Genomic DNA, 348,754 nt, shown 5'->3' on the forward strand with positions numbered 1-348,754 from the left:
CATTTGCCAGAAGCAGAGCATGTGGCAGCGGCCCGCCGGGGGGCGGCCCGCTGCTGGTGCTGTCACGCGGTGTACTGGTGCTGGTACTGGTGCCGTTGGACGGCTTCGTTGCTAGTGGGCGGCGTCGTCCCAGTTCGCTCCGCGACCCACCTGCACGTCGAGCGGCACGAGCAGTTCTGCGGCGGTGGACATGCGGTGCGTCACCACGTCGCGCAGCACGTCCCACTCGCCAGGCGCCACGTCGAAGATCAATTCGTCATGCACCTGGAGCATCATCTTCGACTCCATGTTCTTGTTCGCGATGTCGTGTGCGATGCGGTTCATGGCGATCTTCATGATGTCGGCGGCTGAGCCCTGGATCGGTGCGTTCAAAGCTGCACGCTCCGCGTTGTCGCGCAGCACACGGTTGGTGCTGTTCAACTCGGGGAACGGGCGACGGCGGCCGAAGATCGTCTCCGTGTAGCCATCGATCTTCGCCTGCTCGACGACGTTGCGCAGATAGTCGCGCACCGCGCCGAAGCGGGAGAAATAGTCGGTCATGAGCTGCTTGGCCTCTGCCGTCGGTATCCGCAGCTGCTTTGACAGGCCGAACGCACTCAGCCCGTACGCCAGGCCGTATGACATCGCCTTGACCTTGCCGCGCATTTCAGCACTGACCTCTTCTGGAGCGACACCGAAGATACGAGAGCCCACGAACCGGTGCAGGTCTTCTCCGGCGTTGAACGCCTCGATGAGGCCTGGATCTTCTGAGAGGTGCGCCATGATGCGCATCTCAATCTGCGAATAGTCGGCAGTCAGCAACGCCTCTGCGTTCTCTCCGGCGTGGAAGGCCGCACGGATGCGACGGCCCTCCTCCGTGCGAACCGGAATGTTCTGCAGGTTGGGATCCGTCGAGGAGATGCGCCCCGTTGCCGTGCCGATCTGCACGTAGTTCGTGTGGATGCGCCCTGTTCCGTCGATCGCCTTGTCGAGGGTCTCCACGATCTGGCGAAGCTTGGTGGCGTCGCGGTGCTGCAGCAGCAGGTCGAGGAACGGATGCGGGTTGCTGGCCTGCAGGTCGGCAAGAGCGCCGGCATCCGTTGAGAAGCCCGTCTTGTTCGCGCGTGTCTTCGGCATGCCGAGCTGGTCGAAGAGCACTTCCTGCAGCTGCTTGGGCGAGCCGAGGTTGACCTCGCGGCCGATCTCGGCGTACGCGCTGGCGGCCAGGGCCGCAGAACGCTCTCCGAGCTGCGACGACAGCTCAGACAGCTCGGCGTGCGACACGGACACGCCCGTGAGCTCCATGTCGACGAGGGCGAGAAGCGTTGGCATCTCGATGTCGAGGAGGACGTGGCGGGTGCCGTCGTCGAAGAGCTCGTCGATCGCAGCGGCGACGCGCAGGGTGTACCACGCCTGCATCGGAACACCGGCGACCGTTGACTCATCTGGCACCAGCTGGTTGGCGTCGTGCACCGGCAGGGTTTCGCGGAGGTAGCGCGTGACGAGGTCGGCCAACGTCTTGTCTGGTCCGCCGGGACGCAGCAGCCAGCCGGCGACGAGCGAGTCGGTGAAGAGACCGTCGAAGGCGAGTCCGCTGTTTCGCAGTGCCTTCAGCTGGAATTTCGCGCCGTGCATGATCTTGGGCGAGTCGCTGGCCAGCCAGGCCTCGAACGGCGCATAGTCGCTGCGACCCGGCTGCCAGGGCAGGTTGACCGTTTCGGTGGGACTGGCGAGGCCGAAGCCGATGACGGTGCCGTCGAGCACCTCTGTGGTGAGGCCGAGGCCAATGGGTGACGCCGCGACCGCGCGCTTGATCCACCCTTCGAGTTCTTCGTCGAGCAGGTCCTGCGCGTGCGGGGCCTGCGGCGCCGGTGGCTCATCAGCTGCAACGACTTCACCTGTAACGATGGCGGCGTCGCCGCCCTCCAGCTTCAGGACGCGATCGAGCAGGCTCTTGAACTCGAGCCGTGAGAAGACCTCCCGCACGCCCTGGTCATTGATCGGGCCGCGCTCCAGGTTCGCGATCTCCACCGGCAATTCGACGTCGGTGACCAGTCGGTTCAGCCGGCGGTTGCGGATCGCGTTTTCTTTCTGCTCACGCAGGTTGTTGCCGACGACGCCCTTGATCTCATCGGCGTGCTCCAAAATGCCGTCGAGACTGCCGTAGAGGCCGAGCCACTTCACGGCGGTCTTCTCGCCGACCTTGGAGATGCCGATGAGGTTGTCGCTGGTCTCACCCACGAGTGCTGCGACCTCTGGGTACTGGTGCGGGTCGATGCCGTAGCGTTCGCGAACGCGCGCCGGGTCGTACCGGGTGAGGGCAGAGACGCCCTGGCTGGACGGGTAGAGCAACGTGACGTTCTCGTTGACCAGCTGGATGGCGTCGCGGTCGCCGGACACGACGAGCACGTCGTAGCCCTCAGCAACGCCGCGAACCGACAGCGTGGCCAGGATGTCGTCGGCCTCGAAGTCTTCTTTGGTGATGGTGGTGATGTTCATGGCGGCGAGGGCATCCTGCAGCAGCGGGATCTGGCCGATGAACTCAGAGGGAGTCTCGTTGCGCGTGCCCTTGTATGCCGGGTACTCCCGCGTGCGGAATGACGCCCGGGAGATATCGAAGGCGACAGCGATGTGGGTGGGTTTTTCGGTGCGCAGCAGGCTTAGCAACATGGAGAGGAAACCGTGGATGGCATTGGTGTGCTGGCCATCCTGGGTTTGGAAACTTGCGACTGGGAGGGCGTAAAACGCCCGAAAAGCCAACGAGTGGCCGTCGATGATCATCAGGGTAGGCTTTTTGGATTCCGACACGGACCCAGCCTACAAGCGACCGGTGACAGCCGGTTCTGTGCACACTCCAACAACAAAGGTGACAATGATCGACAAGACGCAGGATGCGCTCGACTGGGTACAGCAGCGCGGCAGTGGTGCGCTGGCAGAGAAGATGGGAATCGAGTTCCTCGAATTCTCCGTCGAGCGCGCGGTGGCCAGGATGCCCGTTGAGGGCAACACGCAGCCAGCCATGCTGCTGCACGGTGGCGCATACGTCGTGCTCGGCGAGTCACTCGGCTCCATGGCAGCGAACCTGTTCGCCGGTGCGGGCAGGCTCGCGGTCGGCATCGAGATCAACGCCACCCACACCCGCGCGGCGACCTCCGGCTACGTGACGGGCGTCTGCACGCCGATCCACCTCGGTCGCACCCTCACCACCCACGAAATCGCGGTCACAGACGACCAGGGCAGACGCTGCTCGACGATTCGGATCACGAACCTGATCAAGGAACAGAAGCCGGCGGCATCCGAAGCGTAGTTCCGCGCCGGAAGTGAGTGCGCTGCGGCAGCGGCGGGTATGCGGCGGCGGACTCAGAATCCGAGTCTGCGCCGCACTACCAGCACTTCGTCTGCCGGGTAGTCGGCCCACGTGTCCAGGAGCAGGATCCTGGCGCTGTCGAGGAGCGCTCGTCCGCAGCTCTCAACCGGGAGCGACAGCGCGTCGTTGATGATGCGACTGGCTTCTGGGTACGCCGTTTCAAAGCGTCGCCACGAGTCGAGGCTATCGAGGCGCGCGGGGCTATCGAGGCGCTCAGGGCTATCGAGGCGCTCAGGGCTGTCGAGGCGCTCAGTGCGGTCGTCTTCCCGCACAATGCGCAGGGCGTTCACGAGATGACGCACGGAGTGCGTGCGGAGTACTTGTCCGGCAGCCAGCAGCTCGCCGCGCCGCGCTCGACCGGATGCGAGCAGCACGTTCACGAGGAACAGTCGAAACTCGACGAGCGGATCGGCAGGCGCCGGGATGCGGTCGACCGGAGCGGCGTTGGCCGCCATCCGCTCGGAGATACGCTCCCGATCGAGTGCGACCTCGTACACGTTTCCGGCGAAGGAAAAGGACGATAGTTCGTCGGGCGAGGCCACAGCGAACTCAAGCACGAGGCCGCTGTCGTAAACGACTTTCAGGCTGTAGGGGGTGTCTCTGACGCGGATGCGAATGTCATCGGCGTCTGGCAGCCAGTCGAGGGTGGTCCGAAAGGCCTCTTGGGAGCCATCATCGGTGATCAGGAAGAAATCATGATCTGACCACTCGTCGACCCGGCTGCGTTCCGCCGTCGATCCCACCCACACCAGACCGAGCACGTGGGGGTGGGATGCGACGGATGCCAGTAACCGGGCGTTGAATTCTTCGAACTCCTGGAGTACGGCAGAATTCGACACGCCCGACCGGCCTTGGTGCTACTTCTTGGCTGAGAGCTGTTCGATGATCGCCTGTGCGACATCGTGCATGGTCAGACGGCGATCCATGGATGCCTTCTGAATCCAGCGGAATGCTTCTGGCTCAGTGAGGCCCATCTTCTCGTTGAGCAGGCCCTTGGCGCGGTCAACAAGCTTGCGGGTCTCGAAACGCTCGACGAGGTCGGCAACTTCGGCCTCAAGCGTGATGATCTGGCTGTAGCGGGACAGCGCGATCTCAATCGCGGGCAGCAGGTCATTCGGCGTGAATGGCTTGACGACATACGCCAGTGCGCCGGCTTCGCTTGCGCGCTCGACGAGCTCTTTCTGGCTGAATGCGGTCAGCAGGACGACGGGCGCAATGTGGGCCTTCGTGAGGCGCTCTGCGGCGCTGATGCCATCGAGAAGCGGCATCTTGACGTCCATGATGACGAGGTCTGGACGGAGTTCTGTTGCAAGTGCGACAGCGGTCTCACCGTCGCCGGCTTCGCCCACAACTTCGAACCCGTTGTCACGGAGAATTTCGACGATATCGAGGCGGATAAGTGATTCGTCCTCCGCGACGACAACGCGGCGGGGAGGAGTTGATGTAGTGTCTTGGTCGGTCACACCCAAAAGCCTACGGTATTCTGGTGCAGGTGTTGTGAGCCGGTGTGGCGGAATGGCAGACGCGGAGCACTCAAAATGCTTTGTTCGAGAGGACGTGTGGGTTCGAGTCCCACCACCGGTACAAGCCACTGAAAAGAGCCTGACTTTTCCCTGAAAGGGTGCGAAGTCAGGCTCTTTTCTTGTATCCGAGAGTTCGCTGTGCACATTTTTCCGCACGCAATTTTGCGTCTGAACCGCTGTGCAACAGCCGAAGCAGAGGCCAGGGCGGGCTACTCAGAACGGTGGTGGGTCGTTCTCGTCCAACTGTTGGATATCGGAAACGGTTCCAGCGGATGGTTGTGGTTGCCGCGACGGTTGTGGCTGCGATGGCGGTGGTTGCCACGATGACTCGTGGCGGCCGTCGATGGGCAGAGTTATCCCCACATCGCGGCGGTCGGGCCTGGTGGTGTGCAGTGTGCCGGTCGGGGATCGCCAGGTGAGGATTCCGCCGGCGTTTTGGGTGACGGTCCAGGTGGTGGCGTGTTTCATCCGGTGGCAGCGTTTGCAGAGGCAGGCGAGGTTTTGGGGTGTGCTGAGTCCGGCTGGCCATTCTTTGGTGTGGTCAGCCTCGGTGTGAGTGGCGGGCCTGTCGCAGCCGGGACTGCGGCAGGTTCCGTCGCGGATTTGCAGCCAGGTGCGGAGGTCTTTACCGATCTTGTACTTGTGTTGGTTCATGGACAGGTATTCGCCGGTGTCTGGGTCGGTGAGTACCCGGAGGAATGAGGGCGCCCGCAGGGTGAGTTCTCTGGCGGTGTCGGGATCGATGGGGCCGTAGCCCTGCAGGAATCCGGGTTCGTCGCTGTGGCCGAGGAGCGTCATTGCCGGGACGGTGACGATAACGGTGGGGCGGATGCCCCAGTTCGGTGCCCCTTTCCTGGCCCGCAGTGTCATGCGTCCGGTGGGAAGCGGTGCTGCGGCACCGGCCTTCTTCCCGGTGCGCGTGGACTTGCCGGTGCCCGCGGACTTACCCGTGCGCCTCGAGCGTTCCTCCCACGGCACGATTTCCATGTCGTCGAGCACGACACCCTCGAGTAGCAGGGCGGCGGCGACATCGGCGCGGAGTTGGGTGAGGGTGCGGGTCTCACCGTCGCCTTGTTCGGCGGCGGCCAGGTCGGTGAGACGGTCGAAGATGCCCTTCGCTGTTGCTGTGGGCAGGTAGGCGTGCAGCCAGGCCATCCCGTCGAGGTCGGGCTCGAACACGATGCGCCGCGTCGACCGGGCGTCGACGGTGCGGGTCACGATGGACTTCGGGTGCAGGCGTTCCCTGGCCTGGATGACTTTCTTTCGGAATATGTGCACGGGCATGTGGGGTGCCAGCGGCAGTACGGCGAGTTCGAACGCGGCTCTGGCCGAGGCGGGCAGGGTGCCGACCTGATTGATGATCACCGCGGCATGCCCGTATGAGATCGTGGTGCTTTCCAATGCGGCGAGTGTGGCCGGCAGGTCGTTGACGAGGGTCTGGCTTTCGGAGATGAGTTTCCCGGCGGAGATCAGCGACTCGTTCTCTTGCGCGGCGACGAGCGAGGTGAACACGGTGGCGATCCAGCTGTTGCGTTCGCCGTCGGACATCTTCGGGTTTTTGAGGACGAAATCGTCGGAGAGCTCTGACCAGGCGCGGGCGATCTCCACGTGTCGGGCACGCCGCGCGAGGAGCAACGTGATTTCGGCGTTGTCCTGCGCGACGTCGTCAAGGTAAAGCTGGGTGCGATCGGCGTAGCCGGGCGGGAGCTCCTCGGCGGACGTCGGCAGCGTCGGGTAGAGATGGCCGTGCAGGAATTCCGGGTCGTCGTATCCGTCGGCGGCGAAGGCTGCGAGCACGTCGGCGTCGGTCATGCCCTCAAGCGGAGTGCCGTGGGAGTAGTGCAGCGACGCACGTTCGGCGAGAGTGAACCGTGAGAGATTGAGGCCAAGATCGACGTCGCTGTCGGTCTCGGTGGTGATGAACGGTGCCTGGTTCATAGATCTAGTCAACACCCGACCACTGACATTCCTGCCTGCCGCTGGCGCTCGCTCCTCAATCAACAGGAGGGCGCAGCGCACACTGCTCAGAGCGCCATGGAATAGACGCTGCGGACCGGAATAGCCCCGCCGTGATCATCCGCTACCTGCCGCATGCCGAGCTTCTGGGCCACTCGATGTGACGCGAGGTTCTCTGGATGGGTGATCGCGACTAGTTCGGCGGCGCGTAGCTCTGTGCGCGCAAAATCGCGGCAGGCCGCGGCCGCCTCGGTCGCGAACCCATTGCCCTGCAGCACAGCACGCACGTGGTAGCCCACTTCAAGGGCGGGTGTGCCGTTGACCATCTGCCAGGTCAGGCCACAATCTCCGACGAACTCCCCCTCCGCCGTCTCGACAAGCCAGAGGCCGAAACCGTGGTCGGCATAGTTGCGTTGATTCCACTGGATCCACGCCGCCGATTCCTCACGAGACTTCGGCGCCGGATAGAACTCCATGACCGTCGAGTCGCCAAGCAACGACTCCATCAGGTCGAGGTCGTTTTCCGTCATCTCTCGGAAGTGAAGCCGGGCGGTTGGGGCAGGGATCATCTGCCGATGCTACTGCCGGCGCACTGCCATGGTGGCCAATGTCCGACGATGGCGGGATACTCGGGGTGATCCGAATGAAGGGACACCACGATGACCATCCACCCCATTCCCGTTGATCCCCCGCAACTTCACCAGAGCCCCGCATTCGCGCAGGGCATGATCCTTCCCACAGGTCCGACACTCTACGTCGGCGGGCAGAACGGAACGGACTCCGCCGGCGAACTGCTTGACGGACTCCAGGCCCAGACTGAGCAGGCACTTCTCAATGTGCTTGCCGTACTTGCCGAGGCGGGAACTGGCCCTGAGTACGTGGCCAAGCTGACCATCTATCTGGCCGTCGGCGTCGATCCTGGGGCAGCATATGCGGCAACCGGATCGGTATGGGGCGCTCACCGCGCCGCCGTCTCCGTACTCTCCGTCACGCCAGCACGCCCTGGTGCGCTCGTCGAAATCGAGGCAGTGGCCACAATTCCCCCACGGTGAGTTCCCGTTCGTTCGCTGGCGAAAAAGGGCCTCAGCGTCCGGCTGAGGGGCCAGTAGAGTGGATTCAAGGAAAAGGGCGCAGATGACTGACTACACCGATCCGACTCGTTCATCGCTCCGCCTCAGTGATGCGGAACGAGAAGATGCCGTACGCGAACTCGCCGCAGCGCAGGCCGCCGGTCGTCTCGCGCCTCCTGAGTTCACGGAGCGTGCCGCTGCGGCCAGGCAGGCCGTCACCCGCGGCGATCTGGCCCCACTCTTCCGTGACCTGCCGGGAAGCGATGCGCCGTCATCCATTCCGTACACGTCGGCACCCGCTGCACGGTCGTCAACTCAGGCTGGCGACCCATCCGCATCCTGGACGTCAAACGCCCCACGATCCGGCCGCAGGCCGCTGGGCGGCGGGGCCGGTGCCACCGTGATGGCCCTGATGCCGTTCATCGCACTCATTCTCTTCTTTGTGTCAGCCGGGGTCTGGGGCTGGGCATGGGCGTGGCTGTGGTTCCTGCTCATTCCGATTGCCGGGGTGGTCATCTATGGACCATACGGCGACAGCGCCAATCGCAAATAGCGGACAAGCGCAAATAGCGCTCAGTCCTCCAGGTAGGCGGCCGAGAACAACAGCGTCAGCCCCTCTGCCATGGTGGGGTGCGTGATCACGGCATCCCGCACGCTCGTGTACTGCATCCCGCCCAGCATGGCCAGCTGCACAGCCGCGATGACCTCGCTGGCCTCAGTACTGAGGAGAGAGACCCCCAGGATGAGGTTCGTCGAGCGATCGATGACGGCGGTCCAGATTCCGTCCAGGTGTCCAACTGTCCTGGCGCGTGGAATCGCGCTCACCGGCATCCGCGCCATGCGCACATCGAAGCCAGCCGCCCGTGCATCCCGCTCGCTGAGTCCCACCCGGCCGAGTTCTGGCGTGAGGAAGACGCAATAGGGGATTAACCGGCCGAGTGTGCTCCGCATCGCGCCGCCTGAGTGGTCTGCGGCCAGATTGACGGCCAGCACCCGATAGTCGTCGTAGGAGGCGTGGGTGAACTTCGGGCTCCCTGCGACGTCCCCCGCAGCCCAGACATGATCCGCGCTGGTGCGAAGGTACTCGTCGACCACGATGTAGCCCTGTCGATCGAGCTCGATGCCAGCCACGTCGAGTCCGATGCCTGCGGTGACCGGTTGCCGCCCGACCGCGACCAAGACGTCGTCGCCAGACACTGTCTGCCCAGAGGAGAGCGTGACAGTCACCGTACCGTCGGCGTTCCGGGTGACCTTTTCTGCCCGTTCGCCACACAGCACGGTAATGCCGGCGTCGCTGAATCGTCGTTCGATCGCTACGGCGATCTCGTCGTCCTCTCGAGAGAGCAGATGCGGCCCGCCCTGGATGATCGTGACGGCCGCCCCGATGGTATTCAGCAGATCCGCGAACTCGCAGCCGATATAGCCGCCGCCCAGGATGAGGAGCCTCGCCGGCATCGACTCCAGTTGAAGGAGCGAGTTGCTGGTGAGAACGTCAGCGTCTGCGAGCCCGGCGATCGTGGGCAGCAACGGCTCTGTGCCGAGGTTCACGACGACATCCGTCCCACGCAGCACCCGCGTGCCTCCCCCGTCCAGCGACACCCTGACCGTGCGCGGTGCAACGAAATGCGCCTCGCCCAGGATGAAGTCCATGCCAGAGCCGAGAAACGATGTGAGCTGGCCCGCGACCATCGTGCCGACGACATCCTCCTTGCGCGCCAGCAGCAACGACAGGTCCATGTGCGGATGCGCGGCCCCTGCAATTCCAAACTCGGTTGCCCGCCGCATATCCTGCAAGAGCCGGCCACTGTTGATGATGGTCTTGGTCGGGATGCACGCCACATTGATACAGGTGCCACCGATCATGCCGCGCTCGATCATGGCAACGGATGCTCCCCCGCGCGCCATTTCCATGGCCAGCGTCTTTCCCGCCTTACCTCCACCGACAACCAGCAGGCCAACATCTTCGACTCGTTCATTCTGCGCACTGCTCATGTGAGTGAGTCCTTCCCCGCCCGATAGTACGCCGGGGACTACGCCGGGGACTACGCCGGAGACGGTACGCTCGAACGATGAAGGACAACGCCCCGCTTCGATTCATGCTGATCATCATCGCGGTCCTGATCGCGCTGATGCTGGTCGTCGTCATCATCCAGCTCCTCGTCCCGTCCACTGACGGAACGCCTATACAGCCAACGGGACTCGGCCTGCCGACATCCGCTCACTGGTCCAGGGCGGCCTGACGCACGTCTGACGCACGTCGGCGCCGCCTCGTCAGCTCGGCGATCGTGCCCATGACTCCGATCGTCACCGCCGCTCCTGTCACGACGTACACCCCGGCGAGGTTGATGGTTCCCAGCAGCACGCACAACGGCAGCACGACGCCAACGATCGCCCATCTCATGATGTCCCTGACGGGCTCGCCGTATCGCAACATGACTGCTGCATTGGTGGCGTAGAACAGCGCGATGCCCCCGTCAATCGAGAGTGCAGTGCCGAACGACAACGGATGCGCAGGCTCAGCAACTGCGGTGCCGAGTCCGGCGGCAATCAGCACGATCGAGGTCACGAGCAGGAACGGCAAATACATCACGGTGTCGCGCAGCGCCGCGAGGTTCCCCGCAGCCCCCAGCCGATGCCAGCCCCGCTCCGCAGCGTCGGTACCGAAGGTGAAAAAGTCCCAGGCCAGCATGGTGATCGACGCGAACGCCAACAGCGCGGTGAGGGCGGACACCGGCGTCCAATGGCTGCTCAGCTCAATGATCACGGCGAGCACAGATTCTCCGAAGACGATCACGACGAACAGGCCAACCCGTTCGCTGAGATGATCGATATTGAGCGCCCGGCGAAGCCAGCCGACCTCACGCCCCATAAACGCCAGGAGCACGATCTCGACGGCTATTGCGATCGCCCACAGCACATATCGCGTAGGAGATGGCGTGAATGCCGATACCGTCCAGAGCACGGCCGTGAGGCCGCAGTAGACAACGGGACGGTACCAGGCCGCTCCGAGTTGTCGACCCCGCACCCACCAGACAATGAACAGCACCACCCTCATCAGTGCGTTGCCGATGGCATAGGCCCATGTCCGCTCGCCGAGGCCATCCGCCACGGCCGCCGCCATCAGGCCAACCGCGAGCATGACGATGCCCATCATGAACCACACCCTGCCGGTGACACGCGCACCGAACAGGTTCAGCGTGAGGGTGATGTTGACCCACGCCCACCAGGCCGGGAAGAACAAGACAGCGAATGCCAGGAACTCCCCCGGCCCCGGCCCACCGTGCAGCCCCAATGCAAGCTGGCCCACGAATGCCACTATCACCAGGTCGAAGAAGAGTTCCAACCAATTGGCGTGACGGGGCAGCGAATCACGACGACCGTCATCCGTCACACCAGGTGGACCACCTTCAACTGCGGGCACGTCGAGAGCGTACCCCTGCGAATACCGCACGATCGTACCCATTCCCGCCAATCAGGGTAAGAGTAAGAACTGATTGTCGACGCAGCTAGGGGGCATCATGCCTGAATCGAACGGTAGTCACGCAATTGGCCTGGTGCCTGCACTGGCATTCGGGGTGGGAAGTGTCGTGGGTGGCGGCGTATTCACCCTCTCAGGGACGGCGCTCAATATGGCGGGGCCGTGGGCCATTGCCAGCTACCTCATTGCCGCAATCGTCATGTTTCTCTGTGCGCTCAGCTTCGTGGTGGTGTCAGCGCGAGCAAAACCTGGTGAATCCGGGTACGGCCCTGTTGGCGACATACTCAGTCCGTTCTGGCGGTACATCACGATGTGGGGCTTCTACCTGAACGGCGCCACGATCATCGCATTCCTCCTGGTGTCGTTCGGCGACTACCTCGAGGGATATTTCCTGCACGGAGTCAGTCCCATCCTGCTCGGGTGCATTGCGGCAATCGCCATTGTGGCTCTGAACCTCGGGCAAACCGATACTGTCGCCAAGGCCGAGACCGGAATCGTGGGCCTCAAAATCGTCATCCTCGTCGTGTTCGCGATCTGGGGAATGCTCGAATTGCGGGCTCCCGTCTTCGAAACTGCGCCGCCGGAGGGTGCTTCCGGGGTCTTTGCAGCGGCCGCACTGGTCTTCACCGCATACACGGGGTTCAACGTGATCGCCAATATGGCCGGCTCCATCCACAACCCTCGGAAGACAGTGCCACGGGCCATGCTCCTGACGCTCGTCGTGTCGACGGTCATTTATATCGGCGTCATCCTGGCCATGCTCGCCAGCGGCATCACCGATTTCAAGACGGTGGGCGTTGCCCAGGCCGCAGACGTCATCATTGGACCAGTCGGTGGCCTGCTCATCGCGTTCGCAGCGTGCCTCTCAACACTGTCGGGTGCGAACGCGATGCTGCTCGGCTCAAGCGAGATCGTCATCAGGCTGGTGGCCCGTGGTGACATCCCCCCGGTGTTCGGCCGATCCCTCAGCCGCGGGCACCCCTATGGCAGCGTTATCTTCCTCGGCGTGGTGTCAATCCTGCTGGTGCTGTTCGCCAATACGACGTTCATCGTCTCCATTGCCAGCGCCGCTGCGGCCATCGCCATGGTCGTGGTGAGCATCGCGGCGACCGTGCTCGCGATCAAGGGCTGGCCTGGCGACGGACCGCGCCTCCCCCTCGGACCAACGCTCCCGATCATCGCCGTCATTGTCACGGCTGCCCAGCTGCCGTCCCTCGGGTTGTGGCCGGTGGTCGTCACCTTCGTGCTGATGGCCCTCGGCGGCTTGCTCTACGCGTTCAGGCACATCGTGACGAATGGCGAGGGACGCCGCGAGCGGTCCAACCGACGCATTTTCGAGCTCGACACGCCACTGATGCGGGGCATGCGGCATCGCACCGCTGCCGGCGAAGGAGATGACACCACCCCGCAGAAGCCTCCCACGCCCTGAAACACACTGTCGCCCAGAAACGCACTGACGTCTGAAACGCACTGACGTCTGAAACGCACTGACGTCTGAAACGCACTGAACTCTGAAACGCACTGACGTCTGAAACGCACTGACCCCCGCAGCCAGAAGGCTGCGGGGGTCAGGTGTTGCTGGCGGAGGTTAGTCCTTGGCGTATGCCGGAGCGACACCGTTGTGAGCGTCACCGACGCTGTACACGCGGATGTCGTTCGTCGAGCCAACGATTCCGGGAGGGGAACCGGAGATCACGACGACCTTGTCGCCCATTTCGGCGAGACCCTGACCAAGCAGGATGTCGTCGACCTGGCCGAACATGGCGTCCGTGTGCGTCACGCGGTCAACCAGGTACGTCTGCACGCCCCAGGAGAGCGCAAGACGACGACGGATGGCAGGCTCAGGCGTGAACGCGAGCATGGGGATCTGGGTGCGGATGCGCGCCATGCGGCGTGCAGAGTCACCAGACTCCGTGAAGATGCAGATGTACTTGGCGTTGACGAAGTTGGCAACCTCGGTCGCGGCCAACGTGATGGCCCCACCCTGGGTGCGTGGCTTCACCGTGAGCGGCTGGATGCGCTCGAGGCCGTGTATTTCAGTGGACTCAACGATGCGAGCCATGGTCTGGACGGTGACGACCGGGTACTCGCCGACGCTGGTCTCGCCACTCAGCATCACGGCATCCGCACCATCAAGCACGGCGTTTGCGACGTCAGAGGTCTCTGCGCGCGTCGGAACCGGGCTGTGGATCATGGATTCGAGCATCTGGGTCGCAACGATGACCGGCTTGGCCATACGTCGTGCGATCTCAACGGCACGCTTCTGCACGATCGGCACTGCCTCGAGCGGAAGCTCGACGCCGAGGTCGCCACGAGCGACCATGATCGCGTCAAACGCGTCGATGATCTCTTCGAGGTTCTCAACGGCCTGCGGCTTCTCGATCTTGGCGATGACGGGAACGCGGCGTCCCTCTTCGGCCATGATCTCGTGAACACGGTCGACGTCTGCTGCGTCGCGCACGAAGGAGAGCGCGATCAGGTCTGTGCCGAGGCGAAGGCCCCAACGCAGGTCTGCTTCGTCCTTCTCTGAGAGGGCAGGAACGTTGACAGCAACGCCGGGGAGGTTGATGCCCTTGTTGTTGGAAACCGGTCCGGCAACGATCACCTTGGTGGTCACGACGGTGTCGTCAGCCTCAACGACCTCGACCTTGACCTTGCCGTCGTCGATCAGGAGGAAGTCTCCCGGCTTGACGTCCTGGGGCAGACCCTTGAACGTCGTGCCGCAGATCTCCTTGTTGCCGAGGATGTCCTCGGTGGTGATCTTGAAGATGTCGCCGACAGCGAGGTCGTACGGCCCACCCTCGAACTTTCCGAGGCGGATCTTCGGACCCTGGAGGTCAACCATCACGGCGATGGCGCGGCCGGAGTCATTGGCAGCCTTGCGCACGTTGGCGTATACGCCTTCGTGCACGTCGTAGCTGCCGTGGCTGAGGTTCATGCGACATACGTCGACACCCGCATCGATCAGGGCCCTGATCTGTTCGTAGCTGGACGCTGCCGGCCCAAGGGTGGCAACGATTTTTGCGCGTCTCATTCTGGTAAATCTCCGGTTTCCGCGCAGGATTGCGCTTTCATACTTCGGGAAGTGAAAAATTTAGGACAGTGCGAATGCACGATCGGTTGGCTTGACGGGAGCCGGCAGCTGGGTCTCGCCTTCGAGGAATCGATCGACGGCCGCAGCAGCAGCTCGACCCTCCGCGATTGCCCAGACGATGAGTGACTGGCCGCGGCCGGCGTCACCGGCAACGAAGATTCCCTCGCGGCTCGTCTGGTAATCGTCATCACGTTCGACATTACCCCTGCCGTCGAACGGAAGCTGCAGCTGAGAGGCGAGTTCGTCGGGTTCAGGGCCGGTGAACCCGAGGGCCAGCAGCACCAGGTCTGCTGGAATCTCACGTTCGGTACCGGCCTTCGGAACCCGCTTGCCGTTCAGGTACTCGGTTTCAGCAACACGAATCGCGCGCACCTCTCCGACCTCATTCGAGAGGAATTCGATCGTCGATGCGAGGTACTCCCGCGTGCCGCCTTCTTCGTGGGCGCTGGAGACCTCGAACAGTGTCGGCGCCAGGGGCCACGGCTGGTGGTCTGGGCGCGTCGTGCCTGGCTGCTTGCCGATCGCAAGGTTGGTGACGGATGCCGCACCCTGACGGTGCGCGGTACCGATGCAGTCTGCTCCGGTGTCGCCACCACCGAGGACAACGACGTGCTTGCCCTCAGCGCTGATCTGGGAGGGAACCGTATCGCCGGCGCCGACCTTGTTCTGCTGCACCAGGTACTCCATGGCGAAGTGCACGCCAGGCAGGTCACGGCCGGGGATCGGCAGGTCACGCGGCACCATGGCACCCGTGGCGACGACAACAGCGTCATACCGGGCGCGCAGGTCTTCCCATGTGATGTCGACACCGATGTTGACGCCTGCCCTGAACCGGGTTCCTTCGGCCGTCATCTGGCCGAGGCGCGCCTCAAGGTGCTTTTTCTCCATCTTGAAGTCGGGGATGCCGTATCGCAACAGGCCGCCGATGCGGTCATCGCGCTCGAACACGGCAACGGTGTGACCGGCACGGGTCAGCTGCTGGGCTGCGGCCAGGCCTGCTGGGCCTGAGCCGACAACGGCGACCGTCTTGCCCGTGAGGCGTCCGGGCGGCTGGGGCTGTACCCATCCGTTGGCGTACGCCTGGTCGATGATCGACACCTCGACCTGCTTGATGGTGACAGCCGGCTGGTTGATGCCGAGCACGCAGGAAGACTCACAGGGGGCCGGGCAGAGCCGGCCGGTGAACTCGGGGAAGTTGTTGGTCGCGTGCAGTCGCTCGATTGCAGCGTGACCCTCTCCGCGCCAGGTGAGGTCGTTCCATTCCGGAATCAGGTTGCCGAGCGGGCAGCCCTGGTGACAGAACGGCACACCGCAGTCCATGCAGCGGCCGGCCTGGCGCTTGAGCACGGCAGAATCACCGGCCTCGTAGACCTCTTTCCAGTCCATCAAGCGCACGGACACCGGCCGACGGGCCGGAAGTTCGCGCTCTGTGGTCTTCAGGAATCCCTTCGGATCAGCCATTGGTTACCTCCAGGATGCGGTTCCAGACAACGTCGCCATCGGGGTCGAGCCCCTCATCGACAGCGGTTTTCCTCGTGGCGAGCACGGCGGCGTAGTCACGCGGCAGCACCTTCACGAACGTTGCACATGTGGTGTCAAAATCGGCAAGCAGCGTGCGGGCCAGCGCAGAGTCTGTGTGGGCCACGTGCTGCTCGAGGAGATCGCGGACGATCTCGCGGTCTGCGCTCTCCAGCGGGTGCAACTCGAGTTCGCCTGAGTCCAGGGAATCGCTGTTGACCGCTTCGGTGCGCAGGCCGTATACGTACGCGGTGCCGCCGGACATACCTGCGCCGAGGTTTCGGCCGGTCGTGCCCAGGATGACCGCGAGGCCGCCCGTCATGTATTCGAGTGCGTGGTCCCCCACGCCCTCAACGACAGCCGTCGCGCCGGAGTTCCGAACCAGGAAGCGTTCACCAACGATGCCGCGGATGAACATGCTGCCCTGGGTGGCACCGTAGCCGATGACGTTGCCGGCGATGACGTTGCGTTCGGCGCGGAACACGCTCGCCCTGTCTGGGCGCACGATGATCTGGCCACCGGAGAGGCCCTTGCCGACGTAGTCATTCGAGTCGCCCTCAAGGCGCAGCGTGATGCCGGCTGGCAGGAATGCACCGAACGACTGTCCGGCACTGCCGGTGAGTGTGACCTCGATGGAACCGGTCGGCAGGCCGTTGACGCCGTAGCGCAGGGTGACCTCATGCCCGAGCATGGTGCCGACGGCACGCTCCGTGTTGCGGATCGGCAGCGCGATGTCGACGTGTCCGCCGTGCTCCAGCACGCTGGCGCTCAGCTTGATCAGCTCGTTGTCGAAGTGCTTCTCGAGTTCGTGCTCCTGCTCCCTGGCCGACTGGCGTGGCTCTGAATCAGAGAAGTCTGGTCCGACGAGGATCGGCGCCAGATCGAGACCGGATGCCTTCCAGTGGTCGACTGCGCGGTTCACGTCGAGCACCTCACGGTGGCCGATGGCCTCTTCGAGGCTCGCGAAACCGAGCTCAGCCAGGTACTCACGCACTTCCTGGGCGATGAACTCGAAGAAGTTCACCACGTAGTCAGCCTTGCCGCTGAAGCGCTTTCGCAGTTCAGGGTTCTGGGTGGCCACGCCGACGGGGCAGGTGTCGAGGTGGCAGACGCGCATCATGATGCAGCCTTCAACGACGAGAGGAGCGGTGGCGAAACCGAACTCTTCTGCACCGAGCAGCGCGCCGATGATGACGTCGCGGCCGGTCTTCAGCTGACCGTCGACCTGCACGACAACGCGGTCGCGCATGCCGTTCAGCATCAGGGTCTGCTGGGTCTCAGCAAGGCCGAGCTCCCATGGCGTTCCGGCGTGCTTCAGGGAGTTGACCGGGCTTGCACCCGTTCCTCCGTCATGACCGGACACCAGGATGACGTCTGACAGCGCCTTCGCGACACCGGCAGCGACGGCACCAATACCGGACTGGCTGACCAGCTTGGTGTGGATGCGTGCCTTCGGGTTCGCGCGCTTCAGGTCGAAGATGAGCTGCTTGAGGTCTTCGATCGAGTAGATGTCGTGGTGAGGGGGCGGCGAGATGAGTCCGACGCCGGCCGTGGCGTGGCGTGTGCGAGCCACCCACGGGTACACCTTCGTCGGCGGCAGCTGGCCGCCCTCGCCGGGCTTGGCGCCCTGGGCGAGCTTGATCTGGATGTCCTCTGCGTGCGTGAGGTACATGCTCGTCACACCGAAACGACCTGAGGCGACCTGCTTGATCGCACTCCGACGCTCAGGGTCGAGCAGTCGGTCGAGGTCTTCGCCGCCCTCACCGGTGTTGGACTTCGCGCCGAGGCGGTTCATCGCGATGGCCAGAGTCTCGTGGGCCTCCTGGGAGATGGAGCCGTAGCTCATCGCGCCGGTGGAGAACCGCTTGACGATAGACGCGACCGATTCCACGTCATCGAGAGGGATGGGCTTCCGAGCTCCGGCGTTGAAGGAGAACATGCCGCGCAGGGTCATGAGTGTCTCTGCCTGGTCGTCGACCAGCTTGGTGTACTCCCGGAAGATGTCGTAGCGACGAGTCCTGGTCGAGTGCTGCAGGCGGAAGATCGTCTCAGGGTTGAACAGGTGCGGGGATCCGTCGCGACGCCACTGGTACTCACCGCCAGTGTCCAGGCGCTCGTGAGCGCGCACAGCGGCATCCGCTGGGTATGCCTGCGTGTGGCGCGCCAAGTTCTCTGCGGCAATGACATCGATGCCGATGCCGCCGAGCTTGCTCGTTGTACCGGTGAAGTAGCTGTCGACGAAGTCCTGGCTGAGTCCGACAGCCTCGAAGGCCTGCGCTCCCGCATAGGACGACACCGTGGAGATGCCCATCTTCGACATGATCTTCAGGACACCCTTGCCGAGCGCCTTGATGACGTTGCGCACAGCCTGTTCGGCTGACACGTTGGTGATCATGCCGCTGCGGACGAGGTCTTCGCACGTCTCCATGGCCAGGTACGGGTTGACCGCCGAGGCGCCGTAGCCGATCAGCAGTGCGACATGGTGGACTTCGCGCACATCGCCGGCTTCGACGACGATGCCGACCTTCATGCGGTTCTCGGTGCGGATGAGGTGGTGGTGCACCGCAGAGATCATCAGCAGCGACGGGATCGGTGCGAGGTCTTTGTTGGAGTCACGGTCTGACAGCACGATGAACAGTGCGCCGGCGTCGATGGCTTCGTCAACCTCAGCGCAGAGCGCCGTGAGACGGTTGGCCAGCGCATCCGGTCCATCGTCGAACCGGTAGAGCCCGCGAACTGTCGTCGTCGTGCTGCTGCCTGGACGCGTATCGATGTGCTGGATCTTGGCCAGTTCGTCGTTGTCGATCACCGGGAAGTCGAGGACGACCTGGTGGGCGTGCTCAGGGCCGACACTCAGCAGGTTGCGCTCTGGACCAAGGCCCAGCTTCAGTGAGGTGACGACGGCTTCGCGGATGGAGTCGAGCGGCGGGTTCGTGACCTGCGCGAACTGCTGCGTGAAGTAGTCGAACAGCAGTCGAGGACGCTCGCTCAACACGGCGATGGGAGTGTCAGATCCCATGGCGCCGAGCGGCTCTGCGCCGGTGCGCGCCATCGGCGACAGGATGATGCGCACTTCTTCTTCTGTGTAGCCGAAGGTGCGCTGGCGACGAACGACGGATGCCGGCGGGTGCACGATGTGCTCCCGTTCAGGGAGGTCCTTGAGGTTGATGCGGCCCTCGTCGAGCCACTCGCTCCATGGTTCTGCCGCAGACAGCTCTGCCTTGATCTCGTCGTCTTCGATCAACCGACCGGCCTTGGTGTCGACGAGGAACATCTTGCCTGGGCGCAGACGCCCCTTGCGTACGATCTTGCTCGGGTCGATATCGAGCACGCCGATCTCGCTGGCGAGCACGACGAGACCGTCGTCGGTGATCACGTATCGGCCTGGGCGCAGCCCATTGCGGTCGAGTGTTGCACCGACGAGTGAGCCGTCAGTGAAGACGATGGCGGCTGGTCCGTCCCACGGCTCCATGAGCATCGAGTGGTACTCGTAGAACGCGCGACGCTCAGGGTCGAGGTCTGGCTGGTTCTCCCACGCCTCGGGGACCATCATCATGATCGCGTGCGGCAGCGAACGGCCACTGAGGCTCAGCAGCTCGACAACCTCATCGAATGAGGCGGAGTCACTGGCGCCTGGTGTGACGATCGGCAGCAGCGGAGCCATGTCGCCGAGCAGCTCAGACTCGAGCTGCGACTGGCGGGCACGCATCCAGTTGCGGTTACCCTGCACGGTGTTGATCTCACCGTTGTGGGCGATCATGCGGAACGGCTGGGCCAGTGGCCACGACGGGAACGTGTTCGTGGAGTAGCGGGAGTGCACGAGAGCAAGTGTCGACGTGAACCGCTCGTCTGACAGGTCGGGGTAGAACGGCTCGAGCTGCAGCGTTGTGACCATGCCCTTGTAGACCAGTGTGCGGCACGACAGCGACGAGAAGTAGATGGTGAGTTCGCGCTCAGCACGCTTCCGCAGGCGGAACGTCTGGCGGTCGAGCTGGATACCAGAGACAAGCGCACCGGTCTCGGTCGTGTGGATGCTCTGCACGAACAGCTGCTGGATGGCCGGCATCGCTGCCCTGGCGAGGTTGCCGACCTCGTCTGGACGCACAGGAACTTCGCGCCAGCCGAGCACCTGCAGGCCCTCGCTTGCCGCGATTGAGGCGATCTGACGCTTGATGGCGCTTCGCGACGTGGGGTCTGTCGGCAGGAAAACGTTGCCAACGGCGTAACGACCGACCTGGGGAAGGTCGAAATCCGTGACGGCGCGCAGGAACGCATCCGGGATCTGGGTGATGATGCCTGCACCGTCGCCGGTACCGGCATCGGATCCGACAGCACCGCGGTGCTCAAGGTTCCGCAGCGCGTCGAGAGCCGCGGTGATGATGTCATGGCCGGCTGTGCCGCGAAGGGTCGCGACCATAGCCAGGCCGCAGGCGTCCTTCTCAGCGGCAGGGTCGTAGAGACCCTGCTTGGCGGGGGCACTGCCGAAGCGAGCGAACGGTGAAGTCGCCGCGTCTAGAGCGGGTACTGCAGTTTGCGGGGCTGTTGGTTCGAAAACCGACGTTTGTGAATCCACTGGACCGTCCTCACAGAATGATTGGCACGGAGGGACGACATTGGCCCACTGAAGGAAGTTTTGCACGGCGCTCGGTGTTGCTGAGCCTCTACCGTGAACAGGATGGGGAGGGGTAATCCAGGCCTAGACGTGAGAGTCGCGCGGGCTTGTGGCCGGGGACTCTGCAGACTCGGCACGGCCAGCAGCTCCATCGCTCTGATCCGACGCATTCGAGTCGTCGTCAGATTCTACCTCAGGGTCGGGTGCAACCCACTCGCGACCCGGCACATACGGGCTGAGTTCCACGCCTGCGTGGCGGCGGTGCTGCACCCAAATGATGACGATGCCGATCAGGATCGCCAGGAATGACGCCCAGATGTTGGTGCGGATGCCAAGGAAGATCTCGCTCGGGTCAACGCGAATCGACTCGAAGAACGTGCGTCCGACGCCGTACCAGATGAGGTAGACGCCAAATGCCTTGCCCCAGCGCAGGGTGAGCTTGCGCTCGAGGAAGAGGATGACGGCGACGCCGACCAGGTTCCAGATGATCTCGTAGAGGAACGTGGGCTGGAACAGCGTGCCCTCCGGCAAGCCGACGGGGAATGCCGGGTTGGTCGACTCGATCTCGAGGCCCCACGGCAGGGTGGTCGGCACTCCGAAGAGTTCGTGGTTGAACCAGTTGCCAACGCGTCCGAGTGCCTGCGCCAGCAGCATGCCGGGAGCCAGTGCATCGGCGAACGACCAGAAGCGGATGCCTGTCATCCGACATCCGATGAAGGCACCGACTGCGCCACCGATGAGCGCACCGAAGATGGCGTTGCCGCCCTCCCAGATGTACAGGGTGCGCAGCAGGTCGGCGCCGTCGTAGAAGTAGTCACCGGGGTGCGTGAGCACGTGGTAGATCCGGGCACCGATGATGCCGAGCGGGACAGCCCAGAGAATGATGTCAAGCACGATCCCCGGTTCAGCGCCGCGCTTGGTGAGGCGACGTGATGTCATGATCGTCGCGGCGATGATGCCGACAAGGATGCACAGGGCGTAGGCGTGGATACGGAACGGCCCGAGGTCGAAGTAGCTCCAGCTGGGGCTCGGAATGCTCATCATCACGGAAGTCGAGAGAACTGACACCTGTGCAATACCTTTCGTCGTGACATGACGCCACCAGATGACGGCTCTCTGGAGCCGCCGTGGTCAATTTACCCTAGTTCGTGCGCGCCACGTCACGGGAGCCTGCCGCCAGTTCACGAGCGAGGGCGCCAACGGCGTCCACTCCCCCGTCTGACAGCGCCTTCACGAGAGCAGATCCCACGATCGCGCCATCGGCGTAGCCGAGGATCTCGCGTACCTGTTCGGCCGTCGAGATGCCAAGGCCGACGCAGGCGCTCGTGGAGCCAGCGGCACGCAGGCGTTCGATGAGGACGCGTGCGGCGGAGTCAACATCACTCCGCGCACCGGTGATACCCATGGTGGATACCGCATATACGAAGCCGCGGCTCGCCTCGACAGCCTGCGCGAGGCGGGCGTCGGACGACGACGGTGCAGCCAGGAAGACCCGGTCAAGCCCGGTGCGCTCACTGGCGGCGATCCAGTCTGCGCCCTCGTCGGGGATGAGGTCCGGCGTGATGAGGCCGGCCCCGCCGGCAGCGGCCAGGTCGTCGGCAAAGCGCTCAACTCCGTACTGCACGATGGGATTCCAGTACGTCATGACAAGCACGGGGGCGCTCACCTGTGCGGTGATCGCCGCGACGGCTTCAATGCCGTGACGCAGACGGAAGCCGTCTGCCAGTGCACGCTGGGTTGCCGCCTGGATGACAGGACCGTCCATGACCGGGTCGGAATACGGCAGGCCGAGCTCAATGATGTCTACGCCGTTGTCGACGAGGGCGACGGCGGCGTCGATGCTTTCGCCGAGACTCGGGAACCCAACCGGCAGGTAGCCGATCAGTGCGCCGCCACCGGCTGCCCTGCGGGCGGCAATGGTGGATTCGACCGTGCTGATGCTCGTGCTCACGACTGTTCCGCGCCTTCATCGATCAGGTCGAAGTACCGACCTGCAGTTTCCATGTCTTTGTCGCCACGCCCGCTGAGGTTCACCAGGATGACGGACCCAGGGCCGAGTTCCTTGCCGAGATCCAGCACGCCGGCCAGGGCGTGCGACGATTCGATGGCAGGGATGATGCCCTCTGTGCGGCTGAGGAGGCGCAATGCGTCCATGGCAGCGGCATCCGTTACCGGCAGGTAGGTGGCGCGCCCGATGCTGGCAAGCCAGGAGTGCTCAGGGCCGACGCCCGGGTAGTCGAGGCCGGCCGAAATGGAGTGCGATTCGACGGTCTGGCCGTCTTCGTCCTGCAGCAGGAAGCTGCGGGCACCGTGGAGCACACCGGGGCGCCCCTTGGTGATCGTGGCGGCGTGGCGGAGGGTTTCAACGCCCTCTCCAGCTGCTTCGTAGCCGTAGAGCGCCACGTCTGTGTCGTCGAGGAACGCCTCGAAGATTCCGATGGCGTTCGAGCCGCCGCCGACGCAGGCCGCGACAGCGTCTGGGAGGCGACCGGTGAGATCGAGGACCTGCTGGCGTGCCTCCTCACCGATGACGGTCTGAAAGTCGCGCACCATGGCGGGGAACGGATGCGGGCCTGCCGCCGTTCCGAAGATGTAGTTGGTGTTCTCGACGTTGGTGACCCAGTCACGCATGGCGTCGTTGATGGCGTCCTTGAGCGTGCGTGACCCAGCGGTCACCGACACGACTTCTGCACCGAGCAGGCGCATGCGGGCGACGTTCAGCGCCTGGCGCTCCGTGTCGACCTCACCCATATAGATGACGCAGTCGAGGCCGAACAGCGCAGCGGCCGTTGCGGTGGCGACACCGTGCTGGCCTGCACCGGTCTCTGCGATGACGCGGGTCTTGCCGATGCGACGGGTGAGGAGCACCTGGCCGATCGCATTGTTGATCTTGTGCGAACCGGTGTGGTTCAGGTCTTCACGCTTCAGGATGACGCGTGCGCCTCCGGCGTGCTCCGCGAAGCGCGGCACCTCTGTGATGAGTGACGGGCGCCCGATGTACGAGCGCTGCAGTGCGGCCAGTTCGGCGGCGAACGCCGGGTCGGCGCGGGCAACGGCGTACTCTGCCGTCAACTCGTCGAGGGCCGCTACCAGCGACTCCGGCACGAACCTGCCACCGAAGTCTCCGAAATACGGGCCGGATTGCGAGCGAAGAGACATGGATAGACCGCCAGGAACTTGGGTTAGACCGACAGGAACTCGGTGAGGGTGCGAATGGGGTCGCTGGTCACCAGCGCCTCACCGACGAGGACAACGTCGGCGCCTGCGGCGCGATAGTGGGCGACGTCGGCAGCGGTCTTAACCGCTGATTCTGCAATGCGAACGATGCCGGAGGGAATCTGGTCTGCCAGGGAGCCGAAGAGGTCCTGGTCAAGTTCGAACGTCGAGAGGTTTCGTGCATTGACGCCGATGACGCCGGCGCCGATGTCGATCGCCCTGCTCACCTCGTCGGCGCTGTGTGTCTCGACGAGTGCCGTCATGCCGAGCTCACGAATGAGATCGTGCAGTGAGCTGAGCACCTGCTGGTCGAGCGCGGCCACAATGAGCAACACAAGGTCGGCCCCAGCAGCGCGTGCTTCGAAGACCTGGTAAGGGTCGCCAATGAAGTCCTTGCGGAGAACCGGGATGGAGACCGCAGCGCGGACCTGCTCCAGGTCGTCCAGCGAGCCCTTGAAACGGCGACCTTCCGTGAGCACACTGATGGCGCTTGCGCCACCGGTCTCGTACGACAACGCCAGGGAGGCCGGATCACGGATCTCGGCCAGCGCACCACGAGACGGGCTGGCCCGCTTGACCTCTGCGATGATTTTGACCTGGTCGGCCGGCGAGAGTGCGTGAAGCGCGTCGAGCGCCGGTCGCTGCGCGAGGGCAGCGGCTTCAACGCTGGCAAACGACCGGGTTGCACGACGCATGTCTGCGTCTGCGAGTGCCCCGGCCAGGAGGTCGTTCAGCACTGTGATCCGTTCAGCACGTGGTCAGTGACCGCTTGGCGCGGTCGTGTCGACTCCGTATCCAACGCGAGCGAGGATCCAACCTACGATTGCGCCGACGACGAGGAGGCCGGCCGAAGCCCAGACCAACCACTGAACGTCAAAAAAGAATGCGACTGTGCCGATGGTGAAAGCCACCAGCATGATCGTGACAGCGGTCCATGCCGCCGGCGAATGGCCGTGACCAGGGTCTACTGACTCGACGCTCATTGTTCTCCTCTTTACGCTTTCAAGTGCAGGTTTTAGTCTAGCGGTTCGAAACGGGCTGGATCAGTCACGATGCCCCCGCCTGGGTGGTTCTTCGCCGTAATTACGGAGCTGTGGGGTCTTCGCCGCGGCTCAGTTCGTCCCAGTCAACCACGGCATCCGCTGCGGCATCGGCTTCGGAATCGGCTTCGGGGCCGGCTTCAGCGGTCACGCCCAACGCGCCATCCGCTGCCACAGCCGCGTTTCCCGTGGCGTGGGTCGCTGCCAGCGCAGCCGCCGAGGCGGCATCAACGGGGGCAAGGGCAACGGGCTGGAAACGCTTGGTCGGACCAGGCCACCGGCGCGCGGTCACGATCACGGCCAGTCCGGCGATGAGCATGAGCACGGCACCGACGATGGCCACGTACGGCCAGGCCGTGACTGACGCGTCGGTCACGGTGAGCAGGATCGAGTGGTTCCCCGCGATTCCGGTGGCCTCTGTCACGGCCGGCCCACTGGCGGCTGCTGGGGACTGCACGACGCTGACCGATGCGATGAACACGGACACCCCGATGAGAATCTCCAGAACGCCGAGAATCAGGCGGATGACCGGACCGGCGATCGTGAGCGCGCCGGCCAGGGCGATGCCCGCCAGCGCAAGGGCGGTCAGCGCCGGCGATGCCGTTGCGCCGTCGACGGTCAGCGCGATCTCGCTGCCGGTATCCGCTCCGATGGTGACGTGTACCCAGTTTTGTGTCCACGCGAGGAGAACCACGGCGCTGGAGACCAGGATGAAGAGGATCAAGCCGAGCTTGATCCGGCGTGCACTCTGCACTAGTTGACCCTTCGCATTGCGTTGGCGACGGCAACGGCGCGCAGTGGCGCAGCTGCCTTGTTCAGTGATTCCTGGTATTCGGATGCCGGGTCGGAGTCGGCGACGAGGCCGCCGCCTGCCTGCACCCTGGCCACGCCGTTCGCGATCGTCGCGGTGCGGATGGCGATGGCGAGGTCGGCGTCTCCGGCGAACCCGAAGTAGCCGACGACTCCCCCGTACACGCCGCGCTGTGCCGGCTCGAGGGCATCGATGATCTCCAGCGCGCGTGGCTTCGGCGCTCCGGAAAGTGTGCCAGCTGGGAACGTTGCCCGGAAAACATCGATGGCGCTCTTGTCTGGCAGCAGGTTTCCTTCGACGGACGAGACCAGGTGCATGATGTGGCTGAAGCGCTCAATGCGCATGAACTCCGTCACCTCGACGGACCCAGCTGCACAGACCTTCGCCAGGTCGTTGCGCGACAGGTCGACGAGCATCAGGTGCTCTGCGCGTTCCTTGGCGTCTCCGACGAGTTCGGTTTCAAAGTCTGCGTCGGCCTCAGGGGTGGTGCCGCGTGGCTTCGAACCGGCGATCGGATGCGTGAAAACGCGGTCGTTCTGCACCTTCACCAGCGCCTCCGGCGAGGACCCAACGATCCAGTACGGCTCGTTGCTCGGTGATTCGAGGCTGAGCAGGTACATGTACGGGCTCGGGTTCAGGCTGCGAAGCACCCGGTAGACGTCGATCGGGTGTGCGGTGCACTCCTGGTCGAAGCGCTGCGAGATGACGACCTGGAAGATGTCGCCGTCGACGATGTGCTGCTTGGCCGTATCGACGGATGCCAGGAAGTCGGCTTTCTCCGTGCGGTGCGTCGGGTTCGGCGCCGTCGACAGGTCGACGTCGGCCAGCCAGGCCTCTGCCGGCTGTGCAAGGCGAGCCTGCAGCGAATCAAGCCTGGTTTGAGCATCCGCCCACTGCTCATCAGCGGACTGCACGCCGTCGTTCAGCACATTGGCGATGAGCTGCACAGTGCCGTACTTGTGGTCGATGACAACGAGGTCAGCGACAAAGCTGAACGCCTGGCCGGGAACCGAGTAGTCGGCGGGGGCCTGGTGCGGCAGGCGTTCGATCTGCCTGATCGCCTCCCAGCCGATGAAGCCGACGAGACCGCCGGTGAGCGGCGGGTGCTCAGGCAGCCGCGGGGTCTGCCACTGCTCGTACAGGTGCGCGAGGGCGACAAGAGGTCCGCGCTCGATGGTGTCGCCGAGGGCGCGTTCGGCAGAGAGGCCGTAGTCGAGCCAGCGCACCTCGTCGTCGTGCTGGGTGAGCACGCCGAACGACGAGACTCCGACGAACGAGAAGCGCGACCAGATGCCGCCCTGCTCTGCTGACTCGAGCAGGAAGCTGCCCGGCGTGCCGTTGGCAAGCTTGCGGTAGATGCCGACAGGGGTTTCACCGTCTGCGAACAATTCCCTGATCACAGGGATGACGCGATGGCCGCTGGCACGATCGGCCAGCGCAGCGAACTGCTCCTGCGTGGTGGAGCCGGCTGTCTGGCCGAAACCCGCACTCATGCTGCAGCTCCCTCGACGACATCGATACCGCGTCCATCGAAGCAGGTGCGGCTGCCCGTGTGGCAGGCTGCCCCGACCTGTTCGACCTCAACGAGCAGCGTGTCGTCGTCGCAGTCGAGGGCGGCTGAGCGCACGAACTGGGCGTGCCCCGATGTGTCGCCCTTCCGCCAGTATTCCTGGCGGCTGCGCGACCAGAACGTCACGCGCCCCTCGGTGAGAGTGCGACGCAACGCCTCTGCATCCATCCAGCCGAGCATGAGCACCTCACGGGTGTCCCACTGCTGGATGATCGCGGGAAGCAGCCCATCGGCGTTGAACGCCGCTCGCGAGAGTGCCTCATTGGCATCCATCAACGCGGCATCCATCAGCGCACCACCATTCCGGCCTCTGCCAGTTCCTGTTTGACGTCATTGATCGTCAATTCCCTATTGTGGAAAACGGATGCCGCAAGCACAGCATCCGCGCCGGCCGCGATCGCGGGCGGGAAGTCTGACGCCTTGCCTGCGCCGCCTGACGCGATCACGGGCACGCTGCTGATGGACCGCATCAGCGCAATGAGCTCTGTGTCGAACCCCTGCTTGGTCCCGTCGGCGTCGATGGAGTTGACGAGCAACTCCCCCGCGCCCAGTTCGATGGCCTCTGCAGCCCAGGCCAGGGCGTCGAGATCGGTCTCTGTGCGCCCGCCGTGCGTGGTCACCACGAAGCCGGATTCTGTACGGTCTGAACGTTTGACATCGAGTGAGAGCACCAGCACCTGGGCGCCGAACCTGTCGGCGATCTCGGTGAGCAGTGCTGGGCGCGCGATGGCAGCACTGTTCACGCCCACCTTGTCTGCACCGCTGGCCTGCAGGCGCGACACGTCTTCGACGCTACGGATGCCGCCGCCGACGGTGAGCGGGATGAAGACCTGCTCTGCCGTGGCGCGCACCACGTCGTAGGTGGTGGCTCGGTTGTCGACGGTCGCGGAGACGTCGAGGAACGTCAGTTCGTCTGCGCCCTGCTCTGCGTAGAGCTTGGCGAGTTCGACAGGATCACCCGCATCCCGCAGGTTCTGGAAATTGACGCCCTTGACGACACGGCCATTGGCCACGTCGAGGCACGGAATGACGCGTACGGACAGTGTCACGATGCCCCCTCCACTACAGGCGCGCGTTGTGGATGCTGCTGACCAGGATGGCGCGTGCGCCAAGCTCGTAGAGCGCATCCATGACGTTGTTCATGTCGGTGCGCGGGAGCATGACCCGCACGGCGACCCACTCAGGGTCGTGCAGCGATGACACCGTCGGTGACTCGATGCCTCGAGCGAGTTCGCAGGCTGCGTCGAGTTTGTTCTTCGGGATGTCGTAATCCATCAGCACATACTGGCGTGCGACGAGAACGCCCTGCAGGCGGCGCAGCAGCGTCGCGATGCCCGGGTTCTCGTTGGTCGAGCTGATCAGCACTGCGGTCGACTCGAGGATGACGGGTCCGAAGATCTCGAGGCCGGCCTTCTTCAGGGTCGAGCCGGTGGAGACGACGTCGGCGACGGCATCCGCTACGCCGAGCTGCACGGCGGATTCGACGGCGCCGTCGAGGGTGACGAGTTCGACACTCACGTCGTGCGTGGCGAGGAACGAACCGACGAGGCCAGGGTAGCTGGTGGCGACGCGGAGGCCCTGCAGATCGGAGAGCTGCGTGAACCGACCGGCGGGGCCTGCGAAGCGGAAGGTGGATGAGCCGAAATCGAGGCTGGCGATCTCTGCGGCACTCGAGTGCGAGTCGAGGAGCAGGTCGCGGCCGGTGATGCCGACGTCAAGCGCACCTGAGCCGACGTAGGTGGCGATGTCGCGGGGACGCAGGTAGAAGAATTCGACGTTGTTGCGCGGGTCGGAGACGACGAGGTCTCGCGGGTCGCGCCGGCCGGTGTATCCGGCCTCGAACAGCATCTGGGCGGCGGTTTCGGACAGCGAACCCTTGTTGGGTATCGCAATTCTGAGCGTTGAGCTACTGGGCATGGCGTTACTTTCTGAGATCATGATCGACTGTTTTCTGTAGCGGTGGGTGACCGTTTACAGATGTCGGTAGATGTCAGCGGGACTCAGTCCCTTGGCCAGCATGATGACCTGCAGGTGGTAGATGAGCTGGGAGATCTCCTCCGCCGTCTCATCATCGCTCTGGTACTCGGCCGCCATCCATACTTCGGCGGCCTCCTCCACAATTTTCTTTCCGATGGCGTGAACGCCCGCATCCAGTTCCCGGACCGTCCCTGAACCAACGGGCCTGGTTTCTGCCTTCTCGCGGAGTTCAGCAAAAAGCTCGTCGAAATTCTTCACAGGTACAGGTTACTAGGCTCTGCTGGGCGTCACCGGCGCACGCGTCTCCGGCATCGTTGCGAGGGGCGCGCTAGTGGGCGTGGGTGTGTGCGTCGGCCGTGGCTCGCAGCAGCGCGATCTGCTCTGCAGGGTCGCCCCTGAAGACAGCGGATCCGGCGACGAACGTGTTCGCGCCTGCTTCAGCCGCGATGCCGATCGTGTCGACCGTGACGCCGCCGTCGACCTGCATCCAGACATCGAGACCCGCGCTCTCGACGGCAGCCGAGAGCGTGCGGAGCTTCGGCATCGTCGATTCCATGAAGCTCTGGCCGCCGAAGCCTGGCTCCACCGTCATGATCAGCACCTGGTCGAACTCCGGCAGCAACTCGAGGTACGGCTCAATGGCCGTGCCTGGCTTCAGCGCGATTCCGGCCCGCGAGCCGATGGAGCGGAGTTTTCGAGCCAGCGTGACGGCATCCGCTGCCGCCTCTGCGTGGAACGTCACAGAGAACGCGCCGGCCTCGGCGTAACCGGGAGCCCAGCGGTCCGGGTCGTCGATCATGAGGTGCACGTCGAGCGGGATCGGCGACACCTCCTGCAGGCGCTGCACCATCGGCAGGCCGAAGGTGAGGTTCGGCACGAAGTGGTTGTCCATGATGTCGACGTGCACGAGGTCAGCGGTGCTGATGCGACCCAGTTCGCTTTCGAAATTGGCGAAGTCGGCAGCGAGGATGCTGGGGTTGATTCTGGTCGGCATTGTCGGCTCCTGGATCAGCTGGTGCGTTCGATGAGGGTGATGAACATGGCGTCCGTGCCCTGGCGGTGCGGCCAGAGCTGCACACTTGTGCCGCCGTCTGGCAGGTCGAGTTCGGTGCGGCTCACCGATCGTACGACAGCAGTGGTATCGAGTTCTGTGGCGCGACCGCTCCACTTCTTCAGGGCGGTGGCCACGATGCCACGGGTCTCGGCGATGTGCGGAGAGCACGTGACATACGCGAGGATGCCGCCGGGCTTCAGCGCACCGAGGGCGCTGTCGATGAGCGACGACTGCAGGCCGGAGAGCGCAGCGACGTCGCTCGGCTGCTTGCGCCAGCGTGCTTCAGGGCGACGGCGCAGGGCGCCGAGGCCGGTGCACGGTGCGTCGAGCAGGATGCGGTCGAAGGCCTCTGGATGCTTCTGGCCGATCGTGGTGCCGTCAAGCTCCCAGACCGGAACGTCCTCTGGAACGGCGGCCAGGGCATTCCGCACCAGTTGAGCCCTGGCTGGGACGATCTCGTTGGCGATGAGTTCCGCGCCGCCCAGCGCGGCCTCTGCTGCGAGCAGCACGGCCTTGCCGCCAGGGCCCGCACACAGGTCGAGCCATCGCTCGCCCTGTTGCACGGCACGGGCACGGGACAGTGCGAGGGCGGCAAGCTGCGAGCCCTCATCCTGCACGCGCACCTGGCCGTCGAAGTACGTGACCATGTCGAGGGGGTCTCCCCCGTCGAGCACGAACCCGGTCGGCGAGTACAGGTCTGGCTCCCCCAGGGTCAGCACCTCTTCGGCCGGAACCAGGCCTGGCAGGGCAACCATGTTGACGCGCGGCGCTGCGTTGTCGGCGGCCAGCAGGTCGACGAGCTCATGCTCACGACCCTCGGCCTTCAACGACTGGCGGAATGCACGTACCACCCACGCCGGGTGCGAGTACTCGGCGGCGAGGCGGTCGTCGGCTGTCGTTGCCTCTGAGAGCACGCGTTCGCGCCACTCGTCGGCGCTCGTGCGGGAGATGGTGCGGAGCACCCCGTTGCAGAAGCCAACAGCCGACCGCGATGCCACCTGGCGAGCCAGCGACACCGATTCGTTCACGGCGGCGTGCGTTGCGACTCGGGTGGAGAGCAGCTGGTGCGTACCGAGGCGCAGCACGTCGAGCACCGCTGGATCGATAGCGGTGACCGGGCGGGCCGCTGCCAGGGAGATCACGCGGTCGTAGTAGCCCTGCATCCGGAGGGTGCCGTAGGTGAGCTCTGTGGCGAGCCCGGCATCGGCCGAGTTCAGCGCTGCGCGATTGATCTTGGTGGGGAGCAGCAGGTTCGCGTATGCGTCAGACTCACGCACGGCAGCGATCACCTCGTATGCAACCCGCCTGGCCGGCTGCACGAAGTCGGCCGGGGGCCGGGACTGCGACCGCGAGGCCTGCCCTGACCCTGAGCGGTCGCTGCGCTGGCCGCCGTTCCGCTGAGCTGGACGCCCCTTGGTGCTGTCGTCGCCGCTCATGATGCCACCACTTCTTCTGTTGCGAGTCCGCGCCACCAGTCGGTGGCACGCATAGGTTTCTTGCCGGCCGGCTGCACCGTCACGAGCTCAAGGGCCGTCGTTCCAGTGCCGATGAGAACCGCGCCATCCACCAAGCGGATGACGCCGGCTGGCAGCGAGACGTCTGCCACTTCCGTTGCCGGGCGCGCCAGCTGAATCAGCTTCAGGCGCGTATCGCCGATCATCGTGAACGCACCGGGTTCCGGCGTGACGCCGCGGACCCGCTGGTAGACGGCATCCGCTGTTGTGGTCCAGTCGATGCGCGCATCGGTGAGGCCGAGTTTGGGGGCCAGGGTGACCTCTCCGACCTGCTCCAGCGACCTCGCTGTGCCGTCGGCCAGCTGGTCGACTACACGCAGGAGCAGCTCTGCGCCGCTCACCCCGAGGGATTCGAGCAGCTCGCCGGCCGTCTGGTCAGCGCCGATCCGCTCGTGGATCATGCCGAAGACCGGTCCGGCATCCAGTGCGGGAACCAGCTGGAAGACGGCAGCGCCGGTCTCCTGCTCGCCGGCAATGACAGCGTGCTGAACGGGTGCCGCGCCGCGCCATCGCGGCAGCAGGGAGAAGTGCAGGTTGATCCAGCCGAGCCTCGGCACCGACAGCAGGGGCTCGCGGACGAGTCCCCCATAGGCGACGATGACACCGAGGTCTGGCTGGATGGCACGAACGGCCTCTGTCGCCGCGTCGTCGAGCCGGTTGGCCTTGATGAGAGGGATGCCGTTGCTCGCCGCGACAGTCGCGACGGGTGAGGGCGTGAGAACGCGCTTCCGTCCGAGTTCGGCGTCTTGCCGGGTGATGACCGTTGCCACCTCGTGGTCGGAGGCGATGAGCGCTTCCAGGGAAGGGACCGCGGGCAGCGGAGTGCCAGCGAAGACGAGTTTCATGGTGAGAACAGCTCCGGGTTGAAGAATCAGATCCGAGTATCGAGATGCTTGTCACATCGGGCGACACCCCTTGCGTCTATTCTCCGGCACGAGCAGGACCTCCGCGAACTCCCACGGGCCGCGTGGCAGATGTCAGGCAGCGGATACGACACGGTTTTGAGCGTTTACCCCATGTGGCCGCCGGGCGGCAATGCCTTGTCCAACTTGCACACCGGACGTACCGTATCGGCGGATCAACATAAACCAGCTTGACCGTGAATACCACTCATCATCGGAGGAACAATGTATTTTCACGTGCAGCAATTGATCAACGAGATCGCGGTTGACGAGCCGGATCCAGCCGCCGCCAACGCCCTGCAGGAAGGCCTCGGTGGCCAGTTCGGCGAGATGCGCACCATGATGCAATACCTGTTTCAGAGCATTAATTTCCGCGGCCCGAACGCCAAACCGTACCGTGACCTGTTGCAGGGCATCGGAACAGAAGAGATCAGTCATGTGGAGTTGATCGGCACGACGATCTCCCGGCTACTCGACGGGTCACCGCGTTATAAGGGCAAGCTGAACGACCCGCTTGACACCCCGGGCGCGAAGGGGGCAACGCCCCTGAAGATTGCATTGTCAGAGAGCAACATCCACCACTACCTGGTCGGCGCGCAGGGTGCATTGCCCGTGGATGCTGCTGGCAATCCGTGGAGCGGCAGCTACGTCTACAACTCCGGGAACCTGGTACTCGACCTGATCTACAACCTCATGCTCGAGTCGACGGGTCGGTTGCAGAAGTGTCGGATCTACGAGATGACGGACAACGCCACCGCGCGGTCAACCATCGCCTACCTGATTGTGCGCGACCAGGCGCATGAGAACGCGTACGCGAAGGCGCTCGAGACGCTCGGCGTCAATTGGAAAGCGACTCTGCCGATACCGAAGACCAACGCAGAGAAGTTCCCCGAAGTGAAGCGGCTGGTCGACCTCGGACTGCAGAGCAAGCAATACACGTTCGACCTCGCGGACCAGTCAGAGGCCGGCCGCATCTTCCAGGGGCTCTCGCCCTCTGGGGACGGTACAACCCTCGACGCCAGCGAGCAGGCTCCTGAGGGAGTCCCGTCGGTGATCGCCGCCGAACGGCTCGAGGAGTTCTCGCCAGGGCTCGACCCTGCGCTGCTTGAACTGATCGAGGCCACCGCGGTCATGGAGATGGCTGAGGTCGACATGTCGTTCGGCCCGCTTGCCGGCGGCGCATCGGCCAGCACGGCATCCGCCAAGCCCAGCGCCACATAGCAACGCGGTCGCGTTTGAGCTGTCGTCGTGACGGGGCCTCGCATTCACTGGGGGTCCCGTCCTCGCTGTCTACCGACTGATCAGTTGCAGCCGCTAGCCGAACTCCGGGTCGTCGAACCGCACCTTGAGCGTCGGGGTCGGCACAAAGGCGGCGCCCCCTGTTCGTTTTCGACGCTGCGAGGCATTGCGTACCACGGCCGCCTTCAGGCTGTGGGCAACGGCGTCGCCTGAGGCGTACGCGAATCGCACGACAGCACGCACCTTGCCCGCATCGGCAGGCACGGGACCGAGCACGTCGATGCCGGGCTGGTCGCTGAATTCGGTGACAGCTGCGGCGACATCGGCGTCTGTGCCGATCACAGAGGCCACCCGAACCGCTGGCGGGAACCTGAGCGTCCGGCGGTCGGCGAGCTCGCTGCCCGCGTACGCCTCCGGCTGCCAGGTGTTGAGCGCGCGCGCCAGGTCGCCCCCGACGCCGACGAGCACGACGGATGCTCTTGGCGCTGCCATAGCCGCGGCATTCGACCACCAGCGCAGGCAATCTTCGCCAACGCGCAGTGACTCACGGGCCAGCATCCGCTCACCGTCGAGCAGCAGGATCGCACGATAGCCGCCGGTGGGGATCGGCTCAGCACCGCGGGTCGCGATCACCAGGGCAGGACTCGCGCCGATGTTCTGGATGGTGTGTTCGCCGTCGGCGATGACGATGAGTACCCCAGGGAACGCCCGGCCCAGTTCTTCGGCCGTGCGCGCGGTGCCCACCGTGACGAGACGGAACGTGCGGCCTTCGCAGTGACTGCACTGCCACGAGACAGCCAGGGCGCCGCACAGGCGGCACGACGGCGTCGCGCCCTTGGTGGCCAGGCCGAGCGGTCCCTGGCAGTGGGTGCAGCGCGCGGACTGCTTGCAGGTCTGGCAGGCGAGCACAGGCGCATAGCCAGGGCTGGCAACCTGCACGAGGACGGGGCCGAAAGCCAGAGCTTCTTTGGCGGCCCGCCAGGCAGCGGTGGGGATTCGTGCCACCCTGGCCTGCTCGTCGTCAGACGCCTGGTACGCGGTGGGGATGACTTTCGGGTGCACGACCCGCTCTGGATGAATCTCGCCCAGCCAGCCGAGCTCAACGAGCCTGTGGGTCTCCACACTGCGGGAATGACCGAAGAAGGCCAGCGCGCAGCCGGATTCCTGCTGGCGCACAAGCGCGGCATCCCTGGCATGCACGTACGGGCTGTGCAGCTCGGCGTGTAGCGGGTCGCCGTCGTCCCAGAGAGCGATGAGGCCGAGGTTGTGGGCAGGGGCATACACGGCAGATCGGTTGCCGATCACAATGCGGGGTTCCGGCTCGAGGCAGGCGAGGAAGGCGCGATAGCGCTCTGCTCCCGTCTGTCTGGCATCGACCCTGCTGACGCTTGACGCCGGAACGAGTTCGGCCAACGCGCCCTCAACCTGGTCCTGGTCGCGATAGTCGGGCAGCACGAGCAGTGCGGAGCGTCCGGAGCGGAGGGTGACGACCGCAAGTTCGGCCAGCGTGCGTGCCCAGTGGCCGACAGTGGCACCACTTGCCAGTTCGACCAGGCGCGGAACGGCCGCAACCGCGGCACGCTGCTGCTCAGCAACCAGCTGGTCGAAGACGCCGGCGCTGTACCCCTCGAAGCCGACAGCTGTCAGCGCCGACACAGCCAGGTCCGCGGGTTCAGGAGCAGGCTCTGCGCCCGCAGCATCCGCCGCCTCTGCCGCCGCAGCACGCGCGGCCAGCCAGGCCTTCTCCGCACGCACCTGTCGGTTCGGCACAGCCAAGCGGATGACATCACTCGCGTTCCCTGCGGCACGGTCGGCGAGGGCGCGGGCCAGTTTCGCCACCTCAGGGGTGAGCACCTGCACGGGCGAGACGACAGAGTCGAGTGGACTCAGCTTGCCGCTGAAGGCCACGTCAGGGGTCGCATCCGTTCCCGGCGGCAGGAGACCCTGATCGCCGTCCGAGGTCACCGCCGACGAAGCCGCAGTATCAATCACCTCGATGAGGTACCCGTCGGCGATGCGGCCGGCGCGGAACGGCACCTTCACCCGCACCCCTGGCAGGGCAACGGACTCGAGCTCCGCAGGGATGCTGTAGTCGAACAGGTGGTCGAGCTGCGGCAGCGGTGAGTCGATGAGCACCCGCGCCACACGGCCGGTGCGCGTCATCGTCAGAGCCCGGCTGCGCTTCTCAGGTCGTCGACCCTGTCGAGGCGTTCCCACGTGAAGTCGGGCAGCTCGCGGCCGAAGTGACCGTAGGTGGCCGTCTGCGCGTAGATGGGGCGCAGCAGGTCGAGTGAGCGGATGATCGCAGCCGGACGCAGGTCGAACACCTCACGGATCGCAGCGGTGATCTGGTCGTCTGGGAGCGCGCCGGTGCCGAACGTCTCCACGTACAGCCCGACGGGTGCCGCCTTGCCGATTGCGTACGCAATCTGCACCTCGAGGCGCTCGGCGAGGCCGGCGGCGACGGCGTTCTTGGCCACCCAGCGCATGGCGTACGCGGCGGAACGGTCAACCTTCGACGGGTCCTTGCCACTGAATGCGCCACCACCGTGGCGGCTCGCTCCCCCGTACGTGTCGATGATGATCTTGCGGCCGGTGAGGCCGGCGTCGCCCTGCGGGCCACCGATCTCGAAGCGGCCTGTCGGGTTGATGAGCGCGGTGGCGCCGGCTGACTCCAGCTCGACACCGGCGAGAACGGGGCGGATGACCAGCTCTTCGATCTCGGCGCGCAGGCGGTGCGTTGACACCGAAGGTGCGTGCTGCGTCGACACGACGACTGTCTCGACGGTGCGCGGGATGATGCCGTCGTAGCCGATGGTGACCTGGGTCTTGCCGTCTGGACGAAGGTAGGTGAGTTCGCCAGACTTGCGCACGGCGGCGAGGCGCTCCGCGAGGCGGTGCGCGATCCAGATGGGAATCGGCATCAGCGACGGGGTTTCTGTCGTTGCGTACCCGAACATGATGCCCTGGTCACCGGCGCCCTGTCGGTCGAAATCGTCGACGCTGTCTTCTTCGCGGGTCTCGAACGCGTTGTCGACGCCCTGGGCGATGTCGGGTGACTGGCCGCCGATGGAGATCTCGACACCGCAGGAGCGGCCATCGAACCAGACATCAGACGAGTTGTAGCCGATGTCGGTGATGGTCTTCCGCACGATGGACGGGATCTCGACGTAGGCCTCAGTCGTGACCTCGCCTGCAACGTGGACCAGGCCCGTCGTGACGAGTGTTTCCACCGCGACACGGCTGTGCGGGTCTTCCGCCAGCAGTGCGTCGAGGATTGAGTCGGAAATCTGGTCACAGATCTTGTCTGGGTGACCTTCCGTCACGGATTCGGAAGTGAAGAGGCGAAGGTCGCTCATGGGGCCCATCTGTATTAATCGAGGGAGATGCTAGTTGAGTGAGGAATCGAGCTCAACGATCACATCAAGAATGCGATTGGCCACCGACATTTTGCTGCCGGAAGCCTCTTTTACTATATCTCCGCGGGCATCGAGGATCATGACCTCATTGCGCTCTGTGGCAAAGCCCTGCGTCCAGCCCACGCGGTTCACGACGAGCAGGTCGCAGCCCTTGCGGGAAACCTTGGCGCGGCCAAGCTCCAGAAGTGCAGCGGCATCCTGCTCGGTTTCAGCCGCGAAACCGACGATGACCTGTCCTGGCTTTCGCTCGGCGACCAGGCCGGCCAGCACGTCTGGGTTCTTCACCAGCGTCAGGGTGAGGGTGTCGCCGGTGTCTTCTTTCTTGATCTTGCCTTCGCGAATCTCGTCAGGGCGGTAGTCGGCCACCGCAGCAGCCATGATGACCACGTCGGCATTCGCACTCTCTTCGCGCATGACCTGCTCAAGCTCCTGCGCCGTGCCGGCAGTGTGCACCGTGATGTTGGCCGGAACAGCCACCTCGAGGTGGGCAGCGACGAGCACAACGGATGCCCCGCGCGCAGCTGCCGCCGTCGCCAGCGCTACGCCCTGCCTGCCACTCGAGCGGTTGCCGAGGAATCTGACGGGGTCGAGTGGCTCTCTGGTGCCGCCGGCGCTGATCAGGACGCGGGTACCGACCAGGTCACGCTGGAGCGCCGGTTCGCCTTCGAGGACGGCCATGGCGCGTTCCACGATGACCTCTGGTTCTTCCATCCGGCCAGCGCCCACATCGCTGCCGGTCAACTGGCCGAAGCCAGGACCCACGATGGTGATGCCGCGGGAGCGCAGGGTCGCGACATTCGCCACTGTTGCGGCGTTGTTCCACATCTCGGTGTGCATCGCAGGAGCAATGACGATGGGAGCGGTGCTGGCCAGCACCGTGTTGCCGAGCAGGTCGTCGGCGATGCCGGCCGCAAGCTTCGCGATGGTGTTCGCGGTGGCAGGGGCGATGACGATGAGGTCGGCAGACTGGCCGATGGCCACGTGCCGCACCTCGGCGACGCCCTCGTAGAGGTCGGTGTGCACCGGGTTTCTGGATATGGCTTCCAGCGTCGGCTTGCCAACGAACCGCAGGGCGGCCTCCGTGGCAACGACGTGCACTGAGTGCCCCTGCAACACAAAAGCGCGTACGACGTTGACTGCCTTATACGCTGCGATGCCACCGGTGATACCGACGACAATCGTGCGAGGAGTCAACACCGTACGCGCTCGTGCTCAGATTTCAGTTACTCGAGGAACTACTCGACGATGGGGCGCGCAACGAGCTTGTCCTCGTTGATCTCGCGCAGTGCCACAGAAAGCGGCTTGTCGTCGATGGTCGAGTCGACCAGCGGGCCGACGTTGTCGAACAGGCTGCCCTCGTGCAGGTCAGCGTAGTAGTCGTTGATCTGACGAGCACGCTTGGACGCGAAGATGACCAGCGCGTACTTGGAGTCGACCTTGGACAGCAGGTCGTCGATGGGCGGGTCAATGATGCCAGTGGGCTTGGTAGCCATTGGTGACACTCCTTAAGTGCAGTTTTTGTGCAACGAGCAGTTCTGCAATCGGTGACATACGCGGTGAATATCGCGCACAAACCGGTGCTGTGGCGTCGAGCCTGACGCCGAAATCAAGGTGAATTGCGGCTTATGGGCGCGCAGATGCCTTGCGAATCTCCATCAAGTCTACGACTTCTCTGGCGGCTTCGGCCACGTCATGGTTCACGACACGGAAATCGAACTCCCCCTGGGCGGCCAATTCGAGCTTCGCTGTCTCCAGTCGACGGGCCTGTTCCGCGGAATCCTCTGTGCCACGACCGATGAGTCGACGTACAAGTTCTTCCCAGCTTGGCGGCAACAAAAAGACCAGTCGAGCTTCGGGCATCGCCCGCCGCACGGCGCGAGCACCCTGCAGGTCGATCTCCAGCAGCACGCTGTCACCGTTCGCGATGGCGGCATCGACAGGTCCACGCGGAGTGCCGTACCGGTGCGCGTTGTGCACCTGTGCCCACTCCAGCATCTCGCCGGATTCGATCATGCGATCGAACTCAGCGTCGTCGACGAAGTAGTAGCTCACACCCTCAACTTCGCCCGGTCTGGGCGCACGAGTGGTGGCAGAGACCGAGAGGTGCACATCGGGGTAGTTCTCCCTGATGTAGGTGGCCACCGTGCCCTTGCCAACGGCCGTCGGGCCGGCGAGCACAATGAGCTTGCTGTCGGCATTGCCGCGCTTGGCCGTCGGCTTGGTCGAGAGGAAATCGCGCAGGCGGTCGCGCTGGTGCGTGCCGAGGCCCCCCAGTCGCTTCGATGGCGAGATGTCGAGGGATGTCATGATGCGCTCCATCTTGGTGACGCCGATGGCCGGGATGCTGGTGAGCAACTCGGTCACGCGGAGTCGGCCTTCGACGCCGGCAGGGTCTTTAACCGCTGCCGCGAGTACGTCAAGGGCGGTTCGGCGACCGGCAGCGACATCCGCTTTCACTGCTGCACGGGCCCGACGGGCCGCCACAGCTGCTTTGGATGCGGCAACGCGATCGACATCGGGGGGTGTTGGACGTTGCTCAGCCACGGACTGCTCCTGCCTCAGCTACTCGGTTCGCAATCGTGGGGGCTAGATTTGCTGGCCCTGACGACAATATACTGCGCGATTCACTCACGATAACCCCTCTGGCGTATCCGCCAAAGAGGTCATTCATGGCGCGTACCTCGCCGCCCTGGTGACCGAATCCCGGAGCCAGTACCGGAGTGAGTGCTGTTGACGGTGCAGCATCGATGTCGATGCCGTACGACGCGAGGTCGATGGTGGCGCCGAGCACGACGCCGATGGAGCCAAGCAGTCCGGTGTCGGCGGCCGCATTGCGGGCTGCGACGCCGGAGAGCACAGCGGCTGCGACGCTCTGGCCGGCGAACTCGCCATCCGCCACAATGGCCTGCTGGATCGACGGTCCCTCTGGGTTCGAGGTCGCGGACAGCACGAAGACGCCCTTGCCGCCAGCGGCAGCCAGCGCGAACGTGGAGTCGAGCGAGCCGACACCCATGTAGGCGTTGACGGTGATGGCGTCCACTTCGAGCGGGGAACCGGCAGACAGCCACGCCTGCCCGTAGGCTTCGACGCTGGTGCCGAGGTCGCCGCGCTTGACGTCGGCGATCACGATGAGGCCCGCTGCACGGGCATCCGCCAGGACGCGCTCGAGCGCAACGAAGCCGGCAGAGCCGAACTTCTCGAAGAACGCGACCTGCGGTTTGACGATGCCGGCCTGGCCGGCTGTTGCTGCGATGACGGTGCGCCCAAACGATTCGGCGCCTGCCGCGGTGTCTGGCAGGCCCCATTCGTTCAGGAGCCAGGAATGTGGGTCGATGCCCACGCAGAGCGCCCCCCGCTCGGCGAACGTCTGCTCGAGACGTTCGCCGAAGCTTGGGAGGGTGGTGCTGGAGTGTTGCAGTGTCACAGAGCAGCCGCCCTGGCCAGTGCGTAGTCCTGGAGCGACGTCACGGTGAAGCCTTCCTTCACTGCGTCGATCGAGCCAACAGCTGCGCTGAGCTCGGCGATCGTGGTGAACAACGGCAGGTCGCCGGCGACAGCGGCCGCGCGGATCTCGTAGCCGTCGGCACGGGCCGAACCACCACCTGGCGTGTTGATGACGACCTGAACTTCTTCGCGCTTGATCAGCTCGACGATCGAATCATCGGATTCGCTGGTCTTCTCGCTGTACTTGCGGACGATGCGGGCGTCGATGCCATTGCGCTTCAGCACCTCTGCGGTGCCTTCGGTGGCGATGATGTCATAGCCGAGCTGCTGCAGACGCAGCACGGGCAGGATGATGGCGCGCTTGTCGCGGTCGGAGACCGAGACGAAGACGGTGCCGGAGTCGGGCATTCCGCCATAGGCGGCGAGCTGGCTCTTGGCGAACGCACGCGGGAAGTCGCGGTCAATGCCCATGACCTCACCGGTTGAACGCATCTCCGGGCCGAGCACGGAGTCGACGACGTTGCCTTCCTTGGTGCGGAAGCGCTTGAAGGGCAGCACGGCTTCCTTCACGGCGACCGGCGCGTCCATCGGAACGCGGGAGCCGTCGATCTCAGGCAGCTTGCCCTCTGCCTTCAGCTCTGCGATGGTCTTGCCGACCATGATGAGCGCTGCTGCCTTGGCCAGCGTGATGCCGAGCGCCTTGGCGACGAATGGCACTGTACGCGATGCGCGCGGGTTGGCTTCAAGCACGTAGAGCACGCCGGCGCCGATTGCGAACTGCACGTTCAGCAGGCCGCGCACGCCGATTCCCTCTGCGATAGCCAGGGTTGCATCGCGCACACGGTCGATCTCTGCGCGACCGAGCGTGACGGGAGGCAGGGTGCAGCTGGAGTCACCGGAGTGGATGCCGGCCTCTTCGATGTGCTCCATGACGCCACCGATGTAGAGCTCGTGGCCGTCGTAGATCGCGTCGACGTCGATCTCGATGGCGTCGTCGAGGAACCGGTCGACCAGCAGTGGGTGCGACGGGCCGATGATGCCCTGACCGGCCATGCGGTTGAAGTAGTCGGCCAGCGAGGCGCTGTCGTAGACGATCTCCATGCCGCGACCACCGAGCACGTAGCTCGGACGCACGAGGACCGGGTAGCCGATCTCTTCTGCGATGGTGACGGCACCCGAGAAGTCGGTGGCCGTGCCGTTACGCGGAGCGAGCAGCTTGGCGTTGTCGAGGATCTCGGAGAACAGACCGCGCTCTTCAGCGAGGTCGATCGCCTCTGGAGTTGTACCGAGGATCGGGATGCCTTCGGCCTCGAGGCCCTTGGCCAGGCCAAGTGCCGTCTGGCCGCCGAGCTGCACGACCACGCCGACGAGCTCGCCGCTCTGGCTTTCGGCGTGAATGACCTCGAGCACGTCTTCGAGCGTCAGCGGCTCGAAGTACAGGCGGTCTGAGGTGTCGTAGTCGGTGGAGACCGTCTCAGGGTTGCAGTTGATCATGATCGTCTCGTAGCCGGCTTCCGACAGCGCGAACGAGGCGTGCACACAGGAGTAGTCGAACTCGACGCCCTGGCCAATGCGGTTCGGGCCTGAGCCCAGGATGACGACCTTCTTGCGGTCGCTCGGCTGAACCTCTGTCTCCTGGTCGTAGCTGGAGTAGTGGTACGGCGTGAGCGCGGGGAACTCGCCAGCACAGGTGTCGACGGTCTTGAAGACCGGGCGCACGTCGAGGATGTGACGAATTTTGCGCACATCCGCTTCGCCGAAGCCGCGGAGTTCACCGATCTGGGCGTCGGAGAAACCGTGGTCCTTCGCGGTGCGCAGCGTGTCGGTGTCGAGGGTCTCTGAGGCGGCGATGGCGTCTGCCACCTCGTTGATCAGCACGATCTGGTCGAGGAACCACGGGTCGATCTTCGTGGCTTCGAAGACCTGCTCGATGGTTGCACCCTTGCGAAGCGCCTGCTGCACGGTGACGATGCGACCGTCTGTTGGGATCTCAGCCTCGAACAACAGCTCGTCGATGGTGCGGGTCTCAGGTCCCCAGTGGAACGAGGAGCCACGCTTCTCCAGCGAGCGAAGTGCCTTCTGCAGTGCGGAGGAGAAGCTGCGACCGATGGCCATTGCCTCACCGACGGACTTCATGGTGGTGGTGAGGCGCGGGTCTGCGGCCGGGAACTTCTCAAACGCGAAACGCGGAACCTTGACGACGACGTAGTCGAGCGTCGGCTCGAAGCTGGCCGGCGTGACCTTGGTGATGTCGTTCGGGATCTCGTCGAGGCGGTAGCCGATGGCCAGCTTCGCAGCGATCTTGGCGATCGGGAAGCCCGTCGCCTTTGACGCCAGCGCTGAGGAGCGCGAGACGCGCGGGTTCATCTCGATGACGATGATGCGACCGTCTGCCGGGTCAATGGCGAACTGGATGTTGCAGCCACCGGTGTCAACGCCGACGGCGCGGATGATGTCGATCGAGATGTCGCGGAGCTTCTGGTACTCGACATCGGTCAGGGTAAGGGCAGGGGCAACGGTGATCGAGTCTCCGGTGTGCACGCCAACGGGGTCGACGTTCTCGATGGAGCAGACGACGACCGTGTTGTCGGCCGTGTCGCGCATCATTTCGAGTTCGTACTCTTTCCAGCCGAGGATGGATTCCTCAAGCAGGACCTCGGTGTTCGGGCTCTGGTGCAGGCCGTCGCGCACGATGCGGCGCAGTTCTTCCTCGTTGTACGCGAAGCCGGAGCCGAGGCCACCCATGGTGAACGACGGGCGAACCACGAGCGGGTAGCCGAGGTCTTCGGCGAAGCCGACGGCCTCTTCAAGCGTGTGGGCGATGTGGGAGCGGGCGACGCCGGCTCCTGCAGCGATGACCAGGTCCTTGAAGATCTGGCGGTCTTCGCCCTTCTGGATCGCTTCGAACGATGCACCGATCAGTTCGACGTTGTACTTCTCGAGGATGCCGAGCTCGTGGAGCTGGATCGCCGCGTTCAGGGCAGTCTGGCCGCCCAGGGTCGGCAGGATGGCATCCGGTCGTTCCTTGATGATGATCGACTCGATGATCTCAGGGGTGATCGGCTCGATGTACGTGGCATCGGCAAAGTCGGGGTCGGTCATGATGGTGGCCGGGTTCGAGTTCACCAGGATGACGCGCACGCCTTCCTCACGCAGCACGCGGCAGGCCTGGGTGCCTGAGTAGTCGAACTCACAGGCCTGACCGATGACGATCGGACCTGATCCGATGACGAGGACGCTGTTGATATCGTCGCGCTTTGGCATTACTTCGAGTCTCCTGCTCCTGCAGCAGCCTTGTGGGCCACTACGACTTCCCTGAACCGGTCAAAAAGGTGGTTGGCGTCGTGCGGGCCAGCCGCAGACTCCGGGTGGTACTGCACAGAGAACGCGGGGATGTCGAGGCAGCGGATGCCTTCAACCACGTTGTCGTTCAGGCTGTAGTGGCTGACTTCGACGCGACCGAATCCGGCGCGCGAGTCGAGCTCGCCCTCGATGGGCATGTCGACGGCGAAGCCGTGGTTCTGCGAGGTGATCTCAACGCGACCGGTCGTCTTGTCGAGCACCGGCTGGTTGATGCCGCGGTGACCGAACGGCAGCTTGTAGGTGCGGAAGCCGAGTGCACGGCCGAGCAGCTGGTTGCCGAAGCAGATGCCGAAGTACGGCAGGCCGGCGCGCAGGCATTCCTGCAGCAGGTCGACGTGGGCGTCGGATGCTGCTGGGTCGCCTGGTCCGTTGGAGAAGAACAGCGCATCAGGCTTCAGCGACAGGATGTCCTTGGCCGTGATGGTCTGCGGGAGCACGAGAACTTCGAAGCCGCGCTCTGCGAGGTAGTTGAGCGTTGACTTCTTCACGCCGAGGTCGAGGACCGCGACAGACCCGATGCGCTCACCCTGGGCAGGCAGCGAATACGGGTCGACCGTCGAGACGTCGTCCGACAGGTTGCGGCCCCGCATCTGGGCTGCGTTTTGCACGAGTTCGAGCTGCTCAGAGTCCGAGAGCGAGAGCTGCTCTCCGGAGAAGATGCCAGCGCGCATGGCTCCGGCGGAGCGGATGTGGCGGGTGATGGCGCGGGTGTCCACTCCGCTGATACCGACAACCCCATTCGACTCGAGGTCATCGTCGAGACTGCGCTGGGCGCGGAAGTTCGACACGGTACGCGACGGCTCTCGCACGACGAAACCGGACACCCAGATTCGCTTCGACTCCATGTCGGTGTCGTTCACACCGGTGTTGCCGATGTGCGGCGCGGTCATCATGACGATCTGGCCGGCGTATGACGGGTCGGTCAGGGTCTCCTGGTAGCCGGTCATACCGGTGGCGAAGACGATCTCACCGAGGGTCTGGCCGCGGGCGCCGTATGCCTTGCCGACGAATCGCTTGCCATCCTCGAGCACGAGTACGGCCCTGGAAGACTCTGTCGAGGGAATGCTGCCTGAGTAGCTCACGCTACGCCTCACTTTCGGTGGTGCCAGTTGGGTCGATAACCCCTGGAGCAATGGAACGGATCGCGTCGATGACACGGGCACGGTCTGCCTGGTCGACGATGCGGAAGTAACTGTCGACCGAGGTGGTCGACGGGGTGGGGGAAGACCCGGCCAGGCGCCAGCCGAGAACAGTCAGTCCGTCGGTCTCAACGCCACGGTCAATGGCGAAGGTGGCCTTGGCCAGCACCTCAAGCGCAGCGCTCGGCAGGAAGACCGGCTGTTCACCGTTCAGCTCGAGCACAACTCCGTCGGTGCGCACCATGAGCACGCCGCGCGCCCGGAAGCCGAGGCCGCGGATGGCCAGGCGTTCGAGCGGCACGTTGCGCGGTGTGGTCGCCACGTAGAACACCGGGGCAGCGGTGACGACGGATGCGGCATCCGCTTCGCCGGCTGGAGGAAACTCGTAGCCGGCGGCCAGGGTGGAATCCCTGGCGCTGCGCTTGCGCCAGCTGCGCGCCATGAGCAGCAGGACGCCAAGGAGGACGACAACGACGATGACGGCGGGGACTGTCCTATCCATGGGTTATCACCGGGCTCCGCTCGGCTGCGCCAGCGGCGTCACGTGCGGCGGCGTCACGTGCAGCGGCCTGAACCGTTGCAGCGTCGCGCAGCTGTCCGTCGAGCACTGTCGCATAGCCGTGGTGGAATGTGGCCACGATGCGGCCGGGCAGCGTCATGCTGAGATAGGGCGAGTTCACGCCCTTGCCCGCGAGGTCGTTCTGGCCGAAGACCCGCGAGGCCGACGGGTCGTAGAGCGTGAGCTCTGCGGGGGCGCCGATCTCGATGGGCTGGCCCTGGTTCGTGATGCGACCGATTCGTGCGGGCGTGTGCGAGAGCACACGGGCGACATCGGCCCAGCCGAGCAGGCCGTTGGCAACGGTGGAGGCGTGCACGACGGAAAGGGCTGATTCGAGGCCGACCATTCCGTTGGCCGCGGCATCCCACTCGCAGTCCTTGGCTTCGATGGGGTGCGGTGCGTGGTCGGTGGCAACGATGTCGATGGTGCCGTCGGCCAGGCCGGCGCGCAACGCTTCGGTGTCTTCCCTGCGGCGGAGCGGCGGGTTGACCTTGTAGCGGGCGTCGTAGCCGGAGACGAGTTCTTCTGTGAGAAGAAGGTGGTGCGGCGTGACCTCTGCGGTGACGTTGATGCCTCGCGCCTTGGCCCAGCGCACCACGTCGACCGAGCCGGCCGTTGAGACGTGGCACACGTGCAGGCGGGAGCCGACGTGCTCGGCCAGCAGCACATCGCGGGCGATGATCGATTCTTCGGCGACGGCCGGCCAGCCGGTCAGGCCCAACTCCGCGGAGAGAGCGCCCTCGTTCATCTGGGCGCCTTCGGTGAGGCGCGGCTCCTGGGCGTGCTGGGCGACGACACCGTCGAATGACTTCACGTACTCGAGCGCGCGGCGCATGAGCAGCGGGTCTGAGACACAGAAGCCGTCATCGGAGAAGACCCGAACCTGGGCGCGGCTCGCTGCCATGGCACCGAGTTCGGCGAGCTGCTTGCCTGCAAGCCCGACGGTGACGGCGCCGATGGGCTGGACGCGAACGTAGCCGGCGGACTCCCCCAGGGTGAGGACCTGCTCAACAACGCCGGCTGTGTCCTGCACGGGAGAGGTGTTGGCCATCGCGAAGACGCTGGTGAATCCACCGGCCGCTGCGGCCTGGCTTCCGGTCAGCACCGTCTCGCTCTGCTCAAAGCCCGGCTCCCGCAGGTGCGTGTGCAGGTCAACGAGCCCTGGCAGGGCAATGAGTCCGTCTGCATCGATGACCTGTGCGCCGGCATCCGTCACGCTTCTGCCCAGATCGGCAATGCGACCGTCGGCGATGAGGATATCGGCACGCTCGCCGCTGGGCAGCGTTGCGCCCCTGATGACATATCGTTCAGTCGACAATTATGAATCCTCCCGGTCACCGGAGAGCAGCAGGTACAGCGCCGCCATCCGTACAGACACTCCGTTTGTGACCTGTTCTCGCACACTCGACTGGGCCGAGTCGGCCGCGGTCGAAGAAATTTCCAGGCCACGGTTCATGGGCCCTGGGTGCATCACAATGTTATCCGGCCTGAGCCGCGCGAAACGTGCATCGTCGAGTCCCCAGCGCCTGGCGTATTCGCGGCTGTTCGGGAAGAACGCTGCGTGCATCCGTTCGGTCTGAATGCGCAGCATCATGATGACGTCAGGCTGGGCGTCGATGGCGTCGTCCAGATCGAACCTGATCGTGGCCGGCCAGGCCGACGTGTCGGCGGGCACGAGGGTCGGCGGGGCGACGAAGGTGACGGCAGCGCCGAGCGTGTTCAGCAGCCACAGGTTGGAGCGCGCGACGCGCGAGTGCAGGATGTCGCCCACGATCGTCACCGTGACGCCGTCGAGGTCTTTGCCACGTGATGCGGCACCGTGCAGGCGGCGGCGAATGGTGAAGGCGTCGAGCAGAGCCTGTGTCGGGTGCTCGTGCGTGCCGTCACCAGCGTTGATGATGCCGGCATCGATCCAGCCACTCTCCGCGAGCACGAGGGGTGCGCCAGAGGCATGGTGACGGATGACGACACCATCGGCCCCCATCGCGGCCAGCGTTTGCGCGGTGTCTTTCAGGCTCTCGCCCTTTGAGACGCTTGACCCTTTTGCGCTGAAGTTGATGACATCGGCCGAGAGGCGCTTGGCAGCGGCCTCGAACGAGATGCGGGTGCGGGTGGAATCCTCGAAGAAGAGGTTCACCACGGTCTTCCCGCGCAGGGTGGGGAGTTTCTTCACCTCGCGAGTGGAGACATCCGCCATATCTTCCGCAATGTCGAGCAGGTTGATGGCGGCGTCGCGGGAGAGCTCCTTGGTGGACAGCAGGTGGCGCATCAGAAGGCACCGCCGTCAGTGGCGCTGGTCATGGCGCCTGCAGCGCTCTCGGTGCCGGTACCCGTGTCTTCGATGCTCACGAATTCGTCACCGTCGATCTCGGTGAGATGCACATTGATGCGTTCTGAGGCCGAACTCGGCAGGTTCTTGCCCACGAAGTCGGCTCGAATGGGCAGCTCGCGGTGCCCGCGATCGACCAAAACGGCCAGGCGAACGACACTCGGTCGGCCGTGGTCACCGAGCGCGTCGAGCGCTGACCTGATCGTGCGCCCTGAGTAGAGAACGTCATCGACCAGCACCACGGTCTTGCCATCGATGCTGCCGGGAATCTGCGTCGGCGACGGCGTGCGGGTGCGGGTGCGGGCGAGGTCATCGCGGTACATCGTGACGTCGAGCGTGCCAACACCGATGGAGGTGGCTGTCGGCTCAATGCGACGGATGCTGTCGGCGATGCGCTGCGCGAGCAGGATGCCCCTGGTTGGGATGCCGAGAATGACGAGATTGTCTGGTCCCCGATTGGACTCCAGGATCTCGTGGGAAATCCGAGTCAACGCGCGGGTGATGTCAGCTTGTTGCAGCACGATTCGCGCCATAAAAAACCGACCTCCTTCCCCGTCTCACAGGACGGCTTTTAAAGGATGTCTAAGTACCCCAGAAGCTTAGCAGGGCGAACCCCTACGGTGCGTCCATGTCGATGTCTTCCGGCGCCGTCGCATCCAGCTCATCAGGCAATTCGAGCGGTCGCCTGGCGAAGTACGCCGCCCCCTTCTTCCAGAACAGGATCATCGGAATGATCCCGAGGGCAAGAGCTCCGATACCGATGATCACCACGATGGTGTCAAGTGACGGGATTGAGACGAAGAAGATCCACACCATGAACAGCGCGCCAAGGCCTGGCCACAAGCCGATGAAGATGAAGTTCTTCACCGACGAGAAGATGATCTTGCGATACGCGACGACCACGGCGATGCCGGCCAGCGCATAGTAGAAGGCGATCTGCAGCCCGATCGAGCTGATGGCATTGCTCAGGATCTCGCCGACGCTGCCCAGGAAGTTCGACCCGATGAACAGGACGACAGAGACCCCTGCGACAACGAGTGTGGCAAAGGCCGGCGTGCGCCACTTCGGGTGCGCGTGTCCGAAGGCGGTGGGGATGGTGTGATCCCTGCCCATTGCGAACAGGGTACGGGTCACCTGGATCAGCGTCGTCTCCAGGGTTGCGATGGTCGACAGCATCACCGCGACGATGAGGATCTTGCCGCCGAGACCCGGCCAGACTGCGTCGCCAAGCACCCCAAGCACATTGCCGCTGTTCGCGTCGATCGTTTCGGTTGGCAGGATGACGAGGGTGGCGATGGTGAAGATCTCGAACAGGATGAAGACGATGGCCACACCGACGATCCCTCCGATTCCCGACGCCTTCCTGCCGTTTTTCGTTTCCTCGTTCAGGTTGGCCGCGACATCCCAACCCCAGTAGTAGAACGCTGCGACGAGCGCGGCAGCCACAAATGCGCCCGTGCCGGTGAAGTTGCCGAAGCCGAACCACTCCCAGGAGAACGACGGTCCGGCGTGTTCCTGGGTCATGGCATGAATGATCGCTGCGACGGCGAAGATCACCAGGATGGCAACCTCGACGGTCGACATGATCCACTGCGCCCTGGCGGTGATCCGCACTCCGACGAGCACGCAGGTGGCCATGATGAGGAACCAGACTGCGCCGATCACAGTCACGAGCAACACATTCTCGGTGTTCTCCGGACTGAACAGGGCAACTGTCATCACGCCGGCGGGCAGCGCGCCAGCCACCATGAAGATGGTCGCTGAGACGACAAGGGCCCAGCCGGACAAGAAGCCCAGAATCGGATGGAGCGCACGGCCGACCCACGAGTACGCGGCGCCAGCGTTGACATCCGCCCTGCCCAAATAGGCGAAGGCCCATGCGATCCCCAGCATGGGAATCGCGCACCAGAGGAGTGCGGCCGGGCTGGCGAGGCCGGCCACGGCCACGAGGGTGGCAGTCGTCGCGGCGATGGAGTACGCCGGTGCGCTGCCGGCGACCGCCATGACAATCGATCCTGCGGCCGTGATTCCATCGGCCTGCAGTTCATGAGGAGGTGGATCCTGCTTCTGGTTCGGGCCCTGTGACACATCGAGATCGGACATGACGACTCCTTCGCACCTCGTCGTACGTGCGTTAGTGCCGACGTTAATCCTTCGGAGTGCGCCCGACAACGGGCTCCACCCCTGGCCGATGAGAGTGCATAGGCTGTCCCCATGGTTGAGCGAATGGACGAGCAGCGGACGAAACCCATGGACGAGCAGCGGACGAAACTCATCGACGAGCAGCGGGCGGAACCCTTCGGCACGCGCCTGGTGATCATGCGGCACGCGAAGTCGGCCTGGCCGGATGGCGTGCCAGACCACGAGCGCCCCGTGAACGAGCGCGGGCGACGTGACGCCCCAGACGCCGGGAGGTGGCTGAAAGCCCACAACCTTGTTCCCGATGCCATCCTGTGTTCATCGGCCGTCCGCACCAGGCAGACCGCAGAGTTGGTCTGCAGCGAACTGGGCGAGAATGCGCCGGTCCCCCAGCCAGACGACACCCTGTATGCGGCCTCTGCCCTGCAGCTGCTCCTGGCCATCAATCACGTGCCGGATGCGGTGAACACGCTCATGCTGGTCGCTCACATGCCGGGCGTGCTGGAACTCGCGCTGCACCTGGCGTCACGTGATTCAGACCCGGATGCCTACCAACAGGCGACCGGGCACTTCCCCACCAGCGCGTTCGCTGTCTTCGAGGTGCAGAAGCCGTGGGCGGAACTCGATGGCCAGGATGCCAGGCTCAGCGCCTTTGTGGTGCCGCGCGGGTAGTCCTCTACATCGCCTAGTTGGCGGCGATGAACTCCGTGAGTGCCGAGGCGTCGTTGACGGCGCCCGTGTAGCTGATGCCGTCGACGAGCACGGTCGGAGTGCCCTTGACGGCTTCGATGTCCGCGCCCTCGATGGGGCCGGAGAGCGCCTTGTCGTTCACGCTCTGCACCCAGGTGATGTAGGTTCCGGCGTTGACGCAATCGGCGACATCCGTTGCCCCGACTTTCTCGGCAAGCGAGATGAGCTCGGCGTCGGTCAGTCCGTCAGAGTTCTCTTTGGGCTGGTCGGCGAACAGGGCAGACAGGTACGGGAGCACCAGCTTCTCGTCTGATGCTGCAACGCAGGTCAGTGCCGAGGCGGCACGGCTGGAGTAGTCGGTGCCGTTCGATGCGCGGTTGAGGAAGTTCATCGGGTGAATACGCTGCGTGATCTCGCCCGAATCCACGAGCTCGGTGAGGTTCGCACCGTTGGTCTCTTCGAACACACCGCAGATCGGGCACATCAGGTCGATGTACACGTCGACGACCTTCGCGCCGGTGCCCACCTGCAGGTACCCGTCGTCGAGGTGCGCGGCACCGACGGTTCCGGTGGCGACGGGCAGGTCTGCACCGGTCACCGCGCTGTTGGGAGCACTGGGTTCCGGTGCACAGGCAGCCAGGCCCAGGGTTACGACGGAGACGAGCGCGATCGCGGCCGCACTCGACCAGATTCGACGGGAGGTGCTGGACGAGTGAGCCATGATCGGTACGCCTTCGGGGTGTTCGTAGTGCTGGGCTAGTGCGTGGTGCTGGTTGTTATGACGACGGAGCTGTCTGCGCGATGCGGCCGAGCAATCCGTTGATGAAACCGGCAGAGTCATCGGTCGACAGCGTCTTGGCGGACTCGACGGCTTCATCGATGGCGACCGCGTGCGGCACTGCATCGTTGAAGAGAATCTCCCAGATGCCGATGCGCAGGATCGCGCGGTCGACAACGGGCATACGCGACAGGGTCCAGCCCTGCGAATACGTGGTGATCAGCTCGTCGATCTCCTCGGCGTGGTCTACGACCCCGTCGACGATCTCGCGAGCATAGAGCCAGGACGCGGCACGAGCAGGTTCGCTCGCAGCGCGCTCAGCCTCAATCGCGAGGGACTGCGCAACGGTGATCTGACGCACATCAGCTGCGTACAGGATGTCCAGCGCACGCTTGCGTGCTTTAGTACGGGCGCTCACTAGTTGACGCGGCCGAGGTAGTCACCGGTGCGGGTGTCAACCTTGACCTTCGTTCCGGTCTCGAGGAACAACGGCACCTGGATCTGGTAGCCGGTTTCAACCGTCGCAGGCTTGGTGCCACCCGTTGAGCGGTCGCCCTGCAGGCCTGGCTCCGTGTAGGTGATCTCCAGCACGACGGATGCCGGCAGCTCGACGTAGAGCGGGTTGCCGTCGTTCAGCGCAACGGTGACCATCTGGTTCTCGAGCATGAAGTTGGCTGCGTCGCCGACGACGGCTTCGGGAACCGACAGCTGGTCGTAGTCGGAGACGTCCATGAATACGTACGAGTCACCATCGGCGTACAGGTACTGGTAGTCGCGACGATCGACGTTCTCGGTCTCGATCTTTGCGCCAGCGTTGTACGTGCGGTCAACGGTCTTGCCGCTGACAACGTTCTTCAGCTTGGTGCGGACGAAAGCGCCGCCCTTGCCCGGCTTCACGTGCTGGAACTCGATGACGGTCCAGAGCTGGCCGTCAATCTTCAGTACGACGCCATTTTTGATGTCGGCGGTAGATGCCATGAAAGGGTGATCCATTCGATTGGGAAAGAATATGGTCAGAAACGACCTCAAACGAGTGTAGTTGCCGCACGGCTGGGAGCCAAAGTGGCAACGACGCGCTGGACGCCTGATACGGCGACGAATCAGGCGGAAAGCGTGGGGAGCCGCACGACGTAGTCGAGAGCCAGACGGTAGGAGTCGAAACCGAATCCGGCGATGACACCCGTCGCGATCGCGCTGATCACACTGGTGTGCCTGAACGACTCCCTGGCGTGCGGGTTGGAGATGTGCACCTCGATGAGCGGGATACCCGCCTTGGTCACCATGGCCGCGGCATCCCGCAGCGCGTAGCTGTAGTGCGTGAATGCTGCCGGGTTCAGGATGACCGGAACCGTGGCGTCGACGGCCGCGTGCAGCCAGTGGATGAGCTCGCCCTCGTCGTCGGTCTGGCGGAGGTCAATCTCGACGTCATCCGGAGCTTCAGCCGAGAGATAGGTCCGCAGTGAGTCCAGGTCTGCTGACCCGTAGACATCCGGTTCACGGCTGCCGAGACGCCCGAGGTTCGGGCCGTTGAGGACAAGAATTCTGCGCATTGTCCCAGCCTACTGAGTGGCCTGTCGCTGAGGTGCCGTCAGGGGACGGTCAGGAAAGCAGCGTCAAACGAGTTCAGGTCGACGTACACGCCGTTCAGCTGGAATTCCATATGTTGCTGCACGCCGATGCGCATGGTCGTTGGCGTATTCCAGCCGGCGTACCTCATGGGCGGCGGGGCCAGGAAGTCGGCCTGCCAACCATTGATGGTGACGTGGGCCGTGCTGCCGTCCCAGAGCGGTATGTCAGAAAAGTCGTTGACAGACGCCCCCTGCAGCTTCGACCACATTCCAGAACCGGTATAGATAACCGGGCGCACTCCCATGGCCTGCACGCCTTCGATCATCTCTCGCGTCACGGGCACTCCCCCGGTTTCGGCGTCGAGCGCAAAGAACTGCAGCCGGGACGCAAACGGGCCTGCGGCCTCAATACCGCCCCGCCAGCAGCGCGGATCACGGGTGTACACAGCCACTTTCAGCCCGGCATCGATGGCCATCTGCAACTGCTCCTCCGCGCGATCCCACGGCAGGCAGGTGCCCCAACGCGTTGAGTGCATCACATAAAGGCGGAAACCAGCCGAATAAGCCTGCTGGAACCAGGCGTCGTCGGCGATCATGTTCGCAGAGTCAAAGGCACGCACCGACTGCCTGGAGGACGGCGAGTCAGGTGCAGCCGCCGACAGATCGGGGTCAGGCATGTTGGTCTCCGTCTCAGTCGGCGTGGGCAGCGCAGGCACCGACGCTGAGAAGAGCACATCGACCCAGTAGTTGGCACTGGCAGACGGGTAGGAAGGAAACCCGGACTGGCCGCCGTAGCGATACACGCCGTTGGAGCCATCCACACCGTCCTGCAGCGCCGTCAGGGGTCCGCTCGTGTACGACGCCGTCGAGAAGTAGTTCGGGTCGAGGGAGAAACCGCCTTCCGGGGCGAAATACGAGGCAATGTACGTCGTGTTGGGTCTGATGATGATCGCCGTGTCGAATGCCGCTGATTGCCAGCCACTTTCGGTCTCGGCCGTGAACGTGACACGCGCCAGGCGTTCGCCAGAGGCACTCCAGAGGCTGCCGGAGTGAATTCCGGTGTTGATGGAACTCTTATAGAAGCGGATGCCGGTGACCACACCGGCAATCGTCGATTGGAATTTGAGGCCGACCTCGACGGAATCCCGGTCACCGGAGTCGATGAACTGCGGCAGTCCGCTCGGCCAGATGCTGATCTGGTCGCCTGCTGTCTGGTCGTCTGCCGTCTGGTCGCCTGCCATCTGGTCGTCTGCCTGCGCAGCGGAAACAGGGGCGGCAACGGCGATGGCTCCCGCCAGCAGCGCGGCCACGAGAGCGCAGAGGACCGTGAACAGCCACGGGCAACCTCCGCGCTGCGCCTGGGCACGTGACATGTCGCCTCCCCCAACGCGCTCCTGGGGGGTCCGGTTGCCGCGTTCGATCGTGGGTATCGCCTTTGACGGTACCCCGGTGTCGCAGGCATCGGTAGGGCGAGGCATCGAGTGGGTGGCGAAATCACCTGGACGGGCAATCACCTGGCGTTACCGCGATCCCAGCGGACGGGGTCAAGACTTCTCTGCCAGCCCGGAAATGACGCCTTCGGCCTCGTTCAGTTCGACGAGTACGGCGTCTCCCCCGGAACGCGCACGCTCATTCATACCCCCGAGGATCAGCCCGTAGACGAAGGTGTCTTCGCCTGCCGCCCTGGCCTCGCGCGCTGCTACCGTCACGCGCTCGGCGAAGAGGAGCCGGTCGCGGTGCGCCCCAAGCGAGGCCACCACCGGTTTCGCGGCGGCCGCAATTGCTCGAAGCCGCTTGCCCGGTCGCCAGCCGCCACCATCGGAGAGCGCCACAATCGAATAGCGCAGTCGCCTGGCGGATTTGCGGGCGTCGTGAAGGGCGATCTCACGGTCGATGTCTGACGCTTGCGCGGCATCCGCTCGCTTCTGCAGTTGCCTGATCTGTTTTCGTACGGACGCCGTGACGACTTTTCTCGCTGGGCGCGACGCGCGATGACGAAGCGGTGGTCGCGCGGCGAAAGCGTCGAGTTCGTCGAGCAGGCCGAGATATCGTTCCCCCAGCATCTCGGTTCGCACGTTGTCCAGGGCGTGCGCGTATGCCTGACGGTCAGCCTCGACGAGGCGTCGCCACGCGGCTGCGTCCGCCACCGGCAGCGCGTCAAGCTCCTGCGCAGCGCGCCCGCGGCGAACCTCGGCGTCACGCGCCTCGCCAAGGGCACGCCCCAACCAGCGCAGTTCGGACCGCAGCCGGTCGACCGGCTCCTGTGCGAACAGTCGACGGTAGCTGGCCAGGACGCTACGAAGCTTCCGGGTGATGCGGCGCATGGTGTGCACCGAGTCATGGCCGCCAACGCGCACGACGGGGTCAGTCTCGTGCAGCGCCACCACCAGCTGTCGCAGGGCCGTCACAACAACGGACGCCGCACTCGTCGACCCCATCTTGTCCAGCCGCTCGTGGTGACCGTGCGCCGGCGCGCTTCGTTCCTGAAGTGAGGTGAATCCGAGGGAGTGCGCCAGCTTCGAGTGGCTCTTCGACGGATGAGCGCCGGCCGCGGTGAGCAGCGCCTCGATGGCGCCAAAGAATGCTTCCTGCCCCGCGGCGCTCTGCGGCGCCCCTGGCAGGAGTTCCACCTCCCACTCCCGCCACGAGCGCGGCCGTCCACGCCGCACGTCCAGCGCAGAGACGGTGTCATCGGCGAATTCGGCGATGGCGATCCCCTGTGCGTCACGCAGCAGGGTCGCTGCGCGTACCGTCTCGATCCGGGCAATCGGCGTGACAGGGCGGTCGCGCACGATCGCTCGAACGGGTTCGAGAACGTCGGGCGGCACCTCGCCGGGGTCGTCCAGATCGAGTGTCAGCGGCCAGTGGGATTCTGCGTTCCCCTCCGGAACGGCCATCTTCAGGTGCCAACCCTCGTCTCCACCGCCCACACGCCTGCGCAGGGCGATGCCGTTGGCGGCCAGGTCGAATGCGTCAGTATCGAAGTAGACAGCCGTCAACGTGACGGGGTCGCCCACATCCACGGCCACGATCCCGTCGATGGCGGTGAAATCAGGAGGCGACGCATGCGGGCTCGGCTCGTACTTTCGCTCGATCTCCGTCTGTTCCGATGCGGCCATGGTTCCCCCAGGGATCACGTGCGAGACAGACCAGGATGCCCACGGTCGTAGCGTCATTAAACCGCTTTCCCCCCATCAGGACCAGATTCGCCTGGGCTGGGTTCGACGGTCACGCGTGACGGTCGCTGGCATGCCCACGCTGGGCTGGAGGGTGTTTACGCGGGCTCAGCGCCCCCAGCCTGCGCTCGATGACCGTGCCAACGGGAATGACAGAGCCAAAGACCAAGAGTTCATCGATCATTGCCTCGATGGAGTGCCGGGTGCAGCAGGAACACCAGCCGAGCGCGTCGAAGCAGGCTCGGAGCGCATCCGTGTACGTCTCACGTGTGAGCCAGTCGACATCGCGAACGACGGCCGTTGTCGTCTGCCGGTGCGAGCTCATCCCCGAGAACGCACGGCCACAGCCGCACGGCCCGTCTGGTTCTCGCTCACTGCGTGGACATGGATCGAGCATCCACACGAATTCACCCTCGACACACCCGTTGAAATCGGTGCGCCTGCTGCCTTGCGTCGCGCCCGTTGCCACTAAGACCTTCATGGTCATGCTCCTTGTTCTCGGCACGAGCGCAGTGAGTTGATGAATGCAACGCTAGGGCCAGCCACCGACATCCGCTGATCGCCGCCCGCAGTCGAATCCCGCAGTCGCAGTCCGCAGACGCAGCCCGCAGGCACCGGGCAGCTCACAGATGCCGGCCCATACACTTGCAGCATGAGATTTGCGGCTGCGACAGTACTACTCGCGGGCGCACTCGCCCTGACCGGCTGCACGGCTGGCGACGGCGACGGCGACACCGCAGCATCCAGCACTGCGGCGCCAGAGACAGCCACCGCTGCACCGACACCGACAGCCACCGTGGTGTCATCGGTGACGGCCATCGTGCCGGCCGAACTCACCGAAGCATCAATCAGTGCAGAGTCGGCCCGCATCGCGGCGGCCGTCCAGGCCCTGATCGATCCCGCACTCGTCGTCAACGTCGACGATCATTCGCAGGTGGTCGACAAGACAGAGGGCGACGGGCGCTACTTCGGAATCCTCCGCACCATCACGCTTGACCCGTCGGTGGACGCCGTTCGCGCCGCAACCGAGATCGTGACGGTCCTCGAGTCATCCGGCTGGATGAACCGCGACGTGGCAACGGAAGACGATCCGTTCCTGGCTGGCCTCGTCAGCAGTACCGACGAAGCCACGGCGTGGTTCATCGCCATTGGCGGGGATACGTCGACAGCCGGCCAGTCCGTCCTGTCGATCCAGCTGGCCAGCCCCGATCTCCCGTAACAGCCAGCCGTCCCGTAACGGCCAGCCGTCCCGTAACGGCCAGCCCTCGTGTCATCGGCTGCGCCCGTCATAGGCTGTGCCCCGTTGGGGGCTTGTGCCTGCTGGGCGCGTGACGAAAGCTAGCACCATGCCAGAACAGTCATCGGCCAGGGTCGCGGTGTACCTCGACTTCGACAACATTGTGATCTCTCGCTACAACCAGCTGCACGGCCGTAACCAGTTCTCCAAGGACAAGGTGCGCGACCACCTGGCCTCCAGCCCCGACGCCGATGCCGAAATCACCAGGCGGATGCGCCTGGCAACCGTCGACGTCGGTGCAGTGCTCGACTACGCGTCGTCCTTCGGATCCATCGTGATCAGCCGTGCGTACGCCGACTGGTCCGCCGCCGTGAACGCCGGGTATCAGCGGCAGCTCATCGGCAGGGCCGTCGACCTCACCCAGTTGTTTCCCACGGTGACGTCGTTGAAGAATGGCGCCGACATCCGTTTGGCCGTCGATGTGGTTGAAGACGTGTTCCGGCTTCCTGACCTCACCCATGTCGTGATTGTGGCGGGCGACTCCGACTACATTCCGCTGGCGCAACGTTGCAAGCGGCTGGGTCAGTATGTGGTGGGCATCGGCGTCGCGGGGGCGACCAGCACGTCGCTTGCGGCCGCCTGTGATGAGTTCGCAGACTACGACGACCTGCCGGGCGTGACGGATGCCGCCACCATCCTGGCCAAGGCCGCGCCAACGACCGCGCACTCCGGCCGCGACGCTGACACGCGCCCGGACGCGACCCCCGTCACCGAGTCGACCGCACCTGCGACGGGCACGCACAACGCCGCGGCATCCGCGTCGAAGGCGCAGAAAGCGGCAACGGCGCTACTGGTGCGAGCGATGACGCTGCTGGAGAAAAACGACCGCGAGTGGCAGTTTGCCGCCGAGGTGAAGCCGCAGATGCAGCGGATGGACCCCTCTTTCCAGGAGCGCGCCCTCGGTTTCTCCCAGTTCTACGATTTCGTGAAGTCGCGAAGTGACGTCGTCGAGCTCGACGATCAAAGCCCATCCGGTGCAAGGCGGCTGCGCCTGCGGAAGAAGGGTTAGCGGCGCGAAAATCGTGGGTGGCTAGTGCAGCACGCGGTAGGTCACGTGCGTCACGAGGTCACTGCCGGTGGAGGCGATTTGCTCCAGCGTGAGGTCGGTGACGCCGTCGAATAGCCGCTCGCCGGCACCGAGCACCACCGGTGCGATGTGCAGCCGCAGCAGGTCGATCAGCCCAGCAACCAGGAACTGGCGTACCGTCGCCGCACCGCCAGCGATGGATACGTTCCGCTCCCCCGCTGCGGCTCGCGCCTGCGCCAACGCAGACTCGATTCCCTCTGTGACGAAGATGAACGTTGTGCCGCCGTCCATCACCACAGGCTCACGGCGATGATGCGTGAGCACGAAAACCGGCGTGTGATACGGCGGGTCGGCACCCCACCAGCCCGTCCAATCGGTATCCCAGTCGCCACGGCCAGGGCCGAACATGTTGCGCCCCATGATGAACGCTCCCGCATCGACAATGGCATCCATCGCCATCGCATTCTGCTCTGGTTGCTCGAACATCCAGCGGTGCAGCCGCTCGCCGCCCTCACCCAACGGCTTCTCTCGACTTTGGTTCGGCCCGGCCGAATACCCATCAACGGAGATCGCGCTGTCGCAGGTCACCAGGCTCATCATCGTCTCCTTCTGGCTGTGACTCGGTGCGGCTATGACTCAGTAGGTATCAGACTCAGTAAGACCAAGACTCAGTAGGGCTAAGACTCTGTAGAGCTGTGACTCAGTGCGGAGAAGCTCGCCAGGAGTTCACGTTCTTCGTTGTCGGAAAGCCCCGCGCCATGCGGGCCTGCCCCTGCCCTGGCGTTCTCCCAGTCCAGAGTGTCGGCAAGCGTATCCGAGAGCGGGCGCAAGACAAGTCCTGCGGCGATAGCGCGCTCATTCGATCGCGCGTTCATGCCGTACCAGGACCGGTCGGCGAGCCAGAGCGGCATCGACCGAGGCCCTGACCACTCCCCGACGCCATGATCGCTGAGCCAGCTTTCCGGCGCACGCACGATCGGCCCCTCGTGCCCCGCAACGGCTCTGGCGGCAGCGACATGCTCAGGGAAGAGAACGGGTGCACCCATGGCGTTGAACACGCCTGTCTGGCCGCCCTCGGCCATCCGCACGAGCCAGTCGGCCAGGTCGCGCACGTCGATGATCCCCGTAGGCAGGTCCGGCGCATCCGGCACCAGAACGGCACCGTCGTCTCCGACGGGATGAGCGAACCGCCACGGCCAGTATCCGCTTCGCCCGCTCGTGTCGCCCGGACCGCCGATGAGCCCCGCGCGGGCAATGACTGCCCGTGCGCTGAACCCAGCCAGCACAGCGTTCTCGCAGGCCACCTTCGCGGCGCCGTAGTCGTCCATCGAGGCCATCACGTCGGCGTCCAGGGGGTCGAGTCGAGGCGAATCCTCGTCTTGGCCGAGTGCCTCCTGGGAGGCGTACACATTGCCGGTGGAGACGAAAACGTACCGCTCTGCGACAGGTTCCAGGTCCCGCACAGCGCGTCGCACCTGCCCGGGCTGCCGGGAGACGTCGATCACCGCGTCCCAGCGTTCACACATGACGGATGCCAGCGCGTCATCCTGGTCGCGGTCGGCACGAACCCAGACCGCGCCAGCCGGAACGCCACTGCCGCGGGCAAGACAGGTCACATCATGCCCGGCAGCAATGGCGGTCGTGGCAACGGCGTGGCCAAGCCAGGCCGTCCCGCCGAGGATCAGGAATTTCACAGCGGTTGTCCCGCGGCGCTCACAACGTCAAAGTGCTCAACCACAGGGAAAGGGTCGTAGAAGGGATGAAGGAGTGCGCGCCACTCCTGGTACTCCGCCGAACCCCTGAAGCCCTCGGTGTGGTCCTCCAGGCGGGCCCACGAGACGAGCAACAGATACGTGTTCGGTCGCTCGATGCACCGCGACAGAGTCAGCCCGTTGAAGCCCGGCATCGACGCGATGATGGGGCGCGCGCGGGAAAAGGCCGCTTCGAACTGTTCCTCCTGGCCGGCGATGACGGGCAGCAGGGCGTGTTCGGTGATCATCGCTCCACTATGGCAGCGATGTGCGGCTGGGAGCCAGAGGAAGCCGCCTACCTAGCTCCCTCCTGCACGCACGCCCCGCTCAACCCTGTTGCCCAGATCCTGGTCGACGTTGCGCCAGTACGCGAACGCACGCACCAGCACCGGCTCAGTTACCCCCTTGAGCAGATGGCCGACGATGTTGTTGACCAGACGGTCTCGTGCAGCATCGTCAAGCACCTCCCGCACCATCGTCCCTGCCTGCCCCCAGTCGTCGTCCTCACGATGCAGTGACGCTGCGGTGCGTACGAGATCACCGTCGGCGTACCAGACGGCCGCCTCGCCGAAGCGCTCGGTGTCTGCGACCGGACCGCCCTTCGAGTTGGGCACGTAGGTCGGATCTCCGGGGTTGTGATGGCGCATCGCCCCATCTTTGGAGTAGGACCGCACCTCAGCCGCGTGCGGTGTATTGACCGGAATCTCGTTGTAGTTGGTGCCTATCCTGGCGCGGTGCGCATCGGCGTACGAGAAGATGCGAGCCTGCAACATGCGGTCTGGGCTGGCGCCGATACCCGGCACCAGGTTGTTCACGTCGAACGCGGCCTCCTCGATTTCCGTGTGATAGTCAGCAGGATTTCGGTCGAGCGTCATCCGGCCAACCTCGATGAGCGGGTAGTCCTTCTGGGAGATGACCTTCGTCAGGTCGAACGGATTGAATCGATAGTCCTTGGCCTCTGCAAATGGCATGATCTGCATTTTCAGCGTCCAGGTTGGAAAGTCACCTCGATCGATCGCGGTGCGCAGATCGCGGGTGTGGTAATCGCCGTCTGAGCCGGCCAGGGCATCCGCTTCGGCCTGGGGTATGAACTCGATGCCCTGGTCAGTCTTGAAGTGATAGCGAACCCAGAACTTCTCGCCTGTGACATTGACCCACATGTAGGTGTGGCTGGAGTAGCCGTTCATGTTGCGCCAGCTGCGCGGGATGCCACGGTCACCCATCAGCCAGGTGACCTGATGGGCAAACTCCGGGGACAGCGTCCAGTAATCCCACTGCATGTCGTTGTCACGCATGTTGTCATCGGCGCGACGCTTTTGAGAGCGGATGAAGTCCATGAACTTCATCGGATCCTTCATGAAGAACACCGGGGTGTTATTGCCGACCATGTCGTAGTTGCCGAACGCAGTGTAGAACTTGATCGCAAAACCGCGCGGATCGCGCCACGTGTCGGGGCTTCCTCGCTCCCCCGCCACGGTGGAGAACCTGATCAGGAGCTCGGTCTTACGACCCAGCTGGAACAGATCAGCCTTGGTATATGCGCTGACATCATGGGTCACCTCGAAATGGCCGAACGCCCCTGCGCCCTTTGCATGCGGCTGCCGCTCTGGGACGCGTTCCCGATTGAACTGCGCCATCTTTTCGATGAGGTAGTGGTCGTGCAGAAGGATCGGCCCATCAGGGCCAACCGTCAACGAGTGCTCGTCGCTGGCTACCGGAATGCCGGCGCTGGTCGTGGTGAAATTCTGGTCAGACATGATTCCCCATTCGCTCGAAGTGCGCCCTTCCGGAGCCCTGAAAGGGATCGGCGGGTCACCGGCAGAGGTCGTCACATGAGCGGATCACCTGAGAGTGGTTCTCAACCAGCAGTCCCATCTGACTCCCGCCGTGTCGATGGGGTCAAGGAGACTCTGCAACATCACAGGCTGGCGCAACGGGCCCTGTGAGCTCCTCGCGCGATAGGCATTGCGTTGTGCTGGTGGTCGTGGTGGGTCGAAGGCTGGGATCAGGTGAGCCCGTCAGCGGGTCTTGCTAGCGTTGCCACTATGACGACTCCTCAAATCACCCTTGGCGCGATCAACATGGATGCCCAGGATCCAGCCACGCTGGCCGAATTCTGGGCATCCGTCACCGGCTCAGTGCCCTCCCCAGGAGGCGACGCCGTCTACCTGCCTCCGGCGTTCCCCGGCGGGTTTGGCATGTTCTTCCAGCCCCAGGCCGGACCGCGCCCCGACCACCAGGGTTCACACCTCGACTTGACCGTCCCGTGGGGATCACGACAGCCAGAGGTCGAACGTCTGCTCAGCCTCGGTGCCACCTTCAAGTGGGATGTCCTCGACGAATTCCCGCACGTGCAGTGGACGACCCTGGCCGATCCGGAGGGCAACCTCTTCTGCGTCGCCGAGCACCCGCCCGTTGCCTAGCTCAGTGGGCTAGCTCAGTGGGCTAACGTGACGGGCCCTCGTGCTCACCCTCGCGGGACGCTGCTTCGCAGGTGCTCCCGCAGGCCGGGGATCGCGAAGGCGATGTGCCCGTAGCCTGCAGGTTCGATGAGTCCAGCGGCAATCAGACGGCCGCGGTAGTTGGCCACCGTGTTGGGCTTGGCCCCGAGGCGGTGGCCGATGTCGCCCGCGGCGCTCGGCGCTTCGTCGATGGACATCGCTCGCAGGAAGTCCAGGTCTTTTCGGGATGCCGTCGAGAGCGCGGCTTCGATCACCGTACGGGCGTTGCGTCGATGGGCGGCGTCAATGGCCCTTTGCACGGCGTCTTCATCCAATTCGGCAGTGGCCTGCTCCGATTCCTTCCACAGGAAGTACCCAACCAGCTGGATGAGGAATGGGTAGCCGCCCGTGGCCGCGGCCGCGCGCTGCGCGAGTTCGGGAGAAAGCGCGAACCCAGCGTCGGCAAACGTTCGGGTGAAAGACGCCTCAACATCACGGACAGCGGCAGCGTGGAGATCAATTTTGTCTGCACGGCGTAAGAACGTGGCCACACCTTCGTTCAGAAGGTCGGACACGGCCGCCGGTAAACCGGCGAACACCAGGCCGATGGGTAGGCCGTCCTGAATAAAGTGTTGGACGTTCGCGGCGAGCTGGGCGATCTCTCCCCGATCGGCGGCGTGAATCTCATCCACCGTGATCACCAATCCGGTGTTGTTCTTGTCGAGGAGACTGAGGAGAGTTTCACCGGTGATCCGCCAGTCGACCTGCTTCTCAGGTGGCAGCTGTGTTGTCACGCTGAATCCGGCTGCGGCGACCCCCGTGATGCGGCGGCTCGGAGGACCGTCGCCCAGTTCTTCAGCCAGGCGGCGCATGGATTCACCGATCCTGCCCATGAACCCGCGAGTCGCTGTCTCCGAGATGACGGCCCAGCCCTGCTCCCTGGCGAGGTCATGCGCTGCACCGAGCATGACAGTCTTACCGATTCCCCGCGCGCCGGTGAATATGGTCAGCAGCCCAGGGGCGCCTGAGCCGAGCCGCAGTCCGTAGGCGAATTCGTCCAGCACGCCGACACGACCGATGATCTCAGGCGGTGTCGCGCCTGCCGACGGCTTGAAGGGGTTATTCACGGGATCTCCTTGTGAGCGCCAGTGACTCGTGTGAGTGTTGTGCCGCGTGTGTATCTTGTGAGTCTTGTGTGTCTTGTGAGTCAGGCCCACCCTACAGCGCGCTCAACCAGACGCGCCAGGTGAGGCATGAATCCGGGGGCGACTATCGCCACCCGGAATCTTGTGCAGGCATTCATTAGCTGATAGGCCTGAGACGTGACCAGGTCACAGCAGGGCGCCGCGGCATCCGCTTGCCAGTGGGCACTCTCAGGGGTTTTCGGACAGGCGAGGGAAGGCACTCAGCATGACTCACAAGCCACCGGTCGACGACGTCAACGACGACGGAATTGAGATCGACAAGCCGGGCACCGCTGCAGCCGGCATTCCGGGCATCGTCCACTCGATGGTTCCGGCCTTCGGCGGGATGGGCATCTCGCGCGCCCTGAAGACGCTCTCTGCCATGAACCAGAAGGACGGATTCGATTGCATGAGTTGCGCCTGGCCGGACCCAGAGCATCGCAAGGCAGTCGAATTCTGTGAGAACGGAGCGAAAGCGGTCACCTGGGAGGCGACGCCTGTCACCGTTCCCACCAGTTTCTGGGCGGATCACTCCATCGACGACCTGCTCACCAAATCGGAATACTGGCTGGGCATGCAGGGGCGGCTGGTCGAGCCGGTCTACAAGCCGGCGGGGGAAGACCACTATCGGCCCATCAGTTGGGAGAACGCGTTCTCCATCATCGGAAGCAAGCTCGCTGGCCTCTCCTCCCCCGACGAGGCCGCCTTCTACACGAGCGGACGAACCTCCAACGAAGCGGCATTCGCCTACCAGCTCTTCGTGCGCGCATTCGGCACGAACAACCTGCCCGACTGTTCGAACATGTGCCACGAGTCGACGAGCCTCGCCATGGGGCAGACGATCGGCATCGGCAAGAGTTCCATCAGCTACAACGACTTCGCCAAGGCCGATCTCATCATCATCATGGGGCAGAACCCTGGCACCAACCACCCACGGATGCTCACCGCCCTTGAGGAGGCGAAAGAGGCCGGCGCCGACATCGTGGCCATCAATCCACTGCCAGAAGCCGGCCTGATGCGGTACAAGAATCCGCAGAAGGTGCGCGGCCTCATCGGCCATGGCATCGGACTTGCCGATCAATACATGCAGATACGGCTCGGGGGCGACATGGCGCTCCTCCAGGCTGTGTCCAAGCGTGTGCTCGACGCCGAAGCGGCGAACCCGGGGAGGGTCCTTGATCACCAGTTCCTCGCCGAACACTGCCACGGGCTGGAGGAGCTGAGGGCACACCTCGCGAATCTTGATGAAGCTGCCGTCTTGGAGGCCACCGGCCTGCGCTCCGAGGAGATCGACGAGTTGGCCGATCGCTACCTCGCAGCGAACAAGGTCATCATCACCTGGGCAATGGGGCTCACCCAACACAAGAAGGCAGTGCCAACGATCAAGGAGATCATCAACCTGCTGCTCCTTCGCGGCAACATCGGCAAGCCTGGCGCTGGGGCCTCACCGATTCGCGGCCACAGCAACGTGCAGGGCGACCGCACCATGGGAATCTGGGAAAAAATGCCGCCCGCGTTCCTCGATGCCCTCGAGCGCGAATTCAGGTTCTCCCCGCCTCGCGAAGACGGTATCGACAGCGTCGGCGCAATCCGGGGTATGCGTGACGGCACGATCAAAGTGTGGATCGCTCTCGGAGGCAACCTGGCGGGGGCGATTTCCGATACTGCTGTCGCAGAAGCAGCTTTCCGCAACACGGAGATGACGGTGCAGATCTCCACCAAGCTCAACCGCTCCCATGCCGTGGTCGGCACTGAAGCCCTGATTCTGCCCACCATGGGCCGCACAGAAATCGACGTGCAGGCATCCGGTGAACAATTCGTCTCCGTCGAAGACTCTGTGTGCGCCGTGCATGCCTCGCGCGGACGAGTGGCGCCGGTCGCTCCCGGCCTGTTGTCAGAGGTGTCCATCGTCACCCGCCTCGCCAGGGCCGTGTTCGGCGACCCAGGTCGAGCCGACGACGCCCCGTCTATCGACTGGGCGGCCTTCGAGAACAACTACGACGTCATCCGCGACCATATCTCCCGTGTCGTCTCCGGCTTCAGCCACTTCAATCTCCGCATCAGGGCGAAAGACGGATTCGTGCTCCCGCACGGCCCCCGCGACTCGCGCACCTTCCCGACACCGACGGGTAAAGCGATGCTCACGGTGAATGATCTCGAGCACATTGACCGGCCAAGCGGATGCCTCATCCTGCAGACCATTCGGTCCCACGACCAGTTCAACACCACCACGTACAGCCTCAACGACCGTTACCGCGGGATCAAGAAGGGGCGCCTGGTGGTGTTCGTCAACCCGGACGACCTGGCAGAACTGGGCATCGCCGACGGGCAGCTGGTGGATGTGCACACCGTGTTCACTGACAATGTCGACCGCGTGATCAGACGGTTCAGGGTAGTGGCCTATCCAACGGCCAGAGGGTGCGCAGCTGCCTACTTCCCCGAAGCAAACGCGCTCGTCCCGCTGGATGCGACCGCAGAGGGCAGCAACACGCCGATCTCCAAGTCGGTGATTGTGCGCCTCGAACCGTCGGCGGTTGCAGCGACTCCTGAACCCCTCAGTGACCTGCTGCAGCGCTGACGACCAGCAGAGCAACGCTCGACCCGCACGGGCGCACGATCACGTCACTGTCCGGTGTTCGTCCAACCCTCGGCACTTGGGTCCGCGCCGCTTGGGTTCGCGCCGCTGGGACCCTCGGCGCTTGGATCCTCGGCCGGCTGGGTGCGGCACAGTTGCAGTGCGACCTCGGTCGCGTCCTTGACCGCTGCCTCAGAGCTTTTCCCGCCCGCGGCAGCCAGCCCGGCGGCATAGCCGACGATGAAGGTGGTCAGCGGGGCCGCTGGGCGGAGAACGGAGTGGGCGGCGCGCCCGGCGAGGCCCAGGATTTCCTTCCTGTCGACCTCAAACTCCAGAATCTGCAAGGCGTCGACGAGCCGACGGCTCCAATCGGTGAGAATCCTGTCTTCATCTTCGTCGGCGGTGGTCATGGCTGCTCCTTCGTTGCGGACATCGTACCCGGGTCGGTGGATTTCGAGACACTCGCTGGCGCTCGCTCCTCAATCAACGAACGGGTGGCGCAGCGATCGCTCGCTGCGCCACCGCTACTCGGCGAACCTCAGTCACGCATTCAGGTATCCATTGGGGTTGAGCACGTACTTGGTGGCTGCGCCCGAATCGAATTCGGCGTAACCACGCGGTGCATCATCCAGCGAAATCGCTGTCGCATTGACGTTCTTGGCGATGTGCACCCTGTCCCCCAGGATGGCCTTCATCAAATCGAGGTTGTACTTCATCACGGGGCACTGTCCGGTGGTGAAGGCGAGCGACTTTGCCCACCCTGTGCCGAGACTGATCGAGAGTGCGCCCTTCTGCGCGTTCGAGTCGATGCCACCCGGGTCGCCCGTGACGTAGAGCCCCGGAATACCGAGCGCCCCACCGGCGGCCGTGATGTCCATCAGCGAGTTGAGCACCGTGGCCGGCGCCTCATGCGAGGCGTCAGAACCGTGGCCCCTGGCCTCGAACCCGACGGCATCCACGCCGCAGTCAACCTCTGGCACGCCCAGGATCTGTTCGATCTGCTCAGCAGGCCCACCCTTGGTGAGGTCGATGGTTTCGCATCCGAAGCTGCGCGCCTGTGCCAGCCGTTCTTCGTTCATGTCTCCCACGATGACAGCGGATGCGCCGAGCAGCATGGCGCCTGTGGCTGCGGCGAGACCGACGGGGCCAGCGCCGGCAATGTAGACGGTCGACCCAACGCCGACGCCCGCGGTGACGCAGCCGTGGAAACCGGTCGGGAAAATATCGGAGAGCATCGCCAGGTCCAGGATCTTCTCCATGGCCTGGTCCTTGTCTGGAAACTTCAAAACGTTCCAGTCTGCATACGGCACCAGGACATATTCGGCCTGGCCGCCGACCCAGCCGCCCATGTCGACGTAGCCGTATGCGCTACCTGGGCGGTCAGGGTTCACATTGAGACAGATTCCCGTCTTACGTGCCTTGCAGTTGCGACACCGCCCACAGGAGATATTGAACGGGACCGACACCAGATCGCCGACCTTGATGAATTCGACATCGGGGCCGGTTTCCACGACCTCCCCGGTGATCTCGTGCCCCAGAACGAGTCCCTGGGGCGCGGTAGTGCGACCGCGGACCATGTGCTGGTCCGAACCGCAAATGTTGGTCGCGACGGTTTTGAGAATTACCCCGTGCGGTACCTTCCGGCCGATATTGGCCGGATTGACCCCGGGGCCGTCCTTGAGTTCAAAGGTCGGGTAGTCAAGGTCGATGACTTCGACTTTTCCCTTGCCCTCATAAGCGACGCCTCTGTTGCCTGACATGGATATTCCCTTCTGACGTTATGGACCTGTCCGGGGAATTCAAGCCACGGTGTACACGAGCGCCGCAACCGGCGTTCCCCCAAACACCGCACTGATCGCGCTTCGTGCCGCAGTCGGGACGGTGTGTGGCCCACACTGTGCCGGAAGTGAGAAAGAGTCAACCGCGCGGCCGGAATACCGGTGTGACCGGGAACTACAGGTGGAGCCGCTCCGTCAAGCGCTGTAAGCCTCCGCATCCCTGCTCACTCACAGCCTGGCATGCGCCACACTGTGAGTATCGATACTTCACCGCTCACACTCACCTGGTCAACGCTCTTCGCCCCGAGCATCCCGATCGATGTGTCAACCCAGACCATGCTGCTGATTGTGGCTGTCGCTGCGGCACTCAGCATCCCCCGAGTCACCTGGCAGTACTTCGGCCTCTTCACGACCCTGGTTCACGAACTCGGGCATGCGGTTGCGGCCATCCTGACGGGGCGGGTGGTGCATGGCATCAGACTGCGACGCAATCACTCCGGCGAGGCCCTCAGCAGCGGTCGCGGAACGCTCAGCCTCGTTGTCAGCGGAATGTTCGGGTATCCGGCACCGGCGCTGGTCGGAGCGGCCCAGCTGTGGAGTGTCTTCCACGGCTATACCGCCATGGCCCTGTTCGTGGGTGGCCTCGCCCTGGTACTCACGCTCTCGGTGATTCGCAACCTGTTCGGAGTGCTCGTCGTCCTCGGATCTGCTGCCGTCAGCATGGCGTTGTGGTTCTACGCGACGCCGGAGGTGCAGAGCTACGCACTCCTGGTTATCGGTGTTGCGCTTCTGGTCGGCGCTGTGCGCGGACTCCTGACCGTGATCGGCGTGCACGTACGCCGTCGCACCCAGCTCGCCACGTCCGATGCGTACATTCTCTACCGCCACACTGGCGTGCCGTCACCGGTGTGGCTGGTGCTCTTCACCGTCATCATTAGCGGATGCCTGTGGGTCGCGTACAGCGCGTACGCGTCGCAACTCTAGGGTTCGCTACTGGCGGCCCTTCGGCGTTCGTCCACGACGCTCTGGCAAGAGACCCAGTTCGATCAGGCTGTCGGCCGTGGCGAGGATCGCCTCTTCATTCGATCGCGGCGCCCAGCCGAGAACCCGTCTCGCCTTCGCGTTGGAGGCTCGCTGGGGATGCCCCAGCTGCGGAACAACCTGGCGGAGCGCAGGAATGACCACGGCAAGCGGGCGTACGACCCAGTCAGGCAGCACACGGGTTGGCACCCTGGCTGCGGCCAATCCCAGGCGTTGCTTCAGCAGCCGCGCGACCGCAGGCAACGCAATCGGCTCACCCGCAACAGCCAGGAATCTCTCGCCAGCCGCTGCCGGGTCGACCATGGCACGCAGGTGCAGGTCGGCGACATCGCGGACGTCGACAAAGCTCGGCGAGATGCGCGGGAGTGCCGGTGCCATCCCGCTCAGCAGGCCGCGGAGCAACTCGACAGACGTCGACAGGTCTGGCCCGAGCGCCGGCCCCACAATGCCGACCGGATTGACCACGGCCAGCTCCAGTGCCCCTGCACCGGAATTCGTGGCGATGAAATCCCACGCGGCACGCTCGGCCAGGGTCTTCGACTTCGGATACGGGCCCACATTCGGCCCGTTCACATCTGTCCAGGTTGCTTCGGTGAACGGCTGGTTGGTAGGCGGGTGCCCGTAACCGATAGCCGCGAACGACGACGTGAGCACCACCCGTTTCACGCCGGCGTCCAGCGCGGCGCGCAGCACACGCAGCGCGCCGTCACGGGCCGGGATGATGAGATCGTCCTCGTTCTTCGGCACATAGACCGGAAATGGCGACGCGACGTGCAGCACGAAATCGCAGCCGGCGACGGCCTCAGGCCAGCCGGCATCCGTCATGAGGTCGGCAGCAACGAACGAGAGGTGCTCTGAGGGCACCACACCGGCCTGCCGCAGCATCATGCGCACGTCGGTTTCACGGGTCAAGGAACGGATGCTGGTGCGCACCTGATATCCCTGCTCCAGCAACGCCGCAATGCAGTGGGCAGCCACGAATCCTGTGCCGCCGGTGACGAGTACGAGTTCACCGCTCATGTCGACCTCCTGGATCGACCGTACCGGTCATGGTCGGGGTCAGACTAGGCCCGGCCGCCTATGCCTTACGGCGACCACGGTGCTTGATGGCAGCATCCGCTGGTGGCGTCGCCTGGGCACGTGTCTCACTCTCTGCCCTGGCCCGTCGCTGTGCCTCGCTGCCCACCCAGAACGCTGCTGGCTCCGGTGAATATGGATCGGTCGAGCGCGTACCGGCTGAGTATCCACTGGCTGAATATCCACTGGCCGGGTAAATACCGGACTGCCCTGATGCGGTGCCACGCTCCGGAGAGCTCGCCACGGCGCGCACCGGCTTGCCCATCTGCACCCCGACGAGCACCCACCACAGCGGCCAGATGAGCCACCCGCCACCGGCCAGGAATACGCCGAGACCGAGGAACAGGAGCTGTGGAATGGTGAGCACGGCCAGCGCCAACCCGACCGCGATCAGCGGAAGACCGATCACGAGCCCAAAGCCGATCAGTTGCCCCAACCGACTTGTCCACTGCGGCAGTGTGTCCTCGCGACCCAGACGCTTGTTGATCCAGATCATCCAGATTCCCTGCACGAACAGGACTGCGGCCTGGACAAAGACCAGGATGATCGAATCGACGACATGGGTTGCCACCAGCAGCGCCGAAACGGCACCAATGACGAGAGCGACGGCCACAAGCGGCGGAATGATCGATGAGCCATCGGTCTGTCGCCGTAGACGAACGACCAGCAGGGCAGCAAGCGCACAACCGATCGCCGCGAAGACCTCGTAAGTTGCCCCGAAGGTATAGGGGCCGTTGAAGGGCACCTCGACGACGAACATCAGGACGAAGAAGACGCTGCCTACCAGGCCGACCGCCGCGCAGGCATAGGCCAGCCACGACATCCATACATCTTGTATACGACTTGACATCCACGCTCCAAATTCACGGTTCCTGGCCACTTGCCCACCCGCCAGGTGAAATCCCCCGTGACCATTATGAGAGATTCGCCTGAGTCGCAGCTTCATTAGCCCTGCGCAAACGGATACTGCCCCGTTGTTTCAGGGCGCAGTAGCATTTCAGCGAGGTCGAAAATCGTCGTGAGCAGCGGACGAGGGGTTGCCACGACGTGGGCGCCTCCGCGAAAGGACCACACCATGGCCGAAGCAACGCCACCCCAGAGCGGCTCAGAGCCTGAAGACGCCGCGGCGGCCGGGGCATCCGCGACGGCATCGGGGAATGTCGCACCGCGCGGAGCCTGGACAGCGCTGATCGTGTTGATGATCGGCATGTTCATGGCCCTGCTCGACACCACCATCGTCAACGTCGCGCTCCCGTCCATTCGCACCAGCCTCAATGCGTCGGAAGCGACACTGTCGTGGATCATCTCCGGCTACGCACTCGCGTTCGGCATCGCGCTCATTCCTGCCGGCCGAATCGGTGACCGCCTCGGCCACAAGTGGGTGTTCTTCGTCGGCCTTGCGCTCTTCACCATTGCCAGTGTCTTCTGCGGGATTGCCCAAACCGACGTTGACTTGATTGTCTGGCGCGTCATCCAGGGTTTCGCCGGTGGCGTGTTCGTACCCGGCGTGACCGCCATGATCCAACTCATGTTCCCCGTTCACGTGCGGGGCAAGGCATTCGCCATCATGGGCGCTGTCATCGGAGTGTCGACGGCGATCGGGCCGATCCTCGGTGGCCTCATCATCGAAGCGTTCGGGGAGGAAGAGGGCTGGCGGCTGGTGTTCTGGGTGAACCTGCCCATCGGCATCATCGCGCTCATTGCCGCCATATTCCTGCTGCCTGGCGGGCGTGAGGAGTCCGTGAAGTCAGGCACAGACGTGTTCGGGCTGCTGCTTCTGACAGGGGCCCTCGTCGCCTTGCTCGTCCCGCTCATTGAAGGCGAGGACCAGGGCTGGCCGCTCTGGACCTACCTCACCCTCGCTGCCAGCCTCGTGCTGTTCGTGGCGTTCGCGCTCTGGGAAGTGCGGGTGGCGAAAGCCAACGGCTCGCCACTCGTTCCTCCACGCCTGTTCTCCCACCCTGCTTTCACCGGCGGCACGATCCTGGCCCTGGTCTACTTCGCGGCCTTCACCAGTATCTTCTTCACGATCTCGCTCCTCTGGCAGGCCGGTCTCGGTCACACCGCCCTCGAATCGGGGCTCGTTTCTGTGCCATTTGCGATCGGCAGCATCATCGGCGCGTCACAGAGCGACCGGCTCGCGACCTTCCTGGGGCGCAACGTCTTGGTCGCCGGCACTGCGCTTGTCACGATCGGACTCGTGTGGGTGTGGCTGGTGCTACTGCTCACTCCCGCCAGCGACCTGGATCACTGGGCCCTCCTCATCCCCCTCTTCCTGGCCGGCCTCGGCAATGGTCTCTTCATCGCTCCCAACGTCCAGTTCATCGTCGCGACAGTCAGTCGGTCTGAGGCGGGTTCGGCCAGCGGCGTCATCTCCGTTATGCAGCGCATCGGCAGCGCCGTCGGCATCGCGATCATCGGCAGTGTGCTCTTCGGCAGCCTGCACATCACCGGCCCTGCTGACCTGGCGCAGGGATTCACCGACGCCGCTGCGAATGCCCTGGGCGTGAGCGCGGCGTTCAGCGTCGTGGCGTTCCTGCTGGTGTTCGCGCTGCCCAAGCACGTCACGCACAACGGCTAGCCGTCGTCACTCGGCCGACGTGTCCCTCCGGCCTCCCCCTCACCACGCACTGTCGGGCGTAGCGTTGCACCATGGAATTCAGATACCTCGGCAACAGCGGACTCAAGATCTCAGAGATCACGTACGGCAACTGGCTCACCCACGGCTCCCAGGTTGAGAATGAGGTGGCAACGCGTTGCGTGGAGGCCGCCCTCGACGCCGGCATCACCACATTCGACACAGCGGATGCCTACGCCAACACCGCAGCCGAAGTCGTGCTTGGCGATGCTCTGAAGGGCGAGCGTCGGGCCTCGCTTGAAATCTTCACCAAGGTCTATTGGCCAACGGGGCCCAAGGGTCACAATGACGTCGGCCTCTCACGGAAGCACATCATGGAATCGATTGACGGCTCACTGCAGCGTCTGCAGACGGACTACGTCGACCTGTATCAGGCGCACCGCTATGACGCTGAGACGCCGCTTGAAGAGACCATGCAGGCATTCGCCGACATCGTGCGCGCCGGCAAGGCGCTCTACATCGGCGTCTCTGAGTGGAATGCCGACCAGCTGCGTGCCGGATCAGCGCTGGCGAAGCAGCTGGGCTTCCAGCTCATCTCGAACCAGCCGCAGTACTCCATGCTGTGGCGCGTCATCGAGGATGCCGTCGTGCCGGCATCCGAAGAACTGGGCATTTCGCAGATCGTCTGGTCACCGGTTGCGCAGGGCGTGCTCACCGGCAAGTACAAGCCGGGTGCAGAGGCGCCAGAGGGCTCACGGGCGCGCGACGCGAAAGGCGGGGCAGAGACCGTCAAGGCGTTCATGCGCGAAGACGTGCTGACCGCTGTCGCCAGGCTGCAGCCGATCGCTGCCGAGCAGGGGCTCAGCATGGCCCAGCTCGCCGTGGCCTGGGTGCTGCAGAACCCGAACGTGGCCTCCGCGATCATTGGCGCGTCACGTCCGGAACAGATTGCCGACAACGTGCGCGCGAGCGGAGTCACCCTCGAGGCCGCCGTGCTCGCTCGCATCGACGAGGCCGTCGGCGGTGTTGCAGAGCGCGATCCGTCGAAGACCGTGTCGCCGGCGAAGCGACCCGTTTAGCGAGCCCTGCGCACTCCACCTGCCCTCGCTTCGTAGCGGAGCGGGGGCGTGTGGGGTGATCGATTGCCAACTACCGCTATACGCTGGGCACGAACCCGGCCAGACATCCGGCATCCTCCGCTGCACCGTCCGACTCGAGCGAAAGCACGTCCATGACCAGCGCACCGCCTCCCCCGCCGCCGCCGCCCTCTGGCAACCCGTACCAGCAGCCACCGCAGCAACCACCGCAGCCGGAGTCTCCGCCGGCGGCATCCGCTCACCGGCTGTCGCTCACGGCGAAGCTGTTGCTGTTCGTCGCGCTCCCCGTCGCACTGGTCATCATCATCGTCGTCGCGCTGGTTGCGGTGTTCGCGAGCCTGCGCGGAACCGAGATCGCGCGAACGACGGATGCCGCGGCTGGCTCAAGCGTCGAGGTGGACATCCCCAACGCGTCGATCAGTGTGAGTGCAAGCACCGACGGTCAGGTGCGCGTGACGATGACTGGCCACTACTCCGGCGCAGAACCCACCATCACGGCAACGACAACCGGTGACACCACCACGATCAGCGGCGGCTGCCCCAACGGGTGGTTCCTTGCCCGCTGCGACGTCTCCATTGCCATCCAAATGCCGGCGGAACTCGCGCTCGACGTTGAAGGCAGCAATGGCCGGATCACCGTCGTCGACCTCACCGGCGAACTCGATCTCACCACAACCAACGGCGCTATCCAGACGACAGGATCTCGCGGCGATGTGAGTGCGCACACCATGAATGGTGGGATCAAGATTGTCGACGCCGGGTCACGCAACGTGGAGGTGACGTCCACAAATGGCGGCATTGAGCTTGAGTTCGTCGATCCGCCAGATGACGTTGAGGCTCGGACGACCAACGGCGCCATCATGGTGCGAGTTCCCACAGGAACGTCGACGTACTTCATTGACGCCGCGACAACCAATGGCAGCGTCAACACGGATACCGTGCCAAGCGACCGCGCTTCGGAGCGCACGATCACGCTTGAGACGGTCAACGGCGCTGTGACGGTGGAGGACACCCGCCGTTAGCCGCCGGGATTCAACCCTGCGGAGGGCGACCGTGGCCGAGTCGGGCTCTTCACCAATAATTCTCCCGGTGGCGGCCTATTTTCGGGCGGACTCTGTGAGACTGTGAGGGCACGGCGCAGTTTCGCGCGTCGCGCGCATGCAAGCCCCCGTTTTCGCTCGCTTCATTGCTCGCGCCGCTGTTTCGGCTGCGCCGGAAGGATCCAATGTTTGATTTTTTCCTCAGCCCAGTTGCCGGTCTCGTCGCGCTCGGCATCGTCGTCTTGCTCGCCGCGCTGATCTACGCAAAGACCGTCTACAAGAACGCCGGACCAGACGAGGCACTCGTCATCACCGGAAAGAAGTCGCGCAAGACCACGGTTGACGGCGCAACGACCGAGCAGTCAGGCCAGCGCATCGTGCATGGCCAGGGTGTCTTCCTCACGCCGTTCTTCCAGAAGGCGCACAAGATCAGCCTGCGCAGCCGTGCCATTGAGATCACCGCCATCGCCCAGGACAAGAACGGCATCACACTGACCGTGGATGCCGTCGCCATCGTCAAGGTCGGCGACGATCCTGCGGCCATTCGTGCCGCGGCCCAGCGTTTCCTCGGCCAGGACAAGAACATCGACAGCTTCGCCCAGGAAGTCCTCTCTGGTTCACTGCGCTCCTCCATCGGTGCCACCGACGTGATGACCATCATCCAGAAGCGCGACGAGCTCGGGGTGTCAGTACTGGCCACAGCGCGAGAGTCGCTCGCCAACCAGGGCCTCGATGTCGACTCGTTCGAGATCAAGGGCATCACGGACGAGAACGACTACATCCGCGACATCGGCCGTGCAGAGCAGGCCAAGGTGCGCCGCCAGGCCGAGGTCGCTGAGCACCTCGCCACCCGCGAGGCACGCGAGGCCGCCATCGCCGCAGAGCAGGCCGTCGCTGAGGCCGAGAACACCCTCGCCCTCCGCCGCGCCGCCCTCCAGCTCGACACCGACAAGGCCGCAGCTGAGGCGGCATCCGCTCGCCCTCTCGCAGAGGCCAAAGCGCAGCAGGCCGTCGTGACCGAACAGGAAGCCACGGCGCAGCGCCGAGCCCAACTGCGCAAGGCTGAGCTTGAGTCAGAGGTCAACGCTGTGGCAGACGCCGATGCATACCGCGTGCGCGTGACAGCGGCCGCCGCTGCAGAGGCCGCAGTCACCGCTGCCGCCGGAGATCGCGATGCCCGTGTTGCCGCCGCCCAGGCCATCCGCGCTGAGGGTGAGGCCCAGGCTGACGCCATCCGTGCTCGTGGTGCGGCAGAGGCAGAGGCGACCCGCCTCTCCGCCCAGGCTCTCGCTGAGCAGTCAGAGGCCCTCATCCAGCTGCGCATGATCGAGACCCTCCCGCACATCGCGCGTGAGCTTGCTGCGCCGATGAGCAACATCGACCAGCTCACCGTCATCTCAACGGATGGCGCATCGCAGCTCTCGAAGAACGTCGCCTCAGGATTCTCCGAGGTCGACGCTGTGCTGAACTCCACCATGGGCGTCGGCATCAAGGACCTGCTCGGCGGCCTCCTGGGCGGCGTTGCGGCTGGAGCTGCGGGCGCGGCCATCGGCGGCAACGCCGGACAAGGCGCACACGCACGCGGCGAGCTCGCAGCATATGCGGCGTCAACTGAGTCAGCTGAACGCGAGGTCGCTCCGGCAGTAGCCGAGTAATCGGTCGCCACCGTCCCGTAAGCGCGGCGCGGGTCGAACGCAGTTTCGCGGGTGTTGCAACTCCCGCGAAGCTGCGTTCGATGAGCGTGACTCCCCGAACGGCACCCGGCGTCGCGTGGCACGAGCGCGACCTTACCAACCAGCAATCGTGGCGGTACGCTCGGGGCACTATTGGCCTGCGACACCAAAGAGAACCGGGATATCGCCATGAAAGCACTCGTCTACAAGGGTCCGGGAAACAAGGCGTGGGAAGAGGTGCCGAAGCCCGCCATTCAGCATCCGACAGACGTGATCGTCAAGATCGACACCACCACCATCTGCGGCACTGACCTGCACATTCTCAAGGGCGACGTTCCGGCTGTCACGCCAGGGAGAATCCTTGGCCATGAGGGCGTCGGCACGATCACAGAGATCGGCGACGCGGTGACCACGCTCGCCGTCGGCGACCAGGTGATCCTGTCCTGTATCTCTGCGTGCGGGAAATGCGAGTACTGCAAGCAGGGCGTGTTCTCGCACTGCCTCGGAGAGGAAGGCACGTCGGGGATCGGCTGGATCTTCGGTCACCTCATCGACGGCACGCAGGCAGAATTCGTGCGCGTGCCGTACGCCGAGACATCCGTTTACCGCCTGCCGGCCGGAGTCAGCCCCCAACTCGGCACGCTCTTGTCAGACATCCTGCCCACCGGCCATGAAATCGGCGTGCGCTACGGCAGCGTGAAGCCGGGCGACGTGGTGGCTGTCGTCGGCGCTGGGCCGGTTGGCCTCGCCGCCATCGCCACCGCAGGGCTCTACGGTCCGTCGCGCGTGATCTCCATCGACCTCGACGCCAACCGCACAGAAGCAGCACGCTCGTTCGGTGCGACGGATGCCGTGGTGTCGAGCGCCGCGGATTGGAAGGAACAGGTGCTGGCCATGACAGACGGCCTCGGCGTCGACGTTGCCATCGAAGCCGTCGGCATCCCGGCGACGCTGCAGATGTGCCTCGACATCGTGCGTCCAGCCGGCCACGTTGCCAATGTCGGCGTGCATGGCAAGGGTGTTGAGATCGCCATGGACGAACTATGGATCTCGAACATCACCATCACCATGGGGCTCGTCAACACCGACACGACGCCCACCCTCCTCAAAATGCTGGCGCAGGGCAAGATTCCCGCTGAACATTTCGTCAGTCACACCTTCGCGCTCACCGACATCATCGAGGCGTACGACGTGTTCGGGAGGGCGGCAGAAACGAAGGCGCTCAAGGTGATGCTGAACGCGTGATTCTCCCCGCGCGACCCTGAGGTTGCGAGTGTAGGGTGTCGGCATCCGTTGTTGGATTCCGGAGGAAGAAGTTCCCCGATGTTGCGCTCCGTTGGCATCGCAATGGCCCGTCATCGACTCGTCGTCCTGATCTGTTGGGCCGTGTTCTTCGTGGCCTGCCTTGCGACGTCCCTGTTCGGGATCACCGGGGAGAGCCTGTTCCAGCGGCTCTCCAGCACCGGCCCCACCGTCAACGGCGAAGCCAGTGAGGCTGCAGCCCTGACCAGCAACGACACCACGGCAAGCACAGAGAGCATCTCGCTGCTCGTCTATGGCATCGATCCCGCCTCGCCAGAGCTGGATGCTGTGCTTGCAGAGGCGACGGATGACCTCCTTGCGATTCCCGGTGTCACCCAGGTCGTCAATCCGCTGGCTTTCCCGCCGCTACCCAATGGTCAGCCGTCCCCGGCGGCGGCCTCCCTTTTTGCCTCCGATGGCAACGGGCTTCTCCTCAGCGTCTCCATGGAGACGACGGATGGCGCTCTCAGCGACTCGCTCTTGACGGAGGTTGAGGACGAGCTGAATGCCACGGCTGACGAGGTTCGGGGCATCGCTCCCGGTGCCACCGTCGAGGTCGGCGGCAGCCCGCTCATCGTGAACTCGCTGGTTGCCGTCGCCCAGTCAGACCTGCAGAAGGGCGAGCTCATCTCGCTGCCGCTCGCCCTGCTCGTGATGCTTGTCATCTTCGGCGGCTTCCTGGCTGCGGCGATGCCCCTGATCGGCGCCATCGCATCCATCGTCGGCGCTCTCGGCACTCTCTTCGCTTTCAGCTACGTGATGGACATCAACATCACAGTGATGAACGTGATCGCGGTCATCGGTCTTGGCCTGTCTATCGACTACGGGCTGCTGATCGTCAGCCGATTTCGAGAGGAGTTCCGCGCGCGCGTCGAGCAGTTGGAGAGCACGCAGCTGGGCAGCACGCAGCTGGGGAGCACCGCGCAGACCAGGCCCGAGCGCCACGAGTTGATGATGGAGTCCGTCGGCGCGACGGTTAACACGGCAGGGCGCACCGTGCTCTTCTCTGGGCTTACATTTGCCATCGCCACTGTCGGCCTGTTCGTGTTTGAGCCGGAGATCATCAGGGCCATTGCCATTGGCGCCGTCTCTGTCGTGGTCATCGCCATGCTCACGGCGCTCGTGCTGGTGCCAGCGCTCCTCGGCTACTTCGGAGAGCGTCTTCTGCAACCGGGCGTCCTAACCAGAATCCCGGGTCTCGGCGCCATTCTCACCCGTTTCGGGGATGTCGCGCCTGAGGATGGGTTCTTCTCAAAGCTCACCAGAAGCATCCAGCCGCGCGCTGCCGGCGTCGCCGTGGCCGGGACCGCGCTGCTGGTACTCATGGGCAGCCCAGCGCTGTCGATAGTCCTCTCCAACAGCAACGATGACGCCATCCCGGCCTCCTCAAGCCAGTACGACTTTGTCACCACCCTCAACGAGCATTTTCCGCAGGCCACGCAGGCGAAGGTGCAGCTGGTCTCATCAACAGATGAGGAATCGGCGGCAGCCTGGGCGGATGACGTTGCGACTCTGCCGCACGTCACCGGCGTCACGCCGCCCACCGACGTCAACGGCTACTGGGTATCGCGCGTGAGTGTCGAGCAGCATGAGGGCACAGACGTGGTGCGTGAAATCAGGGCCGACCGTCCCGACTTCCCCCATTGGGTCGGTGGAACGGATGCCGCATCAGTCGACTACCTGGATTCGCTCGGCCAGAGCGCGCCGTGGGCGATCCTGATCATCGCCGTCGCCAGCTTCGTGCTGCTTTTCCTGATGACGGGCTCCGTCGTCATCCCGCTCACAGCGCTCGTGATCAGTGCGCTCTCGCTCGGCGCCGCGGTCGGCGTGCTCGTGTGGGGCTTCCAGCAGGGCAATCTCGCCGGTCTGCTGAACTTTGACGCCTCAACGCTGGGCGGCGTAGACGCGCTGGTGCTGACCCTCGTGCTCGTCTTCGGTTTCGGCTTGGCCATGGACTACGAGATGTTTTTGCTCGCACGCATCACAGAGCATCACGACAACGGGGAGACCACCAGGCAATCCATCGAGACCGGCCTCCAGAGCTCTGGCCGCATCATCACCTCTGCAGCACTCATCATGGTGTTGGTGTTCGCGGGCTTCGCCACCGGCGACCTGATGCAGATGAAACAGATCGGCGTTGCACTGGCGGTCGCGGTGCTGCTGGATGCGACACTCGTGCGCTCTGTGCTGGTGCCGGCGGTGATGACATCGTTCGAGAAGCGCCTGTGGTGGGCGCCGCGCTGGATGCAGCGGGTTCACGCCAGGATCGGCCTGCGTGAGTAGCCTCAGCCTCCCCCGTTGGTTGAGGAAGGCCGGCCACGGCCGCCTCGAAACCTCGTGAGCCGGTCTTCAGACGCATAATTTCAGAGATTGGCCCGCTGGATTTCGAGACACTCGCTGGCGCTCGTTCCTCAATCAACGGGTGGGCTAGGAGCCGATCGCCTGGTACGCAGCGAAGAGCAGTGAGCTGTCCGGCCCCTCGAGAACCGTCGGCTTGCCGATGTCATCGAGCACGATGAAGCGCAACATGCCGCTTCGGGTCTTCTTGTCGCGCTGCATCGTCGCCAGCAGCGTCTTCCAACGGCCGACAGGGTAGGTCGTGGGAAGAGTCAGCGATTCCAGGATGGAGCGGTGACGGTCGACGACCTCGACGGGCAGCCGCCCGGTGAGGCTCGCCAGCTCAGCGGCGAACATCATGCCGACGGCGACAGCCGCGCCATGGCGCCAGCCGTACCGCTCTGCGTGCTCGACCGCATGGCCCAGTGTGTGACCGTAGTTCAGAATCTCGCGGAGGCCGGCCTCCTTGAAGTCGACGCCAACAACGCGGGCCTTCATCTCAATGGACAGCTCGACGACCCGACGGAACTCGGGCGTCGTCGGATCCGTCGCGGTGTCGACATCCGCTTCAATGATGTCGAGGATCTCAGGCACCTGGATGAACCCGGCCTTCACGATCTCGGCGAAGCCGGCCAGGATCTCATTGCGGGGCAGGTCGTTCAGGGTGTCGAGGTCGCAGATCACGGCGGTCGGAGCGTAGAACGTTCCGACGAGGTTCTTGCCCTCTGCGGTGTTGATGCCGTTCTTGCCACCGACAGCGGCGTCGACCATACCGAGCACGCTGGTCGGGATCTGCACAAGGCGAACGCCGCGCAGCCAGGTGGCAGCGACAAACCCGGCGAGGTCGGTGACGGCACCGCCACCGAAACCGATAACGGCATCCGTTCGGGAGAAATCGGCCTGGCCCATGACCTGCCAGCAGAACGCGGCGACCTCGACGCGCTTGGCGGCTTCGGCGTCTGGCACCTCTGCGATGAGTACTTCGTACTTACCGAGCAGACTCTCACGCAGCGCAACGGCTCGAGCGCCGAGCGTCGACGTGTGCACAATCAGCACCTTCTTGACGCCGTCGCCCAGCTGCTCTGCCACGCTCTCGGCCAGGAGTCCCCTCCCAACGAATACGGGGTAGCTGTCCTGACCGCTCACGGTGATGACGGTGGTGTCTGTCTCAGTCACAATTTCCCTCTTACCCAGGCCGCGATATCGTCGGCGATGGAGTCGATGTCCCGATTGGACGTGTCGATATGGATGGTGGCCAGCTCTTCGTACGTTGAGCGGCGTTCGTCGTAGATGCGCTGCCAGTCGTCGAGCCCGTTCTTCAGCAGCGGGCGCTTGCCGCCACCGAGACGGGCCTTCACCGACTCGGCGTCGACGGACAGGTAGACGACGACAGCGTCGGCCAGCAGCTCACGCGTTGCCGGGTGCAGCACTCCCCCGCCGCCGATCGAGACAATCGCATCGGACTGCAGCGCTCTGGCAATGACGTCGGCTTCCAGCTGACGAAAATGCTCTTCGCCACTCGTCGCGAAGATGTCTGAGATCGGTCCGTGCTGTTCCACGATCACCGCATCGGTGTCGATGAACTCCAGCCCGAGCTCCTGGGCGACCTGGTGCCCGATCCTGCTCTTTCCCGCCGCCATCGGCCCGATGAACACCACCGGCGCTACTGACGACGAGCCAGCCATACGGAGTCTGTCGTCACTCACTATCGGTGGTCACTCAACGTCAGCGACGCCCTGGCCCTCAAAGTCAGCGACGCTCTGGCCGCGGGTCTTGAGGTTCTCCGGGATGTGCGCGAGGTAGGACTCGAGGTTGCGCTTGGTCTCGCCGACAGAGTCGCCGCCGAACTTCTCCAGCACCGAGTTCGCCAGCACGAGTGCGACCATGGCCTCTGCCACCACTCCGGCTGCCGGAACCGCACAGACGTCAGAGCGCTGGTGGTGAGCGGATGCCGCATCACCGGTGGCAACGTCGACAGTGCGCAGCGAGTGAGGCACAGTAGCGATCGGCTTCATGCCAGCACGAACACGAAGCACGGTGCCCGTGCTCATGCCGCCCTCTGTACCGCCGGCCTTGTCGCTGGAGCGCGTGATGCCATCCGTCGACTGGAAGAGTTCGTCGTGGGCCTCTGAGCCGCGGCGAGTGGTGGTGAGGAAGCCGTCGCCGACCTCAACTCCCTTGATCGCCTGGATACCCATGAGAGCGGCAGACAGCTGCGAGTCGAGGCGGCGGTCCCAGTGCACGAACGAGCCGAGTCCTGGGGGGAGGTTGTATGCGAGCACCTCGACGACGCCGCCGAGGGTGTCGCCGTCCTTGTGCGCGGCGTCCACTTCGGCCACCATCAGCGCGGAAGTCGCCGGGTCGAAGCAGCGAAGCGGATCGGCGTCGAGCAGGTCAACGTCGCTCGGAACGGGCAGCGGAGAGCCTTCAGGCACCCTCACTGGTCCGATCGACAGTGTGTGGCTGACCAGCGTGATGTCGAGTTCGGCGAGGAAGGCGCGAGCGAGCGAGCCGAGAGCGACACGCGCAGCCGTCTCACGGGCGCTGGCGCGCTCCAGAACGGGCCTGGCCTCATCGAAGTCGTACTTCTGCATGCCGACGAGGTCGGCGTGGCCGGGACGCGGACGCGTCAACGGAGCGCCACGGCCGCGCACCAACGTGCTTGGGTCGACAGGCTCAGGGCTCATCACCTCTGACCACTTGGGCCATTCGGTGTTGCCGATCCGCACAGCGACGGGCCCGCCCAGGGTGAGTCCGTGGCGCACGCCGCCGGAGATGTTCAACTCATCCTGTTCGAATTTCATGCGCGCACCCCGCCCATAGCCGAGTTTACGGCGCGCTAAATCGAGACGGATCGCATCAAGAGTGACCGGGATTCCAGCGGGCAAACCCTCGACAATAGCGATGAGTTCGGGGCCGTGGGACTCTCCGGCGGTGAGCCAACGAAGCATGCTCCCTATTCTGGCATGCCGCTAGACCAGAGCTTCGCGCATGGCGGCCAGAACAGCCTCTTCGCCCTGCAGCGCAGCGAACGGATCACCAGATACAAAGATGCGTACCTGGATCAACGCCTGGTGCAACAGCATGCCGAGACCCGAGGTCACCTGGCCGCCTGCAGCGCTCCACGTCTGGGCCAGGGCGCTCGGCCACGGCGAGTATGCGACATCGAACAGCGGAACGCTGCTCCGGAATTCAGCGCTGAAGATGTCACCGACATCCGTGCCTCCAGGCAGCGTACTGATGACGACAGAGGGAACAACACCGGCGAACGCGCCTGGCGTCGGGGGCACAGCGCCATCAAGCCGGGCACCGGATGCCGCAGCCGACAGTTCGGAGACAGCCACCACGAGTCCGAGGGTACGGCCCAGAGCCACGAGACCTGCGGCCTTCGACGGCGTCCGCACCAGCACCTCCACCGATTCGGCACCGAGTTCTGCTGCGGAGACCAGCGCCGAGGATGCCGTCGCCCCAGCCCCGAGAATCATCACGTGGGAAGCGGTGGCGACACCGGCTTCAGCCAGCGCACGAACCAGCCCCGTGACATCCGTGTTGAATCCAGACAACGTGCGATTTCCGTTGACGTCGCCGAAGACCACCGTATTCGCCGCGCCGGTCAACTCTGCGACCCGCGACAGGTCGGTGACCAGCGGAAAGACCTCATGCTTGAGCGGCATGGTGAGCGAGAGCCCCCGCCACTCAGGGCCACGGCTGGCGATGAAGTCAGCGAGTTCCCCAGACCGCACCTCGATCGCCTCATACTCCCAGTCCAGACCGAGCACCCGATAGGCGGCGGCATGCAGCGCAGGTGACTGGGAATGGGCAATCGGCGAGCCGAGGACCGCGAGGCGGTTAGCCATACTCTGGGTGTTCATCCATCCAAGCTAACCACTTCGCCACTGCGGCGTCATGTTCTTCGACGGTCGCAGAGAAGATCGTCTCGCCGGTGTCGAGATTCCAGGTCACGAAGAACAGCCACGGACCGTCTGCAGGGTGCACAGCAGCGTCGATGGCCAGGTCGCCTGGATTCGAGATCGGGCCAATGGGGAGACCGGGGTGAACGTACGTGTTGTACGCGTTGTTCGCGTCGGCGCGCTCAGCATCTGTCGTGGTGACCAGGTGCGTGTTGCCCGTGCCGTACGCGACTGTCGCGTCCGATTGCAGGAGCCCACTCGGCCAGAGAGCAGGTTCGAGTCGATTCAGGAACACCCGGGAAACCTTGTAGTAGTCGTCCTTGAGCCCCGCTTCACGCTGGATCAGCGACGCAAGAACGATCGTCTTCCAGCGATCCGCCGGCGCGACGCCAGCCTCGTCGAGAGCCTGGAACTGACGGTTGACCATGGTCTGCAGCGCGTCATGCGCGCTCGTTCCCGGATCGAACGTGTAAGTGGCGGGGAAGAGGAATCCCTCGAGCTGGGTCGCTTCAGCCGGAAGCCCGAATGAGGCAACGTCGGCTGCGGCGGCCTCGACGTCAGCGATGGGAATCTCGAGAGTCTCCGACAACGACTGCAGGACATCGGCCTCTGGCAGGCCCTCCTGCACCAGGACGGTGTTCTCCATCTTGTTGTCCGGGTTCTGAATGGCCTTCAGCGCCGCTGCAGCACTCATCTGGGTCTTTAGCTGGTAGGCACCTGGCTGAAAGACCAGAGCCGGCTCCTCTGCCAACAAGAGGTCGTAGAAGGCGTCGAAGCTCTTGACGACATCGGCCGCCACGAGGCTGTCGGCGAGGTCGCTGCCGCTGTCGCCGTCATGGATCACGACAATCACGTCGTCAACGCCGGCCCCCGTGTAGTCCTCAGGGCCCTGCGTCGCGGCGATCAGCTGGCTGATCGGTCCCTGCAATGCGAAGGCCGCCACCGCGCCAAGCGCAACGAGGACGATGAGCACGATCATGCAGCCCCACAGGCCCTTGCGCTTCTTCTTTTCCCGCGGTGGCTCGGTGTCCAGCTGGGCACGGCGGCTTGACCGGCTGCCGACACGCGGCGGCGTCTCATACTCCGTGAGTCCAAGCGCTTCGGACGGAGTCAGTGACCCCCGCTCGACGCTGGGCGCTGGCAGATGAGTGCCGGCCGAGTGGTGGACAGACCCAGGGTGCGGATCGGCGGGCGGGTGGATCGTGTGTGGCTTCGAATCGCGACCGGAGGCTCCCCCGAGAAATTCGCCCCAGTTGAAGGTGTCTGCAGACGCCGCTGGCGTCGGCTCACCAATCGGGTCTGCAACCATCCCCGCCAGCGTGCCGGCGTCTGGCGCCGGTGGCGCGCTCTCCTCCGCGACATTCGGCACCGGCGCTGGTGCGTCAGTCTTGCCTAGCGCGCGTGCAGCCGTTGGCTGGGCAGTCGCAGCATCTGGAGTAGTCGGGGTGGCCGCAGCATCCGGGGTTGCCGCTGCGGGCATGCCTGCCTCACCGTTACCGGCGTCCTCCACCACGGCATCCGTGACACCGCCCTCAGCGGCCAGTCTGGCCGCGCGGCGCGATCGGCGCGTTGGGGTGGGATTCTGCTCAGAATCGGAGGGGAGAATTGGCAAGCTACAACGGCCTTTCTGACTGTTCTACGGGCGAGCCTGGCGGCTTTCCAGAGGCACGCTCCGTGTCAAGTGCGTGTTGCAGAATGATAGTCGCGGCAACCTGATCGATTACCGGGCGCTGTGTCTTGGCCTTGCGGCCAGAGGCCCGCAGCGCTGATTGAGCGGATACCGTCGACAACCGTTCGTCTACGAGCCGCACGGGCGCCTCCACAGACCGCGACAGGGCCGCCGCGAACTCAACGGCATCGTTCGTCGACGCCGTGTGAGCGCCGGACAGTGCCAGTGGCAACCCGACGACAACCTCAATCGGTTCAAGCTCGAGACAAATGGCCGCGATGCGGGCGAAGTCGGTGACTCCCCCCGCATCCCTGGCTACGGTTTCGACCGGGGTGGCAAGCATCCCGTGGGCGTCACTTCTCGCAACACCCACGCGGGCTTTGCCCACATCGATTCCCAGCCGAACACCGTGACGCATCGGACTAACGTGCCACAGCAGTGCGCACAGCGTCAAGCGCTGCGCTGATTGCACTCACATCGGTGCCACCGCCCTGGGCCAGGTCATCCTTGCCGCCACCGCCGCCGCCGAGGACTCCGGCGGCCACCTTTGCCAGTGCGCCTGCGCGCTGGCCGTGGTCGCGAGCGGCCTGGTTCGTCGCCACGATCACGACAGGCTTGTCGCCCACCGTCGCCGCGAGAGCGATGACAGCAGCCTCACTGCCCAGTCGTTCCCGCGTTGCCGTGACGAGCATCCGCACGTCGTCGGCCGAGTTCAGCGTGCCGAGGTCCTGTGTGACGAGGTGCAGGTCGCCGACCCGTGATGCGGCGGCGACGAGAGCAGGAACCTTGTCGGTCAGCGCGCGAGCCTCGAACGCGGCGATCTTCTTCTCAGCGGCCTTGAGATTCTGCACCAGGTCACTGATGCGCTCAGGCAGCTGTTCGCGTGGCGTCTTCAGGTTCGACGTGAGCTGCGACACGATCGCGCGCTCTGCAGCGAGGTCCTTGAACGCTTCAAGACCGACGAGCGACTCGACGCGTCGGTTGGTTGACCCAACGGATGCCTCACTCACCAGGTTGATCATGCCGATTTCCGCGCTGGTTGCCACGTGGGTACCCGCGCAGAGTTCGCGAGACCACGGTCCGCCGATGTCAACGACACGAACGCGGTCGCCGTACTTCTCGCCGAACAGGGCCATGGCACCGAGCGCCTTGGCCTCAGCCAGCGGAAGTTCACGCGTGACGACCTCGAGGTTGTCACGAATCGCGTTGTTCGAGATCTCTTCGATCTCGCTGCGCGTGGCCGGCGAGAGCGCCTGGTTCCAGGAGAAGTCGAGGCGGAAGAAGCCGGCCTTGTTGTACGAACCTGACTGGTGCGCATTCGGGCCGAGGACCTGGCGCAGCGCAGCGTGCAGGATGTGCGTTCCGGAGTGGGCCTGGCGTGCGCCACGACGCCAGTTCTCGTCGACGATGCTGGTGGCGCTGTCGCCAACGCCAACCTCGCCGGAGCGAACCTGGACCTTGTGGCTGATCAGTCCCTTGACGGGCTTCTGCACGTCGAGGACCTCGAGCTCGTAGCCGGGACCGACGATGAGGCCGGCGTCGGCCTCCTGTCCACCTGACTCCGCGTAGAGCGCGGTCTCCGCGAGGATTACTTCGGCGATCTGGCCGGACACCGCGCTGGATACCGACTGTCCGTCGACGATAAGGCCGAGCACGCTCGACTCCGTCTGCAGTTCTTCGTAGCCGGTGAAGAGCGTTTCTCCAGCGGCGCGGAAGGCGCTGTACACCGAGAGGTCGGCGAGGTGCGTCTTCTTGGCCTTGGCGTCGGCCTTGGCCATGGCGCGCTGCTTGGCCATCAGGCCGTTGAATGCCTCACGATCAACCTTGAGGCCTGCCTCTTCGGCCATCTCGAGAGTGATCTCGATGGGGAAGCCGTAGGTGTCGTGCAGCAGGAACGCGGTGTCGCCGGCCAGCTCGGTCTTCTGAGCTTCCTTCGTCTTGGCCACGGCCAGATCGAGCACGCTTGAGCCGCTGGCGAGCGTGCGCAGGAATGTCTCTTCCTCTGCGTACGCGGCCTGGCTGATGCGGCCGTAGTCTGCCGAGACCTCCGGGTACGCGGCGCTCATGGCATCGCGAGACGCGGGGAACAGCTCGGGGAAGGTTGCCTCTTCAACGCCGAGGAGGCGCATGGCACGCACGCTGCGGCGCATCAGGCGGCGCAGGATGTAGCCGCGACCCTCGTTGGACGGCATGACGCCGTCGCTCATCAGCATCAGCGATGAACGCACGTGGTCTGCGACGATGCGCATGCGCACGTCATCACCGTGGTCAGCGCCGTAGCGACGGCCCGAGAGCTCGGCTGCACGGTCGAGGACGGGGCGAACCTGGTCGATCTCGTACATGTTCTCGACGCCCTGCTTGAGGAACGCGACGCGCTCCATGCCCATGCCGGTGTCGATGTTCTTCTTGGGCAGGTCGCCGAGGATCTCAAAGTCGTTCTTGCCGGTGCCTTCTCCGCGCAGGTACTGCATGAAGACGAGGTTCCAAATTTCGACGTAGCGGTCGTCATCCGTTGCCGGACCACCGTCGATGCCGTATGACGGGCCACGGTCGAAGAAGATCTCTGAACAGGGGCCTGCGGGGCCAGGCTGACCGGTCGACCAGTAGTTGGTGTCCATGCCGAGGCGCTGGATACGGTTCTCCGGCAGGCCGAGCTTCCGCCAGTGGGCGAACGCGTCGTCGTCGTCTTCGTAAACGGTGACCCAGAGGTCCTTCTCAGCGAAGCCGTAGCCACCGGCGCCTTCAGCGCTCGTGAGCAGCTCCCAGGCGTATTCGATCGCCTGTTCCTTGAAGTAGTCACCGAAGGAGAAGTTTCCGGCCATCTGGAAGAACGTGCCGTGGCGCGGCGTCTTCCCGACCTCTTCGATGTCGTTCGTACGGATGCACTTCTGCACACTCGTTGCGCGCGGGTACGGCGCCGGAACCAATCCGGTGAGGTATGGCACGAACGGCACCATGCCTGCAACGGTGAAGAGAAGTGAGGGGTCGTCGCTCACCAGGGAGGCGGACGGGACGACGGTGTGTCCACGATCAGCGAAGAAGTCGAGCCAGCGCCCGCGAATGTCAGCAGTCTGCAATGTATTCCGTAGTTCAGAGGGAGGGATGGTGAGTGGAGCTAGTTGGCGCCGGTGCTAGTTGGCGCCCGAGGTCGGCGTGGTCAGAGCGTCGGAATCGTCACCGAGGGCAGAACGCAATTCTGCCTCACGCTGCCGGTATCCGTCTGAGAGCGCCTCACCGAATTCACGCGCCTTGGTGTCGAGCTCGGAGAAGAATGCGTTGCCCTGCTGGGTCTTGTTGAGCTGGTGTGCGGCGGCGAATCCGGCGCCGACACCCACAACAAACCAGATGAAGTTCTTCATGACGATGCTCCCTGACGTGTGTTGGTATGGAATCAAGAGTAGTGGCAGAGCTACGAACGCTGCCGAGACCTGGCCGGGCGTCCGACGCCGAAGGCCGCGCGAACGCCTGCGGAGAAACCTGCCAGCTTGATGAGCGGGCCGCCAACCGTGGCTGCGAAGAGCGCGACGAGAGCGGATACGTTTCCCGTCACGTCAGCGACATTGCTGGTGATGGTGTCGACCCTGGCCAATTGCTTGTTGGTCTCTTTGATCGTGGTGGTGGTCTCTTCGAGCAATGGCGAGATGTTGTCGCTCATGTCACGAATCATCGTGGTGGTCTCGTCGAACACTCGGCCGAGCTTCAGCAGCGGAACGGCCAGGAATGCCACGAGTACCGCGAATACCCCGGCAGCGATCAGCCCGGCGATATCTCCACCCTCCATCAGCAACACCTTTCATTCCGGTTTCGGAATACATCGCTTGCGCCATGCACCAAAAGCAAAGGGCGGATCATCCAATGGATGATCCGCCCTCCAGCGTAGTTCAGAAACTACCGCTCATGCGTGACTAGCGTGCTGCGTAGTACTCAACGACGAGCTGGACTTCACAGGTCACGGGGACCTCTGCACGCTTCGGGCGGCGCACGAGGCGAACCTGAAGCTTGTCGAGCTCGGCCTCAAGGTAGACCGGAAGCTTCGGCAGAACATCGACGTGACCGCCGGCTGCTGCAACCTGGAAGATCTCCATGCTCTCGCTCTTGGGCTTGACGTTGATGACCTGGCCCGGCTTCACACGGAAGGAGGGGCGGTCAACCAGCAGGCCGTCGACGAGGATGTGACGGTGCACAACCATCTGACGAGCCTGTGCGGTCGTACGAGCGATAGCCGCACGCACGAGCAGAGCGTCAAGACGCGTCTCGAGGATCTCAACCAGGTTCTCACCGGTCAGGCCCTGGGTCTTGCGGGCTTCCTGGAACGCAATCTTCAGCTGCGCTTCGCGGATGCCGTACTGGGCACGCAAACGCTGCTTCTCGCGCAGACGAACGGCGTAGTCCGAGTCGGCCTTGCGCTTAGTGCGGCCGTGCTCGCCCGGAGCGTACGGACGCTTTTCGAGGTACTTGGCAGCCTTCGGCGTCAGGGCGATGCCCAGGGCGCGCGACAGGCGGGTCTTGCTACGGGTACGTGACTTGGTAGACACGGTGTCCTTTCAATGGAACTCAAACAGGGAATCCCGGGCGCTGAGAGTTATCAGACACATGCCGGGGAAAGTCAGAGGGGTGTTGCCGCGGGCCGCTCGGCTACAGAGCGAATCCCAACTTTCTGGTTTTAGTCGCAGCCGCACGCTAAAACCAGTAGTAGGCAGCGACCAGACTAACACATCCGCTTCAGAGGCACGGCTTATTCGCCACGCACGATCTTGCGGATTTTCGCGAGGCGCGCAGAGACATCCCGCTCGTTTCCGTGCTCTGTCGGCTCGTAGTACCGCACGTGCTTCAACTCGTCCGGCGGATACTGCTGAGTGAGCACGCCGAGTGAGTCATTGTGGGGGTACTTGTATCCCTTGCCGTGGCCGAGTCGCTTCGCTCCCGCATAGTGCGCGTCACGCAGATGTTTCGGCACCCGGCCGGCCTTGCCAGCCTTGACGTCGGCAATTGCGGCATCGAGCGCCATGTACGCGGAATTCGACTTGGGCGCGGTGGCAAGGTGCACAACGGCCTGCGCCAGCGGAATGCGGCCCTCTGGCATCCCGATCAATTGCACGGCGTCTGCAGCCGCGACCGCGATGACCAGTGCCTGCGGGTCAGCCATGCCGATATCTTCTGAGGCCAGCACGATGATGCGCCTGGCGATGAAGCGGGCGTCTTCGCCTGCCTCGATCATGCGAGCCAGGTAGTGCAGCGACGCATCGACGTCTGAACCACGCACCGACTTGATGAATGCGCTGATGACGTCGTAGTGCTCGTCGCCGTTGCGGTCGTACCGCAGCAGGGCGCGATCGACGGCCAGTGCGACGATCTCTGTCGTGATGACGGGCTTCGCTATCGGGGGCTTGGCGACAGCACCGGCTGAGTCGCCATCGTCATCGTCGTCGTCATCGTCGTCGTCGTCGTCGTCATCATCGTCGTCGTTTGGGATGTCGGTCACCGCGAACCCGGCGGCCGCTGAAATAGACGCAGCCTCAAGGGCGGTGAGCGCCCGGCGCGCATCGCCGGAGGCAAGACGGATGATGGTGGCCCTGGCTTCAGGGTCGAGCACGAAACGATCGGCAAGGCCACGCGGATCGACAACGGCGCGGTCAATGACGACACCGAGGTCCTCGTCGCTCAACGTTTCGAGAGTGAGCAGCAGCGACCGGGACAGCAGCGGAGAGATAACGGAGAAAGACGGGTTCTCGGTTGTAGCGGCGACCAGGATGACCACACCGTTCTCAACACCGGGCAGCAGGGCATCCTGCTGCGCCTTCGTGAATCGGTGGATCTCGTCGAGGAAGAGAACCGTCGACAGCCCGTAGAGGTCGCGGCTGGTGCGGGCCTCTTCCATGACGGCGCGCACGTCACGCACACCGGCGGAGACCGCGGAGAGTTCAATGAATCGGCGTCCAGAGCTGTGGGCGATCGCCTGGGCCAGCGTGGTCTTGCCTGTTCCTGGCGGGCCCCAGAGGATGACGGAGACAGAACCGCGCTCCCCCGTCTTGTCGCTGGCCAGGCTCACCAGGGGTGAGCCAGGGGTCAGCAGGTGGCGCTGGCCGGCGACCTCATCCAGGCTCTTGGGGCGCATACGCACTGCGAGGGGCGTTGCGCCACCGCGCAGCCCTGGTTGAGCATCAGACATACGTCCCACAGTAGTTTGTGCCCCTGACAACACCCGACGAGCAGCAGCAACCCACGCGCGTCGGTTGGCCACATTCGGCCATGTTGCGTAGAGTTCAACGTGGTCTGAGACTCGCGCGAGCGGGTGAGGCCTCTTTTTGTCTTATCAGCCGATGGCCTGCCATCGACGCTGGCGTCCGGGAGGATCGACGTGGCACCCAGTAATAAGCAAGACCGCGAGGCACGCGAAGCACGGGCGCGCGTCCGGGGGTACCAGGCCAGACGGGCCGTCAACGAGCACCAGCAGAAGCGCCGCACCCGCGACAACGTGCTCGCGGCATCCGCTCTGGTCGTCGTCCTGGTCATCGCCGTCGGCGCCCAGCTCTTCTTCTTTAACGGTGGCCCAGGCACGCCTGAGGCGGAGGCCACCGCCGCGCCGACCCCCAGCGCATCGGCCGCCGCCGGCGAGAACTCCGGCGACGTTCCCTCCGCCGATCTCGCAGAGGACCGCACCTGGACCGGAACGCTGACGCTGAATTCCGTGCCACTCGGCATCGAACTCGATGGCGCCGCAGCACCGCAGGCCGTCTCATCGGCGATCAGCCTCATTCAGAACGGCTTCTACCAGGATGTGTCCTGCCACCGCCTGACCACCGGCGGTTTCTTCGTGCTGCAGTGCGGCGACCCGACAGGCGACGGCACCGGCGGCCCCGGTTACAGCTACGGCCCCGTCGAGAACGCACCTACCGATGACGTCTACCCGGCCGGCACCATTGCCATGGCGCGCCAGGGCGGCAACGGCTACAGCAACGGCAGCCAGTTCTTCATCGTCTACGACGACACCACCATTCCCGCTGACGCAGCTGGCGGTTACAGTGTGATCGGAAAAGTCACCAGCGGTCTTGACCAGCTGAAGGCAGACATCACGGATGCCGGCGTCGAAGGCGGTGCCACTGATGGCGCTCCGGCCGTTCCGACGACAATCACCGCGGTCACCATTCAGTAACAACTGCTCACGCAGCATCTTTTACGCAACATCGGCATACGCAGCATCAGGTTCCACAACCAGACGTGCAATAGGCTGGTGCCGTTATTCATCGTTCGCGAGAACGCAACTACATCAGCAAGGTGAGGCTCTTGACTACGACAGATCAGCAACCATGGGGTCGCGTAGACGAAACCGGCACGGTTTACGTGCGCGAGGCATCCGGAGAACGGGCCGTCGGCCAGTACCCGGACGGTACTCCTGAGGAGGCTCTCGCGTACTTCGAACGCAAGTACGTGGAGCTCAACGGACAGGTGACCCTGCTTGAGCAGCGCGCCCGTGGCGGAGCTCCGGCAGCGGACATCGCCAAAGCCGTCGCGCACCTGCAGGAGACCGTCGCAACCGCGAACGCCGTTGGGAACCTCGCCGCACTCGTCGAACGCCTCGGCGCACTCGGCGGTACCGTCAATGAGCTCACCGAGCAGCAGAGCGCAGAAGCAAAGGCAGCAACAGCAGCTGCTGTCGCTGAGCGCACCGAGATCGTCGAGCAGGCAGAACGCCTCGCAGCCGAAGACCCCGCGAAGACGCAGTGGAAGCAGGCCAGCGCCGCCCTCGACGCCCTCTTCGCCAAGTGGCAGGCACACCAGCACGACGCACCGCGCATTCCGAAGAGCGAGGCGAACGAGCTGTGGAAGCGATTCCGCGCGGCCCGCACCACCATCGAGCAGAACAGGAAGGCCTTCTTCGCCGACCTCGACAGCACCCACCGCGACGTTCGCAACCGCAAGCAGCAGCTCATCAGCCAGGTCGAGGCGCTCGCGCCGCGCGGCGCTGACGGCATCCCTGCCTACCGCGAACTCCTGGAGGAGTGGAAGCTCGCCGGACGCTCCGGCAAGAAGCAGGATGACGCCATGTGGGCCAAGTTCAAGGCAGCTGGCGATGTGCTGTTCGCCGCAAAGTCTGAGGTCGACGCACTCGACAACGAAGAATTCGCCGGCAACCTCGAAGAGAAGCTCGCCCTGCTCACCGAGGCCGAACTCATTCTTGGCGAGAAGGACCGCAACAAGGCACGCGCCGCACTGACGTCGATCCAGCGCCGCTGGGACGCAATCGGCAAGGTTCCGCGCGACCAGGTCAAGCCCATCGAAGAGCGCCTGCGCAAGGTGGAATCCGCCGTGCGCACGCTCGACGAAGACCACTGGAAGCGCAACAACCCAGAGACCAAGGCTCGCGCCGAAGGACTCGCCGGCCAGCTGCACGACGCCATTGCGAAGCTCGAGACTGAGCTCGCAGAGGCAGAGGCCAGCAAGGATCCTGCTGCAATCAAGGCTGCCAAGGAAGCACTTGAGACCAAGCAGTCCTGGCTGAAGGCCATCGGCCAGTAAGCCCAGAAGCCCAGTAAGCAGAGCCACCCGCTCGACACCGGCCCCGCTGTGGATACGCGCTCATGCGCTATGCACAGCGGGGCCGGTTCGTTTCCTCTCCACAGATACCATCCCGCGTGACCCGCGAAGACGTGATGCGCAGAGTCTTGCCCGATGACTCATCGTCTCGGAAACGTACTCTCCACCAGTGACCTGCCCCTGGCCGAACTCTGCAGCGCCAGGCTCGACGGCGAACTCTACGCGCTCGGTGACGGCTGGTGTCCCGTCGACCAACCCGGGTCTCCCCTGGCCCGCGCAGAGGTCGCCGCCATGCTGGTGCCGACAGGGGTGATCGCCGATCGGCTGACGGCCGCGTGGATCTTCGGCGCCGGCCCAGAGCCCCACCCTCACCAGTTCTGCGTGGACACCGCTGCGCGCCTGCACGTGCCGCTCTCGACGCGGTTTCGGCTGCGGGAGGCGCGCAACATCGCTCATGACACACAGCTGCTTGGCGGCATGCCCGTCACGACAGCGCAGCGAACGGTCGTCGACCTGGCCAGAACGCCCGGAGAACCGGACGAGTTCGTGCCGGTGCTGGCTGCGCTCCTCGACCTGTTCCCAGAGCTCTCGACAGACATCCTCGCGAGGCATCCGCTGCTCTCTAACGGTCGACAGTTCGCTGGCCTGGCCTGGCAACGAATCGGCCAGGCCAGAACCCGCAATGCGGCTTTAGCCGTCGCTCACCCTGTACACGTCGTAGACAGCGTCGATGCGCCTCACGGCGTTCAGTACCCGGTCGAGGTGGGTGGTGTCCCCCATCTCGAATACGAACCGGCTGAGCGCCAACCTGTTGCTTGAGGTATTGACCGTCGCAGACAAGATGTTGACGTGGTGCTCAGACAAGACGCGCGTGACGTCGGAGAGCAGCCCTGAACGGTCAAGCGCCTCGATCTGGATCTGAACCATGAAGAGGCTCTTCGATGTGGGAGCCCACTCGACCTCGATCATCCGGTCTGGTTCTTTTAGGAGAGACGAGACGTTGTGGCACGACGCCTGGTGCACGGACACTCCAGAGCCCCTGGTGATGAATCCAACGATCTTGTCGCCGGGAACCGGGGTGCAGCAGCGTGCCAGTTTGACCAGGATGTCTGGGGCGCCGCGCACGAGCACGCCTGAGTCGCTGTTGCGCAGCGTCTGGGTGCGTCCGCTCGCCGCGATGGGGAAGTCAGCGCCTTCGGCCTCATCGACGTTCTGCAACGTCGACACGACCTTCTCGAGCACAGACTGCGTTGAGACATGGCCTTCGCCGACAGCCGCATAGAGCGCTGAGACGTCTTCGTACTTCATCAACGCCGCGACCTCGGCGAAGGAATCCTGGTTCATCAGCTTCTGCAACGGCAGGTTCTGCTTGCGCATTGCGCGTGCAATGGCATCCCTGCCCTGCTCGATGGCTTCGTCGCGACGTTCCTTGGTGAACCACTGGCGAATCTTGTTTCGCGCCCTGGGGCTCTTGACGAAGTTCAGCCAGTCTTTACTGGGGCCGGAGTCGGGGTTCTTCGAGGTGAAGACCTCAACGACATCGCCGGTGTTGAGCGTGCTCTCCAGCGGAACGAGACGGCCATTGACCTTCGATCCCATGGTGCGGTGGCCGACTTCGGTGTGCACGGCATATGCGAAGTCAACGGGAGTTGCGCCGGCTGGGAGGCCGATGACCCTGCCCTTCGGTGTGAAGACGTAGACCTCTTTGGCGCCGATCTCATAGCGCAGCGAGTCGAGGAATTCGTTCGGGTCGCTCGTCTCCGCCTGCCAGTCGGAGATGTGCGCCAGCCATGCCATGTCGGTGTCGCTCTTCGGACCGAGTCCGCTTGACTTGCCTGCGACCTGCTCCTTGTACTTCCAGTGAGCCGCGACACCGAATTCGGCGCGCTGGTGCATCTCCTGGGTGCGAATCTGGATCTCAACAGGGCGACCACTCGGGCCGAGCACCGTTGTGTGCAGTGACTGGTACAGGTTGAACTTCGGGGTGGCGATGTAGTCCTTGAACCGGCCGGGCAGCGGTGTCCACCTGGCGTGAATCGCGCCAAGCACCGCGTAGCAGTCCCGCACCGAGTTGACGAGCACACGGATGCCGACCAGGTCGTAGATCTCGTCGAACTCGCGTCCGCGCAGCACCATCTTCTGGTAGATCGAGTAGTACTGCTTCGGGCGCCCAGCGACCTTGCCGCGAATGCGCGATGCCTTCAGGTCGTCGTTGATCGCATCGATGACCTGCTGGACGAATTCTTCGCGCTGCGGAGTGCGCTGCTTGACCAGGCTCTCGATCTCGGCGTAGAGCTTCGGATACAGCACCGCGAATGAGAGGTCTTCGAGCTCCCACTTGATGGTCTGGATGCCGAGACGGTGCGCGAGCGGCGCGTAAATCTCGAGGGTCTCCGTCGCTTTGCGAGCGGCAGACTCTGCGGGGACGAATCCCCAGGTGCGCGCGTTGTGCAGGCGGTCGGCCAGCTTGATGATGAGCACGCGGATGTCCTTGGACATCGCCACGATCATCTTGCGGACAGTCTCTGCCTGCGTGCTGTCGCCGTACTTGACCTTGTCGAGCTTCGTGACGCCATCAACCAGCATGGCGATCTCGTCACCGAAATCAGATCGCAGCTGGTCGAGTGTATATGCCGTGTCTTCGACGGTGTCGTGCAGCAGCGCGGCGGCAATGGTCTTCGGACCGATGCCGAGGTCGGCCAGGATCTGGGCGACAGCGATCGGATGGGTAATGTATGGTTCACCGCTCCGGCGCTTCTGGCCGTCGTGCGCGCGCTCCGCAGCAACGTGCGCGCGTTCAACGATGGCGAGATCGGCCTTCGGGTGGTGCATCCGAACGGTCTTCAACAGGGTGTCGACGGCACCGGCCGGTTGTGCCCTGGAGAAAATGCGTGGTACCAGGCGACGGAGTGACGCGGCAGACGGGGCCGAAGTCTCGGTCATGATCTACCCTCGTTCTTGTTGGCCCCCGCCGTACAAATCATGACGCCGGATCCGACGTCACGCTGACACATAGTGCCACACACTCAATTATCGCTGGTCTCGCTGACAACATCCCCACCAGCGGATACCCACCCCACAATGCCGCCCTCGACGTTCCGGGCAGCGTAGTCAGCCTGCACCAGCGCGTCGGTCACCATGCGGGATCGTCCACCGGAGTGGCACATCACCAGGATGGTACGGTCAGCAGGAATCTCATCCTGGCGTCCACCCAATTCCGCCATCGGAATGTGGTGGGCGTGGCCTGCATGGCCGCCCTCCCACTCTGAGTCCTCGCGAACATCGAGAAGCCAGACCTCCCCCGAAGCAATCAGACGGATGGCATCCGCTGCGTCGACCGACGTTGGACCGTCGGCCGACGCACCATGAATCGGGCTCATACGCCAGCTTCCACTGCCGTGACGTTGGCACGCTCGCGGGCGGCGATGACCTTCTTGTCGCGCTTCTGGATCTCCGGCTCGCGCTCGCGCAGCTGGGCGTAGAGCGGCGATGCAATGAAGATCGTCGAGTATGCGCCGACGAGCATTCCGATCAGGAGGGCGAGCGAGATGTCCCGCAGCGTACCTGCTCCGAGCACGAACGCACCGATGAAGAGGATCGAGGCCACTGGCAGTGCGGCGACAACCGACGTATTGATCGAGCGCACCAGGGTCTGGTTGACAGCGAGGTTGACCGATTCGCCGAAGGTACGGCGCGCTTCGAGCCCGTCGCTGCTGGTGTTCTCGCGGATCTTGTCGAACACCACCACGGTGTCATACAGCGAGTAGCCGAGGATCGTCAAGAAGCCGATGACAGCCGCCGGCGTTACCTCGAACCCGGTGATCCCGTAGAAGCCGGCAGTGATCACGAGGTCGTGCACCAGCGCGATCATGGCCGCAAGAGACATCTTCCATGTGCGGAAGTACAGCGCCATCACAACGGCAGCGAGGGCCAGGAAGATGAGCAGGCCCCGGATGGCCTGGCCGGTGATGTCAGCACCCCACGACGGTCCGATGAAGGACGATGTGACCTGCTCGGCGGGGACGTCGTACGCCTCTGCGAGGGCAGCAGCAACCTCCCGCGTCTCTTCGCCGGTCATCTGGTCGGTCTGTACCCGAATGGCCGAATCGCTGACAGTCGACACCTTGGGCACAGCGGTCGGCACGACACTGGCGACAGCGTCTTCTGCGATCGACTGGTCCTGGGTACTGACGTCGGATACGACGAACTCTGAGCCGCCGGTGAACTCGATACCGAAGACGAATCCGCCGCGCAGCATCGGGCCGACGATGGCGATGAGGAGCATGACGCCGGCAATGAGATACCAGGTCTTGCGGCGCCCAACGATGTTGAATGAGCGCTTGCCGGTGTGCAGGTCGTTGCCGAACTGGGCGAAACTAGCCATTAGGAGTCCTTCCCCTTGCTCGGCGCATCCGTGTTCTTCGGCGCATCAGTGTTCTTCGGCGCATCGGTCTTCGGTGCAGCTGTGGTGTTCGAGGCGCCGGAGAGCTCTGCAGCCTTCCGTTCTGCGATCGTCTGGCGCTTGGCAGCCTCTCGACTGGCGGATGCCGCCTTCGCCGGTGAGACAGCGGCGGACGGCGCGAACTGTGCACGACCGCGGTACACCGCGCCCAATGCGCGTGGGTCAAGCCCACTCAGTTTGTGCCCCTCGTTGAAGAACCTGGTCTGTGCGAGCAACTGCAGCATCGGGTGGGTGAAGAGCATCACGACAATGATGTCGACGATCGTGGTGAGACCGAGGGTGAGAGCGAAGCCCTTCACGTTGCCGACAGCGACGATGAACAGAATTGCAGCGGCCAGGAAGTTGACCGTGTCAGACGCCAGGATCGTACGGATTGCTCGCTTCCAACCGGCTTCGACCGAGGACACCAGTCCCCTGCCATCGCGCAATTCGTCTCGCACGCGTTCGAAGTAGAGGATGAAGGAGTCCGCCGTGATACCGATCGCCACGATCAGACCGGCGACACCGGCCAATGACAGGCGGTAGCCCTCTCGCCACGACAGGATCGTGATGAGCAGGTAGGTGATGACAGCAGCAATCGCGAGCGACGCGACGGTCACGATACCAAGCAGGCGATACTGCAGCAGCGAGTACAGCACGACAAGGATCAGGCCGATGAGACCGGCGATGAGGCCGCTTGTGAGCTGCGTTGAGCCCAGGGTCGCCGAGATGGTGTCCTGGCTCTGCACAACGAAGCTGATCGGAAGAGCACCGAACTTCAGCTGGTCGGCGAGGGCCTTTGACGAGTCCTGGTCGAATGAACCGGTGATCTGCGGCTGGCCGTTCGTGATCACGGCCAGGGTGCGCGGAGCCGAGATGACCTTGCCGTCGAGCACGATGGCGAACTGGTTCTGCACGCCGGTCAATCCGCTGAGGCGCGTGGTGACCGTGGCGAACTGCTTGCTGCCTGTGCTGTCGAAGACGATGTTGACGGCCCACTCGCCCGTGGTCGCGCCGCTCTGCGTCTGGACCTGGCCGTTGGTGGCATCTGTGATGTTCTCACCACTCACCTCAACAGGGCCGAGGATGTATTTGATCGAGCCATCCTCTTCACAGGTGACGAGCGGCTCGTCGGCGGGGGCGACGTTGGACGTGTCAACAGCGGCACAGTCGAGGGCGTCATACTCTGCCTGCAGAGCTGGCGTGATGTAGTTCAAGTCGCTGGCATCGGTCGGCTTGACGGTCGGCGTGCTCTCGAGGTTCGGGTCAGCCGTTGGCGCAGGGGTCTCCGTCGAGGTGCCGTCGCCGCCGACGCTGGCGTTTGAGGGCTGCCCGGCCGCGAGCACGGGGCGGAATTCGAGCTTGGCCGACGACTGGATGCGGTTAAGCGTCTGTTCATCGGGCGTTCCAGGGATGGACACGACGATGTTCTGTCCGCCCTGGGTGTTGATCTCCGACTCGGATACACCAGCAGAGTCAATGCGCTGGCGGATGATCGACACCGCCTGGTTCAGCTGCTCAGAGGAGACAGACTGGCCGGACTCGAGCTTCGGCGCGAGGATGATCTGCGTGCCACCCTCGAGGTCGAGCGCGAGTTTGGGCGTCCATGATCCGCCGCCGGTGAGGACGCCGGCGGTGTTGATAGCGAGCAGGCCGACGATGATCACACCCAGCCAGGTCAGGGAACGCCAGGCCTTTTTGACCGGGGTCGACGACTTTGCCACCTTGAACTCAGCTTTCTATGCTCGTGCCCGCGCAGTGTCGCGCGGGCACGGGAGAGGGATTGGTTACGCGTCGCCCTTTTTGGGTTCGTCGCCAGAAACATCGCCGGACGCGTCATCACGGCGCTGACCGAACTCGGGCTCGTCCATGGATGCAGACGCGGACGTAGCGCTGTCCTGGCCCAGCTCTGCCACGGCGGTCTCTTCGACCTCAGCGACGGGCTCGACTACGCGGGCAATGGTCTGGCGGTGAATGTCAACGATGGTGCCTGGTGCGATCTCGAGCGCAACCTTGTTCTCTTCTTCGTCGATGGACACGATGGTTCCATACAGGCCGAAGTTCGTCATGACGTGTGCACCAGCGACCATCTTCGACTGAAGCGCGGCAGTGTCTTTCTGACGCTTGCGGCTGTTGCGGAACATGAAGAAGACGAGGAGCGCCAGTACGGCGAGCATGACGAGAGTCAACGGATCCATAAAACTGTAAAACCTTCCGAATTGCGGTGCGACTTCCGCGTCACGTGAACGCGAAATCGTGCGAACCAGCTTGAATTATAAGTCATCAAGGGTGGGACCAAGCTGCGGATTACCGAGGCCCATATGTTTCCACGCCTCTGGAGTTGCCACTCGCCCTCGAGGTGTACGCGTGAGGAATCCTATCCGTACCAGGAAGGGCTCAACGACCGCTTCGATGGTCTCCGGCTCTTCCCCCACCGAAACCGCCAGAGTATTGAGGCCAACAGGGCCTCCCCCAAAACGGGTCAGGATCGTTTTCATGACCTCACGGTCGAGGCGGTCGAGGCCGATTTCGTCGACATCGTAGAGTTCGAGCGCCGCATGAACCGCCTTGAGGTCTGGGCTCCCGCCGTGCACAAGGGCATAGTCGCGCACGCGCCGGAGCAGCCTGTTCGCGATGCGGGGCGTTCCCCTGCATCGCCCGGCGATCTCGGCCAGCGCTTCGCCGTCAATCGGCAGTCCGAGCAGCCTCGCCGCCCTGGCCAGCACTTCTGCGAGCTCGTTGTCTGAGTAGAACTCCAGGTGGGCCGTGAAACCGAAGCGGTCCCGCAGCGGGTTGGGCAGCAATCCGCTTCTCGTTGTCGCGCCCACCAGTGTGAACGGCGCCAGATCGAGCGGAATGGAGGTCGCCCCAGCGCCCTTGCCCACCATGATGTCGATCCGGAAGTCTTCCATCGCCAGGTAGAGCATCTCTTCGGCAGAGCGTGCCATGCGATGGATCTCGTCGATGAAGAGCACTTCCCCTGGCACGAGGGACGAGAGCACAGCGGCCAGGTCACCGGCGTGCTGGATTGCAGGCCCGCTCGACATGCGGAGCGGGCGGTTTCCCTCGTGCGCAACAATCATGGCGAGAGTGGTCTTGCCGAGTCCTGGGGGGCCCGCGAGCAGGATGTGGTCTGGGGTGCGCTGCTGCATCGTCGCGGCGGTCAGCAACAACTGCAGCTGGCCCCTGACCTTGTGCTGGCCGACGAATTCACCGAGGCTCTGCGGGCGCAGTGCGCCTTCGAACGCCAGCTCAACGTCGCCCTCAGCGGCAGGATTGGTCAGCTCAACCGACGGATCGGCGGTCATGATGCCGCTCCCTGCGTGCCAGCAGCCTGGCCGGCCGTTTGCCGTGCCGGCCCGAGCTGGGCCAGGGCGAGTCGGAGGATCGTGCTGACAGTCAGCGGCTCGGCGGGCTGACTCTCTGCCAGGAGTGCTTCGACGGTCTCTGCGGCGATCCGCTCTGACCAGCCAAGGCCGATGAGCGCCGCCTGCACGCTGGCTGAAACGGATGCGGCGTTGCCGCCATGCACACCGCTGCCGGCTGCTGCGCTGCCGAGGGCGATGCCGTTCAGCTTGCCGGTGAGCGAGAGCACGATGAGCTTGGCCGTTTTCGGCCCGATTCCGGACACCTTGCGGAATGCACCATCGTCGTCGACGGCGACGGCGTGTGCCATTTGGGCCGGCGTGAGCGCGGCGAGCACGCCGAGTGCCGACTTCGGCCCGACACCTGTAACGCCGAGGAGCAGTTCGAAGACCGCGAGTTCGTCGGCGGAGTTGAACCCGTACAGAGTGAGGGAATCTTCCCGAACGATGAGGGTTGTCGTGAGTCGTGCCTCAGTGCCGATGCGCACGGAGAGAGCTGTGGCAGGGGTGACCTGGACCGCGAGGCCCACTCCCCCGACCTCGATGACAATCGTTGAGCCCAGGGCGGAGAGGACGATGCCACGAAGAGAAGAAATCACCTCTTCAGACTACGGGGCGCCACTGACGCTGCTGCGCCACGCTCGGCGGCGCGCCACGCCTTCTGCGCGGGTGTCAGGCCGCCGGCCGCACGATCAGCGGCGGAGCCGGCTCCAGAGACCACACCGGAGACCGAGGTCGTCGGGAGGGCGCCACCGGCTGCCCCCGTGCGCCACGCATGACAGATGGCCAGGGCCAGCGCGTCTGCGGCATCCGCTGGCTTCGGAATCTCGTCCAGGCCCAGGATCCGGGCGACCATGGTGCCGACCTGCTTCTTGTCGGCGGAACCGTAGCCGGTGATCGCGGCCTTGACCTCGCTCGGCGTGTGCAGCGTGACCGGAAGGCCCCTGCGGGCGGCGAGCAGCATCGCGACGCCACTGATCTGGGCGACGCCCATCACCGTGCTCACGTTCTGTTGCGCGAAAACGCGCTCAAGGGCGACGAATTGGGGCTGGTGGCGATCGAGGAGTTCCTCTAGCCCATCACCGATCGACAGGAGACGCTGCTCAAGCGGCATGTCTGGCGTGGTGCGAAGCACCGTGACCTCGACGAGCCGCGCCCGGCGATTGCCGGAGACATCGACGATTCCCACGCCACAGCGTGTCAGCCCGGGGTCGATGCCGAGCACCCGGACTGACATTGCTGGGTTAGTCCTCTTCTGCCTGAAGTTCGGCCTGGACCTCTGGCGTGATGTCGTAGTTGCTGTAGATGTTCTGCACGTCGTCGAGGTCTTCGAGCGCATCGATCAGGTGGAACACCTTGCGAGCAGTGGCTGCGTCTACCTCAACCTTGAGCGATGGCACGAAGGCCACGTCGGCAGAGTCGTAGTCGATGCCGGCTTCCTGCAACGCCTGGCGGGTGGCGACCAGGTCGGTGGCCTCTGAGAAGACCTCGAAGGTCTCGCCCTCGTCCACAACCTCTTCTGCGCCGGCGTCGAGCACGGCCATCAATACGTCATCTTCGGTCACGCCGTTTCCGTGCGGAACCACAACGATGCCCTTGCGGTGGAAGTTGTATGCAACGCTGCCGGGGTCGGCCATGGTGCCGCCGTTGCGGTTCATGGCGGTGCGAACCTCAGCTGCGGCGCGGTTCTTATTGTCGGTGAGGCACTCGATCATGATGGCGACGCCATGAGCTGCGTAGCCTTCGTACATGATCGTCGTGTATTCGACCGACTCACCGCTGAGACCGGCGCCGCGCTTGACGGCACGGTCGATGTTGTCGTTGGGTACAGAGGTCTTCTTTGCCTTCTGGATGGCGTCCACGAGCGTGGGGTTACCAGAGAGATCGGCGCCGCCCATTTTTGCGGCGACTTCGATGTTCTTGATCAGTTTGGCGAAAGCCTTGGCCCGACGAGAGTCGGTGATTGCCTTTTTATGCTTCGTTGTCGCCCATTTGGAATGCCCGGACATGAATCTCCCGTTGTGTCGCTCTCGTATGCTGCCTAGTCATTCTAGTTCAGGCCGGCAGCTGCGACCTTTGTCAAAAAGTATTCGTGGATTCGATATTCCCCGGTGATTTCGGGGTGGAACGATGTCCCGAGCAGGTTTCCCTGCTCAACGGCAACGCAGCGCCCATCGGCGACGGACGCCAGCGCCGTCGCAGCTGGACCCACTGTTTCAACGATGGGGGCGCGGATGAAGACGGCGTGCACAGGCAGGGCACCTATCTGTGGGATGTCCAGGTCCGTCTCGAACGAGGCGGTCTGTGACCCGAATGCATTGCGGCGCACCGCGATGTCGAGGCCGCCGAGGCTCTGCTGCCCGGCAATGCCATCGATGATGGTATCGGCGAGCATGATCAGCCCCGCACAGGTTCCGTACACCGGAAGTCCGCCGGCAATGGCGGCTTTCAACGGTTCGGCCAGCCCGAAGGTGCGCGACAGCTTGTCCATCACGCTGGATTCGCCGCCCGGAATCACCAGTCCGCTGACGCGGGCCAACTCCTCAGGGCGACGTACGAACTCGACCTCTGCGCCGAGCGACCGAAGCACATGTGCGTGCTCTCGAAAATCGCCTTGCAGGGCGAGAACTCCAACGATCATCTGGTTGTGGTTACCAGCCGCGCTCGGCGAGGCGGTGCGGTGCTGCGAGGTCGGAGACATTGATGCCGACCATTGCTTCACCGAGGCCGCGGGACACGTCTGCGATCACGCTGGGGTCGTCGTAGAACGTGACGGCCTTGACCACGGCGGCAGCACGCTGCGCCGGGTTGCCAGACTTGAAGATGCCGGAACCGACGAACACGCCGTCAGCGCCGAGCTGCATCATCATGGCTGCGTCGGCTGGCGTTGCAACACCACCGGCGGTGAACAGCACAACGGGGAGCTTTCCGGTGGCAGCGATCTCTGCAACGAGCTCGTACGGAGCCTGCAGCTCCTTCGCTGCGACGTACAGCTCGTCCTTGCTGAGCGACGACAGGGCAGCGATCTCGCCCTTGATCTTGCGGATGTGCTTGGTGGCCTCTGAGACGTCACCGGTACCGGCTTCACCCTTCGAGCGGATCATGGCTGCACCCTCGTTGATGCGGCGGAGCGCCTCACCCAGGTTGGTTGCGCCGCACACGAAGGGAACGGTGAAGTTCCACTTGTCGATGTGGTTGACGTAGTCGGCGGGGCTCAGCACCTCTGACTCGTCGATGTAGTCGACGTCGAGCGCCTGCAGAACCTGCGCCTCGACGAAGTGACCGATACGAGCCTTGGCCATGACCGGGATCGACACCTCTGCCCTGATCGCCTCGATCAGGTCGGGGTCGCTCATGCGGGCAACGCCGCCCTGTGAGCGGATGTCGGCCGGCACGCGTTCGAGCGCCATGACGGCAACTGCGCCGGCATCTTCTGCGATACGTGCTTGCTCTGCGGTGACGACGTCCATAATGACGCCGCCCTTCAGCATCTCAGCCAGGCCGCGCTTGACGCGGCTGGAGCCAAACTGCTCTGCGGGAGTGGTCTCAGTCATACCGTTGACTCTATTCCTTGCGTGATGGTGCAGCGGGTACCGCAGGGCTCCAGCGGCCGGTGCGGCGTGGGAAAGCGCTAGTCGTTGTCGCTGGGCAAGGCCTCGGTTGGCCAGGTATCTGCGACCTCGCGCCTGACGTCACCGAGCAGGCGAGGGAGGGCCTTCGTCCCGGCGATAATCGGGAAGAAGTTCGCGTCGAGGGCCCAGCGCGGCACGATGTGCTGATGCAGGTGCTCAGCGATTCCCGCACCGGCGATCCGTCCCTGGTTCATTCCGATGTTGAAACCGTCGCAGTGCGACACCTGCGTCAGTACACGCATGGCCGTCTGGGTGAGGCTAGCAATCTCTGCAACCTCGTCAGGAGTAGCCAGGTCATATGTCGCAATGTGGCGGTACGGGCACACCAGCAGGTGGCCGCTGTTGTATGGGAAGAGATTGAGCAACACGTACGCGTGCTTTCCGCGCGCAACGATCAGCGCCTTCTCGTCGTCCATGCTGGGAGCCAGGCAGAACGGGCAGTCGTCGGCGTGCGGCTGCTGCCCGTCCTGGATGTAGACCAGGCGGTGCGGGGTCCAGAGGCGCTGGAAGGCATCAGGAACAGCGGCGAACTCTGACGAGTTCTCCACGTCGACGCCGGGGGCATCCGCGGCGCCCTCACTATCCTCTGGGAAGGTCGCACTCATGGTTAGACCTGACCCTGCGTCGTCACCTGCGCACGCGTCTCAATGGACGCGAGGATGCGGGTAATCGCGTCATCGACGGGCACACCGTTCTCCTGCGTGCCATCGCGGAACCGGAAGCTGACGGCGTTGTTGGCGCGGTCTTCTTCTCCGACGATGAGCTGGAATGGCACCTTGGCCTTGGTGTGGTTGCGGATCTTCTTCTGCATGCGGTCGTCAGAATTGTCGACCTCTGCACGCACACCGGCTGCCTTGAGCTTGGCGATGACCTCGTCAAGGAACGGGCCATACTGCTCGCTGATCGGGATACCGACGACCTGCACCGGCGCGAGCCACACCGGGAATGCTCCGGCGTAGTGCTCTGTGATCACAGCGAAGAAGCGCTCGATCGAGCCGAACAGCGCGCGGTGGATCATCACGGGGCGCTGCTTGGTGCCATCTGACGCGGTGTACTCGAGGTCGAAGCGCTCCGGCAGGTTGAAGTCGAGCTGGATGGTCGACATCTGCCAGGTGCGGCCGATGGCGTCGCGTGCCTGCACCGAGATCTTGGGGCCGTAGAACGCGGCTCCCCCGGGGTCTGCGACGAGTTCGAGACCGGATGCCGCTGCGACCTCTGCGAGCGTCGCGGTGGCCTCTTCCCAAGCGTCGTCAGACCCGACGAACTTCTTCGGGTCTTTCGTCGACAGCTCGAGGTAGTAGTCGTTGAGGCCGTAGTCGGCGAGCAACTGCAGCACGAAGTTGAGGGTGCTGGTGAGCTCCTCTTTCATGCCCTCGCGGGTCGTGTAGATGTGAGCATCGTCCTGCGTCATGCCGCGCACGCGGGTGAGGCCGTGCACAACGCCCGACTTCTCGTAGCGGTAGACGCTGCCGAATTCGAACAGGCGCATGGGCAGGTCGCGGTAGCTGCGACCGCTTGAGCGGAAGACGAGGTTGTGGAACGGGCAGTTCATCGGCTTGAGGTAGTAGTCGACGCCCTGGCGGGTGACGTGTCCGTCAGCGTCGCGCTCCTCGTCGAGGTGCATGGGCGGGAACATGCCGTCTGAGTACCAGTCGAGGTGCCCTGAGGTTTCGAACAGGTTCGACTTGGTGATGTGCGGGGTGTAGACGAAGTCGTAGCCGGCCTCTGTGTGGCGCTTGCGCGAGTAGTTCTCCATCTCCTGACGGATGATTCCGCCCTTGGGGTGGAATACCGCCAGTCCTGAACCGATCTCCTCAGGGAAGCTGAACAGGTCGAGCTCTGCACCGAGCTTGCGGTGGTCGCGCTTTGCCGCTTCCTCCATGCGTGCCTGGTACGCGCGCAGTTCGTCCTTGGTCGGCCATGCCGTGCCGTAGACGCGCTGCAGCTGCGGGTTCTTCTCAGAACCGCGCCAGTATGCGGCGGCCAGGCGGGTGAGCGAGTAGCCGTTGCCGATCATGCGGGTGTTCGGCAGGTGCGGTCCGCGGCAGAGGTCCTTCCAGACCGTCTCGCCCGTCTTGGGGTCGACGTTGTCGTAGATCGTCAGCTCAGCGCCACCGACCTCGACCGACTCGTTGTCCTCTGTCTCGGCGGCCGCGCCACCCTTCAAGCCGATGAGTTCGAGCTTGTACGGCTCATTGGCAAGCTCTGCGCGCGCCTCATCGTCGGTGACGACGCGGCGCACGAAGCGCTGGCCAGAGCGGATGATGCGGTCCATCGACTTCTCGATGGCCTTCACGTCTTCGGGTGTGAACGGCTGCTCGACGTCGAAGTCGTAATAGAAGCCGTCCGTGACGGGCGGGCCAATGCCGAGCTTGGCCTCAGGGTTGATGGTCTGCACGGCTTGCGCGAGAACGTGCGCTGCAGAGTGGCGCAGGATGTTCAATCCGTCTGGCGAATCTATGGTGACTGGCTCGACGACATCCGTCGTAGTTATTGTCGTCGCAAGATCCTTGAGTTCACCGTTGACGCGCATTGCGACAACAGATCGGTCGGTGAATAGCTCAAAGCCGTCAGCCACGTGTTTAACTCCCTGTTTTGGTGTACCCGTTAACTTTAGTGGGAGTCTGCGGCGTTGCTCGGCTGGGGGAAACGCTTACGCAGCTGATCGCGTCCCTGCTGGGCCGCGCGGCGAACATCTTTGTCTGGGTCGCGCAAGCGCGCTTCGAGGGCTGGGAGATCTTCTTCGCGTCCACAGACACCGAGTGCACGGGCGGCCGCAGCGCGTACGCGAGCTGACTCGTCTGTCAGGAGTGCAACGAGCGACGGTGCGACGTTCAGGTCGCGTTCCTGGCTGACACGGGCGCTCATTTCGCGAACACGCCATGACTGGTTCTCCAGGCCGTTCTTGACGGCGGTGCCGGCAGACGGGTCCCAGACGTGCAGCAGGGCACGCATGCCCCAGAGTTCTGGCCAGTACAGGGCAGGAGCGCCGTCAAGCAGCCCCTGGGCGTGGTGGCCACCGACATAGAGCAGGAAGTCTTCGCCGGCCATAGCGCCCTCCGTGAGGGCAACGGCACGCTTCAGGACGTCGGCTTCGCCGTATCGCACGATTGCCGCCTCCAGTCGCTCAGAGAGGGGAAGGTCGACGGGGACGGTGGGCTGTGATTCAGATTCGGCGCGCATAACCGTTCAAGGCTACCGTGCCGTGCTGGTCGGACGCTGGCAAGGTCGCTGCCAGCGGTGCTGCGGCCTCCCTGCGCCCTCCCACCGTGGGTGCCCCCATTTCGCAAATACCCCCTAAACGAGCGGTATCTCTCGAAATGAGAGTGCGCTACCATCAACCAAAAGCGCCCCCAGCCGGGGGTAGAACCGCAGCATGAGGGGACGCAACGTGGGCAGTGCGACGACGTCGATTCGCTCGGATGCCTTCTCCAGCGTTTCCCGGATCATCGCAGCAGCCAAGCGCGCATTCTCCGTCGGTGACGGGTCACGGAGCCTGACCGGCATCGCGACGGATGCCGGTGTCGGGGTGGCGACGCTGTATCGCCATTTCCCCAGTCGGCAGGCTCTCGCGCACGCGGTGTACGAGGAGATCTTCGTCTCGGAGATCGAGCCGCTCCTCGCCGCATTCGGAGAGAGCAACACCCCGAGGTTCGTCCTGCTCGATGTCGCAGAGCGCCTGGCCGATCTCGCACTGACAGAACACGGCATGGTCTCGTCGATTGGAAACATGGCAGAGGTCACGACCGAATTCCTGGGCAGGAGCATGGAGGCCATCACGCCGGCCATCGCCAGGGCGCAGGCCGCAGGGAACCTGCGCGCAGATATCGAGCCGACCGACATCCCGAACCTGCTTGCCATGGTGACCATGGGCCTTGGCGCTGTCAGTCAGGACCGCGCCACGCGGCGACGCTACCTGAGCCTCATGCTCGACGCCCTCAACCCGGCGCAGGCGACGCCGCTCCCCCGCTGATGCCAGGCACGTCCCCGCTTTCACGACTTTTACGAATGGAATCCACGCCGTTGCCTGACACGTCTGAACGCCCGATGCGCGTTCTCATCGGAGCCGACACGTTTGCGCCAGATATCAATGGGGCTGCACGCTTCGCCCGCAACCTCGCCGTTCGCCTGTCGCGGCGCGGGCACGACGTGCACGTGGTCGCGCCATCGACAAGCCGCTTCAGCAGCACCCAGGCAGAGATTCTCGACGGAGAAGTAATCACGGTGCACAGACTGCGCAGCGTGCGCTGGCTCCTGCACGACTGGATCCGGTTCCCCCCGCCGTGGGAGATCAGGAAAGCTGTCGCCACTGTCATCGAGCAGGTGCAGCCAGATGTGGTGCACATCCAGTCATTCATCAACATCGGACGCGCACTAAGCATTGAAGCCAAGTCACGGCACATTCCACTCGTTGCCACCAACCATGTGATGCCGGACAACATCATTGAGTACAGCGGACTCCCCCGCCAATTGCACCCACCGCTGACCCGATACGGCTGGAGCCTCGCCTCATCGGTGCTTGGCGGTGCCGACATCGTGACGAGTCCGACTCCGATTGCCGCGCGTTACCTGGCAGAGAACACCACTGTCGGCTCGATCATCCCGCTGTCGTGCGGCGTGGATCTCAGCCGATTCGCACCGCACTTCGACCGTCCAGCGGGCAACAGGGTGCTCTATGTCGGCAGGCTTGACGCGGAGAAACGCCTTGACACGCTGCTGCAGGCGTTCGCCATGCTTCCCAGCTCCCTGTCCGCGCATCTCGACATTGTGGGTGGCGGCACAGAGCTCCGTCGACTGGAGAAACTTGCAGAGTCGCTCGGGGTAGCCGAGCGTGTGCAGTTCCACGGTCGGGTGACCGACGGCCAGATCGACATGCTGTACACACAGGCATCCGTTTTTGTCATGCCATCAACGGCTGAGCTGCAGAGCATCGCGACGCTGGAGGCCATGGCCAGCGGCGTTCCCGTTGTGCTGGCTGATGCCATGGCGCTGCCACATCTCATCGACCGCGGACTGAACGGCATTCTGGTGCCGCCGCAGAGCCCGATCGACCTTGCCAGGGCAGTAGAGACGATCCTGTCGCTGCCGGGTGAGGGGTATTCCGCGATGAGGCGGCACTCGTACGAGCATTCGCTCACGCACGACAGCACGGCGATCACGCTCCGCTATGAGGAGCTGTACAGGACAGCGCAGTCCAAGACGCTTGAGCGGAGCGCGCTGGTTCGCTGAGCCGGCGACACACGCAGAAGAAGCCCGCCAGGTCTCCCCGGCGGGCTTCTTCATTGTTCTGAGCGGATGACGAGATTCGAACTCGCGACCCTAACCTTGGCAAGGTTATGCGCTACCACTGCGCCACATCCGCGGGAAATTCAGTTCAGATCGGCAGCGCATACAGCGCACGCAACCGACTTAAACAAAGAAAACCCCCGGTTTCTCAGGGGTTTTTCTGTGGGCGATACTGGGATCGAACCAGTGACCTCTTCCGTGTCAGGGAAGCGCGCTACCGCTGCGCCAATCGCCCATATCTTGCGAACAAGTTCTCAAGAGTGGAGGTGGATACGGGATTCGAACCCGTGTATACGGCTTTGCAGGCCGCTGCCTCGCCTCTCGGCCAATCCACCGTTTTGGGTTCACCACCAAATGAAGAGAACCGCCTCTTTCGAGGCGATTCTGTTCCATTCGAGCGGATGACGAGATTCGAACTCGCGACCCTCACCTTGGCAAGGTGATGCGCTACCACTGCGCCACATCCGCATTTTGTTTTCCGCATCTCTGCGACGTAGAAGACTTTATACCGAAGCGGGGCAGGAAAACAAATTGAAGAACTGAGCGGCGTTTCGCGCGCCCTGGCGTGCGGAGCCATTCCCGCGTGGACTAGTATCGATATTCGCGGTTGAAGCACGTTTTCACCGCATGGGCGATTGGCGCAGTTGGTAGCGCGCTTCGTTCACACCGAAGAGGTCATCGGTTCGAGTCCGGTATCGCCCACAATAAAACCCCCGGTTATCCCGGGGGTTTTTTGTTTCCCTGCGCGCCTTCTCCCCGTTCGTCAGGCGTGAGCGACTGCCGCAGGCACCTGCATCGACACGCGGGCCCGCTCATGGTGAAGGATCCCCCACACGATGAGCGTCTGGGCAGCGATGTACGTGGTCATGATCAAAAAGTTCGACATCGGCAGGTCGGCGGATGGCAAGAAACGGTCGATGGCCAGGATCGAGTCTGACACCACGAAGAACGCTCCTCCCCACGCGATCCAGCGGTTGCAGGCAGACGCGACTGCTGCCATCCCGCAGAGCACGGTGCCGTAGATGACGACCGGGATCAGCAGCGGGCCGGTGTTCGGTGCCAGCAGCACGAGCAGCACGACGAGCCAGGCCCCGTAGCCGATGGCCCACCATCGAATCCGGCGCACAGCCAGCCGGGTGACGAAGAGCGCCAGGTAGGCGATGTGCGCCACCAGGAAACACGCCAGCCCGATAACGAACCAGCGGAGCGTGACGTCCCCGGCCCACGAGAAGAACAGGGCAATGACCCCGAGCACGATCACGGGCGAGCGACGAATCGGCGTCGCCCAGACGAGCCCGATGGCCAACGCCGGCATGAGCAACGGCTTGGTCCACACCACGACATCGTCCACGGACAGCAGAATCGCACCCAGGTGAACCGCGCTGGTCACAATGAGTGGCAGAAACGCGATAACGGATGCAGGCCGGACGGCAGTTCTGGGTTCTGGCACGGTACTCACTTCACTGTGGGACGGATGTCTCACTCACTGTACTGAGACTCTCCTCGGTGCACAGCCGTTTCCAGCGCCAGAACCGCCGTTGGCGACGATATTCGTCGCACATGGGCGCAGAATGCACGGAACGCCACCGCCGAACACTTTTCGATGGCGGCGCTCCGCGGTTCCTCCCCCGACTACCCGTCGACCGGTTACTCCTGCTGAAGCGCTGAACGTCGAGTGCGACGAATCGCGACCATGACCAGGCCAACTACGAGCAGTGCGAGTCCGCCGGCTGCGAGGCCGGAGCCGATCGGTTCGACCCCCGTCGACGCCAGCGCCCCGCTCTGGCCAGAAACCTGAGTCACAGGTACGGCTGCAGGCGTCGACACGCCGGGTGCCGGGGTCGGGGTCGGGTTCGGCACCACGACGCCAGGTGCTTGGGCAACCGTGACGGAGAACGACGCCGTCCGGCCAGACGTCGCACCCACCGCGACGATGGTGTGCGTGCCTGGGTCGACAACCGGCGTCATGAACGTGAATGACCCGCTTCCGGAGGCATTCATAGTCGCGGAGCCCAAGCGAATCGGGTCGGAGTGCAGCGTCAGGTTGACAGCCTCGTTCGGCGCAAAGCCCGTCAGCTGCAACGTGACCTCGCCGCCCACGACCAGTGCCGGATCGTCAAGGACGAGGTCGGGAGTGCGCGCTGCGACCGTGAGAGCCGCACCAGCGGACGTGGACGCCACATACGAGCTGTCGCCGTCGTACGTCGCTGTGAGCTGCACGGTGCCCGCAGGGAGGCCGGAGAGCACCACACGAGAGCTGCCGGCAGCCAGTACCGCGCGACTCACAGCTGCCCCAGATCCATCCCGAAGCGTGACGACCCCCGTCGGCGCTGTGCCACTGGCGCCGTTGGCCCCCCGAACCGAGATGGTTGCCGCGACATCCGCTCCCTCCAACACGCTGGAAGAGCCAAGCGCCACGGTCGTCGTGGTCGACGCCTTGCTGGTCGTCGCGCTACCACTCACGGCCAGTGAGAGCGTGGACGGCGTAAGGACAGCCGCGGTGAACGGCACGTCACCCACGACTCGCACGCCGAGGTCGAGGACTGCATGGCCGTCAGCGTCAACGGACGCTGAACCGAGTGAGGCGCCACCGGCGTCAGTGAATGCAACGGATGCCGTGATCGGCTGGCCATCGGCACGTGTCACGGTCGCATTGAGCGACGTCGCAGCCCCATACGATACTGCGGTAGGAACTGAAGCGAGAGTGACGTCAGAGATGACCGAGACCGTGCCGTTTCCGGCGTTCGGCACATAGAGCGTGCCACCGGCGCGGGAGTCTTCGATTCCCCAAAACGCCAGGTCGCCGACTGTCACCGTGTGCACAGGGTGCTGCGCGTCAACCACAGCGGGTATCACGGAGACAAACGAGGCGGATGCGCCGTTTGCCTGCGAAACGACGAGGGTGCTGCCGTCGGCACGGACACTGGCCGACAACGGCAGGAGGAATGAGCCAGAGGTATCGGTGCCGAGCGCCTCCGAGCGATGCGGCGTGACAGTCGCCCCACTAGCTAACGGGGTGAACCAGGAGACGGAATTCGAATCCGGCGTGACGATGACCACATCGCCGGTGCGCGCGTCCACCGAGATTCCCGTCGGCGCGTGATCGACGGCGAACGTGCCGATCACGGCAGCCGGGCTCGCCGACACATCGATGGACGTGATGGTGCTTGTTCGCTCGCTGGCGATGTACAATACTCCGCGTGAGGCATCCAGCGCCGTCGTCGCTTCCGCCGTCGCGAGCCCGGTGAGCGTCTGGACGACCGCCAGCTTCGTGGGCCCTCCCACGGGCAGGAGCACCGACACGGTCCCGTCGTCGAGGCTCGTGACGTATGCACGACCATCGGCGCCAACGTCGATCTTCTGGGCGTTGACACCGACGGGAACCGTCGGCGGAGTCGATGCAGTGTAGTCAGCGTCTGGGTCAACGATAGAGACCACAGATGCGGTGGCTGCTGGGGCGGTTAGCACGACGTAAACGGACCCGTCAATGGGCGACACTGCAGCGTCGATCGCGGTGGCGCCAGCAGGGCCGCCGAGAAGAACGCTGCGCGCCGAGTTCGTGTCCAGCTCGACAATCGCGAGGCTCGGATCACCGCCTGCAGTGGAATCTGCCAGGTACAGGCGGTTGGCCAGCGGGTCAACGGCGCCGCCCTGCAACCAGTACCCGTTGCCGGTCTGCGTGTGCACCGTGACGCGCCCCACGACGGCAGTGCTCGTCGCGGAGGCGGGAAGGGCGGCCGGAGCAGCCTGTGCACTGGGTGCGGGAAGAGCCACGGCCACCAGGGGCAGCGCCAGCAATGCCACCACCCCAGCGCCGCCGAACATGGCACGGGAGTTCGAGAACGAACGCGGGAGAGAGCGGAGGGCAGGCATAGTGCGGCGGTGCATCCAGTGACCTTTTCAGTTCGTGATGATCTGTAGCGAACCGCTACGAATCCACACGTTAGCAGCGATGCCCAGGTGCACCTCGCAGCGCCCCGACCACCTGCCACCCCACTTTGCGGGATAGACCTCAGGCCGGAATCACAGGGCACGCTCACCCATAGACCCCCCGTCTACGGGGCAGGCGGTCAACGCGACCTCATTCGCAATGTAACGTCGTAGGGTGAAATCTTCAGCGCGCACTTCCCAGACCGCCCGAGTCATCACATTGGCAGTCGCAGGCGCTGTGGGTGGTTTCCTCTTCGGGTTCGATTCTTCAGTCGTCAACGGCGCCGTCGATGCGCTCCAAGGCCAGTTCGAACTCTCCCAGGCCCTCACCGGCTTTGCCGTCGCCAGCGCGCTCATCGGCTGCGCTGTCGGTGCGTACGCCGCGGGGCGCGTGGCCGACCGGTGGGGGCGAATCCCCACGATGCTCGTCGGCGCAGCGCTCTTCCTGATCAGCGCTTTCGGTACCGGGCTTGCCTTCTCCGTCTGGGACCTCATCATCTGGCGCGTGGTCGGCGGCCTGGGCATCGGTATCGCCTCTGTCATCGCGCCGGCATACATCGCCGAGATTTCACCCCGAAAGATGCGCGGCCGCCTCGGCTCGCTGCAGCAACTCGCGATCACCATCGGCATCTTTGCTGCGCTGCTCTCTGACTCGATCTTCGCCAACATGGCCGATGGTGCCTCGAACGAACTCTGGTGGGGCCTCGAAGCCTGGCGCTGGATGTTCCTCGCCAGCGCTGTTCCCGCACTCGTCTATGGCGTGATCGCCCTGTTGCTCCCCGAGTCTCCGCGATACCTCATGCAGAACGGCAAGGAGGACAAGGCTCGCGCCATCATGGCGACCATCGTTCCCTCCGACGAACTTGAGCGCCAAATGCGCGACATCCACGACGGCATCGAGGCAGACAAGCTCGCCAAGACCAGTGGCAGCCTGCGCGGACCGGTGTTCGGGTTGAAGCCCATTGTCTGGATCGGTATCGCCCTGTCGATGTTCCAGCAGTTCGTCGGCATCAACGTCATCTTCTATTACTCAACGACCCTGTGGAAGTCCGTCGGCTTCGACGAAAGCAACTCGTTCACGATCTCGGTGTTCACCTCTGTGACCAACATCGTGGTCACCCTAATCGCCATCGCGCTCGTCGACAGGGTCGGCCGCCGCCCCATCCTGCTGTTCGGCTCCGCCGGCATGGCTGTATCACTGGCCGTCATGGCACTGGCCTTCTCGCAGGCCGTCACCGTTGACGGTGCGCCGTCGCTCACCGGCGCATGGGGCCCGACCGCGCTCATCGCCGCGAACGTGTTTGTTGTCGCGTTCGGCGCATCATGGGGACCCGTCGTCTGGGTGCTGCTCGGCGAGATCTTCCCGAACGCGATCAGGGCGCGGGCACTCGGCCTTGCGGCATCCGCTCAGTGGATCGCGAACTTCCTGATCACCGTGTCGTTCCCGCCGCTGGCTGAGCTGTCACTCGTGCTCACCTACGGCATGTACGCGTTGTTCGCTGCGCTCTCGTTCATCTTCGTGTTCCGCGTCGTGCCGGAGACGAACGGCATGTCTCTCGAGCAGGCCGAAACGCTCTTCGTGTCGAAAAAGAAGAAGAGCAACCCCGCCCCAGTGACCGTTGCAGAGGGAAGCAGCGTCTAGCCATTCAGCGGATGCCGCCCGAGCGCACTGCAGGCTGAAATCTAGCTCAAACCTGCCTATCCCCTCTTCTGGGATGTCGATGTAACGTCGGAGCGTGAGCACTCCAGCGAGCAACCCGCACACCGCGCGAGTCATCGTGCTGGCCCTCGCCGGCGCTGTCGGCGGCTTCCTGTTCGGTTTCGATTCCTCGGTCGTCAACGGAGCTGTCGACGGCCTGTCCAGTGAGTTCGAGTTATCGGAGGCCCTCACCGGATTTGCCGTCGCCAGTGCGCTGATCGGGTGTGCGATCGGCGCATTCGCCGGAGGGCGCATCGCAGACCGGTGGGGCCGGATTCCGACAATGGTTGTCGGGTCTGTACTGTTCTTGCTCAGCGCTATCGGCACCGGTCTCGCCTTTTCCGTCTGGGACCTCATCTTCTGGCGGGTCATTGGTGGACTCGGCATCGGCATTGCGTCAGTCATCGCACCCGCGTATATCGCCGAAATCTCGCCACGAAAGATGCGCGGTCGCCTGGGGTCACTGCAACAGCTCGCCATCACCGTTGGTATCTTCGCCGCGCTGCTCTCTGATGCACTCTTCGCAGGGGCCGCGGGCGGCGCATTGAACGAGCTCTGGCTTGGCCTGGCGGCCTGGCGCTGGATGTTTCTCGCCGGCGCCGTACCCGCAGTGGTCTACGGTGTGATCGCCCTCCTGCTGCCGGAGTCGCCCCGCTACCTCATCCAGAAGGGGAAGGATGACAAGGCCAAAGCCATCATGGCCACGATCATTCCCGCCGATGAGCTGGATCGTTCGCTGCGCGACATTCAGGAGAGTATCCAGGCCGACCAACGGGCGATGACGCCTGGCAGCCTGCGCGGTCCGGCCTTCGGGCTGAAGCCGATCATCTGGGTCGGCATCGCCCTGTCGATGTTTCAACAGTTCGTCGGCATCAATGTCATCTTCTATTACTCCACGACGCTGTGGCAGTCCGTTGGATTCGGCGAAAGCAGTTCCTTCGCCATTTCGGTATACACGTCTGTCACCAACATCCTGGTCACCCTGGTCGCCATTGCCCTGGTCGACAGGGTCGGACGTCGCCCCATTCTGCTGTTCGGCTCTGCCGGCATGGCCGTAACGCTCGGCGTCATGGCGCTGGCCTTCTCCCAGGCGGTCACCGTCGAGGGCTCTCCGTCCCTGACCGGACCGTGGGGACCCATCGCACTCCTCGCCGCGAACTTGTTCGTCATCTCGTTCGGTGCGTCATGGGGCCCTGTCGTCTGGGTGCTGCTCGGTGAGATCTTCCCGAACTCCATCAGGGCGCGGGCACTCGGCATTGCGGCATCCGCCCAGTGGATCGCGAACTTCCTGATCACGGTGTCGTTCCCGCCGCTGGCGGCGTTCTCCCTGGTGTTCACCTATGGCATGTACGCCGCATTCGCGGCGCTCTCGTTCATCTTCGTGTTCCGAGTGGTGCCTGAGACGAACGGCATGTCGCTTGAACAGGCAGACACCCTCTTCGTGTCGAAGAAGAAGTCCAGCAGCAGCTGACACCGCGCCCACAGCACCGCGCCCACAACACAGAAGGGCGGTGAGGCGGCTGATGTGTGTGTGACACATCCGCGCTACCTCACCGCCCAGACGCCCGAAGGCGACGTGCTGTGACTAGCTGTGACTAGACAGTCTCGAGTGCGTATCCCTCTTCGCCGTGAACGAAGGTGTCAACGCCAGCGAGCTCGTCTTCGTGCTTGATGCGGAATCCGATCGTCTTCTCGATCGCGAGGCCGAGAAGCAGCGCGACGACGAACGAGTAGATGAGCACTGCGAAGGCTGCGATGGCCTGAACGGTGAGCTGACCGAGGTCGCCGCCGGTGAAGAGACCGGTGTCGATGGCGAAGAAGCCGAGGTACAGGGTTCCGATAAGACCACCGACGAGGTGGATTCCGACAACGTCGAGCGAGTCGTCGAAGCCGAGCTTGAACTTGAGCTCAATCGCCATGGCGCAGACGGCACCCGCGATGAGACCGAGAAGCAGGGCCCAGCCGGGTTCGAGGTTTGCACAGGACGGGGTGATTGCGACCAGACCGGCAATCGCACCGGATGCTGCACCAGCGGACGTGGCCTTGCGGTCCTTGACCTTCTCAACGATCATCCAGCCGATGATGGCTGCGGCGGTTGCGCCCAGGGTGTTGATGACGATGATGCCAACGTTGGCCAGGCCGTTCAGCCATTCAGCGCCGGCGTTGAAGCCGAACCAGCCGAACCACAGCACTGCGGCACCGATGAGCACCAGGGGCACGTTGTGCGGCTTGGTGATGCCCTTCTGGAAGCCGACGCGCTTGCCGAGAACGATCGCAAGGGCGAGTGCTGCTGCACCGGCGTTGATGTGGACCGCGGTTCCACCGGCGTAGTCGATGACGCCGGGAAGACCCAGGGTCTCGCCGAGGCTCATGATCCAGCCACCGCCCCAGACCCAGGCTGCAACCGGGAAGTAGACCAGCGTCGCCCAGATGCCGGCGAAGATCATCCACGAGCCGAACTTGGCGCGGTCTGCGATCGCCCCAGAGATCAGCGCGACGGTGATGATCGCGAACGTGGCACCGAAGGTGGCCCCAAGCAGGTCGGTGTTCGCCGTCTCACCCGTTGCCAGGTTCCCCAGACCGAAGTCGGAGAATGGGTTGCCCGCAAACTGCGTCGGGCTGTCGACTGCGCTCATGTTGAAGCCGTAGAGGATCCACAGCACACTGATCAATCCGAGTGCTCCGAAGCTCATCATCATCATGCTGACGACGCTCTTGGCCTTGACCAAACCGCCGTAGAAGAATGCGACGCCTGGGGTCATGAACAGCACCAATGCGGTGGCCGTTATTCCCCAAGCAATGCTGCCCGTGTCCATAGGTTGTCCTCACACTCGAGTTTCAGGTTTACCGCGAGCGTTATCGGTGTTCGCATGGAGCACGTCTTTACTCGGGTATGGCCCAATACTCGATCCTCGACGTTTCGCCGGGCACCCCGGCATGTTTCACCGAGGTTACGTACGACGCGAGAGTGTTAAGAGAATGTTTCGGATACCCCCGAATGCGGTGTGCGGGCTAGGCAGTGTGCGGTGGAAGCTCTCCTGTGGTCAGCGCGACCATCCGAGACTGTGAACGCTGGTATTTCTTGCGGTAACCACCGTTCATCATGTCGGCGTCGAAGACATCGTTCAGCGGCAGTCCACTCGAGATGATGGGAATCTCCGCGTCGTACACGCGGTCGATGAACGCAACGAGACGCAGGGCATCCGTTTGATTGGTGAGCAGATAGGCGTCGCGGATGCCGATGACGTCGACGTCCTTGATCAGCTTGATGTACTTCGACGGATGCACGGTGGCCAGGTGCGCCATCAACGTACCGAAGTCGTCCTCAGTGACGCGGGACCCCCGATCGACGAGGGAGCCGACGAGGTGATCGAGCTGGTCGCGATCGACAGTCGTGGCCCGGCCTTCCGTGTCGCGGCGGCGGTAGTCGAGGCCGTCGATGCGCAGGGTCTCAAAATTCGACGACATGGCCTGGATCTCGCGCAGGAAGTCGGATGCCGCGAAGCGCCCTTCGCCCAGCGAGTTCGGCGGGGTGTTCGAGGTCGCAGCCACGCGGGTCCCCGTCGCGATGAGCTCCCCGAGCAACCGGGTCATCATCATGGTGTCGCCCGGGTCGTCAAGCTCGAATTCGTCGATGCAGATGAGCTTCGCGCCGCGCAGCTGGGCCACGGTGTCCGCGAAGCCGAGAGCGCCGACAAGAGCCGTGTACTCAATGAACGTGCCAAAGTACTTGGGCCCAGGAGCTGCATGCCACAGCGCGGCGAGAAGGTGCGTCTTGCCAACGCCGAACCCGCCGTCGAGGTAGATGCCGGGAAGCTCAGTCTTCACCTTGCGATTTCGGGAAAAGAATCCGCCCGATCGCTGCTGTGCACGCCACACGCCGGCGAACTCGCCCAGCCTGACCACTGCCTCGGCCTGGGAGGGAAACGCAGGGTCTGGTCGATAGGACTCAAACGACGCGTTCTCGAACTGCGGTGGCGGCACGAGTTCCGCGACGATCTCGGCGCCGGTGATGCTCGGTGTGCGGTCAGTCAGTCGATCTGCCCGCTGTGTGGCGCCATGCGTCATTGCGAATTCCCATATCTCGTGCCGTGTGGGCAGCACTCTGTGTCGAAGGTACCGTGTCGAAGGATTACCGCGTTGATGCGGCGTTCACCCGGATTGCGTAGATTCACTATGCGGGCCGTAAACAGCCTAATCCGCAGCCCAACTGATTGCGTGCCGTCCGCGGCGCCCCCTGGAGGTCCACCATGTCTGTCGCACTCGACCCGGCAACGAAATTCGCCGCGTACGCCCACCCGGAGCGACTTGTCTCGACAGCCTGGCTCCAGGAACACCTCGGCTCCCCCGGCCTCGTCGTCGTCGAGTCCGATGAGGACGTTCTCCTCTACGAAACCGGCCACATTCCGGGATCGGTCAAGATCGACTGGCACACCGACCTCAATGATCCGGTGCAGCGCGACTTCGTCACCGCGGCCGAGTTCGCCCGGGTGCTCGGGTCAAAGGGAATCGCACGGGATTCAACCGTGGTGATCTACGGAGACAAGAGCAACTGGTGGGCCGCATACGCACTGTGGGTCTTCACGCTCTTCGGCCACGACGACGTGCGCCTCCTCGACGGCGGCCGCGATAAATGGCGCGCAGAGGAGCGAGAGCTCACAACGGATGCCACGACAGTCGTCCCCGCTGACTACCCCGTTGTCGACCGGAATGACGCGCCCATTCGCGCATTGCGTGACGACGTGCTCGCCCACTTCGGCAATCCCCTCATTGATGTTCGTTCCCCTGAGGAGTACTCGGGCGAGCGCACCACTATGCCCGCATACCCAGAGGAGGGCGCACTGCGTGGCGGGCACATTCCTTCGGCGGCATCCGTGCCGTGGGGTCGTGCAGCCGAGGCAGACGCGACCTTCAAATCACGCGCTGACCTCGATGCCATCTATCGTGACGAAGCCGGCCTCTCGGAGGGAGACAGTGTGATCGCCTATTGCCGCATCGGCGAGCGGTCGAGCCACACCTGGTTCGTGCTCACACACCTGCTGGGCTTCGAGGGTGTTCGAAACTATGACGGGTCGTGGACGGAATGGGGCAACTCGGTTCGAGTCCCGATCCAGGTCGGAACCGACCGCGGTGCCGCACCTCGTCCTCGTCTGGCACCGGCTGAACGATAGGGCAGTGAATCGACACAGCGCAGTGGAACAATAGAAGAGATGACCTCCACCGACCTACCCGCCATGCTGGCTGAGATCCGCGACGATTTCCTCGCGCTTGAGCAGCCAGACCGTTTGCAATTGCTGCTCGAGTTCTCCAACGAACTTCCCGGTCTTCCAGAGCGGTACCGCGATCATCCAGACCTCTTCGAGCGGGTCGTCGAGTGCCAGTCCCCCGTCTTCATCTTCGTCGAGGTTGACGACGATGGCGCCGTGCACCTCTATGCGACGGCGCCCAGGGAATCACCGACAACCCGAGGCTTTGCCTCGATCCTGGCGCAGGGGCTCGATGGCCTGACCGTGCAGGAGGTGCTCGATGTGCCCGATGACTACCCACAGTCGATCGGGCTTACGAAGGCGGTCTCTCCCCTCCGGATCAGGGGCATGAGCGCCCTGCTGGCGCGCACGAAGCGGCAGCTGCGGGATCGTCAGCAATCGCAGGCGTAAACCTCGCTCACGAGGTGACTCAGCGCGCTGACAGCCAGTCGGTGATGGCGGCGTTCCAGGTGTCTCGGTCGTAGTTCCAGAGCCGGGTGTGGGTTGCCCTGGTGAACGGCACGAAGGTGACAATGTCCGGGCGCAGTTCCGCGAGCTGCCTCGACGCCGTTGCCGGCACATACCCATCGTCGTCGCTGTGCATGACGAGCAGCGGTATGGCGAGTTCACCTGCCCTGGCCACGAAATCCAGCCGATGGAAGTCAATCGGTGCTTCCTGGCCCGTGAAGATTCCGCCCCATGACTGGCTCAACACCTGCACGGCGCCGGAGGCAACGGGCGCCGGCAAGCGAAGGAGCTTGCCCTGATAGGCGAGAACGTCGTTCCAGTTCACAACCGGAGAGTCGAGCACGATTCCGACGATCAGGTCGCGGTGCTTCGATCGAGTCGCGGTCTGCAGCACGATTGCACCGCCCATCGACCAGCCCATCAGCACCACGCTGGTGGCCCCATTGGCGACCGCATAGTCGAGCGCTGAGTCGACATCCTGCCATTCGGTGTCGCCGAGGGCGTAGCGCCCATCGTCGCTCCGCGGGGCATCGCCGTCGTTTCGGTACGACACCAACAATGACGTGTACCCAGCTTCGTGGAACACCGGTATGGCACGGAGGGTTTCCTGCCTGCGCACTCCCCTGCCGTGCACCTGGATGACCCACTTGCCGGAGTCCTGAGTCTCTTCGGTGTCGCCCGCGTGTGCAGCAGGTACCAGCCACGCCGGCGCGTCACCGAGTGCGGTCGCCACCGCGACATTCCTGAACGGAAGTTCGAGGTCCCAGGGCCCGAGATAGAACCAGGCGCCGAGCCTGCCCTTTTTTGCGGCGTGGATGTTGCCGAAGTCAACGTCGATCAGCGTGCGAGTCACCGTCGTCGGCGAAGATGCCACGATGTCGCCAACCCTGGCGTGCCCGGTATCAGACGAGAACCACAGCCCATACCGGCCGGGAATGATCGCCTCAGGGGTCGACCGGAGCGTGACGGTGTGTTCACGATCGTTGACGGCCAGTATCCGGGTGTCCTGGTCATGGTGCCTGGGCGGAGTCACGACTCGCCTCGCCATGACGGCAGACAGCGTCGCAATCGTGCTGGCAGCAAGAATTACACCGGTACCGACTGCTAACCCTGCCCGTGCTACGACCGACAGTGGTTCGCGAGTCTGACGACGGTTGACCACGACCAGCACCTCCCCGTTCGGCGTGCCTCACCGACAGCGCCTGAAAAAAACTCTAGTCTGCTGACGTGCCCGAAACACAAGATCAGCAACCGCTCCCTGCGGAATTCACCGCAGCATGCGACTCTATTCGCCGAGCGGCAACCAGAGCGGACCTTGTCGTTCGTGAAATGGCGGCGCCCTCCGGCCTCGCGCCATACGCAATCGCATTCGCCGCTGACGTGAAACCAGCCAGGCACGAAGGCGACTCAGACCTCGGAACCGGCAGATTCGTGCTGCTCTACGACCCAGAAGCACCTGAGGAATGGGGCGGCGTGTTCCGCGTCGTCTGTTTCGCCCATGCACCCCTCGAAACCGACATCGGTCTTGACCCGTTCGTGGCAGAAGTCACCTGGTCATGGCTGGTTGACGCATTGAAGGCGCACGGTGCCGAGTATGAGGCGGCGTCCGGCACGGCAACCAAGATCCTCTCGTCGGGTTTCGGCCAGCTCGCCGAACAGGGCGATGGAGCACAGATTGAACTTCGGGCGTCATGGACCCCGCTTGGCCGTAACTTGGCACCGCATTTAGAAGGATGGGGCGAACTCCTCTGCATGCTTGCCGGCCTCCCGCCGGTAAGCGAAGGCATCAGTTCGTTGACCGCCAGAAGGGCCACCCGTGGCTGATCATCTCGTAATCGACACCCGCGAGGGCTACCTCGCCGCTCTTGACGCACTGCGGGGCGGAACGGGACCAATTGGGATCGACGCTGAGCGCGCATCCGGTTTCACCTATTCGCAACGCGCGTACCTGATCCAGGTCTTCCGTCGCGATGCAGGCACCTTCTTGTTTGACCCCCCGGCGATCGGAGACTTCGCCGAATTGAACGACGCGTTCGCTGACGAGGTCTGGATCCTGCACGCCGCCAGCCAGGACCTCGCCTGCCTGCGCGAAGTCGGCATCGATCCCACCACCATCTTCGACACCGAGTTGGCTGCCCGCCTGCTCGGCATCCCACGCGTAGGCCTCGGCACTGTCGTGGAAGAGCTGCTCGGCACCCACCTGGCCAAGGAACACTCCGCGGCCAACTGGTCGACGAGACCGCTGCCTGAGTCCTGGCTGGTCTACGCGGCACTTGACGTTGAGTACCTGCCAGACCTTCACGACCGCATGGTAGAGATGCTGGCGGATGCCGGCAAGACAGAGATTGCCAACCAGGAATTCGCCGCCACACTCGCCAAGGAGACGAAGGCGCCGCGGGTTGATCCCTGGCGCAGGCTCTCCGGCGTGCACTCTGTGAGGGGTCAGCGCAATCTGGCCATTGCCCGCGAGCTGTGGCAGGCCAGGGACGAACTGGCCCAGCAGCAGGACGTCTCCCCAGGGCGCCTCGTTCCGGATGCCTCGCTGGTGGCCGTTGCACGCGTCGCGCCGACCTCGAAGCACGCATTGGCAGAGCTGCGGGAATTCAGCGGACGTGCCAGCAGGAGCGAACTTGACCGCTGGTGGAACGCCGTCCAGGCCGGCCTGACCACCGATGACCTGCCGTCCTTCAAGTCCAACGGCGATACGCTGCCCCCGCCTCGGTCGTGGTCGGATCGCAACCCAGAAGCCGACGCGCGATACAAGGCAGCCAGAACGGCTCTCGTTGCGCTCGGCGATGAACTGTCGATTCCGGTTGAGAATCTCCTGACGCCTGACCACCTCCGGCGCACGGCCTGGACTCCCCCAGAGCCGATCACCGTGGAAACCGTTTCTGAAGCGCTCAGAGCTCTCGGTGCACGACCGTGGCAAATTGACGCAACTGCACAGATAATCGCCGATGCCTTTGTGGAAGCCCACCAAACGATCAACCCGGCACCCGAACCGGCTTCGTAGAAACAGTCAAAGGATTCTGTCGGCTGTTTTACCCCCACATAGGATCAGTGTGATCTGATCCGAATGATGGAGGCAAAGTGGCCGAGAGAGCAGAAGTCGTCTTCGTGGACGGGGTTCGAACCCCGTTCGGGCGCGCCGGCGAAAAAGGCATGTACTGGAATACCAGGGCCGATGACCTGGTGGTCAAGGCGATCATCGGGCTGATGGAGCGAAACCCCTGCGTGCCGGGTGATCGCATCGACGATGTGGCAATTGCCGCAACGACGCAGACCGGCGACCAGGGCCTGACTCTCGGACGCACGGCGGCCATCCTGGCCGGACTGCCGAAGTCGGTACCCGGGTTCGCGATTGACCGCATGTGTGCCGGTGCCATGACATCCGTCACGACGATGGGCTCGGCAATCGGATTCGGCGCATACGACCTCGCCATTGCCGGCGGCGTCGAGCACATGGGACGCCACCCAATGGGTTCAGGTGTCGACCCCAACCCGCGTTTCCTCTCAGAGCGGCTCGTCAGCGAAGACGCGCTTGCCATGGGCGCTACGGCGGAACGGATCCACGACAGGTTCCCCACGTACACGAAGGAACGCTCTGACCGCTACGCGCTGCGCAGCCAGCAGAAGGTTGCCGCGGCATACGCGGCAGGCAAGATCCAGCCCGATCTCGTTCCCGTCGCCATCCGCAGCGAATCCGGCTGGGGGCTGGCCACCCGTGACGAGGCTCCGCGCCCAGAAACAACGCTGGAGGGGCTTGCGAGCCTGAAAACCCCGTTCCGCCCACATGGCCGAATCACCGCCGGCAATGCATCCGGCCTGAACGACGGCGCGACCGCTTGCCTGTTGGCCAGCGGCGCGACGGCGAAAGAGCTCGGCCTGAGCGTCAAGATGAAGATGGTGAGCTTCGCCTTCGCCGGCGTCGAACCGGAGGTCATGGGGCTTGGACCCGTGCCATCCACGGAGAAGGCGCTGCGGAAGGCCGGCTTGTCGATCACCGACATCGGACTGTTCGAACTCAATGAGGCGTTCGCCGTCCAGGTGATTTCGTTCCTCGACCACTTCGGCATCGACGATGACGACCCGCGCGTCAACGAGTACGGCGGGGCCATCGCCATCGGGCATCCGCTTGCATCGTCTGGCGTGCGACTGATGAACCAGCTCGCTGCACAGTTCGTTGAGCACCCTGAGGTGCGCTACGGACTCACCGCGATGTGCGTCGGCCTCGGCCAGGGCGGCACCGTCATTTGGGAAAACCCGCACTTCAATCGGAAGGCCAAGTAACGATGACTGACTACTCCGCAATCGACTTCTCCCCGCTGGTTGAGCTCTCCGCCGATGAGGTCGTCACGCACTCTCTCGTGCGCGACGTGCCGATCTCCGGCGGGCGCACGCTGGCACTCGTCACCCTCGACAACGGGCGAGACCACACCAGGCCAAACACGCTCGGACCGGTGACCCTGCTGGAGTTCGCCGCGACGATGGACACCCTGAAGGAGCGTGCAGCTCGCGGCGAGATCCACGGTGTTGCCGTCACGGGCAAGCCGTTCATCCTCGCGGCCGGCGCGGACCTCAGCAAGGTTGCCGCGATCCCCTCGTTCGCCGTTGGCAAGCAGTTGGCGCAGCTCGGGCACTTCGCGCTCGGCAAGCAGGCAGAGCTTGGCGTGCCCTCCTTCGTCTTCATCAACGGGCTCGCGCTCGGTGGTGGCCTTGAAATCGGACTGAACGCCGACTACCGCACTGTCGACGAGTCGGTGCCTGCCATAGCGCTGCCAGAGGTCTTCCTCGGTTTGATTCCCGGCTGGGGTGGTGCCTACCTGCTGCCGAACCTGATCGGCATCGAGAACGCCCTCAAGGTCGTCATCGAGAACCCGCTGAAGAACAACCGCACCCTCAAGGGCAAGGATGCGCTTGAGCTCGGCATCGCCGACGTCATGTTCCCGTCGTCGACGTTCCTCGAGAAGTCGATCGCATGGGCAGATGGCGTGATCGCGGGGACCACCACGGTCTCCCGGCCGAACGTGCCTGGCAAGATCGAGCGACTCGTCAAGTGGGACGCCGCTGTCGGCATCGCCCGCAAGATGCTCGAGAACCGCATCGGAACCATCGCGAAATCGCCATACCTGGCACTTGACCTTCTCAAGGCAGCGAAGAGCGGCACAAAGGCTGAAGGCTTCGAGCGCGAAGACGACGCCCTGGCCACCCTCGTCACCGGCGACCAGCTCCAGGCCAGCATCTACGCCTTCAACCTGGTGCAGAAGCGAGCCAAACGCCCGGCCGGTGCCCCAGACAAGGCACTTGCCAAGCCGATCACCAAGGTCGGCGTGATCGGTGCAGGCCTCATGGCCAGCCAGTTCGCGCTGCTGTTCGTGCGTCGCCTGCGGGTTCCCGTTGTCATCACCGACCTCGACCAGGCTCGTGTCGACAAGGGCGTCGCGTACATTCACGACGAGATCAACACACTTGCCAGCAAGGGTCGTATCTCGTCTGATGAGGCAAACAGGCTGCAGGCGCTCGTCACCGGTACAACGAACAAGGCCGACTTCTCTGACGCCGACTGGGTGATCGAGGCTGTCTTCGAGGAACTCGGCGTGAAGCAGGACGTCTTCGCCGAGATCGAGAAGTACGTTGCGCCTGACGCCATCCTGGCGACGAACACCTCGTCGCTCTCTGTGGAGAAGATCGGCGCGAAGCTGGAACATCCTGAGCGGCTCGTCGGGTTCCACTTCTTCAACCCGGTCGCTGTCATGCCGTTGATCGAGGTGGTGAACACCCCACTGACGAACGAGCAAACCCTGTCGACGGCGATGGTGGTCGCCAGCAAGCTGCGGAAGAACGCTGTCATCACCCGCGATACCCCTGGCTTCGTGGTGAACCGCATCCTGGCGAAGTTGCTTGGGGAGGCCATGCACGCGGTCGACACCGGCACGCCGTTCGAGGTCGTTGACGGCGCCCTTGCACCGTTCGGCCTGCCGATGACGCCGTTCGAGCTGCTCGAACTTGTGGGTCTCAAGGTTGGCGCACACGTGCTCGACACGCACCACGCGGCGTTCCCCGATCGCTTCTTCGAGAGTGAGAACCTGCACAAGCTGGCTGAACACGGCAAGATTCTGGACCGCGACGCCAAGGGCAAGATCAAGGGCTTCGACAAGGGCGCCCAGAAGATCGTCGCCGGCGGAACGACTCCGATGACCGGAGACGAAATCCTCCGCCGCGTCGAAGACGGACTGGCAGACGAGATCAAGCGGATGCTCGACGACGAGGTCGTGCACGCGGCAGAGGACATCGACCTGTGCATGATCCTCGGTGCTGGCTGGCCGTTCCAGATGGGTGGCGCGACCCCGTACCTCGACCGCGTTGGCGCGAGCGAGCGTGTCTTCGGCGACACGTTCCATCACCCGCCGATACGAGGTGTCGAGCAGGAGAGCCTGGCCGCGGCCAGCGCCTAACCGCAAGCACACACAACCAGACACACACGACAGGCCCGATCGGCGAGTTCACCGATCGGGCCTGTTGCGTCAATTCTGAGAGGCATCCCTGGGCGGATGCGGCGCTGGCGGCTCATCGGGCGGCAGTTCGGGCGACTGTTTGGTCGAATCCGGCTCCGGCACTGCGTCTTCTCCTGACGCGGCAAAGTGCTGACCCCAACTGGACTGCGATACCTCTGACTCCGGGTCGGCATACTGCATCATCACAATCTTGCCCTCCGCGATCGAGGCGACAGCGGGGCCTGACCCCATGAGCGGCCTCTGTGCGGTCTCATGCGTGAAGTAGACCGCAACCGCTCCGATGAAAGCTGCGAGCATGAGATAGAACGCAGGTATATCGAGCGCGAACGGGAGGTCGGCATCCGTTGCAGCTTGCACGAGCGCTTCTGTGATGAGTGGAGTTGTGCCACCAAATATGGAGACGGAGACGTTGAAGGCGATGGCCAGTGCACCGTAGCGGATGGCCGTCGGAAACAGTGCGGGAAGAGTCGACGGCATGGTCGACATGAATGTGACGAGGAGCAGGCCGAGCACGAGCAGCCCGGAGAAGCTCACGAAGACATTGTCCGACTGGATCAGTTTCAACGCCGGCCACGACAACAGGAAGAACCCCAGGCAGCCGGCGTACAACACAGGTTTACGTCCGAAGCGGTCTGACAGCCGGCCACCGGATGCCATCACCCCCATCAGCATGACCATCACCACGATGATGATCAGCAACCCACTCGTCTCGTCGCGCCCTAACGTTCCGGATAGATAGGTGGGCATATACGTGAGCAGCATGTAGTCGGTCACGTTGAAGACCAGGACCAGTCCGACACACACGAGCAAAGCCTGCCAGTTCTGCGCGAGGATCCCGCGGAGGGTGACCTTCTCCGGTTCTCGTTCCGACGCCTCTTCCTGCTGCTTTTGGAAGGCAGGAGTCTCTTCCAGCCGCAGCCGCAGATACAGCCCGATCAATCCGATTGGTCCCGCAATGAAGAAGGGAATGCGCCACCCCCAGGAGAGCAATATGTCATCAGTCATCAGGAACTGGATGAGCGTCACCACCGTTGCGCCGAGCACGTAGCCCGTCAGCGTGCCGAACTCCAACCAGGACCCGGCGTAACCTCTCCGCCGGTCAGTTGAGTACTCGGCGATGTACGTTGCGGCGCCGCCGTATTCACCCCCTGCGGAGAAGCCCTGCACCAGCCGGGCGAGCAACAGCAGGATGGGTGCCCAGATGCCGATGGTCGCATAGTCGGGAATCAGGCCGATGGAGAGCGTAGCCGCAGCCATCACGATCATGGTGAGCGCGAGCACTCGCTTGCGGCCTAGTCGGTCGCCAAGAGGCCCCAGGATGGCACCGCCGATCGGTCGCACCAGGAATGCTGCCGTGAACGCGCCCAACGAGGCGAGTGTCGCGAGGCCGATATCACCCGGCGGAAAGAACACCCTCGCGAGGGTGGTGGCCAGGTAGGCGTACACGCCGAAGTCATACCACTCCATCGCGTTGCCGAGGGCAGCGGCTCCGACGGCCCGTCGCAACACCGGCCTGTCAACGACCGTGATATCGCTTCGCGTAAGTGGTCGCCGAGCCGGGTCTTGTTGGTCCGATGATTCGGCATCTGACATGACTGGACAGCCTTTCCAGAGGCAAATGTCCAATTCACGCTACGCCGCTGGTGGCGATCTCTCTACCTGTTTTTTTTACGCGCCACGCCCCCGCGGCTACTCCGCCTGACGACGCGTGAGCGGAATCGAGCCTGTGTTCGTGCCGTCTGCCGCCAATGGCCTGGCTCGGGGCAGTTTGCTGCCGAGCACCATGTCAATGACGTCGCGTGCAATCTGCTGCGAGGTCAGGCCAGCGTGCTCGAGAATCTGTGCGCGCGTTGCGTGGTCGAGGAACTCATCTGGCAAGCCGAGCTCTGTCACAGCGGTGTCGACGCCGGCCTCACGCAGGTCTTGACGGATGCGTGTGCCGATGCCGCCCACCCGGATGCCGTCTTCAATGCTCACCAGCAGGCGGTGTTCGCGCGCGAGCTCGATGATGCTCGTCGGCACGGGAACCACCCACCGCGGGTCGACGACCGTTGCACCGATGCCCTGGGCAGCCAGGCGCTCTGCCACCTCAAGTCCCATTGCAGCCATCGGGCCGACGGTGACGATGAGAACGTCTTTTTGTTCCTTCTCGTGCAGCACGTCTACGCCGTCGTCCAGGCGGCGAACCGCGGTGAACTCGGTTCCGGTGCTGCCCTTGGGGAAACGCAATACGGTGGGCGCATCTTCGATGGCAACGGCTTCGCCGAGTTCCTCGCGCAGGCGAATGGAGTCGCGGGGAGCCGCGAGCCTGATGCCGGGCACGACCTGCAGGATCGCGAGATCCCACATGCCGTGGTGGCTCGGCCCGTCAGGGCCCGTCACGCCAGCCCTGTCGAGAACGAACGTGACGCCTGCCTTGTGCAGCGCGACATCCATCAGCACCTGGTCAAAGGCCCTGTTCATGAAGGTGGCGTAAAGAGCGACAACAGGGTGCAGGCCACCGAAGGCAAGCCCGGCAGCGGATGTCACGGCATGCTGCTCTGCAATGCCGACGTCGTGCACGCGGTCGGGGAAACGTTCGGCCATTTTGTGCAGGCCAGTTGGACGGAGCATGGCGGCGGTGATGCCGACCAGGCGCTCGTTCGCCGTGGCCAGGCTGAGCAGTTCATCGGCGAAGACGGATGTCCAGCTCGGGTTACCGGCAACTTCGACCGATTCGCCCGTCTCAGGGTCGATCTGGCCAACGGCGTGGAACTGGTCTGCGGTGTCCTGAATGGCCGGGTCGTAGCCTTTGCCCTTCTGGGTGATCGTATGCACGATCACCGGCGCTCCGTAGCCCTTGGCCTGCGACAGGGCTTCCTGGAGGGCATTCAGGTCATGGCCGTCGACGGGACCGATGTACTTGATGTCGAGGTTGGAGTACAGCGCTTCCGTGTTCGAGAACCGGCTGAGGAAACCGTGCAACCCACCGCGGACGCCGCGATACACCGCACGCCCAGGGGCACCAAGGTGATCGAAGACGTCTCTGCTGGAGAGATAGAGGTCACGGTAGCTGCGCCGTGTGCGCACGGTGTTCAGGAACCTGGCCATTCCACCGATTGTCGGCGCGTATGAGCGACCGTTGTCGTTGACGACGATGATCAGGCGACGATCGTTGTCGTCACTGATGTTGTTCAGCGCTTCCCACGTCATGCCTCCAGTGAGGGCACCATCGCCGACGACGGCGATCACGTGACGATCAGTCTGTCCGGTCATGGTGAAGGCGCGCGAGATTCCGTCTGCCCACGACAATGAGCTGGAGGCGTGCGAGCTCTCGACGATGTCGTGCACAGACTCACTGCGTTGCGGGTATCCTGCGAGGCCACCGGCCTGGCGCAGGTGGCTGAAGTCCTGGCGGCCAGTCAGCAGCTTGTGCACATATGACTGGTGCCCTGTATCGAAGACAATGGCGTCCTTTGGGGAGTCAAAGACCCGGTGGATGGCGATCGTCGTTTCCACCACGCCGAGGTTCGGTCCAAGGTGCCCACCCGTCTTTGCGATCTCCTGCACGAGGAAATCGCGAATCTCTGCGGAGAGCTGCACGAGCTGATCCTTGGAGAGGGCGTCGAGATCGCGAGGACCGTGGATCGACTCAAGGAGGGTCATGCACTACCTTTCATGAACCGGACACGCCGGACAAACTGTTCCACGATTCTACGCTGCCCGGCTGACCGAACACGCTGTGCCAGCTGAGCTAGCACGAGCCCCACTGGCCGGCGCCCGATGATCTGGCCGTGTTCTCTGCCGAAAGCAAGAGGTCGACATGGGCATCGTTCGGCGGGATCATCAGCGATTCTGCCGCCCCGCCGGCGACAAGTTCGTAATTGACGAACCTGCCATCCTCGCTCCAGAGGTAGAACAGGCCTGTCGGGTTGCCCGCGGCATCGGCGGGCAGGAGAAAGAGCGTGTCGCCATCGTGCACATAGTCGACAACCATCCGGGCTGCATCGCCAGGAGTGGCTGGGACGCCCTGGTCGGCGCCTGCGACGGCCTCTGCCGTGGCGCTGACACCGTCACGATCGGCTTCCTCGGTCGTCCCGGCATCCGCTGCTGAGGCCAGCAGCTGCCTGACTGCGCCAGGCGCCGCCGAGAGCCATGGCCCGATCATCGGTGAAAAGGCGAATATGGCAGCCACCAGCACGGCCACCAACGCGAACCGCCCCAGCCGACGTCTCTTCCGCTCCCCCATGCTTCGAGACTAGGACATGCTTCCCGAAGACACGCGGATGCCGCACCACGCACGGCAGCGCACCACGCACGACAGAGGGGCCGGATGCTCTCGCATCCGACCCCTCTGAGAACGGCGTAGCGCTGCTACGCGTTATGACTACGCGACGAGCGAGCGCAGTACGTACTGCAGGATGCCGCCGTTGCGGTAGTAGTCAGCCTCACCGGGAGTGTCGATGCGAACCACAGCGTCGAACTCGATGGTGGCCTTGCCGGCCGGCGAGTTCTCACTCGGCACGGCCGTGACGCGAACCGTCTTCGGGGTTGTGCCGTTGTTCAGCTCTTCGAGACCAGAGATCGAGACGACCTCTGTGCCGTCGAGGCCGAGCGACGCCCAGCTCTCTCCGGCCGGGAACTGCAGCGGGACAACGCCCATGCCGATCAGGTTCGAGCGGTGAATACGCTCGAAGCTCTCGGTGATGACGGCCTTGACGCCGAGGAGGCTCGTGCCCTTGGCCGCCCAGTCACGCGACGAGCCTGAGCCGTATTCCTTGCCACCGAAGATCACCAGCGGGGTGCCGGCTGCCTGGTAGTTCTGCGACGCGTCGTAGATGAACGACTGCGGGCCGTCCACCTGGGTGAAGTCGCGGGTGTAGCCACCCTCGACGCCATCCAGCAGCAGGTTGCGCAGGCGAATGTTGGCGAACGTGCCACGAATCATGATCTCGTGGTTTCCACGACGTGAGCCGTACGAGTTGTAGTCAGCGCGACCAACACCGTGCTCGTCGAGGTACTTGCCGGCGGGGCTGTCTGCCTTGATCGACCCAGCAGGGCTGATGTGGTCGGTCGTGACAGAGTCACCGAGCTTGGCGAGCACGCGCGCGCCGGAGATGTCGGACACCGGGGTGGTCTCCATGGTCATGCCCACGAAGTACGGGGGGCGACGCACGTAGGTCGACTCGGGGTTCCACTCGAAGGTGGCGCCGGTCGGCGTCTCAAGCGACTTCCAACGCTCGTCACCCTCGAAGACACCGGCGTACTGGGTCTCGAACATGCCGGAGTCGATGGACTCGTCGATGGTCTTCTGCACCTCGGCGGCGTCCGGCCAGATGTCCTTGAGGAACACGTCGTTGCCGTCGTGGTCCGTGCCGAGGGCATCCGTCTCGAAGTCGAAGTTCATCGACCCGGCCAGCGCGTACGCGATGACCAGCGGAGGGCTGGCGAGGTAGTTCATCTTCACGTCTGGGTTGATGCGACCCTCGAAGTTGCGGTTACCGGAAAGAACTGCCGTGACGGCCAGGTCGTTCTTGTTGATCGCAGCGGAGATCTCGTCTTCGAGCGGGCCGGAGTTACCGATGCACGTGGTGCAGCCGTAGCCGACGAGGTAGAAGCCGAGGTCTTCGAGGTAGCCGTTCAGGCCGGCCTTCGCGTAGTAGTCCGTGACAACCTTCGAGCCGGGTGCCAGCGTGGTCTTGACCCACGGCTTGGACTTCAGGCCCTTCAGGGATGCGTTGCGGGCCAGGAGGCCTGCAGCGAGCATCACAGACGGGTTCGACGTGTTGGTGCACGAGGTGATGGCGGCGATGGCAACTGCACCGTTGTCGAGCGTGAACTCGCGGCCGTCGGCCAGGGTCACCTCTGTGGGCTGCGTGTGCTTCGCAGGGCTGTGGCTGTGGTGACGCGATTCGGTCGATACGTGTGAGATCGTGTGCGCGCTGTCCTCGTCCTCTGCCGTGAACCCGAGGGGGTCTGAGGCCGGGAAGGTGCCTTCCACTGCAGCGTCGACCTTGGAGATCGGCACTGACGCGTAGTTGTCGAGGTCGATTTCGAACTGGCTCTTGGCCTTCGACAGCTCGATGCGGTCCTGCGGGCGCTTCGGGCCGGCGATCGACGGTACAACGGTGCCGAGGTCGAGCTCGAGGTACTCGCTGAAGACGGGCTCAGCGGATGCGTCGTGCCAGAGACCCTGCAGCTTCGAGTACGCCTCAACAAGGGCGACCTGCTCGTCGCTCCGGCCGGTGAGGCGCAGGTAGTCGAGGGTGACGTCATCGATGGGGAACATGGCAGCCGTCGAGCCGAACTCGGGGCTCATGTTTCCGATGGTGGCGCGGTTGGCCAGCGGTACGGCGGCGACGCCTGCTCCGTAGAATTCGACGAACTTGCCAACGACGCCGTGGCGACGCAGCATCTGGGTGATCGTGAGGACGACATCCGTTGCAGTGACGCCGGTCGGGATAGTGCCGTTCAGCTTGAAGCCGACGACCTTCGGGATGAGCATGGAGACGGGCTGGCCGAGCATGGCTGCCTCTGCCTCGATTCCGCCGACGCCCCACCCAAGTACACCGAGGCCGTTGACCATGGTGGTGTGCGAGTCGGTGCCGACGCAGGTGTCAGGGTATGCCTGCAGCGCGCCGTTGACCGTGCGGGTCATGGTGACGCGAGCCAGGTGCTCAATGTTGACCTGGTGCACGATGCCGGTTCCCGGCGGGACGACCTTGAAGTCGTCGAAAGCGGTCTGGCCCCAGCGAAGGAACTGGTAGCGCTCACCGTTGCGCTCGTATTCGATCTCGACGTTGCGTTCGAATGCGTTCTCTGTGCCGAAGAGGTCGGCGATGACGGAGTGGTCGATGACCATCTCTGCCGGTGCGAGCGGGTTGATCTTCTTCGGGTCTCCACCCAGTGCTTCAACGGCCTCGCGCATGGTGGCGAGGTCGACGATGCAGGGGACGCCGGTGAAGTCCTGCATGATCACGCGTGCTGGCGTGAACTGGATCTCTGTGTCTGGCTCAGCGGTGGGAACCCACTGGCCGAGTGCACGAATGTGAGCATCCGTGATGTTCGCGCCGTCTTCGGTGCGGAGAAGGTTCTCGAGCAGAACCTTCAGGCTGAATGGCAACTTTTCATAACCAGCAACCGCGTCGAGGCGAAAGACTTCATAGTCCGTCTGGCCGACCCGGAGGGTGTCCTTTGCTCCAAAGCTATTTACCGCAGACACGATGCCCTCTCCTTCGTGGAAGCCGACGGAAAGCCGCAGGCCGTTTTCAATCTTTGTGGCCACAGCCCGGGGTGGCTAGCAAGGCAAGCCTTACCCAGAACCCAGACGGTGAGCCAGTTCCATGCGCCAAACTATCTCGACGTCGAGATAACTCTAGCAGTGGTCGATGGGAACGAGTCAGTTCGCTGAAGGACTCGTGCGGTACGTCGCCCGCACAACCAGCCACGACAGCAGCAGCAGCGGCGCATACAGCGGGATGCCCATGAGCAGCTTGGTCAGTGCGAGGCCTGAGACGTTGTCGGCCAGGTACAGCGGCAGCTGCACAACGAGCCGTGCAACGAACATACCGAGCCAGCACAGTGTCAGCAGTTGCATGGCCCTGAACTTGCCCTTGTCCTGGCGCCAGGCGAGCCCGTCGCCCATGAGGTAGCCGACGGCCAGCCCGATGATCGGCCAGCGCACCAGCAGTGAGATCAGGAGCGCGAGCGCATAGCCGGCGTTCGTCAGCAGGCCGAGTACGAAATTGTCGCTGCCCTTGCCGCTGATCAAGGCCAGTGCGGCGGATGCGGCTACGCCGATCAACCCGGCGAGGGCCTGCGTGACGGGCGTGCGCCCCACGATGCGAACGATCGTGAAGACCACGGCAACCGCGACAGACGCGCCGAGCGACAGTGGCACATTGAACGTGAAGGTGTAGATCAGCAGGAAGACGAGGCCGGGCAGGATCGTCTCAGCGAGTCCGCGGATGCCGCCCATTGCCGCCAGCAGCGCAGTACCTGTCGGCGCCGCCCCCTCGGCTACCTGCCCGAGTCCGCTGCGCTTGGCCGCGGCCGCAAGGCCCTGGCCGAGCGCGCTCTGCACGGACTGCTCGTCGTCTGGCACCTGGCCTTCCCTGGCGTCAGTCACGTCGTCACCGTGCCTATCGTCGCGGGGACCACCGTCGCGGTGCTCGTCATCACGGCGCTCGTCATCACGGTGGTCGTCGTCACGGGGCGAATTGGCGTTGGTCATGGCATCCGTCATCGGTGAAGTCTGTCAGGAGGGATCCGGCGCCTGGCTTGCGTGCCAGGCGCCCGGCTCGTTAGGGGTCTGGCTCGTTACGCGTCTGGCTCGGCGTTCGGCGTGGCAGGCATCCGCAGCGGGATCAGGTCGCGCGGCGGCATGGGAGCGTTGCCGCGCACCACAACGATGCTCTTGAAGAGGTCTTCAATCTGCTCTGCGGCTTCCGCGTTCACGGCGCCCTCGCCTGCGATGACGCCACGGAGGAACCAGCGCGGTCCGTCAACACCGATGAAACGGGCCAGGCGTGTTGTGCCGCCGGCGCCCTGTCCTGCCGCAACGGGGATCTCAGCAACGAGTTCAGGGCCGAAGGTGCCCTCGCGCTCTGTGGTCGTTCCGCCCTGCTTGGCGATCTGGTCTGCGATCTGGTCGCGGATCTCGTGCCACAGGCCGCTGGACCGGGGAGCCGCGAACGGCTGGACCTGCAGGGTTGAGCCTGCGTAGTCGAGGCCGATCGCTACGACGCGCTTGCTGCCCTCTTCGATCTCGAGCCGAAGGTGCAGGCCCTCCCTGGGGAGGATCTTGATTCCACCGAGGTCGACGTACGGGCGAACAGGGTTCGCCTCCGACTCGTCGAGCGGGCCTTCGGCCGCGCGGTCCTCAGGTGCTGACTTCTCCAGTGGTTCAGGGAATTCGCCGGGGGTCTGGGGGTCGCTCACAGGGATCCTCCTGTTGTATCTGTAGCCACGGCACCCGTCTCACGAGCCGGAGCGGCAGCTTTCTGTTCGGAAAAGCCTGTCGAACCGAATCCACCTTCGCCGCGCTGGCTGCCTGGCAGCTTGTCGACGGGAACGAAGTTGGCGCGGATGACGGGCATGATGATGAGCTGGGCGATGCGATCGCCGATCGAAATCTCGTACGGGGTGATCTGGTCAGTGTTGAGCAACGTGACCTTGATCTCTCCCCGGTAGCCCGCGTCAACGGTGCCAGGCGAATTCACGATGGTGATTCCGTGCTTGGCGGCCAACCCACTGCGGGGCACGACGAAAGCAGCGCACCCATCGGGCAGCGCTATCGACACTCCGGTGCCAACCAGTGCCCGCTCGCCGGGGGCGAGAACCAGGGCTTCGGTTGAGTGAAGGTCCGCTCCTGCATCGCCTGGGTGGGCGTAACTCGGAACGACGGACGCGGTAATAAGTACTTCGACGCTTTCTGCCACGTGTCGAGGGTAGTGCAGAAGTCTGATCGAATAGACCCATGCCTGAATATCGCGAAAAACTCTGGCCCACCATCTGGGTATTCATCTTCACCGCGCTCGTCATCCCCGCCAGCATCCTCGTCTTCGCGCCGATTTCGATGCTCGCCGGGGTTCTCACTGCAGCGGTTCTCTACGCCGGATGCATCGTCGTGCTCGCGCTGGCATCGCCCGTCATCACGGTCTCCGACGGGGTTCTCACGGCAGGAAGAGCTCGCATCCAGGTGTCGATGCTCGGGGAACCAGAGGCTTTCGATGGTGCTGAAGCAACGGCAGAGCGCGGTACGCGACTTGATGCGCGGGCCTGGCTGCTCATTCGCGGGTGGGTCACGCCCGTGCTGCGAATTCCCATCCTCGATGCGAATGACCCTGCGCCGTACTGGCTGATCTCGACACGGCAGCCAAAAAAATTGGCCGCCGCGATCAATGGATCGCGACGGCCAACAGTGTAGGAGCGTGGACGCTTAGGCGTCGCACTCCAGACATACCGGGCCGAGTTTGGTCTCGTGTGACATCTGCGAGCGGTGCTTCACGAGGAAGCACTGTACGCAGGTAAACTCGTCGGCCTGCGGGGGCAGGACGACGACATCGAGGTCGAGATCTGACAGATCTGCACCAGGAAGGTCGAAACCACCTGGGTTGTCAGCATCATCGACATCCACGACTCCGGACATCTTGTCAGGCACACGCTCCTTGAGAGCCTCAATCGACTCAGAGTCGTCTTCGGTCTTCCGCGGTGCGTCGTAATCGGTAGCCATGCCCATCCATTTCAGTAACGCCGATCAAACGAAATCGGCGGCCATAGTTTGCATCAATCCGAGACGAATAGCAAACCACTGTCTGGCCCTGTGTGGCCAGCATCTTTGTCAACTTGCGGCACGCCCACGGTATTCCCGCAGAAACCTGACAATACGTGGCAGTCTTTAGGCCAACAGGGATCGCGAAAGGGCTTTCGCCATGCAGGAATTGAAAGTTATCGGAGTCGAGAACGGGGCGCTGCTCGCAGCGTCGGAAGATGGCGATCGTTTCCGGATCGCCATTGACGAGGTTCTCCAGTCCCGGCTTCGCCAAACCCAGACGGAATCGACGTCGGGACCAAAGCTGTCGCCGCGTGAAATCCAGGCACACATCCGTTCAGGAATGTCTGCCGAGGATGTCGCAGCGGTCACAGGAGCCTCGCTCGACTACGTTCGACGGTTCGAGGGCCCCGTCGTGGCCGAACGCGAATACGTCGTCACATCGGCCCTCAGCGTGCCGGTACACACAGCCATCGACCCAGACCCCCTGGATGACGACACCAATTTCGGCAGCGTCATTCGCGAACGCCTCGCAGCACTCGGCGCGACGAACGAACGCTGGGCGAGTTGGAAAGAGCCCGCCGGCGGGTGGATCGTCAAACTGTCGTTCACCGCTGACGACATCGATCACGATGCGCGCTGGGGATTTGAGCCCAAGAAGAATTCCCTCACCCCGATCGGTAGCGAGGCAATTGCCCTGTCGCAGCAGGGCGAGTTGAAGGGCGCGCTCATCCCCCGCCTGCGTGCGGTCGGAGCTGAAACCAGCGCCGCCGACATCTCCCGCTTCGACAGCGGGGCGTTCACGTTCAAGGAATCACTCCCAGACGAGATCCTGAATGACACTGCGCCATTGCTTGAGCCCCTTCCGTACGGTCGCCCGCTTGCAACAGCGGATGCCGTCACACGAGCAGCCATCAAGCGCGCAGACGAGCCGACCCAGTCGCTCAGCGAGACGGCCGACCTGCTCGAGGCACTGCGTCGTCGCCGCGGAGAACGTGAAGCCGCGTCATACGGCGACGAAGGACCCGATACCTCAGCGACGCCAGCCCCTGCCGGATCCCCCAACGGAATCCGACTCGTCGAGACTCCGACCTCTGCCTTCGAGGCGCTGGTGCGCTTCGACGCCGCCGATGAGAAGCAGGCAGCAGACAAGCACGCTGCCGACAAGCAGAGCGCTGAAAAGCCGGCTGACGCTGGTTCGACGGCTGCACCTGCTGCACAGCCAGCGGCCAATCCGCCCGCCCAGGCCGCAACGCCGAACATCTGGGCGAACCAGGCTGCCAAGGCGCAAGCACGCTCCACCGCCACGCCGCCCAAGCGCGGCAGGGCATCGATGCCCAGCTGGGATGAGATCGTGTTCGGCGCCCGCACCGACGACGACCTCGCCTAAACACCGCGCCGCCCGAACACGAAGCGGATGGTAATCGCAGCCTCACGACGAGACCTCGTGAGGCTGCGACTGTCTGCGCAGCTGCTAGCCACGTCTCCCCGCGACCCAGCTGACACCGCCGCCCCTGTCCATGCCGGCGTGGTGGCCGTGGCCGAACGCTTGCTCGCCGTCCAGGCGCAGGACTACATGGCCGGGAAATGGGCGCTGGGAGTGCGTGCACCGGGGAGCGCAGAGTCCGATGTCATCGCGGCGCTGAATGCCGGTCTCATCGTTCGCTCCTGGCCGATGCGCGGAACCCTGCACCTTGTACCAGCCAGAGAACTCAACTGGATGCTGGAGCTCACAACAGCGCGTCTCATCACCGGGACGACAACGCGCCGTCGCCAGTTGGAACTCGACGAAGCCACGATCGACCATGCCCGGGCCGTCGCACGGGAGGCACTCGACGACGGCGGCATGCTCAGCAGGGCCGAATTCATGGCAGCACTCGAATCGGCAGGCATCGCAACGGGCGGACAACGCGGCTATCACCTGATTTGGCATCTAGCCCAGACCGGCACCCTGTGCTGGGGGCCGCAGGTCAACGGTGCGCAAATGCTGGTGCTCCTGGAGGACTGGGTGCCCACACCCCGCGTTCTCGAGCGCGACGAGGCCCTCGGCGAGTTCCTCCTGCGCTACATCCGCGGCCACGGGCCGGCAACCCTCATGGATTTCGCCTGGTGGTCCAAGCTCACCGTCGCCGATGCCAAGCGGGGGCGCGCTGTCGCGGCCGAGCAGCTGAGCGAACTCATTGTCGACGGGCAGACCTACTTCATCACAGCAGACACGGACACACACAGCCGTCCGCCACTGCGCCAACGGCTGCCCATTCTCGCCCTGCCGGCATTCGACGAGTACCTCCTCGGATACCAGGACCGCAGCCTCATCATCGACCCTGACCTACTGGTGAAGGTCGTTCCCGGCAAGAACGGGATGTTCCTGCCGCTCATCCTGTCGAGTGGACGCATTGTCGGGACATGGCGGAAGGAAGGGGTGCGAACATCCGTCGCCGTGCAGGCACACCCATTCACCGCACTCAGTGAGACCGCGTCTGCCGGCTTCCTGCGCAGCGTGAGGGAATACGGGCGCTTCTTCGATGTGAGCGTCACCGTGGCTCCGCCTTCGCAGAACCCGGAACAGGTCGCGCTAGCCTGAAGTAGTGAACGTGACTGCAAGCCTCCGGACGCCCGACCGGCTACCCCTCTTGCAAGCCGTCAAGACGTCCGTCGCGATGATCCTGGCCTGGTTCGTCGCGCAGCTGATATTGCCGAATGAGTTGCCGGTCTTCGCAGCGATCGCCGCGCTGCTCGTCGTGCAGCCCAGCATCAACCAGTCGCTGAGCAAAGCCATCGAACGCAGTATCGGTGTCATCCTTGGCGTGCTGATCGCCTTTGGCGTTACCCTCCTGTTCGGCAAGTCAAGCTGGATCGTGCTGGTTGCCATCGTGCTCTGCGTGATGCTCTCGTGGCTGTTCCGGCTGTCTCCTGGCTCATCGAACCAGATCCCGATCAGCGCGATGCTCGTGCTGTCGATCGGCGCTTCAACACCGAACTACGCTCTTGAACGGATTATCGAGACGATCATCGGCGCGGGAATCGCGCTGATCGTCAATGTGATCATCGTGCCGCCGGTGGCGCTCGGCCCGGCCAAGGAAGCGGTGGCGCGCCTGGTCAGCGAGGTGGCGAACACCCTCGATGGCGTCGCTGCCGCCCTGGTCATGCCGCAGACGCCCGCAGAGTTGCAGGAGATGATGATCAAGGCGAGGCTGCTTCGCCCGATGCAGTCGGCAACGGACAAGGCCATAGCCCAGGCCGACGAAAGCCTCACCCTGAATCCCAGACAGGGCAAGCTCAGGGCCGACCTGCAGGCCGAAGTCGATTTGAACGCCAAGCTGTCGACCCTAGTCACGCGTGCGATCGGCATGACGCGCGCCGTCAGGGACCACTACGACGATTCGCTTCATCTCGAGCCGACGGTGCGTGCGCTGTCCCTTGAGCTTGAACGGGCGGCCCATGATCTGCGTCTACTCGGGCGGAACGCAGAGGATCCGGAGAACACTCCCCTGCCGCAGGCGAACGAGCCCGCACTGACAGCCCCGCTGCGGATCCAGACGCCGCATCCGCAGCACTGGATTCTCATCGGCTCCCTCATGGAAGATCTTCGGAGGGTACGCGAGGAAATCGTCGGCGAGTAGGCTCCCGGCATGACAACTCCCGCGGGTACGGCGACATCTGCTCACCCGTCGCTGTCTACCCGGCGCCTCGAGGCCTTCACGGACGGTGTGTTCGCGATCGCCGCGACACTGCTTGTCCTGAACCTCAGCACCAGCGCCATCGGCCCCGTCTCCTCCAACGATGAACTCTGGCGCGGCCTTGAACGGCTGTGGCCCTCCGTCCTGAGCTTTGTGATCAGTTTCCTGCTGCTTGGACTGCTCTGGACCATACATGTGCGCCAGTTCGAGTTCATCAGGTCCGTCGACAGCGCCATGTTGTGGCTGAACATCGTTCGTCTGCTCGGTGTGGTCTTCGTGCCGTTCGCCACGAGCCTGAACTCTGACTACAGCGACTATCTGATTGGCCAGATGGTTCTTCCCGTGACGTTTCTCCTGGTGATTGCCATGGGCACGTGGCAATGGTTCTACGCCACCTCCCCATCACGGCATCTGCTCCAAGCGGATGTCGATCCCACATTCGTGCACAACAACCGGGTTGGCGGCGTCGTCGCCCTCATCACCAGCATCGCGGTCGTGGCACTCTCCAGCGTCGTCGGGTCGTACGCATTCCTGCTTTTCGCGTTCGGACCGTTGGTCAATCGAGCGCTCAAGCGGTTGAAGCTCGTAGACCGCTGAGTTGCCTCACAGATAGTGCTGGGCACGCAGAAGGGGCCCCACGCGCGCGTGGGGCCCCTTCGGGAACAGAGTGGAGTTCGTTACTCCTGGTTCAGAACGGCCTGCAGCTCGATGGTGATGGTCACCTTTTCGCCCAGCAGGACACCACCGGTCTCGAGTGCGGCGTTGTAGGTCAGGCCGAACTCTTCGCGGTTGATCTCAGCCTTGGCGGTTGCGCCGGCCTTGTAGTTGCCGTACGGGTCCTGGCCGAAGCCACCGAAGTCGAAGTCGAACGTGACGGGCTTGGTGACGCCCTTGATCGTCAGGTTGCCGTCGACGTAGAACTCGCCCTTGACCTCACGCACACGGGTCGACACGAAGTCGATCGTCGGGTAGGTCTCGGCGTCGAAGAAGTCGCCGGTACGGAGGTGTCCGTCGCGGTTCGGCTCGTTGGTGTTGATCGAGGCGACCTCTGCGGAAGCGGTCACGCTGGAGTCGAGGGGGTTCTCAGCCGTGACGAAGGTCGCGGTGAACTTCTCGAACTTGCCCTTGACCTTGCTGATCATGATGTGGCGGATGCTGAAGCCGACCTCGCTGTGCGTGGGGTCGATGGTCCAGGTGCCAGCCTTGTAGCCGGGGATCGAGGTGGTAGCGGTGTCGCTCATGAGTGCTCCTTAGGGATACGTGACTGGAAAGTCGTCTGGCAGTGCTCACTGCCCATAGATGTATGCAAGTGCATAGAGCTGTGAGATATTCCGCGCTTCCAAAAATTCTTCCACTTCGCTCCAGCCCTGTCCGCTCCCGAGAGTTCAGCGAGTACAGCTCACCAGGTCACGACTTGTCATGCAGGCACGGAAGCTAGGCTCTCCACCAACCGACACGAAGGGAGCAGCGCACGATGCTTGAACTTGCCGGCGAGTCGGTCCTCATCGCAGCGGGTGGCCGCGCCATCCTGATGCAGCTTGCCCACCCAGCCGTTGGCCGCGGCGTGGCTGAACACAGCGACTTCGCTGCGCGCCCCCTCGACCGCCTCCACGCCACCCTCACCTATGTGTACACCGTTGCGTTCGGCACGCCAGACGAACTCGCGGAGGTGGTCAGGCGCGTGAACCGCGCCCACGGGCCCGTGCACGGCTCGGCAGGACCCGATGGCACTGACACCCCGGAGTACAACGCGTTCACGCCAGAGCTCCAGCTGTGGGTCGCTGCGACGCTGTACGAATCGGCCTCATCAATGTACGAGAGGGTATACGGCGAACTCCCTCCCGACGTCGCCGATGAGCTCTACGCCGGATACGAGAAGCTCGGCACGTCGCTCCAGATCGCAGACGGAAGCTGGCCACGCGATCGCCGGGAATTCGCGACGTATTGGGAGTCCCGTCTCAGCACCCTCTCGCCAACACCGGCAGCGGTATCCGTCGCCCATGCCCTGTTGTACCCGACGACGGGTCCGCTGTGGCTTCGGATCATGATGCCGATGGGGCGACTCGTCACCACAGGCCTCCTGCCCGCCGAACTCAGGGAGCCGTTCCACCTGCCATGGTCCTCCCGCCGGCAGCGGCGCTTCGATCGCCTCATGACCGTGACCCAACACATCTACCCGGCACTCCCCCGCTCGCTCAGGCACTGGCCGAAGAATCACTATCTGCGGGCATTGCGGGCACAGATCAGAAAGCCAGTGGCGGTCTAGAAGAAGTCGTCCGGCGTTCCTGCAGCCTTACTGACCTCGTTCGTGCTGATGCCCGCAGCGGTCAGCTTGACCATCGCGACCCGCAATCCGGCCTCGAGCTGCGCGGCCCAGACCTCGCTTTCGCGGCTCGCGGCATCCGCTGCCTCAGCCCGCGCAATAGCCTTCTCTTTCTCGACTCGCTCACTCCGCACCTGCTGGATGCTGAGCGTGAGGCCATAGTAGGCGGCCACCAAGATGGCGATCGGGGTTGCAACGACGGCGAGGGCGTTGATGCCGGCCGGAGTCACGCCCACGAACAGCATGATGATGAACGCGACGGCAATCGCGATCATGCCGACCACCACAACGAGGGTGCCCTTGGGCGGGGTCCACTCCCGCGCGGCGAACAGCGGGCGACGCTTGTTGTCGGCGGCGCCTCCTGATACGTAGCCCCCCGATACCGATGAAGACTCACTCTCAGCCTCGTCCGGCGCCAAGACGCGATTGTCTGCGTCGACCATGGGTGTTGTCGGCAACACGCGAGTCTCTGAGTTTGGGTACAGGTCGGTCATCTTCACTCCATCACTTATGCACTGATCGCTTCATGCACTGATGCCCCATTGTGCGGCCCCCCAGACTGGGGGTCAAGTCGTCCAGGCACCCCGGCCTGTCGCGGGGTCAGCTCACGCGGGGTCAGCTCACGCGGACGCCTCAGCCATCAGCTCCCGCACACGTGGAGCCACCTCTGTGCCGTAGAGCTCGATGCTGGTCATGAGCTTGTCGTGCGGAAGCGTGCCATTGCTGTACTTGAGGTCGAAGCGGGAGAGACCAAGTGCCGTTGCCACCTTCGCAATCTTGCGGGCAACGGTTTCGGGTGACCCGACGTAGGAAGCGCCGTCAGGGCCAGTGGCCTGATCGAAGTCTGCCCGCGTCATCGGGCTCCAGCCACGCTCTCGTCCGATCCGATTCTGCATGGCAGACATGTGCGGCCAGGCTTCTTCCTTTGCCTGCTCGTCGGTTGCTGCGATGTACCCGGGCGAGTGGACCCCGATCGGCTGCGGCAGCTTCCCGAACTGCGCGAGAGCCTTGTGATAGAGCTCGGTGAATGGCGCGAATGCGAGGGGGGATCCACCGATGATCGCAAGCATGAGTGGCAGGCCATAGTGCGCGGCACGAATCACGGACTGCGGGCTGCCGCCCACACCGACCCAGGTTCTGATGCTTCCGGAACCCGTCGTCGGGTAGACGCGCTGGTTACTGAGAGCCGCGCGCGTGGTGCCTGACCAGGTCACCGGCTCCTCCTTGAGCAACTCGGCGAACAACTCGAGCTTCTCTTCGAACAGGGTCTCGTACTGGCCAAGGTCAAGTCCGAAGAGCGGGAAGGACTCGGTGAATGACCCGCGGCCGAGAATCACTTCTGCGCGACCGTTCGACACGGCATCCAGGGTGGCAAACCGCTGGAAGACGCGCACCGGGTCGTCGGAGCTGAGCACGGTCACGGCCGTTCCGAGCTTGATGCGGTTCGTCTGTCCGGCAATCGCGCCGAGAACGACTTCAGGCGCTGACACCGCGAAATCGTCGCGGTGATGCTCACCGACCCCGATGAAATCAACACCGACGCCGTCAGCAAGCACCGCCTGCTCAACCAGGTTCCTGAGCACCTGCGCCTGCGAGAGCAGCTCGCCATTCTGGTCGATCGTCACATCGCCAAATGTGTCGAGACCCAACTCGATTTCCTGCGCCATTACATGCTCCTTCGTCGTGCACCCAGGCTGTCATGCCCACGTCTGCACATCCACGTTCATACCGATGCCACGCCCGCCTCTATGCGAACGCATACAGGCGAAACCTCTCAGGCTGGCAGCCTATTCCCGTGCAGGCCTGGTGGAGAGCCTGCCGGAGAGGCTGCCGTAACCAGCATCCGGGGTGAATCAGCGACGAGCTAGATCGGGCCCTCGTACACCCAGCGGCCGTCTTCACGAATGAATGCGCTGGTTTCGTGCTGTTCTCCGCGCTCTCCGGCACTGCGATAGAAGGCTCTGAACTCGACGATGCCCTGTATGTCGAACATTCCACCGCGTTCGGTTCGCTCGATATCGAGTCGAAGCCACCGAACATCGTCGTCGAAGTCGAAGTCGAGCGTGGGCGGCCGGGTGCCGGTCGCCCACGTTCGCAGCAGATAGTCACGGTCGTGACAGACAAAAGCCGTGTAGCGGGAGCGCATCAAACGTTCTGCCGTCGGAGCTGCCGCCGTACCGTCGTGAAACGGCCGGCAGCATGCGCCATAGACTTCGCCGCTCAGGCACGGACAGCGGATGGCTGGATCCAGTTCATCCGCTCCGTTCGCTGACATGCGTCTAGAGCTGGTGTTCTGAACGGAGACTGGACGCAAGCTGCCCAGCGTCAACGGCCGTGCGGGGCGCCTCTACGGGGCCATGGTCGTGACCGCATGAGCAGGCGTGCTCCACCGTCGCTGCGGGAGCCTGTGCCGGCGCTGGGGCCTGTGCCGGCGCAGAGGCGTGCGTAGACGCCGGAGCCGCGAGGGCGACCGCCGGATGAATGCTGGCCGCAAGGGCGCTGCGCTCGATCTCATTGGCGGCGTGCAAGTGCTCCATGCGCTGGGAACGGTCGTCGATCCAGGCCAGGGCCAGCGCGGACAGAATGAACACCATGTGGATCACGACCTGCCAGAAGACACCTTCGGCGGTATACATCGTGTTCGTCGTCTCATCGAGCGCCATACCGGCCTTGTCTGCACCGAGGTCATTGACGCCGATGAAGGTCTTCAGCAGGTGGATAGAGGAGATACCGATGATGGCCATGGCCAGCTTGACCTTGAGCACGTTGGCGTTGACGTGCGACAGCCATTCAGGCTGGTCTGGGTGACCGGCGATGTCAATCCGCGACACGAACGTCTCATAGCCGCCGATGATCACCATGATCAGCAGGTTCGCGATCATCACGACGTCAATCAGGCCGAGGACACCCAGCATGATGATCGACTCGTCAATGTGCGACCAATCTGCCATGACTTCTGTAGCCAGGTGCCAGAGCTCGTTCATGAAGACGATGACGTAGATCAGCTGGGCGATGATCAGTCCGACGTACAGGGGTGCTTGCAGCCAGCGGCTGAAGAAAATGAGGTATCCGACGCTTTTCAGCCAAGCGGATTGTGGGCGGTACTGTCGTTCTGGCGGCACGCTATACAAGAAAACTCTCTCCGGTCTAGATGGACTTCAATTTTATTGACTCTGAAGTTCCTCTCAGACCACTCAGGCTGGTGCCCAGTTGATTGTCGGAAAACAATCAGTATTTGTGTCGCGCCCCTTACGTTGTGCACAGAGTCGGATGCGATTAAATGTGACCATGCCAGTTCACGCGCTCGCACCAACCCGCATCATGATCGTTGGGCCCGTCTCGTGGAATCAGATCGTCTATCTCGACGAATTGCCAGCGCCAGTCCCCCATATGCAGTTTGCGCAGGAATCGTATGAGACCGTCGGGGGCACTTCTGCGGGAAAGGCGTTACACCTGGCCTCGATCGGTCATGTCGTGAGCCTTGCGACCATCCTGGGAGCGGATGCGGCCGGCGACCATCTCAGAGCGACGATCAATGCTGTCGACGGTATTGAGCTGAGCGCGCACGTCGGCAGCGCTACTGAACGCCACCTGAATCTGATGACCGTCCCTGGCGACCGCGTCTCGCTCTACCTGTCGACGCCCGACGCACCGACCGATCCAGCCATTGCTGTAGCCACCATCGATTCGTGCCGCACGGCCGATGTGATTATTCTCGACCTCTGCGCGCAGTCACGGGGTCTCATTCCGGATGCCGTGGCGCTTGACATCCCCATCTGGGTTGATCTGCATGACTACGACGGGACGAGCGAGTTTCATCAGCCTTTTGTGGACGCGGCCGATGTCGCGTTCATGAATGCGGACAAAACGGATGATCCGTGGCGGCTGCTCGGCCGCTGCATCGCTCGCGGTGCCCGAATCGCGGTGTGCACGCTGGGCGCAGCCGGCGCGATTGCGCTCGACAAGGCTGGCACGCAGTATCGGGTTGCCGCAGAGCCCGTCGACGTTGTCGACACGAACGGTGCCGGCGACGCATTCATGGCGGGCTTCCTGCACGCATACCTGCTGGGCGAAGACATCGCGCAGAGCCTGACTGCTGCGGCGAAACAGGCGACGATTGCGCTCTCGAGCCGCCACCTTCATCCGGTTCTGTCCGAGCTGGCGTTGTAGCGACAGCGCCCAGGCCGGTGGTCGGGGGCGTGTCCGGATCTCCACCAAAAAAGTCGCCGAAAAAAATCGGAAAAAAGATTGGGCTCCGCCGCGACTCTCCTCGAATCGCTCGATTCTTAAATGAAGAAAAGCCCGACACATCGTGTCGAGCTTCTCTTCGTGGTGGATCCAAGGGGACCCCGTCGTTCGGGCTTCGCCCTCACTCCTCCTCGAATCACTGCGATTCTTAAATGCAAAAGAGCCCGACACTTCGTGCCGAGCTCTTTTGCATTGGTGGATCCAAGGGGATTCGAACCCCTGACCCCCTGCATGCCATGCAGGTGCGCTACCGGGCTGCGCCATGGACCCATATTGTTTCGAATTCCTCCGAAACAACTTGTTTAGATTACTACACGATCCCAGCTAAAACGAAATCGAGACTAGCTCAGGGTTTCGCGGGCTGGCAGCTCGGTCGGAACGACAGGGCAGTCCTTCCACAGGCGCTCCAGGCCGTAGTACAGGCGCTCCTCTTCGTGGAAGACGTGAACGACCAGGTCTCCGAAATCGAGGAGGATCCAACGACCCTCAGCGCGGCCTTCGCGACGCAGCGGCTTGGTGCCGGCTTCAATGAGCTTGTCTTCGATCTCACCGGCGATCGCAACGACGTTGCGCTCGGAGCGGCCGGTCACAATCATGAAGACGTCGGTGAGCGGCAGAGGCTCAGAGACGTCAATCGCGACAATGTCCTCCCCCGCTTTCGAGTCAGCGGCGGCAGCGGCCACCTTGAGAAGCTCGAGAGCGTGAGCGGTTGCAGTCATCGGGTAAACCTCGGTGTCATAGAGCACGACTGGAGCGTGCGGGGTGAAGGGTGGTGCATTAGAAAATTCTGAAGAGATAGCCGGCCGCGACGAGCGCGATCACGCCAACGGCAAGTACCGCGGCGGTTACGGCAAGGATCATCGGTACGGACGCGTTGCCCTTCTTGGGCGGCGTCATGACGCCACGCGTCGACGTGTGGGTGCTCACGGCCTTGCTGGCACTCACCGGAGCAACAGAGCTGGTCGGAACGCCCTCATCGAGCTGGTCAAGCATGTGATCCATCTCGGCTGAGTCGAAGTGGTCAGGGTGCTGACCGGTCGCGCCGAGGCTTCGTGGCAAGTCGATCGACCCCGTGATCAGGATCTCACCGGTGCTGGTGAGCGGCCCTGACACAGTTCCCTGCTGCGGGATCGCCGGGAGAATAAGAGCATTGGTCGTCGTTGGGATACCGCCGGAGCCAACGCCGCGCGAAATGATCTGGCCGAAAGCCTGCGACTGGTCAACGAATTGGACGTGGTCGTCGTCTTCATGTTCAACAGACCAGTGCCCAACCGACGGGTTAAGCGTTCCAGCGGATGCGTCTGGCACTGCTCCCGTAGACGCTGTGGGTGCTACGGGATCGTCGACACCGTCGTCTTCGGGAGCGATACCGGACTGGGCGGCGAGCATGGCGCGCAATTCGCGCCGACTGAGCGTGCGCTCCTCGACAACAGCATCGTCGTCGGCAAGAGAGTCGGGCGTGACAGCGTCGGGAGTTACGACATCAGGAGTCGCGGCTTCAGGAGTCGCGACATCCGAAGTCACGGCATCCGGAGACACGGAATCGGGAGAAACCGCATCAGGAGTTACAGCATCCGGAGTTACAGCATCCGGAGTCGATGGGGCGTCGCCCTGCGCCTGCGCAGGCTCCTGCCCGCGAGCCAATTCACGTGCTTGCCGCCGCGTGAGTGGCTGCGGGTCATTACCCAACGTCATGCCACACTCCGATACAGATGATGCTTTGAGATGTACTGGACGACCCCATCAGGGACCAGATACCAGACCGGGAAACCCCGATTCACCCGTGCCCGGCAGTCTGTCGAAGAGATCGCCAAAGCCGGTACCTCAAGCAAGCTTACGTCTTGGTTCGGTAATCCCGAAACGGTCAGCTCATGTCCCGGGCGACTCACCGCCACGAAATGGGCCAGGTCCCACAGCTCCTGTACGTCTTTCCAGCCCAGGATCTGCGCGATAGCGTCAGCTCCCGTGATGAAGAACAACTCAGCATCCGGTCGCTCCAGGTGAATATCCCGGAGCGTGTCGATGGTGTAGGTCGGACCATGTCGATCGATATCCACCCGGCTGACGGTGAAGCGCGGGTTCGACGCCGTTGCAATCACCGTCATGAGATAGCGGTGTTCCGCCCGAGTTACGTCGTACTTCTGCCAGGGTTGCCCTGTTGGCACGAACACGACCTCGTCGAGATCGAAACTCTGCGCAACTTCACTCGCAGCAACGAGGTGCCCATGGTGGATCGGATCGAACGTTCCGCCCATCACGCCAATGCGAGGGCGGCGACCCGCTTCAGTCACCTGATGCCTATCGCTTAGTGGGTGCCATGCCCGGACGTGTTGCCGTGAGCAGCAGCGTAGGCCTTGGCCTTTTCGCTGTGACGGTTCGACACGTCACGGTACGTGAACAGGGTGACACCGAGTGCAAGGAAAACCACGAGGGCAATCAGGCCATACAGGATCGGCGGCATCGGCATCGAAACGTGCTCAGCCTCGGCCAGCAGCAGGGTAGTCACGAATGACATGGGGATCTCCATTCACACACACGGTTGAGGCTTACGCCACCACACCATTCTAGTGTTGCCTCAGGCGCGCACCTGCCCAGTGCCACGCACAATCCACTTGGTGCTTGTCAGTTCAGCCACGCCCATCGGACCCCGCGCGTGCAGCTTCTGGGTGGAGATTCCCACCTCTGCGCCGAATCCGAATTCGCCACCGTCTGTGAACCGGGTGGAGGCGTTCACCATGACGGCAGCCGAATCCACCTCGTTCAGGAACCGTTCGGCGTTCACCAGGTCATTGGTGATGATCGACTCCGTGTGCTTGGTCGAGTACGTGCGGATATGCGCAATCGCCTCGTCGAGCGAGTCGACAACCCGTACAGCGAGGTCGAGCGACATGTATTCGGTCGCCCAGTCCTCATCGGTCGCAGCAACGGCATCCGGGAAAAGAGCACGGGCACGTTCGTCGGCGTGAATGGTGACACCGGATGCCGCCAGTGCAGCGAGTACTGCCGGCAGCAGTCGTGCCGCTGCGGCTTCATGCACGAGAAGGGTTTCGAGCGCGTTGCAGACACTCGGGCGCTGCACCTTGGAGTTGTGCACGATATCGACGGCCCACTGCGTGGTGGCCGACTCGTCGAGGAAGATGTGCACGATGCCGGCGCCGGTCTCGATGACGGGCACCTTCGACTCAGCAACGACCGTGTTGATGAGGTTGGCGCTCCCCCGTGGAATCAGCACATCGACAGAGCCTCGTGCCTGCATGAGCAGTGTTGCGCCCTGGCGGCCGAACGGGTCGATAGTCTGCACGCTCTCCATGGGCAGGCCAACGGATCCCAGCGCATCCTGGATCAGGCCGACGAGAACGCGATTGCTGTTCTCAGCGGCAGAGCCACCCCGCAATACCACGGCATTCCCGCTCTTCAAGGCGAGGGCGGCGATGTCAACCGTCACGTTCGGTCGAGCTTCGTAGATGGCACCGATGACGCCGAAGGGAACCCGTACCTGGCTGATCTTCACACCGTTCGGCAGGCTGCTGCCGCGCACCACTTCACCGACGGGGTCGCCGAGGGCTGAAATCGCCGTCACGGCAACGGCCAACGACTCGATGCGAGCGGCGTCGAGTGTGAGGCGGTCGAGCAGGCCAGCCCCGAGCCCATTGGCCTGGCCGTTTGCGAGGTCGAGGGCGTTCGCATCAATGATGTACGCCATGTTGCCGCGCAACTGGGCAGCGATCGCCAGCAGCGCCCGGTTCTTCTGCAACGTGGTTGCGGTTGCCAGCGACAGAGACGCGGTTCTGGCAGCATCAAGAATGGGGGTGAGCACGGTTCCGGGCGACGTGGTCTGCGACATGCCGTCAGTTTACGGGAGCACAGCACCGCACGGGGCCTGCGTGTGCCACCCGCGTTCTACGGGCAGGCGGCTGGGTTCTACGGGCGGGCAGCTGGGTGGAACCAGGTGCCGACGGGGGCGCCGGTAAGTGCGTCGGAGACGAGCGTTGTCGCGGTAACGAGCACCGCTGTTCCGGCCTCCGCTGCGATACGAGCGGCAGACACTTTGGTGGCTGCGCCCCCTGTACCGACGCCATCGGCGCTGGTCGCGCCGAACTCGACGCCGGGCAGCGGGTCACCAGGCAACACAGAGACAATGCGTTCTGCGCCTGGCAGGTGCGGCGGCCGGGTGTAGAGAGCATCAACGTCGCTGAGCAACACGAGCAGATCGGCGTTGATGAGCGTTGCCACCAATGCAGCCAGGCGATCGTTGTCGCCGAAACGAATCTCATGAGTGGCAACAGTGTCGTTCTCGTTGACGATGGGGAGAATATGCAGGTCGAGCAACCGTTCCATGGCTCGCTGCGCGTTGCTGCGGTGCGAAGGATTCTCCAGGTCGCCAGCGGTGAGCAAGACCTGTCCGGCAACGATGTCGAAGCGGTCGAGACTGTCCTGGTAGCGATAGATCAGGATGTTCTGCCCGACGGATGCCGCGGCCTGCTGGGTGGCGAGGTCGGTCGGCCGCCCATCGAGGTGAAGGAACGGCATTCCGATGGCGATGGCGCCAGAGGAGACCAGAACAATCTGGGCTCCCCTGGCGTGGGCTGCGGCAAGCGCATCTACGAGCGGAGCAATCTGGCCGGCGTTGTCGCCGCTGATCGAAGATGACCCAACCTTGACGACGATTCGTGCTGCCGTCCCGATCTGATCCCGCTCGAGAACGCTCACTCCGCGTCGTCCTCCGTGCGCTCTGCCGACGAAGCGGCGTGAGCGATGTCGTCGGACTCGGCCTCTGCCGACTCTTCAACGTCGTTCGCATCGGCCGGGGCGGCAGCTGCGTCGTTCACGATTGCCTCCTCGGAGTCAGCGTCGATCTCGTCGCCGTCAACCTCGGATTCGCCGGCCTGGTCAGCAATGTACAGCGCGCCGCTGAACTCGTCGCCGTCACTGTGCCAGAGACCGGCTTCACGCTCGCGGATGAGTTCTGCACGTGCCGCTGCCTTGGCATCCATCCGGCCGAAGTAGGTCTCACGTCGCTCGTTGCTGGTACGGCGGCGCGGCTCTTCGAGGCGGGCATCCGTTCCACGAGGAGCAGTGATGAGCTCCGCGGTCGAGGTGAGCGTCGGCTCCCAGTCAAAGACGACACCGTTGCCTGGGCCGATGATGACGGTGGAGCCTGCGACGGCTCCGGCCTTGAACAGTTCGTTCTCGACGCCAAGCTTTGCAAGACGGTCAGCGAGGAATCCGATTGCCTCGTCGTTCTTGAAGTCGGTCTGCTGGATCCAGCGTTCCGGCTTCACTCCGAGGATGCGGTACGTGTTTCCGAAGGATCCGCCCTCGACCTTGACCACGAAGCCACCGTCATCGACGGGCTTCGGACGCAGCACGATGCGCGGCTTGGCTGCTGCAACGGCAGCGGCTTCGCGACGGCCGGTGTCAACAGTCTCCGCGAGTGCGTAGTTGAGCTGCTTGAGCCCCTCGTGCGTCGCGGTGGAGATTGCGAAGACGCGGTAGCCCATGTCTTCAAGCTCGCCCCGAACGAACTCGGCAAGTTCGCGAGCCTCTGGCACGTCGATCTTGTTCAAGGCAATGATCTGCGCGCGCTCGAGCAGCGGCTTCTGCCCTTCGGGGACCGGGTATGCAGCCAGTTCCTTCTTGATGACCTCGAGGTCACTCAGGGGGTCGCGGCCAGGCTCAAGCGTGGCGCAGTCAAGGACGTGCAGAAGCGCGGTGCAACGCTCGACGTGGCGGAGGAACTCGAGTCCGAGACCCTTGCCCTCGCTGGCGCCTTCGATAAGACCTGGTACGTCTGCCATGGTGTAGCGAGCCTCGCCGGACTCGACTACGCCGAGGTTCGGCTGAAGTGTCGTGAACGGGTAGTCGGCGATCTTGGGCCGAGCCGCGGACATCGAAGCAACGAGGCTGGACTTGCCGGCTGACGGGTAGCCGACGAGCGCGACATCGGCAACGGTCTTCAGCTCAAGCTTGATGTCGCCTTCCCAGCCCAATGTGCCGAGGAGTGCGAAGCCGGGAGCCTTGCGCTTGGACGTCGCGAGTGCGGCGTTACCCAGGCCGCCCTGGCCGGCTGGTGCGATAACGAGCCGGAAACCGGGCTCTGTCATGTCGCTGAGTTCGTTGCCCTCTGCGTCTTTGACGACGGTGCCGAGGGGAACGGAAAGTTCAATGGGGTCGCCGTTGGCGCCGTTGCGATGGTCGCCCATTCCTGGGCCACCGTTCCCGGAGACACGGTGCGGTGCACGGTGGAAACCGAGGAGGGTTGTGACGTTTGGATCTGCGATCAGCGTGATGTCTCCACCACTGCCGCCGTTACCGCCATCGGGGCCGGCGAGTGGTTTGAACTTCTCGCGTTTTACCGAGACACAGCCGTTGCCTCCGTTGCCCGCTCGCAAGTGCAGCGTGACCTGGTCAACAAATGTGGCCATGAATTGCCCCTTTCAGGTGGCGAAAATAAGTAAGGGCGAGCCGAAGCCCGCCCTCACCTACGAAAAGCTGTGGATGCCTATTCGGCAGCCACCACGATGTTGATGACCTTGCGGCCACCCTTCGCGCCGAACTGGACTGAGCCAGCCTCGAGAGCGAACAGTGTGTCGTCGCCGCCACGGCCGACGTTGACGCCGGGGTGGAAGTGAGTGCCGCGCTGGCGAACGATGATCTCGCCCGCACTGACAACCTGACCACCAAAGCGCTTCACGCCGAGGCGCTGTGCGTTTGAGTCACGACCGTTGCGAGTGGAACTCGCACCTTTTTTGTGTGCCATCTGTTCTTCTCCTCAGGCCTTAGGCGATGCCAGTTACCTTGACGCGCGTGAGCTCCTGACGGTGCCCCTGACGCTTCTTGTAACCAGTCTTGTTCTTGAACTTCTGGATAACGATCTTCGGGCCACGGAGGTCGTTAAGAACCTCGGCGGTGACCTTGACCTTAGCCAGCGACGTCGAGTCAGACGTGATGGAGTCGCCGTCGACGAGAAGCACAGCGGCCAGCTCGACGTTGCCGTCCTTGTCAGCCTTGATTCGGTCCATCGTTACGATGGTGCCGACCTCTACCTTCTCCTGCCGGCCACCGGCGCGCACAACTGCGTAAACCACTTTACGTACCTATCTCTGGGGAGCCCCTGGGGCTCCGATTCCTATTATGGAAAGTTACTGGGTTGCATGAACCAAATCAGTTCAATGCAATCAGGAAACCATGGCAAACGCGCGAGATGACACCCAGCGCACACCAACGGTCAACTTTATCTGATCCGGGGGTCCCGGTCAAACTGACGGCGATTCATACCTGCGCACGATCGCCTTTCATACAATGATGCCATGACAGTGCTCATTGACAGTGCAGACTGGCCCGCTCACGGCACATTGTGGTCACATTTAGTGAGCGACGCGTCTCTCAGTGAGCTTCATGCCTTCGCTTCAGCGAACAAACTACCCACCCGCAGCTTCGATCTGGACCACTACGACGTGCCTGCTGAGCGCCATGAGGCGCTGGTGGCCGCAGGAGCCACACCGGTCTCATATCGCGACCTGGTGCGGCGCCTGCAGGCCAGCGGGCTGCGTGTGACGGCCAGGGAGCGCGCAGAGCGAGCCGGCAGAACGCACTGACCCTCTCGCTCCCCCGAGCCGTTACCTGGCCGTCACTTGGCCGTTCACGACAACCCCACGGCGTGGATCAGGAGCAGACAGCTGCATTCCTGACAACATCCCGTTAACGAACCGACCGCCCCCGCCCTGAGGCGAAAGCGGTCGGATACGACACCAGGGTGTTCTGGATCAGCCCTGTGAGTCGGGTGTCGTGACGATCGGGTCTGACCCCGCCGTTGACAGCCCAGTTGTCGAGACGCGGCGGCTACGCGAGCGGCCCTGACCGGGCTGCTTGGGTTCCGGCAGCGCCTCAAGCACAGAGTCGAGAAGCTGGTCGGTGACCTGCTTGCTCACGGTGCGCTTGTTGCGCGGCGACTTGGTGACGGGAATGTCGAGGATTTCCACGGATTCCGGCTCAGCCTGCGCAGCCACGGTTGCTCCGCCGTCAACAGCAGTCGTGTCGACTGCGGCCTTCTCCGGTGCAGCCTGTGACCGCTGGGCACGTCCTGACTCACGAACCGGGCGACTGCGCTCCTGTCGACGCGAGGGCATCTCTGCGCCCTGCGTTGGCAGTGTGGCACCGTCAGCCGTCGCGGTCGGCGTTCCGGCAGCGCTGTCAGCGGTGGCCGGTGCCTCAGTGCTCGCCGGCGCCTGGGCGGCAGCCGACTTGTCAGCTGCAGCCGAGCGTCCGCCACGTGACCGACCGGAGCCATTGCGTGAGTTGCGTGACGATCCGTTCTGCGTTGAGTCCTTCTGCGTGAATTCCTTCTGCGCTGAATCCTTCTGGGCGGCGTCTGCGTGAACGGCATCCGCTGTCGGCAGTGCGATTGCGCCGGTGTGCGGAATGGTGCTTGCCGCGATCAGCGCGAGGGCGTGCTTGGCGTCCTCGGTGATTCCGTGCGTGCCCGCCGCAGCCTTAGCCGCTTCAGACTGCTGCGCGGCTGCCGACTGCTGGCTGGCATTGCTGCCATTGCTGTGGTTGCCCCCGTTACCGTTACTGCCGTTGCCGTTGCCGTTGCTGCCGTTGCCGCCGTTGCCGTTCTGGCTGTTCTGGCTGTTTCCACCGGAGTTGTTGCCCGACTTGTTGCGGGGGCGACGCTCCTGCGGCGGCTGCGCGGTCTGGCGGTGCTTCACGACGGGATCGTGGTGCACGATGATTCCGCGACCTGCACAGGCTTCACAGTTCTCACTGAATGACTCCAGGAGCCCGAGGCCGAGCTTCTTGCGCGTCATCTGGACGAGGCCGAGCGAGGTGACCTCAGCGACCTGGTGCTTCGTGCGGTCGCGGCTCAGGCACTCGATCAGGCGGCGCGACACGAGATCGCGGTTCGATTCGAGCACCATGTCGATGAAGTCGACGACGATGATTCCACCGATGTCGCGGAGGCGCAGCTGACGAACGATCTCTTCGGCAGCTTCGAGGTTGTTCTTCGTGACTGTCTCTTCGAGGTTTCCGCCTGAACCGACGAACTTGCCCGTGTTGACGTCGACAACCGTCATGGCCTCTGTGCGGTCAATGACGAGTGATCCACCGGAGGGCAGCCACACCTTGCGGTCGAGTGCCTTCTCGATCTGCTCCGAGATACGGAAGTCATCGAATGCGTCACCATCACCCTCGTAGCGCTCTACGCGCTCGACCAGGTCTGGGGCGACCTGGCGGAGGTAGTTCTCGATCGTCGTGCGAGCCTCGTCGCCTGAGACGACCATCTTCTGGAAGTCCTCGTTGAAGACATCCCGGACAATCTTGATGAGCAGGTCTGGTTCGCTGTGCAGCAGGGCAGGTGCGAGAACTGTCTCAACCTGCTTGCTGATGTCAGCCCACTGCGCCGTGAGGCGGTTGACGTCGAGCGTCAACTGCTCATCGGTTGCGCCCTCTGCTGCCGTGCGCACGATGACGCCGACGTTCTCAGGAAGAACTTCCTTGAGGATCTTCTTCAAGCGGGCGCGCTCGGTGTCTGGCAGCTTGCGGCTGATGCCGTTCATCGAGCCGTTCGGCACGTACACGAGGTAACGGCCTGGCAGCGAGATCTGGCTGGTGAGCCTGGCGCCCTTGTGACCGATGGGGTCCTTGGTGACCTGAACCAGCACCTTGTCGCCCGGCTTGAGCGCGAGCTCGATGCGCCTGGCCTGGCTGCTGTTGCCTGAGTTCTCTGCAGCGGCGTCCCAGTCGACCTCACCGGAGTACAGCACGGCGTTGCGGCCGCGTCCGATGTCGACGAAGGCCGCCTCCATGCTGGGGAGCACGTTCTGGACCTTGCCGAGGTACACGTTCCCGATCAGGGACGCGTCCTGGTTCTTCGCGACGTAGTGCTCTACGAGCACGCCGTCTTCGAGTACACCGATCTGGATCTTGTTGTGCTTGGCCCGAACGACCATGACGCGATCGACCGATTCACGGCGCGCGAGGAACTCGGCTTCCGTGATGACCGGACGGCGACGTCCGGCGTCGCGGCCATCGCGACGACGCTGCTTCTTCGCTTCCAGCCTGGTCGAGCCCTTGATGCGCTGTGGCTCTGTGATGAGCTCAGGCTCACGAGGAGCGCGAACCTTGACCACGGTGTTGGCGGGGTCGTCGGAACCTGAACGGTTCTCTTCACCGCTCCGACGGCGGGCGCGGCGACGGATCGTCGACGGCTCCTCGTCGTCATCGTCGCGCTGGGTGTCCTCGCGCGGCGGAAGCGGCAGGATGTCAGGTGCCTGGAAGATCAGGGACGTCGTCGTCTGTCGACGAGCCGGCTGCGTCTCCGCCACCGGCGCAACAGGGGCAGCCGTCTCTTCTTCTGCGACAGGGTCGCTGGTCTGGCCGCCTGTGGCTGGCTTCTGCACTGGAGCCGCCTCTACGGGGGCAGCGGTCACGGGAGCATCTGACACCGGCACTGCGGCTTCAGGCTCGACCTCGACCGGCACCGGGGCCGGAGGGGGCGTGACTACTGCTTTGCGTGAACTTTTGCGAGTGCCGAAAAGGCCCTTGCGCTTCTTGTTGTCGTTGTCTTCCACCATCTCTGGTGCACTCCTTGACCGGTGTGGGGGCCGCGCCGCCCATCCGGTTACTCTCTCGTGTGAAGTTGCGCCGGGGCGTTCCTTCACGAATCCTTCAATGATGCAACCGGCTCTTGGCTCTGGTTGCTAATACCTTTGGTCGTGGGACCAATGAATCTGGGCGTTTACCGCCCATTAAGCCTTCTGTGGCGTCTTTCTGAGCGCGGCTCAGATGACTTTATAAATTATCGCATGCATTCCGCAGGATCGGGGTGCAGGCGCGTGTCATAATCCGATGGTGCCTGATACAGAACAACGCACAGCTCCTCGCGGGCTGGCAATTTTCCTCATTGTTGCCGGTGTAATCGGCTTTGGTGCTGCGTTCGCGCTCACCCTTGACAAGATTCATCTTCTCCAGGATGCGGACGCACAGCTGTCCTGCAACTTCAGTGTACTGATCGGGTGTGGGACGAACCTGAATTCCTGGCAGGGATCGGTGTTTGGCTTCCCGAACCCGCTGATCGGAATCGCGGCCTGGAGCGTCGTCATCACGATCGGAATGGCCATCCTGGCCGGCGCGCACTTCAAGCGCTGGTTCTGGCTCGGCCTGAACGTTGGCGTCGTTGGCGCCATGGCCTTCGTCATCTGGCTGATTTCGCAGAGCATCTACGTTCTCGACATCCTGTGCCCGTGGTGCATGGTCACCTGGTCTGTGACCATTCCTCTTTTCTTCGCCGTCACCCTGTACAACCTGAAAACCGGACACATTCCGGCAACCGAAGCTGTCAGGCGACGGGCATCCGCCTGGTCGTCCTGGATCGTCCTGATCACGGTTGCGTGCTACATCGTTGTCGCGGTGCTCGCGCAGCTGCAGATGGACGTGCTGCACCGCCTGTAAGCGAGAGCGCGGCTCGCCGACTTCGAGACGCTCGCTCCTGAATCAACCGAGGCGCTCGCTCCTCAATCAACGGGGAAAAGCACAGAACACACGCCGCGTGGCCACAGGGCCAGGCGACGTGCGTTCCTGTTCGTGAAGAGCAGGTCCTACTTGAACCAGAGCGACAGCTCGCGCGCTGCAGACTCAGGCGAATCGGAGCCGTGCACCAGGTTCTGCTGAACCTTCAGGCCCCAGTCGCGGCCGAGGTCGCCACGGATCGTTCCGGGAGCAGCGGTGGTGGGATCAGTCGTTCCGGCGAGTGAGCGGAAGCCTTCGATGACGCGGTTGCCTGCAACACGGATCGCGACGATGGGGCCGCTCTCCATGAATTCGACGAGGGGCTCGTAGAACGGCTTGCCCTCGTGCTCTGCATAGTGCGCGGCCAGCAGCGCGCGGTCGGCCTGCACGAAACGGATGTCGACCAGGGAGAATCCCTTGGCCTCAATGCGGCGCAGGATTTCACCGGTCAGGTTGCGGGCAACGCCGTCCGGCTTGACCAGAACCAGTGTCTCTTCAACAAATGTACTCATGCGATCTCCTTTTGACGATCAATTCTGTCGCCGCTGATCATGCAGTAGGTCCACATGGCGGCGAATAATGCACCAACAATAAACAACGCGGGATTGAAGAATCCGCACAGGATGACGACGGCCTGGATTCCCCAGCCGACGCCATACGCCCACGGGTGCCGAAGCAGCCCGATGGTCGCAATCATGATCAGGCAGAGTAGGCCGCCGCCGCCGAGGGCGACGATGGCCGGCAATGACTGGAGTCCGAACAACACCAGCGCGGCGAGGAAGACCACGATGAGTTCGAAGCCGAGCACGATCGACGCGAGCGAACGCTTGATCGATCGAGGGGCAGGCTGGCGACCCGGCTTGCCGGGCGTGGCAGGTGTGGAGGGCGTGCCAGATTCGTTCAGTTCGTCGCTCATGGCGTCATCCACTCCCCTGCCTCGGCCAGCGCAATGACTTCACCGACGAGGGTGATCGATCCGGTCACGACGACCGCACGCTTCGGCGCTTCATCCGCCCAGACGCGGGCGGCCTCTGTCGCGGCAACCAGGTCATCGAAACGGAAGACGCGGTCGTCGCCGACCTGTGCTGCGACCACGTCGGCCAGCTCGTCAACGGCGATCGCACGGTCGGACTGTGACTGGGTCACGAAGAACGGGCCGGGGATCGGCGCCAGGGCGCTGATGATGCCCTGCGCGTCCTTGTCGGCGAGGATGCCGACCACGAAGGCGATCTCGTCGAAGTCGAAGTAGGCGGTGAGGGCAGCAGCGAGTGCAGCGGCACCGTGCGGGTTGTGAGCCGCATCCACGAACACACTTGGGTCGATACCGACCAGCTGCAGGCGACCGGGCGACGTCGCGCCGCCAAGGCCCTCGACCAGCAGTTCTTCTGACAGGGGCTGGGTTCCGCCACCCAGGAACGACTCAACGGCCGCGATGGCCACGGCGGCGTTCTGTGCCTGGTGGGTGCCGTAGAGCGGCAGGAAGACGTCAGAATACGTGGCGGCGAGGCCCCGCACTGAGATCATCTGCCCGCCGACGGCAACCTGGCTTGACAGCAGTTCGAAGCCGGTGCCCTCTGCGGCGATGGTCGACTCTGTGAGCTCTGCTGCGCGTTCCAGCTCGGCCAGCGCCTCAGGGCGCTGGGCAGCGGTGACCACCGCGGCAGCCGGCTTGATGATTCCCGACTTGGTCCTGGCGATCTCAGCGACCGTCTTTCCGAGACGCGACACGTGATCCAGGGCGATCGGGGTGAAGACGGCCACCTGGCCATCGGCGACGTTGGTGGAATCCCACTCGCCGCCCATTCCGACCTCGATCACGGCAACGTCGACGGGGGCATCCGCAAAACTGGCGTATGCCAGCACGGTGAGGGCTTCGAAGAACGTGAGGGCTTCGTCACCGGCCGCCGTCAGCTCTGCATCGACCATCTCGAGGTACGGCGAGATGTCTGCCCAGTTCGCGGCCAGCGCTTCATCGCTGATGGGCTCGCCATCGATCATGATGCGCTCGTTGAGGCGAACCAGGTGGGGGCTGGTGAGCACACCGGTACGGAGTCCGTACGCCCGCAGGATGCTGTCAGCGATGCGACTCGTGCTCGTTTTGCCGTTCGTGCCGGTGATGTGGATGATCGGGTACGTGGTTTGCGGGTCCCCGAGCAGTTCGAGGGTGCGCCTGGTTGCCTGCAGGCGGGGCTGGGGCGAACCCTCGCCCACCCTGGCCAGCAGCGCACGGTAGACGGCGTCGCCCTCTTCTCGGAAGGCGTCAGCGGGAAGGTCTTGTGAATCAGACATTGATCAGCGGGCTCTCTCTGGATACTGCGACGAGGAATCCGCCGCGGTTTGCGTACTGTCCGGCCTTGTACGGCACATAGTGTTCGACGGCTTCGCCTGCGACGGCGGGGAGCCATTCAGACGGCAGGCCAGCCAGGTCGTGCTCGTGCACGGCCAGACCGGTCGCGAGGGTTTCTGCAGCGACGTCAACGGCTGCGCCTGCGGAACCTGCAGCACCGATGGCCTGCGTGAACGAGGCAATATCTGCCGCATCCTCGAAGACCAGGTGCAGGTGGATGCGGTCGCTCACATCGAAGCCTGCCGACTTGCGGGTGTCCTGCACGGCGCGGATGATGTCGCGGGCGAAGCCCTCTGACTCCAGTTCCGGCGTGGTCTCCGTGTCAAGCAGTACGAATCCGCCGCCGGGCAGGAGCGCCAGCGCGACGCCGTGCTCATCTGAGCTGTTGTCGACGGCGAGCAGAAGCTCGTACTCGCCGGCAGCCAGTTCGATGCCGCCTGCTGTGACGACGCCGTCGGTTTCAGACCAGTCGCCGCCGCGCGCCGCAGCGATGACCTGCTGCACCTGCTTGCCGAGGCGCGGTCCAGCTGCGCGGGCGTTGACGGTGAGCTTCGACGTGATGCCGTATGACGCTGCGCTGTCGTCGGCGAGCTGGGCGAACTCGACGTTCTTCACGTTGAGCTCGTCGCGCAGGATGCCATCGAACGCGGCAAGCGCGTCGACGCCAGAGGCCACGACGGTGAGCTTCGCCAACGGCAGGCGAACGCGGAGGCCAGCCTGCTTCCGCAGCGAGAGCACGGTGGAGCTGATCACGCGGATCTGGTCCATTGCGGTGACGAGGCCCTCGTCGGCCGGGAACGCCGAAGCGTCAGGCCAGTCAGTGAGGTGCACGCTGCGTCCGCCGGTCAGGCCCTGCCAGATGCGCTCAGAGACGAGAGGCAACAGCGGTGCGGCGACACGGGTCACAGTTTCCAGAACCGTGTACAGCGTGTCGAATGCGTCCCTGCCTGTGCCGTCTGCGGTGACTCCGGCCCAGAACCTGTCGCGAGAACGACGGACGTACCAGTTGGTCAGCACGTCAGCGAAGTCGCGGAGCTTGCCGGCGGCCAGCGTGCTGTCGAGCTCCTCCAGGTCGGCGGTGATGTCTTCCACGAGGTCGCGGGTCTTGGCCAGCAGGTAGCGGTCGAGCACATCTGTCGAGTCCGTGCGCCAGGTGGCGTCGTACCCGTTCTCGCCTGACGCGTTTGCGTAGAGGGAGAAGAAGTACCAGGTGCTCCAGAGCGGCAGCATGACCTGGCGCACACCCTCGCGGATGCCCTCTTCAGTGACGACCAGGTTGCCGCCACGCAGTACAGGCGAGCTCATCAGGAACCAGCGCATGGCGTCTGAACCGTCGCGGTCGAAGACCTCGTTGACGTCTGGATAGTTGCGGAGCGACTTCGACATCTTCTGTCCGTCGCTCCCAAGCACGATGCCGTGGCTGACGACGTTCTTGTACGCCGGGCGATCGAACAACGCAGTGGAGAGCACGTGCAGCACGTAGAACCAGCCGCGGGTCTGCCCGATGTACTCGACGATGAAGTCTGCGGGGTTGTGCGAGTCGAACCATTCACGGTTCTCGAACGGGTAGTGCGCCTGCGCGAACGGCATTGACCCTGAATCGAACCAGACGTCGAGCACGTCGGTGATGCGACGCATGGTGGACTGGCCGGTCGGGTCGTCAGGGTTCGGGCGCGTCAGCTCGTCAATGTACGGGCGGTGCAGATCCGTCGGGCGGACCCCGAAGTCGGCTTCGAGCTCGTCGAGCGACCCGTACACGTCGATGCGCGGGTACTCGGGGTTGTCGCTCTTCCAGACCGGGATTGGTGAGCCCCAGTAGCGGTTGCGGCTGATCGACCAGTCGCGCGCATTGGCGACCCACTTGCCGAACTGGCCGTCCTTGACGTTGTCAGGAACCCAGTTGATCTCCTGGTTGAGGTCGACCATGCGGTCACGGATGTCGGTGACACGCACGAACCAGCTCGACACGGCCTTGTAGATGAGGGGGTTGCGGCAGCGCCAGCAGTGCGGGTACGAGTGCTCGTAGCTGGCCTGGCGGATGAGACGACCTTCGGCCTTCAGCAGCTGAGTGAGCGGCTTGTTGGCGTCTGACCACAGCAGGCCGGCCACCTCAGGCACGTCAGACAGGAACTTGCCACCATCGTCGAGCGAGATGATAACCGGGATGCCGGCGGCCTCGCAGATCTTCTGGTCTTCCTCACCGTATGCCGGAGCCTGGTGCACGATGCCGGTACCGTCCGCTGTCGTGACGTAGTCGGCGACGAGGATGCGCCACGCGTTCTGGGTGCCCCACGTCTCGGTGTCTGCATAGTGGTCGAACAGGCGATCGTATTCGACGCCATCGAGATCGCGGCCGACGACGGTGCGAGAAACGGCAGCGAGGGCATCCTCTGCGCTCTCATAGCCGAGGTCCTTGGCGTAGTTGCCCACCAGGTCGATGGCCAGCAGGTACTCGGCGCCCAGAACTTCGGTCGCTCCGCCGGGGTGGACAGTCGAGCTGTCTTCACGCAGCACCGTGGCATCCGGTGTTCCGCCCGGGCCCGCTGGCACCACGGCGTACGTGATGTCTGGGCCGACAGCCAGCGCCAGGTTCGTCGGCAGGGTCCATGGGGTCGTCGTCCAGGCGAGCGCGCGTACGGCGGTGAGGCCGAGGGCCTCTGCTTTGGTGCCGACGAGCGGGAAGGTGACGGTGACCGTCTGGTCCTGGCGCATCTTGTAGACGTCGTCGTCCATACGCAGCTCGTGGTTGGACAACGGGGTCTGGTCACGCCAGCAATACGGCAGTACCCGGTAGCCCTCGTAGGCGAGGCCCTTGGTGTGCAGCTGTTTGAACGCCCAGATCACCGATTCCATGTAGGTAATGTCGAGGGTCTTGTAGCCCTTGTCGAAGTCAACCCAGCGTGCCTGGCGGGTGACGTATTCCTGCCACTCGTGGGTGTACTTCAACACGGCGTCGCGAGCAACCTGGTTGAAGGCCGCGAGGCCCATCTTCTCGATCTCGCTTTTGTCGGTGATGCCGAGCTGGCGCTCTGCTTCGAGCTCGGCCGGCAGTCCGTGGGTGTCCCAGCCGAAGCGGCGGTGCACCTGCTTGCCGCGCATGGTCTGGAAGCGCGGGAACACGTCCTTGGCGTACCCGGTGAGCAGGTGGCCGTAGTGCGGCAGGCCGTTGGCGAAGGGAGGGCCGTCGTAGAAGACCCACTCAGGAGCACCCTCACGCGTGTCGATGGACGCCTGGAACGTCTCATCGTCCTTCCAGAACTGCAGCACCTCTGTCTCGATGGCGGGGAAGTTCGGCGACGGAACCACGCCCTGCACAGGGACTGATGGCACGGTGGCTGATGGCACGGTGGCATCGACCGACGAATCGGAGTCCGCAGGGCTGCTGTTCGCGGGTGTGGGCGTTGAACCCTTGGGGTACGTCATGTTTCTCCTGGACGGGCGTATAACGGAAATGCTGGCCTGTTCCACGAGGACGAACGATCCTCTCGGATTCGCCGCGGTACCACCTCGCTTGCCGCATCCCGTTTCCCTGTGTGCAGAGATTCGCACCAGGAAGCCGTGAGACGACCGCTTATTCAAAGGCTGTGACGGGCCTTACCCGTTCGGTTCTACTAAAACCGGACCCAGGGGCCCGGCTCGTTCTTCCGAAGACTCACCGGTGATAGCCGGATCACAGTCATTCGCGATCAATTCTATCCGAACGCCCGTCATCGAACGCCAACTCGGAGCGGAAACCCGCACAGACAGGCGAGAGTGCGGTGTCGACGTACGGCGCCAGATTTCCCCTGGAGACCCCGGCAGCCGCCCAGGAGGCTGCTGCAGCTCCGAGGGCCGCGAAGAGTGCCATCGCAAAACTCATGCAGACGAGATCGCCCACCTCCCTGCCGGTTCGCACCGCGACGATGTCTGCCGCACGCCTGGCGTGCACCGCGAGGCGCGACAGAGCGGATGCCTCCAGGTCGACCGTTGTGCCCATCAGCTCGGACTGGGTGAGCGCCCACGGCACTCTGGACGGGCCGAAGCTTGCCGCGACGTCGAGGAGTGCGCGCTTGACGGCATCCGTTACCGGCACGGCGGTGTCGATTGCGGCGAGCGCCGCTGGAAGCTCGGCCAGGCTCTCGTCAACCTCGACCCAGAGCAGATCACTCTTCGCGCTGAAGTAGTTGAAGAAGGTGTTGCGGCTCACCCCCGCGCGGCGAGCTATCTGGTCGATGCTGGTGCGTGCGTACGTCTGCTCGAGGAAGAGCTCTGCTGCCGCTTCCTGCAGAATGTCGCGCGATGAACCACGGGGGCGCCCTACACGTTCCGTCACACGATGCTCCAGACCCTAGGATAGAAACTGAGCACATTTAATGTACTCAGTCCAATAATACTAGTTGCAACCGATGAGAAAGACGTCGCATGACGCACTCGCACCTGCCGCCCCTCCGCTTGTCGCTGGCCGCGACGCTCGCTCTTGCCGCCCTGACCCTCACGGGCTGTACCGCTGACACGTCGTCGCAGGGTTCTGACGCGTCTCCCTCCACAGGAGGGACGCTCACCTACGCCTCTGGCGACGCGGAGCCGACGTGCCTGGATCCCCACGTCGGTGGCAACTACCCCCAGGCCCTGGTCTCCACCCAGTACCTGGAGTCACTGGTCTCTCGCGACTCCAGTGGTGAGATCATCCCGTGGCTCGCAGACTCGTGGCAGGTGAGTGACGATGCCCTGTCGTGGGAGTTCACCCTGCGCGACGGCGTCACCTTCACCGACGGCACGGCGTTCGACGCGTCCGCGGTGGCAGCGAACATCGCCCACGTACAGAATCCGGAGACCGGGTCATCGACCGGCTACCTTGGCCTGCAGAAGATCGCAGGCACCGAGATCGTCTCTCCCCTGGTGGTGCGCATCAACCTGAGCGAGCCGGACAGTGCCCTGCTCGAGTCGCTGTCCCAGCCCTGGGTTGCGATCGAGTCTCCAACCGCGCTGGCACGTACCCTCGACGAGAACTGCCTCTCCCCCGTCGGGACGGGCCCCTTCGTGGTGTCGAACTGGGTGAAGCAGGACTCCATCACGCTCACCCGCAACGATGACTACACCAGCCCCCCAGCTGACGCCGGCCACACGGGCGCCGCATACCTCGACCAGATCACGTGGAAGTTCATCCCTGACTCCGCCACACGGTACGCCGCCCTCCAGGCCGGCGAGGTCGACGTGATCGACAACGCGCAGCCGGACACCATCGTGCAGGCGGAGCAGAGCGGGAACATCCAGCATGTCGACGCTCCCCGGCCGGGGGCATCGAACCGCATTGAGCTGAACGCCGGGAAGGCGCCGTTCAATGACCAGGCGGTACGAGAAGCGTTCATCAAGAGCGCCAACGTCGACGATGCCGTAGCCAGCCTGTTCTTCGGCACGGCAACTCGCTCTGCCTCAGCGCTCTCCAGCATGGAACCGCTCAGTGTGTCTCGCCCCGACCTGTTCGGCTACGACCCAGACGCTGCGAATGACCTGCTCGACGCCGCTGGCTGGGGCACCAGGGACGCCGATGGCTACCGGGTCAAGGGCGGCGAGCGCCTGAGCGTCGAGTTCCCCGTGAGCACGAACCAGTCGATTCCGGCCGAACAGTCGGTGTTCGAACAGATCCAGGCCACCGCGAAGGAGACGGGCTTCTTCGTCACGCTCTCCCCCATGGACCTCTCCAGCTGGTACACGGCCCTTGGCTCCAACGAGTACGACGCCGTCAGTGCTCCGTACACCAAGGTCGGCCCTGACGTGTTGCGCTTCCTGTACCACTCTGACGGCATCACCCCAGCGCCGAGCGGGTACTTTGCCAACCATGCCCAGGTCAATGACCCGCAGCTCGACGAGTACCTCTCCGCTGCCAGCCAGACCTCTGAAGCGGATGAGCGTGCCTCGCTCTACACGGATGCCCAGAACCTGCTCCTCGAGGGCTACTACATCCTGCCGCTGTATGACCAGCAGAATCATTACCTGCTCGGCGCCGATGTCGAGGGCGCGCGGCCACTGCCCACGGTGTCGACTCTCACCTTCTACGATGCGTGGCTGAACTCCTGAGCACGCTGACGCTGGACTCGGTGCGGCGTCGGACACTGCGGCGTCGGTCACTGGCTCGCTGGCTCCTCATCCGTCTCGGTGGCGCCGTGTTCGTGCTGTGGGCGGTCGCCACCCTGACGTTCTTCGCCGTTCGCTTGATTCCCGGCGACCCGGCAGAGGCGATACTCGGCGGTCCTGGCTCACAGACATCACCGGAGGCGCTGGCGGCGGTACGTGCCCAGTACGGTCTCGACCAACCCCTGCTCGTGCAGTACCTGGCGCAACTGGGTCGACTGGCGACAGGTGACCTTGGCCGCTCGTATGCACTCAAGGTCGACGTTGCGCCCCTGATCGTCTCGCAGCTCTGGGGCACGCTGCTCCTCGCCGGCTGCGCACTGCTGGTGGCGTGGGTGTTCGCCATCCTGCTCGCGCTCTGGTCAACCCGCGGTGGCCGTGTCGCCTGGATGATCGGCTCAGGACTCGAGATCGTGGCCGCTGCCCTGCCAGGCTTCTGGCTGGCGACGGCACTCATTGTGCTCTTCAGCTCCTGGTTGGGCTGGCTCCCCCCGATCAGCACCCCAGGGCCTGTTGGCCTGATCCTGCCCGTCCTTGCCCTGGCCATACCGCTGGCCGGATTCCTGGGCCAGGTGATGCGGGAGCCCATGAGCGCAGCGCTTGATGCGCCATTCGTCGTATCGGCGAGGGCACGGGGAGAAGGCGAGATCGGCATCCGTGTGCGCCATGTGTTGCGTCACGCCGCCCTGCCGGCCATCAGCCTGTCTGGGTGGGCGTTCGGCTCCCTCATCAGTGGCGCCGTGGTGGTGGAGACCATCTTCGCCAGGCCAGGCCTTGGCCGCACCCTGCTGAACGCCGTCACCGTGCGTGACGTGCCCATCGTCATAGGCGTTGTGCTCGTGGTGGCCATTGCGTACATGCTCATGACCATCCTCACCGATGCGCTCAGCCGCATCGTCGACCCGAGAGTGCGAACAGCATGAGTGAACTCGACATCCAGGCCGGGTTTGGCCGATCGAGGGGCCAGGCCAGGGGCGGGTCACGTGCGCCCTCGTCACCCGCCGCCCGACGTATCGGGATAACCGAGCTGGCCGCAGCACTGGTGGCCCTGTTTCTGGTCATCGCTGCCCTGTGGCCGACGGTTCTCGCCCCCGGTGACCCGTTTGCCATCCATCCGCTCGATGCGTTCCGCTCACCGTCTGCCGCCCACTGGTTCGGCACAGACGAGTCTGGTCGCGACATCTACACGCGGGTGATCCACGGCACCGGCAGTTCACTGCTGATCGGCGTCGTCGCCACGGTCATCGGATTGGGCCTTGGCAGCGTGCTCGGCACGATTGCCGGCACCCTCGGGAAAGCTGTCGACTTCGGGGTGAATCGCCTCCTTGAGGTGATGTTCGCCTTCCCAGGCCTGCTGCTTGCCCTGCTCTTCATCCTGATCCTCGGCCCCGGCCCCGGCACCGCGACTATCGCCGTTGGCCTGTCAACGGCGCCAGGGTACGCACGGATCATCCGCTCGCAGCTCATCTCAGTGCGCTCGTCTGGCTTCGTCGAGGCCGCAACAGCCCTCGGCCGCACCAGGGGCCAGGTTCTCCGCCGCCATATCTTGCCCAACACCCTTCTGCCGCTCTTCGTGCTCGGCACCCTGGGCATCGGCCAGGCCATCGTGTGGGCCGCAGCACTGTCGTTCCTCGGCCTCGGCGCCCAGCCGCCCGCCGCTGAGTGGGGAGCCATGCTCTCCGCAGGGCGTACCTACATCACGACGGGCTGGTGGATGAGCTTCTTCCCCGGCCTGTTCATCGTGCTCACTGCCGTCTCGGCCACGATGCTCGGCCGGGCCATCGAGAAACGGATGCGTCACGCATGAGCCGTACTGTCCCCCTGCCCACAGCCACCACACCGAGCCAGGATGCGGCGAGCGCCGTGGTCTCAGTCCGCAACCTGAGCGTTGGGTTCGCCGCGCACACTCCCGTCGTCGACTCCGTGTCGTTCAGCATCGCACCCGGAGAGTGCCTGGCGATTGTCGGCGAATCGGGCTCTGGCAAGAGTGTGACCGCTCGCAGCCTCCTCGGCCTGACCGGTGCCGGCTCCTGGGTGCGGGCGGATGAGCTGCACATTGGCGGGGCATCAGTGCTCGGACTGTCGGAGCGCGACTGGCGTGCCAAGCGGGGAACGGATGTCGGGCTGGTGCTGCAGGACGCCCTCGGCTCCCTTGACCCGTTACGCCCCATCGACAGGGAGATCGCCGACTCTCTGCGCCTCCACACGTCGCTGGACCGTGCGGGGATCAGCCATCGTGTAGCGGAGCTCGCAGCCAGTGTCGGACTGGCAGATACCCGCTCCCTCCTCTCGGCCCGTTCGGGGGAACTCTCCGGCGGACAGCGTCAGCGCGCCCTGATCGCCTCGGCCATTGCACTTGACCCGCCACTCCTCATCGCCGATGAGCCGACAACGGCACTCGACGTGACGGTACAAGCGCACATCCTTGAGTTGCTCGAATCCCTGAAGCAGCGCGGCACCGCCCTCCTGCTCATCAGTCATGACCTGGCCGTCGTCGGCCGCATCGCCGACCGGGTTGCCGTGATGAGCGAGGGACGCATCGTGGAGATCGGCCAGACCGCTCAGGTACTCACTGCCCCTGTCCATCCGGTAACCCAGGCCATGATCGCGGCCATTCCGGTCGACAAGCCGCGCGGCACCCGGCTGAGCGTGAGAGCGCATCCCGTGACCGACCGCACCGTGAAGCAGATGTCGCCGCTCCCTGGCGTTCTGCACTCGCCGGCCTTGGAAGCCATCGGCCTCACCAAGACGTTCGCCGTGCGCGGTGGTACCCGCCATACGGCCGTCGATGACATCTCGTTCACCCTGCAGCGCGGCACCACGCTCGGCATTGTCGGCGAGTCGGGCTCAGGCAAGACCACGACAGCGCGGCTGGCACTGGCCCTCACTGCAGCGGATGCCGGCGAGGTGCGCCTGTTCGGCCAGCCGTTCAGCGCTGCGACCGAGAAAGACAGGCGTGCGTTGCGGGCACGTGTCGGCGTGGTGTACCAGGACCCCCAGTCATCGTTCGATCCGCGCCTTGCGGTCGGCGACATCCTGCACGACGCAGTGCGCGGCAACAGCCGGGGTGGAGAACGGGGTAACACACGGCGTGGCGAACGGCACACGCCCCTTCGCCGCCGCTCTCACACGCTGCCGGACGTGCTTCGCCTGCTCGACAGCGTTGGACTGACCAGCACAGTGCTCGGGCGACGGCCGGCAGAGCTCTCTGGTGGACAACGCCAGCGTGTGAGCATTGCCAGGGCACTGGCATCCGGTCCAGACATCCTGGTCTGCGACGAACCGGTCTCGGCGCTTGACGTGACGATCCAGGCCCAGGTGCTCGATCTCCTCACCGACCTGCAGCGCGAGTTGTCGCTCAGCATGCTGTTCATCTCGCATGACCTCGGCGTGATCCAGCACGTGAGCGACACGATCGCCGTCATGCGCGCAGGTCGCATCGTTGAGCAGGGTGATGCAGTCACGGTGTTTGCCCACCCAACGCATCCGTACACCAGGGAGCTGCTGGCCGCCGTGCCCCGACTGTCCTGACTCCCCTGGGCTGGAGCCCACAGTGAAAGCGCACCGTGCTGAGTCATCTGCTGAGGCGCCGTGAAATCTACAGGGTCCCTCCGCTACGATCGGCCTCAGCATATGTCCGCCTCACTCAGGAGCACACTTGGCCCACCAGCATCCGCTTCACCAGACGATCACCGTGCAGTGCTGGTGTTGCCGAAGCCCACAGGAGTTCACGTTCAGTTCGCCGAGCGACCAGGTTGTCTGCGCACACTGCACAGCGCACACCGGCAGCTCACATGCTGAGCGACGCGACACCGACCATGTGCAGCTCTGGAGCGACCTGTACGCGGCAACCATCGCAGAGCATGCAGCGGCCCAGACCGCTGCAGAAGAGGCCAATCTGGCGCTCGCCGCTGAGCTGGCGGATGCCACGACGAAGATCGAGCAGCTGAGTGCAGTGGTCTCCCGTGACTTCGACCAGGCGCAGTCCAGCGAGGTTCGGGCCATGCTCGAGACCGACCTGGTGAAGAACGCCGAACGCAAAACGGATGCCGCACTGCTGCGCTACGACAGGGCAATGGCTGCGCTCTGGCGCATTAGCCAGGAGCACCAGCTCGATGCCACCCCTCCCCGGCCGAACCAGCCGCTGCGCTGCAGTTGCGGCACCCCCGTCACGGAGTGCGTCGAGTGGGCAGCGCTTGAATCCGTGCGCCAGTTGCTGGAGACGTGGGAGTCGAAGCAGCGCCGCCTCGTAGCGGCAGGTGTTCGCTCAGCACTGCCGGCAGAGCACCCTGATCTGCGCGGCACAGCCCCGATTTCGCCGCGTGATTCTGGGCGACGCCGCTAGCGCGGAGCGGCACTCGACGGCCCTCAACTTCGCGAGCCAGCGCGCTACCGGTAGGTTTGACTCAAGAAACTAGAGGCACCTCACCCCTGACACGGTGCCGTATATCACGAACCGGAGAATCATGAGCGCCGCTGACCGCGTCCCAGAAAAACCAGCCCTCGAAGGACTGGAAGCCAAATGGGAAACCGCCTGGGAAGAGCAGGGCACGTACCGATTCGACCGGGACTCTGCCACCCGTGAGTCGATCTACTCGATCGACACGCCCCCGCCGACCGCATCAGGGTCGCTGCACATCGGCCACGTGTTCTCGTACACGCACACGGATGTAGTCGCGCGCTTCCAGCGTATGAAGGGCAAGAGCGTCTTCTACCCGATGGGCTGGGACGACAACGGCCTGCCAACAGAGCGTCGCGTGCAGAACTACTACGGTGTGCGCTGCGACCCGAAGCTGCCGTACGACGCCGAATTCGTTCCGCCGTTCGAGGGTGGCGAAGGCAAGAGCATCAAGGCCGCTGACCAGAAGCCGATCAGCCGCCGCAACTTCATCGAACTGTGCGAGCGCCTCACCGCTGAGGACGAGAAGCAGTTCGAAGCCCTGTGGCGTTCACTCGGCCTGAGCGTCGACTGGACCCAGACCTACCGCACCATCGGGCACGAAGCCCTCTTCACGTCCCAGCTCGCGTTCCTCGGGAACGTTGAACGCGGTGAGGCATACCAGGCCATGGCGCCGACACTGTGGGACGTCACGTTCCGCACCGCTGTCGCCCAGGCAGAGCTGGAAGACAAAGACCAGCCAGCCGCGTACCACCGCGTGTCGTTCCACAAGCCTGACGGATCGACCATCGAGATCGAGACCACCCGGCCTGAGCTTCTCGCCGCCTGCGTCGCCCTCGTTGCCCACCCCGATGACGAGCGCTTCAAGCCGCTGTTCGGCACCACCGTGCGGACTCCGTTGTTCGACGTCGAGGTTCCGATCCTCGCTCACCACCTCGCCCAGAAGGACAAGGGCAGCGGAATCGCAATGATCTGCACCTTCGGTGACGTGACCGACGTTGTCTGGTGGCGTGAACTCGACCTGCCGAACCGCGCGATCATCGGCTTCGACGGCCGCATCATCGCCGACAAGCCCGACGTCATCGTCTCAGAGGCCGGCATCGCAGCATTTGAGCAGCTGGCCGGCAAGACGGTCTTCTCCGCCAAGCAGACCATGGTCGATCTCCTCCGTGCCAGCGGCGACATGATCGGCGAGCCGAAGCCGATCGTGCACCCGGTGAAGTTCTTCGAAAAGGGCGACAAGCCCCTGGAGATCGTCTCGACCCGCCAGTGGTACATCCGGAACGGCGCCAGGGACGAAGCACTGCGCTCACGCCTGCTCGAGCACGGCTCAGAGCTGTCGTGGCACCCCGAGTTCATGAAGGTTCGCTACGACAACTGGGTGGGCGGCCTCACCGGCGACTGGTTGGTCTCCCGCCAGCGCTTCTTCGGCGTTCCACTGCCCGTCTGGTACCCGCTCGACGCCGATGGAAATCCGCTGTTCGATGAGCCGATCCTCGCCACCCGCGAGATGCTGCCCGTTGACCCGTCAAGCGAGCCGGCTCCCGGCTTCGATGAGGCGTTGCGCGACCAGCCCAACGGCTTTATCGGCGAAGTTGACGTGATGGACACCTGGGCGACCTCCTCCCTCACCCCGCAGCTTGCCGGTGGCTGGGAGCGCGATCCTGAGCTGTTCGACCTCGTGTTCCCGTACTCGCTGCGCCCACAGGGCCAGGACATCATTCGCACCTGGTTGTTCTCGACCATGCTGCGTGCCGAGCTGCAGCACGGTGTTGCACCGTGGAAGCACGCGGCACTCTCCGGCTTCATCGTCGACCCCGACCGCAAGAAGATGTCGAAGTCCAAGGGCAACGTCGTCACTCCGGCCGGGATGCTCGAGCAGCACGGTTCAGATGCTGTGCGCTACTGGGCAGCATCGTCACGCCTCGGCACTGACGCGGCCTTCGATCCACAGAACCCGACGCAGATCAAGATCGGTCGCCGCCTGGCGATCAAGATCCTGAACGCATCGAAGTTCATCCTGACGTTCGAGGGTGACGCCAGCGCCCAGGTCACCGAGGCTGTCGACGCAAGCATGCTCGCCAACCTGCGTGAGGTTGTCGCGCAGGCCACCACCTCGTTCGAGAACTACGACCACGCACGGGCCCTTGAGCTCACGGAGAGCTTCTTCTGGACGTTCTGCGACGACTACCTCGAACTGGTCAAGGAACGCGCGTACGGAGACACGGATGCCGCACAGGCTTCTGCTGTCGCAGCCCTTCGCATTGCGCTGTCAACACTGCTGCGCTTGTTCGCTCCGTTCGTGCCGTTTGCGACCGAAGAGGCCTGGTCATGGTCGAACGACGGCTCGGTGCACGTCGCGCCGTGGCCCGTAGCCGCTGACCTCGAAGCAGGGGCAACCGGCAACATCGCACTGCTCGGTTTGGCCAGTCGTGCACTCACCGGCATCCGACGCGCGAAGACGGATGCGAAAGCTTCTCAGAAGTCTGCCGTCGTTTCTGCTGTAATTAGCGGTACACAGGACGAGGTGAGCTTGCTCGCACAGTCCGCCGCAGATCTCAAAGCAGTCGGTCGAATCAGCGAATTGACGTTCGTTGAGGGAAATGAATTAGCTGTCACTGACATCGTTCTTGAAACGGTGCCAACGAGTGAGGAGAACTGAATGTCAGTACACGTGCGGCCACTCGGGGACAAAGACTTCTTCCCCTGGCTGGGACTCTTCGAGGGCTACAGCGAGTTCTACGAAAGTGAACTCACGGACGAGAAGGCTCTGCAGGTCTGGAGCTGGATCATTGACAAGAATCACGACCTCGACGGTGCTGTCGCGGTTGATGAGAACGGTGAGCTCGTCGGATTCGTGCACTTCCGTCAGTTCCCGCGCACGCTGAGCGCCGACATGGCATTGTTCCTTGACGACCTGTTCGTGGTGCCGAGCTCCCGAAGTGCCGGGATCGGTCGCCAGCTCATGAGCTACGTGCAGGACTACGCTCGCGCGCACAACCTGCACCAGGTGCAGTGGATCACGGCAGCAGACAACGAGGATGCCCAGCGTCTCTATGACGACATCGGTACCCGCACCTCGTGGGTCACCTACGAGCAGGAAGTCTAAGGCTATGCAGCTTGGTAGCCGTTGGCCGCTCGGAGGCACTGCGCCGACCGGCCTGCCCGAAGTTGTCGAGATCGCGCTTCAGGCCGTCGAGGGTGACCTCGCGGCCGGTGACGCTGACACGTCGGACTGGCGCTGGACGCTGACCTGGTTGGAGGGCAGTCCCGTTATCGAACTCGATGATGGCACCGTCATCCGCTACATCAAGAAGGATGACAGCGCCACGATCACTCAGCCGGTTGTCGTCGATGACGACGACGACGACGATTGGATCTAGCGACTGGATCTAGCATCTGGAGGTAGCAACGGGCCGCCCCATTCATTGGGTCGGCCCGTTTGTCGTTTAAGGCGACGAGAGCAGCGCGTGAGATAACCAGTCGCCGGTTCAGTCCGTTCGGCGGTGTTGGCGCTGATCAGCTAGCTGATCTGCCAACCGGGTCGGGGACTTCGTCGCGACATGCCATCGCCGGCGGTTGTCGAGCCAGACCGGGGCCATGACCTCTGGGACTCCGTCGACCATCCGGATCTGCCAGTCCGACCGGTGAATGGTGCGGTGGTGGAACCAGCACAGGGTCACCCCGTTGCTGACATCGGTCGGACCGCCGAGCGCGGCGGGGATCACGTGGTGGATCTCCGCCCACGCTGCGGGGCTTTGGCAGCCAGGGATGATGCAGCCGCCATCCCGGAGGGTGATTGCCCGGCGTTGCTGCCCGGTGAAGCACCGGTCGGGAACGCCGAGCTCGATGATCTTGCCCTTCTTGCTGATCGTGACCGGTTGAACACCGCCGGTGCAGATCATCTGCTCCGTCGCGACGATTGAGATCGGCGCGACCTGCCCGTCAATGTGACCGGCACCGGTACCGGCGTCGAGGTCTCCCTGCCTGACGCTGACCAGCACCGTCGGCGCTGCCCCGCCAATCGTGGGCGCTTCGGCGCTTCGCGCCGCATTGTCAGCCATCATCGCCAGCAAGTCGTGGCCGAGCTGGTCCCTGGTGCGGTCGTCGTGCTCCAACGACTGCTGCTCGAGTTCGAGGTCGCGTTCTTCCGCGGTGAGCATCTTCACCTGCGCGGACCGCGGCGACATGTATGCGTCCATCAGCCGCTGGATCTTCGCGGCGACCTCGGGCATCAACCCGCCAGACACCGTGACCAACCCGTCGCGGACCCCACCCAACCGAAACCCCCGGTTGTGCATGGCCTGTTTCTCGTCGGGTTCCACCCCGTCCGGGTCGATGACCGACTTCCACACCAGTGCGTGCACCTCGATCAAACCCGCGGATTCCGGGGTCGTGGGCTCGGCCGCCGGGTCGGTCGGGATTCCGGTCGCTGCGGCCACCAATGCGGCCTCGGCTTCTTGTACCTGGGTGACGTCGATCCGGCCAAGCAGCGGCGACAACGTGCCGAGGATCACCTCGGCACTGTCCAGGCCGAGCTGGCCGCTCGCCAGGCCGGCAGCGACCGCGGGGAACTTCGGCGGGAACGCCATGCCATCCAGCCCGAATTGGGTGCGGACCTGCTTACCCATTCGGATCCGCTTCGCGATCGTCTTCGGTGACGCCAACGTCAACCGCTCCAACAACTCCGTGGAGTTCCGGCAGCCACGCTTGGACGAGAGCCGCTCCGACACCTCCAGCGTCGGCCGAGACCGCTCATCAATATCAGTGGACACCGCAACGCGGAGAGCGTCCGCGCACCGGCCAGCACGCTCCGCCACAACCGCTAGTGCCACAACGTCGTCTTCGCTCAACCCGGGGACAGCGGCACAGGGACGCATCTCGGAATACTCTTCGGTGAATGCCTGCAGCATGTCTAGAGCTGTGCGGGCATCCTCGATGTTGAGCATGATTCAATAGTACTGCAGTTCGAGTTATTAAGCGAGAGATTCTCACAAAGGTTCGAACATTCGTATTCTCGAGACCTGCCACAGGGCTCGAGAAGGTGCAGAGAGGCTTTCAGACGCAACGCGTCCACAGATTGGGTCGCTGGATTTCGAGACGGCCGCGGGCGGCTCCTCAATCAACGAAACCGAGATACTCGCATCCGCCGTGTCGTCACAGCGCGCGGCGCGCCAGGATCTCCCCGTGCGGCAAGCCGATCCATCCGTCGCGGTTCGCCGCCCACGCCAGCCACGCAGCCGACATCTCTCGCAGGTCAGCCAGGGTTGCGGCTCCCGACTCGATGGCGTGTGCCGCGAAGTTCGATTCCGTTGCGCGGGCTGCCCACATTTCGCCCCACCACTCGCGTTCGGCGTTGGAGCTGAAGCACCAGATCGACGCGTTCGCCTGCACGTCGGTGAAGCCCGCCAGGTGCGCCCAAGCTTTGAGTGCGCGGCCGGCATCCGGTGTTCCGCCGTTCCAGAACGCCACATCGCGGTACGCCGTCATCCAGAGGGCAAGCCCTGGCAGTTCCGGGTACCAGGCCGTGCCACCGTAGTCGACGTCACGCACCGCCAGAAGGCCGCCCGGCTTCAGCACCCGCTTCATCTCCTTGAGAGCCGCGACAGGGTTGGCCAGGTGCTGCAGCACCTGGTGAGCGTGCACGATGTCGAAGGAGTTGTCATCGAACTCGAGGGAGTACACGTCACCGACGTGAAAACTCACGTTGTGCACACCCTCGTCGGTGGCCAGTGCGTTCGCCTGCGCGACGATCTCAGCGGATTGGTCAACACCACGCACAAAGCCAGGGGCCACCCGCCGAGCAAGGTCGACCGTGATCGTGCCTGGCCCGCTCCCCACGTCGAGCACGGTGAGACCGGCCGCGAGCTCTGGGATGAGATACGCGGCGGAATTCTCCACCGTGCGCCAGGCGTGAGACCTCAGCACGCTCTCGTGGTGGCCATGCATGTATTCGTCGCGTACTGGTACGTCAACGGGTTCAGGCGAGTCAGTCATGACACGAGCCTACGACTGAAACCCGGCGGCATCCGGCCAATCTAGAGTAGGTGGATGGTCGACTCCGCAAATCCCTTCCTCAGCCAGAGCACGCTTCCGTTCCAGCTTCCCCCGTTTGCCACGATCAAAGATGACCACTACCGGCCGGCATTTGAGCAGGGACTCGCGGAGCAGCGGGCAGAGATCGACGTGATCACGGCCTCGACCGATGCGCCCACCTTCGAGAACACGCTCATCGCTCTGGAGCGAAGCGGCGTGCTCCTGAATCGTGTCGCGGAGGTCTTCTTCAGCGTGTGCTCGTCAGACGCGTCCGACTTCACGGCCGCGCTCCAGGAAGAGCTCGCCCCACTCCTTGCTGCGCACCAGGATGCCATCACTCTCGACCCAACGCTCTTCGCCCGAATCGCCGCGCTGCATGCCCAGCGGCATTCCCTCGACCTCGACGCAGAGTCGCTCTATCTCGTCGAGCGGTACCACACCGAGTTCACCCACGCGGGAGCGGCTCTCTCCGACGACGACAAGGCGCAGCTGCGTGAGCTGAATGCCGAGCTCTCGACCCTCACCACCCGGTTTGAGAAGAATCTCCTCGCCGACACAAACGCGCTGGCCGTCATCGTCGATTCAGTCGATGAACTCGACGGACTGCAGCCTGGGGCCATCTCTGCCGCCGCGGAAGCGGCGAAGGACCGTGGCCTTGAGGGCAAATTCGTGCTCACACTCGTGCTGCCGGCATCGCAGCCGGTGCTCGCCGAGCTGACCAATCGCAGCGTGCGCGAACGCGTGCTTCAGGCGTCACGCTCGCGCGGCATCCGCGGAGGTGAATTCGACACCCGTGCCCTCGTGCTCGAGATCTCCGCGCTGCGGGCCAGGCGTGCTCGCCTGCTCGGCTTCGACAACCACGCTGCCTACGTGGCAGCAGACCAGACGGCCAAGACACCGGATGCCATCCACGACATGCTCGCACGGCTCGCACCGGCCGCAGCCCGCAATGCGCGGACAGAGCAAGCGGCACTGCAGGGCCAGGCCGCACTGCAAGACCAGGCGGATGCCGCCACGCAGCTTGAGGCGTGGGACTGGGCGTTCTACACCGAAAAGGTGCGGCAGGCCGAGTATGACGTTGATTCTGCGGCGCTCCGCCCGTACTTCGAACTCGAGCGGGTGCTGCACGACGGTGTCTTCTACGCCGCCACGCAGCTCTACGGGATCACTTTCACCGAGCGTCACGACCTGGTCGCCTGGAATGCAGACGCGCGGGTATTCGAGGTGACGAACGACGATGGCTCCCCCGTCGGTCTCTACATCGCTGACTTCTACACCCGCGACTCCAAGCGTGGCGGCGCCTGGATGAACTCCCTCGTCTCGCAGTCAGAGCTGCTCGGCACGCCCACCATCGTGTGCAACAACATGAACATCTCACAGCCCGGCGCCGGTGAACCAACGCTGCTCAGCTTCGATGAAGTGAACACACTGTTCCACGAGTTCGGGCACGCGCTCCACGGTCTGTTCGCACAGGTCACCTACCCCAAGTTCTCCGGCACGAACGTCTTCCGTGATTTCGTGGAGTTCCCCAGCCAGGTCAATGAAATGTGGATGCTGTGGCCGGAGGTGCTGAGCAACTATGCGAGGCACCACGAGACAGGTGAGCCGCTGCCGACCGACGTCGTGGAGCGCATCGCGGCGTCATCCGCTTACAACGAGGGATTCTCCACGAGCGAATACCTGGCCTCTGCGATGCTCGACCAGTCGTGGCACCTCATCGACGCAGACACTGCCATAGCGGATGTCGCCGCGTTCGAGACCGCGGCCCTGGCCGAAGCCGGCCTCGACAATCCCGTTGTCCCGCCCCGGTACTCCAGCACGTTCTTCGCGCACACGTTCGCTGGCGGCTATGACGCCGGCTACTACTCCTACATCTGGAGCGAGGTGCTCGACGCAGACGCCGTTGAATGGTTCAGGGAGAACGGTGGACTCACCCGCGAGAACGGCGATCGGTTCCGGCAGCTGTTGCTCGGCGTCGGCGGCAGCGCTGACCCGCTGGCGGCCTACCGCAACTTTGCCGGGCGCGATGCGGACATCCAGCCGTTGCTTGACCGTCGCGGGCTCAACTAGCTACGGGCTCAACTAGCGGCGGGATCAACCAGCTGCGGGATCAACTAGCCGCAGGCTCCAGCTGGGCTGCCGGAGACCACACTCAGTCGACGAGCGCCCCTGCTGTCAGATTGGAGATCACACCGGTCATCGACCCCGCACGATCGGACGCCGCGAATGCGAGGTACTCGGCGACATCGGCGAGCGATGGCAACTTACCGAGCAGCGTCGTGCCCGCCAGCCCGTCGAGCCACTCATCCATCCCGATACCGCTGCCCGCGGCGATGCGGCCGAACATCTTCCCCGTGTATGAGGTGTCGTACGCGTCGGCCATGGCGTGCGGCCGCACGCACACCACACGTACGCCAGACGGACCCAGTTCACCAGCCAACGCTCGCGAGAATCCCTCAAGGCCTGCGCTCTGCGCGGCATTGCCGATGAGCCCACGCCCCGTGAGTCTCGCGCCCGGCGTTGAAATCGTGAGGATCACGCCGCTGGATTGCAGGGTCATCGGCCGCGAGACGGCTTTCGCGGTGACGAAGTTGGTCTGCAGGTAGCCGACGACGGGATGAAGGAAGTCGTCAAGCGACGTGTCGGCGATCGAGAGTCCTTGAACGTGGTCGAACCCGACAGCGTTCAGGGCGATATCGACGCGCCCAGCGGCATCCGTCACCTCGTCGACATGCCGGTCGACGGACTCCTGGTCCATCGCATCGACGACGGCGATCGAAACTTCTGCCCCCGCAGCGCGGGCACCGGATGCCGCTGCCTCGAGCCGCGGCAGGCTGCGGCCGGCGAGAAACAACCTGGCGCCTTCGCGGGCGAACACCTGGGCAGCTGCGCTCCCAATGGATCCCCCGCCGCCGTAGATGACGGCAACCTTGTCTTCGAGCAACATCATGCAACTCCACTCTCGTTGAATAGCCGTGTGAATCTATTGAGGATCTCTGTCCATCCTTCGGTGTGCTTGCCAACGGCCTCGGCGTCCGGCAATTTCTCATGCCGCACCTCAACGACCGTTGCGTCGCCGTCTGGCAGAAAGCTGACGCGCACCAGCGTGTCCTCCTGGTGCGTTGCAATCGATCGCCAGGTGAACTCGAGCGCCCTCGGTCGATCGATGACGGTATATCTGCCGGTGTGCACGAACGAGCGGCCTGGGTCATTCATCGTGATCGCGAACGACCCGCCAACCCTCGGGTCTGCGACAGCACCCGATGGTTCGCTGCCGTCACGCCGCATCCAGAGCGCCAGGCTTGCTGGATCGAGCCAGGCATCGAAGAGGCGTTCAGCGGATGCCGGGATCCGCCGACTCACCGTCACCACGGCGGTCATCGTGCCTCACCGCCGCTCGGACGCTGCTCGGTGGGGTCGTCGAGCACGAACGCCTCCAGGGCTGCGAGCCGTTGCTCCCAGAAGTCACGGTAATGCTGCATCCACAATGCGGCCTCACCCAGTGCCTCCGCGCGCAGCGAGAGCACGTGGTCACGCCCGCGCACGTGCCGCTCCAGCAGCCCGGCCCGCTCGAGCACTTTGATGTGCTTGCTCGTGGAGTTCAGCGAGATGGGAAACGCACTCGCGAGGTCTGTGACCCGCGCATCGGAGACGAGGAGGCGGTCAAGGATCGCCCGCCTGGTCGGATCGGCCACGGCACCCAGTACGGTGTCGAGGCGGCCTGCGTCACGACGGCCTGCATCACGCTGATATTCACCCATAGGGGTGAATATATGCCTTACCCTATTCGGCGGTCAATGCCCCTGTGCGATCACGCCGCGTCCAGCCGAGCCAGAGCATGACCACTCCGCCGACGACAAGACCCCAGAATGCCGAACCGATACCGACGACAGACACCCCTGATGCGGTCACCAGGAACGTGGCGATGGCGCTGATGCGGTGCTTCGGGTCGTCAAGGGCGCCCGTGACGCTGGTGACGAGTGCGCCAAGCAGGGCAAGACCGGCAACGGCGGTGATGAGGATGGGCGGCGAGGCTGCGACCAGCGCTGCGGCAAAGCCGGCTCCCAGACCAAGCACCAGGTAGACGGCACCAGACGAGACAGTGGCGATCCAGCGCTTGTCCTTCTCCGGGTGCGCCTCGGGGCTCGCCATCAACGCTGCCGTGATGGCAGCCAGGTTGATGCTGTGGGCGCCGAAGACCGAGCCGGCTGCCGTCGCGAGGCCAGAGCTCACCAGCACGGCGCGCGGCGGAGCCTCGTAGCCGAAGGTCGACATCACCACGAATCCCGGAACGTTTTGGCCGGCCATCGTCACGATGAACAGCGGCAGCCCGAGGCTGACGATCACCAGCGGGTCGAACACGGGCGGGGTGAAGACGAACGCTGGCTGCACCGTGCTCGCGCCCAGCCATTCGGTTCCGGCGGTCAGCCCGATGCCGATGAAGGCCACCAGCATCGCCGCAGGGACAGCCCAGCGTGGCGCAAGCCGGAACAGCGCCAGCCAGACGACGATGACTGGGATGGCCAGCAGCGGCTGTTCAACGGCTGCCGTGACAGGCGCCAGGCAGATGGGAAACAGGATGCCGGCCAGCATCGCGCTGGCAATCGGCTTGGGAATGCTCGTGATGGCACGACCGAGCGCCGGCCACAGCCCGCTCAGCACAATGAGCACCCCGCAGACCATGAATGCGCCGACGGCCGCCCCGAAATTGTCGGTGCTGCCGCTCGCTGCGACGAGAAGGGCGGCTCCCGGCGTCGACCAGGCAAACGAGAGGGGCATCCGAAACGCCAGCGGAAGTGCGATACACACGATCCCGACGAGCACGCAGAGCGTCAGCAGACCGGATGCCGCTTGCGCGTCACTGGCCCCCACAGCGTGAAGGCCGGCAATGACCAGCACGAATGAACTGGCGAACCCGGTGAGTGCGGCAACGATCCCCGCAGAGATGGGTTGAATGATGGGTTATGCGGACTTCTCTTCGCGACGATCGTGCAGCACGATCGTCGGTGCTGCGTTGTCGAGCACGGCTTCCCGTGTCACGACGACCCTGGCGACCTCACTGCTGGATGGCACCTCGAACATGATCGGACCGAGCACTTCTTCCATGATGGCGCGAAGTCCTCGTGCCCCGGTCTTCCGAAGCACGGCGAGGTCTGCGATGGCTTCCAGCGCTGGCTGCTCGAAGTCGAGCGCTACACCGTCGAGCTCGAACATCCGCTGGTACTGGCGAACGAGCGCGTTCTTCGGCACCGTCAGAATCTGCATGAGTGCAACCTGGTCGAGCTGGGTCACGGTGGTCACGATCGGGAGCCGACCGATGAACTCTGGGATCAAGCCGAACTTGTGGAGGTCTTCCGGCAAAACCTCGCTGAAGAGGTTCACGTCGTCGCCCTTGCTGTGCAGGGGGGCGCCGAAGCCGATGCCCTTCTTGCCTGCGCGAGACGAAATGATTTCTTCGAGCCCAGCGAATGCACCGGCAACGATGAAGAGCACGTTCGTCGTGTCGATCTGGATGAATTCCTGGTGCGGGTGCTTGCGTCCGCCCTGCGGCGGGACAGAAGCGACGGTCCCCTCCAGGATCTTCAACAGTGCCTGCTGCACACCTTCACCGGATACATCGCGGGTGATCGACGGGTTCTCGGCTTTACGAGCGATCTTGTCGATCTCGTCGATGTAGATGATGCCGGTCTCAGCGCGCTTGACGTCGTAGTCTGCGGCCTGGATGAGCTTGAGGAGAATGTTCTCGACGTCTTCACCGACGTAGCCGGCCTCTGTGAGGGCGGTGGCATCCGCCACTGCGAATGGCACGTTGAGGCGTTTGGCCAGGGTCTGCGCGAGATAGGTCTTGCCACAGCCGGTCGGGCCGATGAGCAGGATGTTGGACTTGGCGATTTCGACGTCGTCGTGCATCGCTTCTGCAGCGGTCAGTGTGGTGCGCGCACGGACTCGCTTGTAGTGGTTGTAGACAGCGACGGCGAGGGCGCGCTTGGCGGCCTCCTGGCCAATAACGTATTCCTCAAGGAAGCCGAAGATCTCTTTGGGCTTGGGCAAGTCAAACTCGCTCGAGCCCTCTTCGTCGCCGGCTTCTGCCAGCCGTTCCTCAATGATCTCGTTGCACAACTCGACGCATTCGTCGCAAATGTACACGCCAGGACCCGCAATGAGCTGCTGTACCTGCTTTTGGCTCTTCCCGCAGAAGGAGCACTTCAACAGGTCGGCACTTTCGCCTATTCGGGCCATCTGTCAGCCTCCTCCATCGGTGTCGCTGTATTTGAGCCTAGCCGGTGCGACGGACAACATCGCGCACGACAGGCGAACCTCAATCGAGGAGGTGTCTCAGGTATCGTTCTGGCGCATCAAGAAACGCGCGCCACTCCCCCACGATCTGGAGATCTTCCCACGCCGACTCCCGAATTCCCCAATCGCCGAGCTCCAGGATGCGGGCGCCAGGCAGCGATGCGAGCACGGGTGAGTGCGTCGCGCAGAGGATTTGTGAGCCGTCGTCAGCGAGAGTCGACAGTGTGCGGAGACAGCTGAGCGTTGACGTGAACGACAGTGCGGCCTCCGGCTCATCGAGCACATAGAAGCCCCGCTTCGTCGCCTTGCGATCCAGCAGTTCGAGGAATGACTCTCCGTGGCTGAACTCGTGCAGGTCGACGTCGCCGCCCAGCGATTCCAGATAGCTGAAATAGCCGTGCATTGTCTCCGCACGCAGGAAGAAGCCCCAGCCCGAACCACGTTGCGGGCCGCGTTCCACATCGAGCCAGTCGGCCAGCGGCGATTCGCTCGGCCTGCTCGACGTGCCTCCATTCACGGAGCCGCCCTCTGCAGGGAGCCCGCTGGTCGTTGCGATGGCTTCGACGATCGTTGACTTGCCGCTGCCGTTCTCACCAACCAGGAATGTGACGCCTGGGCCCAGTTCGAAACTGTCAGCGATGAGGCTGGCTACCGCAGGTATCGTCGCCGGCCACACATCGTGATCAATCGCGGTACTCGCAGACACAGAAACGCGGCGGATGAAACGGCTGTCAGTCAGCCATTCATCCGCCGCGCTCACGAGACGTGCGTACTTACTTGACCAGCGTCGGAACGCCCTTGCGAGACGTCAGGATCTGGTCGATCAGGCCGTACTCGAGAGCCTCTGTAGCACCGAGGATCTTGTCGCGGTCGATGTCCTTGTGAACCTGCTCAGCAGTGCGGTTGGAGTGGAAGGAAATTGTCTCTTCCAGCCACGTGCGCATCCGCTGGATTTCAGCAGCCTGGATCTCGATGTCAGATGCCTGTCCGCCACCCTGGCCGCCAGCAGACGGCTGGTGGATGAGGATGCGAGCGTTCGGCAGCGCGAGACGCTTCCCAGGCGTTCCACCGGCAAGGATCACGGCAGCAGCGGATGCCGCCTGGCCGAGGCACACCGTCTGGATGTGCGGGCGGATGTACTGCATCGTGTCGTAGATCGCCGTCATCGCGGTGAACGAGCCACCGGGTGAGTTGATGTACATGACGATGTCGCGGTCGGGGTCCTGGCTCTCGAGCACGAGAAGCTGAGCCATGACGTCGTCAGCGGATGCGTCATCGATCTGCACGCCGAGGAAGATGATGCGGTCCTCGAACAGCTTGGCGTACGGGTCCTGGCGCTTGTAGCCATATGCCGTGCGCTCTTCGAACGTGGGGAGGATGTAACGAGCCTCCTGCGCCTGCGGGGCGCGTCCCCCGGCCTGGTGACCAAAATTCGTGAATTCCATGTCTGTGTACTGCCCGTTCTACTTCTTGTTCACTGAGTCGTCGGTGCCGCCGCCGCCAACCACTTCCGACGCGAATTCGCGCAGGTGGTCGACGAAACCGTATTCGAGAGCCTCCTGGGCAGTGAACCAGTTGTCGCGGTCGTTGTCGATGAGGATCTGCTCGACCGACTTGCCGGTCTGCTCTGCCGTGAGCTCAGCCATCCGCTTCTTCATGTCAAGGATGACCTTGGCCTGAGTCTGGATGTCTGCTGCCGTGCCACCAAATCCGCCTGACGGCTGGTGAAGCAGCACGCGGGCGTTCGGCGTGATGTACCGCTTGCCCTTCGTGCCAGAGGACAGCAGGAACTGGCCCATCGATGCCGCGAGGCCAATGCCCACGGTGACGATGTCGTTCGGCACGAACTTCATCGTGTCGTAAATTGCCATGCCTGCTGTGATCGAGCCACCTGGTGAGTTGACGTACAGGAAGATATCCCGCTCAGAATCCTCTGCGGCAAGCAGCAGGATCTTGGCACAGATCTCGTTGGCGTTGTCGTCACGGACCTCTGAGCCGAGCCAGATGATGCGGTCCTTCAGCAGTCGGTCAAAAACACCGGGTGTAGGTGTCTGGTCGGCCATGTCGTGCTCCGTTTCAGTTATCGCTTGGTTTTGAATCTATCGGAGGTAACGCGCCAGAACCGGCATGTTCGCCCTCGGCAGATTGCAGGACGTGCAAACACGACAAAAGGGCCGGATGTCAGCGACATCCGGCCCTTTCGTTTACACGGTGAAACTACTTCTTGGCAGCAGCCTTCTTCTTCGGCTTGGCTTCTGCCTCAGCCTCAGCGGGCGCCTCGTCAGCTGCTTCAGCGTCAGCGTCAGCGTCAGCGTCAGCGTCAACGTCAACGTCAGCAGCGTCGTTGTTGGGAACGACGGCGGTGAACTCCGCGAGGTCAACCTTGTCGCCGTTGCTGTCAACGACCTCAGCCTTGCCGAGGGCAATCGCGAGTGCCTTGTTGCGAGCAACTTCGGCAACCATCGACGGGATCTGGCCGTTGGCGGAGAGCGCCTGAACGAATTCGCTCGGCTCCATGCCGTACTGGCTTGCGCCCTGGATCAGGTACTGGGTGAGCTCGTCCTGGCTGACCTGGACCTTCTCTGCCTCAGCAATGGTGTCGAGCAGGATCTGCTGACGGAAGGTCTTCTCGCTGGCCTCTGTCACCTCTGCGCGGTGCTCAGCGTCTTCGAGGCGGTTCTCGCCCTCGAGGTGACGGTGAACTTCGTCTTCGATGATTGCAGCGGGGATCGGAACCTCAACGGCTTCGAGAAGCTGCTCGAGGAGCAGTTCGCGGGCCTGGCTGCCCTGGCCGAAGACCTTGGAGCGCTCGACCTGGGTCTTGAGGCTGGCCTTCAGTTCGTCGACGGTGTCGAATTCGCTGGCGATCTGTGCGAAGTCGTCGTCGAGGGCAGGAAGCTCGCGCTCCTTGACAGCGGTGACGGTGACGGTGATCTCAGCGGTCTCACCCTCGTGGTCTCCACCGAGCAGGTCGGAGTTGAAGGTGGTGGTTTCACCAGCGGTGAGCGACTCGAGTGCCTCGTCGATACCCGCGATGAGGTCGCCGGAGCCAACCTCGTACGAGATGCCGCTGGCGGTGTCGACCTCGACGCCCTTGATGGCGGCAACGAGATCGATCTGAACGAAGTCACCCGTGGTTGCAGGGCGGTCGACCGTGACGAGGGTGCCGAAGCGGCTGCGGAGCTTGTCGAGCTCTTCAGCGATCTCTTCGTCAGAAACCTCAACGGCGTCGACGGTCAGCTTCAGGCCGTCGTAGGTGGGGAGCTCGATCTCTGGACGAACGTCAACCTCGATGGAGAGCAACAGTTCTCCGGAGAAGTCCTTGTCGCTCGGCCATTCGACGATGTCTGCGGCCGGGCGGCCCAGGGGGCGAAGCTTGTTCTCTTCGACGGCTGCGCGGTAGAAACCGTCGAGGCCCTCGTTGACAGCGTGCTCGAGAACAGCCATCTTGCCAACGCGCTGGTCGACGAGTGCCGGCGGAACCTTGCCCTTGCGGAAACCAGGGATGTTCATCTGCTCGGCGATGTGGCCGTAAGCGTGGGTGATGCTCGGCTTGAGTTCATCGGCCGTCACCGTGATGGTGAGCTTGGCGCGTGTCGGGCTCAGCTTTTCGATCGTGGACTTCACGTAGGGATCTCCTGTTGTTGAACGATGTTCTGGAATATATGGTCGGGGCGACAGGATTCGAACCTGCGACCTCTCGGTCCCAAACCGAGCGCTCTACCAAGCTGAGCTACGCCCCGGGCATTAATTCAACCCGGTTGACCTTTCCGCTGCGGCCAAGTTTTCACCTGACTCACGGAATGACCTCGGTCAGTCTACTGCACAGGATCGGACCACATATGTCCACCCTCAGGTGGCACAGCAACCTGTCAAACGTGTACTACGATATTCGAGTGCCCAGCAAACGGGTGCTCGGGGATGTAGCTCAATGGTAGATCCTCAACCGGCCAAAGTGGTGGCGAGGTCTTCACGATCCCCTACGCTTTAAGGGATCGGTCAACAACTAAATATTGAATTTCGGCGTAAAACCGCCGAATTCGGGGCTGTAGCTTAGTGGTAAAGCCTCTGTCTTCCAAACAGATGATGCGAGTTCGATTCTCGTCAGCCCCTCAGGAAAAAAAGACCGGCCATCTGGCCGGTCTTTTTTGTTTCCCGTCTTTGTTTCCCCGTCCTGCCCCTCCACGGCGACGACGGAGCACACTGCAGTCATGGCGAGTGATCCCGAAATTTCACCTGAGAATTCGCTGGGAACTCCCGACCCAGAGAGATCCCCGGCGCTCCGCGCGCAGCTGCTTGCGACAGAGCACTGGAGCCTGCTGGCCTCGCGCAGCACCACTCAGAGCGAAGTACTCACCAGAATCAGTATTTTCCTGACCCTGACATCCGCTGGATTGGTCAGCCTCGCGTTGATGGGACAGGCGACGAAGTTCAGTGGCGTTTTCCCTGGCTTTGCGATCGCGGTGCTTGCGATCGTGCTGGTTGTTGGCATCCTGACCCAGCTGCGGGTGAAGAACGTGAACATGGAAGACCTGCAATACGTGCTGGCCATGAATCGCCTGCGAGCAGCGTACGAAGAACTTGATCCGGGTATCGAACGCTTTTTCATGACGTCGCGCTTCGACGACTTCGCCGGCTCCCGCCAGACCTACTACTCGCTCACCAAGCGCGGCGCCAGCCAGGTGCTGGGGAGCAGTCTCGTCTTCATCATCGCCGTGAATTCAACGCTGTTCGGCCTGCTGGCTGCAGTCTTGCTCTCGCTCTGGACCGCGAGCCAGCTCGTGGCCGCAGTTGTCGGGCTCGCTGCCGGGCTCGTGTTCTTCGCCCTGTCGCTCTGGCACGCAACGAGTACGTACTTCAGGTTCTGGAAGACATACACGCCCCAGTTCCCCAGCAGCGCTGCCTAGCGCTGCAGAAACGCTAGCGCTGCAGGAACGCCAGCACGGCGAGCACCCGCCGGTGATCTGTACCCGAGTCTTCGAGGGCAAGCTTCTGGAAAATTGACGTCACGTTCTTCTCGACGGCTCCAACACCAATCACGAGTGCCTCTGAGATCCCCGCATTGGTGCGCCCCTCCGCCATCAGGCCGAGCACATCGCGCTCGCGGGGAGTCAACGCCTGCAGCGGATCGGTGCGCCTCGCGAGCAGTTCCTTCACCACCTGGGGGTCGAGAACCGTGCCTCCTGCGCTCACGCGAGAAACGGCATCCTTCAGTTCCTCGAGGGACGCCACCCGATCCTTCAGCAGGTAACCGAGGCCACCCTCCCCCGCCGACAGCAGCTCGTGAGCGTAGGTACCCTCGACGTACTGGCTGAGCAGCAGGACGCCGATCCTCGGAAGGCGCTTCCGCAATTCAAGGGCAGCACGGATGCCTTCATCCCTGAACGTTGGCGGCATCCGTACGTCGAGAACCGCGAGATCCGGCCTCAGCGTTTCGACCTCTGCCAGCAGCGAGTCCGCATCGCCATACGCGGCCACCGTGGTGAACCCCGCTTCGTCGAAGAGCCGAATCAGTCCTTCGCGGAGCAAGACGGAGTCTTCGGCGAGCACGAGTCGCAGGGGTAGGGCGGCAGGTGAGGCGTCAGTCATCCCCTCAGGATACGGGGCTGGCACTCTCGACAGGCGCGGCTGCAGGGATCGTCGTTTCGGGCAGCGGGATGTGGGCTCCCATCGTTGTTCCTGCCGGGGTGCTGTCGATGCTGAGAATGCCGCGCAACCCGTGCAGGCGTTCGTCGAGGCCGGCCAACCCGTGTTCAGGCGTCACTGAGACACCGCCTGCACCGTTGTCGATCACCCAGATGTCGAGCCAGGCCGTTCCCTCTGGTGCACGGCGAATCGCGGCGTGCAGGCGCACCAGGGTCGCCTGCGAGTGCTTGGCTGCGTTGGTGAGGAATTCGGAGGTGATGAAGTAGGCGCTGCGTTCAATTTCGGACGGAAGGTCGGGGTTCGGATCCAGGTGCAACTCAAGCTGCACGGGGATGGTGCTGCGGGCCGCGAGGGATTCAAGGCCGGCGATGAGACCGCGATCCTGCAGGATGGGAGGCACAAGGCCCCGCGAGAGGGCACGAAGCTCTTCCAGGGTTTCGCTGGCCTGCGTGCGGGCCTCGTCGATCAAGACCATGGCCGCCGCTGGGTCGGTGGCCAGCTTGCGTTCGGCGCTGGCCAGATCCATTTGGAGCCGCACGAGTCGCTGCTGGGGGCCGTCGTGAATGTCACGTTCCAACCGGCGGAGCGACTGGTTCTCGGCGGCAACGGCCGCCCCTCTCGATGCGGAGAGGTCGGCAACCTCACGCTGCAGCGCTTCGGATGGCCATGCACTGAGCATTCCCCGTGCGATGAGCTGGTGCACGACGACCAGCAGGCGGGAGACCAGCGGAAGCGTGAGCAGGAAGAGAATGCCGAGCCCCAACTGGAAGAGGCTTTCAACGAGGAGCGAATCCATGGCGAACGTTGTGCCTGGAGCCAGCCAGTCAAGAATGAGTCGGTGGAGCTCCGTCTGATCGGACCTGTCGGAGAACCGAGCCCAGAACCAGAAGGTGACTCCCCCGAGTCCGCCTGCCACCCAGACGATGGTGATGGTCCAGCTCACGAGTCCGACCACGAAGTTCACCACCATGCCGTGCAGGAGGTACAGCCAATAGTGGCCGTTGACGAGCGGCCCGAGGATCGCGCGCATCGCGGTGGTGGGTTCGCCGCGCGGGTTCCAATATGGCGCTTCGATGGGCGCCTGGCCTGCCCAGCGCAATCTCAACAGTTCGAAAGCGCCGAACCCCCTGGCCACGTACAGCGTGCCCACTATGAGGAACAGGCCGACGAACACCGGGATGAGGCCGACGCCAGTGCTGAACAGGGTGACGAGCACGGTGAAGCCAACCACCACCACAGGCAACGTGAACAGCAGGAATCCGAGCTCACGAGGCAGCATGCGCCAGAGCGCTCCGTAACCGGTGCGTCTGGCCGCCGTGGGCCCTGGCGCCGACGTGGGGGTCTGCAGCGTTGTCGTGGCGCTCGTTGGTGTGTTCATCGGCGATGCGCTCTGTGATGTGGTCATGGGGGTCCTCCCGCAATTGTGGCCTCTACCCAGCTTCGCGGGATCACGGTGCCCACGATATCGGGTGCGCAACCCGAATGCTGCGGGGGTAATCCCCCGCAAGCCATCTCAGGCGGGCCCAGACCAGAACCCAGACCCAAACTCAGCCCCGAATCCAGACCCGAGTGTCAGACGCGCGCCTCGCTGCCGTGCAGCGGCGCCGCAAGCACCAGCGTCGACGTCAGCAGCTCAGTTGGAACCGGCGTGTGCGAGATCAGCAGTACTGCGCGCCCAGCGGATGCAGCAGCCGTGAGGATGTCGCGAACCAGGGCATCGCCCTGGCCGGTGTCGACGTTGGCCGTCGGCTCATCGACGACGAGGATCGGGAATTCTGCGAGCAGCGCACGGGCAAGCGCGATGCGCTGTGCCTGGCCGCCGGATACCAGCGCGCCGCGTTCCCCGACGCGAGCGTCGAGTCCGCCGCGCGCCGCCACCCAGGATGCGAGGCCGACACGGTCAAGAACGTCAAGCAGGTCGGCATCCGTTGCATCCTCGCGTGCGAAGAGCAGGTTCTGCCTGATCGTGTCGTCAAAGAGCCACGGACGCTGTTCACAAAGTCCGACGACGCTGCGCACCTCATCCTGCGGGAGCGTGCGCGCCTCAGTGCCGTTCAGCGTGTACGAGCCGGTGTACTTAAGGAATCGCACCAGCACGTGCGCGAGCGTCGTCTTTCCCGCACCGCTCTCGCCGGAGAGATGCACTCGGTCGCCCGGTTCAAGCCGCAGCGTTGCGCCCGCCAATGCGGGATGGGATGCCCCAGGCCAGCTCGCACCGACGTTGGTCAGTTCGAGCACCACGCCGTCGCTGGACAGGTGGCGGGCGGCGATGGCATCATCAGCGTCGCCTTCTACAGGAATCTCAGCTGGCACTGTTGCGGGAACAGCTGTCGCCACTCGCCGCGCACTCGAGCGCACAGTGCGCCAGGCGCTGACGGCAACCGGCACCACGGCGAAGACCTCAAATACCGCCATGGGCACCAGCACGATAACAACCAGGGCTGGCCCGTTCACCCCGCCGTCGGCTCCGAGCAGTGGCACGCCGGCTGCCAGAGCAGCAATGCTTGCGGCTCCGGCCAGCAGCGACACCACCGCGGCTTGCACGCCGACACCGACGGATCGCCTGAGGCTCGCACGCCGCAGCGCATCATCAACGCTCTCCAGCACGCGCAGGCGCTGGTCGAGCGCACCAAACGCGGTGAGAACATCGAGGTTCTCCACGACTTCGAGCACCTCATTGGCCAGCGAGCCGCGAAGTGGCGCAATGCTGCGTTCAGCCCTGGCCGCCAGGACGCCGGCGCTCACCGTGCCAACGACGGCAGCAAGCACCAGGCAGATGAGCAGCGTGATTCCCGCAGCGGGCAGCACAAGCCACACGCCAACGACACTCAGCACCGCGATGATTCCGGCGGTGGCCAGCGGCTGCACCACGCGAAGCGGCAGATCCTGCAGGTCGTCGACGTCCGCGACAATGCGACTCATGAGGTCGCCGCGTTTCGTGGCAGACAGGCCAGCCGGTGCCAGCGGCAACAGGCGACCGAAGATCCCGAGGCGCAGCTCGGCCAACTGGCGGAACGCGGCATCGTGGCTGAGCACACGCTCCAGATACCGGAACGCGGCGCGGCCGAGCGCGAACGCCCGCACTCCGACGACAGCCAACGACAGGTAGAGAAGTGGAGGTTGTTCAGCAGCCCGGGTGATCAACCAGGCTGACGCAGCCAACAGCGCAACGGCGGATGCTGCACTCAGCACACCGGCAGCCAGGCCCGGCACGAAACGACGCGCCGTTGGCTGGGCCAGTCGCAGAATCGACGTGACGTCAGGAGCCGACATGAACGCTCTCCCCCATCTGCAACACCTGATCGGCTGCATCCAGAACGGCTGGGCGATGGCTCACCACAATAACGATCCTTCCCTGCGCCGCAAGCTGGCGGAATCCGTTGATGAGCGCGGCCTCTGCGTCTGTGTCAAGGGCAGAACTCGGCTCGTCGCACACCAGCACGCTGCAGTCGAGGGCGATCGTCCGATAGATCGCCCTGGCAACGGCGACGCGCTGCGCCTGACCACCGGAGAGGCCGGCGCCATTGACGCCCAGCAGCGTGTCCGGATTCAGGTCGCCCGCGCCGGCTAGCCGCAGCGACTCGCGCACGAGCGCGGCATCCGCTTCGACAGTGCTGTGACCGACGATGCTGTGGCCGACGGTGCCCAGGCAGACATTGTCGGCGATGGTGCCGGCAAGAAGTCCTGGCCGCTGGCCGGACCAAGCCAGCCAGTCGCGCGGCGAGGCGGCGGTGACGGATGCCGAGCCAACAGTGATCGTTCCCGCGAACGGAATGAAGCCGAGCAGCGCCGCAACCAGCGTTGACTTACCCACACCGCTCTGGCCGGCGATCACACTCACCTGCCCCTGGCGGAAATCGGCATCGAGATCGTGGACGATGACAGAATCACCACGGGTGAGGCTGACTCCGCGGAGCCGCAGATCACCGGCCCGCACTGCAGCTGTCGTGCCGACGGCTGCGGTTGCCACCGTGTTCGATGTGGCCGCCGTGGCCTCCTCGTCGAGGATGGCGAAGACGTCGTCGGCTGCAGCGATACCATCGGCAGCCGCGTGGAACTGGGCGCCGACGTTTCGAACCGGCAGGAAGACCTCCGGGGCCAGCAGCAGCACGAACAGCCCTGTCGCCAGCAGCATGCCGCCGTCAAGCAACCGGAGCCCGATCGACACGGCAACGATCGCCACCGACAGGCTCGCGGCCAGCTCAAGCACGAAGCCACTGAGGAATGTCACGCGCAGTACCTTCATGGTGTGCACGCGGTAGTCGTCGGTGATGGAGCGCAGCCGCCCGAACTGGCGCTTCTCCCGCCGATAGATCTTCAGTGTGCCGAGGCCTCCGAGCAGATCGAGGAACCCAGAGCTGAGCCGCTGCATCGTCTCCCACTGCTGTTGCTGAACCGAGCGCGTCGCCCAGCCGATCAGGACCATGAAGACAGGGATCAGTGGCAGCACGATGATCATCGCGGCACCGCTGAATACGTCGGACAGCAACACCGTCAGCACAAGGATGGGGGTCGCGATCGCCGTGAGGATCAGCTGCGGGATGTACCGGGCGAAATAGTTGTCGAGCGCATCGAGGCCGGTGGTCGTGACGGTGGTGATTCTTGCCGCTTGGCCGCCTGCCAACCAGTCAGGACCGCGCTTGGCAATGGCCGTCATGACGCTGCGGCGCAGCTGGCTCTTCACCTGGGCTGCGCCCCGAGTCGCCACCAGTTCCTGCAGCCAGACCAGGACAGCCCTCGCCACGATCACGCCGGCCAGCAGACCGATGAGCGGCGCAACCTCCTCGAACGGCGCCCCGTCGATCGCCCGTGCGATCGCCTGGCTGAGCAGCCAGGCGAACAACACGATGACGACGGTCTGGGCGAGCCCGATCATTCCTCCGAGGAGGAGGAATGATCGGGAGGCCCTGGCGTAGCGGAGAAGACGTGGATCGAGGGGTTTCATACCGTCCTAGTGAACTGCGACTTCGATGGATGCCCGCGAGACGCGCTTGCGGAATATCCAGTATGTCCATCCCTGGTAGAGCAGGATGACCGGCATACCGATCAAGGCCGTCCAGCTCATCACCTGCAGGGTGTACGGCGTCGACGATGCGTTCTCGATCGTCAGGCTGTTCGCCGGGTTGTTGCTCGCCGGCATGACGTCGGGGAACAGCGAGGCGAACAGCGACAGCACGGCGAAGGCGATGGTCAGCGCCATGAAGATGAAGGCCCAGCCCTCGGCCCTCCGCACGTTGGCGACCACGGCACTGATGAGCACCACGGCTGCAACGGCCGAGAAGATCGCAGATGCCACTGTGCCGTACGCGAATGTCGTCCAGACGAGGAACACGGCGGCCACGACGATCGTGATGATCCCAGACTTCGTGGCCAGGGCACGTGCCCTGTGTCGAATGTCGCCATCCGTCTTCAGCGCGACAAAGACAACGCCGTGCGTGAAGAACAGCAGCAGGGTGGTCACGCCACCGAGCAGGGCGTACGGATTCAGCAGGTCGAAGAACGTACCGGTGTAGTTGAAGCCGGCATCCAGCGGAACGCCACGCACAACGTTTGCGAAAGCGACGCCCCACAACAGTGCTGGCAGCGCTGAGCCGACGATGATCATCCAGTCGAACCAGGTCTTCCACTGCGACTCTGGCCGCTGGTGGCGGTACTCGAACGAGACACCACGAACGATCAGTGCGAGCAGGATGACAAGGAGCGCCAGGTAGAACCCGCTGAACATGGTGGCGTACCACTCGGGGAACGCGGCGAAGAGAGCCGCGCCTGCCACGATGACCCAGGTTTCATTGAGGTCCCACACCGGGCCGATGGTGTTGATCAGCACGCGGCGATCAACGTCGTCCTTCCCGAGGAAAGGAAGGGACATGCCGACACCGAAGTCGAACCCATCGAGCACGAAATACCCGATGAAGAGCGCGCCGATGATCCAGAACCAGAGAATATTGAGATCCATGGTGAGCTCCTAGTAGACCGTGACCTGGTGGGTGATTTCGCCGGATTCCGAATCGACTTCCGGAGCATCATCCGGCCCCTTCTGGGCGGCCTTGAGGATGAGCTTGAACTCCACGACGGCGAGGATGCCGTAGATGAGAGTGAATGCTACGAGGGAGATCAGGACATCAAGTCCCGTGACCCCAGGGGACACACCGTCCTCGGTCTTCATCAGGCCGAACACGATCCACGGTTGCCTGCCCATCTCGGTGAAGATCCACCCGACGATCATGGCTGCCAGTGACAGCGGGAACGTCCAGATGGCGAGCTTCCACACCCACTTCTGCTTCGGGTGACGACCCTTGCGGGTCAGGAACAGTCCGACAATGGCGACGATGATGTGCAGGATGCCGAGAGCGATCATCCAGCGGAACGACCAGTAGGTGATCCAGATGATGGGCGTGTAATCGCCGGGGCCGTACATCTGCACGTACTGTGCCTGCAGGTCGTTGATGCCCTCTACCGTGCCGTCGAATGTGTGCGTCGACAGGAGCGACAGCAGGTACGGCACGCGCACTGAGAACAGCTCGTGGACACCATCAGGAGTACCGAGTGTGAACAGCGAGAACGACGCGTCGTAGCCGGTGGCGGTGTGGTACAGCGCCTCAGCGGCCGCCATCTTCATCGGCTGCGCCTGCACCATCGCCAGGCTCAGCTGGTCGCCGAACAGCGTGGTGAGGATGCCGGCGATAACCATCATCCAGAGGCCGAGCTTCAGCGCTGGGCGCATGGTCTCGAGGTGCTGGTTGCGGTACAGGTGCCAGGCAGCGACCGAGATGATCAGGCCCGCAGACACCATGAAGCACGCGAAGATCGTGTGCGGGAACGCCGCCAGTGCAATTGGGTTGGTCAGCAGCTCGCCGATGTCGGTGAGCTCTGCCCTGCCCTTCACCTCGTTGATCCGGTACGCGACCGGGTTCTGCATGAAGGCGTTGGCCGCAATGATGAAGTAAGCGGATGCCGTCGAACCGATGACCACGAGCCAGATGGTTGCCAGGTGCAGCTTCTTCGGCAGCTTGTCCCAGCCGAAGATCCACAGGCCGATGAACGTGGCCTCCAGGAAGAACGCGACGATTCCCTCGAATGCCAGGGGCGCTCCGAAGACGTCCCCGACGAAACGTGAGTAGTCAGACCAGTTCATTCCGAACTGGAATTCCTGCACGATTCCAGTGACGACGCCCATGGCGAAGTTGATCAGGAAGATCTTGCCGAAGAAGTGAGTGAGCTGCAGGTATTTGACGTGACCGGTCTTCACCCATGCCGATTGGAAGATCGCGACGGTCAGCGACATGCCGATCGTCAAAGGCACGAACAAGAAGTGGTAAATAGTCGTAAGTCCGAATTGCCATCTTGACAACAGCAATGGATCTAACCAGTCGATCACGCGTTCCTCCACTCGTCCCACTTGTGTACTTCTACGTCACGTAGAACTCTACTCCTCTACGACCTGTAGAAATCACAGCAAACGGCTGTAAACTTGGTGGCATGACAAGTTTAGGTGCGTTGGAAAGAGCGGTGATGGACGTCCTCTGGGAATCCGATCTGCCGCTTTCCGCAAATGACCTGAAGGATCGTCTTGTCGTGCAGCAGGACGAATCCCCGAAGAAAGAACTGGCCGCCACCACTGTGCTCACGGTGCTGTCGCGTCTCGAGAACAAAGGCTTCGTGACCCGCGATCGCGGCATGCGCCCCCACGTGTACCGCTCTGTGACGACGCGCGCCGATCACACCGCTGAGTTGATGCATGAGGTGCTCGGTTCCTCGCCAGACCGCGAAGCCGCTCTCGCGCGCTTCATCGGCAGCGTCACCGCCCAGGAAGCTGACACGCTTCTCGAACTTCTCGGCGGCATCCCCGCCCCGCGTACCTAGTACCGGGCCCATTCGCCGTGTTTGTCTCTGCAACCGCATTGGCTGTCATCGCCGTCGCGCTCGCATGGCCAGTACCCATCGCACTCGCCAGGGCAACCTGGCCGTCGCGCGCGCCGGGCACCGCGCTGGTGTTGTGGCAATCCATCGCCCTGGCCGGTGGACTCTCGATGATCGGCGCGCTGCTCTGCTACGCGCTGATTCCCCTCGGCGACACACTGCTGAGCGGGTTGCTGGCGCTTGTCGCCGTCGGCTTCAGCGGCGTGCCTACGGGTGTCGGGCTCGATCATGTGCTGGCCTTCACCGGTGCGCTGCTGCTCACCGTCCACCTGTTGCTGAACCTGTCGGCCACATTCGTGCGCTCTGAGCGCCAGCGTCGACGTCACCATCAGCTCGTCCAACTCCTGAGTGACCCCGTCCCAGACCGCCCAGACACGCGCGTCATCGAGTACGCCGCTCCCGTCGCATACTGCCTCCCGGGTGCAGCTCGATCCGTCACCGTGCTCTCTGCCGGCATCGTGCAGCTGTTGAACGATGACGAACTGCAGGCCGTGATCGCCCACGAGCATGCGCACCTTCGCCAACAGCATCCGCTCGTGCTCGTCACGTTCAGGTCGTGGCGAAATGCACTGCCATGGTTCCCGATCGCGAACCGGTCAGAAAAGGCAGTGGCACTCCTGGTCGAGATGCTGGCCGACGACGAGGCCAGGCATGAGGTCGACGACCTGGTGCTCGCCCGCGCCATTGCCCTGGCCGGAACGTCTGGTCGCCCTGACCTCGCATTCCACGCCGACCAGCTGCACACCGAATTCGAATCCGATTCCGGTTCCGGTTCCGGTTCCGTCAACGATCCTGAGCACGTCGACCTTGTCACCCCCCGGGTGATGCGACTCGTGCAGCCTCGGCCTCCCCTGCCGGTCGGTTCACGCGCCGCCGTGCTGGCCCTTGCGGTGTCGCTGCTTGCCGTGCCGACACTGATCCTGCTGCTCAGCTAGGCCGCGGAACCCAGCCGCGCCACGGGAAACCCGGCACCAGGGCCTCCAACACCAGGCATCACGCAACGGGGCCCCGATCCGCGGTGCGCTGGATCGGGGCCCCGTCGTCGTGACGAGTGGTGTGGACCGTGCTGCTACGAGAGGTTGGCCTGCTCGAGCCAGGCGGTCGCGATCTTGTCTGCGGAGAGCTGTTCGTTGACGCTCTGGGCGTTCAAGTCGATCAGGTCCTCTGCGGTCAACGCTGCGCTCACCTTGTTCAGCACAGCTGCGGCCTTGTCATCCACCTTCTCAGACACGACCGGAACGACGTTGTCGGGGAAGAACAGGCCGTCTGGGTCGGCGAGGGCGACGAGGTTGTTCGACTTGATGTTGGGGTCCGCCGTGTAGATGTTGGCCAGCTGGATCTGGTTGTCGACGAGCGCCTTGACTGTCAACGGTCCCCCGCTGTCCTCGACAGGCACGAACCCGGCAATGTCGATGCCGTACGTGTCTTTCAGCGCCGTCGGGCCGTACGGACGTGTCTCAAGCTCAGAGTTGCCGCCAACCGTGATCGGCTCTGTGACATTCGTGAGTGAGGCGATGTCGGTGAGGTTGTACTTTTCTGCGAACGCCTGGGTGACCGTCCAGGAGTTCTGGTCTGAGGCGTCAGCCTTGTCAAGCACCCGCAGGTTGTCGGGAAGCGCCGCCTGGAGCGCGGTATACACCTCATCGGCCGTGCCACCCGTTGCGCTGGAATCGAGCGCCTGGAGCAGGCTTCCGGTGTACTCGGGGAACACATCGATCTTGCCGGCTTCGATGTCGGGGAGGTAGGCCTCGCGCTGGCCGATCCGGAAGTCGCGCTCAACCGTGAACCCGTTGGCCTCAAGGGCCTGGGCGTAGATCTCTGCGATGATCTCGTTCGAGTAGTAGTCCTGCGAGCCGACCACCAGGGTTGCAGAGTCAGTGGATGTCGAATCACCGGCATCCAGCGGATTACCGGATGAGCACCCTGCCAGGGCTACGACGGCCCCGACCGCGACCGCGCCGATAAGCGCGAGTCGGCCTTTTCGTGCTGTGAACATGTCAGCTCTTCCCTTCTTCGACGGGGGTTCCCATCACCGCGTTCGATCGGGTTGATCGCACGCGGACAGCTACGGGGCGGCCAGCTGTGACGCCCCGGGGGACGGCAAACTTCTGCACCAGTGCAATAAGTCCGTCCAGAACGAACGCGAGCACGATCACGATGATCGACCCGCCAAGCATTTCAGAATAGTCCCGGGTTTTGAGCCCGGCGAAAAGGAATCGACCGAGGCCGAAATTTGCCACGTACGCGGCCAGAGTCGCGGTGGCCACCACCTGGAGGGTCGCAGACCGCAGCCCGCCGATGAGCAGGGGAAGGCCAAGCGGGACTTCCACTTTCCGCACGATCTGCCATTCGGACATACCGACCGATCTGGCCGCATCGACCGTACGACGGTCGATTGCGTCGAATCCGGTGTATGCCCCGGCCAGAATGGACGGGATCGCAAGGATGGTGAGCGCCACGTACGGCGCGGTGAGACCGATTCCGACCCAGAGCCCCACGAGGGTGAGCAGGCCAAGGGTGGGGATGGCTCGCAAGCCGCCAGACGTGGCGACGGCCAGCGCCCGTCCCTTCCCGGTGTGACCGATCAGGTATCCGATCGGAATCGCAATGATCGATGCGATGACGATGGTGACCAGCGTGAACAGGAGGTGCTCGCCGAGCCTGGCCCAAATGCCGTCAGGTCCAACGTAGTTGGCCGGGTCGAGAACCCAGGCCATGGCATCCGCGAAGACGTTCATCTCTTCACTCCCACCGCGCTGGCCATTGCCGGCAGTTCGACGGGTCGCTCGGCTCGATCAGAGGTGGGCCGCCGAGTCCACGGCATCAGCACCCGACCGAGTAAAACGAGGGCAGCGTCGAGCACCAGCGCAACCACGACAGTGGCCACCAGTCCGGCCACCACCTCGGCCTGGATGCCGCGCTGGAAGCCATCGGTGAAGAGACTGCCGAGGCTCTGCACCCCGATGACAGCCCCGATCGTGGCCAGGCTGACCGTGCTGACGGTGACCACACGCATCCCGGCAAGGAGTACAGGGCCAGAGAGGGGAAACTCAACGCTCCAGAACTGGCTCCACGCAGAGAAGCCAACAGCTGTCGCTGATTGCTTGACATCGACATCGACGGCGGCGAGACCATCTGCGACCACCCGCACCATGAGTGCGACGCCATACAGGGTGAGCGCGACTATCAGGTTCAGCGGTGAGCGCAGTTCGACGCCGATCACGAGGGGCAGCGCAATCAACAGCGGGAACGACGGGATCGCATACAGCAGCCCGCAGAAGGTGAGCAGGATGCCCCGACTGACGCGATATCGATTGGCCAGCCACCCCACTGGCACTGCGATCACGAAGCTCAGCACAATCGCAGGCACACTCAAGACCAGCTGATCGATCGTGCGATCCCAGATGAGGTCGAGATTCGACCAGACCCAGGTCACCGTATGTCCCCACCCTGAACGGGCGCGCCCGAACCCGTGACTGGCACGGCCCCTGAATCCGATGAGTCCGACCGAGTACCGGCGAGCACGCCGGTCACCCGACCTGCACTGTCCACGACAATCTCCCTGCCGTTCCGCATCTCCACGTGCAGGGCGCGCTTTCCCTTATCGACACCGACGAAACTTGCCACGAAGTCATCGGCAGGGTTCGCGAGGATCTCTGCCGGTGAACCGACCTGTGCGATGTGTCCGCCCGTGCGCAGGATCACGACCTGGTCGCCGAGCAAGAAAGCCTCTTCAATATCGTGGGTGACGAAGACCACTGTCTTGTCCAGCTCGCTCTGCAAGCGGATGAGCTCCTGCTGCAATTCGGCCCGAACGATGGGGTCGACGGCGCCGAACGGCTCGTCCATGAGCAGGATATTGGGGTTCACAGCCAGGCCCCGTGCAACGCCGACACGCTGCTGCTGTCCCCCGGAGAGCTGAGCTGGGTATCGGTCGGCCAGTGCGCGATCGAGTCCGACGGTGTCGAGCAGGTCGAGCGCATCCGCCCTGGCCTGCTTCTTTGGCACTCCGCGCAGAAGCGGAACGGTGGCGACGTTGTCGATCACCTTGCGGTGCGGCAGCAGCCCGGAATTCTGCATGACGTAGCCGATGCTGCGACGCAATTTCACTGATTCAAGGGTGGAGATGTCAACGCCGTCGATCTCGATGTGACCGTCTGTCGGGTCCACCATCCGGTTGATCATGCGAAGCAGGGTTGTCTTGCCTGACCCAGACGATCCCACGAGAACGGTGGTCTGCCGGGATGGCAGTACCAAGCTGAAGTCCTCGACGGCACGCGTGCCGTCAGGAAATTGCTTGGTCACCGCGTGGAACTCGATCATAAATGTGGCTCATTCCTCAATGGGTTTCCAGCTGCCAGGTTCTCCAGCCAATCATCCTTCGGAGCAGGTGGCAAAGCAGATTGCCAAGAAACCAACAAAAAAGCGGCCTCGTTCAGAAGAACGAGGCCGCCAATTGCGTGGATGGCTGACGTCGGTGTCTAGGCGCCAACCGCCGATCCGTAGTACTCCACCAGGTAGTCGTGCACCACGCGGCGGCACTCGACGATGAATCGCTCGTCGCCCTGCGGGTCGGCGTAGAAGGCGCGGGAGAGCAGGGCGTCTGCCATCTCAATCGCGACCTCAAGGCGGAAGATCAAGTCGGGTCCGCCAGGCAGACCGAATTCCTCAGCGAGGATGTCAGCGAGTGCTCTGGCGAACGTCGTCGACTGTGCATCCTGGGGATCTGCCGCATTGACGCGCTCGCGCTCGACGAAGTGAATGATCCGGAAGCCGGGTTCTGAGCGGTACAGGCCAACGAAGGCTGTGGTACCGCAATCGACGGCTTCCCACCAGTTCTCCGGTGACTGCGCCGCTATTTCGCTGACGACCCGAACTCGGAACCGGGCGATGGCCCGCTCCCGAAGAGCGTGCAGCACAGCAACACGATCGGGGTAGTAGCGGTAGACGGTGCCGATGGAAGCACCGGCACGCTCAGCGATCATCGCCGTCGTAATGCGGTCGAACCCGACCTCATCAACCACCTCGGCAGCGGCATCGAGCAGGGCTGAAAGCCGATCTGCACTGCGCTGCTGAATGGGTTCTGTTCTGATGAGCTGCCCCTGGGCCCCGGAATTCACACTAATCAGGTCACCAAGTGACACATTTCCTCCTTGACGCGAAACCATAATTCTACGTGCCTCGTGGGGCCCAATTGCACCAGGGCGACCCAAACGGAGGGAGCCCCAAGCTTTCACATGGCAGACTAGGGCAGTGCCTCGCCCCTCGCCACAGTCCACCAGGAGTTCGCCACCGTCGAGGATTGTTCATCGAGCGGCGCGAATCGAAGACTGGATTCACGAGGTCAGGTACCAGTGGGCGCGCAAACGTGGGCACATTCCGGTTGTCGTTCCATACGCCGGCTACGGATCCACGGAGTGGGCACGCATCCTGTGCCGCGTACTGCTGGCCAAGCCGAAGACCGCAGCGCGCATGGCCGCGCGACGCACGGCGACCGCAGCCAACCAGTACCCGGGTATCAGAGGCTGGCGCAGTTTCACCAGCGTTCCCGTGAACGATGTGACGGTCACGATTGAGATCGGCGGCCAGCTTCACTACGTGCAGGCCGACCGCGGTGGTGTCGTCGATACCGTCGTTCAGATCGAGCTGGAGCCAGGCACCCACATGGCGCGCCTCAGTACGTCGACAGCTGCCCCTGTGGGCGCCTCGATCTATGTCGTGCCGCCAGGGGTCACGCGCGGGATCGTCTCTGACGTCGACGACACCGTGATGGTCACCGCTCTCCCCCGGCCACTGCTAGCGGCCTGGAACACCTTCGTCCTCGACGAGCATGCCCGAATTCCGACGCCAGGCATGGCGGTGCTGCTCGACCGTCTCGTACAGCAGGACGCTGGCGCCCCCGTCATCTATCTGTCGACTGGCGCCTGGAATGTCGCGCCGACGCTCACCCGCTTCCTCTCCCGCAACATGTACCCGTCCGGAGCGCTGCTGCTCACGGACTGGGGCCCCACCCACGACCGGTGGTTCCGCAGCGGACAGGACCACAAGCGCTCAAACCTCAGGCGTCTCGCCCAGGAGTTCCCCGACATCCGCTGGATCTTGATCGGTGACGACGGGCAGCATGACGAGGCGATCTACAGCGACTTCCAAAGGGAGTACCCGGGAAGCGTTGCTGCCGTTGCAATCAGGCAGCTGTCCACCAGCGAAGCGGTGCTCGCCGGAGGTCGCTCCAAGGATGAAGCGAGTGGCACGCCGAACGCACCATGGGTGTACGGGCCAGACGGGTCGAGCATCTCAGACCAGCTCGTTCAGCTCGGGCTGCTGTCGCACCCTGCGTCATAGGCTGGCGCCGGCAAGACCGCAGCTGCGCGCTACCAGCTCAGACGCGCGGCAGCTACGAGCAGCTACGCACGACGTCAGCGCGAACGCAGCCGATCGAGTCCGCGATTGATTTCGCGCGCCCACAGCGGTCCCCGGTAGAGGAACGCCGTGTAGCCCTGCACGAGCGTTGCGCCAGCGGCGAGGCGCTCGTCGACCTGCGCAGCCGTCTCAACGCCTCCGACCGAGATGACACAGAGCTCTGCCGGAACGGTGGCCCGCACGATGCGGAGCACCTCAAGGGCTCGAGCGGCCAGCGGAGCACCAGACAGGCCTCCTGCGCCGGCGGCTTCGACAACGGCGGCGTCTGTGGCCAGGTGGGCGCGGGAGAGAGTCGTGTTGGTCGCGATGATTCCGTCGAGGCCGAGCTGCACCACGAGTTCTGAAATGCGCGTCACCTCGTCGTCGCTCAGGTCAGGCGCGATTTTGACGAGCAGCGGCGTTGTTCCCGCAGCAGCCTTGACCGCTGTCAGCAGCGGAGCCAGCTGATCAAGTTCCTGCAGGCCGCGGAGGCCGGGGGTGTTCGGTGAGCTCACGTTGACGACGAGATAGTCAGCCAGGGGCGCGAGGATTGCCGTGCTCGTGACGTAGTCGGCCGTGGCGTCCTCGACGGCCGTGACACGGCTCTTGCCGATGTTGACGCCGAGCACCGGACGACCAGGCACGGAACGCACCTGCGTCAGGCGATCAACCGCCGCGCTGGCACCACCGTTGTTGAAGCCCATCCGATTGATCACCGCACGATCGGGAACGAGCCTGAACAGACGGGGCTTCGGATTCCCCGGCTGGGCGAGAGCGGTCAGCGTCCCGACTTCAACGTGCCCGAACCCGAGCTGGCCAAGGCCAATGACGGCCTTACCGTCTTTGTCGAAACCGGCTGCGACGCCAAACGGTGACTCGAAGGTCAACCCGAGGGTCTGCACTGAGAGGTCGGTGCGTGGCCGGGTGAAGCGGTTGACCAGGCGGCCAAAGCCGAGCGTCGGCAGCGCCCTGATCGCGGTGAACGCAAGGTGGTGCGCGTTCTCCGGCTCCATTTTCGACAGCACTGTGGAGAAGAGAATGGGGTACAAGCGCATCGCTATAGCTCCGTCGACGATGACAGGGGCGCCGGCGTCTGACGGATACCCTCTGCCTGTTCCGCAGGTTCCGCATGTTCTGCACGAAGCTGGGTGATGGCGGACTCGAAGTCCTCGAGTGAGTCAAATGCCTGGTACACACTGGCGAAGCGCAGGAAGGCGACCTCGTCGAGTTCGCGCAGCGGCGACAGGATGGCAAGGCCGACGTCGTTGGCGTCGATCTGCGATGCGCCGGTCTGCCTGATGGTCTCTTCGACCTTCTGCGCGAGCAGTGCGAGGTCGGAGTCCGTCACCGGTCGACCCTGGCAGGCCTTGCGCACGCCGGCGACGATCTTCTCGCGGCTGAACGGTTCGACCACCCCGCTGCGCTTGATGATGTTGAGACTCGCAGTCTCTGTGGTGCTGAAGCGGCGGCCGCATTCTGGACACTGGCGGCGTCGACGAATCGACAGGCCATCGTCACTGGTGCGTGAGTCAACGACTCTTGAGTCTGGGTGGCGGCAGAACGGGCAGAACATTGTGATCACAGCCTATCGTGCTGACCCAGATGGGCGGGCCACCACGGCGAGTGTACGCCGCGGCAGCCCGATGAACTCTCGATGAACCTCGCCTAGATGAACCTGGCCTTGATGGCATCTCCGTGCGCCGGAAGTGCTTCCGCCGTTGACAAGGCATCGATGTGCGCGGCAACAGACTGCAGCGCGTCACGACTGTACTGCACCACCTGTTGTGGCCTGAGGAAGGTATACGCGCCAAGTCCCGACGAGAACCGGGCCTGACCGCCTGTTGGCAGCACGTGGTTCGAGCCTGCCGCATAGTCGCCCAGGCTTACCGGGGAGTGCGGGCCGAGGAAGATGGCGCCGGCATTCTCGATCAGCTCAAGGACAGCCTCAGGGTCGCTGGTCTGGATCTCCAGGTGCTCAGGGCCAAAGGCGTTGCTAAACGCGGCAGCGGCGGCAATGTCATCGACAAGCACCAGCGCTGACTGGGTTCCGTTCAACGCCGCTGTGACACGAGCGCTATGGGTGGTGGACTGCGCGAGTTCGGCGAGGCGCACTGAGACCGCATCGGCGATCTCGACGGAGTCTGTGACGAGAACGGCCGCGGCCAGTTCGTCGTGTTCAGCCTGGCTCACGAGGTCGGCAGCGACCAGCAACGGATCTGCCGTGCTGTCTGCAATCACCAGGATGTCGGTCGGGCCGGCTTCTGCGTCGATGCCGGTCTGGCCGCGTACCAGGCGCTTGGCCGCTGCGACGAAGACGTTGCCAGGGCCGGTGACGAGCTGCACGGGATCGAGCCCGATGTCAGGTGCGCCCCAGGCGAAAGCGCCGATGGCTCCGGCTCCTCCCATGGCGTAGATCTCGCTCACGCCGAGCAAACCGGCGATGGCGAGGATGGTGGGGTGCACGCGGCCCTCGAAGTGGGCCTGCGGCGGCGACGCCAGTGCGATCGACGACACCCCGGCCACCTGGGCAGGGACGACGTTCATGACGACGCTGGACGGATAGACGGCTTTGCCGCCTGGAACGTAGAGCCCGACGCGGTTGATGGGCTGCCAGCGCTGCGTGATGACGGCGCCGTCGGCGATCGTCGTCTGGACGCGTGGGGGCACCTGGGCGGCACTCGCCAGTCGAACCCGGCGGATCGTCTCTTCCATCGCCGTGCGCACGAGCGGGCTCAAGCCGGCAACGGCCTCGACGATGTGACTTTCCGGAACCCGAATGGCCTCCGGACGAACGTGGTCCAAACGCTCAGCCTGGTCGAGGAGCGCTGCTCCCCCGCGTTCGCGGACGTCGAAAATGAGTTCGGCGGCGATCTCGCTCGCAGCGGAAACGTCGGTGAGCGAGCGCGGAACTGCGGCGAGCAATTCTGCGGGAGTGAGCTGGGTACCCCGAAGGTCAATGGTCTGCATCATGGCACTGCCAGTTTATCTGCCATCCCTGCGCGCGGGCTGTCGGTCGATGTCATTGCGTGACACGGACTCGGGAAGGTTTCAGATGTCGGGAATAGGCTGGCCCAGAAGGAGATTGATGCATTCGTATGAACGAAACAGCCGCACCACAATCCACTGATCTGCCAGGCGCTCCCGTGCCGCCGCTCGAAGGCGACCCGCATGCACCGAAAGACCTTGAGGCGTTCAAGCACGCGTTCCGGCGGCACGCAGCCGGAGTCGCCATCGTGACGTCCCTGGGCGACGACGGCACGCCGGTGGGCTTCACCGCCACCTCGCTCGCGTCTTTGTCTGCGGTGCCGCCGCTGGCGACCTTCAACATGGCACGATCGGCCAGCGCCTGGCCCGCGATCGTCGAGAACGACCGCGTCATCATCCACATCCTCGGTGTGCGTAATCGCCCGCTGGCGCAGAAGATGTCAGGGCCGGCAGAGGAACGCTTCCTGGGTGACCACTGGCGAGTCGGACCATACGGGCTTCCCGTGCTGAATGACGTGACGTCATGGATGGTTGGTCGAATCGTCGAACGCATCCCCGTGCACAACAACGCCGTCGTGGTCGTTCAGATCGAAGAGGGCGGGATGGGCGAGGACGACGAGGCCCTGCTGTACCACGAGCGCCGGTACCACACGCCAGGCAGCGAGGTTTAGCGGCAGCGAGTCAACGCCAGGAGACTCGCCCAGACGATGCGCGGCTACTTCGCTGAGGCCTTGGCCAGCTCCCGCTTGCGGCGGCGTTCAGCTTCAGCGATGGCCGCTTCTTCCGGGGTTGGTGCCGTTCCACCCAGGTGAGCTGGCTGCCACCATGCGCCAGTGCCATCCTCTGGGTAGCGTTCCTGGGCAATGTCAACGAGTCCCTGCAGCGTGTCGTGCAGCGCCTGGGTCTTCGCCTGCATGTCATCGGCCGATGTCACGGCTATCGGTTCGCCGACCATGAAACTGACGGGCACGCCGTACGCCTCCTTGAGCGAACGCTTGTGACCCTTGGTCATCAACCGGTGTCCGCCCCAGATCGCGATCGGGATGATGGGAACGCCGGCCTCTGCCGCCATCCGCACGGTTCCGGTCTTCAGGTCTCGCACCGTGAACGACGCGTTGACGCCGCCCTCCGGAAACACACCGAGAACCTCGCCGGCCTTCAGAGCGTCAACGGCAAGGGTGTACGCCTCTGCGCCATGCGTCATGTCGACCGAAATGTGCCCCATGCCACGCATGAACGTGCCGATCACCGGCTGGTCAAACGCACCCTTCTTAGCCAGAAAGCGGATGCGACGCTTGTTCTTCTTCCACATCATCCACTCGGCGAGGGCGAAATCGAGGTAGCCGAAGTGCGTGATCGCCAACACGGCACCGCCGGTGTCTGGCAGGTTGTGCCCGCCCGTGACGCGGGGCTTCAGATGCAAGAGGCCGAACAACGTTCGGCCAGCCCCGATCGCGGTGGCATAAATCGGCTCACTCCGGCGCTTCGTCATAGGTGCAAGGTTATGGGAGTTTCCTGAATACCAGCGGTAAGTATGCTCAGCGAATCCGCGCCAAAAAGCTCGCGTATAAGCGAAGGACGCGGGGGTGTTTCGCAGCGCGCCGGAGGGCTAGCGTGAAATTGTGCCTGCCGAACCGAACGACTTCCAGGAACCACTCGACAGGGCGCGAGCCCATGCAACGGCCTGGCTCGCGTCGATGCCGAGTCGGCCCGTCGCGCCCAGCCTGAGCGCTGAACAACTCGCGGCGACGTACGGCTCGACGCTGCCCGAGCAGCCACTCGAGCCGAGCGCCGTCATCGACGAATTGGCCGCATGGGCCGAGCCCGGATTGATGGCCATGCCATCCGGTCGCTTCTTCGGCTGGGTCATCGGCGGCACCCTGCCGGCAGCCTTGGCCGCCGACTGGCTGGTCAGCGCCTGGGATCAGAATGCGGCAATCCGCTTCGCTACGCCGGCAGCAGCGGCCGCCGAAGAGGTTGCCGGAAACTGGCTGCTCGACGTGCTCGATCTCCCGCGGGACGCGGGCGTCGGATTCACAACGGGCGGAACCATGGCGAACTTTGGTGGGCTGGCGGCCGGCCGACAGAGCGTTCTCGATGACGCCGGCTGGGACCTCAACACCGATGGGCTGACCGGCGCACCGCGCATCACGGTGTTCGTGGGGGAAGAGCGGCACGCCTCCGTCGACCTGGCGCTCCGCTATCTCGGGCTTGGCGCCCCGACGGCCGTCGCCTCAGACAGCGAGGGCCGGATCAAGCCTGCGGCGCTGGCCACAGCGATGGCCACCATCGACGGCCCGGCGATCGTTTGCCTCCAGGCCGGAAACCTGCACTCCGGCGCCTTCGACCCCCTGCACGAGTCCATCGAGGTGGCGCATAAGCACGGCGCCTGGGTGCACGTCGACGGTGCGTTCGGGCTCTGGGCTGCTGTGAGCCAGCGATACAGCGAACAGCTATTCGGCCTGGCATCCGCTGATTCATGGGCAACGGATGCGCACAAGACCCTCAACGTGCCGTACGACTGCGGCATCGCCATCGTCGCCAGAAAAGACGTCATGCAGGCGACGTTCGGCGTGCACACCAGCTACCTCGTTGCCGATGACCGGGGCGTTGGCGATCCGTTCGAGCGCGTGCCTGAGTTGTCTCGCCGCGCGCGCGGCATGACCGTGTGGGCAGCGCTTCGATCCCTCGGCAGGACCGGCACCGTCGCCATGGTCGAGAAGCTTGCGGACTCGGCAACCGCGCTCGCCCGCGGACTCGCGCAACTGCCGGGGGTCGAGGTGCTGAACCAGGTCGCGTTCACCCAGGTGTGCCTGAGTTTTGGCTCCGATGATCGAACCCGCCGCGTGACGGAGAAGTTGCTTGAGGAGGCGCAGGTGTGGATGTCTGGCTCGGTCTGGCAGGGAAGGGCCGTGCTGCGAATTTCGGTCAGCAACTGGTCGACAGACGATACCGACATCATCGCGGCCATCGCCGCCGTTGCCAGGGCGATGGCGGCCGTCAGCCTGGAGCCGGTCGCCGACTGACGTGGGCGCGGCATCCGTCGAGAGTCGCCGAATGTGCCGAGAGTCGCCGTACTAACGGCGACTCTCGGCACAACGGGCGACTCTGGGCACAACGGCGACTCTGGCGAGCGGATGCTAGTTCCCGGTCTCGCAGGCGGCCTCAGCGGCGACGCCTCCCGGCGGCTTCGTCGCGCCCGCTGTGGCACACCGCTACCGCTAGTGCGGGCGCAACGCGCGACAACGGGCGCGGTGATGCCAGACACGCGCTTCGGGCGAGCTAGCGCAGGCAGCTCAGCTAGCTCAGGCAGTTCGGGCCGAGCAGGCTCTTCAATTCGCCGAAGAGATCGGCGCTCACCTTCACCTTGTACGGCAACTCAAACACCCTGGCGGTATTGCCCTTGACCAGCTTCAGCCGAACCTCAGCTCCCCCCGGGTGTGCTGACAGCGTCTGGCTGAGCGACCTGATCGTCCCGGTGGTCGCCCGTTGCTCGAGCACGGTGATCGACAGTGTGCCGGCATCCGATTCCTGACCGAGCTCCGGCGCGAACACGCTGTACGCGTGCAGGTTCATGCCGTCATCACGCATGCTGACGCGCCCACGCACCACAACGACGGAGTCATTGACGAGATCGGGCGCGAATTCGACATACGCCTTGCCCATGAACATCGCCGTGATCTCGCCGCCGAAGTCCTCAACCTGGATCATGCCGTACTGGTTGCCCGATTTCTTGGCCACCCTGTGCTGCACGCTCGTGATCAGGCCTGCGACGGTGACGGTATCGCCATCCTGGGTCTGCTCAGAGGCCAGCAGGTCTGCGATGCCGGTGCTGGCATGCTTGGCCAGCGGAATCTCCAGGCCGGCCAGCGGGTGGTCAGAGACGTAGAGGCCGAGCATGTCGCGCTCGAAGGCGAGCTTCTCCTTCTTCGACCACTCCGGTCGTTCAGGCACCTGGTCTGTGGACTGCGGATCGTCGAAGAGGCTGTCGAAGTCGAAGCCGATGTTGCCGTGCGCCTCATCGCGCTTGATCTTCACCGCGGATTCGACGGCGCCCTCGTGAATTTCGACCATCGCCCGCCTGGTTGACCCCAGCGAGTCGAATGCCCCGGCCTTGACCAGCGATTCGACAGTGCGCTTGTTGGTCACCTGGAGCGGCACCTTGCGCAGGAAGTCGTGGAACGACTCGAACCTGCCCTTCTCCTTGCGTGCCTCACGGATCGCGTCCACCACGTTGAAGCCGACGTTCCGAACAGCGCCAAGGCCGAAGCGGATGTCGGTGCCGACGGCGGCAAAGTAGCCAATGGATTCGTTGACGTCTGGGGCAAGCACCTGGATGCCCATGCGGCGACACTCGTTGAGGTACAGCGCGAGCTTGTCGCGGGAGTCGCCGACGCTGGTCAGCAGTGCTGCCATGAACTCGGCGGGATAGTGAGCCTTGAGGTATGCGGTCCAGTAGGAGAGCACACCGTACGCGGCGGAGTGCGCCTTGTTGAAGGCGTAGTCGGAGAACGGCAGCAGGATGTCCCAGATCGTCTTGATCGCGGCATCCGAATAGCCGTTGTCCTTCATGCCAGCTGAGAAGCCCTCGAACTGCTTGTCGAGCTCTGATTTCTTCTTCTTGCCCATGGCGCGGCGCAGCAGGTCGGCCTGGCCGAGCGAGAAGCCGGCCAGCTTCTGCGCGATCGACATGACCTGCTCCTGGTACACGATCAGGCCGTAGGTACCACCGATGATGTCCTTCAACGGCTCTGCCAGCTCCGGGTGGATCGGAATGATCTCCTGCAGACCTGTCTTTCGCAGCGCGTAGTTGGTGTGCGAGTTCGCACCCATGGGGCCCGGACGGTACAGCGCGATGACGGCCGAGATGTCTTCGAAGTTGTCAGGCTTCATCGAGCGCAGCAGTGCGCGCATCGGGCCACCGTCGAGCTGGAAGACGCCGAGCGTGTCGCCCCTGGCCAGCAGTTCGTAGGCCAGCGGGTCGTCGAGGTCGAGGTCTTCGAGCACCGGCCGGTGGCCGCGGTTGACCTCGATGTTGTCGAGTGCGTCGTCGATGATCGTGAGGTTTCGAAGCCCCAGGAAGTCCATCTTGATCAGACCGAGCGACTCACAGGCCGGGTAGTCGAACTGGGTGACGATCTGGCCGTCGGCCTCACGCTTCATGATGGGGATGATGTCGATGAGCGGATCGCTCGACATGATCACGCCTGCGGCGTGCACACCCCACTGGCGCTTGAGGTTTTCGATCCCGAGGGCGGTATCGAAGACGGTCCTGGCTTCTGGGTCGCTTTCGATCACCGCGCGGAAGTCGACGGCTTCGCGGTAGCGCGGGTGGTCTTTGTCGAACATCCCGGTGAGTGGAACGTCTTTGCCCATGATGGCTGGCGGCATCGCCTTGGTGAGCTTGTCGCCCATGCCGAACGGGAAGCCAAGCACTCGCGAGGAGTCCTTCAGCGCCTGCTTCGCCTTGATGGTTCCGTAGGTCACGATCTGGGCAACCCGCTCGTCGCCGTATTTCTCGGTGACGTAGCGGATGACCTCGCCGCGCCGGCGCTCGTCGAAGTCGATGTCGAAGTCGGGCATGGAGACGCGGTCTGGGTTGAGGAAGCGCTCGAAGATCAGTCCGTGAACCAGTGGGTCGAGGCCGGTGATGCCCATGGCGTATGCCGCCATGGAGCCGGCGCCTGAACCGCGGCCAGGGCCTACCCTGATTCCCTGCTGCTTCGACCACGCGATGAAGTCGGCAACCACCAGGAAGTAGCCGGGGAAGCCCATCTGGGTGATGACGCCGACCTCGTAGTCGGCTTGCTTCCTGACGTCGTCAGGGATGCCGTTCGGGTAGCGCATGTGGAGGCCGACTTCGACCTCTTTGATGAACCAGCTCTCCTCGTTCTCCCCTTCTGGCGTTGGGAAGCGCGGCATGTAGTTGGCCTTTGTGTTGAACTCGACTTCGCACCGCTCTGCGATGAGCAGCGTGTTGTCACAGGCCTCTGGGTTGTCCCTGAAGATGTGCCGCATCTGGGCGGCTGTCTTCAGGTAGAACTCGTCTGAGTCGAACTTGAACCGGTTGGGGTCGTCGAGCGTCGACGCAGACTGCACGCACAGCAGGGCAGCGTGAGCCGTCGCATCGTGGGCGTGCGTGTAGTGCAGGTCATTGGTGGCGACGAGCGGGAGGTTCAGCTCCTTTGCCAGGCGCAGCAGGTCGCTCATGGTGCGGCGTTCCACGTCGATGCCGTGGTCCATCACCTCGCAGAAGAAGTTCTCTGCACCGAAGATGTCGCGGAACTCCCCTGCGGCCTTCTTGGCCTCCTCATACTGGCCAAGCCGTAGCCGCGTCTGGATCTCACCACCGGCACAGCCTGTGGTGCCGATCAAACCATTCGAGTACTCGCTGAGCAGCTCGCGGTCCATGCGTGGCTTGAAGTAGTAGCCCTCGAGGGAGGCCCGTGACGACAACCGAAACAGGTTGTGCATGCCGGCGGTGTTCTCGGAGAGGAGCGTCATGTGCGTGTACGCACCGCTACCACCGACGTCGTCGCGGCTCTGGGTATTGGTTCCCCACTTCACCCGAGTCTTGTCGCTGCGGTGGGTGCCAGGCGTGATGTACGCCTCTGTGCCGATGATCGGCTTAATCCCGGCCTCTGTCGCTGTGCGCCAGAAGTCGAAGGCACCGAAGACGTTGCCGTGGTCGGTGACCGCGACGGCTGGCATACCCTGCTCGATGGCGGCCGCGATGAGCGGCTTTACCCGCGCAGCACCGTCAAGCATTGAGTACTCGCTGTGCACGTGGAGGTGAACGAACGAATCACTCTGAGAGGACAAAACTGCTCCGAAATACTGTTGGTCGTGCTGGGGGATGAATCTCTAGCCTAAGCTTCGTTCCTCAGAACAGAGAGCGCATGGGCGAGATCCGGGGCGTATTCAGAATTGAATGTCACCCACTCCCCAGACTCCGGGTGCGCGAACGAGAGCTGCTTGGCGTGCAACCACTGGCGGGTGAGGCCGAGCCTTGAAGAGATGCTGGGGTCTGCGCCGTACATGGCATCGCCAACGCACGGGTGTCGCTGGGCGGCCATGTGCACGCGAATCTGGTGCGTTCGCCCCGTCTCCAGGTGCACCTCAAGGAGCGACGCGAACGGAAATGCTTCAAGCGTCTCGTAGTGGGTGACGGCGTGCTTGCCCTCGGCCGTGACGGCGAACCGCCAGTCAAGGCGCGGGTGCCGGCCGACGGGTGCGTCGATGGTACCGGCGAGCGGGTCAGGGTGGCCCTGGACCACGGTGTGGTAGATCTTCTCGACCTCGCGGTCGTGGAACGCGCGCTTCAAAGCCGTGTACGCCGCTTCAGACTTGGCAACCACCATGAGGCCGCTGGTTCCGGCGTCGAGGCGATGCACGACGCCAGCGCGTTCCGCAGCCCCAGAGGTGGAGATTCGGTACCCGGCGGCGGCCAGGGCCCCGACAACGGTCGGGCCTGTCCAGCCAACGCTCGGGTGAGCGGCGACACCGGCAGGCTTGTTCACCACAACCATGCTGTCGTCGTCGTAGACGATGGTGAGGTCTGGCACAGCGATGGGCACGATGGCCACAGCTTCCTTGGGCTGCCAGGTCACTTCCAGCCATCCGCCGGCTTTCAGCTTGTCTGACTTGTCGACAACGACACCGTCGAGCGTCACGCCACCGGCTTCGATCACATCGGCAGCAAAGTTGCGGGAGAACCCCAGGAGTTTCGCCAGCCCCGCGTCGACGCGGACGCCGGCGAGACCATCTGGCAGGGGTAAAGAACGAGATTCCATAGTGATTAAGACGTCGGTTCGCTGTCGCGGCTGGTGCTGCCATGGTTGGTGGCATCACTCGCACTGGTGTTCTCCGGCGTCAAAGCCGGCTTGTCGCTGATCTTGTTTCCGTCGAGACCGATGCCGCGAATGGTGAGGATCATGAACAAGATCATGCTCGCCACGATGCACATGTCGGCGACGTTGTAGATAGCCGGGATCAGCCACGGCGTTGAGATGAAGTCGATGACGTGTCCGAGGCCGAAGCTGGGCTCACGGAGCAGACGATCAGTCAGGTTGCCAAGGACACCGGCAAGCAGGAGCCCGAAGACAACGGCCCACGCGATGGACTTGATGCGCCTGGCGAACCACACGATGAAAACAACGACGCAGGCAGCAAGGATCGAGAAGATCCAGGTCATGCCGCTCGCAAGTGAAAAAGCAGCGCCAGGGTTCCGAACGAAGTGCAATTGGAGCACATCGTTCAGAACCCGGACAACGTCGCCCTCGTTCATCGAGCTGACGACGAGGAACTTGGTGAATTGATCGAGCGCGTAACCGCCTAGCGCGACACTGGCCAGAACGATGAGCGCACGAGCGCTGACCTTCGCTCTGGAACTACGCGCCAAAGCCCTGGAAGCTGGGCTTCGGTGCGTTGGAGTCGCTGCCTACGCCGGCGCCAACCGGTGAAGCGGTGTCGAGCTCGCGGAGCTGGCCTTCGATGTAGCTCTTGAGCTTCAAGCGGTACTCGCGCTCGAACGTGCGCAGCTCATCGATCTTCTTTTCAAGCGTTGCACGCTCTGCGTCGAGGGCGTGGATCTGTGCGCGCTGCTTGGCTTCTGCCTCAGCGACGACACGGGCTGCCGTGGCGTGACCCTCTGCAATGAGAGCGTCGCGCTTCTCAGCGCCTTCCTTGACGTGTTCCTCGTGCAGGCGGCGAGCCAGCTGCAGCAGGTTGGTCGTGCCAGCGGTCTCGTCTGCGCTTTCGGCGACGGGAACAGCAGCGGGAACCGGAACAGCAACCGGCGCCGGAGCGGCAGCAGCGACGGGCTCCGGAACGACAGCAGCCTTCGGGGCTTCGGCTGCCTGCTTGGCAGGAGCGTTGCCGCCCGCGGCCAGCTGAGCCTTCAGCTCCTCATTTTCCTGCGTGAGACGACGCAGCTCAACAACGACCTCATCGAGGAAGTCATCTACCTCGTCCTGGTCATACCCCTCGCGGAACTTTGTTGACTGGAACCGCTTGTTGACTACATCTTCCGGAGTTAGCGCCATGGCTTTCCACCCTTAGAACTTGAGTTGCGAACAAAAACTTACGTCTACTAACGCTAGCAAGGCTGCGTGAGAACTAACTGCACCGTGTGGCACTGTTACCGCTCAAGAATACATGCCATGCGGATGCCACATGGTTGGTGCGTCCTAAAAAAGCCCCGTGAGCGACATGGCCACGATGCAGCACAGCATGGTCAGGCTCCATCCGAAATCGAATGCTACCGGCCCTAAACGTAGCGGCGGAAGCAAACGGCGGAAGAACTTCACCGGAGGATCCGTCAGGGTGTACACCGTTGACGCGGCAACAAGGCCGGCGCCCCGCGGGCGCCAGCTCCGGTTGACAGTTCTCACGAGGTCGAGAATAAATCTCGCCCACAGCACGAAGAAATACAGCAGCAGGGCGAAATAGAGAATGTTCGCGACGAGATGAACGAGGTTCACGCTGTTATCAGGACTGCGCAAAGAACGACGCGTCAGCGTCGGCTTCACCGTCGGCGTTTTCGCCGGAGACGACGACGTGCGACGGCGACAGCAGGAAGACCTTGGCCGTGACGCGTTCGATCTTGCCGAACAGGCCCTGCGAGAGGCCGCTGGCAAAGTCGATGAGACGGCGTGCGTCTGCATCGCTCATCTGCGACAGGTTGATGATGACGGGGATGCCGTCGCGGAAGGATTCTGCGATCACCTGGGCGTCGCGGTACTGACGCGGGTGGACCGTGAGGATTTCGTTCATATCTGACGCTGCCACATTCTTGGGCGTGTTGGTCTTGCGAAGCGGGGTAACGGGTGCGCTACCGGTGGTGCGAACCGGGGCGGCTGCAGCATGCGACTGCGCCTGCTGGTGAGGTGCCTGCTGGTGAGGAACGGCAGAAACGGGAGCGACACTCGCGGGCGCCTCGTACTCCAGCTCTTCATCCGCCAGACCAAGGTAGACCATGGTTTTCTTGAGCGGGTTAGACATTTCGACCTCCGTGTTCGTGAAGCTTCTCAGTTGAGATTAACCGTGTTCCGGTCTATTACCGGTGATTGCTGTGCCAATTCGAAGGTGTGTCGCCCCTTCGACGATTGCGTCTTCGAAATCGTGGGACATTCCCATCGAGAGTGACTGGGCTGCTGGGGAGAGCGAACGCACGCGTTCGCCCAATTCTCGTACATGCGCGAAGGCACGTCGCGGTTCTTCTCCGAGGGGAGCGACGGCCATGAGGCCGAGGAGACGAAGGCCATCTGAGGCGAGCACCGCCTCGACCAGCGACTCCAGGTTGTGCTCACTCACGCCACCCCTGGCCGGGTCATCCGTCAGGTTCACCTGCACAAAACAGTCGACACTGGATTCCGTCGACGACAGCGCGTGCACGAGCGAGAGCCGATCAACCGAGTGGATGACGTTGGCATACGCACGCACCTGCCTCGCCTTCTTGCCCTGCACCTGGCCAACGAAATGCCATCGCAAGCCAAGCGGCTGCAGTTCAGCCGCCTTGGCGCTGGCCTCCTGGTGCCGGTTCTCCCCCACGTCGGTGACGCCGAGGGCCGCCAGGTCAGCGATGAGGCTCGCCGGGTGGAACTTGGTCACCACGATGGTCGTGATGTCGGACGCGTCCCGGCCTGACGCCTGGGCAGCGGTAGCAACGCGTGCGCGCACGCTGTCGAGCCGCTCGGCCAGGCCGGAAGCGTTCACATCCATCACGGTCTATTTCAGGAAGTCGGGGATGTCCAGGTCGTCTGAATCGTCCTCGAAGGCTGGGTCGGTCGCGATGACGTCGCCGGCTGCAGAATCGGCCTGCTGCCAGGCAGCGGACTCGGTGGCTGCCGGAGCCGCGTATGCGGTGTCCGCAGCAACTGAGCTGATGGCGTGTGCGCCACCGGCAGCGACGCCTGCGGCGACCAGCTCGGCCTGCTTGGCCTCGCCGGTCTTGCCCGGTTCGCCGCCGTCAAAGCCGGCAGCGATGACGGTGACGCGCACCTCGTCGCCCAGGGTGTCGTCGATGACGGCACCGAAGATGATGTTGGCTTCGGGGTGAACGGCTTCCTGCACGAGGCGGGCAGCGTCGTTGATCTCGAAGATGCCGAGGTTTGAACCACCCTGGATCGAGAGGAGCACGCCGTGCGCACCGTCGATGGATGCTTCGAGCAGCGGTGAAGCCACAGCGAGTTCTGCAGCCTTGATGGCACGGTCTGCCCCGCGGGACGAACCGATACCCATGAGCGCGGAACCCGCACCCTGCATGACCGACTTGACGTCGGCGAAGTCGAGGTTGATGAGGCCAGGAGTGGTGATGAGGTCTGTGATGCCCTGGACACCGGCGAGCAGTACCTGGTCAGCCGTCGAGAATGCCTCGAGCATGCTGATGCCGCGGTCGCTGATTTCCAGCAGGCGATCGTTGGGAACGACGATGAGGGTGTCAACCTCGTTCTTCAGGGTTGCGACACCGGTTTCGGCCTGGGCCTGACGGCGCTTGCCCTCGAAGCCGAACGGCTTTGTGACGACACCGATGGTGAGTGCGCCGATGGACTTTGCGATCCGTGCGACGACAGGTGCTCCACCCGTACCGGTTCCGCCACCCTCTCCTGCGGTGACGAAGACCATGTCAGCACCCGCGAGTGCTTCTTCGATCTCTTCGGCGTGATCCTCAGCGGCACGACGGCCGACCTCTGGGTCTGCGCCGGCGCCGAGGCCACGCGTGAGTTCACGACCGACGTCAAGTTTGACGTCGGCGTCGCTCATGAGCAGGGCCTGGGCATCGGTGTTGATTGCGATGAACTCGACTCCGCGCAGACCGAGTTCGATCATGCGATTGACAGCGTTGACACCACCGCCGCCGATACCGACGACCTTGATGACGGCTAGGTAATTCTGATTTGTTGACACGTCTGGCCTCCGGTGGAACCCTAAACCTCTAGTCGAAGCTTAAAGTTATGCTGAGTATGCAATTCCTGAATCTGAAGTTATGCCGGGCGCGCGCCCGTTTGGGGAGGCGCGCCCGCGTGTCGCGAAGAACCGTCGCAGATTCCTTTTCACGGCCCTGAACCGCATCCAACGAGCGGCTGCGCGACACCATGCAGGGCCGATTTCGGCCCCATCCGCTACCGAAGAACGGCGCTGTCGGGTGAGGAAACGTCGTATTCCGCCACGCTTCCGACCGGATGGCTGACCATCAATGCGCCCAGCACCTGGCTCTTGAACTCCGAGCGCTCCGCGTTGCCCCACACCACGCGCGCTCCCCCGGCCAGGCCGAGGGTCACGTCATCTGCCGTTGCGGCCGAAACCGTGTCGAGCTGGCTGTGAATCGACTCCGGAAGTGCGGAAATCACGGCGGCGGCAGCACGGAACCCGTGACTGTTGATGCCGCCCTCCGCCACGATGACCGGATACCCAGCCGGCCGCTCAGCGCTCGACTGGATGACGACACCCGCGGCGTCGATCACGTCGAAGCCTGCTGCTGTCGTGACAAGTCCAACAGGCTCGCGCTCCACGATGCGCACGACGATGGTGTTCGGTGGTCGGCTCTCGGTGACGAAGCTGCGAATCAACGGGAATGTGGCGAGTTCGGTCTTCACCTTGCCAAAGTCGATCAGGGGCAGCGGCGTTCCCAACTGGTCACCGAGGGCGCTCTGGATGTCAGCCGCCGGAATGCGGTTCGTCCCCGTGACCTCGATCGTGCGGAGTGCCATGAGCGGTGAGTACGCGCCGACGATGACGAACGCGATAAGGCTCATGGAGATGCCGAGTGCGATCCAGATCGACCGGCGTCGCTTCCTGGCGCGCCAGGTGAACCGGCGCACTTCTTCACGTTCATAACGCTTGCGGGCCCGCTTGGCGGCCCACAGCCGCTTCCGTGCCTGCCACGCCGTGAGAGTCGCCGGAGCCTTCTTCTCTGTGCTGGCGGCCTTCTCTGTGCTGGCGGCCTTCTCAGTGCTGGCCGTCTTCTTTGTGCTGGCGGCCCGCTCAGCACCCGCGCGCCCCGTAACCCGTGCGGCGCCCACAATGGCGTCATGCGCAGGCGTGAGGCGCGTGATGGGCGTTACCGGTGAGACGTGGGGCTTCGTCGGCTTGCTCGCCAACGGAAGCGATGCCGGCGTCGTCGACGGGATGACCGTGATCGGCTCTGTCACAGAGTCGGGGTCGCTCGGCAGTGCGCTCTGCACTGCGCCCGCCGCTTGCCCACCGGGGGTGTTGCGTGACCCGAGCAACGGCTTCCTGGCGCGCGAAGCCCGTGCCTCCCGCGCCGATGGCTGGGTGGGCTCTGGCTCAGCTACAGTGGCCGGCCGCGTGAATCCGTCAGGCCGCTTCATGACCGCCGACGCGTCATCCGCGCACCGTGCCAAGGGACTCGAGAAGCTGGGGAACGATGCGGTAGACGTCGCCGCAGCCGAGGGTGACAACGAAGTCGCCCTCCTGGGCGATGGACGCCAGGTAGTCTGCCGCGTCCTGCCAGTCCGGAATGAATGCGACATGGCTGGGGTCGGCGAACTTGTCTGCGACGATGGCGCCGGTCACCCCTGGTACCGGGTCTTCCCGAGCACCGTACACGTCGAGGACGATGGTCTGGTCGGCATGGCTCTCCAGGATGTCCGCGAATTCCTGGGCGAAGAGTTGCGTACGGCTGTAGAGGTGCGGCTGGTGCACGGCAATGATTCGGCCGTTGCCGACGACGGTGCGGGCGGCAGCCAAAGCCGCAGCAACCTCTGTGGGGTGGTGCGCGTAGTCGTCGTACACGCTGACGCCGCCGACCGTGCCGTGCAGTTCGAAGCGCCGCTGTGTGCCGCCGAAGGCCGAGATCGCCTCAAGCGAAGCCGCAGGCTCGAACCCGAGGGCGACGAGCACCGCAAAGGCACCTGCGGCGTTGATGGCGTTGTGCAGGCCGGGGATGCGGAGCGTTGCCTGGTAGTCGTTGCCCTCCCAGCGCACGCTGAACTGAACTGGCCCATCCGTCACAACGGAGTGCACGCGCACATCTGCGGTCTCTGCCAGGCCGAACGTGATGATGCGCTTGGCCGTTGATCCCTGCGTTGGATCGGTTGTGAGCTTGGACGTGACGCGCACTGCGCCAGGGTCGTCTGAGGAGACGACCACGAATTCACTGGCGTTCTGGGCGAACTCAACGAACGCCGCCTCGAAGGCCTCCAGCGAACCGTAGTGGTCGAGGTGGTCAGGATCGACGTTGGTGATGAGTGCGATTGCCGTCGAGTAGAGCAGGAACGAACCGTCGGATTCATCCGCTTCAACGACGAAGATGTCGTCGGTGCCCGCGGCCGAGCTCACTCCGAGTGACTCGATGACGCCACCGTTGACGAAGCTCGGGTCCTGGCCGAGACCGAGCAGGCCTGTCACGACCATGCCCGTTGAGGTGGTCTTGCCGTGTGCGCCTGCAACGGCAACCAGACGCTGGTCCCTGATCAGCCAGGCCAGTGCCTGCGCACGGTGCAGCACCGGAAGGCCACGTTCCAATGCGAGCACGTATTCAGGGTTGTCCTGCCAGAGGGCGCCGGTGACCACGAGGCTGTCTGCGTCGCCGACGTTGGCTGCGTCGTGGCCGATGCTGACGCGCGCTCCAAGCGCACGCAGGGCCTCGATGTTGGCTGACTCGCGCACATCGGAACCGGTGACCGTGAAACCGCGACTGAGGAAGAGTCTCGCGATGCCGCTCATGCCTGACCCGCCGATGCCGACGAAGTGCACGGCACCCAGGTCGTCGGGAATGATGAGGTTCGGGTCTGGCTTGATCACGGTCTTGATGCTCTTCTCGGTCTGGCTCGAAAATCAGGGTGGTGAAAATCAGGAGTGCAGCGAATCCACGGGATTCGTGCTGGAATCCACGTTACGCGCCGTTGGCTGCGAAGTCTGGATTTGGTGGCGCGTGCTGGACTTTGAGGCTGGCCTCACAGGGCGCTGTGAATCAGTCTCTGCATGCGCAATGCGCCGTCCCGCACTCCGACGGCTCCGGCAGCGGCACCCATCGTCGTCACCCGATCGGTGTCGTTCAGCAGCGGGATGAGCTCTGCGGTCACCCACTCTGGCAGGAACGCAGCGTCGTCAACGAGGATGCCCCCGCCGGCGACAACTACTCCAGCTGCGTTGAAGCGTTGCTCGCCGTTACCCACTGGATACGGAATGTAGACGGCCGGCTTGCCGAGTGCTGCAAGTTCACACACCGTCGCTGAACCAGCCCGCGAGACGACGAAATCGGCGCCGGCCAGCGCGAGGTCCATTCGATCGCAGTACGAGATCATGCGGTAGTGCTGCATCTGCGGGTCGGTGACCTCTGACGACTCCCCCGTGATGTGCAGCACCTGCCAACCGGCGGCGACGAGTGCTGACGCCGACTGGACCATGGTGGCATTCAGCCGGCGGGCGCCGAGCGAGCCGCCCGTCACGAGCAGGGTCGGCCTGGCAGCGTCGAGGTCGAAGAAGGCCTGGGCGACGGGCCTGGCGGCATCCTGGTCGAGGTTCTCGATCTCCGCCCGCAACGGCATCCCGACGAAGGTCGCGTGCGGCAGCGGTGTTCCTTCGAAGGCGACGCCGACATGGCTGGTATACCGCGCGCCCAGTTTGTTGGCCAGGCCGGGTTTCGCGTTGGCCTCGTGGATGACGATCGGGACTTTCGCCTGTCGAGCGGCCAGGTACGCGGGCGTCGACACGTAGCCGCCGAACCCGACGACGACATCGATGTGCTTCGACGTGATCATCTCGGCGACATCAGACACCGTGCGCTTCAGCCTCGGCCAGAACGTGAGCGCGCTCTTGTTCGGGCGGCGGGGAAACGGCAGCTTGGGAATGACGAGCAGTTCGTAGCCGCGCGCTGGCACGAGCCTGGACTCCAGGCCTTCGGCCGTTCCAAGCACGTAGATGGTGGCATCCGCTTCAGTCGCAGAGATCTTGTCAGCGACGGCGAGAAGCGGATTGACGTGGCCGGCAGTTCCGCCGCCCGCCAGGAGATACGTGGTCATCGAGCTTCACCTTCTCGCTCTGTCCCCCTGGTGAACGACAACACGATGCCGATTGCCACGAGGGTCGTGAGCAGTGCGGTGCCGCCGGCCGAGATCAGCGGCAGCGGCACTCCGAGTACGGGCAGGATTTCCAGGACGACTCCAATGTTCACGAGCGCTTGCCCGATGATCCACACCATGACGGCAGCGGTGGACACCCGCACCTGCATGGTGGTGGCTGACCGCATGATCCGCACGAAGGCGATGGCCATCATGATGAACATGAACAGCACGACGATGGCGCCGATCAGTCCCAGTTCTTCGCCGATGATGGCAAAAATGTAGTCGTTGTCCGCTGCGGGCAACCAGGACCACTTGGCCTTGGAGTTTCCAAGCCCCACGCCGAACACGCCGCCGTTGGCCAGCGCCCAGGTGCCGTGCAGTGGCTGCCAGCACGCTGCAGAGATCGTGCCGGTGACGTTCTCGCATCCCTCGCCGAAGAAGCTCATGATGCGCGTCAGCCGGTTCGAGCTCGCCAACGCGATGATGCCGGCGCCCACAGCGCCGATGGCCAGCGGTATGGCGAGCAGCCGCAGCCTGATGCCTGCGAAGAACAGGGCGCCGAACAGGATGCCGGCCATGATGATGACAGTTCCGAGGTCGCCGCCGATCATGACGAGCATCACCGCGCCACCGCCGACCCCGAATACCGGGATGAAGATGTGACGCCAGTCGTCGAAGTGGTTCTTCTTCTGCTCCAGGATGACGCCCAGCCAGATCACGAGGGCGACCTTGATCATCTCAGAGGGCTGGAACTGGATGCCCCCGATAGTGAGCCAGTTCGTGTTTCCTGCGACAGTGACGCCGAGCGGGGTGAAAACGACGAGGCACTGGAAGAAGCTGGCCACCATCAGGGCCGGCCATGCAATGCGTCGCCAGAATTTCAGCGGCAAGCGGCTGACGAGCAGCATGAGTGGCACGCCGATGATGGCGAACATTCCTTGCCGAAACAGCCCGCCGAAGAATCCCTCGTTCTCGAGGTACGAATCGACAGACGATGACGACAAGACCATCACCAGGCCGAAGATAACCAGGAACAGCGTGGTGCCGAGCAGCAGGAAGTAGTTGGCCGACTCGGCCTTGAACACCTTGCCGAGATTGATGCGGGCGGCCAGGCCGCCAGCGCCAGGAGAAGCTGCCGTGTCGCGTGCGTTCACCACGTTGGCCTAGGCGTTCGGGCGTGAGGCGGTGTCATCGCCATCCGCCTCACCTCCTAAGAACTCGTGCACTGCTGCCTGGAATTTGTTGCCACGCTCTTCGTAGCTTGCGAACTGGTCCATCGATGCCGCTGCAGGAGCAAGCAACACCACGTCGCCGGCCTCAGCCAGCCCCGCAGCATGTCGCACCGCGTCCGGCATCACCTGCCCAGTGTCATCCGCATCGATCTCGATGACTCGGAGTTCCGGCGCGTGTCGTGCGAATGCGTCGCGCAACTCGTCCCGATCGACCCCGATGATGACAACGCCGCGCAGCCGCGGCACATGGCGCTTGACGAGTGCGTCAATGTCGACGCCCTTCAGCAGGCCGCCAACCAGCCAGACGACGGAGTTGTAGGCCGTGAGCGAGGCATCCGCTGCATGCGGGTTCGTCGCCTTTGAGTCATCAATCCAGCGGATGTCGCCGGCAGATGCCACCAGCTCGATGCGGTGTGGATCGAGCCGGAATCCGGCCAGTGCCACCCTGATCAGGTCTGAGGGCACGCCGAAAGAGCGGGCAAGCGCGCTGGCGGCCAGGATGTTGGAGACGACGTGTGGTGCATCGAGCCCGAGGAGGGCAAGCTCGTCGATCGTGATCAGTTCGAGCGCGCGGTCGAAGCGTTCCTCGAGGAACGCCCGGTCGACGAGGATGCCGTCGACGATACCGAAGTCACTGGGGCCTGGAACGCCGAGGTCGAAGCCGATCGCTCGGGCGCCTTCCTGCACGTCGGCGTCGCGAACCATCATCTCCGTTGCGCCGTCTGCCTTGTTGTAGACGCAGGCGACCCTGGTGTTCTCGTACACGGTGGCTTTGGCTTCGCCGTATGCCTCATACGAACCGTGCCAGTCGATGTGATCGTCGGCGAGGTTCAGGCAGACACTCGAGAACGGCACCAGCGAGCCGACGCCGGTCCTCTTGACGTGGTGCAGCTGGTAGCTGGAGAGTTCGACCACCAGGACGTCCCAGCCCTGTGGGTCGCGGATGGCGTCGAGGACGGGGATGCCGATGTTTCCGCAGGGCGCGACCCGGTGGCCGGCTGCGGCGAGCATGGCTGCCGTCAGCTCAACGGTCGTGGTCTTTCCGTTGGTTCCCGTCACCAGGATCCACTCTGCGGGCTCCCCCACCTTGTCGCGGAGCCGCCAGGCGAGTTCGATGTCGCCCCAGACGGGTACGCCTGCCGCTTCGGCCCACTCCAGCACAACATGGTCGGGGTGGAAGCCTGGCGAGGCGATGATGACGTCCGGCCGGTGCTCGATGAGTTCAGCTGGGGGCTCGGTGAGGTCGGCCTGCACGAGGCGCGCGCCGATCACGTCGAGGAGCCGTGCGCGCTCATCAGGTGCCTTGGAGGCAACGACGAGCACGTCGGCGCCGAGCTCAGCGAGGGTGTCTGCTGCCGCAAATCCGGTCACGCCGAGACCGAGGACGCCGACACGAAGGCCAGACCAGTCAGAGTGCCAGCTGGTCAGTGTATCGAGACGGTTCATGGAGTTCGTGACAGCCATTCCAGGTAGAAAGTTCCAACGCCGGCGGCGACCAGCAGGCCGCCGATGATCCAGAAGCGCACGACAACCGTGACTTCGGCCCAGCCCTTCAGTTCGAAGTGGTGATGGATAGGACTCATCAGGAAGATCCGCTTGCCATGTGTCACCTTGAAGTAGGCGCGCTGCACAATCACGGAGCCGGCTTCGATCACGAACAGGCCGCCGACAAGAACCAGCAGCAGTTCGGTGTGGCTCAGAATCGCCAGGGCGGCCAACGCTCCACCGATGCCGAGGGACCCGGTGTCACCGAGGAAGATCTTGGCCGGTGAGGTGTTCCACCAGAGGAATCCGATGAGTCCACCGACGATGGCTGCTGCGACGATCGCCAGGTCGAGCGGGTCACGCACCTCGTACGACCGGTACAGGTCAACGATGTCTGAGCCGCCGAAGCGTGCCTGGTTGGACTGCCAGAACCCAATGATGATGAACGAGCCGATGCCGAGGATGGAGGCGCCCGTTGCGAGGCCGTCGAGGCCGTCCGTGACGTTCACGCTGTTCGATGTCGCCGTCACGATGATGCAGATCCAGACGATGAACAGGATGGTTCCGAGGATCGTGCCGAGCGACATGAAGTCGATGGGCAGGTCACGCAGGAAGGAGATCTGCGTCGATGCCGGTGTCTGCCCGTACTTGTTCGGGAACTGGATGGACAGCCAGGCGAAGACGCCGGCGACGATCACCTGCCCGCCAATCTTCGACCAGCCTCCGAGGCCAAGGCTTCGCTGGTTGCGGGTCTTCAAGAAATCATCGACGAAGCCGACGAGGCCGAGGCCCACCATCATGAACAGCACCAGAAGCGGTGACGCAGGGATATGCTCCCCCGTCACCCACATCGCGGTGAAGTAACTGATGAGCGTGCCGAGGATGATGATGATTCCACCCATGGTCGCTGTTCCACGCTTGGCGTGGTGACTCTTCGGGCCGTCGTCGCGGATGAACTGGCCCCACCCCAGCTTCTTGAACAGCTTGATGAACAGCGGGGTTAGAAAGAGAGTGAACGCCAGCGACATGGCTCCGGCAAGCAATAGGGCTCTCACGAGAACAATTCTCCCAGTCGATCGCCCAGAAAGCGCAGTCCTGCGGAATTCGAGGATTTAACGAGCACGATGTCGCCCGGCTTCACTGTCTTCTCCAGAAGTTCGAAGGCCTCGTCCGCTGTGTCGACATACGCCGATTCACCGTCCCATGAGCCTTCATTGATGGTGCTGATGTGCATGCGGCGTGCGGCCTTGCCCACAACAACAAGCTGCGAGATGTTCAGCCGTACTGCCTGCAACCCGATCCTGTCATGTTCTTCGCCAGAGAGCTCACCGAGTTCGCTCATTTCTCCGAGGACGGCGATGGTGCGCTGGCCAGGCTCGGCGATCTGGGCGAGTGTCTTCAGCGCTGCCGTCATGGAATCGGGGCTGGCGTTGTATGCATCGTTGATGACCGTCACGCCATCGCGCCCGCCCATCACCTGCATCCGCCAGCGTTCTGCCATGTGCACGGATTCGAGCGCTGACACGATATCGGCCAGCGACACGCCCAGTACCTCGCAGGCAGCCGCAGCGGCAAGCGCGTTCATGACGTGGTGTTCGCCGAGCACGCGGAAGGCGACAGGGCTGCTCTCACCGTTCGACAGGTGCAGCGTGAATCGGGTGCCGCGCGCACTGACGTCGACATCGCTTGCCCACACGTCAGCGTCGTGACCGAGGCCGAACCAGACGACGCCGGCTGACGTGTGCGCTGCCATTCCGGCAACGCGCGAGTCATCGGCGTTCAAGATTGCGACGTCTGTGGGCAGAAGGTCGGTGACCATTTCCGTCTTGGCGCGGACGGTGGATTCAATGCCACCGAATTCGCCGGCGTGGGCAAGCCCGACCTTCAGGACAATGCCGACGTTCGGCCTGGCCATGTGCACGAGCCTGGCGATCTCGCCAATTCCGCTCGCACCCATCTCTGCGACCAGGAATCGCGTGTCTTCTGTCAGCTCAAGCATGGTCAGCGGAGCGCCGACCTCGTTGTTGAACGAGGCGCGCGCAGCAACGGTCGGACCGACGCGCTCGAGTACGGCCCTGATCAGGTTCTTGGTCGTCGTCTTGCCGTTGGACCCGGTCACGCCGACGATCTTCAGCTGGCCGAGCGCACGCACGCGCGCAACGACCTCTGTGGCGAGGTCGCCCAGAGCCACAACGGCGTCCGGAACCACGATCTGGGCGACGGGCATGTCGAGCACGCGCTCTACGATCAGCAGCGCAGCATTCTGTTCAACCGCGGCGGGCGCGAAGAGATGTCCGTCGGTGAATTCGCCTGGCTTGGCGACGAAGATGTCGCCTGCCCTGACGTCGCGTGAGTCAGTGTGCACGGCACCGCTCACGACCGAGTCGGCGGTGAGGGGCCCCGCACCCACGTGGAGGGTGCCGTTCATCGCAGTTGCGATCTCGGCCAGTGTCATGGCGATCATTTACAACCACCCTGCTTCGCGAAGCGCCTGGCGGGCGTCTTCTCGTGCCGAGTATGGAATCTTCACTCCGGCTGCCTCGTGGTAGTCCTCGTGGCCTGGGCCGGCGTACAGGACGACGTCGTTCTCCCCCGCGAGCGACAACGCCTTGCGGAACGCTGCCTTCGGATTGGGGACTTCATAGAGCTCACCGTCTGGCACAGCGGCCCGTGCGGCGTCGAGGAGCGTGGCGCGGATGGCGGCCGGGTCTTCAAAGCGGGGGTGGAAATCGGTGATGACCACTGCGTCTGCGCCGCGCGCAGCGATGGCTCCCATGTCGGCCCGCTTCGTGGTGTCGCGATCGCCGTCGGCACCGAACACCATAATGATGCGGCCGTCGGAGATGGCCCTGATGGCGTTCAGGGTGTTCAGGAAGGCATCTGGGCTGTGTCCGTAGTCGATGAAGACCAGCGGCCCGTTCTCGCCAGAGATGCGCTCTGCCCTGCCGGGGATGAAGACATCGATGCCACCGTCGCGGTTCAGGGTGTGTGCGATCGCGTCGAGGTCGTACCCCGATTCGACGAGCATCACGATAGCCAGCGCTGCGTTGGCCGCCATGTACCAGCCCAGCAGGGGGACGCGGGTCTCCAACCGACGATTGCCAGGACCCTCAAGGGCGAATGACGTGTAGTACGCGCTCTCGCTGAGCACCGTCATCTTCCAGTCCGCATCGACATCCGCTGTGGTGGTCAGGGTCGTGACCGGGATACGGCACTCGTCAACGAGGCGCCTGCCCCATTCTGAGTCGACGGTGATGACGCCACGCTTTGAGCGATCCGGCTGGAAGAGTTCGAGCTTCGCCTGGAAGTAGTCGTTCAACGTGTCGTAGTCGTCGAGGTGGTCGTGGCTGAGGTTCGTGAACCCGGAGACGTCGAAAACCATGCCGTCGACGCGGTGCCGTGAGATTGCCTGGGCGGAGACCTCAACGGCAACAGCACGCACCTCAGCTTCGCGCATGCGAGCCAGGAGCGCGTGCATTTCGCTGGCTTCTGGCGTCGTGAGCGAGCTGGTCACCGCGAGGTCACCGATGCGGCGTTCAGCGGTGGACGTGAGGCCGGAGACAACGCCAAGCTGGTTCAGGATCGCGCACAGGATGTAGACAACGCTGGTCTTGCCGTTGGTTCCTGTGACCGCGAAGAGGGTGGCCTGGTTCTCGTCTGTGCGATAGATCCAGGCCGCGACGGCGCCGAGTGCCGCACGGGCATCTGGCGTCACCAGAATCGGCAGGCCGCTTTCTGCAGCGAGGGTGGCGCCGGCTTCATCCGTGAGGATCGCAACAGCACCCGCCTCTGCTGCTTGGGTCGCGTAGGACGCGCCGTGGCTGTTACGGCCAGGCACTCCCACGTAGACGTCTCCTGGCTGAACCGTGCGTGAGCTGAGGCTCACCCCGGTTACTTCCAGAGAATCGATATCGCCGCGGAGTTCGAGCTCAAATTCATCCACCAGACCCGACAAGGATCGGGGAACAGGATGCTGAGGTCGAAGAGCCGAGGGCACCAAATCGGACACAGGCTCGCTTTCTTACCAGTTGGCGGGGAGATCAGGCGCGGGTTCGCCCGAGGGAACCGCCCGGTACTTCTTCAAAACCTGGCTCATAACCTTTTGGAAGATCGGAGCCGAGGCTGCAGATGAATTCATTTTAACAGGATCTGCCAGACTCACCGAAACGACGTACTGTGCGTCGTCTGCCGGCGCGAAGCCGGAGACCGAAACCAGGTACCCCTTCGAGTACCCGCCATTGCCGTCTGGCATCTGGGCTGTACCGGTCTTGGCGGCCACCCGGTAGCCGGGAATGTTCCACACATTTTTCAGCCACGCGTTTGAGTAGACCATCTCAAGCATGTCAGACGTTGACCTCGCTGCAGCGGCCGACACCACCTGCGTGCCTGTGGCATCCGGCACTTCTGTCATCGTTCCATCCAACTGCGTGCAGCCAGAGATCAGCTGCACGGGCATCCTGACGCCGTTGTTCGCGATCGCCTGGTAGACGCTCGACATCTGGATCGCCGTCGTGGTGAGGCCCTGTCCGAACATCGTGGCGTAGTCGGTCTGGTTGTCCCAGTTCTCGCCGTCCCAGTCGTGCAGGATGCCGCTGTCCTCAGAGGGGAAGCCGACCTCAGATTCGGTGCCGATGCCGAACTTGGTCATGTAGTTGTAGCGCTGCTCTGCGCTCAGCTTCTCGCCGATCTTCGACATGCCGGTGTTGGAGGATTCGATCAGCACACCGGTCAGGGTGAGGTTCAGATCGCCATGCATGGCGCTGTCGTTGATGTCAGCGCCGTTGGACGGGATGTAGCGGTACGGCGCCATCACCTGCGTGCTTGGGTCTGCGACACCGGCATCGATAGCGGATGCCGCCGTCAGCGCCTTGAACGTCGAGCCAGGTTCGAAGGACGCGGAGAACGCCTGCGACCCACGGTACGCGGGGTCGGCTGTGCCATCAACGTTGTTCGGGTCGACGGACGGATAGTCGGCAACGGCGAGCAATTTGCCTGTCTTGGCCTCCTGCACAACGACGGTTCCCCACTTGGCACCGGTCGCAACGGCCTGCTCGGCCAGGGTCTGCTGCACGAAGTACTGCAGGTCGGAGTCGATGGTCATCACGATGCTGCCACCGTCGACTGCTTGCTTGGTCGTGACGCTGCTGCCGGGGATCCGCACCCCGTCCGCGCCGCGCTCATAGGTTTCTTCGCCGTTGATGCTGGCCAGGCAGCTGTCTTCGCCCAGTTCAAGGCCGGCCTGCGCTTCGCCTTCGCTCGAGACGAATCCGACCAGGTTCCCGCCTACTGCTCCAACGGGATAGACCCGGCTCGGGCTCTTTTCAAAGTACAGCCAGGGAATGTTGAGGTCGTCGAGCGCCCGATAGGCGTCGACATCGATGTTCTTGATGAGCGTTGCGTAGTCAGACTTCGGGTTGTCGGCCAGAGCCTCAGAGATGATCGCGAGGATCTGTTCAGGGGCCTGGCCGGTGACCGCACCAATCTCCGCGGCGATCTCGGCGAGGCTTACCTTGATGTCTTCGGTCTTGCCTGTCTCGCCTGATTTCACAGAGCGCTCGATCGGCTTGGCGTTCTTCGGTGACGCAACGACGTTGTACCGCATCACGGTTCCCGCCAGGACAACACCCTTGGCATCAACGATGTCGCCGCGCGAACCGTAGATCACCTTCTCGATCGAACGATTGCCCACCGAATCAGCGGTGAGAGTGTCTGCGCGCACCACCTGGATGTCGACGAGCTTCACCACGAACACCGCGATGACGATGAATAGCGCAAGCACGGTCATCGTCAGGCGGCGCTTGTTCGATGTGGTCATCTTCGAGCCGTTGCTGGCCACCGATACGTCCTCACTTGCGCCTCTTCACCTGGGCGATCTGTCTGTCTGGTTGGCGTTCTGGCTATCTGGTCGACGGGGCAGGGAGTCCGTTTGCCACGGCGCCCTGAACGGGTGTTACGCCAGAAGCTACAGCGTCACCGCCCGCAGAGCCTGCGGCCACGCCGTTCCCCGGCGCTGCCGCAGCTGCGGCATCCGCTCCGAGTAATGGAGCGCCAATGAGGAGGGAGTTCGGTACCAGGCTCGTGTCACTCGCCGTCGCCGCTGCTGAGGCGGGTGCCCCAAGCACCGCGCCATCGGACAGGCGCAGGTAGACCGGATTGGAGTTGGTGACCATTCCGAGTGCTTCGGCGTTGGTCGCGAGGCTTTGCGGGGAGGACACCCGCACGAGATTTTCGCTGATGCTCTCGGCCGTTCTGCCGAGCTCGACCTGCCTGGCCTGAAGGTTTGACATGTCGTACGCACCCTGCGAAATGCTGACGCTCAGCAGCAGCTGGGCGACAACGATGCCGCCGAGCGCGCCGAGCGCCGACAGTGCATAGACGATGCGGGGGCGTGCCTTGCGCTGGCTGCGGGTCGCAACGATCTCGATGTGCCGGCGCTCTGGAGCGACGCCCTCGATCTCTGGCACCGTTGCACTGCGCTTTCGCGCTGTGGCTCCGTCCACCATCGGGGCGGCTGTCTGCGGCTGCCAGGTGGGCCGCATCACTCTGGCGAGGTTGTCGCTCACTCGGCTCTCCGAACTCGTTCAGCAGCGCGCAACCGCACAGGGGTTGCCCTGGGGTTCTGCGCCTTCTCTTCTTCTGTCGCCAGTTCTGCACCGCGAATCAGCAATTTGAACAGCGGCTTGTGCTCCGGCAGTTCAACCGGCAGCCCCGCTGGTGCACTCGACGTGGATGCCGCAGCGAACTGCTTCTTCACGATGCGGTCTTCGAGGGACTGGTAGGCCATGACGACGATGCGACCGCCGACGGTGACGGCTTCCATGGCCGCTGGAATCGCGCGCTCAAGGACAGCAAGCTCCTGGTTGACCTCGATGCGCAGCGCCTGGAAGACCCGCTTGGCCGGGTGACCTGCACGCTGGACGACAACGGGCGTGACGGCGGTGATGGCTTCGACGAGCTGCGCCGAACGCACGAATGGCTTCTCATCGCGGGTGTCCACGATCACCTTGGCGTAGCGTCCGGCGAGTTTCTCCTCGCCGTACTCCTGGAAGATGCGGCGAAGCTCCTGCTCGCTGTACTCGGCGAGGATGCGTTCTGCGGTGAGCTCCGACGTGTGATCCATGCGCATGTCGAGTGGCGCATCCTTCGAATAGGAGAAGCCGCGCTCCACCCTGTCGAGCTGCATGGATGAGACGCCGAGGTCGAAGAGCACGCCGTCGACCTCGTCGATCCCGAGGGAGTTGATCGCTTCTGTGATGCCGTCGTACACCGTGTGGACCAGGTGCACGCGGCCGCCGAACGGCGCGAGGCGCTCCTCAGCGATCGCGAGCGCTTCGAGATCGCGATCGAGGCCGACCAGGGTGAGCTCGGGGAATCGCTGGAGGAATGCCTCGGCGTGGCCGGCCATTCCGAGCGTTGCATCGACGAGCACAGCGCCTGGCTTGCCGATCGCGGGTGCCAGCAGCTCGATGCATCGCTCGAGCATTACTGGGGTGTGGATTTCGTTTATGGCCATAGTTACCGGGAGGCCCTGGATCCTGATCCCCATCCATTCGACCTGCCACCGGGGAAGTGTGTCAGGGGTATGAACGGCTGGGAGTCAGGCACCAGGGATTAGAAGAGTCCCGGAATCACCTCCTCCGTCGTGTTCGCGAACGAAGTTTCCTGTTCGGTCAAATAGTTTTCCCAGGCTTCGCTGTCCCAGATCTCCACCCTGCTGCCGGCACCGATCACGGTGAGGTCGCGGCCGAGGCCTGCATAAGTGCGCAGGTTGGCCGGGATGGTGACTCTGTTCTGCTTGTCTGGCGTCTCTGCTGCCGCTCCGGACAGGAACACGCGCAGATAGTCACGAGCTTGCTTGCTGGTGACAGGGGCCTGGCGGATCTTGTCGTGAAGCGATTCGAACTCACGCGTGCTGAACACATAGATGCAGTGCTCTTGCCCACGGGTCATCACAACACCCGTTGCGAGCTCATCCCTGAATTTGGCTGGCAGGATGATGCGTCCTTTTTCGTCGAGCTTGGGGGCATAGGTCCCGAGGAACATTCATCACCCCTTTTCTTCCGGCCAAGGTCAGGTGTTGCTCCACTTTACTCCACAATCCACCACCGAACAATGAAATTGGATCATATTTGGCGAAATGATCAGGGAAATTCCTTGAAAACACGGGATAGACAGTGGTGGAGGGAAATGGAGCGGATAGGGACCACCCCACCGCAATACGGAGCGAGAGTGGAGGCCTGCGCGTCGAGGCCCGCGAGGAGAACGCAGTGGCGCAGGGACGAGGCACGAGAGAAGGGCTCAGAGTGGGCCGGCCGGGCGCGCGAAAAAGGGCCGATCAGATGACCGGCCCTTGGTGTCCTTCAGCCGACAGGGTCGGCAGGTTGATTCGTTTAGTGACTACCGTCCTGGCGGTTGTCCCAGCGGTCGTTCAGACGGTCCATGAAACCAGACTGCTTCTGACGGGACTGCGGCGCACCACCGGTTCCCTTGGACGACGAGTTCTTGGTAAAGCGTCGCATCGACTTCGACGGCGACAGTGCCACGAGCACGCCCGCAAACATCACGGCAAAGCCGATGATGCCGAGCCACAGGAGGTGCAGTGCAACTCCGGCGAGCAATCCACAGATCCCGGCGACAGCCAAAAGAATCCCCAACGCGATTGACCGGTAGTTGGGTCGAAGGCGCGTCGCACCGACCGTCGCCACAAAGTCAGCGTCATTGTGATAGAGGCTGCGCTCCATCTCATCAAGGAGTCGCTGCTCCTGTTCCGAAAGCGGCATCTCATTCCCTCCAGTTACGGGATCGAGCGGGTTGACTTCCAAGTCTAGTGCGCCCGCGTTGGCTAGGCTAGGCACGTGGCTGAAAGCAATCGTCTGGTCGATCTGGTTCAATCTCGCATCGACGAATTCCTATTTATCCGTGATCCAATTGTGGCCTCGATCAGCCCGGACTTACGTCCCCTGATCGACTACTCACGGCAGTTTCTCAGGGGTGGTAAGCGCTTCCGGGCGCAGTTCTGCTACTGGGGAGCGCAGAGTGTCTCCGGCGACGCTTCGCTCGCCGACACCGTGGGTGCCGATGGTGCTCTCTCGGCCAACCTGGCGGCGACTGTCTCTGCGGCAAGTTCACTTGAGATGTTCCATGCGGCGGCACTCGTGCACGACGACATCATTGACAACTCAGACACCCGTCGCGGGTCGCCTGCCGCCCACAAACTCTTCGAGAGCCTGCACAGCCAGAGCGGATGGGCAGGCGACGCAGGAGACTTCGGTCGATCATCCGCGATCCTGCTCGGTGATCTCATGCTCGGGTGGAGCGACGAACTGCTCGACGAGGGCCTCTCGCAGGTACACGACCGCGCCGCGGCCCTCCGCACACGCCGTGAGTTCAACCGGATGCGCACTGAGGTGACGGCTGGGCAGTACCTCGACATCCTCGAGGAGCGCGCCTGGCTCACCCAGCCCGAAGACGAGCTGCTCGACAGGGCGCTCAGGGTCATCGTCTTCAAATCGGCGAAGTACAGCATCCAGGCCCCGCTGGTGATCGGTGCGGCGCTGGCCGGAGGAACGGACGCCCAGCTCGACACGCTCCGCGCGTTCGGCCTGCCGCTCGGCATTGCCTACCAGCTTCGCGACGACCTGCTCGGCGTCTTCGGCGACTCGGCCGTCACGGGGAAGCCCAGCGGCGACGACCTGCGCGAGGGCAAGCGCACCGTTCTCATCGCCCTGGCGAGGCAGGGGCTCTCCCCCGCCGACAAGGCAGACATGGACAGGCTGCTCGGCGATACAGCCCTCAGCACGAGCCAGATCAGCATGCTGCAGGAGAGCATCCGCTCTAGTGGGGCAGTCGAGCTGGTCGAGGAGCGCATTGCAGCGCACGTCGAGGAAGCCATCGCAGCGCTTGCCGACTCGCCGCTTGCGGAGGCAGCGACCAACACGCTCATCGCATTGACCCAGACCGTCACGGCCCGTGTGAGCTAACCAGAACGGGCTGAATCCGCGTGCATGCAGGCATACAGATGAGCCTGTCGTCGCCATCCGGCGTCGACAGGCTCATCCCGTGCAGGGGCTGGTTAGGCCAGCGCCTGCGCCACGCGTCGGACTTCAGCCTTGCGGCCGGCCTTGAGTGCCGCAATGGGAGCGACACCGAGACTGTCATCAACTTCGAGAAGCCATCGCATGGCCTGCTCGTCGTCGAAGCCATCGTCGGCCAGCACGAAAAGGGTTCCGCGCAGTTCGGTCAGCGGCATGTCGCCGTCGAGGAACAGGTCAGGAACCTTCAGCACGCCATCGCGGCGCACCGCGAGCAGGTGCCTGTCTTCAATTAGTCGTCGAACCCGGCCCTGCGCGAGGCCGAGTCGCTCAACAAGTTCGGGAATGGTCAGCCATGCATACTCTGAGAAAGCGTCGGTCACCCTTAAAGACTGCCATGAGTCGCGAGATGCGCCAACCACGGGGACATGTTTCGGGCATGTTAACTGCTTTCACATCTGTCACACTGGTTGACTCGTGTGCCCAACCGTGTCAGCGTTAAGGGGCACACGCCACCGAAGGGGGTCCTTTGTTGCCTTTCAGACTGCCTGAATCGAGCGAAACCGCTGCTGCCCGTACGCTCTCGGAGCGCACTCGCACGCTTCTGATCGGCGTTCCCATCGTTCTGGTGAGCACGATTGCCATCACTCTCAACCTCGCTTCGCCTGCCAACGCGCAGGCTCTTGCCAAGAAGCCGCTGAAGTCAAAGAGCACAGAACCGGCGTCGACCACGGGCACAGACGTCGCCAGTTCGACCGCGAGCGTCGCTGCCGCAGCGCTGGCTCCGGCGCAATACACCGTTGTCGACGGTGACACCGTGAGCGCAATCGCGAGCCGGTTCGGGCTGTCAACGGCCAGCGTCCTTGCCCTCAACGGGCTCGGCTGGTCTGCCAGCATCTTCCCCGGCCAGGTTCTCACCCTGAGCAACGGCTCCGGCCAGCTCGTCGCCGCAGCCCCGCAGACCTCGGTGTCCCAGGAGATCACTCGTTATACCGTCGTTGCCGGCGACACCGTCGGCGCTATCGCAGAGGCACATGGCCTCTCCACAGAGGCCGTGCTGTCGGCCAATGGTCTCGACCGCGCTAGCGTCATCTACCCGGGCCAGTCGCTGTCCATCGCGGATGCCGCGATCCCGGCATCCGCTGCCAGCGCGCCTGCCCCCGTTGCGGGTTCAGCGGCGAGCCAGTACACCATCGTCACCGGTGACACCATCGCTGCCGTTGCAGAGCGGTCTGGGGTGAGCGTCCAGGCCGTGCTTGACGCAAACCAGCTCGGCTGGTCGAGCATCATCTACCCCGGCCAGGTGCTCACCATCCCCGCATCCGGCAGCGTTGTCGCGGCCCAGGCGCCGAGCACGCCGGTCGCACCCGTATCCGCTGACCCGCTCGTCACGGCCCTCACTCCAGAGATGCGCCAGAACGCCGAGCTGATCGTGTCGCTCGGGCGGAGCGCAGGCGTCAGCGAGTACGGACTCGTCATCGCTCTCGCCGCAGCCGCGCAGGAATCTGGCTTGCTCAACCTCACGTACGGTGACAGGGATTCCCTCGGACTATTCCAGCAGCGACCGAGCTCTGGCTGGGGAACACCTGACCAGATCCTCGACCCTGTTCACACAACGCTTGCCTTCTACGGCGGTGCCGGAAACCCCAACGTCGGGGCCACCCGCGGGCTCCTTGACATTCCGGGATGGGAATCTATGACGGTGACGCAGGCGGCCCAGGCCGTGCAGATTTCGGCGTACCCGGATCACTACGCCAAGTGGGAGATGTCGGCTCGCGCCTGGCTTGTTGATCTCGGCTAGGGCACAATGCGCGGTTTGCGGGGTGTTTATCAGGGAGAACCCCTCCGCGATCTCTAGAATCAACGAGTGACCGAAACTTCGAGCGACCCGATGATCGGCCGTCTGATTGACGGCCGCTATCAAGTGCGCTCCCGCATCGCCAGAGGCGGTATGGCCACGGTCTACCTCGCCACCGATTTGCGTCTTGAGCGCCGCGTCGCGATCAAGATCATGCACGGGCACCTCGCTGACGACAATGCTTTCAAGAGCAGGTTCGTTCAGGAGGCCCGTTCTGCTGCTCGTCTCGCGCATCCCAACGTGGTCAACGTCTTCGACCAGGGCCAGGACGCCGATATGGCGTACATGGTGATGGAGTACCTCCCCGGCATTACGCTTCGCGACCTGCTCAAGGATTACGGAAAGCTCACCCCAGAGCAGACCATCGACATCCTGAAGGCCGTGCTCAGCGGCCTGGCTGCCGCGCACAAGGCCGGCATCGTCCACCGCGACCTGAAGCCGGAGAACGTGCTGCTGGCCGACGACGGTCGCATCAAACTCGGTGACTTCGGCCTCGCCCGCGCTGCCAGCAACAACACGGCGACCGGCCAGGCCCTGCTCGGCACAATTGCCTACCTCTCCCCCGAACTCGTCACGCGTGGCATCGCCGATGCCCGCAGCGACATCTATGCCCTCGGAATCATGACCTACGAGATGCTCACCGGCGAGCAACCGTACGTGGGCGAGGCGCCCATGCAGATTGCATACCAGCACGCGAATGACTCCGTGCCGATGCCGAGTACCAAGGTGCCGTCCACCCCGCGCGAGCTCGACGAGCTCGTCTTGTGGGCGACCGCACGCGACCCCGAGGAGCGCCCGCGCGATGCGCGCGTCATGCTCGAGCAGCTGCAGGACATCGAAGGTCTCGTACGTGGCGGCAGCCATGAGACGACCGCGAATGCCACCATGGTGCTGCCCAGCGGCCTCGACCCTGCCATAGCGGATGCAGAGACCCAGGTCTTCGGCGCCAAGAGCCTCGCCGCGGCCACGACAGCTACCGCTGCTGCTGCCGCTGCCGCTGCGGACACCGGCGATGCGATTCCGGCCAGCGGCACCCAGCTCGCGACGAAGGCAACCAACCGCAAACGCAAGGGCTATTGGCTCTTTGCGCTCATCGTGCTGATTGCCGGTATCGCAGGAGGAACGGGCTGGTACTTCGGTGCGGGCCCCGGCTCGCAGGTGCCCATTCCGAACCTCGTCTCCGAATCGCCGGAAGCCGCCACCCAGCAGCTCACCGACCTGGGCCTCACCACAGCCCTCGATACCGAGTACAGCCTCACCGTGCCACAGGGGCTCGTGTCGAGCACCAAGCCGGGACCCGATGCTCGTGTGCCCAAGGGCAGCACAGTGACCCTGTTCGTCTCCCAGGGCGCACGGCCGATCTCGCTGCCTCCCCTGGCCGGCCTGAGCGAAGCGGATGCCGCCGCCGCCATCTCAGACCAGAAAGCCGTCCCGAAGGTGGCCGACAAGGTCTTCGACGACGAGGTTCCCGCCGACACCGTCATCTCTGCGACCCGTGAAGGCGATGGTGCAGACCTCTCGCAGGGCGGCGATGCCCTCGAAGGGCAGACCATCAACCTGACGGTCTCACTCGGCGCCGTGCCGAATGTGGCCGGCCTGTCGCTGTCGGATGCCATGAACAAGCTCGACAGCGTTGGCCTCGTCGGCGTTGAGGGCGAGCACACCTACAGCGATGACGTTCCAGAAGGCAACGTCATCCAGGCGACACCGTCGTCCGACGGCGCTGTGCGCGAAGGCAGTTCATTCTCGCTGACCATCTCTCGCGGGCCTGAGCCTGTCACGATCCCCGATGTTGTCGGCCTGCCGTGGTCTGAGGCGAAGCCGATGCTCGAAGAGGCCGGTTTGAAGCTCGACTACAACCTGTTCGCCGACGCGGCCCCAGGGCTCTTCTCCGTCACCACGGTGACGCCAGGAGCCGGCACCACCGTGCCGAAGAACAGCACAGTGAAGATCAACTTCTTCAGCTAGCGTTCAGAGACCCGCGGCCTTGAGCCACGCGGGTCGAACGCAGGTTCGCGGTGTCTGCAGCACCCGCGCTGCTGCGTTCAATGCGCGCGGCTCAACTGCCGGCATCCGCTCGTCGCATCCGTCCCAACCAACAAAACGACCCCGGCCACGGAAGCCGTTACAGCTATGCGACCGGGGTCAATTTTTTCAGTGCGACAGCAGCTAGCGAGCAGCGAGCTCCTCTGCCACCAGGAACGCGAGCTCCAGTGACTGCATGTGGTTCAGGCGCGGGTCGCACAGCGACTCGTAGCGGGTCGCCAGTGCGGCCTCGTCGATGTGCTCAGATCCGCCGAGGCACTCGGTGACGTCATCACCGGTCAGCTCAACGTGGATGCCACCCGGGTGCGTGCCGACTGCGCGGTGCGCTTCGAAGAAGCCCTTGACCTCGTCGACCACGTCGTCGAAACGACGGGTCTTGTAGCCGGTGGGGGTCGTCACGCCGTTGCCGTGCATCGGGTCTGTCACCCAGAGCGGCTGCGCGTCGCTGGCCTTGGCCGCTTCGAGAAGCGGCGGGAGGGCATCCCGAATCTTGCCTGCACCCATGCGGGTGATGAACGTGAGGCGTCCAGGTTCGCGGTTCGGGTCGAGAACGTCGATCAGGCGCAGCATGTCGTCGGCCGACGTCGTCGGGCCGAGCTTCACGCCGATGGGGTTACGCACCCGCGACAGGAAGTCAACATGGGCGCCATCGAGCTCGCGCGTACGCTCGCCGATCCAGATGAAGTGGGCCGAGGTGTTGTACGGCGTTCCCGTGCGCGAATCGATCCGCGTCATGGGGCGCTCATAGTCCATCAGCAAACCTTCGTGACCGGTGTAGAACTCGGTGCGCTTCAGCGCCTCGAAGTCCGCACCGCACGCGATCATGAACTTGATCGCCCTGTCGATTTCCTTGGCCAGCTTTTCGTAGCGCTGGTTGGCCGGGTTGGCGGCGAAGCCCTGGTTCCAGCTGTGCACCTGGCGCAGGTCGGCGAAGCCACCCTGCGTGAACGCACGGATGAGATTCAGCGTCGATGCCGCTGTGTGGTATCCCTTGACCAGGCGAGCCGGGTCGGCCTCGCGTGATTCGGGTGTGAAGTCGTATCCGTTCACGATGTCGCCGCGGTAGGCGGGCAGCGTGACGTCTCCACGCGTCTCAAGGTTGCTCGAGCGCGGCTTGGCGAACTGGCCGGCCATGCGGCCCATCTTCACCACGGGCATAGACGCGCCGTAGGTGAGAACGACGGCCATCTGCAGCACAGTCTTGACCCGGTTGCGGATCTGGTCGGCGGTCGCGCCGCTGAACGTCTCTGCGCAGTCGCCGCCCTGCAGCAGGAACGCCTCACCGCGGGCAGCCTCAGCGAGGCGCTCGCGCAGGATGTCGACTTCGCCGGCGAAAACCAGGGGTGGCAGTGTGGCCAGTTCAGCGGATGCCGCAGCGACGGCGTCTGCATCCGGCCATTCAGGCTGCTGCTTGATGTCCAGCGTGCGCCAATAGTCCAGTCCAGCGATCACAGATTCATCTGCCAATACAACTGGTTCGGTGCTATTTACCACTGGACTGTTCCTGTTTTCTCTCTGGATACCGCGAATACGCGGTGGGTGAATGACGGTGGGTATGCTCACGCGGGCGCGTGGCTCCCCTGTCGCAGCTTAGCGCGAAAGGCTTGCGCGCTTTTCCTTGACGGAGGTCGCGTAGACGTCCACGTACTCCTGGCCGCTGAGGTGCCGCAACTCGTACATGAGTTCGTCAGTTATGGAACGCAACACGAAACGGTCACCCTCCATTCCCTCGAAGCGGCTGAAGTCGAGGGGCTCGCCAAAGACGATGCCGATGCGACGCACCTTGGGAATCCGAGTCCCGGTCGGCATCGCCTTTTCTGTGTCGATCATGGCGACGGGCACGATGGGAACGCCGGCCTCGAGCACCATCCTGGCGACGCCGGTTCGGCCGCGGTACATCTTGGCGTCTGGGCTTCTGGTGCCCTCGGGGTAAATGCCGAGCACACCGCCCTCTCCGAGTACGCGGAGGCCGGTGTTCAGTGAGTCTTCGGATGCCTTGCCGCCAGAGCGGTCAATCGGCAACTGGCCGGTTGCCTTGAAGAACTGGCGAGTCGCCCACCCCTTCAGGCCCTTGCCCGTGAAGTATTCGCTCTTGGCCAGGAACACCACGCGCCGCGGAACGACGAGGGGCAGGAAGATGGAATCGATGAACGACAGGTGGTTGCTGGCCAGGATGACCCCACCCGTTTTCGGCACGTTCTCGAGGCCGATAATCCAGGGCCGGAAGATTGCAAGAAGGATCGGACCGACCACAACGTTCTTCATGAACCAGTAGAACATTGCACTCCTCCCTCCTGCGTGTGATGAATCAGCCTACTGCGCCTCTGCCGACCGGCCGTTACCGAAGACGGAGCGCGTGTTGGCGAGCCAGGTCGGCTGCACCCACAACTCCGGCGTCGTTGACGAGCTCAGCGATCGCGAACGACGCCTCAGGGTGATAACCACGGGCGGGCAGGTGGTCTAGGTACGCGGTACGAATGGGGTCGAGCAGCAGGTCGCCAGCTGCGGCGACGCCGCCACCGAAGACGAAGACCTGCGGGTCGAGGATCGCGCCGAGGCTTGCGCAGGCTTGTCCGAGTGCTGCGCCCAGCTGGCGCAGGGCCGTCAGGGCTCCCCCGTCGCCTTCACCGATCAGTGCGCTGACGTCGTGTCCGGTGAGCGTGCCATTCTGCTGGCGAACCTCAGCCAACCGCAGGCCGATTCCGCCGGCATCTGCTAGGTCATTGGAGATGCGCAGGAGCGCGCGGCCTGAGCCGTACTGCTCGATGCAGCCGCGTGCGCCGCAGCCACAGGGCAGGCCATCTGGCACGAGACGCATGTGACCGAGCTCTGCGCCCGCTCCGAATCCGCCACGGAACAGTCGATCGTTCGACACGATCGCGCCACCGACACCCGTGCCAATGGTCAGCGTGACCATGTCGCTGTATGTGCGCCCTGCGCCATAGCGGAACTCGGCCCAGCCGGCGGCGTTCGCGTCGTTCTCCACGATGATGGGGAGGTCGAGGCGCGCTTCAAGCTTGTCGCGGAACGGCTCGTTGCGCCAGTTGATATTGGGGGCGTAGTACACGGTCGACTGTGCGGAGTCGATGAAACCAGCGGCTGCAACGCCGGCGGCGACCACCTCTTGTCCGGCGCTGAGGCGCTCGATCATCTCGACAACAGCATCTTCAATCTCACTCGGATTCGCTGCGGAGGTCGGCGTGCGCAGCGCTGTGACGATGTTGCCGAGTTCGTCGACGAGGGCGCCGGCAATCTTTGTGCCGCCGATATCGATCCCAATGGCGTGCACAAGCAGCACCTTTCATGTTGAGGAAGCGTGTTGGAGTATGCCCGGCGTTGAATACGCAACGGACACCACCCTCTAGAGTGTAGTAAACCAGTTCGCCGTCGGGCGATCAGCGCCTGGCACGCACAGCATGACTGCCAGTCGACGAAAGCCCATCCGGTACCAAAGGAGTTGCCGTGAAAGAGTTCACCACGCCCGCAGTCGTACCTGCCCGACCAGAGGCCAATATCACCGACCTGTTGGTGGAGCGCCTGGCGGCGAGCCCCAACCTTGTGCTGTTCTCGTTGCCGACAGCTGATGGCGGCTGGTCACCGGTGACCACCGCCGAGTTCCACCGCCAGGTCGTCGCCCTCGCCAAGGGCTTTGTCGCAGCCGGCATCCAGCCAGGCGACAAGATCGGCCTGATCTGCAAGACCCGCTATGAGTGGACACTCATCGACTTCGCAACCTGGTTCGCAGGCGCGATCCTGGTTCCGGTCTATGAGACCAGCTCCCCCAGCCAGGTGAAGTGGATCCTCGGTGACTCAGGCGCCGGAAGCCTCATCGTCGAGTCTCCAGACCAGTTCGCCCGCTTTGATGAGGTGCGCCCTGACCTCCCCGGCATCGCCAACCTCTGGCAGATCCACCTGGACGACCTTGACAAGCTCATGGCGAGTGGCGTTGAGGTGACGGATGCCGAGATCGAGCGCCGCCGCAACCTCGCGGTGGCCAGCGACATGGCCACCCTCATCTACACCTCAGGCTCAACCGGAAAGCCGAAGGGATGCGTGCTGACCCACGCCAACTTCTTCGAGACCAGCCGGAATTCAGGCATCGCCCTGCGTGAGGTCCTGGAAGACAAGAACGGCGCATCCACTCTGCTGTTCATCACGACGGCCCACGTGTTCGCTCGTTTCATCACGGTGCTCTGCGTCGACAACGGCGTGAGAGTCGGGCACCAGGCAGACACCCGCCAGCTGCTGCCGTCTCTCGGCAGTTTCAAGCCCACCTTCCTCCTCGCCGTTCCTCGCGTGTTTGAGAAGGTGTACAACTCCTCGGAGCAGAAGGCAGAAACCGGCGGCAAGGGCAAGATCTTCCGCGCAGCCGCTGAGGTCGCTGTGCAGCACTCGCAGGCGCTGGAGGCCGGCTCCCCCATCCCGCTCGGCATGAAGATCAAGTTCGCCCTGTTCGACAGGCTGGTCTACAGCAAGCTGCGTACGGCCATGGGCGGCAACGTCAAGTACGCCGTCTCAGGCTCAGCCCCGCTGGGCGCCAGGCTCGGCCACTTTTTCCACAGCCTCGGCATCGTGATCCTTGAGGGATACGGACTGACAGAGACCACGGCGCCTGCCACCGTGAACCTGGCCACCAAGTCGAAGATCGGCACCGTTGGTCCGCCGCTGCCCGGCGTCGGCGTTCGCGTGCTCGATGACGGCGAGATCGAGGTGAAGGGCGTCAACGTATTCAAGGAGTACTGGAACAACCCTGAGGCCACCGCAGAGGTCTTCAACGATGGCTGGTTCCGCACGGGTGACCTCGGCGGCTTCGACCAGGATGGGTTCCTCACCATCACGGGCCGCAAGAAGGAAATCATCGTCACGGCCGGCGGCAAGAATGTGGCGCCTGCCCAGCTTGAGGACCCGATCCGTTCGAACCCGCTCATCGGCCAGGTCGTCGTCGTTGGCGACCAGAAGCCGTTCATCTCAGCGCTGATCACGCTCGACCCTGACATGCTGCCGGTCTGGCTGAACAACAACGGCGAGGATGCCGGCATGGGAATCCCGGCTGCGACGAAGAACGCAGCGGTTCTCGCCGAGGTGCAGCGGGCCATCGATCACGCCAACGAAGGCGTCTCGCGCGCAGAGTCCATCCGCAAGTTCGTCATCCTCTCGACAGAGTTCACCGAGGACAGCGGGCACCTGACGCCGAAGCTCAGCATCAAGCGAAACATTATCGTGCGCGACTTCAGCACAACCATTGAGGACCTCTACGCCGACGCTCCGGCAACGGAGGGCTTCTCCATCCGCGGCTAACGCAGACAGAATCACTAACGCAGACAGAATCACAGTCAGCGCCAGAACGGGCGGGGTGGATGCCGAAGCATCCACCCCGCCCGTTCTGTGTACGCGCAAGTCGCGTGTTAAGGCGGAGGTGCGTATTGCTGCAGTGTGTATTACTGCACTGACCAGCCGCCGTCAGACGGCAGGACGACGCCGTTGATGTTCACGCCATCATCGCTCAGCAGGAAGGTGATCGATGCAGCGAGCTGCTCCGCTGTCGCGAGGGACGGGATCGCCGACTGGAACGGCTGCAGGCGAGCCTGACCGACCTCAGAAACGTGCGGGGGGAACGGGATGCCGGTGGCGACGCCGCCTGGGGCGACGGCGTTAACCCTGATGCCCTGCGGGCCGTACATGAACGCGGCGCTGCGGGTGAGGCCGACTACGGCGTGCTTCGACGACGTGTATGCGTTGCCGGATGCGTTGCCGCGGAGGCCAGCCTCGCTTGCAACGTTGACGACGGACCCTGAACCGGCAGCCATCATCGCGGGGAGCACAGCGCGGGTGAGCTTGAAGGTTCCGGTCAGGTTGACGCTGATGACGCGGTCCCACATCGCATCACTGGTCTCGTGCAGCGGCGAGAAGTCGTCATTGATGCCGGCCACGTTGGCCAGGCCGTCGATCTGGTCGCCGGCTGCGGCCACGATAGCGTCGACCGACTCCTGCTTGGTGATGTCGCCGGCAACGGTGACGATCTCGGCCTCTGGCAGCGACTCAGCGAACTCGGTGAGCTTCTCTGCAGAGATGTCAACCGCGATGACACGGCCTCCCTCACGGGCGATGCGTGCAGCAGTCGCGCGGCCGATACCGGAGGCGGCGCCCGTGACAACGACGGTCTTGCCTGCGAAACGACCGGTGCTCACCTTTTCCTGCCAGCCGGTGGCTTCGCTCTCTGGGATCACGCCACCGTTGACCGACTTCACCAGGTCATCAATGACCGACTGCGGCATCTGGCCCTGGCTGAGCGCAACGAGCTGCTGCAGCGGCAGCCCGAGAACCGGAGCGAGCGACGCCTCATCGGCACCGGAGGCCGCGAGCAGTCCCCTGACGGCCGGCCCACCTTCCGGGTGCGCGAGCCATTCGCCGATGGTGCTGTTGGCGGTGAGAATCGGGTTCGATGCCATGTTGTGCCCTTCTGAAAGGATGCCGGACGAACGGTCTTCGTCCTGGTTTGTCGGCCGTCTGGAAACGGGTTCACCGTGTCCTATCGAGCTACTTCAAGGCTATCCAACGGATGTCGGAAATCCAACACATGTCGGCAAACGTGCATCGGAAGGGCGAAAACACTGAGAGAATCGACGAATGGATGCCCGAGTCGAACGCACGCGCCGCAGTCTTCAGCAGGCGCTCCTCGCGCTTGCCGCGGAGCAGCCATTCGACGGCATCACGATCGCCAGCATCGTCGAACGGGCTGGCGTCAACCGCAGCAGCTTCTACCAGCACTACTCCGACAAAGAGACGTTGCTCGCCGACGCCCTTGACGTCGTCGAAGCGGAGGCAGGAGCGCGCGTGCCAACCCTCGACGGTCCGCTGCCTGAGCGGCCACCGGCCGATCTCGTCGCGTATCTCCAGCACTTCGAGACGCACGCAGCGCTCTATCGGATCGTGCTGGGCGAACGAGGCGCGTCGGCCGCGGCCGGCCGCATCCGCTCGCGTCTGGAGAAGGCAGCGAGCGAGGGCGTCGTCGCCTCTGGCTCTGACGCATTCCACGGGCTCCCGCTCGATGTCGTCGGGGTCGGTATCGCCGGTTCAGCGCTCAGCGTGATCGTGTACTGGCTTGACCGCGACCCGCGGCCACCCGTTGAGACGGCGGCCGACTGGGTGTGGCGGGTACTGATTGGGCCTGGTCTGCGCGGTTAGCTCGCGCATACGCGGCTGATGGCATCCGTTGCGCGCGATGGATTGTTGCGCGTGACGGCTAGAACCAGGTGGATTCCCTGACTTCCTTCATCGCGGCCTTGCGGTTCGCCTTGTCGAGACGATCGAGGTAGAGCATCCCGTCGAGGTGGTCGGTCTCGTGCTGCAGTGCCTGCGCCATCAGGTCATGGCCGGAGAGCTCGACCGGATTGCCGTCGAGATCCATTCCCGTGACCCTGGCGAATGGGTACCGCTTCACCGGGTACCAGAGGCCGGGAACCGACAGGCATCCCTCGTCAACGAGTTCCGGTTCTCCGGAGAGCTCAACGACCACTGGGTTCAGGATGTACCCGACCTCGCCGTCGACGTTGTAGCTGAAGGCGCGGAGGTTCACCCCGATCTGCGCTGCAGCCACCCCTGCCCTGCCAGGCAGCTGCACGCTGTCGATGAGGTCAGTGACGAGAGCCCGAACACGATCGTCGATCGCGACGATCGGATCGGACACGGTCTTGAGGACAGGATCTCCGAAGAGACGAATCTGGCGTTCGGGCACAGTGATCTCCCTGTGGTGGTGTGCGGTGTTCTGGAAGTAGCGCAACGCCTCCGCGGTGCGGTGGCGGCCGGGTAGTACGTGGGTCACGGGCTAACGAGGTGCTGCAACGCCGCTTAGGCGGTGCGGTCTGCCGGCAGGCCCTCGACGACGAGTGCTGCGAGGGTTCGCGAGGCCAGCTTCGTGATCGGCTGCAGGTCGTTGTACGACACAACGCTGCCGGCGGCAAGCTGCGGGTCGTACGGGATACGCACGATCTCACGCACCCGCGAGCGGAAGTGTGACTCGATCTCTTCGAGCTTCACCAGGTTGGTGCCCTGGGTGGCCGTGTTGAGCGCGACGATGGCGTTCCTGACGAGTTCCCCGTAGCCGTTGGCCTCAAGCCAGGTAAGGGTCTCCGACGCCAGCCTTGCCTCATCGACGCTGCCGCCCGACACGATCACGATCGAGTCAGCGCGCTGCAGCGTTGCCCGCATCACGGAGTGCACGATGCCGGTGCCGCAGTCGGTGAGCACGATCGAATAGAAACGTGCGGCGAGATCTGCAACGACGTTGTAGTCGTTCTCGTCGAACGCCTCTGACAGCATGGGATCGGTGTCTGAGGCCAGGATGTCGAGGCGGGTGACGTCGCGGGAGACGAGCGCGGAGAAGTCGGTGAAACCACCGATGGAGGATGCCTTCGTGACGACGTCGCGCACGGTTGACCTGGTCTGCTTCGGCACCCGCTCTGAGAGCGTACCGCGGTCTGGGTTCGCGTCGACGGCAATGATGCGGTCTTCGCGAGCATCCGCCAAAGCCATGCCGAGCAGCGTCGTAACGGTTGTCTTGCCGACACCGCCCTTCCGCGTGAGGATCGGGACGAAGCGCGCGCCACCTTCGAACTGCTTCTGGATGCGGGCATCCATTTCTTTCTGGGCGCGCACCTTCGCAGAGTCACCGAGGTTCACCAGGTGGAACGTCGCGTTGTACACGAAACGGTTCCAGCCGCCCTGGGGCGGACGCCGGGTCTTGCGGTTCACCTCAAGCAGGCGGTCAGAGGTCAGCATCGAGGCCGACTCAGGTGCGTCGTGGCTTTCGGTGCGCACGCGATCACGCTTGGGCGCTGACTCATCGAGCAACGGCGCAGTGTCGCGCGCCGAGACGGCGACGCGTTCCGTGCGCGGCGTACTGATCTCGATCGTGTGAGTCGCCGGATGTGGTGCCGACGATGCGGCTGCTGGCGTCGACACTGGTCCGGTGTGCGAGCCGCTCTCTGAGCGTGCTCCTGACACTGCCCTCCGGGGAGCTGGAACGTCGATCGGGACGCTCAGGCTCTCGGGGAGGGCAGCTGCCAGGTTTTCGAAACTGTGCGGAGGCAGTTCGCTGTGGTACTCGTCGCCGGGAAGCACGCGTGCGTCTGACGCGAGCAACTGGGCGGCGTTTTCGTCATCCTTGGGTTTTTCTGACAACAGACCGAACTCCTCTTTGGTGCTCCCCCCGTCTGGGGAGCGCACCTAAGACTAGCGCGGACTCACAACGACCAGCAGGTCTCCTGCATCAACCTGCTGCGTCTTCGGGATCGCGACACGCTCGATGACACCGGCAATCGGGGTGGTGATCGCAGCTTCCATCTTCATAGCCTCGATGGATGCCACGGTCTGGCCAGCCTCAACAACGGTCCCATCCTCAACCTGCAGGGTCACGACTCCGGAGAAGGGAGCGGCGATCTGGCCTGGCCGATTCGCATCCGCCTTCTCTGCAGCCTTGGTCTCCACCGCGATGCTGCGATCGCGAACGAAGACCGGACGCAGCTGGCCGTTCAGGATGGTCATGACCGTGCGCATGCCCTTGTCATCGGCTTCACCGATGGCCTCAAGCCCTGCGTAGAGGCGAACGCCCTTGTCGATCTCGACGACGTGCTCCTGGCCCTGCTTGAGGCCGTAGAGGTAGTCGACGGTGTCGAGCGTCGAGAGGTCTCCGAAGAGCTCCCTGGTCTGCTCGAACTGTCGAGTGGGGGCAGGGAACAACAGCTGGTTGAGCATGGCGCGACGCGTGGTGCTGTCGGCGTTCAGCGCAGCCCGCTCGTCGTCTGTGATCTCCGTGATGCCGGTGCGAATGGTGCGCCCAGCGAGAACCTTGGTGCGGAAGGGCTCTGGCCAGCCGCCTGGCAGGTCGCCCAGCTCACCGGCCATGAAGCCGACCACGGAGTCAGGCACGTCGTAGTTGCCCGGGTTCTCCTCGAAGTCGGCCGGGTCGGCCTTGACTGCCGCGAGGTAGAGGGCGAGGTCGCCGACCACCTTCGACGACGGCGTCACCTTCGGGATGCGGCCGAGGATCGTGTTCGCAGCTGCGTACATGTCCTCGATGAGTTCGAAGTGGTCTTCGAGGCCGAGGGCAACGGCCTGCGTGCGCAGGTTCGACAGCTGTCCGCCTGGGATCTCGTGGGTGTACACGCGACCCGTCGGGCCGATGAGGCCGGACTCGAACGGGCGGTACACGAGGCGAACGGCCTCCCAGTACGGCTCGAGGTCGCTCACGTTCTTCAGCGACATTCCGGTGTCGCGCTCGGTGTGCGCGAGGGCGGCGACCAGAGCGGATGCCGACGGCTGGCTCGTCGTGCCGGCCATCGATGCGTTGGCCACGTCAACTGCGTCTGCACCGGCGCGCGATGCGGCGAGGAGCGTTGCCAGCTGTCCGCCGGAGGTGTCGTGGGTGTGCACGTGAACGGGAAGGCCGAAGTTCTCCCTGAATGCCGTGACGAGCTTCTCAGCCGCCGACGGGCGCAGCAGGCCGGCCATGTCCTTGATCGCCAGGATGTGCGCGCCAGAGTCAACGATCTGCTCAGCGAGGCGCAGGTAGTAATCCAGCGTGTAGAGGTCTTCAGCCGGGTCGAGCAGGTCGCCCGTGTAGCAGACGGCAACCTCAGCGATGGTCGTCCCCGTTGCCAGCACGGAGTCGATGGCCGGACGCATCTGGGACACATCGTTCAGGGCGTCGAAGATACGGAAGATGTCGACGCCGGTGGCGGCGGCTTCGCGCACGAAGGCATCCGTCACCTCTGTCGGGTACGGCGTGTAGCCGACCGTGTTGCGGCCGCGCAGCAGCATCTGGATGTTGATGTTCGGCAGCGCCTCACGGAGGGCTGCGAGGCGTTCCCACGGGTCTTCGCCGAGGAAGCGCAGTGCGACGTCGTACGTCGCGCCGCCCCATGCCTCTACGGAGAGCAGCTCTGGCGTCATCCTGGCGACGTATGGCGCCACGGCAACGAGGTCCCTGGTGCGCACGCGGGTAGCCAGCAGCGACTGGTGAGCGTCACGGAATGTGGTGTCCGTCACGGCCAGCGGCGTCTGGGCGCGCAGCGCGTCAGCGAAGCCCTTCGGGCCAAGCTCCAGCAGGCGCTGGCGTGAACCGGCAGGTGGCGGCGTCGACAGGTCGATCTTCGGCAGCTTGTCCGCGGGCTTCACAGAGGTGATCGGCGATCCGTTGGGCTGGTTCACCGTCACATCGGCGAGCCAGTTGAGGATCTTGGTTCCGCGGTCCTTGGACGGGCGTCCCTTGAGCAGCTCTGGACGCTCGTCGATGAATGACGTGCTCAGGTCGCCGGCGGCGAAGTCTGGGTCGTCGAGCACGGCCTGCAGGAACGGGATGTTCGTCGACACACCACGGATGCGGAACTCAGCCAGGGCGCGACGGGAGCGAACGACGGCCGCGTCGAAGTCGCGGCCACGGCAGGTGAGCTTGGCCAGCATCGAGTCGAAGTGGGGGCTGATCTGCGCACCGGGGTTGATCGTTCCGCCATCGAGACGGATGCCGGCACCACCAGGTGAACGGTACGTGGTGATCTTGCCGGTGTCTGGGCGGAAGCCCGCGGTGGGGTCTTCCGTGGTGATGCGGCACTGCAGGGCGGCGCCGCGAAGCTGGATCTTGTCCTGGGTGAGACCGAGGTCTTCGAGGGACTCACCGGCTGCGATGCGGATCTGGGACTGCACGAGGTCGACGTCGGTGACCTCTTCGGTCACCGTGTGTTCAACCTGGATGCGCGGGTTCATCTCGATGAACACGTGCTGGCCGGCACGCTCCCCCTGGGTGTCGAGCAGGAACTCAACGGTGCCTGCGTTGACGTAACCGATCGAGCGGGCGAACGCGATGGCGTCCTTGTACATGCTCTGGCGCACCGTCTCGTCGAGGTTCGGCGCTGGGGCGATCTCGATGACCTTCTGGTGACGACGCTGCACAGAGCAGTCGCGTTCAAACAGGTGAACCGTTTCGCCCGTGGCATCCGCCAGAATCTGCACCTCGATGTGGCGCGGGCGGAGGACAGCCTGCTCCAGGAACATCGTGGCGTCGCCGAAGGCGCTCTTGGCCTCGCGCATGGCCTCTTCGAGGGATCCGCGGAGTTCGGCCTTCGAGTTGACGCGACGCATGCCGCGCCCGCCACCACCGGCGACAGCCTTGGCGAAGATCGGGAAACCGATCTCGTCGGCCTGGCTGATCAGGAGGTCGACATCCTGCGACGGCGGGGTCGACTTCAGCACCGGTACACCGGCAGCGATGGCGTGTTCCTTCGCCGTGACCTTGTTGCCGGCCATCTCGAGCACGCTCTTGCCAGGACCGATGAAGGTAATGCCGGCGGCTGCGGCGGCTTCAGCCAGCTCAGGATTCTCAGAGAGGAAGCCGTAGCCGGGGTAAATCGCATCTGCGCCGGACTCCACTGCAACACGAATGATCTCGCTGACGTCGAGATATGCCCGCACAGGGTGACCGGTCTCACCAATCTGGTAGGCCTCATCGGCCTTCAGACGGTGCAGCGAATTGCGATCTTCGAAAGGGAAAACAGCGACGGTTTTCGCGCCCAATTCATAGGCGGCGCGGAAGGCGCGAATCGCGATTTCCCCACGGTTGGCAACGAGAATCTTGGTGAACATGCAGACCTTTCGAGCGTGGGGGTGCACACAGCTAACGGTTAGGTACTCTCAGCCTAGTGAAGGTAACGTAACTGATTGTGCACGTACTCAGCGTCAGCTCCCTCAAGGGAGGCGTAGGAAAGACCACGGTGACCCTTGGTCTTGCTTCTGCTGCCTTCGCCCGCGGTGTAAGAACCCTGGTCGTCGACCTCGATCCCCAGTCGGATGTCTCGACTGGCATGGATATTCAGGTCGCCGGTCACCTCAACGTTGCCGACGTACTGGCCTCTCCCAAGGAGAAGACGGTGCGTGCGGCCATCGCCCCTAGTGGGTGGACCAAGGGACGCAGCGGCACGATCGATGTGATGATCGGCAGCCCGTCTGCGATCAATTTCGATGGCCCACACCCGAGCATCCGTGATATTTGGAAGCTCGAAGAGGCACTTTCGACGGTCGAAAAGGAATACGACCTCGTTCTCATCGACTGTGCGCCATCCCTGAACGCACTCACGCGCACCGCGTGGGCCGCCAGTGACCGCGTCACCGTGGTGACAGAGCCCGGCCTGTTCTCCGTCGCAGCGGCCGACAGGGCCCTGCGCGCGATCGAAGAGATCCGTCGTGGATTGAGCCCTCGTCTGCAGCCACTCGGCATCATCGTCAACCGTGCACGCACGGCCTCGCTCGAGCACCAGTTCCGTATCAAGGAATTGCGCGACATGTTCGGACCGCTCGTGCTCAGCCCCCAGCTGCCTGAACGTACGTCGCTGCAGCAGGCACAGGGCGCGGCCAAGCCGCTGCACGTCTGGCCCGGCGACAGCGCCCAGGAGATGGCACGCTACTTCGACCAGCTGCTCGACCGCGTGCTGCGCACGGCTCGAATCGGCGAATACGCCGAGCAGCGCGACGCGTAACAGGGCGTCACACGCGGCGTGAGCGGTGCCACCTCGGTGCTTGAGGAACGGGCGCCGGCGAGTGGCGCTGCCGCGCAGCAGCCCAACCTGTAGCGAATACAGGATGAATCGAGCACGTGTCACCGAATACAGGACGGATCGCGCTCTCTGAGGCACCGTTTCCGGTTTTCGCGACATCCGGTGGCTGAGGTGCTGAGCGGCGCGCGGCTCGGATTCTGTGGGGACTGGTTTCGAGACGCTCGCTGGCGCTCGCTCCTCAACCACCGGAGGGGCGCGTCAACGACGGACACCCGCTGGTCGAGGAGGCCGTTCACGGCCTTCTCGAGACCGCTCGTTGCGGAACGGCTCGTTGGGTAACCGCTCGTTGCGGAACGGCTAGGAGATTTTGCGAGCCGTGCGACGCACGGCGAGTTCGTCCGCGTGGTCGATGGCCTGGGTGTCGAGTTCGACGAGGCTGCTCTCCACCTCGCGCAAGACCTTGCCGACGGCGATTCCGAAGACGCCCTGTCCGCGGCTGACCAGGTCGATGACCTCGTCGTTCGACGTGCACAGGTAGACGCTGGCGCCGTCGCTCATGAGAGTGGTCTGGGCCAGGTCGTTAACGCCTGACTCGCGCAGCTGGTTGACGGCGGTGCGAATCTGCTGAAGCGAGATGCCGGTGTCGAGCAGGCGCTTAACGAGTTTCAGGACCAGAATGTCGCGGAAGCCGTAGAGACGCTGCGTGCCGGAGCCTGCGGCTCCCCTGACTGTCGGTTCAACGAGTCCGGTGCGAGCCCAGTAGTCAAGCTGGCGATAGCTGATGCCGGCTGCGCGTGCGGCAATCGCACCGCGGTATCCGGAGTTCTCATCAAGCTCTGGCATTCCATCGGTGAACAGCAGTCCGAGTCCGTATCGCGAGGCATCGTCTCGTGGCTTGAGTTCGCTCATTCGATTGCCTCTCGGGGGATTGTCTGCGACGTTACCGCGTCACTGTGTCCACGGTACAGACGGCAGCGGCCCTGATCAACGACATTCGCACTTCCGCGTCGGCGTGTCGAATTTCCGAGGTCACGACCGGCGGCTCCTGGCCGGTGGACGTCGCCTTTTCAGTGTACGCCGACGACCCGTCGAGACGCCGTTAACGTCGAAAGAAGCGAAAGCTCCGAATCGCTCAGGACGTGAGGCGGGTCAGTGCAGACCGGATCAAACTGCTCCGGACGACTTCGAGCTGACCGGCGATCTCTACGGCCATTTCGGCGGCCTTCGCCCTGCTTGATGAATCCTTGCGTCGTGACATCGGCACCAGGGCGCTCTCGATGAGGCCAAGTTCGCGCTCGGCCGCTCCCCTGAAACCCCGCAGATGCCGGGGCTCAATGCCGCTGCGCTGCAGATCGACGAGCGAACGGAGCACATTCAGTGCGTCTTCGCCGTAGTGGTCTGCGGGGAGGATGATCGACGCCGCGATCGCATCGTGCAGCAGCGTCGCAGACGCGGATGCCTCGCGCAGCAGTTCTTCCCTCGTGAGACGGCGAACGGCGGAGAGCATCGACGGGGCGGGAGCCCCACCGGGCAGCGTGGGGTTGCGCCCGGCATCCAGGTCGTCCAGGTAACTGCGGATGACCTTCAACGGCAGGTAGTGGTCGCGCTGCATCGACAGGATGAGGCGCAAGCGGTCGACGTCGCTCGCGCAGAACTTGCGGTAGCCAGACTGCGTGCGCGCTGGGGACACCAGGCCCTGCTCCTCGAGGAAGCGCAACTTCGATGGGGTGAGTTCAGCGAACTCCGGGGTCAACCGCGCAAGTACCTGGCCGATGCTGAGTAGCGGCGCCGCGCCCTGGCCACTCGCCCTGGCGGATGACGTCGCTGACACTATCTGCTCGCCATATGAGCGAGGTCGAGCCGCGAAGCGTAAAACGTGAGACGGAACTTGCCGACCTGCACTTCAGCGCCATCGGCCAACAGCGCGCTGTCGATGCGGACGCCGTCGAAGTACGTGCCGTTCAGGGAGTTCAGGTCTTTCACCTCGAACGCCGTGCCGAATCGCAAGAATTCTGCGTGGCGCCTGGAGACCGTCACATCGTCAAGGAAGATGTCGGCATCTGGATGGCGACCAACGGTCGTCACGTCAGCGTCAAGCAGGAATCGAGCCCCAGAGTTCGGGCCGCGACGCACAACCAACAATGCCGAGCCTGAGGGCAGTGCCGCAATGGCTTCCTGCTCCTCCGCCGTGACATCGCCGTCGATCGCTGCGAGTTGCGCAGCGAACTCCTGACTGAAGTTCAGGGTTGTATCGGTCGCACCCGAGGAGTGCTCGGGCGCTTGCGTGCGCTCGGGTTCTTTGTTCTCTTCGGTATCAGCCACCGTAAAACCTCCTAATAACCAAGCGTATCGGAAACGGAGGGCGGCTGAACCCGCGGAAGGCGAATCACTCGTGCCGTTTCGATCGCGTAAATAATGCCCGCCCACCAGTACAAAAAGGCTCCCCACAGTGCAAAGGCCCACCCAACGGGCTGCGACCACCATGACAAGACAGGGAAAGCTTCACCGAGCATGATCATCGGGAGCGCGTAGAAGAGGCAGAAGGTGGCCATCTTGCCGAGTTGGTGCACGGGAAGAGGGCCAAAACCGTGGTTGGCGAGAACGATCCCGAGAACCAGCAGGAAGACGTCCCTCGCGACAATGATGAGCACGATCCACCAGGGAACCAGATCGCGCCAGGCCAGACCGATCAGCGCGGCGAAGATGTACAGGCGATCAGCTGCAGGGTCGAGAAGCTGTCCGAGCCTGCTTATCTGGTTCAGGCTCCTGGCGAGGTATCCGTCGAGGAAATCGGTGATGCTGGAGATGATGAGGACGACGAGCGCCCAGGCATCCTCTCCCCTGATGAGCAGCACCAGGAAGACCGGCACCAACAGGAGGCGAGCGAAGCTCAGGAGGTTTGGCAGCGTGAGCACCCGGCTGCTTACCTCGTTCTCCGCTGGCTGTGTCACAAGAACAGACTATCGACGGCGAGCAGACCCCCGTAAGCGCGACGGGCAGAATCTACGCTGATGAGGCGTCTTTTCTGCTGGTTCGCGCTGTGGACTTCTTCTTCGCGGTCCGGCTGCGGTCCACGCTCCGCTGCAACGCCTCCATCAGGTCGAGCACTTCTCCCCCTTCGCCGGTCTCGCCAGTCTCGCCGAGGGTGCGCGCGGTTTCGAGGACGTCGCCGTGAGCGAGCTTGTCTTCGATCAGGGTCTTCAGCTGAACCTGGTAGTCGTCGGTGAACTTCTCCGGCTCGAAATCAGAGGCGAAGGAGTCGACGAGGGCGGCCGAAAGCTCGAGTTCACGCTCAGAAATCTTCACCTTCTCTTCGAGCGAAGGGAATTCGGCTTCACGCACCTCGTCGTCCCAGAGGAGCGACTGGAGCATCAGGACATCGTCGCGCACCCGCAGCGCGCCCAGTCTGGTCTTTTGCCGCAACGCGAAACGCACGATCGCCGTGCGCTCGGTCGATTCGAGAGTCTTCCTGAGCAGCGCGTATGCCTTCGGAGACGACCCGTCAGGTTCTAAAAAGTATGAGCGGTCGAACATGATGGGGTCGAGCTGGTCGTTCGGAACGAATTCGACAACGTCAATTTCGCGGCTGCGCTCTGCCGGGAGCGCCTTCAGGTCTTCTGCCGTGATGACGACAGTGCGGTCGCCGTCTTCGTATGCCTTGTCGATGTGCTCATAGGGCACGACGCGCCCGCACACCTCGCACCGACGCTGGTACTTGATGCGGCCGCCGTCTTCGTCGTGCACCTGGTGCAATTCGACATCGTGGTCTTCTGTGGCGCTGTAGACCTTCACCGGCACGTTGACCAGCCCGAAGGTTATCGCCCCTTTCCAGATCGATCTCATGCACCCAGTACACACCTCAGCAGCCCGGGATGCTAGCCAATGCCTGGGAGGCTAGCCAGGGGCGGGCAGGGTGGAGGATGCTGGCCTCATGAAAGAGGCGTCTCAGGTTGTCAGCGTCGACGGTCACCGCATCACCCTGACCCACCTCGACAAGGTGCTGTATCCGGAGACCGGCACCACGAAGCGCGACGTGCTCACCTACTACGCCGCCGTCGCTGAGTTTTTGATTCCCCACGCGCAGAATCGGCCGGCCACCCGCAAGCGGTGGGTGCACGGTGTGGGAACGGATGCCGAGCCCGGTTTGACCTTCTTTCAGAAGAATCTGGACTCTGGGACGCCGAGCTGGGTGAAACGACGCACTATCGAGCACACGAACCATGTCAACGAGTACCCCCTGGTCAACGACCTGGCGACGCTCACCTGGCTCGGGCAGATGTCCGCCCTTGAGATTCACGTGCCGCAGTGGCAGTTCAACCGCGCGGGCACGCCCAGGAACCCCGATCGGCTGGTACTCGACCTCGACCCCGGCGAAGGCGTAACCCTCGCCGAGTGCGCCGAGGTGGCCAGGCTCGCCCGCACGATCCTGACGGACATGGGGCTGGATCCGATGCCGGTGACCAGCGGGAGCAAGGGCATCCACTTGTATTCGGCGTTGGATCGGCGGGCGACCTCCGACCAGGTGTCGCAGGTCGCGCACGAACTGGCGCGGGCGCTCGAGGCCGACCACCGCGACCTGATTGTGAGTGACATGAAACGGTCGCTGCGCCCTGGCAAGGTGTTCGTGGACTGGAGCCAGAACAGTGCGGCCAAGACAACCATCACGCCGTACTCGCTGCGCGGCAGGGCGCGGCCCATGGTCGCGGTCCCCCGCACCTGGCGCGAGCTGTCAGCTCCTGACCTTGCACACCTCGACTATGAGCAGGTGATGAAGCGGATGCAGCGACGCTCCGACCCCCTTGCTGTGCTGCTCGACGCGCACCCAGACCACCTCGACACCGAGTTCACAGCGGCCGACGAACAGGCGGAGTCGACCAACGAACCAGACAGGCTCACGCAGTACCGCAGCAAGCGGGACGCGGCGAAGACGCCAGAGCCGATTCCGGCATCCGTTGCCGACGACGACGGCCGGTCATTCGTGATCCAGGAGCACCATGCCAGGAACCTGCACTGGGATTTCCGGCTCGAGCACGACGGTGTGCTTGCGTCGTGGGCGTTGCCCAAGGGCGTGCCGACGGAGGGAACGAAGAACCACCTCGCGGTGCAGGTCGAAGACCACCCGCTCGAGTACGGCAGTTTCGAGGGAGAGATTCCGCGCGGGGAATATGGCGCAGGCACGGTGTCGATCTGGGACAGCGGCACCTACGAGCTCGAGAAATGGCGAGACGATGAGGTTATCGTCACCCTGCACGGCCTGCCGGACGGTGGGCTGGGCGGCCCGCGCCGCTTCGCCTTGATCCGCACCGGAGGAGGCAGCAGCGGCCGCAGCGCGAACAACTGGCTGATCCACCAGATGAAATTGAATCCTGGTGAGCACCATTCCGGTGACCACGGCGCCGCTGACCACCACTCTGCTGACCACGGCTCTGCTGCTGACCGTCCTTCCGGCCATTCGGAGGCTCGAGTTGCCGCTGCAGCACCCGCCGCCGCTCGCGAAACCGCCGCGCCACCGCGGGCGGGCAAACGGGCGGGTGCGCGGCCGAAGGCGACGGCGACGGCGACTTCCGAGGTTCACCCTCGGTACGCACCCATGCTGGCCACCGCGGGGACGGAGCGCGACTTGTCCGCTGATGACGAGTGGGCGTTCGAGATGAAGTGGGACGGCATCCGTGCGATCGCGTACGTCACTGCGGCCGATCCTGCACACGGGAAGGACGCATCGGTTCGGCTGTTCACCCGCAACGGAAACGATGTGTCGGTGTCGTACCCCGAGATCGTTGAAGACCTTCCGGGGCGGGTGGGGGCAACATCCGCTGTGCTCGATGGGGAGATCGTGGCGGCAGACGCTGCCGGCCGGCCGAGCTTTTCAATGCTGCAGAACCGGATGGGTGTCACGTCTCGGCGCGATGTGGCCGCCCTCAGGCGCCGAGTGCCGGTGCGATACATGCTCTTCGACGTCATGGAACGCGACGGCACATCGGTCGTTGATCTGAGCTACGACGAGCGGCGCGAGCTGCTGCAGGACCTCGTCACCGCTGGCGGCAGCATCCAGGTACCGCCTGCGTTCGACGGGGATTTCGGGTCGGCGTTCGACACCAGCCGCGAGTTGAAGCTGGAGGGACTGATGGCCAAGCGACGCGATGCGGGCTACAGCACAGGTATCCGCTCGCGGTCGTGGATCAAGATCAAGCATCACCTGACGCAGGAAGTGGTCATCGGCGGCTGGCGCAGGGGCAACGGCAGCAGGGCGAAGACGCTCGGGTCGTTGCTCGTTGGCATTCCGACCGACGGTGGGCTGCAGTATGCCGGCCGGGTCGGCACCGGTTTCAGCGACAAGGACCTGGACCGCATGATGAAACTGCTCTCCCCGTTGGCCAGCGACTCGTCGCCGTTCATTGATGTGCCGGCCGCGGAGGCACGGGATGCCAGCTGGGTGACTCCGACCGTCGTCGGCGAGGTCGAATTCACGGAGTGGACGGATGCCGATCGGCTGCGTCATCCGTCATGGCGGGGACTGCGACCGGACAAGGCAGCGGATGACGTGGTGCGGGAAGCGTGATTCTTGCGGTTCACCGGCGCCTACGCTCGCATTCTCGCCTATGCTCCTGCCATGGATGCCCTCATTGTGTGCCTGTGGATCTTCGTCGCCAGCTGCATCGTCACCTGGGTGTTCTCGCTCATCACGAAGGAGAATTCGTGGGTTGATCGCATCTGGTCGATCATCCCCGTCGTCTATGTGTGGACCTTTGCTGCGGCGGCTGGTCTCGCCGACATCCGCTTGAATGTGATGGCCATGCTCGTGACGCTGTGGGGCGTACGGCTCACGTTCAATTTCGCGCGCAAAGGCGGTTATGCGCCGGGCGGCGAGGACTACCGCTGGGTGGTGCTGCGCCATCGGCTGAAGCCGTGGCAGTTCGGGCTCTTCAACCTGCTGTTCATCTCGATTTACCAGAACATCATTTTGCTGCTCATCACGCTGCCCGCCCTGACGGCGTTCCAGCACCGCGGCACCCCGTTCGGCGTGCTCGACGGGCTCGTCGCCATCCTGTTCCTGGCCCTCCTCGCCGGGGAGACCATCGCGGACCAGCAGCAGTGGGCATTCCACGCCTGGAAGCGACTGGAACAGGCTGCCGGCCGCACCCCGTCACCGCGTTTCCTGCAGGACGGGCTCTTTCGCTACTCTCGGCACCCGAATTTCTTCTTCGAGCAGGCGCAGTGGTGGGCGTTCTTCCTCTTCGGAGCGATCGCGGCCGGTTCGCTCTGGCAGTGGACCGTCGTCGGTGCGGTGTTGCTGACGGCACTCTTCATCGGGTCGACGGTGTTCACAGAGAGCATCAGCCGGGAGCGCTACCCGGAGTACACCGAATACCAACGGCGCACATCGGCGATCATTCCGTGGTTTCCCCGGCATCCTGCCACTGCTGTGGGCGCCGGCGCCGAAAATCAGGCGAGCTGAGCGCGGAGGCCTGCCCAGCTGTCGGCGAACCCCGGGTGCAGGGGCAGGTTCGCCACGGCGTCGACCGGCACCCAGCGCAGCTCGATGCTCTCCGGGTCGCTGATCACGGGCTGGAAGAGTTCGACGGCCTCGGCCACGACAGTCGTGTACGACCAGAACTCCAGGTCGAACACAGACGTGAAGCGGATGCGAACCAGGTCGGCAGGCACTCCGGCCTCTTCGTTCGCCTCACGCAGGGCTGCCTGTTCGGCCGATTCGCCGGCGTGCCTTGCTCCCCCTGGCAGACCCCAGGTGTTGCCGAAGTGACTCCAGGTGGCGCGGTGCTGCAAAAGGACACCGGCGACGGGATGGTGCACAAGCAGTCCGGCAGCGCCGTAGCGGCCCCAGAATTTGCGGCCGTCGGGCGCGAAGACCCAGGCGTCACCACTTCCACTCATGCCTTCAGCATGCCCCAGAACATCCGCTGGCATTGGTGCGCCTGACTCAGAAGGACACGATTGCGCGGGTGGGGACGTCGCCGATGCGTGCGCGGCCATCGAGGTCGCTGAGTTCGATCACGACACCGGCGCCAGCGACGACATAGCCGGCGCGGCGGATCAGCGACGCGGTTGCGGCGATCGTACCGCCGGTCGCCAGCACGTCATCGAGGATGAGCACGCGCGTGCCCGGTGCAAGCTGACCGACCTCAAGTTCGAGGCGGGCGGTGCCGTACTCGAGCGAGTACTCCTCGGAGAGAACGGTGCCGGGGAGCTTGCCGCCCTTTCGGACCGCGAGAACCGGGACGTCTGCTGCATAGCCAACAGCTGCGGCGAGCAGGAACCCTCTGGCCTCAATGCCGGCCACCGCGTCGAACTCACCGGACGACGAGACGAGTTCATCAATGATGGATCGGAAAGCTGCCGCGTTGGCGAACACGGGGTTCAGGTCGCGGAACAGAATTCCTTCCTGAGGAAAGTTTGGGTAGGAAGCGAGCAGGGAATTCACGTTTTCAGCAGCAGAAGGCACCCCTCAAGAATACTCGGTGACAGCTGGACGCTTGCTCTGGTCTGGCTGGCGCCCTGGTGGCAGCGCCACCGCCTAGAGTCGAAGCATGGAACCGCTGGTGAGCGCACGCGTTGATAGCTGGGTGTGGGCGGTACGAATGTACAAGACCCGCTCGCAGGCGACTGCCGCGTGCCGCGCCGGCCATGTTCGGGTGAACGGCGATCGCGCGAAATCGGCCCAACCCATTCGGATCGGCGATGAAGTACGGGTGCGTTCTGCCGGATTCGATCGGATCCTGATCGTCGATCGAATCGTCACCAAGCGTGTAGGTCCTGCCATCGCGGCCGAGTGCTACGTCGACAAGACGCCTCCGCCGCCGCCGCGCGAAGAAGTGGCGATGCTTCCGGTGCGGGAGCGTGGCGCTGGGCGCCCGACCAAACGCGAGCGTCGAGAGCTTGAGCATCTGCGTGGTCGCGACGGGTCGGCATCGGTCGACGACGAGGACTGAGGCCGGCGGCCTCACGTCTGCCGTCCGCGCGGGTCGTCACCATCCGCTGATTGAGGAACGAGCGCGCGAATACAGGAAGGTCGCTCCGAAAGTGGCCGATTTATCCTGTTTTCGACGACAATCGAACGATTCGTCCGGTATTCAGTACCTGGCGCTCGTGAATGGCGCCGACCACGCCCGGCACAGGTAACCTAGTTCCGCCAGACAGACAGAGTAGTCAGACACGGAAGGCAGCATGCGCGAACTGACGTTCGATGAGTTCCGCGTCGCGTGGTCGACCTACTGGGGACGCCGTGAAATCGGCATGGTCGTCGAGAATCGGTTCGCCCCGCGGGTCGCCGCCAGCACAGAATCGCTGTCACTCTATTTCGACCAGTGGAAGGCCGCGCTGGCGATCTTTCCCGAAGACGCGCCGTTTTGGCTCATGGGCACCCCTGATCTCACGCCAGAGCTGAGGGCTTCCCAGAGCGCCGACAGTAATGACAATGGGCACGACAGCAGGCACGACAGCATCGGGATGCCGCCTCCTCCCCGCATCGGCCGCTACGCAGAGCCGATCCAGGGCGCGGGCAAGCACGCGCGTGCGGCTGCGCTCTCCGAACTCGCCGGCGAATACGAGACGGTCATTCCACCGAAGAGCGAGGCGGCCAGGACCGGCCGCACCCTGGTGCGAGCGGTGCCAGGTACCACCATCAGTGCTCTGTCCCTTCTGGTCGCCTGGTTCCCACCCGTCGCGATACCGATGGCCGTGCTCGGATTGGCCTGGACCATTCCGGCCCACCGCATCCTTCGACGCGGCGCGGTTCCCTGGCGATACCGTCGAAAGTTCGTTCTCGGAGAGTCGCTTGCAGCCCTCACCCTGGTGCTGAGCGCGATTTTCATCGCCACCTCCCACTCCCTGATTCCATTCATGCCTCGAGAGGACGTCACCGTGACGCAGACCGTGACGCAGACAGTAGAGGGTTCGCTCAGCGGCGACATCGTCACCAGGCTGTGGACCCACTGGCCAGAGGCCGAGATCACCATGGAACTCATTGACGGCGATCCTGACCAGCCCAGCTTCATCCGTGTGCGCGTCGCCGATCGTGTCTATCTCGATGCGATTCCTGGCACCGGGACCTGGCAGGTACGTCCGATGGCGGACACGACCGGGGGCATCCAGGCAGCGCCGGCAAGTCGTCCGTACACGATCGGTGTCACAACCGACGAAGGAGCGGATGCCATTGCCGACCGCTTCTACGAAGAAGTCAGGTTCTGGTGGGCCAAGCTGCACCCAGAGATGCCGGAAGGCGTGCAGAGCGCCTGAGGCTGGATGGCCAGGCAAGCATGTCAGCTGACGGTGCCTTGTTCGACGCGCCGTTGATTAGACCGGTTTGGGCAGGTGCCTGCGCGACCCGATCAGAATCAGGCCGAGGCAGACGATGGCCAGCACCGCCCCGGCAACAAACATGACCGGGTAGCTGAACCACGGGTTCAACAGGGCGAGAATGGCCGGCACAAAGAATCCGAGGTAGGTGAATGAGTAGTACACAGCGGTGAGTCCGGCCAGGTCGTCAGGCCCCGCAATCCGCTGAACCTCCAGCAGGCCGGATACCAGCAGCAGCCCATAGGCCGCGCCGAGCACGGCCGCCGCCACCAGGGCAAGGACGAGTGACAGTTCAGCGGATGCCCACCCAGCGCCGACCAGACCGACAACAGCCACGATCATGGCTATCGCGATGGCGCGGGCAGAGTGCCGGGAGTCGAGCCGCTTGGCCACCTGCTGGCTGATGATGCCGCAGCTGAGTGCCACGAAGCAGAGCAGCCCGGAGAAGCCGACCTCCATGCCGGGAACCATGGTCATCATCACGCCGGGGAGGATCGCATATGCGGCAGCAGCAGTACCGAAGACCCAGGGCGCCATGGGCAGCACCACGAACAGGAATCGGCGGTGCCAGACAGCCGGCACCTTGAGGTCGTCGCGAAGCCTGCCTGACGTTTCACGGCGACGGCGGGTTTCAGGGGCTCCCCACATGCTGAACCAGAGCACGAGGGTGACAGCGATGTTCACCATGTATGGCAACACGCTTGGTAGCGGGCCGAACTGGGCGAGGATCGAGGCGACCACTGCGCCTGAACCGAAGCCGGCCGTCAGTGCGAGTGAGGCCCTGCGGGCGCCAGTGCCGGCATCCGTTGATCGATCGAACGGTGCCTGTGAGAGTTCCTTCACCCAGCTCGTGCCGACGGCCATCACCAGTCCGAGTGCGAGGCCGGAGAAGACACGACCGATGAGGAGCAGCGTTGGCTCAAGGCTGCCCAGCGCGAGAAGCATGCTGCCCACAATCGCCAGGGCCGGCGCGGGGAACATGAGCGGTCGGCGCCCGTAGCGGTCGGAGAGAGGACCGCCGATGAGCAGGGCAGGCACGATGCCGAGCACGTACGCGCCCAGCAGCACGTTGACCGCCTGGTTGGTGAGCCCGTTCACCTCGCGGTACATCACCAGAAGAGGCGTGAACTCATTGCCGCCCCATGCCACGGCGAACAGCGCACCACAGGCACGCAGCCAGGCTGGGATGCCCGCGATGCGGCCACGCCCGGGCAACGGTCGACGACCGGTCGGTGTGGTGCCCGCGTTCGGCAGCCCACGTGCGGGTGTCGGTGCGGGGAGGCGGATGGATGCGGTGCCGAGCGCCATTGTGGCTACTCCTTCGAAATGGATGAAGGCGGCGGCGTTGGCGCAGTGAAGATGGGTCCAGAGATGGACTGGATTAGGACAGGAGATCCTGATGGATGTCGCGCATGTGCACATCGAGTTCGTGGGCGAAGTGGCGAAGGTCCTGGCTGGCGATGAGGGCAGCCAGCTCCTTGTGCTGCTGGACGATTCGCTCTGAGCGGCCCGTCTGCAGCCACACCGAACGCGTGGCCATGCGACGCTGGCGATCCTGCAGGGTCTGGTACACCTCGCTCAGGATGCTGTTGCCACCGGCCTCGACCACGGCCTGGTGAAAGGCCACATCGGCGACGGCGAACTCATCGATGTCGCCGGAGCGCACGGCCTCTTCCTGCTGGGCGATCAGTTCGCCAAGGCGAGCGGACAGCTCGCGGGTGGCGTCTGCATCGTTCGCGATGTTGGCGACGGCAGCCGACTCAATGAGTCGCCGCGCTTCCAACACCTCGTTGATCTCGCGGGGTCGGACTTCGCGGACGAGTGCCCCGCGCTTCGGGTACAGCTTCATCCAGCCCTCTGCCTGCAGACGCAGGAACGCCTCGCGCACCGGAGTGCGGCTGATGCCGAGCTCGAGGGCGATCTCACCCTCGCTGAGCAAGGTTCCGCCTTCGATGCTGCGGTCGAGAATGCGACCCTTCACGTCGGCGTATGCGCGCTCTGCCGCTGACTCATTGACGATCGCGTCACTCACTGGTGCTCCTCTAACATGCATCATAGATACAAGAAGAATCTTACACCAGGTCGACTACCCGAATCGGCCGTTCACGTAGTCAAACGTGCGGGGATCAATCGGACTGGAGAACATGGCATCCGTGTCTCCATGTTCAACGATCGCACCCGGCTGGCCTTGCGATGCCAGGAAGAATGCACACTGCTGAGAGACACGCTGGGCCTGCTGCATGTTGTGGGTGACGATCACGATGGTGACGTCGTTCACGAGCTCGAGCATCGTCTCTTCGATGACACGAGTGGATGTCGGGTCGAGGGCAGAACACGGCTCGTCCATCAGCAGGACCCGTGGCTTCACCGCGAGCGACCTGGCAATGCACAGCCGCTGCTGCTGGCCGCCTGAAAGCCCGCCGCCTGGCGCCCGCAGTCGGTCGCGTACCTCTTTCCACAGCCCGGCCTTCGTCAGGCACGACTCAACGAGGAAGTCGCGTTCGTCGCGCGAGACCCGGGTGCCGGTGAGCCTGAGTCCGGCGACGACGTTGTCGTAGATCGACATCGCAGGGAACGGGTTCGGCTTCTGGAATACCATTCCAATACTTTTGCGTGCCTCGACCAGGCTGCGACTCGTGTCGTAGATGTCGTCGCCGTCAATCAAAACCTCACCGGCCATGCTCGCCGACGGTATCAATTCGTGCATGCGGTTCAGGATGCGGAGGAAGGTGGACTTGCCGCAGCCGGACGGCCCGATCAACGCTGTGACAACACCGGCAGGCATAGTGAGCGACACGCGGTCGAGCACCTGGTGGTCGCCGAACCACGCGGTGATGTTGCGCGCATCCAGCGTTGCCAGCGGTTCGAGAGGGGCCGAACTGTCTATAAAGGGGCTGGCTGTTACGGGGCTGGACGCACGCGCACGCGGGAGCCGTGCGCGTGCGATCAGACCACGCCGCGTTGACTGGACCGGCAATACCTCCGTCTGGCCAGATTCGAAATTGGACGACGGCGCGTGGCCGACCGTGATGCCGGTCGATGGAGGGAGCTCAAGGTCGGGCGCGAGATCGGACATGGTCACATCACTTCTTTCTGTCACAGCAGGTTCGGGAGAAGCCTGGTGACCTGGTCGGCAACGAACAGGCCTCCGAGGAGCAGGACGGGAACAAAAACGATCCAGGTCTTCTGCGCACCGATGCGGCGATACGCCCACACCGCCGCGAGTTCGAGCACCAGGAACAACTGCAGCGCGAAGACCAGCGCCCATGCCGTCGAGGCGTCGGTTGCCATTTCCTTGTCAGCCGGCGCCAGCAGCGCAAATGAACTCTGGCGGATGCCGGCTGGCTGGGTTGTGCTCGTGAGCTGGGCATCCACTCGCGCAACGCCGGTGGGAACGTATGCCGGCCCACGAGCAGTCTCAAGAATGAGCCTCGACTGCCCGGCTTTCAGGGCAGGCGGCGCTGGATCGCCGGCATAACGCACACCGATGACGGAGAAGGTCTGCTCGCCCTGCCCGGTGATCACGGTGAACTCCTCACCGGGAGCCAGCTCCTGGAGACGTGAGAACGGCCCGCCGTAGGTGGCGGCACGCGCCATGATCACGCTCACCCCTGCCTGGCCAGGCAGCACGGTGTCGCGACGATGCCCAGGTCCGTTCATCAGGGTTCCGGATGCCGTCCCCTCGACCACGACTTCATGAACGCCAATAGCAGGAATATCGAGAACGGCGACGGGGTCGCCGTTGCTGAGCAGGACGTTGTCGACGGTCCCTTCGCTCACGGGCGCCGTGCCGTCTGAGAGCTGCTGGCGGTACGAGTTCTCCAGCTTCTGCTGTGAAACCAGATGCTGCACATGACTGAGCACCATCAGGTTGAGTACGAAGCCCAGCATGAGCGCAGCAACGAGCGCGAGGCATCCGCGGGCGAGGACCTGCGTGTTGGTCAGCGGGGGCTGGAGGACCGGTGCTTTCGGTGGCCGGCGCGGCGGTTTGGGGATGACTGCTGCGCGCGGAGGCTTCGGTGGCTTGGGCGGTTTCGGCGGCTTTGAGTTCGACGGCGTGCCTCTGCGGCCGCTGCCGCGCGAGTCGCTCGCTGCGCCGATTGCGTCATCCGTTGACCGGTGTTCTTCGTCGATGATTGTCACGCGAGCCCCGGCACAATCCGGGCGGCGAGCACCCTGCGCACGGCAAGCACGATTCCGAACAGGGCTCCCCCGCTGGTGACGACCAGGATCAGGAACCACGGCGCTGCCATGACCATCCCATCCCGGGTCACAGCGGTCAGGGACACGCCATCAACGGAGTTCGGCGGTGTGAACACCGCGTGCGCGTTCAAGATCGTCCATTGGCCGATGCCGGGCAGCGTCGCCGACACGACTCGTGATTCGCCGGGGGCCAGCGCCGTGACAGGCACAGAATCAACATCGCTGATGGTGTTTCCGAACGGACCATCGACCCAGAAATGGGCACTGGCATCCATCGCTGTGTCCGACGCATTGCGAACCGTGAATTCAACGACGAGCTCACCGCGCAGCGGATTGAGCGACGGATGATGCGTGGTCGAGAGGCCGCTGAGATAGAGGATTCCCCCGATGTCCTCCCCATTGTCGCCGCCATTGTCGCCGCCGGTTTCTGCACCTGGCGTCGCGACCGACGTCGATCCGGGTGCGGAGCCCGCGCCTGGTCGTGGCGAGGTCGTCGAACCTGTACCCGTGGACGCTGATCCGACCGGTGACGGCGTCACCTGAACGGTGATACCCATTCCGTCGGGATCATCTGCAGCCTTTGCGTTCTCCACTCCGGCTGAGCCGAGCGTTGCACCGAGTGCGAACGTGAGCCCGAGTGTAAGGAGCGCGGCTGTTCGCCTGGTCGGGGTGCGTCGAGAATGTGCCATCGTCCCCTACCGCCCGTCTGCTGACGGCGACGGCGAGGGCGACGGGAACGACGAAGCGGATGCCGCAGGCTCGCCACCGCTGGCAACCAGTGCGGGCTCAGGTGCAGCTTCACGAGCCTTGCGCTCGGCTTCAGCCTCTGTGTACGCGATCCATGCCTTGGCATTCTTCTCGTCGCGCTTCGCCCGGAGTCGGGTGAACAGCCAGAGCGAACCGCCCACAAGCACAAGGACGAGCAACCACCATGGCATCGCGACAATCATGGTGTCGCGACTGACCTCTCGCAGGGCGCCGGGGTTCAATGCGTCCTGTTCAACGGTTGGCGCCATCCGAACGTATGGATTGAGGTAGCCGAACTGGCCGACGCCTGGAACGTCGATCGATACGGTCCGGGTTGCCCCTGGGAGCATCTCGGAGAGTTCCTGGCGCACGAGATCGCCTGCACCGATGCCGAACAGCGTTTTCACGCCGATCACCATGTGCGCGCCGAGCGCGATGTTGCCATTGTTGGCGACGGTGAACGTCACTGTCGTCAGCCCGTCGAGCGGGTTGAGGCTCGGCGCGTACGACGCCTCGATGTTGCTGATGGTCAGCGCAGGCTGGAGCTCGCCTGGCACACGCACATACAGGCGCGTGGCAACACGGCGGTCGACGAGAACTTCACCCACCGCTGATTGCACTGAGATGGCTACTCCACCAGCGTGGTCACCCGGCGTCGCATCAGCCGGGACATCGACGGAGAACGGGACGACCTGGGAGGCACCGGGATCCAGCGGGATACTGAGCTGCTTGGCACCATTGTCGAAACTCACCCAGCTCCCGGCGTCGATCGGAGCTGCATCGGTGTCGAGAAGACCGTACGAACCGTCCTCCGAGTTGTAGGCGTCGCTCGCAAAGATGGTCAGGGTCTGCGGCGTCGTGCCGGTGTTGCGCGCGACGTAGTAGTCGTCAAGGTGCTGGCCTGGCTCAGCCTGGTAGCTGAACCGGGAACGTGTATCGGCTCCCTCCACTGTGCCCGGCGAACCGGAGATGCCGTCTGTCTCGTCGGCTACTGCCGGCAGGGATGCAGACGATGCCATCACAATGCCGAGCAGAAGGGCAGGCACGAGTGCCGCAGTGAGCCCAGCGCGCACACGTCGCAGACGCTCAGGGAAGTATGAAATGGAGAGCACGGTTCATTAGTCCAAAGGATGTTGTCGTGCACCCCTCGCGGGGCTGAACGAGCTGTGAACGAAAGTAAACGGGTGGACGCTGGTGACTCATGTCGGCGCACACACACCCTGGCGGGAGGGACGCGCTGAACGCGTTCCTCCCGCCGTGGTGCTGCGTGCTGGACTACTTCGAAGCGAGCGTGAGCGTGAGCTTCGAGGTGTAGGTACCAGCGGCCTTGCCAGCCGGCGCGACGAAGGTGAGGTCGGCACCGAGTACCGTGTCACCGACAGCCTGCCCGGCGGGTGCCGAGGCGAAGGTGGTGAACGGAGTCGAGCTGCCCGCAATGTGCGCGGCTGCCGCGACCACACCGGATGCCGTCGACGTGACGACCTTCGGGGCGACGCCGAGCTGCTTGGAGTCGATCGTCACCGCTGCATCAGCCGAGTTGGTGAAGTTCTGCACCGTGGCGGTCAGATCCCAGCCCTTCAGCGACACGACACGGCCATCCTTCACCGTGAAGGTCGGGAGCGTGCCCGTTGCCGTTGACAGGTTGTTCACCAGCGTCGGAGCTGCGAGCGTTGCGCTTGCGCCAGCCGGAACTTCAAGGCTGAGTGCGCCGTCGGCTGCCGCGATGGCACCGGCCGAGATATCGATGCTGCCCTGCTGGGACGGATCGACGGGCGCGGTGACCGGGGCATCAGAGGGAAGAGCCACCGTGTATGCGCCGGTGCCCGGTGTGATCGAGATGCTGGCGTACCAGACACCGGACGACGCCAGGTTGACGTGGTTGTCCTTCAGGCACGCCATGCCGACGCTGTAGTTGCCGCCGACCGCCTTGACCGCGCCCTGGCCGATCAGTCCGAGGATCTGCTCGATCGGTGTGGTGGTGATCAACATGACGTCCTTGCTGCCCGGCGCGGTGAACCCGCCGTCCGCGTAGGCCGACCAGTTCTTGGGGGCGCGCTCCTGGCCCTGCGGGGCAAGGAAGGTCCTGACAGACGTCGCGTCAGCCGAGCAGGAGAATTTCGCGTGCGGGTCTGTGGCAGACGGGGATCCGCCGACTGATTCGTCCCACGCGAACACGTAGTTGTCCGCGTAACGCACCTCATCCATCGGTTCGTAGATGTAGACGGGACCGTCGGATCCATTCGCCTGGGGTGCCGCGTTCGCCGCAACGGCGGACATTCCGACGATCGACGTCGCGAGGAGAGCGACAGACGCGACCCGAACGATATTTTTCTTGAACATTTTCTTGCCTTTCATTTCACATCGAGGTGCAGAAGGACTACTTGGATGCGCGGATCGCGGTGGTGCTTGACGGTGCGAGGAAGCCGAACTTTGTCTTGACCGCACCAGAGGTGAGCGATCCGACGCTGAAGTTCGTCAGGCTCTTGGGCTTGGTGCGGTCGACGAGGTCGGCCAGCGCCTGGTCGAACTTGGGGTTGGTCTGGTCGACACGGGCGAACTCGACGACAACGTACGTGTCGCGACCGAACGTGGCGTTGCTGTAGTACGCCGCGTTCGGCACTGTCGCGCTGCCGGTGCCGGTGAACGGCGCAGTGCCGGGGATAGCACTGCCGAGGGTTGCCGTGCTGGTGCGGTCCTGGCCAGCACCGCTCTTCTGGGCCACCCAGCTGGCGACCGAGAACGGGATGAGCTGGTTGTCGGCGAGAACGCTGCCGTCGTTCTCGATGACCTCGTTCTGCAGGACGCAGTTGCCGATGGTCGGGTTGCCGATGGCGGTGAGGAAGAACTTCCTGGTGCCGGAGGCGGCCTGGGGCAGAACAGGTGTGACGTTGCCGAACGCAGACCGTGTCGCGGCATCGCAGCTGTAGAGCAGCTTCAGGTTGGCCGCCGAGATCTCGCCAAGGCCAGTGCCGCCCTTGTACGCGTATGACAGAGCGTCACGGCCGTATGGGAAGTACTGCACCAGGCCCGTGTTGCTCTGGGTAGGGGCGCTCGACGAGCGGGCAATGTCGATCAAACCAGTGACCGTGGCAGCAGGAGTGCCATTGTTGTTGGTGTACGCCGTGCCGTTGATCGACGCCAGGAGCGCCGTCACGCCGTCGCCAGAGCCGGACGGGCGCGAGAAGTACGCGCCGCCGGGCTTCGTCTGGATGGCGGCAGAACCGGTGGCGTCAAACGAGCCGATCGAGTTTCCGGCAGCGGTGACTCGGACTGACGAACCGGTGATTGTGGTGCCGTTGGCGAGTGCGTTGACAGAGTCCTGCAGGGTGTCAGAACCAACAAGCACGTAACTGTTGGAGACCACGTCAGCGTGCGCCGGAACGGCGACAGCAAGACCGGCCAGGGTCAGACCGAGCGTCGCGCAGAGCGCGACAGCTTTCTTCGACTTCACTTTGATACCTTTCGAATGGGTTGGACGAGCACTTCGGGTGGAGCGTTCGAGCAACCGCTGGCGCGGGTGCGTCGACCTGGACGCTCCGGTGAGTGCCGGACTATCCAAGATTTCGGGCATCAGCTTCGCCTTCTGATGCGTGTGAACAGCGGCACGGCGGCCGCGGCCCCCAGACCGGCGAGCAATCCCCCTGGTACGGCAGCGGAGATCGGGCCGGTATCGGGATCGGCAGGGGTGGCGTTGCCCAGCAGCGCGGCGGCCACAGCTCCGGTTGCCACCGGAGCCGCTGCAGTTGGGGCGGCTGCCACAGCGCCAGGGACGGTCGGTTTCCTGACGGTCGTCGGCGTGCTCGCTGTCGGCGAGGCGGTCGCGGGCTTCGACACGACAGTGGGGACACCCGACTGAATGGCGTTCGCGGCCGTCACGGCCTGTTCGCGCCAGCCCTGCGGCAGCGGCGCATAACCTGCAGGCAGCAAGCCGGAAGCCGTGCCAGGCTCCTGTCCGAGGGTGGCCGCATAGCGGATGAAGCCGGCGTAGTCTGCGCGCGCAGCGGCATCCGCCTGCGCAGGGTTGGCGGCCGCATACACCGGCATCGCCAGCGGATAGGCATTCGCCGCAGCCTTCGCGCCCTCGCCGGCTGGATCATATTCATAGACCTGCGGCTGCTCGGCGACCGACGTCATAGCGGCGGCAGCTGCAGTGAGCGACTCGGTCGTCGGGGCCACATAGTTGCCCGCAGCATTCAGCAGCGAGGCAGATACGATCTGGTATTTGGCTGCGGATGCCGTATCGGTGAGGGCGAGAACATGCTGGTAGCCGGTGAGGTCACGCACGCTCTTTCCGTATTTGTGCGGGATCGACACGGCATCCCAGGCGCCAAGCACCTGACCATCGCCACGAAGAGCGAGATACGCGCTCGTGTCGAGGTCGGTTGTGTACGGTCGCCAGGTCACGAGGTTGACGGCGCCGCCGAGGGCAGTGGATTCGTCCTGTTGGATGGGGTCGGCCTTCGGCAGATTATCGCGGGGAAGGATGAGGGCGCTGCCGCTCTTGTTTCCCTCGTCGGTCGTCTCGCTCCACGGGTTGACAATCATGTCGAACTCGTCCGGCACACCGGCCAGGAAATCAGCTGCCGCCTGGTCTGACATGACATAGCGCCAGAGCTGCCACGCGGCATCCGATCGCCCCTGGGGAACGAGAAGGTCGGCCAACGATGGTCCCATCAGGGTCTGGACTGCCCACTCGGGATCGTTGATGGCGAGAAACTCGGGATCCTGCGTGAGGTTGCGGGCGTTGTGACCTGGTTTTTCCGGGCTCAAGTAGCCGACGTGGGTCTTGTCGGCGTATGTAGGCAACGAGTCGAGGTAGGAGTTGGTGAGCAGCTTCGCCACCAGCCGCGGGGTGAGCTTGAGCTCACTGAACGACATTCCAGCCTTGGCCAGATACTCGGGATCAGTGGCCGCCACGTCTCTCGGCTGGCGATCAATCGCAAAGGCGATCGACAGCCCGGTGAGCGCCACCGGGGCGTACGTGAGCGAGTCTGCGACCTCGGAGGTGCTCGAGGAGAGCGCCCTGGACGTCAGCGCCAACGGGGCGGTGACTGTGCCGTTCGCCGAGGCGAGCGCGTCGGACTCCGTCCCGGTGCTCAACGTGTATGTGGCGGTTCCCGCCTTGGTGCACAGTGTCGGCTGCCACGATGCGACGGCACCGGCGACCAACTCACTCCCAGAGAGCTGGCGCTCAGCAGCGCCGATGGTGCAGGTGGCGGCGAGAGGCTTGAAGTCGAGCCGGAAGGCGACGCGGTGCTTCCAGCTGTTCCAGAACAGTCCGGAGTTCACCACGTGCGCCTCGCCGACATCCGCTGTGCCGCGTGGGATCACGACCAGCCAGCACGAACGCGGGCTTGAGGTGCCGTCACTCGATTTCACGGTTTGGCCGCAGCCGAGCCCCGGTGCTTGAAGCGCCGTCTGGATCTCGAACTTTGCCGAGCCGGCCCCGTCGCTTCCTGAGCCTGCCCACTTCACCTCGTTTGTCGTGTATTGGGTGAAGTACTCATTGGTGTTGACGTCGACTTCAAGCTTCTTATTGTCGTCTGATACCGAGCGGATGACTTTTCCATCGACTGCCTTGAACGGGATCGACGTGTAGGTCGGGACGGTGAAGTAGGTCGACGGCGCGGTGTATGCGGCGTCCTCTGCCGCAACGTTGTCGTCGGCAACCGAGTTGTCTCTCGATGCCCCCGGGGTGTTGAAGCCGCCGTACTGGCAGGTGGTGCGGTCAGGGCCCGTCGCGTCGTCGCCCCAGCACTGGGCGATCTGCAGGAAGTTCTCTCCGCCGTGACCCGACCCGGGCACCGTCGACTTCTTGCCGCCCGTCCAGCTCACCGTCACGCCCTGTGAGGTCAGGTCACGCGTCTGGGAGACCGTGACGGCCAGGTCGGGGAACGGGGCGTTGGCAGCATCCGAGTCCTGGCTCGCTGCCGTCACGGTCACCGCACTCGACTGATCAGCGGATGCCGTCGGCACGACAACGCCAGAGAGGGCAAGGAGCGCTGATACGAAGGCCCCCACCACGGTTCCCGTGACGAGCGAACGCAGCCAGGTGGGGTGCGACCGCGTGCGACGACTCGATTTCACAGAATTCTCCATAGGTTTTTCGGCACATTCTCAGCCGATAGCGGTCACGGTACGAGCGGTTGGTGACGCCCGGATGAACAGGTCTGGAACGACCCTTCTCCCGCGCCTGTCGGAATGAGAGCCACGAGAACGAGCATCCGTTGCGAGCGCGCAACGAGCAGGGGGAAGCGCGACGAATCAGCCGAGCGAGGATGCGTCCGGCGCGCTGCCGGATCGCTTGAGCCGCCGCGAGAAGAGCGGCGGAAGCACTGTTCCTGCAATCAACAGCAACGCGGCGAACAGCATGACCAGTTGCGAGGTGCCCCAGCCGGTGTCGGCCAGAGAGAACGGCGACGACACCGCGGCACCACTCGCGCTGTTGCTCCCGCTGATCAGTGCTCCGTTCTCGTCGTACACGGCAGTAGCACCTGCAGACGCTGCCGTCGAAACTGCGGCTGCGGCATCCGTTCCCTGGGCTCCCGCTGCGCTGCCGCCAGCGCCAGAGCCGCTTACCGGGGTGTCATCCGTTGCCCCTGCCGTACCGGTCGTGCACTGGTCAGGCCCCGCCTTGTCACAGTCGGCCGGTGCCGGTGCCGTGAGCGCCAGTTGGTTGCTCGTTGGCGAATCGCCAGGCTTGAACGTTGGGTTGTTACACGCGTTGACATCGACAGCGGCACCCCCGGCTCCTGGGATGCGCTTGATCTGTTCGAACCCGGCAAGCACCAGGTTCATGGGCAATGGCGAGTAGCCGAGCGCTGCGGCCTGCTGCTGTCCCTCGCACAACATGTAACTGGCGAAGGAGCCGAGGGTCTTGCCCTTCGCTTCCGTGAAGATTCCGGCAACGGCCGTAGGCACGATCATGTACGAGTAGCTCGACAACGGGTATGTGCGGTTGTCAGCGTTGTTGTACACGCCGTCGAGGATCTGTGTGAGGTACTCAGGCGACGCGGAATCGGTGTTGATTGCCGCCTGCATCAGGCCAACGGCCACAGAGGATGCTGTCGGCTCCACGTAGTATCCGGCGTTGTTCAGCACCTTCGCGACCGGGAATCCGGATTTCAGAGCATAGGAATACTCGACATACGTGATGGCGCCTTCGCCGTAGTCCTGGCCGACGTAGCCGGCGACGCCCAGCGACCCGTTCTGGGCCTTGGCGTTGCCGAAGGTCGGGTACTGCGAGGTCAGGCCGCAGGGTGTCGATCGACCGACGGATGAACAGAACGCGTTCCACAGGTCTGGGTGCTGTTTCGACATCCACAGGGTGAACTGTGCGGTTGAGCCTGAACCGTCGGAGCGCACCACGGGCACAATCGCCTTGTCCGGCATCGCGAGTCCCGGATTGTCGGTCTGGATAGCCGGGTCGTTCCAGTTGGTGATGCCGCCCGTGAAGATCTTGGTGATCACCTCTCCGCTCAACCGAAGATTGGTGACCTTCTTGCCGCCAATCTTGAGGTTGTACATGAAGGAGGTACCGCCGGCCACGATGGGCATATACGCGAATCCGGTGGTCGGCTGCTCCGGTGCGGAACCGTCTTCCGGGCTCGTCTGGAACGGGATCTCGCTCACCGCGAAGTCAACGTTGCCCAGCACGAAGTCGCGCCGCCCCGCCGAGGATCCGACGCCTGAATAGTTCACCGTCATGCCGTAGTTGGCTGCGACGTTCTTGCGCCACTGGTCGAGTGCGTTCTGCGACCAGGTTGATCCGGTGCCGGAGATCGGCTTCCACTCGTCGGCCAGCGCGGCAGGGGCGCCCACTCCACCCAGTGCGCCCAGGAACAGCAGCAGGAAGGCGAACGACGCGGTGAGGAAACGGGACAAGCGGATGCGACGCGTCACTATGACGTCTCCTTGGTAGCTGCTGTAGGCGGTACGGGCTGGGCTGTGTTCTGGACTGTGTTCTGGACTGTGCTCTGGACTGTGTTCTGGACTGTGTTCTGGACTGTGCTCTGGACTGTGTTGCGTTCTGAGTCGCGCCGGGAGATCCGCACTTCATCGCGAGCAGATGCGGCGAGCGCCGCACGACGCTGGCGTGAGGAGAGCTGTCCAGGACCCCTGCCGCCGAACACCCTGGCCACGGCGAACAGGGTGAGGACGACAATGATCAGCACGGCAGCTGACCCGAATCCACGGGCGATCATGTTCGGCTCCGGTGACTTCACGAAGTCGAACACCTGGAGCGGCAGCGAAATCATGGGCCCTGAGAACGGATTCACGTTGAGTACGGCCGTCACACCTGAGGTGAGGAGCACTGGGGAGGTCTCCCCGATTCCTCGCGCGGTTCCGAGGATCACGGCGGTGACCAGTCCCGACTTCGCCGTCGGCAGCACCACATGCCAGACGGTTCGCCATCGTGATCCGCCGAGTGCGTACGACGCCTCACGAAGGTTTCCGGCAACGAGGCGGAGCACCACATCCGACGCCCTGATCACGATGGGCAGCATCATGACGGTGATGGCCATTGCGGCGGCGAACCCTGAACGCTGGTGTGTGATCAGCGTGATGATCGCCGAGTAGACGAACAACCCAGCCACGATCGAGGGCAATGCGGTCATCGCATCCGCAATCGTGCGGACGAACCGCGCGAAGCGGCCGCCAACCTCATTCAGGAAGACAGCAGTGGTCACGCCGAGCGGAATGGTGATGACCAGGGCGATCGAGATCTGGATGAGAGTTCCTACTATGGCGTGCAGGATGCCACCCATGTCGAGGGGATCGAGTGGGCCGGCCAGCTCCATGGTCTGCGTGAAGAAGTTCAGGTGCGGCAGCGCCTCACGGCCGCGCACCAGGGTGTAGATCAAGACGAAGACCAGTGCGCCCACCAGGATGATGCCCGCGCTGTACAACAGCGTCGTCATCACCTTGTCTGCGACATCCTGCCCATTTGAGCGAAGGGCCACCAGCACGGCGTACAGGGCGATGAATGCAACGAACGCGACGACGGCCCAGCCGATGCCGCCCGTCATGGGCGTGAACCACCCGAACAGCAGGCTGGCGAGTGCTCCCCCGGCGAACAGGGCACCCCAGAGGTTGAATTTCTCGTCGATGGTTGCCGTTCGGAGCCGCCGCTTCGGCCCGATCGGGCGATCCCCGGGGGACGGGATGACGGTGGGTGCCGGCGCAGGTGCCAGCACTACCTCACTCTCAGTGTCGACGAGGGGGCTGTCCCTGTCGATGAGGGGCCCGGGCACGCCCGGTTCGCGTACGACCGGTTCGCGCACGCCGGGTTCGAGGATCGTGGACATCAGGCTTCGCTCTCTGCGCCGGACCGCGAGCGCGCAACAATGGATGACGCTGTGAAGTTGACGGCGAGGGTGATCAGGAACAGCACGAGGCCGGCGGCCATCAGCGCGGAGAGGCCGAACTCACTTGATTCGCCATACCGCAGTGCGATCAGGGACGAGACGGAGTTGGTTCCTGTCTTCAGCACCTGCCAGTTGATCGTGAAGATCGGCGAGATGATCATGTACACGGCGATCGTCTCCCCGAGTGCACGGCCGAGACCGAGCATCGTGCCTCCGATGATGCCGCCACGGCCGAACGGAAGCACAACGGCGCTGACCATGCCCCAGCGGGTGGCACCGAGTGCAAGCGCCCCTTCGCGCTCGCCTGCCGGCGCCTGGGAGAACGCCTCTCGCATGACAGACGTCTGGGTGGGAACCACCATCAGGGCGACGACGATGCCTGCGATGAATGCGGACGATGTGAATGCGCTCGCATCCGTCAGCTGCTGCCCCGTCTGAGAGGTGACGGCGAAGATGGGAATCCACCCGAGGTATGTCGACAGCCACTGGGAGACGGGAAGCACGTTGCCCTGGAGAAAAAACACGCCCCACAGGCCGAAGACAACACTCGGTACCGCAGCCATGAGGTCGACCAGCGAGATGAGGGTCGGCCTGATTTTGGCGGGAACCACCTCAGACAGCAGCAGTGCTGTGCCGAGCGCGAGCGGTACGGAAATGCACATTGCGACCAGGGCTACAGTGATGGTTCCGAACAGGACCGCGGCAATACCGAAGGTCTGTGTCTCGGGCGACCACTCCTGTTCCCACAGGAACGCAGGGCCGGCCACCTGCAATGCGGAGCCTGCCCGAATCGACAGGAAGAGGCCGACTGCGAGCATGATTCCGACAGTCGTCGTACCTGCCGCGAAGCTGACCGCGCGGAAAACACGGTCTCCACCGGACTCCCTGGCGACAAGGCGTCGGCGCGTGATGCCGCCAAGTTGGGCTTCGGACATGACTTCCTTGTGATCGGTGGAGCTGGGAGCAGGCGCGTCAGTGTTCGAGCCCGCGTTCACAATTGGGGCCGCAGGTGAACGGCAAGCATCCGGGCGGTGAAGGAGCAGTCGCCACGACATGAGCTGTCGGCGTCATTCCGACGAGCGCGGCGACGACTCCCGTGCTGCAGGAGCGATCGGGGAAATCGTCGGATCGGCGGGTACCGTCGGCGCGGTCGGAGTCGGCGATACCGGCGCCTGTGGCCCGGCTGAGACGATGGTCACACTCGTTCCCAGCCGCAACGCGGTACCGGCTGCCGGCTGGGTCTGGATGACAGTACCCTCGGGTATTCCTTGCGCCGCACTGACGGATTGCAGGGCGTCGAGGCCAGCGGCACGTACGGCCGCCACGGCATCCGCCATGGTCATGCCAGCGACGGCCGGTACCACGTTCGACCCCGACGCGACGGCGAGGCCCACGGTGGTTCCCGGCGCGACAGACGTGCCTGCCAGCAGGCTCATGCCGAGTACCGTGTCGCCGGGGGCAGCGGAATTCTCAACCGCAAGCTCCCCCGCCACGAGCCCGGCGTTCGCGAGTGTTGACAGCGCGTCCTTCAGCGTCATGGTGCCCAGTTCGGGAACGCTCACCATCAGCGGCACAGCCGATGGTGAATCCGTCGGTGTGGGTGTCGGGGTCGGCGTCGATGCTGGCGGGCTCGGCCCCGCGGACGCGACGGGCACGGCATCATCTCGTCGGTCCCCGGTGACGGCTCCAGACCACACCACCGCGATGACGAGAACAAGCAGGAGAAAAGCGCCAACGCCGGGACCTGCACGCCCGGCTCCTGTGCGTTTTCGCACCGCAGCGTACTCACGATCCCGCGTTACCGGTTGTCCGGTTGTCACCCCCACGGAGGCCGGCGCTGCTCCCCCGGCGCGGCCTTCCGCCAAACGCGCCGTGAGAGCGTCAGGATCCGCGGTTGCACCTGCCGGAATCACCATCGTCCGATCAGACTCCGACAGGGTGTGTTGGGGTGCGAGCATACGCTTCTCCCCTGGCCACGCACCCCTGACTATCGGACCAGACCTGGCGTCCTGCACCGCGGCCAGCATGTCGGTCGCGGAAACGAAGCGACTCGCTGATGATTTCAGCATGCCTTTAACCACAATGCGGTCGACCGACCTCGAACAGGACGGGTTGAGAACAGAGGGCACGGGCGGCGGCGACTGAATGTGGGCCTCCAGCACAGCGGCCGTCGTCGCTCGAGGAAATGGCGGTCGTGCGGTCAGCGCGAAGTAGAGCACCCCGGCCACGTGGTACAGATCGCTGCTCTCTGTTACCGGCAGTCCCCGAGCGTGTTCGGGTGACAAGTAGTGGGCATTGCCGACAATGGTTCGCTCGTGCGGCGTCGTGCGTCCCTCCCCAAGCACCCCGGCGCCGTGAGCCGTGCGGCCTGCGATATCGGCTAGTCCGAAGTCAAGTAGACGCACACCCGCAGGTTCGATCCTCCGGCCGAGTCCTGACCCCGCGCTCTCGGCGGAAACGTTCACCATCACATTGGTCGGTGAAATGTCACGGTGCACGATGCCGGCGGCATGCGCGGCTTCCAGGGCACGGAGCATCCCTTCCGCGACAGTGAGCGCATCGTCAACCTCGAGCGCACCATGCGCCTCAACGTACTCGGCGAGCGTGATGCCATCTGCGCGTTGGAGGGCGATCCAGACACACCGCTGTTCGTCGGTTTCATGAACCCCAGAGGCGAGCACCCTCACGATGTTCGGATGAGAAAGCACCCCGGCGGTCTGGGCCTCTGCCGCGAACGTGGCGCACGCCTCCTCCGAGCGAGCAAGGTGCGGATGCAGAATCTTGAGCGCGACCCTGGTGCCGTCGAGAACATCATCCGCGTCGAAGACCGAGGCCGTGCCGCCGGTGCCGAGCAATTCGCCCAGCCGGAATCGGCCGGAGATCAGTGCGTCGTCTCCCATATCACCACGCAAGGACGTGCTGGGACTGGCGTGACGCGGCGCCTGATCGCGCGACAGGAGGTCCGCCTGGCCTCGCCGTTTCGGCAATCGTCGCCGTCCGCAGGCCGTCGATGGTTGCCGCTGATGATTCCTGGCACGGCACAACGCCTCCGTACCAACGTCCACAGGTCGCAACGACATGGCCGTCGAGCGTCAGGAACCACCCGCGCATTCCCGGGTTTGGCCCAAGTACGAAGACCACGCCCAGGGCATCCACCCGGTCACGGATGCGGGCGATATGGGCCTGCGCGCCATCCAGGCTGGTGTATGCGTGTGAGCTCCTGGCCAGTTCCCGGTTGTTTGTCGCGAGCAATCGCCAGACCCCCGCGCTCCCCGTGCCAGGGAACGACGCCGACGTGCCAGGCAACGCGGCAGCGGACTGGGGAGGGACGGCAACGGCTCGTCCCGGTGAAAGATCCCCCGGGCGCCCAGGCTGAGGATCAGCCACCAGTCGGTTCGCATTCACAATCTCGTCGCGGAATCGAACCCATGCACGCAGCAGCGGTTCGGCTGACGTCTGGAACGAGGTGAACATCACGCGCGGCGTCGCGGGCATTGGTCTCCAGTGAGAGGGCACAGATGTGCTGTTCTGTCAGGCACGAGGCGCCCAGGGCGGGCGACACGCTACCTCTCACGAAACATTCAGGCTCGGGTCTTGCGCGCAGCCGTCCGGCAGGTGAACGGGCGGTGGCGGGCAGATGAGCGAGCGGAACTGCACGGTCTCCTGTGGTACGCCGTTGTACGGCATGCCGCCAAAATACGACCCACTACCCCAGAGTAGGCACGACGGCCGGAGAAAGCACGACGACCAGAGCCGGCACGACCGCCAAAGAAGGCACGACCGCCAGAGCGAGGATTAGTCGGCTGCGGGCACAGGCTCGGAGGAGGGCAGAATGCCGAGGCTCGCCTTGATGGCAGCCTCTGCACCCGATGAGGCCTCCGCTGCCTCGCGGTTGGCTTCGCTCACCGCGCGAACTACTTCGTCCCGCTGGATCTTGAGGCCACGAGGGGCGTCGATTCCGATCCGGATGCTGTCGCCGCGGGTATCGAGAACGGTGATGACGATGTCATCGCCGAGGAGAATCTTCTCTCCGGGCTTACGCGTAAGAACCAGCATCCGTTCAGCCTACCGCGACCGACGACAGGGCTGCGGGGACGCCATCGATCCAGCCGATGGGAAGCGAGAGCAGCCTCAGCGTTTCGGGCGACTGGGTCCCGGCAGCGTTGACGGCAGCAACCGCATCCACCGCCGTGTTGGCGGCAATGGCGCGCACCCAGCGGGCAGAGTCCGCGGGTTTCCGACCGGCGTCAACGGCCACCCAGCACTGGTCGGCTGCGACGTTGCTGACACTGGGCGATACGGGAGCGGCGAGAGCGTGACGTCCGCCCGTCGGCACGCCCCACGCGACAAATACTGCGGCGCCGTTCTCAACGCCGGCCGCCCGCGCGTCCAGCGCGCTACGCCGATCGGTGACAGACCCGGTCTGGTCGGAGACAGACCCGCCCAGGTCGGCGGCAAGCGACCCACCACGCCGTACCAGCCCGTTGCACGATGCAGCCATCGAGCGGGCGACGCCGAGGGCATCGTCGTACAAACCGGCGATCACGACCAGGTCACCGGCGCCTGTCAGCGGACTCGGAGCCTGGCGCGCAGAATTCGCTCCCGCACTGCTGAGTTCATCGCCATCCCCTGCAGGCTCGCCGGCCAGAGCGGCTGCGGATGCGAGCGGCTGCGGCTTCGTGTATGCAGCAAGAAGGTCGATCTCCGGTCCGAGGCCGGTCGCCGTGCTGAGGTCCGACATGATGGCGTCAAAATCAGCGGATGCCGTCGACAGCTTCGGCGCAACGGGGAGATCCTGGATGCGTTCCTCCACGTCGTCTGCATCGTCGAGCAGTGCGGCGATCCCGAGGCGCCGGGTCAGGTCTGCGCCGGCCATGCCGCTGGCGTCGACAGTGAGCTCGCGCGGCGCCTGCTCTTCGACGGTGACTTCATAGTGCTGCTTGGCAAAGAAACCCTTCACCCCGCCAACGGTGACCCGCTCGGCTGAGACGATCCTGGCATCCGGTCCGTACAGCGCGCGAACGCGCTCCGTGATCTCAGGGAGGGACTGACCCTCAAGCTGAAATTGCTTCGGTTCCACGAACCACTCCTACTGTTTCGATGCCGACGTTCGCCGACGTAACTTCTTGATACGACAAGACCGGAATGCCGCCGGACTGCGTCGACACCAGTTTCCGGATGGCCGGGCGAAGTGCAGGGGCACAGACCAGCACTGCGGAATAGCCGTTCGACTCCACCGAGCTCACCGTCGCCTTCAACGAGGCGAGCACCGCCTCGGTCTTCAGCGGATCCAGCAGGATCTGGCTGCCGCCATCGCCCTGGCGCATGCCCTCGAGCATCGACTGTTCCAACATCGGATCGATCATGATGACCCGAAGCAATGTCCCGTCGAGATACTGCATCGCCAATGCGGGGCCGAGCGCCTGCCTGGCCGCTTCGATGAGACCCTCCGGCTCTGTGGAGACCTTGGCACGCAGGGACAGCGCTTCGTAGATGCGCGGCAGGTCGTTGATGGGAATCTGCTCGGCGAGCAGCCCCTGCAAGACACGCTGCACCTCAGCCAGTGACAGGAGGCCGGGGATCAGTTCTTCGACCGCCGACGGGTTGACCGCCTTGACGCCATCCGTCAGCACCCTGACATCTTCACGCGACAGCAATCGCGCGGCGTTCTGCGTGATGATCGAGGAGAGGTGGGTGACCAGGACGGAGACGCGGTCGATGACCGTCGCCCCCATCATTTCAGCGCTGTGCCGCATCTCGGCCGGCACCCATTTGCCGGCCAGTCCGAAGACCGGCTCGACGGTTGCGACGCCTGGCAGCGAATCGAGGTGGTCGCCAAGTGCGAGCACCTTGCCGGACGGCGCCATGCCTCGGCCGGCTTCCACACCGGCAATGCGGATGACATAGGTCGACGGCGGCAGCTCGACGCTGTCCCTGGTGCGCACAGGCGGCACGACGACGCCGAGGTCGAGAGCGATCTTCCTGCGCAGGGCGCGCACCCTGGCCAGCAGGTCGTCTGAGGCGCCTGACACGATGTCGACGAGGTCGGTGGACAACTGGATCTCCAGCGCATGCACGCGCATCTGCTCGATGAGGTCTTCCGGCTTGTCCGACTGGCCCGTGCGCTCCCCCGCGACGGACGCGGCTTCGATGGCCAGGTCGGAGGCCTTCCGCGCCTTGATGCGCTGCGCGACGATCAGCAGGCCGGCGCCGACAGTGATGAAGGGGATGATCGGCATGCCTGGGATGAAAGCCATCAGGATGGCTGCGACGCCGGCGATCATCAGTGCGTTGCGTGACTGCGTCAGCTGGGCGGATGCCGTTGATCCCATGTCGGATTCAGCGTTGGACCGCGTCACGATCATGCCGGTTGACACCGCCATCAGCAGGGCGGGAATCTGGGTGACGAGGCCGTCACCGATGGTCAGCAGGGCGTAGGTGTCGAGGGCCTCGCCGATCTCCATGCCGCGCTGGATCATGCCGATGGCGATACCACCGACGATGTTGATGATGATGATGATGATTCCGGCGATGGCGTCACCCTTGACGAACTTCGACGCACCGTCCATGGCACCGTAGAAGTCGGCCTCAGCCGACACTTCTGCCCGGCGTTCCCTGGCTTGCACATCGGTGATGAGGCCGGCGTTCAGGTCGGCGTCGATGGCCATCTGCTTACCAGGCATGGCGTCAAGGGTGAATCGGGCGCCGACTTCTGCGACACGTTCAGCACCCTTGGTGACCACGACGAACTGGATGACCACGAGGATCAGGAAGATCACGGCACCGATGATCATTGAGCCACCAACGGCAACGTGTCCGAATGCCGCGATCACCTGGCCCGCATAGCCGTCTCCGAGCACGAGACGCGTGGATGCCACGTTCAGGCCAAGCCTGAACAGTGTCGCGACGAGGAGCAGCGACGGGAACACCGAGAAGTCGAGCGGCTTCTGCACGAACATGGTCGTCAACAGGATCACCAGCGCGAGCAGGATGTTCAGGATGATGAGCACATCGAGCAGGACTGCCGGCACCGGCACAACCAGCAGGAGAACGATGCCGACGACCCCGACGGGGACAGCGAGCATTCCTAGGTTTCGTTTCATGTCAACGGCTTCCTGGTTGTGTTGCGAGTTCAGACATGGTGTGTACGCCGAGCGCTGCGCCCCGTGACCGGAGCGACATCACGAAGGCGAGCACGCGAGCGACGGCGTTGTACAGCTCAGCGGGAATCTCTTGCCCGATCTCGCACGCTGAGTGCAGCGCGCGAGCGAGCGGGATGTCCTTGACCATCGGCACCCGGTCGGTCTCCGCCTGTTCACGGATGCGCTGGGCGATGATTCCGGCACCCTTGGCCACGACCCGAGGGGCAGACTTTCCGGCCTCGTACTTCAGGGCGACGGCAAAGTGGGTGGGGTTCACGAGCACGACGTCGGCGGTTGCCACGGCGGCGAGCATGCGATTCCGGCTCATGGCGAGTTGCCGAGACCGACGCTGCGACTTGATGAGCGGGTCGCCGTCGGAGTTCTTGTTCTCGTCTTTGACTTCCTTCTTGGTCATCCGCGTCTTCTTGCGGTTGCGCTTCATAACGACGAAGAGGTCGGCCACTGCGAGGATGAGGCCGGCTGCGACAGCCGTCTGGATGAGGCCGGCCACGCCACCACTTGCGGCATCCAGCAGCGAGGAGACGGGCAGTCCGCCGGCGGTCATGAGCACGGGGACGAGCCCCTGGATCACCACCATGAGCGCGAGGCCAACAACAACCGTCTTCACGAGCGCCTTCGTTCCCTGCCAGAGCGCCTGCGTGCCGAAGGTGCGCTTGATGCCGGCCACCGGGTTGAACTGCTCGAACTTGCCGGCCATTTTCTTGAAGTGGATGCCGCCCTGGGCTGCTGCACCGATCAGCACGACGACGAACACCACGATGAGCATGGGCATCATCGTTCCGGCCATCGATGCCAGGCCATCGCCCAGCGCCTGGACCGCCATGATCGGATCCGGCTGGTTGATGAGGTGGCTGACCGTGAACATCTGGGTGGTACCGGCGTCTGCGGCGAGCTGCATGGTGTACGGCATCATGGCCGCGGCGGCCCCAATGCCGACCCACGCCGTCACATCCTGGGATTTGGAGAGCTGCCCCTTGGAGCGGACCTCTTTCATCCGCTTCTGGGTGGCTTGCTCTGTGCGTTCTCCTGAATCGGTATCAGCCATTACTTCACCCCGATCAAGACGTCGACGGCCTGCCCGGTGAGGGACGAGACAATGCGGGGTAACGCGATGAACGCGACGGACCCGAGGGTGAGCGTGAGATAGATCTTGAGCGGAAAGCCGAGCGCGAATGCGTTCAACGCTGGGGCAACCCTGGTGAGCAGGCCGAGGCCGACGTCGGCCAGGAAGAGCACCACGATCAACGGACCGGCGATCTGCACTGCAGACAGCAGCACCTGCCCGATACCGTCAGCCATGGCCTGGGCGGATGCGGCCAGGTCGAGGCCGCCCCCGAGCGGAATGGCCGTGAACGTGCGCACGAGCCCGCCGATCACGAGCTGGTACCCGCCGGAGGCGAACAGCAGGGCGAGAGTAGTCATGTGGAACAGTCGCGTGAACTGCGCACCGTTCAGCATCGCCTGCGGGTCGAATGCCTGCGCCATCTGGAAACCGCCGAACATGTCGATCAAGTTGCCGGCCGACTGGGCAGCGGAGAAGACGAGCATCACGAGAAAGCCGAGCACTCCCCCGACGAGGATCTCAAGGACAAGCGCCCCGATGTACTCGCCAGTGCCCTGCGACACGTAGCCGGGGACGACCCTTGGGGAGACGGCGAATGCCAGTCCGATGCCGAGCATGCCCTTGATGCGCAACGGAATGCCGTTGTATGAGAACGGGGGTGCAATGACCAGGAAGGTCACGATTCTGACACTGGCCAACATCACTGCTTCGATCCATTCGAAGTTCAGCGTGATGTTCACGTCACCCTCCCCCGAGGAGGGACGGGATCTTGTCGAACATCGCGTTGGTGAACGACACGATCTCCGAGATCATCCAGTGGCCGCAGATAACCATGGCGATGCAGACGGCGATGGCCTTCGGCACGAATGAGAGCGTGACTTCCTGGATCTGGGTGATCGACTGGAACAGCGAGATGGCGAAGCCGACCACCAGGGCCGTGATGAGGATGGGGGCGGCGAGCTTCGCCGAGATGATGATGGCCTGCAGGCCGATGTCGAGAACAGCGTTGGCGTCCATCAACCACCCCCATAACTGTCGATCAGGGACGTCACAATGAGTCCCCAGCCGTCGACGAGGATGAACAGCAGGATCTTGAACGGGAGCGAGATCATGACGGGCGGAAGCATCATCATGCCCATCGACATCAGCGCTGCCGACACGACGAGGTCGATAACGAGGAACGGGATGAAGATGACGAACCCTATGATGAACGCCGCGCGGAGTTCGGAGATCATGAAGGCAGGGATCAGCGTCAGCATCGGCACATCAACCGCAGAGTCGGGGTTGGCCATGTCGGCTGCTCGCGTCATAAGCGCGAGGTCCTCTTCCCTGGTGTGCGCAAGCATGAATTGCCGCAGCGGCTCAGACCCGACTTCAACGGCGGCGCTGAAATCGATCTGACCGTTCAGGAATGGCTGCACGGCCGAGTCGTTGATGTCGATCAGGATCGGCGACATGATGAACAGCGACAGGAACAGGGCGAGGCCGGCGAGCACCTGGTTGGGTGGGATCGACGGCAGCGCGAGGGCGTTCCTGGTCATCGCCAGCACCACGAAGATCTTGGTGAACGACGTCATCATGAGCAACAGTGCCGGCGCGACCGAGAGCAGCGTGATGCCGATCAGGGTGACGATCGCCGATGACGGTGTGCCGTTCGGACCGTTGATGTCGACCGTGAGTCCTGCACCGGGCACAGTGGGGTCGGTGGGCGCCGTTGGGTCGAGGGGTTCGCCTGGGTCGCCAGGAGCAGCGAATCCGGCAGACGCCGAGAGCAGGATGATGGCCAGCACGATCATCAGCCCAAGCGAGATGAGAACGGCAGTCCTGATGCGTCTCGTGCGGTTGACCGCCTGAACGCTGAGCACGGTCACGGGTGTTGCCGCAAGGCAGCGGCTGTCTGTTTCCAGGTCGCCGGCGACAGGATGGAGCCGCCGAGCGCGCGCTTCGTTGCGCTGTGCGGTACAGCAGGACTGTGCAGTATCGCAGGGTCGATGGTGGCCACCGAAGCCGCGGCAACACCGAGAGCATCGTCTGCGGGAGCATCATCGCCGGCCGCCGCCAAGCCGGCCGCCTCTTCACTGGTTGCAGAATCAAGGGTGAGCGCGAAGAGGTCGGCCGACGAACGGGGGCTCGCAGCCTTCCTCGGCGCTGCGACGGCAACGGATGCTGGGGCAGCAGCCGACTGCAACACGTTCACGTTCTGCTCCGTCACACCGAGCACGAACCGCTGCCCGTCGATGTCGACAACGACGACGGATGCCTTCTGGCCGACGCCCTGGCGGCCCACCACTGAGATGAGCTGCGCGTTCTTGCTCACCCGGCTGCTCCGGGTGACCTTGCGCTGCATGAACCACAGCAACCCGACCACGACGGCCAGGGAGAGGGCTACCCGCAACGCGATGACGAGGGTGTCCACTTACGAGATGCCCTCGGCAACATCGAGGATGCGGGTGATGCGAACGGCATAGTCCTGGTCGACGACGACGATTTCGCCGTGTGCGATGAGTCGGCCGTTCAGCAGGACATCGGCGGGAGCCCCCGCAGAGCGGTCAAGCTCAATGACAGCGCCAGGCTCGAGGGCGAGAACGTCGCGCACCGACATCCTGGTGCGGCCGATCTCAACGGTGAGCGCCATCTCGACACTGTTGATGCGGCCAAGCTTGCCGACCACCGATTCGGTCGGAAGGCCGTTGACGGCGCCGATGGTGCCGTTCTCCCTGATGCGCATGAGGAACCAGCCGGCATTCTGGCCATCGTCGGTGAGCTCGTAGACGATGGTGTCAGGGTCGCTGAACAGCGCCGTGGCATCCTGCGTGCTCGCCGCACCGAGAACACCGTTCCCCAGCACCTCAGCCGCGGCCTCCAACGACGGACGCAGGACGTCTTCGACGGAGATGAGCGATGATTCCGACTCTGAGGCTGCGGTAACAGTCTTGGAGTCGACAACGACAACAGCCAGGTCTGCGGAGCGCGCCCCGACGAACGATGCGCTGACAGCGGTGCCCAACTGGCCGGCAGGAACCGCACCGGTGTACGGGGTTGCAACGAGCGGGCTCAGCGTCGGAAGCACCTGCACGAGTGCCGCAACGGCATCCGCCTGGATGGAACCGGTCGTGGTTGCTGTCATGGTCATGCTGTTTTCTCCTCAGTTGTTGCGGGGCCGTTGACGACCACGCAGGCCAGGCGGGAACCATTGGCCCCGACGGCTGCACGTGCAAGTGGGTGGCCATCGACGGCGACGTCGAGGGGACGATGCTGCGGGTGTGGCAGCGGCAGCACGTCACCGACAGCCAAGTCGAGGATCATGCTGGGAACGACGCGTGCCGGAGCGAGCTGCACCGACACGTCGACCGGCACCCACGCCATTTGGGCGTGGATGAGCTCGTTCGCATTCGCGGTGGTGCTTGTCGGGTTCGCCTCTCCCAGCTGAGGCAGCAAAGCCTCAGCCGGCAAGGCGACAGTCGCCTGCGCGACGTGCTCTCCGACCCGAATCGTGAACGTCGCGACGATCATGAGATCAGCGGTGGCTGCGGCCTGGGCGAACTGGGAGTTGTACTGGATTCCGTCAACGCCAATGGAGGCGACCAGCAATGATCCGAGCGAGTACCGGAGGTCTTCGAGGGCGTCTTCCATGAGTCTGCGCACGAGCGCGTGCTCGATCTGGGTGAACTTGCGTTCACCGGTGACACTTCCGCCGGTACCACCGAGCATGTTCACGACCCATGACAGGGCGGCGGATGTCGGAAACTGAATCACGGCTTTCGGCGCGAGGCCCTCAATGCTGCACAGCACCATCGCGGTGGCGGCAGGAAGCGATGCGGCGTATTCGTCATAGCTGTGCATCGCCACCACCTCGCAGGAGACCTGCGACATGATTCTGACTTTGGCGGTCAGCTGGGTTCCCCACTGCCTGGCGAACGTCTCAAAGGCGAGCTCAAGAACGCGCGTATGCTCACGCGCCAGAGTGGTCGGCCGACGGAAGTCGTAGAGATCGACCGTGCCAGCACCTCGAATGGGTACGCTACTGCTGAGTTGTTCCTGGACCGTCACGTAGAACACAATCGGCCGATACCGCACTCATGTAAGCCGCGGCGGCAATCAGTTCGGTCGTCTTGGCAATCAGTTCGGTCGTCTTAGGGAACGATCGCGGCCGACGCCGTCGAATTGGAGATGATCCCCGGGATGAGTTCTCTGACCGACTGGGACAGGTTGGAGAGTACGACGACATCGACGCGTCTGTTCATAGCCATGTCTTCAAGGGCATCGCCGCTTGCTGCCGGTCTGGCAGCGCCATAACCGACTGCGCCGACGCGTTCCTGCCCGACGGCCCCGAACTCGACCAGGCGCCGCAGCACCTGCGTGGCCCGACCGGAGGACAACTCCCAGTCTGTCGGGAAGTTGATGGTCCTGCCGTGGCGGTCTGCGTGTCCTTCGATCGAGATTTGCCTGGTGTCCGGCGCGAGGACGGGCGCTATCGCGTCAAGCACGACCATGGCTGCGGGACTCAGGTCGGCCAGGTCAGGCTGGAAGAAGGTTTCAGAACCCACGAGTCCGATGGTGAGACCGCGCTCATCGAGCTTGAACTCGACGAGGTCTTCCACGCCGTTCTGCTGCAGGTTCGCCCTGATCTGTTCCTGGATCCTGCGCAGCTCGTCGATTTCGTTCGCGGCGAGCTCAGCATCCGTGAAGCCTTCGCCGTCTTCGGTGATGAGTTCGGGGGGAACCACGACGCCGAGTGAGGTATCGGTTTCTTCTGTGATCTCTGTGCCGAAGCCTGACGCCAGGGAATTACGCAACTGTTCGAACTTGTCCTGGTCGACCGTCGACATGGCAAAGAGCACGATGAACATACACATGAGCACGGTGACCATGTCCATGTACGACGCCATCCACCGTTCGTCTGGATGTTCGTCTTCGGCTACTGCCGGCTTCCGGCTCCGGGGACGGGCGCTCATGCTGCGTCAGACAACGCCTCGGCGGGCACCATTGCCCGCAGTCGTTCGCCGAGCACGCGCGGCTGGCTCCCCGCTTGAACAGCCAGAGCACCTTCCATCAGCAGCGTCATCCGTTCGACCTCGAGATCGGTCAGTCGCTTCAGGCGTGTTCCGATCGGCAGCCAGAGGAAGTTGGCAGACAAGAGACCCCAGAGCGTGGCAATGAACGCCGCGGCGATCATCGGGCCGAGCGTGTCTGGCGCATCGAGATTCTCAAGCACGTGGGTGAGTGACACGACGGTTCCCACGATGCCGATGGTCGGCGCATAGCCGCCGAGACTCATGTAGAACTTCGACGCGGTGCGGTCCGCCGTTGCGCGGGTGGCGATTTCGTCTTCGAGGAGGATGCGAAGTTCGTCGCCGTCCGTGCCGTCAGCGATGTTCTGGAGCGCTCTGCGCAGGAACGGATCGTCGACGTTCGCCGCTTCCTCGTCGAGCGCGAGCAGGCCTTTGCTCCTGGCCGTTTCGGCGAGGCCGACTACCTGGTCGATGACAAGCTGGGGCGGTGTCGTCTTGCCCCTGAACGCGCGCGGCAGCGCCTTGACCGCGACGAAGAAGTCCTTGATCGTGCCACCGGCGATACCAACGGCGATCGTGGCGAAGAAGACCAGGATCATGGGCGCTGGGAGCAGGATCGCGGTGATGTGCGATCCCTCAAGCGTCAGCATGGCAAACAATGCGCCAAAGGCGAGAACGATGCCAATCAGGGTAGCCGGATCCATTACTTCCTCCTGGGACGAAGCTGGACGGTGTTGTCTGCCTCTGAGATATCGTCGATACGGAACTGCTCCGATTCGACGTTGTCTGTTGATGACACGAGTCCCAGCTGTCTCACCTTCGCGGGTGAGACAGGCGGCGGCTCGTAGGCCAGGGCAATGATGCGCGCGCGGTAAACCGCGATCTTTTCAATGACCTCGTCCAGGGACTCTGTGACGATGAACTTTGCGCCATCGACCATGACCAGCGTGGTGTCCGGATTGGCGTGGATACGTTCGATCAGGTCGGGATTGATCGCGAACTGGCTGTCATTCAGCCGGGTAACTACGATCATGTGTCCATCCCTGGTCTCGGCCGGGTCGGCCGTCACACACTACTGTCGGCCGCCCTTCTCCACTCGTAAGGTGAAGGGGACGGCCGACAGTGAAAGTGAGAGTTTTTCTAGCGCTTCAGGCTGGTGAGCTCCTCCAGGATGGAGTCGGAGGTGGTGATGATGCGGGCGTTGGCCTGGAAACCACGCTGGGCCACGATCAGGTTCGTGAACTCCTGCGACAGGTCGACGTTCGACATTTCCAGGGAGCCTGAAATGAGCGCGCCGAGGCCGTTTGCTCCGGGGACGCCGATCTCCGCGTCGCCAGAGTTGAACGTCGCGCTGTACGACGACGATCCGTTCTTCTCGAGTCCGCCGGGGTTCACGAATGTGGCGAGGGCGACGCGACCGATGGCCTGCTTCTCACCGTTGCTGAAGAGGCCGACAATCGTGCCGTCCTGCCCGATGCTGTATGACTTCAGCGTGCCGGCCTCGTTGCCGTCCTGACCGGTGACCGACACCGTCTTCAACTCGGCAAAACCAGTGGTCGCGGTGAGGTCGATGGCAATGCCACCCACAGTCATGGCGCCACCCGCGGTGAGCACGCCGTTGGTGAACTCGAGAGCGCTCGCGCCCGTTGCACCCGCGCCGTCATCGCCGGCGACATCCCAGCCTGCTGCTGTGCGAGTGAAGGTCACAGACAGCGTGCGGGAGACGCCTGATGCGTCGTAGATCGGAATGTCCTGGACCAAAGACGTTCCAATTGGGGTCTCCGAAGGCAAGTTACCGCCGACCGTTGCAGCCGTGGTTGCCTTTGCCGGAACGATGGCTTCACGGGGAAGCGTGATGTTTCCGACGGCACCACCGTCCTGGACGACACCGTTGATTGCAGCGTAACCCTGCACGAATGCGCCGTCAGGCGACACCAAGCGGCCGAGTGCATCGAAGTTGAACGATCCGGCCCTGGTGTAGGTGGTGTCGCCGCCCTTCTGGGTGATGAAGAATCCGTCGCCGGAGATCATCATGTCTGACGCGTTACCCGTCGACTGGGCCGAACCCTGGGAGAAGTTGGTGGAGATGCCGGCGACCAGCACACCAAGACCGACCTGGGCGGGGTTGGTGCCACCGTTGTTGGCATCCGCTCCACCGGCGCCCTTGACGACCTGCGAGAGCGTGTCCTGGAACTGCACGGCACCCGACTTGAAGCCGGTGGTGTTGACGTTGGCGATGTTGTTGCCCGTCACGTCAAGCATGGTCTGGTGTGAACGAAGGCCTGAGATACCGGAGTAGAGAGAGCGAAGCATGGTTGCGCCTTTCGGTTAATGAAAAGGGGAAGAAAAGTGTGGGGAGCGAAGAGGTCAGGACGTTGGAGTGGTGGTGTCCGGCGGAGTGGTGGTGTCCGGCGGCGTGGTTGCAGTAGTGGTCGTCACCCCGGAAATGGCGTCGAGGGCAACATCAACGCCACCGACTGACACTGTCGGCACAACTCCGGTGTAGGAAACGGATGTTGCGGTGCCGGTCACCACAGTTCCGTCAGTCTTGGAGTACGTCACCTGCTGGCCGACGAGCGCAGCTGCTGCCACGCGCATCTGGAGGGAGAAGTTCTCCGTTGCCGTCGATTCGATGGCCGTGAGCTTCTCCATCATCGCGAGCTGGGTGGTCTGCTGGATCATGGCCGTCGTGTCCATGGGCGAGCTGGGGTCCTGGTTCTGCAGCTGCGTGATGAGCAGCGTCATGAACGCGTCTGAGTCCAGCGTTTGGCTGGGCGTTCGCGTCTTCGTTGACGAGGTGTACATGCCTGCCGTCGGCGTCGTCGCAGCAGCCGCGGTGGCTGATGTCACAGGATCCGTCATGGGTATACCTCTTCCTTATGCCATCACGTCGATGGAGGCTGTGGGGCCGTACCAGGTCGGTACGGTCGTGCGTTCTGGGGTGTGTGCACCGGCGCCTGCGCCCTCGAGGGCCGAAACGGATGCTCGTTCCCTGCCGGATTGGCCCGGCTGCTGGCCCTGATCTCGCGAGCTATCCGCCTGGTTGCGCGAGGACAGGTCGAGGCTCGCGCCCGTCATGCCTGAGCCGGCCAGGTCGCGCTTCAGCTCTGGCAGGATCGAGCGCAACGCGTCTCGCCCTGCGTCGTTAGGCGCGAAGAGCTCCACCCTGATTCCCTCACTGCCGACATGAGCGCGAACCGTGACGGGGCCGAGGTTGTCTGGGGTGATCGAAATGGTCATGACATGCTCACCATGAGCGGCATTCGCGAGGCTGAACAGCGGCCTGGCAATCTGCGTGGAGAGCGGCGCTTGCGCGAGCTGATCTGCCTGGGCGTTCTGGCTGGCAGCGACATTCGCGGTCGCCGCAGCATATGCGACGGCTGGGGTCGCGATGCCGCTCGGGACGACGGATGGGGCAATCGTTCCCTGCGTCGGCTGGCCGGCTCCGTTTTGCGCGGAGTCGGACTGCTCGCCCGCATCTGCTGACGCGCTGGAGAGAGCTGGCGCGACCTGTGCCTCAGACGCCAGCGGCGCTGTCGCCACCTGGGCGACGGGCGATGCTGCCTGCGCTGGTGCGACCGCGGGCGCACTGCCCGGTGTGGTCACGCTGCCGACCGGCGCCGTCTGGACGGCATCTGGTTGCACCGCCGCCTGCGGAATCTGATGGTTTGCCACCGGCTGCGCCTGCGCTCCCGGTGCGACGGATGCGGCGGGTGAGGCTGCGGCAGCCGCCGCGGCGAGCGGGGCGCTGTCACGCGTCGCCGCTGCGGCATCACCCACGGCGGCGTCGGCCACGGCATCGGTTTCGGGGCCGGTGAACACACCGCCTGCGACACTATCGGTGCCTGCCGCGCCCGGAGTGACAGCCAGTGGGGCTGCGCCCACGACGATATCTGCTGCACTGACACCGGCAGCAGCCGAACCGTCGATGTCGGCCGGCGTCACAGCAACGGCCAGACCGGTGGGAACGACCAGGCCGGTGGGAACGACCAGTCCGGCGGGGATCACCAGTGCGGTGGGAACCGGCTGGGTGGGCTGGGCGTCAGCCTGCGGCTGTGCCACCGGAGCGTCTACGTCCCCAGCAACGGGGGCGACAGTGTCGGCATCCGCTGAATCTTGAGCGCCACGCGACGCCGAGTTGCCGCGCTCTGCGCGGGGTGAAGGGCCACCCAGCGCTCCCTGTAGCGCTGACGCGAAGTCACGGGAGCCGTCGGCGCGAGCGGCGGAGCTCGACGACGACGTCGAGGCTCCCCCGCGGGCCGGCTGAGGAGCCGTGGCCAGTGAACCGGGAAGAAGAGTCATGCGACCCCTCCCTTAGCTAGGGCGGCAAGTGCCGCGGAAACGAGATCGGTACTGCCGGTGGCCGCGGAGAGCGACGACGTCGCCGTGGCGGCAGCGGTTCCTGTGGGGATGATGCGTCTGATGGTGACGATGTCTGCATCCGTCATATAGGCGTCGACAAGACTGACCGTTCGACCCTCGTAGGGAGCGTGGATGACCTTGTTGTTGCCCGCATAGATGAGGACGTGGTCGCCGCCCTCGGTGACGATCAGGTCGCCAGGTTGCGCCTCGGCCAGCGAGCCGACCTCTGTGCCGACGGTCATCTGACCAGAGACAAGGCGCGGAACGTCGATCCCGAGGTCTGCGTATACGCGTTGCACAAGACCGGAGCAGTCCATCCCAGAGGAGTCCTCTCCCCCGAAGACATAGGGCACGCCGAGATATTTTGAAGCGGATGCGACCACGTCGGTCCCCGTCGCGTTCGTCGGGTTCGCGATCGTCGTTCCCCCGGTCGCCGTGGTGCCGCCCAGGGCTGCGAGTGCCTCTGCGAAGAGCGCTGAGGACGATGCCGAACTGGTGTCGGTTGCCGTGGTGCTCGTAGTCGCGGTCGTCGATACCGTCACGCCAGAGACCTGCAACAGGGTGGCCTGGATCTCGCCGATGCGCAGCATCGTGTCGCTCATGCTCATCGGGCTCCCCCTGAGCTGTCGCGGTGCCATGACGTTGACGCGATTTCGTTCAACACGAGCTGCTCGGCCTTGAGCGCATCGGCGATGACGGTGGCGTTGTGCCTGGTTTCAAGCTTTTCGAGGCTGAGTGTCTGGGCACGCGCGGCGTCGAAAACCTGCTGCGCCTCGCTCGCGGTTGCCTCATGGTGGCGCGCCAGCGACGACAGGTCGGCGAGCATGCTTCGCGATGAGGCGCGGGCGGCGGCCAGTGCGTGCAGCGCTTCTGTGCTGGTGGCATCGGTCGCGGTCACGCCGAGCGCGGTGCGCGTCTTCGCCTCGCTCGCGGCGTTCTGCTGGATCCGCAGGTTGGCCGCAGCCAGGTCACCTGCGGCCTGGTCTTGTTGCGCGTGGCGGAGTCGCAGGAGTCCGGCGAGGGAGAATTGAGCAGCCATCATGAACCTCCGAGCATGCTGTTGAGTCGAGTGAGCTGGTCCCAGGCATCCGGAGCGCTGGACTGGTCGTCCATCCGTTGCTGGAGGAAGGCGTTGATCGCGTCTTCGTGCTCCACCGCCGCGTCGACGAGGGGGTTGGTGCCGCGCTGGTATGCGCCGACGTCGAGGAGGTCCTGCGCGTTTCGCCTGGCGGCGAGCACCGTGCGCAGGCGACCTGCCTGGCGAATGAGCTCGGCTGACGTGACCTTGGTGGCCACCCGCGAGATGGAGCCGAGCACGTCAATGGACGGGAAGTGACCGAGGACGGCCAGCTTGCGGTCGAGCACGACGTGGCCGTCGAGAATCGACCGTGCGGCATCCGCGATCGGCTCATTGTGATCGTCGCCATCGACAAGAACGGTGTACACGCCGGTGACGGACCCGGTCTCTGCCGTTCCTGCCCGCTCAAGCAGCTGGGCGAGCACGGAGAACGTCGATGGTGGATATCCGCGAGTGGCGGGCGGCTCTCCGACAGACAGGCCGATCTCACGCTGGGCCATGGCCACCCTGGTGAGGGAGTCCATCATCAGCATCACGTCTTTGCCCTGGTCCCTGAAGGACTCAGCAATCCGAGTCGCGACGAACGCTGCACGAAGTCGCATCATCGCTGGCTCGTCTGAGGTCGATACGACAACGATCGACTTAGCCAGGCCTTCTGCACCGAGGTCGTCTTCGAGGAATTCCCGCACCTCACGTCCGCGCTCACCGACGAGGGCGATCACAGACACCTCGGCATCCGTTCCCCTGGCGATCATCGACAGCAGCGACGACTTACCAACACCTGAGCCGGCGAACAGGCCCATGCGCTGGCCCCTGCCCATAGTTGTCATGGTGTCAAGGACACGAACGCCCAGTTGCAGCGGCGTGTCGATCCGGGCGCGGTGCATGGCTGATGGTGTCTCGTTGTGCAGCGGAACCATCGCCGCGTCAACGAGCGGTCCTTTGCCGTCGATAGGCCGGCCGAGACCGTCGAGAACGCGGCCGAAGAGTCCGACGCCCGTCGGCACCCGAAGCGGCAGCCCTGCTGAGCGCGCCGGAGCACCGGCGTTCACGCCGTTCAGTCGTCCGAGCGGCATGCAGCGGATGCCTTCCCGCGTGGTTGCAATCACTTCGGCGTCGACGGGGTCGTCATCGCCAACGCTGACGAGGTCACCGATGGAGCAGTTGAGCCCCTGGATCTCGAGGCCAAGTCCCACGATGGCGGAAACAACGCCGACGCGTTCCGGTGCGCTGGCGCGACGTGCGGCGTCGAGGGTGAGGAAGGTGTCCTCAAGCAGGAGCGTCATGGGTTCTCCTGCCGGAGTGCGGTTGTCGCGCGCGCGAGCGCCGTCCCGATCCGGGCGTCGAGGAATCCGTCTGGATACTCAGCGATGGCGTCGCCGCGAGCCAGAGAGGGATCGGCGACGAAGTCGACACCCGCATGGTCACCGATGGCCCCCTGCAGCACGCCGAGATCATCGGGGTTCAGGCGAACCGAGAGCACGGTCTGCGGGTCTGCGCCGCTGAAGGCGCGCGCCAGGGCAGCCCGTGCCGAGCGCTCTGTGTCCTGGAGCTCACAGCAGAGGATCGCTTCCGCGATCTGGATGGCCGTCTCGGCGAGCACAGACCGCACATCGTCCAGCACGGGAACCGTACGAAGGAGCAGCGCTTTCGTGGCCTGGTTCAGCACGCCGAGAGCGCGATCGATCCTGGCCTGGTCATGCCGCAGGGACGCCTGGTGCTCTGCCTGCTGCCTGGCCAATTGGGCATCCGCTTCTGCCTTGGCCTGTCGCAAACCCTCTGTAAAGCCTGCCGCGTGCCCGCGGACCTTCGCCTGGGCCTCCACCCGTTGCTGCACGTCGCCGCGCAACGTGGGGAAAGCCACGGTAGAGAAGACTGGGTTAGCTGACATAGTCGTCCTCGTCACCGCGGAGCACGGTAATGCTCCCCTGTGCTTCAAGGTCCCTGATCGAGCGCACGATCGACGAGCGCGCTTCCTCGACCTGCGACATGCGCACAGGGCGTGCAGTGGCGATCTCGTCGTCGAGGAGCTCCTTGTTGCGCTCTGAGAGGTTGGCGCGAATGACTTCAACGACCTGCTCTGACGCGCCCTTCATGGCGGTCGCGAGGATGTCGGCTCCGATGCCACGCAGCACCTGCTGCACATCACGGCCTTCCAGCTTGACGATGTCGGCGAAGGTCAGCATGCGCGACCTGATCTCTTCAGCCAGGATCGGGTCTCGTGCTTCGAGTGCTTCGAGGAGCTCACGCTCTGTCGACACGTCTGCGCGGTTGATGATGTCGACGAGTGGCTGGATGCCGCCGACGACTTCAGCTGAATCCTTCGACACCACGGCACCGGCACGGATCTTGAGGGTGTCTGCCACGATCTTGACGGCCTCAGGGGACGAAGCACCCATGGTCGCGATGCTCTGGGCAACGTCGGTTCTGAGCGACTCGTTGAGTCCGGTGATCACCGCTGAGGCGTGTTCAGGGCGAAGGTGAGCGAGCACCAGCGCTGCGGTCTGGGGCAGTTCGCCGTCGAGCAGCGTTATCAACTGGCTGGGTTCCGCAGAGTCAAGGAACTCGAATGCCTTGCCGGCCATCGACGAGGTCACCCTGTTCATGACGCCCGCTGCCTTCTCGGCACCGAACGATGCTTCAAGCAATCCGACTGCAGCATCATGGCCACCGCGGCCGCTGAACTTGCCCTTGGTGGAGAGTTCATGGAACTCGGCCATGGCGCTTTCAGCAACGGAGGCGTCGACGCGGCGCAGCCTGATGATCTCGGCGGCGATCTCTTCTGCCTCGCCGTCATTGAACTGGGACATCACAACGGCGGCCCGCTGCTGGTCCATATTCATCAGCACGACGGCGACCTTCTGGGTGCCGGTCAGTGGTGCGCCGCTCACGATGGTCATACGGTCTGCCTGTCATCCATCAGACTGCGGAGGAATTCTGCAGTCTGTAGCGGGTCGCGTGCGGCCATTGCGTCGATCTCTGCGCGCTGGCGATCGCTGTCGTTCGCGTCTGCGCCGAGCACCGGAAGCGGCAGTGGCGTAGTCGCCTCAATCCCGATCGGCGTGGTCGCCGCCTCGTCGAGAGCCGGCCTCGACTCCATGAATTCACCGAGTTCGATGGCTTCGCGAGTCTGCCTGTTGTTGCGGCGGGCGTAGAGGATCACGCCGGCCACGAGGGCGCCAAGCACGCCGAGCACGATGATGCCGATCTTCAGGATGTCGGCGAAGCGGCTCGCAGCGGCTTCAGCCTTTGCAGCGGCGATGGCTTCGGCCGCAGCAGCAGCGCTCGCACCGTTGAATTCGACGACCTCAACGGTCACGGCGTCGCCGCGTGCAGCATTGATGCCGGCCGCAGAGGCGACCAGGGAGGTGACATCGGCCACACGAATGCCGTCTGCGGCATCCTTGTTGAGGGCAACAGACACCGTCTGGCGGTTGAGTGCGCCAGCCGGGATCGAGCGCGACTCTGTGACCTTGTTCACGGCGTTGTTCTTGGTGGTGTCTTCAGACTGGAACGTGCCGTTCCCGTCAGCGTCACCGGGCACCGCAATGTTGTCTGGGCCGAGCACGCCGGCCGCCGTTCCGCCTGTTCCGGTGTAGCTCTCGGTTGTGGTTGCCTCGTTCAGCGCCGGGTTTCCCTCTGGGGCTTCGAAGGTCTCCTCTACCCGCTCGGCCGATTCGTAGCTCATGTCGGCTGCGACGACGACAGTGGCGTTGCCCGGTCCGACAACCCTGTCGAGCATGGTCTGCACCGATGCCCGAACACGGGCTTCGTAGTCGGATGCCTGCGAGTCTGCAGATCCGGTCGCTCCGACGCCGACGGCTGACAACACCTCACCGTTAGCGTCGATCACGGCGACGTCGGTAGCCAGCATGCCGTCAATCGAGGCTGAGGTGAGGTGCACGATGGCCTGAACCTGGTCACTCGTCAGGGTGACGCCGTTCTGGGTTTCCACGAAAACGGATGCCGTTGGATCGTTCTGCTCTGCGACGAAGACGCTCTCTTCTGGGATGGCCAGTTTGACGGATGCCGTCTTCACGCCCTTCATCGCCTGGATGGTGGACGCGAGTTCACCTTCGAGCGCTCGCTTGTACGTGACCGACTGCTGGAACTCACTCGAGGTGACCCCCATCTGGTCGAGCAGGGAATACCCGCCCGTCGATGACGACGGCAGTCCTGCCGCCGCAGCGGTGAGCCGCTCCTGGTACACGCTTTCCTCCGGAACGAGGATCGTCGCTCCCCCGTTGGTCAGCTCGTACGGGACGTTGTCGCTCCGCAGCTGTTCGACGATGGTGCTGGCATCCGTTGCACTCAATCCGGAGAACAGCGGCGTGTATGACGGCTTCATCGCCCACATGGTGAGCGCGGCGATGCCGAGTGCGAGCACGGCGAGCCCGATGAGCGCGACAGTGCGCTGGGCGATCGTGAAGGCGCGAATCGTCTCTGACAGGCGTCGGAACGCTGAGGTTACCTGGGTCGGCATTATGCCTGCATTCTCATAATCTCGTTGAACGCGTCAACGCCCTTGTTGCGAACGGTTGCGACGAGTTCCAGGGTGACCTGTGCGCGGCTTGAGGCGAGGGTTGCGTTGTGGATGTCGTCGAGGTCGCCGGTGACGGCCTGGATGGCGAGTTCGTTCGAGGTGGACTGCAGCTGCTGCACGTTTTCGACGGCACCCGTGAGTGATGTGCCGAAGGCAGAGCCATCGGTCGACGCTGCGGGCTGGACGGCGGCGAGGTAATCGGTGGCGGTCACGCCTGACACGGCTGCGACGGGGGCGATGGTCATCAGGAGCGTCCGATCTGAAGTGCTGCTTCGTACGTGGTCTTTGCGCGGTCGACGACCGCTGCGCTGGCCTGGTAGCCGCGCTGGGCAAGGATGAGCTGGCCCATTTCGGATGCCAGGTCGATGTCTGGGAGGCGGACGTAGCCGTCTTCGTCTGCCAGGGGGCTGTCAGGCTGGTAGGTCAACCGGCCCTCAGCGTCGCCTGCTGCGGTGCCTGCCACGTAGACGCCGCTCGTGCCCTGCCCTTCCTGGGCAATGACGTAGCGGGCCTGGAACGCGGCGCCGTCTGTGCTCGTCGCCGTGTTGATGTTGGCAATGTTGTCGGCGACAGCGTCCAGCCACTTACGGTGGACGGTCATGCCTGTGCTGGCGATTCCGATCGCGTCGAACGTCATCAGCTGGTCTTCATCGCTGTGCGGACGCTCGCGAACTGGCCGTTGGCCGCCTGCGTCGCGAACTGGTAGCGGAGCACCGTGTCGACATTCGACAGTGTCTCTGTGTCAAGGTTCACGTTGTTGCCGTCGAGGCGGGTGGGTTCGAGTGACCTCGCAGTTGTGGCGACAGTCGATCCGTCGCCGTCTGCAACGGATGCCGCGAGTGCGTCTTCGAACGCGACACGCTTGGCGTGGTAGTTCGGCGTGTTCACATTGGCGATGTTGTTGGCAATGGTCTTCTGGCGAAGGGCCAGGCCATCCAACGCGCTGGTGAGCGCAACAGAGGTCACCGAATCAAACACGAATACCCGCTTCTTGGTCTGGGAACAAGTGGCCGATCCATGGCCGGGAGGTGAGCGATCCGTGCTCCCCCTTAGCTATCGGCCCGGTTCGGACTTTCGTAAGGAGGGCTTGAAAAAGAAGCTGGGTATGGGCGGACTTCCCCGGTCGCGCTAGCCGGTGACGTCGAGGTAGATCGCTGCAGACGGGGCCCGCATCGCCGGTACAGAGCGGATGGCGGCCAAATGCCGCGCGACCTCGTTCCTGGCGGATTCAAGCTCAGCGCTCAGCTCTCGCTGACCCGCCAGCAGCTGCTGTGCGCGCTCCACGAGCTCGGTGGGAATCGGTCCGAGACCGACCGGCGGAGTCCAGTCCGCGAGCGGATGAGCGGCTACATCTGAAGCTGAATCGGGAGCGGGCTCTGACTCCGCTTCTGCATATCCGTCTGCCTCCGCCGCGGCGAGGCCGAGACGATGTTCAAGGTCATCGAGCGCGCCAGCCCACGCTGTTGCATTCCGATGGTCAGACGCTGGGGCGTGATCAGGCAAAGCCGAGAGTTCCCGTTGCGGATGCCGGGCGAGGCGTGGTCGGCATGTGCTGCGCCGCTTCATGCCAGCTGAGGCGTAGCGGCTCGAGCAGGTCGACGCATTCCCGGGTACGCAGCACATCGCGGTTCACATTGGCGCTGATGAGCGCCGTCGACACATAGGAGTACAGGGCAGACAGGCCTTCGGCGCCGTCCCACACATCAGCGTTGAGCGACGATGCCAGCTCAGAGATGATCGCCTGTGCGTGCAGCAGGTTTTCAGAGGCGACGGTCCAGTTACCGACGGTCTGGGCGGCATCCGCACGACCCAGATCGAGCAGCAGCCTGTCGTACAGCATGGTCAACAACCGTACGGGGCTGGCCGACAGCACGGCTTCCCTGTTGTACTTCGATCGTTGCGCCTCTGCCTGGCTGGTATTCATGGTGTTCCCTAGGATTTGGAGGAGTTCAGCGACGCGAGCTGCGAGGTGAGCCAGCTCTGCTGGGTGCTCAGTGTGCCCAGCTGAACTTCCATTGCCGTGTATGTCTTTTCGAGCGATGCGCGACGAGCGGTGAGGCGACGGTCCCAGTCAGTTACCTGGTCGCCGAGGTTCTTGACGAGGGATTCCTGGCTGGAGATCTTGGTGGTGAGCGAGCCGTCATATTTGTCAGACAACTCGGTGGCCACGACAGAGACGCGCGACGCGATTTCCTGCAGCGCGACCTGCATTGCGGCGGGATCCTTGGTCAGGGACGCCTGGAACTTCTCGGCGTCAAAGTCGAAGGTTCCAGACTTGTTGATGACAATGCCGTACTCGGAGGGTGAAAAACCGTTGATCGGCAAGGATGCAGCAGAGGTGAGCCGCTGGTTGACCCCGCGAACGGTGCTGTCACCGGCGAGCACGCCGGCGGATGTCGTCGTCTTCCCAGAAGAGTCGGTGGCGGTGGTCACCTTCGTGCTCGTCTTGATGAGGTTGAAGATGTCGTTCAGCGCGGTCACCAGGTCGGAGGCCAGCTTCGACACGGCTTTGTCGTCGCGGGCGACAGTCAACGTGATCGGGTCTGCACTCACCGCGGTAACGGTGACAGAGACGCCGGGGAGCACGTCGGCGAAGGTATTGGTGGCTGAGGTGATTTTCTGTTCCGCAGCGGTTCCAGCCCAGAGCGTGATCTCGGCGTTCTGCGCAGTCTTGAGGGCCGTCGTCGCCAGGGCGGTGCCCGTGCCTGCGCCCTGATAGAGGGAGAACGCGCCGGCGTCACCCGTGGTCTTGCCCTCGAACTGCAGGCGGAACTCGCCGTTGCCGATCGAAACCTTGGTGGCCGTCACGCCGGCGCCCGATTTGTTGATGGCAGCGACCATGTCGTCAAGCGACGTGGAATCCGCAGTGATCTCGGTTGCCGTGCCGTCACTGCCGACAATGGTCAGCACGGCAGGCGACTCCGGCCAGGCACTCATGGGTGCAGACAACGACCGTTGCGCCTGGGCCGTCTTGCCAACGGTGAAGTCGATCTGCCCGGCCTGGGCTCCCGCTGCAACAGCGGTCGTCACGGTTGTCGAACTGGCCGTCCCTGTGAAGAGGTCGAACGACGTGGGCTTCGCGGCGGCCGCTGAGAGCGTCGCGAGGCTTGCGATCTTGGCGTTCAGGTTCTGCAGCGCGGTGACATACGCCTGCGTTGAGGTGACCTTGGCCTTCAGCAGCGTCTGCGGAATGGCCTCGACCTGCATGAGCGAGTTGATCAGGGCCGTCGTGTCCATGCCACTGATGAGACCGTCGATTGCGAGGTTTGACGCCATTACAAGTCCTTTGCTGAATCATGTATGCGCCAACAGACGCTGGGTAAAGCCAAAAAGCCGGTGGCGATCACGTATGAGGTCCAGTTCATCCGCGATCGCCACCAGCTCGTACCTGTTTCCAGGTGTTTGTCGAGCTGCTTTCTGAGGTGAGTGAAACTACTCAGAATTGGCCCAGCTAGCTACGTCCTTAGTTACTGGAGGAGCTGCAGAACGCCCGAGTTGGACTGGTTCGCCTGCGCGAGCATGGCGGTACCGGCCTGCGACAGGATGTTCGCACGGGTGTAGTTGACCATTTCAGAAGCCATGTCCGTGTCGGTGATGCGCGACTTTGCAGCTGACAGGTTCTCCTTGGAGACGTTCAGGCTGTTGATCGTCGACTCGAAGCGGTTCTGAACAGCACCGAGGTTGGCGCGTGCCGTTGAGATGTTGGTGATCTGCGTGTCGAGCACCAGGATCGACGCTGCAGCGTTTGCTGCGGAGTCGAACGTCAGGGCGCCAACAGCGGTTGCGACGGCACCCGTGTTCGCGGTGCCGAGGTCAACGGTGATCTGGTCTTCTGCAGCAACGCCGCCTGCACCGACCTGGAACGTGAGGCTGGTTGCACCAGTCTTTGAACCATCAAGCAGCTTGATGCCGTTGAAGTTCGAGGACGCGCCGATGCGGGTGAGCTCGCTGGTCAGTGCGGTGACTTCAGTCTGGATCGCGGTGCGCGAGTTAGCGTTGTTCGAGTCGTTGCCGGCCTGAACTGCGAGGTCGCGAACACGCTGCAGGATGGAGTGCACCTCGGTCAGGGAGCCTTCAGCGGTCTGGATGACCGAGATGCCGTCCTGGGCGTTGCGGGCTGCAACGGTGATGCCGTTCACCTGTGAACGGAGGCCTTCTGAGATAGCGAGGCCGGCTGCGTCATCCGCTGCGCGGTTGATGCGGAGGCCACTGGACAGCTTCTCAAGCGACTTCGACAGGCTGTTCTGCGTGTTGGAGAGGTTGCGGTAAGCGTTGTTAGCCGCGGTGTTGGTGTTGATCTGCATACCCATAGTGATGTCCTCCGTGAGTGGGTTGGTATAACCGGCCCATCCATGGGCTGGCACTGTGATCTATCGACCGGCCGTCATCATCCGTTAGACGATGTGCCAGAAAATTGTCAGAGACGTCAGGATGCTGCTGACGCAACGCCGCGGTCGTTCGCGAACCGGGCGATGCCCACGACGGCCTGCTCTGAGAGCCTGGCCAGATATGCACTCCGACCGGCGACGGCAATTCGAGACTCTGGGACGTATTCGGTGTCCGGTGAGTCTGAGTAGTGGGTACCGAAACCGTCACGAAGCAAGCGGATGGCTTCTGCACGCTGCTGGGACACGGCGGAGTGGGTGGTCCCCAGCTCCTCCGCGACCTCTTTAACAGTGCGCTCTCCGAAGTAGACCTGTTCAACGACGTAACGCATCTTCTCCGGCAGCGCTGAAACGGATGCGTGCAGGTAGCGGAGCTTCTCGCCGGACAACAGGCTGTCTTCTGGCAGCACGGTCTCTGCGACCAGGAACTCTGCCGTCACGTCGTCGAGCGTCGAGAGCGTACGAGAGGCGTCAGCGATACCGGCGAGTGCCTCTGCCTTGTCCACACCGAGCGCGTCAGCGATCTCGTCAACCGTCGCGGTCCGACCGAGGGCCGCGGCCAGCGTCTCCTGCACTCCGAGGGTTTCCTTGATGCGTCGGCGAGCTGAGCGTGTTGCCCAGTCGAGTGAGCGCATCTCATCCGCGAATGCACCGACGATGCGGCGGCGGGCGAAAGCGCCGAAGGGAATTCCGAGTTCAGGCTTGAAGGCGTCGGCAGACGTGATCAGCGCCACAGCACCGGCCGAGGCGAGGTCGTCCCTGTCGAGGTGCCTGGCCTTCGACCAGACCTCTGAGACGAGGTAGCCGACGAGCGGGAGGTTCTCTACCACGAGCGCGTTACGTTCATCGCGATTCATTGATTTACCCCTGTGACTTGAGATGGATATCGGTGCAGCGTGCCGGGAAGAGCAACGGCAGACTGCGGGTGCGGGGTAAGCGCGGATTCAGAGCGGTGCTGGTGTACAGCAGGTGTTCGCATCTGGATGTTCGAGTTCCTGGAAGCTGATGCGTCGTCGCTGTGATTACAAGCTAACAATCAAATGGCGATTTTTTCGGCGATCGGTGCCCCCCTTACGGGTCAAACGCTGTCCTCTCTTTTGTGGACACGTCTCGGGGTCATTTCGGGATCAATCGCTAACATGGGGCCTGTTCCTGCCGACAGTGGTTCACGCAAGGGTGTCGATTTCCCCGCCCGTCGAGCACGAACGAGAGAGAAGGAGAAGCATCGTGAGCGCCACCGAACTGTCAGCGCTACTCTGGCGCGAGCGTGAACTCCTGGAGCTCCTGGTCTTCAAGCTCGAAGAAGAACAGTTGCTGCTCACCGCAGGAAAGACTCGTTGGATCCAGCACGCCACCCGCGAGGTGGAGCAGGTCATGAACAAGCTGCGCGAGAGCGGCCTCAGCCGCACCGTCGCCGTCGCAGAGCTCGCCCTTGAATGGGGCACCGCCGAAGATGCAACACTCCGCGACATTGTCAGCCATGCTCCAGACGGCCCGTGGTCGGAAATCTTCATGGCCCACCTCGCTGCGCTCAGCGACCTGACCGGGCAGATCAGGGAACTGCGAGACGTCAATTTGCAGTTCCTGCGCTCAGCCGCCCGTTCTACGCAAGAGACCATGGCGAACATCGACACAAACGCCGCCACGTACGACGCCACCGGAACGACAGATTCAGCTCGCCACGGCGCACGATTCTTCGACCAGAAACTGTGAGGATGTCCCGATGAGTACCTTTAGCGGATTGAACACCGCCTATACAGGGTTGGCTGCAGCCAAACTGGGCTTCGACATCGTCGGCCAGAACGTGTCGAACGCCGACGTCGTTGGCTACACGCGTCAGCGCGTGTCGACATCAGCGGTTGCTCCGCTCAATTCCATGGGCTTGTTCAGCAACGGCTTGCGCCCTGGCCAGGGAGTGTCGATTGACGGCATCGCCCGTCTCGGCAACTCGACGCTTGACGCACAGGTTCGGTTCTCAGCGGGCGGCGCCGGCTACACGGCAGTTCGCGCGAACGTCATGACCGCGCTGGAGACGTCCCTCAACGAGCCGGGAAAAAACGGTATTGCCAGCCAGCTCGGCGACTTCTGGGCCGCATGGGGCGACCTGACCAATGACCCAGATGAATCCGCACAGGGCGGGCTGGTCATCAGCGCGGCCAGGACGCTGGCGTCGACCATCGCCTCTGGATACAACGCTGTCACCAGCCAATGGGCATCGACACAGTCGGATCTCGCCGGCATGGTCAAGGAAGTCAACGCAACCGCAGCGCAGGTTGCCGATCTCAATGGGCGCATCCGCACGATGGTCGCTTCGGGCAGCTCTGCGAACGAATTGATCGATGCCAGGAACACGATGACGACAACACTCGCCGCCCTCACCGGCGGCACCGTGCGCGAGTTGCCCGATGGCACCGTTGACGTGCTTGTGGGTGGCAACCCGTTGGTGACAGGCACGATGTCCCAGGAACTCACGCTCACCGGCTCTCCCACGTACGCTGGTTCGGCCGGCGCGCCTGTGCAGGTCGAGTGGGCCAGGCGCCCCGGTGTCTCAGTCGCCGTCGACGGTGGAGAGATCGGCGGCTCGCTGACCATGCTGGCGCCGACCAATGCCGCCGGAACGGGTGGAGCACTCGCCGAAGCTGCAGCCTCATACGACAAGCTGGCCACGGCACTCGCCCAACAGGTCAACGCGATCCACCAGACAGGCGCAACGGCGACTGGCACCGTCGGACTCGACTTCTTCCAGTTCGATGCCACCAGGCCTGCCCTGTCACTGACCGTGATCCCGACCAGCCAGGCGGAGATCGCCTCAGGACTGCCGGGGGCCGGCGGTAACAATGGCGCGATCGCAGATGCCATCTCCCAGATCGGTATTGCGGCTGGGTCCCCCGACAAGCTGTGGGCGGCATCCGTCACCGACATCGCCGTCGCGAGCAAGACGACGCTCAAGCAGGCCGTGCTTGCTGACATCGCGTCGACAACGGCCACCAATGCCCAGCTGTCCAACTCCGCCGTCGATCTCGACGAAGAGAACATCTCGATGCTCACGTACCAGCACGCGTACCAGGGTGCAGCGAGGGTCATCACTGCAATCGACGAGATGCTCGACACTCTCATCAACCGCACCGGAATTGTAGGGCGCTAAGCCATGATCTCTCGCATAACGACCAGCGCGCTCATGCGCTCCTCGCAGCGCAACCTGCAGGCAAACCTCTCGACGATGGCCAGGCTCCAGGACCAGGCCACGTCGCAGAAGCTCATCACCAAGCCGTCTGACGACCCGACGGGCACCTCAAACGCCATGGCCGTCCGCGGCGAGCAGCGTGCGGCCAGCCAGTACACGCGCAACGCCAGCAATGGCAACAACTGGCTCACAACCGTCGACTCCGCGCTGGGAACCGCCCTGACGCTCATGAACAACGTTCGGGACCAGACAGTGTTGGGTGCGAACGACGGTGCGATGTCGGCCGCCGCCAAAGAGGCGATTGCCGTCGCACTCGAGGGATTTCGAGACGATCTCCTCAAGGTGGCGAACACCCAGTATCTCGGTCGAAACGTCTTCGCGGGCAACTCCGATGCCGGTGCCGCCTTTACCGATGTGGCTGGTGTCATTTCATACACGGGGACAGGAACGGGCGTCGACCGTCGAGTCGACAGCAACTCGACGGTTCGTGTTGATGCTGACGGAGTCGCGGTCTTCGGAACGGGCCCTGCGTCAGTCTTCACTCTCGTCGACTCGATCGTGGCCGACCTGCGCGCAGGCGTGAACGTTGGTCCGCGCCTCGCCGAACTCGATACTCGGATGAAGTCCGTCATCAACCAGCAAGCGGATGTCGGTGCTCGACAGGCGCAGATCATGAAAGCTCAGGAGAACCTGGTGATTAAATCAGCGACGTTGGAGACACAACGATCGACTATTGAAGACATTGACCTCGGCAAGGTGATCCTGGAGTTGAAGCAGGCACAGGTGAACTACCAGGCCGCACTGCAGGTCACCGCGAGCGTGATCCAGCCAACACTGATGGACTTCCTCAGTTGAGCGTCGTACACACCAGCACCGCTCGCCACAGCATCGTGGACAACAGTGTTGCGCTTCGCTTTGTCGCATCGCCTCCTGGGCTTGACCCTCTGGTGGATTTCACCCTCATTCCCATCCCGAATGCTGTTGGGCTGTACTCGATGACCGCAGTACTCGACCCGCAGACACGATTGTTCCTGCTTGATCCCGGCGCGCACTTCTCGGATTACAGCCCGGTGATTTCAGATGAGTACTGCGCCGCGCTGTCGATCCACGCCCCTGAGGACGCCCTGATCCTGGTCGTGGTGAACGCCGGCCCAGAGGGAACCGCGGCCAACCTGGTCGCTCCAATCGTCGTCAACGCCGAGACTGGCATCAGTGCCCAGGTCATTCTCGAGGGTCAGGACTACCCGCTTCGAGCGCTCATCGGGGCTCCCAGAGAAAGCTAGCCGGCCTCTGGCTCACCGGTTGCTGTCTGGTGTCGTGGGGCTCGGCGGCGCAACCAGGAAGCTTCCTCCACCGTATTTCGCGTTCGCGACCGACATGATTTTCGGCCAGATTCGGTGTCGTGCAGTAGCCGCCTGGCCGCTGTCAAAGTACGAGATGCGCTGGTTGGCGTTTCCTGTCACGGCGACGACGGCGACGACCGTGGCCACCTTGGTGCTCGCCCCACTCATCCAGGTGTCCTTTGCACCGTCTGTGGTCCCTGTCTTTCCGATCATCGGGACATTCGGCGTGGTACTGCTGTAGGACTGCCGTGCCGTTCCACTCGACATGACGAGCTGCAGGGCGTAGTCCATTCCCGCGACGACCGAGGGTGGCACCGACTGGGTACACGTCGACGACGGGATCGGCATGTTCGTGCCATCCGCCGCGACGATTCGGTCAATGGCAATCGGGGTGCAGGTGATCCCCCTGTTCGCGATGCCGGCAAACGCAACAGTCATCGTGAGTGGGGCAACCTCGTTGGTTCCAATCACCGAGGATGCGCTCTGCACGAGAGGGTCACCATCCGCTCGATGCACGCCAAAGGCCTCAGCCGTCTTACGGATGCCGCACAAGTCGAGCCGCTTTGCCATGCCGATGTAGCCGGTGTTGATCGAATTGATCGTCGACTCGAGCGCCGTGTAGTTGCCGCCCGCTTCGTCGGCGTCGTTCTTGGGGTTCCAGTGCTCGCTGTTGTAGTTCTGCGGGCCCAGGCAACTGTCCCTGAACGTGCCCCAGTTCGCCTTGGGTGCTGAATCCACCCTTTCACTCAGGGAATGGCCCTCTTTCAGCCATTCGGCGAGGGTGAAGACCTTGTAGGTCGATCCGGGCTGGAAACCCCGAGACCCGCCCTCGTTGAAGTCGGTGTTGTAGTTGACGCTCGTATAGTTGGGGCCCCGTGCCAGCACCTCAGGATCCTGGCTGTAGATCTTGTTTTGCGCCATGGCGAGTACTCGCCCGGTTCCAACCTGCACGCTCGACACGACGGCGCCGAAGTCCCACCCGGGGTACGACTGCGGCACGTTGGCCGACATGGCGCTCACCGCTGCGTGTTGGAGATCGAGATCAAGGGTCGTATACACGTCGTAGCCGCCCCGACGGAAGTTCAGGATTCTTGTCTCCTGGTCTTTTCCAAAAGTCGGATCGTTCTTCAGGATGTGCGTGACGTAGTCACAGAAATACGCTTTGTCCTCAGCTGTCTGGCAGCCGGTGCTCGGCTCGCTGATGGCGGGTTGAATCGGTGCTGCAATCGCCGCATCGTGGTCGGCGGCGGTGATCTTCCCGTACTTCAACATCTGGTCGAGGAGATAGTCGCGGCGGCCGAGATTGGCCTGGTACCCGTTGGCGGCGCCGTTGGTCTCGCTGTCTGGCCGATCGAGCTGAAACTTCACCGGGTTGTTCACGATGGCCATCAGGCTGGTCGCCTGCGACAGGGTGAGGTTCGCAGCCGTGGTGCTGAAGTAGTAGTTCGCCGCTGCCTCAATGCCGTACACCGTTCCGCCGAAGCCTGCGATGTTCAGGTATTGGCGGAGGATGTCGTCTTTGCTGTACTTCTTCTCAACGCCGATCGCCAGTCGCATCTCTCGCAGCTTGCGCTCCGGCGTCGTGGCCGTTGCTTCGTCGTAGCAATCGCTTCTGGACTTCTCGTCCGGGAGCTCCTCACACTTCTGAACCAGCACGTTCTTGACGTACTGCTGTGTGATCGACGACCCTCCCTGCGTCTCATGCCCGGCGGCCGTCAACGTCGCCGCGCGCAGAGTGCCCTGCAGATCGACGCCTTTATGTTCGTAGAAGCGCGGGTCCTCCCCCGCGACCGCCGCGTCCTTCACGTACTGGCTGATGTCGTCCCAGCCGACCTCAACGCGATTCTGGTCGTAGAACGACGCGAGGAGCACCGGGGTTCCGTCTGATTTCGTCGCGTAAATGTTGCTCCGCTGGGCGAGAGGCCCGATCGAGACGTAGTCGGGCAAATTCTCGAAGATGCCAATAGTGTTCGTGGCTGCCATGCCAGTGAGCGCAAGTGCCGGAGCAATGCTGACGGTGAGCAGCATTCCGGCAGCAGAGCTGAGAGCGACGAGCCCGAGCAGGCCGCCGAACGCGCCAGAGAGGGTTCTGGACTTGGTGGTGGGAGGATCGCTCTCGCCAGTGGTGCTCATGATCAACACCCCCAGCGTGATTGTCCGTGAGCCACGGTCTGCGGGGGTTCGGTGATGAACCCCTGTCTGAGTCGAGCTTTAATCGAACCTCACACTGAGCGAGAAGTCCAGAGCTTCACAATCGTTTGGGGGGAAGCGTTTCAGAGACTATGGGGCAAGCGTTTCTGACTACCCGAGGTGAACCTTGGGTGTTGCACGCCGGCGCTCCAGCTTGTCCTTGATGAGCAGCATGGGGAGAAAGAGCGTGGCAATGGCCGTCACGAGCCAGACAATCAAGGTGGCCAGGAGCCAGGTCGACACGCCACTGATAACGAGGCCGCCCGTGAACAGGCTCGCTATCAAGAGCGCGACGAAGGTGGACACCAAGCCGATGCCGCCGAGGAAGGCGGGCGCATTCCTCGCGACCATCTTCGCGACGAACGGCGACAGGATGCTCTGCGCGAGGGCGAAAATCAGCACACTCACGATGAAGCCGCTGAACGTCACCGTGAAGTCAGGAAGAATCAGCCACGCGGCCAACAGCCCGAGCGCTGCTGAGCCCACGAAAATGACAATCCGAAGCAGTATGCGAATCATGCTGTGATGCTATCCGTTCAGCGGGCACGACGCGGGATTTCAGCCACGCGCTTCATCGCCGGAGCTTCGTGAGCTACGGCGCTTCATACGCCGCACGCAGGCCGGCAATGTCGATCTTCTTCATCTGCAGCATGGCCTGCATCACTTTCCCGGCCTTCACCGGATCGCGGTCTCCCAGCAACTCACCGAGGAGCGGTGGAACCACCTGCCAGGACAAGCCGAATTTGTCCTTGAGCCACCCGCACTGGCCCGGTTCTCCACCGGCGGTCAACGCATCCCAGTACTTGTCAATCTCCTGCTGGGTCTCTGCTTTGACATAGAACGAGATTGCTTCGGTGAACGCGTAAAGCGGACCGCCATTCAAGGCTTCGAACTCGACACCCTCCAGCACGAACGAGACCGACATGACGGTTCCGGCGGGCACGGGAGCGCCCTCGCCATAGCGGGAGACGGTGAGGATCTCCGAATTGTCGAAGAGCGAAACGTAGAACGTTGCCGCTTCCTCCGCTTGGCTGTCGAACCACAGAAACGGGCTTATCTTCTGCATGGGATCCACTCCTTATCTCGGCGAAACGCCTGAGTGATCCTCACAGTACCCATCTGGTGCGCGTGGGCCCAGCGCGTTCACGGCCTTCCCCATTGTCAGGTTGCGACTTAGGCTCATCGCATGTCGGCCTCAACAAATGGCAGTACTGCAGCGGATGCGCAGAACGCTGCACCACAGCCCACTCCCGCTGCGCCGGCGATGCCCAAGGGACTGGGCATCCGTCTGGGGCTCTTGATCGTGCTGATGATGCTTCCCATGATCATCATCGTGCTCACCCCACTCAAGCACGAGGCCTACCTCTATTTCCTCGGAACGATGCCGGCCATGCTCAGTCGCTCGCTCCATATCGGCGTCAGCATCGTGGCTATTTTCCTCAATGCCCTCGTCGTGCCCGTTGCCATCCTGTCGAGCCAGTCAGTCATGTCTGGCACGCTGCTCATGATTCTGCTGGCAGTCATCATCGCGCTCAGTTCAGTGCGCGGCTGGAACGGCCCGCTGATGTACGTCGGCGTCATGGCCGGCCTGCTAGTGACGTCGAAACCCCCACATGTGGATATCAGCGGGGCGTCTGAGTCACTTCAACTCTGGTACCCGGCTCTTCTCGTGCTGGTGGGAGGGTTCTGGGCGCTCCTGCTGTCGCGCACGCTCCTGAAGGGGATGCCAGACAAGCCGGCGACTCCTGTCGGTGGCCGGGATGCATTCGCCTTCGGGGTTGCCCTCGCCATCCTGCTTGGTTTCTCAACGGCCGTGGCTATGACGTGGTTCTTCAACACTCATGCTGGGTGGATATTGCTGACCATCCTGCTCGTCGTGAAGGCGGACTACTCGACCACAACACAACGCGTCTGGCATCGGAGCCTCGGCACCATTGCGGGTGGACTGGCCGCTGCCCTGCTCGCGGTTCTCGTGCATAACCCCACGATCCTCCAGCTCGCCGGTGCCGTCTTCGGATTCGCGATGCTCTGGGTTGTTCTGACCGGCAAGCCGTACTACGTGATGTCAGCGGTCATCACCCCGACCATCGTGCTGATGAATTCATCAGGCAACAGCACCAGCGTCTTCGACACCGACCTGGAGCGGGTCATCTACACGCTCGTGGCAGGCGTGTTGATCCTCCTGGTCATTGGAGCCGGGCAGCTGATCTCCGCCGCGATAGCCAGGCGGGATAAGTTGCCGGACGCTCCGATCGCGACCGAGTGATGAGTTGGCTCGCATCCGAGCGGATCACGTCCTGAGCTCGAAGGAGAGCACAATGCGGATGTCACGAGTGGTGCCAATTATTGCCGTCGTGTCCATCCTCGGGCTATCGGTGCAGAGTGCCGCACGTGCGGTCGATGGCGAATTGGCACCGATCAATCCCGTCTCATTCGTGTTGAACGGCCATCCGGCCAACAGCAACTTTCTTGTCTTCGTGGAGAACGACGTCTTCATCGCTGCCGACGAATCCGAGGGCACGGTGGCGATGGGCGGGGACTTTGGATTCAACTCCTCGTATAACGTTGCAGCCGCCACACCTATCGCTCCGACCTTCATCGCACCGGGTGACGCCGCACCCACCTACCTCTATGTTGGTGGCGGAATCCAGTTCCCCGCGACAGGAAGCTCGTCCGTTGTGCGGGTACTGAGTGGGGGGTTCACCAAAGTGGCAGACACCTCCACGTATAGCGCGTACAACACTGACCAGAACGGTGCCCAGGTCAATTACCAGCTGACTCCGACCGGGACGCCGTACAACACAGCGCCACGGATCGAGGGTACGACCAATCAGCAAACACCGGAGTCGATCGCGACACCGGTGGACAGCTCGCTCATCGACATTCCGTCTGCATTCACTGAATATCGATCTCTCTCGACCCAGATTGCGACCTGCACGGCTAATGCGCAGCTGACCGACAGCCGAGACGTGCCGCTAGCTGCGCCGTTGCCGCCCAACGCCTGGCTCACTCTCACACCAGGGGTTACCAATGTCCTGACCATTCAGGCAACCGATCTCAGCAGCCTGCAGGAAATCACCTTTCGAAGCGAGCCGTCCGCCGATACTCCACTCGTTGTCAACGTCCTTGGCACGTCGTTCGACGGAGAGATGCCCAATTTGCCTGGAGTGTCTTCCGCCAATGCGCCGTACATGCTCTGGAATTTTCCCACTGCACTATCCATCCGTGTGACGGGCGGCGATTCACTTGAAGGCACCATCTACGCGCCATACGCCGACCTGACCTGGGAGATCCTGCAGAACATCGAGGGCAACGTCATTGCCGCCAACTTCACGCATGGCTCCTCTGCATCACCACCACCTGTGCGGGAGCTTCACGACTTTCCCTTCAATACGACGGTCTCCTGCTCCAACGCTACGGAGGATGGCAGGCTGACCCTGGTCAAACAGATCGTGCAAACTGACACAGGCACCGCCCAGCCCTCTGACTGGACGTTGTCCGCGATCGGTCCGACGACGGTCTCCGGCCCCGGCAATACAGCGAGCGTCACCGATGTTACTGTCCCGCCCGGCGACTATGCGCTCACCGAGTCTGGCGGACCCGATGGCTTTGGCGTTGGCACGTGGGGCTGTACCGGCGGAACGTTGCACTCCGACGGCCTGACGGTGACCGTGCCAGAAGCCACGGAGGTCACCTGCACAATCGTGAATACGGCGCGCTGTGTCACTCCGAATCCTGAGCCGGAGTTTCCCGTGATTCCGCCTTCCCCGACGCCGACGCCGACGAACGAGCCCGCCCCCGGCGGTGGCGCAACGGACCCCTCTCAGCCCGGATGTGGACCGCAGCTATCCGCAACCGGTAGTGGCGCCGCCGGAGTTGTTGGGCCGGCTCTGCTGCTGTTTGGCGTGGGGACGGCGATCCTCATCTACGCCCGGCGGCCGAAGAAGCTCGTCGACTAGTACACGTTGACGCTCTCGAATGGGCCTACAGCACCACACGGGTTCGCGTAGTGCGCCGAGATGTAGCCGAGGCCCCCACCCATCCGTTGCCCGTGGGCACAGCGTATTCGCGGGCTTCCCCATTGACTGGTTGCGACTTAGGCTCATCGCAAGTCGGCCTCAGGCCACCCTCTCATGAGGCTGTAGGGAGAAAATGATGAGAATGTCCCGGGTAGTGCCCATGGTTGCCGTCCTGGCTCTGCTCGGGCTGTCGGCACAGAGCGCCGCAATGGCGGTTGATGGCGAACTATCGCCGATCAACCCCGTTTCGTTCGATTTGAATGGCCACCCGGCCAACAGCAACTTCCTCGTCTACGTCGAGAACGACGTGTTCCTCAATGCCGACGAAACAGAGGGCACGATTGCGATGGGCGGAAACCTGAGCTTCGACACCACGTACAACGTGGCGGGCACGACGCCGATCACGCCCACCTTCACCGCGCCGGGGGATGCCGCTCCTACCTACCTCTACGTCGGCGGCGGCATCCAGTTTCCCGCCGCCGGAAACTCGTCGATCGTCCGCGTGCTGAACGGCGGCTTCACCAAAGTTGCGGACACCAGCACGTACACCGCGCACAACACTGACCAGAACGGCGCCCAGGTCAATTACCAGCTGACTCCGTCGGGGACCGCCTACAACACGGCGCCTCGCATCGAAGGCACCACAAACCAGCAGACTCCAGCGTCCATTGCAACGCCGGTGGACAGTTCCCTCATTGACATTCCTTCCGCATTCGCGGCGTATCGACCGCTATCCACCCAGATTGCAACGTGCACCAACAACGTCACTCTCACCGATGCCCAGGGAAATCCGGTGTCATCACCGCTGCCTGCCAACGTCTTTGTCACTCTCACTCCGGGAGTGACCAATTTCTTGACAATCCAGGCCACGGAACTCGCACTTCTGCAGGAGATAACGTTCCGGACGCCGCCGACCGCTGATACGCCGTTCGTCGTCAACGTGCTGGGAACGTCATTTGACGGCGAGATGCCCAACTTGCCAGGGACCTCGTCGGCAGAGGCGCCATACATGCTCTGGAATTTTCCCAATGCAACAACTGTCCGCGTAACCGGTGGCGATTCGCTCGAGGGCAGCATTTACGCCCCATACGCGAACCTGACCTGGGAAATCTCGCAGAACATCGAGGGGTCCGTCATCGCTGCCAATTTCACCCACGGGCCCACCGTAGCGAGGCCGGTACCGATTGAGATTCACGACTACCCATTCAGCACGACTATCTCGTGCAGCAACCCCGTGGTTGACGGCAGCCTGACCCTGGTGAAAGAGGTCGTGCAGACCGACGCCGGCACCGCGGCGCCCTCCGATTGGACGTTGTCTGCGACGGGGCCGGACACCGTGTCGGGCCCCGGAAATTCATCCAGTGTCACGGATGCGACCGTCACACCCGGCGACTACACGCTCAGCGAGTCTGGCGGACCAGAGAATTTCATTCCTGGCACGTGGACCTGTACTGGAGGAACCCTGGATTCCAGCGGGACAACGGTGACGGTGCCAGAAGGCGCAGATGTCACCTGCACAATCGTGAATACCGCGCGCTGCGTGTCACCCACGCCCACGCCTACGCCTACGCCTACGCCTACGCCTACGCCGACACCAACACCAACACCAACACCAACACCAACACCAACACCAACACCAACGCCCACACCCACGCCGACGCCGACGCCGACGCCGACCCCGACCCCGACCCCGACCCCGACAGTAACGCCGACGCCGACCGGCGGGCCAACGCCCGGTGGTGGTGGTGGTGTAACGGCTCCTCGCAAGCCCGGCTGTGGACCGCAGTTGTCGGCGACTGGCAGCAGCAGCGCCGGAGCCATCGGCTCTTCAGTGCTGCTGCTTGGCTCTGGGGTGGCAATTCTCCTCTACGTCCGTCGGCCGAAGAAGCTGAGCGACTAGTACCAGTTGTGACTCTCTGAGTGGGCCCACGCACCGCACGGGTTCGTGTAGCGCGACGAAATGTACCCGAGGCCCCAGTTGATTTGGGTTGTTGCACTCGTGCGCCAGTCGGCACCAGCGGATGCCATCTTGCTTCCTGGCATCGACTGGGGAATCCCGTATGCGCCGCTGCTGGCGTTGTAGGCATCAGCGCGCCACCCCGATTCCCGATTCCAGAGCGACACCAGGCAGCTGAACTGTTCGCTCCCCCACCCGCGAGCGGCAACGGCAGTCGCCGCGTATGCGCGAGCACCCGCAGGATCGACGACCATGCCGGCCGGAGGTGCAGCAGTGTCTGCGCCACCGCCCGAACCCCCTGAGCTGCCTGAACCTGTGCCACCGGTACCGGGATTCGCTGTACCGCCAGAGCCGCCGGAACCGCCGGAACTGCCAGAGCCGCCAGCCGCCTTCTCCGCTGCGGCCGCTGCAGCGGCCGCTTGCTGGGCAGCGAAGGCCTCAGCTTCGGCTACCCCTGACCGATAGGCACGCTCCGTCTCAGCGGTCGAGTTCCGCAACGTCGCAAGCTGGGCGAACAACACGTCGGACGCGGCCTGTTGCGTCGCTATCTCGTCTTCGGCGGCCTGCTGGGCCCGCTGGGCGGCATCCACTCTGCTCTGTGCTTCGCTGGCACGTCGGTCTCGCTCCGAGATCGCGGCATCCGCTTGCTCGCCCAGTGTGCGCACCAGGTTTTGCTCTGCGAGCGCACGCTCCTCGATGCCGCGCGTGGTTTGGCTCAGCCGGGTTGACACACTCAATTCGTAGAGCAGGTCGCTGTCAGGGTCGTTCGTCAACAGCATCCGGTACACCAGCTCGCCCGCGCCTGACCGGTACAGCTGGGCGCCCAGGAGGCCGAGTTGAGTCGTAGCGGCTTCTGCCTGTTTCGTGGCGCGCTCCAGCTGCGACTGAATTGTGGCGGCACGCGTTGCAGCGCGTGCCAGTGCGGCCTTCGCATCCGCCGATGCGCCGCTGGCGGCAATGGCCAGGTCGGCCAAGGTTCCTGCGCGCGATTCGAGCGCAGCCAGCGCCGTGTCAATTCGGGTGAGTTGCGCCTGGGTGGCCACAGTGTTGTTGCGGGCCGCTTCGACCTCTGCCCAGCTCGGGTAGTCATCGGCGAATGCAACACGGGGCATCGATCCGGACAGCGTCGCAGCAACCAGGGCGGTCGCAAGAACTGACGCACACCATCCGCGAGTTTTCCGCTGCACTCTTGTCGCCCTTCCGACTTGCGAGTTTACGTACGGTCAGCGGCGTCGCCGGGAGCACGCGCCCATGAGCGCCAACCCGGAGGCAGTGCGCAGCCTCACGGCTTGCCCCAGACAGACGTGCGCTGGCCCGACCCCTCGCTGGGGAACGAATCCTATGAGGGGTCTATGCGCCCGTCCTCAGAGGCACTGCCAGGGTCTGACTTGTGTGCCACAGGGCGCCTGGCGGCGATGAACGTCGTGACGTTCGTGGTGATCGCGTTGGACACCAGCATGCCGAGAGCGATTGCGAACATGGACAGCGCCGTCGAGATCAGTCCCTCAACGCTTTGGGGCACGCTCGATTTCGCTTCGTCGAGGCTGAGGAAGCCCAAGGCGCCAGGCACCAGTATCCAGAAGGAGGCAAGAGTGAGCACGGCTTCAGGAGGTGCTGTCTTGAAACGGGAAGCGAGCCTGGCAAACGGAATGACCACGAGGGCGCCGAAAAAGCTCGACAGCTCAGCGCCGACGATCAGCGTTCCGATGGACTGTGCGCCATACGTGGCGAGCAGGCTGAGCAACAACCACACGAATGACTTCTGCCGGGCAGAGGAGAAGAGTGTGTACCCGATGGCGAGGAGGGTGATCCCCACGAATGGTGTCCAGATCCCCAGGTTGTTCGTGCGGCCGACGTGCGCGGGGATCTCACCGACGAGTGCGAATCCGGCTGCCACCCCAAACGCGAGCAGGAACAGCTGGGCCGTCCCATAGACCAGTCGACTCGCCCCTGAAATGACCTGGCCAGCTGTGAGCTCAATCGCGGCCACGGTCAGCATTGTTCCCGGCAGAAATGAGATGAGGGCCGGCGTGATGACGCGGAGCGGCGATTCGCCAGCCCAATCGGCAAAGAACAACGCGGTGAGGGCAGTAGCCGTGAAGGCAGCGAATACCGGCATCGCAAGAGCCAGGGTCGGTACCTTGTCACCGAGCAGAATCAACGCGCCAACGGCCGCGCCGAGTCCGATGTAGACGGGAAGGGCATTCAGGGTGGGGTTCAGCATGAAGCCGAGGCCCAGGGTGAGGATGGTGTGCCCCAGTATGCGCAGCCACGGACCGAACCTCGGTTCTGACTGCAGCACGCGGGCGAGCTCTGTCAAGAGATCGGCGGGAGCAATCGTGCCGAGCCTGGCACGATGCACGAGCTCATCGAGCGCTGCGAGCTGGTCAAGACGAACGCCAGAGCCCTTCGAGGCCTTGATCTCGGCTCGATAATCGCCGCTCGTGTGCTGCACGATGACCATGGTGGGAAGCACGATGACCTGGATATCGACAAGGTCGTATGCCAGGGCTATCTGGACGAGGGTCGCTGACACATCTGACGTCGCCTGATGAGAATCGAGCAGGGCGACACCGATGGAGCTGATCATGTCGAGCACCGCATGGTCATCTGGCGTCTCTACGGGCACCGCGTCGGGGACCGGTTTGATCACGCTGCGTGCCAGGGTCCTGGCGGACCTCACCCAGCGTGGACGCCGCATTGCTGTCCCACGAATCGCGCTTGGGCGCTCATGCCATACGAGAGAGACCTTGGGCTCACAACCGTTCACCCCTCAGACTGCGAACTGGTGTTGGTGTTGGTTCGCCCAGTCTGACAGCCGGGGACATGCAAAGGAACCGGGAAGAATTGCTTCTTCCCGGTTCCTGTGAAAACTACGTGTTGAGTGCCTACGCGGTGGCGAGAACCTCGTCGAGGGCGTCAGATGCCTTCTCGGGGGTTGCCTTGAGCGCGAGGGCGAGCTCGGAGATCAGGACCTGCCTGGCCTTCAGAAGCATCCGCTTCTCACCAGCGGAAACGCCGCTGTCCTGGTCGCGGCGCCACAGGTCGCGAACAACTTCGCCGATACGGATGACGCTGCCGCTTGCCATCTTTTCCTGGTTGGACTTGTAGCGGCGTGACCAGTTGCTGGCCTCCTCGACGACATCCTGTCGCAGGACGTCGTACACCTCTTCGACGCCGGCGCTGTCGATGACATCGCGCACGCCAACGAGCTCGGCATTCTCGATGGGGAGCTTGATCTTCAGTTCACTGGTGTGAGCGTTGAGAGTCATGTAGGTCTTCTCGACACCGTTGACCACTCGCTTCTCCAGGTCGATGATGGTCACTGCACCGTGGTGAGGGTAGACGAGCGTTTCCCCGATCTCAAAAATCAATTGATGGTTCCTTCTTTTGTAGAGTATGGGGCTACGAATCGACGCAGACGGCCCGTCGAGCGAGTCCTGAAACACGTTCCTGAATGCACACAGTGACCGGTCAATGCTATGCGGTCGACCTCGGCGACCAGCTCAGACTGATGGTATATTCTGGCACTTTATCAACTTTTCATGTGAATCTTGTGCGAGAATGCCCGCGCGTATCGTTTGCGCAGCTCCGGTGGCACCAGTTCTCGCAGCAGATCGGCGCGCAATGGCAGGTCCGAGGTTTCCGTAGTTGACGCCCAACACTGGAATGGTGGAGCCCGCCACGGTTCTCATCGCCCCGAGGATCGTGCCGTCGCCGCCCATCGCGATCACCAGGTCTACGTCGTCAAGGAAGCGCGAGTGCGTGACACCCGTCACGCCATTTCCGATGCGCTGGGCGTCATCCTCCAGCGCCACGAACCGGGCATCATGTGAATCTCGCCACCGCCCGAACGGTTTCGACCAGCTCCGAACCTGAGCACCGCTTCGTTTGATAGGCTCCCGGGATGTTCTACTCCCTCTCTGTATCGCCCTCAGGGCGTCAGGAGGTTGTCGGCGTCGTTCTCGCCGACAGGAGATAGCCTCACCAGCTCATCGACACCCCTTCAATTGCCGCCCTGGTGCGGCGCAACCGGCCACTGGCCGATCGATTGGTGACTCATTTTGCTTCCTCTGACTGAACAACAGATTCGCGCTTCCTTCGTCAATGCATCACACAAGGAGGTCAACGACCTCACTCTCCCCCTCGACTTCGATGCAATCGCGTGGGATCGCATCGACCACTTCGGCTGGCGAGACCGAAAGTCGCCCCGCCGCGCATACGTCGTCGCATGGCAGGGAGACACCCTCGTTGGCATCGTTCTCACTCGGGCTCACACAGCACCACGGGCCAGGGCGCAATGCTCGTGGTGCCAGGACATCACGCTGACGAACGAGGTTGTGTTCTACGGCGCAAAGCGAGCCGGCCAGGCGGGCAGACGAGGCGATACCGTCGGCACGCTCATCTGCGGGGATTTCGGGTGTTCCGCGAATGCGCGGAAGCGGCCACCCATGGCGTACATCGGCTTCGACGTCGAGGCTGCCAAAGAGAAGCAAGTCGTTGGCTTGGGCGAGCGCGTTCGCGGGTTCATTTCTGAGGTACGTGAGCACTGACTCGAGCACTGACTCGAGCACTGACTCGAGCACTGACTCCAGCACTGACTCCAGCACTGACTCGAGCACTGACTCGCGTCTTGCGATTTGATCGCGCGCGACGTATTGTCGTTAACCATCGAACACATGTTCGATGGAGCGGGACAGGGGCAGCGCATGATCACGGCATCGACGACCATGATTTCGGTCTGGAGTGACGGAGGAATTCCCGTCCGGCTGGTGGTTAGCGGGGTCAGGTACACCGTCACAGACCGGCCGACCCCGATTCGCGACATCGTCGACCTCCACGCGGCGATCACGCATCCGGCGTCATCGCCGATCACCGGGTGGCGCTTCCAGGGAACAGACAGCGCGGGAAACTCGCATGTGTTCGACGTTCAACGCGTGCCAGGTCGCCGGGAATGGGAACTTCTGGCCGTCTACGACTAAGACGACAGAACAGGCACACTGGATGCGCTCTGCACATTGGAGCGCACCAATCAATGCACAGCCGGGAATAGCGGGCACGCGCCCGGCGCTGTCTCACATGTGAAACGCATCGGGTTCCTCTCTTTCGGTCATTGGCAAGACATTCGCGGGTCGCACACCCCAACAGCGCGAGACGCGCTTATCCAAAGCGTCGAACTCGCCGTCGCAGCCGAGGAGATCGGAATCAACGGCGCATACGTGCGGGTGCATCACTTCGCCAACCAGCTCTCGTCACCGTTCCCGCTCCTGGCGGCCATGGCAGCTCGGACCAGCCGGATCGACATCGGCACCGGCGTCATTGACATGCGATACGAGAACCCGCTGTATATGGCGGAGGAGGCAGCATCCACTGACCTGCTGAGCAACGGCCGCCTGCAGCTGGGCATCAGCCGCGGATCACCAGAAACGGCTCTCCGCGGCTCTGAGGCATTCGGGCATGTGCCCCCTGAGGACATGACGGATGCCGACCTCGCGCGAACGCACACCGAACTGTTTCGCGCGGCGATTGATGGCGCCGGCGTTGCACAGGCCAACCCGCAGATGACCCGCTCGCCGGGGCTGCTGCCGGTGCAGCCGCAATCGCCGGGCCTTGCCGACCGCATCTGGTGGGGATCAGGGACACGCAAGACGGCGCGCTGGACCGCAGAGCAGGGCATGAACCTGATGAGTTCAACACTGTTGGTCGAAGACACCGGCGTGCCGTTCGACGAGCTGCAAGCCGAACAGATCGCCATTTATCGAGCGGCGTGGGCTGAGGCTGGCTGGGATCGTGAGCCCCGAGTGTCGGTGAGCCGCAGCGTGCTGCCCATCACGACGGACGAGGACCGCGCATACTTCGGCGGGCGCTCCGGTGACAGTGCAGACCAGGTGGGCTATCTGGAGGGCACACTCGCCCGGTTCGGCAAGAGCTATGTCGGCGATCCGGACGTCATCGCCGAGGAATTGGCCACGGACGCCGCCGTGCAGGAAGCAGACACCGTGCTACTGACCGTGCCGAACCAGCTGGGCGTCGAGTACAACGCGCGCCTGCTGGAGACGATCGCACAACATATTGCGCCAGCAGCAGGGTGGCGCTGACCCGATCAGTAAGCCTTCAAGGAGAACGCGGTATTCGTAAGTTCCTCCGACACGGTCCAGAGTCGTCGGGCGGCTACGGGGTCGATCGCCTTCGCTGATCGATCCATCAACGCCGCCGGGCCTCGAACTCCAAACCGACTCGGACCGATGAACGCGTTCGCAGGGATGTCCCCAACGGCGGCGAGAAGTGTCGGTAATGCACCCCCATTGGGGCCGTGAGCCATCAGGGGCGTGGCCAGGGCGCTAAGCGCGTCGAGGAGACGGTTGCCGCTTCTGATCGTGAAGCCTGTTGACGCCCAGCCAGGATGGGCGGCAGCGGCACGTACGGAGGATCCCGACTCGACGAGGAGACGTTGAAGTTCAGTAGTGAAGAGTAAATTCGCCAGCTTCGACTGTCCGTACGCACCGAAGGGGCTGTACGCACGTCGTTCCCATTGGAGATCTGCGAAGTCAATCGTGGCTGAACTGTACGCGCTCGATGTGACCGTCACGACGCGGCTGGTGACGCGGTCGATCAGAAGGTTCGTGAGTGCGAAATGGCCAAGATGGTTGACCCCGAACTGGCTTTCGAAACCGTCGCCGGTGAGCTGCCGACTGGCGGTCATCGCGCCCGCGTTGTTGATGAGGTAATCGAACGAGGTGTCGATGGTGGCCGCGAAACGCCGCACCGACTCGAGTGACGACAGGTCCAGATGCCTTACCTCCGCTCCGGAGCCAATCGATTCCCCAGCGGCGCGGCCTTTATCGAGGTCGCGGACGGCGAGGATAACTCGCGCGCCCTTGGCGGCTAGCGCGGCTGCGGCGGCCAGGCCGATGCCGCTGTTTGCACCTGTGATGATGGCGGTTCGGCCGGCCTGATCCGGGATTTGCGACGACGAAGCGAGTGTAATCATGATCCATACTGTAGTCAGTGCCTACATTGATGTCAATGACAACAGCCCTGATAGACTGCATCAATGGATGAGCGACTGAGCTATCAACGAACCAATCTTCGGGACGTTCTTCTCGAGCGTGCGCTGCGCGTTCTGGGCGAGCGTGGGGCTGGCGCTCTCTCGCTGCGAGAACTCGCGCGAGAGGTCGGCGTATCCCACGCGGCTCCCGCCCGTCATTTTGCCGACCGGCAGCGACTCATGGAAGCGCTGGCCGTCGAGGGGTTCGCCCTGCTTGCCGCACAAATTAGGGATGCAGTCGCGTCGACGCCCGGTCCGCGCGACCAGGCGGCTCTCGTCGCACACGCCTACGTCGCATTTGCGACCAATAACGCGAACCTGGTCGACGTGATGTACCGACACGAGGCACCGGGCGCCACCGACGCGATCGCTAGAGGTGCGAGTGAAGCATTCGCCCCTCTGCGAGAACTATTCACGCGTGGCGAAGCCGAAGGACTCGTGACAGGGGCAGGCGCCGAGATTTCGGCGACGCTGTTCCTGGCGACGTGTCAGGGGATCGCGGCACTCGTCAACTGCGGCGTGGTCGCGCGCGAAAGCGCCGCGGACCTTGTTGATGACGCGATTCCTCGGTTTATCGCCAGTTAGTCTGTGCGCTGTGCGTGCCGTTCGCAACGAGGCGTCGCGTGTCGATATCCTTGTAAGCGAACTATGGGGGATGAAATGGTTGGCAACCAAGGCACAGCGAGCCTGCGTCGTGTACCCCAGCAAGATCGCAGCAACGCGCGACTGGGACTGATACTCGACGCAGCGGCAGCGCTCATCGACGAGGTGGGCTACCGCAACGTCACGATGACGTTGGTTGCGCGAAAAGCCGGCATGTCCGGCCCTGGCATCTATCGCTACTTCAGCGACCTTGAGGCTGTGGCCCGCGCACTTGCCGCCCGCAACCTCGAACGCTTCATCGCCAGCACCAAGGAGGCGCTGAGCGCACAGGCCGGCGATTGGACGATCCTGCTGTCCAGGGTCATTGGCGTGTACGCCGAACTCTGTCGCACAGAACCCGGCTTCCGGTGGCTTCGACTGGGCGACGCCGTTGACACGAACCTCTTGAACAACGAGGTGAGCAATCGCAGCTTCGCGGCATCCGTCTTGGCTGAGATCTTCGTCGTACGGTTCGGAGTCCACGAACGCGAGAATCTCAACCTGCACGTCGAGGTCGTCGTCGAAGTCGTCGACGGGCTCATCGCGAGGGCATTCGCGACCAACCCCGATGGCGACCAGTTCTTCATCGACGAGTGCACCCGAGTGGCGTGCGACTACCTGGTCGATTTCCTGGAGCGCACGTACCAGGCAGAACTCGACGTTCATCAGCCAGTTTCCGACTTCTAGCAAGAACGGGCGACCCTTAGGCCGCTGAGGCCGACTGGGTGCTCGGACTCTCGGACTAATACGCGGTGCGAGCCCTGCTCGGCTGCACCCGCGGGGGCTCCCCCGGCATCTTCGGGAAGTCGGGTGGGAACGGCAGTTCGCCGAGGCCGGCGGCCAGATCCCTGTCCCACCAGCCCAGCAGCTCGTCGATGCTGCCCGGATTGTCACCGAGCATCGCCCACGGGTCGCCCGTTGTTGCCAGCCGCTCCGGCACTGTGGCGATCGTGAAAGTGGCTGGGTCGGCGTTCTCGAGCTCGTCCCAGTCGAGGGGGCACGACACGGGCGCGTGAGCCAGGGCCCTGGGGCTGTAGGCGCCGGCCATGGTCCTGTCGCGGTTGGCCTGGTTGAAGTCGACGAAAATACGCTCGCCCCGCTCCTCTTTCCACCAGGCTGTCGTGACCTGCTTCGGCATCCGTCGCTCGAGTTCGCGCGCCAGCGCGATGACTGCATGACGCACGTCGAGAAACTCGTGCGTTGGCGTGATCGCGGCGAAGACGTGCAGCCCGCGGTTTCCGGAGGTCTTGATGTACCCGGTCAGCCCAACCTCGCCCAGCAGCCGACGCAACTCTTGCGCCACCGGGATGGTGTCGGCGAAGTCGGTGCCTGGCTGCGGGTCGAGGTCGATGCGCATCTGGTCTGGAAAATCCGGGTTCTCCGCACGCGACGGCCACGGGTGGAACACGATCGCATTCATCTGGACGCCCCAGACGATCGCGGGCGGTTCGTCGATGACGAGCTGCGGATGCGTTCGGCCGCTCGGGTAGACCACCATCACGGACCGCACATAGTCTGGTGCGCCACGCGGCGGGTTCTTCGAGAAGAACTGTTCGCCCTCGATTCCGTCTGGAAACCGTTGCAGCGAGACGGGTCGATCGCCGTTCTGCGCCACGAAGGCATCCCCAACGGCCACGACATAGTTCGCCAGGTCGAGCTTGGTGATGCCGGGCTCTGGCCAGAGCACCCGCCCGGGGCTGGTCAGCCGAACCTGGCGAACCCCGTGCGGGCCGGTAACCTCAACCGCCACAGCCTCGCTCTTCATGAAGACAACGCTATTCCCGGGCGCCCGATCCGACCAGTGTCACTGAACCGACCAGTGTCACTGAACCGACCAGTGTCACTGAACCGACCAGGGCAGGCCAGTGTCAGATCAGAGTCATCTAGCGGTCCAGTGTCACCGAGCTCTCGAGGCGGGCGCGTGCCGCCGTCAGCGCATCGTCTACTTGGCGGGGTAGGTGTAGAAGCCCTCGCCTGAGTTGACGCCGAGCTTGCCTTTGTCGATGTAGTTCTCCTTGATGTACGCGGCGAATGCCTGCTGCTTCGGGCCGCCGACGGAGGAGATGTTGTACGCAGTGGTGAGGCCGACGACGTCGAAGATCTCGAATGGGCCAAACGGCGCACCCGTTCCGATGCGCCAGGTCTTGTCGATCATCTCCGGCTCGGCGATGCCGTCGATGAGCAGGTCGCTGGCGGCGTTCAGCAGCGGAACGAGAAGGGAGTTCAGCAGGTAACCGGCCTTCTCCTTCTTGATCTCGATGGGAACCATGCCGATTTCGCCGGCGAACTCGGCAACCGCCGCGTAGGCGGCGGGGTCGGTCTTCTCTGTGCCCATCACCTCGGCGGTGTTGAAGATCCAGACCTTGTTGGCGAAGTGCAGGGCCAGGAACTTGTCGGGGCGCCCGGTGAACTCCATCAGGTCACTCGGCAACAGCGTCGACGAGTTCGTGGCGAAGATCGTCTTCTCTGGGGCGAGGGCGCCCAGCTTCGTGTAGGTGTCCTTCTTGATGTCGATGTTCTCTGGGATCGCTTCGATCACGAGGTCGGCGTCCTTCACCGCGTCGGCGAGGTCGGCGCTGAATGTGATGCGGGCAAGAGCGGCATCCGCTTTGCCATCTGCAGCACCGGCTACCTGTTCCTTGTAGGTGGCAGCGAGTTCGAGCGAGCGGGCCTTCGCCTTGGCCAGCGCGTCGTCGTTGATGTCATACGCGACAACGGGGAATCCGTTGTATGCGGTCTGGTATGCGATCTGCATGCCAAGGACGCCTGTCCCTAGTACCGTGATGTTCTTCAGCGATCCCATGTGGTTCATTCCTTTTCTTCGGTCGTCACGAGTGGTGACTGTTTCGGTGCGTGCTCTTGTGGAGCAACGGCGAGAGCGCGATTGAATCGCGCAAGTGCTTCTGCGAAGGCCCCGACATCGGCATCTGCCCACTCAGAGAGACGCGTGTCGACACCCACCTGGAGCGAATCGATGGCGGCGTTATAGTGCTTCCGGCCTTCAATGCTGAGTTCGAGCGGTCGTCCGCGGCCCGCGGCGCTTCCCTGTTCGATGACAAGGCCGAGGCGGATGAGACCACTCAGCTGGCGAGACACCGTTGAGCGGTTGAGCGCGAATTCGGCCGCGATGTCGGTGGAACGGCAGCCGGGGTTGATCGCGATGTGCATGAGGATCGACTGCTCAGCCAGCGAGATCCTGGCGTCGAACGATCGGACGTCGGCCACACCGCGTCGGGAGATCAAGACCAGCTCGTGCACGATCTCTGCGGCGGCCGCCGTGCGTGCGGAGGCGTCGGAACTGCTTTGTTGCATAATGCAACGATATGCCTCGGCTGCACAATTTTCAAATTGCCTCGGCTTGATTTCACGGCCTTCCTGAGCGGATGCCTGTGGTGCGAAATTCGCTGGCGACTAGGCTCGAAAGAGTGGTCGCGCCGGCCACGCGTCGCAGCTAATCGAGAGCGAGGAATGATGTGGTTTCGGGGTCGTCGTCGCACAAAGGTCGTGCAGCGACCGTTCGACCTTGCCGCGCTTCCCGATCCAGAACTGGCCAGCCTCGAAGACGCAACAGAAGAGGGCCTACTGCTTGCTGAGTACGCCTGCCGCATGTCGCTGAAGAACAGCGTGGTTGTCGGCGCTCTCACCGGAACGGAGCCATACAGTGAGGCCCACTACCGTGCTGCCGCCCGCGATGTGCTGGAATCTCTCGCAGCGGAGGCTGACGGCGTGGCCGACCGCATCGAGGCGACCCGCCTGATGACCGGTGCGCTCAAGGGCGAAGCCGACCACGTGCACGACTATCGCGTAGCCGATATAGACAACCTGGAGCGCAGGGAAGAGGCCTCGCGATCCATGGCCAGGGTATTGCGCGAACGCTGCACCGACGACGAGTACCTGTCCAGGCTGGTCAGGCGAGCCAGGGACAATGCCTGGGGAGAGATCGCTGCCTCGATTGAGGCGTCACTTCTGCGCGGTTACGTGCCCCCCGCCTCCGATGACGACTATCAGCACGACCGCGACCGCCGCATCGAGCTCTTGATCAGCGAGGATCTCGCCGCCCTCGCCGCCTGACTCCTGGCCGCTTGACCCCTCACCGCTTCTTGACGACGGGCGCTCCCCCGGTCAAGATCGTGCCATGACGGCCGACTGGCATGACTTCTTCGTTGCGGCGGCCGGTGCAGGCGCAGCGCTGGCCGGGCTGATCATCGTGGCGATGTCGGTCAACATCGGACAGATCATCGCGATCCCCACGATGACCTCACGCGCCGGCGCAACCATCGGTTCGCTCGTGCTGATCGTGGTGGCGTCGGGGGCAGCGCTGATTCCCCGCCAGGCCAACCTCGCGCTCGGACTGGAAATCCTCGCCTTCGCCGCCGGCGCCGCTGCACTCTACATCGACGCAGGCTGGCGGATTATCGCGCGGCGCGGCGACTGGCCACTCGCACCAAGCGTCGTCAAGGCGATCCTCGGTCCGGTCCAGATTGCACCATTCCTGGTCGGCGGCGCGCTGCTGTCCGCTGACAATCCGGTCGGGCTTTACTGGATCGCCACCGGTGTGATCCTGGTCTTCATCGGATCAGTGGTGAACGCCTGGGTGCTTCTCGTCGAGATCCTGCGCTAGCGCGATGACTCACGCAGGGCGCGGAGCAGCGTGCTACTTGTGGGTGTTCGCTGACTTGGCAAGAGCGACGGCGCAGGCGATGATCAGCACGCCGCCGATAGCAGCGAAGGTAAGAAGAATGCCAATCAGGACACCGGCCATGAGGTTTTTGCTCCGTTCGTGGCAGAGTGCGTGCGGACCGAGTGGTCAACGCTCGCCTCAGCGCATGGTGCCAGCGTACCGCGAGAGCGGAGGGGCAGCCAGTCGGGCGGGGTGGTGAAGCAGCGCCGACGGCGCCAACGACACGCCCTGTCCGAAATTGTGTGGCCGGGAATTCCCTGATCAGGCTAGTCTCTTCGCTATGTCTGCCAATAACGGAACGGCGCGAGAATTCGTCGGGGGCTTCCTTGGTGTGATTGCAATGAGCGCGGCAGCGGGGGTCTTGGTTGCTGTGGGGATCACTCCGGCACTCGCCGTGAGCAGCATTGCGGTCAGCAATACCATCGGCGTCTTTGAGAAACTCCCCGAGTACCTAGCCATCGATGAGCTCTCCCAGAAGAGCAATATCTTCGCAACGGGCGGCGACGGGTCCCCCGTGCTGCTCGCATCGTTCTACGACCAGAATCGTGTTGAGGTCGCCTCAAGCGAGATCAGCCCCTTTGTGAAGGATGCTGTCGTCGCGGCCGAAGATCCCCGTTTCTACGAGCACGGTGGCGTCGACCTCGAAGGAACCGTCAAGGGCGCTGTCACATCGTTCGCAGGCAAGGAGCTGCGCGGTGGATCCTCCATCACGCAGCAGTACGTCAAGAACGTACTCGTGCAGAAGTGCGAGCTCATCGTCGACCAGGACAAGCTCGACGACTGCATCGAGGACGCGACAGACCCCAACCCGGGACGCAAGATCAAGGAAATGCGCTGGGCCATCGGGCTGGAAAAGAAGTACTCCAAAGATGACATTCTGCGCGGCTACCTGAACATCACCGGCTATGGCGGCACCGTCTATGGCATCGAAGCCGCCGCCAACTACTACTTCTCCACGTCGGCCGCGAATCTCACTCTTCCGCAGGCAGCCAGCTTGGTCGCAATTGTCAACAACCCGGTCAAGTTCCAGCTCGACAACCCGGAGAGCGAAGAGAACGGCGTCGCAAACGGCTACGCCGCCAACAAGGAGCGCCGCGACTACATCCTGAAGAAGATGCTGAATTTCGGCAAGATCACCGCCGAAGACTACACAGCCGCAGTCGCCGCGCCGGTGGAACCCACGATCAAGGAGCCGAGCACCGGATGCCAGACGGCAGGCGGCAGCGCGTACTTCTGTGACTACGTCACCTATCTCCTGAAGACCGACCCTACGTTCGGGGACGATGAAGATACCCGACTCACGAACTTCCGCCGCGGTGGCTATGACGTGTACACCTCACTCGACCTCGACTTGCAGATCGCTGCAGAGGGCGCAATCCGCGACAACGTGCCACAGACGTACGACGGCTGGGATGTCGGTGCCGTTATCACGAGCGTTCAGGTCGGCACAGGGCGCGTACTCGCGATGGCACAGAACAAGATCTACAGCCAGGACGACGAAGTGCTGGCTCTCGGCCCGCAGTACGAGGCCATCAACTACAACACCGACTACAACCAGGGCAACTCCGGTGGTTTCCAGCCCGGCTCGACATACAAGGTGTTCACCCTCGCCGAATGGCTGAAGGAAGGACACACACTCAACGAGCGCGTCGACTCCAGGCGCAAGTCCAATTGGGGAACGTTCAAGGACAGTTGCGATGGGCCGCAGAGCTACTCGGACTTCAACCCGAAGAATGACTCCAGTGAGGCCGGCGTGAACTACAGCGCCCTGGAGTCGACGATCAACTCGATCAACACTGGCTTCATCGGTATGGCCAAGCAGCTCGACCTGTGCGGCATCGGCAACACAGCCGCGGCGTTCAAGGTGCACCGCGCAGACGGCGATCCGTTGAAACACAGCGCGGGTACCGTGCTCGGCACCGAAGAGGTCGCTCCTCTGTCCATGGCTGTTGCCTTCGCCGGGATCGCCAACAACGGCACAACGTGCTCGCCGATCGCCATCGACAAGATTGTGGGCCCCGACGGCACTGAGATCGCAGTCCCAGCGTCGACCTGTGACCAGTCGGTCGAACCTCGCATCGCCGCCGGCATGGTCTACGCGATGAAGCGGGTGTTGACCTCAGGATCTGGCACGAAGTCCTATGGGGCGACGTCTCCCCGAGTGCCCATGATCGGCAAGACCGGAACGACCGACGGAAACAAGGACACCTGGATGAGTGGCGCCAGCAGCAAGGTGGCGACAGTTGTCGGCGTGGTCAGCGTCTACGGCGATATCGACCAACGCAACACCTACTTCGACAGCGGACAAGCTGCCACGGCCAGGCACCGGATGTGGCCCGTCGTAATGTCCGTCGCCAACGCGAAGTACGGCGGAGATGACTTCGCCGAGGCGACGTGGGATCTCATCCAGGCTCCGCAGGTGAATGTGCCAGACCTCCGCGGTAAGACGATGGCCGACGCGAAATCCGTGCTCGAAGCCGCCGGCTTCAACGTCGTGGATGGCGGAATCACCCAATCAGAGATGCCGGTGGGAACCGTGGCCAAGAGCGACCCGGCCGGTGGCACCAGCACCGGGCGCGGCTCTACCGTGACCATCTTCTCGAGCGACGGCGTCAAGATCGTGGTGCCTCCCGTTGTACCGGTTCCGGCACCTGGCCCCAACCCCGGTGGCGGCAACAACGATGGCGGTAACAATGGCGGACCGGGCAACCGTTAGGCGCTGAGACGCTGAGCGCAGACTGATCTGGGCACACAGAAAAGCAGCGAGGTGCGTGGCTCTGGGCCAACGCACCTCGCTGCAGGTGAATCTGCGTGCTACTGCTTCTTAGTACCAGCCACTTGACTGCGACTTGTCCCAGGCCGCGCACGGCGTGCCATAGCTGCCGGAGATGTAGCCAAGGCCCCACTTGATCTGCGTTGCGGGGTTGGTGGCCCAGTCAGAGCCGGCCGATGCCATCTTGCTGCCCGGCAGCGCCTGCGGGATGCCTGTGGCACCGCTCGAGGCGTTGTAGGCATTGACGTTCCAGCCTGACTCCTTGTTCCACAGGCTCACGAGGCAGCCGAACTGGTCAGCGCCCCAGCCGTACTGGGAGGCCATGAGGTCGCGGGCGATGGCCTGCGCACCCGACGGGTCAGTCGGAGCAGCCGGACGCGACGACGTCGAGGCCTTCGGAGCAGCGGGTGATGACGATGACTTCGCTGCGGCGGCAGCGTCCTTCGCTGCCTTGGCAGCTGCGGCGGCTTCTGCCTTGGCAGCGGCCTCGGCCTTGGCAGCGACCTCAGCAGCGGCGGCGGCCGCTGCTGCTGACTCCGCTTCGAGGCGATCGACCTCAGCCGTTGCGGCGCGAACTTCGTCGCTCCTGGCCTCGGTCTCATCGACGAGCTCGTAGACACGGGGTGTCTCAAGCGCGGTGTAATCGGCCAGGGCGGTGACGGATTCGGTCAGCGGCGTGGCATCCGTCTTGCCCGCTGCCGCGGCGAGGACGACGTTCGCGCCGGCGATGGCGGTTGTGGCGTTGTGCGCGGCGTGCTCTGCAACGGTCTCCGTGTACGCGGTCAGCTTCGTGGCCAGAACCCGGTTGTTCTCCGAGATTGCGTTGACGGTTGCGGTGGCCTCGCGCTGCTCGGCGACCGCGGTCTGCACGCCGAATCCGGTGCTGACGATCGCGCCTGCGGCGACAATGGCGCCGGCCGTGAGCATGCGCTTACGAATGCGAAGCTGGCGGGATTCCCGCACAACAGCGCTTCTCGTGGTGGCGCTTATGGAGATGGGGCTTGTGGCAGTAGCGCTCGTGTCGGTATCGAGGACTGCGGTTTCGGGTGAGGAACGGTCAGCGCCGGGGACGCTGTTGGACGAACGGAAGCGATTTTTTAGAGAGGTAAGCATAACTTTCACAAAATGAACCGCTCGGACATGAGTCCAACGATTCGTACTAGACAATCCACGGGCGGGCTACCGCGCGGGCGAAGTTGCAATTATGCAAAGTTTTTCTGGGCGGTTTCTCACGCTTTCCTGCCAAAGTCATCAGTGCTCTGGCTTTTTTGCACCGCGGCAGCGAACATGCCCATCTGCTCGCTCGGTCGCATCGACGGAGTAGCCACGCTTCTACGGAAAACAGTAGTAAGGACACGTGCAGCTCCCCCATTCGGCGGGATGCGCGGGCCGCTGGGTCCGGAGGCCTTCCCCGCGATCCGCTAGACCTTTCTGACGAATCCTGACTTCAGCTGCATCGCTCCGATGCCGTCGATCTTGCATTCGATGTCGTGATCTCCAACACCGTTGATCAGGCGAATGTTGCGCACTTTGGTACCGACCTTGACAACGGTGGAGCTGCCCTTGACCTTGAGGTCCTTGATAACGGTGACGGTATCGCCGTCGGCGAGAACGCTGCCGGAGGCATCCGTGATGACGAACTCGTCCACCACGTCGTCGACCTGCTCCGTGGGGACGTTCTCCCACTCGTGGGCGCAGAGCGGGCAGACCAGCAGGGCACCCATCTCGTAGGTCAGGTCACTGGAGCATGCTGGGCAGGGCGGGAGGGTCTCGTTCACCTTCCAACCGTAGTGGGCCACCACACAGGCAGGCCTTCGCGTTCGCAGCGTGGTGGGGCAACTCCCCCTGGCTCCTGCTTGGCGCCTACGGGGCAAGCCGCGGTGCCTCGGCGATGCCGAACTCGTCATGCAGCGCTATGAGTGCGGCGAACCAGCCGTTCATTCCCTGCACGGCAGGGCCAGGCGGTGTCGACGCCGAACACAGGTAGACCCCGGGAGCCGGCGTCTTCCACGGTTTCGGCGACACCACCGGACGCTTCACGAGCTGCCGCAGTGTGACGGCTCCCCCCAGGATGTCGCCACCCACGAAGTTCGGATCGTGCTCGGCCATGGCGAGTGCCGACCGCGAGGACGAGCCCACGATCGTGTCCCTGAACCCGGGGGCGAATTGCTCAACGCGGCGGATGATCGTCTCTGTCATGTCCACGTCTGAGTAGGCGGGCACGTACGCGTACGTCCAAAGTACCTGGTGACCGGCCGGCGCCCGTGAGTCATCGAGGATGCTCGGCTGCGTGACCAGCACGAACGGATGCCGCGCGTGCTGCCCCCGAAATACCACCCGTGTCGCCTCGGTCAGCTCTGGCCGGTCCCCGCCCAGGTGCACAGTCGGGGCGAGTGCGACCTCCGGGTTCGCCCACGGCACCGGACCATTCAGCGCGAAGTCGACCTTCGCAACCCCGCTGCCGTAGCGGTAGCGGCCAAGCGCGCGTCGATAGCGCTCCGGAAGGGCTGCACCGGCAAAGCTGGCCAAGAAGCGTGGTGAGGTGTCGAGCATGGTCACCCGCGCGGGTTCGAGATCGGCCGGCGAGCGAATCTCTCGGTCGAGTTCGATCTGTCCCCCGTGCGCCAGCACGTCTGCAACCAGCGCGTCTGCAATCATCTGCGAACCACCGCGGGGATAACCCCAACCTGCTGCATGGCCAAGCACGGCCAGCAACAGTCCGGCGCCCGCCGTGCCAAGCGACGGCTGGGGTCCCCCGGCGTGGGCGGCGGCACCGGCGAACAGGGCAGGGGCATCCGCGCGGCGAAAACGCAGACGCCACAGCTCTGAGCCCTGCTCGAGGGTGCGGAGGCCGTACTCGATAGCGGCGAGCGGGACATCCGGCCACTGCAACAGCTGGGAGCCTGTGAACGAGAGGACGCCCTCAAGACGGCCGAGGAGCGGCTCGATCAAATGCCTCCATGCCGGACCATCAACGCCAAGACGTTCCACCGTGCGATCAAGGTCACGATAGGCGATGGCGGCATGCCCTGCCGTGAGCGGATGCGCGTACGACACGTCTGGGATGATGAACTCCACGCGCTCGGTCAGACCCCATTCCCGAAAGAAGGGCGATGCGAGCGCCGCTGGGTGCACCGCAGAACACACGTCATGCCGGTAGCCAGGCAGCGTCAGCTCAGCCGTGCGCAGGCCGCCGCCGGCCAGCCCCGCACGCTCGCTCATGTGTACAGAGAGCCCAGCGCGGGCGAACACGACGGCAGCCGCCAGCCCGTTCGGCCCCGTTCCCACAATGTTCACGTCAGGCATGCGGTCGCTCTCCCAATCCGACGGGTCCGGCCAGGTCACCCATTTCGATGCGCACCCACCACTCTGCCGTTCTACGCCGCTCCGCCCTGGTTGAGAAGCGGTAGAGGTAGATGCGGGCACGCAGCCATTGCGGAGGGGCGCTGGGGAACGGATTGACGCGCATCAGCTTCAGCGTGCGCCTGTCACCCTCCAGCAACCGCACCATGAACACCTCGAACCAGCGGGTGTCCGGCGACCCGAGGGCCAGAAACCACATCAGCCAGTCGAGCCGCAGGTGGTACGGCGCGAACTGCCGCGGCCGGTATGCGAGCTCCCCCGGTTTGCCCTTGAACTGGTACTCGCGCCAGTCGGCATCCGCTTCGGGGATATCAGCGTCGCTGCCCTCGACGATCACCTCGAACCGATCCCTGGTCACCGTGCCGAATGCGCCGTACGCATTGACGAGGTGATAGCGGTTGAAGCTCGCATTCATGAGTTGGTGGTGGCTGAACAGGTTGCGAAGCGGACGGTAGCTCAGCACAAGGAGGAACACGGTTGCCGCGAGCACCAGCAGCGTGAACCAGAGCGGCGAGGTCTGCCCAGCGGTGCCCGGCTCCGGCAGGAACGGCAGGACGAAGCGCAGCGACTCGTCATCGACGGCGCAGAAGGCCAGCACGATGGTGATCCAGTTCAGCCAGGCGAAGTTGCCAGTGAACACCAGCCACAGCTGGGTGAGGATGATGATCGCGGCCGCAACGGATGCCACGGGCTGCGGCGCAAACAGGAAGAACGGCACGACGAGCTGCGCGAAGTGGCTGCCGACGACTTCGGTGCGGTGAAACCATTTCGGCGCATGGTGCACGAACCAGCTGACCGGATTCGGCATCGGCTGCGTCTCGTGATGGTAGTAGAGCGCTGTCAGGTCGCGCCACTCGCTGCCACCGCGGATCTTGATCATGCCGGCCCCGAACTCCAGCCGGAACACCAGCCAGCGCAGGAAGACCAGAATCGCCAGCGGAGGCACCACCTCGTTCGAGCCGAGGAACGCCACCACGAACCCCGCTTCGAGCAGCAGGCTTTCCCAGCCGAACGAATAGAAGGTCTGCCCAACGTTCACGATCGACAGGTATCCGGCCCAGAGCAGCAGGAAGACCAGCAGCGGCAGCCACGGAGGGCCGAGTTGCGGCAGACCGATTACAACGGATGCCGACAGCACGATTCCGCACCAGGCCAGCGTCAGCAGCATCCGGTCGCTGTATCGCCAGTGGAACAGGCTCGGCGATTGTCGATAGCGGATGCGCGCCACGAACCGCGGCACCGGAAGCAGGCCGTGCTCGCCGAGCAGGGCAGGGAATTGGTTCACTGCAGAGATGAAGGCGATGAGGTAGCACGCGCCTATCCCCCGCTGCAGGATCTCCCGAGCGTATTCGTAACTGCCCCCGAACCAGTCCATCTCGCAGCCAACGTTAGGCCGCTGTCACGGGGCGTCAATGGTCGCGCACCGGTCGCGCACGGGTTTCGAGACGGCCCTGGCGGGCCTCCTCAACCACCGGAACCCCTGCCTCCGTTGGTTGAGGAAGGCCGCTCGCGGCCGCCTCGAAACCTCGTGAGCCGATATCGAAGCCGACGTGCGGCGGTTTCGAGACGCGGCCTCGTTCCTCGGTCGCTCCTCAACCAGCGAGGTGGTGACTACTAGGCGGGCACCGGTACTGGGGTCGACAGCGGCGTGATGTACGAGTATCCGGTGGCGTTGTTCTTGGTCATCGAGAGCACGAGGTCCATGTATGGCTCCAGCGCCGTCACCTTGTCGAGCGGCGAGCCGACGATGAGCTGGAATCCGAGGCCCTTCCAGGCGGCAACCGAGCGGCCGGCGAACTCTGAGTCTGACTTCACGAACCCCTCATCGAGGAATACCGGTGCGAACCGGGGGCGTGTGCGGCTCTCGTCGCCGAGCTGGAAGCGCAGTGCTGCGCCGACGACGAATGCGACGAGCTCCTGGGTCTCTCCACCGCTCTTGCCGCCGAGCGACGAGTAGGTGCTGATCTCCTGGCCGTCGAGCGTGGTGCGCACCGCTGTGATCTCCACGTGCTTCCGCACATCGAGCAGCGCCTCGCGGGTCAGCGATGGCTTGGACTCGTCTTCTGGCTTCCGGATCTGGGCCATGAACTGCTGCAGGCGCCGGAATCGGTTCTCGGTCTCGTCATCGGTGAGGGTGTCTGTCGATCCGTTGGAGAGCGCCTTGAGCTCTGCGCGGAATTTCACCGAGTCGTCGCGGTGCAGGCGGCGCAGCGAGATCTGCAGGCGATCGTGCCCGGCTCCGAACGGCAGCGACGACAGGATCTCGTTAATGGGACGCAGCCGGTCTTCGATCTCCTCGATCGAGGTGTTGAATGCGCCGGTAAGCGGAACGAGGTCCTGGCCGCTCCACGTTGCCAGCCGGCGCTTCCACTCCTGGCGGCGTTCATGCAAGCCGAGCGTGAGGACGGAGTCGAGGATGTCGCGGTAGCTGGTGTACGACTCCATCGACACCCCGATATTCGGGTCTGGCCAGCGGCTCTGGAAGGCCTCAAAGATTCCGATGAGTGCGTCGCGTGCACTCGTTGCGCTTTCCCTGTCGCTCGCAGACTGCTCGATGAGTCGCTCCCGCAACCGGCGCACACCGGCGTCGAACGCGGTGAGGTCTGTCGGGTCGCCCACTGCAGCGAACTGCGCGTCGAGGTGAGAGGCCTGCTCCTCGGAGAGCGTCACCGTCTGGTCGCGCTCAATGCGCTCCAGCTGGGTGGTGACCTCGTCTTCGCGGTCGACGATTGCCGCCTGCTCTGCCGCGAGGTGCTGGGCATCGCGATCCGCCGCGAACTTCTGCAGCTGGGCGGCCTCGAGCTCGGCGCTCAGCCGCTCTTCGTCATCCTTCAGGGTGCGCAACACGTCGCTGGTGGCGAGCACGCGCTGGTGTTCAGCGTGCTTCTGGGCGACCCTGGCCTCTGCGGCAGCTACGTCGATCGACGCCCATGCGGTGTCGACGAGGAACTGGCTGGCATCCTTCTCTGCGCGCAGCGCTGCCAGCGCTGTCCCGAGCGAGGACACCTCTGCGGCCAGCGCAGCGGCCTTCGCGGTGAGGCGCTCCAGCTCGCTATCGATCTCTGCCTGGCGCACGGCACTGGAGTATCCGATGATCGGCTTCTGGTCTTTGTTGACGCCGTGGGCGCCACGGTTGCCGTTGCGGGTCTGTCCGCTCACTGTCACACGCGGTCCGTCACCCTGCAGCGCGGCCGGCGACTCGACGCACAGCGCATCGAGCGAGGCAGATTGCACCCGCCTCTGCACCCAGGGGGAAAACGGCGAGTCCTTGAAGACCAGCTTCCCAGACACATAGCGAGTATCGCTCGGGCCTCCTGCTGACGATCCGGCCAGCGCGCCGAGGGCCACGCCCTCAAAGTGAATCCGCACTGGCAGGTGCAGCGGATCGATCGCCTGGCTGAGCGCGGCGAGGCGGGTCTCGTCGACGAGCACGACGCGGGCAACGGATGCCAGGCTCACCTCCGCGGCCTGCCGCCACACTTCTTCGCCCGGCGCGATGTCGATGAGTTCGGCGAGGAATGGCAGCTCGTCTGCGGTCATACCCGCAGCTTCAGCGATCAGCAACCGCGCGTTGTGCAGGTGCTGGGGAACCAGGCTCTCGCGTCCGCTCAGGAACGTGCGTTCCTGCTTGAGGACGCGAATCTGGTCTTCGATCGGATAGGCATCCCGCAGCAGGGCTGCGCGCGACTCGTCGAGGGCGCGCTCGTTCGCGGCGAACCCGGCGAGTGACTCGGCGGCCGCTGTCTGTGCAGCGGTGAAGTCGTCGTTGGTCTCAATTGCGGTGGCCAGCAGCTCGATCCGCTCGTCAAACCGGGCGCGCTCCCGCGCCAGCTCGTCTCGCTTGTCATTCAGCTGGGCGAGCTCGCCCTGCAGGCCGGCCAGCACGTCGCCGCCGTTGTCGCGCTGGCGCGACTGACTCTCCGCGACGCGCGCCTTGAGGTCCTTCTCGGCGTTCCTGGCTCGGGTGAGCTCGGCCTGGACATCCGCGCGCTGCAGCCGGTTGGCATCCGCTGCCGCGGCGAGCAGCCGCTGTTCAGCGCTCAGCTGCCACAGCAGCAATGGCGTGTCACCGGTGCGGTGCACGCCGAACGTGTCGATGAGGGCCGCCTTGGCGCTCGAGGATTCGAACTCACTGAAGAGCTCAGGCAAACGCTCGAGCACCTTGGCCTTCTGCGCTTCTGTGACCATGGCGCCGTATGAGCGTTCGAGGTCTTCGAAGTGGGCGACGGCCTTGTCAGCCGCGGCAAAGGTGGCCGGCTCCTCAAGCACCATCGACTTGTAGAGGCCGTCGACAGTCTTGACCTGCTGGCCGGCTTGGATGCGGGCCAGTAGGCGCAGCGCCTTGCTGCCATCACCGTTCGCGCCGATACCGAGCCTGGTGTGGAGGGTCTGGGCAAATGCCGCATAGGTGTCGAAGACATCCAGTTCAGGAAAACGCGTTTTCAGGGCGCGCTTGTCGAACTTGGAGTCCACGACATCGCCGAGGTCGCGCAGGTCGAGCGCGCCGTCAACGGTGGCCATCTTCATGGAGATGTCGGTGAACTTGTTGGTGCCGCGGGGCACGAAATATGTGCGCAGCACGGTGAAGCGGCGCTCGTTGTCGTCGATGAACGTCATGGCGATGGCGCCCCAGGTCGACGAATCTGCGCCGCGCAGCACCTGGTCGTGTAGAGCGCCGGTGTCGGCCTCGCGGTTGGAGTCCGTCTTGCCCTTGAGGTAGGTCATCAGGTTGCGCTGGTCGGCGCTCCGTGCCCTGCCGGAGCCTGCGTCGTTGGATGCGCCATTGAACGGGGTGTCTGAGGGCATCATGAGCGCCAGGTAGGCATCGAGCAGCGTGCTCTTGCCCGTACCTGATGCGCCGGACACCAGCGTCGCCGTCGATGCGAACGCGATCTCGTGGTGCCCGTGGAATCCGCCCCAGTTGACCATCTGGAAGGTCTCGGCTTTCCACTGCGTGGTGCCCTCGGTCAGTCCGTCAACGTAAAACAGCGGGGAATCGCTCATGAGGCGGGCTCCAGTTCGGGCTCAGTCGCCGCATCGGCAGGGGTGTACTCGGTACTGGTGTCAGGGCTGACATCGGTGCTCGCCTCACGGCCGGCATCAATGCTGCTGTCACTGCTATCGCCGCTGGCGTTCTCGGTGACGAGCCACTCCAGCAGTTCGGCCAGGCGTTCAACGGGCAGCAGTACCTCGATGACGGGTGAGATGCGGAACCGGTCGGGGTCGCTCGTCTTCAGCAGCACGCGCGCCTTGACCAGGCTCTCGATGGCGCCGGCCGTGCGGCGGGCGTCTCCTGACCGGTCGGTGGCGTGCTCTGGGCGGAAGTGGGCAACGTTGGCCTGCAGGTTGTCGCGGTCGACGAGCACGATTTCCTGGCCGTTTGCGCGCTCACTGCGGAAACGCTGGCGCAGCAGCACGAGCAGAATTGTTTCCTCGCGCGTGTACGCAACATCGTGCAGCAGGGTCGGGAATGACTGCCCGCCCTCCGGCACCGCCTGGCGCTTGAACGCAACCTCGTAGTTGTAGTCAACGTGCAGGTCAAGGAAGAGATCGTTGAGACGCGACTTCAGCAGGGTCGTCGATTCGAGCAGGGTGCGCCAGGCCGTCGGCTGGCTGGCCGCCGAAATGTATCGGTGCTTGAGCAGCAGCACGAGCGTCTTGCGCTGCTGAACGGTGAGTCCACCCTCGTCGCCCTCGAACAGCGAGAAGCTCTCCGTGCCCTCGTCCAGTTCGGTGATATCCGTCTCGTTCTCAGCGTCGGAGAAGTTGTTCGTTCCGGCGTCCTGCCACTCGTCAGTCAATGTTCGTTCCGTAGTCCAGGGCGGCCAGGGCCGCCGTCTCGTCGTCGTTCAACGTGATGCGCGGAACGGTGAATGTGCGCCGCGACCCATCGGGGCGCACCGCCTCGAATGTCTCCAGCAAGCCAGTGCGGTTGACCGCGTCGATCTGCGTCGCGATCTGCATCAGGCCCAGAATCTCGACGGGCCTCCGCAGGTCGGCGTCGAGCTCGTTGAAGGCGTCACCGATCGACTCAGCGCCGCCATCGGCGAACGCGCTCACCAGCGCGTTCTGCATCTGGCGCAGCTGGGGGCCGCCCTGCTTGCGCATGTCGTCGAGGCTTGGTGGCAGAGGGGCGTCGTCGGAGACGTCATCGAGCGGCGGCGGTGGCGTGTGCAGGTCGGCGTCGTAGAACTTCTCCCGCAGGTGCGGGGCGTCGAGCGTGCCTGGCATCAGCTCTGCCGTGACCACAGAGCGCGGGCCGGCCGTCTCCATCCACGTCGCCAGTTCCTTGTTGATCTCACGCAACAGCAACTCAAGCTCGCGGTCTTTGACGACGTCGTGGTTCACGATGTGCTCACGAAGCGTGGTGGTCAGTCCGTTACGCTGGGTGAGCACGTCGTCGATGCCCTTCCGAATCAGACCGACCGTCGCCATGAATGCTCGTCGTTCCGTGGCCGAGAGGGTGTCGGCGAACGGATGCAGCAGGATCGTCTCCAGGTCATTCTTGAGTTCCTGCAGCAGGGCGTCGTTCCGAAGCAGCACGAATGCGCCCTCGAAAGCGCGACCTTCAGCGGTTGACGACATGAGGGCATCCGTCTTGGAGAGGTACTCGTCGAGCACCTCGCTGATCGGCCGATCCTCGGCCCGGAAGTCGTTCACGATCTGCCGGTGCATGCCGGCCACCGACTCTTCGACCCGCTTGAAGTCGCTCGGCAGCTGCCCGATGAGGTCGATGAGGTTCGCGTACCCCTCGTGCATCTGTTCGTTCGACGCGGCGGCGACCTCGCCGCCGTTCGCCAGTCGATCGCGCTCGCTCGACAGCTCTGCGATCTGCTGGTCGAGGCGACGGATGCGGTCCTCACGATCAGGGTTGGCCTGCGTTGCGCGATTGCGCACCGTGTCAACGATCATGGTGAGCCGTGATTCGCTGATCAGTGCCCGGCTGCGGGACAGGCTGTCGACGAGCGAAAGCGCCTCGAGAGCGTGCGAGGTGAGCGAGTACTGCTCCGCATCTTCCTCACCGGTTTCGCGGTACAGCCACTGGTCGTTCATCCACTGCACGCAGAGGGCGCGGCCGTTGCCGTTCGGCGTCGAAACGCCGGCTGAACGCAGGTCGGCGAGGTAGGCATCCACTTGGATATGCAGCCTGTCGGCCTGGACGCTGCGCCGATCGCGGCTGAATGCGCTCTTGAAGACGGCAAGGACGAACGGGGCCCATTTGCGGTCGAGCAGTCGCAGCGTCGGTTTGTCGAAGGCTTCGCGCACACGCGCTAGTTCGCCTGCAATTTCACTCAACGAGGATGCCCCTTTCCTGGACCTCATCAACCGTACCTGCCAGTGGGGGCACGGTGCGTACGCACACGACGCGTGCCAGCGACTCGCCATCCACAATCGGCCTCGGCGTAAACTTGGCCGATGCTCAGTTCTGCGACCCGAACCCTCACCGACTGGACGGGTGCGCCGCAGGATCAGCTCGCCATCCGCGCTGGATTTCTCGAGCATCTCAGCGCTGAGGGCGAGGGAGCCCTTTACAAGGGACTGCTGCCTGCGCACCTCACGGCGAGCTGTTTTGTGTTCTCACCAGACCTCAAGCGCGTGCTGCTGTGCTTTCACCGCAAGGGCCAGTTCTGGGTGCAGTTCGGCGGGCACCTTGAGCGCACCGACGAGTCGCTGGCTACGGCTGGGCTTCGCGAGGCGCGGGAGGAGAGCGGGATCGCCGCGCTCACGCTCCTCTCCGAGGATGTCGTCGACGTCGACCGGCATGCCCTCGCCTCGGCCTTCGGGCTCTGCCAGGAGCACCTCGATGTCGGGTTCATCGCGATTGCCGATGATGCGTCGGCCGTGACAGTCAGCGACGAAAGCGAAGACGTGCAGTGGTGGCCGGTTGGGGCTCTCCCTGCTGCGTCCCCTCCCGGGTTGGCCCGACGGGTCGAACGGGCGCGGCAGGCGGCGCTCAGCCGGGAGTACCGGCCGTGACCACGCTGTTCGGCGACGACCTGTTCGAGCGCCCGCGCCGCGAGCTCTCCCCCGGTGCGACCTGGGTACCCAACTGGCTGACGATGGAACAGCAAGCATGGACTGTTGCGCGCTTCCATGAGTGGGTGGCCGGCCCTGTGCCGATCCGATCGGCGGCCGTTCGGGGCCACGAGATGAGCGTGAAGACCGTCTGCCTCGGCTGGCATTGGCGGCCGTACCAATACTCACGGGATGCCGTCGACGTCAACGGCAACCGAGTGCTCGACTTTCCAGACTGGATGGTGCGGCTCGGCCGGAAAGCACTTGTGGCGGCATCCGGTGACCCGCATGCCGGAGACAACTACACGCCGGATACCGCGCTGGTGAACTTCTACGACAGCGACGCCCGGATGGGTATGCACCAGGACAAGGACGAGCGTTCACGCGCCCCCGTCGTGTCGCTGTCGATTGGCGACACCTGCCAGTTTCGCTTCGGCAACACCGAGAGTCGGACGAAGCCGTATGAGGACATCGACCTGGCGTCGGGCGACCTCTTCGTCTTCGGCGGCCCCTCTCGACTCGCGTACCACGGCGTGACGCGGGTCTATCCGGGCACGGCGCCGAGCGGATGCGGCCTCGAGAGCGGCCGGATCAACATCACCATGCGGGTCACGGGTCTCAGCGACTGAGCCGCGCACGACTCGCTTCATCAACCGACTCACATCCTGCTCAAACCGACTCATTTTCCTCACCGAACTCGCATCCTGCTCGACTGGCTGGAACCCTATCCTCGACAACGGAATGGGTTTCAACCCGCCGAGCGCCTAGAACGGCGGGAGACTGGTGTCCGATTCAACCGAGACCAGGACCGGGACCGGAACCAGGATCGGCGCCGAGACCGAGACCGTAGGCAGAGCGGTTGGCCCGATCTCGTTCTCAGGTTCGGTGTCGTACTTGTTGCCGGTTGGTGATGTCCAGTGGAGGATTCCGTCGTCTGCCTGGCTGACCTGCCAGCCGATTTCGTGTTTGTCGCGGTGGTTCTTCGCGCAGAGGCAGGCCATATTCGTCAGCCTCGTCTCACCCTGCTGCCCGTTCTCAGCGAACGGCACCGTGTGATCGAAATCGCTCTGCCTGGCCGCCCGATTGCAGCCGGGGAACCGGCAGGTGCCGTCCCGCAACTGCAACACCGTGCGGAGGCCGGCGGGTGGCCGGTAGCGATCCCGCCCCACGGACAGAAACGCTCCTGTCTCGGGGTGGGTGAGGATGCGGAGGAAGCTCGTCGCGTCGCCGACGAGTTCTTTCGCGGTGTCGAGGTCGATCGGCCCGTAGCCTTCCAGCACAGCGGGTTCGTCGCTGCGGCCGAGGAGCGTCAAGGCCGGTACCAGGATGACGACATCAGCTTTGATGCCGCGGCTGCCGCCACCCGTCACCGAGCCTGAGATGCCATCGCCGCCACTACTACCGCTGCCGCCACCGTTACCGTTGCCCGCGTCGAGGACCAGGTCAACGAACACATCAGCCTTCAACTGCGTCAGCGTGCGGGACTCATCCGAACCCTGCAGG

Annotated in this window: 317 protein-coding genes, 9 tRNA genes and 1 pseudogene; 85 read left to right on the forward strand and 242 right to left on the reverse strand. The window is 63.9% G+C overall.

Going from position 1 to position 348,754, the window contains the following annotated elements; translation table 11 throughout:
* Positions 1-111 precede the first annotated feature (111 nt).
* Positions 112-2,787 (reverse strand): DNA polymerase I, encoded by a 2,676-nt coding sequence (polA, locus tag AC25Y4_RS04645; RefSeq protein ID WP_488119189.1) that lies wholly within the window; start codon positions 2,785-2,787, stop codon positions 112-114.
* A 64-nt stretch (positions 2,788-2,851) separates the two neighbouring features.
* On the opposite strand from polA, the gene AC25Y4_RS04650 reads away from it, so the two are divergent.
* The gene (locus AC25Y4_RS04650) at positions 2,852-3,286 is read left to right on the forward strand and encodes a hotdog fold thioesterase (protein ID WP_488119190.1); all 435 of its coding nucleotides are present in this window, start codon (positions 2,852-2,854) and stop codon (positions 3,284-3,286) included.
* Between the two features lie 53 nt (positions 3,287-3,339).
* On the opposite strand, the gene AC25Y4_RS04655 is transcribed toward AC25Y4_RS04650, so the two are convergent.
* Together AC25Y4_RS04655 and AC25Y4_RS04660 are read right to left on the reverse strand one after the other, a co-directional pair.
* Entirely contained in the window at positions 3,340-4,185 is an 846-nt protein-coding gene (locus AC25Y4_RS04655; protein WP_488119191.1) for a hypothetical protein, read from the reverse strand.
* A gap of 18 nt (positions 4,186-4,203) precedes the next feature.
* Positions 4,204-4,809, reverse strand: coding sequence for an ANTAR domain-containing response regulator (locus tag AC25Y4_RS04660; protein ID WP_414803406.1), 606 nt, complete (start codon positions 4,807-4,809; stop codon positions 4,204-4,206).
* Positions 4,810-4,847: 38 nt separating this feature from the next.
* Between AC25Y4_RS04660 and AC25Y4_RS04665 the strand changes: the two genes are divergently transcribed.
* Positions 4,848-4,930: transfer RNA gene (locus AC25Y4_RS04665), tRNA-Leu, on the forward strand.
* Between the two features lie 152 nt (positions 4,931-5,082).
* On the opposite strand, the gene AC25Y4_RS04670 is transcribed toward AC25Y4_RS04665, so the two are convergent.
* Together AC25Y4_RS04670 and AC25Y4_RS04675 are read right to left on the reverse strand one after the other, a co-directional pair.
* Positions 5,083-6,807, reverse strand: a complete 1,725-nt coding sequence (locus tag AC25Y4_RS04670; RefSeq protein WP_488119192.1) for an HNH endonuclease signature motif containing protein — start codon at positions 6,805-6,807, stop codon at positions 5,083-5,085.
* An 86-nt stretch (positions 6,808-6,893) separates the two neighbouring features.
* A complete protein-coding gene (locus AC25Y4_RS04675; RefSeq protein WP_488119193.1) occupies positions 6,894-7,394 on the reverse strand; it encodes a GNAT family N-acetyltransferase in 501 nt (166 codons plus the stop codon).
* 90 nt (positions 7,395-7,484) lie between these two features.
* Here AC25Y4_RS04675 and AC25Y4_RS04680 point away from each other — a divergent pair, with 90 nt between their 5' ends.
* Both AC25Y4_RS04680 and AC25Y4_RS04685 read left to right on the forward strand, forming a co-directional pair.
* Positions 7,485-7,877 carry a RidA family protein gene (locus AC25Y4_RS04680; RefSeq protein WP_488119194.1) on the forward strand — a complete coding sequence of 131 codons (393 nt, stop codon included), beginning with the start codon at positions 7,485-7,487 and terminating at the stop codon, positions 7,875-7,877.
* Positions 7,878-7,959: 82 nt separating this feature from the next.
* Complete coding sequence (locus tag AC25Y4_RS04685) at positions 7,960-8,448, forward strand: DUF1707 SHOCT-like domain-containing protein (RefSeq protein ID WP_488119195.1); 489 nt, start codon at positions 7,960-7,962, stop codon at positions 8,446-8,448.
* Positions 8,449-8,468: 20 nt separating this feature from the next.
* Here the strand turns inward: AC25Y4_RS04685 and AC25Y4_RS04690 are convergent, their stop codons facing one another.
* A complete protein-coding gene (locus AC25Y4_RS04690; RefSeq protein WP_488119196.1) occupies positions 8,469-9,887 on the reverse strand; it encodes a dihydrolipoyl dehydrogenase family protein in 1,419 nt (472 codons plus the stop codon).
* Between the two features lie 77 nt (positions 9,888-9,964).
* Here AC25Y4_RS04690 and AC25Y4_RS04695 point away from each other — a divergent pair, with 77 nt between their 5' ends.
* Positions 9,965-10,135 carry a hypothetical protein gene (locus tag AC25Y4_RS04695; protein WP_488119197.1) on the forward strand — a complete coding sequence of 57 codons (171 nt, stop codon included), beginning with the start codon at positions 9,965-9,967 and terminating at the stop codon, positions 10,133-10,135.
* On the opposite strand, the gene AC25Y4_RS04700 is transcribed toward AC25Y4_RS04695, so the two are convergent.
* Positions 10,114-11,316, reverse strand: coding sequence for a low temperature requirement protein A (locus AC25Y4_RS04700; protein ID WP_488119198.1), 1,203 nt, complete (start codon positions 11,314-11,316; stop codon positions 10,114-10,116). The two genes, AC25Y4_RS04695 and AC25Y4_RS04700, sit on opposite strands and share 22 nt — an antisense overlap.
* Positions 11,317-11,413: 97 nt before the next feature.
* Between AC25Y4_RS04700 and AC25Y4_RS04705 the strand changes: the two genes are divergently transcribed.
* Positions 11,414-12,802 carry an APC family permease gene (locus AC25Y4_RS04705; RefSeq protein ID WP_488119199.1) on the forward strand — a complete coding sequence of 463 codons (1,389 nt, stop codon included), beginning with the start codon at positions 11,414-11,416 and terminating at the stop codon, positions 12,800-12,802.
* A 159-nt stretch (positions 12,803-12,961) separates the two neighbouring features.
* Here the strand turns inward: AC25Y4_RS04705 and pyk are convergent, their stop codons facing one another.
* From pyk to fmt, 17 genes are all read right to left on the reverse strand, one after another.
* Entirely contained in the window at positions 12,962-14,407 is a 1,446-nt protein-coding gene (gene pyk, locus AC25Y4_RS04710; RefSeq protein WP_488119200.1) for a pyruvate kinase, read from the reverse strand.
* A gap of 60 nt (positions 14,408-14,467) precedes the next feature.
* Positions 14,468-15,928 (reverse strand): glutamate synthase subunit beta, encoded by a 1,461-nt coding sequence (locus tag AC25Y4_RS04715; protein ID WP_488119201.1) that lies wholly within the window; start codon positions 15,926-15,928, stop codon positions 14,468-14,470.
* Positions 15,921-20,558, reverse strand: coding sequence for a glutamate synthase large subunit (gltB, locus tag AC25Y4_RS04720; protein ID WP_488119202.1), 4,638 nt, complete (start codon positions 20,556-20,558; stop codon positions 15,921-15,923). Before gltB ends, AC25Y4_RS04715 begins: the two co-directional genes overlap by 8 nt.
* 123 nt (positions 20,559-20,681) lie before the next feature.
* The gene (gene lgt, locus AC25Y4_RS04725) at positions 20,682-21,641 is read right to left on the reverse strand and encodes a prolipoprotein diacylglyceryl transferase (RefSeq protein ID WP_488119203.1); all 960 of its coding nucleotides are present in this window, start codon (positions 21,639-21,641) and stop codon (positions 20,682-20,684) included.
* A gap of 97 nt (positions 21,642-21,738) precedes the next feature.
* Positions 21,739-22,548, reverse strand: coding sequence for a tryptophan synthase subunit alpha (trpA, locus tag AC25Y4_RS04730; RefSeq protein ID WP_488119204.1), 810 nt, complete (start codon positions 22,546-22,548; stop codon positions 21,739-21,741).
* Positions 22,545-23,756: a tryptophan synthase subunit beta gene (gene trpB / locus AC25Y4_RS04735; RefSeq protein ID WP_488119205.1), complete on the reverse strand. Its 1,212-nt coding sequence runs from the start codon at positions 23,754-23,756 to the stop codon at positions 22,545-22,547. The genes trpA and trpB overlap by 4 nt, the downstream gene beginning before the upstream one ends.
* A gap of 23 nt (positions 23,757-23,779) precedes the next feature.
* Complete coding sequence (gene trpC / locus AC25Y4_RS04740) at positions 23,780-24,550, reverse strand: indole-3-glycerol phosphate synthase TrpC (RefSeq protein ID WP_488119206.1); 771 nt, start codon at positions 24,548-24,550, stop codon at positions 23,780-23,782.
* A gap of 21 nt (positions 24,551-24,571) precedes the next feature.
* The gene (locus AC25Y4_RS04745; RefSeq protein WP_488119207.1) at positions 24,572-24,796 is read right to left on the reverse strand and encodes a DUF6704 family protein; all 225 of its coding nucleotides are present in this window, start codon (positions 24,794-24,796) and stop codon (positions 24,572-24,574) included.
* A 100-nt stretch (positions 24,797-24,896) separates the two neighbouring features.
* Complete coding sequence (locus AC25Y4_RS04750) at positions 24,897-25,607, reverse strand: Trp biosynthesis-associated membrane protein (protein WP_488119208.1); 711 nt, start codon at positions 25,605-25,607, stop codon at positions 24,897-24,899.
* Complete coding sequence (locus AC25Y4_RS04755) at positions 25,607-27,157, reverse strand: anthranilate synthase component I (protein WP_488119209.1); 1,551 nt, start codon at positions 27,155-27,157, stop codon at positions 25,607-25,609. Before AC25Y4_RS04755 ends, AC25Y4_RS04750 begins: the two co-directional genes overlap by 1 nt.
* Positions 27,154-27,522, reverse strand: a complete 369-nt coding sequence (hisI, locus tag AC25Y4_RS04760) for a phosphoribosyl-AMP cyclohydrolase (protein WP_488119210.1) — start codon at positions 27,520-27,522, stop codon at positions 27,154-27,156. Before hisI ends, AC25Y4_RS04755 begins: the two co-directional genes overlap by 4 nt.
* Positions 27,522-28,283 (reverse strand): imidazole glycerol phosphate synthase subunit HisF, encoded by a 762-nt coding sequence (gene hisF / locus AC25Y4_RS04765; RefSeq protein WP_488119211.1) that lies wholly within the window; start codon positions 28,281-28,283, stop codon positions 27,522-27,524. Before hisF ends, hisI begins: the two co-directional genes overlap by 1 nt.
* Positions 28,284-28,296: 13 nt before the next feature.
* Positions 28,297-29,151 carry an ATP phosphoribosyltransferase gene (gene hisG, locus AC25Y4_RS04770; protein WP_488119212.1) on the reverse strand — a complete coding sequence of 285 codons (855 nt, stop codon included), beginning with the start codon at positions 29,149-29,151 and terminating at the stop codon, positions 28,297-28,299.
* Positions 29,152-29,205: 54 nt separating this feature from the next.
* A complete protein-coding gene (locus AC25Y4_RS04775) occupies positions 29,206-29,469 on the reverse strand; it encodes a phosphoribosyl-ATP diphosphatase (RefSeq protein WP_488119213.1) in 264 nt (87 codons plus the stop codon).
* A 70-nt stretch (positions 29,470-29,539) separates the two neighbouring features.
* Positions 29,540-30,205 (reverse strand): ribulose-phosphate 3-epimerase, encoded by a 666-nt coding sequence (gene rpe / locus AC25Y4_RS04780; protein ID WP_488119214.1) that lies wholly within the window; start codon positions 30,203-30,205, stop codon positions 29,540-29,542.
* 14 nt (positions 30,206-30,219) lie between these two features.
* Entirely contained in the window at positions 30,220-31,701 is a 1,482-nt protein-coding gene (locus AC25Y4_RS04785) for an RsmB/NOP family class I SAM-dependent RNA methyltransferase (protein WP_488119215.1), read from the reverse strand.
* The gene (gene fmt / locus AC25Y4_RS04790; protein WP_488119216.1) at positions 31,698-32,624 is read right to left on the reverse strand and encodes a methionyl-tRNA formyltransferase; all 927 of its coding nucleotides are present in this window, start codon (positions 32,622-32,624) and stop codon (positions 31,698-31,700) included. The genes AC25Y4_RS04785 and fmt overlap by 4 nt, the downstream gene beginning before the upstream one ends.
* Before the next feature lie 282 nt (positions 32,625-32,906).
* On the opposite strand from fmt, the gene AC25Y4_RS04795 reads away from it, so the two are divergent.
* Positions 32,907-33,902, forward strand: a complete 996-nt coding sequence (locus tag AC25Y4_RS04795; protein ID WP_488119217.1) for a manganese catalase family protein — start codon at positions 32,907-32,909, stop codon at positions 33,900-33,902.
* A 93-nt stretch (positions 33,903-33,995) separates the two neighbouring features.
* Here AC25Y4_RS04795 and AC25Y4_RS04800 read toward each other — a convergent pair whose 3' ends face one another.
* The 13 genes from AC25Y4_RS04800 to AC25Y4_RS04860 form a co-directional block, all read right to left on the reverse strand.
* Positions 33,996-36,083 (reverse strand): primosomal protein N' family DNA-binding protein, encoded by a 2,088-nt coding sequence (locus AC25Y4_RS04800; protein WP_488119218.1) that lies wholly within the window; start codon positions 36,081-36,083, stop codon positions 33,996-33,998.
* Positions 36,084-36,085: 2 nt separating this feature from the next.
* A complete protein-coding gene (gene metK, locus AC25Y4_RS04805; protein WP_488119219.1) occupies positions 36,086-37,279 on the reverse strand; it encodes a methionine adenosyltransferase in 1,194 nt (397 codons plus the stop codon).
* A 30-nt stretch (positions 37,280-37,309) separates the two neighbouring features.
* Positions 37,310-38,533: a bifunctional phosphopantothenoylcysteine decarboxylase/phosphopantothenate--cysteine ligase CoaBC gene (gene coaBC, locus AC25Y4_RS04810; RefSeq protein ID WP_488119220.1), complete on the reverse strand. Its 1,224-nt coding sequence runs from the start codon at positions 38,531-38,533 to the stop codon at positions 37,310-37,312.
* A 41-nt stretch (positions 38,534-38,574) separates the two neighbouring features.
* Positions 38,575-38,832 carry a DNA-directed RNA polymerase subunit omega gene (rpoZ, locus tag AC25Y4_RS04815; RefSeq protein WP_488119221.1) on the reverse strand — a complete coding sequence of 86 codons (258 nt, stop codon included), beginning with the start codon at positions 38,830-38,832 and terminating at the stop codon, positions 38,575-38,577.
* 130 nt (positions 38,833-38,962) lie between these two features.
* The gene (gmk, locus tag AC25Y4_RS04820) at positions 38,963-39,883 is read right to left on the reverse strand and encodes a guanylate kinase (RefSeq protein WP_488119222.1); all 921 of its coding nucleotides are present in this window, start codon (positions 39,881-39,883) and stop codon (positions 38,963-38,965) included.
* Positions 39,876-40,763: an orotidine-5'-phosphate decarboxylase gene (gene pyrF, locus AC25Y4_RS04825; RefSeq protein WP_488119223.1), complete on the reverse strand. Its 888-nt coding sequence runs from the start codon at positions 40,761-40,763 to the stop codon at positions 39,876-39,878. The genes gmk and pyrF overlap by 8 nt, the downstream gene beginning before the upstream one ends.
* Positions 40,760-44,047, reverse strand: coding sequence for a carbamoyl-phosphate synthase large subunit (gene carB / locus AC25Y4_RS04830; protein ID WP_488119224.1), 3,288 nt, complete (start codon positions 44,045-44,047; stop codon positions 40,760-40,762). Before carB ends, pyrF begins: the two co-directional genes overlap by 4 nt.
* Positions 44,047-45,228 (reverse strand): glutamine-hydrolyzing carbamoyl-phosphate synthase small subunit, encoded by a 1,182-nt coding sequence (gene carA, locus AC25Y4_RS04835; protein WP_488119225.1) that lies wholly within the window; start codon positions 45,226-45,228, stop codon positions 44,047-44,049. Before carA ends, carB begins: the two co-directional genes overlap by 1 nt.
* Position 45,229: 1 nt before the next feature.
* Positions 45,230-45,787, reverse strand: coding sequence for a PH-like domain-containing protein (locus AC25Y4_RS04840; protein WP_488119226.1), 558 nt, complete (start codon positions 45,785-45,787; stop codon positions 45,230-45,232).
* Positions 45,780-47,162 carry a dihydroorotase gene (locus AC25Y4_RS04845; protein WP_488119227.1) on the reverse strand — a complete coding sequence of 461 codons (1,383 nt, stop codon included), beginning with the start codon at positions 47,160-47,162 and terminating at the stop codon, positions 45,780-45,782. The genes AC25Y4_RS04840 and AC25Y4_RS04845 overlap by 8 nt, the downstream gene beginning before the upstream one ends.
* The gene (locus tag AC25Y4_RS04850) at positions 47,163-48,113 is read right to left on the reverse strand and encodes an aspartate carbamoyltransferase catalytic subunit (RefSeq protein ID WP_488119228.1); all 951 of its coding nucleotides are present in this window, start codon (positions 48,111-48,113) and stop codon (positions 47,163-47,165) included.
* On the reverse strand, positions 48,113-48,706 hold the full coding sequence (pyrR, locus tag AC25Y4_RS04855; protein WP_488119229.1) for a bifunctional pyr operon transcriptional regulator/uracil phosphoribosyltransferase PyrR: 594 nt from the start codon (positions 48,704-48,706) through the stop codon (positions 48,113-48,115). The genes AC25Y4_RS04850 and pyrR overlap by 1 nt, the downstream gene beginning before the upstream one ends.
* An 82-nt stretch (positions 48,707-48,788) precedes the next feature.
* A complete protein-coding gene (locus AC25Y4_RS04860; RefSeq protein ID WP_488119230.1) occupies positions 48,789-50,276 on the reverse strand; it encodes an APC family permease in 1,488 nt (495 codons plus the stop codon).
* A 147-nt stretch (positions 50,277-50,423) separates the two neighbouring features.
* On the opposite strand from AC25Y4_RS04860, the gene AC25Y4_RS04865 reads away from it, so the two are divergent.
* Entirely contained in the window at positions 50,424-50,984 is a 561-nt protein-coding gene (locus AC25Y4_RS04865) for a SixA phosphatase family protein (protein WP_488119529.1), read from the forward strand.
* 13 nt (positions 50,985-50,997) lie between these two features.
* Here the strand turns inward: AC25Y4_RS04865 and AC25Y4_RS04870 are convergent, their stop codons facing one another.
* From AC25Y4_RS04870 to AC25Y4_RS04900, 7 genes are all read right to left on the reverse strand, one after another.
* On the reverse strand, positions 50,998-51,723 hold the full coding sequence (locus tag AC25Y4_RS04870; protein ID WP_488119231.1) for a DsbA family protein: 726 nt from the start codon (positions 51,721-51,723) through the stop codon (positions 50,998-51,000).
* Positions 51,724-51,778: 55 nt separating this feature from the next.
* Complete coding sequence (gene nusB, locus AC25Y4_RS04875) at positions 51,779-52,198, reverse strand: transcription antitermination factor NusB (protein ID WP_488119232.1); 420 nt, start codon at positions 52,196-52,198, stop codon at positions 51,779-51,781.
* Entirely contained in the window at positions 52,198-52,758 is a 561-nt protein-coding gene (efp, locus tag AC25Y4_RS04880) for an elongation factor P (RefSeq protein ID WP_488119233.1), read from the reverse strand. Before efp ends, nusB begins: the two co-directional genes overlap by 1 nt.
* Before the next feature lie 122 nt (positions 52,759-52,880).
* On the reverse strand, positions 52,881-53,330 hold the full coding sequence (gene aroQ / locus AC25Y4_RS04885; protein WP_488119234.1) for a type II 3-dehydroquinate dehydratase: 450 nt from the start codon (positions 53,328-53,330) through the stop codon (positions 52,881-52,883).
* Between the two features lie 38 nt (positions 53,331-53,368).
* Positions 53,369-54,721: a DUF4082 domain-containing protein gene (locus tag AC25Y4_RS04890; RefSeq protein ID WP_488119235.1), complete on the reverse strand. Its 1,353-nt coding sequence runs from the start codon at positions 54,719-54,721 to the stop codon at positions 53,369-53,371.
* A 171-nt stretch (positions 54,722-54,892) separates the two neighbouring features.
* The gene (locus AC25Y4_RS04895) at positions 54,893-56,524 is read right to left on the reverse strand and encodes a CYTH and CHAD domain-containing protein (protein WP_488119236.1); all 1,632 of its coding nucleotides are present in this window, start codon (positions 56,522-56,524) and stop codon (positions 54,893-54,895) included.
* 52 nt (positions 56,525-56,576) lie between these two features.
* Positions 56,577-57,005, reverse strand: a complete 429-nt coding sequence (locus tag AC25Y4_RS04900) for a DUF7715 family protein (protein WP_488119237.1) — start codon at positions 57,003-57,005, stop codon at positions 56,577-56,579.
* Between the two features lie 171 nt (positions 57,006-57,176).
* On the opposite strand from AC25Y4_RS04900, the gene AC25Y4_RS04905 reads away from it, so the two are divergent.
* Both AC25Y4_RS04905 and AC25Y4_RS04910 read left to right on the forward strand, forming a co-directional pair.
* The gene (locus tag AC25Y4_RS04905; protein WP_488119238.1) at positions 57,177-57,743 is read left to right on the forward strand and encodes a hypothetical protein; all 567 of its coding nucleotides are present in this window, start codon (positions 57,177-57,179) and stop codon (positions 57,741-57,743) included.
* 127 nt (positions 57,744-57,870) lie between these two features.
* Positions 57,871-58,830, forward strand: coding sequence for an NYN domain-containing protein (locus tag AC25Y4_RS04910; protein ID WP_488119239.1), 960 nt, complete (start codon positions 57,871-57,873; stop codon positions 58,828-58,830).
* A gap of 21 nt (positions 58,831-58,851) precedes the next feature.
* On the opposite strand, the gene AC25Y4_RS04915 is transcribed toward AC25Y4_RS04910, so the two are convergent.
* The 4 genes from AC25Y4_RS04915 to AC25Y4_RS04930 form a co-directional block, all read right to left on the reverse strand.
* A complete protein-coding gene (locus AC25Y4_RS04915) occupies positions 58,852-59,445 on the reverse strand; it encodes a dihydrofolate reductase family protein (protein WP_488119240.1) in 594 nt (197 codons plus the stop codon).
* 80 nt (positions 59,446-59,525) lie between these two features.
* Positions 59,526-60,542 carry a Rossmann-fold NAD(P)-binding domain-containing protein gene (locus AC25Y4_RS04920; RefSeq protein WP_488119241.1) on the reverse strand — a complete coding sequence of 339 codons (1,017 nt, stop codon included), beginning with the start codon at positions 60,540-60,542 and terminating at the stop codon, positions 59,526-59,528.
* Complete coding sequence (locus tag AC25Y4_RS04925; RefSeq protein WP_488119242.1) at positions 60,539-60,847, reverse strand: antibiotic biosynthesis monooxygenase family protein; 309 nt, start codon at positions 60,845-60,847, stop codon at positions 60,539-60,541. The genes AC25Y4_RS04920 and AC25Y4_RS04925 overlap by 4 nt, the downstream gene beginning before the upstream one ends.
* A gap of 51 nt (positions 60,848-60,898) precedes the next feature.
* Positions 60,899-62,356, reverse strand: a complete 1,458-nt coding sequence (locus AC25Y4_RS04930) for a catalase (RefSeq protein ID WP_488119243.1) — start codon at positions 62,354-62,356, stop codon at positions 60,899-60,901.
* A 288-nt stretch (positions 62,357-62,644) separates the two neighbouring features.
* On the opposite strand from AC25Y4_RS04930, the gene AC25Y4_RS04935 reads away from it, so the two are divergent.
* The gene (locus AC25Y4_RS04935; RefSeq protein WP_488119244.1) at positions 62,645-63,022 is read left to right on the forward strand and encodes a VOC family protein; all 378 of its coding nucleotides are present in this window, start codon (positions 62,645-62,647) and stop codon (positions 63,020-63,022) included.
* A 44-nt stretch (positions 63,023-63,066) separates the two neighbouring features.
* On the opposite strand, the gene AC25Y4_RS04940 is transcribed toward AC25Y4_RS04935, so the two are convergent.
* Entirely contained in the window at positions 63,067-64,167 is a 1,101-nt protein-coding gene (locus tag AC25Y4_RS04940; RefSeq protein WP_488119245.1) for an ATP-binding protein, read from the reverse strand.
* Positions 64,168-64,450: 283 nt separating this feature from the next.
* Between AC25Y4_RS04940 and AC25Y4_RS04945 the strand changes: the two genes are divergently transcribed.
* Positions 64,451-66,802, forward strand: coding sequence for an FdhF/YdeP family oxidoreductase (locus AC25Y4_RS04945; RefSeq protein WP_488119246.1), 2,352 nt, complete (start codon positions 64,451-64,453; stop codon positions 66,800-66,802).
* 44 nt (positions 66,803-66,846) lie between these two features.
* Here AC25Y4_RS04945 and AC25Y4_RS04950 read toward each other — a convergent pair whose 3' ends face one another.
* The gene (locus tag AC25Y4_RS04950) at positions 66,847-67,209 is read right to left on the reverse strand and encodes a DUF6457 domain-containing protein (protein WP_488119247.1); all 363 of its coding nucleotides are present in this window, start codon (positions 67,207-67,209) and stop codon (positions 66,847-66,849) included.
* Positions 67,210-67,341: 132 nt separating this feature from the next.
* On the reverse strand, positions 67,342-68,559 hold the full coding sequence (fdhA, locus tag AC25Y4_RS04955; RefSeq protein WP_488119248.1) for a formaldehyde dehydrogenase, glutathione-independent: 1,218 nt from the start codon (positions 68,557-68,559) through the stop codon (positions 67,342-67,344).
* Positions 68,560-68,829: 270 nt separating this feature from the next.
* Between fdhA and AC25Y4_RS04960 the strand changes: the two genes are divergently transcribed.
* Positions 68,830-69,561 carry a M50 family metallopeptidase gene (locus AC25Y4_RS04960; protein ID WP_488119249.1) on the forward strand — a complete coding sequence of 244 codons (732 nt, stop codon included), beginning with the start codon at positions 68,830-68,832 and terminating at the stop codon, positions 69,559-69,561.
* Between the two features lie 6 nt (positions 69,562-69,567).
* Here AC25Y4_RS04960 and AC25Y4_RS04965 read toward each other — a convergent pair whose 3' ends face one another.
* Together AC25Y4_RS04965 and AC25Y4_RS04970 are read right to left on the reverse strand one after the other, a co-directional pair.
* Positions 69,568-70,638 carry an SDR family oxidoreductase gene (locus AC25Y4_RS04965; RefSeq protein WP_488119250.1) on the reverse strand — a complete coding sequence of 357 codons (1,071 nt, stop codon included), beginning with the start codon at positions 70,636-70,638 and terminating at the stop codon, positions 69,568-69,570.
* Positions 70,639-70,696: 58 nt separating this feature from the next.
* Entirely contained in the window at positions 70,697-71,545 is an 849-nt protein-coding gene (locus tag AC25Y4_RS04970) for a hypothetical protein (RefSeq protein ID WP_488119251.1), read from the reverse strand.
* Between the two features lie 225 nt (positions 71,546-71,770).
* Between AC25Y4_RS04970 and AC25Y4_RS04975 the strand changes: the two genes are divergently transcribed.
* From AC25Y4_RS04975 to AC25Y4_RS05000, 6 genes are all read left to right on the forward strand, one after another.
* Positions 71,771-73,276 carry an MFS transporter gene (locus tag AC25Y4_RS04975; RefSeq protein WP_488119252.1) on the forward strand — a complete coding sequence of 502 codons (1,506 nt, stop codon included), beginning with the start codon at positions 71,771-71,773 and terminating at the stop codon, positions 73,274-73,276.
* A gap of 71 nt (positions 73,277-73,347) precedes the next feature.
* The gene (locus AC25Y4_RS04980) at positions 73,348-74,352 is read left to right on the forward strand and encodes an aldo/keto reductase family protein (RefSeq protein ID WP_488119253.1); all 1,005 of its coding nucleotides are present in this window, start codon (positions 73,348-73,350) and stop codon (positions 74,350-74,352) included.
* 152 nt (positions 74,353-74,504) lie between these two features.
* The gene (locus AC25Y4_RS04985; protein ID WP_488119254.1) at positions 74,505-75,392 is read left to right on the forward strand and encodes a DUF4097 family beta strand repeat-containing protein; all 888 of its coding nucleotides are present in this window, start codon (positions 74,505-74,507) and stop codon (positions 75,390-75,392) included.
* Between the two features lie 203 nt (positions 75,393-75,595).
* The gene (locus AC25Y4_RS04990; RefSeq protein ID WP_488119255.1) at positions 75,596-77,065 is read left to right on the forward strand and encodes an SPFH domain-containing protein; all 1,470 of its coding nucleotides are present in this window, start codon (positions 75,596-75,598) and stop codon (positions 77,063-77,065) included.
* Positions 77,066-77,272: 207 nt separating this feature from the next.
* Positions 77,273-78,328, forward strand: coding sequence for a zinc-dependent alcohol dehydrogenase family protein (locus tag AC25Y4_RS04995; RefSeq protein ID WP_488119256.1), 1,056 nt, complete (start codon positions 77,273-77,275; stop codon positions 78,326-78,328).
* Positions 78,329-78,406: 78 nt separating this feature from the next.
* Positions 78,407-80,668 carry an MMPL family transporter gene (locus AC25Y4_RS05000; RefSeq protein WP_488119257.1) on the forward strand — a complete coding sequence of 754 codons (2,262 nt, stop codon included), beginning with the start codon at positions 78,407-78,409 and terminating at the stop codon, positions 80,666-80,668.
* A gap of 144 nt (positions 80,669-80,812) precedes the next feature.
* Here AC25Y4_RS05000 and aroB read toward each other — a convergent pair whose 3' ends face one another.
* From aroB to AC25Y4_RS05055, 11 genes are all read right to left on the reverse strand, one after another.
* On the reverse strand, positions 80,813-81,898 hold the full coding sequence (gene aroB / locus AC25Y4_RS05005) for a 3-dehydroquinate synthase (RefSeq protein WP_488119258.1): 1,086 nt from the start codon (positions 81,896-81,898) through the stop codon (positions 80,813-80,815).
* Positions 81,895-82,407 (reverse strand): shikimate kinase, encoded by a 513-nt coding sequence (locus AC25Y4_RS05010; protein ID WP_488119259.1) that lies wholly within the window; start codon positions 82,405-82,407, stop codon positions 81,895-81,897. Before AC25Y4_RS05010 ends, aroB begins: the two co-directional genes overlap by 4 nt.
* A gap of 30 nt (positions 82,408-82,437) precedes the next feature.
* Entirely contained in the window at positions 82,438-83,673 is a 1,236-nt protein-coding gene (aroC, locus tag AC25Y4_RS05015; protein ID WP_488119260.1) for a chorismate synthase, read from the reverse strand.
* 21 nt (positions 83,674-83,694) lie between these two features.
* A complete protein-coding gene (locus AC25Y4_RS05020) occupies positions 83,695-84,594 on the reverse strand; it encodes a shikimate dehydrogenase family protein (protein WP_488119261.1) in 900 nt (299 codons plus the stop codon).
* Positions 84,572-86,245, reverse strand: a complete 1,674-nt coding sequence (mltG, locus tag AC25Y4_RS05025; protein ID WP_488119262.1) for an endolytic transglycosylase MltG — start codon at positions 86,243-86,245, stop codon at positions 84,572-84,574. Before mltG ends, AC25Y4_RS05020 begins: the two co-directional genes overlap by 23 nt.
* Position 86,246: 1 nt before the next feature.
* Positions 86,247-86,720 carry a Holliday junction resolvase RuvX gene (ruvX, locus tag AC25Y4_RS05030; RefSeq protein WP_488119263.1) on the reverse strand — a complete coding sequence of 158 codons (474 nt, stop codon included), beginning with the start codon at positions 86,718-86,720 and terminating at the stop codon, positions 86,247-86,249.
* 4 nt (positions 86,721-86,724) lie between these two features.
* Complete coding sequence (gene alaS, locus AC25Y4_RS05035; RefSeq protein ID WP_488119264.1) at positions 86,725-89,379, reverse strand: alanine--tRNA ligase; 2,655 nt, start codon at positions 89,377-89,379, stop codon at positions 86,725-86,727.
* A gap of 54 nt (positions 89,380-89,433) precedes the next feature.
* Positions 89,434-89,661, reverse strand: a complete 228-nt coding sequence (locus tag AC25Y4_RS05040; RefSeq protein WP_488119265.1) for a hypothetical protein — start codon at positions 89,659-89,661, stop codon at positions 89,434-89,436.
* Between the two features lie 50 nt (positions 89,662-89,711).
* Positions 89,712-90,083 (reverse strand): DUF948 domain-containing protein, encoded by a 372-nt coding sequence (locus AC25Y4_RS05045; RefSeq protein WP_488119266.1) that lies wholly within the window; start codon positions 90,081-90,083, stop codon positions 89,712-89,714.
* A 124-nt stretch (positions 90,084-90,207) separates the two neighbouring features.
* On the reverse strand, positions 90,208-90,837 hold the full coding sequence (gene rpsD, locus AC25Y4_RS05050) for a 30S ribosomal protein S4 (protein ID WP_488119267.1): 630 nt from the start codon (positions 90,835-90,837) through the stop codon (positions 90,208-90,210).
* A gap of 200 nt (positions 90,838-91,037) precedes the next feature.
* Positions 91,038-92,471, reverse strand: coding sequence for a replication-associated recombination protein A (locus tag AC25Y4_RS05055; protein ID WP_488119268.1), 1,434 nt, complete (start codon positions 92,469-92,471; stop codon positions 91,038-91,040).
* 189 nt (positions 92,472-92,660) lie between these two features.
* On the opposite strand from AC25Y4_RS05055, the gene AC25Y4_RS05060 reads away from it, so the two are divergent.
* The 3 genes and pseudogenes from AC25Y4_RS05060 to AC25Y4_RS05070 form a co-directional block, all read left to right on the forward strand.
* The gene (locus AC25Y4_RS05060) at positions 92,661-93,455 is read left to right on the forward strand and encodes a peptidylprolyl isomerase (protein ID WP_488119269.1); all 795 of its coding nucleotides are present in this window, start codon (positions 92,661-92,663) and stop codon (positions 93,453-93,455) included.
* A gap of 131 nt (positions 93,456-93,586) precedes the next feature.
* Positions 93,587-94,819: a DUF349 domain-containing protein gene (locus tag AC25Y4_RS05065; protein WP_488119270.1), complete on the forward strand. Its 1,233-nt coding sequence runs from the start codon at positions 93,587-93,589 to the stop codon at positions 94,817-94,819.
* A 309-nt stretch (positions 94,820-95,128) separates the two neighbouring features.
* Positions 95,129-95,437: pseudogene (locus AC25Y4_RS05070) on the forward strand (type IV toxin-antitoxin system AbiEi family antitoxin); the annotation flags it as partial.
* A 90-nt stretch (positions 95,438-95,527) separates the two neighbouring features.
* Here AC25Y4_RS05070 and AC25Y4_RS05075 read toward each other — a convergent pair.
* The 14 genes from AC25Y4_RS05075 to AC25Y4_RS05140 all read right to left on the reverse strand — a co-directional run bounded on the left by AC25Y4_RS05075 (position 95,528) and on the right by AC25Y4_RS05140 (position 109,458).
* Complete coding sequence (locus AC25Y4_RS05075) at positions 95,528-97,780, reverse strand: RelA/SpoT family protein (protein WP_488119271.1); 2,253 nt, start codon at positions 97,778-97,780, stop codon at positions 95,528-95,530.
* Positions 97,781-97,863: 83 nt separating this feature from the next.
* Positions 97,864-98,217, reverse strand: a complete 354-nt coding sequence (locus AC25Y4_RS05080) for a rhodanese-like domain-containing protein (RefSeq protein ID WP_488119272.1) — start codon at positions 98,215-98,217, stop codon at positions 97,864-97,866.
* Entirely contained in the window at positions 98,214-99,221 is a 1,008-nt protein-coding gene (gene secF, locus AC25Y4_RS05085; RefSeq protein ID WP_488119273.1) for a protein translocase subunit SecF, read from the reverse strand. Before secF ends, AC25Y4_RS05080 begins: the two co-directional genes overlap by 4 nt.
* Positions 99,221-101,002, reverse strand: a complete 1,782-nt coding sequence (gene secD, locus AC25Y4_RS05090; RefSeq protein ID WP_488119274.1) for a protein translocase subunit SecD — start codon at positions 101,000-101,002, stop codon at positions 99,221-99,223. The genes secF and secD overlap by 1 nt, the downstream gene beginning before the upstream one ends.
* Before the next feature lie 63 nt (positions 101,003-101,065).
* On the reverse strand, positions 101,066-101,476 hold the full coding sequence (gene yajC / locus AC25Y4_RS05095; RefSeq protein ID WP_488119275.1) for a preprotein translocase subunit YajC: 411 nt from the start codon (positions 101,474-101,476) through the stop codon (positions 101,066-101,068).
* 75 nt (positions 101,477-101,551) lie between these two features.
* Entirely contained in the window at positions 101,552-102,586 is a 1,035-nt protein-coding gene (gene ruvB / locus AC25Y4_RS05100; protein WP_488119276.1) for a Holliday junction branch migration DNA helicase RuvB, read from the reverse strand.
* A complete protein-coding gene (gene ruvA, locus AC25Y4_RS05105; RefSeq protein ID WP_488119277.1) occupies positions 102,583-103,242 on the reverse strand; it encodes a Holliday junction branch migration protein RuvA in 660 nt (219 codons plus the stop codon). Before ruvA ends, ruvB begins: the two co-directional genes overlap by 4 nt.
* Positions 103,239-103,880, reverse strand: coding sequence for a crossover junction endodeoxyribonuclease RuvC (gene ruvC, locus AC25Y4_RS05110; protein WP_488119278.1), 642 nt, complete (start codon positions 103,878-103,880; stop codon positions 103,239-103,241). Before ruvC ends, ruvA begins: the two co-directional genes overlap by 4 nt.
* Positions 103,881-103,887: 7 nt before the next feature.
* Positions 103,888-104,652, reverse strand: a complete 765-nt coding sequence (locus AC25Y4_RS05115; RefSeq protein ID WP_488119279.1) for a YebC/PmpR family DNA-binding transcriptional regulator — start codon at positions 104,650-104,652, stop codon at positions 103,888-103,890.
* A 41-nt stretch (positions 104,653-104,693) separates the two neighbouring features.
* Positions 104,694-105,284, reverse strand: a complete 591-nt coding sequence (gene pdxT / locus AC25Y4_RS05120; protein WP_488119280.1) for a pyridoxal 5'-phosphate synthase glutaminase subunit PdxT — start codon at positions 105,282-105,284, stop codon at positions 104,694-104,696.
* Positions 105,285-105,294: 10 nt separating this feature from the next.
* Positions 105,295-106,197: a pyridoxal 5'-phosphate synthase lyase subunit PdxS gene (pdxS, locus tag AC25Y4_RS05125; protein WP_488119281.1), complete on the reverse strand. Its 903-nt coding sequence runs from the start codon at positions 106,195-106,197 to the stop codon at positions 105,295-105,297.
* A gap of 77 nt (positions 106,198-106,274) precedes the next feature.
* Entirely contained in the window at positions 106,275-106,880 is a 606-nt protein-coding gene (locus AC25Y4_RS05130) for an HIT family protein (protein WP_488119282.1), read from the reverse strand.
* A gap of 2 nt (positions 106,881-106,882) precedes the next feature.
* Entirely contained in the window at positions 106,883-108,808 is a 1,926-nt protein-coding gene (thrS, locus tag AC25Y4_RS05135; protein ID WP_488119530.1) for a threonine--tRNA ligase, read from the reverse strand.
* Positions 108,809-108,888: 80 nt separating this feature from the next.
* Entirely contained in the window at positions 108,889-109,458 is a 570-nt protein-coding gene (locus tag AC25Y4_RS05140; protein WP_488119283.1) for a HEAT repeat domain-containing protein, read from the reverse strand.
* A gap of 193 nt (positions 109,459-109,651) precedes the next feature.
* On the opposite strand from AC25Y4_RS05140, the gene AC25Y4_RS05145 reads away from it, so the two are divergent.
* Positions 109,652-110,248, forward strand: a complete 597-nt coding sequence (locus AC25Y4_RS05145) for a TetR/AcrR family transcriptional regulator (RefSeq protein WP_488119284.1) — start codon at positions 109,652-109,654, stop codon at positions 110,246-110,248.
* Positions 110,249-110,283: 35 nt separating this feature from the next.
* Positions 110,284-111,504 (forward strand): glycosyltransferase, encoded by a 1,221-nt coding sequence (locus AC25Y4_RS05150; protein ID WP_488119285.1) that lies wholly within the window; start codon positions 110,284-110,286, stop codon positions 111,502-111,504.
* 61 nt (positions 111,505-111,565) lie between these two features.
* On the opposite strand, the gene AC25Y4_RS05155 is transcribed toward AC25Y4_RS05150, so the two are convergent.
* The 4 genes from AC25Y4_RS05155 to AC25Y4_RS05170 all read right to left on the reverse strand — a co-directional run bounded on the left by AC25Y4_RS05155 (position 111,566) and on the right by AC25Y4_RS05170 (position 112,029).
* Positions 111,566-111,637, reverse strand: a tRNA-Gly gene (locus tag AC25Y4_RS05155).
* A gap of 87 nt (positions 111,638-111,724) precedes the next feature.
* Positions 111,725-111,796: transfer RNA gene (locus AC25Y4_RS05160), tRNA-Val, on the reverse strand.
* 26 nt (positions 111,797-111,822) lie between these two features.
* Positions 111,823-111,896 (reverse strand) — tRNA-Cys (locus tag AC25Y4_RS05165).
* A 61-nt stretch (positions 111,897-111,957) separates the two neighbouring features.
* Positions 111,958-112,029 (reverse strand) — tRNA-Gly (locus tag AC25Y4_RS05170).
* Positions 112,030-112,190: 161 nt separating this feature from the next.
* Between AC25Y4_RS05170 and AC25Y4_RS05175 the strand changes: the two genes are divergently transcribed.
* Positions 112,191-112,263 (forward strand) — tRNA-Val (locus AC25Y4_RS05175).
* A 61-nt stretch (positions 112,264-112,324) separates the two neighbouring features.
* Here AC25Y4_RS05175 and AC25Y4_RS05180 read toward each other — a convergent pair.
* Positions 112,325-113,011, reverse strand: a complete 687-nt coding sequence (locus tag AC25Y4_RS05180) for a lysoplasmalogenase (RefSeq protein ID WP_488119286.1) — start codon at positions 113,009-113,011, stop codon at positions 112,325-112,327.
* Positions 113,012-113,208: 197 nt separating this feature from the next.
* Positions 113,209-115,449: an Ig-like domain repeat protein gene (locus AC25Y4_RS05185; RefSeq protein ID WP_488119287.1), complete on the reverse strand. Its 2,241-nt coding sequence runs from the start codon at positions 115,447-115,449 to the stop codon at positions 113,209-113,211.
* Between the two features lie 217 nt (positions 115,450-115,666).
* Between AC25Y4_RS05185 and AC25Y4_RS05190 the strand changes: the two genes are divergently transcribed.
* Positions 115,667-117,133 carry a sugar porter family MFS transporter gene (locus AC25Y4_RS05190; protein ID WP_488119288.1) on the forward strand — a complete coding sequence of 489 codons (1,467 nt, stop codon included), beginning with the start codon at positions 115,667-115,669 and terminating at the stop codon, positions 117,131-117,133.
* A 94-nt stretch (positions 117,134-117,227) separates the two neighbouring features.
* Positions 117,228-118,661, forward strand: coding sequence for a sugar porter family MFS transporter (locus tag AC25Y4_RS05195; RefSeq protein WP_488119289.1), 1,434 nt, complete (start codon positions 117,228-117,230; stop codon positions 118,659-118,661).
* 124 nt (positions 118,662-118,785) lie between these two features.
* Here AC25Y4_RS05195 and AC25Y4_RS05200 read toward each other — a convergent pair whose 3' ends face one another.
* The gene (locus AC25Y4_RS05200) at positions 118,786-120,006 is read right to left on the reverse strand and encodes an ammonium transporter (protein WP_488119290.1); all 1,221 of its coding nucleotides are present in this window, start codon (positions 120,004-120,006) and stop codon (positions 118,786-118,788) included.
* 196 nt (positions 120,007-120,202) lie between these two features.
* Positions 120,203-121,258 carry a cell division protein ZapE gene (gene zapE, locus AC25Y4_RS05205; RefSeq protein ID WP_488119291.1) on the reverse strand — a complete coding sequence of 352 codons (1,056 nt, stop codon included), beginning with the start codon at positions 121,256-121,258 and terminating at the stop codon, positions 120,203-120,205.
* A 182-nt stretch (positions 121,259-121,440) separates the two neighbouring features.
* Here zapE and AC25Y4_RS05210 point away from each other — a divergent pair, with 182 nt between their 5' ends.
* On the forward strand, positions 121,441-122,361 hold the full coding sequence (locus AC25Y4_RS05210; protein WP_488119292.1) for a sulfurtransferase: 921 nt from the start codon (positions 121,441-121,443) through the stop codon (positions 122,359-122,361).
* A 39-nt stretch (positions 122,362-122,400) separates the two neighbouring features.
* Positions 122,401-122,847 (forward strand): SufE family protein, encoded by a 447-nt coding sequence (locus AC25Y4_RS05215; RefSeq protein ID WP_488119293.1) that lies wholly within the window; start codon positions 122,401-122,403, stop codon positions 122,845-122,847.
* Between the two features lie 19 nt (positions 122,848-122,866).
* Here the strand turns inward: AC25Y4_RS05215 and AC25Y4_RS05220 are convergent, their stop codons facing one another.
* A complete protein-coding gene (locus AC25Y4_RS05220) occupies positions 122,867-123,937 on the reverse strand; it encodes an alpha/beta hydrolase family protein (RefSeq protein ID WP_488119294.1) in 1,071 nt (356 codons plus the stop codon).
* A 194-nt stretch (positions 123,938-124,131) separates the two neighbouring features.
* On the opposite strand from AC25Y4_RS05220, the gene AC25Y4_RS05225 reads away from it, so the two are divergent.
* The 4 genes from AC25Y4_RS05225 (at position 124,132) to AC25Y4_RS05240 (ending at position 129,359) form a co-directional block, all read left to right on the forward strand.
* Positions 124,132-124,728, forward strand: coding sequence for a DUF3000 domain-containing protein (locus AC25Y4_RS05225; protein WP_488119295.1), 597 nt, complete (start codon positions 124,132-124,134; stop codon positions 124,726-124,728).
* Positions 124,721-125,917 (forward strand): ribonuclease D, encoded by a 1,197-nt coding sequence (locus AC25Y4_RS05230; protein WP_488119296.1) that lies wholly within the window; start codon positions 124,721-124,723, stop codon positions 125,915-125,917. Before AC25Y4_RS05225 ends, AC25Y4_RS05230 begins: the two co-directional genes overlap by 8 nt.
* Positions 125,918-125,994: 77 nt before the next feature.
* Positions 125,995-127,194, forward strand: coding sequence for a thiolase family protein (locus tag AC25Y4_RS05235; protein ID WP_488119297.1), 1,200 nt, complete (start codon positions 125,995-125,997; stop codon positions 127,192-127,194).
* Positions 127,195-127,196: 2 nt separating this feature from the next.
* The gene (locus AC25Y4_RS05240) at positions 127,197-129,359 is read left to right on the forward strand and encodes a 3-hydroxyacyl-CoA dehydrogenase NAD-binding domain-containing protein (protein WP_488119298.1); all 2,163 of its coding nucleotides are present in this window, start codon (positions 127,197-127,199) and stop codon (positions 129,357-129,359) included.
* Positions 129,360-129,428: 69 nt separating this feature from the next.
* On the opposite strand, the gene proP is transcribed toward AC25Y4_RS05240, so the two are convergent.
* The 7 genes from proP to dut all read right to left on the reverse strand — a co-directional run bounded on the left by proP (position 129,429) and on the right by dut (position 138,838).
* Positions 129,429-131,012, reverse strand: coding sequence for a glycine betaine/L-proline transporter ProP (proP, locus tag AC25Y4_RS05245; protein ID WP_488119299.1), 1,584 nt, complete (start codon positions 131,010-131,012; stop codon positions 129,429-129,431).
* A gap of 96 nt (positions 131,013-131,108) precedes the next feature.
* The gene (dxs, locus tag AC25Y4_RS05250) at positions 131,109-133,064 is read right to left on the reverse strand and encodes a 1-deoxy-D-xylulose-5-phosphate synthase (protein WP_488119300.1); all 1,956 of its coding nucleotides are present in this window, start codon (positions 133,062-133,064) and stop codon (positions 131,109-131,111) included.
* An 88-nt stretch (positions 133,065-133,152) separates the two neighbouring features.
* Complete coding sequence (locus tag AC25Y4_RS05255; protein WP_488119301.1) at positions 133,153-133,647, reverse strand: hypothetical protein; 495 nt, start codon at positions 133,645-133,647, stop codon at positions 133,153-133,155.
* 138 nt (positions 133,648-133,785) lie between these two features.
* On the reverse strand, positions 133,786-136,620 hold the full coding sequence (gene acnA / locus AC25Y4_RS05260) for an aconitate hydratase AcnA (RefSeq protein WP_488119531.1): 2,835 nt from the start codon (positions 136,618-136,620) through the stop codon (positions 133,786-133,788).
* A 177-nt stretch (positions 136,621-136,797) separates the two neighbouring features.
* Complete coding sequence (locus AC25Y4_RS05265) at positions 136,798-137,643, reverse strand: DUF3159 domain-containing protein (RefSeq protein ID WP_488119302.1); 846 nt, start codon at positions 137,641-137,643, stop codon at positions 136,798-136,800.
* A gap of 74 nt (positions 137,644-137,717) precedes the next feature.
* Positions 137,718-138,338, reverse strand: a complete 621-nt coding sequence (locus AC25Y4_RS05270) for a DUF3710 domain-containing protein (RefSeq protein ID WP_488119303.1) — start codon at positions 138,336-138,338, stop codon at positions 137,718-137,720.
* Positions 138,335-138,838 carry a dUTP diphosphatase gene (dut, locus tag AC25Y4_RS05275; protein ID WP_488119304.1) on the reverse strand — a complete coding sequence of 168 codons (504 nt, stop codon included), beginning with the start codon at positions 138,836-138,838 and terminating at the stop codon, positions 138,335-138,337. Before dut ends, AC25Y4_RS05270 begins: the two co-directional genes overlap by 4 nt.
* A gap of 38 nt (positions 138,839-138,876) precedes the next feature.
* Here dut and AC25Y4_RS05280 point away from each other — a divergent pair, with 38 nt between their 5' ends.
* Entirely contained in the window at positions 138,877-139,326 is a 450-nt protein-coding gene (locus AC25Y4_RS05280; protein WP_488119305.1) for a DUF3093 domain-containing protein, read from the forward strand.
* A gap of 12 nt (positions 139,327-139,338) precedes the next feature.
* On the opposite strand, the gene AC25Y4_RS05285 is transcribed toward AC25Y4_RS05280, so the two are convergent.
* Complete coding sequence (locus AC25Y4_RS05285) at positions 139,339-139,632, reverse strand: DUF4193 domain-containing protein (protein WP_414803273.1); 294 nt, start codon at positions 139,630-139,632, stop codon at positions 139,339-139,341.
* Between the two features lie 199 nt (positions 139,633-139,831).
* Between AC25Y4_RS05285 and sepH the strand changes: the two genes are divergently transcribed.
* Genes sepH through AC25Y4_RS05305 form a run of 4 tightly spaced genes read left to right on the forward strand, consistent with a single transcriptional unit; the run spans position 139,832 to position 143,948 of the window.
* Positions 139,832-141,061: a septation protein SepH gene (gene sepH, locus AC25Y4_RS05290; protein WP_488119306.1), complete on the forward strand. Its 1,230-nt coding sequence runs from the start codon at positions 139,832-139,834 to the stop codon at positions 141,059-141,061.
* A gap of 27 nt (positions 141,062-141,088) precedes the next feature.
* Positions 141,089-142,255, forward strand: a complete 1,167-nt coding sequence (locus tag AC25Y4_RS05295) for a winged helix DNA-binding domain-containing protein (protein WP_488119307.1) — start codon at positions 141,089-141,091, stop codon at positions 142,253-142,255.
* A gap of 4 nt (positions 142,256-142,259) precedes the next feature.
* Positions 142,260-143,294 carry an FUSC family protein gene (locus tag AC25Y4_RS05300; protein ID WP_488119308.1) on the forward strand — a complete coding sequence of 345 codons (1,035 nt, stop codon included), beginning with the start codon at positions 142,260-142,262 and terminating at the stop codon, positions 143,292-143,294.
* A gap of 9 nt (positions 143,295-143,303) precedes the next feature.
* Positions 143,304-143,948: a TMEM175 family protein gene (locus tag AC25Y4_RS05305; protein ID WP_488119309.1), complete on the forward strand. Its 645-nt coding sequence runs from the start codon at positions 143,304-143,306 to the stop codon at positions 143,946-143,948.
* An 80-nt stretch (positions 143,949-144,028) separates the two neighbouring features.
* On the opposite strand, the gene AC25Y4_RS05310 is transcribed toward AC25Y4_RS05305, so the two are convergent.
* On the reverse strand, positions 144,029-144,592 hold the full coding sequence (locus AC25Y4_RS05310) for a YceI family protein (RefSeq protein ID WP_488119310.1): 564 nt from the start codon (positions 144,590-144,592) through the stop codon (positions 144,029-144,031).
* A gap of 233 nt (positions 144,593-144,825) precedes the next feature.
* Between AC25Y4_RS05310 and AC25Y4_RS05315 the strand changes: the two genes are divergently transcribed.
* Positions 144,826-145,617 carry an oxygenase MpaB family protein gene (locus tag AC25Y4_RS05315; protein ID WP_488119311.1) on the forward strand — a complete coding sequence of 264 codons (792 nt, stop codon included), beginning with the start codon at positions 144,826-144,828 and terminating at the stop codon, positions 145,615-145,617.
* Here the strand turns inward: AC25Y4_RS05315 and AC25Y4_RS05320 are convergent.
* The 4 genes from AC25Y4_RS05320 to AC25Y4_RS05335 all read right to left on the reverse strand — a co-directional run bounded on the left by AC25Y4_RS05320 (position 145,614) and on the right by AC25Y4_RS05335 (position 148,796).
* Complete coding sequence (locus AC25Y4_RS05320; RefSeq protein ID WP_488119312.1) at positions 145,614-146,168, reverse strand: hypothetical protein; 555 nt, start codon at positions 146,166-146,168, stop codon at positions 145,614-145,616. The two genes, AC25Y4_RS05315 and AC25Y4_RS05320, sit on opposite strands and share 4 nt — an antisense overlap.
* 126 nt (positions 146,169-146,294) lie before the next feature.
* A complete protein-coding gene (locus tag AC25Y4_RS05325; protein WP_488119313.1) occupies positions 146,295-147,341 on the reverse strand; it encodes an LLM class flavin-dependent oxidoreductase in 1,047 nt (348 codons plus the stop codon).
* Positions 147,342-147,538: 197 nt separating this feature from the next.
* Positions 147,539-147,949, reverse strand: coding sequence for a YchJ family protein (locus AC25Y4_RS05330; RefSeq protein WP_488119314.1), 411 nt, complete (start codon positions 147,947-147,949; stop codon positions 147,539-147,541).
* Between the two features lie 4 nt (positions 147,950-147,953).
* Positions 147,954-148,796 carry a TIGR00645 family protein gene (locus AC25Y4_RS05335; RefSeq protein ID WP_488119315.1) on the reverse strand — a complete coding sequence of 281 codons (843 nt, stop codon included), beginning with the start codon at positions 148,794-148,796 and terminating at the stop codon, positions 147,954-147,956.
* Positions 148,797-148,962: 166 nt separating this feature from the next.
* Between AC25Y4_RS05335 and AC25Y4_RS05340 the strand changes: the two genes are divergently transcribed.
* Positions 148,963-149,844: a carbohydrate kinase family protein gene (locus AC25Y4_RS05340; RefSeq protein ID WP_488119316.1), complete on the forward strand. Its 882-nt coding sequence runs from the start codon at positions 148,963-148,965 to the stop codon at positions 149,842-149,844.
* 271 nt (positions 149,845-150,115) lie between these two features.
* On the opposite strand, the gene AC25Y4_RS05345 is transcribed toward AC25Y4_RS05340, so the two are convergent.
* The 10 genes from AC25Y4_RS05345 to rplU form a co-directional block, all read right to left on the reverse strand.
* Positions 150,116-150,192 (reverse strand) — tRNA-Ala (locus tag AC25Y4_RS05345).
* Positions 150,193-150,263: 71 nt separating this feature from the next.
* On the reverse strand, positions 150,264-150,641 hold the full coding sequence (gene rsfS, locus AC25Y4_RS05350) for a ribosome silencing factor (protein ID WP_488119317.1): 378 nt from the start codon (positions 150,639-150,641) through the stop codon (positions 150,264-150,266).
* Positions 150,642-150,699: 58 nt separating this feature from the next.
* Positions 150,700-151,617, reverse strand: a complete 918-nt coding sequence (locus tag AC25Y4_RS05355; RefSeq protein ID WP_488119318.1) for a hypothetical protein — start codon at positions 151,615-151,617, stop codon at positions 150,700-150,702.
* Positions 151,614-152,213, reverse strand: coding sequence for a nicotinate-nucleotide adenylyltransferase (gene nadD / locus AC25Y4_RS05360; protein ID WP_488119319.1), 600 nt, complete (start codon positions 152,211-152,213; stop codon positions 151,614-151,616). Before nadD ends, AC25Y4_RS05355 begins: the two co-directional genes overlap by 4 nt.
* Positions 152,214-152,227: 14 nt before the next feature.
* On the reverse strand, positions 152,228-152,437 hold the full coding sequence (locus AC25Y4_RS05365; RefSeq protein WP_488119320.1) for a hypothetical protein: 210 nt from the start codon (positions 152,435-152,437) through the stop codon (positions 152,228-152,230).
* 60 nt (positions 152,438-152,497) lie between these two features.
* Positions 152,498-153,766 carry a glutamate-5-semialdehyde dehydrogenase gene (locus AC25Y4_RS05370; RefSeq protein WP_488119321.1) on the reverse strand — a complete coding sequence of 423 codons (1,269 nt, stop codon included), beginning with the start codon at positions 153,764-153,766 and terminating at the stop codon, positions 152,498-152,500.
* A 77-nt stretch (positions 153,767-153,843) separates the two neighbouring features.
* The gene (gene proB / locus AC25Y4_RS05375) at positions 153,844-154,632 is read right to left on the reverse strand and encodes a glutamate 5-kinase (protein ID WP_488119322.1); all 789 of its coding nucleotides are present in this window, start codon (positions 154,630-154,632) and stop codon (positions 153,844-153,846) included.
* Positions 154,629-156,347 carry a GTPase ObgE gene (gene obgE, locus AC25Y4_RS05380; protein ID WP_488119323.1) on the reverse strand — a complete coding sequence of 573 codons (1,719 nt, stop codon included), beginning with the start codon at positions 156,345-156,347 and terminating at the stop codon, positions 154,629-154,631. Before obgE ends, proB begins: the two co-directional genes overlap by 4 nt.
* Positions 156,348-156,424: 77 nt before the next feature.
* Positions 156,425-156,682, reverse strand: a complete 258-nt coding sequence (gene rpmA, locus AC25Y4_RS05385) for a 50S ribosomal protein L27 (protein WP_488119324.1) — start codon at positions 156,680-156,682, stop codon at positions 156,425-156,427.
* Between the two features lie 19 nt (positions 156,683-156,701).
* Entirely contained in the window at positions 156,702-157,010 is a 309-nt protein-coding gene (gene rplU / locus AC25Y4_RS05390) for a 50S ribosomal protein L21 (RefSeq protein WP_488119325.1), read from the reverse strand.
* A 222-nt stretch (positions 157,011-157,232) separates the two neighbouring features.
* Between rplU and AC25Y4_RS05395 the strand changes: the two genes are divergently transcribed.
* Entirely contained in the window at positions 157,233-157,520 is a 288-nt protein-coding gene (locus tag AC25Y4_RS05395) for a DUF4031 domain-containing protein (RefSeq protein WP_488119326.1), read from the forward strand.
* A 168-nt stretch (positions 157,521-157,688) separates the two neighbouring features.
* Here the strand turns inward: AC25Y4_RS05395 and AC25Y4_RS05400 are convergent, their stop codons facing one another.
* Complete coding sequence (locus tag AC25Y4_RS05400) at positions 157,689-160,499, reverse strand: Rne/Rng family ribonuclease (RefSeq protein WP_488119327.1); 2,811 nt, start codon at positions 160,497-160,499, stop codon at positions 157,689-157,691.
* Between the two features lie 274 nt (positions 160,500-160,773).
* Between AC25Y4_RS05400 and AC25Y4_RS05405 the strand changes: the two genes are divergently transcribed.
* Positions 160,774-161,376, forward strand: coding sequence for a vitamin K epoxide reductase family protein (locus AC25Y4_RS05405; protein WP_488119328.1), 603 nt, complete (start codon positions 160,774-160,776; stop codon positions 161,374-161,376).
* A 146-nt stretch (positions 161,377-161,522) separates the two neighbouring features.
* Here the strand turns inward: AC25Y4_RS05405 and ndk are convergent, their stop codons facing one another.
* From ndk to AC25Y4_RS05430, 5 genes are all read right to left on the reverse strand, one after another.
* Positions 161,523-161,945: a nucleoside-diphosphate kinase gene (gene ndk, locus AC25Y4_RS05410; protein ID WP_488119329.1), complete on the reverse strand. Its 423-nt coding sequence runs from the start codon at positions 161,943-161,945 to the stop codon at positions 161,523-161,525.
* Positions 161,942-162,349: a DUF4233 domain-containing protein gene (locus AC25Y4_RS05415; protein ID WP_488119330.1), complete on the reverse strand. Its 408-nt coding sequence runs from the start codon at positions 162,347-162,349 to the stop codon at positions 161,942-161,944. Before AC25Y4_RS05415 ends, ndk begins: the two co-directional genes overlap by 4 nt.
* Positions 162,346-163,722 (reverse strand): bifunctional folylpolyglutamate synthase/dihydrofolate synthase, encoded by a 1,377-nt coding sequence (locus AC25Y4_RS05420; RefSeq protein ID WP_488119331.1) that lies wholly within the window; start codon positions 163,720-163,722, stop codon positions 162,346-162,348. The genes AC25Y4_RS05415 and AC25Y4_RS05420 overlap by 4 nt, the downstream gene beginning before the upstream one ends.
* Positions 163,715-167,203: an isoleucine--tRNA ligase gene (ileS, locus tag AC25Y4_RS05425; protein WP_488119332.1), complete on the reverse strand. Its 3,489-nt coding sequence runs from the start codon at positions 167,201-167,203 to the stop codon at positions 163,715-163,717. The genes AC25Y4_RS05420 and ileS overlap by 8 nt, the downstream gene beginning before the upstream one ends.
* Positions 167,204-167,456: 253 nt before the next feature.
* On the reverse strand, positions 167,457-168,092 hold the full coding sequence (locus tag AC25Y4_RS05430; protein ID WP_488119333.1) for a TetR/AcrR family transcriptional regulator: 636 nt from the start codon (positions 168,090-168,092) through the stop codon (positions 167,457-167,459).
* An 89-nt stretch (positions 168,093-168,181) separates the two neighbouring features.
* Between AC25Y4_RS05430 and AC25Y4_RS05435 the strand changes: the two genes are divergently transcribed.
* The 8 genes from AC25Y4_RS05435 (at position 168,182) to AC25Y4_RS05470 (ending at position 177,673) form a co-directional block, all read left to right on the forward strand.
* Positions 168,182-169,837 carry an ABC transporter substrate-binding protein gene (locus AC25Y4_RS05435; protein WP_488119334.1) on the forward strand — a complete coding sequence of 552 codons (1,656 nt, stop codon included), beginning with the start codon at positions 168,182-168,184 and terminating at the stop codon, positions 169,835-169,837.
* On the forward strand, positions 169,822-170,814 hold the full coding sequence (locus tag AC25Y4_RS05440; protein ID WP_488119335.1) for an ABC transporter permease: 993 nt from the start codon (positions 169,822-169,824) through the stop codon (positions 170,812-170,814). The genes AC25Y4_RS05435 and AC25Y4_RS05440 overlap by 16 nt, the downstream gene beginning before the upstream one ends.
* Complete coding sequence (locus AC25Y4_RS05445) at positions 170,811-171,698, forward strand: ABC transporter permease (protein WP_488119336.1); 888 nt, start codon at positions 170,811-170,813, stop codon at positions 171,696-171,698. Before AC25Y4_RS05440 ends, AC25Y4_RS05445 begins: the two co-directional genes overlap by 4 nt.
* Positions 171,695-173,422, forward strand: a complete 1,728-nt coding sequence (locus AC25Y4_RS05450) for a dipeptide ABC transporter ATP-binding protein (protein WP_488119337.1) — start codon at positions 171,695-171,697, stop codon at positions 173,420-173,422. Before AC25Y4_RS05445 ends, AC25Y4_RS05450 begins: the two co-directional genes overlap by 4 nt.
* Before the next feature lie 289 nt (positions 173,423-173,711).
* Positions 173,712-174,236 carry a hypothetical protein gene (locus AC25Y4_RS05455; protein ID WP_488119338.1) on the forward strand — a complete coding sequence of 175 codons (525 nt, stop codon included), beginning with the start codon at positions 173,712-173,714 and terminating at the stop codon, positions 174,234-174,236.
* Between the two features lie 121 nt (positions 174,237-174,357).
* Complete coding sequence (gene valS / locus AC25Y4_RS05460; protein ID WP_488119339.1) at positions 174,358-176,952, forward strand: valine--tRNA ligase; 2,595 nt, start codon at positions 174,358-174,360, stop codon at positions 176,950-176,952.
* Positions 176,953-177,399 (forward strand): N-acetyltransferase family protein, encoded by a 447-nt coding sequence (locus AC25Y4_RS05465; RefSeq protein WP_488119340.1) that lies wholly within the window; start codon positions 176,953-176,955, stop codon positions 177,397-177,399. It begins immediately after the preceding gene.
* A 4-nt stretch (positions 177,400-177,403) separates the two neighbouring features.
* Complete coding sequence (locus AC25Y4_RS05470) at positions 177,404-177,673, forward strand: hypothetical protein (RefSeq protein ID WP_488119341.1); 270 nt, start codon at positions 177,404-177,406, stop codon at positions 177,671-177,673.
* A gap of 108 nt (positions 177,674-177,781) precedes the next feature.
* Here the strand turns inward: AC25Y4_RS05470 and AC25Y4_RS05475 are convergent, their stop codons facing one another.
* Both AC25Y4_RS05475 and AC25Y4_RS05480 read right to left on the reverse strand, forming a co-directional pair.
* Positions 177,782-179,239: an HNH endonuclease signature motif containing protein gene (locus tag AC25Y4_RS05475; RefSeq protein ID WP_488119342.1), complete on the reverse strand. Its 1,458-nt coding sequence runs from the start codon at positions 179,237-179,239 to the stop codon at positions 177,782-177,784.
* Positions 179,240-179,447: 208 nt separating this feature from the next.
* Positions 179,448-180,287: a methyltransferase domain-containing protein gene (locus AC25Y4_RS05480; RefSeq protein WP_488119343.1), complete on the reverse strand. Its 840-nt coding sequence runs from the start codon at positions 180,285-180,287 to the stop codon at positions 179,448-179,450.
* 54 nt (positions 180,288-180,341) lie between these two features.
* Here AC25Y4_RS05480 and AC25Y4_RS05485 point away from each other — a divergent pair, with 54 nt between their 5' ends.
* Positions 180,342-182,396, forward strand: coding sequence for a M3 family metallopeptidase (locus AC25Y4_RS05485; protein ID WP_488119344.1), 2,055 nt, complete (start codon positions 180,342-180,344; stop codon positions 182,394-182,396).
* Positions 182,397-182,478: 82 nt separating this feature from the next.
* Here AC25Y4_RS05485 and AC25Y4_RS05490 read toward each other — a convergent pair whose 3' ends face one another.
* From AC25Y4_RS05490 to AC25Y4_RS05535, 10 genes are all read right to left on the reverse strand, one after another.
* Positions 182,479-183,276: an SDR family NAD(P)-dependent oxidoreductase gene (locus AC25Y4_RS05490; RefSeq protein WP_488119345.1), complete on the reverse strand. Its 798-nt coding sequence runs from the start codon at positions 183,274-183,276 to the stop codon at positions 182,479-182,481.
* Positions 183,273-183,707 carry an SRPBCC family protein gene (locus AC25Y4_RS05495; RefSeq protein WP_488119346.1) on the reverse strand — a complete coding sequence of 145 codons (435 nt, stop codon included), beginning with the start codon at positions 183,705-183,707 and terminating at the stop codon, positions 183,273-183,275. The genes AC25Y4_RS05490 and AC25Y4_RS05495 overlap by 4 nt, the downstream gene beginning before the upstream one ends.
* Complete coding sequence (locus AC25Y4_RS05500) at positions 183,704-184,087, reverse strand: ArsR/SmtB family transcription factor (protein ID WP_488119347.1); 384 nt, start codon at positions 184,085-184,087, stop codon at positions 183,704-183,706. The genes AC25Y4_RS05495 and AC25Y4_RS05500 overlap by 4 nt, the downstream gene beginning before the upstream one ends.
* Positions 184,088-184,109: 22 nt before the next feature.
* Positions 184,110-185,285, reverse strand: coding sequence for a benzoate/H(+) symporter BenE family transporter (locus AC25Y4_RS05505; protein WP_488119532.1), 1,176 nt, complete (start codon positions 185,283-185,285; stop codon positions 184,110-184,112).
* Between the two features lie 3 nt (positions 185,286-185,288).
* The gene (gene clpX / locus AC25Y4_RS05510) at positions 185,289-186,566 is read right to left on the reverse strand and encodes an ATP-dependent Clp protease ATP-binding subunit ClpX (RefSeq protein WP_488119348.1); all 1,278 of its coding nucleotides are present in this window, start codon (positions 186,564-186,566) and stop codon (positions 185,289-185,291) included.
* A 79-nt stretch (positions 186,567-186,645) separates the two neighbouring features.
* On the reverse strand, positions 186,646-187,383 hold the full coding sequence (locus AC25Y4_RS05515; RefSeq protein WP_488119349.1) for an AAA family ATPase: 738 nt from the start codon (positions 187,381-187,383) through the stop codon (positions 186,646-186,648).
* Between the two features lie 13 nt (positions 187,384-187,396).
* On the reverse strand, positions 187,397-188,068 hold the full coding sequence (locus tag AC25Y4_RS05520; protein ID WP_488119350.1) for an ATP-dependent Clp protease proteolytic subunit: 672 nt from the start codon (positions 188,066-188,068) through the stop codon (positions 187,397-187,399).
* An 18-nt stretch (positions 188,069-188,086) separates the two neighbouring features.
* Positions 188,087-188,707 carry an ATP-dependent Clp protease proteolytic subunit gene (locus tag AC25Y4_RS05525; protein WP_488119533.1) on the reverse strand — a complete coding sequence of 207 codons (621 nt, stop codon included), beginning with the start codon at positions 188,705-188,707 and terminating at the stop codon, positions 188,087-188,089.
* Between the two features lie 133 nt (positions 188,708-188,840).
* Positions 188,841-190,250 (reverse strand): trigger factor, encoded by a 1,410-nt coding sequence (tig, locus tag AC25Y4_RS05530; protein ID WP_488119351.1) that lies wholly within the window; start codon positions 190,248-190,250, stop codon positions 188,841-188,843.
* Positions 190,251-190,289: 39 nt separating this feature from the next.
* Positions 190,290-190,366: transfer RNA gene (locus tag AC25Y4_RS05535), tRNA-Pro, on the reverse strand.
* Positions 190,367-190,665: 299 nt separating this feature from the next.
* Between AC25Y4_RS05535 and AC25Y4_RS05540 the strand changes: the two genes are divergently transcribed.
* Positions 190,666-190,736: transfer RNA gene (locus AC25Y4_RS05540), tRNA-Gly, on the forward strand.
* Between the two features lie 98 nt (positions 190,737-190,834).
* The gene (locus AC25Y4_RS05545) at positions 190,835-191,530 is read left to right on the forward strand and encodes a hypothetical protein (RefSeq protein WP_488119352.1); all 696 of its coding nucleotides are present in this window, start codon (positions 190,835-190,837) and stop codon (positions 191,528-191,530) included.
* 13 nt (positions 191,531-191,543) lie between these two features.
* Here AC25Y4_RS05545 and AC25Y4_RS05550 read toward each other — a convergent pair whose 3' ends face one another.
* The 6 genes from AC25Y4_RS05550 to AC25Y4_RS05575 form a co-directional block, all read right to left on the reverse strand.
* On the reverse strand, positions 191,544-192,212 hold the full coding sequence (locus AC25Y4_RS05550; RefSeq protein ID WP_488119353.1) for a response regulator: 669 nt from the start codon (positions 192,210-192,212) through the stop codon (positions 191,544-191,546).
* Between the two features lie 4 nt (positions 192,213-192,216).
* Positions 192,217-193,674, reverse strand: coding sequence for a sensor histidine kinase (locus AC25Y4_RS05555; RefSeq protein ID WP_488119354.1), 1,458 nt, complete (start codon positions 193,672-193,674; stop codon positions 192,217-192,219).
* A 167-nt stretch (positions 193,675-193,841) separates the two neighbouring features.
* Positions 193,842-195,542 carry a thiol reductant ABC exporter subunit CydC gene (gene cydC / locus AC25Y4_RS05560; RefSeq protein ID WP_488119355.1) on the reverse strand — a complete coding sequence of 567 codons (1,701 nt, stop codon included), beginning with the start codon at positions 195,540-195,542 and terminating at the stop codon, positions 193,842-193,844.
* Complete coding sequence (cydD, locus tag AC25Y4_RS05565; protein ID WP_488119356.1) at positions 195,529-197,214, reverse strand: thiol reductant ABC exporter subunit CydD; 1,686 nt, start codon at positions 197,212-197,214, stop codon at positions 195,529-195,531. Before cydD ends, cydC begins: the two co-directional genes overlap by 14 nt.
* Positions 197,215-197,220: 6 nt before the next feature.
* Positions 197,221-198,225: a cytochrome d ubiquinol oxidase subunit II gene (gene cydB, locus AC25Y4_RS05570; protein ID WP_488119357.1), complete on the reverse strand. Its 1,005-nt coding sequence runs from the start codon at positions 198,223-198,225 to the stop codon at positions 197,221-197,223.
* 9 nt (positions 198,226-198,234) lie between these two features.
* Positions 198,235-199,647 carry a cytochrome ubiquinol oxidase subunit I gene (locus tag AC25Y4_RS05575; protein ID WP_488119358.1) on the reverse strand — a complete coding sequence of 471 codons (1,413 nt, stop codon included), beginning with the start codon at positions 199,645-199,647 and terminating at the stop codon, positions 198,235-198,237.
* 101 nt (positions 199,648-199,748) lie between these two features.
* Between AC25Y4_RS05575 and AC25Y4_RS05580 the strand changes: the two genes are divergently transcribed.
* Together AC25Y4_RS05580 and AC25Y4_RS05585 are read left to right on the forward strand one after the other, a co-directional pair.
* A complete protein-coding gene (locus tag AC25Y4_RS05580; protein WP_488119359.1) occupies positions 199,749-200,132 on the forward strand; it encodes a BlaI/MecI/CopY family transcriptional regulator in 384 nt (127 codons plus the stop codon).
* A 17-nt stretch (positions 200,133-200,149) separates the two neighbouring features.
* The gene (locus AC25Y4_RS05585; RefSeq protein WP_488119360.1) at positions 200,150-201,124 is read left to right on the forward strand and encodes a M56 family metallopeptidase; all 975 of its coding nucleotides are present in this window, start codon (positions 200,150-200,152) and stop codon (positions 201,122-201,124) included.
* Positions 201,125-201,258: 134 nt separating this feature from the next.
* Here AC25Y4_RS05585 and AC25Y4_RS05590 read toward each other — a convergent pair whose 3' ends face one another.
* The 5 genes from AC25Y4_RS05590 to AC25Y4_RS05610 all read right to left on the reverse strand — a co-directional run bounded on the left by AC25Y4_RS05590 (position 201,259) and on the right by AC25Y4_RS05610 (position 205,333).
* Positions 201,259-202,185: an ABC transporter substrate-binding protein gene (locus AC25Y4_RS05590; protein WP_488119361.1), complete on the reverse strand. Its 927-nt coding sequence runs from the start codon at positions 202,183-202,185 to the stop codon at positions 201,259-201,261.
* A gap of 1 nt (position 202,186) precedes the next feature.
* The gene (locus AC25Y4_RS05595; protein ID WP_488119362.1) at positions 202,187-202,927 is read right to left on the reverse strand and encodes an ABC transporter permease; all 741 of its coding nucleotides are present in this window, start codon (positions 202,925-202,927) and stop codon (positions 202,187-202,189) included.
* Complete coding sequence (locus tag AC25Y4_RS05600) at positions 202,924-203,625, reverse strand: ABC transporter permease (protein WP_488119363.1); 702 nt, start codon at positions 203,623-203,625, stop codon at positions 202,924-202,926. Before AC25Y4_RS05600 ends, AC25Y4_RS05595 begins: the two co-directional genes overlap by 4 nt.
* Positions 203,622-204,512, reverse strand: coding sequence for an ABC transporter ATP-binding protein (locus tag AC25Y4_RS05605; RefSeq protein WP_488119364.1), 891 nt, complete (start codon positions 204,510-204,512; stop codon positions 203,622-203,624). Before AC25Y4_RS05605 ends, AC25Y4_RS05600 begins: the two co-directional genes overlap by 4 nt.
* A 158-nt stretch (positions 204,513-204,670) precedes the next feature.
* Positions 204,671-205,333 (reverse strand): TetR/AcrR family transcriptional regulator, encoded by a 663-nt coding sequence (locus AC25Y4_RS05610; protein WP_488119365.1) that lies wholly within the window; start codon positions 205,331-205,333, stop codon positions 204,671-204,673.
* Between the two features lie 109 nt (positions 205,334-205,442).
* Here AC25Y4_RS05610 and AC25Y4_RS05615 point away from each other — a divergent pair, with 109 nt between their 5' ends.
* A complete protein-coding gene (locus tag AC25Y4_RS05615) occupies positions 205,443-206,531 on the forward strand; it encodes an App1 family protein phosphatidate phosphatase (RefSeq protein ID WP_488119366.1) in 1,089 nt (362 codons plus the stop codon).
* Positions 206,532-206,605: 74 nt separating this feature from the next.
* Here AC25Y4_RS05615 and AC25Y4_RS05620 read toward each other — a convergent pair whose 3' ends face one another.
* From AC25Y4_RS05620 to hisD, 3 genes are all read right to left on the reverse strand, one after another.
* The gene (locus AC25Y4_RS05620) at positions 206,606-207,637 is read right to left on the reverse strand and encodes a quinone-dependent dihydroorotate dehydrogenase (RefSeq protein ID WP_488119534.1); all 1,032 of its coding nucleotides are present in this window, start codon (positions 207,635-207,637) and stop codon (positions 206,606-206,608) included.
* 8 nt (positions 207,638-207,645) lie between these two features.
* Positions 207,646-208,161 (reverse strand): transcriptional regulator NrdR, encoded by a 516-nt coding sequence (gene nrdR, locus AC25Y4_RS05625; protein WP_488119535.1) that lies wholly within the window; start codon positions 208,159-208,161, stop codon positions 207,646-207,648.
* A gap of 92 nt (positions 208,162-208,253) precedes the next feature.
* Entirely contained in the window at positions 208,254-209,558 is a 1,305-nt protein-coding gene (gene hisD / locus AC25Y4_RS05630; RefSeq protein ID WP_488119367.1) for a histidinol dehydrogenase, read from the reverse strand.
* A gap of 125 nt (positions 209,559-209,683) precedes the next feature.
* Between hisD and AC25Y4_RS05635 the strand changes: the two genes are divergently transcribed.
* A complete protein-coding gene (locus tag AC25Y4_RS05635; RefSeq protein ID WP_488119368.1) occupies positions 209,684-210,244 on the forward strand; it encodes a flavin reductase family protein in 561 nt (186 codons plus the stop codon).
* Positions 210,245-210,288: 44 nt separating this feature from the next.
* Here the strand turns inward: AC25Y4_RS05635 and AC25Y4_RS05640 are convergent, their stop codons facing one another.
* On the reverse strand, positions 210,289-211,065 hold the full coding sequence (locus tag AC25Y4_RS05640; RefSeq protein WP_488119369.1) for a lysophospholipid acyltransferase family protein: 777 nt from the start codon (positions 211,063-211,065) through the stop codon (positions 210,289-210,291).
* Between the two features lie 130 nt (positions 211,066-211,195).
* On the opposite strand from AC25Y4_RS05640, the gene AC25Y4_RS05645 reads away from it, so the two are divergent.
* Positions 211,196-212,599, forward strand: coding sequence for a pyridoxal phosphate-dependent decarboxylase family protein (locus tag AC25Y4_RS05645; RefSeq protein WP_488119370.1), 1,404 nt, complete (start codon positions 211,196-211,198; stop codon positions 212,597-212,599).
* A gap of 274 nt (positions 212,600-212,873) precedes the next feature.
* Here the strand turns inward: AC25Y4_RS05645 and dnaE are convergent, their stop codons facing one another.
* From dnaE to AC25Y4_RS05750, 21 genes are all read right to left on the reverse strand, one after another.
* Entirely contained in the window at positions 212,874-216,395 is a 3,522-nt protein-coding gene (dnaE, locus tag AC25Y4_RS05650; protein ID WP_488119371.1) for a DNA polymerase III subunit alpha, read from the reverse strand.
* 47 nt (positions 216,396-216,442) lie between these two features.
* Positions 216,443-217,366, reverse strand: coding sequence for an RluA family pseudouridine synthase (locus tag AC25Y4_RS05655; protein WP_488119372.1), 924 nt, complete (start codon positions 217,364-217,366; stop codon positions 216,443-216,445).
* 5 nt (positions 217,367-217,371) lie between these two features.
* Positions 217,372-217,974, reverse strand: coding sequence for a signal peptidase II (lspA, locus tag AC25Y4_RS05660; RefSeq protein ID WP_488119373.1), 603 nt, complete (start codon positions 217,972-217,974; stop codon positions 217,372-217,374).
* The gene (locus tag AC25Y4_RS05665) at positions 217,964-218,617 is read right to left on the reverse strand and encodes a DivIVA domain-containing protein (protein ID WP_488119374.1); all 654 of its coding nucleotides are present in this window, start codon (positions 218,615-218,617) and stop codon (positions 217,964-217,966) included. The genes lspA and AC25Y4_RS05665 overlap by 11 nt, the downstream gene beginning before the upstream one ends.
* A gap of 144 nt (positions 218,618-218,761) precedes the next feature.
* Positions 218,762-219,055: a YggT family protein gene (locus AC25Y4_RS05670; RefSeq protein WP_488119375.1), complete on the reverse strand. Its 294-nt coding sequence runs from the start codon at positions 219,053-219,055 to the stop codon at positions 218,762-218,764.
* 7 nt (positions 219,056-219,062) lie between these two features.
* Positions 219,063-219,575, reverse strand: a complete 513-nt coding sequence (locus AC25Y4_RS05675) for a cell division protein SepF (protein WP_488119376.1) — start codon at positions 219,573-219,575, stop codon at positions 219,063-219,065.
* 36 nt (positions 219,576-219,611) lie between these two features.
* Positions 219,612-220,295 (reverse strand): YggS family pyridoxal phosphate-dependent enzyme, encoded by a 684-nt coding sequence (locus AC25Y4_RS05680; RefSeq protein WP_488119377.1) that lies wholly within the window; start codon positions 220,293-220,295, stop codon positions 219,612-219,614.
* 6 nt (positions 220,296-220,301) lie between these two features.
* On the reverse strand, positions 220,302-221,480 hold the full coding sequence (gene ftsZ, locus AC25Y4_RS05685) for a cell division protein FtsZ (protein WP_488119378.1): 1,179 nt from the start codon (positions 221,478-221,480) through the stop codon (positions 220,302-220,304).
* 215 nt (positions 221,481-221,695) lie between these two features.
* Positions 221,696-222,904 carry a cell division protein FtsQ/DivIB gene (locus tag AC25Y4_RS05690; protein WP_488119379.1) on the reverse strand — a complete coding sequence of 403 codons (1,209 nt, stop codon included), beginning with the start codon at positions 222,902-222,904 and terminating at the stop codon, positions 221,696-221,698.
* 13 nt (positions 222,905-222,917) lie between these two features.
* On the reverse strand, positions 222,918-224,339 hold the full coding sequence (murC, locus tag AC25Y4_RS05695) for a UDP-N-acetylmuramate--L-alanine ligase (protein ID WP_488119380.1): 1,422 nt from the start codon (positions 224,337-224,339) through the stop codon (positions 222,918-222,920).
* Between the two features lie 152 nt (positions 224,340-224,491).
* Complete coding sequence (locus tag AC25Y4_RS05700; protein ID WP_488119381.1) at positions 224,492-225,559, reverse strand: UDP-N-acetylglucosamine--N-acetylmuramyl-(pentapeptide) pyrophosphoryl-undecaprenol N-acetylglucosamine transferase; 1,068 nt, start codon at positions 225,557-225,559, stop codon at positions 224,492-224,494.
* Entirely contained in the window at positions 225,556-226,755 is a 1,200-nt protein-coding gene (gene ftsW, locus AC25Y4_RS05705) for a putative lipid II flippase FtsW (protein WP_488119382.1), read from the reverse strand. Before ftsW ends, AC25Y4_RS05700 begins: the two co-directional genes overlap by 4 nt.
* Positions 226,756-226,764: 9 nt before the next feature.
* Positions 226,765-228,279 (reverse strand): UDP-N-acetylmuramoyl-L-alanine--D-glutamate ligase, encoded by a 1,515-nt coding sequence (murD, locus tag AC25Y4_RS05710; RefSeq protein WP_488119383.1) that lies wholly within the window; start codon positions 228,277-228,279, stop codon positions 226,765-226,767.
* Entirely contained in the window at positions 228,276-229,373 is a 1,098-nt protein-coding gene (gene mraY / locus AC25Y4_RS05715) for a phospho-N-acetylmuramoyl-pentapeptide-transferase (protein WP_488119384.1), read from the reverse strand. The genes murD and mraY overlap by 4 nt, the downstream gene beginning before the upstream one ends.
* On the reverse strand, positions 229,370-230,782 hold the full coding sequence (locus AC25Y4_RS05720) for a UDP-N-acetylmuramoyl-tripeptide--D-alanyl-D-alanine ligase (protein WP_488119385.1): 1,413 nt from the start codon (positions 230,780-230,782) through the stop codon (positions 229,370-229,372). Before AC25Y4_RS05720 ends, mraY begins: the two co-directional genes overlap by 4 nt.
* A complete protein-coding gene (locus tag AC25Y4_RS05725) occupies positions 230,783-232,261 on the reverse strand; it encodes a Mur ligase family protein (protein ID WP_488119386.1) in 1,479 nt (492 codons plus the stop codon).
* Positions 232,262-232,339: 78 nt separating this feature from the next.
* A complete protein-coding gene (locus AC25Y4_RS05730; protein ID WP_488119387.1) occupies positions 232,340-234,133 on the reverse strand; it encodes a peptidoglycan D,D-transpeptidase FtsI family protein in 1,794 nt (597 codons plus the stop codon).
* An 82-nt stretch (positions 234,134-234,215) separates the two neighbouring features.
* Positions 234,216-234,881: a cell division protein FtsL gene (ftsL, locus tag AC25Y4_RS05735; RefSeq protein WP_488119388.1), complete on the reverse strand. Its 666-nt coding sequence runs from the start codon at positions 234,879-234,881 to the stop codon at positions 234,216-234,218.
* Positions 234,878-235,831 carry a 16S rRNA (cytosine(1402)-N(4))-methyltransferase RsmH gene (rsmH, locus tag AC25Y4_RS05740; protein ID WP_488119389.1) on the reverse strand — a complete coding sequence of 318 codons (954 nt, stop codon included), beginning with the start codon at positions 235,829-235,831 and terminating at the stop codon, positions 234,878-234,880. The genes ftsL and rsmH overlap by 4 nt, the downstream gene beginning before the upstream one ends.
* A gap of 98 nt (positions 235,832-235,929) precedes the next feature.
* Positions 235,930-236,361, reverse strand: coding sequence for a division/cell wall cluster transcriptional repressor MraZ (gene mraZ / locus AC25Y4_RS05745; RefSeq protein ID WP_488119390.1), 432 nt, complete (start codon positions 236,359-236,361; stop codon positions 235,930-235,932).
* Between the two features lie 347 nt (positions 236,362-236,708).
* On the reverse strand, positions 236,709-237,098 hold the full coding sequence (locus AC25Y4_RS05750; protein WP_488119391.1) for a DUF3040 domain-containing protein: 390 nt from the start codon (positions 237,096-237,098) through the stop codon (positions 236,709-236,711).
* 75 nt (positions 237,099-237,173) lie between these two features.
* On the opposite strand from AC25Y4_RS05750, the gene AC25Y4_RS05755 reads away from it, so the two are divergent.
* The gene (locus AC25Y4_RS05755; protein WP_488119392.1) at positions 237,174-238,298 is read left to right on the forward strand and encodes a polyprenyl synthetase family protein; all 1,125 of its coding nucleotides are present in this window, start codon (positions 237,174-237,176) and stop codon (positions 238,296-238,298) included.
* Between the two features lie 92 nt (positions 238,299-238,390).
* Here AC25Y4_RS05755 and AC25Y4_RS05760 read toward each other — a convergent pair whose 3' ends face one another.
* Entirely contained in the window at positions 238,391-238,732 is a 342-nt protein-coding gene (locus tag AC25Y4_RS05760; protein ID WP_488119393.1) for an Rv2175c family DNA-binding protein, read from the reverse strand.
* 146 nt (positions 238,733-238,878) lie between these two features.
* Here AC25Y4_RS05760 and AC25Y4_RS05765 point away from each other — a divergent pair, with 146 nt between their 5' ends.
* Together AC25Y4_RS05765 and pknB are read left to right on the forward strand one after the other, a co-directional pair.
* Positions 238,879-240,150: a LysM peptidoglycan-binding domain-containing protein gene (locus tag AC25Y4_RS05765; RefSeq protein WP_488119394.1), complete on the forward strand. Its 1,272-nt coding sequence runs from the start codon at positions 238,879-238,881 to the stop codon at positions 240,148-240,150.
* 66 nt (positions 240,151-240,216) lie between these two features.
* On the forward strand, positions 240,217-242,175 hold the full coding sequence (gene pknB / locus AC25Y4_RS05770; protein WP_488119395.1) for a Stk1 family PASTA domain-containing Ser/Thr kinase: 1,959 nt from the start codon (positions 240,217-240,219) through the stop codon (positions 242,173-242,175).
* Between the two features lie 201 nt (positions 242,176-242,376).
* Here pknB and AC25Y4_RS05775 read toward each other — a convergent pair whose 3' ends face one another.
* From AC25Y4_RS05775 to AC25Y4_RS05785, 3 genes are all read right to left on the reverse strand, one after another.
* Positions 242,377-243,705 (reverse strand): class II 3-deoxy-7-phosphoheptulonate synthase, encoded by a 1,329-nt coding sequence (locus AC25Y4_RS05775; RefSeq protein WP_488119536.1) that lies wholly within the window; start codon positions 243,703-243,705, stop codon positions 242,377-242,379.
* Between the two features lie 138 nt (positions 243,706-243,843).
* On the reverse strand, positions 243,844-244,533 hold the full coding sequence (locus AC25Y4_RS05780; RefSeq protein ID WP_488119396.1) for a lysophospholipid acyltransferase family protein: 690 nt from the start codon (positions 244,531-244,533) through the stop codon (positions 243,844-243,846).
* A gap of 58 nt (positions 244,534-244,591) precedes the next feature.
* Complete coding sequence (locus tag AC25Y4_RS05785) at positions 244,592-245,542, reverse strand: ROK family glucokinase (RefSeq protein WP_488119397.1); 951 nt, start codon at positions 245,540-245,542, stop codon at positions 244,592-244,594.
* Positions 245,543-245,715: 173 nt separating this feature from the next.
* Here AC25Y4_RS05785 and AC25Y4_RS05790 point away from each other — a divergent pair, with 173 nt between their 5' ends.
* The gene (locus AC25Y4_RS05790; protein ID WP_488119398.1) at positions 245,716-247,551 is read left to right on the forward strand and encodes an AMP-dependent synthetase/ligase; all 1,836 of its coding nucleotides are present in this window, start codon (positions 245,716-245,718) and stop codon (positions 247,549-247,551) included.
* Positions 247,552-247,691: 140 nt separating this feature from the next.
* Here the strand turns inward: AC25Y4_RS05790 and AC25Y4_RS05795 are convergent, their stop codons facing one another.
* Positions 247,692-248,702: an SDR family NAD(P)-dependent oxidoreductase gene (locus AC25Y4_RS05795; RefSeq protein ID WP_488119399.1), complete on the reverse strand. Its 1,011-nt coding sequence runs from the start codon at positions 248,700-248,702 to the stop codon at positions 247,692-247,694.
* Positions 248,703-248,880: 178 nt separating this feature from the next.
* On the opposite strand from AC25Y4_RS05795, the gene AC25Y4_RS05800 reads away from it, so the two are divergent.
* Positions 248,881-249,438 (forward strand): TetR/AcrR family transcriptional regulator, encoded by a 558-nt coding sequence (locus tag AC25Y4_RS05800; protein WP_488119400.1) that lies wholly within the window; start codon positions 248,881-248,883, stop codon positions 249,436-249,438.
* A gap of 58 nt (positions 249,439-249,496) precedes the next feature.
* On the opposite strand, the gene def is transcribed toward AC25Y4_RS05800, so the two are convergent.
* The 3 genes from def to AC25Y4_RS05815 all read right to left on the reverse strand — a co-directional run bounded on the left by def (position 249,497) and on the right by AC25Y4_RS05815 (position 254,889).
* Positions 249,497-249,988, reverse strand: coding sequence for a peptide deformylase (def, locus tag AC25Y4_RS05805; protein WP_488119537.1), 492 nt, complete (start codon positions 249,986-249,988; stop codon positions 249,497-249,499).
* Between the two features lie 113 nt (positions 249,989-250,101).
* Positions 250,102-251,433 (reverse strand): MinD/ParA family ATP-binding protein, encoded by a 1,332-nt coding sequence (locus tag AC25Y4_RS05810; protein ID WP_488119401.1) that lies wholly within the window; start codon positions 251,431-251,433, stop codon positions 250,102-250,104.
* 51 nt (positions 251,434-251,484) lie between these two features.
* Positions 251,485-254,889: a pyruvate carboxylase gene (locus tag AC25Y4_RS05815; protein ID WP_488119402.1), complete on the reverse strand. Its 3,405-nt coding sequence runs from the start codon at positions 254,887-254,889 to the stop codon at positions 251,485-251,487.
* 77 nt (positions 254,890-254,966) lie between these two features.
* Between AC25Y4_RS05815 and AC25Y4_RS05820 the strand changes: the two genes are divergently transcribed.
* Complete coding sequence (locus AC25Y4_RS05820) at positions 254,967-255,779, forward strand: ParA family protein (RefSeq protein WP_488119403.1); 813 nt, start codon at positions 254,967-254,969, stop codon at positions 255,777-255,779.
* A gap of 375 nt (positions 255,780-256,154) precedes the next feature.
* Here AC25Y4_RS05820 and AC25Y4_RS05825 read toward each other — a convergent pair whose 3' ends face one another.
* From AC25Y4_RS05825 to ku, 5 genes are all read right to left on the reverse strand, one after another.
* Positions 256,155-256,706: a MerR family transcriptional regulator gene (locus AC25Y4_RS05825; RefSeq protein WP_488119404.1), complete on the reverse strand. Its 552-nt coding sequence runs from the start codon at positions 256,704-256,706 to the stop codon at positions 256,155-256,157.
* 223 nt (positions 256,707-256,929) lie between these two features.
* Positions 256,930-257,628, reverse strand: coding sequence for a transcriptional regulator FtsR (ftsR, locus tag AC25Y4_RS05830; protein WP_488119405.1), 699 nt, complete (start codon positions 257,626-257,628; stop codon positions 256,930-256,932).
* A complete protein-coding gene (locus tag AC25Y4_RS05835) occupies positions 257,628-258,119 on the reverse strand; it encodes an FHA domain-containing protein (RefSeq protein ID WP_488119406.1) in 492 nt (163 codons plus the stop codon). The genes ftsR and AC25Y4_RS05835 overlap by 1 nt, the downstream gene beginning before the upstream one ends.
* A gap of 11 nt (positions 258,120-258,130) precedes the next feature.
* Positions 258,131-258,748 carry a CDP-alcohol phosphatidyltransferase family protein gene (locus tag AC25Y4_RS05840; RefSeq protein WP_488119407.1) on the reverse strand — a complete coding sequence of 206 codons (618 nt, stop codon included), beginning with the start codon at positions 258,746-258,748 and terminating at the stop codon, positions 258,131-258,133.
* A gap of 52 nt (positions 258,749-258,800) precedes the next feature.
* Positions 258,801-259,640: a non-homologous end joining protein Ku gene (gene ku, locus AC25Y4_RS05845; RefSeq protein ID WP_488119408.1), complete on the reverse strand. Its 840-nt coding sequence runs from the start codon at positions 259,638-259,640 to the stop codon at positions 258,801-258,803.
* Positions 259,641-259,728: 88 nt separating this feature from the next.
* Between ku and AC25Y4_RS05850 the strand changes: the two genes are divergently transcribed.
* Positions 259,729-262,356 (forward strand): ATP-dependent DNA ligase, encoded by a 2,628-nt coding sequence (locus tag AC25Y4_RS05850; RefSeq protein WP_488119409.1) that lies wholly within the window; start codon positions 259,729-259,731, stop codon positions 262,354-262,356.
* Between the two features lie 51 nt (positions 262,357-262,407).
* Positions 262,408-263,253, forward strand: a complete 846-nt coding sequence (locus AC25Y4_RS05855) for a DUF1295 domain-containing protein (protein WP_488119410.1) — start codon at positions 262,408-262,410, stop codon at positions 263,251-263,253.
* Here AC25Y4_RS05855 and AC25Y4_RS05860 read toward each other — a convergent pair.
* Both AC25Y4_RS05860 and AC25Y4_RS05865 read right to left on the reverse strand, forming a co-directional pair.
* The gene (locus tag AC25Y4_RS05860) at positions 263,241-263,690 is read right to left on the reverse strand and encodes an NUDIX domain-containing protein (RefSeq protein ID WP_488119411.1); all 450 of its coding nucleotides are present in this window, start codon (positions 263,688-263,690) and stop codon (positions 263,241-263,243) included. The genes AC25Y4_RS05855 and AC25Y4_RS05860 overlap by 13 nt on opposite strands.
* A 46-nt stretch (positions 263,691-263,736) precedes the next feature.
* Entirely contained in the window at positions 263,737-264,258 is a 522-nt protein-coding gene (locus tag AC25Y4_RS05865) for an adenine phosphoribosyltransferase (RefSeq protein ID WP_488119412.1), read from the reverse strand.
* An 85-nt stretch (positions 264,259-264,343) separates the two neighbouring features.
* On the opposite strand from AC25Y4_RS05865, the gene AC25Y4_RS05870 reads away from it, so the two are divergent.
* Both AC25Y4_RS05870 and AC25Y4_RS05875 read left to right on the forward strand, forming a co-directional pair.
* Complete coding sequence (locus tag AC25Y4_RS05870; RefSeq protein ID WP_488119413.1) at positions 264,344-264,745, forward strand: RNA-binding S4 domain-containing protein; 402 nt, start codon at positions 264,344-264,346, stop codon at positions 264,743-264,745.
* Positions 264,746-264,980: 235 nt separating this feature from the next.
* Entirely contained in the window at positions 264,981-266,051 is a 1,071-nt protein-coding gene (locus AC25Y4_RS05875; protein ID WP_488119414.1) for a hypothetical protein, read from the forward strand.
* 57 nt (positions 266,052-266,108) lie between these two features.
* On the opposite strand, the gene AC25Y4_RS05880 is transcribed toward AC25Y4_RS05875, so the two are convergent.
* From AC25Y4_RS05880 to AC25Y4_RS06095, 44 genes are all read right to left on the reverse strand, one after another.
* A complete protein-coding gene (locus tag AC25Y4_RS05880) occupies positions 266,109-267,419 on the reverse strand; it encodes an MFS transporter (protein ID WP_488119415.1) in 1,311 nt (436 codons plus the stop codon).
* A 73-nt stretch (positions 267,420-267,492) separates the two neighbouring features.
* Complete coding sequence (locus AC25Y4_RS05885) at positions 267,493-268,143, reverse strand: GntR family transcriptional regulator (RefSeq protein WP_488119416.1); 651 nt, start codon at positions 268,141-268,143, stop codon at positions 267,493-267,495.
* A gap of 54 nt (positions 268,144-268,197) precedes the next feature.
* Entirely contained in the window at positions 268,198-268,971 is a 774-nt protein-coding gene (locus tag AC25Y4_RS05890) for a phosphate ABC transporter ATP-binding protein (RefSeq protein ID WP_488119538.1), read from the reverse strand.
* Positions 268,972-269,207: 236 nt separating this feature from the next.
* Entirely contained in the window at positions 269,208-270,254 is a 1,047-nt protein-coding gene (locus tag AC25Y4_RS05895) for a sortase (RefSeq protein ID WP_488119417.1), read from the reverse strand.
* The gene (locus AC25Y4_RS05900) at positions 270,251-271,003 is read right to left on the reverse strand and encodes a hypothetical protein (RefSeq protein WP_488119418.1); all 753 of its coding nucleotides are present in this window, start codon (positions 271,001-271,003) and stop codon (positions 270,251-270,253) included. The genes AC25Y4_RS05895 and AC25Y4_RS05900 overlap by 4 nt, the downstream gene beginning before the upstream one ends.
* 6 nt (positions 271,004-271,009) lie before the next feature.
* Positions 271,010-272,173, reverse strand: coding sequence for a hypothetical protein (locus AC25Y4_RS05905; RefSeq protein ID WP_488119419.1), 1,164 nt, complete (start codon positions 272,171-272,173; stop codon positions 271,010-271,012).
* A gap of 163 nt (positions 272,174-272,336) precedes the next feature.
* Entirely contained in the window at positions 272,337-273,401 is a 1,065-nt protein-coding gene (locus tag AC25Y4_RS05910) for a hypothetical protein (RefSeq protein WP_488119420.1), read from the reverse strand.
* 37 nt (positions 273,402-273,438) lie between these two features.
* A complete protein-coding gene (locus AC25Y4_RS05915; protein ID WP_488119421.1) occupies positions 273,439-274,512 on the reverse strand; it encodes a hypothetical protein in 1,074 nt (357 codons plus the stop codon).
* Positions 274,513-274,631: 119 nt separating this feature from the next.
* Positions 274,632-277,148, reverse strand: coding sequence for a hypothetical protein (locus tag AC25Y4_RS05920; protein WP_488119422.1), 2,517 nt, complete (start codon positions 277,146-277,148; stop codon positions 274,632-274,634).
* A 177-nt stretch (positions 277,149-277,325) separates the two neighbouring features.
* The gene (pstS, locus tag AC25Y4_RS05925; protein WP_488119423.1) at positions 277,326-278,963 is read right to left on the reverse strand and encodes a phosphate ABC transporter substrate-binding protein PstS; all 1,638 of its coding nucleotides are present in this window, start codon (positions 278,961-278,963) and stop codon (positions 277,326-277,328) included.
* On the reverse strand, positions 278,963-280,369 hold the full coding sequence (gene pstA / locus AC25Y4_RS05930) for a phosphate ABC transporter permease PstA (protein WP_488119424.1): 1,407 nt from the start codon (positions 280,367-280,369) through the stop codon (positions 278,963-278,965). Before pstA ends, pstS begins: the two co-directional genes overlap by 1 nt.
* Positions 280,369-281,364 (reverse strand): phosphate ABC transporter permease subunit PstC, encoded by a 996-nt coding sequence (pstC, locus tag AC25Y4_RS05935; protein ID WP_488119425.1) that lies wholly within the window; start codon positions 281,362-281,364, stop codon positions 280,369-280,371. Before pstC ends, pstA begins: the two co-directional genes overlap by 1 nt.
* Positions 281,365-281,496: 132 nt before the next feature.
* Positions 281,497-283,329, reverse strand: coding sequence for a protein kinase domain-containing protein (locus tag AC25Y4_RS05940; protein ID WP_488119426.1), 1,833 nt, complete (start codon positions 283,327-283,329; stop codon positions 281,497-281,499).
* A 1-nt stretch (position 283,330) separates the two neighbouring features.
* Positions 283,331-283,924 (reverse strand): YegP family protein, encoded by a 594-nt coding sequence (locus AC25Y4_RS05945; RefSeq protein ID WP_488119427.1) that lies wholly within the window; start codon positions 283,922-283,924, stop codon positions 283,331-283,333.
* A gap of 300 nt (positions 283,925-284,224) precedes the next feature.
* Complete coding sequence (locus AC25Y4_RS05950) at positions 284,225-284,485, reverse strand: carbon storage regulator (protein WP_488119428.1); 261 nt, start codon at positions 284,483-284,485, stop codon at positions 284,225-284,227.
* Positions 284,486-284,489: 4 nt separating this feature from the next.
* Positions 284,490-285,509 (reverse strand): hypothetical protein, encoded by a 1,020-nt coding sequence (locus tag AC25Y4_RS05955; RefSeq protein WP_488119429.1) that lies wholly within the window; start codon positions 285,507-285,509, stop codon positions 284,490-284,492.
* Complete coding sequence (locus tag AC25Y4_RS05960) at positions 285,484-287,532, reverse strand: flagellar biosynthesis protein FlhA (protein ID WP_488119430.1); 2,049 nt, start codon at positions 287,530-287,532, stop codon at positions 285,484-285,486. Before AC25Y4_RS05960 ends, AC25Y4_RS05955 begins: the two co-directional genes overlap by 26 nt.
* Before the next feature lies 1 nt (position 287,533).
* Positions 287,534-288,637 (reverse strand): EscU/YscU/HrcU family type III secretion system export apparatus switch protein, encoded by a 1,104-nt coding sequence (locus tag AC25Y4_RS05965; RefSeq protein WP_488119431.1) that lies wholly within the window; start codon positions 288,635-288,637, stop codon positions 287,534-287,536.
* Positions 288,637-289,395, reverse strand: a complete 759-nt coding sequence (locus AC25Y4_RS05970; RefSeq protein WP_488119432.1) for a flagellar biosynthetic protein FliR — start codon at positions 289,393-289,395, stop codon at positions 288,637-288,639. The genes AC25Y4_RS05965 and AC25Y4_RS05970 overlap by 1 nt, the downstream gene beginning before the upstream one ends.
* A gap of 1 nt (position 289,396) precedes the next feature.
* A complete protein-coding gene (gene fliQ, locus AC25Y4_RS05975) occupies positions 289,397-289,672 on the reverse strand; it encodes a flagellar biosynthesis protein FliQ (RefSeq protein WP_488119433.1) in 276 nt (91 codons plus the stop codon).
* Positions 289,672-290,451, reverse strand: a complete 780-nt coding sequence (gene fliP / locus AC25Y4_RS05980; RefSeq protein WP_488119539.1) for a flagellar type III secretion system pore protein FliP — start codon at positions 290,449-290,451, stop codon at positions 289,672-289,674. The genes fliQ and fliP overlap by 1 nt, the downstream gene beginning before the upstream one ends.
* 71 nt (positions 290,452-290,522) lie before the next feature.
* Positions 290,523-291,071, reverse strand: a complete 549-nt coding sequence (gene fliO, locus AC25Y4_RS05985; protein WP_488119434.1) for a flagellar biosynthetic protein FliO — start codon at positions 291,069-291,071, stop codon at positions 290,523-290,525.
* Positions 291,072-291,788: a flagellar motor switch protein FliN gene (gene fliN, locus AC25Y4_RS05990; RefSeq protein WP_488119435.1), complete on the reverse strand. Its 717-nt coding sequence runs from the start codon at positions 291,786-291,788 to the stop codon at positions 291,072-291,074.
* On the reverse strand, positions 291,785-292,705 hold the full coding sequence (locus AC25Y4_RS05995; protein WP_488119436.1) for a flagellar motor switch protein FliM: 921 nt from the start codon (positions 292,703-292,705) through the stop codon (positions 291,785-291,787). Before AC25Y4_RS05995 ends, fliN begins: the two co-directional genes overlap by 4 nt.
* Positions 292,706-292,788: 83 nt before the next feature.
* Positions 292,789-293,610: an OmpA/MotB family protein gene (locus AC25Y4_RS06000; protein WP_488119437.1), complete on the reverse strand. Its 822-nt coding sequence runs from the start codon at positions 293,608-293,610 to the stop codon at positions 292,789-292,791.
* Complete coding sequence (locus AC25Y4_RS06005; RefSeq protein ID WP_488119438.1) at positions 293,607-294,371, reverse strand: motility protein A; 765 nt, start codon at positions 294,369-294,371, stop codon at positions 293,607-293,609. Before AC25Y4_RS06005 ends, AC25Y4_RS06000 begins: the two co-directional genes overlap by 4 nt.
* Entirely contained in the window at positions 294,371-294,700 is a 330-nt protein-coding gene (locus AC25Y4_RS06010; protein ID WP_488119439.1) for a flagellar FlbD family protein, read from the reverse strand. Before AC25Y4_RS06010 ends, AC25Y4_RS06005 begins: the two co-directional genes overlap by 1 nt.
* Positions 294,701-294,807: 107 nt before the next feature.
* Complete coding sequence (locus AC25Y4_RS06015) at positions 294,808-295,980, reverse strand: flagellar hook protein FlgE (RefSeq protein WP_488119440.1); 1,173 nt, start codon at positions 295,978-295,980, stop codon at positions 294,808-294,810.
* Positions 295,981-296,034: 54 nt separating this feature from the next.
* A complete protein-coding gene (locus tag AC25Y4_RS06020) occupies positions 296,035-296,529 on the reverse strand; it encodes a flagellar hook capping FlgD N-terminal domain-containing protein (RefSeq protein WP_488119441.1) in 495 nt (164 codons plus the stop codon).
* 15 nt (positions 296,530-296,544) lie between these two features.
* Positions 296,545-297,969: a flagellar hook-length control protein FliK gene (locus AC25Y4_RS06025; protein ID WP_488119442.1), complete on the reverse strand. Its 1,425-nt coding sequence runs from the start codon at positions 297,967-297,969 to the stop codon at positions 296,545-296,547.
* Complete coding sequence (locus AC25Y4_RS06030) at positions 297,966-298,637, reverse strand: C40 family peptidase (protein ID WP_488119443.1); 672 nt, start codon at positions 298,635-298,637, stop codon at positions 297,966-297,968. Before AC25Y4_RS06030 ends, AC25Y4_RS06025 begins: the two co-directional genes overlap by 4 nt.
* Positions 298,634-299,071: a hypothetical protein gene (locus AC25Y4_RS06035; protein WP_488119444.1), complete on the reverse strand. Its 438-nt coding sequence runs from the start codon at positions 299,069-299,071 to the stop codon at positions 298,634-298,636. Before AC25Y4_RS06035 ends, AC25Y4_RS06030 begins: the two co-directional genes overlap by 4 nt.
* Positions 299,068-300,393, reverse strand: coding sequence for a FliI/YscN family ATPase (locus AC25Y4_RS06040; protein WP_488119445.1), 1,326 nt, complete (start codon positions 300,391-300,393; stop codon positions 299,068-299,070). Before AC25Y4_RS06040 ends, AC25Y4_RS06035 begins: the two co-directional genes overlap by 4 nt.
* Positions 300,390-300,998 (reverse strand): FliH/SctL family protein, encoded by a 609-nt coding sequence (locus AC25Y4_RS06045; RefSeq protein ID WP_488119446.1) that lies wholly within the window; start codon positions 300,996-300,998, stop codon positions 300,390-300,392. Before AC25Y4_RS06045 ends, AC25Y4_RS06040 begins: the two co-directional genes overlap by 4 nt.
* Positions 300,988-302,007 (reverse strand): flagellar motor switch protein FliG, encoded by a 1,020-nt coding sequence (fliG, locus tag AC25Y4_RS06050; RefSeq protein ID WP_488119447.1) that lies wholly within the window; start codon positions 302,005-302,007, stop codon positions 300,988-300,990. The genes AC25Y4_RS06045 and fliG overlap by 11 nt, the downstream gene beginning before the upstream one ends.
* Positions 302,004-303,590 carry a flagellar basal-body MS-ring/collar protein FliF gene (gene fliF / locus AC25Y4_RS06055; RefSeq protein WP_488119448.1) on the reverse strand — a complete coding sequence of 529 codons (1,587 nt, stop codon included), beginning with the start codon at positions 303,588-303,590 and terminating at the stop codon, positions 302,004-302,006. The genes fliG and fliF overlap by 4 nt, the downstream gene beginning before the upstream one ends.
* Complete coding sequence (gene fliE, locus AC25Y4_RS06060; RefSeq protein WP_488119449.1) at positions 303,590-303,895, reverse strand: flagellar hook-basal body complex protein FliE; 306 nt, start codon at positions 303,893-303,895, stop codon at positions 303,590-303,592. Before fliE ends, fliF begins: the two co-directional genes overlap by 1 nt.
* The gene (locus tag AC25Y4_RS06065) at positions 303,895-304,287 is read right to left on the reverse strand and encodes a flagellar basal body rod protein FlgC (protein ID WP_488119450.1); all 393 of its coding nucleotides are present in this window, start codon (positions 304,285-304,287) and stop codon (positions 303,895-303,897) included. The genes fliE and AC25Y4_RS06065 overlap by 1 nt, the downstream gene beginning before the upstream one ends.
* Positions 304,287-304,628 carry a flagellar basal body rod protein FlgB gene (gene flgB, locus AC25Y4_RS06070; protein ID WP_488119451.1) on the reverse strand — a complete coding sequence of 114 codons (342 nt, stop codon included), beginning with the start codon at positions 304,626-304,628 and terminating at the stop codon, positions 304,287-304,289. Before flgB ends, AC25Y4_RS06065 begins: the two co-directional genes overlap by 1 nt.
* Positions 304,629-304,778: 150 nt before the next feature.
* A complete protein-coding gene (locus AC25Y4_RS06075) occupies positions 304,779-305,153 on the reverse strand; it encodes a hypothetical protein (protein WP_488119452.1) in 375 nt (124 codons plus the stop codon).
* Entirely contained in the window at positions 305,146-305,574 is a 429-nt protein-coding gene (gene fliS / locus AC25Y4_RS06080; RefSeq protein ID WP_488119453.1) for a flagellar export chaperone FliS, read from the reverse strand. The genes AC25Y4_RS06075 and fliS overlap by 8 nt, the downstream gene beginning before the upstream one ends.
* A gap of 8 nt (positions 305,575-305,582) precedes the next feature.
* Positions 305,583-306,926 (reverse strand): flagellar filament capping protein FliD, encoded by a 1,344-nt coding sequence (gene fliD, locus AC25Y4_RS06085; protein WP_488119454.1) that lies wholly within the window; start codon positions 306,924-306,926, stop codon positions 305,583-305,585.
* A gap of 191 nt (positions 306,927-307,117) precedes the next feature.
* A complete protein-coding gene (locus tag AC25Y4_RS06090) occupies positions 307,118-307,960 on the reverse strand; it encodes a flagellin N-terminal helical domain-containing protein (protein WP_488119455.1) in 843 nt (280 codons plus the stop codon).
* 116 nt (positions 307,961-308,076) lie between these two features.
* On the reverse strand, positions 308,077-308,892 hold the full coding sequence (locus AC25Y4_RS06095; RefSeq protein ID WP_488119456.1) for a sigma-70 family RNA polymerase sigma factor: 816 nt from the start codon (positions 308,890-308,892) through the stop codon (positions 308,077-308,079).
* A gap of 370 nt (positions 308,893-309,262) precedes the next feature.
* Here AC25Y4_RS06095 and AC25Y4_RS06100 point away from each other — a divergent pair, with 370 nt between their 5' ends.
* From AC25Y4_RS06100 to AC25Y4_RS06115, 4 genes are read left to right on the forward strand one after another with little or no spacing between them, the layout of a single operon-like run.
* Positions 309,263-309,748 carry a flagellar protein FlgN gene (locus tag AC25Y4_RS06100; RefSeq protein WP_488119457.1) on the forward strand — a complete coding sequence of 162 codons (486 nt, stop codon included), beginning with the start codon at positions 309,263-309,265 and terminating at the stop codon, positions 309,746-309,748.
* A gap of 10 nt (positions 309,749-309,758) precedes the next feature.
* The gene (gene flgK / locus AC25Y4_RS06105) at positions 309,759-311,180 is read left to right on the forward strand and encodes a flagellar hook-associated protein FlgK (protein ID WP_488119458.1); all 1,422 of its coding nucleotides are present in this window, start codon (positions 309,759-309,761) and stop codon (positions 311,178-311,180) included.
* 3 nt (positions 311,181-311,183) lie between these two features.
* A complete protein-coding gene (gene flgL / locus AC25Y4_RS06110; RefSeq protein ID WP_488119459.1) occupies positions 311,184-312,074 on the forward strand; it encodes a flagellar hook-associated protein FlgL in 891 nt (296 codons plus the stop codon).
* Entirely contained in the window at positions 312,071-312,502 is a 432-nt protein-coding gene (locus AC25Y4_RS06115; RefSeq protein ID WP_488119460.1) for a flagellar assembly protein FliW, read from the forward strand. The genes flgL and AC25Y4_RS06115 overlap by 4 nt, the downstream gene beginning before the upstream one ends.
* Before the next feature lie 12 nt (positions 312,503-312,514).
* Here AC25Y4_RS06115 and AC25Y4_RS06120 read toward each other — a convergent pair whose 3' ends face one another.
* The 3 genes from AC25Y4_RS06120 to AC25Y4_RS06130 all read right to left on the reverse strand — a co-directional run bounded on the left by AC25Y4_RS06120 (position 312,515) and on the right by AC25Y4_RS06130 (position 315,818).
* On the reverse strand, positions 312,515-314,695 hold the full coding sequence (locus AC25Y4_RS06120; RefSeq protein WP_488119461.1) for a transglycosylase domain-containing protein: 2,181 nt from the start codon (positions 314,693-314,695) through the stop codon (positions 312,515-312,517).
* 168 nt (positions 314,696-314,863) lie between these two features.
* On the reverse strand, positions 314,864-315,271 hold the full coding sequence (locus AC25Y4_RS06125) for a hypothetical protein (protein ID WP_488119462.1): 408 nt from the start codon (positions 315,269-315,271) through the stop codon (positions 314,864-314,866).
* Between the two features lie 73 nt (positions 315,272-315,344).
* Complete coding sequence (locus AC25Y4_RS06130) at positions 315,345-315,818, reverse strand: VOC family protein (RefSeq protein ID WP_488119463.1); 474 nt, start codon at positions 315,816-315,818, stop codon at positions 315,345-315,347.
* 120 nt (positions 315,819-315,938) lie between these two features.
* Between AC25Y4_RS06130 and AC25Y4_RS06135 the strand changes: the two genes are divergently transcribed.
* From AC25Y4_RS06135 to AC25Y4_RS06145, 3 genes are all read left to right on the forward strand, one after another.
* Positions 315,939-317,018: an FUSC family protein gene (locus AC25Y4_RS06135; protein ID WP_488119464.1), complete on the forward strand. Its 1,080-nt coding sequence runs from the start codon at positions 315,939-315,941 to the stop codon at positions 317,016-317,018.
* Between the two features lie 52 nt (positions 317,019-317,070).
* Complete coding sequence (locus tag AC25Y4_RS06140; protein WP_488119465.1) at positions 317,071-318,711, forward strand: collagen-binding domain-containing protein; 1,641 nt, start codon at positions 317,071-317,073, stop codon at positions 318,709-318,711.
* Between the two features lie 202 nt (positions 318,712-318,913).
* Positions 318,914-320,671, forward strand: coding sequence for a collagen-binding domain-containing protein (locus AC25Y4_RS06145; protein ID WP_488119466.1), 1,758 nt, complete (start codon positions 318,914-318,916; stop codon positions 320,669-320,671).
* On the opposite strand, the gene AC25Y4_RS06150 is transcribed toward AC25Y4_RS06145, so the two are convergent.
* The 4 genes from AC25Y4_RS06150 to AC25Y4_RS06165 form a co-directional block, all read right to left on the reverse strand.
* A complete protein-coding gene (locus AC25Y4_RS06150) occupies positions 320,668-321,915 on the reverse strand; it encodes a coiled-coil domain-containing protein (protein ID WP_488119467.1) in 1,248 nt (415 codons plus the stop codon). The genes AC25Y4_RS06145 and AC25Y4_RS06150 overlap by 4 nt on opposite strands.
* 152 nt (positions 321,916-322,067) lie before the next feature.
* Positions 322,068-323,381: a threonine/serine exporter family protein gene (locus AC25Y4_RS06155; protein WP_488119468.1), complete on the reverse strand. Its 1,314-nt coding sequence runs from the start codon at positions 323,379-323,381 to the stop codon at positions 322,068-322,070.
* A 235-nt stretch (positions 323,382-323,616) separates the two neighbouring features.
* A complete protein-coding gene (locus AC25Y4_RS06160) occupies positions 323,617-324,102 on the reverse strand; it encodes a CarD family transcriptional regulator (protein WP_488119469.1) in 486 nt (161 codons plus the stop codon).
* Positions 324,103-324,234: 132 nt separating this feature from the next.
* On the reverse strand, positions 324,235-324,546 hold the full coding sequence (locus AC25Y4_RS06165) for an NAD(+)/NADH kinase (protein ID WP_488119470.1): 312 nt from the start codon (positions 324,544-324,546) through the stop codon (positions 324,235-324,237).
* 246 nt (positions 324,547-324,792) lie between these two features.
* On the opposite strand from AC25Y4_RS06165, the gene AC25Y4_RS06170 reads away from it, so the two are divergent.
* The 3 genes from AC25Y4_RS06170 (at position 324,793) to AC25Y4_RS06180 (ending at position 326,826) form a co-directional block, all read left to right on the forward strand.
* Positions 324,793-325,281 carry an FBP domain-containing protein gene (locus AC25Y4_RS06170; protein ID WP_488119471.1) on the forward strand — a complete coding sequence of 163 codons (489 nt, stop codon included), beginning with the start codon at positions 324,793-324,795 and terminating at the stop codon, positions 325,279-325,281.
* Between the two features lie 126 nt (positions 325,282-325,407).
* Positions 325,408-325,710 carry a hypothetical protein gene (locus AC25Y4_RS06175; RefSeq protein ID WP_488119472.1) on the forward strand — a complete coding sequence of 101 codons (303 nt, stop codon included), beginning with the start codon at positions 325,408-325,410 and terminating at the stop codon, positions 325,708-325,710.
* 99 nt (positions 325,711-325,809) lie between these two features.
* Positions 325,810-326,826, forward strand: a complete 1,017-nt coding sequence (locus AC25Y4_RS06180; protein ID WP_488119473.1) for an LLM class flavin-dependent oxidoreductase — start codon at positions 325,810-325,812, stop codon at positions 326,824-326,826.
* Positions 326,827-326,831: 5 nt separating this feature from the next.
* On the opposite strand, the gene AC25Y4_RS06185 is transcribed toward AC25Y4_RS06180, so the two are convergent.
* On the reverse strand, positions 326,832-327,719 hold the full coding sequence (locus AC25Y4_RS06185) for an oxidoreductase (protein ID WP_488119474.1): 888 nt from the start codon (positions 327,717-327,719) through the stop codon (positions 326,832-326,834).
* A 63-nt stretch (positions 327,720-327,782) separates the two neighbouring features.
* Here AC25Y4_RS06185 and AC25Y4_RS06190 point away from each other — a divergent pair, with 63 nt between their 5' ends.
* Both AC25Y4_RS06190 and AC25Y4_RS06195 read left to right on the forward strand, forming a co-directional pair.
* Complete coding sequence (locus AC25Y4_RS06190; RefSeq protein WP_488119475.1) at positions 327,783-328,361, forward strand: TetR/AcrR family transcriptional regulator; 579 nt, start codon at positions 327,783-327,785, stop codon at positions 328,359-328,361.
* Positions 328,362-328,436: 75 nt separating this feature from the next.
* Positions 328,437-329,105: a TetR/AcrR family transcriptional regulator gene (locus tag AC25Y4_RS06195; protein ID WP_488119476.1), complete on the forward strand. Its 669-nt coding sequence runs from the start codon at positions 328,437-328,439 to the stop codon at positions 329,103-329,105.
* 55 nt (positions 329,106-329,160) lie between these two features.
* Here AC25Y4_RS06195 and ligD read toward each other — a convergent pair whose 3' ends face one another.
* The 3 genes from ligD to AC25Y4_RS06210 all read right to left on the reverse strand — a co-directional run bounded on the left by ligD (position 329,161) and on the right by AC25Y4_RS06210 (position 331,730).
* Positions 329,161-330,183 carry a non-homologous end-joining DNA ligase gene (ligD, locus tag AC25Y4_RS06200; protein WP_488119477.1) on the reverse strand — a complete coding sequence of 341 codons (1,023 nt, stop codon included), beginning with the start codon at positions 330,181-330,183 and terminating at the stop codon, positions 329,161-329,163.
* A gap of 177 nt (positions 330,184-330,360) precedes the next feature.
* A complete protein-coding gene (locus AC25Y4_RS06205; RefSeq protein ID WP_488119478.1) occupies positions 330,361-331,221 on the reverse strand; it encodes a 3-hydroxyacyl-CoA dehydrogenase in 861 nt (286 codons plus the stop codon).
* A 5-nt stretch (positions 331,222-331,226) separates the two neighbouring features.
* Positions 331,227-331,730: a MarR family winged helix-turn-helix transcriptional regulator gene (locus AC25Y4_RS06210; RefSeq protein ID WP_488119479.1), complete on the reverse strand. Its 504-nt coding sequence runs from the start codon at positions 331,728-331,730 to the stop codon at positions 331,227-331,229.
* 156 nt (positions 331,731-331,886) lie between these two features.
* On the opposite strand from AC25Y4_RS06210, the gene AC25Y4_RS06215 reads away from it, so the two are divergent.
* The 3 genes from AC25Y4_RS06215 to AC25Y4_RS06225 all read left to right on the forward strand — a co-directional run bounded on the left by AC25Y4_RS06215 (position 331,887) and on the right by AC25Y4_RS06225 (position 335,815).
* Positions 331,887-332,489: a hypothetical protein gene (locus AC25Y4_RS06215; RefSeq protein ID WP_488119480.1), complete on the forward strand. Its 603-nt coding sequence runs from the start codon at positions 331,887-331,889 to the stop codon at positions 332,487-332,489.
* 64 nt (positions 332,490-332,553) lie between these two features.
* Positions 332,554-333,039 carry a hypothetical protein gene (locus AC25Y4_RS06220; protein WP_488119481.1) on the forward strand — a complete coding sequence of 162 codons (486 nt, stop codon included), beginning with the start codon at positions 332,554-332,556 and terminating at the stop codon, positions 333,037-333,039.
* A 340-nt stretch (positions 333,040-333,379) separates the two neighbouring features.
* Positions 333,380-335,815, forward strand: a complete 2,436-nt coding sequence (locus AC25Y4_RS06225; RefSeq protein WP_488119482.1) for a penicillin-binding protein — start codon at positions 333,380-333,382, stop codon at positions 335,813-335,815.
* 108 nt (positions 335,816-335,923) lie between these two features.
* Here the strand turns inward: AC25Y4_RS06225 and AC25Y4_RS06230 are convergent, their stop codons facing one another.
* The 7 genes from AC25Y4_RS06230 to AC25Y4_RS06260 form a co-directional block, all read right to left on the reverse strand.
* Positions 335,924-336,835 (reverse strand): aggregation-promoting factor C-terminal-like domain-containing protein, encoded by a 912-nt coding sequence (locus AC25Y4_RS06230; RefSeq protein ID WP_488119483.1) that lies wholly within the window; start codon positions 336,833-336,835, stop codon positions 335,924-335,926.
* Between the two features lie 458 nt (positions 336,836-337,293).
* Positions 337,294-337,650 (reverse strand): zinc ribbon domain-containing protein YjdM, encoded by a 357-nt coding sequence (locus tag AC25Y4_RS06235; RefSeq protein WP_488119484.1) that lies wholly within the window; start codon positions 337,648-337,650, stop codon positions 337,294-337,296.
* Positions 337,651-337,735: 85 nt separating this feature from the next.
* Positions 337,736-339,178: a phytoene desaturase family protein gene (locus AC25Y4_RS06240; protein ID WP_488119485.1), complete on the reverse strand. Its 1,443-nt coding sequence runs from the start codon at positions 339,176-339,178 to the stop codon at positions 337,736-337,738.
* Positions 339,171-340,610 (reverse strand): lipase maturation factor family protein, encoded by a 1,440-nt coding sequence (locus tag AC25Y4_RS06245; protein WP_488119486.1) that lies wholly within the window; start codon positions 340,608-340,610, stop codon positions 339,171-339,173. Before AC25Y4_RS06245 ends, AC25Y4_RS06240 begins: the two co-directional genes overlap by 8 nt.
* A 239-nt stretch (positions 340,611-340,849) precedes the next feature.
* The gene (locus AC25Y4_RS06250) at positions 340,850-344,239 is read right to left on the reverse strand and encodes an ATP-binding protein (RefSeq protein ID WP_488119487.1); all 3,390 of its coding nucleotides are present in this window, start codon (positions 344,237-344,239) and stop codon (positions 340,850-340,852) included.
* Positions 344,236-345,036, reverse strand: a complete 801-nt coding sequence (locus AC25Y4_RS06255) for a DUF4194 domain-containing protein (protein WP_488119488.1) — start codon at positions 345,034-345,036, stop codon at positions 344,236-344,238. Before AC25Y4_RS06255 ends, AC25Y4_RS06250 begins: the two co-directional genes overlap by 4 nt.
* A complete protein-coding gene (locus tag AC25Y4_RS06260) occupies positions 345,029-346,531 on the reverse strand; it encodes a DUF3375 domain-containing protein (RefSeq protein WP_488119489.1) in 1,503 nt (500 codons plus the stop codon). Before AC25Y4_RS06260 ends, AC25Y4_RS06255 begins: the two co-directional genes overlap by 8 nt.
* A gap of 120 nt (positions 346,532-346,651) precedes the next feature.
* On the opposite strand from AC25Y4_RS06260, the gene AC25Y4_RS06265 reads away from it, so the two are divergent.
* The gene (locus AC25Y4_RS06265; protein WP_488119490.1) at positions 346,652-347,212 is read left to right on the forward strand and encodes an NUDIX hydrolase; all 561 of its coding nucleotides are present in this window, start codon (positions 346,652-346,654) and stop codon (positions 347,210-347,212) included.
* The gene (locus AC25Y4_RS06270; protein ID WP_488119491.1) at positions 347,209-347,880 is read left to right on the forward strand and encodes an alpha-ketoglutarate-dependent dioxygenase AlkB family protein; all 672 of its coding nucleotides are present in this window, start codon (positions 347,209-347,211) and stop codon (positions 347,878-347,880) included. Before AC25Y4_RS06265 ends, AC25Y4_RS06270 begins: the two co-directional genes overlap by 4 nt.
* 135 nt (positions 347,881-348,015) lie before the next feature.
* Here the strand turns inward: AC25Y4_RS06270 and AC25Y4_RS06275 are convergent.
* Positions 348,016-348,754: HNH endonuclease signature motif containing protein (locus AC25Y4_RS06275; protein WP_488119492.1), on the reverse strand; the 739-nt coding region annotated here is incomplete at its 5' end.

It is taken from the genome of Leifsonia sp. Y878, from assembly GCF_057669685.1.

Coding starts and splice junctions, on each gene's coding strand:
- AC25Y4_RS04650 (WP_488119190.1), top strand. CDS start 2,852: ATGATCGACAAGACGCAGGATGCGCTCGACTGGGTACAGCAGCGCGGC.
- AC25Y4_RS04670 (WP_488119192.1), bottom strand. CDS start 6,807: ATGAACCAGGCACCGTTCATCACCACCGAGACCGACAGCGACGTCGAT.
- AC25Y4_RS04675 (WP_488119193.1), bottom strand. CDS start 7,394: ATGATCCCTGCCCCAACCGCCCGGCTTCACTTCCGAGAGATGACGGAA.
- AC25Y4_RS04680 (WP_488119194.1), top strand. CDS start 7,485: ATGACCATCCACCCCATTCCCGTTGATCCCCCGCAACTTCACCAGAGC.
- AC25Y4_RS04685 (WP_488119195.1), top strand. CDS start 7,960: ATGACTGACTACACCGATCCGACTCGTTCATCGCTCCGCCTCAGTGAT.
- AC25Y4_RS04690 (WP_488119196.1), bottom strand. CDS start 9,887: ATGAGCAGTGCGCAGAATGAACGAGTCGAAGATGTTGGCCTGCTGGTT.
- AC25Y4_RS04695 (WP_488119197.1), top strand. CDS start 9,965: ATGAAGGACAACGCCCCGCTTCGATTCATGCTGATCATCATCGCGGTC.
- AC25Y4_RS04705 (WP_488119199.1), top strand. CDS start 11,414: ATGCCTGAATCGAACGGTAGTCACGCAATTGGCCTGGTGCCTGCACTG.
- pyk (WP_488119200.1), bottom strand. CDS start 14,407: ATGAGACGCGCAAAAATCGTTGCCACCCTTGGGCCGGCAGCGTCCAGC.
- AC25Y4_RS04715 (WP_488119201.1), bottom strand. CDS start 15,928: ATGGCTGATCCGAAGGGATTCCTGAAGACCACAGAGCGCGAACTTCCG.
- lgt (WP_488119203.1), bottom strand. CDS start 21,641: ATGATGAGCATTCCGAGCCCCAGCTGGAGCTACTTCGACCTCGGGCCG.
- trpB (WP_488119205.1), bottom strand. CDS start 23,756: ATGTCTCTTCGCTCGCAATCCGGCCCGTATTTCGGAGACTTCGGTGGC.
- AC25Y4_RS04745 (WP_488119207.1), bottom strand. CDS start 24,796: ATGAGCGTCGAGTCAGTAGACCCTGGTCACGGCCATTCGCCGGCGGCA.
- AC25Y4_RS04755 (WP_488119209.1), bottom strand. CDS start 27,157: ATGAGTGCGGGTTTCGGCCAGACAGCCGGCTCCACCACGCAGGAGCAG.
- hisI (WP_488119210.1), bottom strand. CDS start 27,522: ATGGATGCCGCGTTGATGGATGCCAATGAGGCACTCTCGCGAGCGGCG.
- hisG (WP_488119212.1), bottom strand. CDS start 29,151: ATGCCCAGTAGCTCAACGCTCAGAATTGCGATACCCAACAAGGGTTCG.
- rpe (WP_488119214.1), bottom strand. CDS start 30,205: ATGCCGACCAGAATCAACCCCAGCATCCTCGCTGCCGACTTCGCCAAT.
- AC25Y4_RS04785 (WP_488119215.1), bottom strand. CDS start 31,701: ATGAGCGGCGACGACAGCACCAAGGGGCGTCCAGCTCAGCGGAACGGC.
- fmt (WP_488119216.1), bottom strand. CDS start 32,624: ATGAAACTCGTCTTCGCTGGCACTCCGCTGCCCGCGGTCCCTTCCCTG.
- AC25Y4_RS04795 (WP_488119217.1), top strand. CDS start 32,907: ATGTATTTTCACGTGCAGCAATTGATCAACGAGATCGCGGTTGACGAG.
- AC25Y4_RS04800 (WP_488119218.1), bottom strand. CDS start 36,083: ATGACGCGCACCGGCCGTGTGGCGCGGGTGCTCATCGACTCACCGCTG.
- metK (WP_488119219.1), bottom strand. CDS start 37,279: ATGAGCGACCTTCGCCTCTTCACTTCCGAATCCGTGACGGAAGGTCAC.
- rpoZ (WP_488119221.1), bottom strand. CDS start 38,832: ATGGCTACCAAGCCCACTGGCATCATTGACCCGCCCATCGACGACCTG.
- carB (WP_488119224.1), bottom strand. CDS start 44,047: ATGCCAAAGCGCGACGATATCAACAGCGTCCTCGTCATCGGATCAGGT.
- AC25Y4_RS04840 (WP_488119226.1), bottom strand. CDS start 45,787: ATGGATAGGACAGTCCCCGCCGTCATCGTCGTTGTCGTCCTCCTTGGC.
- AC25Y4_RS04850 (WP_488119228.1), bottom strand. CDS start 48,113: ATGCGCCACCTGCTGTCCACCAAGGAGCTCTCCCGCGACGCCGCCATC.
- pyrR (WP_488119229.1), bottom strand. CDS start 48,706: ATGGCGCGAATCGTGCTGCAACAAGCTGACATCACCCGCGCGTTGACT.
- AC25Y4_RS04860 (WP_488119230.1), bottom strand. CDS start 50,276: ATGTCCGATCTCGATGTGTCACAGGGCCCGAACCAGAAGCAGGATCCA.
- AC25Y4_RS04865 (WP_488119529.1), top strand. CDS start 50,424: ATGGACGAGCAGCGGACGAAACTCATCGACGAGCAGCGGGCGGAACCC.
- AC25Y4_RS04870 (WP_488119231.1), bottom strand. CDS start 51,723: ATGGCTCACTCGTCCAGCACCTCCCGTCGAATCTGGTCGAGTGCGGCC.
- efp (WP_488119233.1), bottom strand. CDS start 52,758: ATGGCATCTACCGCCGACATCAAAAATGGCGTCGTACTGAAGATTGAC.
- aroQ (WP_488119234.1), bottom strand. CDS start 53,330: ATGCGCAGAATTCTTGTCCTCAACGGCCCGAACCTCGGGCGTCTCGGC.
- AC25Y4_RS04890 (WP_488119235.1), bottom strand. CDS start 54,721: ATGTCACGTGCCCAGGCGCAGCGCGGAGGTTGCCCGTGGCTGTTCACG.
- AC25Y4_RS04895 (WP_488119236.1), bottom strand. CDS start 56,524: ATGACGCTACGACCGTGGGCATCCTGGTCTGTCTCGCACGTGATCCCT.
- AC25Y4_RS04900 (WP_488119237.1), bottom strand. CDS start 57,005: ATGAAGGTCTTAGTGGCAACGGGCGCGACGCAAGGCAGCAGGCGCACC.
- AC25Y4_RS04905 (WP_488119238.1), top strand. CDS start 57,177: ATGAGATTTGCGGCTGCGACAGTACTACTCGCGGGCGCACTCGCCCTG.
- AC25Y4_RS04910 (WP_488119239.1), top strand. CDS start 57,871: ATGCCAGAACAGTCATCGGCCAGGGTCGCGGTGTACCTCGACTTCGAC.
- AC25Y4_RS04915 (WP_488119240.1), bottom strand. CDS start 59,445: ATGAGCCTGGTGACCTGCGACAGCGCGATCTCCGTTGATGGGTATTCG.
- AC25Y4_RS04925 (WP_488119242.1), bottom strand. CDS start 60,847: ATGATCACCGAACACGCCCTGCTGCCCGTCATCGCCGGCCAGGAGGAA.
- AC25Y4_RS04930 (WP_488119243.1), bottom strand. CDS start 62,356: ATGTCTGACCAGAATTTCACCACGACCAGCGCCGGCATTCCGGTAGCC.
- AC25Y4_RS04935 (WP_488119244.1), top strand. CDS start 62,645: ATGACGACTCCTCAAATCACCCTTGGCGCGATCAACATGGATGCCCAG.
- AC25Y4_RS04945 (WP_488119246.1), top strand. CDS start 64,451: ATGACTCACAAGCCACCGGTCGACGACGTCAACGACGACGGAATTGAG.
- AC25Y4_RS04950 (WP_488119247.1), bottom strand. CDS start 67,209: ATGACCACCGCCGACGAAGATGAAGACAGGATTCTCACCGATTGGAGC.
- fdhA (WP_488119248.1), bottom strand. CDS start 68,559: ATGTCAGGCAACAGAGGCGTCGCTTATGAGGGCAAGGGAAAAGTCGAA.
- AC25Y4_RS04965 (WP_488119250.1), bottom strand. CDS start 70,638: ATGAGCGGTGAACTCGTACTCGTCACCGGCGGCACAGGATTCGTGGCT.
- AC25Y4_RS04970 (WP_488119251.1), bottom strand. CDS start 71,545: ATGTCAAGTCGTATACAAGATGTATGGATGTCGTGGCTGGCCTATGCC.
- AC25Y4_RS04975 (WP_488119252.1), top strand. CDS start 71,771: ATGGCCGAAGCAACGCCACCCCAGAGCGGCTCAGAGCCTGAAGACGCC.
- AC25Y4_RS04980 (WP_488119253.1), top strand. CDS start 73,348: ATGGAATTCAGATACCTCGGCAACAGCGGACTCAAGATCTCAGAGATC.
- AC25Y4_RS04985 (WP_488119254.1), top strand. CDS start 74,505: ATGACCAGCGCACCGCCTCCCCCGCCGCCGCCGCCCTCTGGCAACCCG.
- AC25Y4_RS04990 (WP_488119255.1), top strand. CDS start 75,596: ATGTTTGATTTTTTCCTCAGCCCAGTTGCCGGTCTCGTCGCGCTCGGC.
- AC25Y4_RS04995 (WP_488119256.1), top strand. CDS start 77,273: ATGAAAGCACTCGTCTACAAGGGTCCGGGAAACAAGGCGTGGGAAGAG.
- AC25Y4_RS05000 (WP_488119257.1), top strand. CDS start 78,407: ATGTTGCGCTCCGTTGGCATCGCAATGGCCCGTCATCGACTCGTCGTC.
- AC25Y4_RS05010 (WP_488119259.1), bottom strand. CDS start 82,407: ATGGCTGGCTCGTCGTCAGTAGCGCCGGTGGTGTTCATCGGGCCGATG.
- aroC (WP_488119260.1), bottom strand. CDS start 83,673: ATGCTTCGTTGGCTCACCGCCGGAGAGTCCCACGGCCCCGAACTCATC.
- AC25Y4_RS05020 (WP_488119261.1), bottom strand. CDS start 84,594: ATGAACACCCAGAGTATGGCTAACCGCCTCGCGGTCCTCGGCTCGCCG.
- ruvX (WP_488119263.1), bottom strand. CDS start 86,720: ATGCGTCACGGTGTTCGGCTGGGAATCGATGTGGGCAAAGCCCGCGTG.
- AC25Y4_RS05040 (WP_488119265.1), bottom strand. CDS start 89,661: ATGAAGAACTTCATCTGGTTTGTTGTGGGTGTCGGCGCCGGATTCGCC.
- AC25Y4_RS05045 (WP_488119266.1), bottom strand. CDS start 90,083: ATGGAGGGTGGAGATATCGCCGGGCTGATCGCTGCCGGGGTATTCGCG.
- AC25Y4_RS05055 (WP_488119268.1), bottom strand. CDS start 92,471: ATGTCTGATGCTCAACCAGGGCTGCGCGGTGGCGCAACGCCCCTCGCA.
- AC25Y4_RS05075 (WP_488119271.1), bottom strand. CDS start 97,780: ATGACCGAGACTTCGGCCCCGTCTGCCGCGTCACTCCGTCGCCTGGTA.
- AC25Y4_RS05080 (WP_488119272.1), bottom strand. CDS start 98,217: ATGAGCCCGATTCATGGTGCGTCGGCCGACGGTCCAACGTCGGTCGAC.
- secF (WP_488119273.1), bottom strand. CDS start 99,221: ATGGCTAGTTTCGCCCAGTTCGGCAACGACCTGCACACCGGCAAGCGC.
- yajC (WP_488119275.1), bottom strand. CDS start 101,476: ATGGATCCGTTGACTCTCGTCATGCTCGCCGTACTGGCGCTCCTCGTC.
- ruvB (WP_488119276.1), bottom strand. CDS start 102,586: ATGACCGCCGATCCGTCGGTTGAGCTGACCAATCCTGCCGCTGAGGGC.
- ruvC (WP_488119278.1), bottom strand. CDS start 103,880: ATGTCAGTCCGGGTGCTCGGCATCGACCCCGGGCTGACACGCTGTGGC.
- AC25Y4_RS05115 (WP_488119279.1), bottom strand. CDS start 104,652: ATGTCCGGGCATTCCAAATGGGCGACAACGAAGCATAAAAAGGCAATC.
- pdxT (WP_488119280.1), bottom strand. CDS start 105,284: ATGATCGTTGGAGTTCTCGCCCTGCAAGGCGATTTTCGAGAGCACGCA.
- pdxS (WP_488119281.1), bottom strand. CDS start 106,197: ATGACTGAGACCACTCCCGCAGAGCAGTTTGGCTCCAGCCGCGTCAAG.
- AC25Y4_RS05130 (WP_488119282.1), bottom strand. CDS start 106,880: ATGAGTGCGACCTTCCCAGAGGATAGTGAGGGCGCCGCGGATGCCCCC.
- thrS (WP_488119530.1), bottom strand. CDS start 108,808: ATGCGCGTCAACGGTGAACTCAAGGATCTTGCGACGACAATAACTACG.
- AC25Y4_RS05140 (WP_488119283.1), bottom strand. CDS start 109,458: ATGCGCGCCGAATCTGAATCACAGCCCACCGTCCCCGTCGACCTTCCC.
- AC25Y4_RS05145 (WP_488119284.1), top strand. CDS start 109,652: ATGAGGGGACGCAACGTGGGCAGTGCGACGACGTCGATTCGCTCGGAT.
- AC25Y4_RS05150 (WP_488119285.1), top strand. CDS start 110,284: ATGGAATCCACGCCGTTGCCTGACACGTCTGAACGCCCGATGCGCGTT.
- AC25Y4_RS05185 (WP_488119287.1), bottom strand. CDS start 115,449: ATGCACCGCCGCACTATGCCTGCCCTCCGCTCTCTCCCGCGTTCGTTC.
- AC25Y4_RS05200 (WP_488119290.1), bottom strand. CDS start 120,006: ATGGACACGGGCAGCATTGCTTGGGGAATAACGGCCACCGCATTGGTG.
- zapE (WP_488119291.1), bottom strand. CDS start 121,258: ATGACGCATGGCGCCACACAGCGGGCAGATCGACTGACTGACCGCACA.
- AC25Y4_RS05210 (WP_488119292.1), top strand. CDS start 121,441: ATGTCTGTCGCACTCGACCCGGCAACGAAATTCGCCGCGTACGCCCAC.
- AC25Y4_RS05215 (WP_488119293.1), top strand. CDS start 122,401: ATGACCTCCACCGACCTACCCGCCATGCTGGCTGAGATCCGCGACGAT.
- AC25Y4_RS05240 (WP_488119298.1), top strand. CDS start 127,197: ATGACTGACTACTCCGCAATCGACTTCTCCCCGCTGGTTGAGCTCTCC.
- proP (WP_488119299.1), bottom strand. CDS start 131,012: ATGTCAGATGCCGAATCATCGGACCAACAAGACCCGGCTCGGCGACCA.
- dxs (WP_488119300.1), bottom strand. CDS start 133,064: ATGACCCTCCTTGAGTCGATCCACGGTCCTCGCGATCTCGACGCCCTC.
- AC25Y4_RS05255 (WP_488119301.1), bottom strand. CDS start 133,647: ATGGGGGAGCGGAAGAGACGTCGGCTGGGGCGGTTCGCGTTGGTGGCC.
- AC25Y4_RS05265 (WP_488119302.1), bottom strand. CDS start 137,643: ATGACGGATGCCATGACCAACGCCAATTCGCCCCGTGACGACGACCAC.
- AC25Y4_RS05280 (WP_488119305.1), top strand. CDS start 138,877: ATGCCTGAATATCGCGAAAAACTCTGGCCCACCATCTGGGTATTCATC.
- AC25Y4_RS05285 (WP_414803273.1), bottom strand. CDS start 139,632: ATGGCTACCGATTACGACGCACCGCGGAAGACCGAAGACGACTCTGAG.
- sepH (WP_488119306.1), top strand. CDS start 139,832: ATGCAGGAATTGAAAGTTATCGGAGTCGAGAACGGGGCGCTGCTCGCA.
- AC25Y4_RS05295 (WP_488119307.1), top strand. CDS start 141,089: ATGGTAATCGCAGCCTCACGACGAGACCTCGTGAGGCTGCGACTGTCT.
- AC25Y4_RS05305 (WP_488119309.1), top strand. CDS start 143,304: ATGACAACTCCCGCGGGTACGGCGACATCTGCTCACCCGTCGCTGTCT.
- AC25Y4_RS05310 (WP_488119310.1), bottom strand. CDS start 144,592: ATGAGCGACACCGCTACCACCTCGATCCCCGGCTACAAGGCTGGCACC.
- AC25Y4_RS05315 (WP_488119311.1), top strand. CDS start 144,826: ATGCTTGAACTTGCCGGCGAGTCGGTCCTCATCGCAGCGGGTGGCCGC.
- AC25Y4_RS05320 (WP_488119312.1), bottom strand. CDS start 146,168: ATGACCGACCTGTACCCAAACTCAGAGACTCGCGTGTTGCCGACAACA.
- AC25Y4_RS05325 (WP_488119313.1), bottom strand. CDS start 147,341: ATGGCGCAGGAAATCGAGTTGGGTCTCGACACATTTGGCGATGTGACG.
- AC25Y4_RS05330 (WP_488119314.1), bottom strand. CDS start 147,949: ATGTCAGCGAACGGAGCGGATGAACTGGATCCAGCCATCCGCTGTCCG.
- AC25Y4_RS05340 (WP_488119316.1), top strand. CDS start 148,963: ATGCCAGTTCACGCGCTCGCACCAACCCGCATCATGATCGTTGGGCCC.
- rsfS (WP_488119317.1), bottom strand. CDS start 150,641: ATGACTGCAACCGCTCACGCTCTCGAGCTTCTCAAGGTGGCCGCTGCC.
- AC25Y4_RS05355 (WP_488119318.1), bottom strand. CDS start 151,617: ATGACGTTGGGTAATGACCCGCAGCCACTCACGCGGCGGCAAGCACGT.
- AC25Y4_RS05365 (WP_488119320.1), bottom strand. CDS start 152,437: ATGTCATTCGTGACTACCCTGCTGCTGGCCGAGGCTGAGCACGTTTCG.
- AC25Y4_RS05370 (WP_488119321.1), bottom strand. CDS start 153,766: ATGTCGCAGACCACGTCGCCCGGAACCGTGCTCACCCCCATTCTTGAT.
- obgE (WP_488119323.1), bottom strand. CDS start 156,347: ATGGCCACATTTGTTGACCAGGTCACGCTGCACTTGCGAGCGGGCAAC.
- rpmA (WP_488119324.1), bottom strand. CDS start 156,682: ATGGCACACAAAAAAGGTGCGAGTTCCACTCGCAACGGTCGTGACTCA.
- AC25Y4_RS05395 (WP_488119326.1), top strand. CDS start 157,233: ATGACAGTGCTCATTGACAGTGCAGACTGGCCCGCTCACGGCACATTG.
- AC25Y4_RS05400 (WP_488119327.1), bottom strand. CDS start 160,499: ATGGTGGAAGACAACGACAACAAGAAGCGCAAGGGCCTTTTCGGCACT.
- AC25Y4_RS05405 (WP_488119328.1), top strand. CDS start 160,774: ATGGTGCCTGATACAGAACAACGCACAGCTCCTCGCGGGCTGGCAATT.
- ndk (WP_488119329.1), bottom strand. CDS start 161,945: ATGAGTACATTTGTTGAAGAGACACTGGTTCTGGTCAAGCCGGACGGC.
- AC25Y4_RS05415 (WP_488119330.1), bottom strand. CDS start 162,349: ATGAGCGACGAACTGAACGAATCTGGCACGCCCTCCACACCTGCCACG.
- AC25Y4_RS05420 (WP_488119331.1), bottom strand. CDS start 163,722: ATGTCTGATTCACAAGACCTTCCCGCTGACGCCTTCCGAGAAGAGGGC.
- ileS (WP_488119332.1), bottom strand. CDS start 167,203: ATGACGTACCCCAAGGGTTCAACGCCCACACCCGCGAACAGCAGCCCT.
- AC25Y4_RS05435 (WP_488119334.1), top strand. CDS start 168,182: ATGACGCACTCGCACCTGCCGCCCCTCCGCTTGTCGCTGGCCGCGACG.
- AC25Y4_RS05445 (WP_488119336.1), top strand. CDS start 170,811: ATGAGTGAACTCGACATCCAGGCCGGGTTTGGCCGATCGAGGGGCCAG.
- AC25Y4_RS05450 (WP_488119337.1), top strand. CDS start 171,695: ATGAGCCGTACTGTCCCCCTGCCCACAGCCACCACACCGAGCCAGGAT.
- valS (WP_488119339.1), top strand. CDS start 174,358: ATGAGCGCCGCTGACCGCGTCCCAGAAAAACCAGCCCTCGAAGGACTG.
- AC25Y4_RS05465 (WP_488119340.1), top strand. CDS start 176,953: ATGTCAGTACACGTGCGGCCACTCGGGGACAAAGACTTCTTCCCCTGG.
- AC25Y4_RS05470 (WP_488119341.1), top strand. CDS start 177,404: ATGCAGCTTGGTAGCCGTTGGCCGCTCGGAGGCACTGCGCCGACCGGC.
- AC25Y4_RS05475 (WP_488119342.1), bottom strand. CDS start 179,239: ATGCTCAACATCGAGGATGCCCGCACAGCTCTAGACATGCTGCAGGCA.
- AC25Y4_RS05480 (WP_488119343.1), bottom strand. CDS start 180,287: ATGACTGACTCGCCTGAACCCGTTGACGTACCAGTACGCGACGAATAC.
- AC25Y4_RS05485 (WP_488119344.1), top strand. CDS start 180,342: ATGGTCGACTCCGCAAATCCCTTCCTCAGCCAGAGCACGCTTCCGTTC.
- AC25Y4_RS05490 (WP_488119345.1), bottom strand. CDS start 183,276: ATGATGTTGCTCGAAGACAAGGTTGCCGTCATCTACGGCGGCGGGGGA.
- AC25Y4_RS05495 (WP_488119346.1), bottom strand. CDS start 183,707: ATGACCGCCGTGGTGACGGTGAGTCGGCGGATCCCGGCATCCGCTGAA.
- AC25Y4_RS05500 (WP_488119347.1), bottom strand. CDS start 184,087: ATGGGTGAATATCAGCGTGATGCAGGCCGTCGTGACGCAGGCCGCCTC.
- clpX (WP_488119348.1), bottom strand. CDS start 186,566: ATGGCCCGAATAGGCGAAAGTGCCGACCTGTTGAAGTGCTCCTTCTGC.
- AC25Y4_RS05520 (WP_488119350.1), bottom strand. CDS start 188,068: ATGGAATTCACGAATTTTGGTCACCAGGCCGGGGGACGCGCCCCGCAG.
- AC25Y4_RS05545 (WP_488119352.1), top strand. CDS start 190,835: ATGGCGAGTGATCCCGAAATTTCACCTGAGAATTCGCTGGGAACTCCC.
- AC25Y4_RS05550 (WP_488119353.1), bottom strand. CDS start 192,212: ATGACTGACGCCTCACCTGCCGCCCTACCCCTGCGACTCGTGCTCGCC.
- AC25Y4_RS05555 (WP_488119354.1), bottom strand. CDS start 193,674: ATGACCACATCACAGAGCGCATCGCCGATGAACACACCAACGAGCGCC.
- cydC (WP_488119355.1), bottom strand. CDS start 195,542: ATGTCGGCTCCTGACGTCACGTCGATTCTGCGACTGGCCCAGCCAACG.
- cydD (WP_488119356.1), bottom strand. CDS start 197,214: ATGAAACCCCTCGATCCACGTCTTCTCCGCTACGCCAGGGCCTCCCGA.
- cydB (WP_488119357.1), bottom strand. CDS start 198,225: ATGGATCTCAATATTCTCTGGTTCTGGATCATCGGCGCGCTCTTCATC.
- AC25Y4_RS05580 (WP_488119359.1), top strand. CDS start 199,749: ATGACAAGTTTAGGTGCGTTGGAAAGAGCGGTGATGGACGTCCTCTGG.
- AC25Y4_RS05590 (WP_488119361.1), bottom strand. CDS start 202,185: ATGTTCACAGCACGAAAAGGCCGACTCGCGCTTATCGGCGCGGTCGCG.
- AC25Y4_RS05595 (WP_488119362.1), bottom strand. CDS start 202,927: ATGAACGTCTTCGCGGATGCCATGGCCTGGGTTCTCGACCCGGCCAAC.
- AC25Y4_RS05605 (WP_488119364.1), bottom strand. CDS start 204,512: ATGATCGAGTTCCACGCGGTGACCAAGCAATTTCCTGACGGCACGCGT.
- nrdR (WP_488119535.1), bottom strand. CDS start 208,161: ATGTTCTGCCCGTTCTGCCGCCACCCAGACTCAAGAGTCGTTGACTCA.
- hisD (WP_488119367.1), bottom strand. CDS start 209,558: ATGATGCAGACCATTGACCTTCGGGGTACCCAGCTCACTCCCGCAGAA.
- AC25Y4_RS05635 (WP_488119368.1), top strand. CDS start 209,684: ATGAACGAAACAGCCGCACCACAATCCACTGATCTGCCAGGCGCTCCC.
- AC25Y4_RS05640 (WP_488119369.1), bottom strand. CDS start 211,065: ATGACGAAGCGCCGGAGTGAGCCGATTTATGCCACCGCGATCGGGGCT.
- AC25Y4_RS05655 (WP_488119372.1), bottom strand. CDS start 217,366: ATGGAATCTCGTTCTTTACCCCTGCCAGATGGTCTCGCCGGCGTCCGC.
- AC25Y4_RS05665 (WP_488119374.1), bottom strand. CDS start 218,617: ATGGCGCTAACTCCGGAAGATGTAGTCAACAAGCGGTTCCAGTCAACA.
- AC25Y4_RS05675 (WP_488119376.1), bottom strand. CDS start 219,575: ATGTCTAACCCGCTCAAGAAAACCATGGTCTACCTTGGTCTGGCGGAT.
- AC25Y4_RS05680 (WP_488119377.1), bottom strand. CDS start 220,295: ATGGATGTGAACGCTTCCGGCCTGGCCGAGCGGCTCGACAGCGTGCGC.
- AC25Y4_RS05690 (WP_488119379.1), bottom strand. CDS start 222,904: ATGAAGCGGCCTGACGGATTCACGCGGCCGGCCACTGTAGCTGAGCCA.
- AC25Y4_RS05700 (WP_488119381.1), bottom strand. CDS start 225,559: ATGACCACGTATCTCCTGGCGGGCGGCGGAACTGCCGGCCACGTCAAT.
- murD (WP_488119383.1), bottom strand. CDS start 228,279: ATGAACCGTCTCGATACACTGACCAGCTGGCACTCTGACTGGTCTGGC.
- AC25Y4_RS05720 (WP_488119385.1), bottom strand. CDS start 230,782: ATGATCGCCATGACACTGGCCGAGATCGCAACTGCGATGAACGGCACC.
- AC25Y4_RS05730 (WP_488119387.1), bottom strand. CDS start 234,133: ATGACCACATCGAACAAGCGCCGCCTGACGATGACCGTGCTTGCGCTA.
- rsmH (WP_488119389.1), bottom strand. CDS start 235,831: ATGGCCATAAACGAAATCCACACCCCAGTAATGCTCGAGCGATGCATC.
- mraZ (WP_488119390.1), bottom strand. CDS start 236,361: ATGTTCCTCGGGACCTATGCCCCCAAGCTCGACGAAAAAGGACGCATC.
- AC25Y4_RS05750 (WP_488119391.1), bottom strand. CDS start 237,098: ATGCCGCTTTCGGAACAGGAGCAGCGACTCCTTGATGAGATGGAGCGC.
- AC25Y4_RS05780 (WP_488119396.1), bottom strand. CDS start 244,533: ATGTTCTACTGGTTCATGAAGAACGTTGTGGTCGGTCCGATCCTTCTT.
- AC25Y4_RS05795 (WP_488119399.1), bottom strand. CDS start 248,702: ATGGCATCGAACCCGATTCTCACCGCCAACAGCACCATCGGCGAATGG.
- AC25Y4_RS05800 (WP_488119400.1), top strand. CDS start 248,881: ATGGATGCCCGAGTCGAACGCACGCGCCGCAGTCTTCAGCAGGCGCTC.
- AC25Y4_RS05815 (WP_488119402.1), bottom strand. CDS start 254,889: ATGTTCACCAAGATTCTCGTTGCCAACCGTGGGGAAATCGCGATTCGC.
- AC25Y4_RS05825 (WP_488119404.1), bottom strand. CDS start 256,706: ATGAGCGAACTCAAGCCACGAGACGATGCCTCGCGATACGGACTCGGA.
- ku (WP_488119408.1), bottom strand. CDS start 259,640: ATGAGATCGATCTGGAAAGGGGCGATAACCTTCGGGCTGGTCAACGTG.
- AC25Y4_RS05850 (WP_488119409.1), top strand. CDS start 259,729: ATGAAAGAGGCGTCTCAGGTTGTCAGCGTCGACGGTCACCGCATCACC.
- AC25Y4_RS05855 (WP_488119410.1), top strand. CDS start 262,408: ATGGATGCCCTCATTGTGTGCCTGTGGATCTTCGTCGCCAGCTGCATC.
- AC25Y4_RS05860 (WP_488119411.1), bottom strand. CDS start 263,690: ATGAGTGGAAGTGGTGACGCCTGGGTCTTCGCGCCCGACGGCCGCAAA.
- AC25Y4_RS05870 (WP_488119413.1), top strand. CDS start 264,344: ATGGAACCGCTGGTGAGCGCACGCGTTGATAGCTGGGTGTGGGCGGTA.
- AC25Y4_RS05875 (WP_488119414.1), top strand. CDS start 264,981: ATGCGCGAACTGACGTTCGATGAGTTCCGCGTCGCGTGGTCGACCTAC.
- AC25Y4_RS05880 (WP_488119415.1), bottom strand. CDS start 267,419: ATGGCGCTCGGCACCGCATCCATCCGCCTCCCCGCACCGACACCCGCA.
- AC25Y4_RS05900 (WP_488119418.1), bottom strand. CDS start 271,003: ATGGCACATTCTCGACGCACCCCGACCAGGCGAACAGCCGCGCTCCTT.
- AC25Y4_RS05910 (WP_488119420.1), bottom strand. CDS start 273,401: ATGTTCAAGAAAAATATCGTTCGGGTCGCGTCTGTCGCTCTCCTCGCG.
- pstA (WP_488119424.1), bottom strand. CDS start 280,369: ATGTCCACGATCCTCGAACCCGGCGTGCGCGAACCGGTCGTACGCGAA.
- pstC (WP_488119425.1), bottom strand. CDS start 281,364: ATGTCCGAAGCCCAACTTGGCGGCATCACGCGCCGACGCCTTGTCGCC.
- AC25Y4_RS05940 (WP_488119426.1), bottom strand. CDS start 283,329: ATGGGAGACGACGCACTGATCTCCGGCCGATTCCGGCTGGGCGAATTG.
- AC25Y4_RS05945 (WP_488119427.1), bottom strand. CDS start 283,924: ATGCCCGCGACGCCGCGCGTGATGTTCACCTCGTTCCAGACGTCAGCC.
- AC25Y4_RS05950 (WP_488119428.1), bottom strand. CDS start 284,485: ATGCTGGTTCTTACGCGTAAGCCCGGAGAGAAGATTCTCCTCGGCGAT.
- AC25Y4_RS05960 (WP_488119430.1), bottom strand. CDS start 287,532: ATGAAACGAAACCTAGGAATGCTCGCTGTCCCCGTCGGGGTCGTCGGC.
- AC25Y4_RS05965 (WP_488119431.1), bottom strand. CDS start 288,637: ATGGCTGATACCGATTCAGGAGAACGCACAGAGCAAGCCACCCAGAAG.
- fliQ (WP_488119433.1), bottom strand. CDS start 289,672: ATGGACGCCAACGCTGTTCTCGACATCGGCCTGCAGGCCATCATCATC.
- fliP (WP_488119539.1), bottom strand. CDS start 290,451: ATGATCGTGCTGGCCATCATCCTGCTCTCGGCGTCTGCCGGATTCGCT.
- fliN (WP_488119435.1), bottom strand. CDS start 291,788: ATGACCATGACAGCAACCACGACCGGTTCCATCCAGGCGGATGCCGTT.
- AC25Y4_RS06000 (WP_488119437.1), bottom strand. CDS start 293,610: ATGAGCGCCCGTCCCCGGAGCCGGAAGCCGGCAGTAGCCGAAGACGAA.
- AC25Y4_RS06005 (WP_488119438.1), bottom strand. CDS start 294,371: ATGGATCCGGCTACCCTGATTGGCATCGTTCTCGCCTTTGGCGCATTG.
- AC25Y4_RS06010 (WP_488119439.1), bottom strand. CDS start 294,700: ATGATCGTAGTTACCCGGCTGAATGACAGCCAGTTCGCGATCAATCCC.
- AC25Y4_RS06015 (WP_488119440.1), bottom strand. CDS start 295,980: ATGCTTCGCTCTCTCTACTCCGGTATCTCAGGCCTTCGTTCACACCAG.
- AC25Y4_RS06020 (WP_488119441.1), bottom strand. CDS start 296,529: ATGACGGATCCTGTGACATCAGCCACCGCGGCTGCTGCGACGACGCCG.
- AC25Y4_RS06025 (WP_488119442.1), bottom strand. CDS start 297,969: ATGACTCTTCTTCCCGGTTCACTGGCCACGGCTCCTCAGCCGGCCCGC.
- AC25Y4_RS06030 (WP_488119443.1), bottom strand. CDS start 298,637: ATGAGCATGAGCGACACGATGCTGCGCATCGGCGAGATCCAGGCCACC.
- AC25Y4_RS06035 (WP_488119444.1), bottom strand. CDS start 299,071: ATGATGGCTGCTCAATTCTCCCTCGCCGGACTCCTGCGACTCCGCCAC.
- AC25Y4_RS06040 (WP_488119445.1), bottom strand. CDS start 300,393: ATGACGCTCCTGCTTGAGGACACCTTCCTCACCCTCGACGCCGCACGT.
- AC25Y4_RS06045 (WP_488119446.1), bottom strand. CDS start 300,998: ATGTCAGCTAACCCAGTCTTCTCTACCGTGGCTTTCCCCACGTTGCGC.
- fliG (WP_488119447.1), bottom strand. CDS start 302,007: ATGACCATCGTGAGCGGCGCACCACTGACCGGCACCCAGAAGGTCGCC.
- fliF (WP_488119448.1), bottom strand. CDS start 303,590: ATGCCGACCCAGGTAACCTCAGCGTTCCGACGCCTGTCAGAGACGATT.
- fliE (WP_488119449.1), bottom strand. CDS start 303,895: ATGACCATCGCCCCCGTCGCAGCCGTGTCAGGCGTGACCGCCACCGAT.
- AC25Y4_RS06065 (WP_488119450.1), bottom strand. CDS start 304,287: ATGACGTTCGACGCGATCGGAATCGCCAGCACAGGCATGACCGTCCAC.
- fliS (WP_488119453.1), bottom strand. CDS start 305,574: ATGAATACCAGCCAGGCAGAGGCGCAACGATCGAAGTACAACAGGGAA.
- fliD (WP_488119454.1), bottom strand. CDS start 306,926: ATGGCGTCAAACCTCGCAATCGACGGTCTCATCAGTGGCATGGACACG.
- AC25Y4_RS06090 (WP_488119455.1), bottom strand. CDS start 307,960: ATGGGTATGCAGATCAACACCAACACCGCGGCTAACAACGCTTACCGC.
- AC25Y4_RS06095 (WP_488119456.1), bottom strand. CDS start 308,892: ATGAATCGCGATGAACGTAACGCGCTCGTGGTAGAGAACCTCCCGCTC.
- flgK (WP_488119458.1), top strand. CDS start 309,759: ATGAGTACCTTTAGCGGATTGAACACCGCCTATACAGGGTTGGCTGCA.
- flgL (WP_488119459.1), top strand. CDS start 311,184: ATGATCTCTCGCATAACGACCAGCGCGCTCATGCGCTCCTCGCAGCGC.
- AC25Y4_RS06120 (WP_488119461.1), bottom strand. CDS start 314,695: ATGAGCACCACTGGCGAGAGCGATCCTCCCACCACCAAGTCCAGAACC.
- AC25Y4_RS06125 (WP_488119462.1), bottom strand. CDS start 315,271: ATGATTCGCATACTGCTTCGGATTGTCATTTTCGTGGGCTCAGCAGCG.
- AC25Y4_RS06130 (WP_488119463.1), bottom strand. CDS start 315,818: ATGCAGAAGATAAGCCCGTTTCTGTGGTTCGACAGCCAAGCGGAGGAA.
- AC25Y4_RS06135 (WP_488119464.1), top strand. CDS start 315,939: ATGTCGGCCTCAACAAATGGCAGTACTGCAGCGGATGCGCAGAACGCT.
- AC25Y4_RS06140 (WP_488119465.1), top strand. CDS start 317,071: ATGCGGATGTCACGAGTGGTGCCAATTATTGCCGTCGTGTCCATCCTC.
- AC25Y4_RS06145 (WP_488119466.1), top strand. CDS start 318,914: ATGTCCCGGGTAGTGCCCATGGTTGCCGTCCTGGCTCTGCTCGGGCTG.
- AC25Y4_RS06175 (WP_488119472.1), top strand. CDS start 325,408: ATGTTCGATGGAGCGGGACAGGGGCAGCGCATGATCACGGCATCGACG.
- AC25Y4_RS06185 (WP_488119474.1), bottom strand. CDS start 327,719: ATGATTACACTCGCTTCGTCGTCGCAAATCCCGGATCAGGCCGGCCGA.
- AC25Y4_RS06190 (WP_488119475.1), top strand. CDS start 327,783: ATGGATGAGCGACTGAGCTATCAACGAACCAATCTTCGGGACGTTCTT.
- AC25Y4_RS06195 (WP_488119476.1), top strand. CDS start 328,437: ATGGTTGGCAACCAAGGCACAGCGAGCCTGCGTCGTGTACCCCAGCAA.
- ligD (WP_488119477.1), bottom strand. CDS start 330,183: ATGAAGAGCGAGGCTGTGGCGGTTGAGGTTACCGGCCCGCACGGGGTT.
- AC25Y4_RS06205 (WP_488119478.1), bottom strand. CDS start 331,221: ATGGGATCGCTGAAGAACATCACGGTACTAGGGACAGGCGTCCTTGGC.
- AC25Y4_RS06210 (WP_488119479.1), bottom strand. CDS start 331,730: ATGCAACAAAGCAGTTCCGACGCCTCCGCACGCACGGCGGCCGCCGCA.
- AC25Y4_RS06215 (WP_488119480.1), top strand. CDS start 331,887: ATGATGTGGTTTCGGGGTCGTCGTCGCACAAAGGTCGTGCAGCGACCG.
- AC25Y4_RS06220 (WP_488119481.1), top strand. CDS start 332,554: ATGACGGCCGACTGGCATGACTTCTTCGTTGCGGCGGCCGGTGCAGGC.
- AC25Y4_RS06225 (WP_488119482.1), top strand. CDS start 333,380: ATGTCTGCCAATAACGGAACGGCGCGAGAATTCGTCGGGGGCTTCCTT.
- AC25Y4_RS06240 (WP_488119485.1), bottom strand. CDS start 339,178: ATGCCTGACGTGAACATTGTGGGAACGGGGCCGAACGGGCTGGCGGCT.
- AC25Y4_RS06245 (WP_488119486.1), bottom strand. CDS start 340,610: ATGGACTGGTTCGGGGGCAGTTACGAATACGCTCGGGAGATCCTGCAG.
- AC25Y4_RS06250 (WP_488119487.1), bottom strand. CDS start 344,239: ATGAGCGATTCCCCGCTGTTTTACGTTGACGGACTGACCGAGGGCACC.
- AC25Y4_RS06265 (WP_488119490.1), top strand. CDS start 346,652: ATGCTCAGTTCTGCGACCCGAACCCTCACCGACTGGACGGGTGCGCCG.